At 65.6% G+C, this 455,232-nt stretch carries 413 protein-coding genes, 6 tRNA genes and 11 pseudogenes (1 of these 430 only partly in view); 180 read left to right on the top strand and 250 right to left on the bottom strand.

Annotation, left to right across the window (positions count from 1 at the left end):
• Positions 1-176 carry the 3' portion of a sugar ABC transporter ATP-binding protein gene (locus HEQ16_10920; protein ID MCO4054541.1) on the top strand. It extends 607 nt beyond the left edge of the window, so only the last 176 of its 783 coding nucleotides appear in the window; the start codon falls outside the window, past its left edge; the stop codon is at positions 174-176.
• 12 nt (positions 177-188) lie between these two features.
• Here the strand turns inward: HEQ16_10920 and HEQ16_10915 are convergent, their stop codons facing one another.
• From HEQ16_10915 to uvrA, 4 genes are all read right to left on the bottom strand, one after another.
• Positions 189-677 carry a hypothetical protein gene (locus HEQ16_10915; protein MCO4054540.1) on the bottom strand — a complete coding sequence of 163 codons (489 nt, stop codon included), beginning with the start codon at positions 675-677 and terminating at the stop codon, positions 189-191.
• 88 nt (positions 678-765) lie between these two features.
• Complete coding sequence (gene gyrA / locus HEQ16_10910) at positions 766-3,555, bottom strand: DNA gyrase subunit A (protein MCO4054539.1); 2,790 nt, start codon at positions 3,553-3,555, stop codon at positions 766-768.
• A gap of 97 nt (positions 3,556-3,652) precedes the next feature.
• The gene (locus tag HEQ16_10905) at positions 3,653-4,501 is read right to left on the bottom strand and encodes a hypothetical protein (protein MCO4054538.1); all 849 of its coding nucleotides are present in this window, start codon (positions 4,499-4,501) and stop codon (positions 3,653-3,655) included.
• Positions 4,498-7,434, bottom strand: a complete 2,937-nt coding sequence (uvrA, locus tag HEQ16_10900; GenBank protein ID MCO4054537.1) for an excinuclease ABC subunit UvrA — start codon at positions 7,432-7,434, stop codon at positions 4,498-4,500. The genes HEQ16_10905 and uvrA overlap by 4 nt, the downstream gene beginning before the upstream one ends.
• Positions 7,435-7,731: 297 nt before the next feature.
• Between uvrA and ssb the strand changes: the two genes are divergently transcribed.
• Together ssb and HEQ16_10890 are read left to right on the top strand one after the other, a co-directional pair.
• Positions 7,732-8,244: a single-stranded DNA-binding protein gene (ssb, locus tag HEQ16_10895; protein ID MCO4054536.1), complete on the top strand. Its 513-nt coding sequence runs from the start codon at positions 7,732-7,734 to the stop codon at positions 8,242-8,244.
• A gap of 11 nt (positions 8,245-8,255) precedes the next feature.
• Positions 8,256-9,374, top strand: a pseudogene (locus HEQ16_10890) (M20 family metallopeptidase).
• Positions 9,375-9,381: 7 nt separating this feature from the next.
• Here HEQ16_10890 and HEQ16_10885 read toward each other — a convergent pair.
• Positions 9,382-10,014 (bottom strand): MarC family protein, encoded by a 633-nt coding sequence (locus tag HEQ16_10885; protein MCO4054535.1) that lies wholly within the window; start codon positions 10,012-10,014, stop codon positions 9,382-9,384.
• A 154-nt stretch (positions 10,015-10,168) separates the two neighbouring features.
• On the opposite strand from HEQ16_10885, the gene HEQ16_10880 reads away from it, so the two are divergent.
• Positions 10,169-12,034, top strand: a complete 1,866-nt coding sequence (locus HEQ16_10880) for an ABC-F family ATP-binding cassette domain-containing protein (GenBank protein ID MCO4054534.1) — start codon at positions 10,169-10,171, stop codon at positions 12,032-12,034.
• Here HEQ16_10880 and HEQ16_10875 read toward each other — a convergent pair.
• The 3 genes and pseudogenes from HEQ16_10875 to HEQ16_10865 form a co-directional block, all read right to left on the bottom strand.
• Positions 12,035-12,229: pseudogene (locus HEQ16_10875) on the bottom strand (hypothetical protein).
• 200 nt (positions 12,230-12,429) lie between these two features.
• A complete protein-coding gene (locus tag HEQ16_10870; GenBank protein ID MCO4054533.1) occupies positions 12,430-12,882 on the bottom strand; it encodes a DNA polymerase III subunit chi in 453 nt (150 codons plus the stop codon).
• Between the two features lie 25 nt (positions 12,883-12,907).
• Positions 12,908-14,389, bottom strand: coding sequence for a leucyl aminopeptidase (locus tag HEQ16_10865; protein MCO4054532.1), 1,482 nt, complete (start codon positions 14,387-14,389; stop codon positions 12,908-12,910).
• 229 nt (positions 14,390-14,618) lie between these two features.
• Between HEQ16_10865 and lptF the strand changes: the two genes are divergently transcribed.
• The 5 genes from lptF to rsmA are packed head-to-tail and all read left to right on the top strand — an operon-like array spanning position 14,619 to position 21,386.
• A complete protein-coding gene (lptF, locus tag HEQ16_10860) occupies positions 14,619-15,782 on the top strand; it encodes an LPS export ABC transporter permease LptF (protein ID MCO4054531.1) in 1,164 nt (387 codons plus the stop codon).
• The gene (lptG, locus tag HEQ16_10855; protein ID MCO4054530.1) at positions 15,779-16,867 is read left to right on the top strand and encodes an LPS export ABC transporter permease LptG; all 1,089 of its coding nucleotides are present in this window, start codon (positions 15,779-15,781) and stop codon (positions 16,865-16,867) included. Before lptF ends, lptG begins: the two co-directional genes overlap by 4 nt.
• Positions 16,868-16,900: 33 nt before the next feature.
• Positions 16,901-19,447: an LPS-assembly protein LptD gene (locus HEQ16_10850; protein ID MCO4054529.1), complete on the top strand. Its 2,547-nt coding sequence runs from the start codon at positions 16,901-16,903 to the stop codon at positions 19,445-19,447.
• A 23-nt stretch (positions 19,448-19,470) separates the two neighbouring features.
• Complete coding sequence (gene pdxA / locus HEQ16_10845) at positions 19,471-20,487, top strand: 4-hydroxythreonine-4-phosphate dehydrogenase PdxA (GenBank protein MCO4054528.1); 1,017 nt, start codon at positions 19,471-19,473, stop codon at positions 20,485-20,487.
• A complete protein-coding gene (gene rsmA, locus HEQ16_10840; protein ID MCO4054527.1) occupies positions 20,484-21,386 on the top strand; it encodes a 16S rRNA (adenine(1518)-N(6)/adenine(1519)-N(6))-dimethyltransferase RsmA in 903 nt (300 codons plus the stop codon). The genes pdxA and rsmA overlap by 4 nt, the downstream gene beginning before the upstream one ends.
• Here rsmA and gmk read toward each other — a convergent pair.
• The 7 genes from gmk to fabD all read right to left on the bottom strand — a co-directional run bounded on the left by gmk (position 21,350) and on the right by fabD (position 28,077).
• Positions 21,350-21,988 (bottom strand): guanylate kinase, encoded by a 639-nt coding sequence (gene gmk / locus HEQ16_10835; GenBank protein MCO4054526.1) that lies wholly within the window; start codon positions 21,986-21,988, stop codon positions 21,350-21,352. The genes rsmA and gmk overlap by 37 nt on opposite strands.
• A gap of 5 nt (positions 21,989-21,993) precedes the next feature.
• Positions 21,994-22,881, bottom strand: a complete 888-nt coding sequence (locus HEQ16_10830; protein ID MCO4054525.1) for a YicC family protein — start codon at positions 22,879-22,881, stop codon at positions 21,994-21,996.
• 86 nt (positions 22,882-22,967) lie between these two features.
• Positions 22,968-24,464 (bottom strand): endolytic transglycosylase MltG, encoded by a 1,497-nt coding sequence (mltG, locus tag HEQ16_10825; protein MCO4054524.1) that lies wholly within the window; start codon positions 24,462-24,464, stop codon positions 22,968-22,970.
• 106 nt (positions 24,465-24,570) lie between these two features.
• The gene (fabF, locus tag HEQ16_10820; protein MCO4054523.1) at positions 24,571-25,836 is read right to left on the bottom strand and encodes a beta-ketoacyl-ACP synthase II; all 1,266 of its coding nucleotides are present in this window, start codon (positions 25,834-25,836) and stop codon (positions 24,571-24,573) included.
• Between the two features lie 54 nt (positions 25,837-25,890).
• Complete coding sequence (locus HEQ16_10815) at positions 25,891-26,130, bottom strand: acyl carrier protein (protein ID MCO4054522.1); 240 nt, start codon at positions 26,128-26,130, stop codon at positions 25,891-25,893.
• A gap of 235 nt (positions 26,131-26,365) precedes the next feature.
• A complete protein-coding gene (gene fabG / locus HEQ16_10810; GenBank protein ID MCO4054521.1) occupies positions 26,366-27,103 on the bottom strand; it encodes a 3-oxoacyl-[acyl-carrier-protein] reductase in 738 nt (245 codons plus the stop codon).
• A 17-nt stretch (positions 27,104-27,120) separates the two neighbouring features.
• Complete coding sequence (gene fabD / locus HEQ16_10805; protein MCO4054520.1) at positions 27,121-28,077, bottom strand: ACP S-malonyltransferase; 957 nt, start codon at positions 28,075-28,077, stop codon at positions 27,121-27,123.
• Positions 28,078-28,728: 651 nt separating this feature from the next.
• Here fabD and rpsF point away from each other — a divergent pair.
• From rpsF to HEQ16_10750, 11 genes are all read left to right on the top strand, one after another.
• A complete protein-coding gene (gene rpsF, locus HEQ16_10800; GenBank protein MCO4054519.1) occupies positions 28,729-29,139 on the top strand; it encodes a 30S ribosomal protein S6 in 411 nt (136 codons plus the stop codon).
• A gap of 2 nt (positions 29,140-29,141) precedes the next feature.
• Positions 29,142-29,378, top strand: a complete 237-nt coding sequence (locus tag HEQ16_10795) for a 30S ribosomal protein S18 (protein MCO4054518.1) — start codon at positions 29,142-29,144, stop codon at positions 29,376-29,378.
• Positions 29,379-29,516: 138 nt separating this feature from the next.
• A complete protein-coding gene (locus tag HEQ16_10790) occupies positions 29,517-30,470 on the top strand; it encodes a DUF2232 domain-containing protein (GenBank protein MCO4054517.1) in 954 nt (317 codons plus the stop codon).
• A 23-nt stretch (positions 30,471-30,493) separates the two neighbouring features.
• Positions 30,494-31,060 (top strand): 50S ribosomal protein L9, encoded by a 567-nt coding sequence (gene rplI, locus HEQ16_10785; GenBank protein ID MCO4054516.1) that lies wholly within the window; start codon positions 30,494-30,496, stop codon positions 31,058-31,060.
• Between the two features lie 169 nt (positions 31,061-31,229).
• Positions 31,230-32,723: a replicative DNA helicase gene (locus tag HEQ16_10780; GenBank protein MCO4054515.1), complete on the top strand. Its 1,494-nt coding sequence runs from the start codon at positions 31,230-31,232 to the stop codon at positions 32,721-32,723.
• Position 32,724: 1 nt separating this feature from the next.
• Positions 32,725-33,828: an alanine racemase gene (gene alr / locus HEQ16_10775; protein MCO4054514.1), complete on the top strand. Its 1,104-nt coding sequence runs from the start codon at positions 32,725-32,727 to the stop codon at positions 33,826-33,828.
• On the top strand, positions 33,828-35,240 hold the full coding sequence (radA, locus tag HEQ16_10770) for a DNA repair protein RadA (protein MCO4054513.1): 1,413 nt from the start codon (positions 33,828-33,830) through the stop codon (positions 35,238-35,240). The genes alr and radA overlap by 1 nt, the downstream gene beginning before the upstream one ends.
• A gap of 103 nt (positions 35,241-35,343) precedes the next feature.
• Positions 35,344-36,009 carry a CvpA family protein gene (locus tag HEQ16_10765; protein MCO4054512.1) on the top strand — a complete coding sequence of 222 codons (666 nt, stop codon included), beginning with the start codon at positions 35,344-35,346 and terminating at the stop codon, positions 36,007-36,009.
• A gap of 100 nt (positions 36,010-36,109) precedes the next feature.
• A complete protein-coding gene (locus tag HEQ16_10760; GenBank protein MCO4054511.1) occupies positions 36,110-36,550 on the top strand; it encodes a GFA family protein in 441 nt (146 codons plus the stop codon).
• Between the two features lie 59 nt (positions 36,551-36,609).
• Positions 36,610-38,124: an amidophosphoribosyltransferase gene (locus tag HEQ16_10755; protein MCO4054510.1), complete on the top strand. Its 1,515-nt coding sequence runs from the start codon at positions 36,610-36,612 to the stop codon at positions 38,122-38,124.
• Between the two features lie 24 nt (positions 38,125-38,148).
• Positions 38,149-38,880 (top strand): SDR family NAD(P)-dependent oxidoreductase, encoded by a 732-nt coding sequence (locus HEQ16_10750; GenBank protein MCO4054509.1) that lies wholly within the window; start codon positions 38,149-38,151, stop codon positions 38,878-38,880.
• An 18-nt stretch (positions 38,881-38,898) separates the two neighbouring features.
• Here the strand turns inward: HEQ16_10750 and HEQ16_10745 are convergent, their stop codons facing one another.
• From HEQ16_10745 to HEQ16_10625, 25 genes are all read right to left on the bottom strand, one after another.
• Positions 38,899-40,317, bottom strand: coding sequence for a ribosome biogenesis GTPase Der (locus HEQ16_10745; protein MCO4054508.1), 1,419 nt, complete (start codon positions 40,315-40,317; stop codon positions 38,899-38,901).
• A gap of 22 nt (positions 40,318-40,339) precedes the next feature.
• Entirely contained in the window at positions 40,340-41,008 is a 669-nt protein-coding gene (locus HEQ16_10740) for a tetratricopeptide repeat protein (protein ID MCO4054507.1), read from the bottom strand.
• A gap of 63 nt (positions 41,009-41,071) precedes the next feature.
• A complete protein-coding gene (gene queA, locus HEQ16_10735) occupies positions 41,072-42,172 on the bottom strand; it encodes a tRNA preQ1(34) S-adenosylmethionine ribosyltransferase-isomerase QueA (protein MCO4054506.1) in 1,101 nt (366 codons plus the stop codon).
• A gap of 57 nt (positions 42,173-42,229) precedes the next feature.
• Positions 42,230-42,697: a peptidylprolyl isomerase gene (locus HEQ16_10730; protein MCO4054505.1), complete on the bottom strand. Its 468-nt coding sequence runs from the start codon at positions 42,695-42,697 to the stop codon at positions 42,230-42,232.
• A gap of 38 nt (positions 42,698-42,735) precedes the next feature.
• Entirely contained in the window at positions 42,736-43,302 is a 567-nt protein-coding gene (locus tag HEQ16_10725; protein MCO4054504.1) for a peptidylprolyl isomerase, read from the bottom strand.
• A 379-nt stretch (positions 43,303-43,681) separates the two neighbouring features.
• On the bottom strand, positions 43,682-43,912 hold the full coding sequence (locus tag HEQ16_10720) for a DUF1467 family protein (GenBank protein ID MCO4054503.1): 231 nt from the start codon (positions 43,910-43,912) through the stop codon (positions 43,682-43,684).
• 72 nt (positions 43,913-43,984) lie between these two features.
• Positions 43,985-44,389: a methylmalonyl-CoA epimerase gene (gene mce, locus HEQ16_10715; protein MCO4054502.1), complete on the bottom strand. Its 405-nt coding sequence runs from the start codon at positions 44,387-44,389 to the stop codon at positions 43,985-43,987.
• Between the two features lie 12 nt (positions 44,390-44,401).
• Positions 44,402-46,084 carry a ribonuclease J gene (locus HEQ16_10710; GenBank protein MCO4054501.1) on the bottom strand — a complete coding sequence of 561 codons (1,683 nt, stop codon included), beginning with the start codon at positions 46,082-46,084 and terminating at the stop codon, positions 44,402-44,404.
• Positions 46,085-46,115: 31 nt separating this feature from the next.
• Positions 46,116-46,901 carry a biotin--[acetyl-CoA-carboxylase] ligase gene (locus HEQ16_10705; protein MCO4054500.1) on the bottom strand — a complete coding sequence of 262 codons (786 nt, stop codon included), beginning with the start codon at positions 46,899-46,901 and terminating at the stop codon, positions 46,116-46,118.
• A 5-nt stretch (positions 46,902-46,906) separates the two neighbouring features.
• A complete protein-coding gene (gene nuoN, locus HEQ16_10700; GenBank protein MCO4054499.1) occupies positions 46,907-48,361 on the bottom strand; it encodes an NADH-quinone oxidoreductase subunit NuoN in 1,455 nt (484 codons plus the stop codon).
• Between the two features lie 4 nt (positions 48,362-48,365).
• Entirely contained in the window at positions 48,366-49,877 is a 1,512-nt protein-coding gene (locus tag HEQ16_10695) for an NADH-quinone oxidoreductase subunit M (protein ID MCO4054498.1), read from the bottom strand.
• A 4-nt stretch (positions 49,878-49,881) separates the two neighbouring features.
• Complete coding sequence (gene nuoL / locus HEQ16_10690; GenBank protein ID MCO4054497.1) at positions 49,882-51,972, bottom strand: NADH-quinone oxidoreductase subunit L; 2,091 nt, start codon at positions 51,970-51,972, stop codon at positions 49,882-49,884.
• 4 nt (positions 51,973-51,976) lie between these two features.
• The gene (gene nuoK, locus HEQ16_10685; protein ID MCO4054496.1) at positions 51,977-52,285 is read right to left on the bottom strand and encodes an NADH-quinone oxidoreductase subunit NuoK; all 309 of its coding nucleotides are present in this window, start codon (positions 52,283-52,285) and stop codon (positions 51,977-51,979) included.
• Between the two features lie 7 nt (positions 52,286-52,292).
• Positions 52,293-52,901: an NADH-quinone oxidoreductase subunit J gene (locus HEQ16_10680; protein MCO4054495.1), complete on the bottom strand. Its 609-nt coding sequence runs from the start codon at positions 52,899-52,901 to the stop codon at positions 52,293-52,295.
• A 154-nt stretch (positions 52,902-53,055) separates the two neighbouring features.
• Positions 53,056-53,550: an NADH-quinone oxidoreductase subunit NuoI gene (gene nuoI / locus HEQ16_10675; GenBank protein MCO4054494.1), complete on the bottom strand. Its 495-nt coding sequence runs from the start codon at positions 53,548-53,550 to the stop codon at positions 53,056-53,058.
• 26 nt (positions 53,551-53,576) lie between these two features.
• Positions 53,577-53,813: a hypothetical protein gene (locus HEQ16_10670; protein ID MCO4054493.1), complete on the bottom strand. Its 237-nt coding sequence runs from the start codon at positions 53,811-53,813 to the stop codon at positions 53,577-53,579.
• A 4-nt stretch (positions 53,814-53,817) separates the two neighbouring features.
• The gene (nuoH, locus tag HEQ16_10665; protein ID MCO4054492.1) at positions 53,818-54,837 is read right to left on the bottom strand and encodes an NADH-quinone oxidoreductase subunit NuoH; all 1,020 of its coding nucleotides are present in this window, start codon (positions 54,835-54,837) and stop codon (positions 53,818-53,820) included.
• A gap of 11 nt (positions 54,838-54,848) precedes the next feature.
• On the bottom strand, positions 54,849-56,927 hold the full coding sequence (locus HEQ16_10660; protein ID MCO4054491.1) for an NADH-quinone oxidoreductase subunit G: 2,079 nt from the start codon (positions 56,925-56,927) through the stop codon (positions 54,849-54,851).
• 9 nt (positions 56,928-56,936) lie between these two features.
• Complete coding sequence (gene nuoF, locus HEQ16_10655; protein MCO4054490.1) at positions 56,937-58,241, bottom strand: NADH-quinone oxidoreductase subunit NuoF; 1,305 nt, start codon at positions 58,239-58,241, stop codon at positions 56,937-56,939.
• A gap of 13 nt (positions 58,242-58,254) precedes the next feature.
• Positions 58,255-59,499 (bottom strand): NADH-quinone oxidoreductase subunit NuoE, encoded by a 1,245-nt coding sequence (gene nuoE / locus HEQ16_10650; GenBank protein ID MCO4054489.1) that lies wholly within the window; start codon positions 59,497-59,499, stop codon positions 58,255-58,257.
• Positions 59,500-59,509: 10 nt separating this feature from the next.
• Positions 59,510-59,866, bottom strand: coding sequence for a DUF4267 domain-containing protein (locus HEQ16_10645; GenBank protein MCO4054488.1), 357 nt, complete (start codon positions 59,864-59,866; stop codon positions 59,510-59,512).
• Entirely contained in the window at positions 59,863-61,053 is a 1,191-nt protein-coding gene (locus HEQ16_10640; protein ID MCO4054487.1) for an NADH-quinone oxidoreductase subunit D, read from the bottom strand. The genes HEQ16_10645 and HEQ16_10640 overlap by 4 nt, the downstream gene beginning before the upstream one ends.
• A gap of 6 nt (positions 61,054-61,059) precedes the next feature.
• On the bottom strand, positions 61,060-61,662 hold the full coding sequence (locus HEQ16_10635) for an NADH-quinone oxidoreductase subunit C (GenBank protein MCO4054486.1): 603 nt from the start codon (positions 61,660-61,662) through the stop codon (positions 61,060-61,062).
• A 177-nt stretch (positions 61,663-61,839) separates the two neighbouring features.
• The gene (locus tag HEQ16_10630; GenBank protein ID MCO4054485.1) at positions 61,840-62,403 is read right to left on the bottom strand and encodes an NADH-quinone oxidoreductase subunit B; all 564 of its coding nucleotides are present in this window, start codon (positions 62,401-62,403) and stop codon (positions 61,840-61,842) included.
• Positions 62,404-62,426: 23 nt separating this feature from the next.
• Positions 62,427-62,792 (bottom strand): NADH-quinone oxidoreductase subunit A, encoded by a 366-nt coding sequence (locus HEQ16_10625; protein MCO4054484.1) that lies wholly within the window; start codon positions 62,790-62,792, stop codon positions 62,427-62,429.
• Between the two features lie 351 nt (positions 62,793-63,143).
• On the opposite strand from HEQ16_10625, the gene HEQ16_10620 reads away from it, so the two are divergent.
• Both HEQ16_10620 and HEQ16_10615 read left to right on the top strand, forming a co-directional pair.
• Positions 63,144-63,839 carry a hypothetical protein gene (locus HEQ16_10620; protein MCO4054483.1) on the top strand — a complete coding sequence of 232 codons (696 nt, stop codon included), beginning with the start codon at positions 63,144-63,146 and terminating at the stop codon, positions 63,837-63,839.
• A gap of 112 nt (positions 63,840-63,951) precedes the next feature.
• Positions 63,952-64,028 (top strand) — tRNA-Asp (locus HEQ16_10615).
• A gap of 120 nt (positions 64,029-64,148) precedes the next feature.
• On the opposite strand, the gene HEQ16_10610 is transcribed toward HEQ16_10615, so the two are convergent.
• The gene (locus tag HEQ16_10610) at positions 64,149-66,701 is read right to left on the bottom strand and encodes a DUF2309 domain-containing protein (GenBank protein ID MCO4054482.1); all 2,553 of its coding nucleotides are present in this window, start codon (positions 66,699-66,701) and stop codon (positions 64,149-64,151) included.
• Between the two features lie 3 nt (positions 66,702-66,704).
• Entirely contained in the window at positions 66,705-68,324 is a 1,620-nt protein-coding gene (locus tag HEQ16_10605) for an NADH-quinone oxidoreductase subunit L (protein MCO4054481.1), read from the bottom strand.
• A 160-nt stretch (positions 68,325-68,484) separates the two neighbouring features.
• Between HEQ16_10605 and HEQ16_10600 the strand changes: the two genes are divergently transcribed.
• From HEQ16_10600 to HEQ16_10585, 4 genes are all read left to right on the top strand, one after another.
• The gene (locus HEQ16_10600) at positions 68,485-69,393 is read left to right on the top strand and encodes a LysR family transcriptional regulator (protein ID MCO4054480.1); all 909 of its coding nucleotides are present in this window, start codon (positions 68,485-68,487) and stop codon (positions 69,391-69,393) included.
• Between the two features lie 20 nt (positions 69,394-69,413).
• Positions 69,414-72,230, top strand: coding sequence for a phosphoenolpyruvate carboxylase (gene ppc / locus HEQ16_10595; protein MCO4054479.1), 2,817 nt, complete (start codon positions 69,414-69,416; stop codon positions 72,228-72,230).
• 75 nt (positions 72,231-72,305) lie between these two features.
• Complete coding sequence (locus HEQ16_10590) at positions 72,306-72,974, top strand: hypothetical protein (GenBank protein MCO4054478.1); 669 nt, start codon at positions 72,306-72,308, stop codon at positions 72,972-72,974.
• 118 nt (positions 72,975-73,092) lie between these two features.
• The gene (locus HEQ16_10585) at positions 73,093-74,511 is read left to right on the top strand and encodes an amidohydrolase (protein MCO4054477.1); all 1,419 of its coding nucleotides are present in this window, start codon (positions 73,093-73,095) and stop codon (positions 74,509-74,511) included.
• Here the strand turns inward: HEQ16_10585 and HEQ16_10580 are convergent, their stop codons facing one another.
• A complete protein-coding gene (locus HEQ16_10580; GenBank protein MCO4054476.1) occupies positions 74,512-75,534 on the bottom strand; it encodes a DUF2336 domain-containing protein in 1,023 nt (340 codons plus the stop codon).
• A gap of 244 nt (positions 75,535-75,778) precedes the next feature.
• Here HEQ16_10580 and purU point away from each other — a divergent pair, with 244 nt between their 5' ends.
• The 3 genes from purU (at position 75,779) to HEQ16_10565 (ending at position 78,426) form a co-directional block, all read left to right on the top strand.
• A complete protein-coding gene (gene purU, locus HEQ16_10575) occupies positions 75,779-76,642 on the top strand; it encodes a formyltetrahydrofolate deformylase (GenBank protein MCO4054475.1) in 864 nt (287 codons plus the stop codon).
• Positions 76,643-76,858: 216 nt separating this feature from the next.
• Complete coding sequence (locus HEQ16_10570) at positions 76,859-77,443, top strand: porin family protein (GenBank protein ID MCO4054474.1); 585 nt, start codon at positions 76,859-76,861, stop codon at positions 77,441-77,443.
• 194 nt (positions 77,444-77,637) lie between these two features.
• Positions 77,638-78,426 (top strand): porin family protein, encoded by a 789-nt coding sequence (locus tag HEQ16_10565; GenBank protein MCO4054473.1) that lies wholly within the window; start codon positions 77,638-77,640, stop codon positions 78,424-78,426.
• A gap of 71 nt (positions 78,427-78,497) precedes the next feature.
• On the opposite strand, the gene HEQ16_10560 is transcribed toward HEQ16_10565, so the two are convergent.
• The 7 genes from HEQ16_10560 to rocF all read right to left on the bottom strand — a co-directional run bounded on the left by HEQ16_10560 (position 78,498) and on the right by rocF (position 83,383).
• Entirely contained in the window at positions 78,498-79,103 is a 606-nt protein-coding gene (locus HEQ16_10560) for a glutathione S-transferase family protein (GenBank protein ID MCO4054472.1), read from the bottom strand.
• A gap of 48 nt (positions 79,104-79,151) precedes the next feature.
• Positions 79,152-79,994: a 23S rRNA (adenine(2030)-N(6))-methyltransferase RlmJ gene (locus tag HEQ16_10555; GenBank protein ID MCO4054471.1), complete on the bottom strand. Its 843-nt coding sequence runs from the start codon at positions 79,992-79,994 to the stop codon at positions 79,152-79,154.
• Positions 79,995-80,027: 33 nt separating this feature from the next.
• Positions 80,028-80,687: a ribonuclease T2 gene (locus tag HEQ16_10550; GenBank protein ID MCO4054470.1), complete on the bottom strand. Its 660-nt coding sequence runs from the start codon at positions 80,685-80,687 to the stop codon at positions 80,028-80,030.
• Positions 80,688-80,746: 59 nt separating this feature from the next.
• Entirely contained in the window at positions 80,747-81,190 is a 444-nt protein-coding gene (locus tag HEQ16_10545) for a hypothetical protein (GenBank protein MCO4054469.1), read from the bottom strand.
• Between the two features lie 102 nt (positions 81,191-81,292).
• Complete coding sequence (locus tag HEQ16_10540; GenBank protein ID MCO4054468.1) at positions 81,293-81,991, bottom strand: hypothetical protein; 699 nt, start codon at positions 81,989-81,991, stop codon at positions 81,293-81,295.
• 129 nt (positions 81,992-82,120) lie between these two features.
• Positions 82,121-82,387 carry a hypothetical protein gene (locus HEQ16_10535; GenBank protein ID MCO4054467.1) on the bottom strand — a complete coding sequence of 89 codons (267 nt, stop codon included), beginning with the start codon at positions 82,385-82,387 and terminating at the stop codon, positions 82,121-82,123.
• Between the two features lie 63 nt (positions 82,388-82,450).
• On the bottom strand, positions 82,451-83,383 hold the full coding sequence (gene rocF / locus HEQ16_10530; GenBank protein MCO4054466.1) for an arginase: 933 nt from the start codon (positions 83,381-83,383) through the stop codon (positions 82,451-82,453).
• 150 nt (positions 83,384-83,533) lie between these two features.
• Between rocF and HEQ16_10525 the strand changes: the two genes are divergently transcribed.
• The 4 genes from HEQ16_10525 (at position 83,534) to HEQ16_10510 (ending at position 86,427) form a co-directional block, all read left to right on the top strand.
• Positions 83,534-83,974 carry an Lrp/AsnC family transcriptional regulator gene (locus HEQ16_10525; protein MCO4054465.1) on the top strand — a complete coding sequence of 147 codons (441 nt, stop codon included), beginning with the start codon at positions 83,534-83,536 and terminating at the stop codon, positions 83,972-83,974.
• 157 nt (positions 83,975-84,131) lie between these two features.
• Entirely contained in the window at positions 84,132-84,860 is a 729-nt protein-coding gene (locus tag HEQ16_10520; protein MCO4054464.1) for an SDR family oxidoreductase, read from the top strand.
• Between the two features lie 5 nt (positions 84,861-84,865).
• Positions 84,866-85,027 (top strand): DUF2256 domain-containing protein, encoded by a 162-nt coding sequence (locus tag HEQ16_10515; protein MCO4054463.1) that lies wholly within the window; start codon positions 84,866-84,868, stop codon positions 85,025-85,027.
• Positions 85,024-86,427, top strand: coding sequence for a cryptochrome/photolyase family protein (locus HEQ16_10510; protein MCO4054462.1), 1,404 nt, complete (start codon positions 85,024-85,026; stop codon positions 86,425-86,427). The genes HEQ16_10515 and HEQ16_10510 overlap by 4 nt, the downstream gene beginning before the upstream one ends.
• On the opposite strand, the gene HEQ16_10505 is transcribed toward HEQ16_10510, so the two are convergent.
• The 3 genes from HEQ16_10505 to HEQ16_10495 form a co-directional block, all read right to left on the bottom strand.
• Positions 86,424-88,127: an IS66 family transposase gene (locus HEQ16_10505; GenBank protein ID MCO4054461.1), complete on the bottom strand. Its 1,704-nt coding sequence runs from the start codon at positions 88,125-88,127 to the stop codon at positions 86,424-86,426. The two genes, HEQ16_10510 and HEQ16_10505, sit on opposite strands and share 4 nt — an antisense overlap.
• 76 nt (positions 88,128-88,203) lie before the next feature.
• A complete protein-coding gene (gene tnpB / locus HEQ16_10500) occupies positions 88,204-88,548 on the bottom strand; it encodes an IS66 family insertion sequence element accessory protein TnpB (GenBank protein ID MCO4054460.1) in 345 nt (114 codons plus the stop codon).
• Positions 88,545-88,928, bottom strand: coding sequence for a transposase (locus tag HEQ16_10495; GenBank protein MCO4054459.1), 384 nt, complete (start codon positions 88,926-88,928; stop codon positions 88,545-88,547). Before HEQ16_10495 ends, tnpB (HEQ16_10500) begins: the two co-directional genes overlap by 4 nt.
• A gap of 148 nt (positions 88,929-89,076) precedes the next feature.
• Here HEQ16_10495 and HEQ16_10490 point away from each other — a divergent pair, with 148 nt between their 5' ends.
• The 7 genes from HEQ16_10490 (at position 89,077) to HEQ16_10460 (ending at position 92,934) form a co-directional block, all read left to right on the top strand.
• Positions 89,077-89,469, top strand: coding sequence for a helix-turn-helix domain-containing protein (locus tag HEQ16_10490; protein ID MCO4054458.1), 393 nt, complete (start codon positions 89,077-89,079; stop codon positions 89,467-89,469).
• 36 nt (positions 89,470-89,505) lie between these two features.
• Positions 89,506-89,889, top strand: a complete 384-nt coding sequence (locus HEQ16_10485) for a transposase (protein ID MCO4054457.1) — start codon at positions 89,506-89,508, stop codon at positions 89,887-89,889.
• The gene (gene tnpB, locus HEQ16_10480) at positions 89,886-90,230 is read left to right on the top strand and encodes an IS66 family insertion sequence element accessory protein TnpB (GenBank protein MCO4054456.1); all 345 of its coding nucleotides are present in this window, start codon (positions 89,886-89,888) and stop codon (positions 90,228-90,230) included. Before HEQ16_10485 ends, tnpB (HEQ16_10480) begins: the two co-directional genes overlap by 4 nt.
• A 76-nt stretch (positions 90,231-90,306) precedes the next feature.
• Positions 90,307-91,974 (top strand): IS66 family transposase, encoded by a 1,668-nt coding sequence (locus HEQ16_10475; protein MCO4054455.1) that lies wholly within the window; start codon positions 90,307-90,309, stop codon positions 91,972-91,974.
• A gap of 9 nt (positions 91,975-91,983) precedes the next feature.
• Positions 91,984-92,169: a winged helix-turn-helix domain-containing protein gene (locus tag HEQ16_10470; protein ID MCO4054454.1), complete on the top strand. Its 186-nt coding sequence runs from the start codon at positions 91,984-91,986 to the stop codon at positions 92,167-92,169.
• A complete protein-coding gene (locus tag HEQ16_10465) occupies positions 92,166-92,705 on the top strand; it encodes an IS630 family transposase (protein MCO4054453.1) in 540 nt (179 codons plus the stop codon). The genes HEQ16_10470 and HEQ16_10465 overlap by 4 nt, the downstream gene beginning before the upstream one ends.
• Positions 92,706-92,781: 76 nt before the next feature.
• Entirely contained in the window at positions 92,782-92,934 is a 153-nt protein-coding gene (locus HEQ16_10460; protein ID MCO4054452.1) for a hypothetical protein, read from the top strand.
• A 313-nt stretch (positions 92,935-93,247) separates the two neighbouring features.
• Here the strand turns inward: HEQ16_10460 and HEQ16_10455 are convergent, their stop codons facing one another.
• Positions 93,248-93,901 (bottom strand): Asp/Glu racemase, encoded by a 654-nt coding sequence (locus HEQ16_10455; GenBank protein ID MCO4054451.1) that lies wholly within the window; start codon positions 93,899-93,901, stop codon positions 93,248-93,250.
• 55 nt (positions 93,902-93,956) lie between these two features.
• Between HEQ16_10455 and hydA the strand changes: the two genes are divergently transcribed.
• The 6 genes from hydA to HEQ16_10425 all read left to right on the top strand — a co-directional run bounded on the left by hydA (position 93,957) and on the right by HEQ16_10425 (position 104,367).
• Positions 93,957-95,408 (top strand): dihydropyrimidinase, encoded by a 1,452-nt coding sequence (hydA, locus tag HEQ16_10450; protein ID MCO4054450.1) that lies wholly within the window; start codon positions 93,957-93,959, stop codon positions 95,406-95,408.
• A gap of 46 nt (positions 95,409-95,454) precedes the next feature.
• Positions 95,455-96,318 (top strand): carbon-nitrogen hydrolase family protein, encoded by an 864-nt coding sequence (locus HEQ16_10445; protein MCO4054449.1) that lies wholly within the window; start codon positions 95,455-95,457, stop codon positions 96,316-96,318.
• 221 nt (positions 96,319-96,539) lie between these two features.
• Complete coding sequence (locus HEQ16_10440) at positions 96,540-97,799, top strand: efflux RND transporter periplasmic adaptor subunit (GenBank protein MCO4054448.1); 1,260 nt, start codon at positions 96,540-96,542, stop codon at positions 97,797-97,799.
• Between the two features lie 77 nt (positions 97,800-97,876).
• Positions 97,877-100,993 carry an MMPL family transporter gene (locus HEQ16_10435; protein MCO4054447.1) on the top strand — a complete coding sequence of 1,039 codons (3,117 nt, stop codon included), beginning with the start codon at positions 97,877-97,879 and terminating at the stop codon, positions 100,991-100,993.
• Between the two features lie 608 nt (positions 100,994-101,601).
• Positions 101,602-102,645 (top strand): Fe(3+) ABC transporter substrate-binding protein, encoded by a 1,044-nt coding sequence (locus HEQ16_10430; GenBank protein MCO4054446.1) that lies wholly within the window; start codon positions 101,602-101,604, stop codon positions 102,643-102,645.
• A 3-nt stretch (positions 102,646-102,648) separates the two neighbouring features.
• Positions 102,649-104,367, top strand: a complete 1,719-nt coding sequence (locus HEQ16_10425; protein ID MCO4054445.1) for an iron ABC transporter permease — start codon at positions 102,649-102,651, stop codon at positions 104,365-104,367.
• A gap of 60 nt (positions 104,368-104,427) precedes the next feature.
• Here HEQ16_10425 and HEQ16_10420 read toward each other — a convergent pair whose 3' ends face one another.
• Both HEQ16_10420 and HEQ16_10415 read right to left on the bottom strand, forming a co-directional pair.
• Positions 104,428-105,087, bottom strand: a complete 660-nt coding sequence (locus tag HEQ16_10420) for a 3-oxoacid CoA-transferase subunit B (GenBank protein ID MCO4054444.1) — start codon at positions 105,085-105,087, stop codon at positions 104,428-104,430.
• 25 nt (positions 105,088-105,112) lie between these two features.
• Positions 105,113-105,820, bottom strand: coding sequence for a CoA transferase subunit A (locus HEQ16_10415; protein MCO4054443.1), 708 nt, complete (start codon positions 105,818-105,820; stop codon positions 105,113-105,115).
• A 348-nt stretch (positions 105,821-106,168) separates the two neighbouring features.
• Between HEQ16_10415 and HEQ16_10410 the strand changes: the two genes are divergently transcribed.
• On the top strand, positions 106,169-107,896 hold the full coding sequence (locus HEQ16_10410; GenBank protein MCO4054442.1) for an AsmA family protein: 1,728 nt from the start codon (positions 106,169-106,171) through the stop codon (positions 107,894-107,896).
• A 12-nt stretch (positions 107,897-107,908) separates the two neighbouring features.
• On the opposite strand, the gene HEQ16_10405 is transcribed toward HEQ16_10410, so the two are convergent.
• The 4 genes from HEQ16_10405 to HEQ16_10390 form a co-directional block, all read right to left on the bottom strand.
• Positions 107,909-108,721: an ABC transporter permease gene (locus HEQ16_10405; GenBank protein MCO4054441.1), complete on the bottom strand. Its 813-nt coding sequence runs from the start codon at positions 108,719-108,721 to the stop codon at positions 107,909-107,911.
• Entirely contained in the window at positions 108,718-109,647 is a 930-nt protein-coding gene (locus tag HEQ16_10400) for an ABC transporter permease subunit (protein MCO4054440.1), read from the bottom strand. Before HEQ16_10400 ends, HEQ16_10405 begins: the two co-directional genes overlap by 4 nt.
• Positions 109,644-110,753 carry an ABC transporter ATP-binding protein gene (locus HEQ16_10395; GenBank protein MCO4054439.1) on the bottom strand — a complete coding sequence of 370 codons (1,110 nt, stop codon included), beginning with the start codon at positions 110,751-110,753 and terminating at the stop codon, positions 109,644-109,646. The genes HEQ16_10400 and HEQ16_10395 overlap by 4 nt, the downstream gene beginning before the upstream one ends.
• A 169-nt stretch (positions 110,754-110,922) precedes the next feature.
• Positions 110,923-111,120 (bottom strand): hypothetical protein, encoded by a 198-nt coding sequence (locus HEQ16_10390; protein MCO4054438.1) that lies wholly within the window; start codon positions 111,118-111,120, stop codon positions 110,923-110,925.
• 212 nt (positions 111,121-111,332) lie between these two features.
• Here HEQ16_10390 and HEQ16_10385 point away from each other — a divergent pair, with 212 nt between their 5' ends.
• The 3 genes from HEQ16_10385 (at position 111,333) to HEQ16_10375 (ending at position 114,269) form a co-directional block, all read left to right on the top strand.
• The gene (locus tag HEQ16_10385) at positions 111,333-111,554 is read left to right on the top strand and encodes a DUF1127 domain-containing protein (GenBank protein ID MCO4054437.1); all 222 of its coding nucleotides are present in this window, start codon (positions 111,333-111,335) and stop codon (positions 111,552-111,554) included.
• A gap of 174 nt (positions 111,555-111,728) precedes the next feature.
• Positions 111,729-112,757, top strand: a complete 1,029-nt coding sequence (locus HEQ16_10380; protein MCO4054436.1) for a serine/threonine protein kinase — start codon at positions 111,729-111,731, stop codon at positions 112,755-112,757.
• Positions 112,758-112,823: 66 nt separating this feature from the next.
• Positions 112,824-114,269, top strand: a complete 1,446-nt coding sequence (locus tag HEQ16_10375) for a methylenetetrahydrofolate--tRNA-(uracil(54)-C(5))-methyltransferase (FADH(2)-oxidizing) TrmFO (protein ID MCO4054435.1) — start codon at positions 112,824-112,826, stop codon at positions 114,267-114,269.
• A gap of 3 nt (positions 114,270-114,272) precedes the next feature.
• On the opposite strand, the gene HEQ16_10370 is transcribed toward HEQ16_10375, so the two are convergent.
• From HEQ16_10370 to yajC, 6 genes are all read right to left on the bottom strand, one after another.
• A complete protein-coding gene (locus HEQ16_10370) occupies positions 114,273-114,485 on the bottom strand; it encodes a cold-shock protein (GenBank protein MCO4054434.1) in 213 nt (70 codons plus the stop codon).
• Positions 114,486-114,694: 209 nt separating this feature from the next.
• Positions 114,695-115,585 carry a squalene/phytoene synthase family protein gene (locus tag HEQ16_10365; protein ID MCO4054433.1) on the bottom strand — a complete coding sequence of 297 codons (891 nt, stop codon included), beginning with the start codon at positions 115,583-115,585 and terminating at the stop codon, positions 114,695-114,697.
• A 104-nt stretch (positions 115,586-115,689) separates the two neighbouring features.
• Entirely contained in the window at positions 115,690-116,076 is a 387-nt protein-coding gene (locus HEQ16_10360; GenBank protein ID MCO4054432.1) for a hypothetical protein, read from the bottom strand.
• 4 nt (positions 116,077-116,080) lie between these two features.
• Positions 116,081-117,013 (bottom strand): protein translocase subunit SecF, encoded by a 933-nt coding sequence (gene secF / locus HEQ16_10355; GenBank protein MCO4054431.1) that lies wholly within the window; start codon positions 117,011-117,013, stop codon positions 116,081-116,083.
• 57 nt (positions 117,014-117,070) lie between these two features.
• Positions 117,071-118,660 carry a protein translocase subunit SecD gene (gene secD, locus HEQ16_10350; GenBank protein MCO4054430.1) on the bottom strand — a complete coding sequence of 530 codons (1,590 nt, stop codon included), beginning with the start codon at positions 118,658-118,660 and terminating at the stop codon, positions 117,071-117,073.
• A gap of 160 nt (positions 118,661-118,820) precedes the next feature.
• Positions 118,821-119,108: a preprotein translocase subunit YajC gene (gene yajC / locus HEQ16_10345; protein ID MCO4054429.1), complete on the bottom strand. Its 288-nt coding sequence runs from the start codon at positions 119,106-119,108 to the stop codon at positions 118,821-118,823.
• A gap of 306 nt (positions 119,109-119,414) precedes the next feature.
• Here yajC and HEQ16_10340 point away from each other — a divergent pair, with 306 nt between their 5' ends.
• Positions 119,415-120,296, top strand: coding sequence for an ATP-binding protein (locus tag HEQ16_10340; protein ID MCO4054428.1), 882 nt, complete (start codon positions 119,415-119,417; stop codon positions 120,294-120,296).
• 125 nt (positions 120,297-120,421) lie between these two features.
• Here HEQ16_10340 and HEQ16_10335 read toward each other — a convergent pair whose 3' ends face one another.
• From HEQ16_10335 to HEQ16_10280, 12 genes are all read right to left on the bottom strand, one after another.
• A complete protein-coding gene (locus HEQ16_10335) occupies positions 120,422-122,182 on the bottom strand; it encodes a peptidoglycan DD-metalloendopeptidase family protein (GenBank protein MCO4054427.1) in 1,761 nt (586 codons plus the stop codon).
• A gap of 154 nt (positions 122,183-122,336) precedes the next feature.
• Positions 122,337-123,023: a protein-L-isoaspartate O-methyltransferase gene (locus tag HEQ16_10330; protein ID MCO4054426.1), complete on the bottom strand. Its 687-nt coding sequence runs from the start codon at positions 123,021-123,023 to the stop codon at positions 122,337-122,339.
• On the bottom strand, positions 123,020-123,781 hold the full coding sequence (gene surE / locus HEQ16_10325) for a 5'/3'-nucleotidase SurE (protein MCO4054425.1): 762 nt from the start codon (positions 123,779-123,781) through the stop codon (positions 123,020-123,022). The genes HEQ16_10330 and surE overlap by 4 nt, the downstream gene beginning before the upstream one ends.
• Before the next feature lie 174 nt (positions 123,782-123,955).
• Positions 123,956-125,257, bottom strand: a complete 1,302-nt coding sequence (serS, locus tag HEQ16_10320; GenBank protein MCO4054424.1) for a serine--tRNA ligase — start codon at positions 125,255-125,257, stop codon at positions 123,956-123,958.
• A 96-nt stretch (positions 125,258-125,353) separates the two neighbouring features.
• Positions 125,354-126,175, bottom strand: a complete 822-nt coding sequence (tatC, locus tag HEQ16_10315; protein MCO4054423.1) for a twin-arginine translocase subunit TatC — start codon at positions 126,173-126,175, stop codon at positions 125,354-125,356.
• Between the two features lie 8 nt (positions 126,176-126,183).
• On the bottom strand, positions 126,184-126,672 hold the full coding sequence (gene tatB / locus HEQ16_10310; protein MCO4054422.1) for a twin-arginine translocase subunit TatB: 489 nt from the start codon (positions 126,670-126,672) through the stop codon (positions 126,184-126,186).
• Between the two features lie 53 nt (positions 126,673-126,725).
• A complete protein-coding gene (locus HEQ16_10305; GenBank protein ID MCO4054421.1) occupies positions 126,726-126,974 on the bottom strand; it encodes a twin-arginine translocase TatA/TatE family subunit in 249 nt (82 codons plus the stop codon).
• A 63-nt stretch (positions 126,975-127,037) separates the two neighbouring features.
• Positions 127,038-128,162, bottom strand: coding sequence for an ABC transporter ATP-binding protein (locus HEQ16_10300; GenBank protein MCO4054420.1), 1,125 nt, complete (start codon positions 128,160-128,162; stop codon positions 127,038-127,040).
• A 92-nt stretch (positions 128,163-128,254) separates the two neighbouring features.
• Positions 128,255-128,986 carry an SMC-Scp complex subunit ScpB gene (scpB, locus tag HEQ16_10295; protein MCO4054419.1) on the bottom strand — a complete coding sequence of 244 codons (732 nt, stop codon included), beginning with the start codon at positions 128,984-128,986 and terminating at the stop codon, positions 128,255-128,257.
• Positions 128,983-129,768, bottom strand: coding sequence for a segregation/condensation protein A (locus tag HEQ16_10290; GenBank protein ID MCO4054418.1), 786 nt, complete (start codon positions 129,766-129,768; stop codon positions 128,983-128,985). Before HEQ16_10290 ends, scpB begins: the two co-directional genes overlap by 4 nt.
• Before the next feature lie 46 nt (positions 129,769-129,814).
• The gene (gene nagZ / locus HEQ16_10285; GenBank protein ID MCO4054417.1) at positions 129,815-130,825 is read right to left on the bottom strand and encodes a beta-N-acetylhexosaminidase; all 1,011 of its coding nucleotides are present in this window, start codon (positions 130,823-130,825) and stop codon (positions 129,815-129,817) included.
• Between the two features lie 120 nt (positions 130,826-130,945).
• Positions 130,946-132,415, bottom strand: coding sequence for an SPOR domain-containing protein (locus HEQ16_10280; GenBank protein MCO4054416.1), 1,470 nt, complete (start codon positions 132,413-132,415; stop codon positions 130,946-130,948).
• Positions 132,416-132,478: 63 nt separating this feature from the next.
• On the opposite strand from HEQ16_10280, the gene HEQ16_10275 reads away from it, so the two are divergent.
• Positions 132,479-132,703, top strand: a complete 225-nt coding sequence (locus tag HEQ16_10275) for a hypothetical protein (protein MCO4054415.1) — start codon at positions 132,479-132,481, stop codon at positions 132,701-132,703.
• A 92-nt stretch (positions 132,704-132,795) separates the two neighbouring features.
• Here the strand turns inward: HEQ16_10275 and HEQ16_10270 are convergent, their stop codons facing one another.
• Together HEQ16_10270 and HEQ16_10265 are read right to left on the bottom strand one after the other, a co-directional pair.
• Positions 132,796-134,562 (bottom strand): arginine--tRNA ligase, encoded by a 1,767-nt coding sequence (locus tag HEQ16_10270; GenBank protein MCO4054414.1) that lies wholly within the window; start codon positions 134,560-134,562, stop codon positions 132,796-132,798.
• Between the two features lie 81 nt (positions 134,563-134,643).
• Entirely contained in the window at positions 134,644-135,855 is a 1,212-nt protein-coding gene (locus HEQ16_10265; GenBank protein ID MCO4054413.1) for a deoxyguanosinetriphosphate triphosphohydrolase, read from the bottom strand.
• A 104-nt stretch (positions 135,856-135,959) separates the two neighbouring features.
• On the opposite strand from HEQ16_10265, the gene HEQ16_10260 reads away from it, so the two are divergent.
• Together HEQ16_10260 and HEQ16_10255 are read left to right on the top strand one after the other, a co-directional pair.
• Positions 135,960-136,331 (top strand): iron-sulfur cluster assembly accessory protein, encoded by a 372-nt coding sequence (locus tag HEQ16_10260; GenBank protein ID MCO4054412.1) that lies wholly within the window; start codon positions 135,960-135,962, stop codon positions 136,329-136,331.
• Positions 136,332-136,714: 383 nt separating this feature from the next.
• Positions 136,715-138,553 (top strand): hypothetical protein, encoded by a 1,839-nt coding sequence (locus HEQ16_10255; protein MCO4054411.1) that lies wholly within the window; start codon positions 136,715-136,717, stop codon positions 138,551-138,553.
• A 13-nt stretch (positions 138,554-138,566) separates the two neighbouring features.
• Here the strand turns inward: HEQ16_10255 and HEQ16_10250 are convergent, their stop codons facing one another.
• Together HEQ16_10250 and aspS are read right to left on the bottom strand one after the other, a co-directional pair.
• The gene (locus tag HEQ16_10250; GenBank protein MCO4054410.1) at positions 138,567-138,884 is read right to left on the bottom strand and encodes a hypothetical protein; all 318 of its coding nucleotides are present in this window, start codon (positions 138,882-138,884) and stop codon (positions 138,567-138,569) included.
• Between the two features lie 3 nt (positions 138,885-138,887).
• Positions 138,888-140,657: an aspartate--tRNA ligase gene (gene aspS / locus HEQ16_10245; GenBank protein MCO4054409.1), complete on the bottom strand. Its 1,770-nt coding sequence runs from the start codon at positions 140,655-140,657 to the stop codon at positions 138,888-138,890.
• Between the two features lie 146 nt (positions 140,658-140,803).
• Between aspS and HEQ16_10240 the strand changes: the two genes are divergently transcribed.
• From HEQ16_10240 to rnd, 4 genes are all read left to right on the top strand, one after another.
• Positions 140,804-141,868: a galactose oxidase gene (locus HEQ16_10240; protein MCO4054408.1), complete on the top strand. Its 1,065-nt coding sequence runs from the start codon at positions 140,804-140,806 to the stop codon at positions 141,866-141,868.
• 165 nt (positions 141,869-142,033) lie between these two features.
• Positions 142,034-143,560, top strand: a complete 1,527-nt coding sequence (locus HEQ16_10235; GenBank protein MCO4054407.1) for an acyl-CoA carboxylase subunit beta — start codon at positions 142,034-142,036, stop codon at positions 143,558-143,560.
• Positions 143,561-143,681: 121 nt separating this feature from the next.
• Complete coding sequence (locus HEQ16_10230; protein ID MCO4054406.1) at positions 143,682-144,533, top strand: universal stress protein; 852 nt, start codon at positions 143,682-143,684, stop codon at positions 144,531-144,533.
• Between the two features lie 101 nt (positions 144,534-144,634).
• Complete coding sequence (rnd, locus tag HEQ16_10225) at positions 144,635-145,777, top strand: ribonuclease D (GenBank protein MCO4054405.1); 1,143 nt, start codon at positions 144,635-144,637, stop codon at positions 145,775-145,777.
• 10 nt (positions 145,778-145,787) lie between these two features.
• Here the strand turns inward: rnd and ppx are convergent, their stop codons facing one another.
• The 5 genes from ppx to HEQ16_10200 are packed head-to-tail and all read right to left on the bottom strand — an operon-like array spanning position 145,788 to position 152,005.
• Positions 145,788-147,257, bottom strand: a complete 1,470-nt coding sequence (ppx, locus tag HEQ16_10220) for an exopolyphosphatase (protein ID MCO4054404.1) — start codon at positions 147,255-147,257, stop codon at positions 145,788-145,790.
• Between the two features lie 46 nt (positions 147,258-147,303).
• Positions 147,304-149,673 (bottom strand): RNA degradosome polyphosphate kinase, encoded by a 2,370-nt coding sequence (locus HEQ16_10215; protein MCO4054403.1) that lies wholly within the window; start codon positions 149,671-149,673, stop codon positions 147,304-147,306.
• Positions 149,674-149,682: 9 nt separating this feature from the next.
• Positions 149,683-150,384: a hypothetical protein gene (locus tag HEQ16_10210; protein MCO4054402.1), complete on the bottom strand. Its 702-nt coding sequence runs from the start codon at positions 150,382-150,384 to the stop codon at positions 149,683-149,685.
• Positions 150,377-151,471: an AI-2E family transporter gene (locus tag HEQ16_10205; GenBank protein ID MCO4054401.1), complete on the bottom strand. Its 1,095-nt coding sequence runs from the start codon at positions 151,469-151,471 to the stop codon at positions 150,377-150,379. The genes HEQ16_10210 and HEQ16_10205 overlap by 8 nt, the downstream gene beginning before the upstream one ends.
• A gap of 3 nt (positions 151,472-151,474) precedes the next feature.
• Positions 151,475-152,005, bottom strand: a complete 531-nt coding sequence (locus HEQ16_10200; protein MCO4054400.1) for a CDP-alcohol phosphatidyltransferase family protein — start codon at positions 152,003-152,005, stop codon at positions 151,475-151,477.
• 131 nt (positions 152,006-152,136) lie between these two features.
• Here HEQ16_10200 and HEQ16_10195 point away from each other — a divergent pair, with 131 nt between their 5' ends.
• The gene (locus HEQ16_10195; GenBank protein MCO4054399.1) at positions 152,137-153,207 is read left to right on the top strand and encodes a phosphoribosylformylglycinamidine cyclo-ligase; all 1,071 of its coding nucleotides are present in this window, start codon (positions 152,137-152,139) and stop codon (positions 153,205-153,207) included.
• A complete protein-coding gene (locus HEQ16_10190; GenBank protein MCO4054398.1) occupies positions 153,204-153,803 on the top strand; it encodes a phosphoribosylglycinamide formyltransferase in 600 nt (199 codons plus the stop codon). Before HEQ16_10195 ends, HEQ16_10190 begins: the two co-directional genes overlap by 4 nt.
• Before the next feature lie 14 nt (positions 153,804-153,817).
• On the opposite strand, the gene HEQ16_10185 is transcribed toward HEQ16_10190, so the two are convergent.
• Positions 153,818-154,168: a hypothetical protein gene (locus HEQ16_10185; protein ID MCO4054397.1), complete on the bottom strand. Its 351-nt coding sequence runs from the start codon at positions 154,166-154,168 to the stop codon at positions 153,818-153,820.
• Between the two features lie 214 nt (positions 154,169-154,382).
• Here HEQ16_10185 and HEQ16_10180 point away from each other — a divergent pair, with 214 nt between their 5' ends.
• Complete coding sequence (locus tag HEQ16_10180; GenBank protein MCO4054396.1) at positions 154,383-154,916, top strand: hypothetical protein; 534 nt, start codon at positions 154,383-154,385, stop codon at positions 154,914-154,916.
• 15 nt (positions 154,917-154,931) lie between these two features.
• On the opposite strand, the gene HEQ16_10175 is transcribed toward HEQ16_10180, so the two are convergent.
• The 11 genes from HEQ16_10175 to HEQ16_10125 form a co-directional block, all read right to left on the bottom strand.
• A complete protein-coding gene (locus HEQ16_10175; GenBank protein MCO4054395.1) occupies positions 154,932-157,025 on the bottom strand; it encodes a molybdopterin oxidoreductase family protein in 2,094 nt (697 codons plus the stop codon).
• 120 nt (positions 157,026-157,145) lie between these two features.
• Complete coding sequence (gene ndk, locus HEQ16_10170; GenBank protein ID MCO4054394.1) at positions 157,146-157,568, bottom strand: nucleoside-diphosphate kinase; 423 nt, start codon at positions 157,566-157,568, stop codon at positions 157,146-157,148.
• Between the two features lie 108 nt (positions 157,569-157,676).
• Entirely contained in the window at positions 157,677-157,892 is a 216-nt protein-coding gene (locus tag HEQ16_10165; protein ID MCO4054393.1) for a sel1 repeat family protein, read from the bottom strand.
• Between the two features lie 294 nt (positions 157,893-158,186).
• Positions 158,187-159,599 carry a M20 family metallopeptidase gene (locus HEQ16_10160; protein ID MCO4054392.1) on the bottom strand — a complete coding sequence of 471 codons (1,413 nt, stop codon included), beginning with the start codon at positions 159,597-159,599 and terminating at the stop codon, positions 158,187-158,189.
• A 10-nt stretch (positions 159,600-159,609) separates the two neighbouring features.
• Complete coding sequence (locus HEQ16_10155) at positions 159,610-160,488, bottom strand: transglutaminase family protein (GenBank protein ID MCO4054391.1); 879 nt, start codon at positions 160,486-160,488, stop codon at positions 159,610-159,612.
• A gap of 2 nt (positions 160,489-160,490) precedes the next feature.
• A complete protein-coding gene (locus HEQ16_10150) occupies positions 160,491-163,013 on the bottom strand; it encodes a circularly permuted type 2 ATP-grasp protein (GenBank protein MCO4054390.1) in 2,523 nt (840 codons plus the stop codon).
• Between the two features lie 6 nt (positions 163,014-163,019).
• Positions 163,020-166,376, bottom strand: coding sequence for a transglutaminase family protein (locus HEQ16_10145; protein ID MCO4054389.1), 3,357 nt, complete (start codon positions 166,374-166,376; stop codon positions 163,020-163,022).
• A 97-nt stretch (positions 166,377-166,473) separates the two neighbouring features.
• On the bottom strand, positions 166,474-166,974 hold the full coding sequence (locus HEQ16_10140) for a GNAT family N-acetyltransferase (protein MCO4054388.1): 501 nt from the start codon (positions 166,972-166,974) through the stop codon (positions 166,474-166,476).
• Entirely contained in the window at positions 166,971-167,609 is a 639-nt protein-coding gene (locus HEQ16_10135; GenBank protein MCO4054387.1) for a glutathione S-transferase family protein, read from the bottom strand. Before HEQ16_10135 ends, HEQ16_10140 begins: the two co-directional genes overlap by 4 nt.
• 96 nt (positions 167,610-167,705) lie before the next feature.
• Positions 167,706-169,187 carry an Asp-tRNA(Asn)/Glu-tRNA(Gln) amidotransferase subunit GatB gene (gene gatB / locus HEQ16_10130; protein MCO4054386.1) on the bottom strand — a complete coding sequence of 494 codons (1,482 nt, stop codon included), beginning with the start codon at positions 169,185-169,187 and terminating at the stop codon, positions 167,706-167,708.
• A 274-nt stretch (positions 169,188-169,461) separates the two neighbouring features.
• Positions 169,462-170,505, bottom strand: coding sequence for a glycosyltransferase family 4 protein (locus HEQ16_10125; protein MCO4054385.1), 1,044 nt, complete (start codon positions 170,503-170,505; stop codon positions 169,462-169,464).
• Positions 170,506-170,622: 117 nt separating this feature from the next.
• Here HEQ16_10125 and HEQ16_10120 point away from each other — a divergent pair, with 117 nt between their 5' ends.
• Positions 170,623-171,807, top strand: a complete 1,185-nt coding sequence (locus tag HEQ16_10120) for a glycosyltransferase family 61 protein (GenBank protein ID MCO4054384.1) — start codon at positions 170,623-170,625, stop codon at positions 171,805-171,807.
• 3 nt (positions 171,808-171,810) lie between these two features.
• Here HEQ16_10120 and HEQ16_10115 read toward each other — a convergent pair whose 3' ends face one another.
• The 4 genes from HEQ16_10115 to HEQ16_10100 form a co-directional block, all read right to left on the bottom strand.
• The gene (locus tag HEQ16_10115; GenBank protein MCO4054383.1) at positions 171,811-172,029 is read right to left on the bottom strand and encodes a hypothetical protein; all 219 of its coding nucleotides are present in this window, start codon (positions 172,027-172,029) and stop codon (positions 171,811-171,813) included.
• Between the two features lie 2 nt (positions 172,030-172,031).
• Complete coding sequence (gene gatA / locus HEQ16_10110; protein MCO4054382.1) at positions 172,032-173,552, bottom strand: Asp-tRNA(Asn)/Glu-tRNA(Gln) amidotransferase subunit GatA; 1,521 nt, start codon at positions 173,550-173,552, stop codon at positions 172,032-172,034.
• Positions 173,553-173,632: 80 nt separating this feature from the next.
• Complete coding sequence (gene gatC / locus HEQ16_10105) at positions 173,633-173,920, bottom strand: Asp-tRNA(Asn)/Glu-tRNA(Gln) amidotransferase subunit GatC (protein ID MCO4054381.1); 288 nt, start codon at positions 173,918-173,920, stop codon at positions 173,633-173,635.
• An 80-nt stretch (positions 173,921-174,000) separates the two neighbouring features.
• A complete protein-coding gene (locus tag HEQ16_10100; GenBank protein MCO4054380.1) occupies positions 174,001-174,699 on the bottom strand; it encodes a metal-dependent hydrolase in 699 nt (232 codons plus the stop codon).
• 175 nt (positions 174,700-174,874) lie between these two features.
• Between HEQ16_10100 and ruvX the strand changes: the two genes are divergently transcribed.
• Positions 174,875-175,306: a Holliday junction resolvase RuvX gene (gene ruvX / locus HEQ16_10095; GenBank protein MCO4054379.1), complete on the top strand. Its 432-nt coding sequence runs from the start codon at positions 174,875-174,877 to the stop codon at positions 175,304-175,306.
• Between the two features lie 21 nt (positions 175,307-175,327).
• On the opposite strand, the gene HEQ16_10090 is transcribed toward ruvX, so the two are convergent.
• Together HEQ16_10090 and HEQ16_10085 are read right to left on the bottom strand one after the other, a co-directional pair.
• Positions 175,328-175,954 carry a hypothetical protein gene (locus HEQ16_10090; protein MCO4054378.1) on the bottom strand — a complete coding sequence of 209 codons (627 nt, stop codon included), beginning with the start codon at positions 175,952-175,954 and terminating at the stop codon, positions 175,328-175,330.
• Between the two features lie 297 nt (positions 175,955-176,251).
• A pseudogene (locus HEQ16_10085) lies at positions 176,252-176,665 on the bottom strand (hypothetical protein).
• 192 nt (positions 176,666-176,857) lie between these two features.
• On the opposite strand from HEQ16_10085, the gene HEQ16_10080 reads away from it, so the two are divergent.
• Together HEQ16_10080 and HEQ16_10075 are read left to right on the top strand one after the other, a co-directional pair.
• Complete coding sequence (locus HEQ16_10080; protein ID MCO4054377.1) at positions 176,858-177,790, top strand: AEC family transporter; 933 nt, start codon at positions 176,858-176,860, stop codon at positions 177,788-177,790.
• A 98-nt stretch (positions 177,791-177,888) separates the two neighbouring features.
• A complete protein-coding gene (locus tag HEQ16_10075) occupies positions 177,889-178,218 on the top strand; it encodes a hypothetical protein (protein ID MCO4054376.1) in 330 nt (109 codons plus the stop codon).
• Here HEQ16_10075 and dprA read toward each other — a convergent pair.
• From dprA to topA, 4 genes are all read right to left on the bottom strand, one after another.
• On the bottom strand, positions 178,185-179,417 hold the full coding sequence (gene dprA / locus HEQ16_10070) for a DNA-protecting protein DprA (GenBank protein ID MCO4054375.1): 1,233 nt from the start codon (positions 179,415-179,417) through the stop codon (positions 178,185-178,187). The genes HEQ16_10075 and dprA overlap by 34 nt on opposite strands.
• A 15-nt stretch (positions 179,418-179,432) precedes the next feature.
• On the bottom strand, positions 179,433-180,035 hold the full coding sequence (gene plsY, locus HEQ16_10065; protein ID MCO4054374.1) for a glycerol-3-phosphate 1-O-acyltransferase PlsY: 603 nt from the start codon (positions 180,033-180,035) through the stop codon (positions 179,433-179,435).
• Positions 180,036-180,098: 63 nt separating this feature from the next.
• Entirely contained in the window at positions 180,099-180,905 is an 807-nt protein-coding gene (locus tag HEQ16_10060; GenBank protein MCO4054373.1) for a DUF2189 domain-containing protein, read from the bottom strand.
• Between the two features lie 180 nt (positions 180,906-181,085).
• A complete protein-coding gene (gene topA, locus HEQ16_10055) occupies positions 181,086-183,803 on the bottom strand; it encodes a type I DNA topoisomerase (GenBank protein MCO4054372.1) in 2,718 nt (905 codons plus the stop codon).
• A gap of 219 nt (positions 183,804-184,022) precedes the next feature.
• On the opposite strand from topA, the gene HEQ16_10050 reads away from it, so the two are divergent.
• The 4 genes from HEQ16_10050 to HEQ16_10035 all read left to right on the top strand — a co-directional run bounded on the left by HEQ16_10050 (position 184,023) and on the right by HEQ16_10035 (position 187,097).
• Positions 184,023-184,328 carry a hypothetical protein gene (locus HEQ16_10050; GenBank protein ID MCO4054371.1) on the top strand — a complete coding sequence of 102 codons (306 nt, stop codon included), beginning with the start codon at positions 184,023-184,025 and terminating at the stop codon, positions 184,326-184,328.
• Between the two features lie 96 nt (positions 184,329-184,424).
• A complete protein-coding gene (locus HEQ16_10045; protein MCO4054370.1) occupies positions 184,425-185,378 on the top strand; it encodes an aspartate carbamoyltransferase catalytic subunit in 954 nt (317 codons plus the stop codon).
• Positions 185,371-185,823: a hypothetical protein gene (locus HEQ16_10040; protein MCO4054369.1), complete on the top strand. Its 453-nt coding sequence runs from the start codon at positions 185,371-185,373 to the stop codon at positions 185,821-185,823. The genes HEQ16_10045 and HEQ16_10040 overlap by 8 nt, the downstream gene beginning before the upstream one ends.
• Positions 185,820-187,097 (top strand): dihydroorotase, encoded by a 1,278-nt coding sequence (locus HEQ16_10035; protein ID MCO4054368.1) that lies wholly within the window; start codon positions 185,820-185,822, stop codon positions 187,095-187,097. The genes HEQ16_10040 and HEQ16_10035 overlap by 4 nt, the downstream gene beginning before the upstream one ends.
• A gap of 12 nt (positions 187,098-187,109) precedes the next feature.
• Here HEQ16_10035 and HEQ16_10030 read toward each other — a convergent pair whose 3' ends face one another.
• Complete coding sequence (locus tag HEQ16_10030; protein ID MCO4054367.1) at positions 187,110-187,673, bottom strand: glutathione peroxidase; 564 nt, start codon at positions 187,671-187,673, stop codon at positions 187,110-187,112.
• Positions 187,674-187,994: 321 nt separating this feature from the next.
• Between HEQ16_10030 and HEQ16_10025 the strand changes: the two genes are divergently transcribed.
• The 5 genes from HEQ16_10025 to HEQ16_10005 all read left to right on the top strand — a co-directional run bounded on the left by HEQ16_10025 (position 187,995) and on the right by HEQ16_10005 (position 193,558).
• The gene (locus HEQ16_10025; protein ID MCO4054366.1) at positions 187,995-188,816 is read left to right on the top strand and encodes a sterol desaturase family protein; all 822 of its coding nucleotides are present in this window, start codon (positions 187,995-187,997) and stop codon (positions 188,814-188,816) included.
• Positions 188,817-188,876: 60 nt separating this feature from the next.
• Positions 188,877-191,174, top strand: coding sequence for a ribonuclease R (rnr, locus tag HEQ16_10020; GenBank protein MCO4054365.1), 2,298 nt, complete (start codon positions 188,877-188,879; stop codon positions 191,172-191,174).
• A 29-nt stretch (positions 191,175-191,203) separates the two neighbouring features.
• Positions 191,204-191,632 carry a DUF983 domain-containing protein gene (locus tag HEQ16_10015; protein ID MCO4054364.1) on the top strand — a complete coding sequence of 143 codons (429 nt, stop codon included), beginning with the start codon at positions 191,204-191,206 and terminating at the stop codon, positions 191,630-191,632.
• A gap of 64 nt (positions 191,633-191,696) precedes the next feature.
• Positions 191,697-192,410, top strand: a complete 714-nt coding sequence (locus tag HEQ16_10010; protein ID MCO4054363.1) for an NUDIX hydrolase — start codon at positions 191,697-191,699, stop codon at positions 192,408-192,410.
• The gene (locus HEQ16_10005; GenBank protein ID MCO4054362.1) at positions 192,407-193,558 is read left to right on the top strand and encodes an MFS transporter; all 1,152 of its coding nucleotides are present in this window, start codon (positions 192,407-192,409) and stop codon (positions 193,556-193,558) included. The genes HEQ16_10010 and HEQ16_10005 overlap by 4 nt, the downstream gene beginning before the upstream one ends.
• A 3-nt stretch (positions 193,559-193,561) precedes the next feature.
• Here the strand turns inward: HEQ16_10005 and HEQ16_10000 are convergent, their stop codons facing one another.
• Positions 193,562-193,999 carry a DUF1489 domain-containing protein gene (locus HEQ16_10000; GenBank protein MCO4054361.1) on the bottom strand — a complete coding sequence of 146 codons (438 nt, stop codon included), beginning with the start codon at positions 193,997-193,999 and terminating at the stop codon, positions 193,562-193,564.
• Positions 194,000-194,147: 148 nt separating this feature from the next.
• Here HEQ16_10000 and HEQ16_09995 point away from each other — a divergent pair, with 148 nt between their 5' ends.
• Positions 194,148-194,942 (top strand): SDR family oxidoreductase, encoded by a 795-nt coding sequence (locus HEQ16_09995; protein MCO4054360.1) that lies wholly within the window; start codon positions 194,148-194,150, stop codon positions 194,940-194,942.
• A 6-nt stretch (positions 194,943-194,948) separates the two neighbouring features.
• On the opposite strand, the gene HEQ16_09990 is transcribed toward HEQ16_09995, so the two are convergent.
• Positions 194,949-196,919, bottom strand: a complete 1,971-nt coding sequence (locus HEQ16_09990; protein ID MCO4054359.1) for an ATP-grasp domain-containing protein — start codon at positions 196,917-196,919, stop codon at positions 194,949-194,951.
• Between the two features lie 240 nt (positions 196,920-197,159).
• The gene (locus HEQ16_09985) at positions 197,160-197,348 is read right to left on the bottom strand and encodes a hypothetical protein (GenBank protein ID MCO4054358.1); all 189 of its coding nucleotides are present in this window, start codon (positions 197,346-197,348) and stop codon (positions 197,160-197,162) included.
• Here HEQ16_09985 and HEQ16_09980 point away from each other — a divergent pair.
• Entirely contained in the window at positions 197,347-198,588 is a 1,242-nt protein-coding gene (locus HEQ16_09980) for a M20 family metallo-hydrolase (GenBank protein ID MCO4054357.1), read from the top strand. The genes HEQ16_09985 and HEQ16_09980 overlap by 2 nt on opposite strands.
• A gap of 15 nt (positions 198,589-198,603) precedes the next feature.
• On the opposite strand, the gene idi is transcribed toward HEQ16_09980, so the two are convergent.
• The 3 genes from idi to HEQ16_09965 form a co-directional block, all read right to left on the bottom strand.
• Positions 198,604-199,182 (bottom strand): isopentenyl-diphosphate Delta-isomerase, encoded by a 579-nt coding sequence (gene idi, locus HEQ16_09975; protein ID MCO4054356.1) that lies wholly within the window; start codon positions 199,180-199,182, stop codon positions 198,604-198,606.
• 128 nt (positions 199,183-199,310) lie between these two features.
• Positions 199,311-200,033 (bottom strand): SapC family protein, encoded by a 723-nt coding sequence (locus tag HEQ16_09970; GenBank protein ID MCO4054355.1) that lies wholly within the window; start codon positions 200,031-200,033, stop codon positions 199,311-199,313.
• 136 nt (positions 200,034-200,169) lie between these two features.
• Positions 200,170-200,721, bottom strand: coding sequence for an amidohydrolase family protein (locus tag HEQ16_09965; GenBank protein MCO4054354.1), 552 nt, complete (start codon positions 200,719-200,721; stop codon positions 200,170-200,172).
• Between the two features lie 42 nt (positions 200,722-200,763).
• Here HEQ16_09965 and HEQ16_09960 point away from each other — a divergent pair, with 42 nt between their 5' ends.
• From HEQ16_09960 to pyk, 3 genes are all read left to right on the top strand, one after another.
• Positions 200,764-202,860, top strand: coding sequence for a DEAD/DEAH box helicase (locus HEQ16_09960; protein ID MCO4054353.1), 2,097 nt, complete (start codon positions 200,764-200,766; stop codon positions 202,858-202,860).
• A gap of 195 nt (positions 202,861-203,055) precedes the next feature.
• Entirely contained in the window at positions 203,056-204,198 is a 1,143-nt protein-coding gene (locus tag HEQ16_09955; protein ID MCO4054352.1) for an ISAs1 family transposase, read from the top strand.
• Between the two features lie 118 nt (positions 204,199-204,316).
• Positions 204,317-205,756, top strand: a complete 1,440-nt coding sequence (pyk, locus tag HEQ16_09950; protein ID MCO4054351.1) for a pyruvate kinase — start codon at positions 204,317-204,319, stop codon at positions 205,754-205,756.
• Between the two features lie 162 nt (positions 205,757-205,918).
• On the opposite strand, the gene HEQ16_09945 is transcribed toward pyk, so the two are convergent.
• From HEQ16_09945 to HEQ16_09915, 7 genes are all read right to left on the bottom strand, one after another.
• Entirely contained in the window at positions 205,919-210,160 is a 4,242-nt protein-coding gene (locus HEQ16_09945) for an EAL domain-containing protein (protein MCO4054350.1), read from the bottom strand.
• A 452-nt stretch (positions 210,161-210,612) separates the two neighbouring features.
• Positions 210,613-210,688, bottom strand: a tRNA-Val gene (locus HEQ16_09940).
• Positions 210,689-210,891: 203 nt separating this feature from the next.
• Entirely contained in the window at positions 210,892-213,333 is a 2,442-nt protein-coding gene (gene lon / locus HEQ16_09935) for an endopeptidase La (GenBank protein ID MCO4054349.1), read from the bottom strand.
• Positions 213,334-213,740: 407 nt separating this feature from the next.
• Positions 213,741-215,006 (bottom strand): ATP-dependent Clp protease ATP-binding subunit ClpX, encoded by a 1,266-nt coding sequence (gene clpX / locus HEQ16_09930; GenBank protein ID MCO4054348.1) that lies wholly within the window; start codon positions 215,004-215,006, stop codon positions 213,741-213,743.
• A 270-nt stretch (positions 215,007-215,276) separates the two neighbouring features.
• Positions 215,277-215,945 carry an ATP-dependent Clp protease proteolytic subunit gene (locus HEQ16_09925; GenBank protein ID MCO4054347.1) on the bottom strand — a complete coding sequence of 223 codons (669 nt, stop codon included), beginning with the start codon at positions 215,943-215,945 and terminating at the stop codon, positions 215,277-215,279.
• 347 nt (positions 215,946-216,292) lie between these two features.
• Positions 216,293-217,708: a trigger factor gene (locus tag HEQ16_09920; protein MCO4054346.1), complete on the bottom strand. Its 1,416-nt coding sequence runs from the start codon at positions 217,706-217,708 to the stop codon at positions 216,293-216,295.
• Between the two features lie 78 nt (positions 217,709-217,786).
• Positions 217,787-217,871, bottom strand: a tRNA-Leu gene (locus HEQ16_09915).
• A 305-nt stretch (positions 217,872-218,176) separates the two neighbouring features.
• Here HEQ16_09915 and HEQ16_09910 point away from each other — a divergent pair.
• The 4 genes from HEQ16_09910 to glnA all read left to right on the top strand — a co-directional run bounded on the left by HEQ16_09910 (position 218,177) and on the right by glnA (position 222,099).
• Complete coding sequence (locus HEQ16_09910; protein ID MCO4054345.1) at positions 218,177-218,368, top strand: hypothetical protein; 192 nt, start codon at positions 218,177-218,179, stop codon at positions 218,366-218,368.
• 23 nt (positions 218,369-218,391) lie between these two features.
• Positions 218,392-219,849, top strand: coding sequence for a multicopper oxidase family protein (locus HEQ16_09905; protein ID MCO4054344.1), 1,458 nt, complete (start codon positions 218,392-218,394; stop codon positions 219,847-219,849).
• Positions 219,850-220,244: 395 nt separating this feature from the next.
• Entirely contained in the window at positions 220,245-220,583 is a 339-nt protein-coding gene (locus tag HEQ16_09900) for a P-II family nitrogen regulator (protein ID MCO4054343.1), read from the top strand.
• Between the two features lie 106 nt (positions 220,584-220,689).
• A complete protein-coding gene (glnA, locus tag HEQ16_09895) occupies positions 220,690-222,099 on the top strand; it encodes a type I glutamate--ammonia ligase (protein ID MCO4054342.1) in 1,410 nt (469 codons plus the stop codon).
• A gap of 111 nt (positions 222,100-222,210) precedes the next feature.
• Here the strand turns inward: glnA and HEQ16_09890 are convergent, their stop codons facing one another.
• Together HEQ16_09890 and HEQ16_09885 are read right to left on the bottom strand one after the other, a co-directional pair.
• The gene (locus HEQ16_09890; GenBank protein ID MCO4054341.1) at positions 222,211-223,449 is read right to left on the bottom strand and encodes a glycosyltransferase family 4 protein; all 1,239 of its coding nucleotides are present in this window, start codon (positions 223,447-223,449) and stop codon (positions 222,211-222,213) included.
• Between the two features lie 74 nt (positions 223,450-223,523).
• Positions 223,524-223,709, bottom strand: a complete 186-nt coding sequence (locus HEQ16_09885; GenBank protein ID MCO4054340.1) for a hypothetical protein — start codon at positions 223,707-223,709, stop codon at positions 223,524-223,526.
• Between the two features lie 284 nt (positions 223,710-223,993).
• Here HEQ16_09885 and HEQ16_09880 point away from each other — a divergent pair, with 284 nt between their 5' ends.
• On the top strand, positions 223,994-225,988 hold the full coding sequence (locus HEQ16_09880; GenBank protein ID MCO4054339.1) for a PhoX family phosphatase: 1,995 nt from the start codon (positions 223,994-223,996) through the stop codon (positions 225,986-225,988).
• A 199-nt stretch (positions 225,989-226,187) separates the two neighbouring features.
• Here the strand turns inward: HEQ16_09880 and HEQ16_09875 are convergent, their stop codons facing one another.
• Both HEQ16_09875 and HEQ16_09870 read right to left on the bottom strand, forming a co-directional pair.
• The gene (locus HEQ16_09875; GenBank protein MCO4054338.1) at positions 226,188-226,823 is read right to left on the bottom strand and encodes a 2-dehydro-3-deoxy-6-phosphogalactonate aldolase; all 636 of its coding nucleotides are present in this window, start codon (positions 226,821-226,823) and stop codon (positions 226,188-226,190) included.
• The gene (locus HEQ16_09870) at positions 226,820-227,743 is read right to left on the bottom strand and encodes a 2-dehydro-3-deoxygalactonokinase (GenBank protein ID MCO4054337.1); all 924 of its coding nucleotides are present in this window, start codon (positions 227,741-227,743) and stop codon (positions 226,820-226,822) included. Before HEQ16_09870 ends, HEQ16_09875 begins: the two co-directional genes overlap by 4 nt.
• Positions 227,744-227,853: 110 nt before the next feature.
• Between HEQ16_09870 and parE the strand changes: the two genes are divergently transcribed.
• A complete protein-coding gene (gene parE / locus HEQ16_09865) occupies positions 227,854-229,929 on the top strand; it encodes a DNA topoisomerase IV subunit B (protein ID MCO4054336.1) in 2,076 nt (691 codons plus the stop codon).
• A 458-nt stretch (positions 229,930-230,387) separates the two neighbouring features.
• Entirely contained in the window at positions 230,388-230,678 is a 291-nt protein-coding gene (locus HEQ16_09860) for a hypothetical protein (GenBank protein MCO4054335.1), read from the top strand.
• A 3-nt stretch (positions 230,679-230,681) separates the two neighbouring features.
• Here the strand turns inward: HEQ16_09860 and HEQ16_09855 are convergent.
• Positions 230,682-231,376 (bottom strand): annotated as a pseudogene (locus HEQ16_09855) (alpha/beta fold hydrolase).
• A gap of 250 nt (positions 231,377-231,626) precedes the next feature.
• Between HEQ16_09855 and HEQ16_09850 the strand changes: the two are divergent.
• Positions 231,627-233,150: a DEAD/DEAH box helicase gene (locus HEQ16_09850; protein MCO4054334.1), complete on the top strand. Its 1,524-nt coding sequence runs from the start codon at positions 231,627-231,629 to the stop codon at positions 233,148-233,150.
• Between the two features lie 78 nt (positions 233,151-233,228).
• Positions 233,229-234,278: a GGDEF domain-containing protein gene (locus HEQ16_09845; GenBank protein MCO4054333.1), complete on the top strand. Its 1,050-nt coding sequence runs from the start codon at positions 233,229-233,231 to the stop codon at positions 234,276-234,278.
• Positions 234,279-234,296: 18 nt separating this feature from the next.
• Here HEQ16_09845 and sufA read toward each other — a convergent pair whose 3' ends face one another.
• The 10 genes from sufA to HEQ16_09795 all read right to left on the bottom strand — a co-directional run bounded on the left by sufA (position 234,297) and on the right by HEQ16_09795 (position 242,471).
• Positions 234,297-234,671, bottom strand: a complete 375-nt coding sequence (gene sufA / locus HEQ16_09840) for a Fe-S cluster assembly scaffold SufA (GenBank protein ID MCO4054332.1) — start codon at positions 234,669-234,671, stop codon at positions 234,297-234,299.
• A 117-nt stretch (positions 234,672-234,788) separates the two neighbouring features.
• Positions 234,789-235,166, bottom strand: coding sequence for an SUF system Fe-S cluster assembly protein (locus HEQ16_09835; GenBank protein ID MCO4054331.1), 378 nt, complete (start codon positions 235,164-235,166; stop codon positions 234,789-234,791).
• 10 nt (positions 235,167-235,176) lie between these two features.
• Positions 235,177-236,415, bottom strand: coding sequence for a SufS family cysteine desulfurase (sufS, locus tag HEQ16_09830; protein ID MCO4054330.1), 1,239 nt, complete (start codon positions 236,413-236,415; stop codon positions 235,177-235,179).
• An 82-nt stretch (positions 236,416-236,497) separates the two neighbouring features.
• Positions 236,498-237,844 (bottom strand): Fe-S cluster assembly protein SufD, encoded by a 1,347-nt coding sequence (gene sufD, locus HEQ16_09825; protein ID MCO4054329.1) that lies wholly within the window; start codon positions 237,842-237,844, stop codon positions 236,498-236,500.
• 1 nt (position 237,845) lies between these two features.
• Complete coding sequence (gene sufC / locus HEQ16_09820) at positions 237,846-238,598, bottom strand: Fe-S cluster assembly ATPase SufC (GenBank protein MCO4054328.1); 753 nt, start codon at positions 238,596-238,598, stop codon at positions 237,846-237,848.
• Positions 238,599-238,615: 17 nt separating this feature from the next.
• On the bottom strand, positions 238,616-239,023 hold the full coding sequence (locus HEQ16_09815) for a HEPN domain-containing protein (protein ID MCO4054327.1): 408 nt from the start codon (positions 239,021-239,023) through the stop codon (positions 238,616-238,618).
• The gene (locus tag HEQ16_09810) at positions 238,989-239,348 is read right to left on the bottom strand and encodes a nucleotidyltransferase domain-containing protein (GenBank protein MCO4054326.1); all 360 of its coding nucleotides are present in this window, start codon (positions 239,346-239,348) and stop codon (positions 238,989-238,991) included. The genes HEQ16_09815 and HEQ16_09810 overlap by 35 nt, the downstream gene beginning before the upstream one ends.
• Before the next feature lie 83 nt (positions 239,349-239,431).
• Positions 239,432-239,767 carry a hypothetical protein gene (locus tag HEQ16_09805; GenBank protein ID MCO4054325.1) on the bottom strand — a complete coding sequence of 112 codons (336 nt, stop codon included), beginning with the start codon at positions 239,765-239,767 and terminating at the stop codon, positions 239,432-239,434.
• A complete protein-coding gene (gene sufB / locus HEQ16_09800; GenBank protein ID MCO4054324.1) occupies positions 239,764-241,236 on the bottom strand; it encodes a Fe-S cluster assembly protein SufB in 1,473 nt (490 codons plus the stop codon). Before sufB ends, HEQ16_09805 begins: the two co-directional genes overlap by 4 nt.
• Positions 241,237-241,298: 62 nt before the next feature.
• Positions 241,299-242,471, bottom strand: a complete 1,173-nt coding sequence (locus HEQ16_09795) for a cysteine desulfurase (protein ID MCO4054323.1) — start codon at positions 242,469-242,471, stop codon at positions 241,299-241,301.
• A gap of 289 nt (positions 242,472-242,760) precedes the next feature.
• Between HEQ16_09795 and HEQ16_09790 the strand changes: the two genes are divergently transcribed.
• Both HEQ16_09790 and HEQ16_09785 read left to right on the top strand, forming a co-directional pair.
• Positions 242,761-243,417, top strand: coding sequence for an alpha/beta hydrolase (locus HEQ16_09790; GenBank protein ID MCO4054322.1), 657 nt, complete (start codon positions 242,761-242,763; stop codon positions 243,415-243,417).
• A gap of 4 nt (positions 243,418-243,421) precedes the next feature.
• The gene (locus HEQ16_09785) at positions 243,422-244,465 is read left to right on the top strand and encodes a M28 family peptidase (GenBank protein ID MCO4054321.1); all 1,044 of its coding nucleotides are present in this window, start codon (positions 243,422-243,424) and stop codon (positions 244,463-244,465) included.
• Between the two features lie 219 nt (positions 244,466-244,684).
• Here HEQ16_09785 and HEQ16_09780 read toward each other — a convergent pair whose 3' ends face one another.
• On the bottom strand, positions 244,685-245,311 hold the full coding sequence (locus HEQ16_09780) for an HAD-IA family hydrolase (GenBank protein MCO4054320.1): 627 nt from the start codon (positions 245,309-245,311) through the stop codon (positions 244,685-244,687).
• A 124-nt stretch (positions 245,312-245,435) separates the two neighbouring features.
• Here HEQ16_09780 and HEQ16_09775 point away from each other — a divergent pair, with 124 nt between their 5' ends.
• Together HEQ16_09775 and HEQ16_09770 are read left to right on the top strand one after the other, a co-directional pair.
• Positions 245,436-246,695 (top strand): tyrosine--tRNA ligase, encoded by a 1,260-nt coding sequence (locus HEQ16_09775; GenBank protein ID MCO4054319.1) that lies wholly within the window; start codon positions 245,436-245,438, stop codon positions 246,693-246,695.
• A gap of 173 nt (positions 246,696-246,868) precedes the next feature.
• Positions 246,869-247,027 (top strand): annotated as a pseudogene (locus HEQ16_09770) (tyrosine--tRNA ligase).
• Between the two features lie 91 nt (positions 247,028-247,118).
• On the opposite strand, the gene HEQ16_09765 reads toward HEQ16_09770, so the two are convergent.
• The gene (locus HEQ16_09765; GenBank protein MCO4054318.1) at positions 247,119-248,414 is read right to left on the bottom strand and encodes an RsmB/NOP family class I SAM-dependent RNA methyltransferase; all 1,296 of its coding nucleotides are present in this window, start codon (positions 248,412-248,414) and stop codon (positions 247,119-247,121) included.
• 156 nt (positions 248,415-248,570) lie between these two features.
• Here HEQ16_09765 and HEQ16_09760 point away from each other — a divergent pair, with 156 nt between their 5' ends.
• Positions 248,571-248,714 (top strand): hypothetical protein, encoded by a 144-nt coding sequence (locus HEQ16_09760; GenBank protein ID MCO4054317.1) that lies wholly within the window; start codon positions 248,571-248,573, stop codon positions 248,712-248,714.
• 116 nt (positions 248,715-248,830) lie between these two features.
• Here the strand turns inward: HEQ16_09760 and HEQ16_09755 are convergent, their stop codons facing one another.
• Both HEQ16_09755 and guaB read right to left on the bottom strand, forming a co-directional pair.
• Positions 248,831-249,310, bottom strand: a complete 480-nt coding sequence (locus HEQ16_09755; GenBank protein ID MCO4054316.1) for a CAP domain-containing protein — start codon at positions 249,308-249,310, stop codon at positions 248,831-248,833.
• Between the two features lie 80 nt (positions 249,311-249,390).
• Positions 249,391-250,887 carry an IMP dehydrogenase gene (gene guaB, locus HEQ16_09750; GenBank protein MCO4054315.1) on the bottom strand — a complete coding sequence of 499 codons (1,497 nt, stop codon included), beginning with the start codon at positions 250,885-250,887 and terminating at the stop codon, positions 249,391-249,393.
• Positions 250,888-251,108: 221 nt separating this feature from the next.
• Between guaB and HEQ16_09745 the strand changes: the two genes are divergently transcribed.
• Complete coding sequence (locus HEQ16_09745) at positions 251,109-252,512, top strand: cytochrome P450 (GenBank protein MCO4054314.1); 1,404 nt, start codon at positions 251,109-251,111, stop codon at positions 252,510-252,512.
• A 6-nt stretch (positions 252,513-252,518) separates the two neighbouring features.
• Here the strand turns inward: HEQ16_09745 and HEQ16_09740 are convergent, their stop codons facing one another.
• From HEQ16_09740 to HEQ16_09730, 3 genes are all read right to left on the bottom strand, one after another.
• Positions 252,519-253,193: an RlmE family RNA methyltransferase gene (locus tag HEQ16_09740; protein MCO4054313.1), complete on the bottom strand. Its 675-nt coding sequence runs from the start codon at positions 253,191-253,193 to the stop codon at positions 252,519-252,521.
• A 62-nt stretch (positions 253,194-253,255) separates the two neighbouring features.
• Positions 253,256-254,329, bottom strand: a complete 1,074-nt coding sequence (locus tag HEQ16_09735) for a Ppx/GppA family phosphatase (protein ID MCO4054312.1) — start codon at positions 254,327-254,329, stop codon at positions 253,256-253,258.
• Positions 254,330-254,405: 76 nt separating this feature from the next.
• Positions 254,406-254,897, bottom strand: a complete 492-nt coding sequence (locus HEQ16_09730) for a response regulator (protein MCO4054311.1) — start codon at positions 254,895-254,897, stop codon at positions 254,406-254,408.
• Between the two features lie 160 nt (positions 254,898-255,057).
• Here HEQ16_09730 and glpK point away from each other — a divergent pair, with 160 nt between their 5' ends.
• Positions 255,058-256,563 carry a glycerol kinase GlpK gene (glpK, locus tag HEQ16_09725; protein MCO4054310.1) on the top strand — a complete coding sequence of 502 codons (1,506 nt, stop codon included), beginning with the start codon at positions 255,058-255,060 and terminating at the stop codon, positions 256,561-256,563.
• A gap of 200 nt (positions 256,564-256,763) precedes the next feature.
• Positions 256,764-256,837 (top strand) — tRNA-Gln (locus HEQ16_09720).
• A 452-nt stretch (positions 256,838-257,289) separates the two neighbouring features.
• Here the strand turns inward: HEQ16_09720 and HEQ16_09715 are convergent.
• The 6 genes from HEQ16_09715 to HEQ16_09690 all read right to left on the bottom strand — a co-directional run bounded on the left by HEQ16_09715 (position 257,290) and on the right by HEQ16_09690 (position 261,108).
• Positions 257,290-258,114 carry an IS5 family transposase gene (locus tag HEQ16_09715; GenBank protein MCO4054309.1) on the bottom strand — a complete coding sequence of 275 codons (825 nt, stop codon included), beginning with the start codon at positions 258,112-258,114 and terminating at the stop codon, positions 257,290-257,292.
• Positions 258,115-258,457: 343 nt separating this feature from the next.
• Positions 258,458-258,640 (bottom strand): hypothetical protein, encoded by a 183-nt coding sequence (locus HEQ16_09710; GenBank protein ID MCO4054308.1) that lies wholly within the window; start codon positions 258,638-258,640, stop codon positions 258,458-258,460.
• A 43-nt stretch (positions 258,641-258,683) separates the two neighbouring features.
• Entirely contained in the window at positions 258,684-259,025 is a 342-nt protein-coding gene (locus HEQ16_09705) for a helix-turn-helix transcriptional regulator (protein MCO4054307.1), read from the bottom strand.
• An 83-nt stretch (positions 259,026-259,108) separates the two neighbouring features.
• The gene (locus HEQ16_09700) at positions 259,109-259,417 is read right to left on the bottom strand and encodes a transposase (protein ID MCO4054306.1); all 309 of its coding nucleotides are present in this window, start codon (positions 259,415-259,417) and stop codon (positions 259,109-259,111) included.
• Between the two features lie 97 nt (positions 259,418-259,514).
• Complete coding sequence (locus HEQ16_09695) at positions 259,515-260,291, bottom strand: SDR family oxidoreductase (GenBank protein ID MCO4054305.1); 777 nt, start codon at positions 260,289-260,291, stop codon at positions 259,515-259,517.
• A 118-nt stretch (positions 260,292-260,409) separates the two neighbouring features.
• Complete coding sequence (locus HEQ16_09690) at positions 260,410-261,108, bottom strand: GntR family transcriptional regulator (protein MCO4054304.1); 699 nt, start codon at positions 261,106-261,108, stop codon at positions 260,410-260,412.
• 201 nt (positions 261,109-261,309) lie between these two features.
• On the opposite strand from HEQ16_09690, the gene HEQ16_09685 reads away from it, so the two are divergent.
• The 5 genes from HEQ16_09685 (at position 261,310) to HEQ16_09665 (ending at position 268,119) form a co-directional block, all read left to right on the top strand.
• Positions 261,310-262,560, top strand: coding sequence for an ABC transporter substrate-binding protein (locus tag HEQ16_09685; GenBank protein MCO4054303.1), 1,251 nt, complete (start codon positions 261,310-261,312; stop codon positions 262,558-262,560).
• Positions 262,561-262,776: 216 nt separating this feature from the next.
• On the top strand, positions 262,777-263,652 hold the full coding sequence (locus tag HEQ16_09680) for a branched-chain amino acid ABC transporter permease (GenBank protein ID MCO4054302.1): 876 nt from the start codon (positions 262,777-262,779) through the stop codon (positions 263,650-263,652).
• A gap of 7 nt (positions 263,653-263,659) precedes the next feature.
• A complete protein-coding gene (locus HEQ16_09675; GenBank protein MCO4054301.1) occupies positions 263,660-266,200 on the top strand; it encodes an ATP-binding cassette domain-containing protein in 2,541 nt (846 codons plus the stop codon).
• A gap of 28 nt (positions 266,201-266,228) precedes the next feature.
• Entirely contained in the window at positions 266,229-267,167 is a 939-nt protein-coding gene (locus HEQ16_09670; protein MCO4054300.1) for a 3-hydroxyacyl-CoA dehydrogenase, read from the top strand.
• 19 nt (positions 267,168-267,186) lie between these two features.
• On the top strand, positions 267,187-268,119 hold the full coding sequence (locus tag HEQ16_09665) for a 3-keto-5-aminohexanoate cleavage protein (GenBank protein MCO4054299.1): 933 nt from the start codon (positions 267,187-267,189) through the stop codon (positions 268,117-268,119).
• Between the two features lie 217 nt (positions 268,120-268,336).
• Here the strand turns inward: HEQ16_09665 and HEQ16_09660 are convergent, their stop codons facing one another.
• The 8 genes from HEQ16_09660 to HEQ16_09625 form a co-directional block, all read right to left on the bottom strand.
• Entirely contained in the window at positions 268,337-270,352 is a 2,016-nt protein-coding gene (locus HEQ16_09660) for a response regulator (protein MCO4054298.1), read from the bottom strand.
• 6 nt (positions 270,353-270,358) lie between these two features.
• On the bottom strand, positions 270,359-271,912 hold the full coding sequence (locus HEQ16_09655; protein ID MCO4054297.1) for an AAA family ATPase: 1,554 nt from the start codon (positions 271,910-271,912) through the stop codon (positions 270,359-270,361).
• A gap of 279 nt (positions 271,913-272,191) precedes the next feature.
• Positions 272,192-272,386 (bottom strand): hypothetical protein, encoded by a 195-nt coding sequence (locus HEQ16_09650; protein ID MCO4054296.1) that lies wholly within the window; start codon positions 272,384-272,386, stop codon positions 272,192-272,194.
• Complete coding sequence (gene iolB, locus HEQ16_09645) at positions 272,368-273,168, bottom strand: 5-deoxy-glucuronate isomerase (protein ID MCO4054295.1); 801 nt, start codon at positions 273,166-273,168, stop codon at positions 272,368-272,370. Before iolB ends, HEQ16_09650 begins: the two co-directional genes overlap by 19 nt.
• Positions 273,165-274,067 carry a myo-inosose-2 dehydratase gene (gene iolE / locus HEQ16_09640; GenBank protein ID MCO4054294.1) on the bottom strand — a complete coding sequence of 301 codons (903 nt, stop codon included), beginning with the start codon at positions 274,065-274,067 and terminating at the stop codon, positions 273,165-273,167. The genes iolB and iolE overlap by 4 nt, the downstream gene beginning before the upstream one ends.
• 3 nt (positions 274,068-274,070) lie before the next feature.
• Positions 274,071-275,942, bottom strand: a complete 1,872-nt coding sequence (iolD, locus tag HEQ16_09635; GenBank protein MCO4054293.1) for a 3D-(3,5/4)-trihydroxycyclohexane-1,2-dione acylhydrolase (decyclizing) — start codon at positions 275,940-275,942, stop codon at positions 274,071-274,073.
• Positions 275,942-277,813, bottom strand: a complete 1,872-nt coding sequence (gene iolC, locus HEQ16_09630; protein ID MCO4054292.1) for a 5-dehydro-2-deoxygluconokinase — start codon at positions 277,811-277,813, stop codon at positions 275,942-275,944. Before iolC ends, iolD begins: the two co-directional genes overlap by 1 nt.
• A 9-nt stretch (positions 277,814-277,822) precedes the next feature.
• Positions 277,823-278,632, bottom strand: coding sequence for an SDR family oxidoreductase (locus tag HEQ16_09625; GenBank protein MCO4054291.1), 810 nt, complete (start codon positions 278,630-278,632; stop codon positions 277,823-277,825).
• Positions 278,633-278,769: 137 nt separating this feature from the next.
• On the opposite strand from HEQ16_09625, the gene iolG reads away from it, so the two are divergent.
• The 6 genes from iolG (at position 278,770) to HEQ16_09595 (ending at position 285,096) form a co-directional block, all read left to right on the top strand.
• A complete protein-coding gene (iolG, locus tag HEQ16_09620; GenBank protein MCO4054290.1) occupies positions 278,770-279,762 on the top strand; it encodes an inositol 2-dehydrogenase in 993 nt (330 codons plus the stop codon).
• A 5-nt stretch (positions 279,763-279,767) separates the two neighbouring features.
• Entirely contained in the window at positions 279,768-280,586 is an 819-nt protein-coding gene (locus tag HEQ16_09615) for an inositol monophosphatase (GenBank protein MCO4054289.1), read from the top strand.
• A 97-nt stretch (positions 280,587-280,683) separates the two neighbouring features.
• Positions 280,684-281,724, top strand: a complete 1,041-nt coding sequence (locus HEQ16_09610; GenBank protein ID MCO4054288.1) for an ABC transporter substrate-binding protein — start codon at positions 280,684-280,686, stop codon at positions 281,722-281,724.
• Positions 281,725-281,826: 102 nt separating this feature from the next.
• Positions 281,827-283,881: an iron ABC transporter permease gene (locus tag HEQ16_09605; GenBank protein ID MCO4054287.1), complete on the top strand. Its 2,055-nt coding sequence runs from the start codon at positions 281,827-281,829 to the stop codon at positions 283,879-283,881.
• Entirely contained in the window at positions 283,881-284,939 is a 1,059-nt protein-coding gene (locus tag HEQ16_09600; protein ID MCO4054286.1) for an ABC transporter ATP-binding protein, read from the top strand. The genes HEQ16_09605 and HEQ16_09600 overlap by 1 nt, the downstream gene beginning before the upstream one ends.
• A 19-nt stretch (positions 284,940-284,958) precedes the next feature.
• Positions 284,959-285,096 carry a hypothetical protein gene (locus HEQ16_09595; protein ID MCO4054285.1) on the top strand — a complete coding sequence of 46 codons (138 nt, stop codon included), beginning with the start codon at positions 284,959-284,961 and terminating at the stop codon, positions 285,094-285,096.
• Here HEQ16_09595 and HEQ16_09590 read toward each other — a convergent pair whose 3' ends face one another.
• The 3 genes from HEQ16_09590 to HEQ16_09580 all read right to left on the bottom strand — a co-directional run bounded on the left by HEQ16_09590 (position 285,097) and on the right by HEQ16_09580 (position 289,382).
• Positions 285,097-286,188 (bottom strand): ABC transporter ATP-binding protein, encoded by a 1,092-nt coding sequence (locus tag HEQ16_09590; protein ID MCO4054284.1) that lies wholly within the window; start codon positions 286,186-286,188, stop codon positions 285,097-285,099.
• 10 nt (positions 286,189-286,198) lie between these two features.
• The gene (locus tag HEQ16_09585; GenBank protein MCO4054283.1) at positions 286,199-287,896 is read right to left on the bottom strand and encodes an iron ABC transporter permease; all 1,698 of its coding nucleotides are present in this window, start codon (positions 287,894-287,896) and stop codon (positions 286,199-286,201) included.
• 145 nt (positions 287,897-288,041) lie between these two features.
• On the bottom strand, positions 288,042-289,382 hold the full coding sequence (locus HEQ16_09580) for an extracellular solute-binding protein (GenBank protein MCO4054282.1): 1,341 nt from the start codon (positions 289,380-289,382) through the stop codon (positions 288,042-288,044).
• A 170-nt stretch (positions 289,383-289,552) separates the two neighbouring features.
• Between HEQ16_09580 and phnD the strand changes: the two genes are divergently transcribed.
• The 5 genes from phnD to HEQ16_09555 all read left to right on the top strand — a co-directional run bounded on the left by phnD (position 289,553) and on the right by HEQ16_09555 (position 293,436).
• Positions 289,553-290,605 carry a phosphate/phosphite/phosphonate ABC transporter substrate-binding protein gene (gene phnD / locus HEQ16_09575; GenBank protein MCO4054281.1) on the top strand — a complete coding sequence of 351 codons (1,053 nt, stop codon included), beginning with the start codon at positions 289,553-289,555 and terminating at the stop codon, positions 290,603-290,605.
• Positions 290,605-291,435 carry a phosphonate ABC transporter ATP-binding protein gene (phnC, locus tag HEQ16_09570; GenBank protein ID MCO4054280.1) on the top strand — a complete coding sequence of 277 codons (831 nt, stop codon included), beginning with the start codon at positions 290,605-290,607 and terminating at the stop codon, positions 291,433-291,435. The genes phnD and phnC overlap by 1 nt, the downstream gene beginning before the upstream one ends.
• Positions 291,432-292,232 carry a phosphonate ABC transporter, permease protein PhnE gene (gene phnE / locus HEQ16_09565; GenBank protein MCO4054279.1) on the top strand — a complete coding sequence of 267 codons (801 nt, stop codon included), beginning with the start codon at positions 291,432-291,434 and terminating at the stop codon, positions 292,230-292,232. The genes phnC and phnE (HEQ16_09565) overlap by 4 nt, the downstream gene beginning before the upstream one ends.
• Positions 292,229-293,035 (top strand): phosphonate ABC transporter, permease protein PhnE, encoded by an 807-nt coding sequence (gene phnE / locus HEQ16_09560; protein ID MCO4054278.1) that lies wholly within the window; start codon positions 292,229-292,231, stop codon positions 293,033-293,035. The genes phnE (HEQ16_09565) and phnE (HEQ16_09560) overlap by 4 nt, the downstream gene beginning before the upstream one ends.
• A gap of 77 nt (positions 293,036-293,112) precedes the next feature.
• Positions 293,113-293,436 (top strand): antibiotic biosynthesis monooxygenase, encoded by a 324-nt coding sequence (locus HEQ16_09555; protein MCO4054277.1) that lies wholly within the window; start codon positions 293,113-293,115, stop codon positions 293,434-293,436.
• Here HEQ16_09555 and HEQ16_09550 read toward each other — a convergent pair.
• On the bottom strand, positions 293,370-295,364 hold the full coding sequence (locus HEQ16_09550) for a molybdopterin biosynthesis protein (protein MCO4054276.1): 1,995 nt from the start codon (positions 295,362-295,364) through the stop codon (positions 293,370-293,372). The two genes, HEQ16_09555 and HEQ16_09550, sit on opposite strands and share 67 nt — an antisense overlap.
• Complete coding sequence (locus HEQ16_09545; protein ID MCO4054275.1) at positions 295,361-296,449, bottom strand: hypothetical protein; 1,089 nt, start codon at positions 296,447-296,449, stop codon at positions 295,361-295,363. Before HEQ16_09545 ends, HEQ16_09550 begins: the two co-directional genes overlap by 4 nt.
• 239 nt (positions 296,450-296,688) lie before the next feature.
• Between HEQ16_09545 and HEQ16_09540 the strand changes: the two genes are divergently transcribed.
• Positions 296,689-296,958, top strand: a complete 270-nt coding sequence (locus HEQ16_09540; GenBank protein ID MCO4054274.1) for a hypothetical protein — start codon at positions 296,689-296,691, stop codon at positions 296,956-296,958.
• A gap of 300 nt (positions 296,959-297,258) precedes the next feature.
• On the opposite strand, the gene HEQ16_09535 is transcribed toward HEQ16_09540, so the two are convergent.
• Entirely contained in the window at positions 297,259-301,122 is a 3,864-nt protein-coding gene (locus HEQ16_09535) for a PAS domain S-box protein (GenBank protein ID MCO4054273.1), read from the bottom strand.
• A gap of 201 nt (positions 301,123-301,323) precedes the next feature.
• Between HEQ16_09535 and HEQ16_09530 the strand changes: the two genes are divergently transcribed.
• Complete coding sequence (locus HEQ16_09530) at positions 301,324-301,668, top strand: hypothetical protein (GenBank protein ID MCO4054272.1); 345 nt, start codon at positions 301,324-301,326, stop codon at positions 301,666-301,668.
• 717 nt (positions 301,669-302,385) lie between these two features.
• Here the strand turns inward: HEQ16_09530 and HEQ16_09525 are convergent.
• The 4 genes and pseudogenes from HEQ16_09525 to HEQ16_09510 all read right to left on the bottom strand — a co-directional run bounded on the left by HEQ16_09525 (position 302,386) and on the right by HEQ16_09510 (position 304,702).
• On the bottom strand, positions 302,386-303,357 hold the full coding sequence (locus HEQ16_09525) for a quinone oxidoreductase (GenBank protein ID MCO4054271.1): 972 nt from the start codon (positions 303,355-303,357) through the stop codon (positions 302,386-302,388).
• A 120-nt stretch (positions 303,358-303,477) separates the two neighbouring features.
• Positions 303,478-303,669, bottom strand: a pseudogene (locus tag HEQ16_09520) (alcohol dehydrogenase catalytic domain-containing protein).
• A 186-nt stretch (positions 303,670-303,855) separates the two neighbouring features.
• Complete coding sequence (locus HEQ16_09515; GenBank protein ID MCO4054270.1) at positions 303,856-304,047, bottom strand: CsbD family protein; 192 nt, start codon at positions 304,045-304,047, stop codon at positions 303,856-303,858.
• 160 nt (positions 304,048-304,207) lie between these two features.
• Positions 304,208-304,702 carry a hypothetical protein gene (locus HEQ16_09510; GenBank protein ID MCO4054269.1) on the bottom strand — a complete coding sequence of 165 codons (495 nt, stop codon included), beginning with the start codon at positions 304,700-304,702 and terminating at the stop codon, positions 304,208-304,210.
• Positions 304,703-304,841: 139 nt separating this feature from the next.
• Between HEQ16_09510 and HEQ16_09505 the strand changes: the two genes are divergently transcribed.
• The gene (locus HEQ16_09505; GenBank protein ID MCO4054268.1) at positions 304,842-305,183 is read left to right on the top strand and encodes a hypothetical protein; all 342 of its coding nucleotides are present in this window, start codon (positions 304,842-304,844) and stop codon (positions 305,181-305,183) included.
• 4 nt (positions 305,184-305,187) lie between these two features.
• A complete protein-coding gene (locus HEQ16_09500) occupies positions 305,188-305,592 on the top strand; it encodes a phage holin family protein (GenBank protein MCO4054267.1) in 405 nt (134 codons plus the stop codon).
• Positions 305,593-305,645: 53 nt separating this feature from the next.
• On the opposite strand, the gene HEQ16_09495 is transcribed toward HEQ16_09500, so the two are convergent.
• From HEQ16_09495 to HEQ16_09485, 3 genes are all read right to left on the bottom strand, one after another.
• Positions 305,646-305,798 (bottom strand): hypothetical protein, encoded by a 153-nt coding sequence (locus HEQ16_09495; protein MCO4054266.1) that lies wholly within the window; start codon positions 305,796-305,798, stop codon positions 305,646-305,648.
• A 192-nt stretch (positions 305,799-305,990) separates the two neighbouring features.
• The gene (locus HEQ16_09490) at positions 305,991-306,278 is read right to left on the bottom strand and encodes a hypothetical protein (GenBank protein ID MCO4054265.1); all 288 of its coding nucleotides are present in this window, start codon (positions 306,276-306,278) and stop codon (positions 305,991-305,993) included.
• A gap of 54 nt (positions 306,279-306,332) precedes the next feature.
• Positions 306,333-306,761 carry a PRC-barrel domain containing protein gene (locus HEQ16_09485; protein MCO4054264.1) on the bottom strand — a complete coding sequence of 143 codons (429 nt, stop codon included), beginning with the start codon at positions 306,759-306,761 and terminating at the stop codon, positions 306,333-306,335.
• Between the two features lie 282 nt (positions 306,762-307,043).
• Between HEQ16_09485 and HEQ16_09480 the strand changes: the two genes are divergently transcribed.
• The 3 genes from HEQ16_09480 (at position 307,044) to HEQ16_09470 (ending at position 309,367) form a co-directional block, all read left to right on the top strand.
• On the top strand, positions 307,044-307,952 hold the full coding sequence (locus HEQ16_09480; protein MCO4054263.1) for a transglutaminase family protein: 909 nt from the start codon (positions 307,044-307,046) through the stop codon (positions 307,950-307,952).
• 592 nt (positions 307,953-308,544) lie between these two features.
• Positions 308,545-308,862, top strand: a complete 318-nt coding sequence (locus tag HEQ16_09475; protein ID MCO4054262.1) for a hypothetical protein — start codon at positions 308,545-308,547, stop codon at positions 308,860-308,862.
• 148 nt (positions 308,863-309,010) lie between these two features.
• Complete coding sequence (locus tag HEQ16_09470) at positions 309,011-309,367, top strand: hypothetical protein (protein ID MCO4054261.1); 357 nt, start codon at positions 309,011-309,013, stop codon at positions 309,365-309,367.
• Here the strand turns inward: HEQ16_09470 and HEQ16_09465 are convergent.
• The 16 genes and pseudogenes from HEQ16_09465 to HEQ16_09390 all read right to left on the bottom strand — a co-directional run bounded on the left by HEQ16_09465 (position 309,309) and on the right by HEQ16_09390 (position 326,220).
• The gene (locus HEQ16_09465) at positions 309,309-310,886 is read right to left on the bottom strand and encodes an alpha/beta hydrolase (protein MCO4054260.1); all 1,578 of its coding nucleotides are present in this window, start codon (positions 310,884-310,886) and stop codon (positions 309,309-309,311) included. The two genes, HEQ16_09470 and HEQ16_09465, sit on opposite strands and share 59 nt — an antisense overlap.
• 436 nt (positions 310,887-311,322) lie before the next feature.
• A complete protein-coding gene (locus tag HEQ16_09460; protein ID MCO4054259.1) occupies positions 311,323-313,062 on the bottom strand; it encodes a carbohydrate ABC transporter substrate-binding protein in 1,740 nt (579 codons plus the stop codon).
• 84 nt (positions 313,063-313,146) lie between these two features.
• Positions 313,147-313,485, bottom strand: a complete 339-nt coding sequence (locus HEQ16_09455; GenBank protein ID MCO4054258.1) for a DUF2160 domain-containing protein — start codon at positions 313,483-313,485, stop codon at positions 313,147-313,149.
• Between the two features lie 40 nt (positions 313,486-313,525).
• Positions 313,526-314,338 carry a carbohydrate ABC transporter permease gene (locus HEQ16_09450; protein ID MCO4054257.1) on the bottom strand — a complete coding sequence of 271 codons (813 nt, stop codon included), beginning with the start codon at positions 314,336-314,338 and terminating at the stop codon, positions 313,526-313,528.
• 17 nt (positions 314,339-314,355) lie between these two features.
• Positions 314,356-315,252 carry a sugar ABC transporter permease gene (locus HEQ16_09445; GenBank protein ID MCO4054256.1) on the bottom strand — a complete coding sequence of 299 codons (897 nt, stop codon included), beginning with the start codon at positions 315,250-315,252 and terminating at the stop codon, positions 314,356-314,358.
• Positions 315,249-316,322, bottom strand: coding sequence for an ABC transporter ATP-binding protein (locus HEQ16_09440; GenBank protein MCO4054255.1), 1,074 nt, complete (start codon positions 316,320-316,322; stop codon positions 315,249-315,251). The genes HEQ16_09445 and HEQ16_09440 overlap by 4 nt, the downstream gene beginning before the upstream one ends.
• A 4-nt stretch (positions 316,323-316,326) precedes the next feature.
• Positions 316,327-317,412 (bottom strand): ABC transporter ATP-binding protein, encoded by a 1,086-nt coding sequence (locus HEQ16_09435; GenBank protein MCO4054254.1) that lies wholly within the window; start codon positions 317,410-317,412, stop codon positions 316,327-316,329.
• Complete coding sequence (gene glpD, locus HEQ16_09430) at positions 317,409-318,947, bottom strand: glycerol-3-phosphate dehydrogenase (protein MCO4054253.1); 1,539 nt, start codon at positions 318,945-318,947, stop codon at positions 317,409-317,411. Before glpD ends, HEQ16_09435 begins: the two co-directional genes overlap by 4 nt.
• Positions 318,948-319,162: 215 nt before the next feature.
• Positions 319,163-319,429: pseudogene (locus HEQ16_09425) on the bottom strand (DDE-type integrase/transposase/recombinase).
• A 112-nt stretch (positions 319,430-319,541) separates the two neighbouring features.
• A protein-coding gene (locus tag HEQ16_09420) for an IS630 family transposase (protein MCO4054252.1) occupies positions 319,542-320,608 on the bottom strand; the annotation gives its coding sequence in 2 pieces (ribosomal slippage) (positions 319,542-320,122 and positions 320,122-320,608; 1,068 coding nt in all).
• Positions 320,609-320,683: 75 nt separating this feature from the next.
• Positions 320,684-320,902 (bottom strand): annotated as a pseudogene (locus HEQ16_09415) (DDE-type integrase/transposase/recombinase).
• A gap of 414 nt (positions 320,903-321,316) precedes the next feature.
• Positions 321,317-322,474, bottom strand: a complete 1,158-nt coding sequence (locus HEQ16_09410; GenBank protein MCO4054251.1) for a hypothetical protein — start codon at positions 322,472-322,474, stop codon at positions 321,317-321,319.
• A gap of 1 nt (position 322,475) precedes the next feature.
• Positions 322,476-324,206, bottom strand: coding sequence for a hypothetical protein (locus HEQ16_09405; protein ID MCO4054250.1), 1,731 nt, complete (start codon positions 324,204-324,206; stop codon positions 322,476-322,478).
• 12 nt (positions 324,207-324,218) lie between these two features.
• The gene (locus HEQ16_09400; protein ID MCO4054249.1) at positions 324,219-324,653 is read right to left on the bottom strand and encodes a hypothetical protein; all 435 of its coding nucleotides are present in this window, start codon (positions 324,651-324,653) and stop codon (positions 324,219-324,221) included.
• Positions 324,654-324,712: 59 nt separating this feature from the next.
• Positions 324,713-325,549: an IS5 family transposase gene (locus HEQ16_09395; GenBank protein MCO4054248.1), complete on the bottom strand. Its 837-nt coding sequence runs from the start codon at positions 325,547-325,549 to the stop codon at positions 324,713-324,715.
• Between the two features lie 41 nt (positions 325,550-325,590).
• Complete coding sequence (locus tag HEQ16_09390; protein MCO4054247.1) at positions 325,591-326,220, bottom strand: hypothetical protein; 630 nt, start codon at positions 326,218-326,220, stop codon at positions 325,591-325,593.
• Between the two features lie 12 nt (positions 326,221-326,232).
• Here HEQ16_09390 and HEQ16_09385 point away from each other — a divergent pair, with 12 nt between their 5' ends.
• From HEQ16_09385 to HEQ16_09370, 4 genes are all read left to right on the top strand, one after another.
• Positions 326,233-326,616, top strand: a complete 384-nt coding sequence (locus HEQ16_09385) for a transposase (GenBank protein ID MCO4054246.1) — start codon at positions 326,233-326,235, stop codon at positions 326,614-326,616.
• A complete protein-coding gene (tnpB, locus tag HEQ16_09380; protein ID MCO4054245.1) occupies positions 326,613-326,957 on the top strand; it encodes an IS66 family insertion sequence element accessory protein TnpB in 345 nt (114 codons plus the stop codon). The genes HEQ16_09385 and tnpB (HEQ16_09380) overlap by 4 nt, the downstream gene beginning before the upstream one ends.
• Positions 326,958-327,033: 76 nt before the next feature.
• Positions 327,034-328,701, top strand: coding sequence for an IS66 family transposase (locus HEQ16_09375; GenBank protein ID MCO4054244.1), 1,668 nt, complete (start codon positions 327,034-327,036; stop codon positions 328,699-328,701).
• Positions 328,702-329,048: 347 nt separating this feature from the next.
• Positions 329,049-329,462, top strand: coding sequence for a transposase (locus tag HEQ16_09370; GenBank protein MCO4054243.1), 414 nt, complete (start codon positions 329,049-329,051; stop codon positions 329,460-329,462).
• Between the two features lie 107 nt (positions 329,463-329,569).
• On the opposite strand, the pseudogene HEQ16_09365 reads toward HEQ16_09370, so the two are convergent.
• Positions 329,570-330,094: pseudogene (locus tag HEQ16_09365) on the bottom strand (IS66 family transposase).
• Between the two features lie 100 nt (positions 330,095-330,194).
• On the opposite strand from HEQ16_09365, the gene HEQ16_09360 reads away from it, so the two are divergent.
• The 3 genes from HEQ16_09360 to HEQ16_09350 all read left to right on the top strand — a co-directional run bounded on the left by HEQ16_09360 (position 330,195) and on the right by HEQ16_09350 (position 332,646).
• Positions 330,195-330,608, top strand: coding sequence for a transposase (locus tag HEQ16_09360; protein ID MCO4054242.1), 414 nt, complete (start codon positions 330,195-330,197; stop codon positions 330,606-330,608).
• The gene (gene tnpB, locus HEQ16_09355) at positions 330,605-330,967 is read left to right on the top strand and encodes an IS66 family insertion sequence element accessory protein TnpB (GenBank protein ID MCO4054241.1); all 363 of its coding nucleotides are present in this window, start codon (positions 330,605-330,607) and stop codon (positions 330,965-330,967) included. Before HEQ16_09360 ends, tnpB (HEQ16_09355) begins: the two co-directional genes overlap by 4 nt.
• 74 nt (positions 330,968-331,041) lie before the next feature.
• Positions 331,042-332,646: an IS66 family transposase gene (locus HEQ16_09350; GenBank protein ID MCO4054240.1), complete on the top strand. Its 1,605-nt coding sequence runs from the start codon at positions 331,042-331,044 to the stop codon at positions 332,644-332,646.
• 21 nt (positions 332,647-332,667) lie between these two features.
• On the opposite strand, the pseudogene HEQ16_09345 reads toward HEQ16_09350, so the two are convergent.
• From HEQ16_09345 to HEQ16_09335, 3 genes and pseudogenes are all read right to left on the bottom strand, one after another.
• A pseudogene (locus HEQ16_09345) lies at positions 332,668-333,807 on the bottom strand (IS66 family transposase).
• 76 nt (positions 333,808-333,883) lie between these two features.
• Positions 333,884-334,228 (bottom strand): IS66 family insertion sequence element accessory protein TnpB, encoded by a 345-nt coding sequence (gene tnpB, locus HEQ16_09340; protein ID MCO4054239.1) that lies wholly within the window; start codon positions 334,226-334,228, stop codon positions 333,884-333,886.
• On the bottom strand, positions 334,225-334,608 hold the full coding sequence (locus HEQ16_09335; protein ID MCO4054238.1) for a transposase: 384 nt from the start codon (positions 334,606-334,608) through the stop codon (positions 334,225-334,227). The genes tnpB (HEQ16_09340) and HEQ16_09335 overlap by 4 nt, the downstream gene beginning before the upstream one ends.
• Positions 334,609-334,620: 12 nt before the next feature.
• Between HEQ16_09335 and tnpB (HEQ16_09330) the strand changes: the two genes are divergently transcribed.
• The 3 genes from tnpB (HEQ16_09330) to HEQ16_09320 all read left to right on the top strand — a co-directional run bounded on the left by tnpB (HEQ16_09330) (position 334,621) and on the right by HEQ16_09320 (position 337,177).
• Positions 334,621-334,953: an IS66 family insertion sequence element accessory protein TnpB gene (tnpB, locus tag HEQ16_09330; protein ID MCO4054237.1), complete on the top strand. Its 333-nt coding sequence runs from the start codon at positions 334,621-334,623 to the stop codon at positions 334,951-334,953.
• Between the two features lie 74 nt (positions 334,954-335,027).
• Complete coding sequence (locus HEQ16_09325; GenBank protein ID MCO4054236.1) at positions 335,028-336,632, top strand: IS66 family transposase; 1,605 nt, start codon at positions 335,028-335,030, stop codon at positions 336,630-336,632.
• Positions 336,614-337,177 (top strand): hypothetical protein, encoded by a 564-nt coding sequence (locus tag HEQ16_09320; GenBank protein ID MCO4054235.1) that lies wholly within the window; start codon positions 336,614-336,616, stop codon positions 337,175-337,177. The genes HEQ16_09325 and HEQ16_09320 overlap by 19 nt, the downstream gene beginning before the upstream one ends.
• 12 nt (positions 337,178-337,189) lie before the next feature.
• Here the strand turns inward: HEQ16_09320 and HEQ16_09315 are convergent, their stop codons facing one another.
• Positions 337,190-343,519 (bottom strand): DUF4011 domain-containing protein, encoded by a 6,330-nt coding sequence (locus tag HEQ16_09315; protein MCO4054234.1) that lies wholly within the window; start codon positions 343,517-343,519, stop codon positions 337,190-337,192.
• Between the two features lie 117 nt (positions 343,520-343,636).
• Here HEQ16_09315 and HEQ16_09310 point away from each other — a divergent pair.
• From HEQ16_09310 to HEQ16_09265, 10 genes and pseudogenes are all read left to right on the top strand, one after another.
• A pseudogene (locus HEQ16_09310) lies at positions 343,637-346,947 on the top strand (N-6 DNA methylase).
• Between the two features lie 241 nt (positions 346,948-347,188).
• Positions 347,189-347,488, top strand: coding sequence for a hypothetical protein (locus HEQ16_09305; GenBank protein ID MCO4054233.1), 300 nt, complete (start codon positions 347,189-347,191; stop codon positions 347,486-347,488).
• A 10-nt stretch (positions 347,489-347,498) separates the two neighbouring features.
• Positions 347,499-348,512, top strand: a complete 1,014-nt coding sequence (locus tag HEQ16_09300) for a DUF4268 domain-containing protein (GenBank protein ID MCO4054232.1) — start codon at positions 347,499-347,501, stop codon at positions 348,510-348,512.
• A 352-nt stretch (positions 348,513-348,864) separates the two neighbouring features.
• Positions 348,865-349,872, top strand: a complete 1,008-nt coding sequence (locus HEQ16_09295) for a hypothetical protein (GenBank protein ID MCO4054231.1) — start codon at positions 348,865-348,867, stop codon at positions 349,870-349,872.
• 1,764 nt (positions 349,873-351,636) lie between these two features.
• Positions 351,637-352,314, top strand: coding sequence for an AAA family ATPase (locus HEQ16_09290; GenBank protein MCO4054230.1), 678 nt, complete (start codon positions 351,637-351,639; stop codon positions 352,312-352,314).
• Positions 352,315-352,463: 149 nt separating this feature from the next.
• Positions 352,464-353,357, top strand: coding sequence for a metallophosphoesterase (locus HEQ16_09285; GenBank protein MCO4054229.1), 894 nt, complete (start codon positions 352,464-352,466; stop codon positions 353,355-353,357).
• A gap of 3 nt (positions 353,358-353,360) precedes the next feature.
• The gene (locus tag HEQ16_09280) at positions 353,361-353,981 is read left to right on the top strand and encodes a hypothetical protein (protein MCO4054228.1); all 621 of its coding nucleotides are present in this window, start codon (positions 353,361-353,363) and stop codon (positions 353,979-353,981) included.
• Positions 353,978-354,310 carry a hypothetical protein gene (locus HEQ16_09275; GenBank protein ID MCO4054227.1) on the top strand — a complete coding sequence of 111 codons (333 nt, stop codon included), beginning with the start codon at positions 353,978-353,980 and terminating at the stop codon, positions 354,308-354,310. Before HEQ16_09280 ends, HEQ16_09275 begins: the two co-directional genes overlap by 4 nt.
• 3 nt (positions 354,311-354,313) lie before the next feature.
• A complete protein-coding gene (locus HEQ16_09270) occupies positions 354,314-354,547 on the top strand; it encodes a hypothetical protein (GenBank protein ID MCO4054226.1) in 234 nt (77 codons plus the stop codon).
• Positions 354,547-355,104 carry a WYL domain-containing protein gene (locus tag HEQ16_09265; GenBank protein MCO4054225.1) on the top strand — a complete coding sequence of 186 codons (558 nt, stop codon included), beginning with the start codon at positions 354,547-354,549 and terminating at the stop codon, positions 355,102-355,104. Before HEQ16_09270 ends, HEQ16_09265 begins: the two co-directional genes overlap by 1 nt.
• A gap of 32 nt (positions 355,105-355,136) precedes the next feature.
• Here HEQ16_09265 and HEQ16_09260 read toward each other — a convergent pair whose 3' ends face one another.
• The 4 genes from HEQ16_09260 to recJ all read right to left on the bottom strand — a co-directional run bounded on the left by HEQ16_09260 (position 355,137) and on the right by recJ (position 359,889).
• Positions 355,137-355,991 carry a DUF3883 domain-containing protein gene (locus HEQ16_09260; protein MCO4054224.1) on the bottom strand — a complete coding sequence of 285 codons (855 nt, stop codon included), beginning with the start codon at positions 355,989-355,991 and terminating at the stop codon, positions 355,137-355,139.
• A 17-nt stretch (positions 355,992-356,008) separates the two neighbouring features.
• Entirely contained in the window at positions 356,009-357,778 is a 1,770-nt protein-coding gene (locus HEQ16_09255) for a hypothetical protein (GenBank protein ID MCO4054223.1), read from the bottom strand.
• A 96-nt stretch (positions 357,779-357,874) separates the two neighbouring features.
• Positions 357,875-357,949, bottom strand: a tRNA-Glu gene (locus HEQ16_09250).
• Between the two features lie 149 nt (positions 357,950-358,098).
• Positions 358,099-359,889, bottom strand: a complete 1,791-nt coding sequence (gene recJ, locus HEQ16_09245; GenBank protein ID MCO4054222.1) for a single-stranded-DNA-specific exonuclease RecJ — start codon at positions 359,887-359,889, stop codon at positions 358,099-358,101.
• Between the two features lie 121 nt (positions 359,890-360,010).
• Here recJ and HEQ16_09240 point away from each other — a divergent pair, with 121 nt between their 5' ends.
• A complete protein-coding gene (locus tag HEQ16_09240) occupies positions 360,011-361,237 on the top strand; it encodes a coenzyme F420 hydrogenase (GenBank protein MCO4054221.1) in 1,227 nt (408 codons plus the stop codon).
• Positions 361,238-361,244: 7 nt separating this feature from the next.
• Here HEQ16_09240 and HEQ16_09235 read toward each other — a convergent pair whose 3' ends face one another.
• The 7 genes from HEQ16_09235 to HEQ16_09205 all read right to left on the bottom strand — a co-directional run bounded on the left by HEQ16_09235 (position 361,245) and on the right by HEQ16_09205 (position 368,347).
• Positions 361,245-361,565, bottom strand: coding sequence for a hypothetical protein (locus HEQ16_09235; GenBank protein MCO4054220.1), 321 nt, complete (start codon positions 361,563-361,565; stop codon positions 361,245-361,247).
• Between the two features lie 93 nt (positions 361,566-361,658).
• Positions 361,659-362,654 (bottom strand): class II fructose-bisphosphatase, encoded by a 996-nt coding sequence (gene glpX / locus HEQ16_09230; GenBank protein MCO4054219.1) that lies wholly within the window; start codon positions 362,652-362,654, stop codon positions 361,659-361,661.
• Positions 362,655-362,906: 252 nt separating this feature from the next.
• Positions 362,907-364,964 (bottom strand): hypothetical protein, encoded by a 2,058-nt coding sequence (locus tag HEQ16_09225; GenBank protein MCO4054218.1) that lies wholly within the window; start codon positions 364,962-364,964, stop codon positions 362,907-362,909.
• Positions 364,961-365,440, bottom strand: a complete 480-nt coding sequence (locus HEQ16_09220; protein ID MCO4054217.1) for a hypothetical protein — start codon at positions 365,438-365,440, stop codon at positions 364,961-364,963. Before HEQ16_09220 ends, HEQ16_09225 begins: the two co-directional genes overlap by 4 nt.
• 2 nt (positions 365,441-365,442) lie before the next feature.
• The gene (locus HEQ16_09215; GenBank protein ID MCO4054216.1) at positions 365,443-366,354 is read right to left on the bottom strand and encodes a hypothetical protein; all 912 of its coding nucleotides are present in this window, start codon (positions 366,352-366,354) and stop codon (positions 365,443-365,445) included.
• Positions 366,355-366,490: 136 nt separating this feature from the next.
• Complete coding sequence (locus tag HEQ16_09210) at positions 366,491-367,813, bottom strand: homoserine dehydrogenase (protein MCO4054215.1); 1,323 nt, start codon at positions 367,811-367,813, stop codon at positions 366,491-366,493.
• A gap of 45 nt (positions 367,814-367,858) precedes the next feature.
• Positions 367,859-368,347 (bottom strand): hypothetical protein, encoded by a 489-nt coding sequence (locus HEQ16_09205; GenBank protein ID MCO4054214.1) that lies wholly within the window; start codon positions 368,345-368,347, stop codon positions 367,859-367,861.
• 145 nt (positions 368,348-368,492) lie between these two features.
• Here HEQ16_09205 and HEQ16_09200 point away from each other — a divergent pair, with 145 nt between their 5' ends.
• The gene (locus HEQ16_09200; protein ID MCO4054213.1) at positions 368,493-368,999 is read left to right on the top strand and encodes a DUF1993 domain-containing protein; all 507 of its coding nucleotides are present in this window, start codon (positions 368,493-368,495) and stop codon (positions 368,997-368,999) included.
• Between the two features lie 42 nt (positions 369,000-369,041).
• Here HEQ16_09200 and HEQ16_09195 read toward each other — a convergent pair whose 3' ends face one another.
• Positions 369,042-370,259, bottom strand: a complete 1,218-nt coding sequence (locus tag HEQ16_09195) for an LL-diaminopimelate aminotransferase (protein MCO4054212.1) — start codon at positions 370,257-370,259, stop codon at positions 369,042-369,044.
• A 127-nt stretch (positions 370,260-370,386) separates the two neighbouring features.
• On the bottom strand, positions 370,387-370,758 hold the full coding sequence (locus HEQ16_09190) for a hypothetical protein (protein MCO4054211.1): 372 nt from the start codon (positions 370,756-370,758) through the stop codon (positions 370,387-370,389).
• A 108-nt stretch (positions 370,759-370,866) separates the two neighbouring features.
• Here HEQ16_09190 and phaC point away from each other — a divergent pair, with 108 nt between their 5' ends.
• A complete protein-coding gene (gene phaC, locus HEQ16_09185) occupies positions 370,867-372,696 on the top strand; it encodes a class I poly(R)-hydroxyalkanoic acid synthase (GenBank protein ID MCO4054210.1) in 1,830 nt (609 codons plus the stop codon).
• Positions 372,697-372,715: 19 nt separating this feature from the next.
• On the opposite strand, the gene HEQ16_09180 is transcribed toward phaC, so the two are convergent.
• Positions 372,716-373,078, bottom strand: coding sequence for a DUF3088 domain-containing protein (locus HEQ16_09180; protein MCO4054209.1), 363 nt, complete (start codon positions 373,076-373,078; stop codon positions 372,716-372,718).
• A gap of 166 nt (positions 373,079-373,244) precedes the next feature.
• Entirely contained in the window at positions 373,245-374,552 is a 1,308-nt protein-coding gene (locus tag HEQ16_09175) for a transporter (protein ID MCO4054208.1), read from the bottom strand.
• Positions 374,553-374,971: 419 nt separating this feature from the next.
• On the opposite strand from HEQ16_09175, the gene HEQ16_09170 reads away from it, so the two are divergent.
• Complete coding sequence (locus HEQ16_09170) at positions 374,972-375,820, top strand: fumarylacetoacetate hydrolase family protein (protein MCO4054207.1); 849 nt, start codon at positions 374,972-374,974, stop codon at positions 375,818-375,820.
• Positions 375,821-375,844: 24 nt separating this feature from the next.
• Here the strand turns inward: HEQ16_09170 and HEQ16_09165 are convergent, their stop codons facing one another.
• The 6 genes from HEQ16_09165 to HEQ16_09140 form a co-directional block, all read right to left on the bottom strand.
• Positions 375,845-376,228, bottom strand: a complete 384-nt coding sequence (locus tag HEQ16_09165; protein ID MCO4054206.1) for a nuclear transport factor 2 family protein — start codon at positions 376,226-376,228, stop codon at positions 375,845-375,847.
• Between the two features lie 11 nt (positions 376,229-376,239).
• Positions 376,240-377,172, bottom strand: a complete 933-nt coding sequence (gene argC / locus HEQ16_09160; GenBank protein MCO4054205.1) for an N-acetyl-gamma-glutamyl-phosphate reductase — start codon at positions 377,170-377,172, stop codon at positions 376,240-376,242.
• A 307-nt stretch (positions 377,173-377,479) separates the two neighbouring features.
• Complete coding sequence (locus HEQ16_09155; protein MCO4054204.1) at positions 377,480-377,767, bottom strand: hypothetical protein; 288 nt, start codon at positions 377,765-377,767, stop codon at positions 377,480-377,482.
• A gap of 437 nt (positions 377,768-378,204) precedes the next feature.
• A complete protein-coding gene (gene rpsI, locus HEQ16_09150) occupies positions 378,205-378,681 on the bottom strand; it encodes a 30S ribosomal protein S9 (protein ID MCO4054203.1) in 477 nt (158 codons plus the stop codon).
• Positions 378,682-378,683: 2 nt separating this feature from the next.
• Positions 378,684-379,160 carry a 50S ribosomal protein L13 gene (gene rplM, locus HEQ16_09145; GenBank protein MCO4054202.1) on the bottom strand — a complete coding sequence of 159 codons (477 nt, stop codon included), beginning with the start codon at positions 379,158-379,160 and terminating at the stop codon, positions 378,684-378,686.
• Between the two features lie 307 nt (positions 379,161-379,467).
• Complete coding sequence (locus HEQ16_09140) at positions 379,468-379,881, bottom strand: PaaI family thioesterase (GenBank protein MCO4054201.1); 414 nt, start codon at positions 379,879-379,881, stop codon at positions 379,468-379,470.
• 205 nt (positions 379,882-380,086) lie between these two features.
• Between HEQ16_09140 and HEQ16_09135 the strand changes: the two genes are divergently transcribed.
• The 4 genes from HEQ16_09135 to HEQ16_09120 all read left to right on the top strand — a co-directional run bounded on the left by HEQ16_09135 (position 380,087) and on the right by HEQ16_09120 (position 384,214).
• On the top strand, positions 380,087-380,890 hold the full coding sequence (locus HEQ16_09135; GenBank protein ID MCO4054200.1) for an enoyl-CoA hydratase: 804 nt from the start codon (positions 380,087-380,089) through the stop codon (positions 380,888-380,890).
• Positions 380,891-380,970: 80 nt separating this feature from the next.
• Positions 380,971-381,492: a CoA-binding protein gene (locus HEQ16_09130; protein MCO4054199.1), complete on the top strand. Its 522-nt coding sequence runs from the start codon at positions 380,971-380,973 to the stop codon at positions 381,490-381,492.
• A 121-nt stretch (positions 381,493-381,613) separates the two neighbouring features.
• Positions 381,614-382,894 carry an O-acetylhomoserine aminocarboxypropyltransferase gene (locus HEQ16_09125; protein ID MCO4054198.1) on the top strand — a complete coding sequence of 427 codons (1,281 nt, stop codon included), beginning with the start codon at positions 381,614-381,616 and terminating at the stop codon, positions 382,892-382,894.
• A gap of 39 nt (positions 382,895-382,933) precedes the next feature.
• Positions 382,934-384,214, top strand: a complete 1,281-nt coding sequence (locus HEQ16_09120; protein ID MCO4054197.1) for an aminotransferase class V-fold PLP-dependent enzyme — start codon at positions 382,934-382,936, stop codon at positions 384,212-384,214.
• On the opposite strand, the gene HEQ16_09115 is transcribed toward HEQ16_09120, so the two are convergent.
• Positions 384,215-385,291 carry a heme A synthase gene (locus HEQ16_09115; protein MCO4054196.1) on the bottom strand — a complete coding sequence of 359 codons (1,077 nt, stop codon included), beginning with the start codon at positions 385,289-385,291 and terminating at the stop codon, positions 384,215-384,217. It lies immediately after the preceding gene.
• 157 nt (positions 385,292-385,448) lie between these two features.
• Here HEQ16_09115 and HEQ16_09110 point away from each other — a divergent pair, with 157 nt between their 5' ends.
• A complete protein-coding gene (locus tag HEQ16_09110; GenBank protein MCO4054195.1) occupies positions 385,449-385,685 on the top strand; it encodes a DUF2842 domain-containing protein in 237 nt (78 codons plus the stop codon).
• 8 nt (positions 385,686-385,693) lie between these two features.
• On the opposite strand, the gene HEQ16_09105 is transcribed toward HEQ16_09110, so the two are convergent.
• Positions 385,694-386,746: a polysaccharide deacetylase family protein gene (locus tag HEQ16_09105; protein MCO4054194.1), complete on the bottom strand. Its 1,053-nt coding sequence runs from the start codon at positions 386,744-386,746 to the stop codon at positions 385,694-385,696.
• Positions 386,747-386,862: 116 nt separating this feature from the next.
• On the opposite strand from HEQ16_09105, the gene HEQ16_09100 reads away from it, so the two are divergent.
• The gene (locus HEQ16_09100; protein ID MCO4054193.1) at positions 386,863-388,083 is read left to right on the top strand and encodes a GNAT family N-acetyltransferase; all 1,221 of its coding nucleotides are present in this window, start codon (positions 386,863-386,865) and stop codon (positions 388,081-388,083) included.
• On the opposite strand, the gene HEQ16_09095 is transcribed toward HEQ16_09100, so the two are convergent.
• Positions 388,049-390,298, bottom strand: a complete 2,250-nt coding sequence (locus tag HEQ16_09095; GenBank protein MCO4054192.1) for a GumC family protein — start codon at positions 390,296-390,298, stop codon at positions 388,049-388,051. The two genes, HEQ16_09100 and HEQ16_09095, sit on opposite strands and share 35 nt — an antisense overlap.
• A 195-nt stretch (positions 390,299-390,493) precedes the next feature.
• On the opposite strand from HEQ16_09095, the gene HEQ16_09090 reads away from it, so the two are divergent.
• The 4 genes from HEQ16_09090 to HEQ16_09075 all read left to right on the top strand — a co-directional run bounded on the left by HEQ16_09090 (position 390,494) and on the right by HEQ16_09075 (position 395,128).
• Positions 390,494-391,060, top strand: coding sequence for a polysaccharide export protein (locus HEQ16_09090; GenBank protein MCO4054191.1), 567 nt, complete (start codon positions 390,494-390,496; stop codon positions 391,058-391,060).
• A 26-nt stretch (positions 391,061-391,086) separates the two neighbouring features.
• Positions 391,087-392,259: a glycosyltransferase family 4 protein gene (locus HEQ16_09085; GenBank protein ID MCO4054190.1), complete on the top strand. Its 1,173-nt coding sequence runs from the start codon at positions 391,087-391,089 to the stop codon at positions 392,257-392,259.
• An 86-nt stretch (positions 392,260-392,345) separates the two neighbouring features.
• Positions 392,346-393,893 (top strand): undecaprenyl-phosphate glucose phosphotransferase, encoded by a 1,548-nt coding sequence (locus HEQ16_09080; GenBank protein MCO4054189.1) that lies wholly within the window; start codon positions 392,346-392,348, stop codon positions 393,891-393,893.
• A complete protein-coding gene (locus tag HEQ16_09075; protein ID MCO4054188.1) occupies positions 393,890-395,128 on the top strand; it encodes an O-antigen ligase domain-containing protein in 1,239 nt (412 codons plus the stop codon). Before HEQ16_09080 ends, HEQ16_09075 begins: the two co-directional genes overlap by 4 nt.
• 12 nt (positions 395,129-395,140) lie before the next feature.
• Here the strand turns inward: HEQ16_09075 and HEQ16_09070 are convergent, their stop codons facing one another.
• The gene (locus HEQ16_09070; GenBank protein MCO4054187.1) at positions 395,141-396,460 is read right to left on the bottom strand and encodes an Hsp70 family protein; all 1,320 of its coding nucleotides are present in this window, start codon (positions 396,458-396,460) and stop codon (positions 395,141-395,143) included.
• A 252-nt stretch (positions 396,461-396,712) separates the two neighbouring features.
• Between HEQ16_09070 and HEQ16_09065 the strand changes: the two genes are divergently transcribed.
• Positions 396,713-396,790, top strand: a tRNA-Pro gene (locus HEQ16_09065).
• Between the two features lie 119 nt (positions 396,791-396,909).
• Here the strand turns inward: HEQ16_09065 and HEQ16_09060 are convergent.
• The 6 genes from HEQ16_09060 to HEQ16_09035 all read right to left on the bottom strand — a co-directional run bounded on the left by HEQ16_09060 (position 396,910) and on the right by HEQ16_09035 (position 401,535).
• The gene (locus tag HEQ16_09060; protein MCO4054186.1) at positions 396,910-397,485 is read right to left on the bottom strand and encodes a MerR family transcriptional regulator; all 576 of its coding nucleotides are present in this window, start codon (positions 397,483-397,485) and stop codon (positions 396,910-396,912) included.
• A 147-nt stretch (positions 397,486-397,632) separates the two neighbouring features.
• A complete protein-coding gene (locus tag HEQ16_09055; GenBank protein ID MCO4054185.1) occupies positions 397,633-397,947 on the bottom strand; it encodes an integration host factor subunit alpha in 315 nt (104 codons plus the stop codon).
• Between the two features lie 224 nt (positions 397,948-398,171).
• Positions 398,172-399,149: a ketoacyl-ACP synthase III gene (locus tag HEQ16_09050; protein ID MCO4054184.1), complete on the bottom strand. Its 978-nt coding sequence runs from the start codon at positions 399,147-399,149 to the stop codon at positions 398,172-398,174.
• A gap of 19 nt (positions 399,150-399,168) precedes the next feature.
• Complete coding sequence (gene plsX / locus HEQ16_09045; GenBank protein ID MCO4054183.1) at positions 399,169-400,227, bottom strand: phosphate acyltransferase PlsX; 1,059 nt, start codon at positions 400,225-400,227, stop codon at positions 399,169-399,171.
• Between the two features lie 174 nt (positions 400,228-400,401).
• Positions 400,402-400,995, bottom strand: a complete 594-nt coding sequence (locus tag HEQ16_09040; GenBank protein MCO4054182.1) for a DUF177 domain-containing protein — start codon at positions 400,993-400,995, stop codon at positions 400,402-400,404.
• Between the two features lie 15 nt (positions 400,996-401,010).
• A complete protein-coding gene (locus tag HEQ16_09035; GenBank protein ID MCO4054181.1) occupies positions 401,011-401,535 on the bottom strand; it encodes a ubiquinol-cytochrome C chaperone in 525 nt (174 codons plus the stop codon).
• Positions 401,536-401,661: 126 nt separating this feature from the next.
• Here HEQ16_09035 and HEQ16_09030 point away from each other — a divergent pair, with 126 nt between their 5' ends.
• The 8 genes from HEQ16_09030 to thiL all read left to right on the top strand — a co-directional run bounded on the left by HEQ16_09030 (position 401,662) and on the right by thiL (position 408,149).
• A complete protein-coding gene (locus HEQ16_09030; protein MCO4054180.1) occupies positions 401,662-402,165 on the top strand; it encodes an outer membrane protein assembly factor BamE in 504 nt (167 codons plus the stop codon).
• A 186-nt stretch (positions 402,166-402,351) separates the two neighbouring features.
• Complete coding sequence (locus tag HEQ16_09025) at positions 402,352-403,656, top strand: serine hydroxymethyltransferase (protein MCO4054179.1); 1,305 nt, start codon at positions 402,352-402,354, stop codon at positions 403,654-403,656.
• Positions 403,657-403,833: 177 nt separating this feature from the next.
• Entirely contained in the window at positions 403,834-404,325 is a 492-nt protein-coding gene (gene nrdR / locus HEQ16_09020) for a transcriptional repressor NrdR (protein MCO4054178.1), read from the top strand.
• Positions 404,318-405,469: a bifunctional diaminohydroxyphosphoribosylaminopyrimidine deaminase/5-amino-6-(5-phosphoribosylamino)uracil reductase RibD gene (ribD, locus tag HEQ16_09015; protein ID MCO4054177.1), complete on the top strand. Its 1,152-nt coding sequence runs from the start codon at positions 404,318-404,320 to the stop codon at positions 405,467-405,469. Before nrdR ends, ribD begins: the two co-directional genes overlap by 8 nt.
• Positions 405,469-406,119 carry a riboflavin synthase gene (locus tag HEQ16_09010; GenBank protein MCO4054176.1) on the top strand — a complete coding sequence of 217 codons (651 nt, stop codon included), beginning with the start codon at positions 405,469-405,471 and terminating at the stop codon, positions 406,117-406,119. The genes ribD and HEQ16_09010 overlap by 1 nt, the downstream gene beginning before the upstream one ends.
• Before the next feature lie 32 nt (positions 406,120-406,151).
• Positions 406,152-406,643 (top strand): 6,7-dimethyl-8-ribityllumazine synthase, encoded by a 492-nt coding sequence (locus HEQ16_09005; protein MCO4054175.1) that lies wholly within the window; start codon positions 406,152-406,154, stop codon positions 406,641-406,643.
• A gap of 20 nt (positions 406,644-406,663) precedes the next feature.
• The gene (gene nusB / locus HEQ16_09000) at positions 406,664-407,110 is read left to right on the top strand and encodes a transcription antitermination factor NusB (protein MCO4054174.1); all 447 of its coding nucleotides are present in this window, start codon (positions 406,664-406,666) and stop codon (positions 407,108-407,110) included.
• Positions 407,111-407,153: 43 nt separating this feature from the next.
• Positions 407,154-408,149, top strand: a complete 996-nt coding sequence (thiL, locus tag HEQ16_08995; GenBank protein ID MCO4054173.1) for a thiamine-phosphate kinase — start codon at positions 407,154-407,156, stop codon at positions 408,147-408,149.
• A gap of 14 nt (positions 408,150-408,163) precedes the next feature.
• Here the strand turns inward: thiL and HEQ16_08990 are convergent, their stop codons facing one another.
• The 5 genes from HEQ16_08990 to hemB form a co-directional block, all read right to left on the bottom strand.
• Complete coding sequence (locus HEQ16_08990; GenBank protein ID MCO4054172.1) at positions 408,164-408,667, bottom strand: RDD family protein; 504 nt, start codon at positions 408,665-408,667, stop codon at positions 408,164-408,166.
• 21 nt (positions 408,668-408,688) lie between these two features.
• The gene (locus HEQ16_08985) at positions 408,689-409,918 is read right to left on the bottom strand and encodes a threonine ammonia-lyase (GenBank protein MCO4054171.1); all 1,230 of its coding nucleotides are present in this window, start codon (positions 409,916-409,918) and stop codon (positions 408,689-408,691) included.
• Positions 409,919-409,936: 18 nt separating this feature from the next.
• Complete coding sequence (locus HEQ16_08980) at positions 409,937-410,122, bottom strand: hypothetical protein (protein ID MCO4054170.1); 186 nt, start codon at positions 410,120-410,122, stop codon at positions 409,937-409,939.
• A 163-nt stretch (positions 410,123-410,285) separates the two neighbouring features.
• Positions 410,286-410,687: a hypothetical protein gene (locus HEQ16_08975; protein MCO4054169.1), complete on the bottom strand. Its 402-nt coding sequence runs from the start codon at positions 410,685-410,687 to the stop codon at positions 410,286-410,288.
• Between the two features lie 198 nt (positions 410,688-410,885).
• Positions 410,886-411,959, bottom strand: a complete 1,074-nt coding sequence (gene hemB, locus HEQ16_08970; protein MCO4054168.1) for a porphobilinogen synthase — start codon at positions 411,957-411,959, stop codon at positions 410,886-410,888.
• Between the two features lie 86 nt (positions 411,960-412,045).
• On the opposite strand from hemB, the gene HEQ16_08965 reads away from it, so the two are divergent.
• From HEQ16_08965 to HEQ16_08955, 3 genes are all read left to right on the top strand, one after another.
• Positions 412,046-413,251, top strand: a complete 1,206-nt coding sequence (locus HEQ16_08965; GenBank protein ID MCO4054167.1) for an enoyl-CoA hydratase/isomerase family protein — start codon at positions 412,046-412,048, stop codon at positions 413,249-413,251.
• Positions 413,252-413,261: 10 nt separating this feature from the next.
• The gene (locus tag HEQ16_08960; GenBank protein ID MCO4054166.1) at positions 413,262-413,696 is read left to right on the top strand and encodes a hypothetical protein; all 435 of its coding nucleotides are present in this window, start codon (positions 413,262-413,264) and stop codon (positions 413,694-413,696) included.
• 217 nt (positions 413,697-413,913) lie between these two features.
• A complete protein-coding gene (locus tag HEQ16_08955) occupies positions 413,914-414,423 on the top strand; it encodes a winged helix DNA-binding protein (protein ID MCO4054165.1) in 510 nt (169 codons plus the stop codon).
• 74 nt (positions 414,424-414,497) lie between these two features.
• Here HEQ16_08955 and HEQ16_08950 read toward each other — a convergent pair whose 3' ends face one another.
• On the bottom strand, positions 414,498-415,316 hold the full coding sequence (locus HEQ16_08950; GenBank protein ID MCO4054164.1) for a DUF1295 domain-containing protein: 819 nt from the start codon (positions 415,314-415,316) through the stop codon (positions 414,498-414,500).
• A gap of 394 nt (positions 415,317-415,710) precedes the next feature.
• Here HEQ16_08950 and HEQ16_08945 point away from each other — a divergent pair, with 394 nt between their 5' ends.
• The gene (locus HEQ16_08945) at positions 415,711-416,955 is read left to right on the top strand and encodes a L,D-transpeptidase family protein (GenBank protein ID MCO4054163.1); all 1,245 of its coding nucleotides are present in this window, start codon (positions 415,711-415,713) and stop codon (positions 416,953-416,955) included.
• 201 nt (positions 416,956-417,156) lie between these two features.
• Here HEQ16_08945 and HEQ16_08940 read toward each other — a convergent pair whose 3' ends face one another.
• The 5 genes from HEQ16_08940 to lepB all read right to left on the bottom strand — a co-directional run bounded on the left by HEQ16_08940 (position 417,157) and on the right by lepB (position 423,223).
• The gene (locus tag HEQ16_08940; protein MCO4054162.1) at positions 417,157-419,313 is read right to left on the bottom strand and encodes a sodium-translocating pyrophosphatase; all 2,157 of its coding nucleotides are present in this window, start codon (positions 419,311-419,313) and stop codon (positions 417,157-417,159) included.
• 213 nt (positions 419,314-419,526) lie between these two features.
• The gene (locus HEQ16_08935) at positions 419,527-420,717 is read right to left on the bottom strand and encodes an MFS transporter (GenBank protein MCO4054161.1); all 1,191 of its coding nucleotides are present in this window, start codon (positions 420,715-420,717) and stop codon (positions 419,527-419,529) included.
• Between the two features lie 120 nt (positions 420,718-420,837).
• Positions 420,838-421,809: a GTPase Era gene (locus HEQ16_08930; GenBank protein ID MCO4054160.1), complete on the bottom strand. Its 972-nt coding sequence runs from the start codon at positions 421,807-421,809 to the stop codon at positions 420,838-420,840.
• A complete protein-coding gene (rnc, locus tag HEQ16_08925) occupies positions 421,782-422,501 on the bottom strand; it encodes a ribonuclease III (GenBank protein ID MCO4054159.1) in 720 nt (239 codons plus the stop codon). Before rnc ends, HEQ16_08930 begins: the two co-directional genes overlap by 28 nt.
• Before the next feature lie 5 nt (positions 422,502-422,506).
• Positions 422,507-423,223, bottom strand: coding sequence for a signal peptidase I (gene lepB / locus HEQ16_08920; protein MCO4054158.1), 717 nt, complete (start codon positions 423,221-423,223; stop codon positions 422,507-422,509).
• Positions 423,224-423,449: 226 nt separating this feature from the next.
• Here lepB and recO point away from each other — a divergent pair, with 226 nt between their 5' ends.
• Entirely contained in the window at positions 423,450-424,172 is a 723-nt protein-coding gene (gene recO, locus HEQ16_08915; protein MCO4054157.1) for a DNA repair protein RecO, read from the top strand.
• Positions 424,173-424,181: 9 nt separating this feature from the next.
• Here the strand turns inward: recO and HEQ16_08910 are convergent, their stop codons facing one another.
• Positions 424,182-424,964: a hypothetical protein gene (locus tag HEQ16_08910; GenBank protein ID MCO4054156.1), complete on the bottom strand. Its 783-nt coding sequence runs from the start codon at positions 424,962-424,964 to the stop codon at positions 424,182-424,184.
• Positions 424,965-425,263: 299 nt separating this feature from the next.
• Here HEQ16_08910 and parC point away from each other — a divergent pair, with 299 nt between their 5' ends.
• Positions 425,264-427,510 (top strand): DNA topoisomerase IV subunit A, encoded by a 2,247-nt coding sequence (gene parC, locus HEQ16_08905; GenBank protein ID MCO4054155.1) that lies wholly within the window; start codon positions 425,264-425,266, stop codon positions 427,508-427,510.
• A 66-nt stretch (positions 427,511-427,576) separates the two neighbouring features.
• Here parC and HEQ16_08900 read toward each other — a convergent pair whose 3' ends face one another.
• The 4 genes from HEQ16_08900 to HEQ16_08885 form a co-directional block, all read right to left on the bottom strand.
• The gene (locus HEQ16_08900; GenBank protein MCO4054154.1) at positions 427,577-428,161 is read right to left on the bottom strand and encodes a hypothetical protein; all 585 of its coding nucleotides are present in this window, start codon (positions 428,159-428,161) and stop codon (positions 427,577-427,579) included.
• Positions 428,162-428,254: 93 nt separating this feature from the next.
• Positions 428,255-429,004 (bottom strand): arginyltransferase, encoded by a 750-nt coding sequence (locus HEQ16_08895; protein ID MCO4054153.1) that lies wholly within the window; start codon positions 429,002-429,004, stop codon positions 428,255-428,257.
• 112 nt (positions 429,005-429,116) lie between these two features.
• Positions 429,117-429,521, bottom strand: coding sequence for a holo-ACP synthase (locus HEQ16_08890; protein ID MCO4054152.1), 405 nt, complete (start codon positions 429,519-429,521; stop codon positions 429,117-429,119).
• The gene (locus HEQ16_08885; GenBank protein ID MCO4054151.1) at positions 429,518-430,264 is read right to left on the bottom strand and encodes a pyridoxine 5'-phosphate synthase; all 747 of its coding nucleotides are present in this window, start codon (positions 430,262-430,264) and stop codon (positions 429,518-429,520) included. Before HEQ16_08885 ends, HEQ16_08890 begins: the two co-directional genes overlap by 4 nt.
• Before the next feature lie 297 nt (positions 430,265-430,561).
• Between HEQ16_08885 and HEQ16_08880 the strand changes: the two genes are divergently transcribed.
• From HEQ16_08880 to HEQ16_08850, 7 genes are all read left to right on the top strand, one after another.
• Positions 430,562-431,371, top strand: coding sequence for a sulfoxide reductase heme-binding subunit YedZ (locus tag HEQ16_08880; GenBank protein MCO4054150.1), 810 nt, complete (start codon positions 430,562-430,564; stop codon positions 431,369-431,371).
• A 4-nt stretch (positions 431,372-431,375) separates the two neighbouring features.
• Positions 431,376-431,801 carry a peptide-methionine (R)-S-oxide reductase MsrB gene (msrB, locus tag HEQ16_08875; GenBank protein MCO4054149.1) on the top strand — a complete coding sequence of 142 codons (426 nt, stop codon included), beginning with the start codon at positions 431,376-431,378 and terminating at the stop codon, positions 431,799-431,801.
• 103 nt (positions 431,802-431,904) lie between these two features.
• Complete coding sequence (locus HEQ16_08870; GenBank protein ID MCO4054148.1) at positions 431,905-432,315, top strand: DNA-directed RNA polymerase subunit omega; 411 nt, start codon at positions 431,905-431,907, stop codon at positions 432,313-432,315.
• A 199-nt stretch (positions 432,316-432,514) separates the two neighbouring features.
• On the top strand, positions 432,515-434,707 hold the full coding sequence (locus HEQ16_08865; protein ID MCO4054147.1) for a bifunctional (p)ppGpp synthetase/guanosine-3',5'-bis(diphosphate) 3'-pyrophosphohydrolase: 2,193 nt from the start codon (positions 432,515-432,517) through the stop codon (positions 434,705-434,707).
• A gap of 109 nt (positions 434,708-434,816) precedes the next feature.
• Entirely contained in the window at positions 434,817-435,401 is a 585-nt protein-coding gene (locus HEQ16_08860) for an orotate phosphoribosyltransferase (GenBank protein ID MCO4054146.1), read from the top strand.
• Positions 435,402-435,593: 192 nt separating this feature from the next.
• On the top strand, positions 435,594-436,226 hold the full coding sequence (locus HEQ16_08855; GenBank protein ID MCO4054145.1) for an NYN domain-containing protein: 633 nt from the start codon (positions 435,594-435,596) through the stop codon (positions 436,224-436,226).
• Between the two features lie 186 nt (positions 436,227-436,412).
• Complete coding sequence (locus tag HEQ16_08850) at positions 436,413-437,147, top strand: superoxide dismutase (GenBank protein ID MCO4054144.1); 735 nt, start codon at positions 436,413-436,415, stop codon at positions 437,145-437,147.
• A 270-nt stretch (positions 437,148-437,417) separates the two neighbouring features.
• Here HEQ16_08850 and smpB read toward each other — a convergent pair whose 3' ends face one another.
• Genes smpB through HEQ16_08835 form a run of 3 tightly spaced genes read right to left on the bottom strand, consistent with a single transcriptional unit; the run spans position 437,418 to position 439,434 of the window.
• Positions 437,418-437,888 carry an SsrA-binding protein SmpB gene (gene smpB, locus HEQ16_08845; GenBank protein ID MCO4054143.1) on the bottom strand — a complete coding sequence of 157 codons (471 nt, stop codon included), beginning with the start codon at positions 437,886-437,888 and terminating at the stop codon, positions 437,418-437,420.
• The gene (locus tag HEQ16_08840; protein ID MCO4054142.1) at positions 437,885-438,529 is read right to left on the bottom strand and encodes an FMN-binding negative transcriptional regulator; all 645 of its coding nucleotides are present in this window, start codon (positions 438,527-438,529) and stop codon (positions 437,885-437,887) included. The genes smpB and HEQ16_08840 overlap by 4 nt, the downstream gene beginning before the upstream one ends.
• Positions 438,530-438,537: 8 nt before the next feature.
• Positions 438,538-439,434 carry a 4-hydroxy-tetrahydrodipicolinate synthase gene (locus HEQ16_08835; protein MCO4054141.1) on the bottom strand — a complete coding sequence of 299 codons (897 nt, stop codon included), beginning with the start codon at positions 439,432-439,434 and terminating at the stop codon, positions 438,538-438,540.
• 163 nt (positions 439,435-439,597) lie between these two features.
• Here HEQ16_08835 and HEQ16_08830 point away from each other — a divergent pair, with 163 nt between their 5' ends.
• Positions 439,598-441,925 (top strand): lytic transglycosylase domain-containing protein, encoded by a 2,328-nt coding sequence (locus tag HEQ16_08830; protein ID MCO4054140.1) that lies wholly within the window; start codon positions 439,598-439,600, stop codon positions 441,923-441,925.
• Positions 441,922-442,815: an alpha/beta hydrolase gene (locus HEQ16_08825; protein MCO4054139.1), complete on the top strand. Its 894-nt coding sequence runs from the start codon at positions 441,922-441,924 to the stop codon at positions 442,813-442,815. The genes HEQ16_08830 and HEQ16_08825 overlap by 4 nt, the downstream gene beginning before the upstream one ends.
• Before the next feature lie 251 nt (positions 442,816-443,066).
• On the opposite strand, the gene HEQ16_08820 is transcribed toward HEQ16_08825, so the two are convergent.
• From HEQ16_08820 to HEQ16_08805, 4 genes are all read right to left on the bottom strand, one after another.
• On the bottom strand, positions 443,067-443,579 hold the full coding sequence (locus HEQ16_08820) for a hypothetical protein (protein ID MCO4054138.1): 513 nt from the start codon (positions 443,577-443,579) through the stop codon (positions 443,067-443,069).
• 17 nt (positions 443,580-443,596) lie between these two features.
• Positions 443,597-445,891, bottom strand: coding sequence for an OmpA family protein (locus tag HEQ16_08815; GenBank protein ID MCO4054137.1), 2,295 nt, complete (start codon positions 445,889-445,891; stop codon positions 443,597-443,599).
• Positions 445,869-446,306, bottom strand: a complete 438-nt coding sequence (locus HEQ16_08810; protein MCO4054136.1) for a hypothetical protein — start codon at positions 446,304-446,306, stop codon at positions 445,869-445,871. Before HEQ16_08810 ends, HEQ16_08815 begins: the two co-directional genes overlap by 23 nt.
• 358 nt (positions 446,307-446,664) lie before the next feature.
• Positions 446,665-448,059 (bottom strand): porin, encoded by a 1,395-nt coding sequence (locus HEQ16_08805; protein ID MCO4054135.1) that lies wholly within the window; start codon positions 448,057-448,059, stop codon positions 446,665-446,667.
• A gap of 643 nt (positions 448,060-448,702) precedes the next feature.
• Here HEQ16_08805 and HEQ16_08800 point away from each other — a divergent pair.
• From HEQ16_08800 to HEQ16_08790, 3 genes are read left to right on the top strand one after another with little or no spacing between them, the layout of a single operon-like run.
• The gene (locus HEQ16_08800; GenBank protein ID MCO4054134.1) at positions 448,703-449,674 is read left to right on the top strand and encodes a tripartite tricarboxylate transporter substrate binding protein; all 972 of its coding nucleotides are present in this window, start codon (positions 448,703-448,705) and stop codon (positions 449,672-449,674) included.
• A 5-nt stretch (positions 449,675-449,679) separates the two neighbouring features.
• On the top strand, positions 449,680-450,231 hold the full coding sequence (locus HEQ16_08795; GenBank protein ID MCO4054133.1) for a tripartite tricarboxylate transporter TctB family protein: 552 nt from the start codon (positions 449,680-449,682) through the stop codon (positions 450,229-450,231).
• Position 450,232: 1 nt separating this feature from the next.
• Positions 450,233-451,744, top strand: coding sequence for a tripartite tricarboxylate transporter permease (locus HEQ16_08790; GenBank protein MCO4054132.1), 1,512 nt, complete (start codon positions 450,233-450,235; stop codon positions 451,742-451,744).
• 40 nt (positions 451,745-451,784) lie between these two features.
• On the opposite strand, the gene HEQ16_08785 is transcribed toward HEQ16_08790, so the two are convergent.
• The 3 genes from HEQ16_08785 to HEQ16_08775 all read right to left on the bottom strand — a co-directional run bounded on the left by HEQ16_08785 (position 451,785) and on the right by HEQ16_08775 (position 454,908).
• Entirely contained in the window at positions 451,785-453,227 is a 1,443-nt protein-coding gene (locus HEQ16_08785; GenBank protein ID MCO4054131.1) for a TRAP transporter large permease, read from the bottom strand.
• Positions 453,224-453,739, bottom strand: coding sequence for a TRAP transporter small permease (locus HEQ16_08780; GenBank protein ID MCO4054130.1), 516 nt, complete (start codon positions 453,737-453,739; stop codon positions 453,224-453,226). The genes HEQ16_08785 and HEQ16_08780 overlap by 4 nt, the downstream gene beginning before the upstream one ends.
• Positions 453,740-453,849: 110 nt before the next feature.
• Complete coding sequence (locus HEQ16_08775) at positions 453,850-454,908, bottom strand: TRAP transporter substrate-binding protein (protein MCO4054129.1); 1,059 nt, start codon at positions 454,906-454,908, stop codon at positions 453,850-453,852.
• Between the last annotated feature and the right edge of the window lie 324 nt (positions 454,909-455,232).

Raw genomic sequence — 455,232 nt, 5'->3', positions numbered from 1 at the left:
GCCATGACATCCATGACGTCTTCGACCTGGCCGACCGGGTGGCCGTGATGAAGAACGGGCAACTCGTGGGCACCGCAGCCGTAGGGGACGTCACGGAGGACGAGGTGCTCGGCATGATCATCCTCGGCAAATGCCCGCCCGGCGCCAGGCCGGGGCCCGGCGCGAACCAGAACTGACGAGGCTTCGCCTCAGGCGCAGAAGCGCAGGAACTCGGTGCGCTGACGGCTGATCGGATGCGGCAGAGGCGCAGTCAGACGGGGACGCCCGGCGCTGCTCGACGTTTCCACGCGCCAACTCAGCGAGTCCGATGGCGACAGCAGAAGCGCGGTCATTTCCTGCGCAGTGATCTCGCTCGTGATGGCAGGGCGATCGCTCAGGACCCCGCTGGTGCGCAGGGCGGCGGCCATGACGCTGGCCTTTCCGACTTCCAGATCAAGCCGCAGCCGCCTGTCGCCGAGATCATCCTCTGGCATGGGCACGATGACCTGTGCGACGCCCGGCATCCGCGCGCCGCAGACGAATATGATGAGAGGGCGGCCTTCCGGTTCGGTGACAAACGCAAGGGTCGCGGTTCCCGCGATCGTCGTCAGGGTCCAGCGTTCGCTGGGCGCCTTGGCGGCCTGAACGATCCCGATTGAAACCACGCCTGCGAGGATTGCCACGGCAAGGGCGTGCATCCGCAAATCTCCGATTGCATAAAGCAACCCTAGCGTGCAAATCCTTCAGCATCCCTAACCATTATGGCGCATACCGGGCCTCTCAGGCCTAGGCCTCGCCGTCTTCTTCTCCGTCATCGGTGATGTGCTCGACGCTGACGACATGCTCGCCTTCAGCGGTGTCGAATACGATCACGCCCTGGGTCGAGCGGCCGGCCACGCGGATGCCCGCCACCGGCACGCGGATCAGCTGGCCGCCATCGGTGACCAGCATGATCTGATCGGCATCCTCGACGGGGAAGGACGCAACCAGCGGCCCGTTGCGCTCGTTGACGACCATGGCGACGATGCCCTTCCCGCCCCGGCCGGTCACGCGGTACTCGAAGGACGAGGTACGCTTGCCGTAGCCATTGGCGGAGACCGTGAGGACGATCTGCTCGACCGCCGACATGGCCGCGTACCGCTCCTGCGAAAGCCTCAAGTCGCCGGACGAAGCGTCATCCGTGTCCGCCGGCCCGGCCTCTGCGGCCGTATCATCGGAGACCTCGCCAGAGACCGCGCGGCTCATCTTGAGATAGGCGGCCCGCTCATCGGCAGTCGCTTCGAGATGATGCAGGATCGCCAGCGAAATCACCTTGTCGCCTTCGGCAAGGCTGATGCCGCGCACGCCGGTCGAATCGCGCCCCTTGAACACGCGCACCTCTGGAACCGCGAAGCGGATGCACTGGCCCTGCGCGGTGGTGAGCAGCACGTCATTGTCTTCGGAGCAGATGGCCACGTCGACAATGGCGTCGCCCTCGTCGAGCTTCATGGCGATCTTGCCATTGCGGTTGACCTGCACGAAATCGGACAGCTTGTTGCGCCGGACATTGCCCGACGCCGTCGCGAACATGACGTCGAGCGTCTCCCAGCTTGCCTCATCCTCGGGCAACGGCATCACGGAGGTGATGCGCTCGCCCGCCTCAAGCGGCAGCATGTTGACCAGCGCCTTGCCGCGCGCGTTGGGCGCCGCCAGCGGCAGCCGCCAGACCTTCTCCTTGTAGGCCTGGCCGAGCGAGGAGAAGAAGATCAGCGGGGTATGGGTGTTGGCGACGAACAGGCGCGAGACGAAATCCTCATCGCGCGTGGCCATTCCCGAGCGGCCCTTGCCGCCGCGGCGCTGGGCGCGATAGGTCGAGAGCGGCACCCGCTTGATGTAGCCGCCATGGCTGACGGTGACGACCATGTCCTCGCGGGCGATCAGGTCCTCGTCCTCAAGATCGGCATCCCAATCCTGGATGATGGTCTTGCGCGGGGTCGCATGGGCGGCCCTGATCTCGCTCAGCTCTGACTTGACCAGATCCATGATCCGCTGGCGCGAGCGCAGGATTGCGAGGAAATCCTCGATCTCGACGGCGAGCCTGGTCAGCTCGTCGCCGATTTCCTCGCGGCCGAGGGCGGTGAGTCGTGCAAGGCGCAGCTCGAGAATGGCGCGGGCCTGGGTGTCGGAGAGCCGATAGGAGCCATCATCGCCAATAGGATAGCGCGGATCGTCCACAAGCCGGATCAGCGGCGCCAGATCGGAAGCCGGCCATATCCGGCCCGTCAGCGCCTCGCGCGCCGCATTCGGATCGGGCGCGGTGCGGATGATGCGGATGACCTCGTCGATGTTCGCCACCGCGATGGCGAGGCCGCACAGGACATGGGCGCGTTCGCGCGCCTTGTTGAGCAGAAACCTGGTGCGGCGGGAGATGACCTCCTCACGGAAATCCACGAAGGCGCGGATGAAGTCCTTGAGGTTGAGCGTCTCTGGGCGGCCGCCATTGAGCGCCACCATGTTGCAGCCGAAGCTGGACTGCAGCGGCGTGAAGCGGAACAGCTGGTTGAGCACCACATCCGCGATGGCGTCGCGCTTGAGCTCGATCACCATGCGCATGCCGTCGCGGTCGGATTCGTCGCGCAGGTCGGAGATGCCTTCAAGCCGCTTCTCGCGCACCAGATCGGCGATCTTCTCCAGCAGCGAGGCCTTGTTGACCTGATAGGGCAGCTCGGTGACGATGATCGCCTCGCGCTCCCGGCGCAGTTCCTCGACCGCCGTCCTGGCGCGCATGACCACCGAGCCGCGGCCCAGGTGATAGGCGGCGCGCAACCCGCCGCGCCCCATGATGAAGCCGCCGGTGGGGAAATCGGGGCCGGGGACGATCTCGATCAGGTCGTCGATGCTGATCTCGGGATTATCGATGTAGGCCACGCAGGCGTCGATCACCTCGCCGAGGTTGTGCGGCGGGATGTTGGTGGCCATGCCGACAGCGATGCCGCCGGCGCCATTGACCAGCAGGTTGGGATAGCGCGCCGGCAGGACGGAGGGTTCTTCCTTGCTGTCGTCGTAGTTGGCCTGGAACTCGACGGTCTCCTTGTCGAGATCCTCCAGCAGGGCCATGGCCGGGCGCGCGAGGCGGCTTTCCGTGTAGCGCATGGCTGCTGGCGGATCACCGTCGACCGAGCCGAAATTCCCTTGCCCGTCGACGAGCATGAGCCGCATCGAGAAGTCCTGCGCCATGCGCACCAGCGCGTCGTAGATCGCCTGGTCGCCATGCGGGTGATACTGGCCCATCACGTCGCCGACGATGCGCGCGGACTTCACGTATTTGCGGTCAGGGGTGAAGCTGTTCTCCCACATCGCGTAGAGAATTCGGCGATGCACGGGCTTGAGGCCGTCGCGCACATCAGGCAAGGCACGGCTCACGATCACGCTCATGGCGTAATCAAGATAGCTCTTGCGCATCTCGTCGGTGATCGAGATCGGCTTGATGTCGCTGCCGCCGCCGGGGGGGACCGGCGGTTCAACCGGCTTGTTGTCGTCGTCGCTCACTGCACCGTTCCGTAGTCGGTTCCCGGGGCTGGTCCTCCGGAAAATCATCTTGAGAGAAGAGAGTCGTCGTTAGCCGATTCAAGCCGGCGACGCCAGCGAAACAGGGCGATCGTCACAGCCAAATTATGCTTTGACCGACAATGATTTAGGCGGAGATTTCGAGGCGCAGGGCCGTGGCGTCGTCGCTGCGCTTCCAGCGCGGCCTGAGCACGCAGTCCGGGTCGACCTCGGCCTCGAATCGGCGAAGTGCCGCGGCGATTGGCTGCAAACCGCCCGCGGCAGCGGCGGCCATCAAGGCACGCGGTCCGTCATGCAGACCGTAGCGCAGTTCGGCTGCGGCGAAGCCGTCGGTCATCAGCAGCAGACGCAGACGCCTTGCGCTGATGCGGGCGCGCCCCAGATGCTCCAGAAAGCCGCGATCGGGGCAAAGAATGATCGAGCGGGCGGGCGCCAGCGCGACGCCCCGCTGCTCACGCAAGGCTTCGAGCGCCGCTGGCTCGCGATAGCGCCGGGCGGGATCGCCCCCCTGCCCCAGCCGCGCGACGAGCGCAGCCTCGGCTTCCTCGCTGAGCGCGCTGGCGCCAAAGCTCAGCAGAATGCCGCCATCCGTCTCGACGATGGCGCGGCAATCTGCCGACCATGACAGGTCAAGCCCACCATCGCGCCAGCTCGCCAGCATGAACGCGCCGCAGGGCAGCTCCCACGACGCATCGAGCGACCGACGCCGTTCCGCTTCGAAGCTCGCCACCAGATCATCAGCCGAACGGGAGAGAAGTTCCGCCGGGTCCTCGACATCGGCATGACGTGTGAAGGCCTCATGGCAACGCTGCGCGAGCCAGGCCGCGTCGCTGGCCCCGCCCATCAACGGCTCGCCAAGACCTGTCGCGCCGTCGATCACCCAGGCATGGCGTCCTGCGAGGCCAGCGCGGTCCTCGTTGGGCCTGTCGGCGCAGCCGGCGAGGCTGATCAGGTCGAGAAGGTTGATCGCGCTCATTCGGCTGCGCTGCGCGTCTTTGGCGGCCGCCTTGCCAGGACCTCCTTGAGAAAGCGCCCGGTATGGCTGGCCGCCGCACGCGCGACGTCTTCGGGCGTGCCCTGCGCCACGACCATGCCGCCTCCGTCGCCGCCCTCGGGGCCCATGTCGATCACCCAGTCGGCGGTCTTGATGACCTCGAGATTGTGCTCGATCACGACCACGCTGTTACCCTGATCGACCAGTTCATGCAGCACCTCCATGAGCTTGGCGACGTCGTGGAAGTGCAGGCCCGTAGTCGGCTCATCGAGGATGTAGAGCGTGCGGCCGGTGGCGCGCTTGGACAGTTCCTTGGACAGCTTCACGCGCTGCGCCTCGCCGCCGGACAGCGTCGTGGCCTGCTGGCCGACCTTGATGTAATCGAGGCCCACGCGCGCCAGGGTCTCCATCTTGTCGCGGATGGTGGGCACGGCCTTGAACAGCTCCGCCGCCTCCTCCACCGTCATGTCGAGCACGTCGGCGATGGAGTGGTTGCGGAACTTCACATCAAGGGTCTCGCGGTCATAGCGCTTGCCCTTGCAGACATCGCAGGTGACGTAGACATCGGGCAGGAAGTGCATCTCGATCTTGATGACGCCATCGCCCTGGCAGGCCTCGCAGCGGCCGCCCTTGACGTTGAAAGAGAAGCGGCCCGGCTGGTAGCCGCGCGCCTTCGCCTCGGGCAAGCCGGAAAACCACTCGCGGATCGGTGTGAACGCGCCGGTGTAGGTGGCCGGATTCGAACGCGGCGTGCGGCCGATCGGCGACTGGTCGATGTCGATGACCTTGTCGAGATGTTCGAGCCCCTCAATGCGGTCGAAGGGCGCGGGATGCTCTATGGCGCCGTTGAGCTTGCGCGCGACCGCCTTGTAGAGCGTGTCGATCACCAGCGTGGACTTGCCGCCGCCGGAGACGCCCGTGATGCACGTGAAGGTGCCCAGCGGCAGCTCCACCGAGACATCCTTGAGGTTGTTGCCGCGCGCGCCGAAGAGCTTGAGCATCCGCCCCTTCTGCGGCTTGCGGCGCTTGGCCGGCACCGGCACGGACAGCTCGCCCGTGAGATACTTGCCGGTGAGCGAGGCCGGATCGGCCATGATCTGCGCTGGCGTGCCGCGGGCCACGATCCGTCCGCCATGGATGCCGGCGCCGGGCCCGACATCGACCACATAATCCGCCTGCAACACAGCATCCTCGTCATGCTCGACCACGATGACGGTGTTGCCGAGATCCCGCAGGCGCCGCAGCGTGCCGAGAAGCCGCTCATTGTCGCGCTGGTGCAGGCCGATCGAGGGCTCATCGAGCACATAGAGCACACCTGTAAGGCCCGAGCCGATCTGCGACGCCAGCCGGATGCGCTGGCTTTCCCCGCCCGAGAGCGTCCCGGAAGCCCGCGAGAGCGTCAGATATTCAAGCCCCACGTCCAGCAGGAAGGTCAGCCTGTCGCGAATCTCCTTGAGGATGCGGACGGCGATCTCGTTCTGCTTGGCGTTGAGGCGCGCCGGCAGCTCGCTCACCCAGCCAAGCGCCTCGCGCACGGAGAGCCTCGTCACCTCGCCGATGTGGCGCATGTCGATCTTGACCGCGAGCGCCTCGGGCTTGAGCCTGAAGCCGCCGCAGCCAGCGCACGGGGTCTCGCTCATGAAGCGGCCAATCTCCTCGCGCGCCCAGTCGGATTCGGTCTCGCGGTAACGGCGTTCGAGATTGGTGATCACGCCTTCGAACGGCTTGTTGACCTCATAGGACCTCAACCCGTCATCATAGGCGAAACGCACTGCCTCCTTGCCTGTGCCGAAGAGCAGGAGGTTGCGCACCGTCTCCGGCAACTCACGCCAGGGCTTGTTCATGGGGAAGCTGTAGTGCCGCGCCAGCGCCGTCAGCGTCTGCCCGTAATAGGGCGACGTGGACTTGGCCCAGGGCGCGATGGCCCCGCCCTTCAGCGTCGCGCTGTGGTCGGGCACCACCATGTCCGCGTCGATGCGCATTTCGTGGCCCAGCCCGTCGCAGGTTGGGCACGCGCCGAAAGGGTTGTTGAAGGAGAACAGGCGCGGCTCGATCTCGGCGATGGTGAAGCCCGAAACCGGACAGGCGAACCTGGACGAGAAGATCATCGTCTTCGGCTCGCCCTTCTCGTCCTTCTCGTCGGCGAACTCGACGGTGGCGAGCCCCTCGGCGAGCTCAAGCGCGGTCTCGAAGCTCTCGGCAAGGCGCGCGGCGATGTCGGGCCGCACCACAATGCGGTCCACCACCACGTCGATGTCGTGCTTCAGCTTCTTGTCGAGGGCTGGCGCGTCGGCGATCTCGTGGAACTGACCATCGATCTTCACGCGCTGGAAGCCGCGCTTCTGATAATCGGCCAGCTCCTTGCGGTATTCGCCCTTGCGGCCCCGCACCACGGGCGCAAGCAGAAAGAGACGCGTCTTCTCCGGCATGGCCAGCACCCGGTCGACCATCTGGCTGATGGTCTGGCTCTCGATGGGCAGGCCTGTGGCGGGCGAATACGGAATGCCGACCCGCGCCCAGAGCAGGCGCATGTAGTCATAGATCTCCGTGACCGTGCCGACGGTGGAGCGCGGGTTCTTCGAGGTGGTCTTCTGCTCGATGGAGATCGCCGGGGACAGTCCGTCGATCTGGTCGACATCGGGCTTTTGCATCATCTCGAGGAACTGGCGTGCATAGGCCGAGAGCGACTCGACATAGCGCCGCTGCCCCTCAGCATAGATCGTGTCGAAGGCGAGAGACGACTTGCCCGAGCCGGACAGGCCCGTGAACACCACCAGCTTGTCGCGCGGGATGGCAAGGTCCACATTCTTGAGGTTGTGCTCGCGCGCGCCGCGCACGGTGATCAGCCGTGCATTGGGGTCCGCCAGCAGGTTCCTGTCGAACAGGTCTTCGATCGGGTCTCGCGGGCGGGCCATCTGCTGCTCTGCTGGATTGTGGGAACCACATCTATCTAGGGTGCTTTTCGCTCGAAGCCAGCGTCTCAGGCGGGCAGCTTGCCGCATGGCCGGCCTGCGTGCGCGGCTGGCGAAGCGCGCAAGGGATCGCAGCAATGCCAAGCTGCCGTGTTCTCCCCAGGTGAGTTGCACGAACATATCAAGAACATCTTGATTTGTGCAAGGGGCTCGGCTTATCTGCGCTGACGAGGGCGCGGAGCGCCGGGTGATTGGATCAGGCGCTGCGGCGCCAGCAAAGGTGAGCGTGGGAGCGGCGACATGTCAGGCAGCGTGAACAAGGTGATTCTGGTGGGCAATCTGGGCAAGGACCCGGAAGTCCGCCGCACGAACAGTGGCGACCCGGTTGTGTCCTTCTCGCTGGCCACGACGGAAAGCTGGCGGGACAAGGCCAGCGGCGAACGCAAGGACCGGACCGAGTGGCATGACGTGGTCATCTTCAACGAGAACCTCGGCAAGGTCGCCGAGAACTATCTGAAGAAGGGCTCCAAGGTGTATGTCGAGGGCCAGCTCCAGACGCGCGAATGGGACGACCAGCAGTCGGGCCAGAAGCGCCGCCGGACGGAGATCGTTCTGCAGCGTTTCCGGGGCGAACTGACGTTGCTCGACAGCCGCGGACGCGGCGAAGGCGCCGACATGGGCGGCGGGCGCGACGGCGGCATGATCGAGGACCGGTCGGGCGGCGGCAACTTCGGCCGTTCCAGCCCGATGGAGCGCCGGCCAGCCGCTCCGGCCGGCCGCGCCTCGACGCTCGACGACGACATCCCGTTCTGAGGCTCGCCTCCATGGCAACACATCCGGCCAGCGTGGCATCCATCGACAGCCTGGTGTCGTGGGTGGCGGTTGAAAGCCCGACCCGCCATGTGCCGGGGGTCAACGCCATGATGGATCTGGTCGCGGCAGAGGTCGCCGGCCTGCCCATCTCCGTCAAGCGGATTGCCGGCCGCGATGGCCTGGGCGATACGCTGTTGCTCGGCGCGGGCCCTGACACGGGCGCGCCGGGCCCGCTCGTGATGTCGCATCTGGACACGGTCCATCCCGTAGGCACGACCAGCGGCGACCTGCCCGTGCGGATCGAAGGCGACAGGCTGTATGGACCTGGCGTCTACGACATGAAGGGCGGCGCCTGGCTGGCGCTTCAGGCGTTCAAACAGGCGGCTCCGATGGCGCGAAAGCCGATCCGATTCCTGTTCACGCCGGACGAGGAAATCGGCAGCCCAACCACGCGCGCCCTGATCGAGGCCGAATCCGCGCGATCAAGCCATGTCCTTGTCACCGAGCCGGCGCGCGATGGCGGCCGCATCGTGACGGCGCGCAAGGGGGTCGGCCGCTTCGAGGTGACCATCGAGGGGCGGCCTGCCCATTCAGGGGCCCGGCACCAGGACGGGCGCAGCGCCATCCGCGAGGCGGCCCGCCAGATCCTCGCTATCGAGGCCATGACCGATTATGCGCGCGGCGTGACCGCGACCGTGGCGCTCGTCACCGGCGGCACCGCGCCCAACGTCATCCCGCAGCATGCCTGGTTCACGGTCGATCTCAGGGTCCGCACGGCGGCGGACGGGACCGAGTTCGAGCAACGGCTGCTGAATCTCAGGCCTCATGATCCCGATGTGAAGGTCAAGGTCTTCGGCGGCATGAACCGCCCTCCTTACGAGAAGACGCCGCCCGTGGCTGCGCTGTTCTAGCATGCTCGGGGGCTGGCCGCCGAGATCGGGTTCACACTTGAGGATTGCCCCATGACAGGCGGCGGTTCGGACGGCAACTTCTCGGCTGCGCTCAACGTGCCGACGCTGGACGGGCTCGGCATCGACGGCGAAGGCGCCCATACGCTTTCCGAACATGGGCTGATCTCATCGATCGCACCGCGTCAGGAACTGATGCGGCGGCTGCTGCTCACGCTCTGACGGCGCCTCAGAAGGTACGGACGACCGCCTTTATCCCGTCGACAACGAACTGCACCGCCATGGCGGCCAGGATCACGCCGAGCAGCCGCGTCAGCACGACATTGCCCGTCACCCCGAGCAGGCGCGAGATCGGCGTGGCGAGGAAGAAGGTCAAGGTGCAGGACAGCACTACCAGCGCCGCGATGCCGACCAGCAGTGACAGTGTCCAGGGATCGCCGCCGGCGCGTCCCGCCAGCAGCATCATGGCCGTCAGGGCTCCGGGGCCCGCCATCAGCGGGATCGCCAGCGGAAAGGCCGCGACGTTCTGGATGTGGTCCCTGGTGATGGCGACATCCGCAGTGTTCTGCTTGCGCTCGTTGCGGCGCTCGAACACCATCTCGAAGGCAATCCAGAACAGCAGCAGCCCGCCCGCAATCCGGAAGGCTGGCAGCGACACGCCGAGAACCCTGAGAAGCGCGTCGCCCGCCAGCGCGAAGAAGGCGAGAAGCACGAAGGCGATCACGGACGCCCTGATGGCCACCACTCGCCGCTGGGCATCCGACATGCCGCGTGTCACAGACAGGAAGATCGGGGCGAGCCCGGGCGGATCGAGCGTGACGAGAAGCGTCACCAGCGCGGCTGCGGTGAAATCATAGATCATCCGCGGCAGATATCCCGGCAGCGCTTCAAAGGCGAGGCCGCAGCCGTGAAAATCGTCCGCGCGTCGCCGGCCGCGGCGCCGCTTGCCTGAAACTTCGCGCTGGCCGGATCGCCGCGCTGGCTTTTTGCGCGTTGGTCAGCCACAAGGCCCGGCCATGCTCCATCTCAACGACCTCACTTATCGCCTCGGCCCTCGCCTGCTCATCGACCAGGCGAGCGTCGCGTTGCCGCCGAACGCCAAGGTCGGGCTCGTCGGCCGCAACGGCACCGGCAAGACCACGCTGTTCCGCATCATCATGGGAGAGCTTGCGACAGAGAGCGGCCATGTCGGCATGCCGAAGAATGTGCGCATCGGAGCCGTGTCGCAGGAAGCGCCCGGCGGTCCCGAAAGCCTGATCGAGGTGGTGCTCGCCGCCGATCTGGAGCGCTGCGCGCTGATGGCCGAGGCGCAGACCACGCAGGACCCGATGCGGCGGGCCGACATCGAAATGCGGCTGGTCGACATCGGCGCCTATTCCGCCGAGGCCCGGGCCGCCTCGATCCTGCATGGCCTGGGCTTTGACGCCGAGCAGCAGAAGCGGCCTTGCTCGTCGTTTTCCGGCGGCTGGCGAATGCGGGTCGCGCTGGCGGCAGTGCTGTTCACCGAGCCGGACCTGCTCCTGCTCGACGAGCCCACCAATTACCTCGATCTCGAGGGCACCTTGTGGCTCTATGACTATCTGGGCCGCTATCCGCACACGGTGCTGGTGATCAGCCACGACCGGGAGTTGCTTGACACCTGCGTCGACCACATCCTGCATCTCGACCAGTCCAAACTCACGCTTTACCGCGGCGGCTATTCCTCGTTCGATCGGCAGCGGACCGAGAAGATGGCGCTGCTGGGCAAGCTCAAGGACAAGCAGGAGGCGGAGCGCAAGCACCTGCAGGCCTTCGTCGACCGCTTCAAGGCCAAGGCTTCCAAGGCAAAGCAGGCCCAGTCCCGCGTGAAGCGGCTCGAGAAGCTCGCGCCGATCGCCGCCATCGTGGACAGCCAGGTCCTGCCCTTCCACTTCCCCGAGCCGACGCGCGAGATGTCGCCCCCGCTCTACACCTTCGATGGCGCGGCGGTCGGCTATGGCGACAAGGCGATCCTCAAGGGGCTCAACCTGTCCATCCAGCCGGATGACCGCATCGCACTGCTGGGCCCGAATGGAAACGGCAAATCCACCTTCTGCAAACTGCTTGCGACGAAGCTCGCGCCGATGGCCGGCGAGGTGCGCCGCTCAAGCCGTGTCGAGGTGGCCTACTTCGCGCAGCATCAGGTCGATGAGCTCCGGCTTGGCGAGACCCCCGTGCAGCACATAGCGCCGCTGATGCCTGATGCAACCGAGGCCCGCATCCGGGCGCGGGCAGCCCAAATGGGCTTTCCCGCCTCCAAGGCCGACACCAGGGTGGCGCAGCTCTCAGGCGGCGAGAAAGCCCGGCTCATGCTCGGCATCGCCACCTTCAAGGGGCCTCATCTGCTGATTCTCGACGAGCCGACGAACCACCTCGACATCGACAGCCGCGCCGCGCTGATGGAGGCGATCAACGATTATCCCGGCGCGGTGATGCTGGTCAGCCATGACCGCTTCCTGATCGAGGCCTGTGCGGACCGGCTCTGGCTGGTCGAAGGCGGCACCATCAAGCCGTTCGATGGCGACCTCGACGAGTACCGCGCCCGTGTCCTGGCCGGGCCTGGCCGGCCGGTGCGGCGCGATGGCGCCTCGGCTCAAGGCGCAGCCGCCGCCTCTCAGGGGAGCGATGCGCGCAAACCCGCGCGCGGCAAGTTCGAGAAGCGGCTCAAGGAGATCGAGGCCGAAATAGCGCGGCTCGACAGTCTGCGCACGCGCATCGATCAGGCCCTGAGCAACCCGGAACTGTTCGCGAAGGAGCCCGAGAAGGCCGGCCGGCTCTCGGCCGACCGCGCGGCGCTGGCCGACAAGATCGCGCGGATCGAGGATGAGTGGCTTGTCGTGAGCACCGAACTCGGCGAGGCGTGATCAGCCCTGCCCGGGCCTGACGATGCGGGTCAGCCTGTTGTCGGTGAAGAGATAGATCTCCCGCCCGCCCGGCTCGCTGTAGAGAACCTGCACCTCGCGCTGGCCCTTGCCGCTTTCGCCGATCAGCACATCGGTGGGCGCGCCGCCCTTGAGCCGCACAAGATCGCACTCGGCGATGCCTTCCGCGATGGCGGCGGGCGCCTGGCGCAGGCGGGAGGGATCAAGCGTGGCTCCGGTTCCGCACGAGCCATCGGGCTGGAGCAGCGGCTCCCCGGTTGTGACCCGCATCGAGGCCGTCTGGTCATTGACGAAGGCGAAGCCGCCCAGGTCCACCGAGCAGCCGCCAAACGCGAGCGCCACTCCCAGAGCCAGAACCGTTCCTTGCACGCGCACCATCATGCTTTCTTCTCCCAGCGGCCATCGGGGCCTTGCTGCCAGTAGCTCGCGGCAAGGCCGGTGGCTCGCGCCACCTTCCAGTCGGCCCGCGCCGCTTCGAGCGCGGCCGGATCGCCACCATCGAACAGCAACGCAATGCGGCTATAGCCTTCCAGTTCCGGCGTAAAGCGGGCGCCGTCCACCAGGAAGCGCACATCGGCGCCGTTCGCATTTGCGCGGGAGGTCGTGACGAGGATGGGCTGGGTCTCGCAGTCGGGCTCCTCGTCGCGGCCATGGGGCAGGAAGCTGCGTTCGGCATAGGTCCACAAAAGATCGTCGATCGCAGCCTGACGCTCGGCGCTCGAGACCTCGACCACCGCCTTCCAGCCCCGCTCAAGCGCCTTCTCGAGCAGAAGCGGCAGCACCTTTTCGAGTGGCTGCCGCTCCAGATGATAGAAGGTCACGTCCATCACGACCTCGTCAGCCCCGCAGCCGGCATCACCCCTCGTAGTGGTCCGCGACCAGCCGGTCGAGCAGGCGCACGCCCCAGCCCGAGGCCCAGCCCTTGCTGATCTCGGTCTGCGGCGAACCCATGGCCGTGCCGGCGATATCGAGATGCGCCCAGGGCGTGTCGTTGACGAAGCGCTTGAGGAAGTGCGCCGCGGTGATCGAGCCGGCGTCGCGGCCGGCGGAGTTCTTCACATCCGCGAACTTGGAATCGATGATCTTGTCGTAGGCCGCCGACATGGGCATGCGCCAGACCGTTTCGCCCGTGGCCTTTCCGGCCTCGAACAGGCGCTCCGCCAGCTTGTCGTCATTGGAGAAAAGACCGGCATTTTCCTTGCCCAGCGCCACCAGAATCGCGCCGGTGAGGGTGGCAAGGTTCACCATGAACTGGGGCTTGTACTTGTCCTGCACGTACCAGAGCACGTCGGCGAGAACGAGCCGGCCCTCGGCATCGGTGTTGATGATCTCGATCGTCTGGCCAGAGAGCGAGCGCACGATGTCGCCCGGCCGCTGCGCCTTGCCGTCGGGCATGTTCTCGACCAGACCGATGGCGCCGATGACATTCGCCTTGGCCTTGCGGCTGGCAAGCGCGTGCATCAGCCCGACCACGCAGCCGGCGCCGGCCATGTCGCCTTTCATGTCCTCCATGCCGGCGGCCGGCTTGATCGAGATGCCGCCGGTGTCGAAGACCACGCCCTTTCCAACGAAGGCGACGGGCTGGGCGCCCTCCTTGCCGCCGTTCCAGCGCATGATGGCGACCTTGCTTTCGCGGTGGGAACCCTGCCCTACGCCGAGCAGGGCGCGCATGCCGATCTTCTTGAGTTGCTTCTCGCCCAGGACCTCCACCTCGACGCCGAGCTTCGACAAAGCCTCGGCCTGCTCCGCGAACTCCTCGGGGCCAAGGACGTTGGGCGCCTCGTTCACGAGATCGCGGGCGAGGCACACACCTTCAGCCACCGCGTCCCTCACCTTCATGGCCTTGCGGGCCTTCAGCGTGTCGGCGACGTGCAGCGCCAGTTCGCCCCCGACATTGGGTTCGGCGTCGGGCTTCTTGGTCTTGTAGCGGTCGAAGCTGTAGCTGCGCAGCCTGGCGCCCAGCGCGACATCCCCCGCCTGGGCCGGCGAGAGAGGACCGGCCGAGCTGGCAAGAAGCGCCGCAAGAGGCCTGCGCGCGGCGATCTTGCCAGCGATGACGCCGCCGATGGCCGGCCAGTCGATCTTGGCGGAATCGTCGCGCGCGCCGAGGCCGACGAGCACGATGCGGTCGAAGCCGCTGCCTGCCGGGGCCATGGTCTGGATCGTGCTCAGCGCCTTTCCCTTGAACTGCTCGATCGCGGCAACCCGGGCGGCAGCCTCGGCAACGGCCTGCGGCACGTCTGCCGGCATGGCGAGATCATCGAAGACAAGGATGGCGACATCGCCCGATGACGGAGGCGCGAGGGGCCTGAGTTCGATTTTGAGACGGTCAACCATCATTGTGCCTCATGCTTGGTGGATGCAATCCGCTGCAGGGTGCAGCGGCAGGAATGCGGCTCCGGGAACGGATTGCCGACTTTTGACCCGGCGTGCGAGGATGTTGTAACGCAAACCTCGATCGTCACAAGCCGGCGCGGTCAGCCACGCCACAAACTCGCCGTGTTTTGCGCGCTGAACATCGCCCGCCCCCAGCTGGCGACCTGAGGAGACAACGGCACCGATGCGTTTGGGATTGCTCGACCGCTATCTGCTCAGGACGATGCTGGTCGCCGCGATAGCCTGTCTCGTGGGCCTCACCTGCGTCATCTGGATCACTTCCGCCCTGCGCGAGCTCAGCCTCGTGACTGGCAAGGGTCAGACGATTCTGGTGTTCCTCAGGTTCACCGCCCTCTCCTTGCCCGCTCTTGTGATCGTGATCGCCCCCGTCGCAGCCTTCGCGGCCACGCTCTACACGCTCAACAAGCTCAACAGCGATTCAGAGCTGATCGTCATGAGCGCCTCGGGCGTGCCGCCGGGGCGGCTGCTCAAGCCGTTTGCGCTCATGGCCGTGATCTCGGCCGCGCTGGTGGCGGTCATGACGCTCCAGGTGATGCCGGCAAGCTTCCGCGAGCTGCGCGACATGATCACGCAGATCAGGAGCGACTTCATCGCCAATGTGGTGAAGGAGGGGCAGTTCACCTCGCTCGACCAGGGCATCACCTTCCATTACCGCGAGCGCTCGGGCGCTGCCCTGCTCGGGATCTTCTTTCTCGACAGCCGCGAGCCCGGAAAATCCTCGGTCTACATCGCCGAGCGCGGGCAGACGCTCGACATCGAGGGCAAGCCCTTCCTCGTGCTCGAGAAGGGATCGATCCAGCGTCAGAGCGCGAAGGCGGAAGACAACTCGATCGTGACCTTCGACCGCTATGGCGTGGACCTGTCTTCGTTCGGACAGGATGGGGCTGATGTCATCCTCAAACCGCGCGAGCGGACGACGCAGGCCCTGCTCTTTCCGGATCCGAACGAAGCCTATTATCGCCTGATCGAAGGGCGCTTCCGGGCGGAGCTGCATGATCGGTTCCTCGCGCCTATCTATGTGATCTGTTTCATCCTGATCGGATTCGCGGCGCTGGGCGAGCCGCGGACCACGCGCCAGGGGCGCGGCTCGGCCATGGCCGCCGCGGCCCTGTCCGTCATGGCCGTGCGCATCGCCGGCTTCGCCCTGTCGAGCCTGATGGTCCGCGCGCCCGGTGCGGTCTATGTCGCCTATGCGCTGCCGCTGCTCGCGATCGTGGCCTGCCTCCTGCTGATCTTCGCGCGGCCCACATTCGCTCCCGCAACAGCGCGCCTGGCCGCCTGGTTGGACGGGCTTGCGAGCGCGGTGCGGACACGGTTTGCGAGGCCGGCATGATCATCGGCCGCACGCTGGGCATCTATATCGCGCTGCGCTTCATCAAGCTGATCGCAGGCGTTTTCTTCACGATTTATCTGCTGATTTTCACGCTCGATTTCGTGGAGTTGATGCGCCGGGCCGGCGATGCGCGGGATGCCTCGGCCGTAGCCATGGCGACTTTGGCTTTCTACCGGGCGCCATCCATTGCAGAGCAGGTGCTGCCCTTCGCCGTGTTGTTCGGGGCGATGGGCGCGCTTCTGGGGCTCAGCCGCAAGCTTGAACTTGTCGTGGCCCGCGCGGCGGGTGTGTCAGCCTGGCAATTCCTGCAGCCGGGACTCGCGGTGGGCGCGGCGCTTGGCATCGCATCGGTGCTGCTGTTCAACCCAATGGCCGCCAGCTTCCGGCAAAAGGCGGGCGAGATGGAGGCTGCGATCTTTGCAAAAAGCGGGCGCGAGACGACCGACAAGGTCATCTGGCTTCGGCAGAAAAGCGTTGATGGGCAATCCGTCATTCGCGCGATCTCCGCCACTGAACAGGGCCTGCAGCTCAATCAGGTTACTTTCTACAACTACGACCCCGAGGGGCTCTTCATCGAGCGGGTTGAGGCGGCGCGCGCAGTATTGCGCAGCGGTTACTGGGAACTCAGCTCTGTTCGGGTGATTTCCATCATGGACGAGCCGCGCACTTATGAATCGTCCGTGCTGGCCACCAATCTCGAGGTCGAGCAGATCCGTCGTAGCTTCACCCCGGCCGACCAGGTCTCCTATTGGGATCTGCCAGAGGTGATCGACCGGACTGAACGCGCGGGCCTCGACGCCACCCGGTATCGGCTGCAGGAAGCCGCGTTGACCGCTCGTCCCGTTCTGCTGCTTGCGATGATTCTGGTGGCTGCGACCGTTTCCTTAAGATTTTTCCGATTTGGTGGCGTAGCTCGAATGGTCCTGGGTGGCGTTATCGCTGGGTTCGTGCTTTACGTCGCCACGGAGTTGACCGAGGATCTGGGGGCCAACGGGATTATCGGTCCCGCCATGGCTGCCTGGTTGCCGGCCATTTTGGGGAGTTTGCTCGGCGTGCTGGCCCTTCTTCATCTGGAAGACGGCTAGTGGACGAGAGTGCGTGGGCAGGTGGTTGAGATCATGACTTCGCGGACAAGGCGCATCCACCGTCTTGCTGCCGGCACGGGGCTCACTCTCGTGCTGTCTCTCGGCGCGGCCAGCGCACAGGGCCCATCCGCGCAAGGCCAGCCTTCGCGCGAGCGCATGCTTATCGAAGCCAGGCAGCTGGTTTACAACAACGACAAGAACACCGTTGAAGCTGTTGGCGACGTCCAGATCTTCTATCAGGGTCGCACGCTTGAGGCGGATCGCGTTGTTTACAACCGAGCGACCAAGCGGGTCTTCGCCGAAGGCAATGCCCGCCTTACCGAAGCGAATGGCCAACTCATAACAGGCTCGCGCTTTGATCTCACCGATGATTTCCGCGACGGCTTCATCAATTCGCTGCGCACCGAGAATCCCGACCGCAGCCGCTTCGCCGCGCCGCGCGCCGAGCGGTCGGCCGGCGACACTGTCAGCTTCGAGACCGGGACCTACACGGCCTGCGAGCCGTGCAAGGACAATCCTGAAAGGCCGCCGCTTTGGCAGGTGCGCTCGCAGAGGATCATCCACAAGGGTGACGAGAAGACGATCTATTTCGAGGGCTCGACGCTGGAGCTCGCGGGTGTGCCCATCGCGTATATTCCCTATTTCTGGTCGCCTGACTCGACCGTGAAGCGGCAGTCCGGGTTTCTTTCCCCGACCATCTTCTCCAGCACGCAGCTTGGCGTCGGCGTCGGCGTGCCGTTCTTCTGGAACCTGGCGCCCAACTACGATCTCACCCTCACGCCGACCTTCTTTTCGCGGCAGGGCTTCCTTGGCCAGGCTGAGTGGCGGCACCGGCTGGTCAACGGCTCCTACGCTATCCGCGCCGCAGGCATCTTCCAGAACGACCCCGGCGTTTACGCTGCGCCTCCCGTCGGAGCAGGTGACCGTCGCTTCCGCGGCTCCATCGAGACGTTCGGCAGCTTCGACATCAATCGCAACTGGCGCTTTGGCTGGGATGTGTCCGGCTCGACCGACCGCTACTTCTACCGCAACTATCGCGTGCGCACTGACGGGCTGACCTCGACCTTCTTCCGTGAAGTGACCTCGACCGTCTATCTCAACGGCCAGAGCGCCAATGCCTGGTTCGATGCGCGTGCCTATCATTTCCGCCCGCTCAGCTACACCGACTGGCAGCGGCAGCAGCCTGTCGTCCATCCGGTGATCGACTACAACAAGCGCTTCGAGGGTCCCGGCGCGCTCGGCGGCGAGATCATGGTCGACGCCAATGTGACGAGCCTGAGCCGTGAGCAGGCGGCATTCCAGACGATTCCAACACCTGGAACGGATATGCCGTCAGGCAAAACGCCGTTCGCGGCATCGAGTTATCTCGTCAACCGACCGGCAACGGGAACGACACCTGCCGCTTCCTTTTATGAAGGCTGCTTCCTCTACAATCGCTCCGAGTGCCTGCTGCGCGGCATAGGCGGTTCCGCCACGCGCGCCTCGATCGGCATTTCATGGCGCCGCCAGATGATCGACCCGATCGGCCAGGTCTGGACGCCGTTCGCGCAGTTGCGCGCCGACGCCTTCTACACCACGTTGAATGCCGGCGGCTTCAACAACAGTTTCCAGAGCGCCTTTGGCGCGCAGGAAGGCACAGCCACGCGCTTCATGCCAGCGATCGGGCTGAGTTATGCCTATCCGCTGGTGATGTCGATCGGCTCGGGCAATCATGTGATCTCGCCCGTGGCCCAGATCATTGCGCGGCCAAGCGAATCCAGGATCGGCCGCACCCCGAACGAGGACGCGCAGAGCCTCGTCTTCGACGACACCAACCTGTTTCAGTGGAACCGGTTCTCGGGCTATGACCGCACCGAAGGCGGCATCCGGATGAGCTATGGTCTCAACTATTCGGGCACCTTCGCGAATGGCGCCTATGCCAACGCCCTTGTCGGCCAGTCCTATCATCTGTCGGGCCGCAACTCCTTCGCGGCGCAGGACATGACCAACTCCGGCGCCAACAGCGGGCTTGAATCGCGCAATTCCGACTATGTCGCGCGGGTGCAGTTCTCGCCCAATCCTTACGGCACCGTCACCGCCAAGGGCCGCTTCGACGAACGAACCTTTGCAGCGCGCGCGATCGAGGTGGCTGCCACTGTGCAGATCGATCCGGTCTGGGCGTCTGTCACCTATGCGCGCTATGATGCCCAGCCCGAGCGCGCCCAGCCGTTCCGCCGAGAGGGCATCTCATTGAGCAGCGGCCTGAAGCTTGGCCAGTTCTGGAGCGTGCGCGGCAGCGTGCTCTACGATCTCGACAAGTATCTGACGGATCGGGTGCTTCCGCTGCCAGCTCAGAAATTGAACACGCCGCGCTTCTCTCCGAGTTCGCTAGTGGTTGGCGCGCGCTACCAGGACGAGTGCACAATCTTCGATGTGAGCTACTTCAGCTCGTTCAAGGACACGACAGAAGGCACGCGCGAGCGGACGAACCAGGGCATTCTCTTCCGGGTTGAACTGCGTACACTTGGGGCATTCACGCACCGTCAGGCCCTTGGCGACCAGATCGGCGGGAATGCTGACGGCATCCCAAGCGCCAAGTGATCGCAACGCGCGACGCAACCGTGATGACCCGCCGCCTACCCCTGCTGCTGACGCAGGGCGACCCTGCCGGCATCGGCCCGGAACTGGCCTTCACGCTATGGAGCGAGCGGGAAAGGTTGGGGCTGCCACCTTTCGCAATGATCGGCTCTGCACACGCTCTTGGTCGAAGTGCAGCAATGATGGGCTTCGGCTCGCCCATTGCCCGCATTGCTGCGCCCGAAGAGGCTGAGGACTGCTTCAGGTCCGGACTGCCGGTGATCGACCACGGCCTTGATGCAGAAGCGGAGCCGGGACAGCCTCAACCCGCCACCGCAGCAGGAACCATTCGCGCCATCGAGATGGCGGTCCGTTTGACGCAGATGGGCAAAGCCGCCGGCATCGTCACCAACCCGATCGCAAAATCGGTTCTGTACGCCGCCGGATTCGTCCATCCAGGTCATACCGAATTTCTCGCAGCGCTGGCAGGAGAGCCTGGCCAGGCAGCTCCGCGCCCGGTCATGATGATCTGGAGCGAGCAGCTCGCCGTGGTGCCGGTTACGATACATGTGCCGATCAGCGCTGTTCCTGGCCTGATCTCAACTGCACTGATCGTCGAAACCGGCGTGATCGTCGCGCGTGAACTCAAGGCCCGTTTCGGCATTGCGACCCCGCGCCTCGCTGTTGCGGGGCTCAACCCTCATGCTGGCGAAGGTGGAGCGATGGGCCGGGAGGATGACGCCATCATTGCTCCTGCGGTGGCCGCGCTCGGCGCCCTTGGCATTGAAGCACGCGGACCGCTGCCAGCTGACACGATGTTTCATGCGCGCGCACGCGCCAGCTATGACGCTGCGCTCACCATGTATCACGATCAGGGCCTGATCCCGGCCAAGACGCTGGCCTTCGACGATGGCGTGAACGTCACGCTTGGCCTGCCCTTCGTCCGCACGTCGCCGGATCACGGAACGGCCTTCGACATAGCGGGCCGCGGCATCGCTCGTCCGGACAGTTTGCTCGCGGCGCTGAGGCTGGCGCGGCGGCTGGGCGAGGGGGCGGCGCCTTGACGCTTGCCGCCGACGGGCTCCCACCCCTGCGCGATGTGGTCAACCATCACGGGTTGCTCGCCAAACGGGCGCTCGGGCAGAATTTCCTCTTCGATCTCAACCTGACGCGCCGCATCGCACGCGCCGGCGGCCCGATCGAAGGGCGCACGGTGGTGGAGATCGGGCCCGGACCCGGCGGGCTCACCCGCGCGCTGCTGCTGGAAGGCGCGGGGCGCGTGATCGCCATCGAGCGCGACGAGCGATGTCTGCCTGCGCTGGCCGAAATCGCAGCGCGGTGGCCCGGCCGCCTCGAGATCATCCATGGCGACGCGATGCGTGAGGACATGCCTGCCCGCCTGCGCGGCGAGCCTGCCAGCATTGTCGCCAACCTGCCCTACAATGTCGGAACCGCGCTCCTCATCGCGTGGCTGACGCGCGGGCCCTGGCCGCCCTGGTTCGATTCGCTCACGCTCATGTTCCAGCGCGAGGTGGCGGAGCGGATCGTCGCCGCGCCGTCGGACCCCTCCAATTACGGGCGATTGAGCGTGCTGTGCGGCTGGCGGACGCAAGCGCGGATCCTGTTCGATGTCGCAGCCTCCGCCTTCGTGCCGCCGCCGAAGATCATGTCGAGCGTGGTCCATCTCGTGCCGCGCGCCGCGCCGCTGGCCTGCGATCTCGCCGAGTTGCAGCGCGTCACGATGGCGGCCTTCGGCCAACGCCGGAAGATGCTCCGGCAGTCGCTGAAAGGGTTGGGCGTCGAGCTGCCGCCCCTGTTCGCGCAGTCGGGCATCAGCGAAACGGCAAGGGCGGAGACGATCGATGTCGCGGGCTTCGTGGCGCTGGCCAATGTCGCGTCACGGCTGCGGGGCGGCGATGCAGCCGATCAGGTCCCGTTTCCGGCGAGCAGCGCGTCCACATAGCCGGGCAGCCCCACAAGCCGGTCGCGCTTCATGCGTTCGGCGGCGAGCACCGCCTTGACGCTGTTGAACGCCTTTCCGAGATCGTCATTGACGATGAGATAGTCGTAGATGCCCCATTGCGCGATCTCGTCACGCGCGTTGCGCAGCCTTCGCCCGATTGTCTCGGGCGAGTCCTCCGCACGGCGTTCCAGCCTTGTCTTCAGCTCGGCCATCGAGGGCGGCAGGATGAAAACCGCCACCACGTCGCGGCGCATCCGCGCCATGATCTGCCGCGTTCCCTGCCAATCGATGTCGAACAGGATGTCGCGCCCCTCGGCGAGGGTCGCCTCGGCGGCGCGGCGCGGCGTGCCGTAGAAATTGCCGTGGACCTCCGCGCTCTCGAGCAACTCGCCGCGATCGCGCATCGCCTTGAAGTCATCCACGGTGATGAAGTGATAATGCTTGCCGTCGATCTCTGATGGTCGGCGCGGCCGGGTCGTGACCGAGATCGACAGCCGAACGTCGGGCTCATCCGCAACCAGCTGGCGCGTCAGGGTGGATTTGCCCGCGCCCGACGGCGAGGACAGGATCAGCATCAGGCCGCGGCGCTGGATTGGTGCCATCAGCTTCACTCCACGTTCTGCGCCTGTTCGCGGAACTGGTCCACGATCGCGCGCAACTCCAGGCCGACGCGCGACAGCTCCACATGATTGGCCTTGGCGCAAAGCGTGCTGGCTTCACGCCCGAACTCCTGCGCGAGGAAGTCGAGCTTGCGGCCAACGGCGCCGCCCTGATCGAGCAGCTCGCGCGAGGTATCGACATGCGCGCCCAGCCGGTCAAGCTCCTCGCGCACATCCGCCCGCGTGGCCAGAAGCGCTGCCTCCTGATACAGCCTGTCGGGGTCAAGCGTGTTCTCGCGCCCATTCATCAGCGCCGAGACCTGCGCCTCCAGGCGCGCGCGAATGGCTGCCGCGCTGCGGGCGGGATGGCTCTCGACGATGGCCACGAGTTCGCTCATCCGGGACAATTGCGCCGCCAGAACGTCGCGCAGCGTACGCCCCTCCTGCCGCCGTGAGGACGCCAGCGCCTCGGCTGCGCGGCCGGCGGCCGCCACCAGATGCGGCTGAACATCAGCGCCCAGCGCCTGTTCGTCGGGTTCCTCTACCTCTACCACGCCGCGGACCTGCAAGAGACCATCGAGCGTGGCGGGCTGGAACGGCAGCGAGGTCGGCAGGCTGGCCAGCGCCTCGGCGAGCGAGGTCAGCACGTCTGCGTTGATCCGGACAGCGGGGCGCCGCGCTTCGGCCCGCTGCACCATGAGGCCGACCTGGACGGCGCCGCGCGTGACGACGGCAGACACCAGCTTGCGGGCCTCCTCGCCCACAGCCTCGAAGCCCGGCGGCACGCGCACCCGGATATCGAGGTTGCGGCCGTTCACCGACTTCATTTCCCAGGCGAAGCTGACAGCTCCATGAGAACCAGCTTCGCGCGCGAAGCCTGTCATGCTCGAAATCATCGGGGAATGGTCCGGAATCGTCGTGTGAAGGCTGCGAACCGTAGTGCGCTTTTCGGGGAGCGAAAAGCGCTAATCCAGAACAGCCTTCAAGGCCGCAGCGGAGGAATGGCCTTCGGCGTGTTGAGATCGAAGGTGCGATTGAGCAAGGGATCGCGAGCAGTGCCCTCCGATGCGTCAAAAGCGCGGGCCCGTTGGCCTGGCGCTGCGCCCTGCCCAGCCTCGGTCGAACGGCCCGACTGAGGCGCAGGCTGGTTCATGCCGGCGCGGCGACCGGCCGGCACCGGAAAGGTCTCGAGATCGGAAGGCTGCGTCTGATCCTCGAAAGCGGTGGAACGCGGATCGAGCGCGTCAAGCGCCTCCGTGCGGCGCTCGGGCTGTCCGGGCGTGGCGGCAGGAGACTGGGCCGGGGCCTGGACCGGCGGCGGCTCCGTGCGGTCCACGCTGGCTTCGGCGGAGGGCCGGCCTGCCTCGCGGCGCGACGCCTCGATCTGGCGCCAGCGCACAACATTGCGGTTGTGCTGATCGAGCGATTCGGCGAAGGCGTGGCCGCCTGTGCCATCGGCGACGAAGAACAAATCTCGCGTCCGCGACGGGTTGGCCACAGCCTCCATCGCCGCGCGGCCAGGATTGGCGATCGGCCCCGGCGGCAGGCCATCGATCACATAGGTATTGAACGGCGTCGGCTGCGTAATCTCGGTGCGCAGGATGCCGCGCCCGAGCGTGCCCTTGCCGCCCACCAGCCCGTAGACAATGGTGGGATCGGATTGCAGCTTCATGCGCCGGTTGAGGCGGTTGACGAACACGCCCGCCACACGCGGCCGCTCGTCGGCACGGCCCGTTTCTTTCTCGACGATCGAGGCAAGCGTCACAAGTTCCTGCGGGGTCCTGAGGGGCAGGTCCGCCACACGGCGCGCCCAGATGCGGTTCAATTCCTCGCGCTGCTTGTCCGTCATCGTCTGGATCACCCGTTGACGGCTCCAGCCGCGCTCGACGCGGTATGTGTCCGGCAGGAGCGATCCCTCGCGCGGGATCTGCGCGACCTCGCCGGTGAGCAGGTCGTTCTCCTTGAGCCGCGCCACGATTTGCTCGCTGGTAAGCCCCTCGGGTATCAGGACGGAGTGCAGCACGGGCTTGCCGCTCGTCAGCACGTCGAGCGCCTCGCGCTGGCTGATGCCGGCCTTGAAGAGGTATTCGCCTGCGCGCAGCTGCGACCAGGCGCCGTTGAGATAGCCCGCCAGACCGAACATCAGCGGATTGCGGATGACGCCTTCGCGGTCGAGTTGCTCGGCAACTTCAGACAGCCCGCTGCCGGGCGGGATGATCAGCGCCCTGTCCGCCGCCAGCGGTCCGGGCTCGCCGGCCTGCCGCGTCACGACGATGAAGGCGCCGCCGATCACGACGGCGCCGATCACTGCGATCGTGAACATGGCGCTGAGAAACCCGATCAGGCCGCCGCGGCGGCGCTTGATCTTGCGCGGCGGAGGCGGAGGCGGCGCGCTCGGCTTCATCGCCTCGGACGGGCTGCGCGGGGACGCCCGTTGCTGATCGCCCAATCCGGACGGCTTATCATTCATGGCGCTCATGTCCCCGACTGACCCGCGCTGGGATTGGCTCCGCGTGTGGCTCTCGGCACTGTGTCTCCGGTCCGAATGCGACCAAATCAGGCCGACGGGCCAGATACGCCATGCGTCAAAGCCCATAGCGCCGGAAGACCAGCGAAGCGTTCGTCCCACCAAACCCGAAGGAATTGGACAGGGCGACGTCGATGGAGCGCTTGCGGGCCTTGTGCGGCACAAGGTCGATTTTCGTTTCGATGGAGGGATTGTCAAGATTGAGCGTGGGCGGCGCGATGTTGTCGCGAATGGCGAGGATCGAGAAGATCGCCTCCAGCGCGCCCGCCGCGCCAAGCAGATGCCCGACGGCCGATTTGGTCGACGACATCGAGATATTGACGGCGTGCTCCCCCAGAAGGCGCTCGATGGCGCGCAACTCGATCTCGTCGCCAAGCGGGGTCGAGGTGCCATGGGCGTTGATGTAGTCGACCTCGGAGGGCTCGATGCCGGCGCGCTTGAGCGCCGCGCGCATGCAGCGATAGGCGCCGTCGCCATCTTCGCTGGGCGACGTGATGTGAAAAGCGTCGCCCGACATGCCGTAGCCGACAACCTCGGCATAGATTCGCGCGCCACGCGCAAGCGCATGATCAAGCGCCTCGACCACCACAACACCGGCGCCCTCGCCCATGACGAAGCCGTCACGGTCCCTGTCGTAGGGGCGCGAAGCCTTTTCGGGCGTATCATTGTAGGAGGTGGACAGCGCACGGCAGGCGCAGAAGCCGGAAATGCCGATGCGGTTCACGCCCGACTCGGTGCCGCCGGCGACCATGACCTCGGCATCGCCCAGAGCCACGATGCGGGCCGCGTCGCCGATGGCATGGGCGCCGGTCGAGCAGGCGGTCGCTACGGCATGGTTGGGGCCCTTGAGACCGTGCTGGATCGAGACGTAGCCCGATGCGAGATTGGCTAGACGGCCAGGAATGAAAAACGGCGAGAGACGCCGGGGGCCCTTCTCGTGCAGGATGATCGAGCCATCGAAAATGCCGCCGATGCCGCCGATGCCTGAGCCGATCATGACGCCTGTGGTGGTCTGTTCCTCATAGGTCCGGGGCTTCCACCCGGCATCGGCGAGCGCCTGCGTCGCCGCCGCCATGGCGTAGACGATGAACTCGTCGACCTTGCGCTGCTCCTTGGACTCCATCCAGTCGTCTGGATTGTATGTGCCGGCCGAGCCGTCACCGCGCGGGGGAACGCAGGCAATGCGGCACGGAAGGTCGCTGGCGTCGAAACCCGTGATCGGCGCGGCGGCGCTGTCGCCAGCGATCAGCCGGCGCCAGGTCTCCTCCACGCCGCAGGCAAGCGGAGACACCGTGCCCAGCCCCGTCACAACGACGCGCCGCATCGCTTGTACTCCGTATCAGTCTATGGCCGGAGGAAACTGGCCCGCGGAGGCGGATCAGGCAGCGGCGTTCTTTTCGAGGAACTTCACCGCGTCGCCGACCGTGACGATCGTCTCGGCAGCGTCGTCGGGAATCTCGACGTTGAACTCTTCCTCGAATGCCATGACCAACTCGACCGTGTCGAGCGAGTCGGCGCCCAGATCGTCGATGAAATTGGCGCCGGCGACGACCTTGTCCGCGTCCACGCCAAGGTGCTCGACAACAATCTTCTTCACACGCTCCGCGACATCGCTCATGGACACGTCCTCTTCGTTTGCTTTCACGCCATTTCGTTTGGCGCCTGATGTGATATGCCGCTCGAACACGCTAAGCCAGCGGGCGCGGCGGTGACGACCGTGGTGCAGAAGCCCAACACGACGGCAAACGTCAAGCCCCTGCGCCCTTCCCAGCGGTGAATAGCATGCCGGCTGGACGCTGGCGAGCCGTTTTAAGAAGCGGCAGGCAGAGCTGGAGCAAGACCGCGCAAGCGGCTCAGATCATTGCTATTCCACCATTCACGTGCAGGGTCTGCCCGGTCATGTACGAGGCCTCCGGACTGGCCAGAAAAACGGCGGCGGCAGCAATGTCGGCGCCCAGGCCAAGCCTGCCCATCGGCACATTGGCGAGAATGGCCTCGCGCTGCTTGTCATTCAGAGCGTCCGTCATGGGCGACTCGATGAAGCCCGGCGCGATGACATTGACCGTGATGCCGCGGCTGGCGACCTCGGCGCCGAGCGCCTTCGACATGCCGATCAGACCTGCCTTGGAGGCGGCATAGTTGCCCTGCCCCGGATTGCCCGTGGTGCCGACCACCGAGCCGATGGAAATGATCCGCCCCTGGCGGCGGCGCATCATGCCCTTGACGGCCCCGCGCATAAGCCGGAACGAGGCGGTCAGGTTCACCGCGATGACCTGGTCCCACTCCTCATCCTTCATGCGCAGGAAGAGGTTGTCGCGCGTGATCCCGGCATTGTTGACCAGAATATCGAGCTGGCCCAGCGCCGCCTCGGCAGCCGGCACGAGCGAGTCCACGGCCGCCGGGTCTGACAGATTGCATGGCAACGCCACAGCCCCGTCGCCAAGCTCGGCCACGAGCCGCTCCAGCACCTCGGCGCGCGTGCCGGAAACGGCCACGCGTGCGCCCTGGGCCGCAAAGGCGCGGGCGATCGCCCCACCTATGCCGCCTGTGGCGCCTGTGACGAGGGCGGTCTTGCCAGCCAAGGAGAACATGGTGATACCCTTCCGGTTCAGCCGCGTGCGGCGGCGAAAGCAGCCGCAAAGGCCGCGATGTCATCAGGCCCGTTCACTGCCGTGAAGCTGGCATCGGGAGCGATGCGCTTGCCGAGGCCGGTGAGCACCTTGCCTGAGCCCACCTCGTGAAAGGCAGTGACGCCGGCAGCGGCCATGGCGGCCACGCATTCGCGCCAGCGCACGGTTCCGGTGACCTGGGCCACAAGGCTGTCACGGATCGCGGCGGGCTCGGCGAGAGGGGCGGCGCCGACATTGGCCATCACGGGGATGGCCGGCGCGCTCATCATCACCCGCGCCAGCGCCTCACGCATCGCATCTGCGGCGGGCTGCATCAAAGAGCAATGGAAGGGCGCGGAGACAGGAAGCAGAACGGCACGGCGCACGCCGCGTTCGCCTGCCAGCGCCATGGCCCGCTCGACGGCAGCCTTCGATCCTGACAGCACGACCTGTCCGCCACCATTATCATTGGCGACCTCGCAGACATCGCCCTGGGCGGCATCCTGCGCAATGGCGCGGGCCGCGTCGAGTTCGGTTCCGATCAGCGCCGCCATGGCGCCCTGCCCGGCCGGAACCGCTTTCTGCATCGCATCCCCGCGAATCCGAAGAAGGCGGGCGGCATCGGCGACCGAGAAGGTTCCAGCGGCGGCCAGCGCGGCATACTCGCCAAGCGAATGGCCGGCGACGAATGCCACGTCCCGGCGCATGTCGAGACCGGCCTCGGCCTCGATCACCCGCACCAAAGCCACCGAAACAGCCATAAGCGCCGGCTGGGCATTCGCCGTGAGGGTCAGATCGTCGGCAGGACCATCCCACATGAGGGTCGAAAGCGACTGGCCTAGCGCAGCGTCGACCTCGGCGAAGACAGCGCGTGCAATGGGAAAAGCCTCCGCCAGAGCCTTGCCCATGCCCACGGCCTGGCTGCCCTGCCCGGGAAACAACAATGCTGCGCTCATCCTGGCCTCACGACGGGTGAATTGCCGCGCGGCAGTCGCATTGAAAACAGTCAGCCGTCAAGATCGGCCTCGCGGCATTCGGTCCGGTCCGGCGCGCTCAAGGGCGTCGGGGCGCTCGCTGCGGGTCTCGCCGGGGCCCTGGGATGGCTGCTCCAGCGGCGCGGGCGGACGCGGATCGGATGACTGCGCATGCGCCGCCGGGGCCGAAGCACAGAGCCGGAAGGACAAGGCCTGCTGGCAGGGCCGCGCAGTTGCGGGCGGGGGCATGTCGTGCCATCGGCTCTCTGCTTGCCATGCGGGTCAGAGCCTTCGCGGTCATCAGACGAAGACCCGGCGCTTGGAGAACGAGGGGCTGGAGGAAGCGTTCCCGCCACGCCGGAAGCCACGGACGTCCGGCGCGACATCCGCATCCCCAGCGCCAAAAGCCTTGCCTTCGGCGCAGGCATGGCCTAAACGCGAGCTCTGTTTGCCTCGGCTGGGGGCTGAACGGGCGCGCGCCGTCAGTTTGCTTGACGGAACGATGGGGCTGAGCCCCGACGCCCCGTGTCTCCGCCTTCGACAGCAAATCGGGCCTTCCGCGCGGCACGCCGCATGGGATTTGGCTCGAAGGGCTTTGCGCCGGGGCACAGCGCTGAAACAGAAGGAAGGCCGATGGCACTTTACGAACACATCTTCATGGCGCGCCAGGACGTGAGCGCGCAGGCCGTGGAAGCCCTGATCGATCAGTACAAGGGCATCATCGAAGCTGGCGGCGGCACCGTCGGCAAGGTCGAGTACTGGGGCGTCAAGTCCCTTGCCTACCGCATCAAGAAGAACCGCAAGGCTCATTATTCGCTCCTCAACATCTCCAGCCCGCCCGCCGCGGTGGCAGAGATGGAGCGCCAGATGCGCCTGAGCGAAGACGTGCTCCGCTTCATCACGATCCGCGTGGAAGAGCACGAGGAAGGGCCGTCCGCCATGCTGCAGAAGCGTGAGCGCGACGAGCGCCGTGACCGCGAGCGGTTTGGCGACGAGCGTCCGCCGCGCCGCCGTGACGAAGAAGAAGCAGCCGAGGAGTTCTGAGCATGACCGCTGGCGCACGCCGTCCGTTTTTCCGCCGCCGCAAGTCCTGCCCGTTCTCGGGCGAAGGCGCTCCCAAGATCGACTACAAGGATGTGAAGCTGCTTTCGCGTTACATCTCCGAACGCGGCAAGATCGTTCCCTCCCGCATCACGGCCGTATGCGCCAAGAAGCAGCGCGAGCTGGCCACGGCCATCAAGCGCGCCCGCTTCCTTGGCCTCCTGCCCTATGTGATCAGCTGAGGCTGAACCGGCTGCGGCCTTCTCACGCCGCAGCCAGCCAACCACGTCGCCCGGCGGTGCAACTCCGCCGGGTTCGTTGAAGCAAGCGCTTCTCACCTCGCCGGGCCGATGCCCGAGCGGCGGGACAGCAGGACCACGATGAGCTATCTGGTCGCCGGCATCGGCGCGGGCATCGTTTCCGCGCTCCTGTTCGCGGTGGTGATCTCAGGATCGCCGCTGGCGCTGCTGCTGTCCTATGCCGCCCCCCTCCCTGTCTTCGTCGCAGCGCTCGGATGGCATCATCGCGCGGGGTTTGTTGCCGCCATGGCCGGCGGGCTGGCGTTGGCGGTCGCGCTGCGTTTCCAGGGCGGCCTCGCCTTTGCGATCGGGATTGCGCTGCCCGCATGGGGCATCGCCTATCTGACCTTGCTTGGCCGCACCGATGAGCGCGGCGTCACCGAATGGTATCCGCTCGGCCGCCTTCTTCTGTGGATTGCGGGCACGGCGGCGCTTGTGACCCTGGTCGGGGCCATCGCCATCGCGGGAGACCACGAAGCCTATCGCACCGCGATGGAGCGCTCGATCACCAGCGTGCTGTCCGGCTCTGTGCCGGGCCTTCCGCCGCCCACCCTTCCAGCCGGAATCAGCGTCGCCGACATGGCGTCGATGCTCGCGACCTGGGCTCCGTTCCTTGCGGGCGCATCCTTCGTGCCGATGCTCACAGTCAATCTCTGGATGGCGGCCAAGGCCGTGAACGTTTCGGGGCGCCTGCCGCGTCCCTGGCCCATGCTGGCCGCAACCAACCTGCCGCGCGAGGCGCTGTTCGTCACTGGCGCGGCGCTGGCCTTCTCGATGCTGCCGGGCTTCATCGGCTTTTTCGGCATGGCCATTCTCGGAGCCATGGCCGCCGCCTTCATGATCAACGGGTTCGCCGGCATCCACGAGCTGTCCATCGGCAGGCCGATGCGCGCGGGCATCCTGGTGTCGCTCTATCTCGGCCTGCTGGTCGGCGCGACCGTGCTGCTGCCGCTGATCGCCATCTTCGGTTTCATCGATTGCCTGTTGCGGCTGCGCGAGCGCCGCTCCCGGCCGCAACCTCCCACCCCGATCTGACACGAACCCCAAGGAGAATCACAATGGAAGTCATCCTGCTCGAACGCGTCGCCAAGCTTGGCCAGATGGGCGAAGTCGTCCGCGTGCGCGACGGCTACGGCCGCAATTTCCTGCTGCCGCGCGGCAAGGCCCTGCGCGCCACGGAAGCCAACAAGAAGCGCTTCGCCGATCAGCGCGCCCAGCTCGAAGCGCGCAACCTCGAGGCCCGCAGTGAAGCCGCCAGCGTGGCTGAGCGCCTCGACGGCTCCAGCTATGTGCTGATCCGCCAGGCCGGCGAGTCGGGCACGCTCTACGGATCGGTTTCGGTGCGCGACATCGCGGCCGCGCTGGGCGAAGGCGGCTTCACCGTCGACAAGAGCCAGATCACGATCAATTCGCCGATCAAGACCCTCGGGCTCTACACCCTGCCCGTGGTGCTGCACCCGGAAGTCGAGGCCAAGATCACAATCAACGTCGCCCGCTCCGCCGAGGAAGCCGAGCGCCAGGCCCGCGGCGAGACCGCGACCGTGCGCGAGGAGTTCAACCTGGATGATCTCGGCCTTGAAGTGGGCGCTGCCCTTGCCGAAGCTGGGCCCAACGCCGAAATGTGAGGCCGACGCCAGATTTCGGGCTTCCCGCAAGCCCTGTTGTGCTAAAGGAGCTGCCCACGGGCAGCTCCTTGACGTTGGCGCCTGTGAATATCTGTGATTCGTGACGTGGCCCCTTCGCGGGGCCTTTGATGTGCTCCATTGCTGTGGAGCGTGATGACAGGTGCATGAGATGGCGAGCGTGACCGCATTGGCGGCGAAGCTGGATGCGGGCCAGGAGGCCAGCTACCGCGTCGCGCCGCACAACGTCGAGGCCGAACAGGCGCTGCTGGGCGCGATCCTGGTCAACAATGACGCATTCTACCGCGTGTCGGACTTCCTGCTGCCCGAGCATTTCTTCGAGCAGGTCCATCTCAAGATCTACGAGACCACCGCAAGCCTGATCCGGGCCGGGAAGATCGCGAACGCGATCACGCTCAAGACCTTCATGCAGGATGACGACCTTGGCGGGCTCAAGGTGTCGCAATACCTCGCCCGGCTCACCGCCGAGGCCACGACCGTGATCAACGCGCAGGATTATGGCCAGACGATCTATGATCTCGCCATTCGCCGCAGCCTGATCACGGTCGGTGAGGACATGGTCAACGTCGCCTATGACTCCCCCGTCGATGCTTCTCCCCGCGAGCAGATCGAGGAAGCGGAGCGCAAGCTCTTCGCCCTCGCCGAGAAGGGACGCTACGAGGGTGGCTTCCAGCCCTTCTCGCAGGCGGTCACCACGGCGATCGACATGGCCGCACGCGCCTATGAGCGCGATGGCGGGCTGTCCGGCATCGCCACGGGCCTGCGCGACCTCGATCAGCGCATGGGCGGGTTCCAGAATTCCGACCTCATCATCATCGCCGGCCGCCCCGCGATGGGAAAGACATCGCTGGCCACCAACATCGCCTTCAACATGGCCAAGGCCTACAAGGGCGAGCGCCAGCCTGATGGCACGATGAAGACCGTCAACGGTGCCATAGTCGGCTTCTTCTCGCTTGAAATGTCGGCAGAGCAGCTTGCCACGCGCATCGTGGCCGAGCAGTCGGAGATCTCGTCCTACAAGATCCGTCAGGGCAAGATCACCGAGAACGAGTTCTATCGGCTCTCGGATGTCGCGGCCGAAATCGAGAAGATGCAGCTATACATCGACCAGACCGGCGGCATCTCCATCGCGCAGCTCGTGGCGCGCGCGCGCAGGCTGAAGCGGCAGCGCGGACTCGACATCCTGTTCATCGACTATCTGCAGCTTCTGTCCGGCTCCGCCAGGAAGGGTGACAACCGCGTGCAGGAAGTGACCGAAATCACCACAGGGCTGAAAGCGCTGGCCAAGGAGCTGAATGTTCCGGTGATCGCGCTGTCCCAGCTCTCGCGCGGGGTCGAGTCGCGCGACGACAAACGCCCGCAGTTGCAGGACCTGCGCGAGTCCGGCTCGATCGAGCAGGACGCCGACGTCGTCATGTTCGTGTTTCGTGAAGAGTATTACGTCAAGAACAGGGAGCCCAAACCCGGCACGGAAGACCATTTCAAATGGCAGGCCGAGATGGACTCGATCCACGGAAAGGCGGAATTGATCATCGGCAAGCAGCGCCACGGCCCGACGGGCACGGTGCAGCTCCAGTTCGACGCCGAAGTCACCCGCTTCTCTGATCTGGCCGCATCCGATCATCTCCCGGAACGGCTGGAATGATATGAGCGACACCTCGGCGGAACGCGCATCCACTCTCACGATCGACCTCTCTGCGATCGCGGACAATTGGCGGCTCCTCGCGCGCCGCGCCGGTTCGGCGGAGTGCGGGGCCGTGGTGAAGGCGGATGCCTATGGCTGCGGCATAGAGCAGGTTGTGCCCGCGCTGCACTCGGCCGGCTGCCACACCTTCTTCGTGGCGCATCTCGATGAGGCACGGCGCGCGCGCGCCGCCTCTCACGAGGCGACCATCTATGTGCTGAACGGCCTGCTGCCGGGAACCGCGCCCGTCTATCACGCGATAACGGCCCGGCCCGTGCTCGGCTGCGCGGAGGACCTTCGCGAATGGCTTGACCATGGGCGTGGCCAGTTCTGCGCAGTCCATGTCGACACCGGCATGAACCGGCTTGGGTTCAGCCTCGACGAGGCTGTCCGGATCAGGAGCGATGGCGGGTTCGCGGAACTGGGCGTCAGCCTGGCAATGACCCATCTGACCTCGTCGGAAGCGCCCTCGGATCCCGCCAATATCCGGCAGGTCAACGCCTTCTCGCGCGTTGCGGAGCTTTTTCCCGACACGCGCAAGTCCTTGCTCAACTCCTCCGGCCATTTCCTTGAAACCGCCCCGACCTATCAACTGACGCGGCCGGGTTATGCGCTCTATGGCGGCAACCCGACGCCGGGCGAGCCCAATCCGATGAAGCCCGTGGTGCGCCTGACCTCCCGCATCCTCCAGACCCGCGTGGCGCCTGACGGCACGGCCGTGGGCTATAATGGCCGCTGGCACGCCAAGGGCCGACGCAAGCTGGCCACGATCGGGCTCGGCTATGCCGATGGCTGGCCGCGCAACGCCAGCTACACCGACCTGCTGCCAGGCGGCCATGCCATGGTAGGGGGCGTGAAATGCCCCTTTGCCGGAACCGTCTCAATGGACCTGATCATCGTGGATGTCAGCGATGCGCCGGCAGGCAGCGCGGAGCGCGGCAGCGAGGTCGTGCTGATCGGCGACGGGATCGATCTGGACGAGGCCGGCGCCAGCGCCAAGACCATCGGCTATGAGATGCTGACCAATCTCGGCCGCCGCTATCACCGCGCCTATCTGGGCGGCTGATGGCGCGCCGGGGCTCGTCCTTCCATTGCCAGAACTGCGGCGCGGTCTACCAGCGCTGGCAGGGCCGCTGCGATTCCTGCGGGGAATGGAGCACGATCGTCGAGGAGGGCGCGGCCCCGCCCCTGCCCGGCGGCGGACGTTCGCTCTCGGGCCGGGCCAAGGGCCGCGTCTTTGCCCTCGACAGCCTCAAGGGCGAGGTCCATGAGGCGCCCAGAACCCTCTCCGGCATGGCCGAACTCGACCGCGTGACCGGCGGCGGCTTCGTGCGCGGCTCGGTGTTGCTGATCGGCGGCGATCCTGGAATCGGCAAGTCCACCCTGCTTACACAGGCTTGCGGGCTCCTGGCCAAGGCCGGGCACCGGGTCGTCTATGTCTCGGGCGAGGAGGCCGTGGCGCAGGTGCGGCTGCGGGCCGAGCGCCTCGGCCTTGCGGACACCGCCGTGGAACTGGCCTCCGAAACCAATGTCGAGGACATCATCGCCACGCTTTCGCAAAGCGCGGCTCCTGCGCTGGTCGTGATCGATTCGATCCAGACCATGTGGACGGGCGAGGTCGACTCCGCGCCCGGCACGGTGACGCAGGTTCGCGGCTCCGCCCAGGCCCTGATCCGTTTCGCCAAGACTTCCGGCGCCTGCCTCATCCTTGTCGGCCATGTCACCAAGGATGGGCAGATCGCGGGCCCGCGTGTCGTGGAGCACATGGTCGACGCAGTTGTTTCCTTCGAGGGCGAAGGCGGCCATGCCTTCCGCGTGCTGCGGGCGCAGAAGAACCGCTTCGGCCCCACCGATGAGATCGGCGTCTTCGAGATGACCGGGCGCGGCCTTGCCGAGGTCGCCAACCCGTCCGCGCTTTTTCTCGCCGGGCGCGACCTCTCGGCTCCGGGCGCCGCCGTCTTCGCGGGGATGGAAGGAACGCGGCCGGTCCTTGTCGAGATCCAGGCGCTCGTCGCCCCGACGGCGCTTGGCACGCCGCGCCGCGCGGTGGTGGGGTGGGACCCAAGCCGCCTCGCCATGGTGCTGGCCGTGCTCGAAACCCATGGTGGGCTGCGGCTCTCCGGACACGATGTCTATCTCAATGTCGCGGGCGGGCTCAGGGTGCAGGAGCCGGCGGCGGACCTCGCCGTCGCGGCGGCGCTTGTTTCCTCCATGACGGGCGCTGTGCTGCCGCCCGATGCCGTCTTCTTTGGCGAGATCGCGCTTTCGGGTGCGATCCGGCCCGTCGCCCTTGCGGGCGCGCGGATCAAGGAGGCTGGCAAGCTTGGCTTCGCCGCCATCGTCGCGCCTGCCGCTGCCGATTCGTCAGACCTGCGCGGCATGCGGCTCAGCGCGACAGGCCATGTCGCCGATCTCGTTGCCGGCATTGCTGCCCGCGCGCCGCGCAAGGCGCGGCCCGTGCAGGATGAGGAAAGGTGAGGCCGAGACGTGACGGCGGCGGAAATGCCGGTTATACGGAGCGCGCCGCAATGCCCGCGTCATCTGAAATTGACATCCCTCTCTGAACCCGGCGAACTCGTCCATGGCCCTGACCATCCTTGATATGATTGTGCTCGGCGCCGTCGTGCTCTCCGCCCTGCTGGCGGCTGTGCGCGGCTTCACGCGTGAAGTGCTCTCGATCGCCTCCTGGGTCGCCGCCGCCATCGCGGCCTTCAGCCTGCACCCGGCTCTGCTTCCCTTCGTGCAGCAGCATGTGAAGCAGGAAACGGTCGCGCTCGTCATCGCGATCGCAGCGATCTTCCTCGTAACGCTGGTGATCGTCGCGCTCATCACGGCCCGCATTTCCGATTTCGTCCTCGATTCGCGAATCGGCGCGCTCGACCGCACGCTCGGGCTGGCCTTCGGCGCCGCGCGTGGGCTGCTGCTGGCGGTTGTGGGCTACCTGCTCTGGACGATGCTGGTGCCGGAGACGCGCCAACCTGAATGGGTGCGCAACGCCAAGTCAAAGCCGCTGCTCGAATCATCGGGCAAGACGCTGCTGTCGATGCTGCCGCAGGACATCGACACCCGCTTCATCAAGAACCTTGCGCCGCGCACCGGCGCGCCGACCGAGGCGCCCGCCGAGGAGCCTCGCCCCCCTGGCCAGGTGGCACCGCAGCCGCAGCGCCGCACCGAGGCGCCTGCCGGTTCGGTGGACCGCGCCGCTCTCCAGCGAACCGTGGATAATGCGCGGCAGACGCGGCCGTGACGAAGTCCTGATTTGCATACAAGCGGATCAACGCGAGCACGCCTTTATGTTGCAGGGGTTCTTGCGACGCTTTCCATAAAAACAACAGATTTTTAGGTTGATGAAAAAAGCGTCGCGGAAACCGAAGCGATACCTTGGTGGGTGCCTGTGCGGTTCAGTCAGGTTCGAAGCCGTAGGCGAACCTGAAAAGCCGCATACCTGTTCATGCCGAATGTGCCAGCAACATACCGGCAGCCTGACAGCTGCCTGGGTCGAGTTTCCGAAGGAAGCTGTCACATGGACTGGGTCAGCGGGTATGCCTGCAACATGGCGCTCATCTGATTTCTCCAGCCGAGCCTTCTGCTCGACATGCGGCAGCAGCGTAGGGGCAATAGACGACAATCCCGTGGTCGCTCTTCTCCTGGGGGCCTTCGACAACCCAAACAGGCCTGAATTGAGGCCAGCATATCACTCCAATCGTGGTTCACGGCCGAAATGGTGGCGTATTGAATGTGACGCGCCAACCACCTCCCCCCGGACGCTGCCGGTGCATAAATCTTGATTTGTCAAACGCGGCATTTGTGTCATTTGAGCTGCAACGATCCAGGATCACAGTCGGGGATGACGGACATGCCGCTTACGGGACTTCACGATCTCCGCGCCGGCGCCCTCCCCGCTCACACTTCCGCTTCCGATCTTGATGGCGACACACTGCGTGAGGAATGCGGCGTCTTCGGCATCTTCGGCCATCCTGACGCCGCCGCGATCACGGCGCTGGGGCTTCATGCCCTTCAGCATCGCGGCCAGGAAGCAGCCGGCATCGTCAGCTTCGACGGCGGCCGGTTTCATTCGGAACGACGCCTTGGCCTGGTCGGCGACACATTCTCGGACCGTCATGTCATGGATCGGCTTCCCGGCTACGCTGGCATCGGCCATGTGCGCTACTCCACCACCGGCGAGACGATCCTGCGCAATGTACAGCCGCTTTTCGCCGAGCTCGATCAGGGCGGCTTCGCTGTCGCGCACAACGGCAACCTGACAAACGGGCTGTCGCTGCGCCGCCAGCTCATCCGCGATGGCGCCATCTACCAGTCCACCTCCGACACCGAAGTGGTGCTTCACCTCGTGGCGCGCAGCCGCAAGGGGCGCTTCATCGACCGCTTCATCGATGCCCTGCGCCAGCTCGAAGGCGCCTATTCGCTCGTAGGACTCACCAACAAGAAGCTGGTCGGCGCGCGCGATCCGCTCGGCATCCGCCCGCTTGTGATCGGCGAGCTCGACGGCCGCTTCATCCTTGCGTCCGAAACCTGCGCGCTCGACATCATCGGTGCCCAGTTTGTGCGCGAGGTGGAGAATGGCGAGGTCGTGGTGATCTCGGAAGATGGGCTCGAAAGCCACAAGCCGTTTCCGCCAGTGCCCGAGCGCCCCTGCATCTTCGAGGCGATCTACTTCGCCCGGCCCGATTCCCTGATGAAGGGCGTGAGCGTCTATGAGCGCCGCAAGCGCATGGGGGCCGAACTGGCGGCCGAAGCCGCAGCGCGCGCGGATGTGGTCATTCCGGTGCCGGATTCCGGCGTGCCCGCCGCGCTCGGCTATGCACAGGCCAGCGGCATTCCCTTCGAGCTTGGCATCATCCGCAATCACTATGTTGGCCGCACCTTCATCCAGCCTACGCAGTCCGTGCGCGAGCTTGGCGTTCGGATGAAGCACAGCGCCAACCGTTCAGTGGTCGACGGCAAGAGCATCGTTCTGATCGACGATTCCATCGTGCGCGGCACGACTTCGGTGAAGATCGTGAAGATGATGCGCGAAGCGGGGGCGCGTGAGGTGCATTTCCGCATTTCCTCGCCGCCGATCACGCATCCCGATTATTACGGCATCGACACGCCGCAGAAGGACAAGCTGCTGGCTGCCACGCATTCACTCGAGGAGATGCGGGCCTTCATCGGCTGCGACACGCTCGCCTTCCTCTCCGTGAACGGCATCTACCGCGCCATGGGCCACCGGGCGGGCCGTGACGCGGCGCGCCCGCAATACACCGACCATTGCTTCACCGGCGATTACCCCACCGGCCTGACAGATCAGGCCGGCGAGAGCGCGAAGCAGCAGCTCTCCCTGCTGGCAGAAGCCGGCTGACATCCTGCCCACGGACTGAAAATCATGCTCAGCAATCGCGTCGCCCTCGTCACGGGCGCTTCCCGGGGAATCGGCCGCGCCGTGGCCCTCGAACTGGCCCGGCAAGGCGCCCACATCGTGGCGCTGGCCCGCACGCAGGGCGCGCTTGAGGAACTGGACGACGAGATCCGCGAGCTGGGCGCCGGCGCCACACTTGTACCCCTCTCCTTGAACGACTTCGATGCCCTCGACCGCCTCGCTGGCGCGATCGAGGAACGTTGGGGACGTCTCGACATCCTGTTCGGCAATGCTGGAATGCTCGGCCCTCTCGCTCCGCTCGGGCATGTCTCGCCCAAGGAATGGCAAGGCGTGATGGATCTGAACGTCACGGCCAACTGGCGGCTCATCAAGGCGATGGATGGGCTGCTGCGTGCCTCCGACGCCGGCCGCGCCGCCTTCGTCAGCAGTGGCGCGGCGCACAAGTGCACCGCCTATTGGGGTCCCTATTCGGTGTCCAAGGCTGCGCTCGAAGCGCTGGCGCGAACCTATGCCGCCGAGACTGCGACAACCTCCGTCAAGGTGATGCTGGTCAATCCCGGCCCGCTGCGCACCAAGTTGCGTGCCGAGGCCGTGCCGGGCGAAGATCCGATGACGCTGCGCACGCCTGAAGAGCTTGCGGTCCAGATCGTGCCCATGCTGTCGCCGGGCTGGAGCCAGAGCGGCAAGATCTATGATTTTCCCACCGGCAGCGTGAAGACGCCGCAAGCGCCGGCTTGAGAAGGCTGCGGCGCAGCCTCAACGGTCGCCGCCGCCGCCCCGGCCATCGGAATAGGGGTTCTCGCTGGTCCGCACATTGATGCGGATGGGCACGCCGGGTAGTTTGAAGGCCTCGCGCAAGCCATTGATCAGATAGCGCGAATACGCCTTCGGCAGGTCATGGAGCTGGTTTCCGAAAAGCACGAATGTCGGCGGCCGTGACTTCGCCTGCGTCATGTAGCGGATCTTGATGCGGCGGCCCGAAACGGCTGGCGGCGGATGGTGCGAGAGCACATCGGCCAGCCACTTGTTGAGCCGCGCCGTGGAGATGCGCGTGTTCCACACATCAGCGGCCTTCATCACCGCTTCCATCAGCCGATCGAGACCCTGGCCGCTCAGCCCGGAGAGCGGCACGCACTGCACGCCCCGCAGCTGGGCCAGCATGCGGTCGCATTCTTCGCGCAGGCTCTTGAGCAGGCCCGGCTGGTCGGCCACAAGGTCCCATTTGTTGAGGCCGATGACCACGGCGCGGCCTTCGCGCTCGCAAAGATCGGCGATGGTGAGATCCTGCTTCTCGAACGGAATCGTGGCGTCCAGCAGCACCACGACCACCTCGGCGAAGCGGATGGCGCGCAGGCCATCGGACACCGAGAGCTTCTCGAGCTTCTCGACCACGCGGGCGCGCTTGCGCATGCCGGCGGTGTCGAACAGCTTCACGCGGCGGTTGCGCCACTCCCAATCGACGGAAATGGAATCGCGGGTGATGCCCGCCTCCGGGCCCGTAAGCAGCCGCTCCTCGCCGATCATGGCGTTGATCAGCGTGGACTTTCCGGCGTTGGGTCGCCCGACAATCGCCACGCGCAAGGGCTTTTCCGGCGGTGCGGCGGTGATTTCGAGATCGGCTTCCTCGACAGCGGGGTCGAAGCCGCCATCCTCGTCCTCGAAATCATTGTCCTCGTCGTCGATGCCGATGAGCGGGATCAGTGCCTGCGCCAGATCGGCGGTGCCTTCGCCATGCTCGGCCGAGAAGGGGATCGGCTCGCCAAGGCCCAACTCATAGGCCTCGTAGGTGCCGGCTGTGCCTTTGCTGCCCTCGGCCTTGTTGGCGAGCAGGATAACGGGCTTGCCCGAGCGGCGCACCAGCTCGGCGAAAGGCCGGTCGGTCGGCGTGACGCCGGCGCGGGCGTCGATCACGAACAGGATCACGTCCGCGTCCCCGATCGCGATCTCCGTCTGGGCACGCATGCGGTGGGCGAGCGTGCCCTCCTGCGCATCCTCAAGGCCGGCGGTGTCCACGAGCGTGAAGCGCAGCGGCCCCAGCGTGGCCGCGCCTTCGCGTCGGTCGCGGGTCACGCCCGGCGTGTCGTCGACGAGCGCGAGCTTGCGGCCGACAAGCCGGTTGAACAGTGTGGATTTGCCGACATTGGGCCGGCCAATGATGGCGACAGTCGCGGTCATGCTTTCATCGCCCCAGGGGCGCTCACTTCACGTTGACCGGGCCGGCGCGCACGATGGCCAGATAGAGATCCGCGCGTTGGCGCAGGCCTTGCGGGGCCTGGGCATCGACCACGATCTGGTCGAACCAGCGGCCGGCCTCCTCCCAGACCTGAGCCTTCAATGCGGAAAGGCCCAGAAGTTCGCGTGCTGTATGTCGCCACACGCTGGTCGCACCGGCCAGCGGCTCCAGCGCGGCCTTGATCTCGGCATAGGATGCGGTGTCGAGCTTGATCATGCTTGAGCGCAGCCGGGCGAGATCGCGGAAAATGGGGTCAAGCGCTGCATCATTGGCGAGCGCATCGAATGCAGCGGCGCCATCGGCCGGCTCGCGCCGCGCGGCCTCGGCCGCCAGACGGAAGCGGGCGACCAGCCTGTAGCCCTCGCCGCCCAGGCGGGTCATTTCGGCGAACGCCTTCTCGGCCTCGTCACCGCGGCTTTCGCGCGAGGCCTTCAATGCCACCTCAAGCCGGTCGCTCACGGCCTGCGAGGCCAGTTCCTGGCGATACTGCCAGAACCGCCAGGCGCCCACCGCGACCACGACCAGGACGAGCAGCGCGATGACAAGATTGCCATATTTCTTCCAAAGGTCGGCCGCCTTGTCGCGGCGCACCTCCTCGTCGATCTCGCGCAGAAAATTGTCGGTCATGGCCAGCGGTCGGGGGTTCGTCAAAGGTTGCGCGGGGTTAGCACAGGCGCGCGGGGATGGCGAGCGCCTTCAACCCGCCGCCGCGTCGCCAGCAGGAAAGAGCAGGCTCGCATCCCCATAGGAATAAAAGCGATAGCCGCTGGCTATGGCGTGGGCGTAGGCCGCGCGCATGGCGCCAAGACCGCTGAAGGCGCTCACCAGCATGAAGAGCGTGGACTTCGGCAGGTGGAAATTGGTCATCAGCGCATCGACGCCGCGGAAGCGGTGGCCCGGCGTGATGAAGATGGACGTGTCGGCGCTGAAGGCCGCGATGGAGCCATCCGCTTGCGCGGCGCTTTCGAGCAGGCGCAGCGATGTCGTGCCAACAGCAATGATGCGACCGCCGCGTGCTCGGGCAGCATTCAGGCGCGCGGCGGTGGCTGGGCTGATCGTGCCCCATTCAGCGTGCATGCGATGCTCGCGCGTGTCCTCGGCCTTGACAGGCAGAAACGTGCCCGCACCGACATGCAGCGTCACGAACTCGCGGCTTATCTCCTTCCGGGCAAGGCGGGCGAACAGATCGTCGGTGAAGTGAAGCCCGGCCGTCGGCGCTGCCACTGCACCGTCTTCCCGCGCATAGACTGTCTGGTAATCGGCATTGTCCTGCGCATCGGTGCGTCGCTTGCCGGCGATGTACGGCGGCAGCGGCAGTTCGCCGAGCCGGGCTATCGCCTCGTCAAGGTGAGGGCCTGACACCTCGAAGCACAGTTCGACCTCGCCGCCCTCGCCCCTGGCCTTGACGATGGCATCGACACGGACCGCCTGACAGGCGGCGCCGGCGCCCGTGTGGCCGAACCGGATGACATCGCCAAGCGCCAGCTTCTTGGCGGGCCGCGCGAATGCCAGCCAGCGATCGGCGGCCTCGCGCTTGTGCAACATGATCTCGACCCGCGCTCCCGCCCCCTCCTTCAGGCGAATGCCGTGAAGGCGTGAGGGGATGACGCGCGTATCGTTGAGGACGAGAACGTCGCCGGGGCGCAGCAATGCTGGCAGGTCATGGGCATGCCTGTCCTCGAAGGCCGGGGCTTCGCCCGGCCGCACCACAAGCATCCGCGCCGCATCGCGCGGCGTGACGGGACGAAGCGCGATGGCGCTCTCGGGAAGCTCGAAGTCGAAGAGCGAGACATCCACGGGAAAGATCCTGGCCAGGCCGGGGCGGCGGGACGACCCTCGCCTTCCCCAGATGCGTCAGGCGTCGGCCATGACCTTCATGGAGACGATCGAATCGGGATCGCGGACAGGCTCGCCGCGCTTGATGCGGTCCACATTGTCCATGCCTTCAACCACCTGGCCCCAGACGGTGTACTGCTTGTCGAGCCAGGCCGAAGGCTCGAAGCAGATGAAGAACTGCGAGTTGGCAGAGTTCGGGTTGCTCGAACGGGCCATGGAACAGGTGCCGCGCACATGCGGCTCGGCCGAGAACTCCTGCTTGAGGTCTGGCATGTCGGAGCCGCCCGTGCCGGTGCCATGCGGGCAGCCGGTCTGCGCCATGAAGCCGTCGATGACGCGGTGGAACTTGATGCCGTCATAGAAGCCCTCGCGGGCCAGCGTCTTCAGGCGCTCCACATGGTTGGGCGCAAGGTCGGGACGAAGGGCGATGACGATCTTGCCCTTGGTGGTTTCGAGAATCAGCGTGTTTTCTGGATCGAGGCTCATGACAGGTCTCTGTTCGGGCTGGAAGGACGGATTGATGCTCAGCGCGCGTCGGCGAGCAGTTTCATGGAGACGATCTTGTCCGGGCCGCGCACGAGGCCGTTGGCCGCGCTGTCTCCCTTCTTGATCTTGCGGACGTTCTCCATGCCGGCGACAACCTCGCCGAACAGGGTGTACTGCCCCGTCAGCGACGCGCAGCCTTCATAGCAGATGAAGAACTGGGAATTCGCTGAGTTCGGATTCTGGGCGCGCGCCATGCCAAGCGAGCCAACCTTGTAAGGCTCGCGCGTGAACTCGGCGGGCAGGTTCGGCAGATCCGACCCGCCGGTGCCGGTGCCGGTGGGATCCCCGGTCTGCGCCATGAAGCCGTCAATGACGCGGTGGAAGACGATGCCGTCATAAAAGCCGCGCCTGGTTAGTGTCTTGATTCGCTCGACATGCTTGGGTGCGAGATCGGGGCGAAGCCGGATCGTCACCGGACCATCCTTGGTGGTGAGCACAATCGTGCTCTGCGGATCTGCCTGCCCTTGCGCCATGGCGGCGCCGCTCGCGCCAAGAAGGGCGGCGGTGGTGAGGCTCAGCGCAAGCGCCACGGTCTTCAGCGTCATGTCCATCTCCGGCACGAGTGTGTTCACGGGTGCAATCTCAAGCGCAGGTTGCGTAGCGAGCGAACGCGGTCATGACAAGGCGAGAGTTCACGCCCGACCTCATCGATCGCCCCGGAACTGCCTGAAATCAGATCGCAAAGCCATGCAGAAATATGAGGCACAGTCTGCTAAAAAAGATGACAGGATTTTTAAATTCATATAGCGTTCATGAGGTTGGTCAGCGAGGGTGCCTCAAGGCTCCCGCGGTCCAGGTCTCGGGAGGAGCAAACGCCCGTCTGATGTCGAGAACGCGAAGCGCGTGCGCGCCGCATCACGGAAAAAAACAATAATCTGCAAGGCAAGGCTTCGGCCTTGCTTTTTCTTTTTGTTGCGCTTTTTCTCAGAATTCGGTCCAGACCCACAGGCCATAGACCACGGCAAAGACCCCGAACGAAACAAGGCTCGTGATCGCCGCCTTGCGCATCAGTTGCGGCGATGCAGGCGCGCCGGGCTCAGTGCCGGCCACGACCTCGCCTGCCTCGATCTGGCTGCGGATGTTCATCGGCAGGATGCAGAACAGCACAGTCCACCAGATGACGAAATAAACGGCAAAGGCGCCGAGCAGCGACATGGGGTGGCTCCTTCAACTGCGTCGGTCAAAAGCCCGTTTTCCCGCCCGCTGAGACCGGCAGATAGCGCGGCGTCAAACCTGTTCCAACTCCGTCAAAGTGCCGCAGAAATCCTTGGGGTGCAGAAACAGCACCGGCTTGCCGTGAGCGCCGATCTTCGGCTGGCCATCGCCGAGGACGCGCGCGCCCGCAGCGATCATCCGGTCGCGGGCGGCAAGGATGTCCTCGACCTCGTAACAGATGTGGTGGATGCCGCCATCGGCGTTCTTCTCAAGGAAGCGAGCGATGGGAGACGCCTCGCCCCAGGGCGCAAGGAGTTCGATCTTGGTGTTGGGCAGTTCGACGAACACGACAGTCACGCCGTGCTCGGGCAGTGTCTGAGGCGCGGTGACGCGCGCGCCGAGCGTGTCGCGGTAGCGGGCTGTCGCCGCATCCAGATCACTCACCGCAATCGCGACATGGTTCAGCCGTCCGATCATGGCAACGCTCCCTCAGACCTCGATCACCAGGGCATGGACGACCGGCTTCTTGCCCCATTCCTCACCGACCGCGCCGCGCACGGCCTTCTCGATGGAGGTGCGCAGGGCCTCGGCATCGCGGCGACGCTGGCGCGGCATGTTCTCGACAAGATCGAGCACGGCATCGTTGACGACATCGTCGAAGCTGTCGCCATCGACGGTCTTGGGCGGCAGGCCCATGCAGGCGATGGACAGATCGCCGGCAATGTTGCCCTTGTCGTCGATAGCGATGGCGATCGACACGACGCCGGCGAAGGAGAGCTTGCGCCGGTCGGGAATGGTCTTTTCGCCGGCGCCGACCCTGAGTTCGCCATCCTGGTAGATGCGCCCGACCTGCACGTCATCGACCTTGATCGGACCATCCGGCGTCAGCGCCACCACGTCGCCATTGCTCGCCAGCATCACATGCGGAGTCTTCATCTCTTTTGCGAGCCTCACATGCTCGGAGAGATGCAGCGGCTCGCCATGGGCCGGGATGACGGTCCGCGGGCGCACCCAGCCATACATCTGCTTCATCTCCTCGCGGCGCGGATGGCCCGAGACATGGACCAGCGCCTGCCGGTCGGTGATGATGTCGATCCCCTGCAGAGCCAGCGCATTGTGGATGGCGGAGACCGCCTTCTCGTTGCCGGGGATGGTCCGCGACGAGAAGATGACCTGATCACCGGGCGATAGCGCGATCTCGGGATGTTCATCCTGCGCGATGCGCGAGAGCGCTGCGCGCGGCTCGCCCTGGCTGCCCGTCAGCAGCGCGACAACCTTCTCGCGGCGGAGATGACCATAGGTCTGAGCGGAACGGAACTCGGGCAGATTGTCGAGCATGCCGCACTCGCGCGCGACATCGATGACCCGCTCCATGGCGCGGCCGACCACGACAACCTCGCGATTGCAGGCCGCGGCGGCTTCGGCCACGGCGCGGATGCGGGCCACGTTCGAGGCGAAGGTGGTCACGGCGACGCGGCCGGGCGCTGCTGCAATCATCTCGGCCAGCGTGCGGGCGACATCCGCCTCACCGGGGCTCACGCCCTCGCGCATGACATTGGTCGAATCGCAGACCATGGCCAGCACGCCCTCATCGCCCAGTTCGGTCAGACGGCGCGCATCGGTCGGCCAGCCGACATGGGGGGTGTCGTCGATCTTCCAGTCGCCGGTGTGAACGACGAGGCCGGCCGGTGTGCGGATCGCCAGGCCGCAGCTTTCCGGAATCGAATGGGCGACCTTGATGAACTCCACCGAGAACGGGCCAAGCTCGAGCAGCGCGCCTGGCGCCACAACATGCAGCGGCACCTTGGGCGCGCCCGGCTCCTGTAGCTTGCGCGTGGAAATCAGCCCTGCGGCGAAGCGCGTGCAGTAGACCGGCGCGCGCAGCTTCGGCCACAGCAAGGCCAGCGCGCCGATATGATCCTCATGCGCATGGGTGATGAGGATGGCCAGCAGATCCTTGCGGCGCTCCTCGATGAAGCCGACATCGGGCAGCACGAGTTCCACGCCCGGCGCTTCCGGCCCGGCGAAGGTGATGCCGCAGTCGACCATGATCCATTTGCGGGCCCGCTCAGGCCCGAAGCCGTAAAGGGCGGCGTTCATGCCGATCTCGCCCAGTCCGCCAAGCGGGCAGAAGACGAGGTGATCGGTCTTGCTCAGCTCTGATTTTGCCATTCGAGTTTCAGTAAGGGACTGAGCGCGGGGGTCAATGTCCAAAGAACAGATCACCCGCGTCAATGCGCCGTTCGCCGGCCTCCGTCGCGACCTTCAGGCGGCCGCGATCGTCGATGCCGAGCATGACCCCACGCACCTCTTCATTGGGCGGACGGACCATGATCTGCGATCCAAGCCCATGGGCCGCATCCAGCCAGGCCGCACGCAGATGCACGAAACCCGACCGCCACAGCGCCTCAGCGCCGATCCAGTGGCGGGTCAGCGCCATGAACAGCGCCTGACGCATGGCGAGCGCGCGCTCCGCTGCAAGCTCCAGATGTTCGGAGGGCGGGCACAGGCTGCTCGCTGGATAAGGGGTTGTGGTCGGCGCCGAGGCGATGTTGACGCCAAAGCCGATCAGCACTGCGAACTCGCCGCGCGCATGCATGCCCTCCAGCAACAGGCCCGCGATCTTGGCGCCCCGCAGCAAAAGATCATTCGGCCATTTGATCGACAGGTCAGGATGGCCAAGATTCGCAGCCTCCCCCACCGCCCGGTGCAGCGCCAGCCCTGCTGCAAAGCCGAGTTCAGGGGCAATGGCCGGATCGCAGTGCCCGCGCAGGGCCAGCGTTGCGTAAAGATTGCCGCGCGGCGAGGACCAGCCCCGCCCGTGGCGGCCACGCCCGGCGCTCTGGCTGTCGGCCACGACCCACAAGGGGCCATCACGCCCTTCCATCAGCAGCGCGCGCGCCTCGTCCATGGTCGAGGTGAGGATGGTGCGGTGGATCAGCCCATGGCCAGCTGCGGCGGCCTCAGGCGCGAGGATGAGCGTCGTCACGGGCCTCAGAACAGCGAGCGCGCCGCCGAATGCGCCGCCGCGACCAGGGGGCCCGGGATCAGCCAGAAAACGAAGATCGCGGCGCTGGAAATGGCCAGCACGCCCTTGAGCGCGGGCGTCATGGCCTCAAAGCCATCCTTCTGCGGATCGAAGTACATGATCTTCACGATGCGCAGGTAGTAGTAGCAGCTCACCACGCTCGAGAGCACGCCGATGACGGCGAGGTAATAGAGCTTGGCGTCGATGGCGGCAGTGAAGACATAGAACTTCGCGAAGAAGCCGGCCAGCGGCGGGATGCCGGCCAGCGAGAACAGCAGCATGGCAAGGCAGAAGGCCATGAAGGGCTGCGACTGCGACAGCCCGCCCAACTCCTCGATGTCCTCGACCATCTGGCCATTGCGGCGCATGCACAGGATGCAGGCGAAGGTCCCGAGCGTCATCACAAGGTAGATCGCCATGTACACCGCGACGCCCTGCACGCCGTTGACGGTGCCTGCGGCGAGACCCACCAGCGCGAAGCCCATATGGCCGATGGAGGAATAGGCCATCAGCCGCTTGATGTTGCGTTGGCCGATGGCCGCAAACGAACCCAGCAGCATCGAGGCGAGCGCCACGAAGATGATGATCTGACGCCAATCACCGATCGCGCCCGGGAAAGCGCCGACGAAGACGCGCACGGTGAGCGCCATCGCGGCCATCTTGGGCGCAGCGGCAAAGAAGGCCGTGACAGGGGTCGGCGAGCCCTCGTAGACGTCTGGCGTCCACATGTGGAAGGGCACGGCCGAGAGCTTGAAGGCGAGGCCGGCTGAAATGAACACCAAGCCGAAGACGAGGCCGATGCCGATGGAATGCCCCCCTGCCCCGCCATGGGACAGCGCCGCGGCGATGCCCTCGAAGCTGACAGTGCCGGTGAAGCCATAGACCAGCGACATGCCGTAGAGCAGCATGCCGGAAGACAGAGCGCCCAGCACGAAGAACTTCAGCCCGGCCTCGGACGAGCGGGCATCGTCACGGTTCATCGCCGCGACGACATACAGAGCGAGCGACTGCAGTTCGAGGCCGAGATAAAGCGCGATGAGGTCATTGGCGGAAATCATCATCATCATGCCGATGGTGGAGAGCACGACAAGGATGGGGAACTCGAACCTGGCCATGCCCTCGCGCCGGATGTAGTCGGCGGACATGATGATGGCGGCGGCCGCGCCGACAAGCGTCAGCAGCTTCATGAAGCGGGCGAAGCCATCCGCCACGAAGGCGCCGTTGAAGGTGACCTGCTTGCCCGTCTGCGTGAGCAGGACCACGCCCACGATCGCGAACAGGACGACAGCCATGATCTCCATAAGGCGGAGCGAACGCTCGCCCTGGATCGCGCCGATGAGCACCATGGCCAGCGCGCCAACGGCAAGGATCAGCTCGGGCAGAGCCGGCATGAGATCGGGAACGGCTGCCATTGCTGTCATGTCCTCACGGGCCGGCCATCATCGCCAGCTTGGCGGCGCTGAGGGCGGCTTGATAGTTCTTGAGCAGAAGATCGGTCGACGCGGCGAACACATCCAGGATGGGGCCAGGACGCACGCCGTAGTAGATCACCAGAAGCGCGAGCGGAACCAGGAGCGCCATCTCGCGGCGATCGACATCCGTGATGCCCTTGAGCTCGGGTTTGACCAGTTCGCCGAACATCACGCGACGATAGAGCCAGAGCGCATAGGCCGCCGAAAGGATGACGCCAAAGGTCGCGAAGAACGCGACCCAAGGGTTGGCCTTGAAGGCGCCGAGCAAAGTGAGGAACTCGCCGACAAAGCCCGATGTGCCGGGCAGTCCGACATTGGCCATGGTGAAGACCATGAACAGCACGGCATAGACGGGCATGCGGTTGGTCAGGCCCCCATAGGCATTGATCTCGCGCGTGTGCATCCGGTCGTAGACCACGCCGACGCACAGGAAGAGCGCGCCGGAGATGAGGCCATGGCTGACCATCTGATACATCGCCCCCTGGATGCCCTGCGGCGTCATCGTGAACAGACCCATGGTCACGAAGCCCATATGGGCCACGGAGGAATAGGCGATCAGCTTCTTGATGTCCTCCTGCATCAGCGCCACCAGCGAGGTGTAGATGATGGCGATGACCGAAAGCGCGAACACCAAAGGCGCGAAGAGCTGAGACGCCTCAGGGAACATCGGGATCGAGAAGCGGATGAAGCCGTAGCCGCCCATCTTCAGCAGGATGCCGGCGAGGATCACAGAGCCCGCCGTGGGCGCCTCGACGTGCGCGTCCGGCAACCAGGTGTGCACGGGCCACATCGGCATCTTCACCGCGAAAGAGGCGAAGAAGGCCAGCCACAGCCAGGTCTGCAGTTCCTTGCCGAAGCGGTGGGCAAGAAGCTGGGTTATGTCGGTGGTGCCCGCGCTCCAGTACATCGCCATGATGGCGAGCAGCATCAGGAGCGAGCCGAGCAGCGTGTAAAGGAAGAACTTGAACGAGGCGTAGATGCGCCGCTTGCCGCCCCAGATGCCGATGATCAGGAACATCGGGATCAGGCCAGCCTCGAAGAAGATGTAGAAGAGCACAAGGTCCAGCGCCACGAAAACGCCGATCATCAGCGTCTCGAGCACGAGGAAGGCGACCATGTACTCCCTCATCCGGTGCTCGATCGAATGCCAGGATGCAAGGATGCAGAAGGGCATCAGGAAGGCAGTGAGCAGAACAAACGGCATCGAGAAGCCGTCGACGCCGAGCTTGAAGCGGATCGTTTCCGACAGCCAGGCGTGGCTCTCGATGAGCTGGAACTGGGCGCTGCCGGAATCGAAGCGCCCCCAGGCCACGATCGACAGCGCGAAGGTCGCGATGGTGGCGATCAGGGCCGCCATGCGCGCATTGGAGCGCACTGAGGCCTCGTCGCCCCGCAGCGTCAGGATGAACGCTGCGCCGACAAGCGGCAGGACAAGCAGACCCGAAAGGATACCGAAGCCGAACATCATCTCACCCGCGGGTCAGGAGGTACCAGGTGACAAGACCGCCGACGCCCATGATCATGGTGAAGGCGTAGTGGTAGACATAGCCGGTCTGCAGACGCACGACGCGATTGGTCACGTCCACGACCCGCGCCGACAGCCCGTCCGGGCCGAGCCCGTCGATCACGCGGCCATCACCCGTCTTCCACAGGAAGCGTCCGAGCGCCTTGGCGGGACGCACGAAGATCGTGTCGTAAAGCTCGTCGAAATACCACTTGTTGAGCAGGAAGCGGTACAGGAACTCGTGGCGCTTCGCGATCTCGCCCGGCACGTGCGGCTTGAGGATGTAGCAATAGAATGCCCCGACGAAGCCGATGACCATGGCCACGAAGGGCGACCAGACCACCCATTTGGGCACGTCATGCATGGCGTGGAGGATATGGTTGTCCTTGCCGGTGAACAGCGCCGCCTTCCAGAAGCCCTCGTAGGCGTGGCCGATGAAGGCCTCCTTGAAGACGAAACCGGCTGCGACCGCGCCCACCGACAGCACTGCGAGCGGAACCAGCATCACCCAGGGGCTTTCATGGGGCGTGTGCGCGTGGCCATGGCCATGCGCGCCACCATGGACGCCGTGCCCGTGCTTGTCATGGCTCTCGCTCTGCGCGTCTTGGCCGGAGGCCCGAGCGGCGTCTTGGCCGGAGGCCCGAGCGGCGTCTTGGCCGGAGGCCCGAGCGGCGTCTTGGCCATGGGCATCATGGCCATGGCCTTCGTCCCAGCGCGGCTTGCCTTCGAAGGTCATGAAATAGAGGCGCCATGAATAGAACGAGGTGAACGCTGCGGCCGTCACCAGCAGCACATAGGCGGCCGAACCCGCGCCGGTGCCCTTGGCGAAGGCGCTCTCGATGATTGCGTCCTTCGAGAAATAGCCCGCCAGGAAGGGAAAGCCGGTGAGCGCCAGCGTGCCGATCGTCATGGCGGCGGCGGTGAAAGGGATGTGTTTGCGCAGGCCGCCCAAGTTCCGCATATCCTGCTCATGGTGCATCGCGTGGATGACCGAGCCCGCGCCGAGGAAGAGCAGCGCCTTGAAAAAGGCGTGGGTGAAGAGGTGGAAGATGCCGGCCGAGTATGCGCCGACGCCGAGCGCCACGAACATGTAGCCGAGCTGCGAACAGGTCGAGTAGGCAATGACGCGCTTGATGTCGTTCTGCACGAGGCCGACCGTGGCGGCGAAGAAGGCCGTGATGGCTCCGATCACCACCACCACAGTCAGGGCCGTGGCGGAATACTCGAAGATCGGCGACAGGCGCGCGACCATGAACACGCCGGCGGTGACCATGGTTGCAGCATGGATCAGCGCGGAGACGGGCGTCGGCCCCTCCATCGCGTCCGGCAGCCAGGTGTGCAACATGAACTGGGCCGACTTGCCCATGGCACCCATGAACAGCAGCAGGCAGGCCAGCGTGATCGCGTTCCACTCGAAGCCGATGAAGCGGAAGGTCGTGGTGGCAAGCTCGGGAATGCGCGCGAAGATCTGGTCATAGGCGACCGAGCCGGTAAGCCAGAACACAAGGAAGATGCCGAGCGCGAAGCCGAAATCGCCGACGCGGTTCACGACGAACGCCTTGATGGCGGCGGCGTTGGCCGACGGCTTCTTGAACCAGAAGCCGATGAGCAGATAGCTCGCCAGGCCCACCCCTTCCCAGCCGAAGAACATCTGGACGAGGTTGTCGCTCGTCACCAGCATCAGCATGGCGAAGGTGAACAGCGACAGATAGGCGAAGAAACGTGGACGATGCTCGTCCTCGTGCATGTAACCGATGGAATAGAGGTGGACGAGCGCCGAAACGGTGTTCACCACCACCAGCATCACCACGGTCAGCGTATCGATGCGGAAGGCCCAGTCCACCTGCATCCCGCCGGACTGCATCCATGTCGCGACCTGGATGCGCGTGGCGCCGGCGCCGAAGCCGACCTGCACGAAGGCGATCCATGACAGCACGGCGGCCATCATGAGCAGCGAGGTGGTGATGAGTTCGCTCGGGCGCGGCCCGATGATGCGGCCAAACAGCCCTGCGATCAGGAAGCCGACAAGCGGAAGAAAGACAATGGCGTGATACACGGCCTCAGCCCTTCATCATGTTGATGTCCTCAACCGCGATAGTGCCGCGGTTGCGGAAATAGGTGACGAGAATGGCGAGCCCGATCGCAGCCTCCGCCGCCGCCACGGTGAGCACCAGCAGCGCGAAGACCTGCCCCACCATGTCGTTCAGAAAGGTCGAGAAGGCCACGAGGTTGATGTTGACGCTCAGCAGGATCAACTCGATCGACATCAGGATGACGATGACGTTCTTCCGGTTGATGAAGATGCCGAGCACGCCGAGCGTGAAGAGGATGGCGGCGACGGTGAGGTAATGGCCCAGTCCGATCATGATCGCCTCCTTACACGCCGGTCCGGGAGGGAACCTTGCGGACCTCCATGGCAGTGGCCTTGGTGCGCGCCACCTGATCGGCCACGCTCTGGCGCTTGACGCCCTCCTTGTGGCGAAGCGTGAGCACAATGGCGCCGATCATGGCGACCAGCAGCACGAGGCCCGAAGCCTGAAAATAATAGACATACCTGGTGTAGAGCACGAGGCCGAGCGCCTCGGTGTTGGTGACGTTGGTGGGGATCGGCGAGGTCGAGGCCTTGAGCGCGCCCGGATCGATCACCCAGGCGCCAACCACCAGGGCCAGCTGCACCAGGAAGATGAAGCCGATGATGAGCCCTATCGGCAGATATTGAAGGAACCCCTGCCTCAGCTCGGCGAAGTCCACGTCCAGCATCATCACCACGAAGAGGAAGAGCACCGCCACGGCGCCGACATAGACGACGATCAGGATCATCGCCAGGAACTCGGCGCCCATGAGAAGGAACAAGCCGCCCGCGTTCACGAAGGCGAGGATGAGGAACAGCACCGAATGCACGGGATTGCGCGAGGCGATGACCATCACCGCCGACGCCACCGTGATCGATGCGAACATGTAGAAGAAGGCCGCGGCTGCGGTCATGGTTCAAAAGCTCCCCCGCCCCGACCGGCGGCGTTCTTCTTGTGCGGCGCAACAGGGGCCGCCCCGGTGTCTATAGACCCCGATTCCACGGCCAACAACCGGGAAACAAGGCCAATCCTCCAAGCAGGGAACGCCGGCTTGCACCGGCCCTCCCTCAACGATAAGGCGCGTCCATCGCGATGTTGCGCGCGATCTCCCGTTCCCATCGGTCGCCATTCGCAAGCAGCCGGTCCTTGTCGTAGAACAGCTCCTCGCGCGTTTCCGTCGCGAACTCGAAATTCGGCCCCTCGACGATGGCGTCGACCGGGCAGGCTTCCTGGCAGAAGCCGCAGTAGATGCATTTGGTCATGTCGATGTCGTAGCGCGTGGTGCGCCGCGTGCCGTCATTGCGGCGCGGGCCCGCCTCGATGGTGATCGCCTGCGCGGGGCATATGGCCTCGCACAGCTTGCAGGCGATGCAGCGCTCTTCGCCATTCGGATACCGGCGCAGCGCGTGCTCGCCGCGGAAACGCGGGCTGAGTTGCCCCTTCTCGAAGGGGTAGTTCAGCGTCGCCTTGGGCTTGAAGAAGTAGCGCATCGACAATGCGAACGCGCCGACGAACTCCTTCAGCAAAAGCGACTTCGCCGCCTGATCCAGTCGAAAGGCCATATGCCTCTCCTCCTTCCGGCCCATGCCTAGCTGAAAAGCCAACGGGCCATTGCAACACCGGCAACCATTCCGCCGCCAATGAAGACGACGTGCACGATCAACCAGAACATCCTTATCCGGGCGCGATAATCGGCGCGCTCCGTCTCGTTCGTGGATCTGTCCGTCGCCTCCAGTGCCGTGATGACGGCGCGCGAGACGATGGAGGCATTCAGATAACCCAGCGCCGCTCCCGCAATGGCGCCGATCAGCGCCGCGAGGGACACGGCCTCACCCCTTGACCGGACCCCAGCCCGTGAGCTGGAGGACCAGCGCCGTGACCACCACCATGGCCAGCGACAGCGGCAGGAAGACCTTCCAGCCAAGGCGCATCAGCTGGTCATAGCGGTAGCGCGGCACGAACGCCTTCACCATCGCGAACATGAAGAAGACCAGGCACACCTTGAGCACGAACCAGACCACGCCCGGAACCCAGGTGAACGGCGCGATCGGCACGGGCGGGAGCCAGCCCCCGAGGAACAGGATCACGCACAGCGCGCACATGGTCATGATGGCCACATACTCGCCGAGCATGAAGAGCAGATACGGCGTCGAGGAATACTCGACCATGAAGCCGGCAACGAGCTCCGATTCCGCCTCCGGCAGGTCAAAGGGCGGGCGGTTTGTCTCGGCCAGCGCCGAGATGAAGAAGATCACGAACATGGGGAACAGGGGCAGGAAGAACCATCCCAGAATCCCGTAAGGGCTCGCCTGCGCCTCCACGATCCGCGTCATGTTGAGCGAGCCGACGCAGAGCAGCACCGTGATGATCACGAAGCCGATCGACACCTCATAGGACACCATCTGGGCGGCCGAACGCAGGGCGCCCAGGAACGGATACTTCGAGTTCGAGGCCCAGCCGGCCATGATGATGCCGTAGACGCCCAGCGACGACACCGCGAAAATGAAGAGGATGCCGACATTGATGTCCGCGATCGCCCAGCCTGCGTTGACCGGGATCACCGCCCAGGCCGAAAGCGACAGCACCACCGTCACAAGCGGCGCCAGCAGGAAGACGCCCTTGTTGGCGCCTGCAGGGATGATCGGCTCCTTGAGCACGAACTTCAGCAGATCCGCGAAAGACTGAAGCAGGCCCCACGGACCCACGACGTTCGGGCCGCGGCGAAGCTGCACGGCCGCCCAGATCTTGCGGTCGGCATACAGGATGTAGGCGATGAAAACGAGCAGCGAGGCGATCAGCAGCAGCGTCTTGCCGACGATGATCGCGAGCGTGAGGAGAAGTTCAGGCATCTATGGGCTCCTCACTCGGCCGCCTGGAGGGCGCGGCCATCCGCCAGAGCCTGGCACTCGGCCATGACGGCCGAGGCGCGGGCGATCGGATTGGTCTGGTAATAGGCCTTCACCGCCGATGCGAAAGGGGCCTTGCCCGGCTTGCCGCCTGCAGCCGCGAGCTTGCCGATGGCGGCGCCGTCAGCAGCGGCGACCTCGCCCACCGCCGCGAAATGCGGATGCGCGGCGTAGAGCGCCTTGCGCAGTTGCGCCAGCGAGTCGAAAGGCAGCGGCGCGCCGAGCGCGCCCGACACGGCGCGGATGATGGCCCAGTCTTCCTTGGCCTCGCCCGGCGGGAAAACAGCACGGCTCGCGACCTGCACGCGGCCTTCGGTGTTGACGAAGGTCCCGGATTTCTCGGTATAGGCCGCGCCCGGCAGGATGACGTCCGCGCGGTGCGCGCCGCGATCGCCATGGCTGCCCTGATAGATCACGAAGGGGCCGCCAGCGGCAGGCGCGGGAATGTCCGCCTCGTCGAAGCCAAGCGCGTAAATCACATCGAGAGCACCGGCTTCGAGCATCTGCGTGGCTGTCAACCCGCCCTCGCCCGGCACAAAGCCGAGATCGAGCCCGCCGACACGCGCGGCAGCGGTATGAAGCACGCCAAAGCCGTTCCAGTCCTCGCGGACAGCGCCGATCTGGCTGGCGAACTGCGCCGCCATGGAGAGGACCGCCGCGCCGTCGGGACGGCTGAGCGCGCCCTGCCCCACGATCACCAGCGGGTTCTTCGCCTTGACGCTCTCATAGGAGCGGACAAGCTCGGCCAGCGAATCCGGCCCTGCCCCGAGATAATTGTAATCATAGGTCAAATCGGCCTTCTCGCCGATGACGCCGATCAGCACCCCGCCCTTGAGAAAGCGCTTGCGGATGCGCGTATTGACCAGCGACGCTTCCTTGCGGGGATTGGTCCCGATAAGCAGGATCGAGTCGGCCTCCTCGATACCGGCAATGCCGGCATTCAGCACATAGCCAGCGCGGCCCATTGCCGGGTCGATCGCGGAACCATCGGATCGGCAGTCGATGTTGACGACCCCGAGGGAGGCCATCAGCGCCTTCAGCGCGAACATGTCCTCAACCGCTGCAAGATCACCCGCCAGGGCGCCGATGCGGGCCGGCGCCGTCGCCTTGAGGCGGGCTGCCACGAAGGCGAGCGCCTCGTTCCAGGACGCCGGCTCGAGACGGCCGTTCCTGCGCACATAGGGGCGGTCAAGCCGCTGGCTCTTGAGGCCATCCCAGATGAAGCGGGTCTTGTCGGAGATCCACTCCTCGTTCACCGCATCGTTCACGCGCGGCATGATGCGCATTACCTCGGTGCCGCGCGAATCCACGCGGATAGCCGAGCCGACGGCGTCCATCACGTCGATGCTTTCGGTCTTGGAAAGCTCCCAGGGCCGCGCATGATAGGCATAGGGCCTGGAGGTCAGCGCGCCGACCGGGCACAGATCGATCACGTTGCCCTGTAGTTCCGAGGTCATCGCCTGTTCGAGATAGGTGGTGATCTCCATGTCCTCGCCGCGCCCGATGGCGCCGAGGTCCGTGCCGCCGGCCACTTCGGTGGTGAAGCGGACGCACCGCGTGCAATGGATGCAGCGGTTCATAGCGGTCTTCACCAGCGGGCCGATGTACTTGTCCTCGACGGCGCGCTTGTTCTCGGCGAAGCGCGAGGAATCCACGCCATAGGCCATGGCCTGGTCCTGCAGGTCGCACTCGCCGCCCTGGTCGCAGATGGGGCAGTCGAGCGGGTGATTGAGGAGCAGGAACTCCATCACGCCCTCGCGCGCCTTCTTCACCATGGGCGATTTGGTGGACACCACTGGCAGTTCGCCATTCGGCCCCGGGCGCAGGTCGCGCACGCCGATGGCGCAGCTCGCCTGGGGCTTCGGCGGGCCGCCCTTCACCTCGACAAGGCACATGCGGCAATTGCCGGCAATGGACAGGCGCTCATGGAAGCAGAAGCGCGGCACTTCCGCGCCCGCCGCCTCGCAGGCCTGCAACACAGTGAAATCCGCCGGAACGTCGACCTCGATGCCGTCAATGAGGAGTTTTGTCATGGTTCTATCTCACTCGGCCGCCATCAGCTTGACAGGCTCGGAATGCGGGTTCGCAGCATACCTGTCGATCCGCTCCTCGATCTCGTGACGGAAATGCGCAATCAGGCCCTGAATCGGCCAGGCAGCCGCGTCGCCCAGCGCGCAGATGGTGTGGCCTTCGACCTGCTTGGTGACCTCCAGCAGCATGTCGATCTCGCGCTTCTGGGCGCGGCCATCGGCCATGCGGTTCAGCACGCGCCACATCCAGCCGGTGCCTTCGCGGCACGGCGTGCACTGGCCGCAGCTCTCATGCTTGTAGAAATAGCTGATGCGGGCGATGGCGCGGACCACATCGGTGGACTTGTCCATGACGATGACCGCCGCCGTGCCGAGGCCGGAGCGCAGCTTCGACAGCGAGTCGAAATCCATCGGCGTGTCGATGATCTGCGCGGCTGGCACCATGCGCACCGAGGAGCCGCCGGGGATGACGCATTTGAGGTTATCCCAGCCGCCGCGCACGCCGCCGCAATGCTTGTCGATCAGCTCGCGGAAGGGGATGCCCATCGCCTCTTCGACATTGCACGGCTTGTTGACGTGGCCGGAGACGCAGAACAGCTTGGTGCCGACATTGTTCGGGTTGCCGATACCGGAGAACCAGCTTGCGCCACGGCGCAGGATCGTCGGCGCAACCGCGATCGACTCAACATTGTTCACCGTTGTCGGGCAGCCATAAAGCCCGACATTGGCTGGAAACGGGGGCTTCAGGCGCGGCATGCCCTTCTTGCCCTCAAGGCTTTCGATCAGCGCCGTCTCTTCGCCGCAGATGTAGGCGCCCGCGCCATGATGCACATAAAGATCAAACGGATAGCCGTTGATGTTGTCTTTGCCAATCAGCTTGGCCTCATAGGCCTCATCGACGGCACGTTGCAGCGCCTCGCGCTCACGCACGTATTCGCCGCGGATGTAGATGTAGGCCGCGTGCGCGCCCATGGCGAAGCTGGCGATCAGGCACCCCTCGACCAGCGTGTGCGGGTCGTTGCGCATGATCTCGCGATCCTTGCAGGTGCCTGGCTCGGATTCGTCCGCATTGACAACGAGATAGTGCGGCCGGCCATCGTTCACCTTCGGCATGAAGGACCACTTCATGCCGGTGGGGAACCCTGCCCCGCCGCGCCCGCGAAGCCCCGAGCGCTTCATCTCGTCGATGATCCAGTCGCGGCCCTGATCGAGGATGAACCTCGTGCCATCCCACTGACCACGCGCGCGGGCGCCCTTCAGGGAGCGGTCCTGAAGGCCGTAAAGATTGGTGAAGATGCGGTCCTTGTCAGCAAGCATGATCGTTCAGTCCTCACCTGCCCTTGGGCCGTTCGCCGAGCTTGCTGTCCGGGCGCCAGCCCGTCGTGAGCTTCTTCGACTGATCAACCCAGGAATCGCGCACCGCGCGCCCCTTGAAACCTTCCAGATGCGCGTCCACCCAAGCCAGCTCCTTTGGCGTCCAGGCGGCGATCTGGTCGAAATGATAGACTCCCATGCCATTCAGCTTCTTCGCCAGAATGGGGCCCACGCCCCAGATCAAACAAAGATCATCCGCCGCGCCACCGCGCGGAGCGTTGAGCATGGCGGGCTTGTCGGCATCTGAAACGGCCTGCACCGCCGCGGCGGACTGGCCGGCATCCGCCGCATCCTTGCGAACCTCGGCGGCCGTCGTTGCGCCCTTGATGGCGGCTCCGCCGGCGGCCGGCGTATCCTGCGATGCGTTTGTCGGCTGGCTGCCGGTGACCGGACGGGAGGCAGCGGGCGTCGACGTGGCGGGCGTCAGGGCGGCGGGTGCGGACGAAGAAAGCACAGGCGTTGCAGGCGGCTGGGTCGGCGCAGCAGCGGCGGCAGCCTTGGCGGCTTCTGCCGCCTCCGCAGCCTTCTTCGCAGCTTCGCGATCAGCCTTGACGCGTGCCTGCCAATCGCCGCGACCGACGGCGCTGCCGTCATAGAGCGCCTTGTCTTTCAGGGTCTCGCCGCCGCCGAGTGGCTCGGAGCAGGAGCGATCGACCTGCGGGCCGGTCTTCACAGGCTTGCCGGCGCGCAGGTTGTCGAGGAGCGCGGCGAAATTCTCCGGCGTCAGATCCTCGTAGTAGTCGTAGTTGATCTGCACCATCGGCGCGTTGCAGCACGCGCCGAGGCACTCGACCTCCAGCCAGGACAGCTTGCCATCGGCGCTCACGGTCGATTGCGGGCCGATCTTGTCCTCGCAGACCTTGATGATCTCGCGCGCGCCCTTGAGATGGCACGGCACGGTGCCGCAGACCTGCACGAAATGCTCTCCCGCCGGGGCAAGATTGAACATCGTGTAGAAGGTCGCGATCTCGAAAACGCGCATGTAGGGCATGCCGAGCTTGCGCCCCACGGCCTCGATGGCCTTCTGCGGCAGCCAGCCGCCGGCCTGCTCCTGCGCCATCCACAGCAGCGGGATCACGGCTGAGGCCTCGCGGCCTTTTGGATACTTGGCGATCTGGCCATTGGCCCAGTCGTCATTCGCCGGGGTGAAGGCGAATTCCTTGGGCTGCACGGCTTCAGGGGCGAGACGGCGGACGGACATTCAATGCACCTCAGGCACGCGACAGCGAGTAAGCGCCCGCCGCCAGCACGAAACAGGCCAGACCTGCCACGGCATGGGGCCAGACCCAGCCGCCGGCCTTGCCGACATAATGATAATCCAGAAAGCCCATGACGCCGCCGACGGCGAGCACCACCGCCAGCGCGCGCCACTCCGCAAGCACGGTGAGGCCGAGCAGCATGAACGCCATGGCCAGATAGCGGCCCGCGAAGGCCTGGACCAGCGACGCGCGTTTGTGGGCCATCATCTCCAGCGCAGGCTCGCCGCGCTTGAGCATCAGCACGCCGCACATGCCAAGGAAACCGGCCGCGATGAAAGTCGCCGTGCTGAGGAGGGCCGCGAGCGTCACCGGTCCACCTCGCCAAACACGATGTCGATCGAGCCGAGGATGGCGCTGACATCCGCCAGCATGTGCTTGCGGCACATGAAGTCCATCGCCTGGAGATGGGCGAAGCCCGGCGCCTTCAACTTGCAGCGATAGGGCTTGTTGGTGCCGTCGGAGACGAGATACACGCCAAATTCACCCTTGGGTGCCTCGACGCAGGCATAGACCTCGCCCTCCGGCACCTTGTAGCCCTCGGTGTAGAGCTTGAAGTGATGGATCAGCGCCTCCATCGAGCGCTTCATCTCAGCCCGCCTGGGCGGCACGATCTTGCCGTCCGTCGCCGAAACCGGGCCATCGCCGGACGATGACAAAAGCAGGTTGCAGCACTGCTTCATGATCGAGGCTGACTGACGCATCTCCTCCATGCGGATGCAGTAACGGTCGTAGCAATCGCCGTTCTTGCCGATGGGAATGTCGAAATCGAGTTCCTCATAGCACTCATAGGGCTGGCTCTTGCGCAGATCCCAGGGCGCGCCCGAGCCGCGCACCATCACGCCCGAGAAGCCCCATTTCCAGCAGGTCTCGAGATCGACAACGCCGATGTCGACATTGCGCTGCTTGAAGATGCGGTTTTCGGTCAGCAAGCTTTCCAGGTCGTCGCAGACCTTGAGGAAGGGATCGCACCAGGCCGCGATGTCCTCGACGAGCTTGCGAGGCAGGTCGCGGTGGACGCCGCCAGGCCTGAAATAGGCCGCATGCATGCGTGCGCCGGATGCGCGCTCATAGAAGATCATCAGCTTCTCGCGTTCCTCGAAGCCCCAGAGCGGGGGCGTCAGCGCGCCCACGTCCATGGCCTGCGTGGTGACGTTCAGCATATGCGAGAGGATGCGGCCGATCTCGGAATAGAGCACGCGGATCAACTGGCCACGGCGCGGAACCGTGATGCCGGCAAGCTTCTCCACGGCAAGGCACCAGGCATGTTCCTGATTCATCGGCGCCACATAGTCGAGCCGGTCGAAATAGGGCAGCGCCTGCAAATAGGTCTTGGCCTCGATCAGCTTCTCGGTGCCGCGATGCAGAAGGCCGATATGGGGATCGACGCGCTCGACGATCTCGCCATCAAGCTCCAGCACAAGGCGCAACACGCCGTGTGCCGCCGGGTGCTGCGGGCCGAAATTGATCGAGAAGTTGCGGATGTTGTGTTCGGTCATGTCGAACTACACCTTCGCCTTTTCATCGCCCGGCAGCACGTAGTTCGTGCCTTCCCATGGCGAGAGGAAATCGAAATTGCGGAATTCCTGCACCAGCTTCACCGGCTCATAGACCACGCGCTTCTCGGCGTCGTCGTAACGCACCTCGACGAAGCCCGTCAGCGGGAAATCCTTGCGCAGCGGGTGCCCTTCGAAGCCGTAATCGGTGAGGATGCGGCGCAGGTCCGGGTGGCCGGTGAAGAGGATGCCGTAGAAATCATAGGCCTCGCGCTCGTACCAGTTGGCCGCCGGGAAGATCTCGATGATCGACGGAACCGGAGTCATTTCATCGGTTTGCACCTTGACCCTGATGCGATGATTCAGGCGTGGCGACAGGATGTGATAGACCACATCGAAGCGACGCTCGCGGGCCGGATAATCGGCTCCGCAAAGATCTGTGAAGTTGAAGAACAGGCAGCGCGGGTCATCGTGCAGAAAGCGCAGCACGGCAACGATGTCGACCGCCTGCGCCTCGACGGTGAGTTCGCCGAAAGACACGTCGGCGCGCGTCACCTTGCCGGGCAACGCCGTCTTGATGTGCTCGCCGAGGGCCTGCAGCGCTTCGGTCATGTCCCGTCCCCTGTCTGACGCAGCCGAGGCCCCGTCATTCCGGGACGGCAAGGCCGGCCCCCGGAACCCGTGAACACCATCATGGTGATTGTCAGCCCGGCCCTGGTGTTGCTGGGTTGCGGACCCTTAGCGTTCCCGCGAAGCCCCGCGATGACGGGGCCGCGCGCCTGTCTCAGCCTAGCGCTCGATCGTGCCGGTGCGCCTGATCTTCTTTTGCAGCATCAGCACGCCGTAAAGCAGCGCCTCCGCGGTCGGCGGGCAGCCCGGCACATAAATGTCGACGGGCACCACGCGATCGCAGCCGCGCACCACGGCATAGCTGTAGTGATAGTAGCCGCCGCCATTGGCGCAGGAGCCCATGGAGATCACGTAGCGCGGCTCCGGCATCTGGTCGTAGACCTTCCGCAAAGCGGGCGCCATCTTGTTGGTCAGCGTGCCGGCGACGATCATCACGTCGCTCTGGCGCGGGCTGGCGCGCGGGGCGAAGCCGAAGCGCTCCACATCGTAGCGCGGCATGGACAGCTGCATCATCTCGACGGCGCAGCAGGCGAGCCCGAAGGTCATCCACATCAGCGAGCCGGTGCGCGCCCAGTTGATGAGGTCGTCCGTCGATGTGACGAGGAAGCCCTTGTCGGCCAGTTCGTCGTTCATGCCGAGGAAGAACGGATCGTTGGCCCCGACCGGCTTGCCGGTGTTGGGGTCGAGGATGCCTCTCGGCGCGGGGGAAACCAGTGTGTTCATGACAGCGATGCCGCCAGACCGGGTCAATCCCAGTCCAGCGCTCCCTTTTTCCATTCGTAGACAAAGCCCACGGTCAACACGCCGAGGAAGATCATCATCGACCAGAAGCCGAACCAGCCAAGCTGCCCGAACGCCACGGCCCACGGGAAGAGAAACGCGACTTCGAGATCGAATATGATGAACAGAATGGCAACAAGGTAAAAGCGCACGTCAAATTTCATGCGCGCATCGTCAAAGGCGTTGAAGCCGCACTCATAGGCGGAGAGCTTTTCAGAGTCCGGCGCCTGATAGGCCACAACGAAGGGCGCGACCAGCAGGGCAATGCCGATCACCACGGATATGCCGATGAAGATCACAAGTGGCAGATAATCGGCCAGGACGCCCGTCACCATCACTTAAACCCCGCTTTTCGCGGAAGGCATGGCCTACCGCCTTACCGGGCTTCTTGAACGAGCCCTGTTTTGCGTGGAATCGGCTGAGCCTCGCGCCAGCGCGCCACCCTACGCAACGGAGCGGGGATAGCCCACGCCCATGCTCTTCGCAAGTGCGTCAAAGGACGCAACAGCCGCTAGTGACGCCGGGGGGGCATCTGTTTATACGCGATGCGACGGTGAAATCCGCTGCTTCGCGCGGCGGGCAGGGATTGGGCGGAGCTTCGGACCATTCATGGGCAGCAGCCTCACGTGAGGACAGGCAGGCACTCTTCGGCCGTATCGGCCCTTTGTGCGATTCTGGCCTGCATGGCTTTGCTCTGGCCAACCGGCGTGGCCGCGCAGACGCGCACCGCTCAGGCGGAGCGTGACGGCGGCGTCACCGGCGTGCCCTATCCGCCGCCCCGTCCGTTCGACCTGATGGTGCCGAACGCGGATGGCGTGCGTCCCACTCCGCCGCGCCAGCCGGAAGCCCCCCCCAGCCCCGCCGACGCCCCCCCGGCCGCATCGCCCGGCGCGGCTGCCGACCCAGCGCCGCGCGCGGTGAACGGCGTGCCCTTGCCGCCGGCGCGGCCGCTCACGGCCCCGCTGTCGCCTGCGGAAGACGAGGAGGAGGAGCCTGAGGACGTCTGGCCGCGCCGCACGCCGGGCCAGCGCAACCTCGATTTCGAGCCCCGCGTGCCGTCGCCTGATGAGGTCATCGCCAACGGAATCACCACAGATCCCGGCACCTCGGTCGCCTGCCTTCCGGCGCAACTCAAGCGCGTGCTCGATTACGTGGTCAAGCGCTACGGCGCCGTCCGCGTGACATCGACCTATCGGCCGGCCTGGCGCGCCAGGCGCAACTCCTTCCACCGCAGTTGCCAGGCTGTGGATTTCCGCGTTCCGGGCCAATCGCCGCGCGATGTTCTCGCTTTCATCAAGACGTTGCCCGAGACGGGCGGCCACAAGGTCTACTGGAACGGCCTCATCCATGTCGATACGGGCGGCTGGCGCACCTGGTGAACGGCGCCGTTTCCGAAATCGCGGCCCCGCCGCAATGGCCGCTTGACACTCCCGGCACCCTCGCTTATCCCGCCCTCATCGCGGTCCAGACAGATGGTTCTGCGGTCCAAGCGCGGGCGTAGCTCAGTTGGTTAGAGTGCCGGCCTGTCACGCCGGAGGTCGCGGGTTCGAGCCCCGTCGCCCGCGCCACTTCTTCTTCAGCCGCTGCGCTGACGCCTCCCGCCCCGTTCAGTTTCATCACTGCCAGGTCCTCGCCGGTCCGGCGGGCTCGTTCGCATGCCCGCCGGCTCTGATCGGCGTGACGCCGCCTCAGGCGTCGCGCCACTCGCCCGGCGCATGGTAGCGCCGGATCACGGCCCCCTCTTTCGCGATGGCGTAAAGATGGACCCAGCCATGATCGACCAGATCGCGCACCGAGGCATGCCGCGCGATGATGGCGTCCATGGCGCCCTCGCCCGCCTCGATGAACACGTTCAGCCGCACCGGCTCGTGGATGAAGCGCCGGCCGTCATGAACAGACTGCCATGGCAATCCGGCCTTGAGGTCGCCGGCATTGCCCTCGAGCACGCCGAGCTGGCCCACCACATTGTGCAGCGCCTTGTTGCCTGAACCGAAGGCGCGGTTGTTCACGGTCGAGCCGTAATATTGCAGGTTGATCCAGCTGGCGACGACCATCGGCGCGGTCATGATGAGCTCAAGCACGCCGTGGCCCTCATCCCTGGCTTCCTCGTATTCGTGCAGGAAGGCGCGCCCTGACAGGTCGAGCCCGCGCGTACGCTGCCGCGGCGCGGCGATGAAGGCGGCGTTGCCGGCAAGGCCCCATTCCGGCCTGACCTGCGACCAGTCGCGCGACCGGGCCGCAACCTGCTTCTGCGCATCGGGCCCTGGCGCAATGCCGAGCAGCACGGAACGCTCCATCCGCGCCAGCTCCGCGGCCCTGGCCAGCCAGAGCTTCAGTTCGCCGAGATCGGCGGCGTGCGAAGCCGGCACATCCTCATCGCCATAAAGCGTGACCTCGTCGGTTGTGGTGTCGTGCAGCGCGCCGATGAACCAGGTATCGTCCGGCACGGCCAGGCCCCTGGCCTTGAGGCCCTTGCGAACATCGGGATCGTTGAGAATCGCGGCCGCGACGCGCGCATTGGCCTGCCCTGTATGGCCGCCGCAGGCGCCGCAATCGAGGCCCGAGGCATGAGGGTTGTTGACCGTGGTGCTGCCATGGCCTGTCAACATCACGAGCCGGGCGAAATCCCCGGTCATCGACATGGCCTTCAGCACCGCCTCGGCCATCGCGACACGTTGGGCAGGCGTGAAGCCGGTGGCCCTGCCCGCGACCTCGCGCGGCTCCAGGCTGGGGCCGGCGCGCCGCGCCACATCAGCATCGAGCCCATCCTCATCCGGGTGGGAGACGGTGCGGGTGAGGCCGACGCTGTCGGACACGATCTTGCCCGCGAAGAGCAGCCCGGCCGTCTCGACATAGGAGAAGGACGACACGGCCGAGAGTTTGAAGGACTTCCAGGCCTTGGTGGCCCGCCGCCGCATGAGCCTGAGGCCCATGACCTCCGCCTCCCGCTCATCGGAAGCTTCGGCGACGGCCTCGCACACGATGAAACGCGGCGTGAGCAGCACCGGGCATTGCGCCCCGCCCCGCTTCAGGCCGATCGGCACATACTCGATGGGAAAGCCGAAGAACCCGGCGAAGCCGATGGTTTGCGCCTGCGGGCAGACCATCTCCAGCGCGCGCCTGAACACTTCCGACCGGACATCGATGCAGAATGCCGCCTGCAGGCTCTTGCGCGGCGGAACCGGCGCCAGGCCAGCCTCGCTCGCATGCGCCTTGAGCCGCAGGATCAGCCTCCGCTTATAGGCCGTCTCGTAGGCCTGCTGGCAGAGCAGGTCCGTTGCAAGGTCGGCGTCCTCGCCGAGCTGGTGGTCCTGCGGCAGTGCAGCGGCGCGCGCCATGGCGTCGGCCCAGGCCTGCCGCACGGTCCGGTCGCCCCGCGCCTGGAACAGGGCATGGCCCCAGGCGATGCGGATGGCGAGCAACTGCACCATTGTGTCGTCCGCGCCGCCATGCAGCTCGGCATTCCAGACGATGTAGCGGGCATAGGCCGCCCAGCCGCCGATATCGAACAGCGCCCGGTGAAGATAATCCTCGACGGCCCGCTCCGGGATGCCAAGCGTCGCGACCACCAGAGCGATGGCCTTGACCGGGTCCTCCGGCAAGCTGGCAACCGAGCGCCGGAAGCCTGTGATGCCCATGGTCTCGGGGTTGAGGTCATGCCGGGCAGCCGCCCGCCAGGCCGCATAGGGCCTGAGCTTGCGCGCCGGCGAGGCCCAGCTCGCCTGGCCCTCGTCGAAATAGGCGGCGCACCAGCGCGAGATCTCGTCGATCATGAAGCCCACCCGCGAGGCCTGCCTGTCGCCTTCGGCCAGGCCGTCCAGGACCTCGGCCACGGTTGCGACGACGGCTGCGGGCTTGCCGGCATCGGGCGCCGGATCGCGCGCCAGCGCATTCTTCAGGCTTGCGAAATCGGAAGGACCGCTCCTCGTCAGCGTGCCGGCCGCCAGCGCCGCCGCAAGATCGTCATCGCTGATGAAGCCCTCGGCATGAGCCTGCCGGTAGAAAGCGCGCGGCATCAGCATATCGACATTGGCCACCCGCTTGAGCGTGGCGCAGGTGCGGGCGAATGACTGCCCGGTGAAGCCGAGGAAAGGATTGACAGCGACGAAGTGCTTGAGCGGCCAGAGCGGCGCGATCTTGCGGCAGGCCCGGTCGATCACGGCGGAGAGCGCGGCGATGTCGTTTGGCTGCGGTGCGGCGTTCGCAGCGGGCTGCGCGACATGGGTTGCGAGGGCGGTCATGACTCAGGCCTTGGTGTTGACGGTGGCGGATGACGAGGCGGGCGCAGCGGCGGGAGGCCACAGCTGCAGAACGAGGCGATTGGCCATCGTGTTGAGATAAAGCCCATTGGCGAGGTGCGTGTGCAGCGCGAGCCAGGCCGGCGAGCCTGCACGGAGCGCCATCACGCTCTGGAAGATCGTGACCGCCGAGAAGGAGAGGATCACCAGGCCTGCAAGCGCGAGATCAAGCGCCCCGGAGGCCGGCATGGTGGGCGGCAGCGTTCCCGCCATCAGCCACTCGGCCACAGCCTGCAAAGCGAAGTAGGCGACGGCGACGCCCAGCGCGAGCGCGGCGACGCGCAGCACGACGAAGCTGTTGGGCCGTTCGTCGATGGCGTTGGCGATGAGATGTGTCAGGCCCATCAGAAGGATGGCTGCCAGCGTGAATGCGCCGGGCTTCTGATCCAGCGTCGCGCCAAACAGCGCGCCGACACCAAGCGTCACCGCGAATACAGCCAGCAGCGCGATGACGATCCGTGCCGGATGCGGCTGCCCGCCCGGGCTGGGGCTCCAGGAGGAGCGGGCGAGATCGATGACGCTGCCCGACGAGAGGAAGGCATGCGCCTTGTACAGCGAATGCGCCACGATGTGCAGCAGCGCGGCCGAAAACGCCCCAAGCCCGCATTGCAGCAGCATGAAACCCATCTGCGCGATGGTGGACCAGGCCAGCGACACCTTCACCGAAGTCTGCGTCAGCATGACGACTGAGGCAAAGAGCGCCGTCGCGCCCCCGACAATGGCCAGAAGCGGCAGCGCGCCGGCGCCAAGCACGAGCAGATCCGACATGCGCAGCACGAGAAAGCCGCCCGCATTGATGATGCCGGCATGAAGCAGCGCGGAGACGGGCGTGGGGGTTTCCATCACCTCCGTCAGCCAGCCGTGGAAAGGCAACTGAGCAGACTTGAGCAGCGCGGCGATGACGATGAGCAGCGCCGCGACCGTGATCAGGCCCGAAGACCGGCCCTCGGCGGCCATGGTCCGTGCAGTGTCGAATATCTTGCCGAATTCCAGCGTTCCGAATGCGGCGAGGCACAGGACCACGACGCCGACCAGGCACAGATCGCCCAGCCGGCTGGCGAGGAACTCCTTGCGCGCCGCGAGCTGCGCCGCCTGCCGCTCGGGATAGAACAGCAGGAGCTTGCCAAGGCCCAGGCTGGTCGCGATCCACGCGGCGAGGAACTGCGCGAGATTGCCCGAGACGATGAGCACCAGCACCGCCGCCAGCGTGACTGAAAGCCATTTCAGGAAATCGCCCTGCCTGGCATCGCCATCCATGTAGTTCCGGCTGTAGCGCAGAACGACCACACCCAGGAAAGCCACGAGGACGAACATCACCGCCGAGAGCGCGTCGAGATGCACGCCCAGGCCAGCGCCGAAAACGCCGATGGTGGGCGTCGCCAGCGGCCCCGCCCAGATCACGCAGACAGCGCCCACGATCGCCGCCCCCAGAGCCACAAACGCCGCAAGGAGGCTTCGGCGCGCCATGTCCCCCGCATCTGCATTGACGATGGCGGAGGAGCCGGCCGTCGCGGCGACCAGCGCCAGTGGTCCCAGCAGGATGAGAAGCGGAGCGAATGACATCATGGCGAAGCCCTTTGGCGAAGTTCCGTGCGGTGATCGCCCATGCCTCTACGCGCTGCCGATACTTCTGAAAAATTCAAAGATTGAAACGTATCGTTCTGTTTGACATAATGGTCAGCCTGGCGGTCCGATCGGCTGGGCCGGAGAGCGAGCGCGGCTGGACATGGCCTTCCTGAACTTTCACCACCTGCGCTATTTCCGGGCGATCGCGCTCGACGGCGGCATCACGCGCGCGGCGCAGCGGCTGAACATCTCGCCTTCCGCCCTCTCGGTTCAGCTCAAGGCGCTCGAGGATCAGCTTGGGCAGGCCCTGTTCGAGCGGCGCGGGCGCAGCCTCCAGCTCACGGAGGCAGGGCGCATCGCGCTCGATTACGCCAACCGGGTCTTCCAGTCCGGCGAGGATCTGATGAGCACGCTCAAGGGCCTTGGCGGCGCGAGCCGTCCGGTGCTGCGCATCGGCGCCGCCGCCACCCTCTCGCGCAACTTCCAGCTGGGCCTGCTGCGCCCTCTGATCGCGCGGCCCGATGTCGAGCTGGTGCTGGAATCAGGCGCGGTGGCCGATCTTCTGGCGCATCTGGAGACACATGCGCTCGATCTGGTGCTGGCCAACCAGCCGGCGACGGTAGACGCCGCTTCGGAGTGGCAGAACACCCTGATCGGGGACCAGCCTGTCAGCCTCGTCGGCCATCCGGAGGACGGCGCCGGCCCCCTCGCCTTTCCGTACGATCTGGCGCATGTGCCCATTGTGCTGCCAGGTCGCGGCAGCACGATCCGCACCGCCTTCGACGCGCTGCTCGATGATGCTGGGGTCAAGCCCATCATTCTCGCGGAGGTGGACGACATGGCCATGCTGCGCCTGATAGCGCGGGAGAGCCATGGCGTGACGCTGGTGCCGCCAGTCGTAGTGATCGACGAGCTGAAATCGGGCCTTCTGGTCGAGCGCTGCCGCCTGCCGCAGATCCGGGAATCGTTCTATGCGATCACCAGAAGGCGACGTTTTCCCAATCCGCTGCTGCGGTTGCTGGACATGGGCGATCCCGCCAGCGGCGAGCAAGACTGCGCCGCTTCATGAGATGGACCTCGCGGCAGGGCATGAGTCTTGCAGAGGTTCCAGGCAACCAACAGGACTTTCGCCTCGTGCCGCATCATCGCCTGCCCCAGCCCCCTGCCGATACCGACCGCGACGCGCCGCTGCGCGATGACATCCGGCTTCTCGGCCGCATCCTTGGCGACACCGTCAATGCACAGGAAGGCGCCGGGATCTTCGATCTGGTCGAGCGCATCCGCACGACCTCGATCAGCTTCCATCGCGACAATGACCTGCCGGCGCGGGCTGCGCTTGAATCGACGCTCGACAGCCTCGGCCCGGGTCAGACAGTTCCCATCGTACGGGCCTTCAGCTATTTCTCTCATCTCGCCAACATCGCAGAGGATCAGCACCACATTCGCCGCTCGCGGGCGCAGGCCCATGCCGGCGAGGAGCCGGCCGACGGCACGCTTGCGCTCGCCCTCAGACGCGCGGATGCGGCCGGGGTGAGCGCCGAGCGCATGGCGGCTTTTTTTGCGGAAGCCCGGATCGCGCCTGTCCTCACCGCGCACCCGACCGAAGTGCGGCGCAAGAGCACGCTGACCCGTGAGCTCGCGATCGCGGGCCTGCTCGACGACCGCGAGCGCATGCGCCTGACGCCTGAGGAACTGGCCGAGAACGAAGCCAAGCTAAGGCGCGCCGTGCTGACGCTCTGGCAGACCAGCCTGCTCCGGCGCACACGCCTGACAGTGATTGACGAGGTCACCAACGGGCTTTCCTATTATGATTACACCTTCCTGCGCCGCCTGCCGCAGATCTACCGCACGGTCGAGACGGCCCTTATGGCGCGCCGGCCCGGTGGCGGGCGGCCCGATGTGCCGACATTCTTCCATATCGGCTCATGGATCGGCGGCGACCGGGACGGAAACCCCTTCGTCACCGCCGAGGTGATGGTGGAAACGCTGCGACTGCAATGCAGCGTGGCGATGCGGTTCTACGCCGAGCAGTTGCACAAGCTCGGCGCGGAGCTGTCGATCAGCAGCGCGCTGGTGTCCGTCTCCCCTGCGCTGCAGGCATTGGCGGAATCGTCGCCCGACCATTCGGTTCATCGCCGTGCGGAGCCTTACAGGCTGGCCATTTCGGGCATCTATGCGCGCCTGGCCGCGACAGCACGGCGCCTCGGGCAGGAGCCGCCCAACCCGCCGCCGGCCGGGCAGGCTGAAGCTTACGAAAACGCACAAGGCTTTCTGGCCGACCTCGACATCATCGACGCCTCGCTGGCGCAAGGCCAGGCCGGTGCGCTGGGCGATGGGCGGCTGGGGACGTTGCGGCGCGCCGTTCGCTGCTTCGGCTTTCACCTCGCCACGCTCGACATGCGCCAGAATTCGGACGTGCATGAGCGCACGATCGCCGAGCTTCTCGCCACCGCGCAGCCAGGCTCGGATTATCGCGCGCTCGACGAGGACGCCCGCGTGGACCTGCTCCTGGCCGAGCTTGTCAATCCCCGCCCGCTGGTGTCGCCCTTCGCGGCCTATGGCGCCGAAACCACGTCCGAATTAGCCGTGATGCGGGCTGCCGCCGCCGGGCGCACGCACTATGGGCCCGCCACCATCGACACGGCCATCATCTCCAAGACGGCCAGCGTCTCGGACCTGCTGGAACTCGCCGTGCTGCTCAAGGAGGCGGGAATCGTCTCGCCCGATGGCGCACGCGCCATCAACATCGTGCCGCTGTTCGAAACCATCGAGGATCTGCGCCAGTCGGCGGCTATCATGGATCGGCTGCTCTCCATGCCGGCCTATCGCCGGATCGTGGAGGGGCTCGGTGGCGTGCAGGAGGTGATGCTGGGCTATTCGGACAGCAACAAGGATGGCGGCTTCGTCACTTCCGGCTGGGAGATCTACAAGGCCGAGATCGGGCTGATCGAGGTGTTCGCGCGGCACAAGGTCAAGCTGCGCCTCTTTCATGGTCGCGGCGGCTCGGTCGGGCGCGGCGGCGGGCCGAGCTATGACGCCATCCTCGCCCAGCCGGGCGGCGCGGTGCAGGGCGACATCCGCATCACCGAGCAGGGCGAGATCATCTCCAGCAAGTATTCCAATGCTGAGGTCGGGCACCGCAACCTCGAATTGCTGGCGGCGGCGACCTTCGAGGCGTCGCTGCTCACCAGCAAGGACAGCGCGCCCCGTCCCGAATTCCTCGATGCCATGGAAGAGCTCTCGGCCGCCGCCTTCAAGGCCTATCGCGGGCTCGTCTACGAGACGCCGGGCTTCGAGGATTATTTCTGGGCTTCGACCGTCATCACCGAGATCGCCACGCTGAACATCGGCAGCCGCCCGGCCTCGCGCACGAAAACCCGGCGCATCGAGGATCTGCGCGCCATTCCCTGGGTGTTCTCCTGGGCGCAATGCCGGCTGATGCTGCCGGGCTGGTTCGGCTTCGGCGCTGCGGTGAAGGCCTATGGCGCAACGCATGCCGACAGAATCGAGACGCTGCGCGCCATGTATCGCGAATGGCCCTTCTTCCGCACGCTTCTGTCCAACATGGACATGGTGCTGGCCAAGAGCTCCATCGCCATCGCATCGCGCTACAGCGAGCTGGTGCCTGACAAGGCGCTGCGTGACGCCATCTTCGCCCGCATCACGGCCGAATGGGAGCAGTCGATCGACGCGCTTCTGGCGGTGACGCGGCATGAGCGGCTGCTCCAGGGCAATCCGCTGCTGGAGCGCTCGATCCGCAACCGCTTCCCCTATCTCGATCCGCTCAACCATGTGCAGGTCGAGTTGCTCAAGAAGCATCGCGCGGATGGCAGCGACGACGCCGTCCTGCAAGGTCTCCAGCTCACGATCAACGGCATCGCCGCAGGCCTGCGCAACAGCGGCTGAGCCTTGCCCTTGACCAGATGCGGGCGCGCGTGCCTGCCTTGATGCAGGGCGAAGCTCGCTCCCGGAGACAAAGCCGTGCAGCCATGGATCACGCTTGATGTCGCCGCGATACCGGGCGGGGGCGAGATGCGCCTGAAGCGCAGGGGCGCGGAGTTTTCCATCATGCTTGGCGGCAACGAGCTGATGAACAGCCGCCTCAGCCATTCGGAGGAAGCGCTGGCGAGGCTGGCAGCCGCCCGGCTGGCGAGCAGGCCGCAGCCGAGCGTCCTGATCGGTGGGCTCGGCTTCGGCTTCACCTTGCGAGCCGCCCTCGCCGCCTTCGGACCTCAGGCGCGCATCACGGTTGCGGAACTCGTGCCCCAGGTCTGCGCCTGGGCGCGGGGTCCGCTGGCCGGCCTGTTCGCCGGCAGCCTCGACGACGGGCGCGTCGACCTGGTGGAGAGCGACGTGGCTGCGATCATCAGGGCCGGGCGCGGCGCCTGGGACGCCATCCTACTCGATGTCGACAATGGCCCTGATGGCCTGACGGCCGCTGCGAACGATGCGCTTTATGGGCCTGCCGGGCTTGCTGCGGCATGGCAGGCGCTGCGGCCCGGCGGGCGACTGGCCGTGTGGTCGGCCGCACCCGACCGTGACTTCGGACAGCGCATGGCGCGCGCCGGCTTCCGCGTGGAGGAAGTCCGGGTCCATGCCCACCGCGGCGGCGGCGCGCGCCATGTGATCTGGCTTGGCGCACGTGGCTGAGTGCGCCTCGGGCGCTGCTGCATGAAGCCCATGCGCTGGGCGTATCGCTTCGTGCTGGACAGGGAGGCGTATGGAGCCCTTATGGGTGCCTGCTGAATCTTGTCCTCATGAGGTCTCCATGGACAACCGCAATACGCTCTGGCGTGAAGTCGACACACTCAGGCCGCGCTTCGTGGAGCTGTCGGACCGGGTCTGGGGCATGCCCGAGGTCTGCTACACCGAGGCGCGGTCCTGCGCAGAGCATACGGCGGAGCTGAAGGCGCAGGGCTTCCGGGTCACCGAACGTGTGGCAGGCATCCCCACGGCAGTGGTCGGCGAGGCTGGCGAGGGTGGACCCGTCATCGCGATCATGGGCGAGTACGATGCGCTGCCGGGCCTCTCGCAAGAGGCCGGCGTGGCGGAGCATCGCCCGATCGAGCCCAATGGCCATGGCCATGGCTGCGGCCACAACCTGCTGGGCTCGGCAGCGCTTCTGGCGGCCGCCGCGCTGAAGAACTGGCTGGAAGCAACCGGCACGCCGGGCCGTGTGCGATATTATGGCTGCCCGGCCGAGGAAGGCGGCGCGGCCAAGGCCTTCATGGTCCGCGCCGGCGCCTTCAACGATGCTGACATCGCCATTTCCTGGCATCCGCACAGCTTCTGGGAGGTGACGCCGCCGCTTTCGCTGGCGAACACGCGCGCCGACTTCATCTTCACAGGCCGCGCCGCCCATGCCGCCGCCTATCCACATCTGGGCCGCAGCGCGCTCGATGCGGTTGAGCTGATGAGCGTTGGCGTGAACTACATGCGCGAGCACATGCCCAGCGACGCGCGCGTGCACTACGCACTGCTCGACACGGGCGGCATCGCCCCCAATGTCGTGCAGGCCCATGCCCGCGTGCGTTACTCGATCCGGGCCATCGACCTGCCTGGCATGCTCGAGCTTGTGGGGCGCGTCCACAAGATCGCGCAAGGCGCTGCGCTCATGACAGAAACCAAGGTCGAGATGCGCATCATCAGCGCGGTCTCGAACATGGTCGGCAACGAGCCTCTGGAAGCCGCGCTCCAGGGCATCATGGAAGAACTCGGCCCGCCGCATTTCGACGACGAGGACAAGCGCTTCGCCGAAGCGATCCGCGCCACGCTGTCGCCGCAGGACATCGCCGCAGCGTGGACAGCGATCGGGATGAAGGATAATCGCGCGCCGCTGGCCAACTTCACCGTGCCGCCGATCACGCCGCGCAAGCCGATGATCGGGTCAACCGACATCGGCGATGTGAGCTGGGTCGTCCCGACGGTACAGGCCCATGCCCCGACCGTTGCGATCGGCACGGCGTTCCACACCTGGCAGGTGGTGGCGCAGGGCAAGTCTCCCGCCGCGCACAAGGCGATGGCGCAGGTCGCAAAAGCCATGGCCACGCTCGGCGCAAGGGCCCTCACCGATCCTGGGCTGGTGGCCGCAGCCAAGGCGGACCTTGCCGCTCGAACCGCCACGACGCCCTATGCCTGCCCGATCCCGGAGGGCGTCGAGCCGCCGCTCACCATGTCGCTGGGGTGATCAGACGACGGAGGTCTTGAGCTTCAGGAAGCGCAGGGCGCGTTCAGCCGTGGGCGTGTCAAGCTGCGCATAATCGAGCATGATCTCCTCGATGTCCTGCTCCACGGGCGCAAGGCGACGATGGCGCAGGGCCAGGATCGAGCGGAAGGCGAACTGGCGCATGTTGAGCGACCGGCACACCATCGCGATGCCGGCGGGATCGCGATGCATCATCACCCGCAGCACGTGGTCCACGTTCAGCGAGGAAACCGTGCCGATGACCTGCGCCAGATGACAGGCCCGATCATCCTCCGCCAGCATAACCACGACATCGTCGACCTCGCGCGTCCTGGCCATGATGTCTGCGATCATGATCTTGACCTCAGGGGGCTGCTGTCGAACCTGCCCTGCGAGGTTGGCGACATGTTCGGATGGCGCATCGGGCCGCTGCCCGTCGCCGAACCGCTCGACAATCTGCAGAACGCGCGCGGCGCGCGCCGGAACAAGGTCGGATCGCATTGACAGCGCCTCTCCGACAGCCTGGTCATCCTTGCCACGCTCGAGCAGCCGGTCAAAGCTTGCGTCGGAGAAGGTCGCGCCCTCGTTGCCGCTGACGATGCGCAGAACGGTCTGGTCGCCGCACCCGACAAGAATGTCGGTCACGCTGCAGGACAGTCGGCCGCGCTCGGCTATGGCGGCGAGGTGGCCATGGCTCTGGCTGACGGCGATGGCGGCAAGGTCGATGTCGGTCAGAACCGGCGAAAGCTTGAGCACAATCCCGGCTACATCGGCTTCCTGGTCGTGGGCGAGCTTCATGGCGACGGCATGGGGCAGCGTGGGGGCCGCCGCAACCTGCTCGGCATACTCCTTGCGGCTCTCCGCATCGAGCGCAGTCAGGGCCTGGATCGCAATCTCGCCGTAAAATGCCCTGCCCCCTTCCGATGGGTCTTCATCTAGAAGGAACAGATCGGTTACGATATTGAGCAGAGCATGAAGATTCTCTGACGTCATGCCCGACGGGAAGCGGGATAGCGAAATCAGCATCGAAAGCCCCACCAGAATCTATGTGATGCGGTCATCGGACGATCGTCTTGATTTATAATTAAATCGATTGATAGACTTTTGTTTTTCTATTTGAAACCTGAAGTTTATACTATTTCTGGCTTCATACCGCACTTTCCCGGTGATTTCGCGGTGGCTTCCCAGGCTAAACTCATGCCGTATAGTCGACTTGCCAAGGCTCCGCTTCTGCCGCTTTGATGAAAGAGAACGCCCGTCAACATGGAACATCGCTTTGCCTGAGTCTTATGTGCTGCTTCTCGCCTGCCCTGATCAACCCGGCATCGTGGCGCGCGTGTCGACCCATCTCTTCGAGAGGGGCTACAACATCCTCGACGCGCAGCAGTTCGATGATGGGCTTACGGGAGAGTTCTTCATGCGCGTGGTCTTCGATCAGGCGCATGAAAGCGCCTCGGACGATCCTGCGGCGGAATTCCACACTCTGGCTGAATCGTTCGCGATGACGTGGTCGATCACGCCCCGCTCGACCCGCCGCAAGGTCATGCTCTGGGTGTCGAAGTTCGATCATTGCCTTGCGGATCTGCTATATCGCTGGCGAATCGGCGAACTCGCCATGGACGTAACGGGAATCGTCTCGAATCATCCGCGCGAGACCTACGCTCACCTCGATTTCGGCGGTGCGCCGTTCTTTCATTGCCCCGTGACCAAAGCCACGAAGCTCGAGCAGGAGCAGCAACTCTGGCAATTGGTGAAGGAGACAGGGACAGAACTCGTCGTGCTCGCCCGCTACATGCAGGTCCTGTCCGATGGGCTGGCCGCAAAGCTCTCAGGAAAATGCATCAACATCCACCATTCCTTCCTGCCGGGATTCAAGGGCGCCAAGCCGTACCACCAGGCGCATGAACGCGGCGTGAAGCTGATCGGAGCCACGGCGCATTACGTGACATCCGACCTCGATGAGGGGCCGATCATCGAGCAAGATGTGGAGCGCATCAGCCACCGGGACGATCCTGAAGATCTCGTGCGGCGCGGCCGCGACATCGAGCGGCGGGTTCTGGCGCGCGCCGTCAGCTACCACCTCGAGAGCCGCATCATCCTCAACCGCAAAAAGACAGTTGTGTTCGCAAGCTGACAGGCACGGCGCCGCGCCGGAGCGCCCGCAGTTCCTGTCCGCAGGGCCTCGATCGCCCTGCCCGTCATCATCCTGAGTGGAGCGCCTGTCGAGGCGCGACGAACGCAGGAAACGTTAATGGATTGGACATCATAATCATCGTTAATATTTTCTATAACCTTCCCACTTGATTGAACAGGCTTATACTGCACTTCGATAACCATGGTGGAGTGCAGCATGTCCGTGCGTATCATGATCGCCCTCGCCGTCGCAGCGGGCGCGTTTGCCGCGCCGGCATGGGCTGAGACATCCTCGCGCCAGACCAACTGGCAGGGCGTGTATCTCGGTGGCCATCTCGGTGGCTCGGTTGGCGCGGCAGGCTCGACCAACACCAACGGCTTCCTGGCCGGCGCGCATCTGGGCGTAAACGGCCAGTTCGACAAGGTCGTGCTCGGGGTCGAGGCGGATGCGGGAATCACCACAAACGGGCACACCGGCCTCGCAGGCAAATTCCGCCAGGGAACCAACGGCTCGATGCGCGGACGGGTGGGCTATGCCTTCGATCGCGTCATGGTCTTCGGGACTGGCGGCATTGCAGTGACCAACCAGAGCTACAAGAACGCCGCCGGATCGGTTTCCCGCACGAGGGGTGGAACAGTGCTCGGCGCGGGGGCGGAACTGATGCTGACAGAAAATGTAGCCGTCAGGGGAGAATTCATGAGGTATAATTATTCGAAATCTTCCTTTGGAAAAATCGGCGGACCAGAAAATGTTCGTCCAATCAACAATTCATTTCGTGGCGGACTCAGTTATAAATTCTGAAATAACTAAAATATGAATGACTATTAATTGAACTTCATATTTATGCCTTATTTCAACGAATTTACGTCATATTCCCTGTTCATTATGTTACCTCGATATCACAGCGCCAATGGCCATCATCCCTTATATACAGTCGGGATGAAATCAGCTGGCGCGTGAGACCGGCTCTTCCCTCACACCCAACGGAGTGTCACATGAAAAACTACCTGCTCGGCGGCGCCGCCGCCCTCATTGGCCTGATGGGCGCTGGCGTTGCGGGCGCGGCCGATCTGCCTGCCCGCACCGGACCCGTCCCGGCGCCTGTCATGTACAGCACGATGTTCTCCTGGACCGGCTTTTATGCCGGTGTGAACGCGGGCTACCACTTCCATGACAACAAGGCGACGACCACCGGCACGCCGGCTTTCGTCGCGCTTGGCCCGCTGGTTCCGGGCTCGCTGGCAACCGGCAAGGACGGTTTCATCGGCGGCGGTCAGATCGGCTACAACTACCAGTTCGGCGCAGTCGTGGCCGGTGTCGAAGCCGACCTTCAGTATGTCGACGGGAAGCGCGCCACCGTCTTCACGAACGGCCCGGTCGCCACCGGCGCCGGCAGCGGCCTTGAATATCTCGGCACTGTCCGCGCCCGCCTCGGCTATGTGCCCATGGATCGCCTGATGATCTATGTCACGGGTGGTCTGGCCTACGGCAACCCCCAGAACACGGCTGTCGTCACGACCGTGGCGCCCCTGCCCGCAGGCCTGTGGGCCGGCTCCTCCGACAACACCCGCTTCGGCTACACGATCGGTGGCGGCGTCGAATATGCCTTGACCAACAACTGGACAGCGAAAGTCGAGTATCTCTATTACGATCTCGGCCGCCAGAGCGTCACCGCCGGCCCGGTCAATGCTGCGACGGCAGCCGCGTTCCCGGGCGTGGCCTATCAGGCCCGGTTCCAGAACAACGGGTCGATCGTCCGCGGCGGCGTGAACTACAAGTTCTGATCGCTTCCGGCGATCTGACGGCAACGGCGGCGCCCTTGAGCGCCGCCGTTTTTTGTTTGTGGCGCGGTCCCTCAGCCCTTGACACGGGTCGCCTCGAAGGCCGGCACGCGTTCCTCGAATTTGGCCAGCCACTTGCGAAGCTTCGGGTGTTTCTTGCGCCAGGCGCCGGCGAAGCGCAGGTCGAGATAGCCGAGCGCGCAGGCAGTCATGACATGGCCGACATGGAGTTGCCTGGTCAGCTTCGGTGGCGCTGCTTCCAGCGCGGCGAGCGCCCGCTCGATCTTGCCGGCCTGATGCTCCAGCCACTTCGCATCGCGCTTGTCCTCGCTGCGCCAGCGGCTCTCATAGACCTGCATGAGGGCTGCGTCGCAGAGCCCATCCGTCAGGGCCTGGAGGCGCAGCACGTCAAAGCGCCTTGCCCCGCGCGGGACCATCTTCCCGCCGCCCGCCATATGGTCGAGATAATCGACGATCACGCGCGAGTCGTAGACCGTGGCGCCGTCCTCAAGGATCAGCACCGGGATCTTGCCGAGCGGGTTCTCCTTGCGCAGCGTATCCTCCGGATTGGTGGTGTCTGCCTCGACGATTCTCATCTGGTCGGACAGCCCGAGCAGAGCGGCGCAGATCTTGACCTTCCGGCCATAGGGTGAGGCTGGTGCGGAGCGAAGCGTGAGCATGGAGTATCCCTGGCGAGGGGTTGCGGGGAGCGCCCCGGCTTGCGGCCGTCAGCCGGCGAGGCGCTCGCAGCGGTAACCCGCCCGCGCCGATCGGGCAAGACGCCCGGCCAGAGCCGGCAGGAGGCGCTCTGCCTCCCCCATCAGGGTCCAGGGTGGGTTGATCGCGATGAGGCCGCAGCCGGCGAGGCGGTCGGCGCCGGCGAGGTCATCGACCAGGATGTCCATGCGGATCGCGCTATGGACGCCTGCTTCCAGAACCGCGCGTGCCAGATCGTCCGCCTGGCGCGGGTTCTTCAAGGGATACCAGACGAGATAGCAGCCTGTGGGCCATTTGCGGTGCGCGGCGAGCAGTTCGCCTTGCATCCGCTCCCACTCATCGGCGGCCTCGAAGGCCGGATCGATGAGCACGATGCCACGCCGCTCCACTGGCGGGACATTGGCGCGCAGCGCGTGCCAGCCATCCATCAGCAGAACCTTGAAGCGCCGGTCCTTGCCGAGGGCATTGCGCAACTGCCAGCTCGTCTCGCCATGGAGTTCGGCGCCGATGTAGCGGTCGTCGGAGCGCAGCAATTCCTGGCAGAACAGGGGCGATCCGGGATAGCTCGCCGCGCCGTGACCAGCGCGAAGGGATGCCAGCGCGGCGCGCCAGGGGGCGAGGATCGTCTCGACTTCGGCGGAAAAGGGCGTCTCCATCCGTCCGACGCCCTCGCGCCACTCGCCGGTCCGCGCCGCCGCGGCACCAGACAGATCATAAAGTCCCGCGCCGGCATGGGTCTCCATGACGCGGATGGGCGCAGGTTTGATGTGCAGATAGGCGATCACCCGCGCCAGCACGACATGCTTGAGCACATCCGCGAAATTGCCAGCATGGAAGGCGTGGCGATAGTTCAAGAACGGCCCTCCTTGCGGCTCGACGCCTTGCGGTCAGCGGACAGGCTGCACGCTCATGGCCTGGATGCGGCAGCCGCCGCTATCGACCTCGCCGCAGGTGCGGAAGGAACGCAGATCCCGCGTCAGGCATATGCGGACCTCCTGCAGTTCGCCGCGGCGGCAGGACACGGCCATCATGTCGGGCCTGAGGCCGGGATTGGCGGCCGCGAAGGCGCGCTCCAGATCGAGCGGATTCCAGTTCTGCACGGCTTCCACCTTTGCGAAGGGCGGCGGGATCACCACCGCCTCGCGCGCGCGCCTGACGTCATTGAAGTAGTCGGTCGGGCTTGAGCCGGAGCAGACGCCGTGCTTGCGCCATTGATGCCGGGCAAGCCCCTCCTCGGGAAAGACATTGCGCGCGACATCCATCGCCTGACGCGAAGGCGTGCGGCCGGCCGGGCCGCACTCCACCGGATAGCCGCGCTCATTCTGTGGCCATAGCCCGTGAACGACGAAGCCGAGGCCCGAACCGGAGCGGCACTGATCGCGGTTCTTCTGGTCGCCTTCCAGCGCGCAGAACCCAGGGGACCAGGACAGCGCCAGCACGTAGAAATCAAACTCGCCGGCAGGCCCGCCCCGGACCACACGATCCTGCGCGAGCGCGCCCGAAACCGGCAGGCCAGGCCCCGCACCGAGCGTGACCATCATGACCATCGCGGCTTGCAAGATGCCGGCAGCCAACGCGACGAGGGGTGAAGCCCGCCCCGGCGGATTCACCATGGCGTCGCCTGCTCACAATTGGGCGCGTAGGTGCGGTGCCGATCAAGGCCGGCGGCGCACCAGATGACTTCCCAGCTGTTGCCGAACGGGCCGATGCTCTCGCGCACGAAGTAGTTGACGTAACGGAGCTTGCCATCATTCATGTGGGCTCGGGCCGAGCAGAAGCGGCGCGGCACGAAGTTGGCGCCCCATGGACGCAGGCCACGCTCGCGAACCCTGTCGTAACCGCCGATCTGCAGGCCGGAATTCCAGTAGGTCGCCTCGCGCGAATGGAACCATGCGCTCACCTGCTCCAGCACTTCCGGAGAGGCGCAGCCGGGCAGGCGCATGGCGGCGTAGCCGGCGGCGCGGTTCTCGGCCGGGGTGAGCGCTGCAGCCGGCGCCGCGAGCGCGCACGTCAGCAAGACGAGTGCCGATACAAGCCTCTTAACGCTCATGATTCTCTCTCTCCTGCGCGCTTTGAGCATGCGGAGAAGGCCCGCGCCGGTCAAGCATGTTGGCGCGCCGGGTCCGGCACGATGGTCCCGGCACGAAAGGCTTCAGCCGCGCTCCCGGCCCGCGCGGCGCGGCGCCGGACGATCGGGCGTGATCACCCGCAGGCGCGCCAGTTCGGAGCGGCTGAGCACGCGGATGCTGGTGCTGGGCGTGGCGTCAGCGAGAGCGACGAGGCGTCGCGAAACGCCCATCATCCCGAGATAGCGCTCGAGCACGGGCGAATAACCCTCCACCGCAATGCGGGCAGCGACCGAGCCGGGTGCTCCGTCCTCGCCCGTCCGGGACGGCCCAGCGGGCGGCAAGGTCCAGGCCTTGTGCACCCCGACCTCGCTGCCTTCCGGCACGATGCGGCGACGCCCTCCGGCCAGGGCATAGGCGCAGGCCGAATAGCAGCGGCCCGTGATGAAGGCATCGCCGCGCACCTGCCCGACCATGATCGAAAAGCCGAGCTGGCGCATGACGATGCCGAGCTTGAGCGAGCCCACAAGATTGCCGCCCGGCGAGGTCATCAGCACCACGCTGGTGACCTTGCGGCCCATCACATCGGACTTCACGAAGCGGAAGAAGCGATCATCCGAGTCCAGTTCGATCTCGCCGGATGCGACGATCACCTCCGGGCAATCGGCCGTGCAGGCGCCGTCAGGCAGTCGGGACAGCGAGAACTGCATGGCGCAAGCGGGCGCAGCCGCAAGGACGAGGGCGCCAAACGCGGCAGTTGCAGACCAAAAGAGCCGTGAGGCCATACTTGCACCGCTCCCCATGGCAGATGGCAAAGACCCGGCGATCCTAGGGCGGTCTCATTGCGCATTCAAGGCGCGGTTGGCCGCGAGGCCCGTTTCCTGCTGGAGCGGCGATCGGACCAGAACCGGGCTTCAAGCGGCTCGCAGAAGCATTCCGAAAAGATCCCGCGGATCGTCAGGGTCAGCGACGAGGTCGAGCCCGGTGAACAGGCCGGCATGGGTGAGCTGATCCCGGACATAGCTCAGCGCCGAGAAATCCTCGATGGCGAAGCCGGCGCTGTGCGATGCCAGCCGTGCGCTTTTCTCAAAGTCGGGCCAGCGGCGGAAGTCGGCTTCGATGCGAGAGGCCAGTTCCGCCAGCACGGTCGCGATGCCGCGACTGTTCACCAGACGCATCATCTGGTCCACGCTTACGAAGGGCACGACATTCAGCGCGTGCGATCGGGGCGAGCGGGGCGAGAATCATGCCGAAGCCCTCCGGTTGCCGCAGTCGCGTGAACGCGCATCGATGGCGTCCGCCGCCAGGCTCGCCATCAGCCGGGCGGTGCGGCGGTCGCGATCGAGAAACGGGTTGACCTCGACCAGATCGAGGCTGGCCAGAAGCCCGCTGCGACGGACGGTGGCCATGATCGCGCGCGCCTCGCCGAGCGAGAGCCCGTCAGCGACTGGCGTGCCGACGCCCGGCGCCTCGGAGGGGTCGATGGCGTCGGCATCGAAGCTGACATGCAGCAGGCCATTAGCGGCACGCACGCGCTCGAGAAAAGGCTCCAGCGTCGCCGCCACGCCCTGACGTGTCAGAGCCGCCGCAGCGTGGGCCTCGATGCCAAGCCGCGCGATGAGCGATGCTTCCGCTGCGTCTATGCTGCGCAGGCCGATCATGCAGAGGTGGGACGGCGCAAGCGTCTGCGTGACCGCGGGAAAGGCCTTGCCGAAACCATCGACACCCAGTGCATACGCGACCGGCGTGCCATGGAGATGGCCGCTTTCGGTGGTGTCGAGGGTGTGGCAATCGGGGTGCGCATCGATCCAGAGCACGAAAAGCGGGCGGCCCATCGCAGCCGCGCGGCGCGACAGCCCCGTCAGCGTTCCCATGGAAATGGAGTGATCCCCGCCCAGCATGACCGGCACCTGGCCATGGGGCACCGCGCTGACGGCATCGGCGATGGCCGCAGTCCAGGCCGCGACCTCACTGAGCGCCTTGAGCGCAGGATTGGGGTGAGCGCCAGCTTCAGGCCGGGCCTCGCCGAGAGCGAGGTTGCCCCTGTCGTGAACGGCGACGCCGGTGGCCTGCAGAGCCTCGCGAATGCCGGCGGCGCGCAGCGCGCGCGGACCCGCATCCGCCCCTGCACGACCGGCTCCGTCGGCGACCGGCATTCCGATCAGCACGCAGTTCATGATGCGCGTCCTCCGCGATGTCGTTTGGCCTCGCTCTGCGCAATGTGGCCGATCCTGCCGGCGATCAGAACAGTCCATATTGTCAAAAAGTCTGAATTAACCTATCAGACTGGCACTATTTTGCATCGAAATGCGAAGGGCCGATATCTCATGGACGACATCGACGCGCGCCTCATCCAGCTTCTGCGCCATGATGGACGGCGCAGCATCTCCGATCTCGCCGGCGAGATGGGGCTGTCCCGCGCCACAGTGCGGGCGCGGATGGAGAGGCTGGAACGCTCTGGCGAAATCGTGGGCTACACGGTGATCCTGCGCTCGGAGACGGTGGACATGCCGGTGCGCGGCCTGATGCTGATCGAGATCGAGGGCCGAGCGGCCGACCGGGTGGTGGACAGCCTCGGCAACATTCCGGAGGTCACGGCAGTCCACACCACCAACGGCAAGTGGGACCTGATCGCGGAACTTGCGACATTCGATCTTTCCGCGCTCGATGCGGCGCTGCGCCGCATCCGCCTGATCCAAGGCATCACCGGCTCCGAAACCAACCTTCTGCTCGCCACGCCCCGCAGCACGCGGGCTCGTCTGGGCTAGAGATCGGAGCCCGGTTGCGTGCCCGCTGTCCCGGCCTCCGCCAGCGGCGCATGGTCCTGCGTCCTGGGGTCACGCTTGAACCAGACGAGCTGAACCATTCGCGCCGGAATCCCGTAAGCCCGTGAAACTGCGCCGACAGATCAAGGTTTCCAAGGCCATGAACCATCTCACCATCATCGTCGGCGGGGCCGGCGGCATCGGCTCGGCACTGGCGCGCCGTATCGTCGCAGCAGGCCGCAAGGTTCACCTCATCGGGCGTGACGGAGCGAAGCTGCTGGCCGTCGCCAACGAGACGGGCGCCAGCCACGCGATCGCCGACGTGCACGATGCCCCTTCCCTCAAGGCCGCGATCGAGGCTGCCGGCCCCGCCGTCAGCGGCCTCGTCTATGCGGTGGGCTCGATCAACCTCAAGCCTGCCAACAGGCTCACCGAAACCGACATCATGGGCGATTTTCGCCTGAACGCTCTGGGCGCCTTCCAGGCAGCGCAGGCCGCCCTGCCCGCGCTCAAGGCTGGCGACGGCACGAGCGCGATCCTGCTCTTCTCGACGATCGCGGTGGCGCAAGGCTTCACCGCCCATGCCTCGGTCGCGATGGCCAAGGGCGCCGTGGAAGGGCTGACGCTCGCGCTCGCGGCGGAACTTGCGCCAAAGGTGCGGGTGAACTGCATTGCCCCGTCGCTCACCCGCACGCCCCTGGCGGCCAGCCTCACAGTCAACGAACAGATGGCGAGCGCCATAGCGCAGCTTCATCCCATGCAGCGCCTTGGGGAAGCGGAGGACATCGCCGCCATGGGCGCTTTCCTGATGTCTCCTGATGCCGGCTGGATCACCGGTCAGGTGATCGGCGTGGACGGGGGCCGGTCCACGCTGCGCACGAAGGGCTGAGCGCCATGCCCGCGATGGTTCGCAAGGGGGATCTGCCCCAGAAGCCGTGCGAAGCCTGCGGCCGGCCCTTCGCCTGGCGCAAGAAGTGGGCGCGCGTCTGGGACGAGGTGAAGACCTGCTCGGAACGATGCAAGGGCGAGCTGCGGCGGCGCGGAAAAACCACGTGAAAACCTTGCGGCTTGTCCTGGGCGACCAGCTCAGCCACGGGCTGTCGTCGCTGTCCGATTGCGACCCGGTCCGCGATGTGGTGCTGATGGCCGAGGTGCACGACGAGACCGTCTATGTGCCGCATCACAAGCAGAAGATCGTGTTCGTGCTTTCGGCCATGCGCCATTTCGCGGCCGAACTCAGCGAGCGCGGCTTCACGGTCGACTATGTGAAGCTCGACGATCCCGCCAATGCCGGCTCCTTCACGGGCGAGGTGCGGCGCGCCATCGCACGGCACCGACCGGACAGGATCGTGGTCACAGAGCCCGGCGAATGGCGCGTGCTCAGCGCCATGCAATCCTGGGAGGACGAATTCGGCCTGCCCGTGACGCTGCTGTGCGACGACCGCTTCTATGCGAGCCGCGAGCGCTTCCGCCGCTGGGCCGAGGGGCGCTCGAGCTACCGCATGGAGTTCTTCTATCGGGAAATGCGCCGCGAGCATGACCTGCTGATGGACGGCGACGAACCGATTGGGGGGCAATGGAACTTCGACAGCGAGAACCGCAAGCCCCTCCCCGCTGGCGCCAGCCTGCCGCGGCGCGTCCGGTTCGAGCCGGATGCGATCACGCAGGAGGTGATGGCGCTTGCCGGGCGCCGCTTCGCCGGCAACTTCGGAGACCTTGCGCCCTTTGGGTGGGCCGTGACGCGGGCGCAGGCGCTGGAGGCTCTCGACCATTTCATCACAGATGTGCTGGCCGGCTTCGGCGACTATCAGGACGCGATGAAGAGCGGCGAACCTTTCCTGTTCCATGCCGTGATCTCGCCCTACCTCAATGCGGGGCTGCTGACCGCGCGCGAGGTTTGCGAGCGCGCGCAGACCGCGTGGCATGACGGCGCCGCGCCGCTCAACGCGGTCGAAGGCTTCATCCGGCAGATTCTCGGCTGGCGCGAATACGTGCGCGGGATCTACTGGCACCGGATGCCGGACTATGCGGCGACCAACGCGCTTGGAGCATCGCGGCCGCTGCCATGGCTTTACTGGAGCGGCGAGACCACGATGAATTGCATGGCGCAGGCCATCGGCAATGTGCGGCGCCATGCCTATGACCACCATATCCACCGGCTGATGGTGACAGGGAACTTCGCGCTGCTGGCCGGGGTGGAACCGGCCCAGATCGAACGATGGTATCTGGCGGTCTACGTCGATGCCTATGACTGGGTGGAGCTGCCGAATGTCCACGGCATGGTCATGTTCGCCGATGGCGGCCTGCTGGCCTCCAAGCCCTATGCCGCATCGGGCGCCTACATCGGCCGCATGTCCGACTATTGCGGCGCGTGCCATTATGACGTGAACGCGAAATCCGGTCCAAAGGCTTGTCCGTTCAATTATACCAAAGGCCCTTTGACCGTAAGCGGTTAGCTGAGGGCGTTTGACCTGAAGTTCCAGGGCATGAGGGCGTCGATTTTGGATGCGGGCCATCCTTGGGCGATATGCGCGAGGGTTTGCGACAGCCAGTCGAGAGGATCGACATTGTTCATCCTGGCGGTTTGCAGAAGCGTTCCCAGTGTAGCCCAGGTCCTGCCACCGCCTTCACTTCCGGCAAAGAGGCTGTTCTTTCGCGTAATGGTTTGGGGCCTGATGGCCCGTTCGACGATGTTGGAGTCGATTTCAATGCGACCGTCGGAGAGGAACCGTTCGAGTGCTTCACGGCGGGCGAGCGCATAGCGGATTGCTTCCGCCGTCTTGGACTTGCCGGAGACCTTGCCGAGCTCCCGTTCCCAAAGATCGAAGAGGCGCGCGACGACAGGCGCAGACTTTTCCTGCCGGAGCTTCGCGCGGGTGTCTGCATTCCGGCCGCGCACGTCATCTTCGACCCTCCACAGCTCGGTCATGGCCATGACGCTGTCCGTGGCAGCCTGCGAGACGCCGCTGATGTGCAGATCGTAGAACCTGCGCCTGAGATGCGCCCAGCATCCGGCAAGCCTCATCGTTTCTGTGCTGCCGGTTTTGGCCTGGCTTTTGGCGTGGCTCTTGGCCTGGCTCTTGGCCTGGCTCTTGGCCTGGCTCTTGGCCTGGCTCTTGGCCTGGCTCTTGGCAAGGCTGCTATAGGCCACGTATCCATCGACCTGCAGGATGCCGTTGTACCCGGACAGATGACGGGCCACACATTCAGCGCCTCTGCCGTCTTCGAAGCGATAGGCCACCATTGGCGGACTGGTGCCGCCATAGGGGCGATCATCGCGCGCGTAGGCCCATAACCAGGCCTTGGTTGCTTTCCCCGATCCGGGAGCCAGAGTGGGCAAGCTCGTTTCGTCGGCAAAGATCCGCTCACCCTCCTTGATCTTTTCGAGGATGTAATCGGCCAGTATCTGCAGTTCAAACCCAAGATGGCCCATCCATTGGGCCATCAGGGATCGGCTGATCTCGACCCCGTCGCGCAGGTAGATCGCCTCCTGACGGTAAAGCGGAAGACCGTCGGCATATTTGGAGACCGCGATAAAGGCGAGCAGCCGTTCCGTTGGCAATCCGGCTTCGATGATGTGTGCCGGTGCGAGCGCCTGGATCACGCCGTCATGGCCACGGAAGGCATATTTGGGACGGCGCGTCACGATGACCCTGAACTTCGGCGGAATGACATCGAGCCGTTCGGAACGGTCTTCGCTGATCAGCACCTTCTCCAGGCCCTCATATCCAGCGGGGAGTTCCGGCTCGATGACCTCCTCGATGCGCTCAAGATGCGCAGCAAAGCCTTTGCGCGGGCGTGGAGCGCGTTTCGGCTTGTCCCTGGCGCCCCGGTCGAGTTCGCTCTGGACGCTCGAAAGGCCGGTCTCCACCTCCTCGAAGGCAAAGGCAATCTGCTCGTCGTCGAGGACCCCAGGACCACCGGCGCGGAGCCGTTCAGAGCGCTTGCCATGTTGCGCGCGCTGCAAGACCTTCATGATCAGCGTCAGGTTGGCAATCCGCTCGTTGGCGCTCTGTTCGATCGCCTCCAGCCGGGCGATTTCAGCCTCCGCGGCTCTTAATCGAACATCCCCTTGCGCCTGCGCACGCGCCAGGGCGAGCACCATCGCCTTGAGCGCATCCACGTCGTCCGGCAAGGTGTTCAGGGGTAAATCCATGGGTGCAAATAGAGCACAAAACCGCTCACTTTCCCAATGATTACAGCAGCATGATTCATCTTGCCGCAGATCGACATCATCCCGTCAGCAAGGGTCGCCGCACCTTTGTCGGACGGATCTTCTTCCAGTCCATCCCGGCCAGAAGAGCCATCAGCTGCGAATGGTCCAGGCGAATGCGAGCCGCCGATAGGGCAGGCCAGCAAAAGCCTTGCTCCTCAAGCGTCTTCGAATAGAGACAAACGCCGCTGCCATCCCACCACACGATCCGAACACGGTCCGCACGTTTCGACCGAAACACGTAAAGCGCGCCGTTGAACGGGTCGAGGCCGCCATCCCGGACAAGCACCATCAGGGATGCGGCACCTTTACGAAAGTCGACGGGCTGGCACGACACGTAAACGACGACACCCAGGCCAATCATGCTTTGCGCACCGCCCTCAGTATCACGGTCAGATGATCCGCATCGATGTCGCCGCCAACACGGACAACCGTATCCCGAATGACAATCTCCACAGCCCAGTTGCCAGCCGCCTCGACGCGCGCAAACTTCACCTCATCGTGCGCAACGGGCATGGCTTTGACCGCCCCGGATGCCCGGGCCTGTCGCCGCCATCCATAAAGCTGCGAAGGGTCAACCCCGGCAGAACGCGCAATCGCCGAAACATTCGCACCAGGCAACAGCGTCTGGGAAATCAGTCGTGCCTTCTCGTCGACCGACCAATCACGTGGCCTGCGCCTCGTCCGCACCGGCGCTGCCGTCAAAACCTCAAAAACTCGATCTTGATTCATACTCTCGCTCATAGGATTCCCCACATGATTCACCGGGAAAATGAGCGATCAGAACACCAAAAGATACGTGGGGTTGCCTACACGCTTACCTTTGACCTGACTCACCGAGGGTTCCCAAACTGACTGCGGCGTGATTCAAAGTGCGTGGAGGACCCACGCCATGCCGAAGGTTGTCGAGATCAAGCCGAGCCATACTCCCGCCGAGCTGCGCCGCCTGGCGGCATCGGGCAAGGATGCGAACCAAAGTCGACGATTGCTGTCCATCGCTGCGGCGCTGGACGGGATGAGCCGGGCGGAGGCCGCCAAGATCGGCGGCATGGACCGCCAGACGCTACGGGACTGGGCGCATCGGTTTAATGAGCAAGGCCCTGCCGGGTTGAAGGACAACCGTCGCCGGGGGAACCCAAGACGTCTGTCGCAGGCGCAACTGGTGGAGCTGTCCGAGATCGTCGAGACCGGCCCCAACCGCGCTGTAGACGGCGTGGTGCGCTGGCGGCGGATCGACCTGCAACGTAAGCGTGTAGGCAACCCCACGTATCTTTTGGTGTTCTGATCGCTCATTTTCCCGGTGAATCATGTGGGGAATCCTATGAGCGAGAGTATGAATCAAGATCGAGTTTTTGAGGTTTTGACGGCAGCGCCGGTGCGGACGAGGCGCAGGCTACGTGATTGGTCGGTCGACGAGAAGGCACGACTGATTTCCCAGACGCTGTTGCCTGGTGCGAATGTTTCGGCGATTGCGCGTTCTGCCGGGGTTGACCCTTCGCAGCTTTATGGATGGCGGCGACAGGCCCGGGCATCCGGGGCGGTCAAAGCCATGCCCGTTGCGCACGATGAGGTGAAGTTTGCGCGCGTCGAGGCGGCTGGCAACTGGGCTGTGGAGATTGTCATTCGGGATACGGTTGTCCGCGTTGGCGGCGACATCGATGCGGATCATCTGACCGTGATACTGAGGGCGGTGCGCAAAGCATGATTGGCCTGGGTGTCGTCGTTTACGTGTCGTGCCAGCCCGTCGACTTTCGTAAAGGTGCCGCATCCCTGATGGTGCTTGTCCGGGATGGCGGCCTCGACCCGTTCAACGGCGCGCTTTACGTGTTTCGGTCGAAACGTGCGGACCGTGTTCGGATCGTGTGGTGGGATGGCAGCGGCGTTTGTCTCTATTCGAAGACGCTTGAGGAGCAAGGCTTTTGCTGGCCTGCCCTATCGGCGGCTCGCATTCGCCTGGACCATTCGCAGCTGATGGCTCTTCTGGCCGGGATGGACTGGAAGAAGATCCGTCCGACAAAGGTGCGGCGACCCTTGCTGACGGGATGATGTCGATCTGCGGCAAGATGAATCATGCTGCTGTAATCATTGGGAAAGTGAGCGGTTTTGTGCTCTATTTGCACCCATGGATTTACCCCTGAACACCTTGCCGGACGACGTGGATGCGCTCAAGGCGATGGTGCTCGCCCTGGCGCGTGCGCAGGCGCAAGGGGATGTTCGATTAAGAGCCGCGGAGGCTGAAATCGCCCGGCTGGAGGCGATCGAACAGAGCGCCAACGAGCGGATTGCCAACCTGACGCTGATCATGAAGGTCTTGCAGCGCGCGCAACATGGCAAGCGCTCTGAACGGCTCCGCGCCGGTGGTCCTGGGGTCCTCGACGACGAGCAGATTGCCTTTGCCTTCGAGGAGGTGGAGACCGGCCTTTCGAGCGTCCAGAGCGAACTCGACCGGGGCGCCAGGGACAAGCCGAAACGCGCTCCACGCCCGCGCAAAGGCTTTGCTGCGCATCTTGAGCGCATCGAGGAGGTCATCGAGCCGGAACTCCCCGCTGGATATGAGGGCCTGGAGAAGGTGCTGATCAGCGAAGACCGTTCCGAACGGCTCGATGTCATTCCGCCGAAGTTCAGGGTCATCGTGACGCGCCGTCCCAAATATGCCTTCCGTGGCCATGACGGCGTGATCCAGGCGCTCGCACCGGCACACATCATCGAAGCCGGATTGCCAACGGAACGGCTGCTCGCCTTTATCGCGGTCTCCAAATATGCCGACGGTCTTCCGCTTTACCGTCAGGAGGCGATCTACCTGCGCGACGGGGTCGAGATCAGCCGATCCCTGATGGCCCAATGGATGGGCCATCTTGGGTTTGAACTGCAGATACTGGCCGATTACATCCTCGAAAAGATCAAGGAGGGTGAGCGGATCTTTGCCGACGAAACGAGCTTGCCCACTCTGGCTCCCGGATCGGGGAAAGCAACCAAGGCCTGGTTATGGGCCTACGCGCGCGATGATCGCCCCTATGGCGGCACCAGTCCGCCAATGGTGGCCTATCGCTTCGAAGACGGCAGAGGCGCTGAATGTGTGGCCCGTCATCTGTCCGGGTACAACGGCATCCTGCAGGTCGATGGATACGTGGCCTATAGCAGCCTTGCCAAGAGCCAGGCCAAGAGCCAGGCCAAGAGCCACGCCAAAAGCCAGGCCAAAACCGGCAGCACAGAAACGATGAGGCTTGCCGGATGCTGGGCGCATCTCAGGCGCAGGTTCTACGATCTGCACATCAGCGGCGTCTCGCAGGCTGCCACGGACAGCGTCATGGCCATGACCGAGCTGTGGAGGGTCGAAGATGACGTGCGCGGCCGGAATGCAGACACCCGCGCGAAGCTCCGGCAGGAAAAGTCTGCGCCTGTCGTCGCGCGCCTCTTCGATCTTTGGGAACGGGAGCTCGGCAAGGTCTCCGGCAAGTCCAAGACGGCGGAAGCAATCCGCTATGCGCTCGCCCGCCGTGAAGCACTCGAACGGTTCCTCTCCGACGGTCGCATTGAAATCGACTCCAACATCGTCGAACGGGCCATCAGGCCCCAAACCATTACGCGAAAGAACAGCCTCTTTGCCGGAAGTGAAGGCGGTGGCAGGACCTGGGCTACACTGGGAACGCTTCTGCAAACCGCCAGGATGAACAATGTCGATCCTCTCGACTGGCTGTCGCAAACCCTCGCGCATATCGCCCAAGGATGGCCCGCATCCAAAATCGACGCCCTCATGCCCTGGAACTTCAGGTCAAACGCCCTCAGCTAACCGCTTACCCTGCAACGTGTCATCGCGGACAAGTTCAAGATCGCGTATCACCAGCGCAGCATCGGCAAGCTGCTGAAGCACCTGGGCTTCTCGCACATCAGCGCCCGGCCACGGCATCCCGGGCAAGATGGCGAGGTCATCGCGGCTTTTAAAAAAACTGGCCCAACACGCTCGCGGCGCACATCAAGGGCGTGACGCGCAAGACGAAGATCGAGATCTGGTTTCAGGATGAGGCCCGCATCGGCCAGAAGAACGGGCTCGTCCGGCAATGGGCGAGGCGCGGCACAAGACCTACCCAGCCTGCCGACCAACGCTATGAGAACGCCTATCTCTTCGGTGCCATCTGCCCCGAAAGAGGCGTGGGCGCGGCCCTCGCTTTGCCCCATGCTGACACCGACATGATGCAACTGCATATCGACGAGATATCCCTGCACGTCGCCAAAGGCGCTCATGCCGTGCTGCTGCTGGATCGAGCCGGATGGCACATCACCGGCGACCTGAACTGGCCGAAGAACATCACGCCGATCCTGCTGCCCTCGCGCGCGCCGGAACTGAACCCCGTGGAGAATATCTGGCAGTATCTGCGTGCCAACTACCTCTCGAACCGCGTCTTCGAGACATACGCCGACATCATCAATGCAGCCTGCGAGGCCTGGAACAGGCTCACCGAAAGGCCCGACGTCATCACATCAATCGGGATGCGCCACTGGGCGCAAACAGGTCAGTTGTAAGGGCCGTTAGTATTACTTGTACTGGAATTTTCTGATCGGGAATCAGGCGTCTCTCGGGAGCAATCAGCGCCTGGCCATGCCTTACCGCAACCTTGCGCGCTTCAGCGATGAACGCCGGGCCGAAATCATGGCGGATGCGGCGCGGTTCCTGTCCTCGCTGGAGGCTTCCGCAGAGCCCGGGCCGGGCCTCGGGAGCGCGCCCTCGCCGCAGTTGACGCTGCCGCTCTAGGTCACCCGGCTGGGCCGCTCATCCCCGCCCTCAGCGCACGCCCACGGCCGCAGGCTTGCGCCAGACAACGGCAGATGGAACGCGCATGACGCGCACCGGAACATCGGGGACGAAGCAGTCCGGCAGGAATGCGCCACTCGGGATCTCAAGATGCGCGCCGGTTTCGGACATGGTGCGCACGGCGCACTGCCGGTGTCGAGCAGCCTGGTCTGGCGCACCAATACGGATAAAGGCGTCATGCGACACAAGCCGCGGCAACGCTTTGTCACGAAACATTGCCTCAATGCTGGGTCAAACGCCCCCTTGAGGGCATTTACGAAACGGCCACGGCCCCGATCGCCATGGCGACCGCCGCCTGGACGGGATCGATCACAGGCACACCGATGGCCTCCTCCAGCGGCTTGCGATGGCGGGCCATGCCGGCGCAGCCCATCACCACCGCGCCAGCGCCGTCAGCCTTCAAAGCCAGACCCGCCTCGATCATCCTGGCCAGCGTGCCCTCGCCCGAGGCCGTCTCCGCGACGCTCATTTCGAGCGCCCGCTCGCCCACCAGCCGGTCGGTGAGGCCCATCTGGCGCATGTAGCGATAATGGCGGGCAATCGAGCGGGTCTTGATGGCGATGACGCCGAAAGTGTCGGCGCGGGCCAGCGCGGTGAGAACGCCGCATTCGGCGATGCCGAAGACAGGGCGCGCAGTGGCTTCACGGCAGACATGCAGGCCAGGATCGGAATAGCAGGCAATGATGAAGGCGGCGCTTTCGGAATCGCTTTCCATGAGGCGCCGCAGCGGCAGCGTCACGCTTTCGATGTGCTCTTGCGTCTCGATGCCGAAGGGGCCGCCCGCCAGCGTGGCGCACACGATCTCGGGGCCGGCGGCGTTGGCGAAACCGGTCAGCGCGTCCCGCAATCCTTGCGTGACGGCCTCGTTCGCGTTCGGGTTGACGACAAGGATGCGTTTGAGTGTCATGGGGCCGTTCCGGTGAGGCCGGGAACTTCCACGCCTTGCCCGAGAAAGTCCAGCCATGTCACGCAACCGCTTCGATCTTGTCATCCGCAACGGCTCCGTCGCCACGTCGACCGATGTCTTCCGGGCCGATGTCGGCGTGACAGGCGGGCGGATCGTGGCGCTGGGGCTCGACCTCGAAGCCGGACGCGAGGACATCGACGCCAGAGGCAAGCTGGTGCTGCCGGGCGGCATCGACAGCCATGCGCATATCGAGCAGCTCTCGGCCGGCGGCATCATGAACGCCGACACCTTCGAGAGCGCGACGCGCGCCGCGGCCTTCGGGGGCACGACGACCGTGATGTCCTTCGCCGCCCAGCACAAGGGCATGAGCCTGCGCAAGGTGGTGGATGACTACGCCGCACTGGCTGCGCGGGGCGCCATGGTCGACTATGCCTTCCACATGATCCTGTCGGACCCGACCGAGCAGGCTCTGGCGCGCGACCTGCCGGCGCTGATCGCCGAGGGGCATGCCTCGATCAAGCTGTTCATGACCTATGACAAGCTGAAGGTCGAAGACGAGACGTTGCTCTACGTGCTCGCGGTGGCGCGAGAGCACCGCGCGCTGGTCTGCGTCCACGCCGAGAACCACGGCATGATCGCCTGGATGAGCCACAAGCTGCTGAGCGAGGGCAAGACGGCGCCGAAACACCATGCAGAGAGCCATCCGCGCGCATCTGAGACGGAGGCGTTCACCCGCCTCATTGCGGCGGCGGCGCTCGTGGACCAGCCCATCATGATCTTCCATGTCTCCACGGCGGAAGGCGCGGCGCTGGTTGCGGATGCGCGGCGCCAGGGGCAGAAGGTCTTCGCCGAAACCTGCCCGCAATACCTGTTCCTCACGGCAGCCGACCTCGACCGGCCGGGGCTGGAGGGGGCAAAGTTCATGTGCTCGCCGCCCCCGCGGGAAAAGGCCGATCAGGAGGCGCTGTGGGCGGCGCTGGCGCGCGGCGACCTTCAGACCGTCTCGTCGGACCACGCGCCATACCGCTTCGACGAAACCGGAAAGCTTTCGGGCGGGCCCAACCCGACATTCAAGCAGATCGCCAATGGCCTTCCAGGCCTCGAGACGCGGATGCCGCTGATGTTCGACGCCATGGTCTCGCGCAAGCGGCCCGAGTTCGCCGGTCGCGCGCTGCAAGCCTTCGTCGATCTGACCGCAACCGCGCCGGCCCGCATCTACAATCTGGGCGGCAAGGGGTCGATCGCCGTTGGCCTCGACGCGGACATCGCGATCTGGGACCCCAACCGGCGCGTCACGCTGAGCGACGAACTGATGCTCGGCAACACCGGCTACACGCCTTTTGCGGGGCGCACGGTCAAGGGCTGGCCCGAGACGGTGCTGGTCCGGGGCCGAATCGTGGCGCAGGGCGGCAAGGTCACCGGCGTGGCCGGATCGGGCCGGCACATACCGCGCGCCGGGGGCTGGGCGGCAGAACCGGCCAGGCGCCAGCGCCGAGCGCCGCATTGACGCGCCTGCGCCCGCGGCCGACACTCAGCAAGACAAGGAGCGCCGCATGAAGATCGCCCTCATCCAGATGAACTCGGTCAGCGACAAGGCCGCGAACATCGCGCAGGCCCGCGACCTGATCTCGCGCGCCATCGACATGGAAGGCCCTGACTGGATCTGCCTGCCGGAGCATTTCGACTGGGCAGGCGGCACGAGCGCCGACAAGCTGGCCCATGCCGACGGGCCCGGCGGCGGCCCGGCCTTCGACTTCGCGCAGGATATGGCGGCGCGGCATGGCGTGTGGATCCATGCAGGCTCGTTCATGGTCAGGGTCGAGGGCGAGAACCGGATCTACAACACCACGGTCGCCTTCGACCGCAGCGGCAGGGTGGCGGCCCGCTACGAGAAGATCCACCTGTTCGACATCACGGCGCCCGGCGGGCAGGTCTACAAGGAGAGCGCGACGGTGAAGCCGGGACGCGCGGTCGCGACCTATGATTGCGAAGGACTCACCATCGGCTGCGCCATCTGCTACGACATCCGCTTTCCTGAACTGTTCCAGGCGCTTCAGGCGCGCGGCGTGGACCTGATCGCGCTGCCGGCTGCCTTCACGCTCCAGACCGGCAAGGATCATTGGGAAGTGCTGTCGCGGGCCCGCGCCATCGAAACGCAAAGCTACTTCGTCGCCTGCGCGCAGACTGGCGCCTTCATCTCTGGCGGGGAAACGCGGCACACCTATGGCCATTCGCTGGTGGTGGACCCCTGGGGCCATGTCGTCGCCCGCGCCTCGGACGGCATCGGCTTCGTCGCGACGCGCATCGATCGTGAACTGATCGGCCGCGTGCGCGGGATGATCCCGGTCGCGCAGCACAAGGTGCTCGATCAGGCCGGCGCTGTGCGCCCGGCGGCGGCGCCCGTGCGTGCGGCCTGAGCGACGCCCGCGGAGCCGTTCACCACAACCATTATCCGTGGCAGGGGAAGATCACCAAAGCGTGTAGGCCGGCGTTGGCTCAAGCGTTGCATAACACGGTTGCGCGTAATAGCACTTCGTGGCGTGCAAATTGCTGGCGTTGGGCCGTCGATGGCTGCTTGATGCTGCGCGTCGTGGTCTGGGAAGGTTGTTCAATGTCGGGTCGGGTGATTTGGCGCGGAATGGCGGCGCTGGCTGTCATGGCGGGGGGCGTCATCGGCTACTATGGCTATACCGGCGCGCCGGTTCCGGCCTTCCTGACCCAGATGCCCTATTTCAACGAGAGCGTCTCGCGCGCCTCGGCCGCCTTCGGGGTTGCGCCCAAGACGGCAGCGCCTGTCTCGAAGCTGCAAGCCGGCGCGCCTGGCGGCCCGCCCGCACGCCCCCCCGTCCCCGTGGCCGTGGGCCAGGCCAAGCGCAAGCCGATGCCCGTGCGCCTTGACGCGCTCGGCACCGTGCAGACCATGGCGGCGGTGACGATCCGCGCGCGCGTCGAAAGCCAGATCCTCGAGGTCGCGTTCAATGACGGCGCCTATGTCAAGGCCGGGGAAACGCTGTTCCGGCTCGACTCCCGCCAGATCGAGGCCCAGATCCGGCAGGCCGAGGCCAATCTCGCACGCGACCGCGCCCAGGCGGCGGCCGCCGAAGCCGACTACAAGCGCGCACAGGAACTGCAGCGCCGCGACTTCGCGTCCGAGCAGCGGCTCGATCAGGCCAAGGCGCTGGCCGAGACCCAGCGCGCGGTGGTGCGCGCCAGCGAGGCCAACATCGAGAACCTCAGGGTCCAGCTCAGCTACTACACGCTGTCGGCGCCGATCTCGGGGCGCATCGGCGCAGCCGGGCTCAAGGCCGGCAACATCGCCAAGACGGGCGACGGCTCGCCGATACTGGCCTCGATCAACCAGACAAGTCCCATCTATGTCGGTTTCTCCGTTCCGCAGCGCTACCTGATCGACGTCAAGGCGGCCGTCACGGATGCGAGTTCGTCCGTGGTGGCGACGCCGCAAGGCTTGCCGCGATCCAGCACCGGCCGCGTCGCCTTCGTGGACAATGCCGTGGATGGAACCACCGGCACGGTGACGGTGCGCGCGGCCTTCGAAAATGCCGACGAGCTGCTCTGGCCGGGCGCGCTGTGCTCGGTCCGGGTCATCCTGCGCACGGAAGCCGATGCGCTGGTCGTGCCGCGCGAGGCGGTGCAGACCAGCCAGACAGGCAGCTTCGTCTTCGTCGTAGAGGGCGATGTCGCGCGCGTCCGACCCGTGGTCGTCAACCGCGTGATGGAAGGCGAGACAGTGCTGGCAAGCGGGCTGACTGGTGGCGAGACGGTCGTGACCGACGGCCAGTTGCTCCTGACCAACGGCGCGCGCGTCGCGGTCCGGCAGCCGGGCGGCAATCCCGGCGGGCCGCCGGCTGCGCAGCGGCAGCTCCCCAACCAGGGCTGAACTGCACGAAGCGGCGCGATGACCTGACGGACCCTATGGTGGGCCCGTCATGAACCGAACGACAGAAGGAGCTGCCCATGTCGCTGCCCGAGCTGTGCATCCGTCGTCCGGTGATGACGACGCTGATGATGCTGTCCTTCGTGGTCTTCGGCTTCTTCGCGTTCCGGCAGCTGCCGGTCGCCGCGCTGCCGCGGGTGGACTTCCCCACCATCAACGTCAATGTGCGCCTGCCCGGCGCGAGCCCGGAAACGATGGCCACCTCGGTCGCTGCGCCGCTCGAGCGTGAGCTGTCCTCGATCGCGGGGATCGCATCCCTTTCCTCGATCTCGCAGCAGGGGTCGACCTCGATCACGCTGCAGTTCGACCTTGACCGCAACATCGACGGGGCTGCGCTCGACGTTCAGTCGGCGATCAGCGCCTCGGCGCGCCGCCTGCCGCAGGATCTGCCTGCGCCGCCCTCGTTCCGGAAGGTCAATCCGGCCGACCAACCCATCCTGTTCCTGGTGCTCACCTCCGGCACGCAGCCGCTGTCGAGCGTCAACGAATACGCCGAAAACATCCTGCAGCAGCAGATCTCGCAGATCGCGGGCGTCGCGCAGGTGAACGTGTTCGGCGCGCAGAAATATGCCGTGCGTATCCTCGTCAACCCGGACTCGGTGTCCGCGCGCGGCATGACCCTCAACGAGGTGCGCGCCGCGGTGCAGGCCGCCAACTCGAACTCGCCAGTCGGCACCATCTCGGGCGAACGCCAGCGCCTGACGCTCGGCGCGACGGGCCAGCTCGAACGAGCGGGCGATTATGGCGGCCTCATCATCGCCCAGCGCAACGGCATCCCGATCAAGCTCGAAGATGTCGCGACGGTCATCGACTCGGTCGAGAACAATCAGACGGCAAGCTGGTACAATGGCCAGCGCTCGATCATTCTCGCCGTGTTCCGCCAGTCCGATGCAAACACGGTGGATGTGGTGCAGCAGATCCGCAACCGCATCCCGGCCTATCGCGACCAGTTGCCGGCGTCGATCGATCTTGCGGTGCTGAACGACCGCGCGCAGCCAATCAAGGAATCGGTGGAGAAGGTGCTGGAGAAGCTCGTCGTCGCGACGCTTTGCGTGATCGTGGTGATCTTCATCTTCCTCAAGCGCCTGACGGCGACGCTGATCCCGACCATCACCTTGCCCATTTCGCTGATGGGCACGTTCGGTTTCATGTATGCGTTCGGCTATTCGCTCGACAACATTTCGCTTCTCGCGCTCACGCTCGCCGTGGGGCTCGTGGTGGATGATGCCATCGTCGTGCTCGAGAACATCGTTCGCCATATCGAGATGGGCAAGAAACCCTTCGAGGCGGCGCTGATCGGCTCGCGCGAGATCGGCTTCACCATCATCTCCATCACGCTTTCGCTGGTGGCGGTGTTCATCCCGGTCTTCCTCATGGGCGGGGTCGTCGGGCGCGTGTTCCGGGAGTTCGCCGGCACGATCTCGGCCGCCATCCTGGTGTCCGGCTTCGTGTCGCTCACGCTCACGCCCATGATGTGCGCACGGTTGCTCAAGGGCGGCCATGGCCATGAGGGCGACAAGAAGACCTTCATGGACAAGCTCGTCGACCCTGTCTTCGATGCGGTCCTGGCCGGCTATCGCTGGTCGCTGGACTGGGTGCTGCGCGCCCGCCTGCTGATGCTCGTCATCACGCTCGCCACGGTGGGCATCAGCGTGAAGCTTTACATGGACATCCCCAAGGGCTTCTTCCCCATCGAGGACACCGGCCTGCTGCGCGGCGCGATCGAAGGACCGGCCGACACGTCCTTCGAGGCTATGTCAGCGCGGGTTCAGCGTGTCGCAGATATCGTGCGCGCGGACCCGGCCGTCGAATACATGACCGTCAACATCGGCGGCTTCAGCGCCGTCAACACCGGCTTCATGTTCATCTCGCTGAAGCCGCGGAACGAGCGCGACAGCGCGCAGGATATCATCGGTCGGCTCAGGCGCGCGAGTTCCGGCGTGCCCGGCCTCACCGCCGTGTTCCAGCCGGTTCAGAACATCAACCTGAACTCCGGTCGTGCCTCGCGCGCCGCCTACCAGTATTCGGTTGCGGGGCCTGATCTTGAGCAGCTGTTCAACCTGGCCCCGCGCCTGCGGGAGCGGCTGTCCCAGTTGCCGCAGCTTCGCGACGTGGCTCTCGACCTGCAATTGCGCAACCCTCAGGTCTCGGTCGAACTGGACCGCGACCGCGCCGCCAGCCTCGGCATCACCTCGGACCAGATCCGGCAGACGCTCTACAACGCGTTCGGCCAGCGCCAGATCGCCACCATCTTCACCGCATCGAGCGACTATCAGGTGATCATGGAGGCGGACCGGGCCTTCCAGCTCGAGCCGGCCGTGCTGTCGCGCCTGCTGCTGCGCACGGCCGGCGGCCAGAACGTGCCGCTGGAAGCGGTCGCCAAGATCACGCCGTCAGTGGGCCCGCTCGCAGTAAACCGCATTGCGCAGCAACCGGCCGTGACCTTCTCCTTCAACACCGCGCCGGGGGTGGCGATCGGCGATGCGGTCGCGGCCATCCGCATGGCCGAGCAGGAAATCAACATCCCCGCCTCCATGAACACCAACTTCTCGGGCTCGGCGCAGCTCTTCCAGGATGCGCTCAAGGGCCAGGGCCTCCTGATCCTCGCGGCGGTGCTCGTGATCTACATCGTGCTCGGCATCCTCTATGAGAGCTTCATCCACCCGATCACCATCCTGTCCGGCCTGCCCTCGGCTGGTCTGGGCGCGCTTCTCGCGCTGCAGTGGTGGGGCATGGATCTGTCGGTGATCGCCATCATCGGCATCCTGATGCTGGTCGGCATCGTGAAGAAGAACGCGATCATGATGGTCGATTTCGCGATCGAGAAACGGCGCAGCGAAAACTGCGACGCCATGACCGCGATCCGCGAGGCCGCGATCGTCCGCTTCCGCCCGATCATGATGACGAGCTTCGCGGCCATCTTCGCCATCCTTCCCATCGCGCTGGGCTCCGGCGCAGGCGCGGAGCTGCGCCAGCCCCTGGGCGTGGCGGTGGTCGGCGGCCTGATCGTCTCGCAGTTCCTGACCCTGTTCATCACGCCGGTAGTCTATTTCTACCTCGACAAGCTCGATGCGCTGATCTCGGGCCGGGATCGGCCGGCCGCAGACAAGCCCGTCATCGTCCAGCCGGCGGAATGAAGACACTGCTCAAGACACTGAAGCTGGATGCCCCGGGGCGTCGTCAACGGGCGCAGGCCGTGGTCGATTGAGGCCTGGCAGGCATAGCCATCCCTGCGCCGCCACGAACTTCCGGGACCGCCGTTCGGCGCCGACCATTTCCGATGCCGCACGCAAGCGAATGGATGAGATTGCCGGCGCAAGCCGCCAGAGCGGCTTCAGCGGGAGACGCGGCGGGTGGCGCGCGTGCTGGTGGCGAATGCCGGCGCACGGGACACGGCCATCGACGTGATCTCCGGCGGGGCTTCGCGTCCTTCCGCCACCATCCGGATGATCGAGCTCCCGCGCCGCGGACAAGCCAGGCCATTTCGACAGGCTTCATCCGGACGGCCGCCGACCGCATCGATCCCGCCACGCGGCCGCGCAACGCGCTGTCGCAGCCGAGCTTTTCGGCCTGGTTCGATCCGTTCCAGACTGCATGGCCTGTTCATGCAGTTTAGAATCTATATAAGTTATTGTTTTATATCGATTTTTTCTTGACCACTCCAGCGGCGACGATTAACCCAAGCATCGTGGCGGATGTCGATCTGCCAGCGCGGACCTTGAATCCGCGAGACAAGGAGAAACCGATGAATTCACTCGACCGCCGCAGTTTCCTGGCTGGAAGCGCCGGCCTTGGCGCCCTGCTCGCCGCGCCTGCCATTGTCCGGGCGCAGTCCACGCAGACGCTGAACCTGTATTCCTCGCGCCATTACGACACGGATGAGGCGCTTTATCAGACCTTCACCGCGGCCACGGGCATCCGGGTCAACCGGGTCGAGGCGGCGCCCGATGCGCTGATCGAGCGCATGCGCGCCGAAGGTGCCAACAGCCCCGCCGATGTCTTCATCTCGGTCGATGCCGGACGCATCGAGCGGGCGCGGGAGCTGGGCCTGCTGGCCCCCATCAATTCGGAAGCGCTCGTCTCGCGCGTTCCTGCCAACCTGCGCGATCCCGACGGGCATTGGTTCGGCGTGTCCACGCGCGCCCGGGTGATCATGTATCACAAGGACCGCGTGAACCCGTCGCAGCTCTCGACCTATGAGGATCTGGCCGACCCGAAATGGCGCGGCAAGGTGCTGATGCGCTCCTCGACCAACATCTACAGCCAGTCGATGACCGGCGCGATTCTCGCGGCCAATGGCGAAGCGGCGACGGAGGCCTGGTGCCGGGGCATTGTCGCCAATTTCACGCGCCAGCCGCGCGGCGGCGACACCGACCAAATCCGCGCGGCCTTCGCCGGCGAAGGCGATCTGGCGATTTCCAACACCTATTACCTCGGCAACATCATCCGCAAATCTGCGACGCAGGATGCAGCGCTGATCGACAAGATCGGCGTGTTCTTCCCTAATCAGGGCAATCGCGGAAGCCATGTGAACATCTCCGGCGTGGCGCTCTGCGCGACAGCCAAGAACCGCGAGGCGGGCATCCGCTTCATGGAGCATCTCATCTCGCCCGCCGCCCAGCGCTTCCTCGCGGAAGGCAATGACGAGTATCCAGTCGTCGATGGGGTTGCGCCGCCGCCGACCATCGCCCGTTTCGGCGCCTTCAAGTCCGACACGATCAATGCCCGCGTCTTCGCGCGCAACAACGCGCAGGCTCTCCAGATCATGGACCGCGCCGGCTGGAAATGATGCATGGCGCATGAGCCTGCGCCGGCCACGCCGGCACGCAATCCGATCCGCTTCGAAGGCCGCGCCCCCGCGCGGCCTTCACCGGCGTTCAGGCTCCCCAGCGGACACACGCCGGTGACGCTCGCCGCGCTGATGCTCGCGCTGCTCGTCGCGCTGCCGCTGCTCAGCCTCGCGCTCAGCCTGACGCAGAGCGGATCGGGCAGCATCGACCATCTGATGCGCACCATCCTGCCCGAAGCCATGCTGAACACGCTCGGCCTGCTCGTGCTGGTGGGCGGCGGCTGCGTCATGCTGGGCGTCGCCACGGCCTGGACGGTCACCGCCTTCCGATTTGCGGGATCGACGGCGCTGCACTGGCTGCTGCTGCTGCCGATGGCGATGCCGGCCTACATCATCGGCTATGCCTATACCGACGCGCTCACCTTCGCCGGCCCCGTTCAGACAGGGCTGCGCGAGACCTTCGGCTGGTCGCGCGGAGATTACTGGTTCCCCGACATCCACAATCTCGGCGGCGTCAGCGTCATGCTCACGCTGGTGCTCTACCCTTATGTCTACATGCTCGCGCGGGCCGCTTTCGTGGAGCAATCGGCCTGCATCATCGATGCCTCGCGCACGCTTGGCGGGGGCATGGGCGAAAGTTTCCGCCGCATCGCGTTGCCGCTGGCGCGCCCGGCCATTGCGGCCGGCACGGCGCTCGCCTTGATGGAAACGCTCGCCGACTTCGGCACGGTGCAATACTTCGGCGTGAACACGTTCACGACGCTGATCTACCGCACCTGGTTCGGCATGGGCGACCGCATCGCCGCCGCCCAACTCTCCATCGGGCTGCTGTGCTTCGTCATGGCGCTCGTGGCGCTTGAGCAGCATTCGCGCGGCCAGCGGCGCTATGGCCGCACTTCGCGACGCGAGCGCGTGCTGGGCGCCCGTCAGTTGCGCGGCTGGCGCGCGGCGCTGGCCTTTGGCATGTGCTTCCTGCCGGTGCTGCTCGGCTTCATCGTGCCGGTGCTGATCTTGCTGAACCTGCACGCACAGGGCGGCGATCCGTTCTTCGGCTCGCGCTTCCTCACCTATGCGGGCAATTCCTTCGTGCTGGCCAGTCTTGGGGCGGTGATCATCGTGGCGGCGGGGGCGCTGCTCGCCTATGCGCTGCGCGTCTCGCGCTCGGATGCCGTGCGAGGCGCGGTGCGCTTCGCAACCTTGGGCTACGCCATTCCGGGCACCGTGGTGGCTGTCGGCGTCTTGCTGCCGCTCGGCCTGTTCGACAATGCCCTCGACAGGCTGATGCGAGACAGCTTCGGCATCTCGACGGGCCTGTTGCTCAGCGGCACGCTTGTCGCCCTGCTGTTCGCCTATCTGGTCCGGTTCCTGGCTATTGCGACGGGCGGCATCGAGGCTGGCTATGCGCGCATCGGCATGAGCATAGACCATGCCGCGCGCACGCTCGGCTCGAGCCAGAGCTCGGTGGCGCAGCGCATCCATGTCCCGATGCTGCGCCGGTCGCTGATCACTGCCGCGCTCGTGGTGTTCGTGGATGTGATGAAGGAACTGCCGGCCACGCTGATCGTGCGACCGTTCAACTTCGACACGCTGGCCGTGCGTGTCTACCAGCTCGCCTCCGACGAAAGACTGGCGCAATCGTCGACCGCCGCCCTGGCGATCGTGGCGATCGGCATCGTGCCGGTGCTGATGCTGACCCGGGCGATGCGTCAGGGCCGGAACTGAGCGGGTTCGAAGCGGGGGCGCGCCTGCGCCCCGGCAAACCCGGAAGCCTTTTCGCAAGCTTCAGGCGGCCCTCGACGCGCCGCCAAGCGCCACAGCATATCCGGCCTCGGTCTTGGCCTTGACCTCGTCGAGCGTCACGTCCCCGGCCAGCTCGATCAGGGTCATGCCGCCCTTCTTCTTGTCGATCGCGAAGACGGCAAGATCGGTGATGACGAGGTCGACGACGCCCGCGCCGGTGAGCGGCAGGTTGCACGCTTTCAGCAGCTTGGACTCGCCCTTGGCCTCATGCTCCATCACGACGACCACCTTCTTGACGCCGGCAACGAGATCCATGGCGCCGCCCATGCCCTTCACCATCTTGCCCGGAATCATCCAGTTGGCGAGGTCGCCCTTCTGCGACACCTGCATGGCGCCGAGGATGGACAGGTCGATATGGCCGCCGCGGATCATCGCGAAGCTGTCGGAGGACGAGAAAAAGCTGGTGGTGGGCAGCTGCGTGATGGTCTGCTTGCCCGCATTGATGAGGTCGGGGTCGACCTCGTCGTCATGGGGGAAAGGTCCCATGCCAAGCATGCCGTTCTCGCTCTGGAGCTGGACGCTCATGCCGGCGGGAATGTAGTTCGAGACGAGCGTCGGAATGCCGATGCCGAGGTTGACGTAGTAGCCGTCCACCAGTTCCTGCGCGGCGCGCGCCGCCATCTGTTCGCGGGTCCAGGCCATTGTGATCTCTCCTCGCGGGTGTGGGTCAGGCGGCCGCGCGCTGGCGGACGGTGCGCTGCTCGATGCGCTTCACGGGGGTTTCGAGCTTGATCAGACGCTTCACGTAGATGCCCGGCGTGTGCATGTGGTCAGGGTCGATCTCCCCGACATTGACCAGGTGCTCCACCTCGGCGACCGTGACCTTGGCTGCCGTGGCCATCATCGGATTGAAGTTGCGGGCGGTCTTCCGGTAGACGAGGTTGCCTTCCGTGTCCGCCTTCCAGGCATGGACGATGGCGAGGTCCGCAAACAGGCCGCGCTCCATGATGTAGCGCTCGCCGTCGAATTCGCGTTCCTCCTTGCCTTCCGCGATCAGCGTGCCGACGCCGGTCTTGGTGAAGAAGGCCGGTATGCCTGCGCCGCCTGCCCTGATGCGCTCGGCCAACGTGCCCTGAGGGTTGAACTCGATCTGCAATTCGCCGGCGAGATACTGGGTGGCGAAGGTCTTGTTCTCGCCGACGTAGGACGAGATCATCTTCTTCACCTGCCGCGTCTCGAGCAGCACGCCAAGGCCGATGCCGTCCACGCCGGCGTTGTTGGAGACGATCGTAAGGCCCTTCACGCCTGATTCGCGGATGGCCGCGATCAGCGCCTCCGGGATGCCGCACAGGCCGAAGCCGCCAGCCATGATCATCATGTCGTCGCGCAGCAGGCCGGCCAGAGCGGCGGTCGCGTCGGGGAACACCTTCTTCATCGATCGACACCCTCTTGCATGCGCGCCGATGCGCGCAACTGATCGCTTTTCCTGATCCTCATCCACAGCGACGCCGCGCAGATGTCAACCCCGGCCCGGTTGGCGCAGCAGCAAGGCAAGCCTGGCGCCGAGGCCCGACGCTGCGTTTCCACGCATTAATCGGTACAATCCTCGACTTTAACGCAATGACGCGCTAACTATCCCGCAGCGGTGGGTCGGCAGCGACGCTTTCGTGCGCCGGCATTCCCGTCAAGCGTCAGGCTTCCGGAGCCACCTGTCCACCATGACACAAATGCATCGCCTGGCATGAGAAAGAGATGGCGCATCGCGGCCGTCGCAGGGCTAGCCATGGCCGCCGCCCTGGCCGCCATGCCGTGGCGGCTGGCTGAGCGGACGGTGGAGCGCCATCTGCTGGCCCAGCTCTCCGACGCGATGGGCCTTGCGCTGGACAGCTCCGGCGACGGAGCATTCGCGCTGCTGCCCACGCCGCGCATGATCGCCAACGATGTCGTGTTCACGACAAGGGATGGAGCGATCTCAGCCCGCATTCCGCGCATGCGGGCGGAGATCCGCCTGCTGGCACTGATGGCCGGCCGCATCGCCTTCGACCAGATCACGCTGATCGCGCCGCAAATCGAGGTGGCAGTGCCGGCAGAAGGCGTCGACCTCTTCTCGATCATCACCTCATTGCGCCTCGCGCAGCTCCCGGGCTCGCCGCAGATCGCCATCCGTGCAAATGGCTCCATCTTCTTCCGGCGCGGCCCCGGCATCATCTCCTCCGCGCGCGATGTGAGCCTCGACATCGCCGCACGCGAAATCGGCGAGGCGTTCGAGACAAGCGGCTCGCTCACCTGGCGTGGCGAGAAAGTGAGCTTCGCCGTGGCGACGAACTCGCCCATGCGGGCGACCCTGCCGATGGCGAGCATCAAGTCCAACCTGCTCACGCTCGATTTCGTTTCGGCGCGCGTCTCGAGCGCGACGCCGGCGAGCATGCTGGACGGCTCGGTGGCGATCGCCGCGCCCTCCATGTCGCGGCTTGGGGCCTGGCTGGCTTCCGGCTCGCCGGTCCTGCTGCCGTTCGGCAAGACCGACATTCGCGGTGAGGTCCGTGTCGGGCCCGATGGCGCACAGATCAGGAATGCGGTGCTGACGCTCGGCGGCGACCCGCTCGAAGGCGCGCTGGACTGGCGGCGGCGCGAGGGGCGCTGGCGGCTCACAGGCACCTTCGCCGGACAGAACCTCGACATCGGCCGCGCCCAGGCCGGAATCGACATGCATCAAGGCGCGCTGCCCGACCTTGCTGCGACGAGCCCGATCGACATCGACGACTTGCTGGCGCACGACATCGATCTGAGGGTTTCGGTGCAGCGCATGCGCTTTCCGCGCGTGACGCTGAGCGAGGTGGCCGCGCAGATCATGGCCACGGACAAACGGCTCGACATCGCTCTGGCCAATGCGGGGCTTTACCGCGGTTCGCTGCGCGGCCGCGCCTCCATCGGCCATTCCAGCTCTGGCGTCGAGATCAGATCCACCCTCACCGCCGACAAGGTCGACCTTGGCCTTCTGAGCGCCGACCTGTTCGATGCGCGGCGGCTGACGGGCCAAGGCACCTTCCAGCAGCAGCTTGAGATGAACGGCCGCAGCCCTGCCGAACTGGTCGCGAGCGCGGAGGGACGCGCCATATTCACCGCCCGCAATGGCGATTTTCTGGGCACGAACCTCAATGAACTGATGCGGCGCATGGAGCGGCAACCCCTGGCGGCGGCGCGGGACATGCGCGGCGGCCGCACCAGCTTCGAGCAGATGACGCTTGCGGGCACGATTTCCGAAGGTGTGCTGATGGTGACGGAAGCGCGGGGCGCGGGGCCTGCCTTCCGCATGGCCCTTGAGGGCCGTGTGTCGCTGATCGACCAGATCTACCGCCTGCAGGGCGAGGTCCAGTCCAGCACCGGTCAGGCCGCCCTGCCCTTCGAGGTGCTCGGCTCGATTGGCGAGCCGATGGTGCAAGTCAATGCGCGGAGCCTGCTGGAGCGCTCGGGCGCCGCAGCGCCGTTCCTGAGGCCCCGCGCGAACTGAAGGCTTTTCCGGCTAATCGCCGGGGCGGCCCATCCGGCTTTGCACGTCGCGCTTGGTGAGAAGGGAGGCGACGATTAAGCCAAACGTGACCAGCACGATCAGCACGGTGGAGACGGCATTGATCTCCGGCGTCACGCCGAGCCTGGCCTGGCCGTAGATGCGCATCGGCAAGGTCGTCGCGCCGGGCCCTGACACGAAGCTGGCGATCACGAGATCATCGAATGACAGTGTCAGCGCAAGCAGGAAGCCTGCGCCGATCGAGGCGCCGATCAGCGGCAGCGTGACCTGAATGAAGGCCATGAACGGGCTGCAGCCCAGATCCTGCGCGGCTTCCTCAAGGCTGCGATCCAGCGTCACCAGCCGGGCCTGCACGATCACGGCCACGAAGCACATGGTGAAGGTGGCGTGAGCGAGCACGATCGTCCAGAAGCCGCGATCGAGGCCGATCGCCACGAACAGCAGCAGCAGCGAGAGCCCCGTGACGATCTCTGGCATGACGAGCGGCGCATAGATCATGCCGCCCAGCAGCGCCCGCCCGCGGAACGGCCCGATCCGTGTGAGAGAGATCGCCGCCAGCGTGCCCAGCACTGTCGCGATGGCGGCAGAGGCCAAGCCGATCCTGAACGTGATCCATGCGGCATCGAGCAAGGCCCGGTTGTCAAGCAGGCCGCGATACCAGCGCGTCGAGAAGCCGCCCCAGACCGTGACCAGCCGCGAGTCGTTGAACGAGAAGAGAATCACGATCAGAATGGGCATATAGAGGAAGGCGAACACGAGCGCGAGCACGGTCGTGTCGCGCAGCCTCAGCCCCGAACGCCGGCTCATGACCGCCCTCTCCACTGCCGCGCCTCGAGCGCGCGCCAGGCAAGCAAAGGCGGCAGCAACGCCAGCAGCAGCAATATCGTCAGCGCCGATGCAAGCGGCCAGTCGCCATTGGCGAAGAACTCGGCCCACAACGTGCGCCCGATCGTGAGCGTGCCCGAGCCGCCGAGCAGATCGGGGATGATCACCTCGCCCACCGCCGGAATGAAGACCAGAAGGCAGCCGGCCATGGCGCCCGGCAGGGTCAGCGGCAGGGTCACGGCCCAGAATTGCCGCCAGGGCGGGCAGCCCAGATCCTGCGCGGCCTCGTGCAGCGCTGGATCGAGCCTGTCGACGGCGGCGAAAACCGGCAGCGCCATGAACGGCAGATAGGCGTAGACGATGCCGAGGATGATGGCCCCGTCCGTATCCAGAAAGCCGACGGGCGCCGTGGTCAGGCCAAGGCCCTGCAGCAGCGCGTTGAGATAGCCGTCATGACGCAGGATGCCGACCCAGGCGTAGATGCGGATGAGGAAGCTCGTCCAGAACGGCAGGATAACGAGCATCAGCGCCAGCGGCCTCAAGCGCGCCGGCAGCCGCGCGAGCGCGATCGCCAGGGGATAGCAGATCAGCAACAGGATCAGCGTGGCGATGGCCGCCAGCCGCAGCGACGAGAGCAGCGACAGGAGATAAAGGCTGTCCTCAGCGATGAGCCGGAAATTCGCGAGTTCCAGCGCGGCGAGATCCTCGCGAAAGCGCGCCCAACCTGCCCCGATGTCGAAGACCGGCAGGTATGGCGGCTGGGCCTTCGTCGCGGTGGAGAGCGCGATGCGCGCGATGATCGCGAAGGGCAGCAGGAAGAGCGCGCAAAGCCACAGCATCGGCAAAGCCGGCACCAGCGCACGACGCCACCGCGCCAGCCCGGCGCACGCCGCCCTGCCGCGGCTCATCGGGCCAGGACCATGGCCGCGCCGGGCGCGAAACGCAGGCTGACAGGCTCATCCCAGCCAAAGCTTGGGCTGGCCTGACGTTCGGCATTGGCCCGCGAGACCCGCACCATCTGCCCTGATGGCAACCGCACCATGAAGATGGTCCAGTCGCCGAGATAGCCGATGTCCCAGATGACGCCGGCCATCCGGTTGGGCGCCGCCGGCGCATCCGCGCGCTCGAGCACCAGCTTTTCAGGGCGGACGGCCACGGCGACGCGCTGGCCAGCCACAAGCCCTTCAGGATGCTCGGCAGCAAGCCCGGCGGGACAGGCGGGCGCCTCCAGGAGCCATGCGCCATCCCGCTCCGATCCCGTGACGACCGCCTCGAACAGGTTCACGTCCCCGATGAAGGCTGCGACGCTGCGGCTCGCCGGGCGCTCATAGATGTCCGATGGACGACCCACCTGCGCCAGCGAGCCGGCCTCCATCACGCCGATGCGGTCGGCCATCACCATGGCCTCATCCTGGTCATGGGTGACGACAAGGAAGGTGGTGCCCAGATCAAGCTGGATGTCCATCAACTCGAACTGCGTCTGCTCGCGCATCCTGCGGTCCAGCGCCGCCATGGGCTCATCGAGCAGCAGAACCTTCGGCTGGCGCGCCAGAGCGCGGGCCAGAGCCACACGCTGTCGCTGGCCGCCTGACAGTTCGGACGGCTTGCGACGGCCAAACCCGCCCAGCTGCACGAGGTCCAGCAGGCGATCGACGCGGCGGGCGATATCCGCGCGACCCAGGCGCTCGGCGCCCGTCAGGTGACGCAAGCCGAAGGCGATGTTTGACGCAACATCAAGATGCGGGAACAGCGCGTATGACTGGAACATCATGTTGACCGGGCGGCGATGGGGCGGAACATCGGTGATGTCCTGCCCATCGAGCCAGATGCGCCCTTCATCCGGCGACTCGAAGCCCGCCAGCATACGCATCAGCGTGGTCTTGCCGCAGCCGGAAGGCCCCAGAAGACAGAACATCTCGCCAGCGTTCAGATCCAGCGACACGGCTTTCACGGCCGTCACTGCGCCGAAGCGGCGGGTGACGCTCTCGAACCGGATGAGTGGGGCCGCGCCCATCGCCGGGCCGCCGCCAGTGCGCCGGCGACCGGCCCGCGCCGCGCGCGCGCCATCGGCGGGCGGGTGATCGGGCCGGTTCATGAAGACGGGCAGCCAGTGTTCATGCCGGCAATCTAGGGCGCTCGCCCGGTGGCTCCAATTGGCGGCCCGATGAAAACTGTGAACGCGGCTAGAGAGCGAGGTCACCCTCGCCGGCGTCCTGGCCGGCATCCAGCAGCGGCATCAGCAAGCTGATGTGACGGGTCAACCCAGGCTTGTGCTCGCTGAGCGCGACGGCAACGATCCCGATGGCGACGACAAGCCCCATGAAGGCACTGCACAGGGCAGCCGCCGAGACGCGAGAAGCGTAATTATTCTGGGTTGTCATGGACATGTCGTCACCAAGCGAATCAGAAGCCCCACTGTCGCCACTTTCGTGCACGTGCTGTGGCGAAAAAGCGGCAGAGCGCGCGCGTCGCCGCAGCGCTCACGAACAGCTTGACAAATTGTGAACGAATTGTCGCGCGTGCATGCGTCTGACGCATGTCAGATATCATATCAGCAATATCGCAACCCATAAACGCATGCCCTATATCAGGGATGTTGCAGCGCACACAAAACGCGCTGCCCCTCATCGTCCATTTCCATCCCCTGAAGGAGCCCACCGTGTTCATTGCCAGCCTTGTCGCCCGGATCCAGGCCTATCTGCGTTATCGCGAGACGGTCCGCGAGCTGTCCAAGCTCTCCGACCGCGAGCTGGACGATCTGGGCCTGCTCCGCGCCGACATCCACAATATCGCCCGGCACTACGCCGCAGCCTGAGCTTCAGCACCGCTCTTTGCGTTAAAGCCCGCCTCTATGGCGGGTTTTTGCATGGAGGCATCGATTGGGTGTTTCCACCGGCTGCGTCTTTGACTACGGAACGGCATGGCTAAGCCGACCAGACCCGCCGACGTCTCCCGCCAGCCCAGCACCGACACGACCGCCTTCGAGCGGGTGGCGACGCTCAAGTCCGACGTATTCTCGACTATCGACCGGGGCTTCTGGCGCGAGGGCGACAGACGTCATCCGGCGATCAGGCGCGACCTCACCACGGCGCGCTGGTGGGCCCGGCCGCTGGCCTGGCATTTCGGCGTGCGCGAGCGCAGATCGCTGGCGCGGGCCTCGGGCATTGAAGGCGTGCCGCCGCTGCATGCGGCGTCCGACGGGGTCATCATCCGCGGCTTCATCGAGGGGCTACCCTTCCAGATGGCCAGGCCGCATGGCCAGGCGGCGCTGTTCAGCGATGCCAAGCGCCTGCTGCGGCAGTTGCGGCGCTCAGGCGTCTGTCACAACGATCTCGCCAAGGAGCCGAACTGGCTGGTGACGCCCGATGGCCGCGCCGCCGTCACGGACTTCCAGCTGGCGAGCGTCCATGAGAGGAGCGGCCGGTTCTATCGCCTGCTGGCCCATGAGGACCTGCGCCATCTGCTCAAGCACAAGCGCAAGTATTGCCCGGATGCGATCACCCCCGGCGAGTTGCGCGTGCTCAAGCGCAAGAGCCTGCCGTCCCGCATCTGGCTTATGACAGGCAAGAAGGTCTACAAGCTCATCACGCGCGATCTCATGGGCGTGCGCGACCGCGAGGGCGGCGGGCTGCGGCTGCATCGCGAGGCACCGCGGCTCGAGCGCATCGCCGCATCCCTGCCGGGCGCCACCGAGGCCGCGATCGTGGGTTATCCGTATCGGCGCAAGGGCGTCGGCCTTTACGCATTCGTTGAATCGGCCAGGCTTGACCCTGCGGAGATCCAGGCGGCTCTGCGCGCGCGCGACACCGCTGCACCGCCCGAACTGATCCAGGTCGTGCCCGTCCTGCCCCGGCGCGCCGATGGCAAGGTGATGACGGACGTGCTCTCCCTCATCGCCACCAACCAGATCGACCTGCTGGAGCCCCTGCTGGCCACCGCGCCCGACCAGCGCCTCGCCGTAGAGGCCATCATCGAGAAGCGCCTCAACGTCACCGACCGGTCGATCAAGGGCGTCTGAGGCGCCGCCTTCACCGCGACACCGCCTGCGCTTGCCTGACGGCGGAAACGCGCCTATCTGCCGGGCATGAGCGACGTGACATCATCCAGACGCCAACCGGTTCATGTCGTGGGCGGCGGCCTCGCCGGTTCAGAGGCCGCCTGGCAGATCGCCCAGGCGGGCGTGCCGGTCGTGCTGCACGAAATGCGCCCTGTCCGCGGCACCGATGCGCACAAGACCGACGGCCTTGCCGAACTCGTGTGCTCCAACTCATTCCGCTCGGATGACCACAGCTCCAATGCCGTGGGCCAGCTGCACTGGGAGATGCGCCAGCTCGGCTCGCTGATCATGGCCAAGGGCGACGCGCACCAGGTGCCGGCCGGCGGAGCGCTGGCGGTGGACCGCGACGGGTTCTCGGCGGCCGTCACCGCCGCTCTCGATGCGCACCCGCTGGTGACGATCGAGCGGGCCGAGGTGGCCGGTCTGCCGCCTGCCGATTGGCATTGCGTGATCATCGCCACCGGCCCGCTGACCTCGCCAGCGCTGGCGGCGGCGATCCAGGCGCTGACCGGTGAAAAGGAACTCGCCTTCTTCGACGCCATCGCGCCAATTGTCCACCGCGACAGCATCGACATGGACGTGGCATGGTTCCAGTCCCGCTACGACAAGGCCGGGCCCGGCGGAACCGGCGCCGACTATCTCAACTGCCCGATGACGAAGGATCAGTATGACGCCTTCGTGGACGCGCTTGTGAGCGGCGAGAAGACCGAGTTCAAGGAGTGGGAAGCCAGCACCCCTTATTTCGACGGCTGCCTTCCCATCGAGGTCATGGCGGAGCGTGGCCGCGAGACGCTGCGCCACGGGCCCATGAAGCCAATGGGCCTGACCAACCCGCGTGATCCGCTGGTCAAACCTCATGCCGTGGTGCAGCTCCGGCAGGACAATGCGCTGGGCACGCTGTTCAACATGGTGGGCTTCCAGACCAAGCTGAGATATGGCGACCAGGCCCGCATCCTCCGGATGGTCCCCGGCCTTGAGAACGCGGAGTTCGCCCGGCTGGGGGGGTTGCACCGCAACACCTATCTCAACTCGCCGCAGGTGCTCGACCCCGCGCTGCGGCTCAAGGCCGACCCGCGCCTGCGCTTCGCCGGCCAGATCACCGGTTGCGAAGGCTATGTCGAAAGCGCAGCCGTCGGCCTCTTGGCCGGGCTCATGGCCGCCGCCGAATGGCGCGGCGAGATTGCACCGCTGCCGCCGGCGGACACGGCCATCGGCGCGCTGGTCAACCACATCACCGGCGGGCACATCGTCACGATCGATGAGGGACCGCGGTCCTTCCAGCCGATGAACATCAATTTCGGACTGTTCCCGCCGATCGCCGCCGTGCGCAACGGGTCAGGCAAGCGCATGCGCGGCCCAGAGAAGGCCCTCGCCCGCAAGCGGGCGCTGACTGACCGCGCCAAGCAAAGCCTGAACGCCTGGAGCGCAGCGCTGCCCCAGACAGGCCGCGCCAGCTCCCGGGCCGCGGAATAGGGATTATCCCATCAGCTTCAACTCGGCCGCCACGGCCTTGCCCGTCCGCTTGTCCGTGGCGATTTCAAAGCTGATCTTCTGCCCGTCCTTGAGGGGGCCGCAGCCCGAGCGCTCGACGGCGCTGACATGGACGAACACGTCCTTGCCGCCATCATCGGGCAGGATGAAGCCGTAGCCCTTGGTGGCATTGAACCATTTCACAGTACCAGTCGTCATTCACAGGACCCTTGTTGATGCACGACCGACCGAACGGCTCGCGCAGGACGTCGCAAGCGGACGCCACCGCCTGCACAAGCCGGGCAAGAATGCGCGATGGGCCAAAAGGTCTGATCATCCGCCGGCCCGCTTCCCGCCAAGTTGGTGACGTAAGGGTAAACGTCAGATTCTGGCGTAATCAAGACGCCAGAATTGAGGTAGGGACGCCTTCAGGACATCGCCTTGCGGGCCTGCCGCCACAGGCGGAATTGGCGGCGCCACTGGGGCGCCTGGATGATGCTGGTGAACGGATCGTAGCTCGCCCGCTCCATCTCCCTGAGGTAGATCTCCACGAGCGCGACCGGCAGGAAGGCCGGCACGACCCTGGCCGGGATCGTGTCGCGAATGATGCGCGTGCGCTCCAGATGACGCCAGGCAAGCTGGCGCATGTCGCGCAGCGCGGCAAGCACGCCGTGACCGCCGCGTCCGGAGACGACATCCTCCCGCGTGGCCCCATGTTCGAGCAGATACTCCTTCGGCACATAGACCTGCCCGCGCATGGCGTGCCAGGGGAAGGCCCTGAGCAGCCCCGTGACCGCATAGGCAACGCCGGCATGGCCCGCCGCCTCGGCCGCGCCCGGGTCCTCGCCATCGGCCAGGATCAGGCAGGACAGGCGGATCAGCGCGGAGCTGGTCTCCCCGCAATATCCCTCAAGGTCCGCCACGGTCGGCATGGGATCGTCGTAGAGATCGAATATGCGCGCATCGATGAGCGCGATGAGCGGCGCCACAGGCAGCCTGAAGGCGGCGATGGTGGAGAGCAGCGCACGGGATACCGGGTTGGCCGCGGCATCGCCATGGGAGCGGCCTTCCAGAAGGTCACGCCACCATTGCAGCCTCACCTCGCCCGGCAACGGATCGGAGACGAGTTCGCGCACACGCGCCACCTCGAAGCTGAAGGCATACAGCGCGAACAGATGCGGACGCTTGCCGGCGGGCGCGAACAGGGTCGCCAGATAGCGATCCTTGTCGACGTCGCGCACCAGGCTCTCGCAGAAGGCGAAAGCTTCGGCGAGGTCGCGAGCGCTGACCCCGGGCGACTCTGGCAGGATAGACGGCATCAGGCGTCCACGCATTCCGTTTCGGCGAAGGCATCGGCAAGGGCGGGGCCAGAGGTCCGGCCGTGCCGACGGGAAACTGGATCACAGGCGCGCGGTTTCAACGCTCAGGCGACCGAAATCAGCGCGGCCGCCACCTTGCGCCCTTCGGCCAGCAGAATGTTGTAGGTGCGTGCCGCAGGAGGCGTGGTCATCAGTTCAAGGCTGACCTTCACCTCGCGGAAGCGCCAGCGCAGCGCCTCGGGCAAGGGCCGCAGATCGACGCCGGTGCCGATCAGCAGCAACTCGATGGCCTCCGCCTCGGCGAAGACATCGGCGAACTGCGACGCGGCCCATGACTGCCTGTCCACTGCGCTCCACGCCTTCACGCCAGACGGCAGCATCAGGATGGAGCCCTTGTGGCTCATGTCCGCGAAACGGAAGCCGCCGGCGCCATAGGCGTCGATCAGGTGCCGGCCGGGCACGAAGCCGTCATGGCGCGCGCCGGCTGCCATTTCTTCAGGCCTTGACGGGCGCCGCGACCGCCTTTGCCTCGGCAGCCTGCTCGCCCCTGGCCGGATCGCCGCCGCCTGTCTTGAGGCCGAGGTAGATCAGGACAGGCGCTGCGATGAAGATCGAGGAGTAGGTGCCAATGACGATGCCGAACAGCATCGCCAGCGAGAACGAGCGCAGCACTTCGCCGCCGAAGATGGCCATGGCCGTCATCGCGAGAAAGGTCGTCGTAGCGGTGATGACGGTGCGAGACAGCGTGGCGTTCACCGAGATGTCCAGCACCTGGTAGAGCGACAGTTTCTTGTATTTGCGCAGCATCTCGCGGATGCGGTCGTAGATGACGACGGTATCGTTCAGCGAGTAGCCGAGGATGGTGAGCACGACTGCGATCGACGTCATGTCGAAAGTGAGTTGCATCACCAGGAAAAAGCCGATGGTGAGCACGATGTCGTGCAAGGTCGCTATCACGGCCCCAACAGCGAATTGCCATTCGAAGCGAAACCACAAATAAAGGAGCACGCCGATCACGGCGACGATCACGCCGATCGCGCCGCTCTGCACAAGCTCCCCCGACACGCGCGGGCCGACCACCTCGACGCGGCGGAACTCATATTCCGCGCCAAATGCCTCACGCAGCTTCGTCACGACATTCTGCTGCGCCCTCTCCTGCTCGGCGACGGTCGGCGCGACCTGCAACTCGATCCGCAACAGCAATTCGCGCGGCGAACCGAATTCGGCGACTTCGACGGAACCAAAACCAAGATTGTTGGACCGTTCGCGTACATCGGAGATGTTCGCCTGGGTGCCCTTCGCCTGCAGTTCGACGAGCGTGCCGCCCTTGAAGTCGATGCCGAAATTCATGCCGACAGCGAAGAAGAGGATCACGGTCGCGATGGACAGGATGGCGGACAGCGGAAAGCTGACCGACCTGAACTTCATGAAGCTGAAGCTCGTGTCGTCCTTGATGAAGCGCAGACGGAAAGCCACGGTTGAACCTCAAATCTCGACTTTGGAGGGCCTGCGCCAGCGATACCAGGTCGCGATCATCAGGCGGCTCAAGGTGAAGGCGGTGAAGACGGTGGTGAAGATGCCAAGCGAGAGCGTCACAGCGAAGCCACGAACCGGACCTGTACCAAGGAAGAACAGGACCATGGCAGCGATCAGCGTGGTCAGGTTGGCGTCCAGAATCGTGCTGAAAGCTCGTTCGAAGCCGGCATCAAGCGAGGAAATCGCCGAGCGTCCCAGCCGCGCTTCCTCCCGGACCCGCTCATAGATCAGCACGTTCGAGTCGACCGCCATGCCGACGGTCAGCACGATGCCGGCGATCCCTGGCAATGTCAGCGTGGCGCCGATGACCGACAGCAGCCCCAGCAGCATGAACACGTTGAAGGTTACCGCGACGACCGCGACGACCCCGAAGAAGCCATAGGTCGCGATCATGAACACAGCCACAAGGATGGTGGCGAGATAGGAGGCCAGCACCCCGGCGCGGATCGAATCCGCGCCAAGGCCGGCGCCAACGGTGCGCTCCTCGATGATCGAAAGCCGCGCTGGCAACGCGCCGGCCCTGAGCAGCAGCGAGAGATTGTTCACCTGCTCCACCGTGAAGGAACCCGAGATCTGGCCCGAACCGCCCGTGATCGGCGTCTGGACCACGGGAGCGGAGATCACCTCATTGTCGAGCACGATCGCGAGCTGACGGCCGACGCCGCGCGTCGTGGCGTCGCCGAAACGCTGAGAACCGCGAATGTTGAAGCGGAAATTGACGATGGGCTGGCCCGTGCGCTGGTCGAAGGCGGCCTGCGCGTCGATCAGGTCCTCGCCCTCAACGATCACCGAGCGCTCCACGCCCACGAGCTGGCCCGTGTCGCGGTTGCGCATCGATTCGGTGTCGGCGGCGCCGGCCTCGGCCACGAAGCGGAACTGGAGCTTGGCGGTGCGGCCAAGCCGCTCCTTGAGCTGCTGGGGATCGGTCAGGCCCGGGACCTGCACAAGGATGCGGTCAAGGCCCTGCCGCTGGATCGAGGGCTCCTTGGTGCCGTCGATGTTGATGCGCCGCTCGATGACCTCGATGGTCTGCTGGCCGACGCGGCGGATGCGCTCGTTGAGGCCGAGTTCGCTATAGGCCATGGTGATCTGGCCGTCCGGGCTCTCGGTGATGTCGATCGACTGGTTGCCCGTAGGCCCGAAAAGCTGCTGGCCGACAGGCTGGGCAAGCTCGCGCAGCTTCGGCATGGCGCGCGCACGGTCATCCGCCTGAGGGATGCGGAACTGCACGCCACGCGGCTGCATGATGATGCCGCCCTGCAGCGCCGCCCGCTCCTCGCGCAGCACCCGGCGCACATCATCGCGCAACTGGGTCGACATGGAGCGGATCAGATCGGGCTTGTCGATTTCCAAAAGCACATGAGCGCCGCCCTGAAGGTCCAGGCCGAGCGAAACCGCCTTCTGCGGCACCCATGAGGGCAAGGCCCCATAAACGCTGGCGCGCCTCTGTTCCGACATCAGGCTGGGCAAGGCCAGGATGCAGCCGATCGCTGTCACGAGAATGATCAGGATCGACTTGATCCTCGAAATGCGCATCATGGCTGCGTCAGCCTCTTCATGTCGGGTCTGGCTGCCCTCGAGCGCGAGAGTGCCTGTGTGCAGTGCTCATATGCGGCGATTGGCCCGCGATGGACAGCTGGAATGGCTGCACATGCGGACCTTGCTGCGCCGCCGAGGCGGCGCGCCGAACCAGGCGGGATCAGGACTTCGCCGTGTCCTTGTCCTTCACCGGCTCGCCCTTGGCGCGAACGTCCTGGATCATCGACTTCACGAAACGCGCCTTCACGCCGTCAGCGATCTCGGCCTCCACCTCGCCATCGTCCAACACCTTGGTGACCTTTGCGATCATGCCGCCAGAGGTCACGATGGTGTCGCCGCGGCGCACGTTCGAGATCAGCTCCCGGTGCTCCTTCATCCGCTTCTGCTGCGGGCGGATGATGAGGAACCACATGATCACGAAGATCAGGATGAACGGCACGAGGGACATGAAGATGTCCGCGCCGCCACCACCGGGGGCTTGCGCAAAAGCAGGGGTAATCAAGACAGCACCTCACAAGGGAGCGTAGAACGGCCCGGCCCGAAGCGGGGCGGATTTCGCGGCGGACTATTATCCAAGGTGTGGGCGAAATCAATCACAAGGATCGACAAGCCTTGTCGCAAGCCGCCATGCCACGATGACCTCCCCATGAGCGTGATTTGCGGCTAGAGAGCCTGCGGGCCCCGCGCCCGCCCCGCCCTCCCGCAGCCTATCCGGCGCGGGGACCCTGCCTGTTCGAGATCCGCACCCAAGGCCATGACCCAGATCACCGGACCCGCCGCCGACCCGACCCTCACGCTGCTCGCCCGCATCGCGGACGCGCTGGACCGCATCGCTCCGCCCGCGCCGGCACGGGCGGACCTTGCCGCGGCCGATGCCTTCGTCTGGCAGGCGCGCGACCAGCGGCTTCAGCCGGTGCCGCTGGTGAACCGCGTCGCGCTCGGCCTGCTCAAGGGCGTAGACCGGGTCCGAGACCTGCTGGCGGAGAACACCGAACGCTTCGCGAAGGGGCTGCCGGCCAACAACGTGCTGCTCTGGGGCGCGCGCGGCATGGGCAAGTCATCGCTGGTGAAGGCCGTGCATGCCGACATCAATGCGCGCGGGCTGGGCCCCACACGGCTGAAGTTGATCGAGATTCATCGCGAGGACATCGAAAGCCTTCCGCAGCTGATGAGCCTGCTGCGGCCCGATCCGCACCGCTTCATCGTGTTCTGCGATGATTTGTCCTTCGATCATGACGACACCTCCTACAAATCGCTGAAAGCGGCGCTTGATGGCGGCGTCGAGGGGCGGCCCGGCAATGTGGCGTTCTACGCCACCTCAAACCGGCGGCATCTGCTGCCGCGCGACATGATGGAGAATGAGCGCTCCACCTCCATCAACCCGGGCGAAGCTATCGAAGAGAAAGTTTCGCTGTCGGACAGGTTCGGCCTGTGGCTGGGCTTCCACAAGTGCAGCCAGGATGAGTATCTCGACATGGTCTCAGGCTACGCACGCCACTTCAAGCTCGCCATCGACGGCGAGGACCTGCGGCGCGACGCGCTCGAATGGGCCACGACGCGGGGCAGCCGTTCAGGCCGCACGGCCTGGCAATACATCACCGATCTTGCCGGCCGGCTGGACATGCGCCTCGACTGAGAGAAGCCGCGCAGCCTTGCGGAAAACGATCAGAGACGGGAACGGCCTTTCCTGGGACCGTCCCGTCTCTCGTTCACGACCGGCACAAGGGTCTCGCGAGCGCCGGCCGAACTCTGGCACTGCCCTCAGTTGTTGAGGTAGGGCATGGGATCGACAGGGTTGGAGCCCTTGCGGATCTCGAAATGAAGTTGGGGCGTGGACACGTTGCCGGTCTGGCCGGAGCGGGCGATCACCTGGCCGCGGTTCACCTTTTCGCCCCGCTTCACGTTCAGGTCGCCATTGTGAGCGTAGGCGGAGACATAGCCATTGTCGTGGCGGATCAGCACGAGGTTGCCATAGCCCTTCAGCTCGTTGCCTGAATAGGCCACCACACCATCTCCGGCCGCCTTGACCGGCGTGCCTTCCGGCACCGCGATGTTGATGCCTTCATTGGCGCCCTTGCCGGTGAAGCCGGTGATGACGCGGCCGCGCGCGGGCCAGCGGAAATCGGCGGTCGGCGCCGCCTTTGGCTCGTCCTTGGCAATGCTCGCCGTGGGTGCGGGATCAGCTGCGGCGCGGGGGACTGCGGCTTGCTGGCGGGCCGTGCGCTCGGCCTTCAGCTTGGCGTCCGCCTGCATGCGGCGTTCGGTTTCGGCCTTGGCCTTGGCTTCCGCGGCCTTCACGCGTTCGCTTTCGGCAGTCTTGCGAGCCTCGGCCGCCTTGACGCGCTCTGCATCGGTGCGAGCGCGGATTTCGGCCAGACGGGCCTTCTCGGCGTCCGCGCTTGCCTTGGCCTCTGCGGCGCGACGTGTGGCGGCTTCGGCGTCGGCGCGCGCGCTGACTGCGTCCTGCTGGCGCACGACCTCGGCGCGGGCGCGGGACGCCTCAGCCTGGGCACGGGCCCGCTCACGGGCCGCGTCGGCCGATGCGGAGGCGACGGGCTTGGGCGCGGCGACGGGCGCAGGCGGCACGATGCGTGTCACCGGAGCCTCGCGCGGCGGCGCAGCGGCGGCCACGCGCGGCTCGGCGCGTGTCACCGGAGCCTGGCGCGGCGGCGCAGCGGCGGCCACGCGCGGCTCGGCGCGTATCACCGGAGCCTGGCGCGGCGGCGCAGAGGCGGCCACGCGCGGCTCGGCGCGTGTCACCGGAGCCTGGCGCGGCGGCGCGGCGGCGGCCACGCGCGGCGGCGGGGCTGCCGGGCGGGCAGTCGCAGCAGCAGCAGCAGCAGGCGGCGTCGGAGCGCGGACAGGTGCCGGGCGCTGCATCATCGGAGCCGCAGCGGACGGGATGGCAGGCACCGCCGCGACGGGCTGGGCTGCGGGCTGGGCTGCGGCGGCAGCCGGCGCGCCAGCGGCATTGTAAACCGGGATTGTGATGCGCGAGCCCGGAGCGAGGCGCGCGCCGCCGCCAAGACCGTTCGCCGCCAGGATCGCCGAGGCCGGGACACCATAGCGCGAGGAAAGGGTTTGAGCGGTCTCGCCCTCGGCGACGACGACCTGAGTGCCGCCTTCAGCGGACCAGCCGGCCGGAGCGCGCGTCGTGGAAACTGTGGAGGCCGTGGAGGCCAGATCGACAGCGCTGGGCGCGCGGGACGCACGGGACGCCGAAGGCACCGAGCCGGTGACCATGGGGGCCGCAAGCGGCCGAGCCGTGACGCGACCCACGGAACGGGCCCCAAGGGCGACATTCGTCTCGGGCTGCGAGTCGCCGCGCTGGACCGGGCGCACGACGCTCCCTGTCGCCGTGCGGTCCACGCCGGAGCCGCTCGCCCTGAACGGATTGCCGAAAGGATTATCGGAAAAACGGGCCACATCGGAGCTGCATGCACCCAGCGCCCCGGCCATCAAGGCAGCCGCTGCAACGCGGCTCAAAGCCGAAAAACGAAGAACTTTTGACGTCAGACGCATCAGCACGCACCGCAGATTACGCAACAGAAACTACTGCCATCATTAAAAGCGGATTTAGGTTACGAAACCCTTTCCGAGGTGAATGAATCGACAGGAAACTTGAGGTTTCCGGGGGAGTGTCGGCCAGGCCTGAGCCGGATGGCCTCCCCGCTCCTCAAAGGGTCGTCGCAACACCCGGCGTCAGCGGCGTCAGGCGGATTGCCGGGCCAAGCTGGTGATCGACCGCATTGTCACCGACGCGGTTGACCACGACCTTGCGCGGAACGCCCTCCACCCTGAGCGCGCCGACCAGACGCCCGCCGGGAACGAGGCGCTGGAGCAGGTTCTCCGGGATGGTGTCGACCACGCCATTGAGGATGACGCGATCGAAGCGGCCGAGCAGGCGTGCGGCCTGCAGGCCATCGCCATGCTGGAGTTCGACCGCCCGCATGCCGAGCCTGTTGAGCCGCTCATAGGCCGCCAGCGCCAGCGAGTGGAAGCGCTCAAGCGAGACGACATGCACGCCCATCGCCGTCATCAGCGCGGTGACATAGCCCGAGCCGGTGCCGACTTCGAGCACGCGCTGGCCAGGCTCGATGCCGAGCGACACGAGGAATGACGCCACAATGGAGGGCGGGGTCATGGTCTGGCCGCAGGCGAGCGGAATCGAGACATCGGTGCGCGACAGGTCGGCATAGCGCGTGGGCGCGAAGATGACCCGCGAGACGCGCTCCATGGCGCGCAGCACTTGCAGATCGCTCACGCCCTGGGCGCGCAGCGCCAGCAGGAACTGCAGCGTCCTGGCGCCGTCCGCCAGCGGCTCGTCCTGATCAGGATCGTCGACCGCGAGATCACTCATCAGGCAAAGGCGATGGCAAGGCGGGTGAGCGTGGGCTCGTGGGTGAGGTCGAGCTCGAGCGGCGTGATCGAGATGCGGCGCTCCTGCATGGCGCGAAGGTCGGTGCCGTTGGCGGGCTCGCTGCGCCCACGCTGGAAGGCGATCCAGTAATAGGGCTTGCCGCGGCCATCCTCGCGCGGATCGATGCGCAGGAGGTTCTGGTTGCGCCGCCCCTGCACGGTGACCGACACGCCGGCGACCTCCTCGGGCAGGCAGTCGGGGAAATTCAAGTTGAGCAGGATGTCGTCCGGGATGCCCTCGGCCAGCAGCCGCTTGATGATGCCCGGCGCGTGCGTCTCGGCGCAACTCCAGTTGATCACGTCCCGGCCCTTGGCGCCGTAGGCCTGGCTCAGCGCGATCGAGCGCACGCCAAGGATCGTGCCTTCCATGGCGGCGGCGATCGTGCCCGAATAGGTCACGTCCTCGGCCACGTTCTGGCCATGGTTGACGCCCGAGAGCACCAGATCGGGGCGGTGGTCCGCCATGACCTGCCGCACGCCCATGATGACGCAATCGGTGGGCGTGCCCTTCACCGCGAAATGGCGCGGCGATATCTGGCGCAGCCGCAGCGGATCGTTGAGCGAGAGCGAGTGCGACACGCCGGACTGATCCGTCTCCGGCGCGATGACCCAGACATCGTCGGTTAGCGCGCGCGCCACCCGCTCCAGCACGGCCAGGCCGGGCGCGTGGATGCCGTCATCATTGGTGACCAGGATGCGCATGGGAACCTGCAAGGAGCTACGGTGCTATGCGGTCCTGCTACGCCATGACGGGCGACGCCTCAAGCGGGAATGCTGCGCGATCATGGTGAGCCCGTGCGCAGCCACGTCATAGCGAGGCAGCGGCGCCCCCGCTCCCCCGTCATCGCAAGCGCAGCGTGGCGGCCTCGGGAGCGCTCAGCTGCGGGCGATGCGCGTGACGCCGCCCATGTAGGGCAGCAGCACATCCGGCACGGTGATCGAGCCGTCAGGGTTCTGGTAGTTCTCCATCACCGCGATCAGCGCGCGCCCCACAGCGACGCCCGAGCCGTTAAGCGTGTGGACATGGGGCAAGCCCCCCTTGCCTGCTTCAGTGGGGCGATATTGCGCGCGCATGCGGCGGGCCTGGAAATCCCCGCAATTCGAGCACGACGAGATCTCGCGATAGGCCTTCTGGCCCGGCAGCCAGACCTCTATGTCGTAGGTCTTGGTCGAGGCGAAGCCCATGTCGCCGGTGCACAGCACCATGGTGCGGAAGTGCAGGCCGAGCTTCTTCAGCACCGTCTCGGCGCAGGCGAGCATCCGCTCATGCTCGTCGTTCGAGCGCTCCGGCGTGGTGATCGACACCAGCTCGACCTTATTGAACTGGTGCTGGCGCAGCATGCCCTTGGTGTCGCGCCCGGCAGACCCCGCTTCCGCGCGGAAACAGGGCGTGAGCGCGGTGAGGCGAAGGGGAAGCTCAGCCTCGGAGAGGATGGATTCCCGCACGAGATTGGTGAGCGGGACCTCGGCAGTGGGCACGAGCCAGTGTTCGTCGCCAGCCCGAAACTGATCCTCACGGAACTTCGGCAGTTGCGCCGTGCCGAACATGGCCTCATCCCGCACCAGCAGCGGCGGGTTGACCTCGGTGTAGCCATGCCCGGTGGTGTGCGTGTCGAGGAAGAACTGGCCGATGGCGCGCTCCAGCCGGGCAAGGCCCGATTTCAGCACCACGAAGCGCGAGCCGGACATGCGCGCAGCCGCCTCGAAGTCCATGAGCCCGAGCGCCTCGCCCAGCTCCCAATGCTCCCTGGCGGGCTGGTTCGACTCCGCGCCCCAGAGCGCCGGCTTCTCGCCGTGGACATGGCGCACCACATTGCCATGCTCATCCTTGCCCAGGGGCACGTCCGCCTGCGGGATGTTGGGAATGGCCGCCAGCGCGTCATGCAGGGCCTGCGCGGCCTCGCGCTCGGCGGCTTCCAGCGCCGGGCCGGTTTCCTTGAGCCGGGCGACCTCGGCCTTCAGGGCCTCGGCGGCGGCGAGGTCCTTGCGGCCCATGGCCTGGCCGATCTCCCTGGACAGCGCATTGCGCCGCTCCTGCGCGGTCTGGTTGTCGGCGATGGCCTTGCGGCGCGCGTCATCAAGCGCGAACAGGGCGCCGGAGACCGCTTCGGCGCCCCGGTTCAGCAGCGCCTGATCGAACGCGGCTGCGTTCTCGCGAATCCATCTGATGTCATGCATGGCCGTGCTCCGAAACAGGCCGCCCCTATAGCAGCGCGGAGCGCCGAGCGCCAGTTGTCAGAGAGGGAACCGGGCCTGCCAGCGCAGACGGCGGCGTCAGACGCCCGCTGCGGCATCCTCCGCCGCCTTCTTCGCGGCGCGCTTCTTCTCAAGATAGCCGACAGAGAGGACGGAGGCCTCGTAAAGGACGATCATCGGGACGGCGAGCATGAGCTGGCTGATGACATCGGGCGGGGTGAGCACCGCAGCCACCACGAAGACGAAGACGATGGCATAGCGCCGCTTTTCCTTGAGGAACCGGCTATCGATGATGCCCGCCTGCCCGAGCAGCGTCAGCACCACGGGGAGCTGGAAGCTGATCCCGAAGGCGAAGACCAGCGTCATGATGAGTGCGAGATATTCGCTGACCTTGGGCAGCAGCTCGATTCCGGCCCGCTCGGCCGAAGCGGACTGCTGCATCCCGATCGAGAACTGCATCAGCACCGGCATGGCGAAGAAGAACACCATGGCCGCGCCCAGCACGAAGAAGATCGGCGTGGCGAACAGATAGGGCCGGAACGCGTCGCGCTCGTTCCGGTAAAGGCCGGGCGCCACGAACTTGTAGATCTGCGTGGCGATGACGGGGAACGCGAAGAAGCCCGCGCCGAAGGCCGCGATCTTGATCTGCGTGAAGAGATATTCGAGCGGCGCCGTGTAGATCAGCTTGGCGTTGGCCGCGCCGCCGGCCGCCCAGACATAGGGCATGACCAGAACGTTGTAGATGTGCTGCGCGCCGGCGAAGCAGATGAAGAACAGCACGATGAAGGCAACGAGCGACTTGATCAGCCGCGAGCGCAGCTCGATGAGATGCTCGATGAGCGGCGCGCGCGACGCCTCGATCTCGTCCTCGCCTGAACGCTTGGCTGATGGATCGGCGATCAAGTCGGTCACGCCGCGTCTCCCTCGGTTGCGGCGGATTTCTTGCGCGCCGGCTGCGGCGCCGGCTCGGCAGGCGCGGCGACCGGCGCCTCAACCACCGGCGGGGCAAGCTCGCTCGGATCGAAGGGCGGCGGGATCTCAGGCAGCGGGATCGCCGGCTCGATCGGCTGAGGCTTAAAGTCTGCGACAGGCGTCGATGGATCGGCCGCAGGCTGCGCTGCCTTCAACTCGTCGCGGATGGTCTGGATGGGGTTGAAATCCACCTTGGTGGCGGCCTGCACGGAGCCGCCGACATCCTCCACCTGCTTTTTCAGGTCGTGAAGCTCGGCCTCGCGCATGGCGTCGTTGAACTGTCCCTGAAACTCGGCGGCCATGCGCTTGATCTTGCCGACGGCCTCGCCCACCGAACGCAGCGCCTTGGGCAAATCCTTGGGGCCGATCACGACGAGCGCGACGGCACCAATGACCAGCATTTCGCTCCAGGCGATGTCAAACATTCACGCCACACGCGCCGGGCTCGCACCCCGCGCTCCCCGGTTGAGCCCGCCGATCAGACCTTCCGGTCTGCATCGACCTTCTGCGCGGCCTGCGCGGTCTGGTCGATAGTGCGCGGGGCTTCGGTCACCACGGTGGCGGGCTGCGTCGGCGCGGGAGGATTCTCCTCGTCCGCCATGCCCTTCTTGAAGGACTTGATGCCCTTGGCCACGTCGCCCATCAATTCGGAGACCTTGCCACGACCGAAGAGCAGCATCACCACGATGCCGACCACGATCCAGTGCCAGATGCTGACGCCACCCATGGCGAACTCCCTGTCGTCAATCGCTGCGATGAAGGCCGAGGGCCCACCTCGCCTGTGGCGTAACTAGGGTTCACGCTCGGAGAACACAAGGACTTCCTCGCGTTTGATGTCGACGCCGACATCGGCACCCTCGTTGAAAGGCTTGTGCTCCGGCGCGCGGATCGTCAAGGGCCGATCAAAGCCCTGCACCGCGACCTGCAGCACGTCGACCTCGCCAAGAAAACGCCGCGAGAGCACCCGCCCCGGCAGGCAAAACCCCGGCGCGCGCAGCATGATGCCCTGCGGGCGAACGCAGACAACGGCCTGCTCGCCCTCGATCAGGCCCGGCGCCGGAACGCGCCCGAACGGCGTTTCGACCGAACCTGCCCGCACCACTGCATTTATCTCGTTGAAATCACTGAAGAAACGCGCCACGAACAGGCTGTTCGGGCTGCGATAGAGCGCCTCCCCCGGCCCGGCCTGTACAATCTCGCCCTTGCGCATCAGCACGATCCTGTCCGCGATCCGCATCGCGTCCTCGGGGTCGTGCGTCACCATGACGGAGGTGGCGCCTGTCTCACGGATCACCGCCACTGTCTCCTCGCGCACCGCGTCCTTGAGTCGGCGATCAAGGTTCGAGAAGGGCTCGTCCATGAGAAGCACGCCCGGGCGTGGGGCAACAGCGCGCGCAAGCGCCACGCGCTGCTGCTCTCCGCCCGAAAGCATGTGGGGATAGGACTCCGCCATGTGCGACAGCCCGACGCGGTCGAGCGCCCGCAAGGCGCTGGCGCGCGTGTCGGCCGGAGACAGGCCGCGCACGCCATAGCTGACATTGCCCAGCACGCTCAGATGCGGGAAAAGCGCATAATCCTGAAACATGAGGCCCACGCCGCGCCGCTCGGGCTCGACGAAGCGGCTGGGGCCGGCAACCTCAATGCCGTCGAGCAGCACGCGGCCGGCGCTGGGCTTCTCGACCCCGGCGGCGATGCGCAGCAGGGTGGATTTGCCGCAGCCGGACTGGCCAAGCAGGCACACCACTTCACCGGCCGCGATCTCGAGTGTGATGCCCGCCAGCGCCGTGACATCGCCATAGGACTGGCGAAGCCCCTCGAAGGCCAGCGATACGGGAATCGAGGCGCCCGCGGTTCCGCGACGGCCCCAGCCGCGCCAGCCGCGATCGATCGCATTGTCAGAGGCCATCGCTGTCATGTGCACGCAAGGGAATGGGGCTCGAAGGGCAACGGTCTGCTTGTGCCCGTGTGCATGGCGCGATGCAAGGTGGTCGGGCCTCGGGCAGCTGTCTAGTCAGGCGCGCCGGTCGGGCCGCCGTCGATGGGCGAGAACAGATCGTCGAGCGGATCCTCGTCGTCCCGGAGCGTGCTGTCGTCGCTCGGGATTGGCACGTCGAGGCCTTTTGGAATGCGCCCTTCCAGGAAGCCGGCGCCCTTGAGTTCGTCGAGGCCAGGCAGGTCATCCACCCGGTCGAGCCCGAACTGCTCGAGGAAAGCGGACGTCGTGCCATAGGTGAGCGGGCGGCCCGGCGTGCGCCTGCGACCCCGCATCCGGATCCAGCCTGACTCCAGCAGCGTGTCCAGCGTGCCCTTCGATGTGGCGACGCCGCGGATCTCCTCGATCTCGGCCCGCGTAACGGGCTGATGATAGGCGATGATGGCCAGCGTCTCGATCGCGGCGCGCGTCAGCCGTCGAGGCTCCTCGACGCGGCGGACCAGAAGATGGCCCAGATCCTCGGCCGTCCGGAACGCCCATTTGCCGGCCACGCGCACGAGATTGACCCCGCGGCCCGCATAGGCCGCTTCCAGCCTTGCCAGCACAGAGGCTGGCTCCAACCCGCCTGGCAGATAGCCGGCGATTTCGTCTTCGGAAACCGGCTCGGCCGAGGCGAACAGAAGCGCCTCGGCGATGCGCAGGGCCTCCGCCATCATGGCCGCCGCATCCCCGGCGGCGCGCCCGCTGTCGGCGTGATCCCCGGCCGCGTCCTCCGGATCAGGCGAGGGCATGGCCGTCTTCCTCATTCCGCCGCCATGCGCGGCGCGGCGCGGCGGCGCAGGTAGAGCGGCGCGAAGGGGCGATCCTGTCGAATGTCCATGACTCCCTCTCGCACCATCTCCAGCATGGCCGAAAGCGCGGAGGCGCGGAGCGTGGCCCGCATCGAGGGATCGACGGCGTATTCGAGCAGATACGCATCGAGCGTCGTCCAGTCGGCTGCCGTTCCAACAAGCTTGCGCAGCGCCTCGCGCGCCTCCACCAGCGACCAGACGAAGCGCTTGTGCAGCGTCACGCGGGCTTCGATGCGGCGCTGCCTCTGGCGCGCATAGGCGGCCAGCAGGTCGTAGAGTGATGCGTTCCAGGCACCATCAGGGCCCTGCGGAGCTTCGGCGCGCTGGCCGCGGGCGAAGACGTCGCGGCCAAGCCGGGCGCGGGAGGCGAGCTGGCGCGCCGCTTCCCGGATCGCCTCCAGCCGGCGCAGGCGCAGGGCGAGTTGGGTGGCGAGATCGGCGGCGCTGGGTTCGTCCTGCTGCGGCGGCTCGGGAAGGAGCAGGCGCGACTTGAGATAGGCCAGCCATGCCGCCATCACGAGATAATCGGCGGCCAGTTCGAGCCTGAAGCGGCGCGCGCTCTCGACAAAGGCCAGATACTGATCGGCCAAAGCGAGGATGGAGATGCGCGAAAGATCGACCTTTTGCCGCCGCGCCAATTCGAGCAGCAGATCGAGCGGACCTTCATAGCCGTCGACATCGATGACGAAGGCCTCTTCGCCCTCGGCGCGACCGCTCTGCTCGTCCTCGAAAGGCAGCTCGCTCTTCACCGATTCGCCCTCCCCGCCCGCAACTCTGAGGCCGTCATCGGGCAGCCGCAAGGATGCGGTCAATCCCCTCGGAGAGAAGCGCGCGGTCCAGCGGCTCTGGCATGTGCGCGATGCGTGCCAGCGCCTGCCGAGCCCGGCGACGGGCGGCGCCGCCAAGCGGACGGGCCGCCTGCGCGACCTCCGCCAACTCGTCCATCTCGCCGTTGCAGTGCAGCAGCATGTCGCAGCCGGCGGCATAGGCGGCCCCGGCGCGCTCGGTGAAGCTGCCGGACAGCGCCTTCATGGAGAGATCATCCGTCATGACGAGCCCCTGATAGTTCATTTCCTTGCGGATGATGCGGCTGATGATCTTTCGCGAGGTGGTGGCAGGCGCCGTGGCGTCCAGGGCTTCGAACACGACATGCGCCGTCATCGCCATCGGCATGTCGGCGAGATGACGGAAAGGGCGGAAATCATGGGCGCGCAGCGTGTCCAGCGAGGCATCGACGCGCGGCAGATGATGGTGGCTGTCGGCCTGCGCCCGGCCATGGCCGGGCATGTGCTTGATGACCGGCAGAACGCCCCCGGCAAGCAGGCCCTCGGCGGCGGCGCGGCCGATCCGCGCCACCTCGTCCGGGTCCTGCGCATAGGCGCGATCCCCGATCACGTCATGCGCGCCTGCCACGGGCACGTCAAGAACGGGGAGGCAATCGACATCGACGCCGACCTCGCGCAGATCATGGGCCATCAGCCGGGCCGACAGCCGCGCCAGGGCCGTGCGCTGCAACGGATCATTGAGCTGTCCGAACCAGCGCCCGGACGGATAGGCCGGCCATTCGGGCGGGCGCATGCGCTGCACGCGGCCGCCCTCCTGGTCGATGAGGATGGGAGCGTGACGGCCGACCGACGCACGCAGCGCGGCCGTGAGCGCGCGGAGTTGCGCGCGGTCGGCGATGTTGCGGCGAAACAGGATGAAGCCCCAGGGCTGCATCCTGGCGAACAGCGCCCGCTCGGCATCGCTCAGCTCAAGCCCGGCGCAACCGGCAATGAAGGCTCGGATCGACATGCAGCCGAGCGGGAACCCATTCGGCCGCCCGGGTCAAGACGCAGGACCGCGATTGCTGGGGACCGATGGCGCAGCAGCGCGGCCTTCCGGGGACGCCGCCCATCAGATTGGGGGTCTCCGTCAGCTGCCTGCGACGAAGCACTGGCCTCCGGCGGACTTCAGCGCCTCGCAGCGCTGGACGGCGGCCTCGCGGCTGAAGGGGCCGATGCGAAGGCGATAGACAGTGCGGCCGTTGCCAACTTCGGCACGGCGTACGACCGGGCTTTCGCCGCCCAACTGCGCGCCATAACGCCTCTGCAGGCTCGAGAACAGGGAACGAGCTTCCGCCTCGCTGCCAGGCGCGCCGAGCTGGATCATGAAGTCACCCGCACCACCGCCTGCCGCTGGAGCGGCTGCGGCAGGCGCTGCTGCTACGGCTGCGGCTGGAGCGGCTGGCGGCGCAGCAGCCTCCATGACGGGCCGGGCAGCCGGAGGCCGGGGCGGCGGGGTCACGGCGGGACGCGCCGCAGCGGCCGAGCGCGTGGAGGTCGAGGTCGCAGGCGCAGCGGCGGCTGGGGAGCTTTCGGCACGGGCGGACGACGCTTCGGCGACAGGGGCAGCGGCAGGCTGCACCGGCGACGGCACGCTGGTTCCATCGGGGCGGACCGCGATGGTGCGGACGCGGCGGGGCTCGCCCAGAGCAGGCGCGGCGGAGCCGGCAGCGGCGGCCTGCGGCGGAACCGCAGAAGGAGCCAGCGCAACAGCAGTCGGCGCTGCGGGTTGCGGCGCCGCAGGGGCGGCCGCCTGGGCAGCGTCAGCCGGCGCGGCTGGGCCGGGCAGGATCACCCGCGAGGCAGCGCGGGCGCTGGCCTGCACGTCCATGGGTTGCTCCTCGCGCGTCACGACGCGGGTCTCGCCGGGCTTGGGCTCGGGCGTGCGCTCATAGATCTGCTTGTTCTGGTTCGGGATCTCGACGCCGCCGGGGTTCTGCGGCTGAACCTTGGAGGGGCCGGCTTCCGCCTTGATCAGCGGCGGCTCGCCCGTTCCGCGCACGGGCCCCGAAAGGCCGCGAATGCCGATGACGGCGCCGATTCCGATAGCGGCCACGCCAAGCAGCACGCCGGCTATGATGAGGCCCTTGCGCGGCTGCTGCGGCTCGCTGCTGCGCGCATCATCCGCTGAATACGCCGGCTCATGGGGTTCGGGCAGCGCAGCCGCCCGGCGCACCTGGTGTTTGGCACGCACCTCATCGGCGAAATCCTCGTCGACAGGGCGCGGCGGCGCAGCCATGGCGGGCCGCGCCGGCGAAAAGGCGGCCGCTTCGCGACGGGACGTCATGTCGTCCCCGGAGGAATCATCAAAGCGCGGGCGCGCCTGCAGCGGACCTTCGAAATCCGGACGCGCCCCGGGCTGGACGGCGCCGCGCAATTCGCCCTGCAACAGGCGATCGAACTCGTCGAGCATGTCCTGCGGAGCCAGACCGGGCTGGGATGACGGCGCAGGCGTCGCAGCGGCGGCCTGCGGAACAGACACAGACTGCTGCGCATCGGCGCGCGCGGGCTTCGGCGCCTCCTCGAACTCGCGCAGAAGGGCCTCCAGCGAGATGTTCATGCGCTGATCGGGAAGAGCCGAACCCCCTCCATAGGGCTCAGGCTCGGGAACCAGGCCGGGCTGTTGAGCAAGCGCGTGCTGCATGTCGGCGCCCGCACCCTCTTCCTGCGCATCCGGTCGCGAGCGCCCCTGGCTGAACATGGCTCTGAAGGGGTCATCCTGCCCGACAATGCGGGCGAGATCGGCCAATGGATCGCCGGCAGAGGCCGCAGGCTGGATGTCAGCGGTTTGCCGAAGCTGGCGCTCAAGCTCGTCGAGATCGACGGCGAAACGGGACTTCTGGTCTGACATCGCGACCCTCCACAACCGCGCTTGCAGGGCAAGGAGCCCGATCACACGGCTTGACGCTGTATAACGCAGCGCTGGCGGCCGTGACAGCCTCAGCGCATTTCGGACGGACTTGAGACGCCCAGAACGCCCAAGCCCGATGCAAGAACGGACCTCACGGCATGCACAAGCGCCAGCCTCGCTAACGTCAACTCTGGCTGATTATGATTAACGAACCGTAATTGAGGGGAATCCTTGCCCTTGTTCCACAGCGCATGGAGCCCCTGCGCGAGATCATGAAGATAAAAAGCGAGCCGGTGCGGCTCGTGCGCGATCGCTGCCTGCTCGATCAGGCGCGGGTATTGTGCGATCCACTTGATCAGTCCCACCTCTCCCTCATCCACCAGCAGCGAAAGCTTGGCGGCAGCGAGCGCGGCCGGGCCGGCGTCCAGACCGGGCGCGGTCTCGGCTGCCTGCCGGAAGACGGAGGCGCAGCGTGCGTGGGCATACTGCACATAAAACACCGGATTGTCCTTGGACTGCTCCAGGACCCTGGCCAGATCGAACTCGAGCGCGGCGTCATTCTTGCGGAACAGCATCATGAAGCGCACCGCGTCGCGGCCGACCTCGTCGATCACCTCCCGCAGCGTGACGAAATCGCCCGAGCGCTTCGACATCTTCACCGGCTCGCCATCGCGCATCAGCTTCACGAGTTGGCAGAGCTTGATGTCGAGCGAGCCCTGCCCGCCCGTCACGGCCTTCACCGCGGCCTGCATCCGCTTGACGTAACCGCCATGGTCGGCGCCCCAGACATCGATCATCTCGGCAAAGCCGCGGTCGAACTTGGACTTGTGGTAGGCGATGTCGGAGGCGAAATAGGTGTAGCCGCCGTCGGACTTCATCAGCGGCCGGTCGACATCGTCCCCGAACGCCGTCGAGCGGAACAGGGTCTGCTCGCGGTCCTCCCAGTCGTCGTCCTTCTGGCCCTTGGGCGGCGGCAGCCGGCCTTCATAGATCAGGTCACGGCTGCGCAGATCCGCGATCGCCGCGGCGACGAGCCCGCCCTGACCGCCCTCCTGCAAGGTGCGCTCGGAGAAGAACACCTGGTGCTCGACGTCCAGCGCAGCAAGGTCTTCGCGGATCATGTCCATCATGGCGTCGATCGCGACCTTGCGGATGATGGGCAGCCATTCGCCCTCCGGCATTCCCACAAGCGCGGGGCCATGCTTCGCAGCGAGGCTATGGCCCACGCCAACCAGATAATCGCCGGGATAGAGCCCTTCCGGGATGGGGCCAACATCCTCGCCCAGCGCTTCGCGGTAGCGCAGGAAGGCGGAGCGGGCGAGCACATCGACCTGCGCGCCGGCATCGTTGATGTAATACTCGCGCGTAACGTCACGCCCGGCGAAGGCCAGCAGGTTCGCCAGCGCATCGCCGAACACCGCGCCGCGGCCATGGCCGACATGCATGGGGCCGGTCGGATTGGCGGAGACATATTCGACATTGACCCTCGGCAGGCCGGCGTCCGGCTGGCGGCGACCGAACCGGGCCCCTGACACCACTGCGCAGAGCAGCGCCTCGACGTAAACGGCCGGTTCGAGCGTGAGATTGATGAAGCCCGGACCGGCGACGGAGACGGCGCGCACGCCATCCACGCGCCGGAGTTCGGCCGCGATCGCTTCGGCCAGCTGTCGCGGATTCATGCCCGCCTCGCGGGCCAGCGCCATCGCGGCATTGGTGGCGAGGTCGCCATGGCTGGCGTCGCGCGGCGGTTCGACCACCACGCGGCCGAGATCAAGGCCAGCGGGCAACGTCCCGGCCGCCGACAGTCGCGCCAGCGCGTCATTCAAACGCGCGGTGAAGATCTCAAAAATATTCATGACGCCAAAGCCTTGCAGGCTCTTCCTGTGAAAACGAGTCACGCGGACGAAGCAAGTGGACCGCGATAGCCTGCCGCGCGCCTATCGCAAGAGCGGGGTTGCGTCAAACAGACGGGCATGCTCGTCAAGCGCGTAGCGGTCCGTCATCCCGGCGATGTAGTCGCAGACACGGCGTGCGCGCCGGACCTCATCGCCTGCATCGAGCCCTGCCGACCACTCCGCCGGCAGCAGCGCGGGATCGTCCATGAAGCGCGCGAAGAGCTGCCCGACGACGCCCGCCGCGTCCTGGCGGATGCGCATGACCCGCGGATGGCGGTAAACGCGCGGAAACAGGAAGCCCTTGATGGCCCGGTCCGCCTCGGCCATCGCGGGCGAGAAAGCCACCATCGTCCGGCCCGCAAGGCGCACCTCATCGGCGCTGGCGACGCCGCTTTCGTCAAGGCGCCTTCGACTCTCCTTGATGACATCCTCGACGAAGCGGGTGATGACCCGTCTGACAAGCTCGTTGATCAGGCGGGGCCGTTCAAGCGATGGCCAGGCGCGCTCGATCTCGCCGAGCAAGGCGGCGAGGAAGGGCACCGCGCGCATGTCGGCGATGTCGATGAGGCCGGCGCGCAGGCCATCGTCTATGTCGTGCGCGTCATAGGCGATGTCATCGGCGAGAGCGGCGCCCTGCGCCTCGACGCTGGCATGGCTGGAGAGCCACAGATCATGACGCGCGCTGTATTCAAGGATCGCGCCCGGCAAAGCGGGGCCATGGCCCGGCTGGGGCTTGCCGTCCGCATCGAGCAAGGGGCCATTGTGCTTCACCAGACCCTCGAGCGTCTCCCAGCACAGGTTAAGCCCGTCGAAGGCGGCATAGCGGCGCTCCAGCCGCGTGACGATGCGCAACGCCTGGGCATTGTGGTCGAACCCGCCGAACGGCGCCATGCAGGCGCCAAGGGCATCCTCGCCTGTGTGCCCGAAAGGGGTGTGGCCAAGATCATGCGCCAGCGCCAGCGCCTCGGCGAGGTCCTCGTCGAGGCCGAGCGCGCGCGCGATCGAACGGGCGATCTGCGACACCTCGATGGAATGGGTCAGCCGCGTGCGGAAATGGTCGCCTTCGTGGAAGACAAAGACCTGGGTCTTGTGCTTGAGCCGCCGGAAGGCGGTTGAATGGATGATGCGGTCCCGATCACGCTGGAAGTCGCTGCGCGTTGCGGATGCCGCCTCGGCCACCAGCCGACCGCGGCCTTCAGAGGGCCGGCAGGCATAAGGCGCCCTGTACCGATCGCCAGGCTCTCGCATCCGTATCGAACCTTTCGCGGCCGGCGCTTGACAGGCCGCGCCGCATCCCGCCGCTTGAAGTGCCGCGCTGCGAGACTTACCTTGATCGCAGCGAGGGAGACAAGACACCGATGGACGCCGTTGCCGCCGCGAACACGCCTTCCGCCCCCACGGCCGCGCCGACTCTCAATGTGACCGATCGCGCCTTCGCGCGCATCGCCAAGGTGCTGGGAAGCGAGCCGGACGGGACGATGCTGCGCGTGGCGGTCAACGGCGGCGGGTGCTCAGGGTTCCAGTATGCCTTCGAGATGGACCGCAGCCGCAATGCGGATGACCTCGTTCTGCAGCAGGGCGGCGCCACCGTGCTGGTCGACGAAGCCTCGCTCGGCTTCCTGGCCGGCTCCACGCTGGATTTCGTGGACGACCTGATTGGCCAGTCCTTCAGGGTGACCAATCCGAACGCGACGTCATCATGCGGCTGCGGCACCTCGTTCGCGCTCTAGAACCAGCCCCAAGACCGCCGATTCGACAGCGGCGGCGCATGTTGCAGCGACCCGCTCATTGCGCTGGGGAGCAGCCGGGAACGGGGCGGCATCGTGGTTCGACAAACGCGGTCTGAACGGCATCAGGAAGCGGGTCGCAAGGGCTGACCTTCAGCGGGGCCCCCGGCGGGCATTGAACGCGACCGGCTTGCTTGAGTAAGCGTGCAGTTCCGACAAGGAACTTGCCGGGGCGCGGCAGCATCTGGCAAGCTGACAGGATCCGTTCGTGTCTTGTACGGTGAATGCTTGTAATCTCATGCGCGATTCGAGGCTTTGCGTTTATCGGATCGGAAGGCGCTCCTGATACGCGGCGTGCATCGAAGCCAGCTGGAAAGGACGCCATCATGCGTCAGCCCCCCTCCCATCTCGCCCCTGCCTCGCTTCGTCCAGCCTTCGCATCGCCGTTGGCGCGGCTCGCTGGCGTCGCGGCTCTCATCGTCGGCCTGTCGTCGGCTGCCGGCGCGGCCGACCACAGCCTTACCGACCTGCGCTTCGATCTTGGCTTCATGCGCATCGACATCCCGCGCATGGAGGTGCGGGACACGCCGCTCAGCCGAGAGGACATCACCGCGATCCTGACCAGGGGCGGCCCGGACATCGCCGCCAGCGTGGCCCGCCTGCAGGCCGCCACGGTCACCATCCCGGAGGTCATCGCCACGCAGTCCTTGGACAGCGTCTCGAGGGTCACGCGCTACAGGGACCTGAGCCTGTCCAACATCACCGCCGGGGTGATCGGCGGGCTGAGCGTGGGCGCGATCGAGGGGACCGCCAGCGAGAAGGCTGCGGGCGTGGCGCGGGTGCGGATCGGCCAGACCACGGCCGAGGCGCTCAACCTGCCGCTGATCGCACGTGTGCTGACCAGTTCGGTTCCGGATCCCTCCGCCGTAGCGATGGCGCCGATCATGCGCTCCCTTGCCTACCGCGACTTCGTGACCGACCTTCCTGAGGGCAAGGGCCGCATGAGCATCGACCGCGTGACCCTGCGCGACACCATGGCGCGGCCCAGCAAGGCCCCGGTGCTCACGGCCATGAACGAGGTCATAGCCATCTCCGAGAGGCAGAAGGCGGCCGGTGGCGGCGATAAGCTGCCGAACGCCGCGGACATGGCCAGCGTCGGCCGCATCTTCGGCTTCCTTGAAAACTTTGAGTACGGCGTCGGCGAGGCGGAAGGCTTGAGGGGCGAGTCCGATGGCGACGCCGGCAAGGGCCGCTTCGAGATTGCGCGCATCCGCTTCAGCGATCAGGCGCAGGCGCCGGGCTTCGTCATGAGCGGGCTGAAGATCGAGGTCAGCCCCGGAAAGATGTCGATCGACGAGCTTGAGATGCGCGACTTCAGCATCCGCAATGCACTCCGCGCCGCCATAGAGATGCTGGAGCGCGGCGATGCGACGGCGCTGATTACGGATTACAAGCGGCTCATCCCGCAACTCGGCACCATCCGCGTCAAGGGCTTCTCAGTGCAGGACCCGGAGCCGAAACGGCCGCAGCGCGGCAAGCCGCCGGAGATCTTCCGTGCCTCTGTGAAGGCGATGGAGATCGGTTTCGGCGGACAGATCGACGGCGTTCCGACCGCGTTGCGCTTCTCGGCCGAAGAGTTCGCAGCCCCCCTGTCTGCCAACTCGGAGGAGCAGGGCGTGCGCGATCTCGTCGCCATGGGCTACAAGGACGTCAACCTGTCCTGGCTCGCCGATCTCGCTTGGCAGCGCGACACCGAGCGCCTCGACATCAAGGCGCTGAACATCTCGGGCAAGGAGATGCTGGGGCTCACCCTCTCCGGCCAGCTCTCCGGCGTGAGCAAGGATGCGTTCTCCACCGACAGCGCGCTGGCGCAGGTGGCGTGGCTTTCGGCTGCGGCGCAGCGCGTGAGCCTCGTGGTCCAGAATCTCGGCGGCTTCGAGAAGTTCATCGCGCGGGAAGCGGCGAAGGCGCGCAAGCAGCCTGATGCCGTGCGGCGCGAATGGGGCATGCTCGCAGCGGTGGGCCTGCCTGCCATCCTCGGCGATTCCGATGGAGCCAAGGCGCTCACGGGGGCCATTGCCCGCTTCGTCGCCCGCCCCGGCACGTTGTCGATCGACCTTCGCGCGCGCTCGGCCTCAGGCATCGGCGTCGCCGACGCGGTGGGCGTCATGGCCGCGCCGAAGGAGATATTCGACAAGATCGAGGTTCAGGCCAAGGCCGAGTGACGGGCCGGCGCGCTCAGCGCCGGGCAAGTTCGCGCAACTCTTCCGCCACCCGCCCGCGCTCGGCTGCGCCGCAGGCACGCGGGGCGTTGTAGGACTGCACGGCGAAGCTCTGGTTGGCGCCGAGAAAGCGGCGGCGCTCCTCTCTGCGATAGGTCGCGACCACGCGTCGGCGCTCAACCCTCAGGCCGCAATCATAGCCGCGCGAGACGGCCGCTGCGGCCCTTTCCGGCGAGCCGGGCGGATAGGTGGACGCGCCCTGGCAGGCTGCCAGAAGCAACGGCACGGCCAGCGCGCCCAGCACCGGACGCGCCCGAACCCGGACGGCAGGCACGGCTCACTTCTCCGGGAGATTCAGCCTGATGTGAAGCTCGCGCAGCTGCCTGGGCGTGACGTCGCCCGGCGCGCCCATCAACACGTCCAGCGCCTGCTGGTTCATGGGGAACAGCGAGATCTCGCGCAGATTCGCGGTGCCGCACAGCAGCATGACGATGCGGTCAACGCCCGCCGCCATGCCGCCATGGGGCGGCGCGCCATACTGGAAGGCGCGATACATGCCGCCGAAGCGCTCGATCACGTCGCTTTCGCCGTAGCCGGCGATCTCGAAGGCCTTCACCATGGCCTCGGGCCGGTGGTTGCGGATGCCGCCTGAGGCGATCTCGAAGCCGTTGCAGGCGATGTCGTACTGGAAGGCCTTGATCGTGACCGGGTCCTGCGTCTTCAGCGCCTCGAGCCCGCCCTGCGGCATAGAGAACGGGTTATGGCTGAAATCGACCTTCTTCTCGTCCTCGTTCCATTCGAACATCGGGAAATCGACGATCCAGGCCAGCTCGAAGCGCTCCTTGTCGATGAGGTTCAGGTCCTCGCCGACCTTGGTGCGGGCCATCCCGGCAAACTTCACGAACTTCTCCGGATCGCCCGCGACGAAGAAGCAGGCGTCGCCATCGGCAAGCCCAAGCTGGGCGCGCACGGCCCCGGTCTTCTCCGGGCCGATGTTGTTGGCGACGGGGCCTGCGCCGGCCCCTTCCTTCCACATGATGTAGCCCATGCCCGGCTGGCCCTCACCCTGCGCCCAGCTGTTCATCCGGTCGCAGAAGGCGCGGCTGCCGCCGCCGGGCGCAGGAATTGCCCAGACGCGGTTCTTCGGCTCTTCCAGAATACGCGCGAAGACCTTGAAGCCCGATCCGCGCATGATGTCCGAGACATCCTGCATCACCAGCGGGTTGCGCAGGTCCGGCTTGTCGGTGCCGTACTTCGCCATCGATTCCGCATAGGGAATGCGCGGCCAGCTCCTGGTGACAGGCCGGCCGCCGCCGAACTCCTCGAAAATGCCGGTGATGACCGGCTCGACCGCGGCGAACACGTCCTCCTGCGTGACGAAGCTCATCTCCAGATCAAGCTGGTAGAATTCGCCGGGCAAGCGGTCGGCGCGCGGGTCCTCGTCGCGGAAGCAGGGCGCGATCTGGAAGTAGCGGTCGAAGCCCGCCATCATGATGAGCTGCTTGTACTGCTGGGGCGCCTGCGGCAGCGCGTAGAACTTGCCGGGATGGATGCGGCTCGGCACCAGGAAGTCGCGCGCGCCCTCGGGACTGGAAGCGGTAAGAATCGGGGTCTGGAACTCGAAGAAGCCTTGCCCCTTCATGCGCCGGCGCATGGCGTCGACGATGGCGCCGCGGGTCATGATGTTCTGGTGGAGCTTCTCGCGGCGCAGGTCGAGGAAGCGGTACTTGAGCCGCGTGTCCTCGGGATACTGCTGATCGCCAAAGACCTGCAGGGGCAATTCGGCGGCAGGGCCGAGCACTTCCATGTCGGTGATGAAGATCTCGACCATGCCGGTGGGCAAGTCGGCGTTGGTGGTGCCCTCGGGCCGGCGGCGCACCTTGCCGTCGATGCGGACGCACCATTCGGAGCGCACCTGCTCGACCGCCTTGAAGGCCGGGCTGTCCGGATCGGCCACGCATTGCATCATGCCGTAGTGATCGCGCAGATCGATGAAGAGCACGCCGCCATGATCGCGGATGCGATGGCACCAGCCTGAGATGCGGACGACCTCGCCGACGTGCTCCTCGCGGAGAGCGCCGCAGGTGTGGGTGCGGTAACGGTGCATCGACATGATGGATCTCGGGCGCAGATGGTTGATTTTGCGAGCGACGTCAGTCGGCGCTGGGGGGCGGATTGTCAAGGTCCGGCGGCCCGTGACGCGGGCGCGCGACTGCGCTAGCATCTGGCTCTTTCCAGCCAAGGGCCGACGCCATGTCCCTATCCCGCCGCAGCCTCCTTGCCAGCGCCACGGCCGCGCTCGCCGCGCCCGCACTCGCGCAGAACCCGCACCAGCATCATGCGGGCCAGTTCGAACGGCTCAACCAGCCGGGACGGATCGACATGCCGGCGCTTCATGCCGAGCATGCCGTGACCGAAAGCCCGGCGCCGAAGGCGGCCGCGCAAGGAGCCTGGCGGCCGCGCGCGCCGCTGCCGATCCCACGCACGGAAATGGCCTGGGCGGTGGAATATCGCGGACGCATGCACCTGATCGGTGGCTATGCCGAGCAGCGCGTGGACAAGAACTACCATCATGCCTACGACCCCGCCGCCGACCGCTGGGAGCAGCTCGCGGAGCATCCGCGCGGCTCGAACCATGTCGGCGTCGCGACGCTTGGCGAACGCATCTATGCCTTTGGCGGCTTCATCGAGCAGAACCGCACGCCCCATGACGGCGCCTTCGCATTCGACGGCACACGATGGGCTGCCGTGAGGCGCCTGCCCGAGGCCTGTGGCGCCATGGCCTGCATCGCTCTGGGCGACAACATCCACATCATCGGCGGCGCCATCGGCTCCGACAACCGCCGCTCGATCGACTGGCACGTGGTCTATGACACCAGGGCCGATCGCTACACGCGCCGCCAACCCATGCCGCTTGGCCGCGACCACTGCGGCATCGTGGCCGTGAACGGGCTCATCCACATCATCGGCGGGCGGGTGGATTCCTTCCACACCAACTCCAACCTGCACCATAGCTACGATCCGAAGACCGATGCCTGGACCTTCCGCCAGCCCCTGCCCACGGCACGCTCGGGCCAGGGCGCCGTCTGGTTCAAGGACCGCATCTTCGTGATGGGCGGGGAAGGCACCAACCGCGTCTATGGCCAGAACGAGGCCTACAACCCGGCCACCGACCGCTGGGAGAGCCACGCGCCGATGCTGACGCCGCGCCATGGCATGGGCGCGGTGGTGCTGGGCGAGGCCATCTACGTGGCCGGCGGCGGCCCGCAGATGGGCGGCGGCGTGAAGAGCGCGATCAACGAGGCGTTTGCGCTCTGACAGGGCGTTCCGCGCAGATCAGCGCCTCGCTGGCCAAGACGCGGCCCGGCGTCCCCGGGGCTTGCGCTCTTGCGCATCCGGAGGCCTCCTTTTGCCGGATGGAATTGCCGCGCAATGATGGCTATCAGAGGGTTTCAAGTTCCGACGCCCTCGCGAGACGCTGCCATGAAAGACATGCTCGACCAGCTTGAAGCCCGCCGGGAGAACGCCCGCCTCGGCGGCGGCGAAGCCCGCATCAGCGCGCAGCACAAGCGCGGCAAGCTGACGGCGCGCGAACGCATCGAAGTCCTGCTCGACCATGGCAGCTTCGAGGAGTTCGACATGTTCGTGCAGCATCGCTGCACGGATTTCGGCATGGAGAAGAACAAGATCCCCGGCGACGGCGTCGTGACGGGCTGGGGCACGGTCAATGGCCGGACCGTGTTCGTCTATGCCAAGGACTTCACCGTGTTTGGCGGATCGCTGTCCGAGACGCATGCCGCCAAGATCATGAAGATCCAGGACATGGCGTTGAAGATGCGCGCGCCCATCGTCGGGCTGATCGATTCGGGCGGTGCGCGCATCCAGGAGGGTGTGGCCTCGCTCGGCGGCTTCGCCGAGGTGTTCAAGCGCAATGTGCAGGCCAGCGGCGTCATCCCGCAGATTTCGGTGATCATGGGGCCGTGCGCGGGCGGGGATGTCTATTCGCCCGCCATGACCGACTTCATCTTCATGGTGCGTGACACGAGCTACATGTTCGTGACCGGCCCGGATGTGGTGAAGACGGTGACCAACGAGACTGTGACAGCCGAGGAGCTGGGCGGAGCGAAGATCCACACCAGCAAGTCCTCGATCGCCGACGGCGCCTTCGACAATGATGTCGAGGCCCTGTTGCAGGTGCGCCGCCTCATCGATTTCCTGCCCGCCAACAACATGGCCGGCGCGCCCGAGATGCCGAGCTTCGATGTGCCCGACCGGGTGGACATGAGCCTCGACACGCTCATCCCCGACAATGCCAACAAGCCCTATGACATGCGCGAGCTCATCCTCAAGACCGTGGATGAGGGCGAATTCTTCGAGCTGCAGGAAGCCTTCGCCAGGAACATCATCACCGGTTTCGGCCGTATGGAAGGGCGCACCGTGGGCTTTGTCGCCAACCAGCCGATGGTTCTGGCCGGCGTGCTGGACTCGGACGCCTCCCGCAAGGCGGCGCGTTTCGTGCGCTTCTGCAACGCATTCGAGATCCCGATCGTGACCTTTGTGGACGTGCCGGGCTTCCTTCCGGGCACCGCGCAGGAGTATGGCGGGCTCATCAAGCACGGCGCCAAGCTGCTCTTCGCCTATTCGCAATGCACCGTGCCGCTGGTGACCTGCATCACCCGCAAGGCCTATGGCGGCGCCTACGACGTGATGGCCTCGAAGCATATCGGCGCCGACATCAACTATGCCTGGCCCACGGCGCAGATCGCCGTAATGGGCGCGAAGGGCGCGGTGGAGATCATCTTCCGCGGCGGCGATGCCGAGACCATCGCGGCGCAGACCAAGGCCTATGAAGACCGCTTCATGAGCCCGTTCGTCGCCGCCGAACGCGGCTACATCGATGAGGTCATCATGCCGCACTCCACCCGCAGGAGGGTGGCGCGCGCGCTGGCCATGCTGCGCGCCAAGCAGACCGAGGCGCCCTGGCGCAAGCACGACAACATTCCTCTCTGACAGGGCGCAACCCCACCGTCACCGGTGCGGCGACGCGCCTTGCGGCGTCTTGATCCAGATCAGCAAGCCTGATGGCCCTTGCCATAGGTTGGACTTGTTTCACGTCCCCCAAGAGGCCATCATGACCCCATACCCCAAGCGCATCGCCGACCTCGCCTGCATTATCCGGGCCGGCGAGACGCTGCCCGAAGCCGCGCTCCAGCAGGCGCTCAAGCTCGCGGCGGCGCATGGCGCGCATCTCTCCATCACCATCTCCACCCAGCAGCTCGCCACCCCCTATTCGCCGATCTGGATGTCACTGGCATCATCGCTGGTCAGCGACCTCAACGCCAAGACCAAGGCCAAGGCGGATGCAGCCGCCGACGCCGCCCGCACCGCCGCGCGCCTTGCCGGCGTGAACGCCGACATCCAGGTGGTGATAGACAATCTCGGCGAAAGCTCCGAGATCGCCGTGCGCGCCGCCCGCGCCGCCGATCTCATCGTGGTGGACCAGCCCGAAGCGCCGATGGACTCACGGGCCACGGTACTTGAGGAGGCGCTGTTCCGCTCGGGCCGGCCGGTCCTTGTGGCGACGCCGAAGCGCCCGCCGATCGACGGCGTGACCAAGGCTGTGATCGCCTGGGATGGAACGGCCCATGCCGCCCGCGCCGCTGGCGACATGCTGGGCCTGTTCGGCCAGATCAAGCATGTCGACATCGTCTCGGTCGTCGGCGACAAGGACATGGCCAAGTCGCTGCCGGGCGCGGATTTCGCGCGGCACCTGTCACGCAAGGGCATCCACGCCAACATCGTCGAGCTGTCGGTGGCGGCCGGGCCGGTGGCGCGGCTGATCGACGACCATGCCACCAGCACCTGGGCCGAACTTATCGCGATGGGCGGTTATGGCCATTCGCGCCTGCGCCAGTTCGTGCTTGGCGGCGTCACCATCTCGATGGTGCAGAGCGCCGCCACCCCGCTTCTGATGGCCTACTGAGCCTCGCCTGCCCCGGCGCGCCTGCCCCTGCCCATCCGGCGAGGCAGGCCTTCGCGGCTTGGGGACTCGACGCCAACCCGCCCGCTTGTTAATCGCGGGAGATGAACCTGATCACCACAACGGCGGATCTCGCCGCCGCCTGCACCCGTCTGGCAACGCATCCGTTCGTGACGATCGACACGGAGTTTCTGCGCGACTCGACCTATTATCCGAAACTGTGCCTGCTCCAGATGGCCTCGCCCAAGGAGGGCCTGCTGGTTGACCCGCTGGCCGATGGGCTCGACCTTGCGCCGTTCTTCGCGCTGATGGCAGATGAGCAGGTCGTGAAGGTGTTTCACGCTGCGCGGCAGGATCTCGAGATCGTCTGGAATCTGGGCAGGATGCTGCCCAAGCCGCTGTTCGACACGCAGATCGCGGCGATGGTCTGCGGCTATGGAGATTCGGTCGGCTACGAGCAGCTCGCCAATGATCTGGCCAAGGCGCGCATCGACAAGTCGTCCCGGTTCACGGACTGGTCGCGCCGGCCGCTGAGCGATGCGCAGCTGTCCTATGCGCTGTCCGACGTCACCCATCTGCGCGACATCTATATGGCGCTCAAGGCGGACCTCGCAACGACGGGCCGGATGAGCTGGCTTGACGAGGAAATGCTCGTGCTCAACCACCCAGGCACCTATGAGACCAGGCCCCAAGATGCCTGGCTGAGGCTGCGCGGCCGTGTGCGCAAGCCGCGCGAGGTGGCGCTGCTCATGGAGCTGGCGGGCTGGCGCGAGACCGAGGCGCAGACCAAGGACGTGCCGCGCGGGCGCGTGCTCAAGGATGACGCGCTGATGGACATCGTCCAGCGTGCGCCACGCGACCCGGAGGGCCTCGCCGATCTGCGCTCGCTCCCTCGCGGCTTCGAGCGCTCCCGAGCCGGTCAGGAGGTGCTGGCCGCAGTCGAACGCGCCCTGCTCGTCGACCACAAGACCTTGCCGCGCATGGAGCGGGATCACGCGCGCGGCGGCAACGGCGCCGTGCTCGACCTGATGAAGGTGCTGCTCAAGGCGATCTCCGACGCCGAGCGCGTGGCCCCGAAGATCATCGCGACGGTGGATGACCTCGAAGCCATCGCCAATGACGACGAGGCCGACGTGCCCGCGCTCAAGGGCTGGCGTCGCACCCTGTTCGGGGACAAGGCGCTGGCGCTCAAGGCCGGGCAGCTGGCGCTGAGGATGCGCGGCGGGCGGGTCTCGGTCGAGGCGTGAACCTGACCTTTCATGCACCCAGCACGATCGAGGAATCCTTGCCCAGAAGCTTGGCGAGCTGCTTGAGGCGGCTGGCGACGCGGTCGCTGGCGAGGGAGGCAAGCCCGCGCGGCACGTTGAGCACAACCTTCTTGTCCGTCGCCGTCAGCCCCATGCGGGGCAAGAGGCCGTTCATCGCGCCCGACAGCAGGTAGGCCACCCGCATGACCCCTCCGAGGAGCCGCGCCCGCTCCAGCAGGCGCGCTCCGGTCAGTTCGCGAAGCGGCAGCGAAATGCCCTCCTCCTTCAGCCCCGCATAGCGATAGAACACCGCCATGGACAGATAGGCGCGGCCCGGATGGTCGAGGCCGATGAAGGCGGCGTGGGCGATGACGTTGAGGCTCTGCTCGCCACGGTAATCAGGGTGGGCGCGCCAGCCTATGTCTGCCAGCAGGCAGGCGGCGCGACGCAGACGGCGCTCTTCGGCGGTTTCGTCGATGCCGGCGCTGGCGAAGAACTCATCGGCGAAGGCGATCAAATCTCCAGCATGGGCAGGATCGCGCGAGCGCAGGACGTTGTAGTCCCCGGCGGCGCGCAGCAACGCATCGGCCGCGCGCTCCTCCGGGTCAAGCTGCTCATGGAGCAGCCCCTCGCGCACGCCCTGGGCGGAGATGACCACGGCCTTCGGTCTGCCGCGCTTGATGAGGTGATCAAGCACCAGCGCGCCATAGGCGAGGAGCGGGCGGCGGGCAGACGAGACAGAATCGATTGATTCGAGGATGTCCGCATCGACGCGCTCAATCATGCGGGCAAAGTCCGCCACGTCGCGCGCAGGCACGGTGTAGCCATGCATCACGCTCAGCGGATAGTGCATCTGGCGCTGGTGCAGCTTGGCCAGCGCGCGCCATGTGCCGCCGACTGCGTAGAAATTGCGGCCCTTCATGGCCTCGACCTGCGGCAGCCTGTCGAGTTCCTCGCGCACGATCTTCTCGGCGGCGCGCAGCGAGTTGCAGGAGCGATCCAGCAGGGCAAGCCCGCCCAGCGGCACGCTCACCCCCTCCCCGATCGTCGCGCCAGCCACATCGATGAGTTCCAGCGAGCCGCCGCCAAGATCACCCACCACGCCGTCGGGCTCGGCGAAGCCCGAGACCACGCCAAGCGCTGACAGGAACGCTTCACGGTCGCCGGAGATGAGTTCGATCGGCTGACCGCAGATGGCCTCGGCCTGATCAAGGAAGGCAGGGCCATTGCGGGCGTAGCGCGCGGCCGCTGTGGCGATGACACGGACGTCGCGCACATCCATGGCCTCCCACAGGATACGGAAGCGCTGGAGCGCGCTGAGCGCTTTCTCCACCGCATCGGCGGCAAGTTCGCCGCTGGAGGCGACGCCACGGCCGAGACCTGCCATCTCCTTCTCGTTGAAGATGGGCGTGGGCGAGCGCGAGAGATGCTCATAGACGACCAGACGCACCGAGTTGGACCCGATGTCGACGATGGCGATTGGAGCGCCCAGCGAAAGCCTGCCTTTCGCTGCCAGACTGGAAGGCTCAGCCGCCACGGCGGGCGAGGTTGAGAGGACTTGAGAGGGCAAGGGATTTTCCACGGCCGGACAGGCTCGGATTGGTCATGAAATACTTGTGCGCGTTGAAAGGAGCCTCGCCTTTCGCCGGGACAATGCGTTGGGACGAACCATCAGGCAAGATGCGCCAGCTCTGTTCGTTGTCGAGAAGATTGGCCATCATGATCTGCTCGAGGATCTGCTGGTGCACGGTGGCGTTGGTGATGGGCATGAGCGTCTCGACGCGGCGGTCGAGATTGCGCGGCATCAGGTCGGCCGAGGAAATGTACAGATGCGCCTTGGCATTGGGCAGTCCATGGCCGTTGCCGAAGGCGTAAATGCGGCCGTGCTCGAGAAAGCGCCCGACGATAGACTTGACGCGGATGTTCTGCGACATGCCCTCGACGCCGGGCCTGAGGCAGCAGATGCCCCGGACCACCAGATCGATCTGCACCCCGGCGCAGCTGGCCTCATAAAGCGCATCGATGATGACCGGATCGACGAGGCTGTTGCACTTGCCCCAGATGGCTGCGGGCCGGCGCGCGCGGGCGTGGCCGATCTCCTCGCGGATGTGCTGGAGCAGGCGCTTCTTCGCCGTCATGGGGGAGATCGCCATGAGCTCGAGTTCGGCCGGCTCGGCATAGCCCGAAATGAAGTTGAAGATGCGCGCCACATCACGCCCGATGACGGGATCGGCGGTGAAGAAGGACACGTCCGTGTAAACCCGCGCCGTCACCGGATGATAATTTCCGGTGCCGACATGACAGTAGGTGACGAGCTGCGTGCCCTCCTTGCGGACCACGAGGCTGAGCTTGGCGTGGGTCTTGAGCTCAAGAAAGCCATAGACCACCTGCACGCCGGCCCGCTCAAGGTCGCGCGCCCAACGGATGTTGGCCTCCTCGTCGAAGCGCGCCTTGAGCTCGACGAGCGCGGTCACGGACTTGCCTGCCTCCGCCGCCTCGGCCAGCGCCTTGACGATCGGGCTGTCTGACGAGGTGCGGTAGAGCGTCTGCTTGATCGCCACGACATTGGGGTCACGCGCGGCCTGCTGCAGATACTGCACCACCACGTCGAAGGATTCGTACGGGTGGTGGACCACGATGTCCTTGCGGCGGATCGCGGCGAAGCAGTCCCCGCCATGGTCGCGGATGCGCTCGGGGAAGCGCGCCTCGTAGCGCTTGAACTTGAGCTGCGGGCGGTCCACCCCGACAAGCTGTGACAGCTCGTTGAGCCCGATCATGCCTTCGATCGCCACGACCTCGTCGGGCTCGACCTTGAGCTCGCGCACGATCATGTTGCGCAGCCGGTCCGGCATCGACGCCTCGACCTCGAGGCGGATGACCACGCCGCGGCGGCGCTGCTTGATCATGTTCTCGAACATGCGCACCAGGTCTTCGGCTTCCTCCTCGATGTCGAGGTCGGTGTCGCGCACGATGCGGAAGGAGCCCTGCCCGCGCACCTGATAGCCCGGAAAGAGCTTGCCGACGAACAGCTCGATGATGTGTTCGAGCGTGATGAAGCGGTTGGAGCCGGTGCGGCCCACATCCGGCACTTCGATGAAGCGATCGAAACGCGAGGGGATGCGGATCAGCGCATTCAGCGCGCGGCCGTCGCTGATGCGGCCCATATCGAGCGCGATGGTGAAGCCGAGGTTGGGGATGAACGGGAACGGGTGCGCCGGATCGATGGCGAGCGGCGTCAGCACCGGGAAGATGTGGCTCAGGAAATGATCCTCGAGCCACATCCGGTCCTGCCGCGTGACATCGGCCGGCCCGATGATGACGATGCCGGCTGTCGCGAGATCGCTGCGCAATTCCCGCCAACGCTCCTGCTGATCGGCCGTGAGCGAGGCCACGGCCTGCGCGATCCTCGTGAGCTGCTCGGCCGGGGTGAGCCCGTCCTCGCTCTGGGTGGTGATGCCGGCCTTGAGCTGCTCGATCAGCCCCGAGACCCGAACCATGAAGAACTCGTCGAGGTTGCTCGCCGAGATCGACAGGAAGCGCAGCTGTTCGAGGAGCGGATGATTGCGGTTGGAGGCCTCCTCCATAACCCGGCGGTTGAATTGCAGCCAGGAGAGCTCGCGGTTCATGAAGCGCTTGGGGTCCCGGAGCCAGGGCGGGGGGCCGGGCACGGCAGGTGCTGCGGACGCGGCCTTGTCGGCGCGCCGGGCGGCCGGCCGCGCAGGCGGTTTCCGCGCTGGAGCGGGCGCGGGACCCGGCGGCGGAACAGTGGGCGCTTCCGCAGCCGGCGCCGGCGCGGCGGGCGGTGTTTCGGCTGGAGGCGTCGGCGGATCGGCCAATGTCGGGTTCCTCTTGCGTCCGACCGGACGTGCAGCAGGTTTATGACGCTCTGACGACATGGGCGCCTCTCATTCGGCCGCGGCTGCGAGCCGGTCAGCGTATTCGCAGGCGAGGGTGCGGGTGACGCGCTTGCCGCGTTCGAGGGAGGCGCGGTCGATGGCGTCCACCACCGCCCGCGCCTGGGCGAAGGAGCGTGGAATGCGCAGCGCGACGGCATCGAGCACGGCGGTGTCGATGATGAGCTGGCGGTCAAGGAACAGCTTCACCAGGACGGCCTTCAGCAGCGCATCATCCGGCGGCTCGATGCGCGCGAGCGGCGCCAGACGCAGGCGCGACAGCAGGTCAGGCGTGGCGATGCCCCACATGTCCGGCGCGGTTCGCGCTGTGAGGATGACCGAGCCTGCACGCGCGCGGATCAGGTTCAGAAGGTGAAACAGCGCCGCCTCGTCGAACGGGGCCCTGCCGCAATCCTCGATGACGAGGGCGCCGCCAGAGGCAAGCTCCGGCACGCGATCGGCAGTGACGTCGTGGATGCCGACGCGCCAGGCATGGCTGCGCGCCGCCCAGATCGCCGCGAGATGGCTCTTGCCAGACCCTTCCGGCCCGGCAAGCACGAGCGCGGGATCGGACCACTCCGGCCAGCTTTCGATGAGGGCATAGGCGGCCTCGTTCGAGGGGCCGACGAGGAAGTCCTCGGCGTCGAAGCTGGGCTCGCCTGCCAGATCAAACGCCAGCTGGGCGGGCCGGCCGGGCGGCTGCCCCTTAAACATCCGAGCCCTCCTCGGCGCGGCTGCCCCGCACGCCGCTGTAGAGCGGGCTCGCAAGGTATTGCCCGAGGGCGAAGCGCGCGAGCACGCCCACGACCGCCGCGAGCGGCACTGCCAGCAGCAGACCCACGAAGCCGAAGAGCGAGCCGAAGGCCACCAGCGCGAACATCAGCCACACAGGGTGCAGGCCCACCGCCTCGCCGACCAGCTTGGGGGCGAGGAAATTGCCCTCGACAAACTGGCCGACGCCGAAGATGGCGAAGGCGATCAGCGGCATGTGCCAATCGGGCCAGAACTGGACCAGCGCCACGCCGACCGCGAGCAGCAGGCCGGTGATCGAGCCGATGTAGGGAATGAAGCTGAGCAGGCCCGCGACGATGCCGATGAGCACGCCGAAGTTCAGCCCCATCATCCACAACGCCACGGCATAGAACAGGCCCAGCAGCAGGCAGACAGTGGCCTGCCCCCGGATGAACCCGGCGATGGCCCGATCCATCTGCATGGCCAGCGAGCGGATGGTGGCGCGCTGGCGCACAGGCAGCCAGCCATCCACGGCGGCCACCATGCGGTCCCAGTCCACAAGCAGGTAGAAGGCCACCACCGGGGTGATGACCAGAAGCGAGACGATGCCGGCGATGGCCTGACCGCCTGCCAGCGCGCCCTGCCCGACACGGGTCAGCCATGCGGTGGCCTGGCCGGCGAAATCCGTGAGCACCTTCTGGGTGTCCCCCACGCCGGCGCCCATGCCAAGGCGCTCGAGGAGCGGGCCGCCCCGCTCCTGCGCGATGGCCTGAAGCTGCACGAGATAGCTGGGCAGACGCGCGGCGAAAGCCGACAGCTGCTGCGCCAGCACAGGCGCCAGCAGCACCAGCGCCAGCACGAACAGCAGCACGAAGGCGCAGAGGATGACGATGGTGGCGATGAGGCGGCTGATGCCGCGGCGCTCGAGCCAGTCCGCCAGCGGATCGAGCAGATAGGCCAGCACGAGGCCGGCGACGAAAGGCAGCAGCACGTCTGACAGCACGTACAGGAGCAGCACCAGAACCAGCGCGGCGGCGAGCCAGAAACCAAGCTGCTTTTGCAGTGTCATGCCTCAACCCGCCATGTGTCGCACCCAGAACGCCAGATAGGCGCCCGCAGAGGCCACCGTCAACGCCGCGATCGACCACATCGTCAGGTCCAACCACATGCCGAGCGAGACATTGAAGGCCTTCGCCGCCAGAAGGGCCGCAGCGAAGGCGATCTGGGCGAAGGTGTTCAGCTTGCTGACGAGGAAAGGCCGGATCTCGAGCGGCTTATCGAGCACCCAGGACAGCATCACTGCCGACACGATCATAAGGTCGCGCGACACCACGAGGATCGCCACCCAGGCGGGAATGATGCCGATGATCGAGAGCGTGATGTAGATCGAAACAAGCAGAGCCTTGTCAGCCACGGGATCGAGATAGGCGCCGAGTTCGCTGCGCATGTCGAAGCGGCGGGCAAGGAAGCCGTCCACCCCGTCCGACACACCCGCGATGACGAAGAGCGCGAAGGCGATCTGCCATTCACCCTGCAGGATCATCATGATCACCAGAGGGACAATGATCAGCCGCCCGATGGTGATGAAGTTGGGAATCGTCATCTGCCTCTCCGGCTGACGTGCGGGCATGATGCAAGATTAGACATGGAAAATTGGCGTGGCGAGAGCATTCATGCTTGCGGGGCGGTGCCTGTGTTTCTATCGCTGGCGGGCAGACGGGGTACGGGCAGACCATGGCACAGACAAGGACAGATGGCTTGACCTATGCGCAGGCTGGCGTGGACATCGACGCGGGCAACGCCATGGTCGAGGCGATCAAGCCACTGGTGCGGGCCACGCGAAGGCCAGGCTCCGATTCCGAGATCGGCGGCTTCGGCGGTCTGTTCGACCTGAAGGCGGCCGGCTTCCATGACCCCATCCTCGTGGCGGCGAATGATGGCGTCGGCACCAAGGTCAAGATCGCCATCGAGACCGGCGCCCATGCCACGATCGGGATCGATCTGGTTGCGATGTGCGTCAACGACATCATCGTGCAGGGGGCGGAGCCGCTGTTCTTCCTCGACTATTACGCCACCGGAAAACTGCGCCCGCAGACCGGGATCGACATCGTGCGCGGCATCGCCGATGGCTGCCGCCTTGCGGGCTGCGCGCTGATCGGCGGGGAAACGGCCGAAATGCCCGGGCTCTATGCCGAGGATGACTACGACCTCGCAGGCTTCGCAGTCGGCGCCGCCGAGCGCGGCGCGCTGCTGCCGCAGCCGGGAATCAAGGCCGGCGACGTCGTGCTGGGCCTTCATTCCTCGGGCCTGCATTCCAACGGGTTCTCGCTCGCGCGCCGCATCGTGGCGCTCTCGGGTCTCGACTGGAAAGCGGAGGCGCCCTTTGCGTCCGGCCTTACCATGGAGACCGCGTTCCTTTCGCCCACCCGCATCTATGTGAAGCCTCTGCTGGCCGCGATCCGCGCAACGGGCGCGATAAAGGGCCTCGCGCACATCACTGGCGGCGGCTTCCCGGACAACATCCCGCGCGTGCTGCCAGAGGGGCTCGGCGTCCGGATCGACCTTGGCGCGATTGCTCCGCCCCCAGTGTTCGGGTGGCTGGCGCGTATGGGGGGCGTCGCGCAGTCCGAGATGCTGCGGACGTTCAACTGCGGCGTCGGCATGATCGTCATCGTTGACAAGGCCGGCCAGGAGCCGGTTCAGGCCGCGCTGGCTGCTTCGCATGAAAGCTCCTTCGTGCTCGGCGAAGTGGAGGAGCATGGCGCCGGCGAGCGCGTGCGCTTCACGGGCGCGCTCGCGCTGTGAAGCGCACCTCCACCGCCGTGCTGATCTCGGGCGGCGGCTCGAACATGCTGGCACTGCTCGCCGCCACCCGCGCGGGCGGGCATCCGGCCGACATCAGGCTGGTCATCTCCAACGATCCGCACGCGGCCGGCCTCGCCAGAGCCGCGGCCCTTGGCGTCGCGACCGAACTGGTCGACCACAAGGCCCATGGCAAGGACCGCGAAGCTTTCGAGCGCGACCTGGATGAGATTCTGCGCCGGCATGACATCGAATTCGTGGCCTTGGCCGGTTTCATGCGCGTGCTGACCAGTTGGTTCGTGTCGCGCTGGGAGGGGCGGATGATCAACATCCATCCATCCCTGCTGCCGCGCCACCGTGGGCTCGACACCCATGCGAGAGCGCTGGCGGCAGGCGACGCCGCGCATGGCTGCACCGTGCACTGGGTCGTCCCTGAACTCGATGCCGGCACGATCATCGCGCAGGCATCGGTGCCGGTGCTGGCAGGGGATGATCCGGCCAGCCTAGCCGCGCGCGTGCTGGCCGAGGAGCACAAGCTCTATCCGCGCGCGCTTGCCATGGCGCTGGCGCAGCGCGACTCGCAAGCCCGGCAGAACTGAGTCTGTCCGGCGGGTCAGATCGGGCGGACGAGCTTGCAGCGATCTATCTGCTCGAGCGCCTTCTCGCGGGTTGACTCGTTGAAAACGCTGGTGTCGCGGAAGGCCTGGATATCGGTTGCGCTCATGGCGCGCACAGTGCCCGTCGCGTAGCAGCGGCAGGCCGAGCCGACAGCATCGCGCGTGGTCTGCTGCAGGCGCGACTGGCTGATCAGGCAGGCGTCGAGCACCCGCGTCTGGATCTGCGCGCGCGACATGGTCTTCGTTTTCGGGTCTGGCTCCGGGAGCGGAGCCGGGCCTGCGGCGGCGAAAGCCGCAAGGGGCGCGACGGCGATCAGGCCGGCCAGCAACAAGGTTGGGAACCGCATTTCCATGTCCTGCATCACAACTTTCAAGGTGGCCCGTCGTGGCAAAGCCATCGCCCCCCGTCAAGCGAATGCACCTGTGCGGACTTCGAAATACTGCATGATCGCCATGCGGCGGTCGTTAACCCTGGCGCGCGAAAGCCCTGTCCGCCGCTTGAGCAGCACCGGGCGCATGCCTATGGTAAAGGAAGCGTTAACGTAGCCACCGGAGGGTTTCGTGCTGGCCAAACTGGATCAAGCGATGCTGGCGGTGACCAACCGCCTGGCGACCTATCTGCAGGAACAGTCCGGCTTCACCATGCCGATGATCCTGCGCCAGATCGCGACCGCGACCATCGTGGCGACGGCGCTGGCCATCGGCGCGACCCTCGCGATGCGCGCACCTTTGTTCATGCTCATCACCATGGTGTTCGGCGGCATCACCATCGCCTCGTTCTGGCGCCTTCTGGAACGCTACACCCGCGATTCCGAGAAGGATTGGACCTCCGATCTTGCCCGAGACTACATGGTGCGCGCCATCGGGGCCACCGAAGGCCAGCGCCGCATGCGCGAAGTCGGCATGGTGTTCTCGCTCATCGCCATCGCGCTGTCGCTTGCCGTGCTGCAGTTCCGCGCCCACGACCTGGTCGACATGACCATGCTGGCGCTGGTCTTCAGCACCATGGCGCACATGTATCTGTGCTGCGCAGAGCCCAGGCCGCCGGGCTCGGGCCGCCGCTCGTTCAAGCTGGCGATGCAGGCCTCGCGCTGAGCCCAGGACGCGGGCTCAGCATGAGCCTGCGCGCACCCACACCTTGTTGTCGTGGAAGGCTGCGCCGCCAAAGGGGGCGACTGCATCGGCCGATGTCACCGTGTTGATGCCGGCTCCATCGGCATGGGCCGCGTTGGGATGGATGGACTCGGCGATCACCACCCCAGGCTGCACCCCGTCGAAAAGCCGCGCCCGCAGGCGCACCTCGCCGCGATGATTGCCGATGGTGACGGCGGCGCCCTCCCCGATCCCGGCCCGCGCCGCATCGGCCGGATGGATCAGAAGTTGCGGGCCGCCCTCGCGCGCGGCCGAGGTGGGCGTTTCGGTGAAGGTGGAATTGAGAAAATTGCGCGCAGGGCTGGTCGCCAGCCGGAAGGGATGGGCGTCGTCGGCCTCCTCGATGATCGCCCAGTGATCGGGTAGCGACGGCATCTGCGCCCAGGTGCCCATAGGTCCGTCATGCTTGTAAGGCACGGTCGGCCAGTCCGGTTTGAAGCGAAACCTTGCGTCCGGCCAGGCGAAGCCGTCGAGATAATGAGCGGCGCGGAAATCGGGCTGGACATCGAGCCAGCGCGCCTCTTCGAGCGCCGCATAGGTGCCATGGCCTGAGGCCTGCAAGGTCCAGTCGATGATCTCGCGCGGCGACATGCCGAAGCCGCGATGGCGCGCGCCCAGCCGCTGCGCCAGACCTTCAAGCACCTCGTGATTGGAGCGGCATTCGCCCGGCGGGTCGATCAGCTTCGGGCCGAGCATGACATGCTGGTGCCCGCCGCCCTGATAGAGATCGTCATGCTCCATGAACATCGTCGCCGGCAGCACGATGTCGGCCATGAGGGCCGTCTCGGTCATGAACTGCTCGTGCACGCAAGCGAACAGATCCTCGCGGGCGAAGCCCTGCTTGACGAGCTTCTGTTCGGGCGCGACCGAGACAGGGTTGGTGTTCTGGATCAGCATCGCCGTCACCGGCGGGCCATGGCGCAGGGCGTCTGGATCGCCCGTGAGGACGCGGCCGATCTGCGATTGGTCGAGATTGCGGATGGCCGGATCGAGCGCGTCGCTGCCTTCGATCAGGCTCTTGTTCCAGCCATAGATTGCGCCATTGTTGTGGAAGGCCCCGCCCCCCTCATGTCGCCAGGCGCCGGTCACGGCTGCGATGCAGGAGGCGGCATGCATGTTGACTGCGCCGTTGCGTTGCCGTGCGAAACCGTAACCGAGGCGAAAGAAGGTTCTGGGGGTGCGTCCGACGAGATGGGCGAAAGCTTCGATCTCGTCGACGCCAAGGCCGGTGATGGCGCTGGCCCAGGCGGGCGTGCGGGTCTGAAGATGTGATTCAAGCTCTGCCGGCACATCGGTGTATTGCTTGAGATAATCGCGGTCCGCCATGCCGTCGCGGAACAGCACATGCATCACCGCGCAAGCCAGCGCCCCATCCGTGCCGGGCTTGAGCACGAGGCCGAGATCGGCCTGCTCGATGGTGCCGTTCCGGTAGATGTCGATGGCGACGATCCGGGCGCCGCGCTCCTTGCGAGCCTTCACCGCGTGATGCATCACGTTGACCTGGGTGTTCACCGCATTGGTGCCCCAGATCACGATGCAGTCGGCCTTGCCCATCTCGCGGGGGTCCGCGCCCGCGAGCCTGCCCGTGCCCGCGATGAAGCCGGTCCAGGCCATGTTGGTGCAGATGGTGGAATACTGGCCGGAATATTTCTTCACATGGCGCAGGCGGTGGATGCCGTCGCGCATCACGAGGCCCATGGTGCCGGCGTAATAATAGGGCCACACGGCCTCGGAGCCATGGGCCGCCTCGGCCGCCAGAAAGGCCTCGGCCACGCGGTCAAGCGCCTCGTCCCAGCCGATGCGCGCGAACTGGCCGGAGCCCTTGGGCCCGGTGCGCCTCAGCGGATGAAGCAGCCTGTCGGGATGATGGATGCGCTCCGCATAGCGCGCGACCTTGGCGCAGATAACGCCATCGGTGTAGCTCTGTTCCTTGTGGCCGCGCACCCGCCCGATCGTGCGCGCATCGAGCACCTCGACATCGAGCGAGCAGGCCGACGGGCAATCATGCGGGCAGACGGTGGCGCGGCGGTCGATCCGGGGCTGTGCGTTCATGCCCCATGGATCGCAAGCCTGCCTGCGGTTGGCAAGGCCTGCGGCACGCGCCTGCTCCGCTCATGACACTGGCCGCCCTTGCGGAGCGGCCAGAGCAGGGTCAGCGCCGCGCTGCGATACTCAGCCGACGATCTCGTTGCCGGAGAAGAACTGGGCGATTTCCTGCGCCGCCGTCTCGGGCGCATCCGAGCCATGGGCGGTGTTCTCGCCGACCGACAGCGCGAACAGCTTGCGGATCGTGCCTTCCGCAGCGTTGGCCGGGTTGGTGGCGCCCATGACTTCGCGATACCTCGCGACAGCGTTCTCGCCTTCAAGCACCTGCACGACCACGGGGCCGGAGGTCATGAAATCGCACAGTTCGCCAAAGAACGGGCGAGTTGAATGAACGGCGTAGAACGTCTCGGCCTGCGCGCGCGTCATGAGAATGCGCTTCTGCGCGACGATGCGCAGACCCGCGGCCTCGATCACGGCATTGACGGCGCCCGTCAGGTTGCGCTTCGTCGCGTCCGGCTTGATGATCGAGAAAGTGCGCTGGTTGGCCATGGATTGTCCTCTGGTGGTCCGAAATCGGGAAGCGGGCTTATAGCCGCCTCACATCACAGCCACAAGACATCATGGCGCCCAGGCGCGCCGGCCCTGTCGGGGCCGGGCTCAGTGCCGGGTGATCAGCGCCCTCGCCTCGCGCAAGGCGGCGGCGATCTCCTCGTGCGACATCTCGCTGGCCAGTTCGGCGCGGCGCAGGACTGCCTCACGGAAACCTTGCATGACTGCCACATTCAACCACTTGTGGGCAGCAACCAGATCAATCGGCTGCGAACGGCCCGAAGCATAGGCCAAGCCAAGCTTGTAGCAAGCCTCGCCGGTCATTGCCACCGGAGCCGCCGCAACCGGATTGATTTCTTCTATCGTCTGACGTGGCATCTTGATTCACCCCTATTGACGTTCATCTGTCCTGCGCCGCCGGCGCTTGTCATCTCGCCGGTCGTTGGGATGATCATCGGGGTCAGTTGCGAAAAACTGTCTAAAATGCGCGCTAAATGCACTGTAAATGCGCGCAACATAATCCTGAGGATTCAGGTTATGGAAACCGTCAAACGCCGGAAAACCGTTTGATCTCAACGGATGCAGCATTGCTTCATGAAGCGGCGCGTTGACGGGCTGTTAACCTTGAGCGCAGAGAGGCGCAGCCCAGCCCTCTCCAAGATCCCAGTAAAGCCCGGCCATGATGCACAGCGCCTCACGCAGCAGCGCCGAGGGCACATGCTCATCCGGCGCGTGCTGGGAGCATCCCGGATAGGAATGCGGCACCCAGATGGTCTTGAGCCCGAGCACTTCGGCGAAGATGTCATTGGGCAGCGCGCCGCCCAGATTGGGCAGGAGGGCCGGCTTTCTTCCCGTCGTGCGCTCTAGCGAGGCGCAGGCCTTGCGCACCGAGGGATCGTCCGGATCAAGCCGGGTCGCCCCGAACACCGTCTCGCGCGCGCTCTCCACCGCGACCATGCCCAGACCTTCGCGCGCCAGGTGACGGCGTATGGCAGGGATGACGTCGGTGTGGTCGACATCGACGGTGAAGCGCAGCTGGCAGCGCGCCCAGGCCCGCGGCGGGATCGCATTGACCGGCGCGCGCGGATCGCCCGCCTCGAAGGCAAGCACCTCGAAATTGCACCAGCCGAACACTTTCTCCGCGCCTGTCAGGCCCGGCTCGCCCCACCACGGCTCGATAGCCGGGCCATCGGCGCCGCCATCCACGCTGAGACCGGCCAGCGCGGCGCGGACCGAAGGGGGAATGCCGTTCTTCGGCACCAGCTCGGGTATCCTGATCCGGCCACTGGCGCCGACGATGCGGCTGATGGCGTGCGCAAGCAGGATGGCAGGGTTCGAGATCAGCCCGCCCCAGTTGCCGGAATGGTGTCCGCCCGCACGGGCATCGACGATCAGGTCCAGGGCCAGCGCGCCGCGAGCGCCGAGGAAGATCGTCGGCTGCTCCGCGCTGAGGCGCGGGCCATCCGAGGCGATGAGGATGTCGGCGGCGAACGCGTCGGCATGTTCGGCGCAGAGTTCGCGCAGGCCCGGCGAGCCAACCTCCTCGCCCATCTCGATCAGGTAGCGCGCGTTGAAGCCCAACTTGCCGCGCTCGGCCAGCACCGCAGCCATGGCCGCCATGTTGACGCTGTGCTGGCCCTTGTTGTCCACCACGCCGCGCCCATACCAGCGATCGCCCCGCTCGCTGAGTTCCCACGGCGATAGCTCTTCGCGCCAGCGCCCCTCCATGCCGCGCACCGTATCGCCATGGCCATAGCCGAACACCGTCAGCGCACCGGGCGTCTCCATGCGTTCGGCGAGGAGAAACGGTCCGCTCGATCTGGGATGGGTCAACACGCGGTTCGAGAACCCCATCGCCGTGAAGGCCGGGATCATGGCATCGTGGATATAGGCCTGAAGGGCGCCCCCGCTGTCCGGGTTCTGGCTTTCGGTGGGGATTGCGATGCGTTCCGCCAGTTCGCGGCGGAAGCCGCCATCGTCGAAATGGGCGGCGGCGCGGGCAATGGCACGGTCACGCGTCGGGGCGGTCATGGCTTGGTCCTCATCCGATGGGCTCGACATCCACCTTCACATCGATGGACTGGCCGCCCGAGCCGATGATGACGCCATCCACCGGCGCGACATCGGCATAATCACGCCCCCTCGCCACCACGATGTGATCATTGCCGGCCAGCATGTCGTTGGTGGGGTCCAGCCCGACCCAGCCAAGCCCGTGGCCGCACCAGACCGAAACCCAGGCATGGCTGGCATCGGCCCCTTGCAGGCGCTTCTGCCCCGGCGGTGGCAGCGTCCTGAGGTAACCGCTCACATAGGAGGCCGGCAGCCCGAGGCCACGCAGGCCAGCGATCATGACATGGGCGAAATCCTGGCAGACGCCATGGCGATGCTCGAGCGCCTGCGAGAGCGGCGTCGAGACGACAGTGGCTTTCGGATCGTAGACAAAATCTCGCTTGATGCGGCCCATGAGGTCGCGCGCGCCGTCGAGCACGGTGCGGCCCTGCGGAAAGCTGGACGCCGCATAGGCCACGGCCGCAGGCTCGATCGGCACAAGGCGGCTCTGGTAGAGGTAATGCACCGGCGATTCCGGCTCGAGCCCTGCGCCATCGGCAGCCATGTCGCGCACCGTCTCCCAGGCATCCGACAGGTCAAGACCTGCTAGGGCGCCATGATTGACCTCGACGCGCGAGGTCACTGAGACGGTCAGCGCCCGGTGCGGCTGCTCCACGGTGATGGTGGCGATGGCGTTGCCGAAGAAGCAGATGCTGTCGCGCCGTTCCGATACCTTGGGCGAAACCGTCAGCAGCGTGGACACCACATTCTGGCCCCGCTCGGCGCGCGGAAACATGCGTAGCACGCACCGCGCGAAAGGTACGGCGGAGTTGTAGGTGTAGGTCGTGACGTGGCGGATGTCGTACAGCACGCTCACGGCTTTCCGCTGTCGTCATCGACGCTGGATTGCAGGAAATAGCGATTGGCCACCGCTTCCGACAGGCCCATGAGCCGCTGCTCCAGCGAGAGCACATAGGTCTTGTCGACCTGATCGGTGCGGGCGGTCGCGACATCGGCGGCCAGCCTGAGCGAGAGCCGGCGCGGCGCCTCCATCAGCCCGTCCTCGCGCACGGTCGGCAGCGCCGCCACCTCGGCATCCAGCCGCGCGATCTGGAAAGCCACGGAACGCGGGTTGTATTCATCGAACAGGACCATGTCCATGACAGGGTGGTAGGCGACGCCGACGAGATAACGCGAGCGATAGGTGATCTGCGAGTCGATCAGGTCAAGCAGAACGTCGAGGCTTTCGCGCGCGGCGCTCTGGTCGCCGAACTGGCGGGCGAAGCGGCATGTCGTCACCGCGCGTTCGATGCGCCGGCCAATCTCGAGGAAGCGCCAGCCCGCGCCGCGGTTCATGTTTTCCTCAGCCAGCCCCGCGAAGGCCGCCAGCCCGCGCAAGGCCCGGTCGGCGGTCTCGTAACCCTCCCCCTCGGTCGGGGGCAGATCCGTCTCCCGCTCCAGCCGGCGGGTCAGATCGCCGATCAGCCGCCAGGCATCGACCGAAAGCCGTTCGCGCGTGACGGATGCCGTGCGCTTGGCCTCGCGGATGCAGGCCGCAGCCGAGCCGTAATGATCAAGGCCATAGAGCGCCGCATAGGCCTGACGCATGACGGGCGTACGGGCGCCAGTGGCCGCGCCCCAGGCCACGAGCAGCCCGCTCAGCCGCCTCACGGCATCGCTTTGTGCAGGGCTGCGGACATCGGAATCGATCAGCCGGCCAAGGAGAGTGCGAGTCAGGCGCAGCACGCCTTCGGCCCGCTCAAGATAGCGCCCGAGCCAGAAGAGGTTGTCAGCGACACGGCTGGGCAGGTTGCCCATCACACGGCGCACCTGCACCTGATCGGGCGGCGGCAGCAGCGTCACCGGCTCCACGGGCTTGCCGGACAGAACCCAGACATCGGAAGACCGTGCGCCCTCGCGCATGTTCACGGCGCGGGCGTCCAGCCGATCGGAGGTGCGGCAGAAGCCGCCAGGCATGACCCGCCAGCCATCTGGCGTGTGAGTGGCATAGACCCTGAGAGCGAAGGGCCGCGGCTCCAGCACGCCGTCGGCGCCAAGCACCGGCATGGTCGAGATCTTGACGACCTCCTGCCCGACATAATCCACGCCCCGCGAACGGATGGCATCAACCAGCGCGGTGCGGGCCGCCGCCGGCATCTCCGACACCAGAAGCGGCTCGCCATCGCCAGAGCTGCGAATGTCCGCCCGGAAAGCGGAGGCGATCGCCATGTCATCGATGCGGCTGAGGACTTCCTCGCGCTCATGGGGCTGGCCGCACCACCATGTCGCGACATTGGGCAGGGCAAGGTCCGCGCCCAGCACCTTGCGGCAGAGCGTAGGCATGAAGCCCATGAGCGCGCGCGACTCCACCACGCCCGAGCCGGGTGCATTGGCGACCACGACATTCTCGCGGCGGATGGCGTGCAGCATCCCGGCAACGCCCAGCCGCGATGCGGCGTTAAGCTCCAGCGGATCGGCATAATCGCCATCGATGCGGCGCCAGATCACATCGGCCCGCTTGAGCCCGGCGATGGTGCGGACATGCACGCGGTCATCGCGCATGACCAGATCGCTGCCCTCGACGAGCAGGAAGCCGAGATAGCGCGCCAGATAGGCCTGCTCGAAATAGGTCTCGCTCAACGGTCCCGGCGTCAGCAGGCAGATGCGCGGCTCGGCACGCCGCGCGCCAGACACGAGCCCGGCGCGGAAGCCCTGGAAGAAACTGGCAAGCCGCTCGACATTCATGGAGCGGTAAAGATCGGGGAAGGCCCTCGCCATGGCCAGCCGGTTTTCGAGCGCATAGCCGGCGCCGGATGGCGCCTGGGTGCGGTCGCCCAGCACCCACCAGCGCCCGTCGGGACCGCGTCCCAGATCGCAGGCATAAAGCTGAAGGTGCTGGCCGCCCGGAGCCAGCGCGCCCTTGAGCGGGCGCAGATAATCGGGGCTGCCCGCAACCGCCGCCGCCGGAAGCGCGCCCTCCGCGATCAGGCGAGCGGGGCCGTAAAGGTCACGCAGTACCGCCTCAAGCAATTCCGCACGCTGCGACACGCCCGCCTCGATGGCCCGCCATTCGGCTTCGTCGATAGGCAGGGGCATGTGGCTCATCGGCCATGCCCGCTCGCCCGAGAGCATGTCGTCGAGGGAAGATTCCGCCCTGATGCGGTAGGAGACCCCTGAGTCCGCCAGATGCCGCTCAGCCAGAGCGATGCGCCGCAAAAGCTCATCGGGCGAATAGCGGGTCCACTCCTCGAGAAGCGCCTCCCAATGCGGGCGGATGGCGCCATCGGGGCCCATCATCTCGTCATGCACGCCGGCAAACGGCGCATAGGCCCCGAGGAGCCGCCGCTGCTGTTCGGACCTGCTGCGCTGCGACTCGGCCTGCCGGGAAGTGGACATGACCGATTAGGTCCCGATCCGACGGCGCAGATCAAGGGTGTACGGAAACTCCGTGGAACGCTCCACAGGCGGCGGCGTGAAGGGGCCGGGCGTGTGGCCGATGCTCTCGAAGCGCGCCAGGCGCCGCGCCTCGGCCTCGTAGGCATTGACCGGCAGCGTGTCGTAGTTGCGGCCGCCAGGATGGGCGACGTGATAGACGCAGCCGCCGAGGGAGCGCCCGGCCCAGCTGTCCACGATGTCGAAGGTCAGCGGGGCATGCACCGGAATGATCGGGTGGAGCCCGGCCGCAGGCTGCCATGCCTTGAAGCGCACGCCGCCGGCATGGGCATCGCCAGCCACAGGCGCAAGCGGGACCTGCCGGCCATTGCAGGTGATGATGTGGCGCCCCGGCACGAGGCCGCTCGCCTTGACCTGGAGGCGTTCCACGGAGCTGTCCACATAGCGCACCGTGCCGCCGATGGCGCCCGTCTCGCCCATGACATGCCACGGCTCCAGCGCCTGCCTGAGCTCGAGCGTGACGCCGCCATGCGCGACCTCGCCATAGAAGGGAAAGCGGAACTCGTGCTGCGCCTGGAACCAGACGGGATCGAAGGCGTAGCCGGCGCGGCCAAGATCGGCGAGCACGTCTTGGAAATCGGCCTTCACGAACTCGGGCAGCATGAAGCGGTCATGCAGCGCCGTGCCCCAGCGCACCAGCGAACCCTCCTGCGGCTCGCGCCAGAACCAGGCGACGAGCGCACGCACCAGCAGTTGCTGGGCAAGGCTCATGCGCGCATCGGGCGGCATCTCGAAGGAGCGGAACTCGACGAGGCCGAGCCGGCCTGTCGGGCCATCCGGCGAAAAGAGCTTGTCGATGCAGATTTCGGAGCGGTGGGTGTTGCCGGTGACGTCGATCAGCAGGTTGCGGAACAGACGGTCCACCATCCAGGGCGCGACATGCCCCTCGCCTGGCTTCGGGACATGGGCCATGGCGATCTCAAGCTCGTAGAGCCCGTCATGCCGTCCCTCGTCCACGCGCGGGGCCTGGCTGGTCGGGCCGATGAACATGCCGGAGAACAGATAGGACAGCGACGGATGCCGCTGCCAGTAGAGCACGAGGCTCTTGAGCAGGTCTGGCCGACGCAGGAACGGGCTGTCCGGCGGCGTCGCGCCACCGATGACCACATGATTGCCGCCGCCCGTGCCGGTGTGACGGCCATCGACCATGAACTTGTCGCAGCCGAGGCGCGACTGGCGCGCATCCTCATAAAGCCCCCTGGTGATCGACACCGCTTCGGACCAGCCTTGCGCGGGCTGGATGTTGACCTCGATCACGCCGGGGTCGGGCGTGACCTTGATGACCTCAAGGCGTGGATCATAGGGCGGCGCATAGCCCTCGATGTGGACCGCCATGCCGGTGGTCCTGGCGGCTGCCTCGACCGCCGCGAGCAGATCGAGATAATCCTCGACCTTCTCGACGGGGGGCATGAACACGCAAGGCACGCCGTCGCGCATCTCGACCGACAGCGCCGTGCGGACGCTCGCCGCCTCGAGGTCCTGCTCGACACGGTCCTGCCGCTGGACGGCGCTGGCTTCGGAGGCGATGAAGCTGAGCGGGGCGCCGGCTTCGGGCCCCATGCCGCCGACCGCAGCAACGCCATGGGCGGCATCGGGCACGGGCAGCGGCGCGCGCGGCTCCAGCGGGTCCTGCGGATGGACATGGGGATAGGCGGAAGGCGCAACCCATGGCAGAGAGCCCAGAGGCAGGCGATACCCCACGGGGGAATCGCCGGGAACGAGGAAGAGCTTGCCGCGGCGCAGGTCCCAGCGCTCCGATTTCCAGCGCCGGTCAGAGGCTGCGGCCTGCAAGCGCTGCACCGGCAACACGTAGCCGGAGGCCGCGTTCAGACCGCGTTCGAACACGCGCACCATGCGGGCGCGCTCCTCGGGGTCGGCGAGCCTGGGGTTCTGAGGATCGACGTTCGGCGGAAGCTGGCCCTCCTTGAGCACCCAGTGGGCCGGGTCCTCGAAGGCAGGCAGCACGTAATCCATATCGAGGCCAAGTTGACGCGCGACATGGGTGGCGATGGCCTTTGCGGGCCCGGATTCGGCGCTGGCCTTCTGCGGCGCCTTCGGTTCCGGCGCGATCAGGCTCATGTCGGACCAGATCGGCCTGCCGTCCTTGCGCCAGTAGAGCCCGAAGGCCCAGCGCGGCAGCGTCTCGCCCGGATACCACTTGCCCTGCCCGTAATGGAGAAAGCCGCCAGGCGCGAAGCGCTCGCGCAGCTTGCGGATCAGCACGTCGGCGCGGCCACGCTTGCCCGGCCCCACGGCGGCGGTGTTCCACTCCTCGCCCTCATAGTCGTCGATCGAGACGAAGGTGGGCTCCCCGCCCATGGTCAGGCGCACATCCTGCGCCGCAAGGTCGGCGTCCACGCGCGCGCCGAGCGCATCGAGGCTGCGCCAGGCTTCATCGGAGAAGGGCAGCGTGATCCGCGGCGCCTCGCGGACGCGCGTCACCGTCATGTCGAAAGCGAAGCTGGTGTTGGCCACGCCCAGCACGCTGCCGCTGACCGGTGCGGCCGAGCGGTAATGCGGCGTGGCGGCCACCGGCAGGTGGCCCTCCCCGCACAGCAGGCCCGAGGTGGGGTCCATGCCGATCCAGCCTGCGCCGGGAATGTAGACCTCCGCCCAGGCGTGAAGGTCGGTGAAGTCCTTGTCGGTGCCGCGCGGCCCCTCGATCGGATCGATGTCGGCGGTGAGCTGGATAAGGTAACCGGAGACGAAGCGTGCGGCGAGGCCCAGGTGCCGCAGGATCTGCACCATCAGCCAGGCGGAATCGCGGCACGAGCCGGAGGCGAGCGAGAGAGTTTCCTCCGGTGTCTGCACCCCCGGCTCCATGCGGATGCCATAGGCGATCATGCGCTGGAGACGGGCATTGAGATCAACGATGAAATTGACGGTGTTGGTCGGCTCGCGCGGGATCGTGGACAGGAAAGCGGATAGCCGCGGCCCTGCGGGATCGGCGATCAGGTAGGGCGCCAGTTCTTCGTGGAGGTCCGGCGGATAGGCGAAGGGGAAGGTTTCGGCTTCCGCTTCCACGAAGAAGTCGAACGGATTGACCACCGCCAGATCCGCGATCAGGTCCACCTCTATGCGGAACTCCGTCACCGGCTCGGGAAAGACGAAACGCGCCATCCAGTTGCCGGACGGGTCCTGCTGCCAGTTGACGAAGTGCTGGGCCGGGGAAACCTTCAGCGCATAGCTCTCGACGCGCGTCCGGCAATGCGGCGCGGGGCGCAGGCGGATGATCTGCGGGCCCAGCATGACCGGCTTGTCATAGGCGTAGTGCGTGACGTGCTGGATCGCGGCGAGGACGGCCAAGGGCGCAACTTTCTGATTTCGCAGTCGGGCAGGAAGCGTAGCGCCCCATCAACGACAGCGGAAGCCAAGCGGAGCCTGTATTTTGGGCGCGGCGCGATCAGAGTTTCAGCTTGAATCCCTCATGGCTTCTGGCGAAGCCCAGCCGCTCGTAGAAGCGGTGCGCGGCGGTGCGCAGCTTGTTCGACGTGAGCTGCACCGTGCCGGCGCCAGCGGCGCGCGCTTCGGCGATGGCATGGGCAATCATGGCCGCGCCGATGCCGCCCCCACGCCGCTCGGGCCGGACATGGACCGACTCGATCGTGGCCCGCGTGCGGCCCCGCCCCACCAGCCCCGGCGTCAGCGTGAGCTGGAAGGTGCCGATGATCTCGCCGCCAACCGCGACTGCCGCGCGGCCGGTTTCAACCCGCTCTGGATCGGCCACCGCCACATAGAGCCGGTTGACCGGGCTCGCCAGGATCGCGGCCATGGCGCGCTCATAGTCCGGGCGGCTGGTCTCGTTCCAGTCATCGCCGTGGCCGCCAGCCTCATCCGCCATGTAGATCTGAATGATCGGCTCCAGATCGGACCGGACGGCACGGCGGATCGTGATGCCGCTCATGTGGCCTGCGTTGCCTTGGGCAAGAGCTGGTCGTTGGGCTTGAAGCCCGGCAGGGCCTCGAAGCGCTTCACCCAGGCCGTGAGATGCGGATAGGCGGCGAGATCGTAGCCGCCTGCCGGCGCGTAGGACACGACGCCATAGATGTCGATGTCGGCGATGGTGGGCGCCGCGCCCACTATCCACTCGCGGCCTGCGAGATGGTCATCCAGCAACTTGAGCGCGACATTGCCCTCGGCGAAGTGCATCTCGACGATCGGCTGGGACAGCGAGCGCAACCCGAGCCGCTGGCCGCGCATGCGGTAGACATGCATGGCGAGGCGGTCGAACTCCCAGTATGTCCACTCGCGCGCCGCGATGGCCTCCTGCGCGGAGCTGCCGCCGAACTTGCCGGTCTGTTCGGCGAGATATTGCAGGATCGAGGCCGACTGGGCCAGCTTCAGCCCGGTCTTTGCATCTTCCAGCAGGGGCACCTGGCCATAGCGCTGCCTGGCGGTGAAATCGGGCTTCTTGTGCTCGCCGGCCCTGAGGTTGACGTGGACATAGTCGAACGGCTCGCCGGCAAGGCTGAGCATCAGTCCGACCTTGTAGGCCGGGCCAGACAGCCAGATGCCGTGCAGTGTGTAACGCGATGCCATGGTCTTCCCCCGGTGGTGGTGGTGGTGCTTGCGCCGAACTCAACCGGGCCGCGACGGGCGCGTCAAGGCCGCGCAGGACATGGCCTGCCGGCGTGTTCAGCCAAGTCCCAGCTTCTTCGCCAGGATCTCGTTGACGGCAGCGGGGTTGGCCTTGCCGCCCGAGGCCTTCATCACCTGCCCGACGAACCAGCCGGCCATGCTCGGCTTGGCCTTGGCCTGCTCGACCTTGTCGGGATTGGCCGCGATGACCTCGTCGATCACCTTCCCGATGGCGCCGGTGTCGGTGACCTGCTTCAGCCCACGCGCCTCGACGATCTGGCGCGGATCGCCGCCTTCCGTCCAGACGATCTCGAACAGGTCCTTGGCGATCTTGCCGGAAATGACGCCTTCGCCGATCAGGTCGATGATGCCGCCGAGCTGGTCGGGCGACATGGGCGAGGCGGTCACGTCCTTGCCTTCCTTGTTGAGGCGGCCGAACAGCTCGTTGATGACCCAATTGGCCGCCGCCTTGCCGTCGCGACCCTTGGCCACGGCCTCGAAGAAATCGGCCTGTTCCCGCTCGGCCACGAGCACGGCGGCGTCATAGGGGCTCAAGCCATAGTGGCTGACCAGACGCGCCTTCTTGGCGTCGGGCAGCTCTGGCAGTTCGGCCTTCAAAGCCGCGACGAAGGCATCGTCAAACTCGAGCGGCAGCAGGTCCGGGTCGGGAAAATAGCGGTAGTCGTGCGCCTCCTCCTTGGAGCGCATCGAGCGCGTCTCGCCTTTGGCCGGATCATAGAGGCGGGTTTCCTGGTCGATGGAGCCGCCGTCCTCAAGAATGCCGATCTGCCGGCGCGCCTCCACCTCGACGGCCTGGCCGATGAAGCGGATCGAGTTGACGTTCTTGATCTCGCAGCGCGTGCCGAAGGGCGCGCCGGGCTTGCGCACCGAGACGTTCACGTCGGCGCGCAGATTGCCCTTCTCCATGTCGCCATCGCAGGTGCCGAGATAGCGCAGGATCGTGCGCAGCTTCGTGACATAGGCCTTGGCCTCGTCGGCCGAGCGCAGATCGGGCCGCGAGACGATCTCCATCAGCGCCACGCCCGAGCGGTTGAGATCGACGAAGCTCATGGTGGGGTGCTGGTCATGCAGCGACTTGCCGGCATCCTGCTCGAGGTGAAGGCGCTCGATGCCGACCGTGATGCTCTCGGTTGGCGAGACATCGACCACGATCTCGCCCTCGCCCACGATCGGGCTCTTGTACTGGCTGATCTGGTAGCCCTGCGGAAGGTCGGGATAGAAATAGTTCTTGCGATCGAAGACAGAGCGGTTGTTGATCTGCGCATTGAGGCCAAGGCCGGTGCGCACGGCCTGACGCACGCATTCCTCGTTGATGACAGGCAGCATGCCCGGCATGGCTGCATCCACGAGGCTGACATGGCTGTTGGGCTCGGCGCCGAACGCCGTGGATGAACCGGAGAACAGCTTGGCCTTCGAGGTCACCTGCGCGTGGATCTCCAGCCCCACGACGATTTCCCAGTCCCCCGTCGCGCCCTTGATGAGCTGCCGGGCTTCGGCGTTGCGGACATGAGCGTTCATGGCATCCATCTCTCGTGTCGGTGACAACCGCGGGGACATTGAGCCCCAGCCGGAGGCGGCGGGGCGGTTCATGGCCGCAGCACAGGCTTGGTCTGTCGGTCATTTGGTTAGTGGCTCTCGCCCCCCGGTTCAAGCCCTGGCCGCGGCGCCGAATTGCGCCGGAGCGGGAGCGGCGAAGGCAGTATCGATGGGTCAGGAGCGCGCATGAACGGTGCGATGGCTCACCACTTGCAGATCAGCAGGCGCCGCAGGGCCCATGAGAGCAACACCGCCCTCACATCAGCCCGGCCGCCCTGCCTTGAGGGCGATCAGGATCAGCGGTGACGAGATCATGCCAGCGTCTGGCCACGGCAGCCCAGCCCAACTCGCCGCGCTGGCGCATGGCTCCCGCCTCCAGCTTCCGCGCAAGGGCAGTGTTCGCGCACAATGAAGCCCCAGCGGCGACAAGCGCCGCATGGCTGGCGCAGATCAGGCCGTTCTCGCCATGCTCCACACGTTCGGCCAGCGAGCCGATGCCCAGCGTCAGGACGGGAAGCCCCATGCACTGCGCTTCGGCGGCGGCGAGGCAGAACGTCTCGTCTTCGGCGCCGGGCGCCAGCATCGCGCGCGCTTCGGCATAGGCTCCCGCCAGATCCGGTTTGCGCACCCGGCCATGAAAGATCACGCGCATGGCCGCGGGTATGGCGGGCCCCATACCGATGTCCTCGGCCTTGCTGCCGAAGACATGGAACTCGGCATCAGGCGGCAAGCCGGGCAACGCTTCGGCCCATGCCGCCAGCAGCGGACGCAAACCGCGATGGGGCTGCGAGGCGAAGACGAAGCGGTTGCGCCGGGCAGCCGAAACCGGCGTCTCCAGAAAGCATGCATTCACACCAAGGCCGATCTCGATCCGCGCGCCGAACATCAGCAGACGGCTGGTGCGCTGCATCAGGCGACGGCCCACGAAGACGCCCACCGGGCGGTGCCGCGCCAGCGGCAGGATTTGCCCGCGGCGGAACGCCTTCTCAAGCGCCATAGGATTGTGCATCCACATATAGCGCCGCGTGGCGGGCGCTGAACCGGCAAAGAAGCGGGCATCGTTGGAGCTGATCAGGGCATCGAAGCTGGTGGGTGCAAAGGCTTCCAGCGGGCGGTTCAGCACGCCGCGCACGCGGCGCTCGCCCGTCATGCGCGAGAATAGCGTGACCTCGTGGCCCAGCGCGGAGAGGCCCTCCGCCAGCGCGATGTTAGCGCCCTCAATCCCGCCAAGGCCGGTTTCCTGTTCGGATTCGAGGTGGAAATGGGCACGCGTCGGGCAGATGATGGCAACGCTGGACAATGGCTCCTCGCTGAATGCGGCATCTTTATGGGATTGACCTTTTGCCAGTGACATATCCATGACGCATTGAATAGCTGACGGGCCACAAGCTCACGTGCCTTCGGAGATGCCACAGCAATGGCCCGCCGCAAATCCCGCCTGCAGCGCATGCTCGATCTCAAGCCGCTGGCGTATCGAGGATTGAGCGCACTCACGGATGCTGTCCCGGCTGCGCACCAGTTCCTGTCCTTCTATCCAGAGATCGGCCCAGTCCCAGACAGGCGGATTGCGACGATCCTCGATGAACGCAAGCGCCATGCCCTGGCGCAGCCCGCCTTCGCCCCGCAGCTCGCGGCTCTGGCCCAGCATGACTGGGATGTGCATCGCGACAACATCATTGATCGCGACCCGTGGAGCGCGTTGCGCCAGATGGTGCTGGTCGGTGATGTGCTGGTGCCGGGCCACAGGCTCGCGCCCGTTGATCCCGAAACGAACATGCAGATCGGCGCAGGCCGGCGTGGGGCGCTGAACTGGTTCTATTCGCGGCCGCAAGGCTTTCCACGCCGGCGGCTTGCTGTCGCTGGGCCGGCCTTCGTGCTCAACCCGTACTGGAACATCTGGCACCTGCTGGTCGAGGTTCTGATTCCGCTTGCGGCGGCGGCGCGGCTCCGGGCCTGGGGCGATGCCGAGCTGCAAGTGCTCACATACGCAAGCCGCCCTGCGCTGGTCGATGCGCTTGTCGAAGGCCTGCAAAAGCAGCTCAAGGTTAGGATGAAAATCGTTCCGCTCGGTTTCAATGACGTCGCCGAGGTCCGGTCCTGCCTGATCGCAGACAATGTGTGCTGGAATGTCGAGCGCGCCTTTTCCTTTCCCGAAGCCATGCGGGACATGGCCGCCGCCTTCGCAGCGGCTTACGGTCCCCTGCCCTCGCCGTTCGACGGCAAAGCCCGGCGACTCTACATCACGCGCAAGGGCGCCAAGCTGCGCCAGATCATCAATGAGCAAGAGGTGCTTGACCTGATGAGGGCGCGCGGCTTCGCCGTGCTGCAAGCCAACTGGAACAACCACCCTGCGCAGCTCGGCGCGTTCATGAACGCCGAAAACGTCGTCGGCGTCCATGGCGCTGGCCTGACCCATCTGCTCATGGCGCCGCCGGGCACGAAGGTCATCGAGATGTTTCCCTTCGATCACCGCAAGACGAGCATGCTGCATCTTTGCGCTGAGATGGGCCATCGCCACCGCAGCTTCCTCGGAGGCCCAGAGCGGCTCAATCAGGCTTTCATGGTCGATGTCGGCAAGCTCGCCGAGGCGATCGAGGATTGAACGTCATTCCGCGCGCTGTTCGAAGCGGTGCGCACCCCAGCCGCTGGCGAGGCCGATGCCCGCGAAGGCCAGGGCACTCAGCATCGTCACATAGGGGCGCGCATCGATGTCCCCGCGGACGAACTGGAGAACGGTGAGCAGCACAAGCAGCGCGGCGGTGAACCAGCAAAGGGCGCGCATCACGGTCAGGCAAGCCATCGCCATGGCGCGCGCGAAGAGCATGTTCAGGCGCCCGTCCACCAGCGCTGCGGCACGGTGAAGCGACCGGCTGCCTGCTCGATCACTTCGGACAGCGAGAACAGAGTCTCCTCGTCGAAGGGGCGTCCGATGAGCTGCAAGCCCAACGGCAGGCCCTGACCATCGAGGCCAGCGGGAACGGCGATTCCGGGAAGGCCGGCCATGTTCACCGTCACCGTGAAGATGTCATTGAGATACATTTCGACCGGATCGGCGCTGCCCTTCTCGCCAATGCCGAAGGCGGCGGACGGGGTGGCCGGGGTCAGGATGGCGTGGACGCCTGCGGCGAAGACATCCTCGAAATCCTTCTTGATCAGCGTGCGGACCTTCTGCGCGCGCAGGTAATAGGCGTCGTAATAACCGGCCGAGAGGACGTAGGTCCCGATCATGATGCGGCGCTTGACCTCGCGTCCGAAGCCGGCCGCGCGGGTCCTCTCATACATGTCGGCGATGTCGCGGCCCGGCTCGCGCAGGCCATAACGAACGCCGTCATACCGCGCGAGGTTGGACGAGGCCTCGGCCGGCGCGACGATGTAATAGGCCGGAAGCGCGTATTTCGTGTGCGGCAGGGAGATGTCCACGATCTCGGCGCCCGCGGCCCGCAGCCAGGCGATGCCGTCGGCCCACAGCTTCTCGATTTCGGAGGGCATGCCGTCGATGCGGTATTCCTTCGGGATGCCGATGCGCATGCCCTTCACCGAACGGCCGATGGCCTTCTCGTAATCCGGCACCGCGATGTCGACCGAGGTCGTATCCTTCGGGTCATGCCCCGACATGGAGCGCAGCATCACGGCGCAGTCGCGCACCGTCTTGCCGATGGGGCCCGCCTGGTCGAGCGAGGAGGCGAAGGCGACAATGCCCCAGCGCGAGCAGCGGCCATAGGTGGGCTTGATGCCGACCGTGCCGGTGAAGGCCGCAGGCTGGCGGATCGAGCCGCCCGTGTCTGTGGCTGTGGCGGCCAGGCACAGATCGGCCGCAACGGCAGCGGAGGACCCGCCCGAGGAGCCGCCCGGCACGAGATGCGCCTCCTCGGCAGCGCCCGCCGCCCCCGCTCCGACATGCGAGCCGTTCCGGCGCCACGGGTTGACGACATTGCCGAAGGCAGAGGTCTCATTGGACGAGCCCATGGCGAACTCGTCATTGTTGAGCTTGCCGAGCATCACCGCGCCATCGCGCCAGAGTTGCGCCGTGACGGTGGACTCGTAGGGCGGCACGAAATTGCCGAGGATCTTCGAGCAAGCAGTGGTTCGCACATCCCTGGTGCAATAAAGATCCTTGATGCCGAGCGGCAGGCCCTCAAGCGGGCCGCCCTCCCCGCGCGCCAGCTTCTGGTCCGAGGCGGCGGCCTGCGCCAGCGCGATATCGGGCGTCTCCAGGACATAGGCATTGAGCGCGCGCGCCTGCTCGACGGCAGCGATATGGGCAGCGGCCAGCTCGGTGGCGCTGAAGGCGCGGGCACGCAGTCCATCGCGGGCTTCGCTCAGCGTGAGCTTGGTGAGGTCGGTCATTGCTGGATCATCCGGGCAGGTTCAGGAGCGGCGGTGCAAGGCCTGCGCCGAAACGCGGGCCGGTCGAAAGGCTCAGCGCCTCACTCGACCACCTTGGGCACCATGAAGTAGTTGTCTTCCGATTGGGGCGCATTGGCCACCACAGCATCGGCGATGGCGCCATCATTGATCACGTCCTGCCGCTTCTTCATCACCATCGGCATCACCGAAGTCATGGGCTCGACGCCGGCCACGTCGACCTCGTTCAGCTGCTCGACGAAGCCGAGCATGGCGTTGATCTCGGCCTGCATCCTGGGCACGTCCTCGTCAGGCAGGGCAATGCGGGCGAGATGGGCGACCCGTTTCACGGTGTTGGCGTCGACGGACATGGGATGACCCTTGAGGAGTTGTCAGCGCGCTATAGCCGGCCACAGGCCGGGCTGCAACGCACAGGGCCGCCAGCACCGTCTCAGAGTTCGATTGCCTCCCCGGATGCGGGCGTCATCACCGTGATGCCCGATCCGGCCATGGCGGCGATGAAGGCATCCGCGGTCTGGTCGAGCATGGGGAAGGAGGCGTAATGGCAAGGAATGGCGATGCGGGGCCTGACGAAGCGCCTCATCGCGAGGGCCGCAGTCTTGCCGCCCATGGTGAAGCGGTCCCCGATCGGGCAGATGCAGACATCGACCGCGTGAAGCTCGGCGATGAGCGCCATGTCCGAGAAGATGTCCGTGTCGCCCATGTGCCAGAGCGTGGGCTCGCCCTTGGCCGCGACGATGACGCCATTGGCATTGCCCAGCGGGAAGCCAACGCCGGCCTCGACAAGCCCTGCCGAATGCTCGGCCCGCACCATCGAGACGCTGAAGGCGCCCATGTCGGCGGTGCCCCCGGCATTCATGGGCACGAAGCTCTTGAGGCCCTGGGAGGCCAGATACATGCAAAGCTCGAAATTGGTGACGACGGTCGCGCCCGTCCGCGCCGCGATATCGAGCGCATCGCCAATATGGTCGCCATGGCCATGGGTGATCAGGATATGGGTGGCGCCGTCCGTCGCGGCGACGGCGTCGCCCGTGAAAGCCGTGTTCGACGTCAGGAACGGATCGATCAGGATGGCGGCGCCGGCGACGTCGATGCGGCAGGCGGAATGGCCGAACCAGGTGAGCTTCATGGGTCCGTCCTCGGTCAGGGGAGCCTGGGGCGCCCACTGTCGCGCGGGACGCTGCCAAGGGCTACCGGGCCAGGCCCGGCCGATCAAGGAACATTGTCGAGGCGTGCAAGGACAGCTATGGCCCTTGGCGAGCTGATGAGAAAGGGCTGCCGTGCCGCTGATCGACCTGAACGTCATGGCTGAGACGCTCACGCGGCACCAGCGCCTGCTGGGGCTGGACCTCGGCGCCAAGACCATCGGCCTTGCGCTGTCGGATGTGGAACTGACTATCGCTACGCCGCTCGAGACGATCAGGCGGGTGAAGTTCACCAAGGATGTGGAGGCGATGCTCGCCATCGCCGCCCGGCTTGGCGTCGGCGGCCTCATCGTCGGCCTGCCGCTCAACATGGACGGGACGGAAGGGCCTCGGGCGCAATCGACCCGCGCCTTCGTTCGCAATCTCGTGCCGCACACGCGCCTGCCCATCGCGCTGGTCGATGAGCGGATGTCCACGCTGGCCGTTACGCGAACGCTGCTTGAAGCGGACGCATCACGCGCGAAGCGGGCCGCCGTGGTGGACAAGCTGGCGGCGGCCTACATCCTCCAAGGCGCGCTCGACCGCCTTTGACGCTGAAGGCCGGCGTTTTCCTCAGCGGAACGGATCGGTCCGGCGCGACGGCGTGCCGCCATGGAACTCGCCGCGGTTGTACTGGCGATACTGAAACTGCTCGCGGCGGCGCATCTCCTCGCGCTCGAGCCTCTGAGCCTGGCGGATCTGCTCGCGCTGCTGGGCACGGATCTGGTCACGTTGCCAGCGGCTCTGCCGTTGGTCCTGGTAATAGCCCCCGCCGTAGGCCGGCTGCTGGTAGTAGCCGGGCTGCTGGTAGTAGCCGGGCTGCTGGTAATAGCCGTAGGACTGCACCTGCCGCGAATAGACCGGGCGGCCATACGCATCAACGGGGTTGCCCCACTGGTCGGTGTAGTAGACCGGCGCGCGCTCGCGGCGCTGCTGCGAGGCAGCGGCCGCAGCCGCGATGCCGAGCACGCCGATGCCCAGAATGGCCGCGCCGACAGCAGCATTGTTGTTGCGGGCGCGGGCCCGGGCTACAGGACGGGGGCGGCGGTTCTGCACCTGCTCGATCACAGGCTCGGCCTTGACCTGCGAAGCGCCCACGCTGGCGAAGGGCGCGGACAGGGCCGGAGCGGTGAACCCGCTGATGCCCACCAGCGCCGCGCAGGCGACGCCCGTGATCTTGAAACGACGTGAACTGGACATTTCGACCCTCCCAGAGCCTGCGGCCCGCCAGATGCGGAGCCGCTTTCATGTTGATCTAGCGTAAGCCACGCGGCACCGGATCACAATCGCATGGTTAGATAAGGATTAACGCGCGAGCCGGGCTTTGGCGCCGCGGCTCTGACCGGCGTTTCAGCCCGGTCAGCATGCCATCACGACCTCTCAATTACCGCCGGCAGGATCGCGCCCCGGCAAGCCGCTGCGGCTATATTCAAGCTGCCGACGATCGGCCGGCGAGCGATAGTATTCACGCCGGCTCTGGTAGACGGGAGCAGGCGCATAGCCATAGGCCGGAGCATAGCCATAAGGGGCATACGGACCGTAACCATAGACGGGCGCCGGGACATAGCGCGGACGGGGCGCGTAGATCGGCTCGTAGCCATAAGGGTCGTAGGCGGGCGCATAGCCATAATCGCGCTGTTGGTCGCCGTAATAGCCCTCATCATAGCGCTGCTGGCCAGCGGCGGCGGCAGCGGCTGCGGCGAGGCCGAGCACGCCAAGGCCGATGGCCCCCGCGACAAGCGCGCCGTCATTGCGGCGGGACCGCCAGCGCACATTCTCGATGAGCGAAGGAGCCGACACGCCATGGACCAGCGCGCCGCTCCACGGCGCAGCCTGAACGGGCGCCATCGTCGCCAGCAGAGCGGCAGCGGAACCAGCCACGACAAGCCGGCGGACAGGGAAACTCGACATCATTGCAGCCATGGTCATGGCCTCCATGAGACAAGGGACACCATCGCCCTTTGCCACAGGTGTTAACGACGGGTGATTGAACCCACCGTGAACCGATTATGACGAAAATGCGCCGGCTGCAGCGCGGCCATGCGCAGCCTCCCTTGCCGGCCCGGGCCGATCATGCCAGTTGGCGCGTTTTGGCGGGCACCCATGAGCAGCCTCATCTCAAGCCTTGCGGCTGTCTTCGTGGTGATTGTCGCGGGCTACGCAGCGCGGGCCACGAACTTCATCCAGGACGCAGCGTGGCGCGGCTTTGAAAGCGTGACCTATCACGTCCTCATCCCCGCCCTTGTCATCCATACGCTGGCCTATGCGAAGCTCGATGGGCTGCCGGTGTTGTCCGTGGGCGGCTCGCTGGTGTTCGGCGCCGCGACGATGACTTTGCTGCTGCTGGCGCTGGCCCGTCCGCTGGCGCACGCCGGCGTGGACGGCCCTGCCTTCTCCTCGCTTTACCAGGGGGCTGTTCGCTGGAACACCTTCATAGCGCTTGCGGTCGCGGCGGAGCAGTTCGGCGCCGAGGGCATCGCGCTGATGGCAGTGGTGATCGCCTCGCTGATTCCCATGGTCAATGTGTTCTCCGTGCTCGTGCTCTCGCGCTTCGCACGCGGCGACAGCTTCGATCTGCAGGCGACAGCAATCACGCTCGCCAAGAACCCGTTCATCTGGTCCTGCGCGGCAGGCCTCGCGCTCAGCCCGTTCAGCGCCTACATCCCGCGCCCGCTCGGCGGCGCCGCGGACATCATGGGCAAGGCCGCGCTTGCGGCCGGCCTGCTGGTCGTGGGCGCGGGTCTGAACCTGAGGAGCCTGGCGCGGCCGCGGCTCCGCCACTGGCTGGCGATCGGGCTCAAGCTCCTGCTGATGCCTGCCCTGGTCTACGGCGCGGGCCTGGCGCTCGGACTCACGGGCGCGCCGCTCAGCGTCGCGCTGATCGCGGCCAGCGTGCCGACGGCGGCGGCCTCCTATATCCTTGCGCGGCAGATGGGCGGCGACGCGCCGCTCATGGCCGAGATCGCCACCCTGCAGACCGTGCTGGCGATGCTGACGATGCCGCTGATCCTCGTCACCTTCGTGACGTTGCGGTGAGACTCTGGCATGGACGCGACGGAAATTCGGCTTGTCAAAACATTTGTGCAACCTTAGATTGCAGCTACGAATCTTGCTGACCCGGGAGTTTTTGTTGGATGTCACGCATTATGGGTCCGGATATCTCGAAGTCCGGTTCGGAAACAACTGAATTCCTTGGGCAAGCGCCGTCGGGGACAGGATTCGGCCGGGAGCAGGACGAAAAGGCGCTGCTTCGCCTTGAGGTTGCAGCCTACATCAGCCAGATGTGCGCCGAGCTTGGCGCCATGGCGAGAAACTCTGATCTGAGCCTGCTGTCCTACTTCCTCGACATGGCGACGGCGGAAGCACGCGAAGCCTCGCAGAAGCTCAGCGCCGACATGCATGGCGTTGATGCCGAGGGGTATGGCGCCGGTCAGGCGCCGCGCGGCGACGAGGCCCGCACATAGCCGCCAGAGGCGTCACGCCGGACCAGTTCGCGCATCTCCAGCTCCACCAGCAAGCCCTGCACATGACGCGCCGCGAGCCCGCTCTGGCGGGCCAGATCATCGGCAGCGATCGGCGCGGCGCCCAGCAGATCCAGGATCAAGGCGTCATCGGCAGCCTCCGGGCCGTCGGGCAGATCAGCAACCCATGAGTCCGCGACCGCATCCTCATGAGCCTGCGCCGGTTCAGACGTGCGGCGGGTGGCGCCGATCAGCCACTCCAGCTCATCAAGATCCAGATCCTCGACATCGCCCGAATGCGCGGCCTCGAAGAGCGAAGCCTGACCCTGCGCGGGGCCTCGCCCAAGCTGGGGCTCGAGTTCCGCGATCACGTCCCGGGCGGAGCGGCACAGGTGCGCCTCGCGCCGGGCGAGCAGATCGTTGGTGCCTTCAGCGCGGGGGTCCAGCGGCGAGCCTGGAACCGCGAACAGCTCGCGCCCTTCTTCAAGCGCCAGCCGCGCGGTGATCAGCGAGCCGGATTTGCGCGCCGCCTCGACCACAACCACGCCCATGGCCAGCGCCGCGACGATGCGGTTGCGCCGGGGGAAATCTCGCGCGCGGGCCTCCACCGTGAAGGGGAGCTCAGAAACGGCCGCGCCCTCTTCGAGCAACTCCTCAAGCAGGGGCTCGTTCTGCGGCGGATAGACCTGCCCATGCCCGCCAGCGAGCACGGCGACGGTGCCGGTGCGCAACGAGGCGCGATGGGCGGCCGTGTCGACGCCGCGGGCCAGCCCGGATACGATCACGAAGCCGGCTTCGCCCAGTTCCCGCGCCAGCGTCTCGGTGAACTTCAGCCCGAGGCCCGAGGCGTTGCGCGAGCCGACCAGCGCCACCATCGGCCGCGTCAAGGCGTCGAGGCGGCCACGCACGGCGAGGATGGGCGGCGCGGTCTGCGACGCCGCCAGAGGCGCCGGATAGGCGGCCTCCCCCATGGCGATGAAGCGCACACCGAGACGGCGGGCCTGTTCAAGCTCACGCTCGATTTCGGCAACAGGCGGCAAGGCGACAGGGCGACCTGCGCCACGCGCCAGATCGGGCAAGGCTGCGAGCGCCGCTGACGCGCCGCCGAAGCGATTGACCAGCGTGCGGAAGCTGCGCGGCCCCACGCCTTCGGTCCGGATAAGCCGCAGCCAGTCGAAACGCTGCTGATCCGTGAGCTGCACCGGGCTCATCGCGGGTCAGGCCTTCTTGCCGATCTTGCCCTCGGTGCCCGAGATGAGCCGCGCGATGTTCTCGCGGTGCATCACCCACAGCAAGGCCGACAGCGTAGCCATCAAGACCGCCATGCGCCCATGGCCCATCAGCCAGAACGACAAGGGCGTGGCGACAGTGGCCACCAGCGCCGAAAGGGAGGAATAGCGACTGAGGAAGGCGACCAGGAGCCAGGAGGCGGCAAAGGCCAACGCGCCGAGCGGATGCAGCGCCAGCGCCACGCCGAGGTAGGTCGCAACGCCCTTGCCGCCTTTGAAACCGAGCCAGATCGGAAAGAGATGGCCCACGAAGGCGCCGAAGCCCGCAGCGATCGCGGTGCCCTCCCCTCCGAGGAACCAGCCGAAGATGACGGCCGCGGTGCCCTTGAGCGCGTCACCCAGCAGCGTCAGCGCGGCGAGCTGCTTGTTGCCCGAGCGCAGCACATTGGTGGCGCCGATGTTGCCCGATCCGATGGTGCGCGGATCGACGCCCCCGCCAAGGCGGGTGACGATGATGCCGAAGGGGATCGAGCCCAGCAGGTAGCCGATGACAAAGGCCAGAATGACGTGAAAACCATAGGCAGCGGCCAAAGCGCAGGCTCCGTATCAGCTCAAGGAGGCACTAACCCTAGTCGCGGCGACGGCAGCGCGCAATCAGCCGGGCAACGGCTCCACCACGCGGCGGTAGATATGCCATGTCGCGTGGCCGAGCACTGGCAGGACGATGACGAGCCCGAGGAACATGGGCAGGCTTGCCAGGATCATCAGCGCAACCACGCAGGCAGCCCAGCCCAGCATCACCACCGGGTTGGCTGCCACAGCCCTGAAGCTCGTGATGATGGCGGTGATGAAGTCATGGTCGCGGTCGACCAGCAGCGGAAAGGACACGACCGTGAGCGTGTAGGCGAGGGCTGCGAGCAGAGCGCCCACCACATGGCCGACAGCGAGGAACATCAGCCCCTCCGGCGTGGAGGTCAGCACCGTCATGAATTCGGCCATCGTGGAGAAGGAGCGCAGGCCCAGGAACAGGGCGATCAGAAGGCGCACCTGATAGAGCCAGACGATGAGCAGGAAGATGGCGACGAAGGCCATCCAGCCCATTTCGCGCCGCCTCTGCTCCCAGATCGACCACAGCACGATGCCGAAGCTGAGAGGCTCCCCGGTTTCGCGCCGGCGGCTGACCTCGTACAGGCCCGAAGCCACGAAAGGGCCGATCATGGCGAAGCCGGCGGCCAGCGGATAGGCGAGATAGGACATGTCCAGCCAGGACAGGCAGGCGAGGATGGAAAGCCCGCCCGCCACATAGACCGCGCCGAAGAAGAGCCCGTAAAGCGGGGCGGCCCGGAAGTCCCGCAACCCCGCAGCGAGGGCCTCGACAATGTCGTGCCGCGTCACTGTCCGGATGACCGGATCAGGCAGGCGCTGCGGGTCATTTTCGGCGGCGTGCGTGGCATCGCTCATGGCGCGCTCCAGCTCGTTGGGGGTGGCCGACCGGCGTAGGATCGGCCTGTCGCACGCCAAGGTCAAGCCTTTCTCTTGGCTGCCTTCAAGCCTGCCTGAGCGGCTGGAACGCTGGCGAAGCCGGGCAGCGGATCAGACCAGTTCAGGGCCATGCCCCCACCTGGGCCCGGCTTGTGCAGTTCAACTCCCGCCAGGCGTCGTCCTGGCGTTGCGAGCGGCTGACGCAGGTTTGGCGGCGGACTTACCGGCCGGCTTCTTGTCCGCAGAGGCCACCCCGGACTTCGCCGCAGATTTGCCTGCCGGTTTGGCAGGGGGCTTGGATCTGGCGGCGGGCTTGGCCGCGCGTGACGGCTTGCGGCCGCCCTTGGGCGCCGGCCCGCTCGCGATCCTGGCGCGGATCAGGTCGATGGCCTGTTCGAGCGTGACATCGGCTTCCGTGATGGGCTTGGGCAAGGTGGCGTTGATCTTGTCCCAGTTGACGTAGGCGCCATAGCGCCCGCCTCGCACCGTGATGGGGCCACCTTCCGGATATTCGCCAAGGAGACGTCCCGCAGGCGCGCCGCCAAAGCGGCGAGCCGATCCAGCCCCGCTCTCCTTGGCGACGATGAGGTCGATGGCGCGATTGGCGCCGATCTCAAGGATGTCGTCATCCTTGCCGATGTTGGCGTAGGTCTTGCCGTGCTGGACATAGGGTCCGAAGCGACCGATTCCAGCGAGGATGGGTTCGCCACTTTCGGGATGGCGCGCGACCTCGCGCGGCAGCGAGAGCAGCACCAGCGCACGGTCAAGCTCGACATGGGCGGGGCTCACGCCCTTGGGCAATGTCTGTCGCTTGGGCTTCTCGCCCTCGCCGAGCTGCACATAGGGGCCGAAGCGGCCATCGCGCACGGTGACGTCAAGGCCGGAGACCGGATCCTTGCCGAGCAGGCGCACGCCGGGCTGGCCGCCGCCCTCGCCGCTTGCCTCGCCATCAGCGGAGGGCGCGGCCATCGGGCGCGTGTAGCGGCATTCGGGATAGTTGGAGCAGCCGATGAAGCCGCCCGTCTTGGAGAAGCGCAGGCCAAGGCGGCCATTGCCGCAGGTCGGGCAGCGTCGCGGATCGCCGCCATCGGCGCGCGCCGGGAACAGGTGGGGCCCCAGCGCCTCGTCCAGCTTGTCGATCACTTCGCCCGTGCGAAGGTCCTTGGCGCCGGCGATGGCCGCTGAAAACTCCTCCCAGAAGGCGCGCATGATCTCCTTCCAGTCCACCTCGTGGTTGGAGATGCGGTCGAGATCGTTCTCGAGGCTCGCCGTGAAATCGTATTCGACGTAGCGCGCGAAAAAGCTTTCGAGGAAAGATGAGAGCACGCGCCCGGTGTCGTTGGGGACCAGGCGCTTCTTGTCGATGCTGACATATTCGCGGTCGCGCAGCACCTGAAGGATCGAGGCATAGGTGGAGGGCCGGCCGATCCCAAGCTCCTCCATTCGCTTGACGAGGCTCGCCTCGGAGAATCGCGGCGGCGGCTCGGTGAAGCTCTGGGTGGCGCGGATGTCCCTAGCGCGGAGGTTCTCAGCCGTCGTCATCTGCGGCAGGCGGCGGCTCTCTTCGTCATCCTCGTCGTCGCGGCCTTCCTGATAGACCTTGAGGAAGCCGTCGAAGAGCACGACCTGGCCCGTGGCGCGCAGGTCGAGGTCCCGCGTCCCGGCCCTGGCCTTGATCTCGACCGTGGTGCGCTCAAGCTGGGCGCTCTCCATCTGGCTGGCGATGGTGCGCATCCAGATCAGCTCATAAAGCCGCGCCTGATCGGGCTCGAGGGCGCGCGCCACATGGGCAGGCAGCCGGCCCATGTCGGTGGGCCGGATGGCCTCGTGGGCCTCCTGCGCGTTCTTGGCCTTGGTGGTGTATTTGCGGGGAACCTCGGGCACGTATCCGGCGCCAAACTCCTTGCCGATGACGCGCCGGGCCGCGGCGATGGCCGAGCCGTCCATGTCGACGCCATCGGTTCGCATGTAGGTGATGAGGCCGACCGTCTCGCCGCCGATGTCGACGCCCTCGTAAAGGCGCTGGGCCAGCTGCATGGTGCGGGCCGGCGCGAAGCCGAGCTTGCGCGAGGCCTCCTGCTGCAGCGCGGAGGTCTGGAAAGGCGGCGCGGGGTGCCGCTTCACCGGCTTGGCCTCGATCGACGCGACCTCGAAGCTGGCGGCCTGCAACGCGGCCTTGAAGGCCTCGGCCTCGGCGCCGGCGCCGATATCGAGGCGGTTGATCTTCTTGCCGTCGGCGCCCACCAGCCGCGCCTCGAAGGCATGGCCGCGCAGGGTCGCCAGTTCGGCGACGATCGTCCAGTATTCGCGCGCCCGGAAGGCCTCGATCTCGCGTTCCCGGTCGCAGACGAGCCTCAGCGCAACGGACTGCACCCGCCCGGCCGACTTCGCGCCCGGCAGCTTGCGCCACAACACCGGGGACAGGGTGAACCCCACGAGATAGTCGAGGGCGCGGCGGGCCAGATAGGCGTCGACCAGCGCGGCATCGATCTCGCGCGGGGCCTTCAGCGCCGCCGTGACCGTGTCCCTGGTGATCGCATTGAAGGTCACGCGCTCCACGGGCATGCCCCTGAGCGCCTTCTTCTCGTTCAGCGCCTGCAGGACGTGCCAGGAGATCGCCTCGCCTTCCCTGTCCGGGTCGGTCGCCAGAATCAGCTTTTCCGCACCTTTCACAGCCTTGGCGATTTCCGAGAGCTGCTTGGCGCCGCGGCCCTCCAGCTCCCACACCATTGCGAAGTCAGCATCGGGATTGACCGAGCCATCCTTGGGCGGCAGGTCGCGGATATGCCCGAACGAGGCGACGACATGGTAGTCGGAGCCAAGGTACTTGTTGATCGTCTTCGCCTTTGCGGGCGACTCAACGACGAGCACTTTCATGGGCTTGGGTCTGCTTCCTGCAATGGAGAATCAGATGTGGCAGCTGTGGCGACGCAAGCGACGCGGCCGACCATTGGGCGGCGCGCAACCTGATCGAAGCCGGGTCAGAAGTCAATTGAACGTGATTCATTTGCGAAAAGGCCGGTTTGAACCATTGTCCGTGCTTGTTTGTTAAGGTGCCAGCGCTACCTTCCTCCCAAGGTGTTGGGAGTGCGCTTCTTGCCACGCGATCCGTTGCACAGGCTGATTTTGGTCAACACCCTCAGCGGGGCGGCGATCGGCGTGATTTTTGTCGCGGGGCTGCTCTGGGCGGACGCCTATGGCCTGCGCGGCCTGCTGGCGCGCGACGGCGACGGCATACTGGCGCTGTTGCTGCTGTGCGGCGGCTGCATCGTCACAGGGGCCAGCGTGGTCACCGGAACCGCCATCATGATGAACCGCTCCGACGATGATGACGACCGAGGCGGCGGGCCGGGCATTCACGAACTCAAGCCCTTGAGGGTGCCCGTCAGGGCCAGGCGCTGACTTCCACGCCCTGGCCGCCTCCGCTGGCCAAAGCCTGTGCAAGGGCCAAGGCAAGCCTTGCCCGATGGCGGCGGGAAGCGTAACGCTCCCTTCTCGATGACATATCCCGGACATCCGCCCGTGACCTTCACGCGCCGGCATCTGCTCGGCATCCAGGGGCTCAACCGCCTCGAGATCACGAGCCTGCTGGACATGGCCGATTCCTATGTCGAGCTGTCGCGGCAGGTGGAGAAGAAGCGCTCCACGCTGCGCGGGCGCACCCAGATCAACCTGTTCTTCGAAGCCTCGACCCGCACCCAGGCCTCGTTCGAGCTGGCTGGCAAGCGGCTGGGCGCGGACGTCATGAACATGAGCGTCGGCAACTCGTCCGTGAAGAAGGGCGAGACGCTGATCGACACGGCGGCGACGCTCAACGCCATGCACCCGGACATCATCGTGGTCCGGCATCATGCCGCCGGCGCGGTGGAGCTGCTCTCGCGCAAGGTGGACTGCGCGGTGGTCAATGCCGGCGACGGCGCGCATGAGCACCCCACACAGGCCCTGCTCGATGCGCTCACCATCCGCCGCAACAAGGGCGCGATCGAGGGACTCGCCGTGGCCATCTGCGGGGACATCCTGCATTCCCGCGTGGCGCGCTCGAACATCATCCTGCTCTCGGCGCTGGGCGCCCATGTGCGGCTGATCGGGCCGTCGACGCTCATCCCGCCCGGCTTCGACGGGCTTGGCCTGCCCATCTACACCGACATGAAGAAGGGGCTGGAAGGCGTCGACATCATCATGATGCTGCGCCTTCAGCGCGAACGCATGAGCGGGTCGTTCATCCCCTCCGCAAAGGAGTATTTCCGCTATTTCGGTCTCGACCACGAGAAGCTCACCCGCGCGAAGCCGGACGCGCTGGTGATGCACCCCGGCCCGATGAACCGCGGCGTCGAGATCGCCACCGACGTGGCCGACGGCGCGCAATCCCTGATCCGCGAACAGGTGGAGATGGGCGTGGCCGTGCGGATGGCTGTGCTCGAAGCGCTGGCAGGGGGGCTCAGGAATGGGTGAGGCGCGCTGCACCGTCATGGCGAGCGCAGCGAAGTCATCCAGCCCTTGTGCGCGCCGAGGTCTGGATTGCTTCGCTCCGCTCGCAATGACGGGTTGGTCAACCGTGGTTTTTGCGGCCATGAAAACACTATTCAACCTATCGACAGGCGTTCTTGCGGGTTTGCCTCAGGCTATTGTATTTGCAGTAGCGGTGGTCGCGGCCCTTTCAGCGCTACTGACCGGGCACTTCACTGCCTTGCTTATCGCGACACTCATTGCAGTCGTCGCTTACATTTTTGAATGGATGCTCATCAATTCACGATTTCACTCAAGCGTCAGATTGATGGAGTTCCTAGAGCGTCGTTTTCCCAGAGCATTTGGCTATCTTGTGAGGCGAGGGAATACTGATTTCATTGATCGATCTGTCAGGTCTGAACACAAACCAAGTGATAACTGGGACAAATGAACCTAGCCCTCACCAACGCCCGCCTGATCGACCCTGCCACGGGAACACAAACCCATGGCGGCGTGCTGGTGCGCGATGGCGTCATCGTGGACCTTGGCCCATCAGTCAGACCCGGCGCCCTGCCCGAGGGCGCAGAAATCCACGATTGCGGCGGCCTCATCCTCGCTCCCGGCCTGATCGACCTGTGCGCCTTCGCCGGTGAGCCGGGTGCGGAGCATCGCGAGACGTTGCGCACGGCGTCGGAGGCCGCTGCTGCCGGCGGCGTGACGACGCTGGTGTGTCGGCCGGACACCGATCCGGTAGTGGATGATCCTGCCATCATCGACTTCATCAAGCGCCGCGCCCGCGACAAGGCCATCGTCAACGTGCTGCCATCGGCGGCTCTGACCAAGGGCCTGAGGGGCGGCGAGATGACAGAGTTCGGGCTGCTGATGGAGGCCGGCGCGGTCTTCTTCACGGACGGGCCGCGCTCGGTGATGAACGCGCAGGTGATGCGGCGCGCGCTGATCTACGCCCGCGATTTCGGCGCGTTGATCGTGCACCATCCCGAAGATCCGAACCTGCGCGGCGAAGGCGTGATGAACGAGGGCGAATTCGCCTCGCGTCTTGGCCTGCACGGCATCCCGCATGTCGCCGAAACGATCATCCTGGAACGCGACCTTGCGCTCGTGGCCGCGACGGGCGGGCGCTATCACGCCAGCATGATCTCGTGCTCGGGATCGATCGAACTGATACGCCGCGCCAAGGCGGCGGGGCTGAACGTGACCTGCGGCGTGTCGATCAACAATCTGACGCTGAACGAGAACGATGTCGGAGCCTACCGGACCTTCTGCAAGCTTTCGCCGCCGCTGCGCCACGAGAACGAGCGGCTTGCGCTGGTCGACGCGCTGGCTGACGGCACCATCGACGTGATCGTTTCGGACCATGATCCGCAGGATGTCGAAACCAAGCGCCAACCCTTCGGCGAGGCGGCCAATGGCGCGGTCGGCCTCGAGACGATGCTGTCAGCGGCGCTGCGCCTGCACCATTCGGGAGATGTGCCCCTGCCCCGCCTGATCGCGGCGATGACGTCTGCGCCCGCAGCGCTCATCGGCTCGCAGGCCGGGCGGCTCGCGGTAGGCGCGCCGGCGGACCTGATCGTGATCGACCCGGATGCGGCCTATGTGCTCGCCAAGGCGAAGCTCAGGTCCCGCTCCAAGAACTCGCCCTTCGACGAGGCGCGCATGGATGGAAGGGTCGTCAGCGTGATGGTCGGAGGCCGGCGCCTCAACTGAGCCCCCGTCAGGTCACGCGCCTTCGCGCCCCCCGATCAGGGCCAGTTCGATCGCCGTGAGGATGCGCGGGTCGGTCGGCTCCACGGATGTCGGGAAGACGGCTGCTATGCGCCCGTCCCGGCCGATCAGATACTTGTGGAAGTTCCAGCGCGGCGTGTCCGAGGGGCGCTGGCGCGCGGCCCAGCGATAGAAGGGATGGGCGCGCTCGCCGACAACGGTGGTTTTGGCTGCAAGCGGGAAGCTGACGCCGAAGGTGGACGAGCAGAAGCCCATGATCTCTTCATTGGAGCCCGGCTCCTGCCCCGCGAAGTCATTCGCAGGAACGCCGATCACGGTCAGCCCGCGCGCCCGATAGCGTGTCCAGATCTGCTGGAGGCCGGCATACTGGTTGACGAAGCCGCAGCGGGAGGCCGTGTTCACGACCAGCACGGGCCGTCCCCGGAAATCGGCAAGGTTGATGACCCCGCCGTCGATGCCCTCGAAACTGAAGCTGTGGGCCGAGGCGCTGGCCGGTCGTACGGCGGCGCCGAGCAGCAGAGCCGCAGCCGAACCCAGCAACACACGTCGATCCATCATGGGATGCACTCCCCTTTCTCGTCGCGGAAGGCCACGGCAGCCCGTCTTGCGGATCTACGCTTGCCGACGCCAACTGGATGCAGGCGTCCACTTTTGCACGCTGCCATCCTGGTGGGGCGACGCATGATGAAGCCTGGGACCGCACGACGGCAAAAGGAAGCAGGCTGAGCCCGTTCCGGGCCGGAATCCGGTCTCATCCTCTATAATCATGCCGATCACGATTCTGTTCCTTGCGCAGAAACGCGGGCCGCGCGCCGCACGAGCCGCGCTGTGGACTTGACCGGCGCATGGGGCCGTCGCCATTTGAGAGCGATGGAACCCATGCCCACAACCCTGAGCGTCGCCGGCTTTTCGGAGCCGACCCTTCGCCTCGCGATTTTCCTCGCCATCTTCATCGGCATGGCGCTGTGGGAGTTCCTTGATCCCTGGCGCGACAGCAGGCTCGGTCGCAGCGTGCGCTGGCCGGCCAATCTCGGCATCTTCGCGCTCGACATCATCGTGGCGCGGATCGTTTTCCCGGCTTCTGCGGTGGGTGTCGCCATCTGGACGCAGGGCCAGGGGCTTGGCCTGCTGCCGCTGGTCGGCCTGCCATGGCTCATGGCCGGGCTGCTCGGCTTCGTGCTGCTCGATCTGTTGGTCTACGCGCAGCACCGGCTTTTCCACACGGTGCCTGTGCTGTGGCGCATTCACCGCATGCACCATGCCGACACAGAGATCGACGTGACCTCGGGCATCCGCTTCCATCCCATCGAGATCGTGGCCTCGCTGCTGCTCAAGGCCGCGGCGATCGTGCTGCTTGGCATTCCCCCGGAAGCCGTCCTGGTCTTCGAGATCGTGCTCAACGGCATGGCGCTCTACAATCACTCGAATGTCCGGCTGCCGGAGCGCAGCGAGCGTGTGCTGCGCTGGTTCGTCGTGACGCCCGAAATGCACATCATCCATCACTCCACTGCGCGGCGGGAGACGGACTCGAACTTCGGGTTCAATCTGGCGTTATGGGACCGGATGTTCGGCACTTATTCCCACCGTCCGGCCGCCGGCTATGACGGAATGGTGGTGGGTCTGGACGAGTTCCGCGATGCAGCCGAACACAGGCTGGACCGGCTGGTGACGCAGCCGTTCCGGACGCCCCGCAAGGACTGAAGCCCGGCATGCCGGCGGACGACCTTTCCCCGGACAGCCGGACATGCGACACATCAAGCCGTGAAACACGCCGTTCCTTTGCCGACCAAGAGCCAGATCCTGCGCTTCATCGATGAGGAGCGCGCTGCGGGCCGCGAGGTTGGCAAGCGCGAGATCGCTCGGGCCTTCACCCTGCCGCAGGGCGGGCGCGTCTGGCTCAAGCAGTTGCTTCGGGAGATCGAGGCGGAACGGGCGAGCGACGGCGGGGCTTCCTCGCGGCGGCGCGGCTCCGATGACGGTCTGCCATCCGTGCTCCTGCTCGACATCACGGGCCGCGACCGCGACGGAGAGCTGGTGGCCACGCCGGCGGACTGGACGGCGGAGGATGGGCCCCTGCCCCGGATCATCGTGACGACGCCGCGCAAGCCATTGCCGGGAACGCCGATGCCGGGCGTGGGCGAACGGGTTCTCGCCAGGCTCCATGCGCGCGGTGAAAACAGCTTCGAGGCGCGCGCGCTGAAGATCATCGCGCGGCAGCGGCCCGCAGTGATCGGCGTGTTCCGCACCTATCCTGAAGGCGGCGGGCGCGTCGAGTCCGTGGACAAGAAGGCGCGCGGCAAGGAAATCCTGATCCAGCGAGGCGACGAGAACAGCGCCGTCGACGGCGACCTCGTCTCGGTCACGCTCGGCAGGATCACTTCTTCGCGCGGTCTGGGCCTGCAGCGCGGCAAGGTCAAGGAGCGGTTGGGCTCGGTCACCTCCGAGAAGGCTGTGAGCCTCATCGCGATCCACACGCACAACATTCCGCAGGAGTTCAGCGCTGCGGCCCTTGCCGAGGCACAGGACGCCAGGCCCGCGAACGCCAGGGGCCGGGAGGACTGGCGCGACCTGCCGCTGGTCACGATCGACCCGGCCGACGCCAAGGACCATGACGACGCCGTGCACGCGGCGCCGGACGAAAACCCCGACAATGCAGGCGGCTTCATCCTGACCGTCGCCATCGCGGATGTGGCGGCGTATGTGCGCCCCGGCTCGGCGCTGGACCGCGAAGCGCTCGAGCGCGGCAATTCGGTGTATTTTCCGGATCGGGTCGTGCCGATGCTTCCCGAGCGCATCTCGAACGATCTGTGCTCGCTGCGCCCCGAGCAGGACCGCCCGGCGCTGGCGGTGCGGATCACGCTGGGACGCGACGGGCGCAAGATCCGGCATTCCTTCCACCGCATCCTGATGCGGTCCGTCGCCAAGCTCGCCTATCCGCAGGCGCAGGCAGCGATTGACGGGCAAACCGATGCAGCAGCGGGGCCGTGGCTGGCCCCCGTGCTGAAGCCGCTCTGGGCCGCCTATGGCGCGCTCAGGCTGGCGCGCGACGAACGCCAGCCGCTCGACCTCGATCTGCCCGAGCGCAAGCTGGTGCTGGATGCGGAGGGCCGCGTGCTGCGGGTGATGATGCCCGAGCGGCTCGACGCTCACCGGCTGATCGAGGAATTCATGATCCTCGCCAATGTCTGCGCGGCGGAAAGCCTCGAGCGGGCCCTGTCGGGGCTGATGTACCGCGTGCATGACGAGCCCAGCGTCGAGAAGATGCGCGGGCTTTCCGAGGTTCTGGCTTCGATCGGGCAGAAGCTGCCCAGGGCAGGCGCGCTCCAGCCCACGCTGTTCAACCGCATCCTCGCCGGGGTGAAGGGCACCGAACACGAGATATTCATCAACGAGGTGGTGCTGCGCAGCCAGGCGCAGGCGCTCTATTCACCGGAGAATCTTGGCCATTTCGGGCTGAACCTCCGCAAATATGCGCATTTCACCTCCCCCATCCGGCGCTATGCCGACCTCATCGTCCACCGCGCCCTGATCTCCCATCTCGGCCTCGGAAAGGATGGCTTGCCGCCTGACATCAGCCGCAAGGAACTCGTCAAGATCGGCGAGATGATCTCGGCTGCCGAGAGGCGCGCCATGGCTGCCGAGCGGGAGACCGTGGACAGGCTGGTGGCGCATTTCCTCGCTGACCAGATGGGGGCGACCTTCGATGGGCGGATTGCCGGGGTGACGAAATCGGGCCTGTTCGTGAAGCTGACCGAGACGGGCGCCGACGGCTTCGTGCCCGCTGCGACGATCGGGGCCGATTACTACGCCCATGATGAAGCAACCCATTCCCTCACTGGCGCGCGGCATGGCGAGAGCTTTCGGCTCGGCGATCCGATCACCGTCAGGCTCGTTGAGGCCGCGCCCATCGCAGGGGCCCTGCGCTTCGAGATTGTGTCGGAAGGCCGCAAGGGCCAGCCCTTGCGCTCACGCCCCGGCGGACGCATGTCACAGAACAGGGGAGCGAGGGGCTCCGGCAAGGGTCCGTCCGGCGGATCGCGCGCAGCCAGGAGGCGCTGAACATGCCTTACGACATCACCACATCGCGCATGTCCACCGGCCCGCGTGAGGCAGGACCGGCCATCTCGCGCGGTTTCATGTGCAAATGCCCTGCCTGCGGCAAGGGCGCGATGTTCGGCCGCTATCTGAAGGTCAACCCGGTCTGCGACAACTGCGGCGAGGAGATGTTCCACGAGCAGGCGCACGACTTCCCGCCCTACATCAACATCTCCATCGTCGCGCACATCGTCCTGTTCGGCATCGTGCTCGCCGAGCAGCATTCCGACTGGTCGATGACCACGCACATGCTGGTGTGGCCCATCCTCACCGTGGTGCTGGCCATGGCCTTGATGCAGCCTGTCAAAGGCGCGGTTGTAGGCTATCAATGGGCGCGCCGAATGCATGGATTCGGCGGTGACGATGATGGTCTGCTGACCCGGGCGCAACTGAACGCCAAGGCCAAGGACCGCACCTCCTGAAGGGTGGGCCAGCGTGGACGAACTCAGCGCGGACAATCCGGGCGCGGATGACTATGCACGGCGCCTGACCGATGATGCGCGCGAGCGCCGCTGGCCCAATGTCCGGCCTAGCGACGCAGCCACGCTCATCATCCTCGATCGCTCCGGGCCCGCGCCCAGGGTGCTGATGGGCCGGCGCCATCCCGGCCACAAGTTCATGCCCGGAAAGTTCGTTTTTCCCGGAGGACGCATAGAGGATGGCGACCGGCGCATGAACGTCACCGGGTCGCTTTCCGAGGCGTGCGAGGCGCGCCTCATGGCCCGCGTGCAGCGGCCCAGCATGGGCCGTGCCCGGGCCCTCGCGCTGGCGGCGATCCGGGAGACCTTCGAGGAGACCGGCCTCGCCTTCGGCTCGAAGGAGTTCGGCGCGCCGGACAACCCGCCGCCCGGACCCTGGACCGAGTTCGCCGCGCATGGCGTCTATCCCGATCTCGAGGCCGTGACCTTCATCGCGCGCGCCATCACGCCTCCGCGTCGGCCAAAGCGCTTCGACGCCCGCTTCTTCGCCATCGACAACGCCGCGCTCGCGCACAAGGCCGAGGGCGTCGTCGGCCCGTCCTCCGAGCTTGACCAGCTTGTCTGGGTCACGTTCGACGAGACGCGCGCCATCGAGCTGCCAGCTGTGACGCGCGTGGTGATCGACGAGCTTGCGGACCGCATCGCGCGCGGGTTTGGAGCCCACCTGCCGATCCCTTTCTATTATGAGAGAAATCGCAAGTGGATACGGGAGCTGCTATGACGGCAGCGGTGGATCTGCGCGCGCGCAATCTCGGAATCGCCGCCGCCATCCTCATCATAGCGCTCGTCGGGGTGGGGCTCAGCCTCACCATCCCGCTGCTGTCGCTCGAGATGGAGCGGATGGGCGTCTCGAACACGGGGATTGGCCTCAACACGGCCACGGCCGGCATCGCCAGCATCATCGCCGTGCCGTTCGTTCCCCGGCTCGCGGCGCGGATAGGGATTGGCCGGGTGCTCGCTGCGGCCATCGCCACGATCGTGCTCAGTCTTGTCCTGTTCAGGGCCGTGCCGAATTACTGGGCCTGGTTTCCGATCCGGTTCCTGTTCAGCGCGGCGCTGGGGGCTCTGTTCGTCCTGTCCGAATACTGGATCTCAGCGCTTGCGCCACCGGCGCGGCGGGGGCTGGTGATGGGCATCTACGCCACCGTGCTGGCCCTCGGCTTCGCGCTCGGCCCGGCGATCCTCAACCTTGTCGGCACCAGAGGCTGGCCGCCATATCTGGCCGGCGCGGGCCTGCTGGCCCTCGCCTCGTTGCCGCTGATCGCCGCGCGCAACAACCTGCCCGCCCTGTCCGACGAGCCGTCACGCCCATTCCGCGTCTATCTCATGGCCCTGCCAGCCGCCACCATGGCCGGCATGGTGTTCGGCGCGGTGGAGACCGGCGGCTTTGCGCTTCTGCCGGTCTACGCCCTGCGCATCGGGTTCGAGGCGGAGGGCGCGGCCTTCCTTGTCACCATCATCGCGCTGGGCAACGTGCTGATGCAGTTGCCGCTCGGCCTGCTTGCGGACAAGGTGAGCAAGGGCGCGCTGCTCGTGGCCGTCGGCCTCTTGGGGAGCCTCGGCATGGCCATCCTGCCGAGCCTTGCCGGGACGGGCATGCCCTTCCTGGTCATGCTGTTCCTGTGGGGCGGCGTGGTCGGCGGGCTCTACACGGTCGGCCTCGCCCATCTCGCTTCACGGTTCGAGGGGCCGGACCTGGCCGGGGCCAACGCAGCCTTCGTCGTTCTCTACAACATCGGCCTCACCGCAGGGCCGCCGCTGGTGGGCGGCGCGATGGATGTCAGCAATCCGCATGGCTTCGCCTATGCGCTGTCGGGCCTGCTGACCCTTGTCGCCTTCGCGGCGGCCTATGGCCGGTTCAGGCGGTAGGCGTCACAGCAGTCCGAGTTCGGCCAGTTGGCGGCGCATGGCCTCTGGCATGTCCACGCTGCCGCCGCCGGCCTTGCCCAGATCGCGCGGCTTGTCGGCATCGGTGAGATAGCGCCAGCCCTGGAAGGGGCGGCACGGGCGCGGATGCACCGGCACGACGACTGGCTCAAGCACGAGGTGGCAGCGGCCGATCCCCTCGCCATCCGTGAAGGGCCGGATCGCCGTGATGCGCTGGCGGCCGCTGACCTGGCCCTTCATGACCCAGTAAAGCGAGCCTTCCCCCACGATCTCGTCCATGCGCCGCGGCACCATGCGCGTGGTGTGGACCTGCTCCTCGGGGCGTCCGAGGCGGCGCCAAAGGGCCATGGATTCGGCGATCCAGTCCTCCAGGTCGCGGATGGAATCGCAGCCGACGCAGAGCTTGAGCAAATGAAGGGCCATGCACTGGTTCTAGCGCCGCCCTTGCCAAGTTGCATCTGGCCGCCGCGCGACAGCTGTGGAACACTACGCCTCAGGCGCGCTCGTCACAGCAGCGTCCGGCATGGGCCCGCACGGTTGCGGGAGGCGCGCAAAGCTTGGGGAACACGGAATGACGGCAATCAGGGCGCGCTTCGAGGGACAGGCCGTGCTGGTCACGGGTGCAGCCGGCGGCATAGGCCTTGCCATATGCGAACGGCTGGTGGCGGAAGGGGCCAAGGTCATGGTCCACGCCCGCTCGCAGGCCGAGGCGGACGAGGCCGCGCACAGGCTGGGGGATCAGTCGGCCGCCATTGGCGGGGATCTTGCCGATCCTGACACGTGCTCGGGGATCGTCGCCGCCACAACGCGCGCCTTCGGCCGCATCGACGGGCTCGCCAACAATGCCGGCATCTATCCACGTCACCGCATCGAGGAGGTGGACCCGGAGGTCTTCGACCATCTCTTCCATGTCAACACGCGCGCGCCGTTGCTGTGCGCCAAGGCCGCGATCGAGGCCTTCCGCGCGCAGGGCTCGCCCGGCAGCATCGTCACCATCGGCTCGATCAATGGCTGGATGGGCCTGTCCGAACTGATCGTCTACTCGATGAGCAAGGGCGCCTTGATGACCATGACGCGCAACCTCGCCAATACGCTGGCACCTGAGCTCATCCGCCTCACCTGCCTCAATGTCGGCTGGACCGCGACGGAGAACGAGCACCGCACCCAGATCGCCGAAGGCCGCCCGGAGGACTGGATGTCCAGGCTGCCGAAATCATCGGCGCCTACCGGAAAGCTGCTGAGCCCGGCGGAAATCGCGGCGCATGTCGCCTTCTGGCTCTCGCCCGATTCCGCGCCTGTAACCGGACAGGTCTATGAGGCTGAGCAGTTCCCGATCATCGGGCGGTTGAACACGCAGGCGATGTGAGCCACGTCAGGCCGCCTCGCCGATGGCGACGATGCGTGCGCCCTGGGCGACCTGCGCCCCGGCTTCACCGGCCGTCTCGGTGACGATGCCGGCTTTCGGCGCCACCAGCACATGCTCCATCTTCATCGCCTCGACGATGGCAAGGCGCTGGCCCTTCTCGACCGCATCGCCCGGCTTGACGAAGAGCGCAATGAGCTTGCCATGCATCGGCGACTTGACGGCCGCGCTGCCCGCAACGTCGCCGCCCTCGACATCGACCGCGAGCGGATCGAGAAGGCGCACCCAGACCTGACGCCCCTCGCCGGCCACGATGACGCCCTCATCAGCCATGACGAGCGTGTAATCCCGTTCGATGGGCTGCGCCTCGCCAAGCTCGATCGACACCCCGTCCGCATTCCAGCGCGCGCGCAGCGTCGTCGCCTCGCTGTCGGCGCTCACCGCCACGGGCACGGCGGGATGGGGCGACAGCGCAAAGCCATCGGCCTGCGACCAGGGATCGGCGGTCATGGCCGAGCGCGGTTGCGCGAGAGCCCTCTCCTCGATCAGCATGATGGCGCCGGCCGCGATGGCGGCCCTGTCTGGCGGCTGCGGAACGGCGCCCAGCGCGTCCGCATTGCGGTCGATGAAGCCGGTGTCGAACGCCCCGGCACGGAAGCCTTCCGCCTCGCACAGGCGCTTGAGGAAGGCCGCATTGGTCTTGGGCCCGGCGATGAGCGTGTTTCCGAGCGCCTCAGCGAGCCGGTCCAGCGCCTCGAGCCGATCGACGCCGTGGGCGATGATCTTGGCAATCATGGGATCATAGAAGGGCGTGACCTCTCCCCCCTCCTCGACCCCGGCGTCGACGCGGATGCCCTCGCCCTCGGGCAGCGACAGGGCCCAGAGCTTCCCTGTCGACGGCAGGAAGCCCCGCTCCGGGTCCTCCGCATAGAGCCGGGCCTCAACCGCATGACCGTTGATCGCGAGGTCGGACTGGCCGAAGCCAAGCGGTTCGCCCGCCGCAACCCGAAGCTGGAGTTCGACCAGATCAAGGCCAGTGATGGTTTCGGTCACGGGATGCTCGACCTGCAGCCGTGTGTTCATCTCCATGAAGTAGAAACGGTCCTCACGCAGCCCGTCCCGCCCATCGGCGATGAACTCGACCGTTCCGGCTCCGACATAACCGACGGCCCGGGCCGCCTCGACTGCGGCGCGGCCCATGGCGGCGCGCACCGCAGCGGTGATGCCGGGCGCAGGGGCTTCCTCGATCACCTTCTGATGGCGGCGCTGCAAGGAGCAATCGCGCTCGAACAGGTGCACGACATTGCCGTGAGCATCGGCAAAGACCTGGATCTCCACGTGCCGCGGCGAAAGCACATACTTCTCGACCAGAACGCGCGCATCGCCGAACGCGCCTCGCGCCTCGCGTTGCGCGCTCTCCAGCGCATCGTGGAAATCAGCAGCGGATTCGACCCGCTTCATGCCCTTGCCGCCGCCGCCCGCGACCGCCTTGATCAGCACGGGATAGCCGATCGCTTCGGCCTGAGCCTTCAGGAAGGTCGGGTCCTGCTCCGCGCCATGATAGCCCGGCACGACCGGGACGCCAGCTTTCTCGGCGAGCGCCTTGGCGGCATCCTTCAGGCCCATGGCGCGGATGGCGGAGGCGGGAGGGCCGACAAAGACGATGCCGCGCGCGGCGCAAGCCTCGGCGAAGTCTGCGTTCTCTGACAGGAACCCATATCCGGGATGGATGCAGGACGCGCCGCTGGCGGCCGCGACATCAAGGATCCGCTCGCCGAGCAGATAGCTCTCGCGCGCAGGGGCAGGCCCGATGCGGTGCGCCTCATCGGCGAACCGCACGAAGGGCGCGTCCACGTCGGCATCCGAATGCACCGCGATGCAGCGCAGGCCGAGGCGGCGCGCGGTGCGGAACACCCGCAAGGCGATCTCGCCACGATTGGCGACAAGGACGGAGGAGAGAGCTGGCGGTGTGGTGCGCATGGCCAAAGTCCTTACCCTGTCGAGGGATCACCTGTCTTGCGGCAGAGCTGCACGCCCACAATGCGCAAAGCACCAGCGCGATCAAGCAGCGCCGGGCCAGTGCCGCCGCGTTGGGCCATTGGATTCATGCGTCACGGACCGCCGCTAGCAAAGCACGGACGACCAGCCTTTTCCGGAGATCGCATAAGGCATCTGAGCATATGCCACCAAGAATTATGGTGGCATTCTGGATCGAGGTTTTCACCCATGCAAACCTTCCTGCACAGGTTCCGCCGCGATGATCGCGCCAGCATCGCCATGATCTTCGGTCTTTCCCTGCTGCCCGTCATGCGCCTGAGCAAGCAAGGCCTGCCCGGCACGCAGGTTGACGCTGCCGTGGCGGGCTTCTTCAATCGCGCTTCGGACCCGGCGCTTGAAAGGCCCTTCCATGATTCCCAACCTCCAGATCGATGCCGCTCGCCTCTGGGACATGCTCATGGAGACGGCCAAGATCGGCGGCACGACCAAGGGCGGCATCAGACGGCTGACGTCGACCGAGGAAGACCGGCGGGTGCGCGACTGGTTCAGGGCCACATGCGAAGGGCTTGGCTGCACTGTGCATGTCGACGAGGTGGGCAACATGTTCGCGATCAGGCCAGGCCGCGACATGAGCCTTGCGCCGATCGCGATGGGCTCGCATCTCGACACGCAGCCGACGGGTGGAAAATTCGATGGGGTTCTCGGCGTGCTCGGTGCGATCGAGGCCATGAGGGCCATGGTGGAGGCCGGCTACGAGACGCAGGCACCGATCGCCATCGCCAACTGGACCAATGAGGAAGGCGCCCGTTTCGCGCCGGCCATGCTGTGCTCGGGCGTGCACGCGGGCGTCTTCACGGTCGAGTATGCGCTGTCACGGCAGGACCGGGACGGGGTGACGCTCGGCGAGGCGCTCGATGCCATCGGCTATCGCGGCCTTGAGAAGGCCGGTTCGCGCCAGTTTCAGGCGATGTTCGAGCTTCATATCGAGCAAGGACCGATACTGGAGGCGGAGGGCGTGCCGATTGGCGTGGTGCGTGGCGTGCAGGGCATGCGCTGGTACGAGGTCACGGTGCAGGGGCAGGACGCGCACACGGGCGCGACGCCGATGTATCTGCGCCGCAATGCGCTGCTCGGCGCGGCCCGCATGATCGATCGCATCGATGCCATCGGCCATGCCCATGAAGGCGCGGTCGCCACCGTCGGGCTGATCGAAAGCCGGCCTAACAGCCGCAACGTGATCCCGGGCGAAGTCTTCTTCTGCGTGGACCTGCGCCATCCTGACGAGGGCGTGCTGGCCGTGATGGAGAACGAATTCCGGAGCGCCCTGCCCGAGGTGATGGAGCCGCTCAAGCTCACCTTCGATGAGAAGCTGATCTGGAATTCGCCGGCCGTGGCCTTCGACCCAGAACTGATCGCGTGTGTCCGCGAAGGGGCGCGCCGCTCCGGCCACGCGACTCGCGAGATCGCCTCCGGCGCCGGACATGACGCGGCCTATACGGCGCGGGTCATGCCGACCACCATGATCTTCGTGCCCTGCGCGGGCGGAGTCAGCCACAACGAGGCGGAATCGACGACACGCGAACAATGCGCCGCCGGGGCGCAGGTGCTGCTGAATGCGGTGCTTGCCCATGATGCGCGGCTCGTGCCCTGACCGCTGATGGCTGCGTCAGGCCAGACGCGCAGAGCCATGGCTGAGCGCTTCGAGTTCAGGCGCGTGCACGGCGAGGTAGTGCCGGAGCCAGTAGGCATAGATATCGGGCTGCGCCTTCGTGTCGGCGATGAGGTCCGGCAGCGCCATCACGCGAGTCTCGCACACCTCGTCCGGATTGGGCGCAGATGGACCCGCCACGCGGCCGACGTAGACATAGACCAGCTCATTCTCGATCAGGCCGTGATCAAGCAGCGTGCGGTAGCGGGCGCGAAAACCGAAGGCCAGCCCCGCGCCCATGCCCAGTTCCTCATCGAGCCGCCGGTGCGCGGCCGGCAAGGTGCGTTCGCCCAGGCGCGGATGGCCGCAGCAGGTGTTGGCCCAAAGCCCGCCTGAATGATACTTGCCGTGAGCGCGCCGCTGCAGCAGCACGCGGCCCTCCTCGTCGAAGAGAAAGATCGAGAAGGCCCGGTGAAGCAATCCCTGCCGGTGAACGGCGAGCTTGCCGCCCGAACCAATGGCCCGGTTGGCCTCGTTGACGAGGATGAGAATGTCCTCGCCGGCTTCCTCCGGCCTGCGCTCGCGCTGTGTCTGCATGATCATCGCCCCTGGGCGCTGCGGTGCGGGCCCAACATCAGGCCGACGGGACGCGCACGATAGGATGAATGACAGGCGCTGTGAACGGGCTGGCTTTTCTCCAGCGCGCCCGATGACACCCGCTCTTTTCAGCGCAGCGCGCTGACGCCGCCCAGGCTCATGAGATGGGCATGGATCGCTGGCAGCAGCCCGGTGCGGTAAAGATCGAGCACCACCGCGTCGGACAGGCCGCGCAGCTTCTCCTCGTCGACCACCATGAGGCCCTGGATGCTTGCTTCACCTGCCTTGGCGGAGCGGACGTCGAGGGTGACGGCCTTGAGAAGCTCAAGCTCCCGAAGCCGCGCGATGAAGGCCGCGTTGCGCGCGCCCGCCTCGCGGAAGCCGCCGGCGAACTCGAGCGCCTGTTGCAGGAACGGCGTAGGCTCGCCCTTGCCGTCAAACAGCGCCTCCCCCTTTTCGGTGCCCAGCGCCTCGAAGCGGTCGTCGATGCACAGGATCGGATCTCCCTGATCGACATCGGCGAGGATGAAGGGGTAGCGGCGGACATAGGCCGGCAGGTAACTGGCCGCCCAAAGGCCTTCCGTGGTGACGAAGCTGTTCGAGCCCGGGCGCAAGCCCAGCAGGAACACCGGCGAGATCACGTCGCCCTCTGGCAGGAAGGCAATCGGCAACTCGCGTGCGGCAGACGCGAACTCGTCGACCAGGGCGGGCAAGAGATGCGTGCCGCGCACGAAGCCCAGCGGCTCGGGCAGGCTGGCGAGACGCAGCTTGCGGTGCTGGTCACGGTTGACCGGAGTCACGGACCGGAACAATACCGGAAGCATCGGGGCGGAAGGGGCTGCGGTGTTCATGAAGGGCCTCGGTCTGGCCCGGCGCGCGGGCGAAGTCGGCTTTTGAGCCGCCCAAGCGCCGCATACAAGCAAAATCTGACGTTTTGCGCGTGAACAAGATCCGGCGCGTCGCGCCTGGGCAAGGTCCGGATCCGCCTCAGCGCAGCTGCCGCCCGCACCGCCGGCCGGCCGCGAGCGGCGAGGCGCTGCGGGAAAGGTGCACGCCATGCTGGCCCGCGCCTGCCAGAGCGCCATCCCGCATCACCGTCTTGCCGCGCACCATGGTGAGCACTGGCCAGCCTGTGACCTCGATGCCGCCATAGGGCGTATAGTCCGCGCCATGCTGCTGGCTTTCATTGGTGATGGTGCGGTTGGGTCCGGGGTCCCAGATGGCGATGCCGGCATCGGAGCCGACCGCGATGGCACCCTTGCGAGGGTAAGGGCCGCAGGTTCTGGCGTGGCTGGTCGCGCTCAACGCCACGAAGCGGTTGAGGTCGATGCGCCCCTTGCCTACCCCTTCCGAGAACAGGACGGGCAGGCGCGCGCCGACGCCGGGGATGCCGTTCGGTGCCCAGCGGAAGCTCGTGCGGCCTTCGTGATGGCGTTCATCGCGGAACTGCACTACAGACCAAGGCAAGACGGGCGCGTCAGCACATGACGGACGCCCTTTTTCCTTTGAAGGAGCAGCGTGGGCCAGAACGCCACGCATGCCCAACCCAAGACAGGCGGCCTACCCTTGACCGAAACACTGATCGCGCCCGCGCTTCAGCGCGCCCTCGACGAGCGCAGCTATACTGAGCTCACGCCCGTGCAAAGCGCCGTGATTGCGCCCGAAGCCATGGGCCGCGACCTGCTCGTTTCGGCGCAGACGGGCTCCGGCAAGACCGTGGCCTATGGCCTTGGCATCGGCTCCACCTTGCTGGGAGAGGCCGAGCGCCTCGGGACCGCCGGCGCGCCGCTGGCGCTGATCGTGGCGCCGACACGCGAACTCGCGCTTCAGGTCCAGCGCGAACTGGCCTGGCTCTATGCCCAGGCCGGCGCACGCATCATCTCGTGCGTGGGCGGCATGGACCCGGCCAAGGAGCGCAAGCAGCTTGGCGATGGCTGCCATATCGTGGTTGGCACTCCGGGGCGCCTTCGCGACCATATCGAGCGCAATCGGCTTGATCTGTCCCGGATCAAGGCCGTGGTGCTGGATGAGGCGGACGAAATGCTTGACCTCGGCTTTCGCGATGATCTCGAATTCATCCTGGAGGCCACCCCGCCCGAGAAGCGCACCTTGCTGTTCTCGGCCACGCTGCCGCGCGGCATCGCTGCGCTCGCCAAGAACTACCAGTCCAACGCTTTGCGCATCGAGGCCTCTTCCAAGGATCTCGGCCATGCCGACATCGATTACCGCGCCATCCGGATCGCGCCAAAGGAAACCGAGGCTGTCGTGGTCAACGTTCTCCGGCTTGTGGATGCGCCGGCCTCGCTGATCTTCTGCAACACGCGTGATTCCGTGCGGCATCTGCAGGCTACGCTGCTTGAGCGCGGCTTTCCGGCCGTCTATCTGTCGGGCGAGCTGGGCCAGAACGAACGCAACCAGGCGCTGCAGGCGCTGCGTGATGGCCGCGCGCGGGTCTGCGTCGCCACCGACGTCGCCGCCCGCGGCATAGACCTGCCCAATCTCGGCCTCGTGATTCATGCTGAACTCCCCCACGACGCCGAGATCCTCCAGCATCGCAGCGGCCGTACGGGGCGCGCGGGGCGCAAGGGCGTCAGCGTGGTGATCGTGCCGCCGGCCCGCCGTCGCAAGGCGGAGGGCCTGCTGGCAGAAGCCGGCATCGAACCGCGCTGGACGCTTCCGCCCACCGCCGAGGACATCCGCAAGCTCGACCGCCAGCGCCTGATCGAGGACCCGGCCCTGCGCGAGGAGCCGAGCGAGGAAGACCTCGTCATGGCCGAACTGTTGATCGCCGAGCGCACGCCGCAGGAAATCGCCGCCATGCTCGCGCGTTTCTGGCGCTCGCGCCTGCCCGCGCCCGAGGATGTCTCGGACCCGACCTCCTGGTTCGACAAGGGCACGCGCTCAAGATACGGCGCCGACCGGGCCGAACGCGGCTTCGAGCGCGACCGCCCCGGCGCACGCGAGCGGGCTCCCAGGCAAGGCGCCGATGAGGGCGGCATGGTGCTGTTTCGCGTCGAGATCGGCCGTCGCAACAAGGCCGACCCGAAATGGCTGCTGCCCATGCTGTGCCGCCGCGGCAAGGTCACGCGCGACGACATCGGCAACATCCGCATCCTCGACAACGTCACCGAGGTCCAGATCAGCGGAACCGCAGCGGAGCACTTCGCCGAGAATGTCCGCCGCACGGATGGCGACGACATTCCGATCAAGCCGATGGGCCCCGGCGAAGGCTCGGGCGTGGTGGAGCGCGGCCGCTTAGACAAGCCGCGCCCGGACAAGCCGCGCTTCGGCAAGGGCAAGGGCGCCGGCAGCTTCGAGGGCCGTGCGACCCGGGAGGACCGTGCGACGCGGGAGGACCGAGCTCCCCGTCAGGACTATGCGCCGCGTCAGGACCGCGCGCCCCGCGAGAGCCATGCGCCGCGTGAGAGCTACAGCCCCCGCTCCGCTGGCGCGGGTAATGACTGGCCCCGCGCTGAAGCCAAGCCCTTCGCCAAGAAGCGCTTCGCGACCGAACGCGCCGGTGCTTCTTCCGCTCCGCAGCGCGAGGACAGGCCGATCGAGCGGAAGGGCCCCGGCGGCAATCCCTCCGGCAATCCCTCCGGCAATCCCTCCGGCAAGCCCCCTCACAAGCCCCCGGGCAAGCCTGGCGGCTTCAAGATGCGCAAGCGGGACAAGTGACGGATTGCGTCGCCAGTTGAGCGACTTGCGGTGAGAATTGCAGGTTCCGATTCAGCCTATCGCCCAGTCTTTTCGCGTGGACAGGCCCGAGCCGAGAAGCGGCCACGGCAACTTTGTCAGGTTAACGGCGGAGCGCACGGGATAGCTTTGGAGTATGGCTTCTGATTCAACGGGCTCGGATCAGGAGCCCGAACGATGGATCAGATTTTCGTCAAGGACCGGTTGCGCCTTCTGCTGGATCACTTCGGACGCGTCGGGGACCCGCGCGAGAGCTGCAAGGTCAAGTATCCGCTTGCGGAAGTGCTTTTTCTGGTGACCTGCGCGTCTGTCGCGGGTTGCGACGACTATGACGAGATCGCCGATTGGGGCGATGCGCATCTGCCTTTCCTGCGCGAGCATGCCGAGTATTTCTTCGGCACTCCCAAGGAGGATTGGCTGCGGGTGGTGCTGAACCGGATCGATCCGGCGCTGTTTGCGGCCTGCTTCACGGCCTGGGCGACGCAGCTGCGACCGGACGCGGCGGACCTGATCGCGCTGGACGGCAAGACAGCGCGCCGCAGCGGCGAGGCTGGCCGCAGTCTGCCCCCCATCCATCTGGTCAGCGCCTGGGCCTCGACCCAGCGCCTCGTGCTGGCGCAGGAGGCCGTGGACGCCAAGGACAACGAATGCGCCGCCATGCTGGCAATCCTGGAGCGGCTGACGCTCAAGGGCGCGCTCGTCACCATCGACGCCATCGCCACCAACCCGTCCATGGCCAAGGCGATCACGGACAAGGAAGGCGACTATCTTCTGGCCCTCAAGCGCAACCAGCCGACCCTGCACGACGAGGTCGCGGCCTATTTCGACGATCCGGCCACGACAGGGCTCGCCACCAGCATCAGCGTCGACAAGGATCATGGACGCATCGAGACCCGTACCACCACGGTCAGCCATGAGATCGGCTGGCTGGAAGGCGGGCGACGCCATCCCGGCGAGCATCGCTTCCACCGTCTCAGAAGCATCGTGCGAGCCACCACACAAGTCGAACGGCAGGGCAAGACCTCCCGGGAGACGCGGTTCTTCATCTCCTCCGCCCTTCTCACACCCGAACGCGCTGCAACCGCCATTCGCAGCCATTGGGGCATCGAAAGCCTCCACTGGGTGCTCGATGTCGTCTTCAAGGAGGATCAATCACGCCTCAGGCGCGGTCATGGAGCGCAGAACATGGCCCTCGTGCGAAGGCTCGCCTTCAACCTCGTCCGCGCAGGAAAGGGAAACCGCTCCATCAAAACAGCCCGAAAAGCCGCTGGATGGAACACAAACACCCTCGCCCAGATCATCCATGCCTCACCGCGTTAACCTGGACTCGTTGCCCTGGAGAAGCGGCTTTCATGATTGCGCAGACGGCTGATACAAATCTTGCCGTTACATTTGCCGCATCTGTCGATTCGTTTCTCCTCCTTCCGGATTTTTGCGCATGCGCCGTCACCGCCGGGTCAAGATACTCGCCACGCTGGGGCCTGCCTCGTCGACCGCGGAGATGGCTGGCAAGCTGTTCGAGGCCGGAGCGGATGTGTTCCGGCTCAACATGAGCCACCTGCCCCGCGAGCAGCTTGCCGACAAGGTGGCGATGCTGCGGAGCCTCGAGACCACATTCCGCCGCCCTGTCGGCATCCTCGTGGACCTGCAAGGCCCCAAGCTGCGCGTCGGCGCCTTCACGGAGGAGAGCGGCGTGATGCTCGATGTCGGAGCGCGCTTCATGCTCGACAGCGACAGGAAGCCGGGCGACGCAAACCGCGTGCACCTGCCGCATCCGGAGATCCTGCAGGCGCTGGAGCCGGGCCACACGCTCATCCTCGACGATGGCAAGCTCAAGCTGGTGGTCGAGAGCGCCAACCGCACCAGCGCCGTCACGCGCGTGGTGATCGGCGGGGTGCTGAAGTCGCGCAAGGGGGTATCGCTTCCCGACACCGTGATCCCCGTCTCGGCCATGACCGAGAAGGACCGGGGCGACGCTGCGGTGGCGGCGGAGGTCGGCGTGGACTGGATCGCGCTGAGCTTCGTGCAGCGCCCCGAGGACATCGCCGAATTGCGCAAGATCGTGGGGCGGCGCGCCGCCATCCTCGCCAAGATCGAGAAGCCGCAGGCGGTGCTGCGCCTCGACGCGATCATGGAGGCGGCCGACGCGCTGATGGTGGCGCGCGGCGACCTCGGCGTCGAGATGCCACTTGAGAAGGTGCCCGGCACCCAAAAGCGCATCACACGCGCCGCGCGCCGCACCGGCAAGCCCGTGGTGGTGGCGACCCAGATGCTGGAGAGCATGATCACAGCGCCGGTTCCGACCCGCGCCGAGGTGTCCGATGTGGCGACCGCCGTGTTCGAGGGCGCGGATGCCGTGATGCTCTCTGCGGAGAGCGCATCGGGCGCCTTCCCCGTCGAGTCGGTGTCGATGATGAACCGCATCGCGGTGGAGGTGGAGAGCGATCCGGTCTATCGCGCCCTGATCGACAACCAGCGCGCCACGCCGGAGACGACCGGCGCCGACGCCATCGCGGCCTCGGCCCACCAGATCACCGACACGCTCGGGCTCACCGCCATCTGCGCCTGGACTTTCTCGGGCTCGACCGCGCTGCGCATCGCGCGCGAGCGGCCCAACTCCACCATCATTGCGCTGACGCCGGACCGCAGCACGGCCCGCAAGCTCACGCTGGTCTGGGGGGTCCACCCCGTCCTGACCAAGGACGCCTCCGACGCAGACGACATGGCCTCGCGCGCCTGCAAGTTCGCCGTGCGCGAAGGCTACGCCAAGGTCGGAGACCGCATCACTGTCGTCGCCGGCGTGCCGTTCGGAACCCCAGGCGCAACAAACATGGTCCGCATCGCCTACGTGACGCAGGAGCACGCCGAAAAGGCGTGAGCGCAGCGATGGCGAAGGGCGCTCGCCTGGACCGTCTGGTCAGCGCGCGATTCCGCCTCGCTCGAACGCAGGTCCGGAACCCTCGCCCTCCAGCGCGCCGGAGCGGGCAATGTCGCGGTCGGGCCTGGAATGCCTCCCCCAGCGGCCTGGGCTTCGGTCGCTTCAGCCGGCCTTGCGGGCAAGGTTGCGCAAGCTTCCCGCCATCAGCGCCGGATCATCGCGATAGCTGGCGTCGCGATCACGCGCGAAGGCCAGCGCCTCTGCCGCCACGACGGGCCGCGCGAAGACATAGCCCTGAACGCGCTCGCAGCCAAAGCCGCGCAGGATTTCGACCTCCTCCGGCAATTCGGCCCCCTCCGCGATGACTGTCATGCCGAGGCCGCGCCCGAGGGCCACGATGCCTTCGAGCAGCTTGCGCTTGCGGCTGGAGCCAACGATGCCATCGACGAAGACGCGGTCGATCTTGAGCTTGTCGAAGGGGAGCTGGGTCAGATAGCCCAGCGAGGAATAACCGGTGCCGAAATCATCGAGCGCGAGGGTGACGCCAAGCGCCTTGAGCCCTGCAAGCGCGCGGCGCACGCGCCCCTCCGAATGATCGGCGAAGAGACTCTCTGTCAATTCGAGGCAGAGAAGGTGCGCGGGAAGGCCGGTCTCCTTCAGGACGCTCGCAACGTCTCTCTCGAAGTCGGTCTGCCAGATCTGGGCGGCCGACACGTTCACCGCAATTTCGCGAGCGTCCTCTCCCTCGTCCAGCCAGCGCTTCGCCTGCCGCGTGCTCTCGCGCATGATCCACAGGCCGATGTCGCAGATCAGGCTCGAGCTTTCGGCGATGGGAATGAACTCGGATGGAGGAACATAGCCACGATCAGGGTGGCTCCAGCGCATCAGGGTTTCGAAGCCAACGACACGGCTGGTGCCCAGATCCACCTGCGCCTGGTAGCGGACCTCAAGCCCCGAGCCGCTCGCCGCCGCGTGGCGCAGGTCGCGGGCCAGCGCGGTCTTCTGCTGCACCAGATCGTTCATGTCGGACTGGAAGAAGGCGAAGCGCCCTCGCCCTTCCTCCTTCGCACGGTAGAGCGCAAGGTCGGCATGACGCAGCAACTCCTCGAAATCGGAGCCATCGCGCGGGGCCAGCACGATGCCGATGGAGGTGCCGATCACCACCTCGCCGCGCTCCAGCATGATCGGCTGGGCGAGTGTGGCCACGATTCGGGAAGCCAGCTCGCTTACGGCCTCGCTGTCGTCTCCCTCCGGCACGATGATCGCGAATTCGTCGCCGCCAAGCCGCGCGAGGAAGCGTCCATCGCCTAGGATATGCGCGATCTTGCGCGAAACCTGCGCAAGCAGTTCGTCGCCTGCGGCGTGGCCAAGGCTGTCGTTCACCTCCTTGAAGCGGTCGAGGTCCAGCAGCAACAGCGCGGCCTTGGTGCGGCTGCGCGCGCTACGGGCGAGCACGTCATCCACCTCACGCCGGAACAGCGCACGGTTGGCGAGGCCCGTCAGCGGATCATAGTAGGCCAGCTTCTCGAGCTGCCGTTCGGCCAGCTTGCGCTCGGAAATGTCCTGAATGGTGCCGGCGAAACCGCAGACGCGCCCGACATCGTCAAGCAGCGCCTTTGTTGTCACCACGAAATCGCCAAGGCTGCCATCGCCGCGCATGGCCTTCACATCGACGCTGCGCACCTGGCGCGAGCGCAGCACTTCGGACTGGGCATCGAGCACGAGCCGGCCGGTGCCGGCGGCGAAGAGCTTCATGATCGCAGCCGGGGTCGGCTGGAACGCGCCAGGGGCGTAGCCCAGAAGCTCATAGATCTCGGGCGAGAGCCAAAGCTCGGCTGACCCGTTGGTGAAGGACCATTCGCCGATGCGGCCAAGCCTTTGCGCCTCCAGCAGGCGCTCGGAGCGCTGCTTCAGCTCGAGTTCGGCCAGCTTGCGCTCGGTGATGTCCTGCACGATGCCGAAGGTGCCGATGAGCCCGCCGCTGCTGTCCCACTCCACATCGGCCCGCAGGTGGATGTACCGAAGGTCTCCCGCGGCGGCCAGGACACGCAACTCCAGCCCTCCGACGTTCTCTCCGCGTTCAAGTCGCTTGAGCACGCCAATGAACACGCCCCGGTCTTCGGGGTGGACCTTCTGCACCAGAAGCGAAAGCTCGGGCCTGCGCTCCTCGCCGCAGATGCCGAAGATGTCATAGACCGAACTTGACCACTCGAAGGTGCGGCTGGCGGCGATCCAGCGCCAGTTGCCGAGCCTGGCCACATCCTCCGCGCGCTCCAGCGCCTGCCGCTGGCGCGACAGAAGCTCGAGCTTCTCCATCTCCTCGGTGATGTTGGAGGCGCTGCCGCGATAGCCAAGGAAGCGGCCTGTCTCGTCGAAGACGGGCTTGCCGCTCGCCTTGATCCAGACCCAGCTGCCTTCAAATCCACGCACCCGGTAGGTCAGATCCTTGAACGGCTTTCGCTGCGCCAACCCTTCGTGGTTGCGCTCGATCGCCTCACGGCAATCGGGATGCAGATCGAAATCGATGCGCCGCTTGCCGACATGGTTGAGCTGGCTGAGCTTGGCCACGAGAGCATAGGCATCGCTGAAGCTGCGGAAGCGGTGCTCCTCGTCCGTTTCCCAGAACCAGTCGGAAGCCGCCTCGGCGAAGTCCCGGAACTGCTCCATGGCGCGGCGCAGCTCGACCTTGCCCATTTCCTCGATCGTGACGTCCCGCGCCGAGCCGCGATAGCCGGTGAAGACGCCCGCAGCATTGTAGACCGGCGTGCCGCTGGCCTTGATCCAGGCGATCGAACCATCCTCGTTTGGGACACGGTAGAGCATGTCCTTGAAGGGCTGACGCGCCTCGAGCACCCGCATGTGCTCCTCCAGCAAGGGCCGGTCCTCCTCGACGAAGGGCAGGTCTATGCGGCGCTTGCCGACGAAATCCTTGGTGCCGAAGGTTGCGGGGCGACCCATGAAGATGTCGGGATCGATGTAGCAGTGGTTGGCATCGGTCTCCCAGCACATGTCCGCGGCGGCGTCGGCGAAATCGCGGAAGCGGTCATTGCTCAGCTCGAGCGCAAGATTTGCCTCGAACTGGGGCGTCACATTGGTCGATGTGCCACGATACCCCGCGAACTCGCCATTGTTGGCATAGAACGGATTTCCGGAAACACGAATGTAGCTGATCGTGCCGTTGGTGTTATGCACGCCATACACAAGATCGCGGATAGGAAGACGCTGCGCCATCCGCGCGGTATAGCCGACCGCCATGCGCTCCATGTGCTCGATGATGATCGGATGATCCTCACGCCGCAGGCCGATCATGGCGCTCCGGCTGAAGGCGCCGTTGGTGTCATAGGAGCGCGAAAGCGACACGACATGCCCTTCGGGGTCCGTTTCCCAGGTCCAGTCCGAGGCGGTCTCGATGAAGTCCCGCAGCCGCGCCTCGCTTTGCGCCAGCGCGCGGCGCTGCTCCTGCTCCAGCGTGACGTCGGTGCCGGTGCCGCGATAACCCAGGAAGCGCCCGGCCTTGTCGAAGCGTGGCAGACCGCTCGACCGCACCCACGCCACCGATCCATCGGGCTTGAGATAGCGGAAGGTGACGTTGCTGATGGGCTGGCGCGCCTCAACGAGGCGGTCGAACTCGCCGAGGACGGGACCATCCTCCGGCATGTCCGCGAAGGCGGTGCGGGTCTGGCCGATCAGCGTCGCAGGATCGATGCCCGTCAAGATCTGGAACGCAGGGGTGAAGAAGGTGTAGCGATGGCTCTCGTCCATCTCCCAGCACCAGTCCGATGCCGTGGCCGCGAAGTCGCGGAAGCGCTGCTCGCTTTCCGCCAGCCTCTCCTCGGCAAGATACTCGCTGGTCACATCCTTGTGCAGGGCGATCCAGCCGCCATCGGTCAGGCGGTTGAAGGTGATGTGGATGATGCGGCCATCAGCCAGATGGCGCGTCCGCTCGCAGGCCCCGGCCTGCTGGACTTCAGCGATCGTGCCGGCGGTGTCATCGACCACGGCCTCGTCAGGATAGATGCCGCGCTCGGTCGCGTTCGCCACGACATCAGCCAGAGGCACGCCCGGCTTCAGAAAGCCGGGTGGAAACTGATAGAGATTGCCATAACGATTGTTGGCGATGACCAGACGCCACTCGACATCGTAGATGCACAGCCCGTGCGACAGTCTTTCGATGGCGCCGATGAAGCGCTCATTCTGCAGCTTGACGGCGGCGACATTGGCCCTGAGTTCCGCATTCAGGAGTTCGTTCTCCTCGACCATCAGCGTGATCGAGCGATCAGTCAGCTTGCGGTCGCGATCGATGTCCTCATAGACCTGCTGGATGCTACGGATCAGCCGGTCCGCATCCACCGCACCACTCGGCAGAGTTGCATCAGCGATCTGTTTGACCAGCAGACAGTGCACGGTGACGGCCCTTCAAACCATGTTTTCAGCCCGATGATTCACCTGAAATGAAATCAAATCCAAGCCCATCGGACCAAATTCGTATTCGACAAATATAAAAAAATAGACAATTCAATCCAACACACGCATTTAGATATGCATACCATACCAATTGATTTAAACTATATCCAAACTCATTGCTATCGTAGTTTATATGAATATCTTTGATATCAAGTTCAGTTTCAAAATGAGGCGACTTGTATTATGATATCATTCCAAAGAATTGCTGTTAAGACCGCCAACCCCCTTATCATGATACAACTATAAGTTGTCTTTGCTGCCGCACAAGGTCTGTCAGCCAGCCGATCATCGATGCCACTTCACGGATTGATGCATTGCCCGCGAGGGCACGGCCGCATCGCGTTGCGGCGCGCAGGCATCGCCATCTGTTCAGCCTGAAGGAGGAAAACGCATGGTGGGCGGTGACGGGCTCGAACCGCCGACCCTCTCGGTGTAAACGAGATGCTCTACCAACTGAGCTAACCGCCCTCGCCGCATCAGGCGCCCGAAGCCCGGCGCGCCGCGCTGTCTAGCAAACCGGCGCCGCTTTCACAACGCCGGATAAGCCGCGACCTGGGCTTGCGCCGCGCCCAGCGCAGGAGGCGCCGCGTCCGACCGGGCGTTCAGCGGTCCATGTCCTCAAAAAAACCCCGGCCTTGCGGCCGGGGCTCTGTCTGATCAGCAGCCGGAGCTCAATGAGCCACGGACGCCGCACCTTCATCTTCGGCCCGGACTGCGGCCCGTGCGTCGATGCGCGCATCTTCGGCAGCCTCATCCCATTCAATCGGCTCGGGTTGGCGGACCAGCGCGTACCTGAGCACCTGATCCATGCGCGAGACAGGCACGATCTCGAGCCCGTTCTTGACAGATTTGGGAAGGTCCACGAGGTCCTTGGCATTCTCCTCAGGGATCAGCACGGTCTTGATGCCACCGCGCAGGGCGGCAAGCAGCTTTTCCTTGAGCCCGCCAATCGGCAGCACGCGGCCACGCAGCGTGACCTCGCCCGTCATGGCGATGTCGCGACGGATCGGGATCTGCGTCAGCACCGAGACGATGGCTGTCGCCATCGCAATGCCGGCGGAAGGCCCATCCTTGGGCGTTGCGCCTTCCGGCACGTGCACATGGATATCGCGCTTGTCGAAGAAGGGCGGCTTGATGCCGAAATCGACGGCCCGAGAGCGGACATACGAGGCTGCCGCCGAGATCGATTCCTTCATCACGTCCCGCAGGTTGCCGGTGACCGTCATCTTGCCGCGTCCTGGCATGAGCAGGCCTTCGATGGTGAGCAGTTCGCCCCCCACCTCCGTCCAGGCAAGACCGGTCACGACGCCGATCTGGTCTTCGGTCTCGGCTTCGCCGTAGCGGAAGCGCGGCGGGCCGAGATATTCCTCAAGCAGTTCCGGGGTGACGGAGATCTTCTTCTTCCTGTTCAACAAAATGTCCTTCACGCCCTTGCGGACCGTGTTGGATATCTCCCGTTCAAGGTTGCGCACGCCCGCTTCGCGCGTGTAGCGGCGGATCAGCGTTTCCAGCGCTTCATCCGTGAGCTGCCATTCCTTCTTGTCCAGCCCATGCTTGGACACAGCGGTGGGAATGAGATGCTTGCGCGCGATCTCGCCCTTCTCCTCCTCGGTGTAGCCAGCAATGCGGATCACCTCCATCCGGTCCAGCAGCGCGGGCGGGATGTTGAGCGTGTTCGCCGTGGTCACGAACATCACGTTCGACAGGTCGTAGTCCACCTCGAGGTAATGGTCGTTGAAGGTCGAGTTCTGTTCCGGATCCAGCACCTCGAGGAGCGCCGCAGAGGGGTCGCCGCGGAAATCCATGCCCATCTTGTCGATCTCATCAAGCAGGATGAGCGGGTTCGAGGTCTTGGCCTTCTTCATCGACTGGATGATCTTGCCAGGCATCGAGCCGATGTAGGTGCGGCGATGGCCGCGTATCTCAGCCTCGTCACGCACGCCGCCGAGGCTCATGCGCACGAACTCGCGCCCCGTCGCCTTGGCGATGGACTTGCCCAGCGAGGTCTTGCCGACTCCAGGAGGCCCGACAAGGCACAAGATCGGACCCGTGAGCTTGTTGGTGCGCTGCTGCACCGCCAGATATTCGACGATGCGGTCCTTGACCTTTTCGAGGCCGTGATGATCGGCGTCGAGCAGATCCTGCGCGCCCTTGAGGTCCTTCTTGACCTTGGACTTCTTGTTCCACGGAATGCCAAGCATCCAGTCGAGATAGTTGCGCACCACGGTGGCTTCCGCCGACATGGGCGACATCTGACGAAGCTTCTTGACCTCGGCGATGGCCTTGTCGCGCGCTTCCTTGGTGAGCTTGGTCTGCGCGATCTTCTGCTCGATTTCGGCGAGCTCGTCGCGGCCTTCCTCGTTGTCGCCCAGTTCCTTCTGGATCGCCTTCATCTGCTCGTTGAGGTAATACTCGCGCTGCGTCTTCTCCATCTGCCGCTTGACGCGGGAGCGGATGCGCTTCTCCACCTGCAGGACGGAGATCTCGCTCTCCATCAGGCCCAGCACTTTCTCGAGACGGCCGGCGACCTCAAGCGTCTCGAGCACGGACTGCTTGTCCGAGATCTTGACCGCCAGATGAGAAGCGACGGTGTCGCTGAGCTTGGAGGGCACGTCGATCTGGCCGACGGCAGCGACCACCTCGGGCGAGACCTTCTTGTTGAGCTTCACATAGTTCTCGAACTCGGAGATGACCGAGCGGGCCATGGCCTCGACCTCGACCTTCTTGCCCTCGATGTCGGCCAGGGCTTCGACAGTCGCGGCATAAAAGTCGTCGGCGCGGGTGAACGCCTTGATGCGTCCGCGCGAGGCACCCTCCACCAGCACCTTGACCGTGCCGTCAGGCAGCTTCAGCAGTTGCAGGACGCTGGCAAGGGTGCCGATCTCGAAGATGGCGTCGGTGGCCGGATCGTCGTCCGAGGCGTTCTTCTGGGTGGCCAGCACGATCAGTCCGTCAGCCTTGACGACCTCCTCGAGCGCGCGGATCGACTTCTCACGCCCTACGAACAGCGGCACGATCATGTGTGGAAACACGACGATATCGCGCAGCGGAAGCACCGGGTATTCGGCGACTGAACCGGGGACGATGGCAGGGCGAGCTTTTTGAGCGCTCATCGCGAATTCCTTATCGGGTTGCGGCAGCCGAGGCCCCCTTCTGGGCGGCGCGGGGCGACCGAATGCAGGCCAGCGGGCGCTGGACCCGGACCGCAGACACCACCCTGAGTAGGCATGGCTGTCATGATTCTGCGATCGATGTTCAAAGTGGCGATAAGCCGATCATGTTTCAAGCGGCGCCTCGACCGATCGCGATCACCGAGCGGTGATGCCGCCATGCCGGACGCAAGGCACGGGATACAAGGCACGGGATCCGATGCATGAGATGAAAGGCACGCGATGCAAGTGACGCCCTGCCCCGGAAGAGGACAACGGGAGGCCGCCGGTGAAGGGCCAAAGCCGAAGACGGAAAACGGGGCGCAAGGCCCCGTTCATGTGGTGGAACGCCGAAGCGAGACGAAGCCGCTTCAGGCGCTCTTCGATTCCGCGACCTTGTCCTTCTCCTCGTAGATGTAGAGGGGCCGGGCCTTGCCGTCTATCACCTCCGGGCTGATCACCACCTGATTCACGCCGTCGAGGCCCGGAAGATCGTACATCGTCTCGAGCAGGATGCCTTCGAGGATCGAGCGCAGGCCGCGCGCGCCGGTCTTCCGCTCGATGGCCTTGCGGGCAATCACGTTGAGCGCCTCGTCGGAGAAGGACAGCTCGACATCCTCCATCTCGAACAGGCGGGCATACTGCTTGACCAGCGCGTTCTTGGGTTCGGTCAGGATCTTCTTGAGCGCAACCTCGTCGAGATCCTCCAATGTCGCCAGAACCGGCAGGCGGCCGACGAATTCGGGGATGAGGCCGAACTTGAGCAGGTCATCGGGCTCGACCTCACGGAAGATCGCGCCGGCGCGGCGGTCATCGGGACCCTTGACCTTGGCGCCAAAGCCGATCGAGGTGCCCTGCCCACGCGCCGAAATGATCTTCTCGAGACCGGCGAAGGCGCCGCCGCAGATGAACAGGATGTTGGTGGTGTCCACCTGCAGGAACTCCTGCTGGGGATGCTTGCGCCCGCCCTGAGGCGGCACGGACGCGACCGTGCCTTCCATGATCTTGAGCAGGGCCTGCTGCACACCTTCGCCCGACACGTCGCGGGTGATGGACGGATTGTCGGACTTGCGGGAAATCTTGTCGATTTCGTCAATGTAGACGATGCCGCGCTGGGCACGCTCGACATTGTAGTCGGAGGCCTGAAGCAGCTTTAGAATGATGTTCTCGACATCCTCGCCGACATAACCGGCCTCGGTCAACGTCGTGGCGTCGGCCATGGTGAAGGGCACGTCGAGGATGCGCGCCAGCGTCTGGGCCAGCAGCGTCTTGCCCGAGCCGGTGGGCCCGACAAGCAGGATGTTCGACTTCGCCAGTTCCACATCATTGTGCTTGGTGGCGTGGTTGAGACGCTTGTAGTGGTTGTGGACCGCGACCGAGAGCACCTTCTTGGCGTGTTCCTGGCCGATCACGTAATCGTCCAGCACCTTCCGGATTTCCTTGGGGGTGGGCACGCCGTCCTTGGCCTTCACCATCGAGGTCTTCGATTCCTCGCGAATGATGTCCATGCAAAGCTCGACGCATTCATCGCAGATGAACACGGTCGGGCCTGCGATCAGCTTGCGGACTTCATGCTGGCTCTTGCCGCAGAATGAGCAATACAAGGTGCTCTTGGTGTCGCCACTTCCCTTGGTCATGACCTCATCTCCATCGTTGCGCTTGGAAAACCGCCGCAACGCGCGGTCATCACCCTGTGCCGGCTCACCGGAACGCCGTAGTTAACACCCAATCGTGCCAGCAGAACGTTAACGCAAAAGGCTCATACTCATAACATCGTCAGACAAATCTTGCGCCCGCCGATGCGTTCGGCACGCGTGCCGCCAAAACAGTATGGGCCGGCAAGATACGTTCGCCAACCCGTAATCTGTCGCACCTTTGTCGCACAGCAGTGGCCGGCGCGCCGGCCATCATGTCGCGGGGGGGGCGGACGGCGGCACGACCGTGACGGCCGAGCCGTCTTCCGGGCGCTTGTCGATGACCTGATCGATCAGGCCGAAAGCCTTGGCGTCCTCGGCGGACATGTAATTGTCCCGCTCGAGCGCGTCCTCGATTTCCTTGTAGCTGCGACCGGTGTGCTTCACGTAGATCTCGTTCAGGCGCTTCTTGGTCGTGTCGAACTCGCGCGCGTAGATCATGATGTCGGTGACCTTGCCGGAATAGCCGGCCGAGGGCTGGTGCACCATCACGCGCGAATTGGGCAGGGCGAAACGCTGCCCCTTCGCGCCGGCCGTCAGCAGCAGCGAGCCCATGGAAGCCGCCATGCCGAGGCAGATCGTGGTGATGGGAGGCTTCACGAACTGCATCGTGTCATAGATCGACATGCCGGCGGTGACGGAGCCGCCGGGCGAATTGATGTAGAAGGAAATCTCCTTCTTGGGATTGTCGGCTTCGAGGAACAGAAGCTGCGCCACGATCAGAGACGCGCCGTAATCCTCGACCGGGCCAGTGAGGAAGATGATGCGCTCGCGCAGCAGGCGCGAATAGATGTCGAAGGCCCGCTCGCCGCGGCTGGACTGCTCGATCACCATCGGGACGAGATTGCTGTAGACTTCGACGGGGTCGCGGTCGCGGATCATAGGGGGTCGGGCTCCTCATGCGGCGGCAACGATTCGCCTCCGCTCGATCTAATGTAATCAGCACTCCGCTGATTACAAAGGCTCAGAGCCGCCGGGAAGCGCCAGCGGCTCCTGTTTCGCATCATGATGAATCAGCCATGCTCAGGGCTTTCTCCAGCGCCTGCGAGAAGGCCAGCGCCAAGGCCCGTCGCAAGCTGAAGATGGGGCCTCCGGCGCTCGGGGCGCTGGAGAGCATCGCCGCATCGGGCGCGCTCGGCAGCGGCGTTCCTGATGCCGAATTGACAACGGCGGGATCGCTCCCGCCGCTTCAGAATTCCGTGGCGGTGAGGACACAGTCCGCCTTCTTCTCAGTCCGTCTTTTTCTTGGCCTTGGACTTGGCCCTGGCGGGCGTGGCCTCGCCCTCGGCCCCAGCAGCGGGAGCATCCTCATCGGAGAACAGGACCTCGCGGCTTACGGTGCTCTCCTCGACCTTCATCTGGGACAGCAGATGGTCAACCACCTTCTCCTCGAAGATCGGCGCGCGAAGTTCGGCAAGAGCCTGGGGATTCTTGCGGTAGAACTCCCACACCTGCTTTTCCTGGCCCGGATACTGCCGAGCGCGCTCGATCAGAGCCTTGGTGACCTCGTCATCGCTGATCTGGATCTTGGCGCTGTCGCCGATTTCGGCCAGCACGAGGCCCAGGCGCACCCGGCGTTCGCAAATCTTCTGGTACTCGGCACGGGCGGCCTCTTCGGTCGTCCCCTCCTCGACAAATGTCTTGCCGGCCTGCTTCATGTCGGTCTCGACCTGGGACCAGACATTGTTGAACTCCTGCTCGACCAGTGTTGGCGGCAACTCGAAGGTGTATTGTCCGTCAAGCGCATCCAGAAGCGCCTTCTTCAGCTTGCGGCGGGACTGGGCGTCCATCTCGCGCTGGAGTTGGGCCTTCACGGCGCCGCGAAGCGCTTCGAGGCTTTCCATGCCGAAGGCCTTGGCCAGATCCTCGTCGATCTTGACCGGATCGGGTGCCTGCAAGCCGGTGACAGCCACTTCGAAGGTCGCATCCTTGCCGGCAAGGGTCTCGGACAGGTAGTTGACCGGGAACGTGACGTTGATGGTGCGGGTCTCGCCAGCCCTGGCGCCCACCATCTGCTCCTCGAAACCCGGAATGAAGGAATTGGAGCCAAGCACCAGATCCACGCCCTCGCCTGCGCCGCCCTCGAACTTCTCGCCATTGAGATAGCCGGTGAAGTTGATGACAAGCTTGTCGCCGTTCTCGGCGGCGGCGCCATCGGCCTTCGCGGCAAAGGTGCGGTTATGCCCGGCCATGCGCTCGAGCGCGGCCTCGACATCCGCCTCGGGCGCCTCGGCGACGAGACGGGTCAGCATGATGCCGGAGTGGTCGGCAGATTCGATCTTGGGCAGGACCTCGACCGCGACAGTGAAGGCGAGATCGCCCTTTGCGTCGAGCGCGGCCTCGATCTCTTCCTTGCTCTCCGGAAATCTGATCTTGGGCTCCATCGCGAAGCGCAGGGCGTTGTCCGACGAGATCCTGGTGTTGGCCTCATTGACGGCGTTCTGCAGCACGTCGTTCATCACCGAGCGGCCATACATCTTGCGCAGGTAGCCCGGCGGGACCTTGCCTGGGCGGAAGCCGTTGATCTTGACCTTGTCCTTGAGGCCATCGAGCCCATCGACGAGGCGTGTTTCAAGATCGGCGGCGGTGAGCACCACCCTGAATTCGCGCTTGAGGCCCTGCGTGAGGGTTTCTGTCACCTGCATCGTGCTGGTCCGTCCTGAAAACTCGTGTCCAATCTCGTGACGCCGGGCCTGGCACGGATGCGTGGCTCTCGCGGCGGCTGGTGCGGGCGGAGGGACTCGAACCCCCACACCTTGCGGCGGTGGAACCTAAATCCACTGCGTCTACCAATTCCGCCACGCCCGCCAGCCGTCCCCGTCGAGCCATCAGCCGGCACCGGATTCAGCGGCCCGTATAGCAGGAGTTGCAAAGAGTGCAGCAAAAAAATGCGGCATGCGGGCGGGCTGCCCCCCGGACTGGCCAGACGGAATTCCGGGGGGCATGACACGGCGGCACGCTCACCACGATCATCACCAGGATCATCGATGTCGGCCAGACCAACGCTGACGGTTTTCCGTTCGGCTGACGAGAAACGGCGTGCCGAAACGCCAGACACGAAAAGGCGGAAGAGCAACGTCCGCCCTTGATGTTGCCGCGTCGCGGCTCGCCCGATGATCTGGATGACCCGGCGCGTCTCGGGCTCGACAATCACGGTGCGGCAGCACGGGGCAGACTGCGACCGGCTCTTCATGGGCGTGGGACGGCACGCGCCGCTCGACCACATGGCTGCGGAACGCGGGCGGCGCTGGCGCTCGAGCCTGCCGAAAACACTGCGTAACCGGCCTCCGGCCTTGAGCCCTTGAGGGCCCCCATGGCATGGAGAGAGATGACACGGATCGACCGAACCGCCCTCACCCGCCGCACTGCTCTTGCAAGCGCGCTTGCTTGCGCAGCGACGCCCTTGCTGGCGCAGCAGGAGCGGAGCCAGCGCCAGGCCCCTGCGGCAGGCGGCGCAGGCGTTGCGACGGCCGGAGCGCCGCGCGAGCTTACGCACACACTGAACCTTGCGCCGGCCAAGGCGCGGCTGCGCCCCTCGCCCCCTGTCGAGTACGATGTCTGGGCGACCGACGGCGCGATCCCTGCAAGGCCGATCCGCATGCGGCTGGGCGACAGCGCGGCCGTGACCGTGAACAACCGCACCGACCAGCCGCTCGCGCTGCATTGGCATGGCGTGCGCGGCGCCGCGGCGATGGATGGCGTGGGCGGCTTTTCGCAGGAGCCCATCGCGCCGGGCGGCAGCTTCACCTATCGGCTCACGCCGCCTGATGCCGGCACATTCTTCTGGCGTCCGATGATGCTGGGCCAGTCGGGGCCATTGCAGGATCGCGGCCTGTCCGGCGCGCTGATCGTGGAGGAAGCGATGCCGCCGCCTGTCGATCTCGATGTCGCGGTGATCATCGATGACTGGCTGTTGACCGACGACAACCGGATCGCGCCCTTCGATCGCGGGCCCAGCCACGCCGCCGGCGGACGGCTCGGAAGCTGGATCACGGTGAATGGCCGCTCCGCGCCCGAGCGCATTGCCGTGGCGCAGGGCGCACGGGTCAGGCTCAGGCTGATCTCGACCTGCAACGCACGGCTGATGCGGCTGCGCTTCGATGGCATGCGGCCCTATGTGATCGCGGTGGACGGACAGCCGACCGACAGCTTCGAGCCATTGCGCGCGGCGCTGCCCTTCGCGCCGGGCACGCGCTATGATCTGCTGATCGATGTGCCGACGGAGGCCGGAGCGGTCGGATCGGTGGTGGCGCAACTGGGCGGTGGCCTGCCGCTGGTCATGCTCACCGCCGGGGAGAGGCCCGTGTCCCGGCCGCCCCTGCCCGCCATCGGTCCCATCGGCGAGAACAGGCTCCTGCCGGCCGCCGTCCGGCTGCAGGATGCGCACCGCGCGGAGATGGTGATCGAGGGCGGCGCCAGGGTCGGCGCCGAAGGCAAGCTGGATATGGCGGGACTTGATGCCGAGCGCCCCTGGCGGGTCAATGGCGCCTCAGGCAGCCTCTCGTCAAAGCCACTGTTCAGCGTGGCGCGCGGCAAGCCGATCGTGCTTGCCGTCACCAACCGCACGGCGTGGACGCAGGTCATCCACCTGCACGGGCACAGCGCTCGCCTGCTCCACCCCCTCGATGATGGCTGGGAGCCTTACTGGACGGACACGGCGCAGATCCCGGAGGGTCGCACGCTGCGATTCGCCTTCCCGGCCGGAAGCCCCGGCCGCTGGCTGATCTCGTCTGCCGTGGTGGAGCGCTTCGATGCCGGCTTGTGGAGCTGGTTCGAGGTGACCTGACCTCAAGACGAGACGGAACGCCGTCCCTCAGCGGCCCTTCAGGACCCGCATGAACACGGCAAGGCCAACGCCGGAGGCGCGGCCGATGAGCGCGGCCGATGATCTCGGCGAGGATCTCGGCGAGGATCATGCGCGCCCCCCGCGCTTCTGCAAGAGAGGCCCACAGGACGGCGGTGCCAATCGTTTGCGGAGCAAAAGGGCGGCGCACTGCCGCCGAGCCGCCAGGAAGCGCGCGCCGGGCCGGGCGATGCACACGAAGAATGCAGGCTGCCTAATATTTGGCCATATCACGCAAACGGTTTATGCAGCTTCGGTCCGGGCTCATCTGGCTTGCCCTGATCCGGATGGTATGAGAAGCGTGCTCAAGAGTGCCGTTCGGCGGGGAGCTGTCACGCATGAAGAAAATCGAAGCGATCATCAAACCCTTCAAGCTCGACGAGGTGAAGGAGGCGCTGCAGGAGATCGGCCTGCAGGGCATAACCGTGATCGAGGCCAAGGGCTTTGGCCGCCAGAAGGGCCATACCGAGCTTTACCGCGGCGCAGAGTATGTCGTCGACTTCCTGCCGAAGGTGAAGATCGAGATCGTTCTCAACGACGAGCTGCTCGACAAGGCCATCGAAGCCATCAAATCGGCCGCCCAGACGGGCCGGATCGGTGATGGCAAGATTTTTGTATCTACGGTGGAGGAAGCCATCCGCATCCGCACCGGTGAAACGGGCGCGGACGCGGTCTGAAAGACCCCGGCACGGGATCGCAGTACGGCCAGGACCAGACCTTAAACCTCGGAGCCCAGTTTTCGGGGCTCCTGACCCTGAAACTGATGAAGCTGAGGAAACAAAGATGAAGACCGCCAAGGACGTCCTCAAGGCGATCAAGGACAACGACGTCAAGTATGTCGATTTTCGTTTCACCGATCCGCGCGGCAAGTGGCAGCATGTCACCTTCGACGTGTCGATGATCGACGAGGACATCTTCGCGGAAGGCACCATGTTCGACGGCTCGTCGATCGCGGGCTGGAAGGCCATCAACGAGTCCGACATGATCCTTATGCCGGACCCGACCACCGCCACCATGGACCCGTTCTTCTCGGCCTCGACCATGTCGATAGTCTGCGACATTCTCGAGCCCTCCACCGGCGAGCCCTATGGGCGCGATCCTCGCGGCATGGCCAAGAAGGCCGAGGCCTACCTCAAGTCCACCGGGATCGGCGACACCATCTTCATCGGTCCGGAAGCCGAATTCTTCATCTTCGATGACGTGAAGTTCGCGGCCGACCCATACAACACCGGCTTCAAGCTCGACAGCACGGAACTGCCCACCAACGGCATGACCGACTATGAAGGCGGCAACATGGGCCACCGGGTCCAGACCAAGGGCGGCTACTTCCCCGTCCCGCCGCAGGACACCGCCCAGGACATGCGCGGCGAAATGCTTGCGGCGATGGCATCGATGGGCGTGACTGTCGAGAAGCATCACCACGAGGTCGCGTCCGCCCAGCATGAACTCGGCATGAAGTTCGACACGCTGGTCAAGATGGGCGACCAGATGCAGATCTATAAGTACGCCATCCACAACGTGGCGCAGAGCTATGGCAAGACGGCGACCTTCATGCCGAAGCCGGTCTATGGCGACAACGGCTCGGGCATGCACGTCCACCAGTCGATCTGGAAGAACGGCAAGCCTGTCATGGCCGGCAACAAGTATGCCGATCTGAGCCAGGAGTGCCTGTGGTACATCGGCGGCATCATCAAGCACGCCAAGGCGCTCAACGCCTTCACCAATCCCTCCACCAACTCCTACAAGCGTCTCGTCCCCGGCTATGAGGCCCCGGTGCTGCTGGCCTACTCGGCCCGCAACCGCTCGGCCTCTTGCCGCATTCCATGGACGCAGTCGCCGAAGGCGAAGCGCGTGGAAGTGCGCTTCCCCGATCCGATGGCGAACCCCTATCTCGCCTTCGCCGCCATGTTGATGGCCGGCATCGACGGCATTGTGAACAAGATCGATCCGGGCCCGGCCATGGACAAGGATCTGTATGACCTGCCGCCGAAGGAGCTCAAGAAGATCCCCACCGTGTGCGGCTCGCTCGAGGAAGCGCTCGCCAACCTCGACAAGGATCGCGGCTTCCTGAAGGCTGGCGGCGTGTTCAATGACGACTTCATCGACAGCTACATCGAGCTGAAGAAGGCCGAAGCGGACCGGTTCCGCATGACGCCGCACCCGCTCGAATTCGTGATGTACTACTCTCTCTGAGAGCGAAGGCGGGGCCTTGCGTCCCGCCCCACCGATTCCTCCCGACCGTGTAAGCGGTCTGCCTCAAGCCGGAGCGGCGACGCTCCGGTTTTTTTGGGCGTCGAGGCCAGGTCAGGCTGCGCGGGGCCGGGCGCCAGCTGGCGCGCCGGAGACTGTTCCGGCATAGGCGGCCATGGTGCGCGCCACATGACGCTCGGTGCTGAGCGGATCGCTCCAGTAGCGCGCATGGGCGGCGGCCCCCATGCGGGCGGCGGCGGCATCGTCCTTCATCTGCGTCAGCGCCGCAGCCAGGCCCTCGGCGTCTCCGCCATCCACCAGCAACCCGTCCTCGCCATGCTCGATCCAGCTCGCCGGACCGGTGGTGCGCGCGAGCACGACCGGGACGCCGGCGGAGCGTGCCTCGGCGATGACGAGAGGTCCGGGCTCGTACCACAGCGACGGCAGGACAAGGCAGCGCGCGCGGGCGATCTCGTCGAACACCTGGTCCGCTGGCACCCAGCCCGCGACTTCGGCAGCGGGGTTGAGCCGTGCGATCCGGTCGGACAGAGGCCCCTCGCCGACGAAACGGACCGGCATTCGCGCCGCAGCGGCGGCCACAGCCAGCACATCGGCGGCCTTTTCCTGCGTGAAGCGCCCGAGGAAGAGCGCATGGCGGTTCGCAGCCACATCAGCGGGCGGGCGACGCTCGGCCTCCATCATGTTCTCGACCGTGCGATGGCGGGCATGGCGCGGCAAGAAAGGCTCGGCGAAACTGCGCGCGAAGTCCGAAACATGCAGAAATGTCAGGTCCGCACAGGCAGCCAGCGCGCGGTCGGAACGCCATTGCCGTGCCACGCGCACAAGCTTGTGCGCATAGGAGGCGCGGTCGCAATTGCTGGTGATGCAGGCCGCGCCCATGGGGGACCTGTCGCAGGGGCGGCCCTGCTGGAAGTCAAAGTAGCCGCCCACCGGGCAGAAGGAGAAGTAGTCATGCATGGTCACGAAGACGGGGCGCGCGCTTGCCGCAGCAGCAGCGATCGCCGCGGGCGAGAAAGCCTTGGTCCACTGATGCAGATGAACCGCCGTCCCGTCAGGCTGCCGCCGCAGCAGAGCCAGCAGCCAGTCATGGGCGGGCTGGTTCCAGATGCCCTGACGGGCGGCCGCAAGCTTGCCAGGCACCTTCCAGACCTCGTCTGCGCCGAACAGTTCCACGGATATGTTGGCGTGATGGAGCCGTTCCGAAACCGGGGCGATGCAGGCGGCGAAGACAACCTCGACGCCGGCCTCGGCGAGGCCACGTGCGCTCTCGATGGCCACCTTGGCGGCGCCGCCATTGACGGCGGCAAAATCGCTGACGATCACGACACGCATGCTGGCTCCCGCGTCCCGGCCCTGCCAAGCTTCATGTCATCGGAGGATTGATTTTGGCTTACGCCAGGACGGGATCAGGAAAGGCTGGCCGTCGCAAGGCCCAGCAACGCCATCAGCGCGGCGGCCCAATACAGCCAGCCGCCCGTGGCGTCGGCGCGCTTGACCCTCGAGGTCGCATCCTCGCAAGCGAATGACTGGCCAGCCAGTTCGGCAACGCGTGAGAGCCTGATGTGATCATACCGGGACGAACGCACGGACACGACATCTCTCCTCGAAGAAGCGACAGCACTAATATTGACACAATCATCTTAAAGAAAGGCGAAGTCGCGATTCGCAGATCCATTGACGCCGTTTTGCAGGGCAGAATGAAGTTTGTGTGACGCCAGGCAAAAAGCCGCCATATCAAAATCGATGGAGCCAAAGTGTCACGCGGGTGTCATGTTTGCTTCGCAGGGGTGCGCGGCTCGACAGCGCTGGCCCTCAACGCGCCGGCGGAGCAGCAAGAGGCGCTCCACAGGGTCGCCATATTTGTCCGAAATGAGCAATGGAAGTGCACTTGATGGATCAGCGCATGAATGCATCGCAGCGCGCCGAGGACGCAGAAAATCTCGGCTCGAACCCAACCAGCAATCCGACACTGGGCGACATCATAGCGCTTCGCCATGATCGCCGGGCCGTCCTGAAAGGCGCGCTTGCCGTGGCCGCCATGTCAGGCTCGGTGGTTCCGATGGCGCTGGCAACCGCTCCTGCCGCCCCCGCAGCGGATGCTGCGCCGTCCTTTCGTTTCGCCGAGATCGTGGCCGGCTCCGATGAGCGGCATCATGTGGCGGACGGCTATGCCGCCGATGTGCTGATCCGCTGGGGCGATCCCGTGGAAGCAGGGGCGCCCGCCTGGAATCCGGACATGCAGACGCCGGAGGCGCAGGCGAAGCAGTTCGGATACAATAATGATTTCGTGGGATATCTGCCGATCGATGGATCACGCCGCGGCCTGCTGGTCATCAACCACGAATACACCAATGAGGAGCTGATGTTTCCTTCCTTGCCGGGACGGCAGGATGTGCGCAACGTTCGCTTCCGCGACATGACGGCGGAACTGGTCGACATCGAGATGATGGCTCATGGCGGCAGCATCATCGAGATCATGCGCGGCGCTGAGGGCAAATGGTCCATCGTGGCAGACTCGCGCCATGCACGGCGGATCACGGCGCAAACGCCGATGGAGATCACGGGGCCGGCGGCAGGCCATGAGCGGATGCGCACTTCGGAAGATCCCACAGGCCGGCTCGTGCGCGGCATGCTCAACAATTGCGCTGGCGCGACCACGCCGTGGGGCACATGGCTTACCTGCGAAGAGAACATCAACGGTTACTTCCAGGGCCGCCTTCCCAAGAATCATCCCGAGGCGCAGAATTACCGCCGCATGGGCATCCCTGGCGCCTGGTTCGACTGGGGCCGATACCACGCGCGCTTCGACGTTGCGCGCGAACCACGCGAGGCCAACCGGTTCGGCTGGGTCGTCGAGATCGACCCGTTCGACCCGACCTCTCGCCCCAAGAAGCGGACGGCCATGGGCCGCTTCAAGCATGAGGGCGCGGCCAACATCATCAATCAGGATGGGCGCTTCGTTGTCTATCAGGGCGACGACGAGCGCTTCGACTATGTCTACCGCTTCGTGACGGACGCCGCCGTCAACATGGCTGATCGCAGCGCCAACCGTGACATCCTCGATCACGGCGCCTTGTCCGTGGCGCGCTATGACGCGAACGGCACCGGCCAGTGGCTGCCGCTGGTGTTCGGAACAGGCCCGCTGACGCCGGAGAATGGCTTTGCAAGCCAGGCCGACGTCCTCATTGAGACGCGGCGGGCGGCAGATCTGCTTGGCGCCACGCGCATGGACCGGCCCGAGGATATCGAGGCCAATCCCAGGACCAACAAGGTCTATGTGATGCTGACCAGCAATACGCGGCGGACCGCAGCGCAGGTGGACGCCGCTAATCCGCGCGCGGACAACCGCTTCGGCCACATCATCGAAATGGAGCCGGAAGGCGCAAACCATGCGGCCGAGCGGTTCACATGGAATATCCTGCTGCGTTGCGGAGATCCCTCGATCGCGGCGGTGGGCGCCACGTTCGCCGCCTCGACCACGCGCAATGGCTGGTTCGGCATGCCGGACAATTGCGCCGTCGACCACCAGGGGCGACTCTGGATTGCGACGGATGGCAACTCACAGGCTGCGACTGGCCGCGCCGACGGGATCTGGGCCGTCGAGACGGACGGAGCGGCGCGGGGAGGCTCGAAGCATTTCTTCCGCTGCCCCAGCGGGGCGGAGCTGTGCGGCCCCTATTTCACCCCTGATGACGAAACCCTCTTCGTCGCCGTGCAGCATCCGGGCGAAGCGGATGATGACGATCCGGCCGCGAAGCCCGCGACCTATACGACGCCGTCGACGCGGTGGCCTGACCACAAGCCCGGGATACCCCCTCGCCCCAGCGTCGTCGCCATCACCCGCATCGGAGGTGGGCGGATCGCGGACTGACGTAGCCGGCATTGCCGGCACCCCACAGGGCGCGGTCTGTCACAAAAACGCCACAGACGATTCTTAATTGAGAATTAACGGAATCAGTTCAATGATTCTTGTTAGAGCAGCGAGGTCGCGCGGATGTACCGCGATCCCTGCCTTAGGACGGGTGGCCCTCAAGCCGCCCGTTTCGTTTTTCAGGGCCTTCGGTCTGCTTTCAGTCCGCTCCCTTGGCCGCGCGCCAGGCCTGCACCAGCGCGCGGGCCCTTCCGCGCACGTCGTCCACGCTGCTGCCCGGGCTGTAGAGGGACGAGCCGATCCCGAAGCCGTCCGCGCCGGCCGCCAGATAAGGCGCCATGGTCTGGGCGTTGACGCCGCCGACCGGCACCATGCGCGCAGTCTTCGGAAACACGGCGCGCAGCGCCTTGAGAACGGCAGGCGTGACCTGCTCGCCCGGAAAGAGCTTGAGCATGTCCGCGCCGGCCTCAAGGGCGGCAAAGCCTTCGCTGGCCGTGGCGACGCCGGGCGCCGACATCAGGCCCAGCGCCTTGGTCCGGCGGATGACCGCCTTGTCCATGTTGGGCGAGACGATCAGACGCCCTCCCGCAGCGGCGACCTGATCGACCTCGGCGGGATCAAGAACAGTGCCGGCCCCGATGATGACCTGCTGGCCGAAGGCGCGGCCCAGGCTTGCCACCGAGACAAGCGGATCGGGCGAATTGAGCGGCACCTCGATGATGGTGAAGCCGGCCTCGACAAGCGCCTCGGCCACAGCCTCGCATTCATCAGGGCGGATGCCGCGCAGGATGGCGATGAGCGGCATGGCCGCGAGGGCCTGATCGAGCGAGATCATGCGGCGCCTCGCAGTCGGCGCATCACCGCGATCTGGCCAGCGACGACGCAGCGATCCGGCGCTGGCGTCAGCTTGCGTCCCAGCAGTTCGGCAGCGGCGACATAGCGCGATACGAGATCGCCCGAGCCGACCACGATGCCCTCGCTGCCCCGTGGCAAGGCGGCGGAGAGTTCCGCCGCGATCAGCAGGCCCGAGAGATAATCAGGGAGCTCCACAGCAGCAAGGCGCCCGAAAAGACCCAGCGTGCGCGTGCCGAACACGGCATTGAGCAAGGCCCCGCCGCTTGGGAGATCGCGGCCGGCCTCGACGCCGCGCGCAAAGCCGTCGCCGCTCGCCTTGCCCTCGGCCATCAGCCGGCCCAGGATGGTGTGCCCCCTGAGCGCGGCGAAGACCTCGCCTGTCATGTAGCTGTTGAAGGACAGCAGGCGGGAGCCTGCCACCTCGATGCGCTTGGAATGGGTGCCGGGCATGATGAAGACGCCGCCCTCCCTGCCCATCAGATGCAGGGCTCCGAAGACTTGCGTCTCTTCCCCGCGCATCACGTCCGGCATCCCGCCTTCAGGCTCCTGCATCACGCCCGGAATGAGCCGGATCGGACCGAGGCCCGGCTCGTCGATGGACACCACGCGCGCTGCGAGATCAGCCAGCGTCGCCGGCATGCCGACATAAGGGGCCTCGATCCAGCCCTGACGGCTGCCGATCATGCCTGACATGACAATCGGGCAATCGCGCGCGTCTTCGGGCAGCCGGCCGATCAGGCCGCGCAGCACGGCGCCATGCTCGCCGGCTCCAATGCTGAGGATGCCGCTGGCCTCGCTGACCTCCGCAGCGATGGCGCCCGCCTTGACCCAATAGGCGCGGAACGAGGTCGTACCCCAATCCACAGCGACCAGATTGGCCTTGTCATCAGGTTCGGACATGGGCATCCCTCCTGGCCGGGCCGGCGCTGGCGCCGCATTGTTCACGTTTCATCTCGGTTTGAAAGCGAGGGCGTGGCATACAGGGTGACGATGCGAATCGATTGGCGAACATGAGCGAAAACGATCTGTTTGGCGATCTGGGCGGCGGTGGGGCAGAGCGTCCGCCGAACCCGCCAGATCAGCCCAAGGCCCTTGTCCCCGCAGCTGTGGCGGCCAAGAGCGCGGCGCGGCCGGTCGGCACGCCCGGGGAAGCGGGCTACAGCGCCTCCGACATCGAGGTGCTGGAGGGGCTGGAGCCCGTGCGCCGGCGGCCGGGCATGTATATCGGCGGAACCGACGAGAAGGCGCTGCACCACCTCTTCGCCGAAGTCATCGACAACTCGATGGACGAGGCGGTGGCCGGCCACGCCACCTTCATCGAGGTTGAGCTGGAGGCGTCTGGCCATCTCAGCGTCACGGATAATGGCCGCGGCATCCCCGTCGATCCGCATCCGAAGTTCCCGGGCAAGTCGGCGCTCGAGGTCATCATGACCACGCTGCATGCGGGCGGCAAGTTCGACTCGAAGGTCTATGAAACCTCGGGCGGCCTGCACGGCGTCGGCATATCGGTGGTCAATGCACTGTCCGACGAGCTTGAGGTGGAGGTTGCGCGCTCGCAGACGCTCTATCGCCAGCGCTTTTCGCGCGGGCATGCCGTGGGCGGGCTGGAAACGGTGGGCCGCGTGCAGAACCGGCGTGGCACGCGTGTGCGCTTCCATCCCGATGCCCAGATCTTCGGGCCTGGCGCGGCGTTCGATCCGGCGCGGCTCTTCCGTATGGCGCGTTCGAAGGCCTACCTGTTCGGCGGGGTCGAGATCCGCTGGAAATGCGACCCCGCGCTGCTTGAGGGCCGGGACATCGCTGCGGAGGCTGTGTTCCGCTTCCCGGGCGGGCTGAAGGACTATCTGGCGCGCGACATCGGGGGAAAGGACCTCGTGGTCGACAACATCTTCGCAGGCAAGATCACCAGGCCAGGCGGGCATGGCTCGCTCGAGTGGGCCATCGCATGGCTGGCTACTGGCGAGGACGGGTTCTCTTCGAGCTACTGCAACACCATCCCCACGGGTGACGGCGGCACGCATGAGCAGGGCCTGCGGGTCGCGTTGCTGCGCGGCCTGCGCGACCATGCCGAGCGCATCGGCCAATCGCGCCGCATGAGCAACGTCACCACCGACGACGTGATGGCGACCTGCGCCGCCATGCTCTCGGTCTTCATCCGGGAGCCGGAATTCCAGGGCCAGACCAAGGACAAGCTGGCGACGCTGGAGGCGGCGCGCATCGTCGAGAGCGCAGTGCGTGACAGCTTCGATCATTGGTTGGCCGGCGCGCCAGCGCAAGCCACGCGCCTGCTGGACTGGACCGTGGACCGCGCCGACGAGCGCCTGCGTCGCCGGCTGGAGAAGGAGGTCTCGCGCAAGACCGCAACGCGCAAGCTGCGCCTGCCAGGCAAGCTGGCGGACTGTTCCAGCGCCGGAGCGGCGGGCTCGGAGCTGTTCATCGTCGAAGGCGACTCGGCTGGCGGCAGCGCAAAGCAGGCGCGCAACCGCGCCACACAGGCCGTGTTGCCGCTGCGGGGCAAGATCCTCAACGTCGCCAACGCCACGCGAGACAAGCTCAACGCCAACCAGCAGCTCCAGGATCTGGCGATGGCGCTCGGCTGCGGGCTCGGCAGCCAGTATCGCGACGACGAACTGCGCTACGAGAAGATCATCATCATGACCGACGCTGATGTGGACGGTGCGCACATCGCCTCGCTGCTGGTCACCTTCTTCTGGCGACAGATGCCCAAGCTGGTGGACAAGGGCCACCTGTATCTGGCGATCCCGCCGCTCTACAAGCTCGCCCTTGGCGGCAAGTCCGCCTATGCGCGGGACGACGCCCACAAGGACGAGCTGATCGCGACGCTGTTCAAGGGCAAGAAGCCGGAGATCAGCCGCTTCAAGGGCCTTGGCGAGATGATGCCGGCGCAGCTCAAGGAAACCACCATGGACCCCAAGGCGCGCACGCTGCTCAAGGTCGTGGTCGAGCATGACGCGCGGGACGAGACCGCCGACACGGTGGAGCGCCTGATGGGGAACAATCCGAAAGCCCGCTTCCTGTTCATCCAGGAGCGCGCGGCCTTCGCAAGCGATCTCGTCGATATCTGAGCGGCTGGAATCACCCTGTCCGCGCACAGGTTTTCCGGCGCAGGAGGGCCTGCGCCATCCCGGTCCAGATCGCCATTATCCCGTCCGCCGCCATCGTGCTGGCCCACGGCCCCATTTCGATGATGCCGGAGCGCTGCGGGCGCTGGCCGAGGCCTGGCGGGTCGCGGTCAAGGCGCATCCGGCCGAGCACCCTTGCCTCACCGGCCGGATGAGCTGCCAGCCCCCTCCCCCCGCGCCGCGCTTCGGCGACGGCTTGATGAGCGCGCTCTCGGGGCTCGCTTCGATCAGCGCGCGTTGACGCCGCACCGGGCGAAGCTGTCACGGAAGCCCGCCTGCCCTCTTCCGCATAGGGTGTCCGGTCGCCACCCGCCGCCCTCGATGCAAAGGCGCTGCGCTCATCAATCATTTACCCTGTTGCCGCATCATGACCTGAAGTCGAGTCCAGCGGGGCCCCCTTCATGCGTCCGGTCAATAACGTCGCCTCTGCGCTGCTGAACCATTTTCGGCGCGATGAGCGTGGCGAACTCGTGCCTGATCTCGCGAAGGCCGCCGTCGCAATCGCCTTTCTTTCAGTGATCGCGGCCAACATGATTGCCAAACCGATCGACGCGCACGAGAAAAGGGTCATGGCGGCGATTTCGGGCGAGGCTGCCAAGGGGCGGGCCGTGGACAGCGCGGCCACAGGCTCGCTGTCTTCGCGTGCGAACGCGACCAAGATCGATCCTTGCGTGCTGGACAACAGACGCTGAGGCTCAGGCTTCGAGCCAGTTGGCCAGCGCCTCACACACCGTATCGGGCGATTCAAGCGTCGAAAGATGCCCGCATCCGGGAATCGTCACGAGGCGCGCGTCAGCAATTCCCGCTGCGATCTCGGCGCTTTCCGCCGGCGGCGTGAGGATGTCCTCCGAACCGACCAGAACCAGTGTCGGGACCTTGATCGCACCGAATGCGGCCCGCGAATCCGGCCGGCCCATGATGGCGCGCTGCTGCCGTGCGAAGCCTGCCGCGCCTGTCTCCAGCGCCATGCGGCGAACGATCTCGCGCAGGGCCTGATCCTCACGGCGCGCCGGCGCCACAAGCCTTTGCCACATCATCGCCATAACGCGCTCGAACTGCCCGGCCTGCGCCAGCGCGATCATATCGGCGCGCAGTGCGTTGGTCTCGGGCGTGGCCGGCCTGGCGGATGTGTCGAGCAGGGCCAGGCGCGAGACGCGCCCGGGAGCCTGACGCATCACCTCGAAGGCGATGTATCCGCCCATGGACAGGCCGCAGAGCGCGAAACGGGACGGCGCGGCCGCCAGCAGCCTCTCAACAATGGCCCCGAGGCTTTCATCCAGCCGATGCTCGCGACCAGCACCTGCCGGCCAACGCCGAGACGACGCCATTGCGGCGCGTAAAGCTCGGCCGTGCAGGTGAGGCCGGGAACGAGGACAAGGGGCTCCGGCAAGCTCGAGTCTCCATGCAAGATGCGAAGTTCATTGACATTTACGACAACGTGCCGCAAGGCAGGCGCAGTCCGTGGGCGCGCAAGAGCACAGACGCGCCATCGGTCGCCCCGTCCGGAAAAGCGGGACCCGGTTTTTCGAGAGACGGAGCGGCAAATAGTAACATGCGCGGCATGCCGGTCCACATGGGACCGGGTCACGCCCGCATCTTGCGAAGCGCGTCATGTCCGCCAACCTTTCGAGCCACACCACATGTCATTTTCCGAACTGGGCCTGAGCGACAAGGTCCTCAGCGCCGTCACGTCGGCCGGCTACACCACGCCCACCCCGATCCAGGCGCAGGCCATCCCGCATGTCATGCAGCGCCGCGATGTGCTGGGCATCGCGCAGACAGGCACCGGCAAGACCGCCGCCTTCACCCTGCCGATGATCACCTTGCTCGAGCAGGGCCGCGCCAGGGCACGCATGCCGCGCACCCTCATCCTCGAGCCGACGCGTGAACTCGCCGCGCAGGTCGAGGAGAATTTCATCAAGTATGGCGTCAACAACAAGCTCAGCGTCGCGCTGCTGATCGGCGGCATGTCCTTCGGCGACCAGGACGTGAAGATCACGCGCGGCGTCGACGTGCTGATCGCCACGCCCGGACGCCTGCTCGACCACTACGAGCGCGGCAAGCTCCTGCTCACCGGCATCGAGATCCTCGTCATCGACGAGGCCGACCGCATGCTCGACATGGGCTTCATCCCCGACATCGAGCGCATCACCAAGCTGGTGCCCTTCACCCGGCAGACCCTGTTCTTCACGGCCACCATGCCGGCGGAGATCACGCGGATCACCGAGCAATTCCTGCACAATCCCGTCCGCATCGAGGCATCGCGGCCCGCAACGGCAGCAACGACGATCACGCAGCGGCTCGTTGCCTCGCACGGCAAGGACTTCGAGAAGCGCGAGACGCTCCGGCGCCTCATCACGGAGGGGGTAGACTTCAACACCGCCATCGTCTTCGCCAACCGCAAGACCGAGGTGGCGAACCTGCACCGCTCCCTGCTGCGGCACAATTTCAAGGCCGTGGCGCTGCACGGCGACCTTGACCAGCGTGCCCGCATGGCCGCTCTCGATGCGTTCAAGACCGGCGGCGCGAACATTCTGGTGGCGTCGGACGTGGCCGCCCGCGGCCTCGACATCCCGGATGTGAGCCATGTCTTCAACTATGACGTGCCCTTCCACGCCGATGATTACGTGCACCGCATCGGCCGCACGGGCCGCGCGGGCCGTCTCGGCGCCGCCTTCTCGATCGTGACGCGCCACGATGAGAAGATGGTCGCGGCGATCGAGCGTCTCATCGGCACGACCATTCCCTGGGAGGGGCCGACCCTTGCCGAACTGGGCCCCTCGACCGCGACGGATGAGGACCGCGGTCGTCCGCGCGGCGCGCGGGCGAAGCCCGACCGCAACCGGGGACGCGACCGCACGCCCAAGCGTGACCCGCTGATGCCGGAGGCCTCCCGAGAGCCCTTCGTGGCGGCGCCGGCTGCCGCGCGAGCGGCTGCTCCGGAACCCGAGCGCAAGGCGAAGCCAGCGAAGGCCGCCGAAACAGCCCGCACCCCACGCGCCGAACGCGAAGCGCCCGGCACCGCCCGCCGCAGCGAAAAGGAAAGGCCGAAGCCTCCGCGCCCCGCTTCCCGGCCTGCGCGAGAGCCGGAAGACGACCGGCCCGTCAAGGGACTTGGCGAACACATGCCGGCCTTCCTGTTGCGGCCAGCAAAAAAAGCATGACCAGAAGAAGCATGACATTGAGCATCTGTTAAACGGCTCAATGTAGTGATCGGCGTGGTGGAGTATGGGGTTGCCTTGATGGGTTCCAACGCTTTGGGCGGGAGCGAGACAAGCATTGCCGGACAGGTGCTGTCCGAGCTGTCGCGACTCGGAATCGAGCCCTCGCCCCATGCGTTTGCTGTGTGGTTCACCCATCTTTCGGGCCAGGACCCTGCCCTGAGCGCAGCCATCCGCGAGCGCACGAACGCCGGCATGACGCTCACGGCCGAGGTCGTGGACAATCTGCACGAAAGCCACATCCTCAGCACCAAGACGCTGCGCGTCGCGGAGCGCTCCAGTCGCGCCGTGGTGATGGAAATCGACGGCATCGTCGAACTCATCCGCCTGTCGCTCGGCTCCAGCACAAGTTACAGCACGACGCTTTCCAAGCTGCTCGGCGATATGTTGACGACGAACGATCCGGCGGCTCTCAGGGAGATCGTCTCCACGCTGGTGAAGGCGACGGAGGAAACCCGCCAGATCAACGAGATGCTCGACAAGGGGCTGCGCGCAGCCCGAACGGAAGTCGACGAGTTGCGCAAGATGCTCGAGGACACGCGCCTCGATGCCCTCAAGGACGGTCTGACCGGCATATCCAACCGCCGCCATTTCGAGCAGGCCATGCAGGCGGCGATGGAAACCGCTGCGGAGACGCGCCGGCAATTCACGCTGCTCATGATCGATATCGATCACTTCAAGCAGTTCAACGATCAGCACGGTCACCTCACGGGAGACAAGGTGCTGCGCGTCGTGGCTCAGGCCCTGCGCGAGAAGTTTCCAACCCGAGCCACAGTCGCGCGCTATGGCGGCGAGGAGTTCGCGGTCATTCTGCCCGATGCCGACCTGATGGCGGGCTGGGTGGGCGCGGAGGCTGCGCGGCAGAGCATCCTCGGGCGCGAACTGGTCAAGCGTTCGACCGGCGAGAAGATCGGGCGCATCACGATATCGGTCGGGGTTGGCGCCTGGAAGCGCAATGACAGCAGCCTGAGCCTGATTTCGCGCACCGACGGAGCCCTGCTCAGAGCGAAGCGCTTCGGCCGCAACCGCACCGTCACCGAAGACCAGATGAGCCAGGACGCCGTCGCCTGACCACTGACGGGCCTGGCTTCAGCCGGTCGCCGCCATGTCCTTGCGCGGCGTGATCGCCACCGACTCACCGCAGCCGCAGGCTGAAGTCTGGTTTGGATTGTTGAAGACGAAAGTCGATGCAAGCTTGTCGATCTTGAAGTCCAGTTCCGTGCCGATCAGGAACATCACGGCCTTGCCCTCGACGATGACTTTCGCGCCGTCCTGCTCGACCACCTCGTCCCCCGCCCGAATGTCGCGCGCAATGTCGAAGGTGTACTCCATGCCGGCGCAGCCACCCTTCTTGATGCCAACCCTGAGGCCCAGCGCATCATCGGCCCTGGCCGCGATTTCACGCACGCGCGTGGCGGCGGCTTCGGTCAGGGTGATCACCTTGAGGCCGGGGATCGAGAACATCGCTCTTCCTTTCCGCTCGGGTTCAAGGCCCGGCGCAAGTGGACGGATGCCGGGAAGATAAGCGCTTCGCACCCTGACGTCGAGTGTCTTGGCAAGAGAGGCGGCGTTGCGCCGCCGTCACCACATGTCGAGCGCGACGCGGGCCTCGTCGGACATGCGCGACTGGTCCCATGGCGGATCGAAGGTCATGTTGACGCTGACCCCGGAGACGCCATGGACGGCGCCCACGGCGTTCTCCACCCAGCCAGGCATCTCGCCGGCCACGGGGCAGCCGGGGGCCGTCAGCGTCATGTCGACGGTGACGTGCCGCTCATCGGAAATGTCCACGCGGTAGATCAGGCCGAGCTCATAGATGTCGGACGGGATTTCCGGATCATAGACTGTCTTGAGCGCGGCTATGATGTCGTCCGTCAGGCGGTCGATATCCTCGGGCGCAAGCGTTCCGGCCGGCGCGATGGTCGGAGCGTTGGGCTTGATCTCGGCGGTGTCGGTCACGGCAATCACCTCACGCAAACAGGCTCTCGGCTTTGGCCAAGGCTTCTGCAAGCTTATCGACTTCCTCGATGGTGTTATAGAGGCCAAATGAAGCGCGGCAGGTCGAGGTCACGCCGAAGCGCGTCATCAGCGGCATGGTGCAGTGCGTGCCGGCCCGCACCGCCACGCCCGACCGATCGATCACTGTCGCCACATCATGGGCATGGGCTCCCGCCATCTCGAAGGACACGATCGCGCCCTTCTCCCGCGCCTTGCCGATGATCCGGATCGAGTTCATGCGCCCGAGGCGATCATGGGCGTGGTCACGCAGCCGGTTCTCGTGAGCCAGGATGTTTTCGGGGCCAAGCGCCATCATGTATTTGAGGGCTGCCCCAAGGCCGACCGCCTCGATGATGGCGGGCGTGCCGGCTTCAAAACGATGCGGTGGATCATTGTAGGTCACGGTGTCGGTCGTCACCGTCACGATCATCTCGCCGCCCCCCTCGAACGGCGGCAGCTTGTCCAGCCAGGCCTTGCTGCCCCAGACAGCGCCGATGCCGGTGGGGCCATAGACCTTGTGGCCGGTGAACACATAGAAATCCGCGCCGAGCGTCTGCACGTCTACCGGCAGATGCACCGCGCCCTGGCTGCCGTCCACGACAAGCGGGATGCCTGCGGCCCGGGTGATCTTCGACACTGCCTCGATCGGCACGATGGTGCCCAGCGCGTTCGACATGTGCGTCAGCGCCACCACCTTGGTGCGCGGCGTCACAAGCTTCTGGAACTCGTCGAGGAGGAAATTGCCGTCCTCGTCCACCGGAGCCCACCTGATGACCGCGCCGTGCCGCTCGCGCCAGAAGTGCCAGGGCACGATGTTGGAGTGGTGCTCCATGATCGAAAGGATGATCTCGTCGCCCTCGCCGATGGCCAGATGGCGGCCGAGGCAGGAGGCGAGCATGTTCAGCCCGCCCGTCGAGGACCGCGTGAAGATGATCTCCTCGGTGCTTGGGGCATTGAGGAAAGCCCGCACCGTTTCGCGCGCATCCTCATAGGCTTCCGTCGAGGCATTGGCGAGATAGTGCAGCCCGCGATGAACGTTGGCGTAATCCTCGGACATCAGCCGGATCATCGCATCCATCACCTGTCGCGGCTTCTGCGCCGAGGCGCCATTGTCGAGATAGACCAGCGGCTTGCCATAAACCTCGCGCGCCAGGATCGGGAAATCCCTGCGAATGGCGACGACGTCATAGGGCCTTGCAATGGCATTCATGCGGTGTGCCTCTTTGTCTGTCGTGCGGCTGCATATTCCCGCCGAACGCGCCGCTTCAGCGGCGGCGCGTTCTTGTCCCGGCTCAGCTGCGGCGAGCCTGAGCCCGCGCCGCGCGGGCTTCAAGCCAGTCGCGGACGAGGCGATGCAGAACCTCGCGCACGGCCTCGTGACCGATGAAATCGATCGCCTCGCCGACGAAGCTTTCAACCATCAGGGCTTCGGCATCGGCCTTCGAGATGCCGCGTGACATCAGGTAGAACAGAAGGTCATCATCCAGCGCGCCGCAGGTCGCGCCATGGGCGCAGGCCACGTCGTCGGCGAAGATCTCGAGTTCCGGCTTGTTATACATGGCGGCGTCTTCGCTCAGCAGCACGGCATTGGAGGCCATGCGGCCATCGGTCTTCTGCGCATGCGGCTGGACGATGATCTTGCCCTGAAACACGCCAGAGGCCTCGTCATCGATGATGGTGCGGAACAGTTCGCGGCTTTCCCCGCCCGGTTCGGCGGCATGCTCGACCACCAGGGTGGAGTCGGCATGCTGGCGGCCCCGCAACAGGGTTGCGCCGTTGATCTGCGCGCGGGCGTCGCCTCCGGAGAATCGCGCATAGGCCTGATGGCGGACCACAGCGCCGCGCAGCGCGACGTTCACCGAGGTCAGCGAGGTTTCCTCGCCGAGATCGGCAGTGAGCGTCGAAAGGGCGATGGCCCCTTCACTGTTGAGCCCGAGGCGCACATGCTGCACGACCGAACGGTCCGCGGCGAAGATCTCGAGCGCGGTGTTGGGCTGGTGCGCGAGCGCGCCCTGCCCTTCATGGCTCTCGATCAGCGTCACCCTGGCGCCGGCCTCGACCACGAGAAGCACCCGCGCCGCCGTGGACACGGCGCTGGCGCCGGCGGTGACGAAGCGTAGCGCGACAGGCTCGGCCACATCCGCCCCCGCCGCCACATGGATGATCGCGCCATCGGTCATGAAGGCCGTGTTCAGCGCCAGCGCGGTGTCGCCCTGCGCCAGTGCGAGGGAGCCGAGCTTGTCCAGCAACGGGTGGCCCGCCGTGAGCGCGTCCGCCAGCGTCACGATGTCGACGCCTGCTGGAACGGAGCCCCCGGTGCGCACATGATGGCCGTTGACGAAGGACAGCGTGACCGCGCCCTGACCGGCCAGCGGGCTTTCGCCATTGAGCGCCGCAGTCGCCTCAGCCTCGTTCGGCCGGTCGGCAAGCGGGGCGGCCTCGCGCATCAAGGCGCGAAGGTCGGTGTATTTCCAGGCCTCGACGCGGCGATGGGGCAGCCCCGTCGCCACGAACCGGGCGAAGGCCATCTCGCGCTGGAGCGGCAGGCCCGGCAGCGAGGCCTTCACAACGGGGAAGCGCTCGATGAGCGCCGTCTCCGCCGCGCTGCGGATGGGTGTGACCTTGGCGTTCATGACCATCTCACGCCGCGCTCTGGTAATCGCGGTAGCCATTGGCCTCGAGCTCGAGCGCAAGCTCCGGCCCGCCGGTCTTCACGATCACGCCGCGGCTCATGACATGCACCGTGTCCGGCTTGATGTAGTCGAGCAGGCGCTGATAGTGCGTGATGACGAGGAAGGCATGCTCGGGGTCGCGGCGGGCATTGACGCCCTCGGCCACGATCTTGAGCGCGTCGATGTCGAGGCCGGAATCGGTCTCGTCCATGATCGACATCCTGGGCTCAAGCAGGGTCATTTGCAGGATTTCCATGCGCTTCTTCTCGCCACCGGAAAAGCCGACATTGAGCGGGCGGCGCAGCATGTCCTTGGGGATGCCGAGCCGATCTGCCGCCGCGTTGACACGCTTGATGAAGTCAGGCGTGGTCAATTCAGCCTCGCCGCGCTGCTTGCGCTGCGCGTTCATCGCCGCCTTCAGGAAGGTCATGGTGGCGACACCGGGGATTTCCATCGGATACTGGAATGCCAGGAACAGCCCGGCGGCGGCCCGCGCATCGGGCTCCATCTCGAGGATGTTCACGCCGTCGAGCAGCACTTCACCATCCAGGACCTCATAATCGGGCTTGCCCGCTATGACATAGGACAGCGTGGACTTGCCGGAGCCGTTCGGTCCCATGATCGCAGCGACCTCGCCCTTGTGGACCTTGAGGGTCAGGCCATTGAGGATCTTCTTGTCCTCATCGGCGATCTTGACGTGAAGGTTGTTGATTTCGAGCATGGTGATGTCCTTCAGTTCTATTTCAGGCGCGGAGCGAGCCAAGCCGCAACGCTGGTTTGGAGTTGCTCGACTTGCATCAGCTGTTGAGCGACCGTCTTCGCCTCAACAGTGGGCAATCGGGCTGATGATGTTGGATAGCGATACAAGGTCGCTGAGCGGCTGAGTTCGCCAAACCCATAGAAGGTCTCGCGAAAATCATGGCCCTCCGGCAAAATGGCTGACAGAGCGGCGATGTTGTGGGTGTTGGAAGCCAATACGCCTTCCCACTCGAGGACAGCGCGCAGCAGCTTTTCGACCGCCTGTTGCACGTGAAAAGCCGCGCTCTCTGGCTGCGCCGCATTGAGCAGCCTTGCTGATTCCATGTCACGTGAAGCGAGTGCCATGAAAGCCTCAACCCGGCGACGCTTCAAAGACTTTTCGTCCATGATTCATCACCTGTGAAACAAGGGTCGTCGGCAGAAGTTGGCCAATCTGGTAATCATCGGCCGTGCAAGGCACCACATCACATCCGACCCATGTGCCATGTGTGGGCTTGTAGACCGTCAGGTATTCGTCCGTGCCAAAATCATGTCCAGGCTTTGCAACGACCAGCAGGTCAAAATCGCTTTCCGGCCTGTGATCGCCGCGCGCGCGGCTGCCGAACAGCCAGATCGCCTGCGGATCAAGCGCCGACACAAGCCGCGCGACAAGGCCCTGCAAGGCCTCGTCTTCGCTGGCATAGATGCCGATGTTGGGGCGGATGGTGGTCATGTTTGCACTAAATGTCTTTTCTCATAAGATAGATTCGTACATCGGTTAATCGCCAAAAATGCAAATTACCGAAGCACGCGATGTCAGGAACTAATTTGGTCTCTGACATGCGCTTCCGCCACTTTCTGCGCGATCGAGTTTATGACGATCAATGCAGTGTCTTTAGCTTTGGCATGCTCCAAGATTTCATCATTCACCGAAATCTCGCCTAAGTTGTCGATTGAAAATGTGCATGTCGTTTCACGAAAATATAAACGCACCGAGTTCACATCGACATCATACAGAACACCAACATTTGGATATCCCTCGATGCCCGTATCAATAACATTTTTGATCACTTCAAACTGATTCTGTCCTTCTTTCTTGAAAGACAAAATCCGATTGCCCCAATCAGAAACCTTTACAGAAAAACAACTCACCCCACGCTCCCCTCAAGCGAGATGCTGATCAGCTTCTGCGCTTCCACCGCAAACTCCATCGGAAGTTGCTGGAGCACGTCCTTGACGAAGCCGTTGACGATCAGCGCCGTACTTTCCTCGGCGCTGAGCCCGCGCTGCATGCAGTAGAACAGCTGGTCCTCCGAGATCTTCGAAGTGGTGGCCTCATGCTCGAAGGTGGCGCTAGAGGTCTTGCTCTCGATGTAGGGAACGGTGTGGGCACCGCACTGGTTGCCGATCAGCAATGAGTCGCAATTGGTGAAGTTGCGGGCGTTCGTGGCCTTGCGGTGCGCCGAGACGAGCCCGCGATAGGTGTTCTGCGAGCGGCCGGCGCTGATGCCCTTGGAGATGATGCGGCTGGTGGTGTTCTTGCCCAGATGGATCATCTTGGTGCCTGAATCGACCTGCTGCATGCCGTTCGACACCGCGATGGAATAGAACTCGCCGCGGGAATTGTCGCCGCGCAGCACCACGGAGGGATACTTCCAGGTGATGGCGGAGCCGGTCTCCACCTGCGTCCAACTGATCTTGGAGTTGCGGCCGCGACAATCGCCGCGCTTGGTGACGAAGTTGTAGATGCCGCCCTTGCCGTTCGCGTCGCCGGGATACCAGTTCTGCACGGTCGAATACTTGATCTCGGCATCGTCCATGGCGATCAGCTCGACCACGGCGGCATGAAGCTGATTCTCGTCGCGCTGCGGGGCCGTGCAGCCTTCGAGATAGCTCACATAGGAGCCCTCTTCGGCGATGATGAGCGTGCGCTCGAACTGGCCGGTGTTCTTCTCGTTGATGCGGAAATAGGTCGAAAGCTCCATCGGGCAGCGCACGCCCTTGGGGATGTAGACGAAGGACCCATCCGTGAAGACGGCCGTGTTGAGCGTGGCGTAGTAGTTGTCGGTCGGCGGGACCACCGTGCCGATATACTTGCGCACCAGTTCCGGGTGCTCCTGCAGAGCATCCGAGATCGAGCAGAAGATCACCCCGGCCTTGGCCAGCTCGGCGCGGAAGGTCGTCACCACCGAGACGGAATCGAACACCGCATCCACCGCCACGCGGTTCTGCGGCTCGACGCCGGCAAGGATTTCCTGCTCGCGCAGCGGGATGCCGAGCTTCTTGTAGGCGTCGAGGATGGCCGGATCGACCTCGTCGAGCGACTTCGGCGCACCGTTCATCTTGGGCGCGGCATAGTAATAGATGTCCTGGAAATCGATGGGCGGATAATCGACGCGGGCCCATTTCGGCTCCTGCATGGTCTTCCAGCGCCGGAAGGCGTCAAGCCGCCATTCCAGCATCCATTCAGGCTCCTTCTTGCGGGCCGAGATGTAGCGGACAGTGTCCTCGGTGAGGCCCTTTGCGGGCTTCTCCATCTCGACCTCTGTGACGAAGCCGTGCTTGTATTCCGAAACATCGATCGCTTTGACCTTATCGATGGTTTCCTGAACAGCGGGCATTTCAAGTCCTCCTCATCCGATGCGGGTTCAAGGCCCGCTGGTGGGTCATTCCGTGTGACGGGTCAGGCTGCTGCCTGGGCCCTTTTTTGCGAGGCCGCCGCCAGAACCCTGGCGTAAGCCGCAAGAAAACGTTCGATATCCACCTCGGCGGTGCCGAGGCCGAGGCTGACGCGGATGGCGCCGGCAGCAAGCTCCGGCTCCACCCCCATGGCAGCCAGAACATGCGATTGGCGCACCTTGCCTGACGAACAGGCCGAGCCGGATGAAACTGATACGCCGGCAAGATCAAGCAGGATCAGCGCGTTATCGGCGCGGACCTGTGGCGTCGCGAAGCAACTGGTGTTCGCAAGGCGCGGCGCAGCCGCTCCGAAGACCACCGTATCGGGCGCCATCGCGCCAAGCGCGGCCTCCAGCCCGTCGCGCAGCCGGCCCTGACGCTCGGCCTCAGCCTCGATCTGCGCGCAGGCAAGCTCCGACGCAACGCCGAAGCCGACGATGCCGGGCACGTTCTCGGTGCCGGCGCGCGCGCCCTTCTCCTGCCCGCCGCCGCGGATCAACCTGTCGCTCACCGTGATGCGGCCCGAGCCGAAGACAACGGCGCCGACGCCCTTGGGCCCGCCGAGCTTGTGCGCGGAGAGCGTGAGCGCATCCACGCCGAGCGTGCTCATGTCGATCGTGATCTTGCCAGCCGCCTGCACGGCATCGACATGCAGCAGCGCGTCCGCCTGCCGGCAGATCAGGCCGATCTCGGCGATGGGCTGGATGACGCCCGTCTCATTGTTGGCCATGTGGATGGACACCAGCGCCCTGCCCTCCCCGCCCGCCGCCAGCGCAGCGCGCAAGGCGTCGAGGTTGACGAGGCCATCGGCCGTCACAGGCAGAGCCTCGACCTGCTCCGCCGCGAAACGATGGCCCTCGCGCACGCAGGCATGTTCCGTGACGCTGGCGAGAAGCCGCGTGGTGGGCCTTCCGTCGTCCAGCGTCAGCGAAGGGGTGAGCGCAAAGGCGTTCGCTTCGGACCCTCCGCTCGTGAACACGACCATGGCGGAGGAGGCGCCGACGAGCCGGGCCACCTGCTCGCGCGCCCGCTCGATCGCGGCGCGGGCCGCCCGGCCCTCGGCATGAATTGACGAGGGATTGGCGAGGGCCAGGGCGCGCGCGACCGCATCGACCACCTCCGGACGGGCGGGGGCAGTCGCGTTCCAGTCCAGATAGCTGCGCTCGGCGCGGTTCATCCCGTCCTTTCGCCTCCGGCGATGACAATCGTCCTGTTTTCGGGCGCCCGGGTCGATCAGTGCTTGAATGCGCACCCATGAGCCGTGCTATACGCCCTCATCCATCCAGGTGGCCGACGCCGCGCGAACCAAGTATGTTCTTGTTGCGTTCAGGGCACTTAGAAGAATTCTAACAGCCTCAGATTTGGGCCGGCGGGCGGGATAAGTCAAGGGAGCCTGCGGGCTTTCACCTTCCCTCGCAGCCCGGCCGGATCGGCACGGCTAGCACCGCAGCAAGGGTCGAGCTTTCATGCCTGAAGTCATTTTCAATGGTCCCTCGGGACGCATCGAAGGCCGCTACCAGCCCTCGAAGAAGCGTAACGCTCCCCTTGCGATCGTCCTGCATCCCCACCCGCAGTTCGGCGGGACGATGAACAACCAGATCGTCTACAACCTCTTCTACACTTTCGTTGAGCGCGGCTTCTCGGCGCTGCGTTTCAATTTCCGGGGCGTTGGCCGCAGCCAGGGCGTGTTCGACCATGGCCAGGGCGAACTCTCGGACGCCGCATCGGCTCTGGACTGGGCGCAGGCGATCAATCCCGAGGCCAAGACCTGCTGGATCGCCGGCATCTCCTTCGGCGCCTGGATCGGCATGCAACTCCTGATGCGGCGACCGGAGATCGAAGGCTTCATCTCCATCGCGGCGATGGCGAACCGCTATGATTTCTCCTTCCTCGCGCCCTGCCCCTCCTCCGGCCTGTTCGTGCACGGCTCGGAAGATCGGGTGGCGCCGGTGAAGGACGTGATCGGCCTCATCGAGAAGGTCAAGACCCAGAAGGGCATCCAGATCGAGCACCAGACCGTCGAAGGCGCCAACCACTTCTTCGATGGCCGCGTGGATGAGCTGATGGCGACCGTGAACACCTATCTCGATAAGCGCGTCGGGCCGAAGCCGCCCAAGGAGTGAGGGATTGGGCCGGAGATTGCGGATATCGGCTCTTGTTGCGCTTGTCTTCGTTGTGGCCCTCATCGGCTTGACAACTCTAGCCTTGCGCTGGGCTTCGGATGTGCCAGGCGTGACATTCAGCGGGCAGCCGAAGCCACTGGGCAATGACGAAGCCGATCTCGTTGCGCGGCTTCGTGAACATGTGGCGACAATCGCTTCGCATGAGCGCAATGTGCCGGAAAACCCTCAGCACCTCGAAGCTGCGGCACGCTATATCGAGCGCCAGTTGACAGCACTTGGATACGAAGTCGAGAGCCAGAGCTACGACGCAAACGGACACACGGTTCGCAATCTCGCCGTTCGCATCGGCACGGATCTGCCGGGCAAACCAGCAATCGTGGTCGGCGCGCACTACGATTCGTTCGAAGGCACGCCTGGAGCCAACGACAACGCGTCAGGCACTGCCGTGCTGATCGAACTGGCACGACGTTTTCGTGACCTCGCAAACGAAGGGCGCGGACGGATCAGGCTGGCATTCTTCACCAACGAAGAACCACCCTATTTCCACACCCCGCTGATGGGCAGCTTCAAGTATGCGAAGATGCTCGCTGAGCGCAGCGAGAAGGTGAATGCCATGTATTCACTCGAGACGCTCGGCTACTTCTCAAATCGCCCGCGGTCGCAACGTTATCCGTTTCCGCTCGGGTTCGTATATCCATCGCAGGGGGATTTCGTGGCCTTCGTCGCCATGACGCCTTCGCGGAAGCTGATGCAGGAGAGCATCGCGAAATTCAGGGAAACAGCCCAGGTGCCGTCTCAGGGTGGGGCTGCACCAGGGTTCCTGCCCGGCATCGACTGGTCTGATCACTGGTCGTTCGAGCAGTTCAACTACCCGGCGATCATGATCACCGACACAGCCTATTTTCGTGATCCGGATTACCACAAGCCGACCGACACGCCGGAGAAGCTTGACTATGAAAAGCTCGGCCGCGTGACCATCGCAGTTGAAGCAATGATCAGGAAGCGGTTCGCTGCGGCAATCGGGGCAAGTGTTCCGCCGCAGGATTGAGATGTGGCAATCCGGTTCCATCAGTTGCAAGCAAGCGGACAGCTTACCGGCGATATCAGCGAGCGCATCATGGCAAGGTGGTGGCCTCAAAAGCCGTCGGAGAATTGCCGTAAGCGCTACGCGTCATTCAGGCAGAAAGCAGGCAACTGGTTCCTGGCTTCGACGAGGCTGTGCTCGCTCATGGCCAGAATATAGCCAGACACTGGCTATCGTTCAAACTCACACCTTGAATCCACCCGCCCTCAGCGCCTCCCGAAAAGCCTCGCACTCCGCAGCATCCGCATACGGCATGTGAAATACCTGATAACCAACCGACTTCGCCGCCGCGACATTCACCGCGCTGTCATCGACGAAGATAAGGTCTTGCGGACGCAGGCCGACGTCGCGGCAGAAACGGTGGTAGATCCGGTAATCCGGCTTCACCAGGTTGTGATCGCCCGACACCAGCGCATGGTCGAAGAGATTGAGGAAGTCAAAGCGGGCGCGCGCAACGTCGAACTTCTCGCGCGCGAAATTGGTGATGGCATGGACTGTGTGCCCGGCTTTCTTCAGCGCCCTGAGCGTCGCCACATTGTCCTCGATGGCGTGGGGCACGAATTCGGACCAGCGTTCGTCGAAAGCGCGCAAGGGCGCCGCATAGTGCGGGAAGGCGGCGGTCAACTCGCCGATGCCATCCCTGAAGGGGCGGCCTGCATCGAACTCGAGGTTGACCCACATCAGACGCGTTGAATCCAGAAACGCTTCGTAGTCCTTGTCATCATTGAAGTAAGTGCGAAGGATCGCATCCGGGTCCCAGCGGATCAGGATGTTGCCCACGTCGAACACGACCGCCTTGATTGCCGGCATTGTTGCCCCCTCTGTTCGGCTTGTCCACGAATCCGCTAGCGCGCCGCCGCCCGTTCCGTGTTAGACGCTGCCACGGTTTCGGGCCAGCCCCGGCGCCGCCCCCCCCTCATCGCAGTTTGCAGCCATGACCGATTTCACGCCCCGATCCGATTTCCTGCGAACCCTTCAGGAGCGCGGCTTCATTCATCAGTGCTCCGACATGGCAGGGCTCGACGCGCTCGCCGCCCAGGGCAAGGCGGTGGGGTATATCGGTTTCGACTGCACAGCGCCGTCGCTGCATGTGGGCTCGCTGGTGCAGATCATGACGCTGCACTGGCTGCAGCAGACCGGCAACAAGGCCATCGCGCTCATGGGCGGCGGCACGACGATGGTGGGCGACCCCTCCGGACGCGATGAGACGCGCAAGTTGCTGACGCCTGAGGACATCGTGGCCAACAAGCACGGCATCTTCAGCGTCTTCTCGCGCTTTCTGACCTTCGGCGACGGGACGAAGGACGCCATCACCGTCGACAATGCCGAGTGGCTGACCACGCTGAACTGGATCGAGATGCTGCGCGATGTCGGGCGGCACTTCTCGGTCAACCGGATGCTCTCGATGGATTCGGTGAGGCTGCGCCTCGAACGCGATCAGGAGATGAGCTTCATCGAGTTCAACTACATGATCCTTCAGGCCTATGACTTCACGGTGCTGGCGCGTCGCCACGGCTGCAACCTGCAGATGGGCGGCTCGGACCAGTGGGGGAACATCGTCAACGGCATCGATCTGGGCCGGCGCATGGGCACGCATCAGCTCTACGCCGTGACCACGCCGCTCCTGACCACCGCCTCGGGCGCGAAGATGGGCAAGACTGCGGCCGGGGCCGTGTGGCTGAACCGCGACATGCTCTCGCCCTATGATTACTGGCAGTTCTGGCGCAACAGCGAGGATGCGGATGTCTCGCGCTTCCTCAAGCTGTTCACCGTTCTGCCGATGGCGGAGATCGCGCGGCTTTCGGCGCTTCAGGGCGCGGAGATCAATGCGGCCAAGATCGCCCTCGCCACAGAGGCGACCGCCCTGCTTCATGGCCGCGATGCGGCCGAGGCAGCCGCCGAGACGGCCCGAAAGACCTTCGAGGAAGGCGCGCTCGCCGCAGACCTGCCGAGCGTGGAACTGAGCCAGGCCGAACTCGACGCCGGGCTTGGTCTGCTCAGCGCCTTCGTCAAGGCCGGCATCGTGCCCTCCACAGGCGAGGCGCGCCGCCAGATCAAGAGCGGCGGGCTGAAGCTCAACGATGCGGCCGTGCTTGACGAGCGCGCTGCGCTTTCCGCCGCCGACTTCAATGCCGACGGCGTCGCCAAGCTCTCGATGGGCAAGAAGAAGCATGTTCTGCTGAAGCTGGCTTGAGGGCGAAGGCGTCATCGCGAGCGGAGCGAAGCGATCCAGAAATGGGCGCACCGAGGCTGGATCGCTTCGCTGCGCTCGCGATGACTGCCCCTCACCCCGCGCGGCGCAGCAGGCTCACGTAAAACCCGTCCGTGCCGCCGCGCAGCGCGGTGAGTTGCAGGCCGTGGCCCTTGGGCGAGGCGCGCCGCCAGATCAAGAGCGGCGGGCTGAAGCTCAACGATGCGGCCGTGCTTGACGAGCGCGCTGCGCTTTCCGCCGCCGACTTCAATGCCGACGGCGTCGCCAAGCTCTCGATGGGCAAGAAGAAGCACGTTCTGCTGAAGCTGGCTTGAGGGCGAAGGCGTCATCGCGAGCGGAGCGAAGCGATCCAGAAATGGGCGCACCGAGGCTGGATCGCTTCGCTGCGCTCGCGATGACTGCCCCTCACCCCGCGCGGCGCAGCAGGCTCACGTAAAACCCGTCCGTGCCGCAGCGCAGCGCGGTGAGTTGCAGGCCGTGGCCCTTGGGCGAGGTGAATGAGGCCAGGCCCCCAAGCCCGGCCTTCTCAGCCACGGCGCCGGGCTCGATCACCTCAAAACCTGAATGGCGCGCGAGGAAGGCTTCCACCGCATCGTCATTCTCCTCGGGCAGCAGCGAGCAGGTGATGTAGGCGATGCGCCCGCCCTTCTTGGCAAGGCGCGCGGCACGGTCGAGCACGATCGCCTGCTCCTTGATGCGCTCGGCCAGCGCGCCAGGCCGGAGCCGCCACTTCGCATCCGGGTTGCGCCGCCAGGTGCCGGAGCCCGTGCAAGGGGCATCGACGAAGACGAGATCGGCCAGACCGTCGAGATCGGCCACAGCGTCGTCATTGCGCAGCTTGGGCGAGCGCACCTGCACATTGCGCGCGCCTGAGCGCGTCAAACGCTCATAGAGCGGCGCGAGCCGGCGGCTGTCATTCTCGGTCGCGATGATCTGGCCGCGGTTTTCCATGAGGGCTGCAAGCGACAGCGTCTTGCCGCCAGCGCCGGCGCACAGATCGACGGTGAAATCGGACGCGCTTGCCAGAGAGAGGCGCGATGCCAGTTGCGAGCCCTCGTCCTGCACCTCGAAGAGCCCATCCAGAAAGGCCTTCTCGGTCTGGAGGGATGGTCCGCGGCCGTCATCACCGGGAAGAAAGCGCAGGCCGTCGAGCGAATATGGGGTTTCCTCCGGCCTGAGATGGTCCAGCTCCGCCATCAGCTTGCGGCGGGTCGTCTTGAGATCGTTGACGCGGATGTCGATCGGCGCGCGCATCGCGAAGGCGGCGACCTCGTCGATGGCGGCCTCGCCGAAGGCCTGCTCCAGCGAGGGCCAGATCCATTCGGGCGCATCGGCGCGGATGTGGGCAGGCGCGTCATCGAGGCTGGCGGCGAGGCGCCGGGCCTCTGCGTCCTCCAGCGCTGCCGGCGCGTGGCGTTCGCCGGAGAACAGACGCTCGATCTGGGCCGGTTCCATGCCGCGCTGGAGGCGCAGCGCCCCTGCCATCACGGCGCGCGGCGTCTCCCCACCCATCAGCCAGGCCGACGAGGCTCGGCGACGGAGCGCGTCATAGACGAGGCTGGCTATGGCGGCGCGATCCTTCGATCCGGCGAAGCGATGGCTCAGCCCCCAGTCCTTCAGCGCATCGGGCGCGGGGCGCCTGCGCTCGATCAGATCGGTCAGGACTTCGATGGCGGCCTGAATGCGTGCGGCAGGGGTCATAGCGATCTGTTCAGTTTTTCATGGTGAAGGAAAAGGCGACACAGTTGCGCCACGATCTGCCGCGACGCAACCGACCGTGTCACATCGGCTCCTGACGACGAGAGCCTATGGACCCGTTCGGCGTCGCCGTCGACGCCCTTCTCGAGGAGTGAACCCATGAAATCGATTCTGAAGCTTTCAGCCGCCGCCGTGCTTGCCGCCTCGCTGGCCGCCTGCGCCCAGTCCACCGCGCAGAACTTCGATCCGCCTCCGGCCAAGCGCGTGGACGCCAAGACCAACCTCGAGTCGGGCCGCCGCTGATCTGGCTGCCGTGGCCCTGGCTCACGCGCGGCAGCGGCCTTGTCGCTGAGAAGAAAGCCGACGCGCGGCACGTGCGTCGGTCGGCATCATTCGGTGACCTGCGGCCGGCGTCCGCTTCATCGGCGCGGCGCGCCTGTCATGATCAGGGCCCAGTACACGCCGGAGGGGCCGGGAGCCGCACCGATGCCCAACCGGCTGACATCCGGAGCCAGCAGATTCTGGTTGTGGCCTGGTGATGCCTGCCACAGGCTCATCACGTCCCGAACGGTGTTGACGCCCCAAGCGATGTTCTCCACGGCGGTCGTGCGGCCCACGCCATGGCTCGCAAGCCGGGAACGAAGATCACCGCCAAGATCATGGCTGAGCGAATTGGCGCCAGCCATCGCTGAGGCGTGCGCGCGCGCCGCGTTCATCACCGGAGCGTCAGCCCGCACCGCAGGCAGGCCATTGGCGCGGCGATAGGCATTCATGGCGCCGACAATGTCGGAGGGATTGACAGTTCTGCTCGCCGCCTGCGCCTGCGCGGATTGCGGAACGGCAACAAGCCCGCCGGCCAGGGCAAGAGCCGCCAACACGGCATTTCGACGCGTCGTCATGACTTGATCTCCGCACCAGGACCGCCCGAACCGGCGATCACCGCCATCATGCCGTCACAAGACTGTCACGGGCAACGCCGTCAGGCATTGCGGCCTGGATAGTTCGGGCTCTCGCGCGTGATCATCACATCGTGAACATGGCTCTCGCGCAGGCCTGCGGAGGTGATGCGGATGAAGCGGGCCTTATCCTGGAAGTCCGCGAGATTGCGCCCGCCGACATAGCCCATGGCGGCACGCAGGCCGCCGGCCAGCTGATGCAGCACACCCGAGACCGGCCCCTTGTAGGCCACCTGGCCTTCGATGCCTTCGGGAACGAGCTTGAGCGAATCCTTGATGTCCTGCTGAAAATAGCGATCCGCCGAGCCGCGAGCCATGGCCCCGACCGAGCCCATGCCGCGATAGGACTTGTAGGAGCGCCCCTGGTAAAGGAACACCTCTCCGGGCGTCTCGTCCGTGCCGGCGAGCAACGAGCCCACCATGGCGCAGGATGCGCCGGCGGCCAGCGCCTTGGCGAAATCGCCGGAATACTTGATGCCGCCATCCGCGATGACCGGCACGCCGGACTTCCGCGCCGCGGAGACCGCATCCATGATCGCCGTGAGCTGAGGCACGCCGACGCCGGCGACGATGCGGGTCGTGCAGATCGAACCCGGCCCGATGCCCACCTTGACCGCATCGGCCCCGGCGTCGATCAGCGCCTGGGCGCCGGAGGCGGTGGCTACGTTTCCGGCGATCACCTGCACCGCATTGGAAAGCTTCTTCACGCGGGCCACGCTGGCCAGCACGCCTGCCGAATGCCCATGGGCCGTGTCCACCACGATGATGTCCACGCCAGCATCGACCAGCAGTTCCGAACGGGCGAAGCCGGCATCGCCCGTTGTGCTGGCGGCCGCGACAAGCAGCCGTCCCTGCACATCCTTGGCGGCATGGGGATGCGCGACCTGCTTTTCGATGTCCTTGACGGTGATCAGCCCGATGCAGCGGAAGTGCTCGTCCACGACCAGCAGCTTCTCGATGCGGAACTGGTGGAGGGTGCGCTTGGCCTCGATCTGGGTGACGCCCTCGCGCACCGTGATGAGGCGGTCCTTGGTCATCAACTCAGCGACGGGCTGGGCCAGGTTCGAGGCAAATCGCACGTCGCGGTTGGTGAGGATGCCGACCAGCTTGCCCTTGTGCCCCTGGGGGCCGCGCTCGACCACCGGCACGCCGGAGATGCGGTGGCGCTTCATCAACTCCAGCGCATCGGCAAGCGTCTCGTCAGGGAAGATCGTGATCGGATTCATGACCATGCCCGATTCGTATTTCTTGACCTGCCGCACCTGCTCGGCCTGCGCTTCCGCCTCGAGGTTGCGGTGGATGACGCCCAGACCCCCGGCCTGGGCCATGGCGATGGCCATGCGCGATTCGGTCACGGTATCCATGGCGGAGGCCACAAGGGGCAGGTTCAGGGAGATCTGGCGGGTCAGCCGCGTGCCGATCTCGACATCCGAGGGCAGGACCTCGGAGGGGCCGGGCTCCAGCAGCACGTCATCGAAGGTCAGACCTTCACGGATCGCGGCTTCGACGAATTCGGCCATGGGCTGTCAACCTTTCACTGTCGCGGCATGCTGCGCTGCGGGGTTGACGAGTTCGGCTATCACGCATGGACAGCAAGTGAAAGTCGAAAGAGCAGGCATGAACAGCCCTTGTCCCTGATCGCGGGACCGATCGCGGGACTGTGCGCGGGCTGTGGCGATCCTGCGTCTGGCAAGGCCTCCGGCAGCAACCTATCTTGAGAGCCGATGCCTGAGGGCCCGTCATGACCGACACAACGCTGGCCGGACCTGCGCCGCGCGCCTTTCGGCCCCCTGCCCCGCAGCCCCATGCCGATCCGCTCAACCAGATCGAGCTGCTGCTGGCGCTTCGGCGCAATCCGCTGACGATCTGGCGGCGCGCGCATTTCGAGGAGCGCTCCATCGCGGGCCCGGGCCTGTTCGGCTATGGCGTGTTCCTCGCCGATCCTGCCGCGATCCGGCATGTGCTCGTCGAGAATGTCGCCAACTACCGCAAGGACGACCTGCAACTCCGCGTGCTGTCGCCGGGGCTGGGCGACGGACTGCTGACGGCCGAGGGCGAGGCCTGGCGACGGGCGCGCCGGACAGTGGCGCCACTGTTCACCCCCCGCCGGGTGGCGCCGATGGCCGAGGCGATGCGCGCGACGGTGGAGCGCCATGCCGCCAGGCTGGAGCGGCGGCGGCCAGGCCATGTGCTGGACGTTTCGCAGTTCACGACAACGCTCACCTTCGATGTGCTCGCCGAGACCCTGTTCTCGAACGTCATCACGGGCGGCGCGGAAGCCTTCGGCACGGCGCTGACCCGCTATTTCGAGACGCAAGGGCGGATCGATCCGCTCGACATCTTGAACGCGCCGGCGTGGATCCCTCGCATCGGGCGCATCATGGCGCAGCCCTCGATCAACTTCTTCGAGCGGACCGTGAAGGAGATCGTGGCGGCCCGCTCGCAACAGATCGCCGGGGGCGGGAGCGCGCCGGACGACCTGCTCAGCGCGCTGATCGCGGCGCGCGACCCCGAAAACGGCGCCGGGCTCAGCGAAACCGAGGTGGGCGCCAATATCGTGACCTTCATCGGGGCTGGCCATGAGACGACCGCGAACGTGCTGACCTGGTCGCTTTACCTGCTCTCCAGGTCGCCGGAGGTCCTGGCCGATGTCGAGCGGGAGGCAGATGCTGCGGGCGAGGATGTCGTGGCCGCGGCGCTCGATGGCGGGCGGCTGGCCATGACCCGAGCCGTGATCGAGGAGGCGATGCGGCTTTATCCGCCCGTTGCGACGCTGACCCGCAGCGCCATCGCCGAGGACGAGGCCGCCGGCACGCCGATCCCCGCGGGCGCGCTCGTCGTCATCCCGCCCTATGTCATCCACCGTCACAAGCGCCTTTGGGAGCAGCCTGCGCTTTTCCGGCCCGAGCGCTTCCTGCCGGGCGCGCGCGAGCGGATTGACCGCCACGCCTTCCTGCCTTTCGGCGCGGGGCCACGAATCTGCGTCGGCATGCAGTTCGCGATGGTCGAGGCGATGATCGTGCTGACGGTGCTGACGCAGCGCCTCAGGTTCAGCCACGCTGCCGCCGCGGAGCCCGAGCCCCAGCAGCGCATCACGCTCAGGCCGCGTGGCGGCATGCCGATGACGGTGCAGGCGCGGCGCTGAGGCCGGTCAGTCTTCCGCCGCAGCCTCGCGCGGACGCCTGTAGCCAGTCGCCAGCACATACATCTCCGAGGAATCGGAGCGGCTGGCCGAGGGCTTGAGATTGCGCACGAGGGCGAAGTCGCGCTTGAGCTCGCCCAGCAGCGTGCCGGTTTCGCCACCCTGGAACAGCTTGCAGACGAAGAATCCGCCCGGCGCCAGAACCTCCCGTGCGAATTCGAGCGCGGCCTCGGCCAGCGCGATGATCTTCAGGTGATCGGTCTTCTTGTGGCCGGTGGTGTTGGCGGCCATGTCCGACATCACGCCATCGGCCTCGCCACCCAGCATTTCCTTCAGGCGGCCGGGCGCGGCCTCGTCCATGAAATCCATCTGGATGATGTCGACGCCGGGAATGGGGTCGACTTCGAGAAGGTCGATGCCGACGATGCGGCCCTTGCCGGCCTGGAGGTGGATGCGCCCGGCCGCGACCTGGCACCAGCCGCCGGGGGCGCAGCCCAGATCGACGAGGCGCTGGCCAGGCTTGAGGAAGCGCGCCTTGTCGTCCATCTCCGAGAGCTTGAAGGCCGCGCGGCTGCGCAGCCCCTGCTCGCGGGCGCGCTTCACATAAGGATCGTTGAGCTGGCGGCGAAGCCAGAGCTGGGACGAATGGGAGAGCTTGCGCGAGCGCTTCAGCTCCACCTTCATGTCGCGCGCGCCGCCGCCGGGACCGGCTGCGTTGCCGCCTGCGGATTTGCTTCCCTTGCCGCTCACGAACTCCGCCTGCGGCGCCAGACGCCATCTTCGAACATCATCTTGAGCAGGATGCCCTCGCGCAGGCCGCGATCGGCGATGCGGACCTTCGGGCTGGGGAACAGGCGTCGGATGGCCTCGAAGATCGCGCATCCTGCCAGCACGAGATCGGCGCGCTCGCGCCCGATGCACGGGTTGGCGGCCCGGGCCTCGAAGTCCATGGCCAGCAGTTCGTCCATCACGGTCGAAACGTCCTCGGTACGCATCCACAGCCCGTCCACCTTGCGGCGGTCATAGCGGTCAAGGCGAAGGTGCAGCCCCGCGACCGTGGTGACCGTGCCCGACGTGCCGAGCAGATGAAACCCCCGGCGGCTCATGGCCGGGCGGGCACGCTTGTGGAATTTCGCGAGCGCAGCGGTGGCCTCCGCCACCATGGACTCGAACAGCTCTGGCCCCACCTCGACCCCGCCATGGCGCTCGGCCAGCAAGACCACGCCCATGGGAATCGATTCCCATGTCTGGATCCGTTCCTCCGGGCTGCGACCCGACGAACGCCCGCCAAGCCAGACGATCTCGGTGGAGCCCCCGCCGATGTCGAAGACGATCACCGCATCGGCATCGGGCGAGACAAGCGCCGCGCAGCCGGTCACTGCCAGCATGGCCTCGGTGCGCTGGTCCACAACTTCGAGCAGCAGGCCCGTCTCGCTCGCGACGCGGGCCACGAACTCGCGACCGTTGCCGGCGGCGCGGCAGGCCTCTGTCGTGACAAGGCGCGAGCGGGTGACGCCCCGCAGCTTCATCTTGGCGCTGCAGGCGGCCAGCGCTTCGAGCGCGCGTTCCATGGCGGCCTCACCGAGGCGGCCATTCGCCGCCAACCCTTCGCCCAGGCGCACGATGCGTGAGAAGGCATCCACCACGCGAAAGCCATGCAGGGCGGGCTGCGCGATCAGCAGGCGGCAATTGTTGGTGCCAAGATCGAGGGCGGCATAAAGCTCGGACGCAAGAGCGGGCGCAGGCGCAAGAGCAGGCACCTCGAGCGCCTGCCCCTTCCCGGACGCCAGCGGCGCGCCAGGCGGAGGCCTGTCGTCCATCTCCACAATCTCAATCCTTGCCTGTGGCGCTCAGCCCTGGTGGCGATCGCCGACTTTGTGCGAAGCGTAACGCGGATCAGGCCGTGGCCGCAACTGCCAAGTCGCCCGGCGCCCTCGACCCGATCGCCGTGAGCGAGGGCTGACGCATGGCCTTGACGCGCTGGCGCTGGGCCTCGCGCGCCCTGATGATCGCGTTATGGATGCGGGTGCACAGGGCCTTTGGCGACAAGGGCTTGCACAGGATGTCCTGGATGCCAAGCTTGATCGCCAGATCGACGATCGCCTTGTTGGGGTTGCTGAGCGTCACGATGATCGGCGTGTCGCGCTGGGCCGTTTCGGGGCTGCTGCGCGCGAGCCGGATGAAATCCTCGCCCGAGAGCATGGGCATGTCCCACTCCAGGATGACGATGTCCGGCACAAGCACCGTGAATTGCCCAAGCGCATCCGCCCCGTCCGTCGCCTCGATGATTCGCTTGATGCCGGCGCGCAGCAGGATCTCGCGCACGATGCGACGCATGTGCATGCCAGGTTCGGCGACAAGCACGATCAGGTCCGGCAGTTTCGGCATTTCAGACATCATAAAGCCCAGCGCGCCACCAGGCGGCCGGCAATGGTTAGGCTGGAGGATTTGACATCCCGTTACCAAGTCCTCTTACCTACCCGGGCAAGCATGCTTTTGGTGATGCCAAGCGGGCGCCTTCAAGTCCTGCGGCGGGGAGGAACCGACCATGAAGTCCGAGGCGGCAAAGCGCTATGTCATGGCGCTGGACCAGGGCACCACATCGACCCGCGCGATCCTGTTCGGACCCGATTCAGCCATCGTGGCTGTGGCGCAAAAGGAATTCGCCCAGCATTATCCCGCCTCCGGCTGGGTCGAGCACGAGGCTGACGAAATCTGGGCCAGCGCCGTCTCGGTGATGCGGGCCGTGATGCGCAAGGCAGGCGCGCGCGCCGCGGACATCGCCGCCATCGGCATCACCAACCAGCGCGAGACGACCGTGCTGTGGGAACGCGCCACCGGCAAGCCGGTATCGCGCGCCATCGTCTGGCAGGACCGCAGGACCGCCGATGCCTGCCACCAGCTCAAGCGCGAGGGCCTCGAGCCGATGGTTCGCGAGCGGACCGGGCTGCTGCTCGATCCTTATTTCTCGGGCACCAAGATCGCCTGGCTGCTCGACAACACACCGGGCGCCCGCGCCCGGGCCGAGCGCGGCGAGCTTGCCTTCGGCACCATCGACAGCTTCCTGATCTGGCGGCTGACCGCAGGGCGCGCCCATGTCACCGACGCCACCAACGCCTCGCGCACCTTGCTGCTCAACATCCACACCGGGGCATGGGATGCAGGGCTTCTGTCGCTGTTGCGCGTGCCAGAGAGCCTGCTGCCCACCGTGATGGACAGCGCCGCCTCCTTCGGCGAGACGGACCCCGCCCTGCTTGGCGGCAGCATCGCCATTCGCGGCGTCGCCGGCGACCAGCAGGCCGCCACCATCGGGCAGGCCTGCTTCGAGCCGGGCATGATGAAATCCACATACGGCACCGGCTGCTTCGCGCTGCTCAACACGGGGCCGGTGGCGGTGGCGTCGCGCAACCGGCTGCTCACCACCATAGCCTATCAGCTTGGCGGCCAGCGGACCTATGCGCTCGAAGGCGCGATCTTCATCGCAGGCGCGGCGGTCCAGTGGCTGCGCGACGGGCTGAAGATCATCCGCCGCGCCTCCGACAGCGGGCCGCTCGCCGCCAGGGCGGACCCGACCCAGGGTGTCGTGCTGGTGCCGGCCTTCGTCGGCCTCGGCGCTCCGCACTGGGACCCGGACGCGCGCGGCGCCCTGTTCGGCCTGACGCGCAAAACCGGCCCCGCAGAGCTCGCGCTGGCGGCGCTGGAAAGCGTATGCTTCCAGACGGGCGACCTGCTCGAGGCGATGAAGGCCGACTGGCCCGGCGCCGGCAACACGGTGTTGCGCGTGGATGGCGGCATGGCGGCCTCGGACTGGACCATGCAGCGCCTCGCGGACCTGCTCGATGCGCCGGTGGACCGGCCCCGGGTGATGGAGACGACCGCGCTCGGCGCCGCCTATCTCGCCGGCATGGCCAGCGGGTTCTATCCTGATCCCGCCGGCTTCGCCGCCAGCTGGCGGCTCGAGCATCGCTTCAATCCCGTGATGACGCAGGACCAGCGCGCTGCCCGTCAGGCGATATGGCGCGACGCGGTGCGCCGCACTCTGACCAAGGCTTGAAGCCGCGCCACGCTCGCGTCGCCGTGCTACTGCCCAACGGCCGCAGCTCACATACCGTGCCCGCAGCCGCGCCCCACCACGAGCGATCGGGCAAAAGCGACGGCCACGCCCCTCGCGCCGGTTTTTTCGCTTGTCAGTGCGGCGTGGGTTGATTACACCGCCGGGACCGTGACGGCGGCCAAATGTCGCCTGATCCCTGCTGGGGGATCGTCTAACGGTAGGACCCCAGACTCTGACTCTGGTTGTCTAGGTTCGAATCCTAGTCCCCCAGCCAATTCCATAAACCATTGATTTTTCTGACGTTTTCGAATTATGTGTAACAGCTGCGTGTAGCAGTTCTGTGTCACTTGATCAGGTCAATGGCGTCTTGGATAGTGTCAGCCAAAGCCGCCAAACGCCGAAACAGAATAGGGCCAATGAGGCGAGCGCCGTGAAGATTGCGGCGATCTGAAACCCATAGCCCGTCACGCCCCATCCCTTAGAAGTGGGATTGTCATGAATGTAGGGGTGTTGATAGTTAAAAGATTCGGATGAATGAGAAGTCGTGAACGAGTATTGAGAGAGATAAGATAACATCGGAACCAAGGTCGCAGCTGCCAACCCTAACGTAAATGCGAGAAACTCGTAGCCAAGCGCTTGAGCACTTGCGACGTTCCCTTTTGTTGCTAGTCCGATGTAAGCAACAACTGCAGTTAAACCAGCGGCATTCAGAGTCCGTTTGGAAAGTCAGGGATGAGCGTTTCTTCGGATAAGAAGGCCGCCCATGGCGACGTGGATCATGGCGGTTGAGACGTCGATGCGTTTTTCATAGTCGCGGACGAGGCGGCGCCAGCGCATCATCCATCCGAAGGTCCGCTCGACGACCCAGCGCCGGGGCAGAACATGGAAGCCCTTCTGCTGCTCGGAGCGCCGGATGATCTCGATGACGAAGTTGAGATAGGCGGCCTTGTCCATCAAGGTCAGGCGGTCGTAGGCGGCGTCGGCGAAGAGATGCTTCACCCAGGGCCAGCGCTTGCGGATGGCATCGAGGATGGCTTGCGCACCGGCGCTGTCGGAGATGTCGGCGGTCGTCAGATTGACCATCAAGAGCCGTCCGTCGGTATCGACCGCGATATGTCGCTTGCGGCCGCGTATCTTCTTGTTGGCGTCGTAACCCCTTGTTTTGGCTTGCGGAGCCTTGACCGACTGGCTGTCGATCACCGCCGCCGTGGGGCTTGCCTCGCGACCAACCCGCTCCCGGTCGAGCATCAGCTCGACATCGTGGATGGTCTGGAACAGGAAGCGCCGCGCCAGTTCGCGGAACCAGCCGTAAACCGTTCGCCAATGGCCGAAATGATGAGGCAGCATCCGCCAGCCGCAGCCCGAGCGCACCAGATAGCGCACGGCGTTGATCACCTCGCGGAAGTCCGTCTCCCGAGGCCGTCCCGTCCGTCCGGGTTTGGGCATCAAGGGCGCGATCCGGGCCCACTCCTCGTCCGTCAGGTCGCAGGGATAGCGCTTCGTCTTCTTGGCGATCTTGGCCATCCGGCCCCGGTTCTCATGTGTCCACATCCGTAATGTGAATCACATTCGCCAGCCCACCGAAACACCAATCGCCGACTTTCCAAACAGTCTCTCAAAGCCATAAGCGATTTCATCGCTTCGATAGCGTAGCTGATGGTCGCCTTGAATTGCTCCTTGGAGTAATCATGGTGGTTTGCCCATGATCGCTCAGCGAGCTTCTTAGTTTCAGATTCGTCGGACATGCAGACAGTCTAGACATTCGGCACAACAGAAAGGAAGGCGGACATTGAGTCGGCCTCGCTCTTTCGTGTGTCATGAACACGAGTTTTAAGCCGCTGCCTTCAGCACTGCCAAATCCGTGAATGTCACGTTCTCGGGGAAGACGACGCACTCACATTCTTTCAGGTCGTCGAAGTAAGCGAGAATGTCTGACCGAGCAATAAATCCCGTCGCAACCATCGGGTTGCCGGTTCGTCTCGCGCACATAGCGCCCGGCGGTGACCGCCTCGATCTCACCCGGCAGGGTCAGATAGACGAAGCACTCCTCCGCCCCTGTTGGCGTTGCCTTGCGCATCGGCTTGCTCCCGAAACCGGGCGCCACTTTCGGGGCCGATGCGTCAGAAATCATTGTCGAGCGCCTTCCGGCCACCGGCCTTTTCGCGGCCCTGCGCCTTGGCAAGCGTCAGGCCCTCCTCGTCGCTGAGTGGATCGGCGACACGGCCCAGCTGATCGGCCAGCCCCATGGCCCAGAGCAGCCCGGCATAGATGGCGATCCCGGTGGACAGCTTGCCGCGTTCTGCATCGCCGATCACATGCCGGTCGACGCCGATCCTGGCTGCGACCTCGGCAATGGAGAGGTTGCGCCGCAGCCGCGCCGTGCGGATATTCGCGCCGAGAGTCTTCAGCGCCTGCTCGACCTCATAGGGTGGTGCGGCTAGCAAGGGGTTGCGGGCAGACATGGCACCTCAAGGCTCCATAAGAGGAAATTTTGGCACCTTGAGACGCCTAACAGAAAAACCCTGACGATTCAAGACCTGGGGCCTCAAGACGCCAAAATCGCCGTTTCAGGAACCTCAAGGCGCCGTTCCCGAAAGAAGCCGAATGCTGAGGCAATCCCGTCAAGCAGAGCCTCCTGCGTCTCGGTCCGGCAGGCCTTCAGGTAGAACCCATCCGAGTGCGGCAGGTGGCAGCAGAACACGTGCAGCTTCAGCCGCTGGCCGCCGATGATGCCTAACGCCTCGCCAAAGTCGATCTGCGCGTGTCCCGGCGGATGGGCCAGTGGAACAAACACCTCCCGCCGCCTCGTCTTCGTCCGGCGCACGTAGTCGCGCACCGTCGAATAGCCGATCAAGCCGCTCGTCAGCTACCAAGGTCTACCGACAACTCCCTGGGTGGATCCTTCCTCCACTGGTGTATCGCGCCGTTGGGGCACTCATGAACAGGAAGGGCTAGTCCAGCATCCGGGTGTCCGCGCAGACGGAGATGGCCTGGCCCGAAATGGTGCGGCCACGCTCGGAGGCGATGAAGACGATCTGGTCGGCGATCTGCTGCGGCGTCACATAGGACTTCATCGACGTGTATTGCAGCATCGTCGTTTCGAGCTCGGCGAAGGAAACGCCGCGCTGCTGCGCCTTGGCTTCGAAAACGCGGCGGATGCGGTCGCCCGAGACGATGCCCGGCAGAATGGCGTTGCAGCGTATGCCCTCGGGGCCCAGTTCGGCGGCCAAAGTCTTGGTGAAGCCGATGACGCCCCATTTCGCCGCGGAATAGGGGCTGCGCAACGGAAAGCCCAGCTTGCCCGCCGCAGAAGACAGATTGACGATCGAGGGGTTCGCGCTTCTGCGCAGGTGGGGAATGGCAAGGCGCGCGCAATTGAATTGCGAGGTCAGGCAGACCTGGATGCAACGGTCCCAATCCTCCGGATTGATCTCCTCGATGCGCCCCGTCGGCCCGGCGATGCCGGCATTGTTGACCAGCACGTCGAGGCCGCCCAGGGCCCCTGGCGCCGCCTCGAACAGCGCCGCCACCTGATTGCGGTCCGCGACATCGCAGAGGCTTGCCGTCACGGCCGGATCGCTCGACGACAGCGCCGCCAGAGCCTCGCCGTCGACATCGCAGACATGGACCCTCGCGCCTTCGCGGATGAACGATCTCGCGATCTCGAGCCCGATGCCTGCCGCGCCTGCCGTCACCAGAACGCGTGCGCCCTTCAATCCCATGTCCATCGGACGGTTCCTTCCTTGCAATCAGTGATATTGCAATCAGTGATCTTGCGATCAGTGAACGCCGCCCGCAGCCGGGCCAGCGGCCGGCGATGCCCGTGGTGCGGCCGAGCGGCACGGCTCATTCGGGCAACCTGCGGCGAGACAGGATGAACTCGGCGGCGCCGCCGATATCGGCCGCGACCGCCGCCCTCGCTCCGGCGGCATTGCCAGCGGCGATGGCCTCGACGCAGGCGGCATGCAGGGGCGCCGCCGAGCCCGTGGCCAGCCGTTCGGGATTCTCGCGCAGATCGAGATTGATGACAGGCCCGACCTTGAGCCAGAGCCCGCCGATGATCCCAACAAGATCGGGCAGGCCCGAGGCCTCGTAGACGGCGAAATGGAAGGTCTGGTTGGCCTCGACCACATCGGCGAGGTCAGGATCGGCAGAGCGCGCCAGTTCGCGGAAGCGGCGTTCGCTGGCGACGATTGCGGGCCAGTGAGGGCCGCCACGCAGCAGCGCCGCGCGCGCGGCCGCAAAGCCCTCGATCTCCGAGCGGATGATGGCCAGTTCCTCGAACTGCCGCCGGCTGATGACAGGCACGCGCAGGGCGCGATTGGGCGTCACTTCCACCGCCTCGTCCGCGACGAGGCGGCTGACCGCCTCGCGCACCGGCATCATCGACACGCCCATGACATCTGCGACCTGACGAAGGGACAGCCTGTCGCCCGGCGCCAGCCGGCCCGAGATCAGCAGCCGGCGGATATGCGCGTAAACCTGGTCGCCCAGCGTCTGCCGCTCGAGCGGGGCCGCGGTCGATATGGCTTCGATCGCCGACATGCGCCCCGCTCTCCCTGACCCGCCGCCTCATGGAGTTTTTCCGCTGGACAGTGCAGCGATTTGCATTAGCCTAACTGTGATCACAGATCACGGCAAGCGGTGAGACGCCGCCGTTTCGAGATGAGCCTCGCGGGATCCGGACAATCCGGGCCGACGGCGGGGCCAAGGGATGGAAAACCCAGGAGGAACCCGATGTCCGACATGAATGTATCGTCCAAGCTCGCACTCTCGCGCCGCACCTTGCTCGGCGGCGCCGCAGCAGCGGCCATCATCGCCAGGCCTTCGATCATCACCGCGCAGACGCCCGATATGCTGCGCTTTGGCCACCTGACGCCGCGGACCGGCTTTCTCGGCCCGCTTGGCGAATTCGCGGTCCAGGCGGCGGACCTCGCCGTCGAGGAGATCAACGCCGCTGGCGGCGTGATGGGGCGCAGGCTCGAGATCCTCAAGGAAGACTCGGTCAATCCGCAGACGGCCTCGACCAAGGCCGAGCGGATGGTCGAGCGCGACAAGGTCGCAGCCATCATCGGCGAGATCTCATCCGCCTCCTGCCTCGCGATCGCGCAGGTCGCACAGCGGACCAAGACGCTCTACATCAATACCGGCGGCAATTCGGACGCGCTGCGCGGGCCGAACTGCAACAAGTTCATGTTCCACGTCGAGAGCCAGAACTCGATGTATGTGAAGTCCTGCGGGCGCTCGCTGATGCAGCAGGGTCTGGTGAACGGCAAGAAGTGGTTCTCGCTGACGGCCGACTATGCTTTCGGGCATGATCTGCTCAAGGTCGCCAAGCGCTTCATGGAAGGCAATGGCGGCCAGTTCGTCGCGGACAAGCTGGTGCCGACAGACCTGACCGACTTCTCGGCGATGCTGCTGGAAATCCGCAACGCCCGGCCCGACCTCGTGGTCTGCAACCTCGCCGGAAACCAGATCACCAACTTCCTCAAGCAGTATTCGGAGTTCGGGCTGCAGTTCAAGGTCGCGGGCTTCGGCTTCGATACGGCGCTGGCCTGGGCGGCGGGCAAGGACAATTTTGGCGGCACCTGGCCGGTTGTCTGGCACCACCTGATCGACACGCCAAACAGCAAGAAGTTCGTGCAGGCCTTCACGGCCAAGTATCGCAAGCCGCCGGAGAACCAGGCCTGGGGCGACTACCTCGCCGTGAAGATCTTCGCCCAGACCATGAATGAGTTGAAGACCACCGACTCGACCAAGATGATCGAGCATTGGGAAAAGGGCGCCAAATTCGACGTGATGAAGACCCGCGAGGGCTACTTCCGCGCCTCCGACCACCAGATGATGCACGAGATGTACACCGTGCAGGCGCTGGGTGCCGCTTCCAGGAACCAGTGGGACATCTTCTCGTCGTCCGCTCCGGTTCCAGGACCGGGCGAGAGCCTCGAGGTCATCGCCGCCACGGCCGAAGAGAACGAGTGCAAGTTCGCCGCCTGAGCCTTTGGCGCTCAGGCTGGGTGTTCCCCCTCTCCTCATGCGGGAGAAGGGTCGGAGCCCGGCGACATGCCGTCTCCAGCCCGTGAAGGCGTCGACCTGCCTGCGCGGTTCATTCACACTCGCCTGCCCGTCCGTTCAGGCAGGCGAGTTCTCGACAGCCGCGCCTCCGCCACGCCTCAGGGCGCGGTGAGCGGCCGCAGATGAGGCCAGCCGCCCTTGTCCACCTTGTTCCTCCAGCATCTCGCCAACGGCCTGCTCGACGGGGTCTACTACCTGTTGATCGCGCTCGGACTGTCGATGATCTTTTCGCTCGGCGGGATCGTGAATCTTGCCCACGGCGCCTTCTATGCGATTGGCGCGTATCTGACCGTGACGCTGGGGCCACATGTCGGGTTCGGCGGGGCGCTGATGATCTCGCCGATCCTGGTCGCGCTGCTCGGCGTGGCGTTCGAGCGGGTGCTGTTCCAGCGCTTCTACAGGGCTGACCCCATTTTGTCGCTGCTGTTGACCTTCGGGCTGGCGCTCGTGGCGGAGCAGACGCTGCGCATGATCTTCGGCGCGCCGCCGCTGTCCTATTCGATCCCGCCCTGGCTCAGGGGCCAGATCATCATGGGCGACTTCATCTATTCGCGTTATCGGGCCACGCTGATCGTGATTGCAGCCTGCTGCGTCGCGGGCCTGTGGCTCTTGCTGAACCGCACCGCTTTCGGCCGCGTGGTGAAGGCGGGCGTGCAGAACCCCGACATGGTCGGCGCGCTCGGCATCTCGCTCTCGCCCTACATGATGACGGTGGCCGGCATCGGCATCGGCCTTGCCGGACTGGCCGGCGTGCTGCTGGCGCCGATCTACTCCATCCATCCCGCCATGGGGCAGGAGATCATCACGCCCGCCTTCGTCGTGGTGGTGATCGGCGGGCTCGGCTCCTTCTGGGGCGTGGTCGCCGCGGCGCTTCTGGTCGGGCTCGTCAAGGGCGCGACCATCGGGCTGGGCTACCCGCAATGGTCCACCGCCGTCATCTATCTGATGATGCTTCTGGTCTTGCTGTTCAGGCCGCGCGGCCTGTTCGGCGAGCGCATCCAGCGCTTCGAGTGAGGCCAGCATGACGTTTGCCCTCACCTCTTCCGCGCTGCGGGACCGGCTTCCGCTGATCATGGCGGCCGCTGCCCTGATCGCGCTGCCCTTCCTGATGCGCTTCATCGGGCTTGGCGTCACCTCCGCCACAGAGGTCGTGATCTTCGCCATGGCCTGCATGGCGCTGAACATCCTTGTCGGCCATACGGGCCTGGTCTCCTTCGGCCACGGCGCCTGGTTCGGGCTTGCCGCCTACACGGCCGGGCTGATCCAGCGCGAATGGCTGCCCGGCCATTTCCTGCTGCCCATCCTCGCAGCGGTGGCGCTGGTGGCCATCGTCTCGACGCTGTTCGGCGCGCTGATCCTCAGGCGCAAGGGCGTCTATTTTTCGCTGCTGACGCTCGCGCTCGCTGCAATGTTCTACGCCATCGCCTTCCGCTGGACGGCTGTGACAGGGGGCGAGGACGGGCTCGGCGGCATCACCCGCCCGGTCATCGCGGGCATCAGCTTCGATGTGGCGCCGCCCTTCTATGCGCTGGTGGCCAGCATCGCCTTTTGCGTGATCTACGTGCTTTGGCGCTTCCACCGCTCGCCTGTCGGCTCGGTGCTGGTCGCCATCCGCGAGAACGAGCAGCGCGCGCGCTTCATCGGCTACGCCACCGACCGCTACAAGCTGGTCGCCTTCGCCGTGTCCGCCACGATCACCGGGCTGGCCGGCACGCTGCTGCTGTTCAACAATCGCATGACCTCGGCCGAGCCCATCTCCGTCGCCTTCTCCGGCGAATTGCTGGCGATGGTCGTGATCGGGGGCATGCGCTCCTTCCTGGGGCCGGCGCTGGGCGCGCTGTTCTTCGTGATCTTCCGCGATTATCTCTCCAGCGTCACGGAGAACTGGCTGCTCTGGTTCGGGCTGCTCTTCGTCTGCTTCATCGTGTTCTCGCCCACCGGCCTCGTGGGTGTGGCGCAGCAGTTGCTGAAGCCCTTCCGAGCGGCGCCCGTGCTCGATGCCGCCATGTCGGCGCGCAAGGCCGGCGACGCCACCTTGCCGGACTTCCTCAAGCACCCGCCGCTTGGCGATGGCCATGTGCTGACGGCCGAGGGCATCGCCAAGTCGTTCGGCGGCATCAAGGCAGTGCAGGGCGTGGACATCCGCATGCGCGACCGCACGCTCCACGCCCTGATCGGGCCGAATGGCGCGGGCAAGACAACGGCCTTCAACCTGATCTCCGGCATGTTCACGCCTGATCGCGGAACGGTCACGCTGGCGGGCAGGCCCATTGGCGGGCTTTCGCCGGAGGCGATCACGCGGGCGGGCATTGGCCGTTCATTCCAGATCACCAACCTGTTCCCCACCCTCAGCATCGCCGAGAATGTGCGCCTCGCGGTGCAGGCGCGCAGTCCGCAGGCCTTCAACCCCTGGACGCCTGCGCCTGCGCTGGACGAGGTCAACAGGCAGACCGCTGGCGTGATCCAGACAATGGGCCTGTCCGGCGTCGAAGCGGCCGAGGCCGGATCGCTCAGCTATGGCGGCCAGCGCCTGCTGGACATGAGCCTGGCGCTGGCGACAAGGCCGAGGGTTCTGCTGCTGGATGAGCCGCTGGCCGGTCTGGCTGCGGCCGAGCGCGAGCGGGTCGGCCTGCTCATCAAGTCGATCTCGCGGGACATGCCGGTGCTCCTGGTGGAGCACGACATCGACCGGGTCTTCCAGATCGCCGACAATGTCACGGTGATGAACGAGGGCCAGGTGCTCGTCGACGGCGACGTCGAGAACGCGCGCTCCTCCGCAAAGGTGCAGGAGGTCTATATCGGGTCGGGCTCGCATGCGCTGGCCGGCAAGCATCGCGCCAGCGCCGCTCGGCCTGAACCGACGCTGACCCTATCCGGGGTGGACACCTTCTACGGCAAGAGCCACATCCTGCGCGATGTCACCTTCGAGGTGCGGCGCAACGAGATCGTGGCCCTGCTCGGCCGCAACGGCGCCGGCAAATCGACCTTGCTCAAGACCGTGGTGGGCGTGGCGCCTCCCGCCAAGGGCTCCATCATCCTCGAAGGCGAGGAGCTGGCCGGCAAGCCCTCATCGCTGATCACCCGGCGGGGCATCTCCTACGTGCCGCAGGGGCGCGGGCTGTTCGCTGGCATGTCAGTCAAGGAAAACATGGAGCTTGGCCGTCTAAAGCGCATCACCGGCGCCGGCTCGCACTGGGAGGAGGACAAGATCTTCGCCTTCTTCCCGCGCATCAAGGAGCGCTGGTCGTCTCCGGCCGACTATCTCTCGGGCGGCGAGCAGCAGATGGTGGCCGTGGCGCGGGCGCTCTCGGGCGACACTCGGGTGCTGCTGCTGGACGAGCCTTTCGAGGGCCTCGCCCCCTCCATCGTGGAGGAATTGTTCGAGGCCTTCGACAAGCTGCGCCACGAGATCGCGATCGTCATCGTCGATCATCACCTTGATCTCGCGCTGGCGCTGTCCGACCGGGCAGTCGTGCTGGAGCGCGGCGCGGTGCAGCACGTTGGTCCGTCCGACGTGCTCTCGCGTGATCTCGACCTCAGGAGGAAAGTGCTGTGGCTGTGAGACTTGACCCTCGCGGGAGCGCTGGCGCATGACGAACATCGCTATCATCGGCACGGGCCTGATCGGCCGCGCCTGGGCCACCATCTTCGCCAGCCACGGCTTCGATGTCGCCATGCACGACGCCGCGCCGGGCGCTGCGAAAGCTGCGCGCGCGCACATAGGACGCAACCTCAAGGAGCTTGCCGGCCACGGGCTGGTTGATGATCCGGCCGCATCGCTCAAACGCATACGCGTGGCGGCCGACCTGGCCGACGCGCTGAAGGGCGCAGCGCTTGCGCAAGAGAGCGGGCCCGAAACAATCGACGCCAAGAAGGCCTTGTTTGCCGAGATGGACGCGCTGGCGCCGTCCTCCTGCATCCTCGCCTCCTCCACCTCCTTCATCGTGGCTTCGGTGTTCAGCGAGGGGCTCAGGGGCCGCGCCCGTTGCCTTGTGGCGCATCCGGTCAATCCGCCCCATCTTGTCCCGATCGTGGAACTGGCGCCCGCGCCATGGACGGAACCGGCCGTGGTGACCAAAGCCAGGCGCATATACGGCAAGGCCGGGCAGGTTCCGATCATCCTCAGGAAGGAAAGCCCCGGCTTCGTGCTCAACCGGCTACAGGCCGTGCTGCTGGCGGAGGCGTTCAGGATCGTGGGCGATGGCGTATGTTCCGCCAAAGACCTCGACAAGACGATCCGCGACGGGCTCGGCCTGCGCTGGTCCTTCATGGGGCCGTTCGAGACGATCGAACTCAATGCGCCTGGCGGCATCCCCGATTACGCCGCGCGCTATTCCGCCTCGCTCGAGGCCATGGTGAAGCAGTCCGAGGGCCGGCCCGCCTTCACCCGGGCCACGACAGACGCCATCATGGCCGAATGGCCGGAGCCGCAGACGCCCCAGCGCATCAGGCGGCTGAGCAACTGGCGCGACGGCAGGCTCGCTGCGCTGAAGGCCCATAAACGCGCCGCCGTCCGCAAGCCGGCCTGACAGCAGGAGACGCCCCGCCATGTCCAGAAACCGAAAGGTCATGATCACCTGCGCCGTCACCGGCGCGATCCACACTCCTTCCATGTCGCCTCACCTGCCGATCACGGCGAGCGAGATCGCGGATGCCGCGATCGGCGCCGCCGAGGCAGGGGCAGCGCTGGTGCACGTTCATGCGCGCCATCCCGTCACAGGCAAGCCCGACCAATCGCCCGAGGCTTTCGAGCCCTTCCTGAAGGTCATAAAGCAGCGCTCATCGGCCGTGATCAACATCACCACGGGCGGCGCGCCGACCATGTCGGTGGAGGAGCGGCTTGGCCCCTGTGCGGTTTTCAAGCCGGAGGTCGCCTCGCTCAATATGGGCTCGATGAATTTCGGCCTGTACCCGATGCTGAACCGTTTCAAGGACTTCAAGCATGACTGGGAGCGGCCCTATCTCGAAGGCTCTCATGACCGGATCTTCAGGAACACCTTCAAGGACATCGAAAACATCCTCACGACCTGCGCCGAGAATGGCACGCGCTTCGAGATCGAGTGCTACGACATCGGCCATCTCTACACGCTGGCGCACTTCGCCGAGCGGGGACTCGTCAAGCCGCCCTTCTTCGTGCAGTCCGTGTTCGGCATCCTCGGCGGCATCGGGCCTCATCCCGAGGACGTCTCGCACATGAAACGCACGGCCGACCGGCTGTTCGGCTCGGATTACCAGTGGTCGGTGCTGGGCGCAGGCCGCCACCAGCTCGCCATAGCGGCGCAGGCGGTTGCCATGGGCGGCAATCTGCGCGTCGGGCTGGAGGATTCACTGTGGCTCGGACCGGGCCAGTTGGCCAAGTCCAATGCCGATCAGGTCCGCGCCGCGCGCCAGATCGTGGAGGCGATGGGCCTTGAGATCGCCACGCCCGATGACGCCCGCGCCATGCTGCAACTGAAGGGTGCCGACAAGGTGAGCTTCTAGCCGGCGCTCTGGCTCGAAACGGCCTCCGGGAACTGCCGAGGGCTCAAGCGTCAGCCGCGTCCATGACGCCGCGGCACGAGCCGCAGTCCCAGGCGATGACGCTTTCTGTTGAGCGCTCGCGCAGCATCAGCGAAGTGGCGACCACGACGCCGTCGCTGGCAACTGCCGAGTCTTTAGCCGCCGCTGGATGACAACCCAGTGGCAGTTCAACGCACGATCAGGATTGCTTATCGTAGAAGATCGCGTCCAGCAGCTGCGCAATGTCCTCCTGCCGGAAGGGCTTGGACAGCCTTGGCAGGCGTGGGTCCTCGACGTTGGGCAGTTCGGCATAGCCCGTGGCAAGAATCATCGACAGGCCCGGCCAACGTCCATGGACAATGCGGGCCAGTTCCGCCCCGGTCATGCCGGGCATGGCATGATCGGTGACGATCAGATCGATCGTGCTGTTGCCGTCGAGTATCTTGAGCGCCTCGTTGCCCGAATGCGCCTCAAGGACCACGTGGCCCAGATCCTCCAGCATCGCGACCGTGCCCATGGCCACGAGCGCGTCGTCGTCCACGACCAGAATGGTCAGTGGATCAGGCGCCTGCGGCTGCAGGAGCTCAGGCGCGTCCGGTGGCCTGGCTTCGGTCATGGGGTCAGCCTGGGGCAACCAAAGATGGACTTTGACGCCCTGGCCAGGAAAGCTTTCGATCCGCATCGCGCCGCCCGACTGCATGGCCAGCCCCTGAACCATGGAGAGCCCGAGGCCGGTGCCCTTGCCCACGCCCTTGGTGGTGAAGAAGGGCTCGGCAGCGCGCTTGAGCGTGTGCTCGTCCATGCCCTCGCCCGTGTCGGCGACCGTGATGCAGACATAATGTCCCTCCTTGATATCCTCGGGAAGCTTGCGGTGGGTCCTGGTTGCGGGGGGCACATGCACAGGCTGGGCCGAAATGCGCAGCACGCCGCCCTGGGGCATTGCATCGCGCGCGTTGACCGCCAGATTGAGCAAGGCCAGTTCAAGCTGGTTCACGTCGACGCTGACATCGGGCAGCTGCGGCGGAAGATCGCTTTCGATGCGCACGCCCGGACCCACCGAGCTGGACAGCAACTCGCCGATGCCAGCGAAAAGCTGCGGAATGTTGACGCGCTCTGTCTTCAGGTCCTGCCGCCGCGCGAAGGCAAGCAAGCGCCGGGTGAGCACTGCGCCGCGCTCGGCGCCCTTGATCGCGCCGTCGACAAGCTGGGCGGTACGCATGTCCGGCACGCGCTTGCGGACCAGATCGAGGTTGGACAGGATCGCGGCCAGAAGATTGTTGAAGTCATGGGCCACGCCTCCGGTGAGCTGGCCGATCGATTCCATTTTCTGCGCCTGACGCATGGCCTCGTCGGCGCGCTTGCGTTCGGTGATATCCATCACGATGCCCGCCATGCGGGTTGGCCGTCTCTCGTCATCGCAGCGCACGCGGCCCTTCGCGGCGATCCATCGGAGGCTTCCGTCAGGGCGACGGATGCGGCATTCAAGATCAAGCACGCCGCTCTGCACCGCGTCCTCGAAGGCCTGGCTCGCCAGCGCCGCATCATCATTGTCGACCCGTGCGAGGAACGCCTCCCGGCTCCAGTCGGGGCTCGGCGATTGCAAGCCGAAGATCCTGTCATGCTGCTCCGAGACGCGGGCGACATCGCCCAGAAGATCGATGTCCCAGGAGCCCATCTCGGCCGACTCAAGCGCGACGGACAGGGTCTCGCGTGCGCCTTCGAGTTCGCGGGTGCGCAGCCGCACATGTTCTTCGAGCGTTTCATTCAGGCTGCGCAGATCAGCGGATGCGCGCTCTTCCTCTGCCAGCAGCGCGCGCGCCTGATATTGCCGCTTGCGGGCGCGCAGCGCCATCCGCACCGCGCTCAGAAGCGTCTCCGCCTTGAGCGGGCGCTCGAGCAGCATCACATTGCAAAGGCGGGCGATGAGCTGCGAGACGCGTTCGGGCCGGCGCGCGGGCTGACGGGTCGCAAGGACCAGCACCGGCAGATCGGACCAGGGCGGCTGGCTCTCGCACCATTCCAGAACCGGGTCCATGTCGACATTCGCCAGCGCTTCTTCCGTCGCGATCATGCCCTGAATGTCAGCGCCGAGCAGGGCATCCAGTTCTGCCGCATCCGCGCAGATCCGCGTGGACACGTCCGCCCGCTCAAGCAGCCGCGTGATCACCTCTGCATCTCGCCCCCGCGGCGCCAGAATGAGGAACGGTCCGGGCATGATGCTTCATTCCGCCCCCGGAACGGACGGCATGCCGCGCGCGCCATCGGCCGCCTCACCCCCAGCGATGGCCGGCGGGTTGCGGACTGCGCCGTGATAGGACGGCAAGCCGCTCAGCAACCCGTCGAAATCGCGCAACACCTCGCCCACCTGCAGACCTTTCGGGCTCAGATCGAATTCGCGGATCGAGCGATCATGCGCGCTGGTGCGGCTCTTGATGACCGAGACTGCGGTGCGCAACTCCCCGCGCGCCTCGAAGAAGCGGAAAAGCACGATCGCGTCGCTCAGATAGCTCAGATCGACATCCGAACGGATGTCTCCCACCAGACCATGCTGGCCGAGTATCAGTAGCGTCGTGACGCCCTTCTGGTTGAGATAGCTCAGCAATTCATGCATCAGCAGCAGCAGGAAGAGATCGCCCGGCATGGCCTTGAGGTAGGCATTGAGGCTGTCGACCACGACGACGCTCGCGCCATCTGCCTCAACCATATCCTGGACCCTGACAGCGAACTCTCCCGGGGAAAGCTCGGCCGGATCGACCTGGACGAGCAGGAGCTGGCCGCTCGCCAAATGGTCATCGAGCCCGAGGCCCAGCGCCCTGCTGCGGCTGAGGAACGTGCCGATGCCTTCGTCGAACAGGAAGTAGGCCGCCTTGCGCCCTTCCCGCATCGCGGCCGCCACGAAGCTCATGGCGGTGGTGGTCTTGCCCACGCCTGAGGGACCGCTGAGCAACGTATTGGTGCCCGTTGTGAAGCCTCCGCCGAGCATGGCGTCCAGCCCCGCCGTGCCGCTCGACAGGAGCGAAGCCTGGAAGTCCGCGTGATGGTGCGCAGCGACAAGCCTTGGAAAAACGGTGATGCCGCCGGTGTCGAGGCTGAAGTCGTGATGACCGCCCACATAGCTGATGCCGCGCATCTTGATGACGCGCAGGCGGCGGCGCTCGGCACCGAAATCGCGGGGCACCTGCTCCAGTGAAATCACGCCATGGGCGATGGAATGGAGTTGGAGATCGGTGGGATCGGAGCTGCGATCATCCAGCATCAGCACCGTGCAGCGGCGCATCGTGAAAAACTGCTTCAGGGCCAGGATCTGACGGCGATAGCGCAGCGGATTCTGCGCCAGAAGGCGCATCTCGGACAGGCTGTCGAAGATGACGCGTTTCGGTTGCAGTTCGTCCACACGACGCATCACTTCGCGGGTCGTCTCGCCAAGCTCCACCTCGAACGGATACAGCACCGATTGCTCGCTGTCGGGATCGAGGCCGTACTCGTTGACGAGTTCGAACAGCTCAAGCCCGTCCAGCGACCAGCCATGAGTGGCCGCAGCGGCACGCAACTCGTCAGAGGTTTCCGACAAGGTGATGTACAGCCCCTTCTCGCCCTTCTTGATGCCTGCAAGGAGGAACTGCAGCGCCAGGGTCGTCTTGCCGGTGCCCGGCGTACCTTCCAGCAGATAAAGCCGCTCGGCGGTGAGCCCGCCCTTCAGGACCTTGTCCAGCCCTGGAATCCCGGTTGAGCAGCACTGGTCGGGGTCACGAAGCTGAGAGTTGGCTTGGGGCAGGCGTTTCAATGTCAGAGTTCTCGCGTGCGATGGGGGGCAGCCCGCGGGCCGGGCCGTGATCGAGTCAACTCCGCAACGAGCGACGCAGGCAGCGGTTCCCTCCCGGCCAAAATCGCAATCGTGCCCTGCTCCATGCGCGCGCGGGCCTTGCGGCAGGTTGATTGGCGAGCGGGGTCATGAAGCCCGGACCTTGAGGCCGACAGCAGATGGCGGCGAAGGACCTGACCCATGACATCCGCGCGCAAGGATCATGCAAGGCTCAGCGAAATTGTGCGCAGGTCAGCCCGATTCGAGGTCAATCCTTGCTTCAGGAACCTTGCCGCCGGCGACATCTGCCAGAAGAAATCGGCCATCGATGTGGTGACGGATGCCGACGAGGCCGCCGGGCGCGACATCGCGCTGGCGATCGAGGCGCACCTGGGCCTCGGGCTCCGGACCCTGCTGCTGCCAGGCGATCAGGATGCGATGATCCACTTATGGGCGGGGTCGTTGTGGAAGCGCCAGATGCGGCGCGGGCCGGCCATGACATTGAGATACCACAGATCGTAGCCATGCGCCGCGCCTACCGGGTGATAGCCGCGCGGCACGAGCACAAGGTCGCGGTCCTGGACCAGGATGGTCTCGTCCAGCGAGCGGTCATCGGTGTAGACGCGCTGCACGGCGTAGCCCTGCGCGGGCAAGAGGCGGTGGTAATAGCTCTCCTCAAGCTGCGACTCGTCCGGAAGCGCGTCACGGTCGTGCTTGTGGGGCGGGTAGCTCGACCAGTTGCCGCCCGGCGTCACCACCTCGACCACCAGCAGGTTCTCTGCATGGGGCGATGTGTCGGGCAGGATGTTGCGGACATGGCGCGTGTTGGCGCCCTTGCCGCGCGTCTCCTGGCCCACTTCCGAGGCCGGGATCAGGCGCGGCGGAAGCCTCCCCTCGGCCGGCGCGGAACAGATCGCCACCTCGCAGTCGCTTTCCGCCACCAGTTCGACAACAAGGCCGGGCGGCGCATAAAGCGAGGAGGGGTCGCCCTGGAAGGGACCGCCCCGGCCGCCGATGATGCCGAAATCCAGTCCGCCCACCTTTGCCCGCACCGTGCCCGCCACCATGACGAAGCACAGCTCCCGGCCCTTGCCTTCGCGCGCAAGGCTTTCGCCCGCGCTGAGGTCGATCACCTCGAACCCGACATGGGTCCAGCCGGCATTCTCGGGCGTGAGGCTGTGGACAGGCAGGCCAGAAGCCAGAAGTGGCCGGCGCAGCAACTTGCTCATGTCGACAACCCTGACTGTGCGAGGAAACGCTTGAGCGACGCCACGCCCTTCCGGGCATAGGTCAGCGGATGGGCCTTGAGCGGGTCCTGCTCGGCCTCGACGATGACCCAGCCATCATAACCCGCCAATTCGCGGAATACGGCGACGTAATCCACCATGCCGTCGCCCGGCACGGTATAGACGCCATGCTCATCGCCCTTGCCCAGAATGGCGTCGAGGAAGCTCCAGTCTCCGGCACGGGCCTTGGCCATGATCGGTTCGCGCACATCCTTGGCGTGAAAATGGCTGATGCGCGGGCGATAGCTGCGCGCCAGCTCCGCCGGATCGCTGCCGCCCCAGGTCGCGTGGCCCGTGTCCAGCAGGAGGTTCACGGCCGGCCCGCAACCGTCCATGAACGCCGCGATATCGTCGCGGCTCTGGACGATCGTGCCCATGTGGTGATGGTAGCACAGGCGCAGCCCCTCCTCCGCAAGCCGGTCTGCCAGTTCGGTCATGCGCGCGCAAAAGCCGCTCCACTCGCCGGGAGCCAGCCGAGGGCGGCGCGACAGCGGCGTGGTCCGGTCGCCATGGATGGCGTTGGAGGTTTCGGCGACGATGAAGACATCGGCGCCCATCGCCCTGAGCAAAGCGCGGTGGGGCGCGGCGAGCGCGAATTCCGTGGCCGCGTCGCGCCGCAGCAGCTCCACCGAATGCCAGCCGCCGACACAGGCCATGCCGAAGGGCGCGAGAGCGGCCTTGAGCGCAGAGGCCTCGCGCGGGAACTTGTGGCCCAGCTCCATGCCTTCGAACCCGGCCTCACGCGCTTCGGCGAGGCAGGTCTCCAGCGGCGTGTCGCCGCCCACCTCCTGCAGATCGTCATTGGACCAGCCGATGGGGTTGGCGCCGATGCGGATGGCCATGTGCTAGTCTCCCAGTCGCTGCGCCTTGCGCGCCGTTTCATAGCGCTTGCGCGCCGCCCTGACCTGATCGCGCTCGGACACTTCCGGCACGGCGACATCCCACCATGCGCCTCCGGCGCCGGTCGAGGCCAGCGGATCGGTGTCGATGACGATCACCGTGGTGCGCTTGGCCTTGCGTGCCTTTTTCAGCGCGCCCTCCAGCTTTTCGATGCCGGAAACCTTGCTCGACAGCGCGCCCAGCGAGGCGGCATGAGCCGCGAAATCGATGATCGGCAGCTCGACGTGGGCCGTGTTGCGCAGGAGATTGTTGAAGGAGGCGCCGCCGGTGGCGACCTGCAGCCGGTTGATGCAGCCATAGCCGCGATTATCGAGCACGACGATGGTGAGGTTCATGCCGAGCATGATCGAGGTCGCGATCTCGGAATTCATCATCAGGTAGGAGCCGTCGCCCACCATCACAGTGACATGGCGAGCCGGGTCCGCCATCTTGACGCCGAGCCCGCCGGCGATCTCGTAGCCCATGCACGAGAAGCCGTATTCCATGTGATAGCCGCCCGGCGCCCCGGCATTCCACAGCTTGTGGAGTTCGCCGGGCAGCCCGCCGGCGGCGCAGACGATCACGTCGCTGGGCTCGGACTGTCGCTGGACCGCCCCGATCACCTCGGCATCGCTGGGCAAGACTGCCGCCATCTCCGGCGCTGGCCCGGCGACGCGCGGAGCCACCGCCTTCTGCGCTTCCGCCAGCCAGCTCGCCTTGCGATCGGCGGCCCTGCCGGTCCATCCGGCCGGGGCGCGCCAGCCCTCAAGCCCCTGCGCCAGCCTTTCAAGGCCCACCTGCGCATCGCACACCAGCGCCTGGGCGCGATGCTTGCCTGCATCGAAGCCCGCCACGTTGAGCCCGATGATGCGCGCGGCGGGATTTTCAAACAGGGTCCATGAGGCCGTGGTGAAATCCTGAAGGCGCGTGCCGATGGCAAGCACAAGGTCCGCCTCACGCGCCATGGCATTGGCTGCGCCGGTGCCGGTCACGCCGATGGCGCCGAGATTGAGCGGGTGCGCGGCGGGCAGGCTCGACTTGCCGGCCTGCGTCTCGGCGCAAGGCACGCGGTGAGTCTCGCAGAAGGCAAGCAGGCGCCGTTCGGCCTCGCTGTAGAGCACGCCGCCGCCGGCCATGATCAGCGGCTTCCTGGCAGACTTGATGAGCGCGAGCGCGGCTTCAAGCTCCATTCGGTCGGGCTCGGGGCGGCGTGGCAGCCACAGCTTCTCCTCGAAGAAACTCAACGGAAAATCGAAGGCTTCGGTCTGCACATCCTGGCACAGCGCCAGCGTGACCGGGCCGCATTCCGCAGGATCGGTCAGCACTTGCAAGGCGCGGTTGAGAGATGGAATCACCTGTTCGGGCCGCGTCAGCCGGTCGAAATAGCGCGAGACGGGTCGAAAGCAGTCATTCGCCGAGATCGTGCCATCGCCGAAATCCTCGATTTGCTGAAGCACGGGATCAGGCCTGCGGCTGGCATAGACATCGCCTGGCAGGAGCAGCAGCGGCAGCCGGTTGACATGCGCGACAGCGGCCGCCGTGACCATGTTGGTCGCGCCGGGGCCGATCGAGGAGGTGCAGGCCATCATGCGGCGTCGGCGCGAGGCCTTGGCGAAGGCGATGGCGGCATGGGCCATGGCCTGCTCGTTATGCGCCCTGAAGGTCGGCAGCCTGTCCCGCGCCGCATGCAGGGCCTCGCCCAGACCGGCGACGTTGCCGTGGCCGAATATGGCGAAAACGCCGGCGATCAGGGGCTGGCTCTCGCCGCCGATCCGGGTGCGCTGGGCGGCCAGCGCCCGCACGAGCGCCTGCGCCATGGTGAGCCTGATTGTCTTCATCAGCGCGATGCCTCCAGCTTGCCCGCGTCGAAGGCGGCGACCATCTGCGCGAAGCGGCCCTGCATGAGCGCGACCGCGCCGTGATCTTCGAGGCCGCCCGACAGCCAGCCCGACAGCGCCTCGCGGAAAACGGCCCGGCCGCCGACACAGCCGATCACGAAAGGATGGCGGGCCGCCAGCGTCATCTCAGCCGCCGCCTCGACCGAGCGGGCGATGACCACGACGCCGCGGCAACGGGGATCATGCCGGGCGATCACGCGCCCGATGGAATTCCAGCCGGGGGCATCGGCTTGCGCCTCCAGAAGCCAGTGGTCCGGCTTGAGGCCCACCGCATAAAGCCGCTCCAGCATGGCGGCGGCGCTCCCGCCTTCGGGCGCGAGCGCCTCGATCATGGTTTCGCGCCGGCCGGCCAGGCACACGGCCATCACCTGCGCGATCTGCGGCAGGCGCATATCCAGCGAGGTGCGCGCATCCGGGCGGCCATTGGCGATCAGCTTCACGACATGGCTGGCGGGCCACTCGACCGGGTTCTCTGCGAAGGCATCGAGCCGGTCATGGGGAAACTGCCGGGCAATCCACAGCCCTTTCGCCTCGGCCTCGAACAGGGCCTGCCGGCCGAGCGCGCTGTCGAGGAACATGCCGAAGCCGTCGCGGCCCTGCGCCACGGCGAGGCAGGCCGCGACGGCCAGTTGCTTGAAGGCCGGAATGCGGGCCGGGTCGGCGCCGCATTGCAGCGCCACAGGCTCCAGATCCGCCGCGCCATGATCAATCGAGAGCAGGCGCAGGCTGGCCGGGCGCGGCCGGCGCGTCGTCGCGTGGTGGATGTGGTTGAGCGTGGCATCGCGCCGGAGCGCGCGGTGGGGCGAGCCATGCGCGAGGAAATGCTCGAGTTCAGCGAAGGTCGGGCTCTCGGGCGAGCACAACAGGCGCGACACGGCGAAGGCGCCGCAGGCATTGGCATAGGCGCAGGTGGTTTCCAGCGTTTCGCCGCGGAGCCAGCCCCTCAGGAAGCCCGACATGAAGGCGTCGCCCGCGCCAAGCACGTTGTAGACCTCGACCGGAAAGCCGGGCCCGCGCACGCCGTCCCCGATGTCGGCAGGAATAGCGCCGGGGAAGGCCACGCAGCCCATGGGCCCGCGCTTGCAGACGATCAGCGCCGCTGGCGCGAGCGCGCGGACGGCGCGCAGCGCGGCGAGGGTGTCCTCCGAGCCACCGGCGATGTGCAGTTCCTCCTCCGTGCCCATGATCAGGTCGCAGGAGGGCACAATGGCCTGCAAATGCGCCGTCACCGTCTCGGAGCGGACGTAACGCTCCTCGCCCGCGCCGTGACCGGCCAGGCCCCACAGATTGGGGCGATAGTCGACATCGAACACGACCTTGCGGCCATGGGCCCGGGCGATGGCGATGGCGCGCCGCTGGGCTGCCGCCGTGTTCGGTTGGGCGAAATGGGTTCCGGTGACGACGATCGCGGCGGCCGAGGCCACGAACCCTTCGTCGATGTCGCTCTCGTCGAGCGCCGCGTCGGCGCAGTTCTCGCGCACGAAGATCAGCGGGAAGGTGCGGTCGTCGCTGACGCCGAGCAGCACAAGCGCAGTCAGGCGCGCCGGATCGGTGCGGATGCCCTCGGTTGCCACGCCCTCGCGCTGCATCTGCTCGCGGATGAAGCGGCCCATATGCTCGTCACCGACCCGCGTGATGAGCCCCGAACGCAAGCCGAGCCGGGCCGTGCCGATGGCGATGTTGGCCGGGCAGCCGCCCACGGCCTTCGAGAAGCTGGCCATGTCTTCAAGGCGACCTCCGATCTGCTGACCATAAAGGTCCACGGAGGAGCGGCCGATGGCGATGACATCGAGAACGGGTTGATCGGTCATGGTCCGGGTTCAGGGCTCCAGCGGCTCGGCGCCCACGCCGACCACGGTCTGGTCAAGGTCGATGTTGGCGCCCGTCATCAGGCCCGATTCCGCCGATGCGAGCCAGGCGCATGTGCGAGCCACCTCCGCCGGGTCGATGAGGCGGCCGAACGGCCTGTCCTGCACGGCCTTTTCGAGCCAGCCATCCTGTGCGCCATGATACTGGCGCATAACGCGCTCCTCGCCAGGCGTGTTCATCCAGCCGATGTTGAGGCCGTTGACGCGGATGCGGTGGCGGATCAGCGCATGGGCTGTGTTACGCGTCAGCGTGGCGAGCGCGCCCTTGCTGCTGGAGTAGGCCGCGAGGAAGGGCTGCCCGCCATGGGCTGACATGGACTGGATGTTGATGATCGAGCCGGCAATGCCTTCGCGCAGCATGATCCGCGCGGCCTCCTGCATCAGGAAGAACGGCGCGCGCACGTTGACGTCGAACAATTCGTCGAAGCGCGCTTGAGTGGTGTCGAGGATAGTGCCGCGATCGGTCAGGCCGGCAGCGTTGACCAGGACATCGACCCGGCCGAAGCGCGAATCGGCTGCGGCGACCACGGCGCGCGCGTCGGCCACCCTTGCAAGGTCGGCGCGCACGAACACGGCTTCGGCGCCGAGGGCGGCGAGCCGTTGCCGCACAGCCTCGCCCCGTTCGGCATTGCGTCCGCAGATGACGATTCCGGCTGCGCCGCGCTCGGCAAACAGGCAGGCAATGGCCTCGCCCAGCCCCTGCGTGCCGCCGGTCACCAGCGCTATCTTGCCATCGAGGCGCGCGCCTTGCCCTGTCGTCATGCCGTCAATTCCCCCGTGCACAGGCTTGCCAAGCGGTCTGCATCGTGCCGCTGATGAACGGCATCAAATCAGAAGCTGGCCTGTCGGGCAAAGCGTGATATGTAGCCGTCAAACAAAAAAGGGCCGGGGAGGCTGGGTTGATATCAGTCGGATTGCTGGGCGCGGGCCGCATCGGCCGCATTCATGGCGCGAACGTCGCCGCCTCGCCCGAGGCGCGGCTGGTTGCCGTCGCCGACGCCGTGCCTCAGTCGGCCGAGGCCCTGGCCCAAAGCGTCGGCACCCGCGCCGCCAGCGTCGAAGCCATCATCGCGGCGCGCGACATTGACGCGGTGCTGATCTGCTCGCCCACCGACACCCATGCCGATCTGATCGAGGCGGCCGTGGCCGCAGGCAAGCACGTCTTTTGCGAAAAGCCGGTCGATTTGTCCTCAGATCGGATCGTGAAATGCCTTGAGCGTGTCGAGGCTTCCGGCAAGGCGCTGATGATCGGATTCAACCGGCGCTTCGACCCCAACTTCGCCGAGGCCCGCCGCCGCGTGCAGGCCGGCGAGATCGGAGCGGTCGAACTTGTCACCATCATCTCGCGTGATCCGTCCCCCCCGCCCGCCAGCTATGTGGCGCGCTCGGGCGGGCTGTTCCGGGACATGATGATCCATGACCTCGACATGGCCCGCTTCCTGCTCGACGAGGAACCCGTGGAGGTCCATGCGGTGGGCTCCTGCCTCGTCGATCCCGCCATTGGACAGTTGGGCGATGTCGATACGGCCGCCGTCCTGCTCAAGACGGCGTCGGGCAAGATTGCGCAGATCTCCAATTCACGGCGCGCCAGCTATGGCTACGACCAGCGGTTCGAGGTGCATGGCTCCAGGGGCATGGTGCGCGCACAGAACGTGCCGCTGACCACGGTCGAGGTGGCGACCGGGCAAGGCTTCATGGCCGACCCGGTGCTGCCCTTCTTCCTTGAACGCTATGCGGCCGCCTACCGCGCCGAGCTGCAGCATTTCATCGGCTGCATCGTGGCGGGCAAGGCGCCCTCGCCATCGGGCCTCGACGGGCTCAAGGCGCAGCAACTCGCCGATGCCGCAACCAAATCCCACCAGAGCGGCCAGCCGGTCCGCCTCGGAGCCTGAGCCTCATGCGCCGCCCTGCCCTCACCGAGGCCGAACTGACGGCCCGCTTCCACGCCATGGCCGGCATCGCGGCCGAGCTTGGCCACCTCGCCTTGCGCTATTTCAACGATCAGGCCTCTCTGGGCACCCAGATGAAGGGTTTCCAGGATTTCCTCACCGAGGCGGATGGAGCCGTGGAGGCCCTATTCCGCAAGCGCATCGCCGAGGCCTTCCCGGGCGACGCGGTGATGGGGGAGGAAATGGGCGGGGGCGACTCCGACCGGCTCTGGATCATCGATCCGATCGACGGAACCGCGAACTTCGCCCGGGCCGACCGGCTGTGGTGTGTGTCGATCGGGTTCGTCGAGGGCGGCGTGCCGATGCTGGGCGTGATCCACGCGCCCGCCCTCGATGAAACCTATCTGGCGCGCAAGGGCCACGGCGCCGCCATGAACGGCAAGCCGCTGCGCGTGGCCTCCACCACCGACATCCGGCGCGCCACGGTCGAAATTGGCTGGTCGCCGCGCCTTGCCGCCGCGCCCTATCTCGATGCGGTGAGCCGCTTCCTGGCCGCCGGCGCGAATGTGAAGCGCAGCGCCTCGGGTGCCATGGGCATCGCCCATGTCGCGATCGGGCGCACCGATGGCTACGCCGAACTGCACATCAACTCGTGGGATGTGGCCGCCGGGCTGGTGATCGCGGCGGAGGCGGGCGCGCGCATCAATGATTTCTGCTCGGGCGAATGGGTGGCCAGGGGCAATCCGATCCTCGTGGCCACGCCGGCGCTGTGGGACGAGGTCCATCACGCCAGCGGCATCGCCTCAGCGCCGCGTCCTGCCGGCTGATGCGCCCATGATTGACAGAAGGCCGGGCACCTGATGATCCTCGGTGCAGGAACGAGGCTGCCAAAAACAGGCCATCCAGGGAGACGACAACATGTCCATGACATTGAAGGCCAAAAGCATCGCCTTCGGCGCATTCGCCGCCATGGCGCTCGGCGCGGCCGCCACGCCCGCCTCCGCGCAGGGCGAAGTGGTGGTGTACTGCTCGGTGCAGGAGGAATGGTGCCGGCCGATGATGCAGGCTTTCGAGCGCAAGACCGGCATCAAGGTGTCGATGACGCGCAAATCCTCCGGTGAGACCTATGCGCAGATCAAGGCCGAGGCGGCGAACCCGCGCGGCGACGTGTGGTGGGGCGGCACAGGCGATCCGCACCTGCAGGCGGCCGAAGAAGGCATCACCGAGGCCTACCAGTCCCCCACGCTGTCCGAGCTTCAGGACTGGGCGCGCCGGCAGGCCGAACAGTCCAAGTTCCGCACTGTCGGCATCTATGCCGGCGCGCTCGGCTATTCGTTCAACACCCAGCAGCTTGCGCGGCGCAACCTGCCCGAGCCGAAGTGCTGGGCGGACCTCGCCAAGGCCGAGTACAAGGACGAGGTGCAGGTGGCCGATCCGAACTCGTCGGGCACCGCCTATACCAAGGTGGCGACGCTTGTGCAGCTGATGGGCGAGGCCAAGGCCTTCGAATTCCTCAAGGCCATGCACAAGAACGTCAACCAGTACACCAAGTCCGGCGCAGCGCCCGCCCGCGCCGTCGCCACGGGCGAGAGCCTGATCGGCATCACCTTCCTGCACGATGCGGTGACGCAGGCCGTGCAGGGCGCTCCCGTGAAGGTCGTCGCGCCATGCGAGGGCACAGGTTACGAGATCGGCTCGATGTCGATCATCAAGGGCGCGAAGAACATGGATAACGCGAAGAAGTTCTATGACTTCGCCCTGTCCGCCGAAGCTCAGGCCATCGGCGCGGTCGCAAAGGCCTATCAGGTGCCGTCCAACAAGAGCGCGCCGACACCGCCCGAAGCACCAAAGCTCTCGGAGATCAAGCTGATCGACTACGACTTTGCCAAGTATGGCTCATCAGCGGAGCGCACGCGCCTGCTGGCCAAATGGGACGCCGAAGTGCGGAACGCGCCGAAGCGCTGACAAAGAAAAAACAGGCCGGGGGGCCGGGCCTTGCGCCGTCGCAGCGCAGACAAGGGCGTGATCGATCTGGGCGCGGCGCTCGTCGCCGCTGCCTTTTTCGTCATGGCGCCATGGGCCTTCGTCGGCGACGGCCGTTCCGGGCTGGCCTGGGTGATTGATGGGCGCTGGCCGATCGCCCTGCCCATGCTCGCGGCGGTGGCGGCGGGCATTCTCGCTCTCAAAGGCGCGTCCGCAGCCAGGCCACGCCTCATCGCCGGCGCTGCGGGCGCCGTTCTCCTGCTCGGCTATGGCTTCCTGCCTGGGCTGTTCGACGGCCGCCCACCGCTGGCGCTCGGGCTCGGCGCGGCGGTTCTCGCCGCGACGCTGACCTGGCAAGGGGCACGCGCCCTCGCGGCCGCCGGAGCCTTCAAGGCCGATCGCTGGGTTGCGACGACGACCGTGTCGATCTTCGCTTCGGTGCTCCTGTTCGTGTTCTATCCGATCATCATGGTGCTGCTGAATGCCGTGCTCGACCGCTCAGGCGCTGTCGACCTTGAGCTTGCAGCCTCGCGGCTTCTTGCTCCAGACATCTGGGCAATCGGCTGCTTTTACTCCGCCCGCTCATGCGGCGTTGTGATCAACACGGTCTGGCTTGGGCTGCTGGCGGGCGGGCTGTCCACCCTGCTCGGCCTTGCCTTCGCGCTGCTCGCGCAACGTGGCGGGATGAAGAACACCAAGCTGTTCGACGCGTTGTCGATCCTGCCCATCATCACGCCGCCCTTCGTCATCGCGCTGGCGCTGGTGGTGCTGTTCGGGCGCACCGGCATCGTCACGACGTTCCTCGACAACTGGTTCAACATCCCGCGCTCGCGCTGGATCTATGGGCTTCCCGGCGTGCTCATCGCGCAGGTGCTGTCGCAGACGCCGCTCTCCTACCTCATCCTGCGCGGCGCGCTGCAGGGCATCGCTCCCTCGCTCGAGGAGGCGGCGCAGACGCTGCGGGCCAAGCGCTGGCACACGTTCCGGACCATCACCTGGCCGCTGCTGCGGCCAGCCATCGCCGCCTCCTGCCTGCTCGGCTTCGTCGAAAGCCTCGCCGATTTTGGCAATCCGCTTGTGCTGGGCGGCTCCTATGAAGTGCTCTCGACCAAGATTTTCTTCGCTGTGGCGGGGGCCCAGCATGATCCGGGACGCGCCGCGATCCTGGCGCTGATCCTCCTGGTGCTGACATTGTCGGTTTTCTGGATGCAGGTGGCCTGGCTCGGCAAGAGCTCCTACGTCACCGTGACCGGCAAGGGCGACAATGGCGTGCCGCCTCCCCTTCCCAAAGGCGTGCGCTATGCGGCGCTCGGCGTCGTGGTGCCGTGGGTCATCCTCACCATAGTGCTTTATGGCATCATTCTGGTCGGCGGCTTCGTGCAGGATATCGGCCGGGGCGCAATGACGCCCACCATCGCGCATTTTCACACGGGCTTCGCCGTCGAGTGGACAGAACGTGGCCTGTTCTTCTCGGGCTCGGCCTGGGACAGCTTCTTCGTGACGGTGATGGTGGCCAGCATCGCCGCCCCGATCACGACCGTTGTCGGCATCCTGACCGCCTATGTGCTGACACGGCATGACTTCATCGGCCGGCGAGCCTTCGAGTTCGTCACGATGCTGGCCTTCGCCATTCCGGGCACGGTCATCGGCGTCGCCTACATCGCGGCCTTCAACGTGCCTCCCGTGGAGCTTGCCGGAACGGGGCTCATCCTCATCATCTGCTTCGTGTTCCGCAACATGCCCGTAGGGGTCAGGGCCGGCATCGCAGCGCTGAGCCAGATCGACAGGTCGCTGGACGAGGCGTCCACCACGCTGGGGGCGCGGACCGGAACCACCGTGCGGCGCGTGACGCTGCCTTTGCTGAAGCACGCCATCATCGCCACGCTGGTGTTCTCCTTTGTTCATGCCATGACGGCGGTGAGCGCCATCGTGTTCCTGGTCACCGCCCGCTACAACATGGCCACGGCCTACATCGTGAACCGGGTGGATGCGGGGGAGTATCCTCTCGCCATCGCCTATTCTTCCCTGCTCATCGTGTTCATGCTGGCCGTCGTGGTGGCGATCCAGCTCCTCGTGGGCGAACGCAAGCTCGGCCGACGCGGCGTCGCGTCCAATCCCGTCACCCTCGGAGCCCGTTGATGTCCCGCGCCGCCTCCGTCAGCTTTCGCGACGTGTCCAAATTCTATGGCAGTGTCGGCGCGGTGCGTGGCGTCTCGTTCGAGGTGGAGGCAGGCACGCTGGTGACGCTGCTCGGCCCTTCCGGCTGCGGCAAGACGACCACGCTGCGCCTTGTGGCCGGCCTCGAACTGGCCACGAGCGGCGCCATCCTGATCGGCGACGAAGATGTGACGCGGCTGGGCGCGGCCGATCGCGATGTATCGATGGTGTTCCAGAGCTATGCGCTGTTCCCGCACATGAATGTGCTCGACAATGTGATGTACGGCCCCCTCGCCTCCGGCGCCAAGCGGACCGAGGCGGAGGCGATGGCCCGCGAGAAGCTGGCGCTGGTGGGGCTGAAGGGATTCGAGGAGCGGCTGCCCGCCGAGATGTCGGGCGGCCAGCAGCAGCGCGTGGCCGTGGCGCGCGCCATCGTGCTCGAACCGCGCGTCTTGCTGTTCGACGAGCCGCTGTCGAACCTCGACGCCAAGCTGCGCCGCAAGGTCCGCGACGACATCCGTGACCTTCAGCAGCGGCTTGGCCTCACCGTGCTTTATGTCACCCATGACCAGGAAGAGGCGCTGGCCGTCTCCGACAAGGTCATCGTGATGGACAACGCCGTGATCGCGCAGGAAGGCACGCCGGAAGACCTTTATGAGCGGCCGCAAAGCCGTTTTCTGGCCGACTTCATCGGTGAAGCGAACCTGATCGAGGGCGAGTTCCGCCGCAGCGAGGCGGGGACCGTGTTCATGGCAGGGTCCACGCCGCTGGCGCTCGGCTCCTTCGCGCCGCCGCCGGGCGCCGACATGATCGCGCTGAGGCCTGACAGGATCGGTCTTGCGCCCGCGCCGGATGGGCTTCTCGCCATCAGCCGCCGCGCCTATCTCGGTCATGCCTGGGAGTACACGCTCGATGCGCCCTGGGGTGAGGTTCTGGTCCTCGCGCCGGCGCTTCTGCCGCCCCTGCCCAAGGGCGAGAAGGTCGACATCGTGATCGATTCGAGGGCCGTGATAGCCCTCACATCATCGCCGCGCAGCTGAAACGCGGCTGCGCGACGGCATGGCGCTGACGATCGAGACCTCATCGCTGCCTCTCGACATCCTGCGCGACTTCAAGCGCATCGTCGCGCACCTTGCCAATGTCGCCTGCCCGATCCTCGAGGCCTCCGGCCAGCTGCGCGAATCACGCCTCCCCTGATCAGGCCGCGAGGAACTGCATTCGCTCTGGCGAAAGCGACACGGTGACGGCATTTCCAACCTCGACCAAGCCGCTGATGCTCTGGAACGGGGCCTCGACGGTGACCTCGCTTTCGCCAAGCGTCACGCTGTAGCGCACCGTGGCGCCGAGGAATTCGCGGTGGGCCACGGTTCCGGTCATGCCGCCCATGGCGGCGCGGCCGGCAGGCTCGAGCCCGGCATATTGCGGGCGGAACACCAGCCTGACGCCCTTGCCGGCGGCGACGCCGGCTGGCATCGGCAGGGTCGCGCCGCCCTTCAGCGCGAAGGCCCGGTCAAGCCCCCGGGTGATCACCTCCCCATCGAGGATGTTGGCTGCCCCAAGGAAGCCTGCGACGAAAAGATTGGCAGGGCGCTCATAAAGCTCCATCGGCGTGCCGACCTGCTGGATGATGCCGTCATTCATCACCGCGATCCGGTCGCAGATGGTGTTGGCCTCCTCCTGGTCATGGGTGACGAAGATGGTTGTGAGGCCCAGCCGCTGCTGCAGATCTCGCAGCTCGCGCCGCACCTGCACGCGCATCTTTGCGTCGAGGTTCGAGAGCGGCTCGTCGAGCAGCAGCACCTTGGGCTCCACCACCACCGTGCGCGCCACCGCGACGCGCTGCTGCTGGCCGCCGGAGAGCTGGCTCGGCCGGCGCTCGGCAAGATGGGCGAGCCCGACCAGTTCGAGCGCTCCCTTGACGCGGCGCTCGATCTCGGCGCGCGGCACCTTGCGTTCCTCAAGCCCGAAGGCGACATTCCGCGCCACGCTCATGTGCGGCCACAAGGCATAGGACTGGAAGACCATGCCGACATCGCGCTTCCACGGCGGCAGCGCCGAGATATCGTCCCCGCCGATGGTGACGCGGCCCGACTGGGCGGTGTTGAAGCCGGCGATGAGCCGCAGCAAGGTTGTCTTGCCGCAGCCCGAGGGCCCCAGAAAGGCGAAGAACTCGCCGGGCCTGACCTCGAGGTTGATGCTCTTGAGCACATGGGTGGCGCCATAGGAGAGATTGACGTTCTCGACCTGAACGCCAGCCGCCCGTGCCCTCGTCGCCGCTTCGATGGCCATGATCCGCGCCTCAGTGCTTGACGCCGCCGGACCGCTCGCGGTCCAGCAGCCAGTGTGACAGGTAGGTGCAAAGGCCCACGATCACGACTGCGATCATGCCCAGCGCAGCGCCCGGGCCGCGCCCGGCGGGGGACTGCATATAGACATAGAGCCCGTAGGCGAGCGGCGCGTCGGAGGTGTTCTGCACGAGCATCATGGTCGCGGAGAGTTCGACCGAAGCTGTGCCGAAAGCCGTGACGAAGCCGGCAAGCATGCCGCCGGCCATGAGCGGCAAAAGGATGCGCCGCACGGTGCGGGCCTTGGTGGCGCCGAGGTTCTCGGCTGCCTCCTCAAGCTGGGGCGAAACCTGCTGGAGGCCAGCCGTGCAGGCCCGCAGAGCATAGGGCAAGCGCCTCACCGCAAGCGCGATGACGATCATGAACCAGAAGGTGGCCAGCGATTGGCCGGACGGGAGCGTGACGCCGTAATAGGTGCGCAGATAGCCGATGCCGATGACCACGCCGGGCACCGCCAGCGCGCCCATGGCCAGATAATCAAGTGCCTGCCGGCCGGGAATCTTCGTCCGCTGCACCAGCCAGGCGATGGCCGAGCCGATCACCACCGAGATCAGTCCGGCCAGGGTGGCGTACAGCAGCGTGTTCCAGATGAATTGCGGGCTTTCGGCAAAGACCTTGCCGTAATGCACGGTTGTGAAGCCATCGGGAAGCGGCGAGAAGGACCAGATGGTGGCGAAGGATAGCAGGATCAGGCCCAGATGCGGCGCCAGCGTGAGCGCCAGTATGAGCAGCACAACCCCATAGGCGAAGACCTTGTCACGGGCCTTCATCCGGCGCTTGGCGAGCCCGCCGCCGCCGCGCTGCACGGTGGCGTAGTCTCGCCCGCGCGTGGCCAGAGTGGCGATCCACATCGCGCCCATCGAGACGGTGATCAGCACGACCGAGATGACATAGCCCATCGGGTCGCTCAGCCCGATCGAGGTGATGCGCAGATAGGCCTGCGGCGCCAGCATGTCCTTGACGTTGAGCAGCAGCGGCGTGGCGAGGTCGTCGAAGACCTTGATGAAGACCAGGCTCGCGCCCGCGACATAGCCCGGCATGGCGAGCGGAAACACGATCCTGCGGAAGAGCCGGAAGCCAGATGAGCCGAGGTTCTGGGCGCTCTCCTCCATGGCCCTGTCGATGTTGGCCAGCGAGGCCGAGACATTGAGCAGGATGAAGGGAAAATAGTGGATGGCCTGAAGCAGGATGACGCCGTTCAACCCTTCCATGAACGGGATGTTGATGCCCAGCCAGTCTCCCAGCAGGAGGTTGATCGACCCGTTGCGGCCGAACAGGAGCTGCATCGCCACGGCGCCGGCGAAGGGCGGCATGATCAGCGGGATCACGCCCAGCGTCTGGATCATGATCGCGCCGCGGAACTGGAACCGCGAGGTGATGTAGGCCAGAGGCAGCGCGAACACAGTGCCCCAGGCCACCGACATGGCGGAGACGTAGAGCGAGTTCCAGAACGAGCGCATGAACAGGTCATTGCGCAGGAAATCGGCGAAGTTCACGAGGGTGAAGCCGCCCGTGCGTGTGTCGATGAAGGCAACGGCAACCACAGTCACGACTGGGATCACGAGAAACAGCAGCAGGAACAGGGCCACTGCGCCCGCAACGAGATATTGCGCGAGCGGAATCGCTTGCCGGCGCGGCGAGGCGATGAGCATGTCGGTGGAAGCTGGCAGGGCTGTCATGACGCTCCGCGCCTTGCGGCCAAGTTGGAGATGCGGCCAGGCTCAGCGCTGGATGCCGCGGCCGGCAGGAACAGGAGCCGGACCGCGCGCTGTGGCGCGGCCCCGCGCAACGGTGCGATCAGGGTGCCAGCCTGGCCGCTTCGCCGACCTTGGCGAGGGCTGCGGCGTAGTTCTCCTTGGCGAAGCTCGACCACTTCTGCTCGAGCTCGGCCTGGCGCGGGGCCTTGGCCTGCGCGGTGGAGCCCTTGAAGGAATCGAGGATCTCGTCCGAGACGGCCTGTTCGGCGGTGATGGGCATGGCGGCGATCAGCCTGCGCGCCTCGGCGATCAGCGCCCGCGCCTGGGGGTTGTCGCGACGGGCCAGCCTCGCCTCGACATCGTGCATGGCCTTGGTCACCGCCTTGAGCGGTTCGAGGTTGAAGGTGACGAGCTGGTCGAACAGCGTGTCCACCACATTGTAGCGCTTGCCCGAGACGCCGACATCGAACTGGAAGCCGGGAAGGCCGACGGAGCCCCTGAACGGGTTGGGGTAGCCTTCAGGCGCTTTGGCATAAATGGCCGGGTTGACCGGCAGGCGGCTGATGGCGGGCTGAAGCAGAAGCTCCTGCCCGGCATCGGACAAAAGATAATTGACGAAGGCGCGCGCGCCGGCCTGGTTAGGCGCGTTGGCGATGATGGCCACATTGGCCGGCACGACCGTGGAGACGGTGGGGTAGACGAACTTCACGGGGAAGCCAGCCGCGCGGGCCGAAAAGCCGAAGAAGTCGATGACGATGCCGAGGCCGACCTGGCCGGAATTGACCGCATCGGGCACGCCGAAGGAGCGGTCCGTGACCGAGCGCATGTTGCCGGAGAAGGCCTTCATCGTGGCCCAGCCCTTGTCCCAGCCCTCTCCTTGCAGGATCGTCTCGACCGTAAGGTGGGTGGTACCCGAGCGGGAGGGCGTGGTGATCATCACATGGTCATAGTATTCGGCCTTCGCGAGATCGGCCCACTCCTTGGGCTCGGCCAGACGGTTGGCGCGCAGGTAGCGCTCGTTCCACATGATGCCATAGCCAGAGGCCGCGAAGCCGAAATACATGCCCTGCGGATCGGTGATGTTGTAGGGACCGATCTTCTCGGGGATGCCGGTGGCGGCAGGCTTGTAGGCCTGCAACAGGCCTGCCGTCTTCAGCACCTCGAAGGCGTCGGGCGCCGAGGCCCAGAAAAGGTCGACCTGGTTGTTGGCCCGCGTCTCCTGCACGAAGCGGACGCCGGCATTGGTGTTGCGGTTCTGAACCTCGAGCGTCACGCCCGGAAAGGCGGCTTCGAAGCCCTTCTTGAACGGGTCGGTGACGTCCTTCGAAAACGAGGTGACGACAGTGACCTTGCCTGTGGGCGCCTGCGCGAAAGACGGAGCAGACAGCCCAAGAGCTACTGTCACGACGGTGGCGGCGAGCAATTCGCGACGCTGAAACATGATGATCCTCCCTGGATGCCGAGGCGTTAGCCTCGCTTTGCGACAGTCTGGCGACAGCGCGCGGCGATGCTTGCCTGCTTTGCTGGCTACATATACCGTCGTGTTCGAATTGGCATAGAGGCGTCATCCAAAAAAGGCGCCCGACCGGAGGAAGACCCATCATGAAGACAATGTTCCTCGCCCTTGCGGGCGTCGCCTGCGCCGCTGTGGCCACGGCCAGCACCCCTGCCCTCTCGCAGGACAGCTGCACGAATCGCGGGCAGCTCGACACGCTTTACTGCGACGCGAACAACGATCTTGTCGCGGACCTGCCGACGGATGCGAGCAAGCTGCGTGATCCATCCACCATGATCTTCGCCTATACGCCCGTCGAGGATCCGGCCGTCTATGCCAACATCTTCAAGCCGCTGATGGACTTTCTCGGCACCTGCACCGCCAAGCGCTGGGTCTATTTCCCTGTCCAGTCCAACTCCGCGCAGATCGAGGCGATGCGTTCGGGCCGCCTGCATGTGGCCGGCTACTCGACAGGCCCAACGGGCTTTGCGGTCAACATCGCCGGCGCTGTGCCGTTCGCGGCCAAGGGCTCGTCTGCTGGCGTGCGCGGCTACAACCTGCTCGCCATCGTGAAATCCGATTCACCTTTCCAGAAGCTGGCCGACCTCAAGGGCCGGAAGGTTGCACACACCTCGCCCTCCTCGAACTCGGGCAATCTCGCCCCGCGCGCCCTGTTTCCGGCGGAAGGGCTGACACCGGTTACCGATTACCAGCCGATCATGTCGGGCGGGCATGATCGCTCCGTGCTTGGCGTGAATACCGGCGACTACGACATGGGCGCCGTGGCGTCGGACGTGTTCGAGCGGATGGGCAATCGCGGTACGGTGAAGCCGGAGAACTTCCGGGTGATCTACAAGAGCCAGATATTCCCGACCTCATCCTTTGCGCATGCGCATGACCTCAAGCCAGAGCTGGCCGCCAAGGTGCGGCAATGCTTCTACGACTTCAAGTTCCCGCCCGAAATGGTCAAGGAATTCAACGGCGACGATAGGTTCCTTCCGATCACCTACCAGAAGGACTGGGCCCCTGTTCGCGAGGTGGCCGAGCGGACCAACACACCATATAATCGCGCCGCCTACGACGCCGAAGCCAGGCGCGAGGCCGAGGCCGCCGCGCGCCGCGCTGCTCCGCCGGCAGCACCCGCAGCTCCCGCCGCGCCGCGTCCCTGATGCCGGCCGCAGCCGTCGCCGAGGCCGGCGCCGAGGCGTTGCCGAAGGGCTCCGCGCCGGATGCGGCGCGTCACCGGCAGGTGGCGATCCGCAACCTGCGCAAGGAATATCGCGCAGGGCAACCCGTGCTGCGCGATGTCACCGTCACGATCGAGGGTCGCGGCCTGACCGCGATCATCGGTCCGTCGGGCACAGGGAAATCGACCCTGATCCGCTGCATCAACCGCCTCGTCGATCCGACCGGCGGGGAAATCATCTTCATGGGCCGCGACCTCGCCAGGCTCAGAGGGGCGGAATTGCGCACCGCGCGGCGCACCATCGGCATGGTCTTCCAGGAGTACAATCTGGTCGAGCGGCTTTCGGTGATCGAAAACCTGCTCTGCGGACGATTGGGTTACCTGCCCTGGTGGCGGGCTTTCCTGAGGCGCTTTCCCTCCGATGACGTGGAGCGGGCCTTCGCGCTGCTCGACGCCGTGGGCCTTGGCGAGATGGCGACGCGGCGCGCCGACGCCCTCTCGGGCGGGCAACGCCAGCGTGTCGGCATCTGCCGCGCCATTATGCAGAATCCGGATCTCATTCTGGCCGACGAGCCCACCTCCTCGCTCGATCCCAAGACCTCGGTCGAGATCATGGAGATCCTGGAGAAGCTTGCGGCGGAGCGTGGCATTCCGGTTGTCGTCAACATCCACAATGTCGAACTCGCCAAGCGCTTCGCCCACCGCATCATCGGCATGTCGAAGGGCGCCATCGTCTTCGATGGCCCGCCCTCCGCGCTTGAGGACAGGCATCTGATCGAGATCTATGGAGGCGAGAAATGGCTGGAGGGGTGAGCGCCAGCCCGGCCCGGCGCACCCTGGCCGATGCCTTTCCCGCCAACTGGACCCGCCGGGCGCTGCTTCTGCTGCTCGTGGGCTACATCGTCTATGCCGCCGGCATCCTGCAGATCACCTGGGCGCGCTTCCTCATCGGGCTTGATCAGGGAGCCATCTTCCTTCAGCGCATGTGGCCGCCCAATGTGCAGGCCCAGAAGGTGGAGCTCATCAAGGACGGAATGCTGGAAAGCCTGCAGATCGCAGTGCTTGCCACCGCCTTCGGCGTGCTGCTGGCCCTGCCGCTGGGACTGATGGCGGCTCGGAACCTGGCGCCATCCTGGCTCTCCTGGACGGCGCGCGCCTTCATCGCCCTGCTGCGCACCTTCCATCCCGTCATTGTCGCCATACTCTTCGTGAAGGCTGTGGGGTTCGGTGCTCTGGCAGGCGTTCTCGCTCTGGTCGTGGCCTCGATGGGGTTCGTGGGCAAGCTCTTCGCCGAGGCGATCGAGGAAATCTCGATGAAGCAGGTCGAGGCGGTGCGGGCGACGGGCGCGGGCTTCCTCGGCGTGCTCATCATGGGCGTGCTGCCGCAGGTCATGGCGCGCTTCGTGGGCTTCGTGATCTACCAGCTCGATTCCAACCTGCGGAACTCGACGATGGTCGGCATCGTGGGCGGGGGCGGCATAGGGGCGACGCTGTTCACCGCCTATCAGCGCTTCGACTACGACGTGGTGCTCACGATCCTGCTCGTCATCATCGCCATCATCATGGCGTTCGAGCTGATCTCGACCCGCATCCGCAAGGTGTTCCAGTGAGCACGGCCGGCAGCGCCATTGCGCGGGAATGGGCGCGTTTCACCCTGGCCGAGAAGCTGGCGCGCTACGCGGTCTATCTCGCCTGCGCGCTGGCCATCATCTGGTCGCTGCGCACCATCGAGGTCATTCCCGAATTTCTGCTCGATGCGCCGGCGCAGACCGGCGACCTTTTCGGCCGCATGTGGCCCTTCGACTTCACCTTCTGGCCCACCGTGCTTGCGGGCCTGATCGAGACGCTTCACACCGCAACACTCGGCACGCTGATGGCGCTGGTTCTGGCGGCGCCAGTCGCGCTCCTGGCGGCGCGCAACATCACCTCTTCGGTCGCGCTCAATCAGCTTGCGCATCTCATCCTGGTGTCGTCGCGCTCGGTCAATTCGCTGATCTGGGCGCTGCTGTTCGTCGCGGTGTTCGGCCCCGGCGCGCTTGCCGGCACGCTGGCCATCGCCTTCCGCTCCATCGGCTTCGTCGGCAAGCTGCTGGCCGAGGCGATCGAGGAAGCGCAGCCCGGTCCCATCGAGGCGCTGACCGCAGCAGGCGCCACCCGCCCGGCCATCCTGCTCAAGGGCTACTGGCCGCAGGTGGAGCCTTCCTTCTGGTCCGTCGCGCTGTTTCGCTGGGACATCAATGTGCGCGAGAGCGCCGTGCTCGGGCTGGTGGGCGCTGGCGGCATCGGTGTCGCGCTCGATACCGCCACCAGCAACCTCTACTGGGATCAGGCCGGGCTGGTGCTGGCGACCATCTTCGTTGTGGTGGTTCTCACAGAGATCGTCACCTCCCGCATTCGCAGCCGCATCATCTGAGCGGCATCGCGCGCCTTGAGCCGGCTGGCCGGTTGCGGCTAGCTTCGCCGCGTTGCACATCAGCCAGAGGGGACGCCATGTTCATCGCCATGAACCGCTTCAGGGTCGTGAAAGGCAGCGAAGCTGATTTCGAGGCGATCTGGAGCAGCCGCCGGACGCGGCTGGACGAGATGCCGGGCTTCCTTGCCTTTCACCTGCTGCGTGGGCCAGAGAAGGACGACCACACCCTCTACGCCTCTCATTCCAGCTGGGCGAGCAAGGATGCCTTCCTCAACTGGACCCGATCGGAGCAGTTCCGCGATTCTCACCGCAATGCGGGGCAGAACCGCGCGCTCTATCTCGGACCGCCGGATTTCGAAGGGTTCGACTGCGTGCTGGCGGAAAGCAACGCGCCAGCCTGACCCTGCGCGGGCACGAAGCCCAGGGCTGCGAGAGCGATCCCTGATCGCGCCAAAGCCTCGGTGAATGCCGCGAGCGCGGCGGGGCGGCGCGGCGCGGCCATCACCGCGAAATCATAATGCTCCTCGGCCAGCGGCAGGAAGCCGAGGCCCAGCGCCTCCGCCGCCGGCTTGATGGCGAGCCCCCAATCGGCGCGGCCCTGCGCCACGCCCGCTGCGACCGCATTGTGAGAGCGCGGCTGGTTCCAGTAGCCGGGGGGCCTCGCGCCAGCCAGCAAGGCATCGATCAGCATTCGCGTGCCTGAACCCTGATTGCGGTTGACCAGGATGCAATCCGGGTCTGCCAGCGCCGCGGCCACGGCGTCCGGAACGGTGCGGCCGCTGAAACGCACGTCGCCTGGCCGGTGCACCACGCCCTGAAGGCGCCGCCAACCGGGCAGGAGCGCCATGCCCTCGGACAAAAAGGGCTGGTTGTAGGCGCCGGAAGCTGCGTCCATCAGATGAATGGGGGCAATATCGCATTCGCCCCGGCGCAGCGCGGCCAGCCCGCCATGGCTGCCCAGCGCCAGCACGCGCACCAGCAGGCCCTGATCGGCCAGCGCGCCGACCACGGCGTCGAGCCCGGCGCAGTGGCTCCCCATGACCACAAGATCCGGCGCGCGGACATGCGACGAGAAGAGCTGCACGCGCACGCGCGTGTCCGCCGGCATGGATTCCGCCTGCGCATCGATGGCGATGAAGCCATCCGCCTGCGAGAAGGCGGTGACCGAGCCGGAGCCCTTGCCGATGGGATGGGCCACCAGCCCCTCGGCATCGTCGGCGAGCGCCACCATCACGAATTCGGTGCGGCCCGCTTCGGAGGCGATGCGCACGGGCACGCGGGCCTCGACCACCGTCTCGCGCCGCTCGGGCAGGCCCGCCATGATGCGCAGCACCGGAGCGACGATGTCATGGAAGGTGAACATGGCCGAGGTCGGGAAGCCCGGCAGCACCACCACAGGCTTGCCTCCGGACACGGCCAGGCACAGGGGCTTGCCCGGCTTGAGCGCCACGCCATGCGCCACAATGCCCGGCGCCCCAAGGCCAGCCACGATGCGGTGCGTGAGGTCGCCCGCGCCCTTGGAGGTGCCCCCCGACAGAACGACGCCATCGCAACTCTCGAAGGCGCCGCAGATGGCCATCTCCAGCGCGACCGCATCATCCCGCACCGCGCCGAGACGGATGGCCTCGCAGCCATTCTCCTCGATCGCAGCAGCGACGATGGCCCCGTTGGAATCGAAGATCTGCGCCGGCGCCAGAGCCTCGCCCGGCAACACAAGCTCATCGCCGGTCGAGAGCACGGCGATGCGCGGCCGACGCCAGACGGTCGTATCGGCCAGGCCGACCGCCGCCAGCATGCCGATCTCGCGCGCGCCCAGCACGACGCCGCGATGGATGAGCGTCTGCCCGCGCGCGATGTCCGAACCTGCGTGGGAAATGTTCTGCCCGGGGGCCACGGCGCGGGAGAGCGTCACCGCAGCGTCGCCATCAGGCTGAGTGTGTTCGATCATCACCACAGCATCGGCCCCGCGCGGGATCGGCCCTCCGGTCGCGATGGGGGTCGCCGTGCCGGGCGAAACAAGAATCTTTGGCGCGACGCCGCAGGCGATCACCTCCGGGTTCAGCGCAAGGCGCACCGCGTTGCCGGCAGAGGCCGCCATCAGGTCAGCGGCCCGAACCGCGAAGCCATCGACCACGGAGCGGTCGAAGGGCGGCACATCCACAGCTGCGGCGACATCGGCGGCCAGCACACGGCCGGCGAGATGGGCCAGCGCCACGGCCTCCGCGCCGAGCGGCATGGGCCTCAGCGCAGCGCGGAAGGCGGCAATCGCGTCATCGCGCGACAGAATCCTGAGGAACTGCTCCTGAACTGCGGCCTGCGAGTTTGTCATGCCCCCATCTCGCTGAAACCGAAAGGCTGGTCCAGAGCTGTCGCGGTCACGCGCTGGCCAGCCGCCTCCCCTTCCGAGCCCGGCGGGATGAGGAGCCAGGCGTCGGCGGAGGCGATTGACGCCATCGTGAGGTCGCCGACGCCGAGCGGGTGGAACTTCCCATCTCTCATGGCAAGAAGGGCGATTTCCGACGCGCCAATGGCCGAACTCAGCTTGAGCGCCAGCGGCAGGGCGACGCTGCGCAAGGGCCAGCCGGACAGGCGCGCCAGCGCCGGCATCCCCAAAGCGAGCCAGCAGCCGAAGGCCGCATCGAAACGGCCGGGAAGGTCGATGACGACCTGCCCTCCCGACCATTCAATCCAGCCAGCCTCACCGGGGTTCAGCGCCAGCCGGGGCGCGGCCTCACCGTGCTGGCGCAGCAGGAGGTGGGCGCGCGCCGCGTCTGGCTCGACAAGGCAGCCCTGCCGGGCCAGCTCGGTCGCCAGCCAGCCGGCCAGCGCCGGGTCCGTTATGGCCAGCGCGATGCGGGGGCGGCGCACAGGCACGGCGGCAACGCCAAGCACCATGGCCGCAAGCGACTGCGCGGCAGTGAAGCAACAGCCTGCCCTCGCGATGACGCTGCCTTGCGGCGCATCGTGGCCGGCAAGCCGTACATGGGTGCCTGGCGCAACGCTCCCGGTGATCTCGACCATGCCGAACTGGTTTTGCGCAGCGCCCGGATCAAGGATGGCGTCGCACCCGGCCGGCAAGGGATCTCCAGCGCTGAGCATCGGCGGCATTTGCGGCAGGAAGAGCGGCGCATGCGGGGAAGCGCCCACCAGGTCGAGGGAGGCCACGGCGAGCCCCGCACGCAAGGCCACGGGCCGGGCAGGCCAGGGCGCAGCGGCAACGAGGTTCTCGCACAGCACAAGGCCGATCGCCTTGGCCGGGGCAAGCGCGACGGGCGGCACAGGATGCAGGCGCGCGAGGACAGGGCCCAACACCTCGTCCAGCGCCATGCGCGGCAAGGTCATCGCGCTCACGCCCATGCAAAGGGCAGCCGCGACACGGAAAGCCGGGACCGCGATCCAGAGCCGGTGGGGCATGGTGAGGTGATCGGCATCCGCCGTCCGTTAACCGGGGCCAAGGGCTAGTCAGCGCGCATCTAGGGCGGCGGGCCTGCATGGGTCAATGGGGCCGGCCATCGCCAGCTCCGCCGCCATGTCAGCAGCAACCAAGCTGAGTGCCAAGACTATGGAAAAACACCTAAATTTCAGACAAACCTTGAAATCAGCCGACACTTTGCGGACACTTTCCCAGCTCGTTGCCAGGCAGGGAGACGCACATGACGACAAGGGACTTCGCGCGCCAGATCGACGGATATGGGCTGACCACGGCCGACATTCTCTACCGACTGCCGGATCATCCGGCCATCCTGCAGCAATACATCTGGCAGGATTACGACAAGGCGCCATCCTTCCCCGAACTGAACCGCTTCCTGGACTTCTGGCAGGCCAGGCTGGAGGGCCTGCTCTATCGCGTCACGGTCTGCCACAAGGCGCTGATCGGCCCGGCCGAGCTGCGCGCCATCAAGGGCGAGTTCCGCCTGCACTGAGCGGCGCAGCGTCGCCGACACCGTGATCACGAACGGATCGGCCACCGGATTGATGGCATAGAACCCGCAGCGGGCCACGCCTTCCCTGGCGCAGGCTGGCTCATCCTCAGGGCGGAGGGCGAACGCCAGATCAAGGCCGCGCGCTGGGCCCGGATCTCGCTGATCGTGCTCGCGCTGGGCATGGGCGCCCTTCGCGGGAGGCATAGGCCTGTTCGTGCCCGGCTTCCGGGTGTTCCGGGGCAAGTCCACCGCGCTCAGCCATCACCGAGGGGGTGAGCGAAGGCGACCTGATCCGGCGAGCTACTCGGGCACGCACTCGCGTGGCCGGGTGCCGGTCCAGACGCGCAAGGTGGGCGTGACGCTGACATCGGCGTTCCGGGTGAGGCGCGCCTCGGCCAGCGGCGCCTCGATCACCGCCGTGATCCCCTCAGGATCAGAGTCGATGCGGATGGCGCCGTTGATCTGCGGCCCCAGGACACGGTCGAGCAGGCGCGAGCCGAAACCCTCATGCGAGGCTGGCGAGACAAGCGGGCCGCCGCGCTCGCGCCATTCGATGACGAGCTTGCAGCCCGCCTCGCAATGCAACACGCGCCAGATCACGGACAGGCGCCCCGCGGCCGATGACAGCGCACCATGCTTCGCGGCATTGGTGGCGAGTTCATGCACGCCCATGCCGAGCGGCACCGCGAGTTCGGGCGGCAGCGCAACCACGGGCCCTTCCAGCGTGATCCGGTCGCGGTCATCATAGGGCTGCACCTCGAGCGCGATCAGTTCGCGCAGGTCCGCGCCGGCCCAGGCATTGTCCGTGAGCAGCGTGTGCGAACGGGCGAGCGACAGCAGCCGGTCCCCGAAGCTGCGGCGGAAATCATCCATGCTCGTTGCCGAGCGCATCGAGGAGTGGGCAATGGCCTGGATCGTGGCGAGCGTGTTCTTGATGCGGTGATGCAGTTCGTGGATCAGCAGCGTCTGCCTTTCCTCCAGTTCCTTGCGCACCGAGATGTCCATGTTGATGCCGGCAAGGCGCACCACTTTCCCATCGTTGTCGCAGACGGCGCGGCCGCGCGTGTAGAGCCAGCGCCAGCCGCCATCGCGCCGCTTGACCCTGAATTCGTACTCGAAAGGCTCAGGATCGTTGAAGCTGATCTCCCTCAGGCGCGTCGCCACACGGTTCCTGTCATCCGGGTGGAGGCGTTCGAGCAAGTTCTCGAAGCTGTAGACCCAATTGTCGGGCAGCTCGTAAAGCTTCCTGATCGAGGGCGAGAACACCGTCATTTCCTCCCTGCCGGGCACGCTCTCCCAGCTGGAGATGCCGGCAGCCTCCTGCGACAAGGTCAGCCGCTCGGCCGTCTCCTCGAGCACGCGTGCAATGCGCTTGCGCTCGGTGATGTCGAGGATGAAAGCCACCGACTGTGTGCGGTCCGGCTCGGCCAGGCTGAAGCCCACCAGCACAGGCACGCGCGTGCCATCCGGACGCATGTATTCCTTCTCGTAGGGCGTCGAGGCTCCGCGCTCCACCGCCTCTGCGATGTGGACAGCATCGACGGACTGCCATTCGGGCGGCGTGATGCTGTCCCAGCACACCCGGCCGGCATCGATATCCTCCTGGGTGCGGCCGATGATGCGCAGCAATTCCTGGTTGGCGAAGGTGATGCCGCCTTCGATGTCGCCATAGAGCATGCCGATGACGTTCGACATGGCGAAGCCGCGCAGCCTTTCCTCGCTGGCGCGCAGGGCCTGTTCCGCCATCTTGCGGCTTGTGACGTCATGCAACGCGAGAAAGCCCCTGATGGCGGCGCGCGCACCGTCAGGGCCCGGGCCGTAGATCACCTGCTTCTGGGCAGCCACCCAGCGCACGGAGCCGTCTGCCCGCTCCACACGGTGATCCAACCCAAAGAAGCCGCGCCCCTCGGCGTGGAGCAGGCGATCGATCTGCTCCATGATGAACGGGCGATCTTCCGGGTGCATGCGGGCATGGACATCGGCGCGGGGCATGGGCACGCCCGCTTCCACGCCGAAGATCTGCGCGGCGCGCTGGTCAAGCGTGATCATGTTGCTCCGGTAGTCGATTTCGGCGAGGCCGAGCCCGGATACGGCGACCCCGATCCGCAAGAGTTCCTCCCTCTGCAGCAGGTCACGCACGAGGTGCGCATTGTCGTAGGCAAGCCATACGCGCTCGGCCAGCACCCGGATGTAGCCCGCTTCAGTATTCCATCCCCGCGGCCCGCCATGGCCGAGCATGATCGTTCCGACCCACGCCTCACCGCGGCGCAGGGGCACGGCAAGGAAGGCGCGCAGGCCCTGCGCCTCGAATTCTCCCGCCCGGTGACGCGTCATCTCGTGCAGGCGGACATCCTCAATTGCCACAGTCTGGCCATCGACCAGCAGTTTCTGGATTTCAGGAGCGAAAAGATCCGACAAGCTCGCCATCTGGGGCGGAAGCACCACTCCCGAACGGGCCGCATGGATGGTCACGCGGTCTGCAACCTGGTCGATCTCAAGCATTGTGACAACATCGATGCCGAGGTGAGCGCCGAGCGCTTTCGCCGCCGTGCGCAATAGCGCTGCCGGCTCGGTTTCCCGGTCCATCTCCTCGCGCAGTTCACAGAGGAAGCGGCTGAGCGCCTCGCGCTGGGCAAGCTTGGCCTCGACATGGAAGCGGTCGGTTATGTCTACGCCTGAAGTCTGGAAGCCGACGATGACACCGTGTTCATTCTTCAAGGGGGCGATCTGGAAATCAATGTTGATGCGCCGGTCACCTGCGATGCGGACCTCGGTCTCGAACCGCTCGGTTGCGCCGCCTGAGGCCGCCGTGCAGGCTGCCTTGATCCGCGCCTGCACCTCCGGGCCGAGATCCCACCAGCAACATTCCCAGAAGGGCTTGCCCACGACATCGGAGCGCTGGAGCCCGGCCACCGCGAGAGGCGCATTGTTGGCCTCGATCAGCGTGCCGTCCGTGTCGAGCAGCCAGACGAAGGCGAAGAGATTATCAAGCACGCGGCGCAGCCTCAGTTCTGACTGGCGCAGGCTGTTGCCGGCCTTGCGCAATTCGCGCGAGGACTCGATCAGGCCACGCCCGATCGACGCGACATCGGACACGGCGATCGGCGGCAGCGTCTCATCCCCGCCTTTTCCCACAGCAGCCGCAAGCGCGCTGACCGCAGCAATGGCGCGATTGAGCCGACGACGAATGGTCCATGCGAGGGCGAGGCCGAGACCGCCCAGGACCATGATTGTGAGGCCCAGCACGGCAAGGGACCGGTTCAAGGCCTCCCGGACGGCATGCGAAGGCAGAGCGGCCGTCACCCGCCAGCCGGTGGCGCCCGAAGTCTCGAAGGCCACGACCGCATCAATTCCCATCGGGCCTGTGCCATAGAACAGTCCGCTCTGCCCCGACGCGCTCTGCACAAAGGCCGCGCTGGCCGAAGTTCCGGCTGTCGCGTTCTGCCCTCCGAGCGCGGCGACGATCCGCATGCGGCGATCGATGATCGTGAAGCTCCAGCCTTCGTCCTGCGCGAACTGGTTGAGAGCCGCGCTGAAGAAACCCGGATCGAAGCTGGCCCCTACAACGCGCGTCGCCGGCTGGTCGGACAGCACTGGCGCCATGATCTGGACGGCGTGGGAGCCGGTGACCGGGCCAGTGAACAGATTGCTGACAGTGGCGCTGCGCCCCTGCATTGCTGTGCGGTCAGCGTCCTTCACCTCTTCGGGGTTGCTGGTGATGATCTGGCCCAATGGCAGGCGCGTCGTCACAAGCGTGACGCCTTCTGCATCACGCAAGCTGAAGTGCACGTTCTGGCGTTCACGGACCCGCATGGCGTGGGCATGGAAGGCTTCAAGGTCATTGGCCTGAAGACTTGGCGCTGCCGCCAGGGTTTCGAGCGTCGTGGTGATATTGCCGACCTCCCGATCCAGCGCAGCCACCATCATCCGGACCTTTGCGTGCGCGTCGCTTTCGATGCGAAGCCGCTCCGACCGCACGAACTGGCTCAGCAGAAGGCCGATCAGCAAGAGAGAGGGCACAATCAGCCCAAGCGACAGCACGCCGACATGCCAGGTAAAGGATCTTGGACCGAACAGGCCTGCGCCTTGCTCAGCGCGCGCCTTCGACATCTCCAGCCCAGCCAGGCTGTCGTCCGTCGCGATCGGTCCCTGTGGTTTCGTCACGGCTCTGTTTTCTCTTCGCCAGGCGCTCTATGGCCAAGCTTAGGCACCAAAAAACATGCGGCTCAAGCGCGTTATTCGCCTCCACACGAAATTTCCAAAAGCACAAAATGCATGGAACCAGTTGGCCTGAACGTCGTTTTGATGTTTAATGAACCCCGTGCTATCGATAGTCTATCCGGCGCGTGGAGATATCCCCCCAGCATGATACTGGTGCTCGAAGACGATCCGCTTCTGGCTGACGATCTCGCCGATCTGCTGAATGAGGAACTCGGGCTTGAGGTCCGGAGCCTGTATTCGCTGAAGCAAGCGATGGCCCTTTCAGAGATATCGGCCAATTTCGCCTTCCTGGACATCGACCTTGGCGATGGCAAGGCGTTCCCCTTCGCCGACAGGCTTGTCGCCGCCGCGATTCCCTTCGCCTTCCTGTCCGGATCACGGCCGCAGGATCTGCCGGAGCGATTCCAGGCGGCGGCCTTCCTGTCGAAGCCCTATCACGAGGCGACCTTGCTCGGCCTTGTCCGCCCGCATCTCGACCAGAAGACCTGAGCACCCGCCAGTCAAACGCCAATCGTCCAGACGCCAATCTTTCAAGCGCAAGTCTCCCGCCTTTGCGGCGGGCCCGATCGCCCCTGTGCGGCAGCAAACGGGCAACATTGGCTGCCGCCAAGGACTTTGCCTGATGAGCGACGGCTGGCCACCGCGCAGATCGACCTCCGCCGCACAGCGATTCTGCAGCAGCTTGGCGGACAGCGCGGGGAAGCGTTTGAGCGGCTCCATGCACAAAGGCAGGCGCAGGCTCACCAGGAGGCTTTGGAGCTGTCCACCTCTTGCGCGCAGCCTGATTCTGAAACGACAATCTTATCGGCAAACCGAACTTCGGCTCGATGGTTCCGGGATTCAAATGCCCTGTGCCGGTGTTCCGAGACAGGCCGGCACGCCGCGCGATCTCCCGGATCGACAGCTTTTTCCCCGCAACGACATGCGGCGAACGATGTTCAAGAGTCCCATGCGGATCACTCCGTTGCCGCCGTCGCGTTCCGCTCCGGCGAAGGAGCCACATGGCTCAGTTCCCATATGAGCCACAAAGCCGGGTGACCGCTACGTCAAGGGAGCGAGGACGGCGCGCGCAACCAGCCCAGCCATGGTGCGGGCATAACCGTCCTGCATGGCTTCAATCCATTCCGTTTCTGGGTTGCACGGAAATTGTGCGCTGCACATGGACGATGTGCGGTCCTCGCGTCACCGCACGCCGCCATGAGGGCCTTATGGGATCAGGATGATCGAGCCTGTGGTCTTGCGGCTGGTCAGGTCGATATGCGCCTGGGCCACATCCTTGAGCTTGTACTCCGCCGGCTTCTGGATCTTGACGGCCCCTGACAGCACGACCTTGAAGACGTCGCGTGCATTGGCCAGCAGTTCGGGGCGGGTGGCAGTGTACTGGAACAGCGTGGGCCGCGTCAGCGACATGGACTTGGTGGAGAGAATTGAAGGCGCAATCGGATCAGGCGGGCCCGAAGCAGCGCCATAGGATACAAGATGCCCGCGGATGGCGAGGCACTCGAGCGACTTGAGGAAGGTGTCCTTGCCAACGCCGTCATAGACGACCGAGACGCCCTTGCCGCCGGTGATCTCCTTCACCCGGGCGACGAAGTCCTCCTTCGTGTAGATGATCGGATATTCGCAGCCATTCTTGCGCGCAAGCGCCGCCTTCTCATCCGAAGAGGTGGTGCCGATGACATGGCAGCCCAGATGCTTCGCCCACTGGCAGAGCAGCAGGCCCATGCCGCCGGCAGCGGCATGGACAAGAATCCAGTCGCCCTTCTTCACCTTGTGGGTCTGCTTGAGCAGATAGCGCGCCGTCATGCCCTGAAGCATGATCGCAGCACCGATCTTGTCGGGGATGCCATCTGGCAGCCTGACCATCTTGGCGGCGTCGACAAGGCGCTTTTCGCTGTAGGAGCCGGGCGGCGGAGCGGAATAGGCGATGCGATCTCCGATGCGGAAGCCTGTGGTTCCGGGTCCAACCACCTCAACCACGCCCGCGCCTTCCATGCCCAGCGCATGAGGCATCTGCAGCGGGTAGGCCCCCGAACGGTGATAAACGTCGATGAAGTTGACGCCGATCGCCGTGTGGCGGATCAGGAGCTGGCCCTTGCCGGGCTGCCCGACCTCGACATCCTCATATACCATCGCCTCGGGCCCGCCCGGCTGATGGATGCGTATTGCCTTGACCATGTTCCTGTCCTTTGCGCATGCCGGGGGCCGGTCCGCTCCCTGCGCCGCTTCCGGCTCAGTCTGATCGGGGCCACCCCTCCCCCCGCCTTGTCCCGCATCGGAGCCCGGCGCACAAGCCCGGCGAAAGCCGCCCTGTACATGGGGCACGCGCATCGCGCTGCCAAAGAAGCGCATCTCTGCGCAATGCTGGTGCTCGCCACCGCGGCAATGGGCGCAGGTTCCGCACGGATGGCTGGGGTTGACCGCAACCGTGGCGCCGACCGTCAGGCACTGCGGGGAAACAAAGCCCGGATACTGCGGTTCATCCGGCAATCACGGGAGATTGACGTGTCAGAACAGACAACTGGCGTCGCCCCTCGGCTCAGGCTCCTCGTCGCGCCGGCCAGAAACAGAGGCCCCTCCGCAAGCGCCGGAGGGGCTTTGTCATGTGGTTCAGCCAACATGCAAAGGCGGATGGCCTGCGCCACCCGCCTGAATGTCTTGATCGCAACAACGAGGTCAGACGTTGTCGACGAACTTCTTGACGGCATCCTTGCCCTTGCCGACGGCCTGCTGGGCTTCGCCCTTGCGTTCCTGCGCGAAGCCCTCGGCTTCGAGCTTCGGCTTGTGGAGCGCCTTGCCGACCGCCTGCTTGACGTTGCCTGCGGCCTCGTTGGCCATGCCCTTGATCTTGTCGTTCGTGCTGCCCATGGCTGTCTCCTGTGGCTGTCACGCGGCGCAATTGCCGTTCCCCCTGACAACGTCGAGCGGCAGCTTTCGTTCCGGTCAGGCTCCTGCGCGCCGTGCCTCCCGACGAAGAAAGCCCCCGCCCTGAGGCGGAGGCTCCAGCCGAAAAACCGTCGCTGGCTGGTCAACGATAGCGGTCTTGCTCGGCGACGACCTCAGTGCGGTCATAGGGGCGCGCCGAAGGATCATAGCTGGTCCAACCTTCCTGCGCCCAGCCGGCGCGGCGGGTCTCTAGGTCGGACGGGTTGTGCCGATCCATGATCGCCTGCACGCGGCTTTCGTTCATTTCGGGCGTGCGCACCGAAATCAGGATCGAGCCGCGGCGCACCGCCTCGGCATAGGTGTGAGCGTCGCGCTCCTCGATGCCGCTGTCGGTCAGGGCGCCGATCAGCCCCCCGGTGGCGGCGCCTGCGACGGCGCCTGCCGCCGCCCCGGCTGCGGTGGAGGCCAGCCAGCCAGCCGCCACGAGTCGGCATCTTCGCGGCCCCTTCGCCATCCGGAACGACAAGCTGCCCGGCATCCGGCCCGCAGCGCCGGAGGCTGAGCGGATCGCAAGCGAGGAGGCGCAGCGCCAGCCGATCGGGCTTGCGCCAGGCGCAGTCACGACGGCCGTGGCCATGGACTGACGGCGCCGTTTCAAGCGCAAGCTCAACAGGACCCGGCGGAACCAATCCGGACACGCCACGTTGATCCGGCACGCGGCTGGCCGAAGAGCGGCTGGCCCTGCCGTTTCACCGACACGACCAATGGAGAGCGCCATGAGCGACCAATTCATCAAGAGCCGGCCCACTGCCGGCGCGAAGGCGGAACACATGAAGGACGACGCCATGGAGCGCACCAACGCCACGGTGGACCATGTCCAGCGCGAGGCGTCCCGCACCGCAGAGTCCATGGCCCGTTCAGCCTCGGAGATGGTGGATACCATGTCGACCAAGCTCAAGACCGTCGGGGTCGACACCGACGTGATGGTCAGCGCAGCAAAGGATCAAGCCTCGGAACTGCAGCGCATCCTCGCCGACGAGATGCGCGCCCATCCCATGCGCGCCCTCGGCATCGCCGCCGCAGTTGGGGTTTTCGTCGGCCTCATGACCACACGGTGAGGCCATGTGGAAGGAGCTGTCCCTGCTGGCTGCCACCGACATTATCGGGACGGTCAAACGCAACCTGAACGCGCTGGTCTATTTCGCCATCGCCGCAATCCTCGCGCTGATCGGAATTGTCTATGCTTTGCAGGCGCTCCATTACTGGCTCACCTTCCGCATCGGCGTGGTCGGGAGCAGCCTTGTCCTTGCAGCGGTCCTGCTCATGGTCGCCGGGATCCTGATGCTTGTGGGGCAGTCAGTGCGCGAACGCCGTCAGCCGCCGACCTCGAAGCTGACGGTCGGTGCGATGATGGCGGCGCCCTTCATGGCGCGGATGGTGGGTCGGCGCATCAGCCTCTCCACCATCGCGGTCGCGGGGGTCGTGGCGATCGGAGCGCTGCTGGGCCGGCAACTCGGCCGTGAATGAGCGTTCAGCCTCATGATGAATGACAAGCCCCGGCGCCATGGCGCCGGGGTTTTTCATGCCTTCGGCCCGCCATGCGACAAGCGCATTGGACCTGCGGTCGGTTCGTGCATGAGCACCTGCATCAGGGCGTCTCGGATGATGACGGGCACGGCTTCGCGCCCGATTTCGACATCGGCCAGGGCGGGAAGTCTCGGCTCGCGGCTCATCTCCAGACTCGTGTGGCTGGAGGAAGGGGGGGCGATCGTGGATCGGGCGGCGCCTCACGGGCGCGTCATCGTCGAGCCTGCGCCCCGGCTGGCGGACAGGCATGCTTTTGCGTCTTCCTGAAACAGCCCTGCCTTCCGTTGCTCGCGAGAGCCAAGGAAGGCAAGCCATGTTTCAGAAGAGGATCGCCGCCCTCAGCAGGGCACGCGGATCGGATTGCCGAAATCGTCATAGCTGCGGCAATAGCGCTCGCGATAGTAGCCCCGGCGGTACTGTGGGGCGGTCGCAGCTCCGATGATGGCGCCACCCGCGCCGCCGATCGCAGCCCCAGCCAGCGCGCCGCTCGAATTGCCGGTGGCCAGTCCGCCGATCAAGGCGCCGGAGCCGGCTCCGATCAGGCCGCCGCCCACGGCGCGCTCGCCCGGGCTGTTGCAGGCAGCGAGCGAACCCGCCAGAATCATGCAAGCCATCAGCTTCTTCATTTCATCCTCCCGTTGTGTCAGTCGCGCCGGTTGAAGGGCGCCAGGTTGCCGGTTTCAGTTGCGTTTGATGTCGGGGCGATATGGGGGAGCGGCTGACAGCATGTCCTTGGTCAGATCGACCACCAGCCGCGGGTTGCCGTTGGGTTCGCGCGTCAGATCCACAGCCGTGAAACTCACGGCTACGAGGCGCTCGCCCAGCCCCAGGAAGCCCCCGACCCCGATCACGGTCGCCGCAATCCGCCCGCTCTGGTCGATGATGAGATCATCAACCTCGCCGATGCGTTCGCCGGCCCGATTAAAGACGCCCTCCCCGATCATGTCGGAGGTGCGCCACGTCTTCTGCTCTGTCGCCGGCCTGTAGAACACGTCCTGGCGGGATGGCGCTGAGGGTGCAGCCTGCGCCATGGCAGACGCAGGAAGGCCGAGAACCAGAGCGGCGCCCAGCGCAAGCGACAAGGCGGCGTTGTTGTCGATGCGCGACATGCTTCGGTCCTCTTTCCCGTCAACAAGGCGGACGCAGATGCCCACCTCACCGTTTGTCCCACGCCGATCAGCATCATGGCTGACCCTCTGGCGCAGAACCCCGATGATCGACTCAACAACATCTCGCCAAAGCCTCTGTTCCGTCAGCGGAAGATCGAAAAAAGCCCAGCCGCGGCGGAACCTTGCGGATATCTCCCGGTTCGTTCGTACGCGCTGCAGCGCACAACGCTCGCCTCTCCCACGGCCTTCGGGTCGGGGATTGAGCCTCAGGCAGGTCCCGACATGCACATTCGCTATGGCTACACGATCGACATCTCCTGCGAGCGCCCGACGCCGCTTATCACGATGCTCGACATCCATCCCTCCCGGCGGCACGACATCACCGAGCCGGACGAAATGACCGTGGTGTCGCTGGCCGACGGCGCACGCATCGGGGATGTCAGCCTTTACGAGGACAAGTTCGGCAATCTGTGCCGCCGCTTCATCGCGCCAGCCGGAGGGATCAGGCTCGCGGCCGCGGGCATCGTGCATGATTCCGGGTTCCCCGATCCGGTCAGGCCGGAGGCCGAGGCCGCCCCGCCCGAAGCCTTGCCCGACGACACGCTCGTTTATCTGCTCGGCAGCCGTTATTGTGAGACGGACAGGCTCTCCAACCATGCCTGGGCCATGTTCGGGGGCATCTCTGGCGGGTGGAACAAGGTTCAGGCGATCTGCGACCATGTGCATGGCCACCTGCGCTTCGACTATGGCAGCGCGCGGCCGACCCGCAGCGCCGCAGAAGCTTATGAGGAGCGCGTCGGCGTATGCCGCGACTTTGCCCACCTCGCCCTCACCCTGTGCCGCTGCCTCAACATCCCGGCGCGCTATTGCACCGGCTATCTCGGGGACATCGGCGTGCCGCCTGACCCGGCGCCGGGGGACTTCAGCGGCTGGTTCGAGGCCTTCCTCGGCGGCGAGTGGTGGACCTTCGATGCCCGGCACAATGCTCCGCGCATCGGGCGCATCCTGATCGCGCGGGGCCGCGACGCTACCGATGTGCCTATCCTCAACTCGTTCGGCGCGCACAGCCTCGATCGCTTCGACATCGTGACGCGCGAAGTCCAGGGCCAGCGCTACCCTGCAACCTCGCTGCACCGGCGCGACCATTGGGTTCTGGCGGAAAGCCTGCGGGCCGGAGGCGAGGCAGCCTGATGGGCGCTCCCGTCTTGGAATCCGCGATGGTCAGGGCAGCGCTCGATGCCCGTCCGGACCTGGCTTGGATGGTGCGCACCAGCGAAAGACCCAGCCTGAGAACAGCATGAAAAGCTCCGCCTCTGCCTGCCTCTGCCCGCCGGTGATGCACAATGTCCGGGCCGGCCGGCATAACGCGGCGCTCCGTCTTCATGCTCTGGATGAACGCGACTCCATCCGGATTCTCGGACCGTCCGGATTCTCGGACCATCCGGATTCTCGGACCTTCCGGATTCCTGGGCCTTCCGGATTCCTGGGCCTGAAGGCAGGCCTGCGCCTGAGCGGGCATTGCAGGCAAGGGACGCCTCTGGGGCCGCTGGGATCGCCTGCGACAGGGCGATTGCGTCATCGAACAGTCCAGGACGCCAGCCCCAGCGCCTCGCAAAAAGGCTGCGGCGAACGGAAACAATCGGAAGAGCCAGCGAAAAACGAGATCGATTGTGGCGCCAGTGCGGGGAAGGCGAGGACAAAACGCGCCGGTGCGGATTTGTGTCGGAACCGAAGCGACAGGGGCCGGGTTGTGAGGGCAGCACATCAGCAGGAGACAACTCCGATGAATGCCCATCTCGAGATTTCAGCGCCCCTCACGCGGCTCATCGCCTTCAGCGCCTGCGCCGCCTTGGCCGTGATGGCGCCTGTCGCGGCCGAACGCATGGCGCGCACCGCCCCGGTGAAGGCGCAGAACATCGACCCGACTGGCCTCGGTTCCATTCGCGGCTCAAGCGGCACGGACCTGCCGGCCAGTTTCGACAGCCGCAGCATCGCGGGCGCCTTCGATATCCAGACCGCGCATGGCGTCCAGATGGCCGGGGTCACCCTTGCCCAGCCCGCCCGGTTGGCCGCGTCCGCGCTGCACGCGGCCATGCGCTGAGGGCTGAGGCGCGGAACCCTTCGCGGCAGCCCGCATTGCCTGACCATAGCGCGGGTCTGCCCCCCGGCGTGGAACCTCGTTCTCGACTTCACCGCCCCAATGGCGGTTTTTTTGTTGGATGGGGCGGGCGCTGCGGAGACAAGGATCCATGGACATTCAGGTCAGGCACATCACGCGCTACACCTATGCGCCGCCAGTGAGGCTCGGCCCGCACCGTCTGATGCTTCGCCCGCGCGACAGCCTTGACCTGCGCATCCTGCGCACAGGGCTCGTCATAAGCCCAACCGCCACGCTCAGCTGGCTCCATGACGTCTGCGGCAATTCCATCGCCATCGCGAGCTTCGGGGGCGAGACCGATGAGCTGTCGATCCAGAGCGAACTGGTGCTGCGCCGCCATCACTCCACCGCGCCGCAACCAACCGACAGGCCCTGGCGCAGCGTCGGGCTCAGCCCGTCATCATCGGGAAGGTCGCAGCGATCGCGAGGCCGAAGGCCAGCGTCTTGACCGCAGCGCCCGGAAACGGATGCCGCGTCCGCTGACGGATCCACCAGGCGATCAGCCCGAAAACGATCATGAACGGCACGATCACCGGCACGATGATGGCCAGGAAGAACAGCCGGCCCGGATCAAGCAGCACAGCCCCCAGCAGCGAGAGCAGGAACGCCACGGCGATGGCGGCCGACCCGCCCCTGGCGGCGCCTGATCCTCCCGAAGCCCATTCCGTAGCGAAGAAGAAACTGGCGGCGCCGCCCACAAGGCACAGGGCCAGCACGAGCCGCGCCTCGATCGGCCTGATGGCGGTGACATAGGCATCGATGGCGATGAACAGCGGCAGCACGGCCACAAGGCAAGCGCCAAGCGCCGCCAGGCCAAGGCGCAGGCGGTCGGCGGCAGGCTTCCCATCAGGCGGCGCGACGGCGCGGCGGCGCTGCACCACAAGCATGAGCCAGGTGAGCGCGCCATAAAGCGCGAAATGGAAGGCAAGATAATCCGCGACGAGGATTGGCAGCACCCTGGTTGGCGAAACGCGCAGCACCAGCGGCGTGAGCAATGCGGGCAGCACAAGCACGGGCCAGAAGCTGCGCCACGGCAGCGCAGCCCCTGCCTCACGCGCAGACACAAGCGGCAGCAGGCGCGACAGCGGCCTCACCGCGATGATGAGGCCAGCCAGCAGCATGATGATCCACAGCCCTCCCCTGTCCGGACGCTGGGCAGGCATCGTGACGCCGAAGCTGGCGCGCAGCCAGTCCCGCGCCTCGGAGAGGCTCGCAGCGCTGTAGAGCACGCCGACATGCTCGACATGGGGCGCTATGGCGAAGCGGCGAGCGCTGCCATCGCCATGATCGCCATAGGTGACGCCCTGCTCGGGCACGGCGGGCGTTGAGCGCAACGCCACGATGCGGCGAGCTTCCGCCGCAAGCCTGCTTTCCCACGCGCCCGCAACCAGGAGCAGGTTGCGCGGCTCGGTCTCGGTGATCTCGCGCGAGAAGGCGGAGATGGCGACGGTCGCGACGACATCTTGCTCCGCGCGCGCCACCCGCACCAGAATGTCCGACGCCATGGAATGCCCCAGCAGGGCGACGCGGCCATCGCCGATGGTGCGCGCCAGCGCCAGCACTCCGCGTGTCTGGCCGACCAGCGACTGCGTCGCTCCGGAAATCCGCGTCACGCTGCCGCCCAGAGGCAGGGGATGACGGCCGTGGCCGAGGAAATCGAAAGACACCGCCGTCATGCCGTTGCGGGCGAGCGTGTAGGCGAAAGCCTGCATGAGCTGCCGGGAGCCGGCGAAGCCATGGGCGATCAGCACGACAGGTTGAGGCCCCTGCCCGGTGCGCGTGATCGTCACCGGAGTCGTGTCCAGCCATCGCTCCGCGACGACGACATCGCCGCGATCCTGCCGAAAGCCGATGAGGGACGCAGCGACAAGCGCGAAGGCCACCAGCAGCCATAACGCCATCGGCCCTGGAAACGCCTGCGCTCCCGCCGTTCCGCCTGGCGGCGTCTTGTCAGCAGGTTGAGGCAAACTTTTTGCTCCGTTCATGAGGCTGGTCCTCCGCGCCCGCTGCCGGTCCGGGTCCGTCGCGGGTCCTCATGGCCGATGCCTCGACATGATGAGACGAAACACCAACGCGGCATGGTTCACCAGCCCCGTTGAAGGGTTTGACCGACTGATCTGGAGGAAAGGGAAACACCACGCAGCAGAAGGCCGAATGGCGCTTCAACTGGCACCCGGCCAGCAACCGGTTGAACACGTTGAAAAGCCGGCCCAAACCATGAATCTCAAATCCTGTCTATGCCAGCACTCACCAGAATTGCGTCAGAGCCAGGATTGGACACGATCGATCGCGACGACATGATGGCTCCTGGCTGGGTTTCTGTGCGGCGGCCCTCAGGCTGGCCGAAAAAAGACCCCGCCCGGATTTCTCGATCCGAGCGGGGCCTGTTGCGTCATCTTGATGTCAACGCTTTGGTGGGGTCGACGGCCATGACTTGATCAGCGTGTCATAGTCGACAGTCACGCCCTGCGGCTTTTCGTTCGCCAGCTTGCGCTGGGGAGCGAAATTGCCGGAGGCTTCGGCCTTTTTGAACCACTCCTCGGCGGATGTGCGGGGGTTCACCTTCGGCCCGCACGCGCCTTGTGCGCCCGAGCGCTCAAGGCGGATCAGGACATCGTCCTGGGCTGCCGCAAGCGCGTCCATTGCCGCCTGAGGCGTCTTTGCGCCCGATGATGCGTCACCGATGTTCTGCCACCAGAGCTGTGCGAGCCTCGGGTAGTCCGGCACGTTGTTGCCGGTTGGGGTCCATTGCACGCGGGCTGGTGAGCGATAGAACTCGATCAGGCCACCGAGCTTGGGGGCGCGCTCGGTGAAGCTCTTGTCCCAGATATCGCTTTCGCGCGTGAAGGTGAGGCCGACATGGCTCTTCTTGAGCGAGACCGACTTGGAGTTGACGAACTGGGCGTAGAGCCAGGCCGCCTTGCGACGATCCACCGGCGTCGACTTCAGCAGGGTCCAGGAACCGGCGTCCTGGTAACCGAGCTTCATGCCTTCCTTCCAGTAGGCGCCCTTCGGCGAGGGAGCCATGCGCCACTTCGGCGAACCGTCGGCATTCACGACTGGCAGCCCAGGCTTCACCATGTCGGCGGTGAAAGCGGTATACCAGAAGATCTGCTGTGCGATCGCGCCCTGCGCGGGAAGCGGGCCCGCCTCGCCGAACGTCATGCCCTGCGCCTGGGGCGGTGCGTACTTCTGAAGCCACTCCAGATACTTGGTGATCGAGTAGACCGCCGCCGGGCCATTGGTGTCACCGCCGCGCTCGATGGAGGAGCCGACCGACTGGCAGCCTTCCATGCGGATGCCCCATTCATCGACAGGCAGGCCGTTCGGAATGCCCTTGTCGCCGTTGCCTGCCATGGAGAGCCAGGCGTCGGTGAAGCGCCAGCCAAGCGACGGGTCCTTCTTGCCGTAGTCCATGTGGCCATAGACCCGCACGCCGTCGATCTCCTTGACGTCGTTGGAGAAGAACTCGGCGATATCCTCATAAGCGGACCAGTTCACCGGCACGCCAAGGTCGTAACCGTATTTTGCCCGGAACCGCTGCTTCAGGTCGGCGCGCTGGAACCAGTCATACCGGAACCAGTAGAGGTTCGCGAACTGCTGGTCCGGCAGTTGGTAGAGCTTGCCGTCGTAGCCCGTGGTGAAGGATTTGCCGATGAAATCATCCACATCGAGCGTCGGCAGCGTCACATCCTTGCCCTCTCCGACCATCCAGTCCGACAGGGGAACCGCCTGCTGATAGCGCACATGCGTGCCGATCAGATCAGAATCGTTGATCCAGGCGTCATAGACATTGCGTCCCGACTGCATCTGGGTCTGGATCTTCTCGACCACATCGCCTTCCTGGATGGTGTCGTGCTTGATCTTGATGCCAGTGATCTCGGTGAAGGCACGGGCCAGCGTCTTCGACTCATACTCATGCGTGGTGATTGTCTCGGAGACGACATTGATCTCCATGCCGACGAATGGCTTCGCCGCATTGATGAACCACTCCATCTCCTTCATCTGCGCTTCTTTGGACAGCGTCGAAGGCTGGAATTCGCCGTCAACCCACCTTTGCGCCGCAGCCATGTCGGCCATGGCGCCTGTCGTCATGGCAACAAGCGCGAGCGCCGTCGTTCCCATCAGCATTCTTGATCTCATATTCAACTTATCCTCCCTAGGTTGCGCCTTGCAGGATTGAACCGGATGGCCTGACGCCGAGCCATCCGGTGACGTTCCCACCCATCATACCCAGCGGAACACCGCTGCGGCGTAGACGAGAGAGATGATCGAGGCCCACCACAGCTCGGCATTGGTCAGACCGATCCAGCCGAGATGAATGAAGGCGGCGCCCAAAAGAGAAATGAACAGCCTGTCGCCGCGCGTCGTGGCGATACGCAGGACGCCGACCCGCTCCGTTTCTGGCCGGTAGACGGCCAGAAGCGTCATGATGACGAGCGTACAGACGATCCCCGTGAAGAACAGGCCGGTCTGCCAGGTCCAGGCCATCCACTGGAGACCTGCGGCGACGCCATCCAGGCGACCCGTGCGCCAGGCCCAGCCGAGCGTGACAACAAGAGCCATTCCAAGCCCCAACGATGCTCTGGCAAGCGTCATGACCGTCTCACACTCTCCCCAGGGCAAAGCCCTTGGCGATGTAATTGCGCACGAACCATATCACGAGCGCGCCTGGCACAAGCGTGAGGATGCCGGCCGCCGCCAACAGACCCCAATCCATCCCTGCGGCGGAAACAGTGCGTGTCATGATGGCGGAAATCGGCATGTTGTTCGTGAGCGTGCGGGCGAGCAGAAGCTCGACCCACGAGAACATGAAGCAGAAGAACGCCGCCACCCCCACGCCATTGCCGATCAGGGGCAGGAAGATCTTCACGAAGAAATGCGGGAAGGAATAGCCATCGAGTTGCGCGGTCTCATCGATCTCGCGCGGAACGCCGGACATGAAACCTTCCAGGATCCAGACCGCCAGGGGAATGTTGAAAATGCAATGGGCGAGCGCAACCGCCCAATGCGTGTTGAACAACCCGATGGCGGAATAGAGGTTGAAGAACGGCAGCGCGAAGACTGCTGGCGGGGCCATGCGGTTTGTCAGAAGCCAGAAGAACAGGTGCTTGTCGCCGAGGAACCGGTAGCGCGAGAGCGCGTAGGCTGCCGGCAACGCCAGCGCGATCGAAATGACCGTGTTGATCGCCACATAGATCAGGCTGTTGATGTAGCCCCAGTACCAGGACGGATCGGAGAAGATCTTGCGGTAGTTGGCGAGCGTCGGGTTCTGCGGCCAGATCGTCAGGCCGGAGATGATCTCGTTGTTGGTCTTGATGCTCATGACGAAGAGCCAATAGAGCGGCAGCATCAGGAACAGGATGTAGAGCCCGAGCATCAGGCGGCGGCCCCAACCCGAGCCCCCGGCTTCCAGCATGCGTTGGGAGGGGCTGCTCATGATCGGGGCTCCCGCTCTTCGGCGTCGGCCTGTATCATGATGGTGTAGAACACCCAGCAGACCGCGAGGATGATGAGATTGTAGACGATCGACATCGCTGCCGCCTTGCCGAGATCGAACTGGCCGAGCGCGATCTTGACGAGGTCGATGGAGAGCATCGTCGTCGAATTGCCTGGCCCGCCTCCGGTGACCACGAAGGGTTCGGTGTAGATCATGAAGCTGTCCATGAAGCGAAGCAGCACAGCGATGAGCAGCACGCGCCGCATCTTGGGCAGTTCGATGTTGCGGAATACCGACCAGCGCGAGGCTCCGTCGATCCGCGCCGCCTGGTAGTAGGCATCAGGAATGGACTGAAGGCCGGCGTAGCACAGCAGCGCCACAAGGCTCGTCCAGTGCCAGACATCCATGGCGACGATGGTCGCCCATGCCGAGAACGGGTCGTTCGTGTAGTTGTATCTGATGCCAACCGCGTTCAGCACGTAGCCGAGCAGCCCAATGTCCGAGCGCGCGAAAACCTGCCAGGTGGTGCCCACGACATTCCACGGCACGAGCAAGGGCAATGCGAGGACCACAAGCGTCGGGGCGACGGCCCATCCTTTCTTCGGCATCGAGAGTGCGACCGCGATCCCGAGCGGAATCTCGATGGAGAGTATGATCGCGGAAAACAGCGCGTTCCGCCAGAGTGCGTCGAAGAACCGTTCGCCGAGCTGCGACTTCGGATCGAGCAGCTCCTTGAACCAGCCGATGCCGTTCCAGAAGAACTGGTTGTTGCCGAAACTGTCCTGCATCGAATAATTGACCACCGTCATCAGCGGCAGGACGGCGTTGAACGCCACCAGCAGAAAGACCGGCAGAACGAAGAACCAGGCCCGGTTGTTGAGCGGCTTGTTCATGCTTGCCTAACCCGCCGGCTGTTGGCGTAGACGTGAATGTGATCTGGATCGGCAGAGAGCCGCACATGGCCTGACGGAACCGCCGCGTCTTCCGGCAGGATGGCCGCAAGCCGATGCTGGCCAGCCTCGCAGCGCAGGATTTTCTGGCGCCCGATATCCTCGACACGGAGAATGCGGACCGCGATACCCCCCGAGGCAACAGGCTTGAGGAACTCGGGGCGGATGCCAATCTCGACGTTGGCGCCAGCCGGAATACTCAGGCTGCGGCCAAGGAATAGCGCCTCGCCGTTGACGTGGGCGCTCGTACCCTCGATGTGGGCGGGAAGGACGTTCATGCCAGGAGAGCCGATGAAGTATCCGACGAAGGTGTGGTCAGGCGTCTCGAACAGCTCCTGCGGCTTGCCGACCTGCACCACCTCGCCGTCGAACATCACCACCACCTTGTCGGCGAAGGTCAGCGCCTCGGTCTGGTCATGCGTGACATAGATCATCGTGGTGTCGAGTTTCTTGTGGATTTCCTTGAGCTTCGAGCGCAACTCCCATTTCAGATGCGGATCGATGACCGTCAGCGGCTCGTCGAAGAGGATGGCGGCAACGTCTGGCCGCACCAGCCCTCGCCCAAGCGATATCTTCTGCTTCGAGTCAGCCGTCAGCCCCCGCGCCTTGCGTCCAAGATCGGCCGTCAGGTCGAGGAGCTTCGCAATCTCGTTGACGCGGGTTTCGACCGCCTCGCCCCGCATGCCCCTGTTTCGCAACGGGAAGGCCAGGTTCTCGCGCACGGTCATCGTGTCGTAGATCACGGGAAACTGGAACACCTGCGCGATGTTGCGCGCCTCGGTCGGCTTGAACGTCACGTCCTGATCATTGAACAGGACGCGCCCCTTCGTCGGGGCGACCAGCCCCGAGATGATGTTCAGAAGCGAGGTCTTGCCACAACCGGAGGGACCCAGCAGGGCGTAGGCGCCCCCATCCTCCCAGACATGGGTTGCCTCGCGGACGGCGTAGTCGGACGCCTCCCGCGGATCGGGCCTGTACGAATGCGCCAGCGACGAGAGGGTGATACGCGCCATCGGCTCAGGCTCCCGCCATGTCGTCGGGTGAGGCCGCCAGTCGCCCGGCCCGATCGAAGACAAAGAGGCGTCTCGTGTCGACAAAGGTCTCGATGGTTGCGCCAGGTTCATAGAGCCGGACACCATGCGCCAGCGCGACGAAGTGATGGGGCGCCGCATCGATGTGGATGAAGCTCTCCGAGCCCGTGATTTCGGAGACGGTGACGCGGCCTGAGAGCTTGATGGCGTCGGCGTCTGAATCTGCGAGTTGCAGATGGTGGGCCCGGAAACCCAGAGTGCATGGTCCGTCTTCGAGGCTGGCGAGCTTGCCCCTGGCGGGAATGTGCCCGCCAGAAAATCTCAGCATGCCGCCAGATTTCTCGGCAGCGATACGGTTGAGTGGCGGGTCCGAGAACACTGCGGCTGAATTCAGGTCGGCGGGATTGCGGTAAACTTCGGATGTTGGTCCGAATTGCGCGACCCGGCCCTGGTGCAGCACGGCCGTGTTACCGCCAAGAAGCAGCGCTTCGGAGGGTTCGGTTGTGGCATAGACGAAGATCGCCCCGGTGGAGGCGAAGATGCGCGGCAACTCCTCGCGAAGTTCCTCCCTCAGTTTGTAGTCGAGGTTGGCGAGGGGCTCGTCCATCAGCACAAGCTCGGCTCTCTTGACCAATGCCCGCGCGATGGCCGTGCGCTGCTGCTGTCCGCCCGAGAGTTGCAGCGGCGTGCGCGTCAGCATGGGTTCCAGCTTGAGAAGCCGGGCCGCGACCCCGACGCGTTCCCTGATCTCGCTGGCGGGCAGACCCATGACACGGAGCGGCGAGGCGATGTTCTCGAAGACGCTCATGGTCGGGTAGTTGATGAACTGCTGGTAGACCATGGCGACCGAGCGGCCACGCACGGGCGCGCTGGTGACATCGACACCGTTGAAAGCAATCGATCCGGAGGTGGGGCGGTCGAGCCCGGCCATCAGCCGCATGAGCGATGTCTTGCCAGACAATGTCGGTCCAAGCAGAACGTTCAGAGAGCCTTTCTCCAGCCGCAGGGACACATCGACGATGTGATCCGAAGGACCGACCCGCTTGCTCACCTGATCAAGAACGAGGCTCATGCGGCACCCGCCATCGCCTGGGCATCGCTGCCGCCGGCCTTGGCCATGAAACTCGCCAGCGCGGCCTTGGCATCTGAACCCGTCCGCAAGCCAAGCTTGCTGCGCCGCCACAGAACGTCATCGGCGGTCGCTGCCCACTCCTCGCGCATGAGGTAGCGAACCTCTGCCTCGGTCAGGTCTGTCCCAAAAGACTGACCGAGATCGGACAGGCTCCGGGCCTCGCCGAGGAGCACTGCGGCGCGTGTGCCATAGGCGCGCAACAGCCGCTTCGCATGGTGCGGATCGAGGAAAGGATGGGACAAGGCGAGCGCATCCGAGAGCGCCGCGAGGCCGGTGACCGGAAAATCCCCGCCCGGCAATTTTTCATGGCCTGTCCAGCCAGCCGCCTTGCCCGTCAGTGCGGGCGTGACATGCGGCGCGAGCTTCTCAAGGACAGCTTCCGCGAGCCGGCGGTAGGTCGTGATCTTTCCGCCAAATACAGACAACAGCGGCGCATATCCCGGCTTGGCGTCCAGGGTCAGGACGTAATCGCGTGTTGCCTCCTGAGCCTTCGATGCGCCGTCGTCGTAGAGCGGACGAACACCGGAATAGGTCCAGACAACGTCGGACTCACGGACGGGTCTGGCGAAATACTCGCTTGCCGCGGCACAGAGATAGCTGATCTCCTCCGGCGAAGCCTTAACGTCAGCGGGATCGCCGGCGTAGTCCTGATCCGTGGTGCCGATCAGGGTAAAGTCCTGCTCGTAGGGGATTGCGAAAATGATCCGCCCGTCGGTGTTCTGGAAGATGTAGCTGCGGTCGTGGTCGAAAATGCGCTTCACGACGATGTGCGACCCCTGCACCAGCCGCACGCGGGATTCGCCGTTGGTGCGAATACGGTTCGCCAGCACGTCGGCGACCCACGGACCTGCCGCGTTGACGATGGCCCGCGCCGAAATGGCCCGCGTATGGTCGCCCTGGGTGCCGACCTGAAGCTCCCAGTGATCAGCGTGGCGCACACAGCTCTTGAATTGGGTATTGGTCACGACAGTGGCGCCCCGCGCCCGGGCGTCCATGGCGTTGAGGACGACGAGCCGTGAATCGTCGACCCAGCAATCCGAATACTCGAAAGCCTTGCCGTAACCGGGTTTGAGTGGCTGACCTGCCGGATCGCTCCGCAGGTCGAGCGTCTTCGTGCCGGGCAGACGCTTCCGGCCACCGAGATTGTCATAAAGGAACAGGCCCAGCCGGAGCAGCCAGGCCGGACGCAGCCCTGCATGATGGGGGAGCACGAAGCGGAGCGGCCGAATGATGTGGGGCGCCAGATTCCACAGGATCTCGCGCTCGATCAGCGCTTCACGCACCAGCCGGAACTCGTAATGCTCAAGATAGCGCAATCCGCCATGGATCAGCTTGGTCGACCACGAGGACGTGCCGCTGGCCAGGTCGTTCTGCTCGCAGAGGTAAACCTTGAGGCCGCGACCGGCCGCATCGCGTGCGATGCCGCAGCCGTTGATGCCGCCACCAATGATGGCAAGGTCATAGACCTCCCCCATCGCGCTTCCCCTTGATTTTCGTTTTTTGTCCGTCGTCAAATCAGCTTGGGACATTTCAGGCGGTTTTTGAAGTGTGAACTTGCCTCGGCAGGACATCTCCCTTGGCACCTTGACTATTCTGCCTTTCTTCCTTCCTGGCCAAGCCCCCTTGAATCGCCCCGGGTTTTCTCGACGCCCCCGGATTGCGTTTTGGGCCGTCATTCGAACTCGACGGGTCACGGCATCCCGTTCCTGGCGTGCTTGCGGGTGGGATCGCAGAATATCTCGATGTAATCGAACGCATCCTGTCGTGCCTCGGCCCTCGTTCGATAGGCCTTCCGGCGGATACGCTCGCGTTTGAGCAGGTTGAAGAAGCTCTCGGCCACCACGCTGTCATGGCAGTTGGCACGCCGGCTCATCGAAGGTTCGAGATTGTGGCGCTTCAGGAACGAAGCCTGTTCCATGCTGGTGAACTGCGAACCTTGGTCCGACTGCACCAGCATGCAGATGTTCCGGCACGCGCCTGACAGACTGGCAGACGCCGCCGCGCATCACCAGGTAGTTCGCAATCATCCCATCAACGGCATGTCATGCATCATGTTATACTAACGGCCCTTACAACTGACCTGTTTGCGCCCAGTGGCGCATCCCGATTGATGTGATGACGTCGGGCCTTTCGGTGAGCCTGTTCCAGGCCTCGCAGGCTGCATTGATGATGTCGGCGTATGTCTCGAAGACGCGGTTCGAGAGGTAGTTGGCACGCAGATACTGCCAGATATTCTCCACGGGGTTCAGTTCCGGCGCGCGCGAGGGCAGCAGGATCGGCGTGATGTTCTTCGGCCAGTTCAGGTCGCCGGTGATGTGCCATCCGGCTCGATCCAGCAGCAGCACGGCATGAGCGCCTTTGGCGACGTGCAGGGATATCTCGTCGATATGCAGTTGCATCATGTCGGTGTCAGCATGGGGCAAAGCGAGGGCCGCGCCCACGCCTCTTTCGGGGCAGATGGCACCGAAGAGATAGGCGTTCTCATAGCGTTGGTCGGCAGGCTGGGTAGGTCTTGTGCCGCGCCTCGCCCATTGCCGGACGAGCCCGTTCTTCTGGCCGATGCGGGCCTCATCCTGAAACCAGATCTCGATCTTCGTCTTGCGCGTCACGCCCTTGATGTGCGCCGCGAGCGTGTTGGGCCAGTTTTTTTAAAAGCCGCGATGACCTCGCCATCTTGCCCGGGATGCCGTGGCCGGGCGCTGATGTGCGAGAAGCCCAGGTGCTTCAGCAGCTTGCCGATGCTGCGCTGGTGATACGCGATCTTGAACTTGTCCGCGATGACACGTTGCAGGTCGATCCGCCGCCAGCGCACCACGCCGTCTACAGCGCGGTTGGGGCCGGTCTCGACGATCTCGGACAGCTCCACCAGTTGCGCCTGCGACAGACGTCTTGGGTTCCCCCGGCGACGGTTGTCCTTCAACCCGGCAGGGCCTTGCTCATTAAACCGATGCGCCCAGTCCCGTAGCGTCTGGCGGTCCATGCCGCCGATCTTGGCGGCCTCCGCCCGGCTCATCCCGTCCAGCGCCGCAGCGATGGACAGCAATCGTCGACTTTGGTTCGCATCCTTGCCCGATGCCGCCAGGCGGCGCAGCTCGGCGGGAGTATGGCTCGGCTTGATCTCGACAACCTTCGGCATGGCGTGGGTCCTCCACGCACTTTGAATCACGCCGCAGTCAGTTTGGGAACCCTCGGTGAGTCAGGTCAAAGGGCCTTTGGTATAATCGAACGCATCCTGTCGTGCCTCGGCCCTCGTTCGATAGGCCTTCCGGCGGATACGCTCGCGTTTGAGCAGGTTGAAGAAGCTCTCGGCCACCACGCTGTCATGGCAGTTGGCACGCCGGCTCATCGAAGGTTCGAGATTGTGGCGCTTCAGGAACGAAGCCTGTTCCATGCTGGTGAACTGCGAACCTTGGTCCGACTGCACCAGCATGCAGATGTTCCGGCACGCGCCTGACAGACTGGCAGACGCCGCCGCGCATCACCAGGTAGTTCGCAATCATCCCATCAACGGCATGTCATGCATCATGTTATGCACTGAACCGATGTTCAATACGGCGCATGCGAATGCCAACATTGAAAAAATGAGATTGTTGCGCTGGGAAGCGGGAATGGCGCGCCCACGGGGAGCGGATGCCAAAAAATAAAACCCATATATTTCAATTGCTTATATCACAACCTCATCTCAATGTTATACATCATGTTATGCAGTGCAAGAACTTGTTTTTTGGGGAAACGTCAGACCCGTGCCCGCGCAAGGCAGCCATGGCAGAACGCTTGTCTGCTGTAGAACCTCAGGCGGTAGTCGTCGTAGGACGCTTACTATCAATGGTAGTTCGGGAAATATTCAGTTCGGTTCAAATACAAAATCGAACCATTTGCCTGGTGCGATATTGCGCGTGTCGTGCAACGTTGCGCGCTGAGCCAGCGTGTTGAGCGTCTCATCGTCAGGCACGCCTTTATAGGCACCAACCGCTGTCGAAACCACAACGATGCGCGGCTTTTCATCCGGCGCTGCCTCCGGTAGTACTTTGTCTGTAACTTCAGGCGGCGTTCCGTTGTGGCTGCCATGATGGCTGACCTTGAGAAAATGTGCCGACGAAAGCAGATCTAGTCGTTCCATTATCGCCCAGCTTTTTTCTTCAGCATCCCCCGGGAATAGTAGTCTCCAGCCATTCCATTCGAACTCAAGCACGAGACTTGTATTATTCGCAGCCTTGTCGATCTGCAGGAGGTTATCGCGCAGGCCACTCGAACGGAATTTGACGAGATCGTAGAAATGCCCAGCAGAAACACCAGCCGGCGGTTGCGGCATAGTGTTGCCGCCAGCGAAGGGATCACTGGTGTCGACCATCATTCCAAGTGTGCGTGGCCCAAGCCGGCCGTAATAGACCGAGGTGTCCTGTTCCGGTGCAAGGACGCGAATGCTGGTTTTTCGGAAAGGGTGCCTCCCCGCGATATTTGCCTCGCGATGGACATAGAGCGGATCGCCCGGCGCCATAGCTCGAATACAGTCGATACAATCGGCGCTGGCGCGTGGATTGTTGATGCCCATCAGCGCCTCGAGTTCGCCTGCTCCCCCGCCGGGGCTGGCGGCAAGAAAGCGTTCGGTCTCATCGAGCACAGAGAGAGCGAGTTTGCGTTGTTCACGCGCCTTAGGGAAAGCGTCGTAATAATCGGGTGCCGAGGAGGCGGTCATCCAGACCTGCCTGGCGTTGATATTGATGCCAAGCTTTTGCGCGCCGTAGAGCATGCCCTGCACATGGTCCATGTGCTCGTGTGTCATAATGTAGAGATCTAGTGGCTTGCCGCCGAGTTCGCTCGCGATATCGGTTAACACCGGCTTGAACACAGCATCATCCCCAGCCTTGCCGGCGAGCGCATTGCCGCAATCGATGAGCACCTTCAGGACAATTGGTTGGCCGGTGGCATCAATATCTGGCACGCTGAGCAGGACGGCGTCGCCGAAGAGGACATTGTAGACTCGGACATTAAGGTTGCTCATGTTAGTGCCCGGACATGTGCAAGAACTGACCAAGACCGCGCAGGCGCAAGGTGCCACCTGTAAGTTCGGCCTCTGGGCTACCGATTTGGACCATTCCCTCGGAAAGGCAGATAGCGAGGTAACTCTCGCGCATATCTCGGTTTGTATTGGCGGCACCCGTCTTTTGAAGCGCGTGGTCCGGACTCGTGGTCAAGAATGCCTTGATCTCCCGCGTTGCCCAGTCGATTACCAACGTGCTTCCGTAAATGATGCTGAGTTCTTCAACCAGCCCGCTCCGTCTTTTCAGGATTTGCGTCCGTCGCCACGACACCTTGAAGATACATTCGCGGAATTCGACGCGATGCGGCTTGCCTTCTGCATCAGAACGATACGTCGACTTAGTGACGTCGAGCCGTGATGGAACATCAATGGCAATGTCCGGCGGCACCATCAATGCGCCGCGAAAACGATCAGCGAATTGGTACGCCGCCCAGTTGGACCGAACGAGTTGATCAAGATCAATGTCCTCCGGCAAGGCAAAGGCGGGCATCTGCGCCTCCAGCTCATCCCTGGTTTGAACGATTCCGCGGCGGACAAATTCGGACCTCAGGATCTCACGAAATTCTGGACTGTCCGGGTTTGAAGATGCATCTGCAGCAATCATTGCTCGTCCGTAATCCGCAAAGCTGATTTCACCGGGAGGCAGATAGTCCAGACCCCGGAAGATGATGCGCTTGAATTTCTCCCGCGCTATAAAAAGCGCTTTGCCGGATTGCGAGAACTGGCTCGGCACCTCCCCACCCGGCATAGGCTCTTCCGCATCCCCCAAATCAATGAGACTCCGGTCAAAGATTGCTACAAGGAGACTGTACAGCGCTCCGGAGAGGACTGTGCTCAATGCATGCGGTTCGGCTCGAAGGATCACCGTTCCGGTGCCGCCCGGCAGCACGTGATCATTGTCAAGATCGCGAAGCGGATGATCATGCTCGCCCGATTGCGCATGCCCGAACTGCTCGGCAATGGCGGAAAACCCCACGGCCTTCGAAAGGATGCCATTTGCCATTTTGAGCTGCCCCGTCGCTAGTTCGCGCGAGCGAAGCGAGAAGATCACTGCGGAAAGGTCAGCGACGGCTTCGTGGAGCGCCAGGGACTGGGGCGAAACCGAGTTGTAAAGATCAGGAGCAATTCCGTCGAGAATCGCATGGCTCGTTTCGTGTGCAATGATATCTGGTGACAAGCATGTATGGATCGTCTTTGTCGTGCCGTTAATGTCTGCGTCAAAGAAGAAAAACTGGAGGCTGCGTGAGGCGCGGTGATAGTAGGCATTCGCCATTTTCCCGGCGCGTGGGACAACGAGAAGCTGCTCCCCCTCGAACGCCCAGCGAAGCTTGCGCCCGAGGACATCAGCGGTTTCGAACTGAGCCATCGTCGACAGGATGGTCGCAAAAACGCTTACTTGCATGAAATCCCGTCTTTCGGGATTTCGGGGCTCAGCGATCGCATAAGTGTGCTGACCGCGTGCGCCGCCTTTCGACGAAAACCTGACGCCAGGCAGCACTTGTCCAGTCTCCGGGTCAAAATCGATAATCGCGACGCGTCGGCTCACAGGACCGTCGAGCAGCGGCTCATCGGCATGGAAGCGTAGGGTTTCGATCAGCGGGCCATCCTCGTCTCGGCCCATCTGGGTCCCGAGATCCGCCGATAGATAGGGCAGGAGGACGATGCTCGGGTCGACGGAACGTTTTGCCGGCATCGCGTTCCCCTTTCAGGCCCAGACAGCGAAAAACACAGGTTCTGAAGCACCGGGTTCACCTTTGAACGTTACCCGGTATTGTCCGGTCTCGTTGAGAGGTGGCAGTACGAATTTGAGTAGCGCAATATCCGGTCCATTGTAACTGACCGGAACAGCTTCCCCGAACGCGACAAAAGGCGCTTCCGGCTTTTCTGTCCGCTCAAGGAACAGCTGTCCGGTAATTTTGTTGGTCGGCATGTCTGGTATCAGAACAACTTCCGGAGCCTCCTCTTTCGGCAGCAACAACTGCTTCATCGATAGAGCTACGCTACTCGCGCCATCAAGTGCGATGGGTGGCTCAGGAAAATCGGCGCCAAGCAGCCGATAGAAGACTGCGCTAAACGCATCGCCGACGAAGAACCCGGAATGCTCGCCTACCACTAGCTGCTTTTGGAGCGAGCGCGGCAAGGCGCTCCACAGAGGGACTGTACCATCTCCGGCATCCTCTGAGAGCCCGATTCAAAAGTTCACGTGCAGATTGAGTGTCTTGCGATGCGTCTGGTGAGCATGCGGATGCTGGCGATATGGGCGAAGGCTGTGGAGCTTGCGATGGATTTCTCCCAATCCTTGGCAAGACGGCGGCATCGATTGAGCCATGCGAATGTTCGCTCGACCACCCATCGGCGGGGCAGGACGACGAAGCCCTTTGCGGCATCGGACCGTTTGACGATTTCGACTGTCCAGCGGCCATGGCCGCACATGGCATCCTTCAATTTGTCCCCCGCATAGCCGCCATCAGCAAAGATATGACGCAGCCACGGACAGCGGAAGCGGATCGCCTTGAGCAGGTCAGGAGCACCATCACGATCCTGAATGTTGGCACCGTGGACCAGCACGAAGATCAGGAAGCCGAGCGTGTCGGTGATGATATGGCGCTTGCGGCCTTTGATTTTCTTTCCTGCATCATACCCCGAAATCCCGCCACTTTCGGTGGTTTTGACGCTCTGGCTGTCGATGATGCCGGCGGTGGGCTGAGCCTGCTTACCCTCGATCTCGCGTGCGGCCATCACCAGAAGCTGGTTCATGGTTTCCAGAAGGCCACTGTCCCGCCAACGATAGAAATAGCCGCGCACGGTCGAGACAGGTGGGAAATCACCCGGCAGCATGCGCCATTGGCATCCGCTCGAAGCAATAAACAGGATCGCTTCCACCACATCGCGCATGTCAGTGGTTCTGGGCCGACCGCCGCGCTTGGCGGCGGGAACCATCGGCGCGATCAGTGCCCATTCCCGGTCGGTCAAATCACTTGGAAACCGCAAACGATCACGGTTATGCTCAGCACGAGCGATAGCAGTCCAGGTCATCGGAAACCCCATTTGATTCAGCACCAAACGGGAATCACAAACTACTGATATCGCTCAACTCCTTTTAAATCGGGCTCTGAGCTTGTAAGCACGTTTGCGCCAATGCCGACGTTGACCCGAGTGACCGTTCCATGGCCAGTCCCGGCAAAGAAAAAATACCTTACGTTTCCGGGTGCGCTATTCTTGCCCAGAGTATCGTGGACGTAGCGCGCCCGCTTGAGTAACGAGGTATTTAGTCCTAGGCGAGCGGCCACCTTGCTGTCGTAAATATCGAGAGCGGGGAGGCTCCTGACTGAGATATCCCAACATGCCGCCTCGCCTGGGGCTGGAAGAAGCTGATAGGCAGTTGGGTACTTTGGATTATTGGCAAAAATCTTGAAGTCCGACTTGCTGATGCCGAGTGCGCTATCCATGCCGAGAATGCGCGCCAAGGCTAGGGGGGCCCCCAAATGCGGTGTAGCAAGTGCGATGAAACTGATGATTTTCTTGAACCAAGGCTCATTGCTGAACACGCCGGATTCCAGCAAAAGCCGGCTCACCAACCCACCCATGCTGTGCCCGACGATGGTGATGGATTTCGCGCCAGCCTTGACCTGCTTTTCAATCGTAAGCGTGTAGGCAACCCCACGTATCTTTTGGTGTTCTGATCGCTCATTTTCCCGGTGAATCATGTGGGGAATCCTATGAGCGAGAGTATGAATCAAGATCGAGTTTTTGAGGTTTTGACGGCAGCGCCGGTGCGGACGAGGCGCAGGCTACGTGATTGGTCGGTCGACGAGAAGGCACGACTGATTTCCCAGACGCTGTTGCCTGGTGCGAATGTTTCGGCGATTGCGCGTTCTGCCGGGGTTGACCCTTCGCAGCTTTATGGATGGCGGCGACAGGCCCGGGCATCCGGGGCGGTCAAAGCCATGCCCGTTGCGCACGATGAGGTGAAGTTTGCGCGCGTCGAGGCGGCTGGCAACTGGGCTGTGGAGATTGTCATTCGGGATACGGTTGTCCGCGTTGGCGGCGACATCGATGCGGATCATCTGACCGTGATACTGAGGGCGGTGCGCAAAGCATGATTGGCCTGGGTGTCGTCGTTTACGTGTCGTGCCAGCCCGTCGACTTTCGTAAAGGTGCCGCATCCCTGATGGTGCTTGTCCGGGATGGCGGCCTCGACCCGTTCAACGGCGCGCTTTACGTGTTTCGGTCGAAACGTGCGGACCGTGTTCGGATCGTGTGGTGGGATGGCAGCGGCGTTTGTCTCTATTCGAAGACGCTTGAGGAGCAAGGCTTTTGCTGGCCTGCCCTATCGGCGGCTCGCATTCGCCTGGACCATTCGCAGCTGATGGCTCTTCTGGCCGGGATGGACTGGAAGAAGATCCGTCCGACAAAGGTGCGGCGACCCTTGCTGACGGGATGATGTCGATCTGCGGCAAGATGAATCATGCTGCTGTAATCATTGGGAAAGTGAGCGGTTTTGTGCTCTATTTGCACCCATGGATTTACCCCTGAACACCTTGCCGGACGACGTGGATGCGCTCAAGGCGATGGTGCTCGCCCTGGCGCGTGCGCAGGCGCAAGGGGATGTTCGATTAAGAGCCGCGGAGGCTGAAATCGCCCGGCTGGAGGCGATCGAACAGAGCGCCAACGAGCGGATTGCCAACCTGACGCTGATCATGAAGGTCTTGCAGCGCGCGCAACATGGCAAGCGCTCTGAACGGCTCCGCGCCGGTGGTCCTGGGGTCCTCGACGACGAGCAGATTGCCTTTGCCTTCGAGGAGGTGGAGACCGGCCTTTCGAGCGTCCAGAGCGAACTCGACCGGGGCGCCAGGGACAAGCCGAAACGCGCTCCACGCCCGCGCAAAGGCTTTGCTGCGCATCTTGAGCGCATCGAGGAGGTCATCGAGCCGGAACTCCCCGCTGGATATGAGGGCCTGGAGAAGGTGCTGATCAGCGAAGACCGTTCCGAACGGCTCGATGTCATTCCGCCGAAGTTCAGGGTCATCGTGACGCGCCGTCCCAAATATGCCTTCCGTGGCCATGACGGCGTGATCCAGGCGCTCGCACCGGCACACATCATCGAAGCCGGATTGCCAACGGAACGGCTGCTCGCCTTTATCGCGGTCTCCAAATATGCCGACGGTCTTCCGCTTTACCGTCAGGAGGCGATCTACCTGCGCGACGGGGTCGAGATCAGCCGATCCCTGATGGCCCAATGGATGGGCCATCTTGGGTTTGAACTGCAGATACTGGCCGATTACATCCTCGAAAAGATCAAGGAGGGTGAGCGGATCTTTGCCGACGAAACGAGCTTGCCCACTCTGGCTCCCGGATCGGGGAAAGCAACCAAGGCCTGGTTATGGGCCTACGCGCGCGATGATCGCCCCTATGGCGGCACCAGTCCGCCAATGGTGGCCTATCGCTTCGAAGACGGCAGAGGCGCTGAATGTGTGGCCCGTCATCTGTCCGGGTACAACGGCATCCTGCAGGTCGATGGATACGTGGCCTATAGCAGCCTTGCCAAGAGCCAGGCCAAGAGCCAGGCCAAAAGCCAGGCCAAAAGCCAGGCCAAAACCGGCAGCACAGAAACGATGAGGCTTGCCGGATGCTGGGCGCATCTCAGGCGCAGGTTCTACGATCTGCACATCAGCGGCGTCTCGCAGGCTGCCACGGACAGCGTCATGGCCATGACCGAGCTGTGGAGGGTCGAAGATGACGTGCGCGGCCGGAATGCAGACACCCGCGCGAAGCTCCGGCAGGAAAAGTCTGCGCCTGTCGTCGCGCGCCTCTTCGATCTTTGGGAACGGGAGCTCGGCAAGGTCTCCGGCAAGTCCAAGACGGCGGAAGCAATCCGCTATGCGCTCGCCCGCCGTGAAGCACTCGAACGGTTCCTCTCCGACGGTCGCATTGAAATCGACTCCAACATCGTCGAACGGGCCATCAGGCCCCAAACCATTACGCGAAAGAACAGCCTCTTTGCCGGAAGTGAAGGCGGTGGCAGGACCTGGGCTACACTGGGAACGCTTCTGCAAACCGCCAGGATGAACAATGTCGATCCTCTCGACTGGCTGTCGCAAACCCTCGCGCATATCGCCCAAGGATGGCCCGCATCCAAAATCGACGCCCTCATGCCCTGGAACTTCAGGTCAAACGCCCTCAGCTAACCGCTTACCCTCGTCCGCACCGGCGCTGCCGTCAAAACCTCAAAAACTCGATCTTGATTCATACTCTCGCTCATAGGATTCCCCACATGATTCACCGGGAAAATGAGCGATCAGAACACCAAAAGATACGTGGGGTTGCCTACACGCTTACACATGATTCACCGGGAAAATGAGCGATCAGAACACCAAAAGATACGTGGGGTTGCCTACACGCTTACAAAGATACGTGGGGTTGCCTACACGGTAAGCGTTCTGCCATGGCTGCCTTGCGCGGGGGCGGGTCCGGCATCGTATGAGCATGGTCTGGACGGTTGTTGTCGTCCTTAAGCCTATGCGCAAGGACGGCTATGGACACCCGGACGGAGATTATCAGCCAGGTTGAGCGCCGTCGTCGCTGGAGCGTCGAGGAGAAGGTGCGGCTTCTGGAGGCGACGATGCAGCCGGGCGCTTCTGTGGCGGCGGTTGCGGATCGGCATGGGGTGAGCCGGAGCCTGCTGTTTTACTGGCGCAAGCAGGCGAAGGCGGGGCTGATGCCGGGCGTGACGCCGCTGGCCTCGCTGGAGGCTCCGGTCTTCGCGCCTGTTGTCATCGCAGCCGAAGCGCAGCCGGGACAGAAGCCTTCACCAAAGCCCCCGCGCAAGATGGCTCCGCGTGCCGACTGCACGGTGGAGGTCAGCTTGAGCAACGGCCGGGTGCTGAAGGCGGATGAGGGTATCGCGCCTGAGCGGCTTTCGGCTCTTGTCGCAGCGCTCGACCGATGACGCCACAAACCCTGACCTCGCCTTTGGCGGGCGCGCGCATCTACATGGCGCTGGCACCTGTGGATATGAGGAAGGGCTTCGACGGGCTGTCGATGGTGGGTAAGCGGTTAGCTGAGGGCGTTTGACCTGAAGTTCCAGGGCATGAGGGCGTCGATTTTGGATGCGGGCCATCCTTGGGCGATATGCGCGAGGGTTTGCGACAGCCAGTCGAGAGGATCGACATTGTTCATCCTGGCGGTTTGCAGAAGCGTTCCCAGTGTAGCCCAGGTCCTGCCACCGCCTTCACTTCCGGCAAAGAGGCTGTTCTTTCGCGTAATGGTTTGGGGCCTGATGGCCCGTTCGACGATGTTGGAGTCGATTTCAATGCGACCGTCGGAGAGGAACCGTTCGAGTGCTTCACGGCGGGCGAGCGCATAGCGGATTGCTTCCGCCGTCTTGGACTTGCCGGAGACCTTGCCGAGCTCCCGTTCCCAAAGATCGAAGAGGCGCGCGACGACAGGCGCAGACTTTTCCTGCCGGAGCTTCGCGCGGGTGTCTGCATTCCGGCCGCGCACGTCATCTTCGACCCTCCACAGCTCGGTCATGGCCATGACGCTGTCCGTGGCAGCCTGCGAGACGCCGCTGATGTGTAAGCGTTCTGCCATGGCTGCCTTGCGCGGGGGCGGGTCCGGCATCGTATGAGCATGGTCTGGACGGTTGTTGTCGTCCTTAAGCCTATGCGCAAGGACGGCTATGGACACCCGGACGGAGATTATCAGCCAGGTTGAGCGCCGTCGTCGCTGGAGCGTCGAGGAGAAGGTGCGGCTTCTGGAGGCGACGATGCAGCCGGGCGCTTCTGTGGCGGCGGTTGCGGATCGGCATGGGGTGAGCCGGAGCCTGCTGTTTTACTGGCGCAAGCAGGCGAAGGCGGGGCTGATGCCGGGCGTGACGCCGCTGGCCTCGCTGGAGGCTCCGGTCTTCGCGCCTGTTGTCATCGCAGCCGAAGCGCAGCCGGGACAGAAGCCTTCACCAAAGCCCCCGCGCAAGATGGCTCCGCGTGCCGACTGCACGGTGGAGGTCAGCTTGAGCAACGGCCGGGTGCTGAAGGCGGATGAGGGTATCGCGCCTGAGCGGCTTTCGGCTCTTGTCGCAGCGCTCGACCGATGACGCCACAAACCCTGACCTCGCCTTTGGCGGGCGCGCGCATCTACATGGCGCTGGCACCTGTGGATATGAGGAAGGGCTTCGACGGGCTGTCGATGGTGGTGCAGGATCTTTTGAAGAAGGATCCGTTCCGCGGCCACCTGTTCATTTTCCGGGGCAAGCGCGCTGATCTGGTGAAGATTCTGATGTGGGACGGCACGGGGCTTTGCCTGTTCGCCAAGCGGCTGGAGCGTGGCCGCTTCGTCTGGGCAGTGACGCAGGATGGCGAGGTTGTACTGACGCCCGCACAGCTGTCGATGCTGCTCGAAGGCATCGACTGGCGCTCGCCGTTACGCACGGATCAGCCACGACGTGCGGGGTGAAGTGCTTCGCGCAAAAGGTCAAGATCGACATTGATTCAATAGCTTGACCCCATCTGCCCTGGTATCTTCACCTCATGATCGAAGCAGCGGGACAAGATAGTGACGAGGTGGCGCGGCTTCGCGCGCTCGTCGCTGCGCAGGCTGCAGCGCTGAAGACGGCGCAGGCCGAAGCTGCCGCCGCCAAGGCCGGTCTTCTTGTCAAGAGCCTGGAGATCGAGAAGCTCAAGATCCAGATCGCGCGGCTCAGGCGCATGCAATTTGGCCGCTCCTCGGAGAAGCTCTCCCATGAGATCGAGCAACTGGAACTGCGGCTCGAGGAACTGGAGATGGTCGAGGCGGCGAACAATGCAGCCATCGACGAGATAGCTCCTGCCGCTGATGCAGCAACAGCCAAGCCGAAGGCCACGCGCCGCCCTTTGCCTGAGCATCTGCCGCGCATCGAGATCGTACACACGCCTGCCATCGTGAACGACCCTGCCTGTGCTTGTCCATCCTGCGGAACGGCAGGCAAGTGGCGCAAGGTGGATGAGGATGTCCGTGAAGTCCTGGAGTATGTGCCGGGCCGCTTCGAGGTTATCCGCCATGTGCGTCCCGCCTTCTCGTGCCGCACCTGCGAGAGCATGGCGCAAGCTCCGATGCCGAGCATGCCGATCGAGCGCGGCATGGCCGGACCGGGCCTGATCGCCCAGGTTCTGGTTGGCAAATACTGTGATCATCTCCCGCTTTATCGCCAGGCAGAGATCTTTGCCCGCGAGGGCGTCGAGATCGAGCGCTCGGTGATGGCCGGCTGGGTTGCCAAGGCCGCAGAGCTTGTCGCGCCACTGGTCGAGGCGGTCGGTGCCCATGTGATGCGGGCTGAGCGGCTGCATGCCGACGACACGCCCGTGCCAGTGCTGGCGCCGGGCCTCGGGCGCACGAAGACAGGGCGGCTCTGGGTGTATCTGCGCGATGAGCGACCCCGTGGCGGTCAAGACCCGCCCGCCGCGCTGTATCGCTACACGCCCGACCGCAAGGGAGAGCGACCGCGCGAGCACCTCAAGGCCTTTGCAGGATTCCTGCAGGCGGATGCCTATGCCGGATTCAACGAACTCTATGCGACGAGTGCCACGCGTTCAGCCGCCGCAACCGAGGTTGCCTGCTGGGCGCACGTCAGGCGCAACTTCCACGACGTTCACGCCGGGACAGGCTCGCCCCTGGCACTGGAGGCGATGACCCGCATTGGCAAGCTGTTCGAGGTTGAGCGCCTCATTCACGGCCAGCAGCCCGAGGATCGGCGCAAGGCTCGTCAGGATCTGGCGCTGCCCGTCATGACCGAACTCGCCAGCTTCCTCGACCATTCCCTCGCCCAGATCTCCGGCAAGAGCGACCTGGCCAAGGCCATTCGCTATGCCCGATCGCGCTGGGCAGCACTCACCCGCTATCTCGACGACGGCACCCTCGATATCTCCAACAACGCCGCAGAACGCGCCATCAGGCCTCTCAAGCTCGGCGCCAAGAACTGGTTGTTCGCAGGGTCCGACGCAGGCGGCGAGCGCGCCGCCGCCATCTACACGCTCACCGAAACCGCAAAGCTCAACGGGCGAGACCCAGCGGGATATCTGCGAGCAGTCATCACCAGGATCGCCGATCACCCCATCAACAAAATCGCCGACCTGTTGCCGTGGAACCTTATGCCGTAGCCGTCAGAGGACGCTTACGCTGATGTGCAGATCGTAGAACCTGCGCCTGAGATGCGCCCAGCATCCGGCAAGCCTCATCGTTTCTGTGCTGCCGGTTTTGGCCTGGCTCTTGGCCTGGCTCTTGGCCTGGCTCTTGGCAAGGCTGCTATAGGCCACGTATCCATCGACCTGCAGGATGCCGTTGTACCCGGACAGATGACGGGCCACACATTCAGCGCCTCTGCCGTCTTCGAAGCGATAGGCCACCATTGGCGGACTGGTGCCGCCATAGGGGCGATCATCGCGCGCGTAGGCCCATAACCAGGCCTTGGTTGCTTTCCCCGATCCGGGAGCCAGAGTGGGCAAGCTCGTTTCGTCGGCAAAGATCCGCTCACCCTCCTTGATCTTTTCGAGGATGTAATCGGCCAGTATCTGCAGTTCAAACCCAAGATGGCCCATCCATTGGGCCATCAGGGATCGGCTGATCTCGACCCCGTCGCGCAGGTAGATCGCCTCCTGACGGTAAAGCGGAAGACCGTCGGCATATTTGGAGACCGCGATAAAGGCGAGCAGCCGTTCCGTTGGCAATCCGGCTTCGATGATGTGTGCCGGTGCGAGCGCCTGGATCACGCCGTCATGGCCACGGAAGGCATATTTGGGACGGCGCGTCACGATGACCCTGAACTTCGGCGGAATGACATCGAGCCGTTCGGAACGGTCTTCGCTGATCAGCACCTTCTCCAGGCCCTCATATCCAGCGGGGAGTTCCGGCTCGATGACCTCCTCGATGCGCTCAAGATGCGCAGCAAAGCCTTTGCGCGGGCGTGGAGCGCGTTTCGGCTTGTCCCTGGCGCCCCGGTCGAGTTCGCTCTGGACGCTCGAAAGGCCGGTCTCCACCTCCTCGAAGGCAAAGGCAATCTGCTCGTCGTCGAGGACCCCAGGACCACCGGCGCGGAGCCGTTCAGAGCGCTTGCCATGTTGCGCGCGCTGCAAGACCTTCATGATCAGCGTCAGGTTGGCAATCCGCTCGTTGGCGCTCTGTTCGATCGCCTCCAGCCGGGCGATTTCAGCCTCCGCGGCTCTTAATCGAACATCCCCTTGCGCCTGCGCACGCGCCAGGGCGAGCACCATCGCCTTGAGCGCATCCACGTCGTCCGGCAAGGTGTTCAGGGGTAAATCCATGGGTGCAAATAGAGCACAAAACCGCTCACTTTCCCAATGATTACAGCAGCATGATTCATCTTGCCGCAGATCGACATCATCCCGTCAGCAAGGGTCGCCGCACCTTTGTCGGACGGATCTTCTTCCAGTCCATCCCGGCCAGAAGAGCCATCAGCTGCGAATGGTCCAGGCGAATGCGAGCCGCCGATAGGGCAGGCCAGCAAAAGCCTTGCTCCTCAAGCGTCTTCGAATAGAGACAAACGCCGCTGCCATCCCACCACACGATCCGAACACGGTCCGCACGTTTCGACCGAAACACGTAAAGCGCGCCGTTGAACGGGTCGAGGCCGCCATCCCGGACAAGCACCATCAGGGATGCGGCACCTTTACGAAAGTCGACGGGCTGGCACGACACGTAAACGACGACACCCAGGCCAATCATGCTTTGCGCACCGCCCTCAGTATCACGGTCAGATGATCCGCATCGATGTCGCCGCCAACGCGGACAACCGTATCCCGAATGACAATCTCCACAGCCCAGTTGCCAGCCGCCTCGACGCGCGCAAACTTCACCTCATCGTGCGCAACGGGCATGGCTTTGACCGCCCCGGATGCCCGGGCCTGTCGCCGCCATCCATAAAGCTGCGAAGGGTCAACCCCGGCAGAACGCGCAATCGCCGAAACATTCGCACCAGGCAACAGCGTCTGGGAAATCAGTCGTGCCTTCTCGTCGACCGACCAATCACGTAGCCTGCGCCTCGTCCGCACCGGCGCTGCCGTCAAAACCTCAAAAACTCGATCTTGATTCATACTCTCGCTCATAGGATTCCCCACATGATTCACCGGGAAAATGAGCGATCAGAACACCAAAAGATACGTGGGGTTGCCTACACGCTTACGATGGTGGTGCAGGATCTTTTGAAGAAGGATCCGTTCCGCGGCCACCTGTTCATTTTCCGGGGCAAGCGCGCTGATCTGGTGAAGATTCTGATGTGGGACGGCACGGGGCTTTGCCTGTTCGCCAAGCGGCTGGAGCGTGGCCGCTTCGTCTGGGCAGTGACGCAGGATGGCGAGGTTGTACTGACGCCCGCACAGCTGTCGATGCTGCTCGAAGGCATCGACTGGCGCTCGCCGTTACGCACGGATCAGCCACGACGTGCGGGGTGAAGTGCTTCGCGCAAAAGGTCAAGATCGACATTGATTCAATAGCTTGACCCCATCTGCCCTGGTATCTTCACCTCATGATCGAAGCAGCGGGACAAGATAGTGACGAGGTGGCGCGGCTTCGCGCGCTCGTCGCTGCGCAGGCTGCAGCGCTGAAGACGGCGCAGGCCGAAGCTGCCGCCGCCAAGGCCGGTCTTCTTGTCAAGAGCCTGGAGATCGAGAAGCTCAAGATCCAGATCGCGCGGCTCAGGCGCATGCAATTTGGCCGCTCCTCGGAGAAGCTCTCCCATGAGATCGAGCAACTGGAACTGCGGCTCGAGGAACTGGAGATGGTCGAGGCGGCGAACAATGCAGCCATCGACGAGATAGCTCCTGCCGCTGATGCAGCAACAGCCAAGCCGAAGGCCACGCGCCGCCCTTTGCCTGAGCATCTGCCGCGCATCGAGATCGTACACACGCCTGCCATCGTGAACGACCCTGCCTGTGCTTGTCCATCCTGCGGAACGGCAGGCAAGTGGCGCAAGGTGGATGAGGATGTCCGTGAAGTCCTGGAGTATGTGCCGGGCCGCTTCGAGGTTATCCGCCATGTGCGTCCCGCCTTCTCGTGCCGCACCTGCGAGAGCATGGCGCAAGCTCCGATGCCGAGCATGCCGATCGAGCGCGGCATGGCCGGACCGGGCCTGATCGCCCAGGTTCTGGTTGGCAAATACTGTGATCATCTCCCGCTTTATCGCCAGGCAGAGATCTTTGCCCGCGAGGGCGTCGAGATCGAGCGCTCGGTGATGGCCGGCTGGGTTGCCAAGGCCGCAGAGCTTGTCGCGCCACTGGTCGAGGCGGTCGGTGCCCATGTGATGCGGGCTGAGCGGCTGCATGCCGACGACACGCCCGTGCCAGTGCTGGCGCCGGGCCTCGGGCGCACGAAGACAGGGCGGCTCTGGGTGTATCTGCGCGATGAGCGACCCCGTGGCGGTCAAGACCCGCCCGCCGCGCTGTATCGCTACACGCCCGACCGCAAGGGAGAGCGACCGCGCGAGCACCTCAAGGCCTTTGCAGGATTCCTGCAGGCGGATGCCTATGCCGGATTCAACGAACTCTATGCGACGAGTGCCACGCGTTCAGCCGCCGCAACCGAGGTTGCCTGCTGGGCGCACGTCAGGCGCAACTTCCACGACGTTCACGCCGGGACAGGCTCGCCCCTGGCACTGGAGGCGATGACCCGCATTGGCAAGCTGTTCGAGGTTGAGCGCCTCATTCACGGCCAGCAGCCCGAGGATCGGCGCAAGGCTCGTCAGGATCTGGCGCTGCCCGTCATGACCGAACTCGCCAGCTTCCTCGACCATTCCCTCGCCCAGATCTCCGGCAAGAGCGACCTGGCCAAGGCCATTCGCTATGCCCGATCGCGCTGGGCAGCACTCACCCGCTATCTCGACGACGGCACCCTCGATATCTCCAACAACGCCGCAGAACGCGCCATCAGGCCTCTCAAGCTCGGCGCCAAGAACTGGTTGTTCGCAGGGTCCGACGCAGGCGGCGAGCGCGCCGCCGCCATCTACACGCTCACCGAAACCGCAAAGCTCAACGGGCGAGACCCAGCGGGATATCTGCGAGCAGTCATCACCAGGATCGCCGATCACCCCATCAACAAAATCGCCGACCTGTTGCCGTGGAACCTTATGCCGTAGCCGTCAGAGGACGCTTACCCTACACGCTTACCCTCTACCAGAGCGAAGACACGCTCGAACTCTGGGAAGGACCCAACGCGATCATCTTCGACGGCTGGTCGCTTCGCGTGCGCGATATGCTGACAATACGGATAGCAGCAGTGATCAGCGAAATCGCGAAGCTGCTGCGTTGGCCAGCCCTCGTGCTCGATGGTGACAGCCCCTTCAAGGACTATATGACCCTGGTCGCCGCGCGGTCCGGCGGTGCGCTGACGGTTGTTTCAGATCCACCGGGACCAAAGGCACGGCAGGTTCTGGAGGCGCTGGGAATCGAGCACATGCTGCAAGTTGTCAGCCAGATCGACGGTTGCGGCATGATCGCTGATCCGCAAGACGCGCGTGATGACACCCTGCAATTCGAGCGCGCACCGAGGCCCGGGGATGGGTACAGGCCGAGCCTTGCAAATCCTCCTCCAGTATCTGATGATGACGCTCTGATGGACGAGGCGCCTAATACGGATAGCCATATTGAAGCAAGCCTAGACGCAATAAGACGTGGCCTCTGACCCTTAAAGCGATCAGACTATGCGTCCGATTATGTCGCAGATCTCGCTGAGATAGCGTGCCTTTTCCGCGCCGTTGGTGCTTCTGCGCTGGAATTGCGGGACCTTCACGAACCAGTCGCCTTCATCAACAAGGCGCTGTTCGACGAACGTTTCGATCATGCTCGCACGCAAGATCGAGCGTTCCGGCTCCCATGGTGCCATCGAAGACGCGATGACCTGTTCACGAAACGCGGAAAGCGCCCGGCGCGCTTCGGCAGGTGTGAACCGATCGGCCAGCCACAATTCTCGAGCTTCCAAGTCTCCGAGGTTGCTATCACCAGTCAGGCGCTCGGCGACGCTTGCCATGCTCGTTTTTGTGGCACCAATCTTATCGGTGCGTGGCGGAAGCACCTCACCTTCCTCAAGACCTTCCTCAAGAATTTCAGCATTCTCCACCCTGGGCATGCAGTCGATAGGGACTGGGGTCTCATCGTTCACACCGTCCGACATCCGCTCGAAATGCGTACGGAAGGTGTATCGGTTCGTCGCCGCACTTCCGCTTTTCTGAAGCTCAATCAGGCGCGCCACCAGGATTTCTGTTTGGCGATCAGGGTTGTCAAACCAATCGGTCGACCAAACCCGCAGGATTGACCATCCGAGATTTTCAAGGATGTCCTGACGCAGGCGGTCCCGATCACGAGCGCTTTTGCTTTCATGGTACTGGGCACCGTCACATTCGATGCCTGCTAGATACTGGCCAGGCAATTCCGGATGGAAAACGCCGAGATCAATCCGAAAGCCCGAAACCCCAACTTGATACTCGACCGCAAAACCACGTGCCCGCAAACGCTCAGCCACATGAATCTCGAAGTCGCTGTCCGGCTCCCTTCCCGTCGCGATACCAGCTTCACGCCCACCTCCTTCGACATAGGCTAAGTATTGCTGCAACATATGGACGCCACGCGAACTCGTCTCCGAAGGCTTGACGTTGCTAGCATCCATAGATGTGTAAAGGCCGATCCTAATGCGGGCTCGCGTGAACAACACATTCAATCGCCTGTGACCTTGTTTGCCAGTGATGGGGCCAAACCGCTGCAGAACCTGTTTCTCGCCTGCCTTCGGGCCATAGGTCAGCGAGATCAGAATATAGTCCCGCTCATCACCCTGGACGTTCTCGAGGTTCTTTACGAAGAACTCTTCGCCACGCTCTTCGACATTTTTTCGGTAGCGTTCGACGAGATCATCGCCGCGGGCGAGCAGATTGATCTGCTCGCGGATAAGCTCCGCCTGATCCGAGTTCATCGCGACGACGCCCATGGTCGGTGGCTTGGGATCGTCGGAATGGTGCTGCATGAAGAGAATGACATCCTCTGCGATCCGGAGGGCTTCAGGCGCATTGCGCCTTTGCTCATAAACTCCTTCAATCCTGATGCGATCGATCGAGAATGAACCCGGCAAGGCAGCAGGGAAGGTGATCAGTTGGCGACCCTCGGGGGCATAGATGTGCTTGTTCGAGAAGGCTATCAAGCTTTCGCAGCGGCTACGATAATGCCATTTTAGCAACCGGAGCTGCCGAAAGGTCTTGTGACAGGCTTCGAGGATGGATTCGTCGTCATCGTCCAGCGGAACACCGTCTTCATCGGTCGCGGCGTCATCCCCCGAACGCTGGAAGAAATCTGTCGGCGGAAGCTGTTTCGGATCGCCGACGACTACGATCTGCTTTGCCCGGAGCAGACCGCCGAGCGCGTCCTCTGGCCTCATCTGCGATGCTTCGTCGATGACCAGCAAATCAAACTCAAGCGATCCAGCAGGCACGAATTTCGCTAACGAGAGCGGCGACATCATGAAGCAGGGCTTCATGGACTGGATCGAACGGCCGGCCTGCCTGATGAGTTGCAGGACGCGGACAGAGGTTCGTTCCTTGCCAAACTCAAGCTGAAGCAACTCCCTTTCGGTCCATGTTTTCCTCGAACCGTAGTTCATGCCGGACACGGGCTGCCTACCGATGACCGCTGCATAGACCGTCTTCTTGTCGGCTTCCTTGCGTTGCGCGTCTCTGGCCCGAAACTGCTCGCGCAAGCTGCCCAACGCAGCACCTGTTGCCTTTGACAACACCGGATCGTTGCGACGGATCTGATCTGCCCGCTGCACGGCGACCAACCCAGAAAACAATTCAGGAAGTTGCTGCGAAACCAAGCCGTACTGGTTCGACGCTTCAATGAACGGCTCCAGTCCGTCCATCACACATTGTCCCCTCGCCTGCTGGACTGCCAGCCATTGCTGAAGTTCATCACGGCGGCCGAGAAAATCGGCAATTCTGGCGGCAACTTCGTTGGGTTGATCAATCGACCACGGTGTTAAACCGAATGATCGTTGCAGTTCTGCGCGAGTGCCTTCGACAGCGGCCAATGCTGCGCACCCTTCGGATCGAGCCTCAACGTAGCCGGCGAGAAAAGCGCTCGCACCAACCGCAGAAAGGCGTGAAACCGCATCGCCTAGGCCTCCTACTGACTGCACAGCCGCCAGCCAAGACAATGCCATTTGGACTTCGGGCCGACGCGTGCTGACGGTTTCGACAAGCTGAGGAGTTCCGATTGCCGAAAGCCGCTGTTCTACCTCGCGAAGCTGATCCGCCTCCAGCAAGACAGAATGAAGCTCCCGCCAGGTGGCGGTGAGGGTCGCAAGTGCCTGCTCATTTCCGCTTTCCAGCATGCGCCTGGCGGACAGCACTGTAATGTCGAGGTGTTGGTTCAACGTCTCGAAGCTCGCCGACCCCGCAAGTTTTCGAATGGTGTCAGGGAGTTCTCCCCACAGCGACAGCGCGCTCTGGGCGCTGACAAGCGGTTGGGCCAACTCCGGCCCAGATGCATCGAGGAGGCGCAGGACATCAGGCCCGCCTAGAGCACCATCGATCAAGCCGCGCGCGCTTTCGAGGATCGTTATGGCACCGGCGAAAGCCGTGATCGGCGTATCAAGCCCTCGCCAGAAATCTCCGAACAGCAAGCGGTGGCTCCCATTCGTGGTAAAAGAAGCCAGGCGGCGCACGTGATTAGAGAGATCGCGGTAGTCGGATGCAGGAAGTTTCACTGTCGAAGGGATGCCGAGCAGGGCGTTAACCTCGGCAACGGTCTTCGCATCCCCTCCAAATCCTGCAAGCAACCCGCTGATGCCAGACTTTTCCCGGATTGCGGCGGCGGCCAGCAGAGCATCGACCGACGGCCAGCGTTCACTGGCACGTGTGAACCGCGAGCGCCATGTCGTCTCGGCCTCATTGAGGGTTTTCCACTCGACCTCGACCGGCGCAAGAGTGGCCGCAGTTCCGGGTGGTGCTTGCAAGACAAGGCGGCGCAGATCGTGCGGCACCTTCAAAACAATGCGCGACAGGATCAAAAGCATTGTCAGCCCTGCCACCGGGAAGCCCTCGGTCAAACCCAGAGCAGACAGATGAGGCGTCGCCGCCTTGGCTGCATTTCGGACGGCATCAGCTTGTTCGAGCACTGACCGGGCGTGCGAGAACGTCACGCTCGGCGTCTCGTCCATGTCGGCTTCAGATAACTGAGGGACCACCCGCTGAACGATGAGGCGCTGCCCCTCGTTCTGCGGACTGAAGCCTGCAATGATGACAAGCGCCTGTCGCGCACTGTCGAAGGTCTCCAGCGCCGAAAGCACTTCGGTGACAGAGGCGCGATCATGTGCAGCCAGGAATGCGACGAGGGCCTCGTCTGGAATCGGGAGGGTTGCCAAGGCCAAAAGATCAGCGCTTGCCCGCAACTCCTGGATCGTTCCCATGCCAAATGGTGCGGCAGCTTTCAGAGCGTCCTGCAGACGTCCGAGTTGCTTTGCCATGTCCGCCAGCTCATCAAGCAACGGATAGGCGATCCCGGCATTCACGGCATCGCTATCGAAAAGTCCGGTCCAAGGAGACTGGCTGACTGGCCCGAAAGACGTCTCGAATTCGGCCCTCATGCCAGCATATTGCGCGAGGCGATCGCGGATTCGTTCAAAACCCGAGTTCGAGGTGTACGCAGCAGTCGGCAAAGACGTCTTGCGGAACTGACCAACGGCCTCGCCAAGGTCCGATCGCGTGCGTATCGCCTTCCAGATTTGCTCGAAAGGCTTACCGACATCTGTGTCAGCATGCAGGGCATCCAGATATTGCCGGATGTCGCGGCGGGCTTCATGCCACAGCACATCGCTGGTGGTGCGAGTGGCAGGCACGCTGTAGCCGAGCTTATGCCGCTCCTTCAGGCTTTGGATGACCTGCTTGGCTGACGATTTGTCGGAGTGCAATTCAAGGCAGAAATGCCCGAGCTTGTCTTCATCCAGGCGCCGCTTAACGACGTTGAGCGCCGCCATCTTCTCGGCAAGAAACAGTACCTTCTTGCCCGCAGCCAGCGCGTTGGCGATGATGTTGGCGATGGTCTGGCTTTTGCCGGTGCCGGGCGGCCCCTGAATAACGAGGTTCCTGCCTTTCATCACATCGATGATGGCCGAATGCTGCGAAGCGTCAGCATCCCGCACCAGATAAGGCGCGATGGTCTCGATCTGCTCATTGTCGACGTCGTAGTCGTCGGGTGGCCTAGATAGACCTGCCCCGCCGTCGCCATTGATTTCAGTGCCGCGTAGCACGGAACCCACGAGTGCATTCTCGACCGGTGAATTCGGCCATTTCGCCGGATCAAGATCGGCATACATAGCAAACCGCCCAAAGGCGAAATGGCCCAATGTCAGCCAGCGGCGTACCTTCCAGCCTGGCAGCGCGGACACGACCGCGTTGACCTCATCGAAGTAGTCCTCGATTGGCGTTTTGGCTCCCTCGGCAGGGTCGAACACTGGCAGCACCAGTCCCAGCGCTTCCAGCTTCTTGGCCAGGCTCATGTTGCCATCGGCTTGCTCGGACGTCGCAGCCAACGAAAAGACGATGTTTCCCCGGCCTGTCTTGCGTTCAGAGAGCTTTACCGGAAGCAGCAGGAGCGGGGCGAACAAACGCTTGCTGCTGTCCTTGGAATCCGCCCATTCCAGAAAGCCGAAGACCAGAAAAAGGGTCGACAGACCCATCTCCTGCTCAGACAAGATGGCATCACCCTGCACCTTGTCGAGCGTGGACGACAGGCTGTCCGGCCACTTCAGCGTTTGCAGCTTGCGGTCCTTGTGGTCGCTCTTTGCGGCCTTGGGCTGAAGTTCGATCTGCGGATCAATGCCGAGTGATTTGGCGTGTTCGACTGGTGATACCGTCTTGCGGTTTGGTCGCGGCGGCATCTGCAGCCTTTCGCGAAGGCGGGTGCGCAATCGGGTTTCAGCCTCGGCCAGAGCAAATTCGTCATCCCGTCCCGCATTTTCGAGCGCCGCCAGTTCGGTCAGGTATTCGAGATCGGACACCTTCGCGTGTTCAAGCTCGGCGCGGAACTCATCCGTCTGCTCGTCTGTAGGGATGCCTTCTGGTTCGGCAAGCGGCATGATCTCCAGCGCTGTGCCTTCGACCGCAAGCGCGCCATAGACCTCTTCAGGAACCTCGTCGACAATCTGCAACTGGCGCTTGGATGTGGCCCGATGCTTGTAGCTCAGCATCGGGTTGGACAAGCGCATGTCGAGCAGCTTCTCGCGGAGCCGATCGTAGATTTTGCCAAGGCGTGTTTTTTCGGCCGGATCGTTCGCCATGTGCTGTCGCTGCAGTTCAGCGAGACGTTCTGCAGCCTGATCTTCCATGATTCTGTATTCTGCTCCTGCTTTGCTTTTCAGATCGCTGATGAGGGTAGACAATCCGGCACGATCAAGGGTGTCAATCCGAATGACTTCCGTCCGTACGCTGGATGGCACCCGCGCTCCGAGCGTCAGCGGTGTCGGAAGCGTTTCACCAGAACGCAGATTTAACCCGCGTTTGCTGTTTGCTGTTTCGATGCTCATCGCCACTGCAGTTGATGCTTCCGGCGTGGAATGCATCGGGTGTTTGTTCGAACGCGAAGCTTGTTCAAGTTGCTCGAAGTGGAGCTTGCGAACCAGATGTCGCAGCGGTTCAGGCGCGTTCGCAATTGAATCGTCAGCCCCGTTGGACACGACAGCTTTCGCCAAGGCCAAACGACGCGCATGGCTCCTAGCGGTTGCCTCAGCATCTGCACCCGGAATTTTCGCAGATCGTTGCTTGGAAACGCGCACGGCCAGCGCCCTTGATCGGTCCGTGTCACGGTGCGCCAATTCTGCGAGCAATTGGTCAATAATAGTGAGGTTGCCGCCTTGCGTTTTGAACAGCCTTTCAAGCTGGTCAATCGAGAAATTGAAAAATGGCCGGTCCGGCATTTCCTGCTTACTTTTCAGAACATCACCATAAATTTCGCGAACAGTGCATGCAGAAACAGGTTTGCTCAAGACGGGTTAGCCCACAATCTGCAATCTGACGGTCACTTGCGTCATTTCATACATGCTTTGAACGCTGCTGCCCGTCCGGTTGCGTATCGACGCAACCACGGGCAATAAAGCACTGTGATGTCAAACTCGCTCAACTCCGCCATCGCCACCTTCGGTGCCTCCACCAAGGCCAAACTTTCCAACAAGGCGGCCACCGGCGCGCCGGAGGATCAGTTGCGTGCGCCGATGGAGGCGCTGTTCCGCGATCTGGCGGCGTTGCTTGGTCTGCCCGATGGCGTCGTCAGCCTTGTGGGCGAGAGCACGCTGTCGCACCTGAAAACCCGGCCCGACTATGCCGTGACGGTTCGCAATGCGCTGGTCGGCTACATCGAGGTCAAGGCGCCGGGCAAGGGCGCCAATCCGCAGCGCTTTTCAGATGAGCATGACAAGAAGCAGTGGGGCAAACTCAAGTCCCTGCCCAATCTGCTATACACCGACGGCAACAACTTTACGCTTTGGCAGAACGGTACCCTGCAGGGCGCGGTGTCGCTGGCGGGCGATGTCGAGACATCTGGCGACAAGCTCAGTGCGCCGCCCACATTGCTGCCGTTGATCAGCAGCTTCCTGACATGGAACCCGATTTCGCCGCGCACGGCCAAGCAGCTTGCCGAGACTGCAGCGCGGCTGTGCCGGTTGCTGCGTGATGAAGTCACCGAAGAACTGGAGCGCGGCAACCCCGGCCTTACCTTGCTGGCGACGGAGTGGCGCTCGCTTCTCTTCCCGAATGCCAGCAATGCCGAGTTTGCCGATGGTTACGCGCAGGCCGTCACCTTCGGGCTGCTGGTGGCGCGGGCGCGCGGCATCGAACTCAAGGACGGCATCGGCAAGGCGGCGCTGGAGCTGCGCACCTCCAATTCGCTGATCGCCACCGCGCTGCGCCTGCTCACCGATGATCCGCTGATCCAGAGCGCCTTGAAGACCTCGACAGACACCCTCACCCGCGTGCTCGATGTCGTGGATTGGCCGACGCTGACCAAGGGCAATCCCGATGCCTGGCTCTATTTCTATGAGGACTTCCTTGAGGTTTACGACAACGCGTTGAGGAAGCGCACCGGCTCGTATTACACCCCGCCGGAGGTGGTGGCCGCCATGGTGCGGCTGGTGGATGAGGCCTTGCGTGACCCGGCGCTGTTTGGCCGCCCGCTGGGCCTTGCCTCGCGCGATGTGACGGTGGCAGACCCTGCGGTGGGCACAGGCGCTTACCTGCTCGGCGCCTTGCGCCGCATTGCCGAGACGGTGGAGGCCGATCTTGGCCCCGGCGCTGTACCGGGCGCGATCGCAGCGTCGGCAGAGCGATTGATCGGCTTCGAGATGCAGTTCGGCTCATTTGCTGTGGCGCAGCTTCGCCTGCTGGCCGAAATGCAAACGCTAATGAGCATCAGCGCGGGTGATGGGCGAAACCTGCCGACGCTGCGCCTGTTCGTGACAGACACGCTGGGCGACCCTTACGCAACACAGACGCAGTTTTCCGGCATGGTCGCCCCCATCGGCGAAAGCCGCAGGCAGGCCAACGAGATCAAGCGCGGCGAGCCGATCACCGTAGTCATCGGCAACCCGCCTTACAAAGTAGATGCTGGCGGCATGGGCGCTTGGGTTGAGAAGGGAAGCGACACCAACAAGGAGTTGCTTTCACCCATGGACCGCTGGGTTCCTCCTACCCAATGGGGCGTGAGCGCTCACACGAAGCACCTGAAAAACCTCTACGTCTTTTTCTGGCGCTGGGCGACATTGAAGGTTTTTGGCAGCGGCTGGGCAGATGCAACACAGGAACCTGACGAAGATCGAGCAGGCATCATCTGCTTCATCACGGCTTCCGGCTTCTTGAACGGGCCAGGCTTTCAAAAGATGCGGGATGATCTTCGCCGCGATTGCAGCGAAATTTGGGTTGTGGACTGCTCGCCTGAGGGTCACCAGCCTGTATTGGCCACGCGCATCTTTCAGGGCGTTCAGCAGCCTGTCTGCATCGTGCTGGCCTTACGCAAACGCGCAAAAGACCGCTCGAAACCAGCGCGGGTCCGTTTTCGGGCTTTGCCGGAAGGCATACGCAAGCTGAAATTCGATACACTTGATCATGTTTCCTTGTCGGATAGCGGCTGGGTCGAGGCGGACAAGGACTGGACGGCCTCATTCCTGCCAGCGCGCAAAGGCGACTGGTCGCTTTTACCCCTCTCGCGGAGATGTTCGCTTGGTCAAGCCCCGGCGTGAAAACGCATCGCACCTGGGTCATAGCGCCAGATGTGAGATCGCTCGAAGATCGCTGGAACACGTTGCGGGGCGAGAAGGATCCTATCCGCAAGGATGCGCTGTTTCATTCGGATGACAGCCGCAGCATCAATACGGTAGTCAAAAAGCAAATGGGGTCATTTCCGATACGGCAATCAACCATTGCAGAAGATACGCGTTTCCTCGTTGAGCCAATCCGTTATGCCTTCCGCAGCTTTGATCGCCAATGGCTGCCGCCAGATCATCGGCTGGTCACGCGGGCACGTCCGGAAATCTGGGCGCTACTATCGGATCATCAGGTCTTCCTGACAGCAGTGGACGATGTTTCGATCCAGTCAGGCCCATCCATCTCGCTGTCCAACTGCATTCCAGACCAACATCATTACAACGGTCGCGGAGGCCGCGTTTTCCCGCTCTGGCGCGATGCTGCCGCCACTATTCCCAACATCAAGCCCGAGCTGCTGGCGCATCTCTCCGTCAGCTATGGCACCCTCATCGCGCCTGAGGATGTGATGGCCTATATTGCCGGGGTGATGGCGCACCCGGCTTTCACCGCGCGCTTTCAGGCTGACCTGGTGCGGCCTGGCCTGCGCCTGCCGCTGACCATCGATGCCGCTTTGTTCGCGGAAGCTGCCGCCATCGGGCGCGAGGTTGTCTGGCTGCATTGCTACGGCGAGCGCTTTGCTGATGCTGGCGCAGAAAAACCTGAAAACCGCCGCCCTGCCGGCCCGCCGCGCTTGGCGAAAGGCACCGGGCCGAGCATCCCCAAGGACGGCATGATCCCCGGCGCGCCGGAGCCGCTGCCCGACACCATGGACTATGACCCCGCAAAAAAGCGCCTGCGCATTGGCAAGGGCCACATCGACAACGTGCCGCAAGGCGTCTGGGACTATGAGGTTTCGGGCAAGAACGTGCTGCGCCAATGGTTCAGCTATCGCCGCCGCGACCGCACGCGCCCGATCATCGGCGACCGCCGCCCACCCTCGCCGCTCGACAAGATCCAGCCGGACCACTGGCTCGACGACTACACCACCGACCTGATGAACCTGCTGCACGTGCTCGGCCGCCTTGTGGCACTGGAACCGGCGCAGGCAGACCTGCTGGAGCGCATCTGCGCCGCCCCGCTGCTCGCCTCGCCCTTTGCCGTAGCAGCAGATGAGACGTGAAGTGTTGGCGTCATACCGGGGCGGCAACGCCGAGCCCGGAACCCATCGGCGCAAAGATGTCGTCATCATGACTTGATGGGTTCTGGGCCCGATGCAGTTGCATCGTCCCGGAATGACGGCGGCTGTTGGCAGTCGTTCCGACACCTTGCATGTGGATGGCAGGGCAACGCGGGCTTTTCGCCGGACAGGTTGTCCAATACAACCCGGATGATCCATTTCGGATTGGGACATGATTGACAGCATGGGCAGCAATGGCCCCGACCTCTTTGGCCACATGCCAGCACAGGGCAGCCTGTTCGGTGATGAGGACTTGCGCGCCCCGACGCCTGTGCAGGTCGACCCCGAAAAAGTCCGTCTCAAGCTGAAAGCCATGCTGGCCGAGTTGCGCGGCAGCGAACGCGGCTCGCCCTGGCCGAACGAGACTACCCGCGCCAACCGCTATCTCTTCCCGCAAATGTCGAACTGGCTGCCCGAAGACGAGCGCAACCAACTCCGCTTCGAGTTCGAGGCCGAAATGAAACGGCTGAACCTCGCGGCGTGAAAGGGCAAACGTGAAACTCGGCCGCATTCTGACCGTCGACATCCGTGCGATCTGGCGCAACGAATCCGCAGACTTCACGCCCTGGCTCGCCGAAGCTGACAGCCTCAATCTGCTGGGCGAAGCGCTGCACCTTGGCGAACTAACGCTGCAGACGACAGAACGCGGTGTCGGCGATTTCTCCGCAGATATCGTGGCCATGGATGAAGGCGGCGCCGAGGTCCTGATCGAAAACCAGCTTGAAGCTACTGACCACCGGCATCTTGGCCAGGTGCTGACCTACCTCGCAGGATTGCAGCGCGAGGAGGCCAGCGTGGTCTGGATCGCAACCCGATTCCGCGAGGAACACCGCGCAGCCATCGATTGGCTCAATGCCCACACAAGCGGCGGCTTCGATTTCTTCGGTGTCGAAATCGATGTCATCCGCATTGGCGACAGTGTTGCCGCTCCACGCTTCAATGTGGTGGCCATGCCAAATGATTGGGCAAAGCAAGCACGTCAGGTTGCACGCCGCACTTCGGGGGATACTCCACAGACGGAGACCGAAGCGCTCTATCAGGAGTATTGGCTGGCCCTTCAAGATGCCTATCTTGCCTCTGGTGAAAAGGGCCGCTTTCCCAAGCCATGGGCGCGCCAGTGGCTGCCCTTCAAGATCGGCCGTTCAGGTTTCTTGCTGGCTCCGAACCTGTACCGGGCCGACAGGCATCTCCGCTTTGACCTCTACATGCACCAGAAGGGCATGCCACCGAAGCAGGCTTTTCACGCACTTGTTGGGCAAAAGACCGAGATCGAGGCAGCGCTTGGCAGCGCGCTGGACTGGCAAGAGCTTCCCGACCGGCGCGCATCCCGCATCGCTACCTATCTCCGCAATGCCGACATTGCCGACCGCACCGACTGGCCCCGTCAGCATCGGTGGATCATCGACGAGCTACGGCGCTTCCGTGCCGTGTTCACCGAGCGCGTGAGAGCGCTGAAACTCGACAGCTTTGGCGAGCCAGATGGAGCCGACGCAGAAGCGGGCGTTTGAGGCTGGGCCTATGTACCGCCCTGCATGTCACGTGTTCTCATGCCCACACCGCGCGCGCCGTCGAAGATAAACTCGATGCCTGCGTCTTCGAAGGCGCGGCGAAGGTGGTGGAGCGTATTGTCGCCCGGAACTGCCTGATCAGACTCAAAACGCGCGATTGTTCGCACAGACACCTTTGACTTGTTTGCGAGCTGCTCGCGTGTCCATCGCAGCCACGAACGGGCAGCCTCGCATTGTCGGGAATTTAAAAGGTTGTTTACCATGATATGGCGTTTTTAATGACATATGGCATTTGATCGGTCAAGGTCTGGGCATTGGAGCAACCCGCTCTTCAACCCAAAGGACCAAGCGTATGCGTACCCAGACCAACCTCGACCGCTTTGTTGGCGGCAATCTGATCACCCTGCCGGAAGTGTCGGCAGAACTCGCGAAGCCGACTGTGATTGGCCGTGGCAAGGCGAACAACTCTTCGAAGCCTCCCGCCAATCCGGCCTCCCGCAAGTCGCTTTCCGGCAATCAGCCCACCAAGATCGCGATCCCTGCCGACCTGCTCGCCGCAGCGCGCAAGACGCTGGATGCCGCCATGGCCGGTGAGCACCCGGTCGATCCGTTGCTCGGGCCTTCGCTGTCGTGCCTTGTCAGCGCCGTGAACAGCATGGTCAAGCGTTCGGGTTCTCTGATCGAGAAGTCGATGTGTGCCGCACTCGAGCAGGCTGGCTACATCGTGTTCACTCAAGTGGCGCTGCAGTTGACCAAGGCGTCAAAGGACCTCGTCCGGAATAACGCCCGCGACACGCTGCGTGGCATCAACGTCAAGCTGGAGGCCCCGGCAGATGACGCGCCGCTGGTGATCTTCGACATGCTGGTGATCCACCCACGCACACGCCGCGCCACACTGATCGAGGTCAAGCGCGGCAATGGTGCCACCGAGATCCGCAAGATCGAACCGATCAGCGCGACCCTGCTTGCAGGCAGCCTGCAGGTGGCGAGCCATCTCAAGGCCAAGAGCATCAAGGTGAAGTCGGTGGATGCGTGCGTCATCGATTACTATGGCCGCTCGGGCTTCCCGGATCATCTGCGCGTCACGGGTGACGAACTCGACGCGTATTTCAAGGCACCGGTGAAGCCATTGGTCGATGCCGTTCTTGGCGGCGTCCGCAACCGCCTGTTCGAGTTCGTGCCAGACCTGCTCAACGTCGCGCTGCTGGACGCAAGGGGTGATGGCAAGGATGTGCCGGGTCCCGATCTGGTCGACCTGCCGGGCGGCGCACGCATCCAGCCGCATCACCTGCCGATGATCGAGGTGGCGCGGCAGGGCCGCAAGGTCGCACCCCGGCACGCTTCCGCGATGCACGCATGAAGGTGAGCCGCTGCTGATCTCACGGCCAACGGCCTGATCGGCAGCGGCTCCTCCCCACTCTTCCATTCCATCGAATGACCCGACGCAGCGCCTTGTCTGCGAACGGCGAAGCCTTGCCCGGAGTGTTTGCCCATGACCAGCAGCGACAAGAGTGATGATGATGTCCCTTTCGGCAAGACCGGCAGTGATGGCGCAGTCGGCGCAGGCGCATCCAGTGTAACCGGCAGCCAGGCGGCCAATGCTTCTGGTACGCCTGCCAAGACGAAGGTCCTCTCGCCCGAAGATGCCGCCTTCGAGGATCTGGTCGACGGAACGCGTGACCTGTTCACCGAAGCGGTCAAGGTGCTGAACAAGGCCGAAGCAGAACGCAATGATGCCGACCTGCCGTCGTTCGAGCCCGTGGACGATGCCGAAGCTGCGGCGATCCGGGCGCTGTACGACCTTGGTGACGACACACCGGTCGTGCGCGACACTGGAAAGTCCCGGCGTCGCCAGCAGTCGTTGGCTTCATTGCCACGTGATCGGCTTGCACCCAGTCCATATCTGACCGGCGCTGATCCACGCTTCGTGCGCGATGTTGCGGCCGAGTTGGCCACCGCCGCCAAAGCCGCCGATGAGCGGATGGTCCGCGACATGATCAGGCACATGGGTGCCGCGTCCGACAGCGCAGCAGTGGCCATCGAGCGGGCGTACGCCACCTTGCCACGCTTGCATCAGCTTTGCTGGCTCGGCCTGTCAGGTGTTGACACCGTGATGCGCCGCGCTGCTGCCGCCGATGTGGTTGCCGTGCTGCCGGACTTGGCCGAGCGTTGCGCCACCTGGATGGAGACCGTCCGGGCCAGCGATGCCGAGAGGCTCGGGTTGGAGCTTGCCGCGCTGCTCGACTGGCGCGCCTTCAAGGCGTCCGATCCGTCACTGTCATCGCTCGCCACCGGTGTGCTGCTGGCGAGCCTGCAGGCACCGCTGCTGCGCTCTGTGGTCATGACTGATCTGGTGGACGACGCTACGGCTGCCATTGGTCATCTGGGCCTGCGTGCAGCGGTCCCCGGTCCTGCAATCGCTGCCAACACGCCGACCTCGCCGGAGGGCCTGCAGGTGCTGCGCCTGTTCGATGCCGGGCTCGCGCCCTTGCCGCTCGGCGAACGCCGCATCTCCCTGACAGAGCCCGCGCGGCGCGTGGCGGCTGCACTGCGCGATGGCTTCGACGAATGGCACGGCGTGCCGGTGGAACTGAAGGCAAGGCTGCAGCAGGTCATCATCGGCATCGGCATGTTGCTGAGCGGCGCCACACGCCACCACGCTTCGCTCGACACCTCGATGCTGCGCACGGCGCTGGAGCACGCGCAGTCGATCATCTCCGGCACGGTCGATGCGGGGGGCAAGACGTTCCGCGCCTCGATGGAAGAGAACAACCGCAAGCGTGCCGATGAGGTGAAGAGCTACAAGCTGGCCTGTGAGGAACTGGAGCAGAAGCTGGACCGTGCCGAGACGGCGCTGAACAAGCTCGGTCTCGATCCCGAAGGCAAGCCGCTGGCAGCACATGAACCGAAAGGCGATGCCGACAGCGCGACGGACGCTGCGTTCGAGGTGGTGGTCTGTCCGATGATCGAGGTCAAAGGCAACAGCAAGCTCAAGGACGCTGTGCAGGGCCATGAGCACATGCCAGGGCAACCGGTGCCGCTTGCGCCCACCGGCAATCTGCCGGGGCGGCGCAAGGCTCTGCTGGCGGAGTTTCCGTATGCTCAGAACGTGATCGACTTTGTTATGGGCGATTTGACCTCGAAGCCAACCGTCACCATCAGACCGGTGCTGCTCACCGGCACGCCCGGCTCGGGCAAGACCCACTTCGCGCGCCGCCTCGCCCATCACTTTGGCTTGCATGTCTGGTCGGTCGACTGTGCCGGTTCGGACGGCGCGGTCTTCGCCGGGACTGATCGGCGCTGGTTTTCAGCAGAGCCAAGCCATCCGTTCCTGGCGATGAGCCGGGGGCGGCAGGCCAATCCGCTGGTGATCCTCGACGAGCTGGAAAAAGCTCCGACCAGGCAGGACCATGGCCGCATGTGGGACAGCCTGCTGCCCTACCTTGATCCCGGTAGCAACAGCCAGATTCAGGACAAGTGCCTGCAGGTGCCGATCGATGCCAGCCACATCAACTATGTCGCAACGGCGAACCGGATCGACAATCTGCCATGGCCGCTTCGTGACCGCCTGAGGATAATCGAGTTCCCGGAGCCGACATCTGATCATCTTCCGGCACTGATCGCGCCGCTTCTCGCAGAGCTGGCCGCCAGCCGCTCACTCGATCCGCGCTTCATCGCGCCGTTGAGCGAGGAGGATCAGGCCTTCCTTGGCCGTAACTGGCGGGGTGGTTCGGTCCGGCGGCTGTCACGCCTGGTCGAGGCCATCATCAACGCCCGCGAGCGCGAGATGCCGCGACACTGACCGGCGGCTGATCAGCGACGGACAGTCCTGCCCCACCTTCGTTCCTCACCAGCTTTCGCCACCTGACTTCGCCACCTGCGCCACCGCAGCGCGGATCGGGTGCGGCTGCGCCCAGACCTTCCCACCAGATCATCCCGGAGTATGCGTTCATGACGACCACAACAGACACACCATCACATCCGATGCTGCACGGTGCCACGACCATGACCGTGGCAGCCATGCAACCCGCGTCCGGCCCCATCGGCGCAACAGTGGCACCCGCGCGGAAGCCACTGCGCATCTGGCCCATCTCGGACCTGCATATTGGCAAGAGTGAAGGCTGGGGCGCGGGTCAGATCCCGGCTGCCGATGTCGCCATCGTGGCAGGCGACATTTGCGAAGGCGTCGTCGCCGCCGTCGAGTGGCTGGCGCTGCACATCCGCCCGCACATGCCGGTCATCTTCACGCCGGGCAATCACGAGTTCTACGGCACGATGCACGACCACGCCCTGCAGCGTGGCAAGCAGGCCGCAACCTTGGCGGACGTCAAGTTGCTGGATGGCGATGCGGTCACCATCGGCGGTGTCCGGTTCATCGGCGCAACCCTCTGGACGAACTATCTGATGTTCGGCGAACCCTATCGCTGGGCGTGCATGCAGGCCGCGCGGCAGGGTCTGAACGATCATCGCCACATCGCGTGGAGCAAGGCGCCCTGGCGACGCTTCAGGCCGGACGAAGCTGCCGTGCTGCACCAAAGGGCGAAGCTCGACATCGAGAGCCATCTTGTCCAGCGCCATGATGGACCGATAGTTGTCGTGACGCACCATGCTCCGCATCTGCATTCCATCCACCGGGATCACAGGGCGGCGCTGTTGTCGGCGGCCTATGCCAGCGATCTCTCGGAACTGATCACACGTGCAGGGCCAAACCTGTGGGTCCACGGCCACACGCATCTGGCTGTCGATTACACGATCGCGAACACACGCATCATCTCGAACCCGCGCGGCTACCGGCACGAACACCACGCCACCGGGTTCGACCCTCATCTGGTTCTGGAGGTCTGAGCCATGGCCACCAATGACAGCATTCACCGCATGCGGCGGCTTCAGGTGACCTTCGTAGAATTGAAGGCCGCGCTGCTCGAGGCCGACATGAACGAGCGCAGGCTGGAGCCCCACATGGTGCCGTGGCCCGCCGACATAGGGTTCGTCATCGGGCCATCGAACGAATGGCTGGCGGAGGTGATCCACTCCATGCCTGATGACGGTCAGCTGGATGATAACACCTTCGGCAACTGGGACTTCAAAGCCGTCAGTCCCGAGTTGCGTGAGCGGGTCATGGTGCTGGTTCGTGACCAACAGCGCCTGCTGACAGGCTGGCGGCCCTCGATGGTCGATCTGTCCACAGCACCTGTCATCACGCCGGATACCGTGTTCGTGACGCCCCAGGGCATCATCAGCGTCATCAACCTCGTCGGGCACGTCCGGAACGTGCCCGACGGCGGCCCTGACAGGCGGCGCATCACCAGCCCGGTCGCGGCGTTCGATGCGGATCGGTTCAGCTGGGTCAGGACCTTGAGCCGGTTCTACAGGCTGGACCGCGGCCAACCCGGCAGCAGGCCCAACGGCTGGCCGACCGATGGCGAGGCATCGAATGGCAACGACTCCGTCGATGGAGACGAGCGATGAGCGCCAACAACAAAGACACGCCCTATGGTAATCGACCCTGTCACCCGCACGACCCCTGCGCTTCTCTGGCAGCCTTCGCCTGCGAGCATTGCGGCGGCATCGCGCTGTTCCGCCGGGTCGAGGGCGGGTTCCAGCAGCGCCACTGCCCAGACCATCCTGTGATGCTGCCCGATGGCGCGATAGCTCCAGGGTCCTACCTGCAAGGAACCGGCACCCCCGGGGACTGGCTGGTCTGGACACGGTTGCCGACGGGCAAGCTCGACATCTTCGGGCTTGAGCTGCCGCAAGCCTGCATTCCGATTGACGACGCTGACCACGCGGAGGCCTGAGCCATGACCATTCGAAAACCCATCACCACCCTGCCTGATTGGGCCTTCAAGGCAATTGGAAGCACTGTCATTGATGCCCTGATCGACCGCACCGAGCATGAGATCATCATCATGACCCGGCGGAGTATGCCGGAACTGGTCATGATCAGCCATGTTGATTGGACCGCGCTTGTCGAGGCGAGCGCGAAACGGCAGGCTCCGCACGAACCCACGATGGCGGCAGAGGGACAGGCATGATGAATAAAGCGAGGCAGTTGAAGGTCAGACGCACGCAGGCTGCAGACCCTATCCTGATAGCGGCACTGACGCAGTTGCCGCCAGCGATGATGGAAACGGTCTGGCTCGGCGCGCTGCTCACGGCACGGCTGGTCGATGATGCACATGCCAAAGCAGCCCGCGCCATCATCGCAGCGCTGGAGCACATCCGCGCCAGCACCATCGACAGCGATGTCGTGGTGATCACCCCGGATGATGGGAACAAGTCTGGCCAAAAGACCCTTGCGCATCGGCTCGACATCCACGCGCTGCGCGAGGCCCTGATCCACGAGTGGAAGCTCGGTATTGCCTACACGGACGCGAAGGGCCGCGCTACGCAGCGCACGGTCTGGCCGCTCGATGTCGAGGACTACGGGCCAAACGGTGCGATGCTCGCATTCTGCGAAAAGCGCCAGGACTTCCGGAACTTCAGGTTCGACCGCATCACCGAACTGGCCATCGTCCAGCAAAAGCTCAATGCGCCCAGGCGTGTGATGCTGGCGTTCTACACTGCGCTCAGCGGTGACGATGAGTTTTAGCGGCTGATACCGCAGCGGCGACGGTCTGCCCGTTATCGCAGTGCCGCCAGAAAGCTGGTTGGTGTGAGGCTCACATGTGCATCGAGCGGTGGCCTGATTTCGAATGCTGATGGTTCACGGGCAAAATTCCAGACGCGCAGAAGCCGCCAGTGGTCGCGGTGCTGGTCGGCAGCGGCCAATTCGTTGCGCGTGATGTGGAACGGCGTGCGCTCCCAGCCATTCGTCGTTTTGACCTCGATCAGTCGGGCTGAACCCTCTGGCTCGAAGCTGGCAATGTCATAGCCAGCACCGTCGCCATCGTCGCGTGAGACCCAACGAACCTTGTCTGCCAGATCGCGGCGACCGCCGGCGCGCAAGGTCCGCTGCTCGTGGGCGAGTATCACTTCTTCACCCGCCTGACCAAGCGCGCGATTGCGGGCGTCACGCTCGGCCACATCGTACTTCCGCGCAATCAGCGCCACCATCGCAGGATCAATCGGTGCCGGCTGGTTGGAGAAGGTGGGCGCCGGACCAATCCACAGAGCTGGCGCATCCTCTGCAAATCCAGGCCGATGAATCCGCGATTGTTCTGACGATTTCCTGGCAGGCAAAAGCCAGTCGGGCCGCGCCTCAAGCCAACGCAGCACCGCTTCGACCAGCGAGCCCTGAAAACGGGAGGCGGGCTTGTAGCCCTCGATCCACGGTTGCCCGAGCCCCAGCAGCACCGCACTGATGTTCTGATGCTTGAACTCGACCGAGCCTTCGGAGCGCTTGTTCAACAAAAGCTGCAGACGCCGGCGATGCTCCGCTTTGACATATGGACGCCCGGCAAGATCAGCACCGAGCATCGCAAAATAATCCGCGACGATCAGGTCGTTCTCGGCATCTGTCCAATCAGCGTCAGCCATCCAGCATCTCGTTATACTCACCCATGCAGATTTTTGACGTTACCGATAAATGCCCATTTCAGGCTCTGGATAGCTTCGTTCATCTCGATGATGTCGACAACTCTTGGCTTTTTCTTGGTGCCATAGCGCCCGGTCATCCCACTTTCGGCATGGCCCATCAGAGCTTTCTTGACCTCTTCAGGCCAGCCAGCGGCGGCGAGCGCATCCTGAAAAGCGTGCCTGAAAGAATACAGGCTTGTTCCTTCAGTCTGGATCATCAATTTCCGATCACTGAACCTCGACCAGTAGGATGAAAAATATCCCGAGACCTTCTCGACATCGTCGCCATGCTCGCTGAGAACCTGCCAGATAAAGCGCTTTTGTTGAGAGCGCGCGGCTTCCACAAGCTTGAGCAAGCCCAGGTCGAGCAGTTCTTTTCGGATTGGGACCCAGCGCTGCCGCGCTAATGTCTTGATCCGCCGATCACCTGCGTTGGTCACTATCATACACCAAATCTGTGGCGCATCCGGATGTGGTTTGAAGCTATCCGGCCCCAACTGCAGAATCTCGGACGAGATCATGCCATGCACGCAAGAGATCAGGGGCAACCAGAACTGCACCTCACCGCAGGCTTTCACCTGCTTGTTACGATATCCGGTGGTGAATGTCGGGGACGCGAAGATGGTTGCGAGTTCATCATTGCTGTAGGGCTCCCGACCTCCTTCATCCTGCGGGACCTCGAGAAAGAGGCTTCCGCCAAGTGATGTCTCGGTCCAACCTGCATTCAGTGCGGTGCCGAGCAAGCTGGAAATGAAACCGATCTTCTTGTTGATCGTTCCAGCAGCATAATCTGTCGTCGAGGACAGATGATCGCGGAACGCGAGCAGATGGCGGCGGCGAATGGCTCCAATGTCACGCACTTTCGCCTGGACCTCAAATGCAGCGATAACCGAATCCATTTCGCGCAGATGAGACGGGCGGACCTTCTTCTTGACCTTGTTACGGTTCTCAACCCATTTCGCGCGACAATCTGCCAGGGTCTTCCCAGCCAGTGTTATTTCTGTGTCTGCTGTTTGTTTGGCGTGCCGCACGACTGGGCTTGGCGGCACTGCTGTTGCTGGCTCGGCACGAGCCTGCCGCCATGGGCCTGGAACCGTTTCAGGGTGAGGCTGATCAAGGCCTCCAATCCGCCCCTCTCGTTGTTTGAAGATGTCGAGATAGGCCAATTCAGCAGCCATGCAGGCTGCCATGAAACGGTCGAAATGAGGGTCTGTTCGCGAGATGATCACGCCAAGCCTGCGGATATGGGCTTGGACATCGCCAACGCAGTCCGAGGTGTAGGCTCCAACCGTCATTTTGGCGAGAACACGTCCACGCGCAATGTGCTGCTTGACCGTTTCGTCATCGCGCCATGGCAAGGACTTTATATCGGCGTTGGCACCAAGCAATCGGCCCGGAGCGCCGGTCAAGCGGACTTGCCAGTCGTCATTCGCAAGCGTCAGTTTAAGCCAAAGCGCCAGTGCCTCCCAATCCGACCACGTCCACTGCGCCGTATCGATGCGGGCAATACCGCCGATGTCATCGCTGCCGACGCCTTTTCTGATGCGCGCTTCGGCAAAACGGCGCTCCCAATTGCGGTCCAGCTCGAGTGCAGCCTCCCGCGCTTTGCGTTTATCTTGCGTCCCGAGGCTCCTCTGAATACGGGCAAATGGAAACTCGGCACGCAGATCTTCCGGCACGCGCCTGACATATTGGCAGACGCCCCGGCGCATCACGATGTGGTTTGCAATCATCTCATCATCGGTCATGTTATGCATCATGTTATGCATTGAACAGAAGTTCAATACGGCTCAAGAGGCTGCAAACATTGAAAGATTTGAGGTTTTTCCGCTGGAAAGCAGAAATGGCGCGCCCACGGGGAATCGAACCCCGGTCTCATCCGTGAAAGGGACGTGTCCTGACCGCTAGACGATGGGCGCGGGCTTGGGAAGGAGCGAGGCGCCCCTGCGAAGCAGCGTGGGTATAGTAGCGGCTCGTGACGGGGGCAAGCCCGAAATCCGGCTCCCGCCCCGGTTTTTTGCCAACTCGGGATTTTTCGCCGCAGGCTTTGGCCCGGCCATGCCCGCCGTCACGCTGGAAGCGGCGGCGCGACATCCAGAATGCGCAGCTCGGCGCGCTCGCCGCCACCCCAGCGATCCACTGACAAGGTGGCCGCCACATGGAGAGGCTGGCCGCGTGCAGCCAGCAGCGCCTGCCCCAGCGGCTGCTCCGCCGCACGAAAGGCGACGCCGCCCACGGTCGCGCCATCGCCTGCGCGCAGCCTGAGGCGCACATGGCCGGCCGCGCCGAGCACCTGGGCATCCACGATGCGGTGCGCCGCGAAGACGAAGGTGGGCTCTGGAGAACCAGCGCCGAAAGGCCCTGCCTGAGCCAGTTCCTCGACAAGGCGCGGCGTGGCAGCCCCTGCCGCGAGGCTCGCGTCCACGAAAAGCGCGTCGCCCGCCTCGGCCGCGACGACCTGCGCCAGCAGCGCCGCGCGGATGAAGGCGGCGAAACCATCCAGCCCGCCAGGCTGCAGCGTGGCTCCGGCCGCCATGGCGTGGCCGCCGCCCTTGACGACGATTCCGGCCTCGGCCGCGGCGCGCACGGCGCGACCAATATCGACGCCGGAAACGGAGCGGCCCGAGCCGGCACCTCCGCCTTGCCCGTCCAGCGCGAAGGCGAAGGCCGGGCGGCGGAAGCGCTCCTTCAGCCGGGAGGCGACGAGGCCGACGATGCCGGGATGCCAGTCGGGCGAGGCCGCCACGATCACGGCCTGCTCGCCGGCGGCAGCGAAATCCCGTTCGGTCTGCGCCAGAGCCTCCTCGACGGAGGCGCGTTCGATCTCCTGCCGGTCGCGGTTGAGGTCGTTGAGTTGCACCGCGATGTCCCGCGCCGCGATTTCGTCGTCCAGCGTCAGCAGGCGCGCGCCGAGGGAGGCATCGCCGATGCGCCCCCCGGCATTGATGCGCGGGCCGAGCAGGAACCCGAAATGCCAGGCTTCCAGCGGGCCGCCAAGGCCGGCCACGTCCATCAGCGCCGCGAGCCCCGGGCGCGAACGCCGGCGCGCCACGGCAAGTCCCTGCCGCACGAAGGCGCGGTTCAGCCCCGTCAGCGCGGCCACATCGGCCACGGTGGCGAGCGCCACGAGATCCAGCTCGCCCATCAGGTCCAGCGGCGGCTGTCGCCCCAGGCCGCGCAGGCTGCGCGCCAGCCCGGCCAGAGCCATGAAGACGACGCCCGCGGCGCAAAGATGCCCCAGGCCGGACAGGTCATCCTGGCGGTTGGGGTTGACCAGCGCTTCCACCGGCGGCAGCTCCACTGGCGCCTGATGATGGTCGAGGACGAGCACATCGAGCCCCAGCCGATGCGCCTCGGCGAAGGGTTCATGGCTCGTGGTGCCGCAATCCACCGCAACCAGCAGCGTCGCGCCCTCATCGGCCAGCATCCGCACCGCCTCGACATTGGGGCCGTAACCCTCGATCAGGCGATCGGGGATGTGGATGCGGGGCCGGGCTCCGGCGGCCGCGAGATAGCGCGACAGCAGCGCGCTCGAACAGGCGCCGTCCACGTCATAGTCGCCGAAGATCGCCACGCGCTCGCCCGCTGTGACAGCCTTCGCCAGCCGCGCCACGCACGCATCCATTCCGGTCAGCGTCGAGGCGTCAGGCATGAGGTCGCGCAGGCGCGGCTCGAGAAAGGCGGGAACTGACGGGCCATCGACGCCGCGCGCCGCAAGCACCCGCGCCAGCGTATCGCCGAGACCCTCGACCTGCACGAGCCGCTCGGCCAGCGCCAGGCCCGGCCCGTCAAGGCGCTGGCGCCAGGGCCGGCCCAGGGCCGAGCGGCTCACGCCGAGGATGAACGGGTGGGATGACATGGCCCTGCCATACGCGATTCGCGAGGGTCCGGGCGGGCGCATGTCCATTGCGGAACATCCCAAGGTGACGGGGACGGCTGATCGGGCCATGGTGCGGTCGCAGCTGAAGGAGCTGCCCCCCATGCAGCCCATCGAAGCCCCGCCCTCCCTGCACTCGCCCGCCGGTCCATGGACCCCGCCTCTGGCGGAGCCGGAGCCACGTTCTCTGTGCACGGATTGCGGGGTCTCGCGCATGGTCGACGCCAAGCGCTGCGGGCGGGCCTGCCAGTTCATCCGGCCCGACTATCCGGCGCTGGAAGCCGCCGTGCATGGGCGCGCGCGGGATCCGGCGCGTCCGGACGAGCTGCATTTCGGACCCTTCACGCGGATGCACAGGGCTGCGCTGCGGCGCCCTGCGCATGGCGCGCAATGGACCGGCATCACCACGCGCATCGCCGAGCGGCTGCTCGAGAGCGGGGCGGTGGACGCAGTGCTGACCATGGCGCCGGACAGCGAGGATTCCTGGCGGCCTGTCCCCGTGCTCGTGACGAAGGCGGCGGACCTCGCCTCATGCCGGGGCATGCGCATGGGCTATGCCCCGCTGCTCGCGCTGCTCGAGCCTGCGCGGGCGCGAGGCCACAAGCGCCTCGCCATCATCGGCATACCCTGCCAGGTCTATGCGCTGCGCGCGCTGGAGGCGGAGCTGGGCTTCGAGCGGCTCTACGTCATCGGCACGCCCTGCTCGGACAACACGACGACCGAGAATTTCCATGTCTTCCTGCAACTGCTCGACGCCGCGCCCGAGACGATCACCTATCTCGAATTCCGCGCGGACTATCATGTCGAGCTGCGCTTCAGCGATGGGCGGACCCGTGAGGTGCCCTTCCTGCAACTGCCGATCTCGAAGCTGCCGCGGGATTTCGTTCCGCTCACCTGCCGCACCTGCGTCGACTACACCAATGTGCTGGCCGACATCACGGTGGGCTACATGGGCGGGGAAGGCCAGCAGTGGCTCATCGTGCGCAACGAGCGCGGACAGGCGCTTCTCGATCTGCTCGGCGATGAGGTGGCGCTGTCCAGCCCCGGCAGCGCCGGCAAGCGCGAAGGCGCGGTGAAGGGCTTCCTCGCCAATGTCCAGCGCGCGGCCGGCGGGCTGCCCCTGCGCAGCATGCCGGACTGGCTGCGGCCCATCGTGGGCTGGCTGATGCCAAGGTTCGGCCCGCGCGGGCTGGAGTTCGCACGCACGCGGGTCGAGATGAAGGCCGTCGAGACGGTGGTGCATCTCCAGCGCGAGCAACCTGCGCGTGCGCGCTACATGATCCCGTCCCATGTCTGGGCGCTGGTGAGGCGCTACGGGCTCAGGCCGTGAGGGCCGCTCAGGGGCCGAGCGTGCGGCAATAGGTGCGCAAATCCGGGCTCTGGCTGGCGGGCGGGAGCTGGCAGATCGGCGAATTGTAGCGCGCCGAGCCACCGCCCGGCCTGATCTGCGGCGAAATCGGCGGCGACGGATCGGGCGCCGTGGGCTGCACCTGCGGCGCGACCGGCGACACTGGCGCGATGACGCCGGTGCGCGGCGGCGGATAGGCCGGGAGCGGGGATGGCGGCATGGTGGGGATGACCTGCGCCTTCACGGGCGCAGCGGTGGCGAGGCCAGCGGCGATCAGCGCCATGGCCCGCGCTGCCGTCAGAATCCGCACCCTCGCCTCCATGATCCGGCCCGCCTTTGCTGACAGAAGACGCGCAGGCGCATTCTGGTTCCGCCCCGGAGCTTGCCGGCGCCCGGACGGCGATCAATCCAGCTTGAACTTGTCGAACTGGCGGTGCTCGCCATGGATCTTGCGCACCGTGCCGGTGATGGAGCGATAGACGATGGTTTCGGTCTCGATCACGTCCTTGCCCATGCGCACGCCGGCGAGCAGGGCTCCGTCGGTGACGCCGGTGGCGGAGACGATGACGTCGCCGGAGGCCATCTCGGACATGTCGTATTTCTTGTGGGGGTCGAGCACGCCCATCTTGTAGGCGCGTTCGGCCTTCTCGGGCGTGTCGAGGATGAGGCGGCCCTGCATCTGGCCGCCGACGCAGCGCAGCGCGGCTGCGGCCAGCACGCCCTCGGGCGCGCCGCCTATGCCGAGATAGATGTCGATGCCGGTCTTCTCGGGCATGGTTGTGAAGATCACGCCGGCCACGTCGCCATCGGTGATGAGGCGGATCGAGGCGCCGGTCTTGCGCACGGCGGCGATCAGCGCCTCGTGGCGGGGCCGGTCCATGATCAGCGCCGTCACCTCATGGGGCTTGCAGCCCTTGGCGCGCGCGATGGCATGGATGTTGTCTTCCGGCGAGGCGTCAAGATCGACCACGCCGCGCGCATAGCCCGGCCCCACGGCGATCTTGTTCATGTAGACATCCGGCGCGTAGAGCAGCGTGCCGGCATTGGCCATGGCCATCACGGCGATGGCGCCTGGCATGTCCTTGGCGCACAGCGTCGTGCCTTCCAGAGGGTCCACGGCGATGTCGACCCTGGGGCCGCGTCTGTTGCCGACCTTCTCGCCGATGAACAGCATCGGCGCCTCGTCGCGCTCGCCCTCGCCGATGACGATCTCGCCATCGATGGGCAGCTTGTTCAGTTCGCGGCGCATGGCGTCCACGGCGGCCTGGTCGGCGGCCTTCTCGTTGCCGCGGCCGCGCAGCATGGCGGAGGCCACGGCCGCCCGCTCGGTGACGCGCACCAATTCCATCGAGAGAACGCGCTCGATCACCTGGCCGGATTGAATCGTTAGGTCAGTCATGGGCCGTTCCTCGCAGGGCAATGTGGTTTGTTTGGGGAAAGCCCATAGCGGAGGGGGGTGCCGAGGGGAAGGGGGTGAAGGTTTGCGTCAAGCACGGGGGCGGCTTCGCGCCCTCATTCCGGAGCTTCGGCAAGTCTGGCGGTGCTCGCGAAAGCTGCCGATTGATCGGTGCAGTGATCAGCATTCGCCGTTCCATTTTCGCTAGTTATTCAACCTCCTGACCTGACTGGTTCGCGCGCCCGAGATTCGACATCAGTTGGCGGAGCCGGTCTCGATCGGTTGCAAGATGAACCCGGCAAAGCTCACAATGTTAGCTCTGTCGCCCAATAGCGAGTTCACAGTTTCATAGGTCTCCGATGTAGAGACAAGGACCTGCTGTCCATTCTGAGCCGACTGCGATGCGGAACGCAGAAACTCGAAAAGGCTGGACGACTCCACTTCCTGCTGGCCGGGTTCATCGAAGATCGTCAAGCCAGGATGATTCACGCTGTAATCCCGCATCAATTCCATGCAGGCTAGGTAATAGGCCCATTTGAGCCTAATTGCGTCGCTCGCCGACATCTCGAAATAGATTTCCTTCTCCATCGTTTCACCGTTATCGTCGCGGAGCACGAGAGGGCGAAAATTGTCGAGTGACAGAGAGATCTCGCCGGGTTGAAACGACCGGAAGCCATAGATGTCAAGATGACGGCGGATAGCGGTTTGCAGATGCTCGATCTTGCGTTTGTCGGCCACGGTTAGTTCGTCAACCGGATGCTGCCTCAAATTGCTCGTTGCTAGTGCCCACTCGGACGCGATCTCTCTGAGTTCGTCCAACAGCGAGTTCGCAAGCTCGTCGATGCTCTCTAAACGGTCGATGAAGGCCTGAAGCCGGACAATCTCCTCGATCGCTGCGCGCGACGGCGAGGCACTGGGCCGCATCAGTTCCTGACGAAGCACCCGCAATTGCTGCTGCTTGTCCTGCAGATCCCGTTCGGACCCCCGATAGCGCGCGGCGATCTCCTGCAACCGCTCGCGCGAATTGAGCAAAGCGGAGCGATAGAGTTCGAGTTGAGATTTGACGAACACGATATTCTCATCGAGCGCCATTCCCACGCTGTCGACGGTCGGCAACAGTTCGTTCGAGACATCCTGATGGCACGTCGGGCAAACATGCTCCGACGCTGCGCGTCCAAGTTCAGACCCAAGGCGCTGCAGTTTTTGTGCATCTTGATTGCGCTTCAAATCCGTCTCAAGCGCGGCAACCCTCTCTTCGAGCGCCGCATTGTCCTGCGTTTCGGCGCTGTGTTCGCCCCGGACCGCCTCTAGGACTGCCGACAGCACGTCGAATTGTGACCGAATGTCTGTTAGGCGTGCTTGGACGTCCGGCGCGGCCTGCTCGACGGATTCGACTTGACTGGCCTCAAGCTCGGCCACTCTGCCAGAGGCGATCTGCAGAACATCGGCAAGCCGGATCCATTCGCCCTGATAGTAAAGCTGTAGGTCAAGCGTCGGCGCCGCTGCAAACTCTGCACTCGGTTGAACGGCAAGCCCCCTAATTCTGCCTACTCGGGCTGCTGCTTCTTCCAGGCTCTTGCGACGATCCGACCATCGCCCCAGCAGATCTGAGATGGCCGCCCTCAATTCCGCACGCCGCCTTCGGTTTTTCGCAGTCTCCAGATCAAGCAGAAATTCCATGACCCGCCTTGCAACATCCTGAATGCGCAAAAAGGTTGGGAACGGACCTTGGATCGCGGACCATCCTCGCTTCTGCTCGACGAAGAGCATCGGGAAAATTGCCTCGAGATAAAGCGGGCATTCCGTTCCGTCATAGCGGGCGACAATTGGCAAATCCCAGCCGAGGAACTGCGCGAGAAATGCGTGAAAGCCGCTTTCGTTTGTCGCTGATCCGCCATCCAGAACAAAGTAATCGCGTTGTTTGCCGCGCGGAATTTCTGAGCTCAGCGACGGACCGTTCCAAGTTTGGATCAGCTTCGTGCTCTTGTCGCCGACGACATCGCGGTGGAGCACGACGATCTCGCCTTGCGCGTTTGCGATCTCAAGCTCGACATAGGATTGCAGGACAAGATCATAGGGGTCTTCCTTAAACTGGTGGATTTGCTCGCGCATCGCATAGGGAAGCGGAACAGTAAGCTGCGGGCCAAGCGACCGCTCCAGACCGAGCGCATAAATTATGGCCTGCAAGCAGGTCGACTTCCCAGATGTATTCGGCGCTTGGACGACATTGAGGCCGACTTCGAATGGTATGTCGGCGCCGAAGGCACGCGTCGCCGTAAAAGAACGCAGGCGCAGATGCCTTAGCTGGATCATGCCCGCACCTTCTCGCCCAGGAGCGCGCCCACCCTAGTCTCGGTTATTAGCTTGGCCAGTTCGGCAACGGCAACTCGTTCCTCGACCAGCGCATCCTCGACACCCATCACGGCTGCTGCTGCATCGATGCCGGTCTTGGTGAGTTGAAGTGCCGCCCGGCCGCTTGCCTTGGTCCAGGTGGCCATTTTCTCGCCAACGACAAAATCAACTGCGCGGGCGAATGCCGGCTCAACCCTGAGATTCCACGGCACTGCGGCGTGGGTGCCGGACAGGATCGTCTTCAACCTGTCATGCTGACTCGAACGAATGGCGTCGTTGATGATGTGGAGTTTGGCCAGGGATGCGCGATTAGCGCGCGAGCTTCCCAGCATCGCCATAATGAGGGCGACGCGCCATGCAATGCGCAGATCGCCAGGAACCGGGACCGGACGGCGTCGAAATGAGAAACGACGATTGGCAATATCTATCTCAGCCACGATCAGCCCGCTTCCGGAAAATCGAGCGGGCAGCGGATCAGCCAGTCGCTAACGGTCCCCAAAGCGATCTGAGTGACGACGCCAGCTTGAAGCGTAGGTAGCGCCTTCGTAAGCGATTCCTCGATCGCCCGGGTGCTGCTCTGCAATTGTTCGGCGGGGAGGGTCGAACTACCGCCAACGGCAATCAGCCGGGTCTCTTCCGCCTCGACCGATTGATAGGCGCGCTCCCAAAGCATCGCATGGTTCTGACGCAGTTGGTCGAGCGCATTCTCGCGGTAAAGATGTGCCTTAACATAGGCATCCCGCCGCACGGCGATATGCCGCGCTGTGGCGACGGAACCATAAGCTCGTCCGAGCTTCTCGTCGATCCGCGTTCCGATCGAGGACTCACCGACGGCAGAGACGTCCGCCGGCGACGGCATATCGACACTCAAGGGCGGGCCAAGAGATAGTGCTTTGAGCTGTTCGATCTCGCCGGCAAAATCCTCTTGCGAATGGCACAGAGCTTCGAAGTCGTCGGCCAGGAAGCTAAGGCTCTGGCCCTTTATGGCAATTCCGCGATTGCGCACGTCGGCGACCACCTCCTTGTTGTCGAGGAACGGGCACAGCAGAATCCATCGATTAACCGCAATGCCCGACAGGATCGCCTCGATCTTGTCCTTGTTCTTCGAGAGCTTGGGAAGGTCGCGACCCGCCTTCGCCTTCATCGCGCTGGCGGCTTTCTTGACGTCCGCAACCTCCTCCGGTGCATAGCATTGGTATAGGCAGCCGTTCGTGGTGAAAAATTCCAAGCCGGCGTCGCCACGGACGGAATCCGGGACAATCTGGACATTCTCCGGGCCATGGCGGCGCTGGACCAGTTGCAGCGCGAACGACTGCCACTCATCGCCTTTCCACGCGCGCCTAAAGCCCATGCTACTGCCCCCTTAACATTAGCTTAGTGTGGGAAGTCTACGCTGCAAGAGGATTTACCGGAGCGATGTCTGCTTTCGCACTCGCGCGACCAAGATCTGCCAGTCTGTAACCGGCCCCAACGCTGCCGCTACCCCCTCAATCCCGCTCGATCCGGATCACCTGCGGGGGCTCGGAGATGTGGCCGTCGGCCATGATCTGGGCGATGGCCTGGCTGATGGCGGCCTCCGTGGTGGCGTAGGTGATCAGCACCACGGGCACGGGCTGGCCCGAGCGGCCCTTGGGGTCCTGCCTTGCGGCTTCATCCGAGCGCTTCTGCACGATGCTTTCGAGGCTGATGTCGGACTGGGCCATGCGGGTGGCGATGCCGGCGGCGGCGCCGGGCCGGTCGAGCACGGAGAGGCGGATGTAATAGCCGCCCTCATGGCGCTGGGAGGGGGCGCGGACCGGCTTTTCGAGCCGCTCGACCGGCAGGCCGAAGGGCGCGCCGATGAGCCCGCGCGCGATATCGGCGATGTCGGCCACCACGGCGGAGGCTGTGGGGCCGCCGCCCGCGCCGGGGCCTACCAGCGTGAGCTGGCGCACGGCGTCGCCGTCGATGGTCACGGCGTTGGTGACGCCCATCACCTGCGCGATGGCGGAGGATTTCGGAACCATGGTGGGGCTCACACGCTGCTCGAGGCCGGCGGCGGTGCGCTCCGCCACGCCGAGCAGCTTGATGCGGTAGCCCAGCTCATCCGCCATCCTGAGGTCAAGCGGCGTGATCTTGGAAATGCCCTCGACATGGATGGCGTCGGCATCGATCTCGGTGCCGAAGGCGAGGGCCGTGAGCAGGGCCAGCTTGTGCGCGGTGTCGAAGCCCTCGACGTCGAAGGTCGGGTCAGCCTCGGCATAACCCAGAGCCTGCGCGTCCTTGAGGCAATCGGCGAAGGTCAGGCCCTCAAGCTCCATGCGGGTGAGGATGTAGTTGCAGGTGCCATTGAGGATGCCGGCGATCTGCGTGACCGTGTTGCCCGCCAGAGCCTCGCGCAGCGTCTTCACCACGGGAATGCCGCCTGCCGAGGACGCCTCGAAGCCGAGCGCGACGCCGGCCTTCTCGGCCGCCCTGGCCTGGGCGAGGCCGTGGCTGGCGAGCATCGCCTTGTTGGCGGTGACCACATGCTTGCCGGCGGCGATGGCGGCGTCCACGGCCGCCCTGGCCGGGCCATCGGCGCCGCCCATCAGCTCCACCAAGCAGTCGATGCCGGCATCGCGCGCCATCTCGACCGGATCATCGAACCAGCGATAGCCCGACAGGTCGATGCCGCGATCGCGGCTCCGGTCACGGGCAGAGACGGCCACCACGCGCACGGTTCGTCCGCAGCGCGAGGCCAGCGCATTCTCCTGCCGCTTGATGATCTCGATGACGGAAGCGCCGACGGTGCCGAGGCCCGCGACGCCCAGACGAAGGGGCGTGCTCATGCCTGCCCGGTCGCATGCGGAGCGGGCAGAAGTCAACCCGCCGGCTCAGCCCAGCGCGCAGACAAGGCGGGCCGTGACGACCGCGACGCGCCCCTCAGCGAGGCTCACCTCGCCGCGCAGGGTCTGGTTGCCGAAGGCGGTGTAGCGGATGGTGCGGACAAAGCCGATCGCGCCCTCCCCCGCCGTCACCGCATCCTCGATGCGGGGACGCCAGAACCAGGGGCGCGGCGGGGTCACGGTCGCGGCGGCGAGCACGGCGAGCGCCTGGTCGCGCGCCATGCCAGGGCGCAGGAAGGGCGCGATGGTGCGCGCCACATCGCGGCTGCACAGCCTGTTGTCCGGCTCCTGAAGCAGCGCCACGATCATCGGCGAGCCGGTTTCGGGCGCCCTGCCCCGCGCAATGTCCCACGAGGCGAGCCCGAGCGCGACGATCGTGATGGCGAACGCGGCCGCCACGAGGCGCGGGAGCAGGCGCGGGGCAGGCTCTTTCGAAGGGGAAGGCTCTTTCGAAGGGGAAGGCTTGAGGCTGGTCATGGCGCCCGGTCGCATGCCGGCCGGAGCGCGTCAAGGCGAGGCAGGGACGCAAGGCGCGGCGCTGGCGGCGCTTGAGGCTTGACCTTTGCCGCGCGATCGCTCTTGCTCCGCGCGCTGACCCACACCCTCCCGTTCAGGATTTCCCATGTCCCTGTCGCTTCACGCCGCTTCGGTTCCCGTCCTCATCCACAGCCTCACCGCGCTGGCTGCTATCCTCACCAAGGCCGAGGCTCACGCGACGGCGCAGCGGATCGACCCCAACGCCCTGCTCCAGGCGCGGCTCTACCCCGACATGCTCCCCCTGGTGCGGCAGGTTCAGATCACCTGCGACATGGCGAAGGCGGGCGCCAGCCGCCTCGCGCAGATGGAGGTGCCCAGCCATCCCGACACGGAAACCACCTTCCCCGAATTGCAGGCGCGCGTGCAGAAGGTGATCGATCTGCTGAAAGGCATCCCCGCTTCCGCCATCGACGGCGGCGAGGACCGGATCGTGACCATCAAGGTGGCGGGCAACGAGATGAGCTTCACCGGCGCGGATTATCTGGTGCGCTGGGTGAACCCCAACTTCTTCTTCCACCTGACCACGTCCTATGCGCTGCTCCGCCACAACGGGCTGCCCATCGGCAAGCGCGACTATCTCGGCAGCGCCTGAGAGTGCGGCGCGGGGCCAGCGGTCCCGCGCCCTCCCCGGCGTTCAGCCGGCCTTCTTGATGCCGATGACGTTGTGCAGCGTGGCGTCGGCCGTCTTGAGGAACTTGCCGATGTTGCGGGCCGCCTGGCGGATGCGCTGCTCGTTCTCGACAATGGCGATGCGGACGTAATCATCGCCATGCTCGCCGAAGCCGATGCCCGGCGCTACGGCCACCTCCGCCTTTTCGATGAGCAGCTTGGAGAATTCCAGGCTGCCGAGATGGCGGAACTTCTCCGGGATCGGCACCCAGGCGAACATCGAGGCCTGCGGCACCGGGATCTCGATGCCGGCCTTGCCGAAGCTCTCCACCAGCGCGTCGCGGCGGGTCTTGTAGATCGCGCGCATCTCGCGGATGCAGTCATCCGGGCCATTGAGCGCCGCCGCAGCCGCAACCTGGATGGGCGTGTAGGCGCCGTAATCGAGATAGGACTTCACGCGCGTCAGCGCCGCGAGCAGCCGCTCATTGCCGACCGCGAAGCCCATGCGCCAGCCGGCCATGGAGAAGGTCTTCGACATTGAGGTGAACTCCACGGCCACATCGACGGCGCCCGGCACCTCCAGCATCGAGGGCGGCGGATTGGCATCGTCGAAATAGACCTCCGCATAGGCCAGGTCCGAGAGCAGGATGATGTCGTGCTTCTTCGCGAAGGCCACGAGATCGCGATAGAAATCGAGGCTGGCGACATAGGCAGTGGGGTTCGACGGGTAGCAGACCACCAGCGCGATCGGCTTGGGCACCGAGTGCATGATGGCGCGCTCGGCCGCGGGGAAGAAGGCCGGCGTCGGCTCCGCCGGCACGGAGCGGATGACGCCGCCCGCCATCAGGAAGCCGAAGGCATGGATCGGGTAGCTCGGGTTCGGCACGAGCACGACATCGCCCGGACCCGTGATGGCCTGCGCCATGTTGGCGAAGCCTTCCTTGGAGCCCAGTGTGGCCACGACCTGCGTGTCGGGGTTGAGCTTCACGCCAAAGCGGCGCTCGTAATAATTGGCCTGGGCGCGGCGCAGCCCGGCTATGCCCTTGGACGAGGAGTAGCGATCGGTGCGCGGTTTGCCGACCGTCTCGACCAGCTTGTCCAGCACATGCTTCGGAGCGGGAAGGTCAGGATTGCCCATGCCCAGATCGATGATGTCGACTCCCTTGGCGCGTTCGGCAGCCTTGATCTTGTTGACCTGCTCGAACACGTATGGCGGCAGACGCTTGATCCGGTGGAAGTCCATGGGGTGGTGCTCCTTGGGTCGCTCGCGCCCCATGGCGCCAGCCCCGTTAATTTGCATGAAATTGCTTTACCATTGGCAAAGCAGCCTGCGAACGCAATTATATACGGAAATCATCCGATTTAATCGGTCACTCTTGCACAGGCACGGGAGGTTTCGCCGGAGGCGTTGCGCCAGCCTGGCGCGCTGCGGCGCCCTCGGCCTCAAGCCGCGCCTTATCGGCCTCAAGCCCGGCCTCAAGCGCGCGGAATTCGGCGGCGCTGCGCCGCGGCCCGGCCCGGGGCGGGGCGCTGACGCCAACCGCCATGAATCCGGAGGGCGCATCGGCTCGGCTGGAGCGCACGAAATCCGCCGTCTCGCTCGGGCGGCCCGCAAGGCCGACGCCTTGCGCTGCGTCGCGCACGAGGTTGGCGTCGCCGCATCCGCCGAGCGCGGCCAGGAGAAGAAAAAGCGCGGCGCCGCGCGGCAAGTACTGTCCTGAAAGCTGGATCATGCGGCTCATCCGTTTTCCCGACTGTCAAACATGGTTCGGCCAGTGTTAATAGTCCTGCAATTGCGGTGCATCGGTGGCACGGACCGATAAACACTGCAGATGGGGAGATGAAACGCCATGGCCAAGACTCCGCAGGATGCCGGCCCTGCCGCTCCGGCCGCATCGGACGCCCTGACTCCGCCCGATTTCGAGGCGCTGTCTCGCAATGTGGCCCGCTTCGTGGAGCAGGCCGGCAAGGCGACCGCCGCCATGATGAAGCCGCTCGAACGGGGCGAGGCCAAGGGCGGGCTGGCCGACGAGGCGGGCGAATTGGTCAAGACCCTTGGCCAGGTGGCAGAGAAGGTGCTGTCCGATCCGCAGAAGGCCGTGGAGGTTCAGGCCGCGATCGCCACCAATTTCCTGTCGCTGTGGTCCGAGACGCTGAAGAAGATGCAAGGCGAGCCCTCGACGCCGGTGGCTCAGCCTGACCCGAAGGATGGTCGCTTCGCCGACGCCGAATGGCAGGCCAACCCGGTGTTCGACTTCATCAAGCAGGCCTACCTTATCACCTCGCGCTGGGCAGAGACCGTGGTGGACAGGGCCGATGGCGTGGACGAGCACACGCGCGACAAGGCAAGGTTCTACGTCAAGCAGTTGTCGAGCGCGCTGGCGCCGTCCAACTTCCTTGCGACCAACCCCGAGCTGATCCGCGAAACCTTCCGCCAGAACGGCGATAACCTGGTGCGCGGCATGAGGATGCTGGCCGAAGATGTCGCCGCCGGACACGGCGAGCTCAAGGTCAGGATGACCGACACGGAGCGCTTCGAGGTCGGGGTCAACATGGCGATCACGCCCGGCAAGGTGGTGTTCCGCAACGATCTGATCGAGCTGATCCAGTATGCGCCCACCACCGGGACGGTGCTGGCCCGGCCACTGGTGATCGTGCCGCCCTGGATCAACAAATTCTACATCCTCGATCTCAACCCCGACAAATCGTTCATCCGCTGGTGCGTCGCGCAGGGGCTCACGGTGTTCTGCGTGTCCTGGGTCAATCCCGATGAACGGCACCGCCAGATGGGCTTCAGGGAGTACATGGAGGATGGCGTGCTGGCCGCCGTCGGCGCGGCCTGCGAAATCACCGGCCAGCCCGACGTCACGGGCATCGGCTACTGCGTGGGCGGCACGATGATGGCCGTGACGCTGGCCTATATGGCCGCCAAGGGCGACACGCGCATTTCCAGCGCCACGCTTTTCACCACGCAGGTGGACTTCACCGATCCGGGCGAACTCAAGGTGTTCGTCGACGAGGAGCAGATCCGGTCGATCGAGGAGCAGATGAAGCTGCGCGGCTATCTTGACGGCGCACGCATGGCCAACGCCTTCAACATGCTCAGGCCCAATGACCTGATCTGGGCAAATGTCGTGAATGTCTATCTCAAGGGCCAGTCGCCCTACCCGTTCGACCTGCTGTACTGGAATTCTGATTCCACGCGGATGCCGGAGGCCAACCACTCCTTTTACCTGCGCAACTGCTATCTTGAGAACAGGCTTTCAAAGGGCGAGATGAAGGTCGGGGATGTGCGGCTTGATCTTGGCAAGGTGACCATTCCCATCTTCAACCTTGCGACCAAGGAAGATCACATCGCGCCCGCGAAGTCGGTGTTCAACGGCTCCGCCTGCTTTGGCGGGCCAGTGAGCTATGTCATGTCGGGATCAGGGCACATTGCCGGCGTCGTGAACCCGCCGGCCAAGCCGAAATACCAGTTCTGGACGGGCGGCAAGCCGGAAGGCACATTCGAGAGCTGGGTAGCCAAAGCTCAGGAAACGCCCGGTTCATGGTGGCCCTACTGGTTCGAGTGGATCCGCGCGCAGGCGCCGGCCACGGTCGCGGCCCGCACAAAGCTCGGCAGCCGCAAGCACAAGCCGCTCTGCGACGCGCCGGGAACCTATGTGAAGATCAGGGCCTGAGGCGGGGCCGCCTCGCAGATCAGGCCGTAAACAGCGAACCTGTTCCGGAACGGCCGACTCCCGGCGCAAGCCCGGCAAGGACATCGAGCATCAGCCGGGTGTCCTCGGTGATGACGCGCCATCCTTTGACGACGGGGGCTTCGGCGGGGCCCATGACGGGATCGAGGAGCAGGCACGGACAGTCCTGGGCACCTTCTCCCGCAAGGTCGATGATGGCCTGGCGCGGGCGCGGGAAATCGACCATCCGCACATCGATCACCTCGCGCAGTTGCGGGTAATAGTGCAGCACGCCCTCGATGAGCGCGCAGTCGGGGCAATACCAGCCCTCCGTATGGTCAGGCCGGGAATTGGGCCGGATCAGGAACAGGATCGGTTTTCTCATCGCGGCCTCCTCGCGGCATCCTCGCGGCCTCATCCTGGCCTCATCCTGGCCTGGGCCTGATTGCGGATCGATGCCGCGCGAGCCCGCATCGGACAAGGAAAAGCCGGCCCGGAGGCCGGCTTTCCGTCAGGTAGCCCTCAGGCTCCCCGAGAACGGGTGGCCGCGATCAGTACTTGCGCACCGCGGCAGCGGCAGGGATCGCCACCGCCGGGTCATCCCAGCGATAGGTCAGGCCGGCCGCGAAGATATGGATCTTCGGGGAAGCCTCGGCGCGCAGCGGCAGAGGACCACCCTGCGACGTGCCCGGGCCATAGGCGATGCGAGCCTTGTTGACCGTGATGAAGGTGTAGCCAAGGTCGAAGTTCAGCTTGTTGGTGATCTGGTAGCTCAAGCCGGCCGACAGCCAAAGACGGTCATTGTCCGAAACGAAGACGCTGCGGCTCGACTCATCGACGGCTGACAGCTCGTAGCCGACGCCGGCGCGGAGCGTGAGCGCCTGGTTCCACTTGTACTCGACGCCGCCGGAGAAGTACCAGCTGTCCTTGTATTCGAAGCGGAGGTTCGTGACGTTCGCGCCGGTCAGCCGGTTGGTGACCGGAATGGTGCCGAAGCGGCCCCAGTTGGTCCACTCGACGCCGAGATGCGCCTGCCACTGCTCGTTGATGACCTGCGAGAGGCCGAACACCACCGAGCCGGGAAGCGGCAGGTTGGCGGAGACGGGGGTGGAGCCCAGAGGCGTAGAGAAACGGCCCCTGATGCGCTGATCGATGCCGGAACGATAGGCAAGACCGATATTCGTGCCATTCCACGGCGTCAGCGTCACGCCGACCCGGTAGCCGAAGTCATAGGAGTCGCCACGGAGCTGCCCGCTTGGTGAGGCTGCGGCAACGCCTAGGGCCTGCTTGAGGTCAACCTGGCCATACTGGATCTGAAGCGCGGCGCCGATCGAGATCCAGTCATTGACCGCAAAGCCTACGGTCGGAGCAATGTTCACCGTGCGAATGGTGGCCGAACGACCATAGGTCTGGCCGGCCCAGACGCCATCCCGGCCGCCTGGCTTGGAGCGAAGGCCGAATGGTGCGGTGTTGGTGAGGCCGAAGAACAGGCGGTCTGTAAGCTGCCAGACGTTATAAGACGCAGGTATGAAGGCGCCGTTCAGGCCGATCTGGCTGGAATCGCCGAGCGGCGAGATGACGCCGGAAGTTCCCGGCATCAGGCGATAAGTGGCCGTCGCGCTGAGATAGGTCGCGTTCCACTGGCTGGTGCGGCCGGGGAACATCGTGATCGTCGCCGGGTTCCACGCCATTGCGCCCAAGCCGATGCCGCCGGAGGCCGCGCCTGCATAGGCCATGCCGAGGCCCTCGGCCGACTGGCCGGAACGGATGGCGAATGAACTCGCCTGCGCAGCCGATGCCGCAAGGACCATAACGGCTGCCGAAGCCGTCAAACCAAGCGCGTTGCGAACCGTGATCATTGAATCCACCCTGGATGTTTTTTCAATAGGCCTGTCGTCGCCTTTTCTGGAAATGTTTGTGCCAAGTCGTTCTGTTTCTTACAAGAGCAGCGAAACCACGGTCGGGTCATGCCGTAACCGGCCAGCCACTCCTGCAAAATCGTCGTTTTGGGCAAAATGCGCGCTGTAGGGCGGCATTGAGCCAAAACAGCCCTGCTTTCTCCGCAGTTTTGCCTGCATCCGGCAGGCGGGCGTGCGCCACTCAAGCCCCCGCAATCGCGCATGGCCTGTGCATTTGCCCGTCATCGTTGCAAATCAGCAACATTTGCAATGAGGTATTCACATGGCTGGCCCCTGGCGAGCCCGACTCCCCTTGCCGAAAGGCCGTGTTTTTGCGCTCATGCAGAAACAACAAGGGCCATTCAAGGGGAGGCTGCGCGGTGAAGCTGGTGAGATTCGGGGCCGAAGGGGCTGAAAAGCCGGGCCTGATCGATGCGCAGGGCGCAGTTCGTGACCTTTCGGGGATCGTGCCTGACATCACGGGCGCCGCGATTCGCAAGGATGGCCTCGCAAGGCTGCGGGCCATCGATCCGGCAAGCCTGCCTTTGGCGCCGGCCGGCGCGAGACTGGGCGCCTGCGTTGGCGGGGTCGGCAACTTCATCGCCATCGGCCTCAACTATGCCGACCATGCCGCCGAGACCGGCGCGGCCATTCCGGCCGAGCCCATCATCTTCAACAAGGCGCCCTCCTGCATCGTGGGGCCCAATGACGACGTCATCATCCCGCGCGGCTCCAGGAAAACCGATTGGGAGGTCGAACTCGCCATCGTGATCGGGGACGGCGGCTCCTACATCGACGAGAAGGACGCGCTGGATGCCGTGGCCGGCTACTGCGTGTGCAACGACGTATCCGAGCGCGAATTCCAGATCGAGCGCGGCGGCACATGGACCAAGGGCAAGGGTTGCCCCACCTTCGGGCCGATCGGGCCCTGGCTCGTCACGAGGGACGAGATCGCGGATGTGCAGAACCTCGGCATGTGGCTCGAGATCGACGGCCAGCGCGTGCAGAACGGCTCGACCCGCACCATGATCTTCGATGTCAGGACCATCGTGAGCTACACCAGCCGCTTCATGCGCCTGATGCCCGGCGACGTGATCACCACCGGAACGCCGCCCGGCGTGGGCATGGGGATGAAGCCGCCGCGCTATCTGCATGGCGGCGAGACCGTGCGCCTCGGCATCGAGGGGCTCGGCGTCCAGCAACAGCGCTTCGTCGCCTATCCCGGCTGAGCCGGGGCCTGCAAGGCCCGGGCTTCAGGCCCGGGTCTCCGTGGTGAACACCTTCTGGGCGATCTTCCAGCCATCCCTGGACTTCAGGAAGGACAGGATGTCGATGAAGTGCCGGGGCGGCATCGCGCAGGCCACCTTCACATGCGCCAGCGTGCCGCTGATGCGGTCGATGGCAAGGATGCGGTCATGGCGCGCCAGCCCGCTCGCACGCGGCGAGGGCCGTTTGCGCACCGCATCAAGCCAGGCGTCGCGCGGCGTGATGACGATCTCGCCGTCCACGCTCTGGGTCAGGGAGGAACTGGGCAGGAAGACCCTGGCCAAGCCGTCCGCATCGCCATCATGCAGCGCGTCGAAATAGACCTGCGTCGCCGCCGCGATCGCGGCGATGTCCTCGTCGATCTGGCTCATCGATCCCTCCCTCAAAGGCCCAGCATCAGCCTGATGTTCTGCACGGCCGCGCCCGACGCGCCCTTGCCGAGATTGTCGAGCCGGGCCACCAGCACGGCCTGCCCGCGCGCGGCGTTGCCGAAGACGCGCAGTTCGAGCTTGTTGGTGTCATTGAGCGCCTCAGCCTCGATCTTGCCGCCCAGCGAGGCCACCGCCTCGGCGGATGCGACCGACACCCATTCGGACCCGGCATAGGCCTTTGCCAGCGCGGCCTGCAGGTCGGCGGGCGTGGGCTTGCCCTTCATGAGGTCAAGATGCAGCGGCACGCAGACCAGCATCCCCTGCCGGAAGTTGCCGACCGATGGCACGAAGAGAGGCCGGCGGCTGAGGCCGGAATAAAGCTGCAACTCCGGCACATGCTTGTGCTCAAGGCCAAGGCCATAAAGCTCGAAGGAGGGCGCGGCGCCGGCCGTGTAGGCCTCGATCATGGCCTTGCCGCCGCCCGAGTAACCGGACACCGCATTGACCGTCACCGGATGGTCGGCATCCATCAGCCCTGCCTCGACCAGAGGGCGGATCAACGCGATGCCGCCAGTGGGATAGCAGCCCGGATTTGCGACCCGGCGCGATGCAGCGACCGCCCTGCCCTGCTCGGCGGATAATTCGGGGAAGCCATAGGTCCAGCCAGGCGCGATGCGATGCGCGGTGGAGGCGTCGACAATGCGGGGCCCGCCGCCCGGCAGGCCGTCCGCCATCGCGGCGGCGTCCTTGGCGGCATCGTCAGGCAGGCAGAGCACGACGAGATCGACGCGGCCGAAAAGATCGCGCTTGGCCGCCGGGTCCTTGCGCAGGGCGGGATCGATGCTGGCGATGGCGATCTCCGGCATGGCTGCCAGACGCTCGCGGATGCCGAGGCCGGTGGTGCCGCTTTCCCCGTCTATGAAGATGGTCGCCCTGGTGGTCATGATGGTCCTCTTTGCCCGATGGCTGCGTTCAGGACATGAAAAAGCCGCGCAGAGGCGCGGCTGGGTGCGTTCGGCCCGGGAACGAGCGTCAGCGCGCCAGCGAAAGGCGGCAGCTGCGTCGGCGACGGGCGAGGCTCAGGATCATGCGGCGGTTATGGGACCGGATCGGCGGCCTTGTCAATCCGCCGGTGCCACGGACCGATAGCTGGCGCCGGGTCTTCGAGTCATTGCAACAGCTTGCGCCGGCAGGCTCAGCAAGTGATTCAGGCCCCTGCCATCCTGATTCATGCGATCCTAGCGTGCAGGATCAACGCGCGCCGCGATCGCGCGCAACGGCATAGATCAGCCAGGGCACGATCAGGGTTGCGACCGAGAGCAGGATGCCGACGCCGCGCCAGAAGGCGGAGTGATCCGGCGCCTCGCCGTTGAGGGCCGGCACCAGATGGATCGCCCAGATCATCAACAGCGGCGAAAGAAAGGCGAAGGCTGACAGCAGCAGCCGGGCGCCGGCAGGCAGCGGCGAGCGCGCAGCGATCAGGATCGCGGGCAGTGCCAGCAAGGCGACCGCAACCACCGCTGCGACAAGACGCAACATCAAAGGCTCCCGAGCCGAAACGGAACCCATCGTCCCGCCTGCAAGACTATCTGAACCAGCGTGACTGGGAAGGCAAAGAGCGGCGCGCCGCAGGGTCGCAGGTCGCAGGTCGCGGGGTCGCAGGTCGCGGGGTCGCAGGTCGCGGGGTCGCGGGGTCGCAGGTCGCAGGCCGAAGGGGGGGTGCGCCGGCGGCGATCACGCCGCCAGACGCTTCATGTCCAGGCCGTATACCGGCCAAGGTCACGCATACTGATCGCTCCCCCGAACGATCAGGAGGATAGCAAGCCCCAAAAGCGCATGATGCGAAATCCGGAGCACTCCGGGTGGTATGAATACGTAGTCTCAAAGGCCGGGATGGCTCCCCATCGTCCAGAACGAAAAGGGCGGCCACGAAGGCCGCCCTTGGTTCGATCCAAACAGAGCGTGTTCCCGAACGATCAGCGCTTCGAGAACTGGAAGCTGCGGCGGGCCTTGGCCTTGCCGTACTTCTTGCGCTCGACCACGCGGCTGTCGCGGGTCAGGAAGCCGGCCTTCTTGAGGGGGCCGCGCAGCTCGGGCTCGTAATAGGTCAGCGCCTTGGACAGGCCATGGCGCACAGCGCCGGCCTGGCCGGAGAGGCCGCCGCCCTTGACCGAGACCGTGACGTCATACTGCTCTTCACGGTTGGCGATCTGGAGGGCCTGGTTGAGGATCAGGCGCAGCACAGGGCGGGCGAAATACACCGGCAGGTCGCGGCCGTTGATCATGATCTTGCCCTTGCCGGGCTTGATCCAGACACGGGCCACGGCGTTCTTGCGCTTGCCAGTGGCATAGGCGCGGCCCTGCTTGTCGAGCTTCTGCACATGGCGGGGGGCTTCGGGCTGGGCCGCGGCGGAACCCTTGAGCTGGTCAAGGGACTGGAGGATTTCGGCCATGCTCAAGCCCTCGCATTCTTGCGGTTGAGTGCAGCGAGGTCCACAGCCTCGGGCTGCTGGGCTGCGTGCGGATGCTCGGTGCCCTTGTAGACGCGCAGGTTGCCGAGCTGGGCGCGGCCAAGCGGGCCGCGCGGCAGCATGCGCTGCACGGCCTTCTCCACGATGCGCTCGGGGAAGCGGCCTTCGAGGATGAACTTGGCGGAGCGTTCCTTGATGCCGCCGATGAAGCCCGTGTGGTGATAATACACCTTCTGCTCCTTCTTGCGGCCGGTCAGCAGCACCTTCTCGGCGTTGATGACGATGACGTTGTCGCCGCAATCGACGTGGGGCGTGAACGAGGCCTTGTTCTTGCCGCGCAGACGCATGGCAACGAGCGAGGCCAGACGACCGACCACAAGGCCGGAACCGTCGATCACAACCCACTTCTTCTCGACTTCGGCGGGCTTCAGCGAGCGTGTCGCCGTGGTGAGCGCTGTCATGACAGACCCCTACCCGTTTGAGGACGTTGGAAATGAATGCCGCCACGGCATGGCTGCCACGGCGGCGGTGTGCGCGGTCTATGCGGCAAGCACGGAATGCTGTCAAGCACGCCAGCGACAGGAAATCCAGATCAAACCATTGAAAAACATGGATACATCAAGAACGGTATCATTTTACCGCATCCGGTTCCAGAGCCGGGCGGCCCCGGGCGGCCCCATGTGGCGGCAAGAGCCATCCGGCTTCGATGTCCGAAGGCTCAGCCTGTGCAGATTGCGCCCTCATGGGCAGCCACCCCGCGCGGGGCAATCAGCGCCCCGGGATCGAATAGGTGCCGGTGGCATGGCAGACGAGATCGCTGGCGCCTTCCGAGATGATCGACACCTCGCCAACCGCGAGCCGCTTGCCGAGCTTGAGGAGACGGCAGTCGGCGATCAGCGCCGCCTGGCCGGGCTTGCGCAGGAAATTGAAGGCCAGGTTGGTGGTGACGGCGAGGCCGACAGGCCCGATCTGCGCCAGGATGGCGACATAGAGCGCCAGATCGGCCAGGGCCATCATGGTGGGGCCGGAGATGGTGCCGCCGGGGCGGATGTGCCGCTCGTGATACGCGCAGCGCAGGCGCGCGGTCATCGGCCCTACAGCCTCGACATGATAGGACTTGCCGCCGTGATGGATCTGCGGGAATTCTTTGTCGAGGAAGGCGTCGATCTCGGCGGCGGTCATCAGGGTCATGACAGGTGAAGCTCTGCTGGAGGCATCGGGCGCATGACGTTTCCCGCCATCGGCACGTCGGCAGGCAGTTTGCGCCGCAGCCATCTGTCGCGTCACAGGCAGGTCTGGTCAACCCTGCCTCGCCCGTGGGCGGCGGGGCCAGGCCCGCCTCGCCGCCAGCGGCACGATGCACGCGGCGCGGGAATGGAGCCAGGACATGAATGACAGGCACGAACAGCCCTTGCTGCTGGCCGAGCAGGCCGACGGGATCGCGACGCTGACCCTCAACCGCCCCGACCAGCGCAACCCGCTTTCCGAAGGCATGATCGCCGCCTTGCAGAGCGCGCTGGACCGCATCGGCGCGGATCGTTCCGTGCGCGCCGTCATCATGTGCGCCACCGGGCCGGTGTTCAGCGCCGGCCACGACCTCAAGCAGATGAGCGCGCGCCGTGCCGATGCCGACCGGGGGCGCGCCTATTTCGCAGAGGTTCTGGGCCGCTGCGCCGCCATGATGCAGACCATCGTGCGCCTGCCGCAGCCTGTAATCGCGGCGGTAGAGGGCGTGGCGACCGCCGCCGGCGCGCAGCTCGTCGCCAGCTGCGACCTGGCCGTTGCCGGGGCGCAAGCCCGCTTCTGCACGCCTGGCGTCCACATCGGCCTGTTCTGCTCCACGCCGATGGTGCCGCTGTCGCGCAATCTTTCGGCCAAGCACGCCATGGAGATGCTGCTGCTCGGCGAGATGGTGAGCGCGAGCGATGCCGCACGCATGGGCCTCGTCAACCGCGTGGTCGAACCGGGCGCAGCCTTCGCCGAAGCGCAGCGCATGGCCGTGACGATCGCGTCGAAAGCGGCCTCGACCGTCAAGATCGGCAAACGGGCCTTCTACGAGCAACACGAAATGCGGCTTGACGAGGCTTATGCCCATGCCACCGCTGTCATGGTCGAGAACATGCTGGCGCGCGACGCCGAAGAAGGCATCGAAGCGTTCATGGAGAAGCGCTCGCCGCGCTGGGAGCCCTGAGCTGTTGCGCCGCGTTGGCGCACGGCGGGGCTGCATGCCGCGCTCTTGCCTGGCGCTGCGCAACTTGGCACGAGTGGGGCATGAACCACGACGCTTACGACGATGCCTTCATCCGCGATGTCCTCAAGGGCACGAAGCGCATCGCGCTCGTCGGCGCCTCGGCCAACGAGGCGCGTCCGAGCTTCATCGTGACGAAATATCTCATCGAGCGCGGCTATGATGTCGTGCCGGTGAACCCTGGCCTTGCCGGGCAGATGCTGCTGGGGCGCGTGGTCCATGGCGCGCTCAAGGACATTCCCGGCGCGGTCGACATGGTCGAGATCTTCCGCAACTCCGAGGCGGCGGGACCCATCACCGACGAGGCGCTGGCGCTCGTTCCCCGGCCCAAGGTGATCTGGATGCAGCTTTCGGTGCGCAATGACGAGGCGGCGGCAAGGGCGGAGGCGCTTGGCGTGAAGGTGGTGATGAACCGCTGCCCCAAGATCGAATATGGCCGTTTCTCGGGTGAGATCGGCTGGCAGGGGATCAATTCGCGCCTGCTCTCATCGAAGAAGCCGACGCTGTCCGGCAAGCATTTCCAGAAGCTGACGATCTCGCGCTGAAAGGCTCCGCGAGGAACGGGATAAGCGCCGGCGCAGCATCGAGGGACGCCTGAGGCCCTTGACGCCACATGTACGTTCGTTAAAAAGAACGAATTGTTCGCCGTTCTATCAGGAGCCTCCCATGTCCGCACAGCATCCCGGTTTCTCGACACTCGCCATCCATGCCGGGGCAGCGCCCGATGCGGCGACAGGGGCTCGCGCCACGCCGATCTACCAGACCTCGTCCTTCGTCTTCGACGATGTCGACCATGCCGCCTCGCTGTTCGGGCTGCAGGCCTTCGGGAACATCTACACCCGCATCGGCAACCCCACCAACGCCGTGCTGGAAGAGCGCGTCGCGGCGCTGGAGGGCGGCACGGCCGCTCTCGCCGTAGCTTCAGGCCACGCGGCGGAGTTCCTGACCTTCCACTGCCTGCTGCAGCCCGGGGACGAGTTCATCGCCGCAAGGAAGCTCTATGGCGGCTCGATCAACCAGTTCAACAACGCCTACAAGAATTTCGGCTGGAACGTGGTCTGGGCGGATTCCGACGAGCCGTCGAGCTTCGAGGCGGCGCTGACGGAGCGCACCAAGGCGATCTTCATCGAATCCATCGCCAATCCAGGCGGGGTGATCGTGGACATCGCCGCGATCGCGGCCATCGCGAAGAAGGCCAACATCCCGCTCATCGTGGACAACACCATGGCCTCGCCATACCTGATCCGCCCGTTCGAGCATGGCGCGGACATCGTCGTCCACTCGGCCACCAAGTTCCTCGGCGGGCACGGCAATTCGATCGGCGGACTGCTGGTCGATGGCGGCTCGTTCAACTGGACGGGAGACAAGCGCTACCCCATGCTCTCGGCGCCGCGCCCTGAATACAATAGCATGGTGCTGGGCGAAACATTCGGCAACTTCGCCTTCGCCATCGCCGCGCGCGTGCTCAGCCTGCGCGATCTGGGGCCGGCGCTCTCGCCGTTCAACGCCTTCCTCCTGCTGACCGGCATCGAGACGCTGCCGCTCAGGATGCAGCGCCATTGCGACAATGCGTTGGCCGTCGCCACGCATCTGAGCACGCATGCCGCCATCGACTGGGTGAACTATCCCGGCCTGCCGGGCGATCGGTACCATGACCTCGCCAAGCGTTATTCGCCAAAGGGCGCCGGCGCTGTCTTCACCATCGGGCTCAAGGGCGGCTATCAGGCGGGCGTAAAGCTGGTGTCGAACCTCAAGCTGTTCAGCCATCTGGCGAACATCGGCGACACGCGCTCGCTGGTGATCCACCCTGCCTCGACGACGCACAAGCAGCTCACCGCAGCCCAGCAGACCGCCGCCGGCGCGGGGCCCGAGGTTGTGCGCCTGTCGATCGGCATCGAGGACGCAGCCGACATCATCGCGGATCTCGATCAGGCGCTGGAGGCCTGAGGCGAGGCCGGACCCGAGCCTGGCGCGGCGAGCGTGGCCATGAACAGCGACCCATCCCGTTGGGGCCTTGCCACGCGCGCCGTTCATGCCGGGGCGACGCCCTGCCCGGCCACGGGCGCACGGATCACGCCGATCTACCAGACCAACGGCTTCGTGTTCGAGGATCTCGACCACGGGGCGGACATCTTCAACCTCAAGCGCGCCGGTTTCTCCTATTCGCGCGGCGCGAACCCGACCACCGCGGCGCTGGAGCGGCGGGTGGCGGCGCTCGAAGGTGGTTCGGGCGCCATCGCGGTGGCGTCGGGGCAATCGGCGCTGCTGCTGATCGTGATCACGCTGTGCGCCACGGGCGAGCGCTATGTCAGCGCCAACCGCCTGTTCGGCGGCTCGCTCTCGCTGGCGCGCCGGCTCGAAACCCGCTTTGGCATCGGCGTGGACTGGGCTGATCCCACGCCTGAGGCGATCGAGGCCGCGATCGGGCCGTTGACGCGCGGCGTCTTCATCGAGAGCGTCATCAATCCCACCGGAGAGGTGGTCGACGTGGCCGGCATCGCAGCCGTGGCGAAGCGCCACCGCCTGCCGCTGGTGGTCGACAACACGCTGGCCACGCCGGCGCTGCTGCGGCCAATCGAACACGGAGCCGACATCGTCTGGCATTCGGCCTCGAAGTTTCTCGCCGGATCTGGGCAGGCGATCGGCGGCGTGATCGTGGATGGCGGCAGCTTCGACTTCGCCGGCGACGCGCGCTTCAATCTCATCAGCGAGCCCTGGGCCGAGTATGACGATCTCGTCATTCCGGACGCCTATCCGCATACGGCCTTCATGACCGCGTGCCGTCTGATCGGGCTCCGCGAATTCGGGCCCGGCATGGCCGCGACCACGGCATTCCTGATCCTGATGGGGTGCGAGACGTTGCCGCTGCGCATGAAGCTGCACTGCGCGAATGCGCGGGCGCTGGCCAGCCATCTGTCGGCGCATCCTGCGGTTGTGTCGGTTTCCCTGCCCGCTCTCGCCTCCTCGCCCAACCACGATCTGGCCGACAGAATCTGCCCCGATGGCGTGGGCTCGGTGTTCACCGTCACGCTGAAGCAGGGCGAGGCGGCAGCGCGCGCCGCGCTCGACCGGCTCAGGCTGTTCTCGCATCTGGTCAACATCGGCGAGACCCGCTCGCTCGTGTCGCATCCGGCCTCGACGACGCATCGCTCGCTGCGGCCGCACGAACGCGCGGCCCTTGGCGTCACGCCGGGAACGCTGCGGTTGTCCGTAGGGCTCGAGGGCGTGCAGGACCTTATCGGCGACTGGGACCAGGCGCTGGCCTGATCAGGCCCCGGCGGACAGCCCGCCAGAGCGCTCGGCGTGCCATGCAGCCACGCCCAGCAGCACGATGGCGAAGCCCTGATGCGCGAGCCCGGCCCAGAGCGGCACCGCGAGCAGGAGCGTCACCACGCCAAGCGCGGCCTGGCACAGGATGAGGCCCGCGAGCAGATGTGCGCGGAAGGCCGCGTTGGAGCCGGGCATGAGGCGGCTGGCGCTCCAGACATGCCACAAGGCCAGAGCCAGCAGCGCATAGGCGCCGATGCGGTGATTGAACTGCACCAGAGCGACATTGGCGACGAGATTCTGGAGCAGCGGCGACTGCACGAACAGGCTGTCCATCGATGGAGCCAGCCGGCCATCCATCATCGGCCATGTGTTGTAGCTGAGGCCCGCGTCGAGCCCGGCGACCAGGCCGCCCAGGGCGATCTGCGCGAACAGGCCGGCGAGCAGCAGGCGAGCGCCGAGCCGCGCGCGCGGATGCGCAGCGTCCCGCAGGCCCTCACCCAGCCGCGCCCACATCCAGACAATCATGGTGAAGATGACTGAGGCCAGCGTGAGGTGCAGCGTCAGCTTGATCGGCGCGACGGCGACCATGCCCGGCTGGAGCCCGGAATTGACCATGATCCAGCCGATTGCGCCCTGCAGCCCGCCCAGCGCGCCGATGAAGGCGAGCCGCCACAACAGGCCGCCGCGCACCACACCCTTCCAGGCGAACCAGAACAGCGGCAAAAACCATGCAAAACCGATGAAGCGGCCGAACTGGCGGTGACCCCACTCCCACCAGTAGATGAACTTGAACTCGGCGAGGCTCATGCCCTTGTTGACGAGCTGGTATTGCGGGATCTGGCGATACTTCTCGAATTCGCTGATCCAGCCTGACTCGGTCAATGGCGGGACCGCGCCCATGAAGGGCCGCCATTCCGTGATCGACAGGCCTGAATCGGTCAGGCGGGTGGCGCCGCCGACCAGCACCATGGTGAAGACCAGCCCCGCCATCACGGCCAGCCAGACCCGAACGGCGGCGAGGCTGGCGGAGCCCTCGGCGCGGGCTGCGGGGTCATGATAAAGCGCTGTGCTCATGCGCGGCGGTTTAGACCCCGCGCACGGCAAGCTCAAGGCGCGTTTCGGCGCAGGGGCGCGGCGCAAGCCGGGCAGAAACCATCGCCTGCGTCCTTGCGCGCTCTGGCGCAGAGCGCCAAGTGTTCTATCAGGCCGCCAGGCAAGGCGAGGAGCACCCATGCGCAAGAGACAACGCAAGCTGGTCGGAGCGGTCGTCATGGTCGTGTTCGTCTGCGTCTACGCGCTGATGGCCATGGCGCTGGCGCAGGGGCGCATCACGGAAGCCTCCACCTTCTGGCAGACGCTCTGGTACTGCTTGCTGGGCCTGTTCTGGGTCGTGCCCCTGATGCCGCTGATCAAGTGGATGGAAAAGCCCGATCCGGGCGAGGAGCCGCCGCAGGTTCTGCCGCGCTGAGGCGGCGATCACGCCACATCAAGCCGCCGCCCCCGGTTCAGCAGAGCGAAGGGCAGCCCCGAAAGCATCGCCTTCAAGGAAGGGGCATTCTGGTGGAAGCCGTTGAGCGACACGCGCGGCAAGGCATGGCCATGCTCGGAATGCCCGGTGAAGACATGGCCGGGCCGCGTCGTCACCGCGGTGCGGAAGCCTGACAGGCGCGCGATGTCGAACTCGCGCGGGCCGGCCGAACTGCGGTCGCCGACCGGATAGGCCAGGTGATGCACGGGCTGGCCAAGCTCGAACTCGATCCGGTATCTGGCCCCCACGATTTCCGGCTGGGCCACGTGGAGCGGGTGCCGCGCCAGCATCGGATGAGTCATGGTGTGCGCGCCGATGGTGACGGAAGGCTCGCGGGCAAGCTCACGCAGGCCGTCCCAATCGAGGCAAAGCGCGCGGGTGAGGGCTGGGCCATCCACGCCCGCCTCCGCCGCAAGACGCGCGACGCCGGCCCGCAGCTCGGCCTCGGGCCGGGCGCGCAAAGCCCAGTAGATCTCCGCGAAGGCGGCTTGCTTCTGCATGGGGGTGGCCGTGAGGTGATCGTGGATGGCGCCGCCGATGACCAGCTGCACCCTGGGCAGCGCGCGGATCGCCTCCTCCAGCTCCAGCCACCAGAGCGAGGCCGTTCCATCCGCGAACCCGGTCGTGACATAGGCTGTCCACGGCGCGCCATGGCGACACAGAACAGGCAGCGCATGGTCGACATTGTCGCGGTAGCCATCATCGAAGGTCAGCGCCACGGCGAAGCGATCGCGGCGCGGCGCGGCCGGCAGCGACGCCATCTCGTCCATGTCCACGATGTCGAAGCCTTCCGCGCGGATCACAGACAGCGCCTCATCCAGCCATTCGGGCGTGATTTCGAGCAGCCGGTTCGGTGCGAAGCCATCGCAGCGCCAGGGCCGCACATGGTGCATCATCAGGATCGCGCCGACGCCCTGCGCAAGCCCCCTGCCCCAGCGATGGGCGCCGCTGAGAGTGATCGCCCTGAACACGCCGGCGAAGGCTGTATGGCGCAGGTTCATCCGCAGGCTCGCATTGTCAAAACGTTCAGTGTGATGGCGCGAATTGTTTGACCTCGGCGCAGTTTGCACTGTTCCGTTCAAGGCCGGGTTAAGAGGCCCGCGACAAGGGACGGGACATGAGTGCGTTCGCCTTCCGTGACCACGCGGCCGCGACGCCGGCGCGGAGTGGCCCAGCGGCGCTCGACTGGACCGCGCAGGCGACCGGGCTCGATGCAGCCGAGGCGGCGTGGCGCGCGCTCGAGGAGCATGGCCATGTGACGCCCTACCAGCGCTTCGACTGGGTCAGCGCCTTTGCCCGCCATGCCATGGACGGTGCGGCGCTGCGGGTCGTCACATTCCGCGCATCCTGCGGCCGGCCGATGGCGGTCCTGCCCTTCGCGCTCTGGCGCTGGCGCGGCATCACGCTTGCGGCCTTCGTCGGCGGCAAGCATGCAAACTTTCACATGGGCGTCTATGCGAAAGGCGCGATGGCCGGCCTCACAGCCGCGGATGCCCGCGCGATGCTGGAGGCCTGCGCCAGGGCGCTGGGCGGGGTCGATGCCTTCATGCTCACCAACCAGCCTGTAGCCTGGGATGGCGGGCGAAATCCGCTGGCGCTGCTGGAGGCCAGGCCAAGCCCGAGCCAGGCCTTCAAGCTGGCCCTTAGCGGCGATGGGGACGCCACGATCCGGAAGGCCATGAGCAGACATGCGCGCAAGAAGCACAAGACCAAGCGCGCCCGGTTTCTGGAGATGGGACCGTCGCGCCATTTCATCGCACGGAGCGATGCTGACAAGGAGCGCATCCTCGAGGCGTTCCTGAGGCAGAAGTCGCAACGCTTCAGCGCCATGGGCGTACACGACCCGTTCCAGCATCCGGGCATCCGCGCTTTCCTGCGCTGCGCCAGCGGCCTCGATGGTCAGGCGGAAGCGCTGGAGCTGGCGGCGCTGGAGCTGAACGGCGTCCTCATCGCCACCTATGTCGGAGCGGTGTCGCAGGGCCGCTTCAGCGGGATGGCCACATCCTTCGAGCCTGATCCGGGCGTGATAAAGGTCAGTCCGGGAGAATTGCTGCTGGTGGACCTGATCCGCCAGCAATGCGCGGCCGGTCGCAGCTGCTTTGATCTTGGCGTCGGGGAGGCGCGCTACAAGACCACAATCTGCGAACAGACCGAGGAACTCGTCGACAGCTTCGTCGCCATGAGCGGACGCGGGCAGATCGTGGCGGCCGTGCTGCGGCTGGCGCAGCAGGCGAAAGGCGCGGTCAAGCGCTCGCCCCGGCTGCATGCGCTCGCAATGCGGGTGAGCCAGCTGCGCCGGCTCTTCACACCTCGAGCGGCTGGCGCGAGCCAGGCCTGAAATTCGGGGCCGCCATGGCCCTGTCCTCGAACACAGCGATGGTCACGGGCAGTTCGTTGCCTTCGCTGAGGCGATAGGCGGTTTCCACCGCGTGGCCGTTGGAGAATTGATCGGCCAGCACCAGCGCGCCGTCCACCAACGGCATCAGCTTGCCATGGAAGCGATGGATGTCGCGGGTCGAAACCTCGATCAGCACATGGCGATAGGCGTCGGCCAGGGCATCGAGGGCGAGATCCAGCACTTCGTCGGCGCCGATCACGGCCTCGCGGCCCGCGCGCCCGGCCGTGATGATGTGCAGCCGGCTCTGCGGATCGCGATCGATGATGGAGGCGAAGCTGGCATCGCCCGAGAGCAGTTCGGACATGCCCTCGCGGCGCGAGCGCTCGCCGGCGGTCAGATCGATCAGCACGGTCGGCGCATCCTCGGCGAGTTCCGCCCCCAGAAGCTGGGCTGCGCCGGCCTGCGTGCCGGCATCGAGGACCATCAGCCGCGAGCCCTTGCCCTCCGGCACGGGACCGACGCAAGCGGCCACCTGATCGGCCCAGCCGGCGGCGTCATCCGTCATGAGGCGCAGGTGGCTGAGCCGGCCAGCATGGGCGATGAGGCCGGCGACGCGCGCCCTGCGCATGTCGCGGGCGGCGGGAGCAGGCTCCGCGGAAGGGTCAGCGCCGGCGCCATCACGATCGAGGCCCGGCTCGGCCCTGCGGCGGGCGGAAAAGCGCGCAGTGCCATGGCGCACGGCTTCGGGCTGCGGCACGGGGCCGGCGGGTTGGGCGGGCTGCACCACGCGACCGGAGAGAAGTTCGCGCGAAACCACCACCGACAGCGCGAGGAAGAAGGTCGCCAGCGTGGTCACGGCGACAGTCGGCGCCTTCTTGGGGAAGCTCGGCGTCATCGGCGTGATGGCGCGGGAGATGATGCGCGCATCGGCCGGATTGGCGTTGTCGGCATCCCGCGCCAGAGCGTCGCGCTGGCGGGCCAGGAACTGCTCGAGCTGTTCGCGCTGGGTCCGCGCCTCGCGCTCCAGGGCACGGAGCTGGACATCGCTCTCATTGGCCTCGCCGACAGTGCGCTTCTGGGCCTCGATCGTCGCTGCGACCGTCTCGACACGCGAGCCGGCGATGCGCGCCTCGTTCTCAAGCGTCCTCACGGTGCGCTCGGCAACGGCCCTGATCTGGCTTTCCAGATCCGTGATCTGGGCCGTGAGCTCCTTGATGCGCGGATGCTCGGGCAGGAGGGTGCGGCTCTCCAGCGCGATCTGGGCGCGCAGGTTGACGCGCTGTTCGACCAGGCGGCGCACCAGCTCGTTGTTCGCGACATCCGGCACCTCGAAGGTCCGTCCGGCGCGGATGGCATCGCGCAGGATGCGGGCCCTGGCTTGCGAATCCGACTGCACCGCCCGCGCGGCGGACAATTGCTGGGAGAGGTCGGCGAGCTGCTGCTGGGTGATCGTGGTGTTGTTGGCGCCCATCAGCAGGCCGGAGCGGGCGCGGAACTCCTCGACGCGGGCCTCGGCTTCCTGGACCTTCTGGCGCAGGGGCGTGATGGCCCCGCCAAGCCAGCTGGAGGCGCCACGGGCATTGTCTTTCTTTGCCGTCTCCTGGGATTCAAGATAGACGGCGGCGATGGTGTTCGCAGCCTTGGCGGCCAGCTCGGCATCGCGGGACTGGAACTCGATGGCGACAATGCGCGAGCGCGCCACCGGGAACACCAGCAGCGCGTCGTAGAATTTCTCGAGCACGCGATCTTCGGGCGTGCGGTCGGCCGGATTGCGTGCAAGCCCGATCTGCACCATCAGTTGCTCGATGCTGCCGAACAGGCCTGCTCCGGAGTCGAATTCGGGATTGCCGACGAGCTTGAGCCGGCGGATGGACTCCCGCGCCAGGTCGCGCGACATCACGACCTGAACCTGGCTGAGGACGGCCTCTGCGTCGATGCGATCGCCGCCGCCGTCGCGATCGCCGGCGGGACGGGTGTAGAAGCCGTCGCGGCTCTCCAGAAGAATGCGCGCCTCGCCCGTGTAGCGGGGCGTGACGAGGTGGACGACGACAACCGACGCCACCAGCACGAGCAGGGTCGGAATGATGATCCAGGCCTTGTGAGCGCCGATGGCGCGCCAGAGGGCATTGAGGTCAAGCATGCCATCGCCCGCCTGCTGCCGGCTGGGCTGCGCGATGCCGTGGTTGTGCTGCGCCGACGCATCGACCGTTGTCATGGCGGACTCATTCATACTGACCCTATCACTGGGGTCGATTACGGCTGATTAAGGTTGATGTTGCGTTAAGAGCACCGGCTCGCTGCATCATTCAAGATCAGCATTGCTGTGGTGAGGCATTTGTTAACCCTACCGAACTATTATCAGGCTACCTGTCGAGCACCCTCCTGTTCAGCGTTTCCCACGGTGTAGCCCATGTCCCGGCCCTTCATCCTGGCACTTGTCGTCTGCGGCCTGCTCGCGGGCGGCTGCGCGTCGCGCCATGAATTCGTCGCCGAGTTCGCCAGTGCTCATGAGCCGCGCGCGCCCTACCAGCTCGCCACCGGCGACCGCCTGCGCATCATCGTGTTCGGGCAGGACAATCTTTCCAATGTCTATGCGGTGGACAGCCAGGGCCGCATCTCGATGCCCCTGATCGGGGCCGTGGAGGCCACGGGACGGACCACCGGCCAGCTCGAGCGCCAGATCGAGGCCCGCTTGCGCGGCGGTTTCCTGCGCGAGCCCAAGGTTTCGGTGGAGGTGGATTCCTACCGTCCATTTTTCATCCTCGGGGAAGTCACCAGTTCGGGCCAGTTTCCCTATGTCAACGGCATGACCGTGCAGACGGCGGTGGCGATAGCCGGCGGTTTCACGCCGCGCGGCGACCGGCAGGTGGCGGTCATCACGCGCGAAGTGAACGGCGAGATCGTGACGGGCCATGTGCCCCTGAGCCAGCCTGTGCTGCCGGGCGACACCATCACCATCCGCGAACGCTGGTTCTGAGATCCTTCATGACCGGCAAGGACCCCATGCCTGCGCCTGCCGCACCGGAGCGGCTGCGCATCCTGCATGTGTTCCGCGCGCCGCTTGGCGGGCTTTTTCGCAATGTCATCGACCTGACCCAGGGGCAGATCGCGCTCGGCCATGAAGTGGGAATTTTCTGCGATTCGAGCACGGGGGGAACCAGGGCCGCCGACGTGCTGGCCGAACTGGCGCCCAGGCTTGCGCTGGGGCTGACGCGGGTGCCCATGACGCGCTACCCTGGCATGTCCGACCTCAAGGCCCTTCGTAGCTTCGTCGAGACGCGGCGGGCCGTGAACCCCGACATCATCCATACCCATGGCTCGAAGGGCGGCGTCTATGGCCGCCTGCCTGCCCGCCTCGACAGCCGCCGCGCCTACGCAACCGCCTACACGCCCCATGGTGGCAGCTTCAACTACAAGCCCGGAACCATGGTGCATCGCTTCTACATGGGCGTGGAGCGCCTGCTGGAGCCGGCCACCGACCTGTTCACCTTCGAGAGCCGCTTCATCCTCGGACGCTTCGAGGCCTATGTCGGGCGCAAGCCGCGCAACGGGCACCGCATCGTGCTCAATGGCGTCGCCGAGGACGAGTTCGTGCCGATCGACAACAGCGGGGCCAGCTTCGACATGGTGTATCTGGGCGAGCTGCGCTCCGCGAAGGGCATCGATACGCTTATCGACGCACTTCGCCGGCTCAAGAGCGCCGACAGGCTGACGCCCAGCCTGCTGATGGTCGGCTCCGGCCCCGATGACGCGCTGTTGAAGCAGATGGCGTCGGCGCTTGGCGTGGCCGAGCAGATCACCTGGGCTCCGCCCGGCCCGATCAGGGCGGCGCTGGCCCGCGCCCGTTTCATGGTCGTGCCATCGCGGGCGGAATCGCTGCCTTACGTGATCCTTGAGGCGGCGGCGGCGGCGCAGCCGCTTGTCTCCACCAATGTGGGCGGCATCCCGGAGATCTACGGCCCGGACCATCGCCAGCGGCTGATCCCCCCCAACGATCCCGAAGCGCTGCGCCTCGCGCTCAGGACCGCGCTGGCCAAATCCGACACCGAGCTCAAGGCGGAGGCCGCGGATCTCGCTGGCTTCGTGCGACGGCACTTCACGCTCGACCAGATGATCACCGGCGCGATCGAAGGCTATCGCTCGGCCCTGGAGCGCCGGGCGCGCCCGGCGCCCTGAGCGGACCCTTAAGCGTTCGTCTAGGTTTCAATGCTAAACATCTTTTGCTTCCACGCTGCAAAGTGAACGGCTCCGGACCGCAACCCATGTCACAATTCGATGTCCGCGATATCCTCAAGGCGACCCATGGCGCCGAGCCGGTCGAGCCGGGACCGCAGGCCATTCGGCGCGGCGAGGGCTCCCTGCCCCCGCTTGCCGAGCGCATCGCCGCGCTGCCGTTCCAGAAGAGCATGTCGCCGGTCATGGTCGAGGGGCTGACGCGCCTGTTCGACCTGCTGGCGGTCGCGCTCGTGGGGTTGGCGGTGTTCGCCTTCTATCTGTTCCCTGCGGTGGAGTTAACGCAGTCCTACGCGATCATCATCCCGCTGATGTCGGTGGCAAGCGTGGCGCTGTTCCAGGCGCTCCAGCTTTATCATGTCGGCGCCATGCGCGCCTTCGCGCCCCAGAGCTTGCGCATCTTTGCAGGCTGGAGCGCCCTGTTCATCGTCGCCGTGCTCTGCTTCTTCATGCTGAAGATGGGCGACACCGTTTCCCGCGTCTGGCTGGTGAGCTGGTATGTGGGTGGGCTCGCCTCGCTCCTGGCCTCGCGCGCGGCGCTGTCGGTGGTGTTGCGCAGGCTCACCCGCAGCGGCCGGCTTGAGCGCCGCACCGCCATCGTCGGCGGGGGCGAGGCCGGCATCGGGCTGATCGAGGCGCTCGAGGCGCAGCGCGATTCAGGCGTGCGCATCGTCGGCGTTTTCGACGACCGCAGTGACGACCGCTCCCCCGACACGGTGGGCGGCTACCCCAAACTCGGCACGGTCGAGGACCTCGTCGAGTTCGCGCGCCGCACCCATCTGGACCTCGTGATCTTCACGCTGCCGATTTCTGCGGAGCAGCGGCTGCTGCACATGCTGCGCAAGCTCTGGGTGCTGCCGATCGACATCCGCCTGTCAGCGCACATGTCGAAGCTGCGATTCAGGCCCCATTCCTATTCCTACATCGGCGCGGTGCCCGTGCTTGATGTCTTCGACAAGCCCATCGCTGACTGGGACATGGTCGTGAAGATGGTCTTCGACCGCGTCGTGGGGGCGCTGGCGCTGATCGTGCTCTCGCCTGTGATGCTGCTGACGGCGCTGGCGGTGAAACTCGATTCCAGGGGCCCGGTCTTCTTCCGGCAGAAGCGCTACGGCTTCAATAACGAGATGATCGAGGTGTTCAAGTTCCGCTCCCTGTATGTCGAGCATGCGGACGCGACCGCCTCGCGGCAGGTCACGAAGGGCGATCCACGTGTAACGCGCGTCGGCCGCTTCATCCGCAAGACCTCGCTAGACGAGCTGCCGCAGCTGCTCAACGTGGTGTTCAAGGGCAATCTCAGCCTAGTCGGGCCGCGCCCCCATGTGGCCCACGCCAAGGCCGAGGACAGGCTCTACGATCAGGTGGTCGATGGCTATTTCGCGCGCCACAAGGTCAAGCCCGGCATCACCGGCTGGGCCCAGATCAATGGCTGGCGTGGCGAGACGGACACCGAGGACAAGATCCAGCGGCGCGTCGAGCATGACCTCTACTATATCGAGAACTGGTCGGTGCTCTTCGACCTCTACATCCTCGTGATGACGCCGATCTCGCTTTTCAACACGGAAAACGCGTATTGAGCGCGGCGGTCGAACCCGGCTACGGCATGGCGACGGCCGCAGGGCCGCGGCAATACAGCCTGTCGATCGCCCGGCTGCAGCGGGGCGTGCTGTGGTTCTTCGTCTTCTGCGGCTGCTTCGCGCTGATCGAGCCCTCGCCCTACGAGGTGATGTTCCTCGTCACCGTCTTCGTGTTCATGGTCACGGGACTGCGCGTCAACGCCAAGGTGATTCCGCTCGTCGTCATCCTGATCGTGTTCAACATCGGCGGCATCTTCTCGCTGATCCCCTTCATGGACGAGCCGGCATCGGTGCGCTTCATCGCGGTGGGCGTTTATCTCATGTTCACCGCCTTCCTGTTCGCGGCCTTGATGTCCGACGACGCGGCGGGGCGGCTCGAGACGATGCGGCGGGGGCTGATCGCCTCGGCCTGGCTCGCCACCACGGCGGGCCTGCTCGGTTACTTCGACATTGCCGGGCTCGGCAGCCTGTTCAGTGTCAATGACCGCGCCTCCGGGACCTTCAAGGATCCGAACGTGCTCGGGCCTTATCTCGTGCTGCCGCTCATCTTCATCATTCAGGCCATCCTGCTGCGGCGCATCGGACTGGTGGCGGGGCTGCTGCTGATGAGCGTGCCGCTGCTGGGGCTTTTCCTCAGCTTTTCGCGCGGGGCCTGGGGCAACTTCGTCGGCTCGACCCTGCTGCTGTTCGCACTGACCTTCATCAGCGCGCCGAACGCGGCCCAGCGCGCCAGGGTGGCTGGCTTCTCGCTGCTGATCGTGGCGGCGGCGGTGGCGGGCCTCCTGGTCGCCATCTCATTCGAGCCCATCCGCGAGGTCTTCAACCAGCGCGCCAGCCTCAACCAGTCCTATGACCTTGGCGTGCAGGGCCGTTTCGGCAACCAGCTGCGTTCCATCGCCATGCTGCTGGAAATGCCCAACGGGATGGGGCCTCTGCGCTTCCGCCTCTATTTCCCGGAAGATCCGCACAACACCTTCATCAACGCCTTCGCCTCCTATGGCTGGCTCGGCGGCTTTTCCTATGCGGCGCTGTTCGTCACGACCATGATCGCGGGCTGGACCATCGCGCTGCGCCGCTGGCGCCTGCAGAACGCATCCATCGCCATCTGGTCGGTCCTGTTTGTCACCCTGCTCCAGGGCCTGCAGATCGACATCGACCACTGGCGGCATGTCTATCTGATGCTGGGGCTGGTGTGGGGCCTTAGAGCCATCGCGCCGGAGCCTGCGCCGCGCTAGGTTCATCGTCGGTCAGGCCACGCCGCTCACCGCCCAGGCCGCGCTGTCGGGCTCGAGACCGATCAGCGCCAGACCGTGGGCGATCGATTCGAACTGCCCGCCGGAATCGAGCTTGTCCACCCCGAAGCGCTGGCTGAACAGTCGTCGCACCGCCGGAATGAAGGAGGTGCCGCCGGTGAGGAACACCTTGTCGATGTCGTCCGGCTTCAACCCCTGCCGCTCGAACAGGCCGTCCACTGCAGTTCCGATCCGGGCAAGATCATCCGCGATCCAGCCCTCGAACTCGCCGACCGTGATCGTGCGCTCGATCTCGATGCCGCCCTTGCGGAAGCTGAACAGCGCGCTCGGCGCCGACGACAACGCGACCTTCGCTGCCGAGACGGACCGATATATGGAAAAGCCCCAGTCATTCTCGATCACGTCCATCAGATCGGCGATCAGGTCCGGACGCAGCGCAATCTTCTTCAGCTTCTCCAGCTCGCGCCGGTTGTCGGAGGATTTCAGCATGGCGAGCTGATGCCAGCGCGCGAAGTTCGCATAGTAATGCGCCGGCACGTCCATGACCTTGCCCATGGAGCGATACTGGCTGCCCTTGCCCAGCCTTGGCGCAACCACGGCATTGATGATGCGGTAGTCGAAGCTGTCGCCCGCGATGCCCACGCCGGCATGGCCGATGGGCACCGCACGCAGCGAACCATTGCGGCGCTCGAAGCGCATGATCGAGAAGTCCGAGGTGCCGCCGCCGAAATCGCAGACAAGTATCGTGGCGTCGCGCTCGAGCCGCTGCGCATAATAGAAGGCCGCGCCGACCGGCTCGTAGACATAGGCCGGGCTGGCGAACCCCGCCCTGGCATAGGCTGCATCATAGCGCCTGTGCGCCAGCGCCTCATCCGGATTGCCGCCAGCGAAGGCGACGGGCCGGCCCGACACGATGGCGGCCCGCTGCGGGATCTGCCCCTGCGCATCGTCCAGGATCCGGCCGAAGAAAGTGGCCAACAGATCCTCGAACAGATAGCGCGTGGAAAAGATGCGCGTGTCACGGAACACCGCGCTCGCCACATGGCTCTTGAACGACTGGATGAAGCGGGTCTCGCCCACCGAGGCGAGGTAGCGGTCGATGGCGTAGGGCCCGCCCGTGATGTCGACGCTGAGCAGGCGGCTCGAATCATCGCGCTCGAAGCACAGCACCGAGCGATAGACATCGGCGAGGCCGCCTGCATGCGGGTAAGTGATCAGGCGCACGCCTGCTTCGCGGCTGGCGATCGCCACCACCGTGTTGGTGGTGCCGAAGTCGACGCCGATCGAGATGTCCGATGTGAGCCGATCAGGCATGGGCAGGCTCCGCGCTGGCGATAAGTGGAAGGCGCGCGCGGCGGATCAGTCCGCCGCCTGGCGAAGCCCCCCCTCATGACCAGGCGGGCCGTCGGGGACAAGCGGCGTACAGGGCCTCGCCCCCCGATGCAAGCGCTCCGGCCCAGCCGGCATGCATGGGCGAGCCCCCCCGGACGCCGCCTTGCAAAAACCTGGCGCAGGGGCTCATCCAACGTTGCGCGCCGCGTCATCGCTCTCTATAAGCGCCGCTGTCGGGGCGTAGCGCAGCCCGGTTAGCGCACTAGTCTGGGAGACTAGGGGTCGGAGGTTCAAATCCTCTCGCCCCGACCAATCTGCACCAGGCTCTTTCCTGCCGGAAAGGGCTTTTTTGCATTACAGGGCCGCCCTGCCGCGTTCATGTATCGTGGACGGGATTCGGGACCACCTCCGTCGGTCGTGCAGGGGCTGCGTCAGCTGTCATCCCGGCGTGCGAGCGTGCGGGTCAGTTCCTTGCGCGCATGCTGGAGTTCCGCCAGCGCCATGCGCAGCACCGTCTCGGCATCGGCATGGAGCGGGGGCGGCTCCACAGCGGCGGAATCGGCCCGGGAATAGCCGGCCGCCTCCGCCAGCGCGCCGCCAGCGCCGCCCGAAGCCAGCGACAGCGCGCCAGCCTCCCCATGAGAATCGAAGCGGGCCTGGTGCTCGGCCACGGTCCGGGCAGCGCCATCTGATGCGGGTGCCTCCATCGCCGGCAACGAGACCGGCAGCGGCCCGCCCCGGCCCACGGCCTGAACGGTCCTTGCGCCCTGTTCCTTGAGGATGCGCTGGACGCCCTTGATGGTGTAGCCCTGCCCATAGAGCAGGGTCTTGAGCCCGGTGATGAGCGCCACGTCGTCGGGCCGGTAATAGCGCCGGCCGCCGCCGCGCTTGAGCGGCTTGATCTGGGGGAACCGCGTTTCCCAGAAGCGCAGCACGTGCTGCGGAAGATCGAGATCCTCCGCGACCTCCGAAATGGTGCGGAAGGCATCCGGGCTCTTGTCGACCATCTGCTCATCCTCGGTCCTGGCCGGGTCACGGCCCATCAGGCTGACCCAGCGCCGACTAACAGAGGGCGCAGCCGCTTGTGGACAGCACGTCTCTGGCAAAACACCAGCATCAGCGGTCAGCAGTCGTCATGTCGCGCGGGGCGACGCTCAGTCATCTTCGCCCTCATAGGCCAGTCCGTTGACGCGGGCCTTCATCACGTTGGACGGCTTGAACACCATGACCAGGCGAGGCTGGATCGGGACTTCGACGCCTGTTTTCGGGTTGCGGCCCACGCGCAGGCCCTTCTTGCGCACGATGAAGGAGCCGAAAGAGGACAGCTTCACGTTCTCGCCGCGCAGGATGCAGTCGGAAATCTCGGTGAGCACCGTCTCGACAAGCGCCGCAGATTCGGTGCGCGACAGGCCGATCTTCTGGTAGACGGCCTCGCTCAGATCGGCCCGGGTGATGGTTTCGTCTGCCATTGGATCAATCCGCTTCTGTCTCGCTTCGTCCGGCGGCACGGGCCGCGAAGGCCGCCCATGCCGCTAATCCTGGAGGCAGGGCTGGCTCGCGCCCGGACACAGACCAGAATCCAAGCGTTCCCAAACCTAAAATGGATGAGGCGTTATGGTCAATGCCCTTGATGGCATTATGTTTTTTCTGATGCGAATCGTCGGGGACCGTTGCGGGCCGCAAGGACCCCGGCTCACCAGCGGATCAGGGCCGAGCCCCAGGTAAAGCCGCCGCCCATGGCCTCGACAAGGACGAGTTGTCCGCGCTGTATGCGCCCATCCGCAACAGCGGTGGCCAGCGCCAGCGGGATCGAGGCGGCAGAGGTGTTGCCATGATCCTGCACGGTGTAGACCACGCGGCTCTCGGGCACGCCCAGCTTGTGGGCGGTGGCGTCGATGATGCGCTTGTTGGCCTGATGAGGCACGAACCAGTCGATATCCGCGCCGGTTAGGCCGGTGGCAGCCAGCGTGTGCTCGACAGTGTCGGCGAGGTTGACCACAGCATGTTTGAACACCTCGCGCCCTTCCATGCGCAGGTGGCCCACCTTGCCGTTGGAGCCTGCGCCGCCATCGACATAGAGCTTGTCGCGGTGCCGGCCATCGGAACGGATATGGGTGTGCAGGATGCCGCGATCGGCATTGGCGCCCGCGCCGGGCTCCGCCGTCAGGGCCACGGCTGCCGCGCCGTCGGCGAAGAGCACGCAGGTTGTGCGGTCGGTCCAGTCGAGGATGCGCGAGAAGGTTTCGGCCCCGATGACCAGCGCCGAGCGATGAGAGCCGGAGACGAGAAACTTGTCGGCGATGCTGAGCGCATAGACAAAGCCCGAGCACACAGCCTGCACGTCGAAGGCCGCGCCATGGCGCATGCCCAACGCCTCCTGGATCTGCGTGCCCGTTGCGGGAAAAGTGTAGTCAGGCGTGGAGGTGGCGCAGACGATGAGATCGACCTGATCGGCCGTCATCCCCGCAGACGCCAGCGCCTTGCGCGCCGCTTCCGCGCCCAGCACGGAGGTCGTCTCGGACTCATTGGCGATGTGCCGGCGCTCGATGCCTGAACGCTGGCGGATCCACTCGTCGGACGTGTCGACCATGCCGGCCAACTCGTCATTGCTCATCACGCGGGCAGGCAGGGACATCCCGCAGCCTCGAACGACAGACCTTAAACGGGACACGTGCGGCGTCGTCCTCAGGTTAGCTGGCCGTGACCGGGCTTGCTAGCAGGGCAGCCGGCGCCGGACAGGCGTCAATCATCTCGCGCACCTTTGCCAGAAGGTCGTGGCGCGCCATCTCATAGCCAAGCTCCACGGCGCTGGCGAAGCCGATCGCATCGGTGCCGCCATGGCTCTTGATGACGACGCCATCCAGCCCCAGGAAAACGCCGCCATTGACCTTGCGCGGGTCCATCTTGTCCTTGAGCGCGGCGAAGGCGCCTCTGGCGAAGAGATACCCGATCCTGGACATCAGCGAGCGCCCCATGGCCGCGCGCAGATATTCAGCGATCTGCTTGGCAGTACCTTCAGCCGTTTTCAAGGCAATGTTCCCTGTGAAGCCCTCGGTCACCACGACATCGACCGTGCCCTTGCCGAGATCGTCTCCCTCCACGAAGCCTCGATAGTCGAGATGCGGCAGGCCGGCCTCGCGCAGCATCTTGCCCGCATCCTTCACCGCCTCGACGCCCTTGATCTCCTCGACGCCGACATTGAGCAGACCCACCGTGGGCCGGTCGATGTCGAAGACGATGCGGGCCATGGCGGCGCCCATGATCGCCAGATCGAACAGATGGGCCGCGTCCGCGCCGATCGTGGCGCCGACATCGAGCACCACGCTCTCGCCGCGGACCGTGGGCCAGATCGCCGCGATGGCCGGGCGCTCGATCCGCGCCATCGACTTCAGGCAGAACTTGGACATGGCCATCAGCGCGCCGGTGTTGCCGGCGGAGACGCAGACATTGGCGTCGCCCGTCTTGCAGGCGGCGATGGACTGCCACATCGAGGATTTGTAGCGCCCCGAACGCAGCGCCTGGCTGGGCTTGTCGTCCATCTTCACCGACACATCCGTGTGATGGAAGGTGGTGACGGCCTCCAGAGCCGGGTGCTGCTCGAGCAAGGGCAGCACGAGCTTCCCGTCGCCAAAGATCACGAAGCGCGTATCGGGCCGGCGCTCCAGAGCCACCGCCGCTCCCGGAATGACGATCGACGGCCCATAGTCGCCGCCCATGGCGTCAAGGGAAATCGTGATGTGCGACGACATGCCGGAACCCGTCCATTCAGCGGCTGAGCGCTACCGTGATGCGGCCCAGATTGCAATCAGCGCCGGACAATACTCCGCGATCGGCAGACCGCAAGGCGGGAAGGATTGATTCCTGTGCAGCAGACGGCGCTGGCCAGGGCCATCCCTGCGCAGGCTTGCGCAACCGCCGCCCTTTCACTGCCTCTGCTTCAAGCCGCGCAACTGGGCGAACGGGTTGCCGAAATCCTCGGGCTCGGCGGGCGGCTCGAACACCGCGCCCTCCCTGCGCGGATAAGGATCGAGCTCCACCGCCAGCGTGTCATAGGCGATCTGGCCAAGGTCGATGGCGCCGTCGATGATCGGCTCCGGCAAGGCATCAGGGTCGTTGAGCATTTCGAGGTCGATCGCGGCGAAATCGATGTCGTCGAGGTCGAGTTCGTCCATGTCGGCCTCATCGGGCAGGCCGGCCTTGCGCATCAGGGCTTCGGCCTCTTCCCTGGGCGCGAACACCACCTCGACATCAGCGGACACGTCCTGCGGCACGGGATCGAGCGTGACCACGCAGGCCTGAACGGCGCGCGCCGTGACGGAGCCCGTGACCCGCACGCGGTCCTCCTCGCGGATGGCGAACAGATCGGCGCGCAGGTTCTCGACTTCGAGTATGCGCATCACCCGCGCTATGGCCTTGCGCTGCTCAGCCGTGGCCTCCAGCACAACGCTGATGCCCCTGGGCGCAATGGAGTCAACCCGGAGCGGGTGGGACAAGGGCAGTTCGGGCAACGCAGCCATGTCGGCCTCCGAATGTCAGGGCTTTGCCGGAGCGGGCGTATCGAACAGGTCCGGCCGGGCGAACAGATCATCGAGCGACATCTGGCCCAGCCGGCTCTCGGCCGCAAGCAGATACGGAATCAGCACGGCGCTGGCGACGCCGGGGATGTTCCGTTCAAGGGCGCGGGCCAAATCCTCGCGGTCGCCGGCGTCGAGAGGGCCGGCATAGGCCTGAACCCGGCCATAGAAGTTCTGCGCGATCTTCTTCATGCGCTTGGGCACAGCCTGATCGCCCACGCCCAGTTCCCTCAAGCCGTGGTCGACATGCAGGAACAGCGTGTCCACGAATTCCTGCGCCACATCGGGCGCGGGGTCCGGCAGGGCCTTGAGGCGGCGCATCACCAGCAGCGCGTGCAGGGTCAGCGACTCGATCCGCCCCTCCACCGTGTCCGGCACGCCTGCACAGAGGTAGAACCACGGAGCGCGCGAGGCGTCTGCCGTGCGGGCGTAAAGGGAGAGCACAAGATCGCGCCGCGGGTCTTTCCTGAACCAGCCGAACATTGCCGAGCCTCTCCGGCGCGTTCCGAGCGCCTTGCAAATGCATGCCGCTGGCGTTACGCCAATTGCTGATCTGCGGGCAAGCGCGACATAAGCGCCGCCGCGCCACTTGCTGGACCGGAACTCCTCATGCCAACCACGGCCCGTTCGCGTCGCATGTTCCTCACCTCCGCCCTTGCCTCGGTCGCGCTTGCCGGCTGCGGCTCCGGCGGCGCCGACAATTTCGGCTTCACCCTGCCCACCTCGGCGGGCCTCAACGAGGAGATCAACCGCGGCTTCGTGATGGACGAAGAGCTCATCGCCAAGGTCAGGCCCGGCATGGACGTGCAGCAGGTGCTGCAGACACTGGGCACGCCCTCGACCACCTCGACGGTCGGCAACCGCACCTTCTACTATGTCAGCCAGAAGACGCGGCGCATGTTCCAGTTCCAGAACCCGCAGGTTGTCGACCAGAACGTGATCGCGGTCTATTTCAACAAGGGCTTCAAGGTCGAACGCATCGCCAACTGGGGCCTCCAGGACGGCGTGATCTTCGACTTCATCAGCCGCTCGACCCCGACAGGCGGCGATGAGCAGAGCTTCCTGCGCAACCTGTTCCGCGGCGTGACGCGCTTCAATCCGCTGGGTGGATGAGCGCCAGCCCCTCCGGCGGCGCCCCCCACCCCATCATCTGCCCGGACGGGCAGATCGGCTATGCGGCCGCCCTGGACACGGAAACCTCCCCCCGTGACTCCATGCTGCGGTGCGTGCTAAAGCGCGTTCGTTGTAACGAACGCATCGATCGCCAGCGCAGGCTGGGCGCGCAACCGGGAAACTGCCATGAGCCGCGACACCGCGACCGCAGGACATCTGTCCAACTCGTTCTTTTCGGCGCCGCTTTCGGCGCAGGACCCGGAGATCGCGCGCGCCATCGATCTTGAGCTTGGCCGCCAGCGCGACGAGATCGAGCTGATCGCCTCCGAAAACATCGTGAGCCGCGCCGTGCTTGAGGCGCAGGGCTCGGTGATGACCAACAAATATGCCGAGGGCTATCCCGGCCGGCGCTATTATGGCGGCTGCCAATTTGTGGACATCGCCGAGAAGCTGGCGATCGAGCGCGCCTGCCGGCTTTTCGACTGCCAGTTCGCCAATGTGCAGCCCAACTCGGGCAGCCAGGCGAATCAGGCTGTCTTCATGGCGCTGATGCAGCCGGGCGACACGTTCATGGGCCTCGACCTCGCTGCGGGCGGCCATCTCACCCACGGCGCGCCGCCCAACATGAGCGGCAAGTGGTTCAAGCCGGTGCATTACGGCGTGTGCGTCGTCGATCAACGGCTGGACATGGACGCCGTGGAGCGCCTTGCCATCGAGAGCCAGCCCAAGGTGATCGTGGCCGGCGGGTCGGCCTATCCGCGCCACTGGGATTTCGCGCGCTTCCGCGAGATTGCGGACAAGGTCGGCGCGATCTTCTTCGTCGACATGGCGCATTTCGCGGGGCTCGTGGCCGGCGGCGCGCACCCCTCGCCCTTCCCGCACGCCCATGTCGCCACCACGACCACGCACAAGACGCTGCGGGGCCCACGCGGCGGCATGATCCTGACCAATGACGAGGTGCTGGCCAAGAAGTTCAATTCGGCCATCTTCCCAGGCCTTCAGGGCGGCCCGCTGATGCATGTGATCGCCGCCAAGGCGGTCGCCTTCCATGAGGCGCTGCAGCCGGAGTTCAAGGTTTATGCGCGCGCCGTGGTGGAAAACGCCAAGGCGCTGGCCGAGACGCTGCGCTCCAAAGGCTTCGAACTGACCACAGGGGGCACGGACAATCACCTGATGCTGGTGGACCTGCGCTCCAAGAAGCTCAACGGCAAGATCGCGGAGGCCGCTCTTGGCCGCGCGCACATCACCTGCAACAAGAATGGCGTGCCCTTCGACACCGAAAAGCCCACCATCACCTCGGGCATCCGGCTGGGCACCCCGGCCGCAACATCGCGCGGCTTTGGCGTCGCCGAGTTCAAGAAGGTCGGCGAGCTGATCGCTGAAGTGCTCGACGGCCTCGCCGCCAATGGCGAAGCGGGGAACGGCGCGGTCGAAGCGAGCGTCAAGGAGCGCGCCACCGAGATCTGCCGCCGCTTCCCCATCTATGGCTGACGATGCCAGGCGGGCCTGATGGTCCGCATTCCTCCCGATGCGGATAGCGCCGGCGCCGCAATTTGGATGCGCGACGCCGGGCATTGCGCATTTGCCGTGTTCGCCTTCCGGTGAATGACGGCCAGAGGTTCACCACAGGGGCCGGCATGATGCCGCGCCATCCAGACGGGGTTTCACATGCGCTGCCCTTATTGCGGATCGCTCGATACGCAAGTGAAGGATTCTCGTCCCTCTGACGATCACAGCTCGATCCGGCGCCGGCGAGTCTGCCATGATTGCGGCGGCCGCTTCACCACCTTCGAGCGGGTGCAGCTCCGGGAACTGCTGGTCGTCAAGCGCTCGGGCAAGCGCTCGCCCTTCGATCGCGACAAGCTGCAGCGCTCGGTGGAGATCGCCTTGCGCAAGCGGCCCGTGGAGCCGGAGCGGGTGGAGCGCATGGTCAGCGGCATCGTGCGCCAGCTCGAAAGCTCGGGCGAACAGGAAGTGCCCTCCTCCACCATCGGCGCGCTGATCATGGCGGGGCTCAAGAACCTCGACGGCGTGGCCTATGTCCGCTTCGCCTCGGTCTACAAGGATTTCCGTGACGCCAAGGATTTCGAGGAAATCCTGGGCGAGCTCTCGCATGACGAGGCCGTGACGCTGCCATCGGCAAGCGGCGACGATGACTGAGGGCGCTCCACCGGCCCTGCCGGAGCTGGATTCCCGCTTCATGGCCCATGCGCTGGCGCTGGGCCGCAGGGGCCTGGGCGAGAGCTGGCCGAACCCGTCGGTGGGCGCGGTGCTGGTGCGCATGGTCGAGGGGGCGCCGGTGATCGTTGGCCGGGGCGCCACGCAAGCGGGCGGCAGGCCGCATGGCGAAGCGCAGGCGCTGGAGCAGGCAGGGGAAGCCGCAGCCGGCGCCACGCTATATGTCACGCTTGAGCCTTGCGCCTATCGCTCGGTGCGCGGCGGCATTCCTTGCGTCGAGCGCATATTGTCGGCCGGCGTGAGGCGCGTCGTCTCCGCCATCGCCGATCCCAACCCCCGCATCGCCGGGCTTGGCCACGCTCTGCTGCGCGCCGCCGGTGTCAAGGTTGATGTCGGAACCCTGGCCACCGAGGCCGGGGCGAACCATCGCGGGCATTTCCGGCGCGTGCGCGAGGGGCTGCCGACCGTGACCTTCAAGATCGCGCGCACGGCGGACGGATACGCGGGCGGGCCGGGCCGGTCACGCCTGCCCATCTCGTGCCCGGAGGCGACGGCCTGGGTGCAGCTCCAGCGCACGCATTTCGATGCGATCATGCTCGGCGTCGAGACGGTGCTGGCCGATGATCCGCTGCTGACCGTGCGCCTGCCGGGGCTCGCCCATCGCTCGCCCGTGCGGGTCGTGCTCGACACGCGCCTCAGGATGCACGCAGGGCTTCAGCTTGTCGCAACCTCCGGCACGGTTCCCACCTGGGTCATCACGGCCGAGGATGCGCCGCTCGATCCCGAGCGCCAGCTTGTGGCGGCGGGCGTCGACGTGATGCGGGTCGGCCGCGGCGCAGACGGCCATATCGACCTAAGGGAAGCGCTCGCGCTTCTGGCCACGCGCGGCATCACGCGCGTGTTCTCGGAGGGCGGACCCACGGTGGGCGAGCAGCTTGCGCTTCAGGGCCTCGCCGACGAGATCGTCATCTCGACCGCGCCGCACAGGCTTGGCGCCGAGGGCGTGACGGCCGTGCGGCCCCGCCTCGCGGCGTTGCTCGCGGGCGGAGCCGGAGCACGTTACCGGCTTGCGCGCAACGCCCTGATCGGCCACGACAGCTTCGCGTTTCATGAGAGGATTGCATGATGTTCACAGGCATCGTCAAAGCCGTCGGCGTGGTCACAGAGGCCCGGCAGGCCGGCGAAAACCTGCGCCGGCTGGCGATCGCCTGCCCTTTTGACGCGGCCGGCATCGACATCGGCGCCTCGATCGCCTGCGCGGGCGTGTGCCTCACGGTAACGGCGCTCTCGGCGCGCAGCGATGGCGAGGCGGGCTGCATCTTCCATGTCGAGGCGGCGGCGGAGACGCTGGCGAAGACCCTGGCGGGCCGCTGGCAGGCCGGCGAGCGCATCAATCTGGAACGCTCGCTGAAGGTTGGCGACGAGCTGGGCGGCCATCTGGTCACGGGCCATGTCGATGGCGTCGCCGAGATCGTGAAGCATGAGCCGATCGCGCCCGATCCAGCCGATCCCTGGGGCGCCACGGCCCGTTTCCACATCCGCACGCCAAAGCCGCTGGCCGGCTTCATCGCCGCGAAAGGCTCCGTCTGCCTCGATGGAACCTCGCTGACGGTGAACAGCGTGGATGGCGATATCTTCACGGTGCTGCTCATCCCCCATTCGCTCAGCGTCACGACATGGCGAGAGCGCAAGGCGGGCGACGGGCTGCACATCGAGGTCGATCTGATGGCGCGTTATGCAGCAAGGCTTGCCGAGGCGCGCGCGCAGGGCTACTGACGCGGCTCAATCACCCACCGAAGAGTCACCCCATGGCTGGCGCCAGCAAGGCCCAACGCGACAATACGCTCCTGACAGGTGCGCGCATCCTCATCGTCGAGGCCCGTTTCTACGACGACATGGCCGATGCGCTTCTCGAAGGCGCGCTGGCGGCAGTCAGGCGCGCCGGGGCCGATGCCGAGGTCGTCACGGTTCCGGGCGCGCTCGAGATCCCGGCTGCCATCGCCATCGCCTTTGCCGGCGCTGCGGCTGCGGGCCGGCCCTATGATGCCGCCGTGGCGCTCGGCTGCGTGATCCGCGGCGAAACGACCCACTACGACATCGTGGCCGGCGAGAGCTGCCGCGCCTTGATGGACCTCGCCGTGCAGAACCGCTGGGCCATCGGCAACGGCATCCTTACGGTCGAGAACGAGGCTCAGGCCTGGGCGCGCGCCCGCATCAGCGAGATGGACAAGGGTGGCGGCGCGGCGGAAGCGGCGCTCAGCGTGCTCAGGCTCAAGCGGCGCTTCGAGGCCGCATCGTGAATTCGCGCCAGGACCAGCGCATGGAGAAGCGGCGCGCGGCCCGTCTTGCCGCCGTGCAGGCCCTCTATCAGATGGACGTGGCCGGCAAGGGCCTCATCGAGGCCATGGCCGAATTCGAGACCTTCTGGATGGGCAAGGAGGTCGACGGCATCTGTTTGCCGGCCGCCGAGGCCAATTTCTTCCGCGACGTGCTCAGCGGCGTGGTGCGCGAGCAAAGGCCGATCGACCGGGTGGTGGACACCGCGCTCACCGATGGCTGGCCGCTCAAGCGCATCGAGACGGTGCTGCGCTCCGTGCTGCGGGCTGGCGCCTATGAGCTGATGTTCCGCAAGGATGTCCCGCCCAAGGCGGTCATCAACGAATATGTCACCGTGGCCCGCGCCTTCTACGAAGGCGATGAGCCGGGCATCGCCAATGCCGTGCTCGACCGCATCGCCCGTGAGCGGCGGCCGGAGGACATGGCGTGAGCGCGCGGCCGTCACCCGGGCGTGGCCGCCACGCCGGCTCGGCATGATCTCCGAGGACGGCCTGATCGCACGCCATCTGGCCCCGATCGCCGGGCCGGGCTCACTGGGCCTTCTCGACGACGCCGCGCTGCTGGCGCCTCCGCCTGGCCATGAGCTGGTCCTGACCAAGGACATGCTGGCGGCCGGCATCCACTTCTTCCCCGACGATCCGGCCGGCTCCATCGCGCGCAAGGCCCTGCGCGTGAATCTTTCAGATCTTGCCGCCAAGGGCGCCGAGCCGCTGGGCTTCCTGCTCGGGCTGGCGCTTCCGGCCGGCACGGAGGAGCGTTGGATGGCGGATTTCGCCGCAGCGCTTGGCGAGGATGCCCGCGCCTATCGCTGCCCGCTGCTGGGCGGCGATACCGTGCGGGCGGCAGGCGGGCTCACCGTTTCCGTGACGGCCATCGGCTCCTGCCCCGCTGGCGCCATGGTGCCCCGTACGGGCGGGCGGGTCGGCCAGCGGCTCGTGGTGACGGGCACGATCGGAGACGCGGCGCTCGGCCTTCGCCTGCGGCAGGACAAGGCCGCGCGATGGGCAGAGGTTCTGAATGATGAGGAACGCGGCTGGCTGGCCGATCGCTACCTGCATCCCAAGCCGCGCAACAGGCTCGCCCTGGCGATCCGCGAGCATGCCGCCGCAGCCATGGATGTCTCGGACGGACTGCTGGGCGATGCGGTGAAGCTCGGCGCCGCCGCTTCGCACGGGGCCTGCGCGCCATGGATCGACCTCGCCCGGGTGCCGCTTTCAGGCGCCGCGCGCGCTGCGCTCATGGCAGAGCCGGCGCTGATCGAGCCTATCGTGGCGGGCGGCGACGATTACGAGGTGCTGATGGCGCTCGAGCCTGAGAAGGTCGAGGACTTGCTGGCCGCCTGCGCTGCACTGGGCTGCCCCGCAGCCGAGATCGGCGAACTGACCGACTCCGCAGCGCCAGCCTTCACCGGGCTGGACGGCCGGCCTGCCAGCTTCGGCGCGCTGCGCTTCGAGCACGGCTGGAGCTGAATCGCAGGCTCATGCTAAGGCGTGAGCCGCTGCGCGCCCTGTCCGTTCCTCATCACGATGAGGCCGGTGAGCAGGTCATGGCCCATCCGGCCATCGCTGCGCAGGATGCCGATTCCGATGGTCAGAGCCAGAAGCGCCACCGTGAATGTCGCCGCATAGAAGAGCAGGCAGCGCGCGGCGGCGGTGATGCCGTCGGGCGCCCCGCCATTGTAACGCTCGACATGCAAACCGGTCACGCGCATGCCGATCGTGGCCTGATTGCGCCCGCCGATCGTCATTGCCGCGTAGGCCATGGCCGTGCCGATGCCCACGATGGGGAAGAGAAGCCAGGAGAGGCCGAAGGTGATCAGGCCCAGGAGCGAGACCACGATCAGCACGAGCAGTCCCAGGACAGAGACCAGGCACAGGTCAACCACATACGCCACCAGCCGCGGCAGCATGATGCCGGCCGTGTCGTAGACGGGCGTGACATCGCCGGAGCGGATGATGCGGCGGTCATCGGGCGTATCATCCGTCATCGTCCGCTCCTTTGGGGCGCCTCAGCGCGCGCCTCTTCTGTCCTGCCGCAGCGGCATCAACCCGTCCGCGGCCAGCGCCGACAGGATCTCGCCGGCATGATCGGGGCCGCGCGTCTCCACCGTGATGTCGATGGTGACGCCCTTTGCCGGTACGTCAAGCAAAAGGCGGCCATGGGAGACTTCGAGGATGTTTGCCTTGAGCTGCCCGAGGCGGCTGGCGATCTGCCCAAGTATGCCGGGACGGTCGGCGGTGGTGATGCGCAGCGAGAGAATGCGGTCGGCCCGCTCGAGTTCCCGCACCATGATCGAGGCCAGCAGGCGGGCATCGATGTTGCCGCCGCACAGGACAATGCCGACCTTGCGCCCGGTGAAGCGGGCGGGCTCGGCCAGCAGGGCAGCGAGGCCGGCAGCGCCCGCCCCTTCCGCCATGGTGTGCTGCAGGGTGGCGAAGGCATTGATGGCGCTCTCCAGCAGAGCCTCCGACAGCAGCACAGGCCCTTCGACCAAGGCTCGGATGATCGGCAGCGTCAGCGTGCCGACATTCTTCACCGCGATGCCTTCGGCGATGGTGGGCCCGCCGATGGGCAGGTCCGCGCCATACAGCGCATTGTGGAAGGAGGGATAGAGCCTCGCCTCGGCGCCAACCACCACGATCCCTGGCTTCAGCGCCTTCGCGGCCGTGGCCATGCCTGCGATCAGTCCGCCGCCGCCCATGGGCACGACCAGAATGTCGAGGTCGGGCCTGTCCGCCAGCATTTCGAGCGCGACGGTGCCCTGCCCCGCCATCACCGCAGCATCATCGTAAGGATGGACGAGAACGAGACCGTCCGCCGCCGCGATGCGGCTGACCTCATCCTCCGACTCGGCCAGCGTCTCGCCATGCAGCACGACGCGCGCGCCATGGGCGCGGGTGTTCTCGATCTTCACGATCGGGGTGGGCTCGGGCATGACGATGGTGGCCGGCACGCCGAGCCTGCGCGCATGATAGGCGAGGCCCTGGGCGTGGTTGCCCGCCGACATGGCGATGACGCCGCGCATCCGCTCCTCGGGCGTGAGCCGGAGCAGGCGATTCACCGCGCCCCTTTCCTTGAACGAGGCCGTGGCCTGCATGTTCTCGTATTTGACGAAGACCTCCGCGCCGGTGAGTTCGGACAGGCGGGGCGCCGGCACGAGCGGGGTGCGGATGACGTGGCCCTCGATGGCGCGGGCCGCAGCCTCGACATCGCTGAGCGCGATCGCGGGGTTTTCCAATCTCCTCGCCCTCCCGTTTCAGACGCGGCGCGCGCCCAGAGCGCCATAGCCGAAGAATCCGCCCGGCAGGAAGGCCAGCAGAAGCACGAACGCGCCATAAATCACAAGGTGCCGCCACTCGATCGGCATGGTCGAGGAACAGGTGGCCTCGAACAGCGCCACCAGCGCCTTGAGCCCGATGGCGAAGCCGGCGGCGAACCCCATGCCCCGCATACAGCACGGTGAGGATGATGCCCGCCAGTCCAGCGAGCGCGCAGGCCAGGATCAGCGCCCTTTCATGCACCCTGCGCCCATCAACGCCCAGCATGGCGGCCATAGGCCGGGCGCCGCATCCGGATTATGAGCGCCACGGTCGCGCCAAGGCCAGTCAGTAGCGCGCCGGCGGCGCAGGATCGACCGGCGCTGCGCCAGTCGCCTGCAGATAGAAGCGGCGCAGAAAATAGAAGGAGGCATCGGCCATGGGGCCATGCTCGGTCGCCAGCCCCACGAGGTCACGCCGCCCCTGCGCGTTGCGCGCGGCGGCGAAGCGGCAGATCACGAAGCGGGCCTGATCGGGCCGGCCATCAGCGATCACCCGGTAGTCGATGCGGATCGACAGGGGGAACGGGCCTTTACGGGCCAGATCGAGCGCCAGCGCAGCGCCATCATTGAGCGCAGGCACAGCAAGGCGGCACAGCCGCGCCTCGTCAGGCTCGATGCCATCGGCGCATGCGGCGATGGCCAGCACAATGAAGGCCATGGCGGCGCGCGCTGCCCCCATGCGGAGCATGGCCCACCACCTGCACCAGACCTCGGAACATGATTCCAGATATCGCGGCAAGGCTCTGACAATGCGGCGCTTTTGCTTCTCGGTTCCTGGGTCTGGCATCAGCGCCATTCATGCCCTTCCAGGCCGCAGGGTCGCGACATGGCGACCACTTCACCGAACAGGATTCCCGGCCTCAGCGCCAGTGGTGACGATCGCGGCTCAGCGCGCGGCGTTCAGCCATTCGGCGACGCGCGGCGCGAAATAGGTCAGCACGCCATCGGCGCCGGCTCGCTTGAACGCCAGCAGGCTTTCAAGGATGGTCCGCTCCTCGGCGAGCCAGCCATTGCGGGCGGCGGCCATGATCATCGCATACTCGCCCGAGACCTGGTAGGCGAAGGTGGGCACGGCGAAGTGCTCCTTCACGCGCGTGATGATGTCGAGATAGGGCATGCCCGGCTTGACCATCACCATGTCGGCCCCCTCGTCGAGATCGAGCGCGACCTCGCGAATCGCCTCATGCGTGTTGGCCGGGTCCATCTGATAGGTGCGCTTGTCGCCCGTCAGGGTGGCGCTGGTGCCGATGGCGTCACGGAACGGCCCGTAGAAGGCCGAGGCGTATTTGGCGGCATAGGAGAGGATCTGAACATTGTCATGGCCGGCCTCATCCAGCGCCCGGCGAATGGCGCCGATGCGGCCATCCATCATGTCGGACGGCGAGATCACGTCGGCTCCGGCATCGGCGAGCGTGAGCGCCTGCCGGCAGAGCAGCGCCACGCTTTCGTCGTTGAGGATCACGCCGTCGCTCAGCAAGCCGTCATGGCCATGGTCGGTGTACGGATCGAGGGCGGAATCGGTGATGATGCCGATCTCCGGCACCGCGGCCTTGATGGCGCGCACGGTGCGGCACATGAGATTGCCGGCGCGCGTGGCCTCGGAGGCGGTGGCGTCGCGCAGGTCGCGCTCGACGAAGGGAAAGGGTGCGATGGCAGGGATGCCGAGCCGCGCGGCGCGCTCAGCCTCGCGGACGGCCTCGTCGATGTTGACGCGGTCCACGCCGGGCATGTGCTCGACTGGCCAACGGCTCTCGGTGCGATCCATGAGGAAGATCGGCCAGATGAGATCGTCGGTGGTGAGCCGGTTTTCACGCACGAGGCGGCGCGACCACTCGGACTTGCGGTTGCGCCGCATCCGGTGGGCGATGTCCAGCTTGACGCTCGCCGGGGAGCCAGCCGGGTTCTCGGATTCGCGCCGCGCGACAGGCTGCGCGAAGGGCCGGACTACGCGTGACGACATGAACACCCCCGTGTTGTGAAGTGGCTAGCACATTCGAACCGTTCCAACCAAGTCGGTAAGAAGACGGGGATGTCGCATGTGGCGCCATGACATGGGGCGTGCGGACGCGCCTTCCGCCGGCTGGCGACGTGAGGGCGCGGGCGTGGCGCGGCATTGACTCGGGCGACCGCAGACGCGAAACGGGACTTCCCCTGAAGCTTTGCTGCGGAGCGGATGTGAGCGAGACGAAATCGGGCACGGAAGCGGCCGCCGATGCGGAGCAGGCGCCGGAGATCCTGTGCGAGCGGCGCGGACAGGCCGGCGTCATCGTGCTCAACCGGCCGCGGGCCCTCAATGCCCTGACGCCCGGCATGGTGCGCGGGCTCGCCGCCGCGCTCGACGCCTGGGAATGCGACCCCGGCGTGAAGCACGTGGTGGTGATGGGCGCTGGCGAAAAGGCCTTCTGCGCCGGCGGCGACATCCGGCTGCTGCATGACTGGGGCAAGGCGGGCCGCATCGCGGAAGCGCGGGCTTTCTGGCAGGAGGAGTATCTCCTCAATCTGCGGATCAAGACCTATCCCAAGCCCTATGTCGCGCTGATCGATGGCATCGTGATGGGCGGGGGCGTGGGTGTGTCTCTGCACGGCTCGCACCGCGTCGCAGGCGAGCGCTACCGCTTCGCGATGCCGGAAGTCGGCATCGGCTTCTTTCCCGATGTCGGCGCCACCCATGCCCTGCCTCGCCTGCCGGGCGCCACCGGAAGCTGGCTTGCCGTCAGCGGCGAGCGGGTGGGCCAGTCCGATGCGCTGGCGCTGGGCCTGGTGACGCACTCCCTGCCCTCCTCGGCCTTCGCGCCCTGCCTCGAAGCCCTGATCGCCGGAGAGGATGTCGATGCGACGCTGGCGCGGCTTGGGCAAAACCCCGGCCCTGCGCCTGTCCACGAGCGCCGGGCGCTGATCGACCATGCGTTCTCGGCCGCCACGGTCGAGGAAATCGTGGCCCGCCTCGCCGCTTCGGATGATCCCTATGCGGCCAGCCTGATCGCCGCCATGGCGGCGAAGTCCCCCACCAGCATGAAGCTGGCACTGGCGCAGATGCAGGCCGGCGCAACGCTGAGCTTCGAGGATGCGGTGCGCCTCGAATACCGGATTGTCAGCCGCGTCGTCCTTGGCCATGATTTCTATGAGGGCGTGCGCGCCCTGATCATCGACAAGGATCAGAAGCCCGCCTGGCGTCCCGACCGGCTGGAGGCCGTCGACGCCGCGACGATCATGGCCTATCTCGCGCCACTCTCCAACGAACTGCCGGTCTGAGGCGATGAGCGTGCCGCGCCTTCCAGGCTCCCAGCCAGACCGCAAGGACGGCGCAAAGCCGCGCGGCCCGATCGATTGGGAACGGGCCAACGTCTGGTTCCTGCGTGCGCTCGCCATGGCCTGGATCGCGCAGGGCCTTCAAGCCTGGGCCAGCATACTGGGGGTCGATCTGGTCGCCGCGCAGCCCTTCGACGCAAGGCCAATGACCGCGCAGGCGGCGACGGTGTATTTCGCCGTTACTGACATTCTGGCGGCGGTGGGGCTCTGGCTTCTGGCGCCCTGGGGCGGCGTGGTCTGGTTGCTGGCTGTGGGGAGCAAACTCGTGCTGGGCTTCGTCTTCCCGGCCGCGAACGATCTGGGCCTGGCGGGAGCTGCGGCCTTCGCGGGCTGCATCCTGGCCTTCATGGGGCTCAACTGGATGGCGGGGCGCAGCGCGTCGCGGTGAATCAAACCTTGCCACCGCGCCTTGAAACGCCGAACGCATCGTCACAATTGCTTTAGATTACTGGTCCGTCAATTCAGATTCGATTCATGCAATGCTGTAAATCTCTGATTCAGGCTGATATTTAAACTCGTTTTCATCCGCAGCAGCTAGGCTCAACCACACTTGCAGACCGACACAACAACCGTCGGCTGGCGTCAAACAGAGTGGGGTTATTGTCATGATTAAGTTTAATTCTGCAGTTACGCACAAACCATCGCAAGATCTCGGGCCTGTTGCTCCTCTCTATATCGAGTCGCTCAACCTGATCGAAAGGCTTCACCGCCGTCTGCTCGATATCATCAAGGACGAATTCGATCGGCACGGCCGCGACGATGTGAATAGCGTGCAGGCGCTGCTGCTCCACAACATCGGCGACAAGGAGCTTACCGCCAGCGAACTGCGCACGCGGGGCTACTATCTCGGCTCGAATGTGTCCTACAATGTCAAGAAGCTGGTGGAGATGGGCTATCTTCATCATGCCCGCAGCCGCGTCGACCGCCGCGCAGTACGCATCAGCCTGACGCCCAAGGGCCGCGAGGTCCACGATATCGTCAAGAGCGTCTACACCAAGCACATCAACACGGTCGAAAAGATCGGCGGCGTTTCGAGCGATGATTTCGAGCGCCTGAACAATGCGCTCAGCCGGCTGGAGCGCTTCTGGACCGACCAGATCCGGTTCCGTCTCTGATCGAGGCAGGAAGCGTCCATGACATGAGGCCTTCGCCGGCACGCTGGCGGAGGCCTCGTGCGTTTCGGGGGCCGTCACTGCGGCTTGGCCGGGCGATCTGCGACGCGCCGCGGCGGCCACGGCAAGAAGGCGCTGGTGCGGGCCTTGTAGGCCGCGAAATCCGGGCGCGTGGCATCCAGATGCGCCTCGAGCAGCGGAATGCCCGAAACCTTGAGCAGCAGCCCGATCAGCGCCGCAGGGCCCAGAAGCACCCAGATTTGGCCGGACGCATCCCATGCGATGAGGCCCAGCCCGATCCAGAGCAGGCTCTCGCCGAAATAGTTGGGGTGACGGCTCCAGGCGAATACGCCGCTGGTGAGAAGACGCCCACGATTGGACGGATCGCGCCGGAAGTTCAGCAAGGCGAAGTCGGCGACGGCCTCCAGCGCAAAGCCGATCGCGAACAGGGCGAGTCCCAGCATGGCCAGCACGCCTGCCGGGCCGGGCGCGGAGCCCAGCATGGCGAGGTGGATCGGCAGTGCGAGCGCCCACAGGATGACCGCCTGCAGCACGAAGACCTTGAGGAAGCTCCGGCGCGGGAAGGCGTCGGGATCAGCGGCCCGCATCGCGGCATAGCGTGCGTCTTCCCTGCCGGAGAGCCTGTGGCGCGCATAAAGATGGGCGCCGAGGCGCGCGGCCCAGAGCGTGACGGCCACAAGCAGCAGCGTGGCGCCGACATGGGATGGAGTTGCCCATAGCCACTCCAGCCAGGCGATGAGCGCAAAGCCTGGCCCCCAGATGATGTCGACCACCCCCACATCCCGCAAGCGCAGGCTCACCAGCCAGAGCACTGCGAAGAGCGCCATGACGGCGCCCAGCGACGCCGCCAGCGGCCAGAACGCAGACGTCATCATGACGCACACCCCGGAGCGCGCTTCAGCAGATTGTTGCCGTCACCGCCTGATAACGTGCTTGTCACCTCAAAAACGATGCAAACCATCCGCATTTGCCCTAGAATCGCCTCGTTGATCATCGTTGGTTAACCGCCAGCCGAGATGGTCGACCTTGAAAATCGCATGAGAGAAGCCGACCTTCACGATACGTCAATAATGCCCGTCCCGATCACGCTCCTGGCACGATCAAGGCAGGCATGGCAGCCAACCGCCTGCTCCAGAGTTCGAAGGACGCAAGACCCCAGACGCCAAATCCCAAGCCTAACGTCCCAAGCCTAACGTCCAAAGCCTAACGCCCCAAGCCGAACCGTCCAGAGACGCCCGTCACGCGACCCAGCAAGAAAACCCGACGTCCATGACCTTTGACCTTACCCGCCGGCAGACCCTGTTCGCCCTTCTCTCCGGCGCCGCCACGATCAGCGCCGCCTCGCCCGCGTGGAGCGGCGTGGAATGGCGCCAATCCTATGATGCTGTGCAGAGCCGCAGCCGCATCGTGCGCTCCTCAACCCCGATGGTGTCGCCTGCCGCAGCTGCGGCGACGGAACAGGCGCTGGCGCGTTACCGCGACCTCGCCGCGCAGGGCGGCTGGCAGCAGATCGGGCCGGAGCGCCTGCGCCTTGGCTCGCGCGGGCAGGCTGTGGTGGCGCTGCGCAACCGGCTGATCATCGCGGGCGATCTCGATGCGTCCGCAGCAGGCGCAGCAACCTATGACAGCTTCGTGGAACAGGCAGTGCGCCGCTTCCAGGCACGCCATGGCCTCACCCAGACCGGCGCGCTGAACCCCGGCACCACCACCGCTCTCAACGTGCCGGTCGAGACGCGCATACGCCAGCTCGAGCTCAACATCGTGCGCCTGCGTGCCTTCTCGGGCAATCTCGGCCAGCGCCACGTCATCGTGAACATTCCGGCCGCCATGGTCGAAACGGTGGAGAACGGCGTCGTCGCCACGCGCCACGCGGCCGGCGTCGGCAAGATCGACCGGCAGTCGCCTATCCTCCAGACGCGCATTCCGGAGGTCAATTTCAACCCGACCTGGACCGTTCCCGCTTCGATCATCCGCAAGGACCTGATCCCGAAGATGCGCAAGGAACCCAACTACCTCGCCGAAAACCGCATCCGCATCATCAATGCGCAAGGCCAGCAGGTGCCGCCCGAAACCGTGAACTGGAACTCGGACGAAGCGACCCGCTACACCTTCCGGCAGGATCCGGGCGGAGAGTTCAACTCGCTGGGCTTCGTGCGGATCAATATTCCGAGCCCGCACGGCGTCTACATGCACGACACGCCGGCGAAGGGCATCTTCGGCGACGATTACCGCTTCGTTTCGTCCGGCTGCGTGCGCGTGCAGAATGTGCGCGACTACATCCAGTGGCTGCTCAAGGACACGTCCGGCTGGGACCGCACGCGGATCGACCAGGTGTTCGAATCGGGCGAGCGCGTCAATGCGCCCATTCCGGGCGGCATCCCGGTTTACTGGACCTATGTCACGGCCTGGGCCACCGCCGAGGGCGATATCCACTTCCGCGATGACATCTACCAGAAGGACGGCCTCGGCGCGCTCCCCATGGCCAAGCTGCAGGGCGGCCCCGAAGAGGAATGAACACGGGCTTGTGAGCGCCGGAGCGCCAGCGCCCCGCCAAGCCCGGCGATCAGCAATGCCGTCACCACGATGATGGCGGCGCCAGCCATCCTGGCAAGCAACAGCAGGATTTCGACTCCCGCAATCACGCAAGGGCCTTCAAGGAAAACCCCGCGGATCGCTCCGCGGGGTCCGTTGCATCGCGCGGCGACTCGTCCGCGCTCAGGAATGAGCGAGGATGGCCAGCAGCAGCAGTGCGATGATGTTGGTGATCTTGATGGCCGGGTTCACGGCGGGGCCAGCGGTGTCCTTGTAGGGATCGCCGACGGTATCGCCCGTGACCGAGGCCTTGTGGGCTTCGGAGCCCTTGTAGTGCTTGACGCCGTCCTTGTCGACGAAGCCATCCTCGAAGGACTTCTTGGCATTGTCCCATGCGCCGCCGCCCGAGGTCATGGAGATGGCCACGAACAGGCCGGTCACGATCACGCCCAGCAGCATGGCGCCGACCGCCGCGAAGGCCTCGTTGCGCCCTGCTATGGCGTTGATGACAAAGAAGGTCACGATCGGCGCGAGCACAGGCAACAACGAAGGCACGATCATCTCACGGATGGCCGAGCGGGTGAGCATGTCGACCGCGCGGGCATAATCGGGCCGCTCGGTGCCGGCCATGATGCCCGGCTTCTCCTTGAACTGGCGACGGACTTCCTCGACGACCGAACCGGCCGCCTTGCCGACCGCAGTCATGCCCATGCCCCCGAAGAGGTAGGGGATGAGACCGCCGAAGAGCAGGCCGACGACGACGTAAGGATTGGCCAGCGAGAAGTCGACCACCACGCCCTTGAAGTACTGGTAGGAGGTCGAGCCGGCGCGGTTGGCCTCGGCGATGAAGTAGTTGAGGTCCGAGGTGTAAGCCGCGAACAGCACGAGCGCGCCAAGTCCGGCGGAGCCGATGGCGTAGCCCTTGGTGACCGCCTTGGTGGTGTTGCCCACCGCGTCAAGCGCGTCGGTCGCGTGGCGCACCTCCTTGGGCAAGCCGGCCATTTCGGCAATGCCCCCGGCATTGTCGGTGACGGGGCCGAAGGCGTCGAGCGCCACGACCACGCCGGCGATGGCAAGCATGGCCGTCGTCGCGATCGCGATGCCGAACAGGCCGGCGATCGAATAGGTGGAGATGATGCCGGCGATGATGACGATGGTCGGCAGCGCCGTCGATTCCAGCGAAACGGCGAGGCCCTGAATCACGTTGGTGCCGTGGCCGGTGACCGAGGCCTGGGCGATAGAGACCACGGGGCGCTTGCCGGTCGCGGTGTAGTACTCGGTGATCACGACGAGCAGCGCTGTGACGGCAAGGCCCACCGCAGCGCACCAGAACAGGCCCGCGGAGGTGAAGCTTACGCCCTGCGCCGTGGTGAAGCGGGCGCTGAAGCCGCCGAATATCCAGATGTTGGCCAGCGCGATGGCGCCGACCGAGAGCACGCCCGCCGCGATGAAGCCCTTGTAGAGCGCCCCCATGATGTTGTTGTTGGGGCCGAGCTTGACGAAGAAGGTGCCGGCGATCGAGGTCACGATGCAGACCGCGCCGATGGCCATGGGATAAAGCATCATCGCGCCGAGGATGGGCTGGCCGGCGAAGAAGATCGCGGCAAGGACCATGGTGGCGACAAGCGTCACGGCGTAGGTCTCGAACAGGTCGGCCGCCATGCCGGCGCAATCGCCGACATTGTCGCCCACGTTATCGGCGATGGTGGCGGGGTTGCGCGGATCATCTTCCGGAATGCCGGCCTCGACCTTGCCCACAAGGTCGGCGCCAACATCGGCGCCCTTGGTGAAGATGCCGCCGCCAAGGCGAGCGAAGATCGAGATGAGCGACGCGCCGAAGCCCAGAGCGACCAGAGCGTCGATGACGACGCGGCTGTCGGGGCGGAAGCCGCGAATGCCGGTCAGGTAGCCGTAATAGACCGCGACGCCGAGGAGGGCGAGGCCCGCCACCAGCATGCCCGTGACCGCGCCGGCCTTGAATGCGACGTCGAGGCCCTGGCCGAGGCTCTGCATCGCGGCCTGCGCGGTGCGGACGTTGGCGCGCACCGAGACGTTCATGCCGATGAAGCCGGCCGCGCCGGAGAGAACGGCGCCGATCAGGAAGCCGACCGCCACATAGGCGCCCAGAAGCAGCCACAGCCCAACGAAGAGCACGACGCCGACACCGGTGATCGTCACATACTGGCGCTTGAGATAGGCCTGCGCGCCTTCAGCCACGGCGCCGGAAATCTCCTGCATCCGCTGCGAGCCCGCGTCGCGCCGCATGACATCGGTATAGGCCCATAGGCCATAGACGATGGATAGTGCCCCCAAGATGATGATGATGAGCAGTGGGCTCATGGTGTTGCCATCCCTGTTTTTGTTGTGAGCGACTCGGCCGGGAGGGCAAATCGGGCCGAAAGGCACGACTCGCCCGACGGTCGCTCAGGTGAGTGCCGCGTCTGTGCCAAATTTCAAACGAAATGTAAAACCGGCAATTGCGCTGATCGCCCCGCCATCGACGCGCGCAAGCCGCTCCCGCGCGACCATGCCGGGCGCTGCATGCGCTCCGGATCAGGCGCCGATCGCGGCGCGCCGCCCCGCCCTCGCCTGCAGTGCCACCATGACGAGGGCGGTGGCGACCGCGGGGAAAACGACCCAGTTCACGATGTCCCATCCGCCCAGGTGCAGCAGCTTGCCCGATGAAAGCGAGGCGAGCGCAACCGAGCCGAAGACGAGGAAATCATTGGCCGCCTGCACCCTGGTGCGCTCCTCGGGGCGGTAGCAATCCGTGACCATGGCCGTGGCGCCGACGAAGCCGAAGTTCCAGCCGACGCCGAGCAGGATCAGCGCCGCCCAGAAGTGCAGCAAGGTGATGCCCGAAAGCCCGATCACGGCCGCCGCCGCGATCATGGCGAGGCCCGCAGCCGTGATCTTGTCCTTGCCGTGCCGCGCGATCAGCTTGCCGGTGAAGAAGCTGGGCCCGAACATGGCCAGCACATGCCACTGGATGCCGAGCGCTGCCTCGCCGATTGTGTGGCCGCACGCCACCATCGCCATGGGCGCCGCGGTCATGAGGAAGGCCATGAGGCCATAGCTGACCAGCCCCGCGATCACGGCCGTGATGAACCGCGGCTGGCGCATGATCTCGGAGAGAGGCCGCCCGCCCGAGGCCTGCGCCTTGGGCGGAGGCGCATCCAGCATGGCGACGACGGGGATGGCGAGCAGCGCGAGGGCCGACAGGGCGAGGAAGCTGGCGGCGAATGGATAATGGGGCGCGAGATCGCGCGTCCAGATCACAGTCTGCGGCCCGATGATGGCCGCGAACAGCCCGCCCACCATCACCATCGAGATGGCGCGCGGCTTGAAGGCTTCGCTGGCGGCATCGACGGCGGCGAAGCGGTAGCTCTGCACGAAGGCCGTGTAGAAGCCGGCGATGAAGGTGCCGAGGCAGAACAGCCAGAAAGCAGCGCTCGCGGTTCCCGCCGCGGCCACCAGTCCGGCCATAACGCCCGCCATGCAGCCCATGATGTAGCCCACGCGGCGGCCATGGCGGCGCATCAGCCAGGCGGCAGGGATAACGGCAATGGCGAGCCCGATATTGAGCAGCGACACAGGCAGAGTCGCCAGCGCCTTGTTGGTTGCGAGCTGCTGGCCGATCACGCCGCCCAGCGAGATGATGACGGGCGGCGTCGCCCCGCCAAGCGCCTGCGCGACGGTGAGTATGCGGACATTGCGCCGGGCGGCGCTGTCGGGCGCTGTCATCGCCGGCATCGGGGCTTGACCGTTCATGCCTGCCAGATAGCGCGGATCGGGGCTGCGCGCATCCGCGTTAGCCCCAGGACATCCATGCGCTGCACGCCAGCGGGCGCCGTTCGGCTCCGCTCAGCCCTGCGGGAAATCGAGGCCCATCTCGCGGTAGCGGGCGGGATCGTTGCCCCAGTCCTCGCGCACCTTGACGAAGAGGAAGAGATGCACCGTCGCCTCGGCCGCCTCCGCGATGTCCTTGCGGGCGGACTGCCCGATGGACTTGATGGTGGCTCCGTTCTTGCCGAGCACGATCTTGCGCTGGCTTTCGCGCTCCACGAAGATCGTCTGCTCGATGCGCACGGAGCCATCGGGCTTCTGTTGCCAGCTTTCGGTCTCCACGGTGGAGCGATAGGGCAGCTCGTCATGCAGGCGCTCATACATCTTCTCGCGCGTGATCTCGGCGGCGAGGAAGCGCAGCGGAGCGTCCGACACCTGATCTTCCGGGTAGAGCCAGGGGCCAGCCGGAACGCGCGCGGCGAGCCAGTCGAGCATCGCCTTGACGCCCGATCCCGACAGCGCCGAGATCATGAATGTCGTCTCGAACGCCGCCTTCCCGTTGAGGCCCGTGCTGATGTCGAAGAGCGCGGACTTGTCCTTGAGCGTGTCGACCTTGTTCAGCACGAGGAACCTGGGCTGCGGAATCTCGGCGAGACGGGCGAGAAGCTCCAGCGTTTCGGGATCCTTGTGCCGGGCCACGTCGATCAGCACGCCGACAAGATCGGCGTCGGTGGCGCCGCCCCAGGCCGAGGTGACCATGGCGCGGTCAAGCCGCCGCCTGGGACGGAAGATGCCGGGCGTGTCGACGAACACGATCTGCGACGACCCGGCCATGGCGATGCCGCGCACCTGTGTGCGCGTGGTCTGCACCTTGCGTGAGACGATCGAGACCTTGGCGCCCACGAGCTGGTTCAGCAACGTGGACTTGCCGGCATTGGGCGCGCCGATGAGCGCGACGAAGCCCGCACGCATGCCTTCGCGCGATTCCATGCGGCCCGTCGGCCCCGGTCCGGTTGTTTCGCTCAAAGCCTCGGCTCTCCCTCTTGCCATAATCCCTCGCGGCGCAGGAAGTTCTCCGCCGCCACCTGTTCCGCGAGGCGCTTGGAGCGCCCCTCGCCAATGCCGTCGGACAGGCCCTGAACACGGGCCGCCACCTTGAACACGGGCGCGTGGTCGGGGCCGGAGCGGCCCACCTCGACATAGCTCGGCGTCGGCAGGCCCTGGCCTTGCGCCCATTCCTGCAGCGCGGTCTTGGCATCGCGCTGCGGCTTGCTGGTCTGGCGCAGGCGCGCGCCAAGCGCGGCATCGAGCAGCCTGCGGGCCGCATCATAGCCGCCATCGAGGAACACTGCCCCCACCACCGACTCGCAGGCATCCGCCAGGATCGCCCGGTTCTTGCGCGCGCCGGACGAGGCTTCGCCGTCGCCGAGGCGCAGGTAAGGCCCGATGCCCCAGGCCATCGCCATGTCGGCGCAGGTTTCCTTGCGGACCAGATCGGCGAGGCGGCGGGACAATTCGCCCTCTTCAGCCGCAGGATAGGTGCGGAAGAGCAACTCCGCAACGCACATGCCCAGCACCCGGTCTCCCAGAAACTCGAGGCGCTGGTAGCTGCCGGTGCGCTTGGCGTCGAGGGGCGCCGCGCTCATATGGGTCAGCGCGCGCTCAAGCAGCCCACGATCAAGGAAGACATGGCCGAGCTTCGCCTCGAGATCCGCCAGATCAGGTTTGGCCCGCGCCGCCATGTCCCTTACCGGATGGGCTGGAACAGGCGGCTCCAGCGCACGCTGACAGGCCAGCGCCAGATCTGCCAGGCGGACTCGCCCTCCTCGATCGAGAAGAAGATCACTTCGGCGCGGCCGACGAAGTTCTCGAAAGGCACGGGACCGACCGACTGCTCGTCGCGGCTGTCGGTCGAGTTGTCGCGATTATCGCCCATCATGAAGTAGTGACCGGCCGGGACGGTGTAGACGCGCGTGTTGTCCCAGTAGCCGCGATCGCCATCGCGCTCGATGATGACATGGCTGACCCCGCCCGGCAGCGTCTCGCGATATTGCGCGACGCGCTGCATGCGCCCCCAGGCATCGGTCGTCTCGAAATCGGCGATGCGCTCGCGGACCACGGGCGCGTTGTTGATGTGGACGATGCCGTCGACGAGCTGGATGCGGTCGCCAGGCAGGCCGATCACGCGCTTGATATAGTCGGTGGAATTGTCCTTCGGCAGCTTGAAAACCGCAATGTCGCCACGCCTGGGCTCGGCGCCCCATACGCGGCCGGCGAAAAGATCGGGGCTGAAAGGCGCCGAGTGCTTCGAATAGCCGTAGGTGTATTTCGAGACGAAGAGATAATCGCCGATCAGCAGCGTGGGGATCAGCGAGCCTGACGGGATATTGAAGGGCTGGAACAGGAAGGTGCGGATGACGAGGGCGATCAGCAGCGCCTGCACGATGACCTTCACGGTCTCCATGAAGCCGCCTTCGTCCTTGTTCTTGCCCTGCAGCTTAGCCTCGTCGCTCACGCGCGCCTCGATGATTTTCGGTGTCCGATGCGCGGGTCTACCCGATGCGTGCCCCATGAGCAACGATCACGGGTCCGGCCATCATGCAGCGCGATCAGCCGCGCCAGGGGTTTGCGGGGCGAGTTCCGTGGGGCCACGCCTTGCGCCGCGCCGTCGGCGCCGCCACAACAGGCCGATGGAGTGGACGGACGAGGGCGTGATCCTGGGCGTGCGGCGCCATGGCGAGAGCTCGGTCATTCTCGAGGCCATGACGCGCGGCCATGGCCGGCATCAGGGCCTCGTGCGTGGCGGCCGGTCAAGCCGGATGCGGGCCACCCTCCAGCCGGGCAATGGCGTGAGCCTGACCTGGCGGGCACGGCTCGACGAGCATCTGGGCCAGTTCGCGGTCGAGCCGCTGGCCTTGCGGGCGGGGACGCTTCTGGGCTGCGCAGCCTCGCTCTACGGGCTCGGCCATGTTGCGGCCCTCATCCGGCTCCTGCCCGAGCGCGACCCGCATGAAAGCCTTTATGAAGCGCTGCTGGTCGTGCTGGAGCATCTCGACACGCCGCGCATCGCCGCGCCGCTGATCGTGCGCCTTGAATTGGCGCTGCTGGCGGAGCTGGGGTTCGGGCTCGATCTCGCGGTCTGCGCGGTGACGGGGGCGACGCAGGAACTCGTCCATGTCTCACCCAAATCCGGCCGCGCCGTCTCGGCCAAGGCGGGCGAGCCCTATGCGGACCGGCTGCTGCCGCTGCCTGCCTTCGTGCGGGACGGCTTTCTTGGCGACAGCATCAGCCATGAGCAGACGCGCCAGGGCTTCGGCCTCACGGGGCATTTCCTGCGGCGCGATGTCTATGATCCGAGAGGGCTGGCGATGCCCGACGAGAGGGCAGCCTTCATCGCAGCTGCGCTCAAGTGAGCAGGAGGCTCACTGCCCGATTGTGGTGGTGAGCGAAAAGCCAAGGTCCACACGGTCGCGCCCCTGCAGCCCTGCGCCGACGCCCAGGCCGCGCTGCGCCTCGATGCGCGCATAATCGGCGAACATGCGCGCCACGGTCCGCTCGCTGATGCGGCTCTCGATGGCCGTGGCGAGGCCGAAGGCCCCGAGCTGCGCCCTGTCAGGGCCGTAGGACGCCGCCGGCGAGAGGGATTGCGCCGCAACTGCCGCCTGTGCGTAGCCGAAGCGCTCGAAGGAGCCGAGCGAGATGGTGGGGCCAATGTCGAGAGACAGGTTGTCTGTCAGCTTGAAAGACCGGCTGAGCTTGATGTCCAGACCGCCGAGGCGGCCTGTGGTGAGGGAAAGCCGGCCCACCTCCTGCCCCTGCGCAGTGTAGGCCAGGAAGGCGCCATAGCGGGCGGCATTCTGGGCATCGAGGCCGGCAGACGCGCCGCGGGTCGAAAGCGCGAGCGTGCGATCCACCGCAAGCACAGGGCCCATGCTGAACGAGCCCATGCGGGCCGCTTCCATCCAGGCGCCTCGAACGGCGGTGGCGGCCTGCGCGTTCTCGTAGTTGAGGCCGACAAGCGGTGTGAGCGAGGGGGCGAACTGCGGCGTGCGGTAGCCGCGCAGGCTCAGGCCAGCTGTCTGGCCCTGGTCGAGCGTGAAGCGCTCCCAGACCGAGGACGTCACCTCTAACGCCCGCGCGCACTGCGTGGCCGCGAGCAGCGACACCGTCGAGACGCCCAGGAGAAGGAGGAGCTTGGCCGACATCAACATCCTTTCATCACTGATTCCGCGCCATCCTCGCCGCCGCTCGTGGCGCCTTTGAGGCGCTTGCGACACGGCGAAGCAGGAGGCGGCAACAACCGCGTCCGTGTTAAAGTCCTGTTCATGTGGCGAGAATGTGGCGATGCCTCTCGCTCCCGGCACATTTCATCGCGTTGATATACCTGGAATAATCGTTGACGTAGCGGCATTCGCGCGGTCGTGCCCGCGCCCGGCAAAGCCTGTAGAGTACCGTTCGCGAATCGGCGACGGCGCGACGGCGCGCCGCAGGAGTGCGTCCCCCCATGGGCAAGCCAGTTGACCCGCCCTCCCCCGAGGGCGTCGAATCGATCGACCTGAAATCGGCGCTGGAAGAGCGCTATCTGGCCTATGCGCTCTCGACCATCATGCATCGTGCGCTGCCCGACGCCCGCGACGGCCTCAAGCCGGTGCATCGGCGCGTGCTGCACGCGATGCGGCTGCTCAAGCTCGATCCCGGCCAGGGTTACAAGAAATGCGCCCGCATCGTCGGCGACGTCATCGGCAAGTTCCATCCCCATGGCGACCAGGCTGTCTATGACGCGCTCGTCCGGCTCGCGCAGGATTTCGCGCAGCGCTATCCACTCATCGACGGCCAAGGCAATTTCGGCAACATCGACGGCGATAACGCCGCCGCATACCGCTACACAGAAGCGCGCATGACGGAGGTGGCGCGGCTGCTGCTCGAAGGCATCGATGAGGACGCCGTCGATTTCCGCGAAACCTACAATGGTGAGGACGAGGAGCCGGTGGTGTTGCCGGCGGCCTTCCCCAACCTTCTGGCCAATGGCTCGCAGGGCATCGCGGTCGGCATGGCGACGTCTATTCCGCCACACAATGCAGCCGAGCTGTGCGACGCTGCTCTCTACCTCATCCAGAACCCGACCGCGACGCCCGAGCAGCTTCTGACCTTCGTGCCGGGCCCGGATTTTCCGACCGGCGGAATCATCGTCGAGCCGCGCGCCTCGATCGCGGAGGCTTACCGCACCGGCCGCGGCGCCTTTCGCACGCGCGCGAGATGGCACAAGGAGGAGAGCGGCCGGGGCACCTGGGTCGCGGTTGTCACCGAAATCCCCTATCTCGTCTCGAAGGGGCCGATGATCGAGCAGATCGCCGAGCTGCTGCAGGACAAGGAGCTGCCGCTGGTCGCCGATATGCGCGATGAGTCGGCAGAGGACGTCCGCATCGTGTTCGAGCCCAGGGCGCGGCATGTCGATGCCGGGCTTATGATGGAAACGCTGTTCAGGCTCACGGCGCTGGAGAGCCGCATCCCGCTCAACATGAACGTGTTGACGGGCGGGATCGCGCCGCGCGTGCTCAACCTCACCGAGGCGTTGCGCGAGTGGCTCAACCATCGCCGCGACGTGCTGCTGCGCCGCTCGCGCCACCGCCTGGGCCAGATCGAGAAGCGCCTCGAAATCGTGCGCGGCATGCTCATTGTCTATCTGGATCTAGACCGCGTGATCCGGATCATCCGCGAGGAGGACGAGCCCAAGGTCGAGCTGATGCGCGTATTCGAGCTCACCGAGGTGCAGGCCAACGCCATTCTCGACACCCGGCTGCGCTCGCTGCGCAAGCTCGAGGAAATGGAGCTCAGGAAGGAGCTTGACGCCCTGACCGAGGAGAAGGCCCAGATCGAGGGCCTTCTGGGGTCGGACGACAAGCAGTGGAAGACAGTGGCCTGGGACATCCGCCAGGTGCGCAAGACCTTTGGGCCGGAGACCGCAATCGGCAAGCGCCGCACGCAGTTCGCCGAAGCGCCGGAAACCCTCGACATCGACCTCAATGAAGCCATGGTGGAGCGCGAGCCCATCACGGTGGTGGTGTCGCGCAAGGGCTGGATCCGGGCGCTCAAGGGCCATGTCCAGGACCTCGCCTCGCTGACATGGAAGGGCGATGACAGCCTGAAGTTCTCCTTTTTCACCGAGACGACCGCGCGCGTTCTGGTGATCTGCGACAATGGCAAGGTCTTCACGCTCGATGCCTCGAAGCTGCCGGGCGGCCGCGGCTTCGGCGACCCGATCCGCCTGTCCATCGACCTTGAGGAAAGCGCCGACTTCATCGCGGCCTTCCCCTTCAAGGCTGGCGTCAAGCTGCTGTTCGCCTCCAGCGACGGGCGCGGCTTCATCGCGCCGGCCGACGACATCGTGGCCAACACGCGCAAGGGCAAGCAGGTGATGAACCTCGACGACGGGCTCACCTGCGTGTTCGCGCTGGCTGTCTCGGGCGATCACATCGCCGTCATCGGCGAGAACAGGAAGCTGCTGTGCTTCCCGCTGGCGCAGGTGCCCGAGATGGGGCGCGGCAAGGGCGTGCGCTTGCAGAAATACAAGGATGGCGGCATCGCGGACGCCAAGTCCTTCACGCTCGCCGATGGCCTGACCTGGCGCTCGAGCGATGGCCGCACCTATACCGTCGGCAAGCCGGAGCTGGACGAGTGGATCGGCGCCCGCGCCGAAGCCGGGCGGCTGCCGCCGAAGGGCTTTCCGAAGAACAACCGGTTTGTCGGGTAAGGCATCGTTCTACGCGGCAGCTTCAAAGGCCCGGTAAGCTTTCAGGAATGCCGAACGCCCCGAGGCTCATCTGCTCGGCTGGCTGAACCCTGCCTCGGCGCCGAATGTCAGGCCCGGCATCAGTTCCATCTTGAAGCCGGCGCGGACATCGGAGCGGCCTGACGGTGCCTCGATCAGAGACAGGCCAGGGGCGACGGGCACGACCGGCGGGGCGTTGCGGTAGCTGGTCTGGCCGACCGAGGTGTAGAACATCAGGTTTTCAGACGCCATGAAGCCGGCCGTCGCCTGAGTGGTGAAGCCGAAATGCTCGAAACGGCGCGAGCCGATCAGCGAAGAGGCGAAGCCGAAAGCTCCAGCGTTGCCAGGTGCCCAATTCGGCACGGAGGTCGTGTTGAACAGGAACGAGCCGATCCTCACCGTCTCGCCGCCGGAGAAGGCCCACTGGCGCGGATCGCGCGCTGCGGCGCCGCCCGAGAAGCTGAGCGGGGAGCCCGGCATCGGCAGATCCTGCCAGCCGAGGCTTGCCATCGGGCCTGATGCAAAGCTCGGAGCGCGCGCGCCGAGGGTCACCTCCTGAATGGCGAAGGCAGGGTTGGCGGCGGCCAGAACGGCGGCGGCCGTGGCGGCAAGGGCAAGGACGCGCGATGTCATGCGCAAGACGATAACGAAGATTGCGGCGTTTTGCGAGCAGGTGAAGCGCAGTTGAGTTTTTCGCGGTGTCCGGTCTCGAAATCCTCATGCGGCTCAGCGTTCGATGCGTTCCCAGCCCCTGCCCATCAGGCGCTCCTGCGGCAGATAGCGCGACTTGTAGTCCATCTTGTGCGAGCCGCGCACCCAGTAGCCGAGATACAGATAAGGCAGACCGAGCTTGCGGGCACGCTCGATGTGATCGAGAATCATGAAGGTGCCGAGCGAGCGGTCGGACATGGCCGGATCGTAGAATGAATAGACCATCGACAGCCCGTCGGCCATGCGGTCGCTGAGCGCCATGGCGATGAGGTCACCCGCGCCGCGCCCCGTGGCGAAGGTGTCAGGGCCGCGCTTGCGATACTCGATGACATTGGTCTCGACATGGCTGTCCTCGACCATCATGGCGTAGTCGAGCACGGTCATCTCGGCCATGCCGCCTTCTGGGTGGCGATGGTCGAGATAGCGGCGGAATAGCGAATACTGCTCGGAACTCGGCTTGTTCGGCCCCGTCGCGCCGATGATGTCGGCGTTCAGCGCCATGGTGCGGCGCTGCGTGCGGCCCAAGCCGAATTCATTGACCAGCACGCGCACGGAGATGCAGGCGCGGCAGGTCTCGCAGGCGGGCCGGTAGGCAATGGTCTGCGAACGGCGGAAGCCGCCATGGGTGAGCAGGTCATTGAGCTCCCGCGCCCGGTTGCCCACCAGATGCGTGAACACCTTCCGCTCCTCGCGCCCCGGCAGATAGGGGCAGGGCGAAGGAGCGGTGAGGTAGAACTGCGGAGCTTCCCGGATGGGACGAGTCAATAGCGGCCTCTGGTCGTCGAAGCAGTCAAGCCTGTCGGGAGTTCGACGCATACGTTAACGATCGACAAGGGCAAGGCAAGGGCGGGGAAATGCGCATGCCCCGATGTCTGCTTCAAGAGCCGGCCAGACGCGCCTCGATGACGACAAAGGCCTGGGCAATCGAAACCTCATCGGTGAGCGAAACGTGGATGAACGCCTCATGGCCCTCCGGCAGCATCTGCGCAAGCCGCCGCGCCGCGCCGCCCGTCAGGCGCATGGTGGGCTGGCCGCTGCGCAGGTTGACCACTTCCATGTCGCGCCAGAACACGCCCTGGCTCAGGCCGGTTCCGAGCGCCTTGGCGCAGGCTTCCTTGGCGGCGAAGCGCTTGGCGTAGGAGGCGGCGCGCGTGGCCTTGCGCTCGGAGCGCGCGCGCTCGCCCCCGGTGAAGATGCGCATGGTGAAGCGCTCGCCAAAGCGCTCCAGCGAGCGCTCGATACGCCGGATGTCGATCAGATCCGATCCGACGCCCAGAATCATGCGCCCGAAGCCCTGCCCTGATCCATCGCCGCGCGCATGCGGCGGATGGCGCCTTCAAGGCCGAGGAAGATCGCCTCGCCCATCAGGAAATGGCCGATGTTGAACTCGACGAATTCGGGCACGGCGCCAAGGATGCGGGCGGCGCCATAGTCAAGCCCGTGGCCGGCATGAACCTCCAGCCCGTGGCCAGCGGCGATGCGCGCGCCTTCGCGCAGCCGGGCGAGTTCCGCAGCCGCGCGGGTGTTGTCGCCCTCGGCGACGGCATGGCACCAGGCGCCCGTGTGCAGTTCCACCACCGGCACGCCAAGCTCGGCCGACATGGCGATCGGCGCCGCGTCGGGCTCGATGAACAGGGACACGCGCGAGCCTGCGGCCTCAAGGCGCCTGATGGCGGGGGCGAGGATGGCCCGCTGGCCGACCACGTCAAGCCCGCCTTCGGTGGTGCGTTCGGAACGCTTTTCGGGAACGAGGCAGGCGGCGTGCGGCTTCAGGCGTTCGGCGAGGGCCATCATCTCTTCGGTGGCGCCCATCTCGAAGTTGAGCGGCACTGTGAGTTCGCGCGCCAGCCGCTCCATATCGTCATCGCGGATATGGCGACGATCCTCGCGCAGATGGGCCGTGATGCCGTCAGCGCCGGCGGCCACGGCCAGATGCGCCGCCCGCACCGGATCGGGCAGGCGCCCGCCCCGCGCATTGCGCACGGTCGCGACGTGATCGATGTTAACGCCCAGTCGCAACCGCATCGGCCAGCACCTTTCGTCAAGCATTCCGGGTCTAGCGAGATTGCGCGGCGAGGGAAAGCGGCCACCTCCGCGCATCCCGCAGGACACGGATGTGCGGGAGGACGGCATCGGGTGTGTCATTTCACCCTCTCGTGACGCCCCGGCATCTGTCACAAGAAAGGCGACGGGCCTATCTTGGAGCGGGCCTATCCTGGAGACGGCACGAAAAAAGGGAGAGTGCCCTTGTTCGCCTGGACCGATCGCGCGGGACGTTTCTCCGCGCTGAAACTTGCCGTCTTCATCGGCTGCATCACGCCGATGGCGCTCCTGCTTGCCAAGACCGCGGCCGGCCTTTTGGGCTCCAAGCCGCTGACCTACGCCATTCACGACACAGGCGACTGGGCGGTGCGCTTCCTGCTGCTGTCGCTGCTCGTCACGCCGCTGCGCAGCGTCGCGAACTGGCCGCGCCTCATCATGGTGCGGCGCATGATCGGGCTGACCGCGCTCGCCTATGTGCTGGTCCACCTCGGCCTTTACGTGGTCGAGCAGCGCGGCGACATGCTCAAGGTCGCGAGCGAGATCGTCCTGCGGTTTTACCTCACCATCGGCTTTGTCGCGATAATGGGACTTGCGGTGCTGGGGGCGACCTCCACCGACGCCATGATCAAGCGCATGGGCAGCGCGCGCTGGAACCGGCTGCATGCGCTGGTCTACGGCATAACCGTGCTCGCCCTGCTTCACTTCTTCCTGCAATCGAAGGTCGATGTCTCGCAGCCGGTGCTGATGACGGGGTTCTTCCTCTGGCTGATGGGCTACCGTGCGCTGCGCAAGCGGAGCGTGGAGGCAGGCGCGCTTGCCCTCATCTCTCTGGCGCTGGCCAGCGGCCTCGGCACCGCCCTCATCGAGGCGGGCTGGTATGCTGCGCGAACCGGCGTCATGGCCTTGCGCGTGCTGGAGGCCAATCTCGATTTCAGCTTCAGCATCCGCCCGGCGTGGTGGGTGCTCGCCGCCGGCCTGACCATGGTTCTGCTGCAGGCGGCCCGCGCTCGGTCGCTGCCCCGGCGCGGGCGCGGCCTCGCCGGCCAGCCTGCCCTCGCCCGCTCATCCACCCCTTCCCAAGGAGCCTGATGCCATGTCGATCTTCGGCCAGAAGAAACCCGTCGAGACCTTCCCCTTCCAGCGCACCGATGCCGAATGGCGGCATCTTCTGACGCCCGAGCAGTATGAGGTGCTGCGTGGCCATGGCACCGAACGGGCCGGAAGCTGCGCGCTCAACCATGAGGAGCGCGCCGGCACCTTCTCCTGCGCGGGCTGCGGGCAGGACCTGTTCGTCGCCCAGCGCAAGTTCGAGAGCGGCACGGGATGGCCAAGCTTCAATGATCCTGTGCCCGGTTCGGTCGGCACGACGGTGGACCGCAGCTGGGGCATGACCCGCACGGAGGTGCATTGCGCGAATTGCGGCGGGCATCTGGGCCACGTCTTCCCGGACGGGCCGCCCCCGACAGGCCTGCGCTACTGCATCAACGGCGTGGCGCTGGATTTCAAGCCGGATGCGTGAGGCCAGCGTGGCCGTCCGGCGGCATCCTTGCCTTTCAACGCTCGCGCCTGTATGAGCGGCTTTCGTTCTCCATTCATGCCCGAACCTGAGAGGGACGCCGAACATGGCTCGCGTCACTGTTGAAGACTGCATCGACAAGGTCGAGAACCGTTTCGAGCTGGTGCTTCTTGCAAGCCACCGCGCCCGGATGATCGCCTCTGGCACCCAGATCCTCGTGCTGCGCGACAATGACAAGAACCCGGTCGTGGCCCTGCGAGAGATCGCCGACGAGAAGATCGCTCCGGACGACCTCAAGGAAGACCTGATCCACTCACTGCAGAAGCATGTCGAGGTCGACGAGCCCGAGGCCGAGACCGTGCCGCTCATGGTGGCAGCCGCTCCCGCTGCGGCCGTCAAGGGCGCCAGCGACGACACCGAAGTTCAGTTCGACCGCATGAGCGAGGAAGACCTGCTGCGCGGCCTCGATGGCCTCGTTGCGCCTTCCGGCAACAGCCGCGACGACGACGAGGACTGAGCGCGCCTGCCACTGGCTGCCAGCGGCTCAGAGACCATGCAGGACCCGGCCCCGCAGGCCGGGTTTTTCGTTGTCCGCCACAGATGCAGGCCGGGCGGGAATTTTTTTGCCCGCGTCAGGCAAAAATCTCTTGAAGCGCCGTCAGTTGCGCCTGACTATTCATGTTCGGCTCCTCCCAGGATCGATTTGGCGCCAGCCCATGATGCGGCAGTATGAACTCGTCGAGCGGGTCAAGCGTTACAATCCCAACGCTGACGAAGAGATGCTCGACCGCGCCTATGTCTATGCGATGCAGGCGCATGGCTCGCAGAAGCGCGCTTCGGGCGGACCGTTCTTCGCCCATCCGCTTGAGGTGGCCGCCATCCTCACCGACATGAAGCTCGACGACGCCACCATCGTGGCGGCCGTGCTGCATGACACAGTGGAGGACACGTCCGCCACGATCGAGGACATCCACAAGCTGTTCGGGCCGGAGATCAGCCAGCTCGTTGATGGGCTGACCAAGCTCAAGAAGCTCGATTTCGTTTCGAAGAAGGCCGCGCAGGGCGAGAATTTCCGCAAGCTGCTGCTGGCGGTCGCAGCCGATGTGCGCGTGCTGCTGGTCAAGCTCGCGGACCGGCTGCACAACATGCGCACCCTCGACCACATGCGGCCCGAAAAACGCTTGCGGATCGCCGAGGAAACCATCGACATCTACGCGCCTCTCGCAGGGCGCATGGGCATGCAGGAGTTCCGCGAGGAACTCGAGGAACTGGCCTTCCGCCACATCAAGCCGGAAGCGCATGCCCTCATCACGGCCAAGCTGGCGGATTTCGTGGCGCGCAGCAACGATCTCATCGCCGAGATCGAGAAGGAGCTGGACCAGCGCTTCACCGAGCGCGGCATCACCGCATCGGTCAAGGGACGCGCCAAGCGCCCCTATTCGATCTGGCGCAAGATGGAGCGCAAATCGGTCTCCTTCGAACAACTCTCCGACATTGTGGGCTTCCGGGTCATCGTGCCCAATGTCGAGGATTGCTATCGCGTGCTGGGGGTGATCCACACCACCTGGGCCATGGTTCCGGGGCGCTACAAGGATTACATCTCGACGCCGAAGCAGAATGACTACCGCTCGATCCACACCACCGTGATCGGGCCGGGGCGCCAGCGCGTCGAGTTGCAGATCCGCACAGAGACCATGGACCGGCTTGCCGAATACGGCGTGGCCGCCCATGCCATCTACAAGGATGGCCGGACCATGAGTCCGCGCGCCATGATCGAGTCCAGCGCCTATCAGTGGCTGCGCAGCACCGTGGACACGCTGGCCGAGGTCGCGAGCCCTGAAGAATTCCTTGAGCACACCAAGCTCGAACTCTTCCACGACCAGGTGTTCTGCTTCTCGCCGAAGGGGCTGCTCATAGCGCTGCCGCGCGGGGCGACCCCGATCGACTTCGCCTATGCGGTGCACACCGATGTCGGCAACTCGGCCGTCGGCTGCAAGATCAACGGCCGCAACGCCCCGCTGCTGACGGAACTGCAGAATGGCGACGAGGTCGAGATCGTCCGCTCCAAGGCGCAGGTGCCGCCAGCCGCCTGGGAATCCCTTGTCGTCACGGGCAAGGCGCGGGCGGCGATCCGGCGCGCCACGCGCGCGGCGGTGCGCCGCCAATATGCCGGGCTTGGCCGGCAGATCCTGGAGCGCGCCTTCGAGCGGGTGGGCCGCCCGCTGGGCGACGACAAGATCAAGGCTGCGCTCAGCCGGCTGGCGCGCCCCACGGTCGAGGATGTGCTGGCCTCGGTCGGCCGGGGCGAGATGTTCTCGGGCGATGTGGTGCGGGCCGTCTATCCCGACCTTGAGGGCGAGAAAAGGCCTCTGCCCGACGGCGCGCAAGGACCCGGCTGGTTCGACCTCAAGCATGGCGAGAACCTCAAGTTCAAGCGACCCAGCGCGGAGGATGAAAGCTCGATCCCGATCAGCGGGCTCGGCAGCGACCTTGCCGTGCGTTTCGCGCCTGGGGGCGGAGCGGTGCCCGGCGACCGCATCGTCGGCATCATGAGTCCGGGCGAAGGGGTCACGATCTATCCGATCCAGTCCCCCGCTCTGGCCGCCTTCGACAACGAGCCCGATCGCTGGCTGGATGTGCGCTGGGACCTTGAGGACAGCCGCAAGCGACGCTTCCCGGCCCGGATCAGCCTGAAATCCATCAACGAGCCCGGAACGCTGGCGCAGATCACCACCGTCATCGCCGAGCATGACGGCAACATCGACGCAGTGACCATGCAGCGGCCAAGCCCCGACTTCACCGACATGATCGTCGACCTTACCGTCTGGGACCTCAAGCACCTCAACGCCATCATCAGCGAACTGCGCCAGAAGCCGGTCGTCAGCGGGGTGGAACGCATCGTGGGCTGAGCGACGCAATCGCCCCATGCGCCGGCATGGCTGGACCTTCCGTCCAGCCTGCGCTTAACAGGGACCACACTCCCTGCATGGGCTCCTTTTCTGGCCACGAGACGCACCGATGACCCATGACGAAGTCCTGAACGAATTCCGGGAGGCCGGAGCGCTGCTGGAAGGCCACTTCATTCTGTCTTCGGGGCTGCGCAGCCCGATCTTCCTTCAGAAGATGTTCGTATTCATGGATCCCGAGCGCACTGCCCGCCTGTGCGCGGCGCTGGCGCGCAAGGTCGAGGCCCGCTTCGGCAAGATCGACATGGTCGTCTCACCGGCAGTCGGAGGCATCGTGCCCGGCTACGAGACGGCCCGGCATCTGGGCGCCAAGGCCGTGTTCGTGGAGCGCGAGAACGGCGCCTTCACGCTGCGCCGCGGCTTCGCCATCCCGGCCGGGGCGCGCGTGCTGATGGTCGAGGACATCATCACCACCGGCCTGTCCTCGCGCGAGTGCCTCGCCGCCATCGCTGACCAGCCGGGAACCCTCGTGGGCGCGGCATGCCTTGTGGACCGATCAGCCGGCAAGGCCGACATCGGCGTGCCGCTGGTGTCGCTGATCGACTACGAGGTGCCATCCTACAGCCCCGACGCCCTCCCCCCTGACCTCGCCGCCATCCCTGCGGTCAAGCCAGGCAGCCGGGGCCTAGCGAAATGAGGAGGCCAGGGGCTGTCAATCCCGGAAGATGAACGCAAAGACAGGGGCAGTCCGAAAATTACACATGCCCATGCATTGCCTTGTGTTGCGTAACGGACGCTATCCATGTAGCTGGATTTTTTCTCGACCAGATCAATGCAAGCGCGTTTGATTTGATCCGTAGCGGCCAAGCCTGAAGGGGGGGGTCATCACATGCAGCCGAAAATCGCTTTATTCATTGATGGGGCGAATCTGTATGCGACGGCGAAAGCTTTGGGTTTCGACATCGACTATCGTCGGCTTCTCAAGGAATTTCAGGCCCGTGGCTATCTGATCCGCGCCTTCTATTACACCACCCTCGTCGAGAATGACGAGTATTCATCCATCCGCCCCCTCGTCGACTGGCTGGACTATAACGGCTACACGGTGGTGACCAAGGCCGCGCGCGAATTCACTGATGCGATGGGCCGCCGCCGCATCAAGGGCAACATGGATATCGAACTCACCATCGATGCGCTCAACCTCGCCGACAAGGTCGATCAGGTCTATCTGATATCCGGCGACGGGGATTTCCGGCCGCTCGTGGAAGAGCTCCAGCGCTGCGGCGTGCGGGTGTCCGTGGTCTCGACGGTGGCGTCGCAGCCGCCCATGGCCTCCGATGACTTGCGCCGCCAGTGCGATGAGTTCATCGACATCGCCACACTCAAGGTCAAGCGCGACCCCGGCGAACGCGCCCTGCGCGACGGCGGCCTCGAACGGACGCTGCGCGCGCCCCTGGCCGGCGCCGCGCCGGAGCGCCGCCCTGGCGCAAGGCCCAACGGCGACGGCGAAGCCTCCGACCTCTGACGCATGGCGCGAGCGCTCCCCGCGACGATTAAAGCATGGGAAGATCAACGCTCCGGCAGCCTTGGCGTCAGCCTGCGGCAGCGGCGCGCGGCATGGATGATCGTGCACTTATGGGGCTTGCACTGAGCTGATTTTCTCGCGAAAGCTGTGGCTTCGGCACAAGAAAAATCGCCACGGAGGATTTCCATGTTTCGTCGCCACTTCCTGCTCGGCATCAGCGCTGCCGCCGGTGCTGGGTTCATCAGCCGGCCCGCCCTCGCGCAGGCGCCAGCCCCAGCGGCGGCCCCGGCAGCGCCGCCACCGCCTCCAGCCTTCACGCTGCCCGAGCTTGGCTATCCTTATGAGGCGCTGGAGCCGTTCATCGACACGGCGACCATGCGCGTCCACCATTCAGGCCATCACGCGGCCTTCATCACCAACCTCAACACGCTGGCCAACCAGTGGGAGGGGCTGCGCACCAATCCGGTGGAGCTGATCCTGTCCAGTCTCTCCGACGTGCCGGACGCGCACCGCATCGGCGTGCGCAACAATCTGGGCGGCCACTGGAACCATGACTTCTTCTGGAAGATCATGAAGCCGGGCGGCGCGAAGGCTCCAGCGGGCGATCTCGCGGCTGCGATCAACGGCACGTTCGGATCGTCCGCCAACATGGTCACGGCCTTCACACAGCAGGGCATGGGCCGCTTCGGCTCGGGCTGGGCCTGGCTGGTGCTCGACAAGAACCAGAAGCTCGCCGTCATCAACACGCCCTATCAGGACACCCCGCTCGAACTGGGCGCCAGGGCCATCATCGGCTGCGATGTCTGGGAGCACGCCTATTATCTCAAGCACCAGAACCGCCGCGCCAACTACCTGCGCGACTGGTGGGGCACGGTAAACTGGGACGTCGCCGCCGAGAACTTCAAGAGGGCGGCTGGCTGACAGCAAATCCTGCGAAGGGTCGGGCACGCCCCGGCCCTTCGCTATGGCTCAGGGCGTTCGGCTCCTTCGAAAGGTCCACCGGACCTTTCGATCCGCTGCGCGGAGAAACACGGCCCTTCGCTATGGCTCAGGGCGTTCGGCTCCTTCGAAAGGTCCACCGGACCTTTCGATCCGCTGCGCGGAGAAACCCGGCCCTTCGCTATGGCTCAGGGCGTTCGGCTCCTTCGAAAGGTCCACCGGACCTTTCGATCCGCTGCGCGGAGCGGAGCCTCACCCCCTGGCGCGCATGATGCGGCCTTTTTCGCGCTCCCAGTCGCGCTTCTTTTCCGTCTCGCGCTTGTCGTGCAGCTTCTTGCCCTTGCCGAGGCCCAGCTCGACCTTGGCCCGTCCCTTGTCGTTGAAATAGACCTTCAGCGGGATCAGCGTCATGCCGTCGCGCTGGATGGCACCCATAAGCTTGTTGATCTGCTTCTTGTGCAGCAGCAGCTTGCGGTCGCGCTTGGGCAGGTGGTTGAAGCGATTGGCCTCAAGATATTCCGGGATATAGGCGTTGAACAGGTAAAGCTCGGTGCCCTTGGGGCCAGCGAAGCTCTCCCCGATCGTGGCCTTGCCGCCGCGCAAAGACTTGATCTCGGTTCCGGTTAGCACGATCCCGGCCTCGAGCGTGTCAATGATCTCGTAGTTGAAGCGCGCCTTGCGATTGTCTGCCGCGATCCGGTAGCGCTCCGTCGGCGCGTTCATGAACCAATGTCTCCATGACGCCTGACCAGTGCGGCGATGTCGGCCGCCGAGGGCGAAGGCTCGCGCGCGAGCCCCTCGACCACGCCGACGCGGTCCGCCTCGGGGCGATTCTGCGACAGCTTGAACTTGCCCGACAACGTCCGGATCTCGATTTCGATCCCCACGATGCCGCGCGCCATCGCCTCGACATAGCCGGGGGGAGCGTCGGTCACCGCCCACGGATGCTCGCGGCCATCTTCATGCGCGTCGCTGATGGTGGCGACATGGCGCAGTAGCCAGGCACCATCTTGGATCACGCGGGCCGTCCCCCGCGCCTGCACGACGACATAATTCCAGGTGGGCACGACCTTGCCGTGCTCCTTCTTGGAGGCATACCAGGAGGGCGTGACATAAGCGTCACGGCCCTGGAAGATCACCAGCGCCTCCGCGCCGGCCTCCATCTCGCGCCATTGGCCGTTCGGCCGCGCCAGATGGGCGCGCAGCACGCCGCATTCGCCCTCATCGGCATGCAGGATGAAGGGCACGGGATTGGCGATGAGGCCGCCGACACCTGCCGTGACCAGCTGCGCGAGAGGATTGGCACGCATGACCTCATGCAGCGCCGCCTTGTCCGTCTGCTTGAAATGAGAGGGTTCGTACATCTTTCGCCTCAGCCGTTGATCAGTCCGGCATGGATCATCGCGGCCTTGAGCGCCGCGCGATTGGCCGGGTTCTGGAACGGCACAAGAGGCAGGCGAACCTCCTCATTGCCGCGCCCCAGCAGGGACAGCCCCAATTTGGCGCCAGCAAGGCCGGGCTCGCGGAACACGGCGTCATGCAGGGGCACAAGCCTGTCCTGCAACGTCAGGGCGGTGGCATACTCCCCAGCGAGCGTGGCCTGCTGCATGTCGGCGCACAGGCGCGGGGCGACATTCGACACCACCGAGATGCAGCCGACCCCGCCAGCGGCGTTGAAGGCCAGCGCGGTCATGTCCTCGCCGGAAAGCTGGATGAAGTCCGGGCCCATGGCCTGCCGCTGCAGCGAGACGCGCGCGATGTTGCCGGTAGCGTCCTTCACGCCGGCGATGTTCGGCAATTCATAGAGCCGCGCCATGGTTTCGACAGACATGTCGACCACAGACCGCGGGGGGATATTGTAGATGATGATCGGAATGCCGATGGCGTCGTTAACGGCCTTGAAGTGCAGGTAGAGCCCTTCCTGCGTCGGCCTGTTGTAATAGGGCGTCACCACCAGCACGGCGTCCGCGCCAGCCTTCTCGGCATGCACGGCGAGGTCGACCGCCTCGGCGGTGTTGTTGGAGCCTGCGCCCGCGATCACCGGCACGCGGCCGTTTGCCTCGCCGATGCAGGCCTCGACAACGGCCTTGTGCTCGGCATGGCTGAGCGTGGGGCTCTCGCCGGTAGTGCCGACCGGAACCAGCCCCACGGTTCCGTTCTCGATCTGCCAGGAGACATGCTTGCGGAAGGCGTCCTCATCGACAGCGCCGTTCCGGAACGGTGTCACCAGCGCGGTCATGGAGCCGCGAAGGGGGCGATGCTTGGCCATGGGGGCGATCCTCGAGACACGATGGCGCGTGATTTTGTGATTTGCGCACCAGTAAGGCCGCGTTCATAGCCGGTTATCGGGCTGGGGAAAAGCGCCGCGCAGGGGGCATGCGCTTAGGAAATCATCAACCTTGCTGACGCACCACTGAGGGATGACAGCACGCATGACCGAACCCCGTCGCCCGTGCCCCGGGGCCCGTCCTCCGCGCCGGGGCCTGCTGGCCGCGGCAAGCATCACGCTGGCTCTGGGCCTCGGACCTGTCCTCGGCGTCCCCGATGCCGGCGAGGCGCCTGTGAGCGTGCCCGCCCCGGTCGAGCGGCCTGCGCCAGGCCAGCCGCTCGCCGCCGCACCGCCGCAGATTGCCCCGGCAGCGGACGCGCCCACGCCACATGGGGCGGATGTGCAGATCATGGGCGCGATCGCGGCCAGCCGTTCCGGCGCGGCCGAGACGAAGCGCCTTTTGCCGCTCCTGCCCACCCCTGCCGAGATCGAGCGCCTGGGCCTCGCCATCGGCCATTACGAGCGCGGACGCATCGCCGAGGGCGATGAGGCGCTGGGCGTGATGGAGCATGAGGCGGCGCGCCTAGCCGCCGAGTGGGCCGCCGTGCGCAGCGGCGCGCCCGCCATGAGCTTTGGACGGCTGGCGGCCTTCATCCGATCGGCGCCGCCCTGGCTCGCGCAACCGGCGTTGCAGCGGCGGGCCGAAGAAGCCATGCTCAGCCAGCGAGTGGCGCCGGCGCTTGTGATCAACTTCCTGGCAGGCCGGACCCCGGCCAGCCCGGCGGGGCGCGCCGCGCTGGCGCTGGCGCTGAAGCAATCAGGCCGGGCGGCCGCGGCCTACAGCCTTGCCAGGACCCTCTGGCGCGAGGACCATCTCGGCCGCGAACTCGAAGCCATGATCCTCAAGAGCTTCGGCGACGCCTTGACGCAGCGTGATCATCGCGACCGCATGGAGATGTATCTGTTCAAGGGGCAATCCGAGCCGGCGCTGCGCAACGCCGCCCGCGCCGGATCGGATTTCGTCAAGCTGGCGCAGGCAAGGCTGGCCGTCGCGAGCCAGAGCGCACGCTCTGCGGCGGCGCTGGCCAATGTCCCCGCCGCCCTGCGCAAGGACCCGGCGCATATCTTCGCGCTGGCGCAGCACCACCGCCGCAAGCAGGAGGCCGATGTCTCGGCCAAACTGATCGCCGCCCTGCCGCGCGACGCCGGAATGCTGGTGGATGGGGATGAATGGTGGGTGGAGCGCCGGCTGATCGCACGGCAGCTGCTGGACAGAAAGCAGCCCGCCGAGGCCTATGCTGTGGCCGCCCGCCATGCAGCCGAGACGCCGCAGTCGATCATCGAGGCCGAGTGGCATGCGGGCTGGATCGCGCTCTCCTTCCTGGATGACCCGGCCAAGGCCCTGCCGCACTTCATCGAGGCGGCGCGCCATGCCGAGACGCCGATCTCGGTCGCCCGGGCCGCGTTCTGGCGCGCGAACACGCTGGAGGCGCTGGGGCGCGGCCAGGAGGCCGAGGCGCAGTACGCCATCGCCGCAGCCCAGCCCATCGCCTATTACGGCCAGATCGCGCGCACCCGGCTTGGCCAGTTCGACGTGCCCTTGCGCAGCGCCTCAGCGAGTTCGCCCACCTTCCACCCCGCCATCGCCGTGGTTGAGGCGCTCGAAGCAGCGGACAGGCATGCGCTCGCGCGCGCGCTCATCCTCGATCTTGCGCGCACGCTCGATGATGCGGACACAGTGCAGCATCTGGCCGGCATCGCGGCGCGGGTCGGAGATACGCGGCTGCTGGTCAACATCGGCAAGGCCGCCGTGCAGCGCGGCCTGCCGCTTGACCTGACCGCCTACCCCACGGGCGGAATTCCCGCCTTCGAGCCGACCGGCCTGCCGGTGGAGCGGGCCATGATCTATGCCATCGCCCGGCAGGAAAGCGCTTTCGACCCGGCCGCCGTATCCCATGCGGGCGCGCGGGGGCTGATGCAGATGATGCCGCCGACGGCCCGCGAGACAGCCCGGCGCATCGGGGTCGGCTTCGAGCCGGCGCGTCTCACGGCCGATCCCGCCTATAACGCCATGCTGGGATCGGCGCATCTGGGCGACCTGCTGCGTGACTGGCGGGGCTCCTATGTGCTGGCGTTCGCCGCCTACAATGCCGGCTCGGGCAATGTGCGAAACTGGATCGAAGCCTATGGCGACCCCCGCCAGCCCGGCGTCGATCCGATCGAATGGGTGGAGCGCATCCCGTTCACCGAGACCCGAAACTACGTGCAGCGCGTGCTGGAGAACCTTCAGGTCTACCGCGCGCGGCTGGGTGCGCACTCCCTTCTCATGATCCGGCGCGACCTTGTGCGCGGCGTGCGCCAAGCTGCATTTGCCGGCGAGATGGATATCGGTCAGGACGGTGCGGCGCGTCCCGCCGCATCAGATGCAGCGGGCAACGCAGGAAAGGCCACAGGACAGGGTTCAGGACAGGGTTCAGGACAGGCTCCATGATCGACGACGCCGGATACCGCAGCCTGTTCATCAGCGCGCGCGATGGCCTGAAGCTCCATGTGCGCGACTATGGCGATGCCGGTGCGTCCGCCCTGCCCGCCCTGTGCCTGCCGGGCCTGGCCCGCACCTCTGCCGATTTCCATGATCTCGCCATGGCGCTGGCCTCGGACCCGAAGCGCCCGCGCCGTGTGATCGCCGTGGATTACCGCGGCCGGGGGCGATCCGAGCGTGACGCAGACTGGACGCATTACGACCTCAAGATCGAGCTTGATGACGTGCTTCAGGTCCTGGCCGCGACAGGGGTGCATGAGGCGGTGTTCATCGGCACCTCGCGCGGAGGGCTGCTCACCATGTCGATGGCTCCGGTGCGGCCGACCGCGATCAAGGGCGTCGTGCTCAACGACATCGGACCGGTGCTCGATGCGCGCGGGCTGATCCGCATCCGCGGCTATGTCGGCAAGCTGCCGGCCCCGCGCGACTGGGCCCAGGCGGCGGACATCCTCAGGCAGGTCTTTGGCAGCCAGTTCCCGGCGCTCGACGCGGCCGGCTGGGATGGCTATGCCCGCCGCACCTGGAAGGATGAGAACGGGAAGCTGGCGCCGGACTATGACCCGGCGCTGTCGAAGACGCTGGAGGCGCTCGACCTCGAAGCGCCCCTGCCAGCCCTGTGGCCCTTTTTCGATGGGCTCAAGCATGTGCCGATGCTTGTGCTGCGCGGCGAGCACTCCGATCTCATCTCCGACGAGACAGTCAAGGCGATGGCCGCGCGGCATCCGGCTTGCGAAAGCTGGACCGTGCCGGGACAGGGCCACGCGCCCATCCTTGCCGGCAAGGGCATCATCGACCGCATCGCGCGGCTGTGCGCGCGCGCCGACGAGGCGCGGCTCTAGCCCGGCCGATACATCGGGAAAGCGCCATCGGAACAGGGCGTCGGCTCGAGTCAACGCCGTGACATGTCGGGATCCAGCGCGGCCACATCGCCCTGGCCAAGCGCGCCGTCCTCCTTCGAGGCGGCGAGATCACCGCGCTCCACCCGCAACGCGAACGCGGTCTGCTGCCCTGCGGCATCCGCACTCGATCGCATCCTCGTCCGCGACCTTGGCCAACGGGGAAGCGGCCTATGCCTCGGGCGAAGCCTGCGTCAGGTCACATGCCTGCCCCTGACCCCGCCCGGCTCCACCGCGCGGACCGGCGGCGCAGGCGAAAGGACGCGCGCAGGCTCGACCGGAGCGGGCGGGCGCTCGACGCCGGTGAGATCCTTGTGCCAGTCGCGCACGCCGGGCTCGCGAAGCCCCCCTGCCGCGAAAGGCGCCGCGCCAAGCGGCGGGGCCGGGTCGCCCAGATTGCTGTGCCAGCCCTGTCCGCCGAGGCCGGGCCCAGGCGCGGTGAAAGCATCGCGGATGATGCAGCCGAGCAGGCAGCCCAGCAGGTAGACCGCGAGGAAGAGCAGCCCCGTCTCGATCCACAGCGCCGGAACGCCGTTGACCACCCGCGTGGCCGTGAGCAGCAGCGCGCCGAGCGCCGCGATCAGCGCCACCGGCAACCAGCCCCGGCTGCGCGGGCGGTCGGGGCTCCAGGTCAGATAGCCCACGAGCAGGCCCAGCACGAGGACCAGCATCAACCAGCCGCCGAATTGCCCGATCAGAAAATACATGGCTCCATCGTCCTTGTTCAGGGGCTGAGGATGGTGAACTGCACGCGGCGGTTCTGCTCGCGGGCGCCGGCGGCGCCATGCGGGATCAACGGCCTGTCCGGGCCATACCCCACGGCCGTGAAGCGGGACGGAGCGAGCCCCCGGGCCGTCAGCGCGTCGATCACCGCGGCGGCACGCGCCTGCGAGAGCGGCCTGTTGGGGAAGCCGCGCCGCTCACCATCGAAATTGGTGTGGCCTTCGACCGCGATCCGGGCATTGGGGCAGGCCTGCAACACGCGCGCCACCTCGTTCACCACCCCTTCCGAGCCGGCATCCTGGCCGAAGTGCGCCGTACCCTGCGCGAACAGAACGCTGCGCCCCTTGGTGGCGTCATCAAGCTCCAGCTGGCAGTTGGTGCAGCCGGTCTGGCGCATCGACACCTGCCCCGAGCCGGTGAAGCCGGCAGGGAGGCCTGCGCCCATGCCGGTTTCCACTTCCTGGCGGATGACATCGCGGCAGGTCATGCCGCGCAGGATCGCCGTCTGATCCTCGACCCGGACCGAGCCCATGTCCAGACGCAGCAGATTGCCAAGCGCCTGACGCGCCGCCGCGCCGAAACTGGCCGGCGCAGAGCCGACGATCTGCAACTCGTCCCGGAGCTTGCCGGTGTAGCCGGCAGCCTCCGCCGCCGCGACAAGCGCGCCGCGCGTGGCCTGATCGGGCACATAGCCCGTGAGCGCGACCCCGCTGCGATCAGACTGGGCCTCGAACCAGTAGGGCCTGACGATGATGGTGACATTGCCGGACCGCAGGCCGGCCGGCAGCGCGCCGGCCAACGCCCGTTCGACCTCGAGCTTCGCCTCAGGCGACGCTGCCGCGCCGGTGAGCGTCAGCACTGGCCCGGAGAGGCTCGCCTGCCCGGCCGTCAGGCGGCCGAGCTGGAGCAAGGCGAAATCGGCGCTTGCCGCGAAGGCCGGCGGCGCGCCGATGCCGGGCTGCACCACCATGGCGTTGGTCACCTCGCCCGTGGTCGAGGCCCGGGCGGCCGTGGACACGAGGCCGCGCGCCCCGGCGGATGGCGCAAGGCCCGCCAGCCTGATGCCTGAGGCGTCCTTCACGGCGGACCAGTTCAGCGCGACCGGCGGCGGAGGCGGAGGCGGCGGGGCCGTGACGATGGCTGGAGGCGCGGGCGGAGGCAAGGCGGGGGCCTCGACAGCGACACGGCCAAGGCGAAGGCCAGCGGGGAGCGCGCCGTTGACTGCCGCCATCACCGCATCGCGCGCGGCGGTGCTCCCGGCCCGTCCCGTGACAGACAGCACGGGGCCATCGAGCGTCGCCTCGCCCGCTTCTAGCCATGCAAGCTGGGCCAGCGCGAAGCCGGACGCGGCGGCCAAGGCCGGCGGCGCGCCGATGCCGGGCTGCACCACCATGGCGTTGGTCACCTCGCCCGCGGTCGAGGCGCGGGCGGCCGTGGACACGAGGCTGCGCGCCCCGGCGGATGGCGCAAGGCCCGCCAGCCTGATGCCTGAGGCGTCCTTCACGGCGGACCAGTTCAGCGCGACCGGCGGCGGAGGCGGAGGCGGCGGGGCCGTGACGATGGCTGGAGGCGGAGGCGCAGGCGGAGGCGGGGCTGGCGGCGGGGCTGGCGGCGGGGCCGCAACCACCTCCGGAGGCAGGAAGATCGGGGCAGGCTCAGGCGGCGGCGGCATTGGCGCTGGGGGGCAGGCTATGTCGACCGCGCCGAGGGAGAAACCCGGCGCGAGACTGCCTGAGACGCCCCGACGCAAGGCATCGCAGGCCTCGAAGCTGGCAGGGCCGCGACCCGTCATACTGACGACGCTGTCGGCGATCTCGATCGTGCCCTCGACCATGCGGCCGAGCTGGCCCATGCCGGCATCGATCATGGCGAGGAGCGAGGCCGGGGCGCCGGCTGCCGGCATCATGCCATCACTGACCGCCGTGCCCGGGGATGCGGCCCGTACGGCGGCGTTCATGTCGGCGCGCATGGCTTCGGACGGATAGAAGCCTGACAGCGCGATGGAGCCGGTGGCGGCCTTGGTCGCAGCCCAGCGATAGGGCGAGACGGCAGGCGGCGTCACGGCGCAATCGCGGCGGCTCAAGCCCTGCGGAAGCGCGGCCAGGCCCGCATTGAGGTCGAGAAAGGCCTGTGAGCTGGCCGCGACGCCTTCGGCGCAGAGCGTGCCATCGGTGAGCGCGATCCTGCCGGAAGACAGCTTGCCGATTGCCGCGATGCCGGAGGCGGCGGCAGCGGCGAAGCCTGCCGGCGCGCCGAAGGCGACACGCTGGTTGTCAACAAGCTGCGCGCCCGGCACCGACCGAGCGCGCGGCGGCGGCAAGGGTGGCGGCGCGGGTCGCATCATCCGGCACAAAGCCGGACAGCGTGACCGTGTTGCCGGCGCGCTCGACGCTCCAGCCATAGGGACGCTGCGGCTGCGCGGGGCGGAAGGCGCCTTCGACCCGGCGCACGCCGGAGAAGGCCTCGGCCGCCTTCAGCGCGGAGGGCTGAAGGCCCATGTCGGCCAGATCGCCAGCGATCGAGACATCGCGGCCGACCACCGCGGCACGGAAAGGCGCAAGGCCGGGCGTGGCGCCTGCCGCGGCCAGCGCCGAGGCTTCGGCGCCGCGCGCCAGCTGATCGGCGATCGGCCCGGACTTCTGCCACACGGCGACGACCCAGAGCAATGCGAGAGGAAACAGGCCCCACCACCACCGTGCCGGCTGAAACATGGCCCATCCCCCAAGCGCATCATCCAGGCTGCCGCAGAACGGCCAGCAAGGCAACAACGAGGCCGGATGCTGGCCCGGCCGGGAGTATGTCTAAACCATGGCGAGGGGCGGCGTCATCACCCTTGCAGACGAATCCGCCGGATTACTGCGCCTTTCATGCAGATGCGGGCGCGCAGATCAGCATTGGGCGGCATTCGGTGACACCCGGAGCGCAGAAATGCTTGCCGCAGCAGGTATTGAGCCACTGCCCGGTTGCTCAGGGGAAGGCCCTGCTGGACGCGCGGCAGGGCATGGCGCAACGAAAAGAGGCCCGGGCTTCCCCGGGCCTCCCTCAACACCAACCCCGAAGGGATTGTTATCAGAAGTCGCGCTGGATGCGCAGGCGGCCTTCGACAGCCGACTGGGAGCCGGCCGTGCGGGCCTGGTTGCCGGCAGTGTTGTAGGCGAAGGAACCGCGCGGATCGATGGCCTGGTACACGACTTCCACGCCGAGGTTCAGGCCCGGAGCGATGGTGTACAGGAAGTTCGTACCGATTTCGAACTTCGTGAACGAGCGCAGGCCCGCCGTCGAAGTCAGAGCCGGAAGAACAACCGCAGCACCGGCAGGAGCATTGCCGAGGGTGCCATAGCTCACGCTGGTGTAGCCAGCGAAGATGTGCTGACGCAGCTGCGGGGTGTACTGCAGGCGGAGAGCCGCAACCAGCGAATAGGATTCGGTGAGACGGGCGGTGCCGTTGGCTGCATTGTAGGCATAGTCGGCAACGGCCAGGTTGGCGTAGCCGATGCGAGTGGCGGAGTCCCCGGAGGTGTAGTTGGTCATACCCCTGGTGTAGACACCTTCGAGGTACAGGCCGCTGCCTGCGCCGAGCATGGGCAGGTTGAAGCTGGCGCCGGCGCCGATGGCGAAGCCGGTGCGGCTGGCGCGACCGGTCGAGAGAAGGGTTGCGGTGGCGTTGTCGGTACGGACGTCACGCACGGCACCCATCAGCTGGGCAGTGCCCCAGCCCTGCTGCAGACGAAGCACGCCGACCAGGTCGGGGTACTGACGGCCGGAGTAGAGCAAGTTCGAGGTGCCGAAGGGGAAGGCGCCGACGTTGTCCGCCGGGGCGCCGCCCGAGAGGGCAAGGCCGCTCACGCCGCGATCTTCGATCGAGAGGGTGGCCGAGAAGCCGCCGCCGAAGTTGGCGGTGTAGGCGAGCAGGTTGGCAGCGGAGCCGTTGGTGCCGGAGATGCCGCCGAAGTTCCAGTAAGCGTCGGTGCCGTAGAAGTCGAAGAACGACGTGGCGCGACCGGCGGTGACGGCGCCGCCGCCGAGGCCGAACTGGATGAAGGCGAGGTCGAGCGAGGCGCGATCGTTCGTGCCGTCATTGGTCTGACGGACGCCGTTGCCGGTGTAGCCGAACTGGGTGCGGCCCGAGCTGCGGCCCATGTTGAAGCGGACGTAGGCGCGGACGGTGCCGATGGAGGTGGCCTGACGATAGTCGAAGTTCAGGCGGGCCGAGGCGCGGATGCCATAGTTGTCATCGGCGCGGGAGTAGTTGCGGCCGAACAGATAGTCAGCGCGAACGCGGCCGGAGATCTGCAGGCAGTTCTCGGTGCCGGGAATGAAGAAGAAGCCAACGCCCTGAGCGGAGCAGACGCGGACGTAATCGACGGGGGCGGCCTTCCGGGACGGAAGATCGGCAGCCATGGAACCGGTGACGGCCAGCAGGCCGGCGGCGGAACCGAGGAGAAGGCTCTTGACGAGCTTCATGGTGAAACCTCCAATAGGATTTTCGAGACCCAAAACGGGATCAGGATTTTCTTTCTGCCGCCAGCCCCCTTGCGGGTTTCTCGTCAGAGCCCTTTTCCCGACCTTCAGGTGAAACCAGCTTTCCAGATGGTGTCACCAAAAGCGCGCGGAGGAGTTAACCTCCTTCGCATGAAAGGCAACATACTCCGACGACCCTGCCGATCAACCCGAATGAAAGCCTCGCGCCGGCCGGCGGGCCGCTTTGGAAGCAGGTGTTGCAAGATCGACACGGTTTAACCGGGATTGGTAAGGAACGCCTAACCTTATGCCGCGTCGAACGGCCCCATCATGCCCTCCAGGGGCTGTTCCGGGCATTTTCGTGCGCTCCGAATCCGGCCGGCCAGCCAGGGGAATCGGCTGCGGCTTGCCGTTGCAGGCGGGCGTGGCGGGCGGGCGGGCGCGGCTGCGGGATTCGCGCTGTTTCGGGGATTCGGTTTGCACGCGCGCGCACTCCTTCGTGCCGCTGGTGGAATACCACGTGCGTTGTGTGGGATTCGGTTTGCACGCACGCGCGCGCTCCTTATAGATATACTCAGATCCAATGCGGACAGCCGCACGGTCACAAACGTCCAGCGCGCCAACGAGCGCACACCGGAGGAAGAAGATGATTTCACGTCGCGAATTCGTTGCTGGCATGGCAGGCGCCGGCGCAGCGGCAGGCCTCGGCCTTGGGCCGGCCCAGGCCCAGACCGTCGAAATGCTGCGCATGTTCGTGCCCGCCGCGCCCGGCGGCGGCTGGGACCAGACCGCCCGCTCCATTGAGCAGGTGCTGCGCGCCACCAATGCGGTCAATGGCGTCCAGATCACCAATGTGCCGGGCGCGGGCGGCGCGGTCGGCCTGCCGCAGTTCCTCAACAACTGGCGCGGCCAGGGCAATTCGCTGATGGTCGCCGGCATGGTGATGGTCGGCTCCCTGATCGCCAACAAGAGCCCGATGCGCATCACGCAGACGACGCCGATCGCGCGCCTCACCGGCGAATTCCTCGCGCTTGTCGTGCCGGCGGCCTCGCCGTTCAGGACCGCCAGGGATTTCGTCGATGCGCTGAAGGCCGACGCCAGCAAAGTGCCGGTGGCCGGCGGCTCGGCCGGCGGCTCGGACCATATCCTGCTGGGCATGATCGCCAAGGCCTCGGGCGTGGCGGCGGCCAAGGCGTCCTATGTCGCTTTCTCGGGCGGCGGGCCGGCCATGGCGGCGCTGCTTGGCAACCAGGTCGCCGCGGGCGTCTCGGGATATGGCGAATTCGCCGAACAGGTTAAGGCCGGCAAGCTGCGCCTGCTCGCCATCTCCGCCGACAAGCGGCAGGACGGCATCGACGCGCCGACCCTCAAGGAAGCAGGCGTCGATGTCGAGCTGTTCAACTGGCGCGGCGTGTTCGCCCCTCCCGGCGTCTCCGATGCCGACCGCATGGCGATGATCAACATGATCCAGAAGATGGCGGCCTCCCCGCAGTGGATCGAGGTCTGCAAGCAGCGCGACTGGACCCCGATCACGCTGGCGGGCGACGCCTACAAGGCCTTCCTCGATTCGGAATCGGCGCGCATCGAAGGCATCCTCAAAGATCTCGGCCTGGCCTGAGACTGATGTCGGCGCACGGGGGACAAACAGATCCGGGCGCTGCCGATGCGGCGCCCGGAAGCGGTCCTGCGCGGGGCGAGACCATCATCGCGTTCGGCGTAATCGGACTGGCGGTCATGGTGCTCTGGCAGGCCTGGAGCATTCCGGTCTCGCCGCTCTACGCCAAGGTGGGGCCGACCGTGGTGCCGGTCATCGCCGGCTTCGGGCTGCTGCTCTTCGGCGCGGCGCTGCTGGTTTCGGCGCTGCGCGGCGGCTGGCAGCCGGATGAGGAGAAGCGGCTCAGGATCGACCATGCCGGGCTCGCCTGGGTGTTTGTCGGGCTGGCGCTGAACGTTCTCACCATCGGCACGCTCGGCTTCACGCTCGCCTCGGTGCTTCTGTTCGTGTGCGTGACGCGCGGCTTCGGCTCGCGCAACATCGCGCGCGACGCCGCGATCGGGGCGACCTTCGCGCTGATCGCCTATCTCGGCTTCGCCAAGACGCTCAACATCAACATCGGCGCCGGTCTGGTCGAGAATGCGATCGAGTGGGTGATCGCTGCCGTGCGGGGGCGCTGAGATGGATGGCATCAACGGATTGATCACAGGATTCGGCGTCGCGCTGACGCCGATGAACCTGTTGTGGTGCCTCGTGGGCACCACGCTCGGCACGGCCATCGGCGTGCTGCCGGGGCTCGGGCCGGCGCTCACCATCGCGCTCTTGCTGCCCATCACCTTCAAGGTCGAGCCGACCTCGGCCTTCATCCTGTTCGCCGGCATCTATTACGGCGCGATGTATGGCGGCTCGACGACCTCGATCCTGCTCAACACGCCGGGCGAAAGCTCATCCATCGTCACCTCGATGGAAGGCAACAGGATGGCCCGCAACGGGCGCGCGGGCGCGGCGCTGGCCACGGCGGCGATCGGCTCCTTCGTGGCCGGCTCGATCGGCACGCTGGGCATCGCCTTCCTGGCGCCGGTGGTGGTGGACTGGGCCTTGCGCTTTGGTCCGGCGGAATACTTCGCGCTGATGATCCTCGCCTTCACCACGGTTTCGGCGGTGCTCGGCTCGTCAGCCATACGCGGGCTGGTGGCGCTGTTCTTCGGCATCTGGCTGGGGCTGATCGGCATCGACCTTCAGACAGGGCAGGCGCGCTTCACCTTCGGGCTTCAGGAACTGCTCGACGGCGTCAACGTCATCGTGGTTGCGGTCGGGCTCTTCGCGGTCGGCGAGACGCTCTACATGGCGGCGCGCTACAAGCATGAAGAGGTGAAGATCACCCCGCTCAAGGGCTCGCTCATGATGACGGGGCTGGAGTGGAAGCGCTCCATCGGGGCGTGGCTGCGCGGCACCGCCTTCGGTTTCCCCATCGGGGCCATGCCGGCCGGCGGGGCCGAAATCCCGACCTTCCTGAGCTATTACACCGAGAAGAAGCTCAGCAAGCACCCCGAGGAGTTCGGCACCGTCGGCGCCATCGAGGGCGTGGCCGGGCCGGAAGCCGCCAACAATGCCTCCGCCGCAGGCGTGCTCGTGCCGATGCTGACCCTTGGCCTGCCGACCTCGGCCACGGCCGCGATCATGCTCTCCGCGTTCCAGAGCTACGGCATCAACCCGGGGCCGCTCCTGCTCCAGACCCAGCCGACGCTGGTCTGGGGCCTGATCGCCTCACTGTTCATCGGCAATGTGATGCTGCTGGTGCTGAACCTGCCGCTGATCGGGCTGTGGGTGAAGATGCTGCAAATCCCGCCGCCGCTGCTCTATGCGGGCATCCTGGTCTTCGCCACCATCGGCACCTACGGCATCTCGCAATCCTTCGTGGACCTGCTGCTGCTCTACATCGTGGGCGCGATCGGCTACCTGATGCGGCGCTACGACTTCCCCACCGCGCCGGTCATCATCGGCATGATCCTGGGGCCGCTCGCCGAGCAGAACTTCCGGCAGGCGATGACGATCTCGGCCGGCGACTGGACGGTGTTCTTCACCCGCCCGCTGTCGCTGACGATCTTCCTGATCGCGGCGCTGCTGGTGATCGCGCCAAGGGTCTACACGATGGCGAAAGAGAGCCAGAGGCGGCAAAGCCGGGCGCACTGACAAGGCTACGCGCCGCGATGAACCCCATCGCGGCGCGCGCTCAGGCGAACCAGCGCACCAGCGCCAGCGCAAGGCCGGGCACCGCCAGCACAAGGCCGAGGCGCACCAGATCCGCAACGATGAAGGGCAGGACGCCGCTATAGGTCCGCGTGATCGGCACATCGCGCGCGATGGTGTTGATGACGAAGACGTTGAGGCCGATGGGCGGGGCCGTGAGGCCGATGCCAACCACGATCAGCACGAGAACGCCGAACCAGATCGCCACCTCGTCAGGGGGCATCCCGAAATCCAGTCCCTGGATGATCGGGAAGAAGACCGGCAGCGTGAGCAGGATCATGGCCAGTTCGTCCATGACCGCGCCGAGCAGGATGTAGAACCCCAGCATCACGATCAGCACCATGTAGGGAGAGAAGCCCGAGGAGCCGATGATCTCGGCCGCGATGGTCGGCAGCCGCGAGAGCGCGAGGAAAGCGCCGAACACCTCCGCGCCGAGCAGGATGACGAAGATCATGCCGGAGGTCTCAGCAGTCTGGCGCAGGGCCGACAGGATGTCGCGCCAGCTGAGCGAGCGCTGCGCAAGCCCGATCAGCAGCATCGCCACCGCGCCGACGGCGGCGCCTTCGGTAGGCGTGAAGACCCCGCCATAAATGCCGCCCACGACAATGACCGCCAGCAGGATGGCGGGCATCACGGCCACATCGAGGACCGCAACCAGCGCGCCGAGCGCGGCCAGCCTGGCGGCGTCCGCGCCGTCCATCCCGCCCCGCCCCCATTGCACGGCCGCGATGGCGACGAGCAGCCCGGCAACAGCCAGGACCCAGCGCGGCCGGCGCGCCGGCTCCGCCGTGACGGGCAGATCGGCAGGCGCCAGCGCCGGATTGCGCCGCACGAGGATTGCGATGGTGATGCAATAGAACAAAGCGGCGAGCAGGCCCGGAATCAGCGCCGCCTGGAACAGCCTGGCGATGTTCTGCTCGGTGGTGATGGCATAGACGACAAGGATGACCGAGGGCGGGATGAGGATGCCGAGCGTGCCGCCCACCGCGATGACGCCCGTGGCGAAGCCGCTGTCATAGCCATACTTGCGCAGCTCGGGCAAAGCGGCGCGGCCGAAGGTGGCGGTGGTGGCGACCGACGAGCCGCAGATCGCGCCGAAGGCGGTGCATGCGCCGATCACGGCCATGGCGAGGCCGCCGCGCAGCCCGCCCAGCAGCGATTGCGCCGAGCGGAACAGCGCGCTCGCCATGCCCGCCCGCTCCGCCAGCGCGCCCATGAGGATGAACAGCGGGATGACCGAGAGCGTGTAGTTGGCGAACTGATGATAGGTGTTGGTCTTGATGTAGGCCATGAAGGCCGCGCCGCTGGACAGCTGGGCGTAGCCCACGGCGCCGACCAGCAGCATGGACAGCCCGATGGGAGCGCGCAGCGCGATCAGCGCCAGCATCACGCCGAAACCGGCGAGGGCCAGGGTCATTCCGCTCATGATCTGTCTTCAGCCCCGGCGTTGAGCAGGCGGATCGCACTCGCGAGGCAGGTCAGCACGAGCAGCGTGCAGAGCGCCGCGCACAGCATGATGGCCGGCCAGACCGCAAGCTGGAGCTGCATGGTCGTCTCGCCTGTCCGCATCGCGTCGCGCGCGCCGCTGAACAGCCCATAGGCGCACAGCGCCATGAAGGCGGCAAAGGCCAGATCCCACCCCGCATCGAGCATGGCGCGCGCACGCGGGCTCATCCAGTTGCTGAAGGTGTCGACATAGATATTGCCGCGGCGCGCCTGGGTGTAGGGCAGATAGGTGAAGACCGCGATCGCCGCACCCATCCTCACGAACTCGAAATCTCCCTCGACCGGGCTGCTGAAAAGCCACCGGCCCAGCACGCTGGCGACGACAAGGCCGGCAACCGCCAACGCAAGCGCGCCGCCAATGATGGCGACCCGGCCTGTCAGGCGGTCAAGCCAGGGAAATGGCGCAACCGGCGCGGGGGCATGATCCGACATGAAAATCCGAGGGGCCTGAGGATGCGCCGGGAAAGCCCGGCAGAGCAGGAACGCATGGCCTTGGCGGCAAGGCCGGGCTGCCTCCGACGGCGCCCGGCCCTGCCCCGGGATCAGCCGGCGGCGGCCTCATACTTGGCGACGAGGCGGCGGGCGTCGGCGATCATCTTCGCGCCGTCGATCCCCCTCGCCTTGACCTGCTCGATCCAGGCCGTGTGCACAGGCTCGGTGGCCTTGATCCAGCGCTGCTTCTCCTCTTCGGAGATGGCGCTGATCGTGTTGCCGGACCGCGCCCTGACCATGGCGGAGACGGCCGTGGCCTCGTTGTCCCACATCGGCCCCGCCATGTCGGCGAAGGCCTGGCCGGAACAGGCGTCGATCACCGCGCGCGCATCGGCCGGCATGGCTTCATATCTGGCCTTGTTCATCGCCAGGAAGAAGCTCGCGGTGTAGAGCGTGGGCGAGCCGGGGATTTCGGTGTGGAAGCGCACCAGTTCCTGCACCTTCACCGCAGGCACGACCTCCCACGGAATCACGGCCCCGTCGATGACGCGCTGGGCCAGGCTTTCGGGCACCTGCGGGACCGGCATGCCGATCGAGGTCGCGCCCAGGGCCTTCAGCGCCTCGCCGGCGAGGCGGGTAGGGTTGCGCAGCTTGAGGCCCTTCAGGTCATCCATGGTGCGGATGGCGCGATTGGCATGGATCACGCCGGCATCATGCGCCCAGTAGGCCAGCATCTTCACGTCCTTGACCTCGTCCTTGAGGTGAAGGTCGGCGAATTCCTGCGCGGCGCGGGCATTCACCACGGCCCGGCGCGAGGCGATGAAGGGGAGTTCGAACACCTCGGTCAAGGGAAAGCGGCCCGGCGTGTTGCCCGGCAGGGTCCACACGATGTCGGCCACGCCGTCGCGCGCCTGATCGAAGAGTTGCGGCGGCGTGCCGCCAAGCTGCATGGCGGGGAAGATGTCGATCTTGATCTTGCCCTGGCTCTGCGTCTCGACCTTGCGCGCCCAGGGGGCCAGCAGCTTGGCGTGCGCGTTGGAAACGGGGGGCAGGAAGTGGTGCAGGCGCAGCGTGGTCACGGCCTGCGCGCGGCCGGATGTCGAGAGAAAGGGCATGGACAGGGCCGCTGCGGCGGCGCTGGCGCCAAACTGGCGTCGGGAAAGGGTCATGGTCGTGCATCCTCCTGTTGGTCAGGCTCCGGGCGACGGCCGCCTGAGCCTCATTTCACGGCGCTTTTTCGGGCAGCGCCCTGTAGCCTTATGGTCCTGGTTGTTCCGGCCTTTTCGTCCCGGGCCTTTCCGTTAAAGCTCCGCCCTCGGAAGCGGCGAAGCGAACGGCCCTTGCGCTATCGAGAGCCCAATACGGGTGCTGTCGTCAACCGTTTCCGTGCATCGCCTGCGCCCAGTGGCCGGAAGCGCACGGCAAAATCTCACCTGCCCAAACGGCAGCCGACCGCGCAGCGCGGGCGATGCGCTTCCGCTCCGGCGCAGCCG

Origin of the sequence: Bosea sp. (in: a-proteobacteria) (genome assembly GCA_023910605.1) — a bacterium.
Lineage (GTDB): Bacteria > Pseudomonadota > Alphaproteobacteria > Rhizobiales > Beijerinckiaceae > Allobosea.
Note: the sequence above shows the minus strand (reverse complement) of the source record. Positions and strands in the feature narration are given on the sequence as shown.

What these genes read in the sequence shown, in the direction of transcription:
- HEQ16_09550 (MCO4054276.1), bottom strand. Translation starts at nt 295,364, where the DNA reads ATGACAAACTCGCAGGCCGCAGTTCAGGAGCAGTTCCTCAGGATTCTG.
- HEQ16_10410 (MCO4054442.1), top strand. Translation starts at nt 106,169, where the DNA reads ATGGCCGCCGCCCTGGCCGCCATGCCGTGGCGGCTGGCTGAGCGGACG.
- HEQ16_09905 (MCO4054344.1), top strand. Translation starts at nt 218,392, where the DNA reads ATGACACGGATCGACCGAACCGCCCTCACCCGCCGCACTGCTCTTGCA.
- fabG (MCO4054521.1), bottom strand. Translation starts at nt 27,103, where the DNA reads ATGTTCTCCTTGGCTGGCAAGACCGCCCTCGTCACAGGCGCCACAGGC.
- phnD (MCO4054281.1), top strand. Translation starts at nt 289,553, where the DNA reads ATGTTCCTCGCCCTTGCGGGCGTCGCCTGCGCCGCTGTGGCCACGGCC.
- HEQ16_10725 (MCO4054504.1), bottom strand. Translation starts at nt 43,302, where the DNA reads ATGACGCTGAAGACCGTGGCGCTTGCGCTGAGCCTCACCACCGCCGCC.
- tnpB (MCO4054237.1), top strand. Translation starts at nt 334,621, where the DNA reads ATGATTCACCGGGAAAATGAGCGATCAGAACACCAAAAGATACGTGGG.
- HEQ16_10580 (MCO4054476.1), bottom strand. Translation starts at nt 75,534, where the DNA reads ATGCTGATTTCGCTATCCCGCTTCCCGTCGGGCATGACGTCAGAGAAT.
- HEQ16_08800 (MCO4054134.1), top strand. Translation starts at nt 448,703, where the DNA reads ATGATTTCACGTCGCGAATTCGTTGCTGGCATGGCAGGCGCCGGCGCA.
- HEQ16_09735 (MCO4054312.1), bottom strand. Translation starts at nt 254,329, where the DNA reads ATGGACGACAGGCCTCCGCCTGGCGCGCCGCTGGCGTCCGGGAAGGGG.
- phnC (MCO4054280.1), top strand. Translation starts at nt 290,605, where the DNA reads ATGCCGGCCGCAGCCGTCGCCGAGGCCGGCGCCGAGGCGTTGCCGAAG.
- HEQ16_09395 (MCO4054248.1), bottom strand. Translation starts at nt 325,549, where the DNA reads ATGACCTGGACTGCTATCGCTCGTGCTGAGCATAACCGTGATCGTTTG.
- secD (MCO4054430.1), bottom strand. Translation starts at nt 118,660, where the DNA reads ATGATGCGCATTTCGAGGATCAAGTCGATCCTGATCATTCTCGTGACA.
- HEQ16_10425 (MCO4054445.1), top strand. Translation starts at nt 102,649, where the DNA reads ATGGCGCATGAGCCTGCGCCGGCCACGCCGGCACGCAATCCGATCCGC.
- HEQ16_09970 (MCO4054355.1), bottom strand. Translation starts at nt 200,033, where the DNA reads ATGAACACCGCAGCCCCTTCCGCCCCGATGCTTCCGGTATTGTTCCGG.
- HEQ16_09765 (MCO4054318.1), bottom strand. Translation starts at nt 248,414, where the DNA reads ATGACCCCTGCCGCACGCATTCAGGCCGCCATCGAAGTCCTGACCGAT.
- HEQ16_08825 (MCO4054139.1), top strand. Translation starts at nt 441,922, where the DNA reads ATGATCGACGACGCCGGATACCGCAGCCTGTTCATCAGCGCGCGCGAT.
- HEQ16_08805 (MCO4054135.1), bottom strand. Translation starts at nt 448,059, where the DNA reads ATGAAGCTCGTCAAGAGCCTTCTCCTCGGTTCCGCCGCCGGCCTGCTG.
- HEQ16_09605 (MCO4054287.1), top strand. Translation starts at nt 281,827, where the DNA reads ATGGCGCCATGGGCCTTCGTCGGCGACGGCCGTTCCGGGCTGGCCTGG.
- HEQ16_10525 (MCO4054465.1), top strand. Translation starts at nt 83,534, where the DNA reads ATGGACGACATCGACGCGCGCCTCATCCAGCTTCTGCGCCATGATGGA.
- HEQ16_10680 (MCO4054495.1), bottom strand. Translation starts at nt 52,901, where the DNA reads ATGACCGCAGCCGCGGCCTTCTTCTACATGTTCGCATCGATCACGGTG.
- rocF (MCO4054466.1), bottom strand. Translation starts at nt 83,383, where the DNA reads ATGAACTGCGTGCTGATCGGAATGCCGGTCGCCGACGGAGCCGGTCGT.
- HEQ16_10905 (MCO4054538.1), bottom strand. Translation starts at nt 4,501, where the DNA reads ATGAGCGCGATCAACCTTCTCGACCTGATCAGCCTCGCCGGCTGCGCC.
- glpK (MCO4054310.1), top strand. Translation starts at nt 255,058, where the DNA reads ATGAAGTCCGAGGCGGCAAAGCGCTATGTCATGGCGCTGGACCAGGGC.
- HEQ16_10150 (MCO4054390.1), bottom strand. Translation starts at nt 163,013, where the DNA reads ATGTCCACTTCCCGGCAGGCCGAGTCGCAGCGCAGCAGGTCCGAACAG.
- HEQ16_09845 (MCO4054333.1), top strand. Translation starts at nt 233,229, where the DNA reads ATGGGTTCCAACGCTTTGGGCGGGAGCGAGACAAGCATTGCCGGACAG.
- HEQ16_09030 (MCO4054180.1), top strand. Translation starts at nt 401,662, where the DNA reads ATGCCAACCACGGCCCGTTCGCGTCGCATGTTCCTCACCTCCGCCCTT.
- iolB (MCO4054295.1), bottom strand. Translation starts at nt 273,168, where the DNA reads ATGAGCAAGTTGCTGCGCCGGCCACTTCTGGCTTCTGGCCTGCCTGTC.
- HEQ16_10140 (MCO4054388.1), bottom strand. Translation starts at nt 166,974, where the DNA reads ATGAGCGGCATCACGATCCGCCGTGCCGTCCGGTCCGATCTGGAGCCG.
- HEQ16_09555 (MCO4054277.1), top strand. Translation starts at nt 293,113, where the DNA reads ATGTTCATCGCCATGAACCGCTTCAGGGTCGTGAAAGGCAGCGAAGCT.
- HEQ16_09360 (MCO4054242.1), top strand. Translation starts at nt 330,195, where the DNA reads ATGGACACCCGGACGGAGATTATCAGCCAGGTTGAGCGCCGTCGTCGC.
- HEQ16_10045 (MCO4054370.1), top strand. Translation starts at nt 184,425, where the DNA reads ATGACATATCCCGGACATCCGCCCGTGACCTTCACGCGCCGGCATCTG.
- HEQ16_08850 (MCO4054144.1), top strand. Translation starts at nt 436,413, where the DNA reads ATGTTTCGTCGCCACTTCCTGCTCGGCATCAGCGCTGCCGCCGGTGCT.
- HEQ16_10505 (MCO4054461.1), bottom strand. Translation starts at nt 88,127, where the DNA reads ATGGATTTACCCCTGAACACCTTGCCGGACGACGTGGATGCGCTCAAG.
- HEQ16_08910 (MCO4054156.1), bottom strand. Translation starts at nt 424,964, where the DNA reads ATGTCGGCCAAGCTCCTCCTTCTCCTGGGCGTCTCGACGGTGTCGCTG.
- nuoF (MCO4054490.1), bottom strand. Translation starts at nt 58,241, where the DNA reads ATGCTTGCTGACAAGGACCGCATCTTCACCAATCTTTACGGCCTTCAG.
- HEQ16_10540 (MCO4054468.1), bottom strand. Translation starts at nt 81,991, where the DNA reads ATGGCCTCACGGCTCTTTTGGTCTGCAACTGCCGCGTTTGGCGCCCTC.
- HEQ16_10750 (MCO4054509.1), top strand. Translation starts at nt 38,149, where the DNA reads ATGCTCAGCAATCGCGTCGCCCTCGTCACGGGCGCTTCCCGGGGAATC.
- nusB (MCO4054174.1), top strand. Translation starts at nt 406,664, where the DNA reads ATGGAGAAGCGGCGCGCGGCCCGTCTTGCCGCCGTGCAGGCCCTCTAT.
- HEQ16_09205 (MCO4054214.1), bottom strand. Translation starts at nt 368,347, where the DNA reads ATGACCAGCCTCAAGCCTTCCCCTTCGAAAGAGCCTTCCCCTTCGAAA.
- HEQ16_09610 (MCO4054288.1), top strand. Translation starts at nt 280,684, where the DNA reads ATGACATTGAAGGCCAAAAGCATCGCCTTCGGCGCATTCGCCGCCATG.
- iolE (MCO4054294.1), bottom strand. Translation starts at nt 274,067, where the DNA reads ATGGCCATCCGCATCGGCGCCAACCCCATCGGCTGGTCCAATGACGAT.
- HEQ16_09440 (MCO4054255.1), bottom strand. Translation starts at nt 316,322, where the DNA reads ATGGCGCGTATCACCCTCTCGTCGCTGGCGCATTCGTACAGGCCCGAT.
- HEQ16_10015 (MCO4054364.1), top strand. Translation starts at nt 191,204, where the DNA reads ATGTCCACCGGCCCGCGTGAGGCAGGACCGGCCATCTCGCGCGGTTTC.
- HEQ16_09510 (MCO4054269.1), bottom strand. Translation starts at nt 304,702, where the DNA reads ATGGCCACGGCCGTCGTGACTGCGCCTGGCGCAAGCCCGATCGGCTGG.
- HEQ16_10915 (MCO4054540.1), bottom strand. Translation starts at nt 677, where the DNA reads ATGCACGCCCTTGCCGTGGCAATCCTCGCAGGCGTGGTTTCAATCGGG.
- HEQ16_09530 (MCO4054272.1), top strand. Translation starts at nt 301,324, where the DNA reads ATGATACTGGTGCTCGAAGACGATCCGCTTCTGGCTGACGATCTCGCC.
- alr (MCO4054514.1), top strand. Translation starts at nt 32,725, where the DNA reads ATGAGCGACACCTCGGCGGAACGCGCATCCACTCTCACGATCGACCTC.
- HEQ16_09455 (MCO4054258.1), bottom strand. Translation starts at nt 313,485, where the DNA reads ATGGCTCTTGTTGTCACGCTCGGCTGGGCCTGGCGCACGGGTCGCCTG.
- sufB (MCO4054324.1), bottom strand. Translation starts at nt 241,236, where the DNA reads ATGCCCGCTGTTCAGGAAACCATCGATAAGGTCAAAGCGATCGATGTT.
- HEQ16_09080 (MCO4054189.1), top strand. Translation starts at nt 392,346, where the DNA reads ATGTCACAATTCGATGTCCGCGATATCCTCAAGGCGACCCATGGCGCC.
- glpX (MCO4054219.1), bottom strand. Translation starts at nt 362,654, where the DNA reads ATGACTGACCTAACGATTCAATCCGGCCAGGTGATCGAGCGCGTTCTC.
- HEQ16_10640 (MCO4054487.1), bottom strand. Translation starts at nt 61,053, where the DNA reads ATGACCGAACACAACATCCGCAACTTCTCGATCAATTTCGGCCCGCAG.
- HEQ16_08945 (MCO4054163.1), top strand. Translation starts at nt 415,711, where the DNA reads ATGACCTTTGACCTTACCCGCCGGCAGACCCTGTTCGCCCTTCTCTCC.
- lon (MCO4054349.1), bottom strand. Translation starts at nt 213,333, where the DNA reads ATGAGCGCTCAAAAAGCTCGCCCTGCCATCGTCCCCGGTTCAGTCGCC.
- HEQ16_10455 (MCO4054451.1), bottom strand. Translation starts at nt 93,901, where the DNA reads ATGACACTCAAACGCATCCTTGTCGTCAACCCGAACGCGAACGAGGCC.
- HEQ16_09715 (MCO4054309.1), bottom strand. Translation starts at nt 258,114, where the DNA reads ATGTGGACACATGAGAACCGGGGCCGGATGGCCAAGATCGCCAAGAAG.
- HEQ16_09600 (MCO4054286.1), top strand. Translation starts at nt 283,881, where the DNA reads ATGTCCCGCGCCGCCTCCGTCAGCTTTCGCGACGTGTCCAAATTCTAT.
- HEQ16_09215 (MCO4054216.1), bottom strand. Translation starts at nt 366,354, where the DNA reads ATGGGCTTTAGGCGCGCGTGGAAAGGCGATGAGTGGCAGTCGTTCGCG.
- HEQ16_09010 (MCO4054176.1), top strand. Translation starts at nt 405,469, where the DNA reads ATGTTCACAGGCATCGTCAAAGCCGTCGGCGTGGTCACAGAGGCCCGG.
- recO (MCO4054157.1), top strand. Translation starts at nt 423,450, where the DNA reads ATGGAGTGGACGGACGAGGGCGTGATCCTGGGCGTGCGGCGCCATGGC.
- HEQ16_09985 (MCO4054358.1), bottom strand. Translation starts at nt 197,348, where the DNA reads ATGGAAGGGCCTTTCAAGCGCCGGGTCCGAAGCGCGATTGAAGAAGCC.
- radA (MCO4054513.1), top strand. Translation starts at nt 33,828, where the DNA reads ATGGCGCGCCGGGGCTCGTCCTTCCATTGCCAGAACTGCGGCGCGGTC.
- HEQ16_10795 (MCO4054518.1), top strand. Translation starts at nt 29,142, where the DNA reads ATGACCGCTGGCGCACGCCGTCCGTTTTTCCGCCGCCGCAAGTCCTGC.
- sufD (MCO4054329.1), bottom strand. Translation starts at nt 237,844, where the DNA reads ATGGTCATGAACGCCAAGGTCACACCCATCCGCAGCGCGGCGGAGACG.
- HEQ16_09055 (MCO4054185.1), bottom strand. Translation starts at nt 397,947, where the DNA reads ATGGCAGACGAAACCATCACCCGGGCCGATCTGAGCGAGGCCGTCTAC.
- HEQ16_09260 (MCO4054224.1), bottom strand. Translation starts at nt 355,991, where the DNA reads ATGGCTGACGCTGATTGGACAGATGCCGAGAACGACCTGATCGTCGCG.
- HEQ16_10415 (MCO4054443.1), bottom strand. Translation starts at nt 105,820, where the DNA reads ATGAAGAAGGTGTTCCCCGACGCGACCGCCGCTCTGGCCGGCCTGCTG.
- HEQ16_10760 (MCO4054511.1), top strand. Translation starts at nt 36,110, where the DNA reads ATGAAAAAAGCGTCGCGGAAACCGAAGCGATACCTTGGTGGGTGCCTG.
- HEQ16_10440 (MCO4054448.1), top strand. Translation starts at nt 96,540, where the DNA reads ATGGCGGCGCTGGCTGTCATGGCGGGGGGCGTCATCGGCTACTATGGC.
- HEQ16_10395 (MCO4054439.1), bottom strand. Translation starts at nt 110,753, where the DNA reads ATGGGCGCGGCCCCACTCATCCGGTTCGAGAGCGTCACCCGCCGCTTC.
- HEQ16_10160 (MCO4054392.1), bottom strand. Translation starts at nt 159,599, where the DNA reads ATGACCGCCCCGACGCGTGACCGTGCCATTGCCCGCGCCGCCGCCCAT.
- HEQ16_10005 (MCO4054362.1), top strand. Translation starts at nt 192,407, where the DNA reads ATGACGGCAGCGGTGGATCTGCGCGCGCGCAATCTCGGAATCGCCGCC.
- HEQ16_10485 (MCO4054457.1), top strand. Translation starts at nt 89,506, where the DNA reads ATGAGCGAGAGTATGAATCAAGATCGAGTTTTTGAGGTTTTGACGGCA.
- HEQ16_08785 (MCO4054131.1), bottom strand. Translation starts at nt 453,227, where the DNA reads ATGAGCGGAATGACCCTGGCCCTCGCCGGTTTCGGCGTGATGCTGGCG.
- HEQ16_10620 (MCO4054483.1), top strand. Translation starts at nt 63,144, where the DNA reads ATGGCTTTGCTCTGGCCAACCGGCGTGGCCGCGCAGACGCGCACCGCT.
- HEQ16_09705 (MCO4054307.1), bottom strand. Translation starts at nt 259,025, where the DNA reads ATGTCTGCCCGCAACCCCTTGCTAGCCGCACCACCCTATGAGGTCGAG.
- HEQ16_10185 (MCO4054397.1), bottom strand. Translation starts at nt 154,168, where the DNA reads ATGCGGTTCCCAACCTTGTTGCTGGCCGGCCTGATCGCCGTCGCGCCC.
- HEQ16_10600 (MCO4054480.1), top strand. Translation starts at nt 68,485, where the DNA reads ATGGCCTTCCTGAACTTTCACCACCTGCGCTATTTCCGGGCGATCGCG.
- HEQ16_10520 (MCO4054464.1), top strand. Translation starts at nt 84,132, where the DNA reads ATGAACCATCTCACCATCATCGTCGGCGGGGCCGGCGGCATCGGCTCG.
- HEQ16_09175 (MCO4054208.1), bottom strand. Translation starts at nt 374,552, where the DNA reads ATGATCACGGTTCGCAACGCGCTTGGTTTGACGGCTTCGGCAGCCGTT.
- HEQ16_10400 (MCO4054440.1), bottom strand. Translation starts at nt 109,647, where the DNA reads ATGAGCCGCGGCAGGGCGGCGTGCGCCGGGCTGGCGCGGTGGCGTCGT.
- iolC (MCO4054292.1), bottom strand. Translation starts at nt 277,813, where the DNA reads ATGACCGATCAACCCGTTCTCGATGTCATCGCCATCGGCCGCTCCTCC.
- HEQ16_09110 (MCO4054195.1), top strand. Translation starts at nt 385,449, where the DNA reads ATGCGCAAGAGACAACGCAAGCTGGTCGGAGCGGTCGTCATGGTCGTG.
- HEQ16_09890 (MCO4054341.1), bottom strand. Translation starts at nt 223,449, where the DNA reads ATGCGTGTCGTGATCGTCAGCGATTTTGCCGCCGTCAATGGCGGCGCC.
- HEQ16_10195 (MCO4054399.1), top strand. Translation starts at nt 152,137, where the DNA reads ATGGCACAGACAAGGACAGATGGCTTGACCTATGCGCAGGCTGGCGTG.
- HEQ16_08795 (MCO4054133.1), top strand. Translation starts at nt 449,680, where the DNA reads ATGTCGGCGCACGGGGGACAAACAGATCCGGGCGCTGCCGATGCGGCG.
- HEQ16_10865 (MCO4054532.1), bottom strand. Translation starts at nt 14,389, where the DNA reads ATGGTTGACCGTCTCAAAATCGAACTCAGGCCCCTCGCGCCTCCGTCA.
- pyk (MCO4054351.1), top strand. Translation starts at nt 204,317, where the DNA reads ATGCGCCGTCACCGCCGGGTCAAGATACTCGCCACGCTGGGGCCTGCC.
- HEQ16_09675 (MCO4054301.1), top strand. Translation starts at nt 263,660, where the DNA reads ATGACGTTTGCCCTCACCTCTTCCGCGCTGCGGGACCGGCTTCCGCTG.
- HEQ16_08950 (MCO4054164.1), bottom strand. Translation starts at nt 415,316, where the DNA reads ATGATGACGTCTGCGTTCTGGCCGCTGGCGGCGTCGCTGGGCGCCGTC.
- parE (MCO4054336.1), top strand. Translation starts at nt 227,854, where the DNA reads ATGAGCGAAAACGATCTGTTTGGCGATCTGGGCGGCGGTGGGGCAGAG.
- HEQ16_09270 (MCO4054226.1), top strand. Translation starts at nt 354,314, where the DNA reads ATGACCATTCGAAAACCCATCACCACCCTGCCTGATTGGGCCTTCAAG.
- HEQ16_09385 (MCO4054246.1), top strand. Translation starts at nt 326,233, where the DNA reads ATGAGCGAGAGTATGAATCAAGATCGAGTTTTTGAGGTTTTGACGGCA.
- HEQ16_10035 (MCO4054368.1), top strand. Translation starts at nt 185,820, where the DNA reads ATGAACCTAGCCCTCACCAACGCCCGCCTGATCGACCCTGCCACGGGA.
- HEQ16_09815 (MCO4054327.1), bottom strand. Translation starts at nt 239,023, where the DNA reads ATGGACGAAAAGTCTTTGAAGCGTCGCCGGGTTGAGGCTTTCATGGCA.
- HEQ16_09495 (MCO4054266.1), bottom strand. Translation starts at nt 305,798, where the DNA reads ATGAGCCGCGAGCCGAGACTTCCCGCCCTGGCCGATGTCGAAATCGGG.
- HEQ16_08885 (MCO4054151.1), bottom strand. Translation starts at nt 430,264, where the DNA reads ATGCGGTTGCGACTGGGCGTTAACATCGATCACGTCGCGACCGTGCGC.
- ppc (MCO4054479.1), top strand. Translation starts at nt 69,414, where the DNA reads ATGAGTCTTGCAGAGGTTCCAGGCAACCAACAGGACTTTCGCCTCGTG.
- guaB (MCO4054315.1), bottom strand. Translation starts at nt 250,887, where the DNA reads ATGGCCGAATTCGTCGAAGCCGCGATCCGTGAAGGTCTGACCTTCGAT.
- HEQ16_10390 (MCO4054438.1), bottom strand. Translation starts at nt 111,120, where the DNA reads ATGACAACCCAGAATAATTACGCTTCTCGCGTCTCGGCGGCTGCCCTG.
- HEQ16_10585 (MCO4054477.1), top strand. Translation starts at nt 73,093, where the DNA reads ATGGACAACCGCAATACGCTCTGGCGTGAAGTCGACACACTCAGGCCG.
- glnA (MCO4054342.1), top strand. Translation starts at nt 220,690, where the DNA reads ATGAAGACCGCCAAGGACGTCCTCAAGGCGATCAAGGACAACGACGTC.
- HEQ16_08790 (MCO4054132.1), top strand. Translation starts at nt 450,233, where the DNA reads ATGGATGGCATCAACGGATTGATCACAGGATTCGGCGTCGCGCTGACG.
- HEQ16_08865 (MCO4054147.1), top strand. Translation starts at nt 432,515, where the DNA reads ATGATGCGGCAGTATGAACTCGTCGAGCGGGTCAAGCGTTACAATCCC.
- HEQ16_10205 (MCO4054401.1), bottom strand. Translation starts at nt 151,471, where the DNA reads ATGACACTGCAAAAGCAGCTTGGTTTCTGGCTCGCCGCCGCGCTGGTT.
- HEQ16_10270 (MCO4054414.1), bottom strand. Translation starts at nt 134,562, where the DNA reads ATGAATATTTTTGAGATCTTCACCGCGCGTTTGAATGACGCGCTGGCG.
- HEQ16_09115 (MCO4054196.1), bottom strand. Translation starts at nt 385,291, where the DNA reads ATGAGCACAGCGCTTTATCATGACCCCGCAGCCCGCGCCGAGGGCTCC.
- HEQ16_09740 (MCO4054313.1), bottom strand. Translation starts at nt 253,193, where the DNA reads ATGAAGGTGGAGCTGAAGCGCTCGCGCAAGCTCTCCCATTCGTCCCAG.
- tatB (MCO4054422.1), bottom strand. Translation starts at nt 126,672, where the DNA reads ATGTTTGACATCGCCTGGAGCGAAATGCTGGTCATTGGTGCCGTCGCG.
- argC (MCO4054205.1), bottom strand. Translation starts at nt 377,172, where the DNA reads ATGACCACCAGGGCGACCATCTTCATAGACGGGGAAAGCGGCACCACC.
- HEQ16_09105 (MCO4054194.1), bottom strand. Translation starts at nt 386,746, where the DNA reads ATGAACCTGCGCCATACAGCCTTCGCCGGCGTGTTCAGGGCGATCACT.
- HEQ16_09760 (MCO4054317.1), top strand. Translation starts at nt 248,571, where the DNA reads ATGAAATCGATTCTGAAGCTTTCAGCCGCCGCCGTGCTTGCCGCCTCG.
- HEQ16_09505 (MCO4054268.1), top strand. Translation starts at nt 304,842, where the DNA reads ATGAGCGACCAATTCATCAAGAGCCGGCCCACTGCCGGCGCGAAGGCG.
- HEQ16_09955 (MCO4054352.1), top strand. Translation starts at nt 203,056, where the DNA reads ATGGATCAGATTTTCGTCAAGGACCGGTTGCGCCTTCTGCTGGATCAC.
- HEQ16_09525 (MCO4054271.1), bottom strand. Translation starts at nt 303,357, where the DNA reads ATGGTCAAGGCAATACGCATCCATCAGCCGGGCGGGCCCGAGGCGATG.
- serS (MCO4054424.1), bottom strand. Translation starts at nt 125,257, where the DNA reads ATGCATGACATCAGATGGATTCGCGAGAACGCAGCCGCGTTCGATCAG.
- HEQ16_09450 (MCO4054257.1), bottom strand. Translation starts at nt 314,338, where the DNA reads ATGCTGGAAGCCGGGGGCTCGGGTTGGGGCCGCCGCCTGATGCTCGGG.
- HEQ16_10460 (MCO4054452.1), top strand. Translation starts at nt 92,782, where the DNA reads ATGCCTTACCGCAACCTTGCGCGCTTCAGCGATGAACGCCGGGCCGAA.
- HEQ16_09200 (MCO4054213.1), top strand. Translation starts at nt 368,493, where the DNA reads ATGTCCCTGTCGCTTCACGCCGCTTCGGTTCCCGTCCTCATCCACAGC.
- rplI (MCO4054516.1), top strand. Translation starts at nt 30,494, where the DNA reads ATGGAAGTCATCCTGCTCGAACGCGTCGCCAAGCTTGGCCAGATGGGC.
- rnd (MCO4054405.1), top strand. Translation starts at nt 144,635, where the DNA reads ATGAACCTGATCACCACAACGGCGGATCTCGCCGCCGCCTGCACCCGT.
- HEQ16_09710 (MCO4054308.1), bottom strand. Translation starts at nt 258,640, where the DNA reads ATGCGCAAGGCAACGCCAACAGGGGCGGAGGAGTGCTTCGTCTATCTG.
- HEQ16_09780 (MCO4054320.1), bottom strand. Translation starts at nt 245,311, where the DNA reads ATGCCGGCAATCAAGGCGGTCGTGTTCGACGTGGGCAACATCCTGATC.
- HEQ16_09390 (MCO4054247.1), bottom strand. Translation starts at nt 326,220, where the DNA reads ATGATTCACCGGGAAAATGAGCGATCAGAACACCAAAAGATACGTGGG.
- clpX (MCO4054348.1), bottom strand. Translation starts at nt 215,006, where the DNA reads ATGACCAAGGGAAGTGGCGACACCAAGAGCACCTTGTATTGCTCATTC.
- HEQ16_09590 (MCO4054284.1), bottom strand. Translation starts at nt 286,188, where the DNA reads ATGGCCATCGAAGCGGCGACGAGGGCACGGGCGGCTGGCGTTCAGGTC.
- HEQ16_09135 (MCO4054200.1), top strand. Translation starts at nt 380,087, where the DNA reads ATGAATGACAGGCACGAACAGCCCTTGCTGCTGGCCGAGCAGGCCGAC.
- HEQ16_10260 (MCO4054412.1), top strand. Translation starts at nt 135,960, where the DNA reads ATGGACGCCGTTGCCGCCGCGAACACGCCTTCCGCCCCCACGGCCGCG.
- HEQ16_10445 (MCO4054449.1), top strand. Translation starts at nt 95,455, where the DNA reads ATGAAGATCGCCCTCATCCAGATGAACTCGGTCAGCGACAAGGCCGCG.
- ssb (MCO4054536.1), top strand. Translation starts at nt 7,732, where the DNA reads ATGTCAGGCAGCGTGAACAAGGTGATTCTGGTGGGCAATCTGGGCAAG.
- HEQ16_08840 (MCO4054142.1), bottom strand. Translation starts at nt 438,529, where the DNA reads ATGTACGAACCCTCTCATTTCAAGCAGACGGACAAGGCGGCGCTGCAT.
- HEQ16_10755 (MCO4054510.1), top strand. Translation starts at nt 36,610, where the DNA reads ATGACGGACATGCCGCTTACGGGACTTCACGATCTCCGCGCCGGCGCC.
- HEQ16_09730 (MCO4054311.1), bottom strand. Translation starts at nt 254,897, where the DNA reads ATGCCGAAACTGCCGGACCTGATCGTGCTTGTCGCCGAACCTGGCATG.
- HEQ16_09775 (MCO4054319.1), top strand. Translation starts at nt 245,436, where the DNA reads ATGACCGATTTCACGCCCCGATCCGATTTCCTGCGAACCCTTCAGGAG.
- tnpB (MCO4054241.1), top strand. Translation starts at nt 330,605, where the DNA reads ATGACGCCACAAACCCTGACCTCGCCTTTGGCGGGCGCGCGCATCTAC.
- HEQ16_10090 (MCO4054378.1), bottom strand. Translation starts at nt 175,954, where the DNA reads ATGTCCAGTTCACGTCGTTTCAAGATCACGGGCGTCGCCTGCGCGGCG.
- HEQ16_08820 (MCO4054138.1), bottom strand. Translation starts at nt 443,579, where the DNA reads ATGTATTTTCTGATCGGGCAATTCGGCGGCTGGTTGATGCTGGTCCTC.
- HEQ16_10115 (MCO4054383.1), bottom strand. Translation starts at nt 172,029, where the DNA reads ATGCTCTTCGCGCGCGCCATGGCGATGGCTTGCCTGACCGTGATGCGC.
- HEQ16_10515 (MCO4054463.1), top strand. Translation starts at nt 84,866, where the DNA reads ATGCCCGCGATGGTTCGCAAGGGGGATCTGCCCCAGAAGCCGTGCGAA.
- idi (MCO4054356.1), bottom strand. Translation starts at nt 199,182, where the DNA reads ATGCAGACACAGCGCGAGCGCAGGCCGGAGGAAGCCGGCGAGGACATT.
- HEQ16_09585 (MCO4054283.1), bottom strand. Translation starts at nt 287,896, where the DNA reads ATGCTCATCGCCTCGCCGCGCCGGCAAGCGATTCCGCTCGCGCAATAT.
- gatB (MCO4054386.1), bottom strand. Translation starts at nt 169,187, where the DNA reads ATGAACGCTCATGTCCGCAACGCCGAAGCCCGGCAGCTCATCAAGGGC.
- HEQ16_10605 (MCO4054481.1), bottom strand. Translation starts at nt 68,324, where the DNA reads ATGATGTCATTCGCTCCGCTTCTCATCCTGCTGGGACCACTGGCGCTG.
- HEQ16_09410 (MCO4054251.1), bottom strand. Translation starts at nt 322,474, where the DNA reads ATGAGCAACCTTAATGTCCGAGTCTACAATGTCCTCTTCGGCGACGCC.
- HEQ16_09900 (MCO4054343.1), top strand. Translation starts at nt 220,245, where the DNA reads ATGAAGAAAATCGAAGCGATCATCAAACCCTTCAAGCTCGACGAGGTG.
- HEQ16_09335 (MCO4054238.1), bottom strand. Translation starts at nt 334,608, where the DNA reads ATGAGCGAGAGTATGAATCAAGATCGAGTTTTTGAGGTTTTGACGGCA.
- HEQ16_10300 (MCO4054420.1), bottom strand. Translation starts at nt 128,162, where the DNA reads ATGACAGCGATGGCCTCTGACAATGCGATCGATCGCGGCTGGCGCGGC.
- HEQ16_09965 (MCO4054354.1), bottom strand. Translation starts at nt 200,721, where the DNA reads ATGCGTGGCGTTCTGGCCCACGCTGCTCCTTCAAAGGAAAAAGGGCGT.
- nagZ (MCO4054417.1), bottom strand. Translation starts at nt 130,825, where the DNA reads ATGTCGATCCGAGCCTTCATTGCCGGTTGCGCCGGGCTTGAGCTGAGC.
- HEQ16_09085 (MCO4054190.1), top strand. Translation starts at nt 391,087, where the DNA reads ATGCCTGCGCCTGCCGCACCGGAGCGGCTGCGCATCCTGCATGTGTTC.
- HEQ16_10430 (MCO4054446.1), top strand. Translation starts at nt 101,602, where the DNA reads ATGAATTCACTCGACCGCCGCAGTTTCCTGGCTGGAAGCGCCGGCCTT.
- HEQ16_10420 (MCO4054444.1), bottom strand. Translation starts at nt 105,087, where the DNA reads ATGGCCTGGACCCGCGAACAGATGGCGGCGCGCGCCGCGCAGGAACTG.
- HEQ16_10475 (MCO4054455.1), top strand. Translation starts at nt 90,307, where the DNA reads ATGGATTTACCCCTGAACACCTTGCCGGACGACGTGGATGCGCTCAAG.
- HEQ16_09695 (MCO4054305.1), bottom strand. Translation starts at nt 260,291, where the DNA reads ATGGACATGGGATTGAAGGGCGCACGCGTTCTGGTGACGGCAGGCGCG.
- lptG (MCO4054530.1), top strand. Translation starts at nt 15,779, where the DNA reads ATGATCATCGGCCGCACGCTGGGCATCTATATCGCGCTGCGCTTCATC.
- HEQ16_08955 (MCO4054165.1), top strand. Translation starts at nt 413,914, where the DNA reads ATGATTAAGTTTAATTCTGCAGTTACGCACAAACCATCGCAAGATCTC.
- HEQ16_09685 (MCO4054303.1), top strand. Translation starts at nt 261,310, where the DNA reads ATGAATGTATCGTCCAAGCTCGCACTCTCGCGCCGCACCTTGCTCGGC.
- HEQ16_08870 (MCO4054148.1), top strand. Translation starts at nt 431,905, where the DNA reads ATGGCTCGCGTCACTGTTGAAGACTGCATCGACAAGGTCGAGAACCGT.
- topA (MCO4054372.1), bottom strand. Translation starts at nt 183,803, where the DNA reads ATGAAAGTGCTCGTCGTTGAGTCGCCCGCAAAGGCGAAGACGATCAAC.
- yajC (MCO4054429.1), bottom strand. Translation starts at nt 119,108, where the DNA reads ATGTCCCTCGTGCCGTTCATCCTGATCTTCGTGATCATGTGGTTCCTC.
- HEQ16_10880 (MCO4054534.1), top strand. Translation starts at nt 10,169, where the DNA reads ATGCTCCATCTCAACGACCTCACTTATCGCCTCGGCCCTCGCCTGCTC.
- HEQ16_09210 (MCO4054215.1), bottom strand. Translation starts at nt 367,813, where the DNA reads ATGAGCACGCCCCTTCGTCTGGGCGTCGCGGGCCTCGGCACCGTCGGC.
- HEQ16_09475 (MCO4054262.1), top strand. Translation starts at nt 308,545, where the DNA reads ATGAATGCCCATCTCGAGATTTCAGCGCCCCTCACGCGGCTCATCGCC.
- hydA (MCO4054450.1), top strand. Translation starts at nt 93,957, where the DNA reads ATGTCACGCAACCGCTTCGATCTTGTCATCCGCAACGGCTCCGTCGCC.
- tnpB (MCO4054239.1), bottom strand. Translation starts at nt 334,228, where the DNA reads ATGATTGGCCTGGGTGTCGTCGTTTACGTGTCGTGCCAGCCCGTCGAC.
- HEQ16_09090 (MCO4054191.1), top strand. Translation starts at nt 390,494, where the DNA reads ATGTCCCGGCCCTTCATCCTGGCACTTGTCGTCTGCGGCCTGCTCGCG.
- HEQ16_08900 (MCO4054154.1), bottom strand. Translation starts at nt 428,161, where the DNA reads ATGACATCGCGCGTCCTTGCCCTTGCCGCCACGGCCGCCGCCGTTCTG.
- lepB (MCO4054158.1), bottom strand. Translation starts at nt 423,223, where the DNA reads ATGGAGACCGTGAAGGTCATCGTGCAGGCGCTGCTGATCGCCCTCGTC.
- HEQ16_09240 (MCO4054221.1), top strand. Translation starts at nt 360,011, where the DNA reads ATGCAGCCCATCGAAGCCCCGCCCTCCCTGCACTCGCCCGCCGGTCCA.
- HEQ16_09485 (MCO4054264.1), bottom strand. Translation starts at nt 306,761, where the DNA reads ATGTCGCGCATCGACAACAACGCCGCCTTGTCGCTTGCGCTGGGCGCC.
- HEQ16_10305 (MCO4054421.1), bottom strand. Translation starts at nt 126,974, where the DNA reads ATGGGTGGCGTCAGCATCTGGCACTGGATCGTGGTCGGCATCGTGGTG.
- HEQ16_10630 (MCO4054485.1), bottom strand. Translation starts at nt 62,403, where the DNA reads ATGAACACACTGGTTTCCCCCGCGCCGAGAGGCATCCTCGACCCCAAC.
- HEQ16_09540 (MCO4054274.1), top strand. Translation starts at nt 296,689, where the DNA reads ATGACGACAAGGGACTTCGCGCGCCAGATCGACGGATATGGGCTGACC.
- HEQ16_10730 (MCO4054505.1), bottom strand. Translation starts at nt 42,697, where the DNA reads ATGAGCCTCGATCCAGAAAACACGCTGATTCTCGAAACCACCAAGGGC.
- tnpB (MCO4054456.1), top strand. Translation starts at nt 89,886, where the DNA reads ATGATTGGCCTGGGTGTCGTCGTTTACGTGTCGTGCCAGCCCGTCGAC.
- HEQ16_09070 (MCO4054187.1), bottom strand. Translation starts at nt 396,460, where the DNA reads ATGCCTGATCGGCTCACATCGGACATCTCGATCGGCGTCGACTTCGGC.
- scpB (MCO4054419.1), bottom strand. Translation starts at nt 128,986, where the DNA reads ATGAGGAAGACGGCCATGCCCTCGCCTGATCCGGAGGACGCGGCCGGG.
- HEQ16_10780 (MCO4054515.1), top strand. Translation starts at nt 31,230, where the DNA reads ATGGCGAGCGTGACCGCATTGGCGGCGAAGCTGGATGCGGGCCAGGAG.
- HEQ16_10230 (MCO4054406.1), top strand. Translation starts at nt 143,682, where the DNA reads ATGACCCCATACCCCAAGCGCATCGCCGACCTCGCCTGCATTATCCGG.
- HEQ16_10550 (MCO4054470.1), bottom strand. Translation starts at nt 80,687, where the DNA reads ATGGTCATGATGGTCACGCTCGGTGCGGGGCCTGGCCTGCCGGTTTCG.
- HEQ16_08775 (MCO4054129.1), bottom strand. Translation starts at nt 454,908, where the DNA reads ATGACCCTTTCCCGACGCCAGTTTGGCGCCAGCGCCGCCGCAGCGGCC.
- HEQ16_10025 (MCO4054366.1), top strand. Translation starts at nt 187,995, where the DNA reads ATGCCCACAACCCTGAGCGTCGCCGGCTTTTCGGAGCCGACCCTTCGC.
- HEQ16_10200 (MCO4054400.1), bottom strand. Translation starts at nt 152,005, where the DNA reads ATGACGATTCCCAACTTCATCACCATCGGGCGGCTGATCATTGTCCCT.
- HEQ16_09290 (MCO4054230.1), top strand. Translation starts at nt 351,637, where the DNA reads ATGGGCGATTTGACCTCGAAGCCAACCGTCACCATCAGACCGGTGCTG.
- HEQ16_09545 (MCO4054275.1), bottom strand. Translation starts at nt 296,449, where the DNA reads ATGCCCCACCGGCTCTGGATCGCGGTCCCGGCTTTCCGTGTCGCGGCT.
- HEQ16_09155 (MCO4054204.1), bottom strand. Translation starts at nt 377,767, where the DNA reads ATGTTGCGTCTTGTCGCAGCGGTGGTTGCGGTCGCCTTGCTGGCACTG.
- sufS (MCO4054330.1), bottom strand. Translation starts at nt 236,415, where the DNA reads ATGAATGCCATTGCAAGGCCCTATGACGTCGTCGCCATTCGCAGGGAT.
- HEQ16_09375 (MCO4054244.1), top strand. Translation starts at nt 327,034, where the DNA reads ATGGATTTACCCCTGAACACCTTGCCGGACGACGTGGATGCGCTCAAG.
- HEQ16_09995 (MCO4054360.1), top strand. Translation starts at nt 194,148, where the DNA reads ATGACGGCAATCAGGGCGCGCTTCGAGGGACAGGCCGTGCTGGTCACG.
- HEQ16_08855 (MCO4054145.1), top strand. Translation starts at nt 435,594, where the DNA reads ATGCAGCCGAAAATCGCTTTATTCATTGATGGGGCGAATCTGTATGCG.
- plsX (MCO4054183.1), bottom strand. Translation starts at nt 400,227, where the DNA reads ATGTCGTCGCACATCACGATTTCCCTTGACGCCATGGGCGGCGACTAT.
- HEQ16_10815 (MCO4054522.1), bottom strand. Translation starts at nt 26,130, where the DNA reads ATGAGCGATGTCGCGGAGCGTGTGAAGAAGATTGTTGTCGAGCACCTT.
- HEQ16_09660 (MCO4054298.1), bottom strand. Translation starts at nt 270,352, where the DNA reads ATGCCCGGACCGTTCCTCATTCTGGCGCCGCGGGGGCGAGATGCAGAG.
- HEQ16_09790 (MCO4054322.1), top strand. Translation starts at nt 242,761, where the DNA reads ATGCCTGAAGTCATTTTCAATGGTCCCTCGGGACGCATCGAAGGCCGC.
- HEQ16_09060 (MCO4054186.1), bottom strand. Translation starts at nt 397,485, where the DNA reads ATGGTCGACAAGAGCCCGGATGCCTTCCGCACCATTTCGGAGGTCGCG.
- HEQ16_10495 (MCO4054459.1), bottom strand. Translation starts at nt 88,928, where the DNA reads ATGAGCGAGAGTATGAATCAAGATCGAGTTTTTGAGGTTTTGACGGCA.
- HEQ16_10535 (MCO4054467.1), bottom strand. Translation starts at nt 82,387, where the DNA reads ATGATGCGTCTGGTGAACAGTCGCGGCATCGCGACCGTGCTGGCGGAA.
- HEQ16_09670 (MCO4054300.1), top strand. Translation starts at nt 266,229, where the DNA reads ATGACGAACATCGCTATCATCGGCACGGGCCTGATCGGCCGCGCCTGG.
- HEQ16_10080 (MCO4054377.1), top strand. Translation starts at nt 176,858, where the DNA reads ATGAGCAGCCTCATCTCAAGCCTTGCGGCTGTCTTCGTGGTGATTGTC.
- smpB (MCO4054143.1), bottom strand. Translation starts at nt 437,888, where the DNA reads ATGAACGCGCCGACGGAGCGCTACCGGATCGCGGCAGACAATCGCAAG.
- HEQ16_09195 (MCO4054212.1), bottom strand. Translation starts at nt 370,259, where the DNA reads ATGGACTTCCACCGGATCAAGCGTCTGCCGCCATACGTGTTCGAGCAG.
- rnc (MCO4054159.1), bottom strand. Translation starts at nt 422,501, where the DNA reads ATGGCGGCGCGGGCCAAACCTGATCTGGCGGATCTCGAGGCGAAGCTC.
- rpsF (MCO4054519.1), top strand. Translation starts at nt 28,729, where the DNA reads ATGGCACTTTACGAACACATCTTCATGGCGCGCCAGGACGTGAGCGCG.
- HEQ16_09140 (MCO4054201.1), bottom strand. Translation starts at nt 379,881, where the DNA reads ATGACCGCCGCCGAGATCGACGCCTTCCTCGACAAAGAATTCCCGCAG.
- HEQ16_10215 (MCO4054403.1), bottom strand. Translation starts at nt 149,673, where the DNA reads ATGTCGTCAGAGCGTCATAAACCTGCTGCACGTCCGGTCGGACGCAAG.
- nrdR (MCO4054178.1), top strand. Translation starts at nt 403,834, where the DNA reads ATGCGCTGCCCTTATTGCGGATCGCTCGATACGCAAGTGAAGGATTCT.
- HEQ16_09100 (MCO4054193.1), top strand. Translation starts at nt 386,863, where the DNA reads ATGAGTGCGTTCGCCTTCCGTGACCACGCGGCCGCGACGCCGGCGCGG.
- HEQ16_09925 (MCO4054347.1), bottom strand. Translation starts at nt 215,945, where the DNA reads ATGATCCGCGACCGCGACCCCGTCGAAGTCTACAGCAATCTCGTCCCG.
- HEQ16_10565 (MCO4054473.1), top strand. Translation starts at nt 77,638, where the DNA reads ATGAAAAACTACCTGCTCGGCGGCGCCGCCGCCCTCATTGGCCTGATG.
- iolD (MCO4054293.1), bottom strand. Translation starts at nt 275,942, where the DNA reads ATGAAGACAATCAGGCTCACCATGGCGCAGGCGCTCGTGCGGGCGCTG.
- HEQ16_09490 (MCO4054265.1), bottom strand. Translation starts at nt 306,278, where the DNA reads ATGAAGAAGCTGATGGCTTGCATGATTCTGGCGGGTTCGCTCGCTGCC.
- nuoH (MCO4054492.1), bottom strand. Translation starts at nt 54,837, where the DNA reads ATGCCTGAACTTCTCCTCACGCTCGCGATCATCGTCGGCAAGACGCTG.
- HEQ16_09350 (MCO4054240.1), top strand. Translation starts at nt 331,042, where the DNA reads ATGATCGAAGCAGCGGGACAAGATAGTGACGAGGTGGCGCGGCTTCGC.
- HEQ16_09125 (MCO4054198.1), top strand. Translation starts at nt 381,614, where the DNA reads ATGTCCGCACAGCATCCCGGTTTCTCGACACTCGCCATCCATGCCGGG.
- HEQ16_09255 (MCO4054223.1), bottom strand. Translation starts at nt 357,778, where the DNA reads ATGACCGATGATGAGATGATTGCAAACCACATCGTGATGCGCCGGGGC.
- HEQ16_09880 (MCO4054339.1), top strand. Translation starts at nt 223,994, where the DNA reads ATGGAAGTGCACTTGATGGATCAGCGCATGAATGCATCGCAGCGCGCC.
- nuoE (MCO4054489.1), bottom strand. Translation starts at nt 59,499, where the DNA reads ATGTCCGTCCGCCGTCTCGCCCCTGAAGCCGTGCAGCCCAAGGAATTC.
- HEQ16_10280 (MCO4054416.1), bottom strand. Translation starts at nt 132,415, where the DNA reads ATGAACATCTCGCTGGAGGCCCTTCTGCGCGAGTTCGAGGAGGCGCCG.
- HEQ16_08810 (MCO4054136.1), bottom strand. Translation starts at nt 446,306, where the DNA reads ATGTTTCAGCCGGCACGGTGGTGGTGGGGCCTGTTTCCTCTCGCATTG.
- HEQ16_09875 (MCO4054338.1), bottom strand. Translation starts at nt 226,823, where the DNA reads ATGATCTCGCTCGATCAGGCCCTCGCGGCCATGCCGCTCATCGCCATC.
- HEQ16_08990 (MCO4054172.1), bottom strand. Translation starts at nt 408,667, where the DNA reads ATGACGGATGATACGCCCGATGACCGCCGCATCATCCGCTCCGGCGAT.
- HEQ16_08860 (MCO4054146.1), top strand. Translation starts at nt 434,817, where the DNA reads ATGACCCATGACGAAGTCCTGAACGAATTCCGGGAGGCCGGAGCGCTG.
- rplM (MCO4054202.1), bottom strand. Translation starts at nt 379,160, where the DNA reads ATGACAGCGCTCACCACGGCGACACGCTCGCTGAAGCCCGCCGAAGTC.
- HEQ16_09295 (MCO4054231.1), top strand. Translation starts at nt 348,865, where the DNA reads ATGCGTACCCAGACCAACCTCGACCGCTTTGTTGGCGGCAATCTGATC.
- HEQ16_09480 (MCO4054263.1), top strand. Translation starts at nt 307,044, where the DNA reads ATGCACATTCGCTATGGCTACACGATCGACATCTCCTGCGAGCGCCCG.
- nuoN (MCO4054499.1), bottom strand. Translation starts at nt 48,361, where the DNA reads ATGACAGCAATGGCAGCCGTTCCCGATCTCATGCCGGCTCTGCCCGAG.
- HEQ16_08965 (MCO4054167.1), top strand. Translation starts at nt 412,046, where the DNA reads ATGACATGGGGCGTGCGGACGCGCCTTCCGCCGGCTGGCGACGTGAGG.
- HEQ16_08890 (MCO4054152.1), bottom strand. Translation starts at nt 429,521, where the DNA reads ATGATTCTGGGCGTCGGATCGGATCTGATCGACATCCGGCGTATCGAG.
- HEQ16_09435 (MCO4054254.1), bottom strand. Translation starts at nt 317,412, where the DNA reads ATGAGCCTCGTTCTTGATCAGGTGAGCAAGCGGGTCGGTCCTTCGGAT.
- ribD (MCO4054177.1), top strand. Translation starts at nt 404,318, where the DNA reads ATGACTGAGGGCGCTCCACCGGCCCTGCCGGAGCTGGATTCCCGCTTC.
- HEQ16_08980 (MCO4054170.1), bottom strand. Translation starts at nt 410,122, where the DNA reads ATGGGGTTCGCCGCCGGCTTCGCCATCGGGCTCAAGGCGCTGGTGGCG.
- HEQ16_10175 (MCO4054395.1), bottom strand. Translation starts at nt 157,025, where the DNA reads ATGAACGCACAGCCCCGGATCGACCGCCGCGCCACCGTCTGCCCGCAT.
- HEQ16_10360 (MCO4054432.1), bottom strand. Translation starts at nt 116,076, where the DNA reads ATGGCAGCCGGCGCGCGCCATGACGGCTTCGTGCCCGGCCGGCACCTG.
- HEQ16_09040 (MCO4054182.1), bottom strand. Translation starts at nt 400,995, where the DNA reads ATGGCTGCGTTGCCCGAACTGCCCTTGTCCCACCCGCTCCGGGTTGAC.
- HEQ16_10695 (MCO4054498.1), bottom strand. Translation starts at nt 49,877, where the DNA reads ATGTTCGGCTTCGGTATCCTTTCGGGTCTGCTTGTCCTGCCGCTTGTC.
- HEQ16_09795 (MCO4054323.1), bottom strand. Translation starts at nt 242,471, where the DNA reads ATGAACCGCGCCGAGCGCAGCTATCTGGACTGGAACGCGACTGCCCCC.
- HEQ16_09870 (MCO4054337.1), bottom strand. Translation starts at nt 227,743, where the DNA reads ATGTCCGAACCTGATGACAAGGCCAATCTGGTCGCTGTGGATTGGGGT.
- aspS (MCO4054409.1), bottom strand. Translation starts at nt 140,657, where the DNA reads ATGCACCGTTACCGCACCCACACCTGCGGCGCTCTCCGCGAGGAGCAC.
- HEQ16_09035 (MCO4054181.1), bottom strand. Translation starts at nt 401,535, where the DNA reads ATGTTCGGCTGGTTCAGGAAAGACCCGCGGCGCGATCTTGTGCTCTCC.
- HEQ16_10545 (MCO4054469.1), bottom strand. Translation starts at nt 81,190, where the DNA reads ATGAGCGTTAAGAGGCTTGTATCGGCACTCGTCTTGCTGACGTGCGCG.
- HEQ16_10720 (MCO4054503.1), bottom strand. Translation starts at nt 43,912, where the DNA reads ATGTCGCTGCTCGGCGCCTTTGCCGTTTATTTCGTCATCTGGTGGACT.
- thiL (MCO4054173.1), top strand. Translation starts at nt 407,154, where the DNA reads ATGATCTCCGAGGACGGCCTGATCGCACGCCATCTGGCCCCGATCGCC.
- HEQ16_08975 (MCO4054169.1), bottom strand. Translation starts at nt 410,687, where the DNA reads ATGCTCCGCATGGGGGCAGCGCGCGCCGCCATGGCCTTCATTGTGCTG.
- HEQ16_09810 (MCO4054326.1), bottom strand. Translation starts at nt 239,348, where the DNA reads ATGACCACCATCCGCCCCAACATCGGCATCTATGCCAGCGAAGACGAG.
- HEQ16_09860 (MCO4054335.1), top strand. Translation starts at nt 230,388, where the DNA reads ATGCGTCCGGTCAATAACGTCGCCTCTGCGCTGCTGAACCATTTTCGG.
- HEQ16_10830 (MCO4054525.1), bottom strand. Translation starts at nt 22,881, where the DNA reads ATGATTTCGAGCATGACAGGCTTCGCGCGCGAAGCTGGTTCTCATGGA.
- HEQ16_10120 (MCO4054384.1), top strand. Translation starts at nt 170,623, where the DNA reads ATGGCCCGCCGCAAATCCCGCCTGCAGCGCATGCTCGATCTCAAGCCG.
- mltG (MCO4054524.1), bottom strand. Translation starts at nt 24,464, where the DNA reads ATGAGCGCCATGAATGATAAGCCGTCCGGATTGGGCGATCAGCAACGG.
- HEQ16_09615 (MCO4054289.1), top strand. Translation starts at nt 279,768, where the DNA reads ATGCGCCGCCCTGCCCTCACCGAGGCCGAACTGACGGCCCGCTTCCAC.
- HEQ16_09025 (MCO4054179.1), top strand. Translation starts at nt 402,352, where the DNA reads ATGAGCCGCGACACCGCGACCGCAGGACATCTGTCCAACTCGTTCTTT.
- HEQ16_09980 (MCO4054357.1), top strand. Translation starts at nt 197,347, where the DNA reads ATGATTCCCAACCTCCAGATCGATGCCGCTCGCCTCTGGGACATGCTC.
- HEQ16_09305 (MCO4054233.1), top strand. Translation starts at nt 347,189, where the DNA reads ATGGGCAGCAATGGCCCCGACCTCTTTGGCCACATGCCAGCACAGGGC.
- msrB (MCO4054149.1), top strand. Translation starts at nt 431,376, where the DNA reads ATGTCGATCTTCGGCCAGAAGAAACCCGTCGAGACCTTCCCCTTCCAG.
- HEQ16_09165 (MCO4054206.1), bottom strand. Translation starts at nt 376,228, where the DNA reads ATGAGCCAGATCGACGAGGACATCGCCGCGATCGCGGCGGCGACGCAG.
- HEQ16_10165 (MCO4054393.1), bottom strand. Translation starts at nt 157,892, where the DNA reads ATGACCGGCGAGGCTTGCTACAAGCTTGGCTTGGCCTATGCTTCGGGC.
- pdxA (MCO4054528.1), top strand. Translation starts at nt 19,471, where the DNA reads ATGACCCGCCGCCTACCCCTGCTGCTGACGCAGGGCGACCCTGCCGGC.
- tnpB (MCO4054245.1), top strand. Translation starts at nt 326,613, where the DNA reads ATGATTGGCCTGGGTGTCGTCGTTTACGTGTCGTGCCAGCCCGTCGAC.
- gmk (MCO4054526.1), bottom strand. Translation starts at nt 21,988, where the DNA reads ATGGCACCAATCCAGCGCCGCGGCCTGATGCTGATCCTGTCCTCGCCG.
- HEQ16_09325 (MCO4054236.1), top strand. Translation starts at nt 335,028, where the DNA reads ATGATCGAAGCAGCGGGACAAGATAGTGACGAGGTGGCGCGGCTTCGC.
- ruvX (MCO4054379.1), top strand. Translation starts at nt 174,875, where the DNA reads ATGGCTGAGACGCTCACGCGGCACCAGCGCCTGCTGGGGCTGGACCTC.
- HEQ16_10075 (MCO4054376.1), top strand. Translation starts at nt 177,889, where the DNA reads ATGTCACGCATTATGGGTCCGGATATCTCGAAGTCCGGTTCGGAAACA.
- HEQ16_09285 (MCO4054229.1), top strand. Translation starts at nt 352,464, where the DNA reads ATGACGACCACAACAGACACACCATCACATCCGATGCTGCACGGTGCC.
- HEQ16_09745 (MCO4054314.1), top strand. Translation starts at nt 251,109, where the DNA reads ATGACCGACACAACGCTGGCCGGACCTGCGCCGCGCGCCTTTCGGCCC.
- HEQ16_10000 (MCO4054361.1), bottom strand. Translation starts at nt 193,999, where the DNA reads ATGGCCCTTCATTTGCTCAAGCTCTGCGTCGGCTGCGATTCCATCCGC.
- HEQ16_08930 (MCO4054160.1), bottom strand. Translation starts at nt 421,809, where the DNA reads ATGGCAAGAGGGAGAGCCGAGGCTTTGAGCGAAACAACCGGACCGGGG.
- tnpB (MCO4054460.1), bottom strand. Translation starts at nt 88,548, where the DNA reads ATGATTGGCCTGGGTGTCGTCGTTTACGTGTCGTGCCAGCCCGTCGAC.
- HEQ16_09005 (MCO4054175.1), top strand. Translation starts at nt 406,152, where the DNA reads ATGGCTGGCGCCAGCAAGGCCCAACGCGACAATACGCTCCTGACAGGT.
- sufC (MCO4054328.1), bottom strand. Translation starts at nt 238,598, where the DNA reads ATGCTCGAAATCAACAACCTTCACGTCAAGATCGCCGATGAGGACAAG.
- HEQ16_10435 (MCO4054447.1), top strand. Translation starts at nt 97,877, where the DNA reads ATGTCGCTGCCCGAGCTGTGCATCCGTCGTCCGGTGATGACGACGCTG.
- secF (MCO4054431.1), bottom strand. Translation starts at nt 117,013, where the DNA reads ATGAAGTTCAGGTCGGTCAGCTTTCCGCTGTCCGCCATCCTGTCCATC.
- HEQ16_09910 (MCO4054345.1), top strand. Translation starts at nt 218,177, where the DNA reads ATGATCTGGATGACCCGGCGCGTCTCGGGCTCGACAATCACGGTGCGG.
- surE (MCO4054425.1), bottom strand. Translation starts at nt 123,781, where the DNA reads ATGCGCATCCTGGTCACCAATGATGACGGCATCCACGCGCCCGGCCTG.
- nuoI (MCO4054494.1), bottom strand. Translation starts at nt 53,550, where the DNA reads ATGGCCTTTCGACTGGATCAGGCGGCGAAGTCGCTTTTGCTGAAGGAG.
- HEQ16_09580 (MCO4054282.1), bottom strand. Translation starts at nt 289,382, where the DNA reads ATGTTTCAGCGTCGCGAATTGCTCGCCGCCACCGTCGTGACAGTAGCT.
- HEQ16_08880 (MCO4054150.1), top strand. Translation starts at nt 430,562, where the DNA reads ATGGCGCTCCTGCTTGCCAAGACCGCGGCCGGCCTTTTGGGCTCCAAG.
- sufA (MCO4054332.1), bottom strand. Translation starts at nt 234,671, where the DNA reads ATGTTCTCGATCCCCGGCCTCAAGGTGATCACCCTGACCGAAGCCGCC.
- hemB (MCO4054168.1), bottom strand. Translation starts at nt 411,959, where the DNA reads ATGTCGTCACGCGTAGTCCGGCCCTTCGCGCAGCCTGTCGCGCGGCGC.
- HEQ16_08935 (MCO4054161.1), bottom strand. Translation starts at nt 420,717, where the DNA reads ATGACAGCGCCCGACAGCGCCGCCCGGCGCAATGTCCGCATACTCACC.
- HEQ16_10060 (MCO4054373.1), bottom strand. Translation starts at nt 180,905, where the DNA reads ATGAGCGATGCCACGCACGCCGCCGAAAATGACCCGCAGCGCCTGCCT.
- HEQ16_09920 (MCO4054346.1), bottom strand. Translation starts at nt 217,708, where the DNA reads ATGCAGGTGACAGAAACCCTCACGCAGGGCCTCAAGCGCGAATTCAGG.
- HEQ16_10610 (MCO4054482.1), bottom strand. Translation starts at nt 66,701, where the DNA reads ATGACCGCCCTCGCAACCCATGTCGCGCAGCCCGCTGCGAACGCCGCA.
- HEQ16_09990 (MCO4054359.1), bottom strand. Translation starts at nt 196,919, where the DNA reads ATGCGCACCACACCGCCAGCTCTCTCCTCCGTCCTTGTCGCCAATCGT.
- HEQ16_10040 (MCO4054369.1), top strand. Translation starts at nt 185,371, where the DNA reads ATGGGTGAGGCGCGCTGCACCGTCATGGCGAGCGCAGCGAAGTCATCC.
- HEQ16_09595 (MCO4054285.1), top strand. Translation starts at nt 284,959, where the DNA reads ATGGCGCTGACGATCGAGACCTCATCGCTGCCTCTCGACATCCTGCGC.
- glpD (MCO4054253.1), bottom strand. Translation starts at nt 318,947, where the DNA reads ATGGGGGAGGTCTATGACCTTGCCATCATTGGTGGCGGCATCAACGGC.
- HEQ16_09625 (MCO4054291.1), bottom strand. Translation starts at nt 278,632, where the DNA reads ATGACGACAGGGCAAGGCGCGCGCCTCGATGGCAAGATAGCGCTGGTG.
- HEQ16_09190 (MCO4054211.1), bottom strand. Translation starts at nt 370,758, where the DNA reads ATGAGCCGCATGATCCAGCTTTCAGGACAGTACTTGCCGCGCGGCGCC.
- HEQ16_09665 (MCO4054299.1), top strand. Translation starts at nt 267,187, where the DNA reads ATGTCCAGAAACCGAAAGGTCATGATCACCTGCGCCGTCACCGGCGCG.
- HEQ16_10745 (MCO4054508.1), bottom strand. Translation starts at nt 40,317, where the DNA reads ATGACCGCGACTGTCGCCATCATTGGCCGGCCCAATGTCGGCAAATCC.
- HEQ16_08780 (MCO4054130.1), bottom strand. Translation starts at nt 453,739, where the DNA reads ATGTCGGATCATGCCCCCGCGCCGGTTGCGCCATTTCCCTGGCTTGAC.
- HEQ16_10710 (MCO4054501.1), bottom strand. Translation starts at nt 46,084, where the DNA reads ATGGCAAAATCAGAGCTGAGCAAGACCGATCACCTCGTCTTCTGCCCG.
- HEQ16_10570 (MCO4054474.1), top strand. Translation starts at nt 76,859, where the DNA reads ATGTCCGTGCGTATCATGATCGCCCTCGCCGTCGCAGCGGGCGCGTTT.
- HEQ16_09470 (MCO4054261.1), top strand. Translation starts at nt 309,011, where the DNA reads ATGGACATTCAGGTCAGGCACATCACGCGCTACACCTATGCGCCGCCA.
- HEQ16_10340 (MCO4054428.1), top strand. Translation starts at nt 119,415, where the DNA reads ATGACCCAGATCACCGGACCCGCCGCCGACCCGACCCTCACGCTGCTC.
- gatC (MCO4054381.1), bottom strand. Translation starts at nt 173,920, where the DNA reads ATGTCCGTCGACGCCAACACCGTGAAACGGGTCGCCCATCTCGCCCGC.
- gyrA (MCO4054539.1), bottom strand. Translation starts at nt 3,555, where the DNA reads ATGATTTTCCGGAGGACCAGCCCCGGGAACCGACTACGGAACGGTGCA.
- parC (MCO4054155.1), top strand. Translation starts at nt 425,264, where the DNA reads ATGGGCAAGCCAGTTGACCCGCCCTCCCCCGAGGGCGTCGAATCGATC.
- HEQ16_10885 (MCO4054535.1), bottom strand. Translation starts at nt 10,014, where the DNA reads ATGATCTATGATTTCACCGCAGCCGCGCTGGTGACGCTTCTCGTCACG.
- HEQ16_09755 (MCO4054316.1), bottom strand. Translation starts at nt 249,310, where the DNA reads ATGACGACGCGTCGAAATGCCGTGTTGGCGGCTCTTGCCCTGGCCGGC.
- fabF (MCO4054523.1), bottom strand. Translation starts at nt 25,836, where the DNA reads ATGCGGCGCGTCGTTGTGACGGGGCTGGGCACGGTGTCTCCGCTTGCC.
- HEQ16_10385 (MCO4054437.1), top strand. Translation starts at nt 111,333, where the DNA reads ATGTTGCAGCGCACACAAAACGCGCTGCCCCTCATCGTCCATTTCCAT.
- HEQ16_10235 (MCO4054407.1), top strand. Translation starts at nt 142,034, where the DNA reads ATGAAAGACATGCTCGACCAGCTTGAAGCCCGCCGGGAGAACGCCCGC.
- rpsI (MCO4054203.1), bottom strand. Translation starts at nt 378,681, where the DNA reads ATGGCCGAAATCCTCCAGTCCCTTGACCAGCTCAAGGGTTCCGCCGCG.
- HEQ16_10210 (MCO4054402.1), bottom strand. Translation starts at nt 150,384, where the DNA reads ATGTTTAAGGGGCAGCCGCCCGGCCGGCCCGCCCAGCTGGCGTTTGAT.
- uvrA (MCO4054537.1), bottom strand. Translation starts at nt 7,434, where the DNA reads ATGGCCCGCCCGCGAGACCCGATCGAAGACCTGTTCGACAGGAACCTG.
- HEQ16_08835 (MCO4054141.1), bottom strand. Translation starts at nt 439,434, where the DNA reads ATGGCCAAGCATCGCCCCCTTCGCGGCTCCATGACCGCGCTGGTGACA.
- phaC (MCO4054210.1), top strand. Translation starts at nt 370,867, where the DNA reads ATGGCCAAGACTCCGCAGGATGCCGGCCCTGCCGCTCCGGCCGCATCG.
- fabD (MCO4054520.1), bottom strand. Translation starts at nt 28,077, where the DNA reads ATGAGCGCAGCATTGTTGTTTCCCGGGCAGGGCAGCCAGGCCGTGGGC.
- HEQ16_09265 (MCO4054225.1), top strand. Translation starts at nt 354,547, where the DNA reads ATGAATAAAGCGAGGCAGTTGAAGGTCAGACGCACGCAGGCTGCAGAC.
- HEQ16_09180 (MCO4054209.1), bottom strand. Translation starts at nt 373,078, where the DNA reads ATGAGAAAACCGATCCTGTTCCTGATCCGGCCCAATTCCCGGCCTGAC.
- HEQ16_09095 (MCO4054192.1), bottom strand. Translation starts at nt 390,298, where the DNA reads ATGACAACGGTCGATGCGTCGGCGCAGCACAACCACGGCATCGCGCAG.
- HEQ16_09460 (MCO4054259.1), bottom strand. Translation starts at nt 313,062, where the DNA reads ATGAGATCAAGAATGCTGATGGGAACGACGGCGCTCGCGCTTGTTGCC.
- HEQ16_10240 (MCO4054408.1), top strand. Translation starts at nt 140,804, where the DNA reads ATGTCCCTATCCCGCCGCAGCCTCCTTGCCAGCGCCACGGCCGCGCTC.
- ndk (MCO4054394.1), bottom strand. Translation starts at nt 157,568, where the DNA reads ATGGCCAACCAGCGCACTTTCTCGATCATCAAGCCGGACGCGACGAAG.
- HEQ16_10635 (MCO4054486.1), bottom strand. Translation starts at nt 61,662, where the DNA reads ATGACCGAAGCGCTGCAGGCCCTCGGCGAGCACATCAAGACGGCGTTG.
- HEQ16_09690 (MCO4054304.1), bottom strand. Translation starts at nt 261,108, where the DNA reads ATGTCGGCGATCGAAGCCATATCGACCGCGGCCCCGCTCGAGCGGCAG.
- HEQ16_10765 (MCO4054512.1), top strand. Translation starts at nt 35,344, where the DNA reads ATGGCCCTGACCATCCTTGATATGATTGTGCTCGGCGCCGTCGTGCTC.
- HEQ16_08940 (MCO4054162.1), bottom strand. Translation starts at nt 419,313, where the DNA reads ATGAGCCCACTGCTCATCATCATCATCTTGGGGGCACTATCCATCGTC.
- HEQ16_10850 (MCO4054529.1), top strand. Translation starts at nt 16,901, where the DNA reads ATGACTTCGCGGACAAGGCGCATCCACCGTCTTGCTGCCGGCACGGGG.
- HEQ16_09225 (MCO4054218.1), bottom strand. Translation starts at nt 364,964, where the DNA reads ATGATCCAGCTAAGGCATCTGCGCCTGCGTTCTTTTACGGCGACGCGT.
- gatA (MCO4054382.1), bottom strand. Translation starts at nt 173,552, where the DNA reads ATGACCGACCTCACCAAGCTCACGCTGAGCGAAGCCCGCGATGGACTG.
- HEQ16_10660 (MCO4054491.1), bottom strand. Translation starts at nt 56,927, where the DNA reads ATGACAAAACTCCTCATTGACGGCATCGAGGTCGACGTTCCGGCGGAT.
- HEQ16_09275 (MCO4054227.1), top strand. Translation starts at nt 353,978, where the DNA reads ATGAGCGCCAACAACAAAGACACGCCCTATGGTAATCGACCCTGTCAC.
- HEQ16_10375 (MCO4054435.1), top strand. Translation starts at nt 112,824, where the DNA reads ATGAGCGACGTGACATCATCCAGACGCCAACCGGTTCATGTCGTGGGC.
- HEQ16_10100 (MCO4054380.1), bottom strand. Translation starts at nt 174,699, where the DNA reads ATGAAGCTCACCTGGTTCGGCCATTCCGCCTGCCGCATCGACGTCGCC.
- HEQ16_10790 (MCO4054517.1), top strand. Translation starts at nt 29,517, where the DNA reads ATGAGCTATCTGGTCGCCGGCATCGGCGCGGGCATCGTTTCCGCGCTC.
- mce (MCO4054502.1), bottom strand. Translation starts at nt 44,389, where the DNA reads ATGATCGGACGGCTGAACCATGTCGCGATTGCGGTGAGTGATCTGGAT.
- HEQ16_09445 (MCO4054256.1), bottom strand. Translation starts at nt 315,252, where the DNA reads ATGAACAAGCCGCTCAACAACCGGGCCTGGTTCTTCGTTCTGCCGGTC.
- HEQ16_10405 (MCO4054441.1), bottom strand. Translation starts at nt 108,721, where the DNA reads ATGAGCCGGCGTTCGGGGCTGAGGCTGCGCGACACGACCGTGCTCGCG.
- HEQ16_10135 (MCO4054387.1), bottom strand. Translation starts at nt 167,609, where the DNA reads ATGGCATCGCGTTACACACTGCACGGCATCTGGCTGTCTGGCCCGGCC.
- HEQ16_09130 (MCO4054199.1), top strand. Translation starts at nt 380,971, where the DNA reads ATGAACCACGACGCTTACGACGATGCCTTCATCCGCGATGTCCTCAAG.
- HEQ16_10335 (MCO4054427.1), bottom strand. Translation starts at nt 122,182, where the DNA reads ATGCGTCTGACGTCAAAAGTTCTTCGTTTTTCGGCTTTGAGCCGCGTT.
- HEQ16_10255 (MCO4054411.1), top strand. Translation starts at nt 136,715, where the DNA reads ATGCGTCAGCCCCCCTCCCATCTCGCCCCTGCCTCGCTTCGTCCAGCC.
- HEQ16_10030 (MCO4054367.1), bottom strand. Translation starts at nt 187,673, where the DNA reads ATGATGGATCGACGTGTGTTGCTGGGTTCGGCTGCGGCTCTGCTGCTC.
- HEQ16_08830 (MCO4054140.1), top strand. Translation starts at nt 439,598, where the DNA reads ATGACCGAACCCCGTCGCCCGTGCCCCGGGGCCCGTCCTCCGCGCCGG.
- HEQ16_09405 (MCO4054250.1), bottom strand. Translation starts at nt 324,206, where the DNA reads ATGCCGGCAAAACGTTCCGTCGACCCGAGCATCGTCCTCCTGCCCTAT.
- HEQ16_10490 (MCO4054458.1), top strand. Translation starts at nt 89,077, where the DNA reads ATGCCGAAGGTTGTCGAGATCAAGCCGAGCCATACTCCCGCCGAGCTG.
- HEQ16_10370 (MCO4054434.1), bottom strand. Translation starts at nt 114,485, where the DNA reads ATGACGACTGGTACTGTGAAATGGTTCAATGCCACCAAGGGCTACGGC.
- HEQ16_09370 (MCO4054243.1), top strand. Translation starts at nt 329,049, where the DNA reads ATGGACACCCGGACGGAGATTATCAGCCAGGTTGAGCGCCGTCGTCGC.
- recJ (MCO4054222.1), bottom strand. Translation starts at nt 359,889, where the DNA reads ATGTCATCCCACCCGTTCATCCTCGGCGTGAGCCGCTCGGCCCTGGGC.
- HEQ16_09120 (MCO4054197.1), top strand. Translation starts at nt 382,934, where the DNA reads ATGAACAGCGACCCATCCCGTTGGGGCCTTGCCACGCGCGCCGTTCAT.
- HEQ16_09515 (MCO4054270.1), bottom strand. Translation starts at nt 304,047, where the DNA reads ATGGGCAGCACGAACGACAAGATCAAGGGCATGGCCAACGAGGCCGCA.
- HEQ16_10560 (MCO4054472.1), bottom strand. Translation starts at nt 79,103, where the DNA reads ATGCTCACGCTTCGCTCCGCACCAGCCTCACCCTATGGCCGGAAGGTC.
- HEQ16_10365 (MCO4054433.1), bottom strand. Translation starts at nt 115,585, where the DNA reads ATGCCGTCTATCCTGCCAGAGTCGCCCGGGGTCAGCGCTCGCGACCTC.
- HEQ16_09280 (MCO4054228.1), top strand. Translation starts at nt 353,361, where the DNA reads ATGGCCACCAATGACAGCATTCACCGCATGCGGCGGCTTCAGGTGACC.
- HEQ16_09500 (MCO4054267.1), top strand. Translation starts at nt 305,188, where the DNA reads ATGTGGAAGGAGCTGTCCCTGCTGGCTGCCACCGACATTATCGGGACG.
- HEQ16_09850 (MCO4054334.1), top strand. Translation starts at nt 231,627, where the DNA reads ATGTCATTTTCCGAACTGGGCCTGAGCGACAAGGTCCTCAGCGCCGTC.